The 341,305-nt window shown below is 31.9% G+C and carries 314 protein-coding genes, 2 tRNA genes and 2 riboswitches; of the genes, 234 read left to right on the top strand and 82 right to left on the bottom strand.

Annotated features, from left to right (window positions below; translation table 11 throughout):
• Positions 1-324 precede the first annotated feature (324 nt).
• The 6 genes from C661_RS0109455 (at position 325) to C661_RS0109430 (ending at position 7,369) form a co-directional block, all read left to right on the top strand.
• Positions 325-1,722: an NCS2 family permease gene (locus C661_RS0109455; protein WP_017415075.1), complete on the top strand. Its 1,398-nt coding sequence runs from the start codon at positions 325-327 to the stop codon at positions 1,720-1,722.
• A 324-nt stretch (positions 1,723-2,046) separates the two neighbouring features.
• On the top strand, positions 2,047-3,240 hold the full coding sequence (locus tag C661_RS0109450) for a sensor histidine kinase (RefSeq protein ID WP_017415074.1): 1,194 nt from the start codon (positions 2,047-2,049) through the stop codon (positions 3,238-3,240).
• Between the two features lie 125 nt (positions 3,241-3,365).
• Entirely contained in the window at positions 3,366-4,016 is a 651-nt protein-coding gene (locus C661_RS0109445) for a response regulator transcription factor (RefSeq protein ID WP_017415073.1), read from the top strand.
• Positions 4,017-4,154: 138 nt separating this feature from the next.
• Positions 4,155-5,093 carry an ABC transporter ATP-binding protein gene (locus tag C661_RS0109440; protein ID WP_017415072.1) on the top strand — a complete coding sequence of 313 codons (939 nt, stop codon included), beginning with the start codon at positions 4,155-4,157 and terminating at the stop codon, positions 5,091-5,093.
• Positions 5,094-5,103: 10 nt separating this feature from the next.
• Positions 5,104-6,273, top strand: coding sequence for an ABC transporter permease (locus C661_RS0109435; RefSeq protein ID WP_017415071.1), 1,170 nt, complete (start codon positions 5,104-5,106; stop codon positions 6,271-6,273).
• Position 6,274: 1 nt separating this feature from the next.
• On the top strand, positions 6,275-7,369 hold the full coding sequence (locus C661_RS0109430; protein WP_017415070.1) for an ABC transporter permease: 1,095 nt from the start codon (positions 6,275-6,277) through the stop codon (positions 7,367-7,369).
• A 27-nt stretch (positions 7,370-7,396) separates the two neighbouring features.
• Here the strand turns inward: C661_RS0109430 and C661_RS0109425 are convergent, their stop codons facing one another.
• Both C661_RS0109425 and uvsE read right to left on the bottom strand, forming a co-directional pair.
• Complete coding sequence (locus C661_RS0109425) at positions 7,397-7,582, bottom strand: hypothetical protein (RefSeq protein WP_017415069.1); 186 nt, start codon at positions 7,580-7,582, stop codon at positions 7,397-7,399.
• A 132-nt stretch (positions 7,583-7,714) separates the two neighbouring features.
• The gene (gene uvsE, locus C661_RS0109420) at positions 7,715-8,962 is read right to left on the bottom strand and encodes a UV DNA damage repair endonuclease UvsE (protein WP_017415068.1); all 1,248 of its coding nucleotides are present in this window, start codon (positions 8,960-8,962) and stop codon (positions 7,715-7,717) included.
• 490 nt (positions 8,963-9,452) lie between these two features.
• Between uvsE and C661_RS22725 the strand changes: the two genes are divergently transcribed.
• Together C661_RS22725 and C661_RS0109410 are read left to right on the top strand one after the other, a co-directional pair.
• On the top strand, positions 9,453-11,891 hold the full coding sequence (locus C661_RS22725) for a putative bifunctional diguanylate cyclase/phosphodiesterase (RefSeq protein WP_192812654.1): 2,439 nt from the start codon (positions 9,453-9,455) through the stop codon (positions 11,889-11,891).
• A 292-nt stretch (positions 11,892-12,183) separates the two neighbouring features.
• Positions 12,184-14,760 carry a WG repeat-containing protein gene (locus C661_RS0109410; protein ID WP_017415066.1) on the top strand — a complete coding sequence of 859 codons (2,577 nt, stop codon included), beginning with the start codon at positions 12,184-12,186 and terminating at the stop codon, positions 14,758-14,760.
• Between the two features lie 198 nt (positions 14,761-14,958).
• Here C661_RS0109410 and C661_RS0109405 read toward each other — a convergent pair whose 3' ends face one another.
• The 4 genes from C661_RS0109405 to C661_RS22720 form a co-directional block, all read right to left on the bottom strand.
• Positions 14,959-15,414: a spore coat protein gene (locus tag C661_RS0109405; RefSeq protein WP_017415065.1), complete on the bottom strand. Its 456-nt coding sequence runs from the start codon at positions 15,412-15,414 to the stop codon at positions 14,959-14,961.
• A gap of 139 nt (positions 15,415-15,553) precedes the next feature.
• Positions 15,554-16,810, bottom strand: coding sequence for a GNAT family N-acetyltransferase (locus C661_RS0109400; RefSeq protein ID WP_017415064.1), 1,257 nt, complete (start codon positions 16,808-16,810; stop codon positions 15,554-15,556).
• A 220-nt stretch (positions 16,811-17,030) separates the two neighbouring features.
• Entirely contained in the window at positions 17,031-17,882 is an 852-nt protein-coding gene (locus C661_RS0109395) for a GNAT family N-acetyltransferase (RefSeq protein ID WP_017415063.1), read from the bottom strand.
• Positions 17,883-18,491, bottom strand: coding sequence for a TetR/AcrR family transcriptional regulator (locus C661_RS22720; RefSeq protein WP_017415062.1), 609 nt, complete (start codon positions 18,489-18,491; stop codon positions 17,883-17,885).
• A 167-nt stretch (positions 18,492-18,658) separates the two neighbouring features.
• On the opposite strand from C661_RS22720, the gene C661_RS0109385 reads away from it, so the two are divergent.
• Complete coding sequence (locus tag C661_RS0109385) at positions 18,659-18,970, top strand: hypothetical protein (protein WP_017415061.1); 312 nt, start codon at positions 18,659-18,661, stop codon at positions 18,968-18,970.
• A 71-nt stretch (positions 18,971-19,041) separates the two neighbouring features.
• Here the strand turns inward: C661_RS0109385 and rbr are convergent, their stop codons facing one another.
• Entirely contained in the window at positions 19,042-19,629 is a 588-nt protein-coding gene (gene rbr / locus C661_RS0109380; RefSeq protein ID WP_017415060.1) for a rubrerythrin, read from the bottom strand.
• Positions 19,630-19,982: 353 nt separating this feature from the next.
• Here rbr and C661_RS0109375 point away from each other — a divergent pair, with 353 nt between their 5' ends.
• The 4 genes from C661_RS0109375 to C661_RS0109360 all read left to right on the top strand — a co-directional run bounded on the left by C661_RS0109375 (position 19,983) and on the right by C661_RS0109360 (position 27,394).
• Positions 19,983-21,983, top strand: coding sequence for a sensor histidine kinase (locus C661_RS0109375; RefSeq protein WP_017415059.1), 2,001 nt, complete (start codon positions 19,983-19,985; stop codon positions 21,981-21,983).
• Positions 21,984-22,460: 477 nt separating this feature from the next.
• The gene (locus C661_RS0109370; RefSeq protein ID WP_017415058.1) at positions 22,461-24,779 is read left to right on the top strand and encodes an immune inhibitor A domain-containing protein; all 2,319 of its coding nucleotides are present in this window, start codon (positions 22,461-22,463) and stop codon (positions 24,777-24,779) included.
• A 329-nt stretch (positions 24,780-25,108) separates the two neighbouring features.
• The gene (locus C661_RS0109365; protein ID WP_017415057.1) at positions 25,109-26,335 is read left to right on the top strand and encodes an FprA family A-type flavoprotein; all 1,227 of its coding nucleotides are present in this window, start codon (positions 25,109-25,111) and stop codon (positions 26,333-26,335) included.
• A gap of 351 nt (positions 26,336-26,686) precedes the next feature.
• Positions 26,687-27,394 (top strand): Crp/Fnr family transcriptional regulator, encoded by a 708-nt coding sequence (locus C661_RS0109360; RefSeq protein ID WP_026050999.1) that lies wholly within the window; start codon positions 26,687-26,689, stop codon positions 27,392-27,394.
• 41 nt (positions 27,395-27,435) lie between these two features.
• Here C661_RS0109360 and C661_RS0109355 read toward each other — a convergent pair whose 3' ends face one another.
• The gene (locus tag C661_RS0109355; RefSeq protein WP_017415055.1) at positions 27,436-28,863 is read right to left on the bottom strand and encodes a peptidoglycan-binding domain-containing protein; all 1,428 of its coding nucleotides are present in this window, start codon (positions 28,861-28,863) and stop codon (positions 27,436-27,438) included.
• Between the two features lie 789 nt (positions 28,864-29,652).
• Between C661_RS0109355 and C661_RS0109350 the strand changes: the two genes are divergently transcribed.
• The 22 genes from C661_RS0109350 to C661_RS0109245 all read left to right on the top strand — a co-directional run bounded on the left by C661_RS0109350 (position 29,653) and on the right by C661_RS0109245 (position 59,977).
• A complete protein-coding gene (locus C661_RS0109350; protein WP_017415054.1) occupies positions 29,653-30,261 on the top strand; it encodes a LysE/ArgO family amino acid transporter in 609 nt (202 codons plus the stop codon).
• A 63-nt stretch (positions 30,262-30,324) separates the two neighbouring features.
• Positions 30,325-31,281 (top strand): 1,4-dihydroxy-2-naphthoate polyprenyltransferase, encoded by a 957-nt coding sequence (menA, locus tag C661_RS0109345; RefSeq protein WP_017415053.1) that lies wholly within the window; start codon positions 30,325-30,327, stop codon positions 31,279-31,281.
• A gap of 628 nt (positions 31,282-31,909) precedes the next feature.
• Positions 31,910-33,853 (top strand): FAD-dependent oxidoreductase, encoded by a 1,944-nt coding sequence (locus tag C661_RS0109340; RefSeq protein WP_017415052.1) that lies wholly within the window; start codon positions 31,910-31,912, stop codon positions 33,851-33,853.
• A gap of 542 nt (positions 33,854-34,395) precedes the next feature.
• A complete protein-coding gene (locus tag C661_RS0109335; RefSeq protein ID WP_017415051.1) occupies positions 34,396-35,370 on the top strand; it encodes a polyprenyl synthetase family protein in 975 nt (324 codons plus the stop codon).
• Between the two features lie 57 nt (positions 35,371-35,427).
• Positions 35,428-36,351 (top strand): patatin-like phospholipase family protein, encoded by a 924-nt coding sequence (locus tag C661_RS0109330; RefSeq protein WP_017415050.1) that lies wholly within the window; start codon positions 35,428-35,430, stop codon positions 36,349-36,351.
• 500 nt (positions 36,352-36,851) lie between these two features.
• Positions 36,852-39,041 carry a DNA topoisomerase III gene (locus tag C661_RS0109325; RefSeq protein WP_017415049.1) on the top strand — a complete coding sequence of 730 codons (2,190 nt, stop codon included), beginning with the start codon at positions 36,852-36,854 and terminating at the stop codon, positions 39,039-39,041.
• A 249-nt stretch (positions 39,042-39,290) separates the two neighbouring features.
• Positions 39,291-40,232: an AEC family transporter gene (locus C661_RS0109320; RefSeq protein WP_017415048.1), complete on the top strand. Its 942-nt coding sequence runs from the start codon at positions 39,291-39,293 to the stop codon at positions 40,230-40,232.
• Positions 40,233-40,429: 197 nt separating this feature from the next.
• A complete protein-coding gene (locus tag C661_RS0109315; RefSeq protein ID WP_017415047.1) occupies positions 40,430-41,800 on the top strand; it encodes an erythromycin esterase family protein in 1,371 nt (456 codons plus the stop codon).
• A gap of 328 nt (positions 41,801-42,128) precedes the next feature.
• Complete coding sequence (locus tag C661_RS0109310; RefSeq protein WP_017415046.1) at positions 42,129-42,311, top strand: hypothetical protein; 183 nt, start codon at positions 42,129-42,131, stop codon at positions 42,309-42,311.
• A 241-nt stretch (positions 42,312-42,552) separates the two neighbouring features.
• Positions 42,553-44,721 (top strand): methyl-accepting chemotaxis protein, encoded by a 2,169-nt coding sequence (locus C661_RS0109305; RefSeq protein WP_017415045.1) that lies wholly within the window; start codon positions 42,553-42,555, stop codon positions 44,719-44,721.
• A gap of 367 nt (positions 44,722-45,088) precedes the next feature.
• Positions 45,089-45,955, top strand: coding sequence for a tRNA 2-thiocytidine(32) synthetase TtcA (locus C661_RS0109300; RefSeq protein ID WP_017415044.1), 867 nt, complete (start codon positions 45,089-45,091; stop codon positions 45,953-45,955).
• A 150-nt stretch (positions 45,956-46,105) separates the two neighbouring features.
• Complete coding sequence (locus tag C661_RS0109295; protein ID WP_017415043.1) at positions 46,106-47,617, top strand: FAD-dependent oxidoreductase; 1,512 nt, start codon at positions 46,106-46,108, stop codon at positions 47,615-47,617.
• A 424-nt stretch (positions 47,618-48,041) separates the two neighbouring features.
• On the top strand, positions 48,042-49,106 hold the full coding sequence (locus tag C661_RS0109290; RefSeq protein WP_017415042.1) for an HD-GYP domain-containing protein: 1,065 nt from the start codon (positions 48,042-48,044) through the stop codon (positions 49,104-49,106).
• Between the two features lie 266 nt (positions 49,107-49,372).
• Entirely contained in the window at positions 49,373-49,576 is a 204-nt protein-coding gene (locus C661_RS0109285; protein WP_017415041.1) for a cold-shock protein, read from the top strand.
• A 385-nt stretch (positions 49,577-49,961) separates the two neighbouring features.
• Entirely contained in the window at positions 49,962-51,626 is a 1,665-nt protein-coding gene (locus C661_RS0109280; protein WP_017415040.1) for a glutamine--tRNA ligase/YqeY domain fusion protein, read from the top strand.
• Positions 51,627-52,003: 377 nt separating this feature from the next.
• Positions 52,004-52,168, top strand: coding sequence for a hypothetical protein (locus C661_RS23640; protein WP_017415039.1), 165 nt, complete (start codon positions 52,004-52,006; stop codon positions 52,166-52,168).
• A gap of 289 nt (positions 52,169-52,457) precedes the next feature.
• Positions 52,458-53,747, top strand: a complete 1,290-nt coding sequence (locus C661_RS0109270; protein WP_017415038.1) for an NCS2 family permease — start codon at positions 52,458-52,460, stop codon at positions 53,745-53,747.
• Positions 53,748-54,016: 269 nt separating this feature from the next.
• Positions 54,017-54,208 carry a ferredoxin gene (locus tag C661_RS0109265; RefSeq protein ID WP_017415037.1) on the top strand — a complete coding sequence of 64 codons (192 nt, stop codon included), beginning with the start codon at positions 54,017-54,019 and terminating at the stop codon, positions 54,206-54,208.
• Between the two features lie 539 nt (positions 54,209-54,747).
• Positions 54,748-55,899: a DUF3798 domain-containing protein gene (locus tag C661_RS0109260; protein ID WP_017415036.1), complete on the top strand. Its 1,152-nt coding sequence runs from the start codon at positions 54,748-54,750 to the stop codon at positions 55,897-55,899.
• Between the two features lie 167 nt (positions 55,900-56,066).
• Positions 56,067-57,695 carry a sugar ABC transporter ATP-binding protein gene (locus C661_RS0109255; protein ID WP_017415035.1) on the top strand — a complete coding sequence of 543 codons (1,629 nt, stop codon included), beginning with the start codon at positions 56,067-56,069 and terminating at the stop codon, positions 57,693-57,695.
• Positions 57,682-58,728 carry an ABC transporter permease subunit gene (locus C661_RS0109250; protein WP_017415034.1) on the top strand — a complete coding sequence of 349 codons (1,047 nt, stop codon included), beginning with the start codon at positions 57,682-57,684 and terminating at the stop codon, positions 58,726-58,728. Before C661_RS0109255 ends, C661_RS0109250 begins: the two co-directional genes overlap by 14 nt.
• Positions 58,721-59,977 carry an ABC transporter permease subunit gene (locus C661_RS0109245; RefSeq protein WP_017415033.1) on the top strand — a complete coding sequence of 419 codons (1,257 nt, stop codon included), beginning with the start codon at positions 58,721-58,723 and terminating at the stop codon, positions 59,975-59,977. The genes C661_RS0109250 and C661_RS0109245 overlap by 8 nt, the downstream gene beginning before the upstream one ends.
• A 73-nt stretch (positions 59,978-60,050) precedes the next feature.
• Here C661_RS0109245 and C661_RS23635 read toward each other — a convergent pair whose 3' ends face one another.
• Positions 60,051-62,075 carry a sensor histidine kinase gene (locus tag C661_RS23635; protein WP_017415032.1) on the bottom strand — a complete coding sequence of 675 codons (2,025 nt, stop codon included), beginning with the start codon at positions 62,073-62,075 and terminating at the stop codon, positions 60,051-60,053.
• A gap of 153 nt (positions 62,076-62,228) precedes the next feature.
• Between C661_RS23635 and C661_RS0109235 the strand changes: the two genes are divergently transcribed.
• Both C661_RS0109235 and lexA read left to right on the top strand, forming a co-directional pair.
• The gene (locus tag C661_RS0109235) at positions 62,229-63,371 is read left to right on the top strand and encodes an ion channel (RefSeq protein WP_017415031.1); all 1,143 of its coding nucleotides are present in this window, start codon (positions 62,229-62,231) and stop codon (positions 63,369-63,371) included.
• A gap of 271 nt (positions 63,372-63,642) precedes the next feature.
• Positions 63,643-65,262, top strand: a complete 1,620-nt coding sequence (lexA, locus tag C661_RS0109230; RefSeq protein WP_017415030.1) for a transcriptional repressor LexA — start codon at positions 63,643-63,645, stop codon at positions 65,260-65,262.
• A 107-nt stretch (positions 65,263-65,369) separates the two neighbouring features.
• On the opposite strand, the gene C661_RS0109225 is transcribed toward lexA, so the two are convergent.
• Positions 65,370-65,645, bottom strand: coding sequence for a hypothetical protein (locus tag C661_RS0109225; protein WP_017415029.1), 276 nt, complete (start codon positions 65,643-65,645; stop codon positions 65,370-65,372).
• A gap of 151 nt (positions 65,646-65,796) precedes the next feature.
• On the opposite strand from C661_RS0109225, the gene C661_RS0109220 reads away from it, so the two are divergent.
• The 3 genes from C661_RS0109220 (at position 65,797) to C661_RS0109210 (ending at position 68,625) form a co-directional block, all read left to right on the top strand.
• Positions 65,797-66,333: a TDE2712 family protein gene (locus C661_RS0109220; protein ID WP_017415028.1), complete on the top strand. Its 537-nt coding sequence runs from the start codon at positions 65,797-65,799 to the stop codon at positions 66,331-66,333.
• A 486-nt stretch (positions 66,334-66,819) separates the two neighbouring features.
• On the top strand, positions 66,820-67,248 hold the full coding sequence (locus tag C661_RS0109215; RefSeq protein ID WP_017415027.1) for a MarR family winged helix-turn-helix transcriptional regulator: 429 nt from the start codon (positions 66,820-66,822) through the stop codon (positions 67,246-67,248).
• 9 nt (positions 67,249-67,257) lie between these two features.
• Positions 67,258-68,625, top strand: coding sequence for an MATE family efflux transporter (locus tag C661_RS0109210; RefSeq protein WP_017415026.1), 1,368 nt, complete (start codon positions 67,258-67,260; stop codon positions 68,623-68,625).
• 138 nt (positions 68,626-68,763) lie between these two features.
• Here the strand turns inward: C661_RS0109210 and C661_RS0109205 are convergent, their stop codons facing one another.
• Entirely contained in the window at positions 68,764-69,045 is a 282-nt protein-coding gene (locus tag C661_RS0109205) for a hypothetical protein (RefSeq protein WP_017415025.1), read from the bottom strand.
• A 310-nt stretch (positions 69,046-69,355) separates the two neighbouring features.
• Positions 69,356-69,643: a hypothetical protein gene (locus tag C661_RS0109200; RefSeq protein ID WP_017415024.1), complete on the bottom strand. Its 288-nt coding sequence runs from the start codon at positions 69,641-69,643 to the stop codon at positions 69,356-69,358.
• Between the two features lie 367 nt (positions 69,644-70,010).
• On the opposite strand from C661_RS0109200, the gene murI reads away from it, so the two are divergent.
• From murI to C661_RS0109080, 25 genes are all read left to right on the top strand, one after another.
• Entirely contained in the window at positions 70,011-70,784 is a 774-nt protein-coding gene (gene murI / locus C661_RS0109195) for a glutamate racemase (protein WP_017415023.1), read from the top strand.
• A gap of 459 nt (positions 70,785-71,243) precedes the next feature.
• Positions 71,244-71,699 carry a hypothetical protein gene (locus tag C661_RS0109190; RefSeq protein WP_017415022.1) on the top strand — a complete coding sequence of 152 codons (456 nt, stop codon included), beginning with the start codon at positions 71,244-71,246 and terminating at the stop codon, positions 71,697-71,699.
• Positions 71,700-72,013: 314 nt separating this feature from the next.
• Positions 72,014-72,529, top strand: coding sequence for a peptidylprolyl isomerase (locus C661_RS0109185; protein ID WP_017415021.1), 516 nt, complete (start codon positions 72,014-72,016; stop codon positions 72,527-72,529).
• 31 nt (positions 72,530-72,560) lie between these two features.
• Positions 72,561-72,956: a DUF3783 domain-containing protein gene (locus C661_RS21615; RefSeq protein ID WP_017415020.1), complete on the top strand. Its 396-nt coding sequence runs from the start codon at positions 72,561-72,563 to the stop codon at positions 72,954-72,956.
• 110 nt (positions 72,957-73,066) lie between these two features.
• A complete protein-coding gene (locus C661_RS0109175) occupies positions 73,067-73,741 on the top strand; it encodes a S24 family peptidase (RefSeq protein ID WP_017415019.1) in 675 nt (224 codons plus the stop codon).
• A 151-nt stretch (positions 73,742-73,892) separates the two neighbouring features.
• Positions 73,893-75,836, top strand: a complete 1,944-nt coding sequence (locus C661_RS21610; protein WP_020480142.1) for a S8 family peptidase — start codon at positions 73,893-73,895, stop codon at positions 75,834-75,836.
• 170 nt (positions 75,837-76,006) lie between these two features.
• On the top strand, positions 76,007-77,953 hold the full coding sequence (locus tag C661_RS21605) for a S8 family peptidase (RefSeq protein WP_020480141.1): 1,947 nt from the start codon (positions 76,007-76,009) through the stop codon (positions 77,951-77,953).
• Between the two features lie 14 nt (positions 77,954-77,967).
• Positions 77,968-80,262, top strand: coding sequence for a S8 family peptidase (locus C661_RS21600; RefSeq protein WP_020480140.1), 2,295 nt, complete (start codon positions 77,968-77,970; stop codon positions 80,260-80,262).
• 14 nt (positions 80,263-80,276) lie between these two features.
• Positions 80,277-82,178, top strand: coding sequence for a S8 family peptidase (locus C661_RS21595; protein ID WP_020480139.1), 1,902 nt, complete (start codon positions 80,277-80,279; stop codon positions 82,176-82,178).
• A gap of 293 nt (positions 82,179-82,471) precedes the next feature.
• Positions 82,472-84,445 carry a S8 family peptidase gene (locus tag C661_RS24405; RefSeq protein ID WP_017415018.1) on the top strand — a complete coding sequence of 658 codons (1,974 nt, stop codon included), beginning with the start codon at positions 82,472-82,474 and terminating at the stop codon, positions 84,443-84,445.
• Positions 84,435-86,369 carry a S8 family peptidase gene (locus tag C661_RS21585; protein ID WP_017415017.1) on the top strand — a complete coding sequence of 645 codons (1,935 nt, stop codon included), beginning with the start codon at positions 84,435-84,437 and terminating at the stop codon, positions 86,367-86,369. The genes C661_RS24405 and C661_RS21585 overlap by 11 nt, the downstream gene beginning before the upstream one ends.
• A gap of 12 nt (positions 86,370-86,381) precedes the next feature.
• The gene (locus C661_RS0109145) at positions 86,382-88,448 is read left to right on the top strand and encodes a S8 family peptidase (protein WP_017415016.1); all 2,067 of its coding nucleotides are present in this window, start codon (positions 86,382-86,384) and stop codon (positions 88,446-88,448) included.
• A 4-nt stretch (positions 88,449-88,452) separates the two neighbouring features.
• On the top strand, positions 88,453-90,486 hold the full coding sequence (locus C661_RS21580) for a S8 family peptidase (RefSeq protein WP_100218799.1): 2,034 nt from the start codon (positions 88,453-88,455) through the stop codon (positions 90,484-90,486).
• 31 nt (positions 90,487-90,517) lie between these two features.
• On the top strand, positions 90,518-92,551 hold the full coding sequence (locus C661_RS0109135) for a S8 family peptidase (protein WP_017415014.1): 2,034 nt from the start codon (positions 90,518-90,520) through the stop codon (positions 92,549-92,551).
• Positions 92,552-92,659: 108 nt separating this feature from the next.
• Positions 92,660-94,594 carry a S8 family peptidase gene (locus tag C661_RS21575; RefSeq protein ID WP_017415013.1) on the top strand — a complete coding sequence of 645 codons (1,935 nt, stop codon included), beginning with the start codon at positions 92,660-92,662 and terminating at the stop codon, positions 94,592-94,594.
• A gap of 70 nt (positions 94,595-94,664) precedes the next feature.
• A complete protein-coding gene (locus C661_RS0109125; RefSeq protein WP_017415012.1) occupies positions 94,665-98,402 on the top strand; it encodes a S8 family peptidase in 3,738 nt (1,245 codons plus the stop codon).
• Positions 98,403-98,591: 189 nt separating this feature from the next.
• The gene (locus C661_RS0109120) at positions 98,592-100,511 is read left to right on the top strand and encodes a S8 family peptidase (protein ID WP_017415011.1); all 1,920 of its coding nucleotides are present in this window, start codon (positions 98,592-98,594) and stop codon (positions 100,509-100,511) included.
• A gap of 201 nt (positions 100,512-100,712) precedes the next feature.
• Positions 100,713-102,662 carry a S8 family peptidase gene (locus C661_RS0109115; protein ID WP_017415010.1) on the top strand — a complete coding sequence of 650 codons (1,950 nt, stop codon included), beginning with the start codon at positions 100,713-100,715 and terminating at the stop codon, positions 102,660-102,662.
• A 213-nt stretch (positions 102,663-102,875) separates the two neighbouring features.
• Complete coding sequence (locus C661_RS0109110) at positions 102,876-104,363, top strand: peptidoglycan-binding domain-containing protein (RefSeq protein WP_017415009.1); 1,488 nt, start codon at positions 102,876-102,878, stop codon at positions 104,361-104,363.
• A 677-nt stretch (positions 104,364-105,040) separates the two neighbouring features.
• Positions 105,041-105,275: riboswitch (cyclic di-AMP (ydaO/yuaA leader) on the top strand.
• A 6-nt stretch (positions 105,276-105,281) separates the two neighbouring features.
• Positions 105,282-106,061: a hypothetical protein gene (locus tag C661_RS22715; protein WP_017415008.1), complete on the top strand. Its 780-nt coding sequence runs from the start codon at positions 105,282-105,284 to the stop codon at positions 106,059-106,061.
• A 329-nt stretch (positions 106,062-106,390) separates the two neighbouring features.
• The gene (locus C661_RS21565; RefSeq protein WP_017415007.1) at positions 106,391-108,682 is read left to right on the top strand and encodes an MASE3 domain-containing protein; all 2,292 of its coding nucleotides are present in this window, start codon (positions 106,391-106,393) and stop codon (positions 108,680-108,682) included.
• Between the two features lie 209 nt (positions 108,683-108,891).
• Entirely contained in the window at positions 108,892-110,691 is a 1,800-nt protein-coding gene (locus C661_RS21560) for a S8 family peptidase (RefSeq protein WP_017415006.1), read from the top strand.
• Positions 110,692-110,990: 299 nt separating this feature from the next.
• Positions 110,991-111,689 carry a response regulator transcription factor gene (locus C661_RS0109090; RefSeq protein ID WP_017415005.1) on the top strand — a complete coding sequence of 233 codons (699 nt, stop codon included), beginning with the start codon at positions 110,991-110,993 and terminating at the stop codon, positions 111,687-111,689.
• Complete coding sequence (locus C661_RS0109085; protein WP_017415004.1) at positions 111,686-113,179, top strand: sensor histidine kinase; 1,494 nt, start codon at positions 111,686-111,688, stop codon at positions 113,177-113,179. The genes C661_RS0109090 and C661_RS0109085 overlap by 4 nt, the downstream gene beginning before the upstream one ends.
• Before the next feature lie 323 nt (positions 113,180-113,502).
• Entirely contained in the window at positions 113,503-115,302 is a 1,800-nt protein-coding gene (locus tag C661_RS0109080; RefSeq protein ID WP_017415003.1) for a heme NO-binding domain-containing protein, read from the top strand.
• A 169-nt stretch (positions 115,303-115,471) separates the two neighbouring features.
• Here C661_RS0109080 and C661_RS0109075 read toward each other — a convergent pair whose 3' ends face one another.
• Positions 115,472-116,386 (bottom strand): radical SAM protein, encoded by a 915-nt coding sequence (locus C661_RS0109075; RefSeq protein WP_017415002.1) that lies wholly within the window; start codon positions 116,384-116,386, stop codon positions 115,472-115,474.
• A 341-nt stretch (positions 116,387-116,727) separates the two neighbouring features.
• Here C661_RS0109075 and C661_RS0109070 point away from each other — a divergent pair, with 341 nt between their 5' ends.
• On the top strand, positions 116,728-117,180 hold the full coding sequence (locus C661_RS0109070) for a hypothetical protein (RefSeq protein ID WP_017415001.1): 453 nt from the start codon (positions 116,728-116,730) through the stop codon (positions 117,178-117,180).
• 67 nt (positions 117,181-117,247) lie between these two features.
• Here the strand turns inward: C661_RS0109070 and C661_RS0109065 are convergent, their stop codons facing one another.
• Positions 117,248-117,442 (bottom strand): alpha/beta-type small acid-soluble spore protein, encoded by a 195-nt coding sequence (locus tag C661_RS0109065; protein WP_017415000.1) that lies wholly within the window; start codon positions 117,440-117,442, stop codon positions 117,248-117,250.
• Positions 117,443-117,779: 337 nt separating this feature from the next.
• Between C661_RS0109065 and C661_RS0109060 the strand changes: the two genes are divergently transcribed.
• Positions 117,780-118,256, top strand: a complete 477-nt coding sequence (locus tag C661_RS0109060) for a hypothetical protein (RefSeq protein ID WP_017414999.1) — start codon at positions 117,780-117,782, stop codon at positions 118,254-118,256.
• 160 nt (positions 118,257-118,416) lie between these two features.
• Here the strand turns inward: C661_RS0109060 and C661_RS0109055 are convergent, their stop codons facing one another.
• From C661_RS0109055 to C661_RS0109040, 3 genes are all read right to left on the bottom strand, one after another.
• Complete coding sequence (locus C661_RS0109055; RefSeq protein ID WP_017414998.1) at positions 118,417-119,487, bottom strand: YkvI family membrane protein; 1,071 nt, start codon at positions 119,485-119,487, stop codon at positions 118,417-118,419.
• Between the two features lie 221 nt (positions 119,488-119,708).
• Positions 119,709-120,932 (bottom strand): DUF2705 family protein, encoded by a 1,224-nt coding sequence (locus C661_RS0109045; RefSeq protein WP_017414996.1) that lies wholly within the window; start codon positions 120,930-120,932, stop codon positions 119,709-119,711.
• A complete protein-coding gene (locus C661_RS0109040) occupies positions 120,932-121,843 on the bottom strand; it encodes an ABC transporter ATP-binding protein (protein ID WP_017414995.1) in 912 nt (303 codons plus the stop codon). Before C661_RS0109040 ends, C661_RS0109045 begins: the two co-directional genes overlap by 1 nt.
• Before the next feature lie 428 nt (positions 121,844-122,271).
• Here C661_RS0109040 and C661_RS0109035 point away from each other — a divergent pair, with 428 nt between their 5' ends.
• From C661_RS0109035 to C661_RS0109000, 7 genes are all read left to right on the top strand, one after another.
• Positions 122,272-122,988 (top strand): CBS domain-containing protein, encoded by a 717-nt coding sequence (locus C661_RS0109035; RefSeq protein ID WP_017414994.1) that lies wholly within the window; start codon positions 122,272-122,274, stop codon positions 122,986-122,988.
• A gap of 412 nt (positions 122,989-123,400) precedes the next feature.
• The gene (locus C661_RS0109030; RefSeq protein ID WP_017414993.1) at positions 123,401-124,306 is read left to right on the top strand and encodes a putative selenate ABC transporter substrate-binding protein; all 906 of its coding nucleotides are present in this window, start codon (positions 123,401-123,403) and stop codon (positions 124,304-124,306) included.
• Positions 124,307-124,622: 316 nt separating this feature from the next.
• Positions 124,623-125,411 (top strand): phosphonate ABC transporter ATP-binding protein, encoded by a 789-nt coding sequence (locus tag C661_RS0109025; RefSeq protein ID WP_202803540.1) that lies wholly within the window; start codon positions 124,623-124,625, stop codon positions 125,409-125,411.
• Positions 125,398-127,038, top strand: coding sequence for a PhnE/PtxC family ABC transporter permease (locus tag C661_RS0109020; protein WP_017414991.1), 1,641 nt, complete (start codon positions 125,398-125,400; stop codon positions 127,036-127,038). The genes C661_RS0109025 and C661_RS0109020 overlap by 14 nt, the downstream gene beginning before the upstream one ends.
• Before the next feature lie 306 nt (positions 127,039-127,344).
• Positions 127,345-127,872 (top strand): signal peptidase I, encoded by a 528-nt coding sequence (lepB, locus tag C661_RS0109010; RefSeq protein ID WP_017414989.1) that lies wholly within the window; start codon positions 127,345-127,347, stop codon positions 127,870-127,872.
• A 99-nt stretch (positions 127,873-127,971) separates the two neighbouring features.
• A complete protein-coding gene (locus tag C661_RS0109005) occupies positions 127,972-128,541 on the top strand; it encodes a flavodoxin domain-containing protein (RefSeq protein ID WP_017414988.1) in 570 nt (189 codons plus the stop codon).
• A gap of 12 nt (positions 128,542-128,553) precedes the next feature.
• Positions 128,554-129,099, top strand: a complete 546-nt coding sequence (locus C661_RS0109000) for a flavodoxin domain-containing protein (RefSeq protein ID WP_017414987.1) — start codon at positions 128,554-128,556, stop codon at positions 129,097-129,099.
• 103 nt (positions 129,100-129,202) lie between these two features.
• On the opposite strand, the gene argS is transcribed toward C661_RS0109000, so the two are convergent.
• Positions 129,203-130,972: an arginine--tRNA ligase gene (gene argS, locus C661_RS0108995; protein WP_017414986.1), complete on the bottom strand. Its 1,770-nt coding sequence runs from the start codon at positions 130,970-130,972 to the stop codon at positions 129,203-129,205.
• A 582-nt stretch (positions 130,973-131,554) separates the two neighbouring features.
• Between argS and C661_RS0108990 the strand changes: the two genes are divergently transcribed.
• From C661_RS0108990 to C661_RS0108975, 4 genes are all read left to right on the top strand, one after another.
• On the top strand, positions 131,555-132,832 hold the full coding sequence (locus C661_RS0108990) for a hybrid sensor histidine kinase/response regulator (RefSeq protein WP_017414985.1): 1,278 nt from the start codon (positions 131,555-131,557) through the stop codon (positions 132,830-132,832).
• A gap of 17 nt (positions 132,833-132,849) precedes the next feature.
• On the top strand, positions 132,850-135,771 hold the full coding sequence (locus tag C661_RS0108985) for a response regulator (protein WP_017414984.1): 2,922 nt from the start codon (positions 132,850-132,852) through the stop codon (positions 135,769-135,771).
• Between the two features lie 368 nt (positions 135,772-136,139).
• Entirely contained in the window at positions 136,140-137,273 is a 1,134-nt protein-coding gene (locus C661_RS0108980) for a CheR family methyltransferase (protein ID WP_017414983.1), read from the top strand.
• 203 nt (positions 137,274-137,476) lie between these two features.
• Positions 137,477-137,950: a hypothetical protein gene (locus tag C661_RS0108975; RefSeq protein WP_017414982.1), complete on the top strand. Its 474-nt coding sequence runs from the start codon at positions 137,477-137,479 to the stop codon at positions 137,948-137,950.
• Between the two features lie 64 nt (positions 137,951-138,014).
• Here the strand turns inward: C661_RS0108975 and C661_RS0108970 are convergent, their stop codons facing one another.
• Entirely contained in the window at positions 138,015-138,938 is a 924-nt protein-coding gene (locus tag C661_RS0108970; protein ID WP_017414981.1) for an alpha/beta hydrolase, read from the bottom strand.
• Positions 138,939-139,293: 355 nt separating this feature from the next.
• Between C661_RS0108970 and C661_RS0108960 the strand changes: the two genes are divergently transcribed.
• Entirely contained in the window at positions 139,294-139,563 is a 270-nt protein-coding gene (locus C661_RS0108960; protein WP_017414980.1) for a hypothetical protein, read from the top strand.
• 39 nt (positions 139,564-139,602) lie between these two features.
• The gene (locus C661_RS0108955) at positions 139,603-139,851 is read left to right on the top strand and encodes a hypothetical protein (protein WP_017414979.1); all 249 of its coding nucleotides are present in this window, start codon (positions 139,603-139,605) and stop codon (positions 139,849-139,851) included.
• Positions 139,852-139,915: 64 nt separating this feature from the next.
• On the opposite strand, the gene C661_RS0108950 is transcribed toward C661_RS0108955, so the two are convergent.
• The 5 genes from C661_RS0108950 to C661_RS0108930 all read right to left on the bottom strand — a co-directional run bounded on the left by C661_RS0108950 (position 139,916) and on the right by C661_RS0108930 (position 142,418).
• A complete protein-coding gene (locus tag C661_RS0108950) occupies positions 139,916-140,221 on the bottom strand; it encodes a spore coat protein (protein WP_017414978.1) in 306 nt (101 codons plus the stop codon).
• A gap of 57 nt (positions 140,222-140,278) precedes the next feature.
• Complete coding sequence (locus tag C661_RS0108945; RefSeq protein WP_017414977.1) at positions 140,279-140,506, bottom strand: hypothetical protein; 228 nt, start codon at positions 140,504-140,506, stop codon at positions 140,279-140,281.
• Between the two features lie 171 nt (positions 140,507-140,677).
• The gene (locus C661_RS0108940; protein ID WP_017414976.1) at positions 140,678-141,814 is read right to left on the bottom strand and encodes a zinc-dependent alcohol dehydrogenase; all 1,137 of its coding nucleotides are present in this window, start codon (positions 141,812-141,814) and stop codon (positions 140,678-140,680) included.
• Between the two features lie 18 nt (positions 141,815-141,832).
• A complete protein-coding gene (locus C661_RS0108935; protein WP_017414975.1) occupies positions 141,833-142,195 on the bottom strand; it encodes a spore coat protein in 363 nt (120 codons plus the stop codon).
• Between the two features lie 13 nt (positions 142,196-142,208).
• Positions 142,209-142,418, bottom strand: a complete 210-nt coding sequence (locus C661_RS0108930) for a hypothetical protein (RefSeq protein ID WP_017414974.1) — start codon at positions 142,416-142,418, stop codon at positions 142,209-142,211.
• Between the two features lie 503 nt (positions 142,419-142,921).
• Between C661_RS0108930 and mnmL the strand changes: the two genes are divergently transcribed.
• The 4 genes from mnmL to C661_RS0108910 all read left to right on the top strand — a co-directional run bounded on the left by mnmL (position 142,922) and on the right by C661_RS0108910 (position 146,174).
• Entirely contained in the window at positions 142,922-143,857 is a 936-nt protein-coding gene (gene mnmL, locus C661_RS0108925) for a tRNA modification radical SAM protein MnmL/YtqA (RefSeq protein ID WP_017414973.1), read from the top strand.
• Positions 143,858-144,586 (top strand): 2-phosphosulfolactate phosphatase family protein, encoded by a 729-nt coding sequence (locus tag C661_RS0108920; protein ID WP_017414972.1) that lies wholly within the window; start codon positions 143,858-143,860, stop codon positions 144,584-144,586.
• Between the two features lie 383 nt (positions 144,587-144,969).
• Positions 144,970-145,728 (top strand): threonine/serine exporter family protein, encoded by a 759-nt coding sequence (locus C661_RS0108915; RefSeq protein ID WP_017414971.1) that lies wholly within the window; start codon positions 144,970-144,972, stop codon positions 145,726-145,728.
• A complete protein-coding gene (locus tag C661_RS0108910) occupies positions 145,725-146,174 on the top strand; it encodes a threonine/serine exporter family protein (RefSeq protein ID WP_017414970.1) in 450 nt (149 codons plus the stop codon). Before C661_RS0108915 ends, C661_RS0108910 begins: the two co-directional genes overlap by 4 nt.
• Before the next feature lie 436 nt (positions 146,175-146,610).
• Here C661_RS0108910 and C661_RS0108905 read toward each other — a convergent pair whose 3' ends face one another.
• Positions 146,611-147,534: a response regulator gene (locus tag C661_RS0108905; protein WP_017414969.1), complete on the bottom strand. Its 924-nt coding sequence runs from the start codon at positions 147,532-147,534 to the stop codon at positions 146,611-146,613.
• A gap of 424 nt (positions 147,535-147,958) precedes the next feature.
• Between C661_RS0108905 and C661_RS0108900 the strand changes: the two genes are divergently transcribed.
• Both C661_RS0108900 and C661_RS0108895 read left to right on the top strand, forming a co-directional pair.
• On the top strand, positions 147,959-148,561 hold the full coding sequence (locus C661_RS0108900; protein ID WP_017414968.1) for a DNA-3-methyladenine glycosylase family protein: 603 nt from the start codon (positions 147,959-147,961) through the stop codon (positions 148,559-148,561).
• A 509-nt stretch (positions 148,562-149,070) separates the two neighbouring features.
• A complete protein-coding gene (locus C661_RS0108895) occupies positions 149,071-149,628 on the top strand; it encodes a 4Fe-4S binding protein (protein ID WP_017414967.1) in 558 nt (185 codons plus the stop codon).
• A gap of 278 nt (positions 149,629-149,906) precedes the next feature.
• Here the strand turns inward: C661_RS0108895 and C661_RS0108885 are convergent, their stop codons facing one another.
• The gene (locus C661_RS0108885) at positions 149,907-151,346 is read right to left on the bottom strand and encodes an MATE family efflux transporter (protein ID WP_017414965.1); all 1,440 of its coding nucleotides are present in this window, start codon (positions 151,344-151,346) and stop codon (positions 149,907-149,909) included.
• A 733-nt stretch (positions 151,347-152,079) separates the two neighbouring features.
• On the opposite strand from C661_RS0108885, the gene C661_RS0108880 reads away from it, so the two are divergent.
• From C661_RS0108880 to C661_RS0108755, 26 genes are all read left to right on the top strand, one after another.
• Complete coding sequence (locus C661_RS0108880) at positions 152,080-152,301, top strand: DUF1659 domain-containing protein (protein ID WP_017414964.1); 222 nt, start codon at positions 152,080-152,082, stop codon at positions 152,299-152,301.
• Between the two features lie 2 nt (positions 152,302-152,303).
• The gene (locus C661_RS23620) at positions 152,304-152,477 is read left to right on the top strand and encodes a hypothetical protein (RefSeq protein ID WP_017414963.1); all 174 of its coding nucleotides are present in this window, start codon (positions 152,304-152,306) and stop codon (positions 152,475-152,477) included.
• A 12-nt stretch (positions 152,478-152,489) separates the two neighbouring features.
• Positions 152,490-152,708, top strand: a complete 219-nt coding sequence (locus C661_RS0108870; RefSeq protein WP_017414962.1) for a DUF2922 domain-containing protein — start codon at positions 152,490-152,492, stop codon at positions 152,706-152,708.
• A 431-nt stretch (positions 152,709-153,139) separates the two neighbouring features.
• The gene (locus C661_RS21555; protein ID WP_017414961.1) at positions 153,140-153,673 is read left to right on the top strand and encodes a methyl-accepting chemotaxis protein; all 534 of its coding nucleotides are present in this window, start codon (positions 153,140-153,142) and stop codon (positions 153,671-153,673) included.
• A 265-nt stretch (positions 153,674-153,938) separates the two neighbouring features.
• On the top strand, positions 153,939-154,103 hold the full coding sequence (locus C661_RS23615) for a hypothetical protein (protein ID WP_017414960.1): 165 nt from the start codon (positions 153,939-153,941) through the stop codon (positions 154,101-154,103).
• Positions 154,104-154,189: 86 nt separating this feature from the next.
• Positions 154,190-154,354 carry a hypothetical protein gene (locus tag C661_RS23610; RefSeq protein WP_017414959.1) on the top strand — a complete coding sequence of 55 codons (165 nt, stop codon included), beginning with the start codon at positions 154,190-154,192 and terminating at the stop codon, positions 154,352-154,354.
• 418 nt (positions 154,355-154,772) lie between these two features.
• Complete coding sequence (locus tag C661_RS22710; protein ID WP_083861640.1) at positions 154,773-156,563, top strand: sensor histidine kinase; 1,791 nt, start codon at positions 154,773-154,775, stop codon at positions 156,561-156,563.
• A gap of 765 nt (positions 156,564-157,328) precedes the next feature.
• Positions 157,329-157,676, top strand: a complete 348-nt coding sequence (locus C661_RS0108845) for a hypothetical protein (protein WP_017414957.1) — start codon at positions 157,329-157,331, stop codon at positions 157,674-157,676.
• Positions 157,677-157,717: 41 nt separating this feature from the next.
• Positions 157,718-158,278, top strand: a complete 561-nt coding sequence (locus C661_RS0108840; protein WP_017414956.1) for a hypothetical protein — start codon at positions 157,718-157,720, stop codon at positions 158,276-158,278.
• Between the two features lie 38 nt (positions 158,279-158,316).
• Positions 158,317-158,748, top strand: a complete 432-nt coding sequence (locus C661_RS0108835; protein ID WP_017414955.1) for a GNAT family N-acetyltransferase — start codon at positions 158,317-158,319, stop codon at positions 158,746-158,748.
• Between the two features lie 44 nt (positions 158,749-158,792).
• The gene (locus C661_RS0108830; protein WP_017414954.1) at positions 158,793-159,239 is read left to right on the top strand and encodes a hypothetical protein; all 447 of its coding nucleotides are present in this window, start codon (positions 158,793-158,795) and stop codon (positions 159,237-159,239) included.
• A 66-nt stretch (positions 159,240-159,305) separates the two neighbouring features.
• Entirely contained in the window at positions 159,306-159,938 is a 633-nt protein-coding gene (locus C661_RS0108825) for a hypothetical protein (protein ID WP_017414953.1), read from the top strand.
• Positions 159,939-159,982: 44 nt separating this feature from the next.
• Positions 159,983-160,162, top strand: coding sequence for a hypothetical protein (locus C661_RS0108820; protein ID WP_017414952.1), 180 nt, complete (start codon positions 159,983-159,985; stop codon positions 160,160-160,162).
• Positions 160,163-160,215: 53 nt separating this feature from the next.
• Positions 160,216-160,431 (top strand): hypothetical protein, encoded by a 216-nt coding sequence (locus C661_RS0108815; protein WP_017414951.1) that lies wholly within the window; start codon positions 160,216-160,218, stop codon positions 160,429-160,431.
• Positions 160,432-160,494: 63 nt separating this feature from the next.
• Positions 160,495-160,644: a hypothetical protein gene (locus C661_RS23940; RefSeq protein ID WP_017414950.1), complete on the top strand. Its 150-nt coding sequence runs from the start codon at positions 160,495-160,497 to the stop codon at positions 160,642-160,644.
• 273 nt (positions 160,645-160,917) lie between these two features.
• The gene (locus tag C661_RS0108805) at positions 160,918-161,205 is read left to right on the top strand and encodes a hypothetical protein (RefSeq protein ID WP_017414949.1); all 288 of its coding nucleotides are present in this window, start codon (positions 160,918-160,920) and stop codon (positions 161,203-161,205) included.
• Between the two features lie 62 nt (positions 161,206-161,267).
• Positions 161,268-161,627, top strand: a complete 360-nt coding sequence (locus tag C661_RS0108800) for a hypothetical protein (protein WP_017414948.1) — start codon at positions 161,268-161,270, stop codon at positions 161,625-161,627.
• Between the two features lie 164 nt (positions 161,628-161,791).
• Positions 161,792-161,992: a hypothetical protein gene (locus C661_RS0108795; RefSeq protein WP_017414947.1), complete on the top strand. Its 201-nt coding sequence runs from the start codon at positions 161,792-161,794 to the stop codon at positions 161,990-161,992.
• A gap of 57 nt (positions 161,993-162,049) precedes the next feature.
• Positions 162,050-162,421 carry a DUF5412 domain-containing protein gene (locus tag C661_RS0108790; protein WP_017414946.1) on the top strand — a complete coding sequence of 124 codons (372 nt, stop codon included), beginning with the start codon at positions 162,050-162,052 and terminating at the stop codon, positions 162,419-162,421.
• A 115-nt stretch (positions 162,422-162,536) separates the two neighbouring features.
• Entirely contained in the window at positions 162,537-162,893 is a 357-nt protein-coding gene (locus tag C661_RS0108785; RefSeq protein ID WP_242825989.1) for an SdpI family protein, read from the top strand.
• A gap of 174 nt (positions 162,894-163,067) precedes the next feature.
• Entirely contained in the window at positions 163,068-163,361 is a 294-nt protein-coding gene (locus C661_RS0108780; RefSeq protein WP_017414944.1) for a hypothetical protein, read from the top strand.
• Positions 163,362-163,400: 39 nt separating this feature from the next.
• Positions 163,401-163,604: a glycine zipper domain-containing protein gene (locus C661_RS21545; protein ID WP_017414943.1), complete on the top strand. Its 204-nt coding sequence runs from the start codon at positions 163,401-163,403 to the stop codon at positions 163,602-163,604.
• Positions 163,605-163,657: 53 nt separating this feature from the next.
• The gene (locus C661_RS21540; protein ID WP_017414942.1) at positions 163,658-164,659 is read left to right on the top strand and encodes a methyltransferase domain-containing protein; all 1,002 of its coding nucleotides are present in this window, start codon (positions 163,658-163,660) and stop codon (positions 164,657-164,659) included.
• A 157-nt stretch (positions 164,660-164,816) separates the two neighbouring features.
• Positions 164,817-165,407, top strand: a complete 591-nt coding sequence (locus C661_RS0108765; protein WP_017414941.1) for a hypothetical protein — start codon at positions 164,817-164,819, stop codon at positions 165,405-165,407.
• Between the two features lie 136 nt (positions 165,408-165,543).
• Positions 165,544-165,885 (top strand): hypothetical protein, encoded by a 342-nt coding sequence (locus tag C661_RS0108760; protein WP_017414940.1) that lies wholly within the window; start codon positions 165,544-165,546, stop codon positions 165,883-165,885.
• A gap of 78 nt (positions 165,886-165,963) precedes the next feature.
• Positions 165,964-166,470, top strand: coding sequence for a VanZ family protein (locus tag C661_RS0108755; RefSeq protein ID WP_017414939.1), 507 nt, complete (start codon positions 165,964-165,966; stop codon positions 166,468-166,470).
• A gap of 139 nt (positions 166,471-166,609) precedes the next feature.
• Here the strand turns inward: C661_RS0108755 and C661_RS0108750 are convergent, their stop codons facing one another.
• Positions 166,610-167,119 (bottom strand): hypothetical protein, encoded by a 510-nt coding sequence (locus tag C661_RS0108750; RefSeq protein ID WP_017414938.1) that lies wholly within the window; start codon positions 167,117-167,119, stop codon positions 166,610-166,612.
• A 386-nt stretch (positions 167,120-167,505) separates the two neighbouring features.
• Between C661_RS0108750 and C661_RS23605 the strand changes: the two genes are divergently transcribed.
• Positions 167,506-167,646 carry a hypothetical protein gene (locus C661_RS23605; RefSeq protein ID WP_017414937.1) on the top strand — a complete coding sequence of 47 codons (141 nt, stop codon included), beginning with the start codon at positions 167,506-167,508 and terminating at the stop codon, positions 167,644-167,646.
• Between the two features lie 100 nt (positions 167,647-167,746).
• Here the strand turns inward: C661_RS23605 and C661_RS0108740 are convergent, their stop codons facing one another.
• The gene (locus C661_RS0108740; RefSeq protein WP_017414936.1) at positions 167,747-168,769 is read right to left on the bottom strand and encodes a PTS sugar transporter subunit IIC; all 1,023 of its coding nucleotides are present in this window, start codon (positions 168,767-168,769) and stop codon (positions 167,747-167,749) included.
• Positions 168,770-169,385: 616 nt separating this feature from the next.
• Between C661_RS0108740 and C661_RS0108735 the strand changes: the two genes are divergently transcribed.
• On the top strand, positions 169,386-169,976 hold the full coding sequence (locus tag C661_RS0108735) for a sigma-70 family RNA polymerase sigma factor (protein WP_017414935.1): 591 nt from the start codon (positions 169,386-169,388) through the stop codon (positions 169,974-169,976).
• A complete protein-coding gene (locus tag C661_RS0108730; protein ID WP_017414934.1) occupies positions 169,976-170,983 on the top strand; it encodes a DUF4179 domain-containing protein in 1,008 nt (335 codons plus the stop codon). Before C661_RS0108735 ends, C661_RS0108730 begins: the two co-directional genes overlap by 1 nt.
• Positions 170,984-171,036: 53 nt before the next feature.
• Here the strand turns inward: C661_RS0108730 and C661_RS0108725 are convergent, their stop codons facing one another.
• Positions 171,037-171,837 carry a rhomboid family intramembrane serine protease gene (locus C661_RS0108725; RefSeq protein WP_017414933.1) on the bottom strand — a complete coding sequence of 267 codons (801 nt, stop codon included), beginning with the start codon at positions 171,835-171,837 and terminating at the stop codon, positions 171,037-171,039.
• A gap of 434 nt (positions 171,838-172,271) precedes the next feature.
• Here C661_RS0108725 and C661_RS21535 point away from each other — a divergent pair, with 434 nt between their 5' ends.
• A complete protein-coding gene (locus C661_RS21535; protein WP_017414932.1) occupies positions 172,272-173,279 on the top strand; it encodes a hypothetical protein in 1,008 nt (335 codons plus the stop codon).
• Between the two features lie 114 nt (positions 173,280-173,393).
• Here the strand turns inward: C661_RS21535 and C661_RS0108715 are convergent, their stop codons facing one another.
• From C661_RS0108715 to C661_RS0108700, 4 genes are all read right to left on the bottom strand, one after another.
• On the bottom strand, positions 173,394-173,765 hold the full coding sequence (locus tag C661_RS0108715; protein WP_017414931.1) for a pyridoxamine 5'-phosphate oxidase family protein: 372 nt from the start codon (positions 173,763-173,765) through the stop codon (positions 173,394-173,396).
• A 363-nt stretch (positions 173,766-174,128) separates the two neighbouring features.
• The gene (locus tag C661_RS0108710) at positions 174,129-174,335 is read right to left on the bottom strand and encodes a zinc ribbon domain-containing protein (protein WP_017414930.1); all 207 of its coding nucleotides are present in this window, start codon (positions 174,333-174,335) and stop codon (positions 174,129-174,131) included.
• Between the two features lie 20 nt (positions 174,336-174,355).
• Entirely contained in the window at positions 174,356-174,886 is a 531-nt protein-coding gene (locus tag C661_RS0108705; protein WP_017414929.1) for a DUF5673 domain-containing protein, read from the bottom strand.
• A 37-nt stretch (positions 174,887-174,923) separates the two neighbouring features.
• On the bottom strand, positions 174,924-175,379 hold the full coding sequence (locus C661_RS0108700) for a hypothetical protein (protein ID WP_017414928.1): 456 nt from the start codon (positions 175,377-175,379) through the stop codon (positions 174,924-174,926).
• Between the two features lie 211 nt (positions 175,380-175,590).
• On the opposite strand from C661_RS0108700, the gene C661_RS0108695 reads away from it, so the two are divergent.
• The gene (locus tag C661_RS0108695) at positions 175,591-175,842 is read left to right on the top strand and encodes a TIGR03905 family TSCPD domain-containing protein (RefSeq protein ID WP_017414927.1); all 252 of its coding nucleotides are present in this window, start codon (positions 175,591-175,593) and stop codon (positions 175,840-175,842) included.
• A gap of 83 nt (positions 175,843-175,925) precedes the next feature.
• Here C661_RS0108695 and C661_RS0108690 read toward each other — a convergent pair whose 3' ends face one another.
• Complete coding sequence (locus C661_RS0108690; protein ID WP_017414926.1) at positions 175,926-176,597, bottom strand: HD domain-containing protein; 672 nt, start codon at positions 176,595-176,597, stop codon at positions 175,926-175,928.
• Between the two features lie 454 nt (positions 176,598-177,051).
• Between C661_RS0108690 and C661_RS0108685 the strand changes: the two genes are divergently transcribed.
• The 3 genes from C661_RS0108685 (at position 177,052) to C661_RS0108675 (ending at position 178,940) form a co-directional block, all read left to right on the top strand.
• Positions 177,052-177,507, top strand: a complete 456-nt coding sequence (locus tag C661_RS0108685) for a hypothetical protein (protein ID WP_017414925.1) — start codon at positions 177,052-177,054, stop codon at positions 177,505-177,507.
• 20 nt (positions 177,508-177,527) lie between these two features.
• Positions 177,528-177,971 carry a hypothetical protein gene (locus C661_RS0108680; protein ID WP_017414924.1) on the top strand — a complete coding sequence of 148 codons (444 nt, stop codon included), beginning with the start codon at positions 177,528-177,530 and terminating at the stop codon, positions 177,969-177,971.
• Between the two features lie 144 nt (positions 177,972-178,115).
• Positions 178,116-178,940, top strand: a complete 825-nt coding sequence (locus tag C661_RS0108675; RefSeq protein ID WP_017414923.1) for a CPBP family intramembrane glutamic endopeptidase — start codon at positions 178,116-178,118, stop codon at positions 178,938-178,940.
• A gap of 131 nt (positions 178,941-179,071) precedes the next feature.
• Here the strand turns inward: C661_RS0108675 and C661_RS0108670 are convergent, their stop codons facing one another.
• Together C661_RS0108670 and C661_RS0108665 are read right to left on the bottom strand one after the other, a co-directional pair.
• The gene (locus C661_RS0108670; RefSeq protein WP_017414922.1) at positions 179,072-180,109 is read right to left on the bottom strand and encodes a MerR family transcriptional regulator; all 1,038 of its coding nucleotides are present in this window, start codon (positions 180,107-180,109) and stop codon (positions 179,072-179,074) included.
• 185 nt (positions 180,110-180,294) lie between these two features.
• Positions 180,295-181,149, bottom strand: a complete 855-nt coding sequence (locus tag C661_RS0108665) for a SagB/ThcOx family dehydrogenase (protein WP_017414921.1) — start codon at positions 181,147-181,149, stop codon at positions 180,295-180,297.
• An 87-nt stretch (positions 181,150-181,236) separates the two neighbouring features.
• Between C661_RS0108665 and C661_RS0108660 the strand changes: the two genes are divergently transcribed.
• Positions 181,237-182,016 carry a VIT1/CCC1 transporter family protein gene (locus C661_RS0108660; protein WP_017414920.1) on the top strand — a complete coding sequence of 260 codons (780 nt, stop codon included), beginning with the start codon at positions 181,237-181,239 and terminating at the stop codon, positions 182,014-182,016.
• A 128-nt stretch (positions 182,017-182,144) separates the two neighbouring features.
• Here C661_RS0108660 and C661_RS0108655 read toward each other — a convergent pair whose 3' ends face one another.
• The 3 genes from C661_RS0108655 to C661_RS0108640 are packed head-to-tail and all read right to left on the bottom strand — an operon-like array spanning position 182,145 to position 184,114.
• Positions 182,145-182,816, bottom strand: a complete 672-nt coding sequence (locus tag C661_RS0108655) for an ABC-2 transporter permease (RefSeq protein ID WP_017414919.1) — start codon at positions 182,814-182,816, stop codon at positions 182,145-182,147.
• Positions 182,816-183,676: an ABC transporter ATP-binding protein gene (locus C661_RS0108650; RefSeq protein WP_017414918.1), complete on the bottom strand. Its 861-nt coding sequence runs from the start codon at positions 183,674-183,676 to the stop codon at positions 182,816-182,818. Before C661_RS0108650 ends, C661_RS0108655 begins: the two co-directional genes overlap by 1 nt.
• A 60-nt stretch (positions 183,677-183,736) precedes the next feature.
• Positions 183,737-184,114 (bottom strand): GntR family transcriptional regulator, encoded by a 378-nt coding sequence (locus tag C661_RS0108640; protein WP_017414916.1) that lies wholly within the window; start codon positions 184,112-184,114, stop codon positions 183,737-183,739.
• 215 nt (positions 184,115-184,329) lie between these two features.
• Here C661_RS0108640 and C661_RS0108635 point away from each other — a divergent pair, with 215 nt between their 5' ends.
• On the top strand, positions 184,330-184,815 hold the full coding sequence (locus C661_RS0108635; protein ID WP_017414915.1) for a hypothetical protein: 486 nt from the start codon (positions 184,330-184,332) through the stop codon (positions 184,813-184,815).
• Between the two features lie 402 nt (positions 184,816-185,217).
• Here the strand turns inward: C661_RS0108635 and C661_RS0108630 are convergent, their stop codons facing one another.
• Positions 185,218-186,654 carry a C39 family peptidase gene (locus C661_RS0108630; RefSeq protein ID WP_017414914.1) on the bottom strand — a complete coding sequence of 479 codons (1,437 nt, stop codon included), beginning with the start codon at positions 186,652-186,654 and terminating at the stop codon, positions 185,218-185,220.
• Between the two features lie 278 nt (positions 186,655-186,932).
• On the opposite strand from C661_RS0108630, the gene C661_RS0108625 reads away from it, so the two are divergent.
• The 5 genes from C661_RS0108625 (at position 186,933) to C661_RS0108605 (ending at position 193,127) form a co-directional block, all read left to right on the top strand.
• Positions 186,933-188,756 (top strand): peptide ABC transporter substrate-binding protein, encoded by a 1,824-nt coding sequence (locus tag C661_RS0108625; protein ID WP_017414913.1) that lies wholly within the window; start codon positions 186,933-186,935, stop codon positions 188,754-188,756.
• Between the two features lie 225 nt (positions 188,757-188,981).
• Positions 188,982-189,926 carry an ABC transporter permease gene (locus tag C661_RS0108620; RefSeq protein WP_017414912.1) on the top strand — a complete coding sequence of 315 codons (945 nt, stop codon included), beginning with the start codon at positions 188,982-188,984 and terminating at the stop codon, positions 189,924-189,926.
• A complete protein-coding gene (locus tag C661_RS0108615) occupies positions 189,926-190,888 on the top strand; it encodes an ABC transporter permease (protein WP_017414911.1) in 963 nt (320 codons plus the stop codon). The genes C661_RS0108620 and C661_RS0108615 overlap by 1 nt, the downstream gene beginning before the upstream one ends.
• Positions 190,889-190,898: 10 nt before the next feature.
• Positions 190,899-191,933 carry an ABC transporter ATP-binding protein gene (locus C661_RS0108610; RefSeq protein ID WP_017414910.1) on the top strand — a complete coding sequence of 345 codons (1,035 nt, stop codon included), beginning with the start codon at positions 190,899-190,901 and terminating at the stop codon, positions 191,931-191,933.
• Positions 191,934-191,936: 3 nt separating this feature from the next.
• Positions 191,937-193,127 carry an ATP-binding cassette domain-containing protein gene (locus C661_RS0108605; protein WP_017414909.1) on the top strand — a complete coding sequence of 397 codons (1,191 nt, stop codon included), beginning with the start codon at positions 191,937-191,939 and terminating at the stop codon, positions 193,125-193,127.
• 253 nt (positions 193,128-193,380) lie between these two features.
• Here C661_RS0108605 and C661_RS0108600 read toward each other — a convergent pair whose 3' ends face one another.
• Both C661_RS0108600 and C661_RS0108595 read right to left on the bottom strand, forming a co-directional pair.
• A complete protein-coding gene (locus C661_RS0108600) occupies positions 193,381-194,574 on the bottom strand; it encodes an anti sigma factor C-terminal domain-containing protein (RefSeq protein ID WP_017414908.1) in 1,194 nt (397 codons plus the stop codon).
• Positions 194,574-195,062: an RNA polymerase sigma factor gene (locus tag C661_RS0108595; RefSeq protein ID WP_017414907.1), complete on the bottom strand. Its 489-nt coding sequence runs from the start codon at positions 195,060-195,062 to the stop codon at positions 194,574-194,576. Before C661_RS0108595 ends, C661_RS0108600 begins: the two co-directional genes overlap by 1 nt.
• A 215-nt stretch (positions 195,063-195,277) precedes the next feature.
• Here C661_RS0108595 and C661_RS0108590 point away from each other — a divergent pair, with 215 nt between their 5' ends.
• Positions 195,278-195,493: a hypothetical protein gene (locus C661_RS0108590; RefSeq protein WP_017414906.1), complete on the top strand. Its 216-nt coding sequence runs from the start codon at positions 195,278-195,280 to the stop codon at positions 195,491-195,493.
• Between the two features lie 79 nt (positions 195,494-195,572).
• Positions 195,573-195,980 carry a hypothetical protein gene (locus C661_RS0108585; protein WP_017414905.1) on the top strand — a complete coding sequence of 136 codons (408 nt, stop codon included), beginning with the start codon at positions 195,573-195,575 and terminating at the stop codon, positions 195,978-195,980.
• Positions 195,981-196,092: 112 nt separating this feature from the next.
• Here C661_RS0108585 and C661_RS0108580 read toward each other — a convergent pair whose 3' ends face one another.
• Both C661_RS0108580 and C661_RS0108575 read right to left on the bottom strand, forming a co-directional pair.
• Entirely contained in the window at positions 196,093-196,581 is a 489-nt protein-coding gene (locus C661_RS0108580; RefSeq protein ID WP_017414904.1) for a DUF2975 domain-containing protein, read from the bottom strand.
• Positions 196,582-196,858: 277 nt separating this feature from the next.
• On the bottom strand, positions 196,859-197,995 hold the full coding sequence (locus tag C661_RS0108575) for a serine hydrolase domain-containing protein (protein WP_017414903.1): 1,137 nt from the start codon (positions 197,993-197,995) through the stop codon (positions 196,859-196,861).
• Positions 197,996-198,265: 270 nt separating this feature from the next.
• On the opposite strand from C661_RS0108575, the gene C661_RS0108570 reads away from it, so the two are divergent.
• Together C661_RS0108570 and C661_RS0108565 are read left to right on the top strand one after the other, a co-directional pair.
• On the top strand, positions 198,266-199,120 hold the full coding sequence (locus C661_RS0108570) for a hypothetical protein (protein ID WP_017414902.1): 855 nt from the start codon (positions 198,266-198,268) through the stop codon (positions 199,118-199,120).
• 99 nt (positions 199,121-199,219) lie between these two features.
• On the top strand, positions 199,220-199,966 hold the full coding sequence (locus tag C661_RS0108565) for a class I SAM-dependent methyltransferase (RefSeq protein ID WP_017414901.1): 747 nt from the start codon (positions 199,220-199,222) through the stop codon (positions 199,964-199,966).
• Positions 199,967-200,252: 286 nt separating this feature from the next.
• On the opposite strand, the gene C661_RS0108560 is transcribed toward C661_RS0108565, so the two are convergent.
• Together C661_RS0108560 and C661_RS0108555 are read right to left on the bottom strand one after the other, a co-directional pair.
• Complete coding sequence (locus tag C661_RS0108560) at positions 200,253-200,453, bottom strand: hypothetical protein (RefSeq protein ID WP_017414900.1); 201 nt, start codon at positions 200,451-200,453, stop codon at positions 200,253-200,255.
• A gap of 239 nt (positions 200,454-200,692) precedes the next feature.
• Complete coding sequence (locus C661_RS0108555) at positions 200,693-201,910, bottom strand: MFS transporter (protein WP_017414899.1); 1,218 nt, start codon at positions 201,908-201,910, stop codon at positions 200,693-200,695.
• An 846-nt stretch (positions 201,911-202,756) separates the two neighbouring features.
• On the opposite strand from C661_RS0108555, the gene C661_RS0108550 reads away from it, so the two are divergent.
• The 10 genes from C661_RS0108550 to C661_RS0108500 all read left to right on the top strand — a co-directional run bounded on the left by C661_RS0108550 (position 202,757) and on the right by C661_RS0108500 (position 211,243).
• On the top strand, positions 202,757-203,050 hold the full coding sequence (locus C661_RS0108550; RefSeq protein ID WP_242825988.1) for a hypothetical protein: 294 nt from the start codon (positions 202,757-202,759) through the stop codon (positions 203,048-203,050).
• Positions 203,051-203,157: 107 nt separating this feature from the next.
• The gene (locus tag C661_RS0108545) at positions 203,158-203,826 is read left to right on the top strand and encodes a class I SAM-dependent methyltransferase (RefSeq protein WP_017414897.1); all 669 of its coding nucleotides are present in this window, start codon (positions 203,158-203,160) and stop codon (positions 203,824-203,826) included.
• A 146-nt stretch (positions 203,827-203,972) separates the two neighbouring features.
• Positions 203,973-204,830, top strand: a complete 858-nt coding sequence (locus C661_RS0108540) for an SDR family oxidoreductase (RefSeq protein ID WP_017414896.1) — start codon at positions 203,973-203,975, stop codon at positions 204,828-204,830.
• Between the two features lie 494 nt (positions 204,831-205,324).
• Positions 205,325-205,555, top strand: a complete 231-nt coding sequence (locus C661_RS21530) for a hypothetical protein (RefSeq protein WP_242825987.1) — start codon at positions 205,325-205,327, stop codon at positions 205,553-205,555.
• 88 nt (positions 205,556-205,643) lie between these two features.
• A riboswitch (TPP riboswitch) is annotated at positions 205,644-205,742 on the top strand.
• A 262-nt stretch (positions 205,743-206,004) separates the two neighbouring features.
• On the top strand, positions 206,005-206,199 hold the full coding sequence (thiS, locus tag C661_RS0108525) for a sulfur carrier protein ThiS (RefSeq protein ID WP_017414893.1): 195 nt from the start codon (positions 206,005-206,007) through the stop codon (positions 206,197-206,199).
• 1 nt (position 206,200) lies between these two features.
• Positions 206,201-207,007, top strand: coding sequence for a sulfur carrier protein ThiS adenylyltransferase ThiF (thiF, locus tag C661_RS0108520; protein WP_017414892.1), 807 nt, complete (start codon positions 206,201-206,203; stop codon positions 207,005-207,007).
• A 178-nt stretch (positions 207,008-207,185) separates the two neighbouring features.
• The gene (locus C661_RS0108515; RefSeq protein WP_017414891.1) at positions 207,186-207,962 is read left to right on the top strand and encodes a thiazole synthase; all 777 of its coding nucleotides are present in this window, start codon (positions 207,186-207,188) and stop codon (positions 207,960-207,962) included.
• Entirely contained in the window at positions 207,962-209,071 is a 1,110-nt protein-coding gene (gene thiH, locus C661_RS0108510; RefSeq protein ID WP_017414890.1) for a 2-iminoacetate synthase ThiH, read from the top strand. The genes C661_RS0108515 and thiH overlap by 1 nt, the downstream gene beginning before the upstream one ends.
• A gap of 133 nt (positions 209,072-209,204) precedes the next feature.
• Entirely contained in the window at positions 209,205-210,518 is a 1,314-nt protein-coding gene (gene thiC, locus C661_RS0108505) for a phosphomethylpyrimidine synthase ThiC (protein WP_017414889.1), read from the top strand.
• Between the two features lie 131 nt (positions 210,519-210,649).
• On the top strand, positions 210,650-211,243 hold the full coding sequence (locus C661_RS0108500) for a thiamine phosphate synthase (RefSeq protein WP_017414888.1): 594 nt from the start codon (positions 210,650-210,652) through the stop codon (positions 211,241-211,243).
• Positions 211,244-211,402: 159 nt separating this feature from the next.
• Here C661_RS0108500 and C661_RS0108495 read toward each other — a convergent pair whose 3' ends face one another.
• From C661_RS0108495 to C661_RS0108485, 3 genes are all read right to left on the bottom strand, one after another.
• Positions 211,403-212,107 (bottom strand): hypothetical protein, encoded by a 705-nt coding sequence (locus C661_RS0108495; RefSeq protein ID WP_017414887.1) that lies wholly within the window; start codon positions 212,105-212,107, stop codon positions 211,403-211,405.
• A 188-nt stretch (positions 212,108-212,295) separates the two neighbouring features.
• Positions 212,296-212,943 (bottom strand): hypothetical protein, encoded by a 648-nt coding sequence (locus C661_RS0108490; RefSeq protein ID WP_017414886.1) that lies wholly within the window; start codon positions 212,941-212,943, stop codon positions 212,296-212,298.
• A gap of 118 nt (positions 212,944-213,061) precedes the next feature.
• Positions 213,062-213,643: a histidine phosphatase family protein gene (locus C661_RS0108485; protein WP_017414885.1), complete on the bottom strand. Its 582-nt coding sequence runs from the start codon at positions 213,641-213,643 to the stop codon at positions 213,062-213,064.
• A gap of 520 nt (positions 213,644-214,163) precedes the next feature.
• Between C661_RS0108485 and C661_RS0108480 the strand changes: the two genes are divergently transcribed.
• The gene (locus C661_RS0108480; protein WP_017414884.1) at positions 214,164-214,595 is read left to right on the top strand and encodes a hypothetical protein; all 432 of its coding nucleotides are present in this window, start codon (positions 214,164-214,166) and stop codon (positions 214,593-214,595) included.
• A 417-nt stretch (positions 214,596-215,012) separates the two neighbouring features.
• Positions 215,013-215,294, top strand: a complete 282-nt coding sequence (locus C661_RS23600) for a hypothetical protein (protein WP_157785682.1) — start codon at positions 215,013-215,015, stop codon at positions 215,292-215,294.
• Between the two features lie 302 nt (positions 215,295-215,596).
• Here C661_RS23600 and C661_RS0108470 read toward each other — a convergent pair whose 3' ends face one another.
• On the bottom strand, positions 215,597-216,286 hold the full coding sequence (locus C661_RS0108470) for an HAD family hydrolase (RefSeq protein WP_017414882.1): 690 nt from the start codon (positions 216,284-216,286) through the stop codon (positions 215,597-215,599).
• Between the two features lie 185 nt (positions 216,287-216,471).
• Here C661_RS0108470 and C661_RS0108465 point away from each other — a divergent pair, with 185 nt between their 5' ends.
• Complete coding sequence (locus C661_RS0108465; protein WP_017414881.1) at positions 216,472-216,948, top strand: HAD domain-containing protein; 477 nt, start codon at positions 216,472-216,474, stop codon at positions 216,946-216,948.
• 281 nt (positions 216,949-217,229) lie between these two features.
• Here C661_RS0108465 and C661_RS0108460 read toward each other — a convergent pair whose 3' ends face one another.
• Complete coding sequence (locus C661_RS0108460; protein ID WP_157785681.1) at positions 217,230-218,360, bottom strand: phosphotransferase family protein; 1,131 nt, start codon at positions 218,358-218,360, stop codon at positions 217,230-217,232.
• Between the two features lie 300 nt (positions 218,361-218,660).
• Between C661_RS0108460 and C661_RS0108455 the strand changes: the two genes are divergently transcribed.
• The 3 genes from C661_RS0108455 to C661_RS23935 all read left to right on the top strand — a co-directional run bounded on the left by C661_RS0108455 (position 218,661) and on the right by C661_RS23935 (position 220,344).
• Positions 218,661-219,179 carry a GNAT family N-acetyltransferase gene (locus C661_RS0108455; RefSeq protein WP_017414879.1) on the top strand — a complete coding sequence of 173 codons (519 nt, stop codon included), beginning with the start codon at positions 218,661-218,663 and terminating at the stop codon, positions 219,177-219,179.
• 230 nt (positions 219,180-219,409) lie between these two features.
• On the top strand, positions 219,410-219,961 hold the full coding sequence (locus tag C661_RS21525; protein WP_017414878.1) for a P-loop NTPase family protein: 552 nt from the start codon (positions 219,410-219,412) through the stop codon (positions 219,959-219,961).
• 215 nt (positions 219,962-220,176) lie between these two features.
• Complete coding sequence (locus tag C661_RS23935) at positions 220,177-220,344, top strand: hypothetical protein (protein WP_017414877.1); 168 nt, start codon at positions 220,177-220,179, stop codon at positions 220,342-220,344.
• A gap of 227 nt (positions 220,345-220,571) precedes the next feature.
• Here C661_RS23935 and C661_RS0108440 read toward each other — a convergent pair whose 3' ends face one another.
• From C661_RS0108440 to C661_RS0108425, 4 genes are all read right to left on the bottom strand, one after another.
• Positions 220,572-222,617 (bottom strand): FtsX-like permease family protein, encoded by a 2,046-nt coding sequence (locus C661_RS0108440; RefSeq protein ID WP_017414876.1) that lies wholly within the window; start codon positions 222,615-222,617, stop codon positions 220,572-220,574.
• Positions 222,607-223,374 carry an ABC transporter ATP-binding protein gene (locus tag C661_RS0108435; protein ID WP_017414875.1) on the bottom strand — a complete coding sequence of 256 codons (768 nt, stop codon included), beginning with the start codon at positions 223,372-223,374 and terminating at the stop codon, positions 222,607-222,609. The genes C661_RS0108440 and C661_RS0108435 overlap by 11 nt, the downstream gene beginning before the upstream one ends.
• A 258-nt stretch (positions 223,375-223,632) precedes the next feature.
• Entirely contained in the window at positions 223,633-224,652 is a 1,020-nt protein-coding gene (locus tag C661_RS0108430; RefSeq protein ID WP_017414874.1) for a sensor histidine kinase, read from the bottom strand.
• Positions 224,649-225,317, bottom strand: coding sequence for a response regulator transcription factor (locus C661_RS0108425; protein ID WP_017414873.1), 669 nt, complete (start codon positions 225,315-225,317; stop codon positions 224,649-224,651). Before C661_RS0108425 ends, C661_RS0108430 begins: the two co-directional genes overlap by 4 nt.
• Positions 225,318-225,796: 479 nt before the next feature.
• Here C661_RS0108425 and C661_RS0108420 point away from each other — a divergent pair, with 479 nt between their 5' ends.
• The 3 genes from C661_RS0108420 to C661_RS0108410 all read left to right on the top strand — a co-directional run bounded on the left by C661_RS0108420 (position 225,797) and on the right by C661_RS0108410 (position 227,797).
• A complete protein-coding gene (locus C661_RS0108420; RefSeq protein WP_017414872.1) occupies positions 225,797-226,309 on the top strand; it encodes a VanZ family protein in 513 nt (170 codons plus the stop codon).
• A 131-nt stretch (positions 226,310-226,440) separates the two neighbouring features.
• Positions 226,441-227,064 (top strand): HD domain-containing protein, encoded by a 624-nt coding sequence (locus tag C661_RS0108415; protein ID WP_017414871.1) that lies wholly within the window; start codon positions 226,441-226,443, stop codon positions 227,062-227,064.
• A gap of 283 nt (positions 227,065-227,347) precedes the next feature.
• Positions 227,348-227,797, top strand: a complete 450-nt coding sequence (locus tag C661_RS0108410) for an NUDIX domain-containing protein (RefSeq protein WP_017414870.1) — start codon at positions 227,348-227,350, stop codon at positions 227,795-227,797.
• On the opposite strand, the gene C661_RS0108405 is transcribed toward C661_RS0108410, so the two are convergent.
• On the bottom strand, positions 227,798-228,196 hold the full coding sequence (locus tag C661_RS0108405) for a hypothetical protein (protein WP_017414869.1): 399 nt from the start codon (positions 228,194-228,196) through the stop codon (positions 227,798-227,800).
• Between the two features lie 502 nt (positions 228,197-228,698).
• Here C661_RS0108405 and C661_RS0108400 point away from each other — a divergent pair.
• From C661_RS0108400 to C661_RS0108345, 12 genes are all read left to right on the top strand, one after another.
• The gene (locus C661_RS0108400; protein WP_017414868.1) at positions 228,699-229,394 is read left to right on the top strand and encodes an ABC transporter ATP-binding protein; all 696 of its coding nucleotides are present in this window, start codon (positions 228,699-228,701) and stop codon (positions 229,392-229,394) included.
• A 3-nt stretch (positions 229,395-229,397) separates the two neighbouring features.
• Entirely contained in the window at positions 229,398-231,002 is a 1,605-nt protein-coding gene (locus C661_RS0108395; RefSeq protein WP_017414867.1) for a putative ABC exporter domain-containing protein, read from the top strand.
• 224 nt (positions 231,003-231,226) lie between these two features.
• The gene (locus tag C661_RS0108390; RefSeq protein ID WP_017414866.1) at positions 231,227-231,610 is read left to right on the top strand and encodes a hypothetical protein; all 384 of its coding nucleotides are present in this window, start codon (positions 231,227-231,229) and stop codon (positions 231,608-231,610) included.
• A gap of 8 nt (positions 231,611-231,618) precedes the next feature.
• Positions 231,619-232,254 carry a hypothetical protein gene (locus tag C661_RS0108385; RefSeq protein ID WP_017414865.1) on the top strand — a complete coding sequence of 212 codons (636 nt, stop codon included), beginning with the start codon at positions 231,619-231,621 and terminating at the stop codon, positions 232,252-232,254.
• Between the two features lie 168 nt (positions 232,255-232,422).
• Complete coding sequence (locus C661_RS0108380) at positions 232,423-232,788, top strand: hypothetical protein (protein WP_017414864.1); 366 nt, start codon at positions 232,423-232,425, stop codon at positions 232,786-232,788.
• Between the two features lie 190 nt (positions 232,789-232,978).
• Entirely contained in the window at positions 232,979-235,441 is a 2,463-nt protein-coding gene (locus C661_RS0108375; protein ID WP_017414863.1) for a glutathionylspermidine synthase family protein, read from the top strand.
• 96 nt (positions 235,442-235,537) lie between these two features.
• A complete protein-coding gene (locus C661_RS0108370; protein WP_017414862.1) occupies positions 235,538-235,717 on the top strand; it encodes a hypothetical protein in 180 nt (59 codons plus the stop codon).
• An 87-nt stretch (positions 235,718-235,804) separates the two neighbouring features.
• Positions 235,805-236,014, top strand: a complete 210-nt coding sequence (locus C661_RS0108365; protein WP_017414861.1) for a DUF350 domain-containing protein — start codon at positions 235,805-235,807, stop codon at positions 236,012-236,014.
• 486 nt (positions 236,015-236,500) lie between these two features.
• A complete protein-coding gene (locus tag C661_RS0108360) occupies positions 236,501-238,339 on the top strand; it encodes an ABC transporter ATP-binding protein (protein ID WP_017414860.1) in 1,839 nt (612 codons plus the stop codon).
• A complete protein-coding gene (locus tag C661_RS0108355) occupies positions 238,340-240,130 on the top strand; it encodes an ABC transporter ATP-binding protein (RefSeq protein WP_017414859.1) in 1,791 nt (596 codons plus the stop codon).
• A gap of 82 nt (positions 240,131-240,212) precedes the next feature.
• Positions 240,213-240,440, top strand: coding sequence for a PF20097 family protein (locus tag C661_RS21520; protein WP_017414858.1), 228 nt, complete (start codon positions 240,213-240,215; stop codon positions 240,438-240,440).
• 2 nt (positions 240,441-240,442) lie between these two features.
• On the top strand, positions 240,443-240,982 hold the full coding sequence (locus tag C661_RS0108345; RefSeq protein WP_017414857.1) for a hypothetical protein: 540 nt from the start codon (positions 240,443-240,445) through the stop codon (positions 240,980-240,982).
• A gap of 295 nt (positions 240,983-241,277) precedes the next feature.
• Here the strand turns inward: C661_RS0108345 and C661_RS0108340 are convergent, their stop codons facing one another.
• The gene (locus C661_RS0108340; protein ID WP_017414856.1) at positions 241,278-242,453 is read right to left on the bottom strand and encodes a class I SAM-dependent rRNA methyltransferase; all 1,176 of its coding nucleotides are present in this window, start codon (positions 242,451-242,453) and stop codon (positions 241,278-241,280) included.
• Between the two features lie 181 nt (positions 242,454-242,634).
• Positions 242,635-243,156: a DUF6241 domain-containing protein gene (locus tag C661_RS22705; RefSeq protein WP_017414855.1), complete on the bottom strand. Its 522-nt coding sequence runs from the start codon at positions 243,154-243,156 to the stop codon at positions 242,635-242,637.
• A 412-nt stretch (positions 243,157-243,568) separates the two neighbouring features.
• Here C661_RS22705 and C661_RS0108330 point away from each other — a divergent pair, with 412 nt between their 5' ends.
• The 11 genes from C661_RS0108330 (at position 243,569) to C661_RS0108280 (ending at position 254,587) form a co-directional block, all read left to right on the top strand.
• A complete protein-coding gene (locus C661_RS0108330) occupies positions 243,569-244,036 on the top strand; it encodes a hypothetical protein (protein WP_017414854.1) in 468 nt (155 codons plus the stop codon).
• Between the two features lie 32 nt (positions 244,037-244,068).
• Complete coding sequence (locus C661_RS0108325) at positions 244,069-244,275, top strand: hypothetical protein (RefSeq protein WP_017414853.1); 207 nt, start codon at positions 244,069-244,071, stop codon at positions 244,273-244,275.
• Between the two features lie 95 nt (positions 244,276-244,370).
• Positions 244,371-244,931: an NUDIX hydrolase gene (locus C661_RS0108320; protein WP_017414852.1), complete on the top strand. Its 561-nt coding sequence runs from the start codon at positions 244,371-244,373 to the stop codon at positions 244,929-244,931.
• Between the two features lie 104 nt (positions 244,932-245,035).
• Complete coding sequence (locus C661_RS0108315; protein WP_017414851.1) at positions 245,036-245,233, top strand: hypothetical protein; 198 nt, start codon at positions 245,036-245,038, stop codon at positions 245,231-245,233.
• A gap of 481 nt (positions 245,234-245,714) precedes the next feature.
• On the top strand, positions 245,715-247,514 hold the full coding sequence (abc-f, locus tag C661_RS0108310; RefSeq protein ID WP_017414850.1) for a ribosomal protection-like ABC-F family protein: 1,800 nt from the start codon (positions 245,715-245,717) through the stop codon (positions 247,512-247,514).
• A 365-nt stretch (positions 247,515-247,879) separates the two neighbouring features.
• Positions 247,880-248,086 carry a DUF1648 domain-containing protein gene (locus C661_RS0108305; RefSeq protein WP_017414849.1) on the top strand — a complete coding sequence of 69 codons (207 nt, stop codon included), beginning with the start codon at positions 247,880-247,882 and terminating at the stop codon, positions 248,084-248,086.
• Positions 248,087-248,198: 112 nt separating this feature from the next.
• Positions 248,199-248,741: a GNAT family N-acetyltransferase gene (locus C661_RS0108300; protein WP_017414848.1), complete on the top strand. Its 543-nt coding sequence runs from the start codon at positions 248,199-248,201 to the stop codon at positions 248,739-248,741.
• 215 nt (positions 248,742-248,956) lie between these two features.
• Entirely contained in the window at positions 248,957-249,739 is a 783-nt protein-coding gene (locus C661_RS0108295) for a DUF975 family protein (RefSeq protein ID WP_017414847.1), read from the top strand.
• A gap of 203 nt (positions 249,740-249,942) precedes the next feature.
• On the top strand, positions 249,943-251,823 hold the full coding sequence (locus C661_RS0108290) for a S8 family peptidase (RefSeq protein ID WP_017414846.1): 1,881 nt from the start codon (positions 249,943-249,945) through the stop codon (positions 251,821-251,823).
• Positions 251,824-252,425: 602 nt separating this feature from the next.
• Positions 252,426-253,982: an ABC-F family ATP-binding cassette domain-containing protein gene (locus C661_RS0108285; protein ID WP_017414845.1), complete on the top strand. Its 1,557-nt coding sequence runs from the start codon at positions 252,426-252,428 to the stop codon at positions 253,980-253,982.
• Between the two features lie 200 nt (positions 253,983-254,182).
• Positions 254,183-254,587, top strand: a complete 405-nt coding sequence (locus C661_RS0108280) for a VOC family protein (protein ID WP_017414844.1) — start codon at positions 254,183-254,185, stop codon at positions 254,585-254,587.
• Between the two features lie 83 nt (positions 254,588-254,670).
• On the opposite strand, the gene C661_RS0108275 is transcribed toward C661_RS0108280, so the two are convergent.
• The 4 genes from C661_RS0108275 to C661_RS0108260 form a co-directional block, all read right to left on the bottom strand.
• Positions 254,671-255,294: a class I SAM-dependent methyltransferase gene (locus C661_RS0108275; RefSeq protein ID WP_017414843.1), complete on the bottom strand. Its 624-nt coding sequence runs from the start codon at positions 255,292-255,294 to the stop codon at positions 254,671-254,673.
• A 93-nt stretch (positions 255,295-255,387) separates the two neighbouring features.
• Positions 255,388-257,211 (bottom strand): ABC transporter ATP-binding protein, encoded by a 1,824-nt coding sequence (locus C661_RS0108270; RefSeq protein WP_017414842.1) that lies wholly within the window; start codon positions 257,209-257,211, stop codon positions 255,388-255,390.
• Positions 257,204-258,934 carry an ABC transporter ATP-binding protein gene (locus tag C661_RS0108265; RefSeq protein ID WP_017414841.1) on the bottom strand — a complete coding sequence of 577 codons (1,731 nt, stop codon included), beginning with the start codon at positions 258,932-258,934 and terminating at the stop codon, positions 257,204-257,206. Before C661_RS0108265 ends, C661_RS0108270 begins: the two co-directional genes overlap by 8 nt.
• Positions 258,927-259,358: a MarR family winged helix-turn-helix transcriptional regulator gene (locus tag C661_RS0108260; protein WP_017414840.1), complete on the bottom strand. Its 432-nt coding sequence runs from the start codon at positions 259,356-259,358 to the stop codon at positions 258,927-258,929. The genes C661_RS0108265 and C661_RS0108260 overlap by 8 nt, the downstream gene beginning before the upstream one ends.
• A gap of 314 nt (positions 259,359-259,672) precedes the next feature.
• On the opposite strand from C661_RS0108260, the gene C661_RS0108255 reads away from it, so the two are divergent.
• The 5 genes from C661_RS0108255 to C661_RS23115 all read left to right on the top strand — a co-directional run bounded on the left by C661_RS0108255 (position 259,673) and on the right by C661_RS23115 (position 264,188).
• Entirely contained in the window at positions 259,673-259,993 is a 321-nt protein-coding gene (locus C661_RS0108255) for a PadR family transcriptional regulator (protein WP_017414839.1), read from the top strand.
• Between the two features lie 16 nt (positions 259,994-260,009).
• Positions 260,010-260,741 carry a DUF2812 domain-containing protein gene (locus C661_RS0108250; RefSeq protein ID WP_017414838.1) on the top strand — a complete coding sequence of 244 codons (732 nt, stop codon included), beginning with the start codon at positions 260,010-260,012 and terminating at the stop codon, positions 260,739-260,741.
• A 440-nt stretch (positions 260,742-261,181) separates the two neighbouring features.
• A complete protein-coding gene (locus C661_RS0108245) occupies positions 261,182-262,234 on the top strand; it encodes an LCP family protein (RefSeq protein ID WP_017414837.1) in 1,053 nt (350 codons plus the stop codon).
• Positions 262,235-262,530: 296 nt separating this feature from the next.
• Positions 262,531-262,848 (top strand): PadR family transcriptional regulator, encoded by a 318-nt coding sequence (locus C661_RS0108240; protein ID WP_017414836.1) that lies wholly within the window; start codon positions 262,531-262,533, stop codon positions 262,846-262,848.
• Positions 262,848-264,188, top strand: coding sequence for a DUF2812 domain-containing protein (locus tag C661_RS23115; RefSeq protein ID WP_017414835.1), 1,341 nt, complete (start codon positions 262,848-262,850; stop codon positions 264,186-264,188). Before C661_RS0108240 ends, C661_RS23115 begins: the two co-directional genes overlap by 1 nt.
• Before the next feature lie 103 nt (positions 264,189-264,291).
• Here C661_RS23115 and C661_RS0108230 read toward each other — a convergent pair whose 3' ends face one another.
• The gene (locus C661_RS0108230; RefSeq protein WP_017414834.1) at positions 264,292-265,668 is read right to left on the bottom strand and encodes an MATE family efflux transporter; all 1,377 of its coding nucleotides are present in this window, start codon (positions 265,666-265,668) and stop codon (positions 264,292-264,294) included.
• Positions 265,669-266,139: 471 nt separating this feature from the next.
• Here C661_RS0108230 and C661_RS0108225 point away from each other — a divergent pair, with 471 nt between their 5' ends.
• The 3 genes from C661_RS0108225 to C661_RS0108215 all read left to right on the top strand — a co-directional run bounded on the left by C661_RS0108225 (position 266,140) and on the right by C661_RS0108215 (position 270,193).
• On the top strand, positions 266,140-268,164 hold the full coding sequence (locus C661_RS0108225; RefSeq protein ID WP_017414833.1) for a methyl-accepting chemotaxis protein: 2,025 nt from the start codon (positions 266,140-266,142) through the stop codon (positions 268,162-268,164).
• Positions 268,165-268,472: 308 nt separating this feature from the next.
• Positions 268,473-269,396 (top strand): ABC transporter ATP-binding protein, encoded by a 924-nt coding sequence (locus C661_RS21510; protein ID WP_017414832.1) that lies wholly within the window; start codon positions 268,473-268,475, stop codon positions 269,394-269,396.
• The gene (locus tag C661_RS0108215) at positions 269,396-270,193 is read left to right on the top strand and encodes a hypothetical protein (RefSeq protein ID WP_017414831.1); all 798 of its coding nucleotides are present in this window, start codon (positions 269,396-269,398) and stop codon (positions 270,191-270,193) included. The genes C661_RS21510 and C661_RS0108215 overlap by 1 nt, the downstream gene beginning before the upstream one ends.
• Before the next feature lie 93 nt (positions 270,194-270,286).
• On the opposite strand, the gene C661_RS0108210 is transcribed toward C661_RS0108215, so the two are convergent.
• Together C661_RS0108210 and C661_RS0108205 are read right to left on the bottom strand one after the other, a co-directional pair.
• On the bottom strand, positions 270,287-270,730 hold the full coding sequence (locus C661_RS0108210; protein WP_017414830.1) for a hypothetical protein: 444 nt from the start codon (positions 270,728-270,730) through the stop codon (positions 270,287-270,289).
• 418 nt (positions 270,731-271,148) lie between these two features.
• Positions 271,149-271,802, bottom strand: a complete 654-nt coding sequence (locus C661_RS0108205; RefSeq protein WP_026050987.1) for an HAD family hydrolase — start codon at positions 271,800-271,802, stop codon at positions 271,149-271,151.
• A 195-nt stretch (positions 271,803-271,997) separates the two neighbouring features.
• Between C661_RS0108205 and C661_RS22695 the strand changes: the two genes are divergently transcribed.
• Positions 271,998-273,527: a methyl-accepting chemotaxis protein gene (locus C661_RS22695; protein ID WP_017414828.1), complete on the top strand. Its 1,530-nt coding sequence runs from the start codon at positions 271,998-272,000 to the stop codon at positions 273,525-273,527.
• A gap of 158 nt (positions 273,528-273,685) precedes the next feature.
• On the opposite strand, the gene C661_RS0108195 is transcribed toward C661_RS22695, so the two are convergent.
• A complete protein-coding gene (locus C661_RS0108195) occupies positions 273,686-275,035 on the bottom strand; it encodes a [Fe-Fe] hydrogenase large subunit C-terminal domain-containing protein (RefSeq protein WP_017414827.1) in 1,350 nt (449 codons plus the stop codon).
• 391 nt (positions 275,036-275,426) lie between these two features.
• On the opposite strand from C661_RS0108195, the gene C661_RS0108190 reads away from it, so the two are divergent.
• The gene (locus C661_RS0108190; RefSeq protein WP_017414826.1) at positions 275,427-275,840 is read left to right on the top strand and encodes a hypothetical protein; all 414 of its coding nucleotides are present in this window, start codon (positions 275,427-275,429) and stop codon (positions 275,838-275,840) included.
• A gap of 266 nt (positions 275,841-276,106) precedes the next feature.
• Here C661_RS0108190 and C661_RS0108185 read toward each other — a convergent pair whose 3' ends face one another.
• From C661_RS0108185 to C661_RS0108175, 3 genes are all read right to left on the bottom strand, one after another.
• Positions 276,107-276,595, bottom strand: coding sequence for a hypothetical protein (locus tag C661_RS0108185; RefSeq protein WP_017414825.1), 489 nt, complete (start codon positions 276,593-276,595; stop codon positions 276,107-276,109).
• A gap of 371 nt (positions 276,596-276,966) precedes the next feature.
• Positions 276,967-277,042, bottom strand: a tRNA-Pro gene (locus C661_RS0108180).
• Between the two features lie 170 nt (positions 277,043-277,212).
• Complete coding sequence (locus C661_RS0108175) at positions 277,213-277,863, bottom strand: hypothetical protein (RefSeq protein ID WP_017414824.1); 651 nt, start codon at positions 277,861-277,863, stop codon at positions 277,213-277,215.
• Between the two features lie 176 nt (positions 277,864-278,039).
• Between C661_RS0108175 and C661_RS0108170 the strand changes: the two genes are divergently transcribed.
• Both C661_RS0108170 and C661_RS0108165 read left to right on the top strand, forming a co-directional pair.
• Positions 278,040-278,417, top strand: coding sequence for a hypothetical protein (locus tag C661_RS0108170; protein WP_017414823.1), 378 nt, complete (start codon positions 278,040-278,042; stop codon positions 278,415-278,417).
• A gap of 199 nt (positions 278,418-278,616) precedes the next feature.
• Positions 278,617-279,039, top strand: a complete 423-nt coding sequence (locus tag C661_RS0108165) for a hypothetical protein (RefSeq protein ID WP_017414822.1) — start codon at positions 278,617-278,619, stop codon at positions 279,037-279,039.
• Between the two features lie 79 nt (positions 279,040-279,118).
• On the opposite strand, the gene C661_RS0108160 is transcribed toward C661_RS0108165, so the two are convergent.
• On the bottom strand, positions 279,119-280,045 hold the full coding sequence (locus tag C661_RS0108160; protein ID WP_017414821.1) for a PhzF family phenazine biosynthesis protein: 927 nt from the start codon (positions 280,043-280,045) through the stop codon (positions 279,119-279,121).
• A 77-nt stretch (positions 280,046-280,122) separates the two neighbouring features.
• On the bottom strand, positions 280,123-281,496 hold the full coding sequence (gene murC / locus C661_RS0108155; RefSeq protein ID WP_017414820.1) for a UDP-N-acetylmuramate--L-alanine ligase: 1,374 nt from the start codon (positions 281,494-281,496) through the stop codon (positions 280,123-280,125).
• Positions 281,497-281,679: 183 nt separating this feature from the next.
• Here murC and C661_RS0108150 point away from each other — a divergent pair, with 183 nt between their 5' ends.
• From C661_RS0108150 to C661_RS23595, 3 genes are all read left to right on the top strand, one after another.
• On the top strand, positions 281,680-282,255 hold the full coding sequence (locus tag C661_RS0108150) for a sigma-70 family RNA polymerase sigma factor (RefSeq protein WP_017414819.1): 576 nt from the start codon (positions 281,680-281,682) through the stop codon (positions 282,253-282,255).
• A 102-nt stretch (positions 282,256-282,357) separates the two neighbouring features.
• A complete protein-coding gene (locus tag C661_RS23930) occupies positions 282,358-282,513 on the top strand; it encodes a hypothetical protein (RefSeq protein ID WP_192812653.1) in 156 nt (51 codons plus the stop codon).
• 98 nt (positions 282,514-282,611) lie between these two features.
• The gene (locus C661_RS23595; RefSeq protein WP_157785680.1) at positions 282,612-282,767 is read left to right on the top strand and encodes a hypothetical protein; all 156 of its coding nucleotides are present in this window, start codon (positions 282,612-282,614) and stop codon (positions 282,765-282,767) included.
• A 242-nt stretch (positions 282,768-283,009) separates the two neighbouring features.
• On the opposite strand, the gene C661_RS0108140 is transcribed toward C661_RS23595, so the two are convergent.
• Complete coding sequence (locus C661_RS0108140; RefSeq protein WP_017414817.1) at positions 283,010-283,306, bottom strand: YciI family protein; 297 nt, start codon at positions 283,304-283,306, stop codon at positions 283,010-283,012.
• 151 nt (positions 283,307-283,457) lie between these two features.
• Here C661_RS0108140 and C661_RS21500 point away from each other — a divergent pair, with 151 nt between their 5' ends.
• Both C661_RS21500 and C661_RS22690 read left to right on the top strand, forming a co-directional pair.
• Positions 283,458-284,648 carry a metallophosphoesterase gene (locus tag C661_RS21500; RefSeq protein ID WP_017414816.1) on the top strand — a complete coding sequence of 397 codons (1,191 nt, stop codon included), beginning with the start codon at positions 283,458-283,460 and terminating at the stop codon, positions 284,646-284,648.
• Between the two features lie 178 nt (positions 284,649-284,826).
• On the top strand, positions 284,827-287,109 hold the full coding sequence (locus C661_RS22690) for a sensor histidine kinase (RefSeq protein WP_017414815.1): 2,283 nt from the start codon (positions 284,827-284,829) through the stop codon (positions 287,107-287,109).
• A gap of 257 nt (positions 287,110-287,366) precedes the next feature.
• Here the strand turns inward: C661_RS22690 and C661_RS0108125 are convergent, their stop codons facing one another.
• The 4 genes from C661_RS0108125 to C661_RS0108105 form a co-directional block, all read right to left on the bottom strand.
• Positions 287,367-288,605 (bottom strand): clostripain-related cysteine peptidase, encoded by a 1,239-nt coding sequence (locus tag C661_RS0108125; RefSeq protein WP_017414814.1) that lies wholly within the window; start codon positions 288,603-288,605, stop codon positions 287,367-287,369.
• 238 nt (positions 288,606-288,843) lie between these two features.
• Positions 288,844-289,422 (bottom strand): hypothetical protein, encoded by a 579-nt coding sequence (locus tag C661_RS0108120; protein ID WP_017414813.1) that lies wholly within the window; start codon positions 289,420-289,422, stop codon positions 288,844-288,846.
• A gap of 348 nt (positions 289,423-289,770) precedes the next feature.
• The gene (locus C661_RS0108115) at positions 289,771-290,457 is read right to left on the bottom strand and encodes a hypothetical protein (RefSeq protein ID WP_017414812.1); all 687 of its coding nucleotides are present in this window, start codon (positions 290,455-290,457) and stop codon (positions 289,771-289,773) included.
• A gap of 850 nt (positions 290,458-291,307) precedes the next feature.
• Positions 291,308-292,000, bottom strand: a complete 693-nt coding sequence (locus C661_RS0108105; RefSeq protein ID WP_017414810.1) for a cyclic nucleotide-binding domain-containing protein — start codon at positions 291,998-292,000, stop codon at positions 291,308-291,310.
• Positions 292,001-292,207: 207 nt separating this feature from the next.
• Here C661_RS0108105 and C661_RS0108100 point away from each other — a divergent pair, with 207 nt between their 5' ends.
• Together C661_RS0108100 and C661_RS0108095 are read left to right on the top strand one after the other, a co-directional pair.
• Positions 292,208-292,630, top strand: coding sequence for a DMT family transporter (locus C661_RS0108100; RefSeq protein ID WP_017414809.1), 423 nt, complete (start codon positions 292,208-292,210; stop codon positions 292,628-292,630).
• Between the two features lie 11 nt (positions 292,631-292,641).
• Positions 292,642-293,085: a DMT family transporter gene (locus C661_RS0108095; protein WP_017414808.1), complete on the top strand. Its 444-nt coding sequence runs from the start codon at positions 292,642-292,644 to the stop codon at positions 293,083-293,085.
• A gap of 137 nt (positions 293,086-293,222) precedes the next feature.
• Here the strand turns inward: C661_RS0108095 and C661_RS0108090 are convergent, their stop codons facing one another.
• Positions 293,223-293,981: an L-type lectin family protein gene (locus tag C661_RS0108090; protein ID WP_017414807.1), complete on the bottom strand. Its 759-nt coding sequence runs from the start codon at positions 293,979-293,981 to the stop codon at positions 293,223-293,225.
• Positions 293,982-294,340: 359 nt separating this feature from the next.
• Between C661_RS0108090 and C661_RS0108085 the strand changes: the two genes are divergently transcribed.
• The 5 genes from C661_RS0108085 (at position 294,341) to C661_RS0108065 (ending at position 297,922) form a co-directional block, all read left to right on the top strand.
• Entirely contained in the window at positions 294,341-294,817 is a 477-nt protein-coding gene (locus tag C661_RS0108085; protein ID WP_017414806.1) for a hypothetical protein, read from the top strand.
• Between the two features lie 94 nt (positions 294,818-294,911).
• Positions 294,912-295,508 carry an MFS transporter gene (locus tag C661_RS21490; protein ID WP_083861635.1) on the top strand — a complete coding sequence of 199 codons (597 nt, stop codon included), beginning with the start codon at positions 294,912-294,914 and terminating at the stop codon, positions 295,506-295,508.
• Positions 295,509-295,944: 436 nt separating this feature from the next.
• Positions 295,945-296,307, top strand: coding sequence for a GntR family transcriptional regulator (locus tag C661_RS0108075; RefSeq protein WP_017414804.1), 363 nt, complete (start codon positions 295,945-295,947; stop codon positions 296,305-296,307).
• A 2-nt stretch (positions 296,308-296,309) separates the two neighbouring features.
• On the top strand, positions 296,310-297,182 hold the full coding sequence (locus C661_RS0108070; RefSeq protein ID WP_017414803.1) for an ABC transporter ATP-binding protein: 873 nt from the start codon (positions 296,310-296,312) through the stop codon (positions 297,180-297,182).
• 2 nt (positions 297,183-297,184) lie between these two features.
• Positions 297,185-297,922 (top strand): hypothetical protein, encoded by a 738-nt coding sequence (locus tag C661_RS0108065; RefSeq protein WP_017414802.1) that lies wholly within the window; start codon positions 297,185-297,187, stop codon positions 297,920-297,922.
• Positions 297,923-298,151: 229 nt separating this feature from the next.
• Here C661_RS0108065 and C661_RS0108060 read toward each other — a convergent pair whose 3' ends face one another.
• Entirely contained in the window at positions 298,152-298,628 is a 477-nt protein-coding gene (locus C661_RS0108060; protein WP_017414801.1) for a pyridoxamine 5'-phosphate oxidase family protein, read from the bottom strand.
• Positions 298,629-298,802: 174 nt separating this feature from the next.
• Positions 298,803-299,954, bottom strand: a complete 1,152-nt coding sequence (locus C661_RS0108055) for an aminotransferase class V-fold PLP-dependent enzyme (protein WP_017414800.1) — start codon at positions 299,952-299,954, stop codon at positions 298,803-298,805.
• A gap of 150 nt (positions 299,955-300,104) precedes the next feature.
• Between C661_RS0108055 and yedE the strand changes: the two genes are divergently transcribed.
• The 7 genes from yedE to C661_RS0108020 all read left to right on the top strand — a co-directional run bounded on the left by yedE (position 300,105) and on the right by C661_RS0108020 (position 304,135).
• A complete protein-coding gene (gene yedE / locus C661_RS0108050; protein ID WP_017414799.1) occupies positions 300,105-301,187 on the top strand; it encodes a YedE family putative selenium transporter in 1,083 nt (360 codons plus the stop codon).
• Entirely contained in the window at positions 301,180-301,386 is a 207-nt protein-coding gene (locus C661_RS0108045; protein ID WP_017414798.1) for a sulfurtransferase TusA family protein, read from the top strand. Before yedE ends, C661_RS0108045 begins: the two co-directional genes overlap by 8 nt.
• Entirely contained in the window at positions 301,387-301,623 is a 237-nt protein-coding gene (locus C661_RS0108040) for a putative Se/S carrier protein (RefSeq protein WP_017414797.1), read from the top strand. It begins immediately after the preceding gene.
• A gap of 215 nt (positions 301,624-301,838) precedes the next feature.
• Positions 301,839-302,135, top strand: coding sequence for a ribosomal protein L7/L12 (locus tag C661_RS0108035; RefSeq protein WP_017414796.1), 297 nt, complete (start codon positions 301,839-301,841; stop codon positions 302,133-302,135).
• A gap of 72 nt (positions 302,136-302,207) precedes the next feature.
• Positions 302,208-302,525, top strand: coding sequence for a putative signal transducing protein (locus tag C661_RS0108030; RefSeq protein ID WP_017414795.1), 318 nt, complete (start codon positions 302,208-302,210; stop codon positions 302,523-302,525).
• A 63-nt stretch (positions 302,526-302,588) separates the two neighbouring features.
• Positions 302,589-303,116, top strand: a complete 528-nt coding sequence (locus C661_RS0108025; RefSeq protein ID WP_017414794.1) for a GrpB family protein — start codon at positions 302,589-302,591, stop codon at positions 303,114-303,116.
• Between the two features lie 68 nt (positions 303,117-303,184).
• The gene (locus C661_RS0108020; protein ID WP_017414793.1) at positions 303,185-304,135 is read left to right on the top strand and encodes an aminoglycoside phosphotransferase family protein; all 951 of its coding nucleotides are present in this window, start codon (positions 303,185-303,187) and stop codon (positions 304,133-304,135) included.
• A gap of 176 nt (positions 304,136-304,311) precedes the next feature.
• Here C661_RS0108020 and C661_RS0108015 read toward each other — a convergent pair whose 3' ends face one another.
• Positions 304,312-305,943, bottom strand: coding sequence for a hypothetical protein (locus C661_RS0108015; RefSeq protein WP_017414792.1), 1,632 nt, complete (start codon positions 305,941-305,943; stop codon positions 304,312-304,314).
• 582 nt (positions 305,944-306,525) lie between these two features.
• On the opposite strand from C661_RS0108015, the gene C661_RS0108005 reads away from it, so the two are divergent.
• Positions 306,526-307,257 carry a hypothetical protein gene (locus C661_RS0108005; protein WP_017414790.1) on the top strand — a complete coding sequence of 244 codons (732 nt, stop codon included), beginning with the start codon at positions 306,526-306,528 and terminating at the stop codon, positions 307,255-307,257.
• 183 nt (positions 307,258-307,440) lie between these two features.
• On the opposite strand, the gene C661_RS21485 is transcribed toward C661_RS0108005, so the two are convergent.
• Positions 307,441-308,391, bottom strand: a complete 951-nt coding sequence (locus C661_RS21485; RefSeq protein WP_017414789.1) for a DMT family transporter — start codon at positions 308,389-308,391, stop codon at positions 307,441-307,443.
• Between the two features lie 248 nt (positions 308,392-308,639).
• Here C661_RS21485 and C661_RS21480 point away from each other — a divergent pair, with 248 nt between their 5' ends.
• Entirely contained in the window at positions 308,640-308,867 is a 228-nt protein-coding gene (locus tag C661_RS21480) for a YciI family protein (RefSeq protein ID WP_017414788.1), read from the top strand.
• An 83-nt stretch (positions 308,868-308,950) separates the two neighbouring features.
• On the opposite strand, the gene C661_RS0107990 is transcribed toward C661_RS21480, so the two are convergent.
• Positions 308,951-310,045: a GGDEF domain-containing protein gene (locus C661_RS0107990; RefSeq protein ID WP_017414787.1), complete on the bottom strand. Its 1,095-nt coding sequence runs from the start codon at positions 310,043-310,045 to the stop codon at positions 308,951-308,953.
• Between the two features lie 748 nt (positions 310,046-310,793).
• Between C661_RS0107990 and C661_RS0107985 the strand changes: the two genes are divergently transcribed.
• From C661_RS0107985 to C661_RS0107845, 28 genes are all read left to right on the top strand, one after another.
• A complete protein-coding gene (locus tag C661_RS0107985; RefSeq protein ID WP_017414786.1) occupies positions 310,794-311,405 on the top strand; it encodes a class I SAM-dependent methyltransferase in 612 nt (203 codons plus the stop codon).
• Between the two features lie 224 nt (positions 311,406-311,629).
• Positions 311,630-311,893 carry a hypothetical protein gene (locus tag C661_RS0107980; RefSeq protein WP_017414785.1) on the top strand — a complete coding sequence of 88 codons (264 nt, stop codon included), beginning with the start codon at positions 311,630-311,632 and terminating at the stop codon, positions 311,891-311,893.
• Between the two features lie 654 nt (positions 311,894-312,547).
• Positions 312,548-313,876, top strand: a complete 1,329-nt coding sequence (locus C661_RS0107970; protein WP_242825986.1) for an MFS transporter — start codon at positions 312,548-312,550, stop codon at positions 313,874-313,876.
• A 401-nt stretch (positions 313,877-314,277) separates the two neighbouring features.
• A complete protein-coding gene (locus C661_RS0107965; protein WP_017414783.1) occupies positions 314,278-315,972 on the top strand; it encodes a peptide ABC transporter substrate-binding protein in 1,695 nt (564 codons plus the stop codon).
• 67 nt (positions 315,973-316,039) lie between these two features.
• Entirely contained in the window at positions 316,040-316,981 is a 942-nt protein-coding gene (locus C661_RS0107960) for an ABC transporter permease (RefSeq protein ID WP_017414782.1), read from the top strand.
• A gap of 4 nt (positions 316,982-316,985) precedes the next feature.
• Positions 316,986-317,903 (top strand): ABC transporter permease, encoded by a 918-nt coding sequence (locus tag C661_RS0107955; protein ID WP_017414781.1) that lies wholly within the window; start codon positions 316,986-316,988, stop codon positions 317,901-317,903.
• A gap of 12 nt (positions 317,904-317,915) precedes the next feature.
• Positions 317,916-318,935, top strand: a complete 1,020-nt coding sequence (locus C661_RS0107950; RefSeq protein ID WP_017414780.1) for an ABC transporter ATP-binding protein — start codon at positions 317,916-317,918, stop codon at positions 318,933-318,935.
• Complete coding sequence (locus C661_RS0107945) at positions 318,935-319,903, top strand: ABC transporter ATP-binding protein (protein ID WP_017414779.1); 969 nt, start codon at positions 318,935-318,937, stop codon at positions 319,901-319,903. The genes C661_RS0107950 and C661_RS0107945 overlap by 1 nt, the downstream gene beginning before the upstream one ends.
• Positions 319,904-320,238: 335 nt before the next feature.
• Positions 320,239-321,063, top strand: coding sequence for a pur operon repressor (purR, locus tag C661_RS0107940; protein ID WP_017414778.1), 825 nt, complete (start codon positions 320,239-320,241; stop codon positions 321,061-321,063).
• Between the two features lie 300 nt (positions 321,064-321,363).
• Positions 321,364-321,651, top strand: coding sequence for a septation regulator SpoVG (spoVG, locus tag C661_RS0107935; protein ID WP_017414777.1), 288 nt, complete (start codon positions 321,364-321,366; stop codon positions 321,649-321,651).
• A gap of 516 nt (positions 321,652-322,167) precedes the next feature.
• Positions 322,168-323,538: a bifunctional UDP-N-acetylglucosamine diphosphorylase/glucosamine-1-phosphate N-acetyltransferase GlmU gene (gene glmU / locus C661_RS0107930; protein WP_026050985.1), complete on the top strand. Its 1,371-nt coding sequence runs from the start codon at positions 322,168-322,170 to the stop codon at positions 323,536-323,538.
• Between the two features lie 40 nt (positions 323,539-323,578).
• Positions 323,579-324,535 (top strand): ribose-phosphate diphosphokinase, encoded by a 957-nt coding sequence (locus tag C661_RS0107925; RefSeq protein WP_017414775.1) that lies wholly within the window; start codon positions 323,579-323,581, stop codon positions 324,533-324,535.
• A gap of 308 nt (positions 324,536-324,843) precedes the next feature.
• Positions 324,844-325,530: a response regulator gene (locus tag C661_RS0107920; RefSeq protein WP_017414774.1), complete on the top strand. Its 687-nt coding sequence runs from the start codon at positions 324,844-324,846 to the stop codon at positions 325,528-325,530.
• Positions 325,530-326,957 carry a sensor histidine kinase gene (locus C661_RS0107915; protein WP_017414773.1) on the top strand — a complete coding sequence of 476 codons (1,428 nt, stop codon included), beginning with the start codon at positions 325,530-325,532 and terminating at the stop codon, positions 326,955-326,957. Before C661_RS0107920 ends, C661_RS0107915 begins: the two co-directional genes overlap by 1 nt.
• 42 nt (positions 326,958-326,999) lie before the next feature.
• Entirely contained in the window at positions 327,000-328,145 is a 1,146-nt protein-coding gene (locus C661_RS0107910) for a S1C family serine protease (protein ID WP_017414772.1), read from the top strand.
• 198 nt (positions 328,146-328,343) lie between these two features.
• Entirely contained in the window at positions 328,344-328,910 is a 567-nt protein-coding gene (pth, locus tag C661_RS0107905; protein WP_017414771.1) for an aminoacyl-tRNA hydrolase, read from the top strand.
• Positions 328,911-329,081: 171 nt separating this feature from the next.
• Positions 329,082-332,615 carry a transcription-repair coupling factor gene (gene mfd, locus C661_RS0107900; RefSeq protein ID WP_017414770.1) on the top strand — a complete coding sequence of 1,178 codons (3,534 nt, stop codon included), beginning with the start codon at positions 329,082-329,084 and terminating at the stop codon, positions 332,613-332,615.
• A gap of 295 nt (positions 332,616-332,910) precedes the next feature.
• On the top strand, positions 332,911-333,912 hold the full coding sequence (locus C661_RS0107895; RefSeq protein WP_017414769.1) for a peptidylprolyl isomerase: 1,002 nt from the start codon (positions 332,911-332,913) through the stop codon (positions 333,910-333,912).
• A 170-nt stretch (positions 333,913-334,082) separates the two neighbouring features.
• Positions 334,083-334,634 (top strand): stage V sporulation protein T, encoded by a 552-nt coding sequence (spoVT, locus tag C661_RS0107890; RefSeq protein ID WP_017414768.1) that lies wholly within the window; start codon positions 334,083-334,085, stop codon positions 334,632-334,634.
• A gap of 577 nt (positions 334,635-335,211) precedes the next feature.
• Positions 335,212-336,747, top strand: a complete 1,536-nt coding sequence (locus tag C661_RS0107885; RefSeq protein ID WP_017414767.1) for a putative polysaccharide biosynthesis protein — start codon at positions 335,212-335,214, stop codon at positions 336,745-336,747.
• Between the two features lie 86 nt (positions 336,748-336,833).
• Positions 336,834-338,279 carry a bifunctional methyltransferase/pyrophosphohydrolase YabN gene (gene yabN, locus C661_RS0107880; RefSeq protein WP_017414766.1) on the top strand — a complete coding sequence of 482 codons (1,446 nt, stop codon included), beginning with the start codon at positions 336,834-336,836 and terminating at the stop codon, positions 338,277-338,279.
• A gap of 152 nt (positions 338,280-338,431) precedes the next feature.
• Positions 338,432-338,707: a non-specific DNA-binding protein Hbs gene (gene hbs / locus C661_RS0107875; RefSeq protein WP_017414765.1), complete on the top strand. Its 276-nt coding sequence runs from the start codon at positions 338,432-338,434 to the stop codon at positions 338,705-338,707.
• A gap of 262 nt (positions 338,708-338,969) precedes the next feature.
• Complete coding sequence (locus C661_RS0107870) at positions 338,970-339,230, top strand: RNA-binding S4 domain-containing protein (RefSeq protein ID WP_017414764.1); 261 nt, start codon at positions 338,970-338,972, stop codon at positions 339,228-339,230.
• Between the two features lie 184 nt (positions 339,231-339,414).
• Positions 339,415-339,711, top strand: coding sequence for a sporulation protein YabP (gene yabP / locus C661_RS0107865; protein ID WP_017414763.1), 297 nt, complete (start codon positions 339,415-339,417; stop codon positions 339,709-339,711).
• Positions 339,712-339,718: 7 nt separating this feature from the next.
• Positions 339,719-340,111 carry a spore cortex biosynthesis protein YabQ gene (gene yabQ / locus C661_RS0107860; RefSeq protein WP_017414762.1) on the top strand — a complete coding sequence of 131 codons (393 nt, stop codon included), beginning with the start codon at positions 339,719-339,721 and terminating at the stop codon, positions 340,109-340,111.
• Positions 340,112-340,250: 139 nt separating this feature from the next.
• Positions 340,251-340,526 carry an FtsB family cell division protein gene (locus C661_RS0107855; protein ID WP_017414761.1) on the top strand — a complete coding sequence of 92 codons (276 nt, stop codon included), beginning with the start codon at positions 340,251-340,253 and terminating at the stop codon, positions 340,524-340,526.
• A 90-nt stretch (positions 340,527-340,616) separates the two neighbouring features.
• Positions 340,617-341,033 carry a S1 domain-containing RNA-binding protein gene (locus C661_RS0107850; protein WP_017414760.1) on the top strand — a complete coding sequence of 139 codons (417 nt, stop codon included), beginning with the start codon at positions 340,617-340,619 and terminating at the stop codon, positions 341,031-341,033.
• Positions 341,034-341,214: 181 nt separating this feature from the next.
• Positions 341,215-341,303: transfer RNA gene (locus C661_RS0107845), tRNA-Leu, on the top strand.
• Positions 341,304-341,305 lie beyond the last annotated feature (2 nt).

Genomic DNA, 341,305 nt, shown 5'->3' with positions numbered 1-341,305 from the left:
TCACCATCTAAGAACAACTTTTATAAAGTCTATGAACTTAAGAATTTGGCTAATATAGATATACTACGTCATAGCTTTAAATAAAATTAAGTTTTTCAATACTTGGATAGCAAAATACTTTAAGGTTTCAAGTAGTAAATCTATAAGATAAGAATTACTTATGTGAGTACTTAATTAAAGGTACAAATACATAGACAACCTAGTTAACAAATAATTAACGAACAATATATATTGATTTATTTCAAATGTTCGTGTATAATTCAATGTGTAGTTCGGATTTATTGTAATTAGTATTGTTAATATTAAAAAAGGTAGGTGTTCTTGATGGATAAGTTTTTTAAACTAAAGGAAAATGGTACAGACATTAAAACAGAATCATTAGCTGGATTAACTACATTCCTTACAATGGCATATGTTATTTTTGTTAATCCAATAATTTTATCTCAGGCAGGAATGGACAAGGGTGCAGTATTTGTAGCAACAATTCTTGCAGCGGTAATTGGAACCTTCATTATGGGGTTTGTAGCTAATGTTCCTTTTGCATTAGCACCAGGTATGGGACTTAATGCATTCTTTACTTTTACCGTAGTTTTTGGCTTAGGTTTTACATGGCAACAGGCCTTAGCAATGGTATTCATCTGTGGTATTATAAATATCATAATTACAGTTACTAACATAAGAAAAATGATAATAGTAGCTATACCAGAATCACTTCAATATGCAATTAGTGGTGGTATAGGATTATTTATAGCATATATAGGTGTTAAACAAGCTCACTTCCTTCAATTTACTGGAGAAGCAGTAAATAAGGTTGCAGCCTTAGGTGAAGGTGGAGTATTCCAAGATGTGGTTCCAGCTATCGTTAACTTTAAGGATCCAGTAGCTCAACTTGCATTAATAGGTCTTATAATTACAATAGTTCTTATGATATTAGAAGTTAAGAGTTCAATTCTTGTAGGAATACTAGCAACAACAGTTATAGGGATTTTCTTTGGAGTTACTCAAGTTCCGGCATCAGGAGTTATGAACTTTGATGTTCCTAGTCTTAGTCCAACACTATTTAAACTAGACTTTGTAGGGTTATTTTCAGATCCAGGAAAAATATTTGTAGCATTAACAACAATATTTGCCTTTTCTTTAACTGATACTTTTGACACTATAGGAACCTTCCTAGGTGCTGGAAAGAAATCAGGAATATTTGATAATAACGAAGATTATTCTTTAAGTAAAAATAGCAAAGGTTTTTCAACAAAGTTAGAGAGAGCATTATTTGCTGATGCAACAGCAACATCAATTGGTGCATTGCTTGGAACAAGTAACACAACTACTTATGTAGAGAGTACTGCTGGTATAAGCCAAGGTGGAAGAACTGGTCTTGCTTCAGTAGTAACAGGAATATTATTCTTACTATGCTTATTCATAGCTCCAATAGCAGGAATGGTTCCAGGAGCAGCTACAGCACCAGCATTAATAGTTGTTGGTATATTAATGGCTGAATCTCTTCAAAAAATAGAATGGTCAGATTTAGAAATTGCAATACCAGCATTCTTTACTATAGCATTTATGCCATTCACATATAGCATTACAAATGGTGTAGCAGCTGGATTCATATTCTACTGCATAGCTAAGGTGTTAAAGAAAAAGGGTAAGGAAGTACACCCAATTCTTTATATTGTAACTGGACTATTTATATTAAGTTATGTAATTTCAGCAATGGTTTAAATTTAAAGGTGCCTCATTAAATTGAGGCACCTTATATTTTTTTGCATAAGTTTATATTTTGAGATTTAACTCCCTATATTAAGATAAACATAGTATAATTTTATATATAAGTATATTACGGATTAATTCAAATATAAAAAACGTAGGAAAGTAGCATCTTTAATAGCTAGTTTCTTTTTAATTATTTCAATAATAGTTAGCTTTATCATAGTTTTAAGGAGAAATACCTCAACAAGTTATTTGAAGGAAGTTGATTATCTATGATAAGTAAAAAAATGAAAGCTGTAATTTATATAGAATTGGCAGCTTAATTATGGGGGAAAAATGAAAAATAGAGTTTTATTAATAAGTATTAGATATTTATCTATAATCCTAATTATTTTTACAATGATTTTATATAATAAAACCTTGATTAGCATGTTTTCAGTAGGAATAATTTTGTTATACATAATAAATAATCAGGTCAGGTTTTTTAACTTTCAGCAAAAGGAAGCGTGTCTTATTCTATCTATATTAGTAGAATGGGTAATTGCTTATATTTCTTTTACTCATCGTGGCGGAGTATTATTCTTTTATTTTCTACCCTCAGTTCTTGATGGGGCCTTCTTTTTAAGGGAATACAAAGCTAAGATAATTTCTTTTTTAGCAATTATAACTCTAGCAGTTATTGGAAGAAATCTAGAGAGCAGGGAACTACTTATAACAACCTTTTCTTTAATTACACTTATAGCTTTAAGTAATTATATCAAAGAAGAAGTTCAAGGAAAATTAAAGGCTCAGGAGCTTTATGATAAGCTGAGAATTTCTGAGGAAGAACTAAAAAAGGCAAAAGAAGATATAGAAGCTTATGCAAGTTCTATTGAAGAGCTTACCTTACTTAGGGAGAGAAATAGAATTTCTAGGGAAATTCATGATAGTGTAGGGCATAGTTTATCCACCACAATAATTCAGCTTGGGGCCATTGAAAAGATGGCAAAAACCAATGGAGAAATGGCTTCAACTTTGGCAAAAAATCTGGGGGACTTTGTAAAGGAAAGTCTTCAAGAGGTAAGAGGAGCTGTAAGAGCATTAAAACCTCGTGAATTTGAAAAATATGAAGGTATACTTGCAATTGAAGAGCTGGTGAAAAACTTTCAAAAACTTACAGGGGTTAAGGTGAAGCTACGGTATTCAAAGCAAAGTTGGAACTTAAACTCAGATCATTCCTTTGTTATATATAGAGTTATTCAAGAATTTATGTCTAATTCTCTAAGACATGGCAAGGCTACAGAAATTAGCATATTCATGTACTTTAATCAAGATAACTTAATAATAACCTTAAAAGACAATGGGGTTGGAGCTGAGAAGGTAACTAAAGGCATAGGCCTTCAAAGTATATGGGAAAGAGTAAATGAACTTAGAGGGGAAATATCCTATGATACAGAGATAAATAAAGGTTTTACTCTAAAAGTTGTGTTACATCCTAATGAGATTTTAACTGCTTTTAACGAGGCTAAGAATAGTGAGAGAGAACCATAAATATTTTATTTTCAATAAGAATGTTGATATAAATAATCAGGAAATAAAACGTATAGTTAGGAGCTAATTAGAGTAAATCATAGGGGAATAGGCTTTAAATATATGGTAAGGTAAGGAGAATAGCCATGGATAAAAAGATAAATATCATTATTGTAGACGATGAGAAGTTAATTAGAGAAGGCTTAAAGATAATACTATCCTCCTTTGAGGATATAGAAGTAGTAGGCCTTTGTGAAAATGGGGAGGAGGCTTATAAGGCTTGTAAGGAACATAAGGTTGACTTAGTGCTTATGGATATAAGAATGCCTAAGTGTGATGGGGTTTTAGGTACAAGACTTATAAAAGACACCTTTAAGGAAATAAAGGTTTTAATTTTAACTACCTTTAATGATAGAGAATATATACATGAAGCTATGAAGTTTGGAGCATCAGGTTATCTTTTAAAGGATAGCTCCTATGATGTTATATATGAAGGCATAAAGGCGGCTATAATAGGTAGCGTGGTAGTGCATCCTGAAGTTGCTACTGTAATGATGGTAGAGGAAGTTAAGAAGGATAATAGTGAACAGGTTATAGATCAGTATAATCTCACAGAAAAAGAAGTAAGCATTATAAGAGAAATAGCTAATGGCTTATCCAACAAAGAAATTGGGGAGAAGTTATTTTTATCAGAGGGAACCATTAAAAATAATATTTCTAACATATTATCAAAACTGGAATTAAGAGATAGAACCCAAATTGCTATCTTTGCTTTTAAGTCAGGTATAAGTAGGTAAAGCACTTTAATCACGAGCATAATTACTAATAACTAATTATAGATGACTTAAGTCACTTAACTTAGTTACTTAGGGGAATGGAATCTCCTCCTAAAATTTTCTATTATATAAGTAGAAGATTTAGGAGGGGATTTTTTTATGAGTCTAATTGAAATAAAAAATGTAACGAAACGTTTTGATGATAAAATTGCCGTAGATAATATAAGTTTATCCATAGAGGATGGAGATATATTTGGACTTTTAGGACCAAATGGAGCAGGAAAGTCTACTTTAATTAGTATGATTACAGGACTTTTAAAACCAGATAGCGGTGATATTTTAGTGGATGGATACTCTATAATAAAGAATCCACTTGAAGTAAAAAGGCAACTAGGCCTTGTACCACAAGAGATTGCACTAATGGAAACAGTTTCGGCTTATGATAATCTTGAGTTTTGGGGAAGTCTATATGGCTTAAAAGGAAAGCTTTTAAAGGAAAGAATAAATGAAGCCTTAGAGGTAGCAGGTCTTATGGATAGAAAAAATGAAAAGCTTAAGAAATTTTCAGGGGGAATGAAGAGAAGGCTTAATATAGCAGCTGCAATACTTCATCATCCAAGAATCTTGATTATGGATGAACCAACAGTAGGTATTGATCCACAATCTAGAAACCATATCTTTGAGTTTACAAAAGAAATAAATAAAAATAGAAATACTACAGTAATTTATACTTCGCATTATATGGAGGAAGTAGATTATCTTTGCAATGGGCTTTTCATAATGGACTTAGGAAAAGAAGTAGCCTATGGAACTAAAAAGTCTGTAAAAGCTATGGTAAGTGATAAAAGCAGACTTTTATTAAAGCCAGATAGCTATACTGCTGAGACTTTAATAAGAGTAAAAGCCTTAGAGGGAGTTATGGATTTAACTGAGGAAGATGGAATGCTAAAGTTAGTGGTTAAGGAGGAATTCTTTAATTTAAATACCCTAATAAATAGTCTTTATGAAGAAAAAATTAAAATAAGGGGAATTACCTTTGAAGAACCTACTTTAGAGGAAGTATTCTTATCTCTCACAGGAAAAACCCTTAGGGATTAGGAGGTTTATTATGAAATTAAAAGCATTTATAAAGGTCATGCTAAAAGGCTTGGTTCGTGAATGGAAGGTAACAGTATTCACTTTTATTATCTTTCCAGTAGTCACAAGCCTGTTATATGGGTATTTTCAAGAGGATCTCTTTACTCCTGAGAATATAATGAGTAAATTTTATATTAATATAATAGATAAAGATAAATCACAAACCTCTATTGGACTTAAAGAGTTGTTTAATAGTGAGAGCTTAAAGGATTTCATAGTAGTAACTGAGGATAAAGAAAAGCTTCAAGCAGAAGTAGTTATTCCTAAGGGTTATGAAAGTGCTTTAACAGACTTAAAAGAAGAAGAGATTGTTGTAAAGCAGCTAACTGAAAAAGGAGAACCTGCTATAGTAGCAGTGTCTTCTATAATAGATAAGTATAATAAGGCGATGCAAGAGAGGATTCTTATTAATGATAAAATAGTGAAAAGTTCATTATCAACAGAAGGTAAAGAAGAGCTAAGGATGGACATTGTGGAAAAGTTTAAGAGTTTCCAAACAGAAAAAAGCATAAAAACTAATATTTACACAGAAGGTAAAAGCTTAACTTCTTTTCAATACTATTCAATTTCTATATTTAGTTTCATATCATTAGTACTAATTGGAAGTCTTACAACAAGTTATTATACAGAGAGGGAAAATGGATTAGTAAAAAGATATTTAGCGGCACCTATTAGTAAAATACAATTTTTTAACTATACATTAATATCTAATTTTATCTTTGCCTTTATTGTAAATAGCCTTTATGTCATAATTTATAAAGTTTCTAATGTTTCCTTTCAAGGGGCTTATGGAATTTTAATATTAATTCTTATTATTTTAAGCATTCTAGAAGCAACTTTAGCAGGTTTTTTAGTGGCTTTCTTTAAAGATAAGAGAATTGGTGGAGTATTTATGCAGGCATTTATATTACTTTCAGTATCTGTTGGAGGGGCCTTCTTTCCAGTGGATAAGGTTGGTGGAAAGATCATAGCAGTATTAAGTAATATAGCACCGAATACTCATATAATTAAAGTGTTTAAAGCATATATGCTAGAAAACACAATGAGTTCAATATTTAATCCGCTAATGATTATGGTAATAATAGCTATTATGAGTTATCTAATTAGCATTATAAAAGTAAAAGTAAAGTGGGAGGACTAATATGAAAGTAATAAGATATGCCTTTATTCACTTTAAAAGAATGGTAAAAAGTCCCCTAGTCATAGGTTTAATGTTTTTAATGCCAACTATTGTCCTTGGAATAATAGGATATAACTTTGGAAATGAAACTGCACATGAAACTAGTAATGTGGCCTTTGCTGTTGAAGATAGAGGGGAATATGGTCATAAATTTTTAGAAAAAGTACAGGCTAATGGAAGCAAATCAATTTATAGTTCTAAAGAACAAGCACTAGAATCTCTTAGAAAAAATAATGTATTAGCAGTTTATATAATACCTGAAAATTTTACAGAAGAAATAAACATGGGAATAAAACCAGAAATTCAAAGCTTTAAGAGAGAAGAAGGAAATGGCACTTCCTTTATTGAGGCCACTATGGAAGAGGAGCTTATTAAACTTACTAAAGCAAAATTTCTTTCTAACAAAGGGATTATAAATGAAGGAGAGGAAATAAGCACCACTATAAAGGTTAAAGAAGACAAAATTCAAGGAAAAAATCAGGTTCTATATATGATAATTTTAATGATTACAAGCTTTATTTTATTCTCCGCCAATTCTGTAGGAACTGAGCTAATAAGCATGAAAAAGCAAAAAGTTTTATTTAGATCTATTACTACCTCAAATACAGGCTATGAAATTATGGGGGGACTATATTTAGGGTTCTTTCTAGTTCAAGCTATCATATATATAGCTGTGCTTTTCATACAAAAGGCATTTTTAGGGTTTAGCTTTGAAGGATTACTTCCTATACTTCTTGTAAACATGCTACTCACTGTATTAATTTCTGTTAGTATAGGTTTAGCGGTTACTAGAGTGGTGGAAAATGAAGGAGTAGCAGTACTTATAATAAATCTATTTGGTATAATAACTACCTTTGTTAGCATGGCCGCTACGGTTATGGCAGGAGATAATATGCCACAAATTATAAAAAGCATAGGTAAATTCACTCCTCAGTACTGGGTAATAAATAGTATGGACACAGGAACATTATTTCCAAATGTTATAATTTTGGCTTTAATGGCAGCTGCAGTGTTTACTGCAGGTAGCTTTAGAATAAGAAATTTTGTGAATAAATAAAAACATCCTAGAGAATTTAATCATTCTCTAGGATGTTTTCTTATTATTTTCGTAGTTATCAGCAGGAGTATTTAATTTATTTTCTATTTTATGGAGATTATATATTATTATAAATAGAAGATATACAATTACAAAAAATGCGAGACCATAATATGCAGCTACAAAAAGGCCAAAAATACCAGCTACTATTGCACCTATGAAATATATTAGCATATTTATTTCCTCCTAAGTTTTCGAGTTTTGATGATTCTAAATATTATGATATATCATTTGTGCAAATAAGTATAGCCACTAGATACAGTTTACTATATGGAAATAATAATAGATAATTTATTGGAACAAGAATTAATATATAAAATAATAAGATTTATTTAAGTAATCTACATCATATTTTAAACATAGTCGTTTCAAGGTTCCCTTAATTTTATCTCTATTTTTTATTGGGTCTTCTAACAAAGTGAAGAAAGCCTCTTTTTCTTTTGGAGTGGCTTTATCCTTTAGATACCCATAAACGTGATTAACTCCGTTAATAAAGTTTCCTTCATCGAAGGGAAGAGATAAGGCAGTATCAATAGCTTTATATACTTCTTCCATAGAAGAAGTTGAATTCACAACTTTACTACACTTTTTATACTCCAAGTAATTTTTCTCCATAACAGAGTACTTATACTTTGCCCACTGAGTATATTTTACAGAAGGTTTTATGGAAGACCTTAATAAATTCACACATTTAATAGCAGAGATTTCTTTATCTTTAACCTCAAGCATAATATCAATAGGAAGCTTCTCTAAACTTTCTATATAGTTTAAAAAGTTTTCACTAATTACAAATTGAGAGTGTGCTCCATTTTTCTTTTCTAAATCTTGATCTGAGTAATGAACTTTCATTTTACCATCTTCCTTTTTCCAAGTAGTACTTACCTTTTTAAGAATTTCTTCAAAGGTTAATGAACATGGATTTATCTTGTGGTGAAGATTATCAAATACAGCAGGTATATTTAATTCCTTGCATATACTGAGCACATCTTCAAGAGTATAACTTTTATCATCATTTTCAATAACTAATCTTTTTTGTGCTGATACAGATAGTTTTTTAAAGTTATCAATAAATCTTCTTGTAGATAGATTCTTATCACCATAAACACCACCCACATGAAGAATAATTTTATTTGTATAATCTACACCAAGGGAATCTAAGAATTTACAATGATATTCTATGTCACTTATACTTTTTATGGCTACATCTTCATTAGGAGAATTAAGCACTGTGTATTGACCAGGGTGCATGGAAACTCTTAGATTGTGAAGTTTTATGTAAGTTCCACAAGTTAAAAGCTCTTCTTTAAACATTTCCCACCACTTAAGAGTATTTATGCTGTGGCTTCCAAAGGGAATAATGTCTGAACTTATTCTAAACATATATATGCTGTTTTCTACATTCCATTTTAATATGCTCATTAAGTCATCTAAATTCTCTTTAACACACTGAGAAAATCTATCTTCATTAAAATTTTTTAGTATAAAGCTCCTAGAGGTTTTAAAGGGAAGGGAAGAAGGTGTGCAAGCATATCCAATTCTTATATTATCTAACATAATTTTATCACCTATTTAAGTTATAGTATTTTCACTTTAAGGGTAGCAATTTAAACCCAAAAGTTTTCTTCATTCAAAGTTTGCCCAGGCTTAAGTTTTAACACATTAAATCCTTATATGTACATGTAGTAATAAGGAATAGTTATGTGTTTTTTTTCAGTATAATATGTAATAACATATAAGTCTATAAGGGTTCAATTTATATTTGCCTATAATTCAAACTAATGGACGTTACTATTCTGTGCAAAACATAATACAGGTATAAGTAAATTTTGTTTTATATTTTCTATACTGAAATAAAGTACTAAGCTTATTAGTATAATTTTATGGAGTTAAATATAATTTGGAATAATTTTATAGATAAAATTATTTATTTATATTACAATAAAAGTAAATAATAAAATGTAAATTTATTATAAATAGCGGTAAAGTATCTATGGTTAAATATGGGCCTATAATAGAGGACACATAGGATGGGATGGGAGAAAATATGGAAGGGTTAGAAGCAAAAAATAAAACTACTTTAGCACATATGACAACTGTGACTTTTATAATTGTTTATTACAGCTTTTTACTTGCCTCAGGGGGTGTGTTGTCCCCATTGACAGGGAACTTACTTTCTTTTATTGGAATTTCAATAGCTGCAAGTATGGTATACAAAGCAGTTAGGCAGGGTAACAAAAATAAGAAATTTTGGATTCTAATATTATTAAGTACTATAAGCTTCTTAATTGGAGATTTAGTATGGGCCTATGAAGAAATAATGTTAAAGTCTACTATTGAACCTGTTAGTGCTGCTAACTTACCCTATGCTATTTGCAGTTTATTATTATGTTCTTCTATTTGCTATGTAGCTTATAAGGAGAAAGATAAATGGAATAAAGTTCAATTAGCTGTTGACACCATAGCTGTAACCATAGTATATATGTATATAGCTTGGGTAATTCTATTTAAAAACATAGTTCCAAATTTACAGAGCTTTACCCAAGGTGAAATATTTACTGCTGCTTATGTAGCTTTAGATTTTATTTTAATTACAACTGTCAGCATATTATTTTTTAGTAATGAAGAAAGGTTTTTGTTAAATAAACCCACCGTAGTATATTTTTTAGGAAGTATAATTGTAGCTGTGGGAGACTTCATTTACTCCTATGAAGTATTTTACAATAAGTATGTATCAAATGGAGTAGTAGACTCTATTTGGGTTATTGGATTTTTAGTTATAGGACATTCAGCTATATGCGAGATACATCAAGATGAAACAAATAAAAAACAAAAGAGAGAAAAAACTGTGAGATTAAGTAAAAATAAAAGAAAAGTATCATATATAATATTAACAATAATGGCAGTGATTTTAGCTGTAACTATCAAAAGTTTAAATTATAGTTTAGCAATTTTTATTATAATAGGTATTCATAAGATAATATCTAAGTATATAGGGATAGCTATAGAAAATCAAAGATTGCTTGTGAAACAACAGGAATTAAATAAGTCCCTAAACCAAAAGGTTTCTGAGTCCGAGGTTCTAAATGAGAAATTACAAATAAAAATAAATGAGATAAATGAGTTTAATACCTTTTTAGAGAGAAAGGTAGAGGAAAGAACACAGGAACTGACTATAAGAAATACTGAATTGGAGTTAATTTCTAAAGAAGATTCTCTGACGAAGCTACCAAATAGAAGATGGTTTTTAAATAACTTGGACAAGCTGATTTTAAAGTCAGAAAATTCTAATATAATTATAGGAGTAATGTTTATAGATTTAGATAGATTTAAAGCAGTTAATGATTGGTATGGACATGATGTAGGTGATATATTACTTAAGAAAGTAGCCATGAGGTTAAAAGCCCATGCACCTAAAGATGCAATGGTAGCAAGATTAGGTGGAGATGAGTTTGTAGTGGTAATACCTGATGCACCTAGTAAAAAGTATGTATTAGAAGTGACAAAACAAATTCAAGCTTGTTTTAAAGAATCCTTTAGTATAAAGGAATATAAGTTGGTAACTACTTTTAGTATTGGAATTTCCCTATACCCCTTTGATGGAAGAGAGCGTTCTATACTAATGAAATGTGCAGATATTGCAATGTATAGAGCAAAGGCTCTGGGGAAAAATAACTTTCAGTTCTATGATAACAAGGTTAAGGAAGAGGTATCTAAAAAGCTTGAAATGGAAAATTTACTTAGGGATGCAGATTACGATGAAGAATTTATTCTCCATTATCAACCCCAATGGGATTTAGAAGGAGATAAAATTATCGGGCTTGAAGCTTTAATTAGGTGGAAAAGTCCTACTCTTGGATTGGTATCCCCAGGAGACTTTATTCCAATAGCTGAGGAAATAGGAATAATAGACAAAATAGGAGAATGGGTTTTAAAAAGAGTTTGTGAAGAGGTAAAAGGGTTAAATACCACTTACCATATGGATTTAAAAATTGCAGTAAACATATCACCAAAACAATTTAATAATACTAACTTTATTGACGTGGTGAATAAAAACATAGAGGAAAGTGGAGTTGCACCTAAGTGGCTAGATATAGAGATAACAGAAGAAAGTGCTATGGGTAATGAGGAGAACATTATTGAAAAGCTAATACACTTGAAGAATATCGGAGTGGAAATTTCCATAGATGATTTTGGTACAGGCTATTCTTCCTTAAGTTATCTTAAAAAGTTTACGGTAGATAAATTAAAAATTGCTATGCCTTTCATAAGAGGTATTAAGGATCAACGAGAGGATTACCAGATTGTAAAAACTATAATAATGATGGCAAAAAGTTTAAACCTAAGAGTTATTGCAGAAGGTGTAGAAAGTTTAGGGGAGTCTGAAATACTTAAAGGATTAGGTTGTGATGAGGTACAGGGTTATTACTACGGCAAGCCTATGACTATGGAGGAAATAAAACAAAGATACCTTCAAGTTCAATAAAAAGTTTAGTTTAATTAATCAAGTTAAGTTCTAGTTTTAGAAGGTTAGATAGGCAATGTCTAGCTGACTTTCACTTAGAACTTAATTTTTTTACTTTTTGTTAACTGAATTATTAGGATATTTATCTGAATAATTAGCTTATATAACTAGAAGTTTTATAGCTTAAATAAATCTATATTCTTTTCAGCAACTATGGGAAAGTGAGATAGCAAGGGGTGAAGTTAAAATACTTAAGGATCGGTAAAGTAATCACAAAATAAGGGTTCGAACATAAGATATTCTTAAGAGTAAAATGGGAAAGGATTATGTTATGTGGAATGAAGTGAATTTATTTAACCTTGTAAAGAAGTTCTTGCCTAATAAAGCAGATATCATAATCATGGAAGGTCCATATAGAAAACCAGCAATTATAATGGCAGACATAGATGGGGATGGAAGAAAAGAAATAGTAGCAGCATATAAGCTAAATAATGAAGCTTATTTAGTTATATTAAAGCATTACTACAATAGTTGGTATATGGAAAGTAATATTAAAGGTAAAGGATATAATGTAACATATTTAAAGGCTGCACCAGTAACCAGTAGTAAAACACCAGAGCTAATTGTGGGATGGCAGGTTGGAGCTATATGGTCTCGACTAAGCATTTTAAGGTGGAGTAATAAGAGGGTTAGGGAATTAATTAAAGATGAAATATATTTCTCTAAAATTGAAGTAGAGCCTATGCCTAGTATTAAAGGTGTAAATGGAACTGTAGAGATGGCTCTCTGGTCTCATGTTACAGAAGAGGCATATGAGGTTCAGGTATACAGATGGAAAAGGGGGTACTTAAGGCCGGCGGTAGATGTTTATTCTTATTATTTCTCAAAAGTGGTATGGTACTATAAGATGAAATTAAGGGAAAGTCCTGAGTTGGAAGTTTTATGGTATTTCCTGGGTAATGCGCAATTTAAAGCAGGTATGTACCAGGAGGCACTATACTCCATTAAGGAAGCTTTAAGTGGAAAAATACCACATCCTTATGAGAGTAAGTTAATGGGTATTAAAAGTGAAATTGAGAATATGTTAGGTAATGAAGATAAAGGTGAAGGTTATAATCAAAGAGAAATTGACAGTGACGCTCAGAAAGTAGAGGATGAAAAAGATATTAAGATTAATTTATATCCTGCAGCAACTAAGGAAATTGGGGGCACACTTTGGGGGTATATAGATTCAACTGGGGAGTTTGTAATTAAACCTAAGTTTGATTATGCTATGGATTTTCAAGACAATAGCTTAGCTATAGTTGGAGTTAATAATCTTCAAGGGGCAATAGATAAAGAAGGAAGATATGTTATTGAACCAAAATATGAAAATGTAATTGGTTTTTCAGAGGGGCGAGGAGCGGTTATTGATAAAGAGGGTTTTAAAGTTATAAATGAACAAGGAGAAATTTTAAGCCCTAAAGCCTATAGCTTTATAGGAAGCTACAAAGATGGAAGAGCATTATTTAGTGAAACAAATAAAGAAGGCAAATATGTATATGGATATTTAAATCTAGAAGGCAGAGAAGTAATACCAGCTAAATATGATTCAGCAGGAGATTTTGATAATGGCAAGGCTATAGCTAAAGTTAAGGAGAATCAATATGAGCTTATTGATATCAATGGAAATATATTAAATACCTATGACTATTATTTCGTAGGGAATTCCAGTGATAATCTACTACCTTTTAGTAAGAATATCAATGACAAGTATGGATATATAAATGAAGAAGGAAAGGTAATTATAGAGCCACAGTTTCCATGGGCGGGCTCCTTTAAGGAAGAAAGAGCTTTAGTTAATATGTCAGAGGATTATTTAAATAAGTACGGAGTTATAGATAAACAAGGGAATTTTATAATTAATCCTGAATATAACAATATAAGCTTCCTAGGAGAAAATAGATTGTCCCTGGGAAAGGCTATTGATGAAGAAAAGCCTTATATGGGCTCTAAATTCGCTTTAGCAGATATAGATGGAAAAATACTTACAGATTTTATATTTTATAATATATTAGAGTTTAAGGAAGGAGTGGCATCTGCTACAGATGGGAAAAGCACTTTTTTCATAGGTTTAGATGGAAAAATTGCAGATAGCTTGCCAAGGGTAGAGGGTGAGGGAACTTTATTTTTGGAAGATGATATAATTAAGGCAAATATAGATTATAGAACCTTTTATTTAGACAAAGTCGGTAAGGTAATCTGGAGTGAAGATAAGGTTATTCCATTAAATGAAAAGTATCAGGTTATGGAGGAAAAGTATAAGCCTAATAAAGATTATTTAGTTTATTATCCTAAAATTCAAGGTATTGAAGATAAAGAATTACAACAAGGTATAAATGATAAGCTAAAGGAATTAGCTTTGGTTAAACCTGTTGATGCAAACACCCAACTTGAATTTAGTTATGTAGGGGATTTTTCAGTAGAATTCTTTAGGAAAAATCTTTTGGTTTTGGAGCTTAATGGCTATGAATACTATTTTGGAGCTGCTCATGGAATGCCTAATAAAGTTTATGTCCATATAAATCTTAGTAATGGTGACATCTATGAATTGAAGGATTTATTCAAGACAGATAGTAACTATCTACAGGTAATTAGCGATATAGTAGGTAAGCAAATAAAGGATATGGGAGAAAACTTTTATATATTCCCAGATACCTATAAGGGGATAAGAGAAAATCAACCCTTCTATGTAGATGAAAACAATTTATATGTTTACTTTACTCCTTATGAAATAGCAGCTTTTGCAGCAGGATTCCCAACTTTTAAAATACCTTTTACGGAGATTACGAATATAATCAATAGAGAAGGGGAATTTTGGAGATCCTTTCATAATAATTTAAATGAGTAAATAAGTGATAGCCATAGGTGCCAATTAATTAAGAGTAGCAAAAGGGAATTTTGGCAAAGTGAATGTTTATTAATTTTATATTTAATAAAGCCATGGATATGAGAGAAACTATTTCTCTATTTATCCATGGCCTTATATTATTCAGGACTTTTATGCATTATGCACAGCGCTTTTACCTAAGCTCAATTTTATTTGTTTTTAGGAAGGATTATACCAACCTTTTGATTGCATTTCTTTAAATAAAGTTTCAGCATGACCTTGTTCTTCTTGTTGAATATGTTGAAGTTGTTTTCTTATGTTAGCATCTACAGACTCTAAAACAGCGGTATTATAGGAACTTGAAACATGCTTTTCAGTGCTAAGAGCATCATTCAAAAGCTGAGCGTCAGTGATTCCTAAACTATTTTGGATATCTGATAAATCACCTTGAGGTTTATTATAGCTTTTAAATAAACTATTAGAACTAGAACCATTTTGGCTTAACATGTTTTCAAGAGTAGTAGCATGTTGTTGTTCCTTACTTGCAAGATCTGTAAACACTTGTTTAATCTGTGGATCGGATGCCATAGCAGCATATTGTTCATATTTTCTTATGCATAGATATTCAGCAGTTAAGTTATCTTCAATTAAAGTTTTTTCTTTATTGGTTAGCATTATTTAGGACTCCCTTCAATTAATATAGGTATAGTATTCCATAAAAAACTAAATTTATTTATAAAAAATCACTGCAATAAATCTATGCAGTGATTTTTAGAATTACATTGAATTACATATACCTTAATTAGAACTTATCCTAAAATTGGGATAGGCAACTTGGCTTTTCATCAGTTGAAAAAAGTTTATTTATTTTATTAATGTAAGATTTATTAGAAATTAAGGCTCTTCCGTACTTATATAAACTTTTAAAGGAAACAGAACAAGTTATTAATGAGGAAAAGTCAGCTATATCCAGGGTTACTTCTACATCAAAGTCCGCTTCACTACTTAAGGAAGCCTTGCCATGCTGAAATTTAATTATTATACTTCCATCATTATCACTAACAAAGGTGTCTTTTACAGTTAACTTCATAGTGCAAGTTACATCATTAAAGTTATGGTCTTTTAATTCCTTAAACAGCCCTTTAGTATTAATAACTCTATACATTATTCCAGTTCCTTGAATGTTACTTTCATGATAAACAGGAGTAAACATATTATTGCTACCATTTCTAGGATCATCTAAAATAAACCTAAAATCTTCATCTTGAACATTAAAAATTATATATCTTATTTGATCATTTTGGCTATTAAAGAAGGTCATTATTTCTGAAAGAGCAGAAGAATTTTCAAATAAAAATTCACTTACAATCATATCGTTCAGTAGAAAGTTTCCATCTTCACTAGGTTTAAATTCGAAGAAGGCATAACCTTGAACTACATTATTTCTTTTATAGCCTACTGCCTTTAATCTAGGATTTTTAAGTTTTCCAATAAACTCAGCTTCATACTTCTCTATTAAGCCATTAGTTTTTTTAAACACTCTAGTGTAGCAATCTAAAAGCAAAGACGCTTCATCTTCTTTTATAAAGCAGACATTATTTTTTGAAGAGCCTTTTGGTAGGTTGCAAGGCTGAATCTTAAACTGATTCATACTAGTTCCAAAGCCAAAGCCCATATTTTTATAGAAGTCGGGCCTAAAGGGATAAAGCACCACCATGGAAGCTCCTAGGTTTTTATAGTGATTTATAAAATAAGTTACAATTTCTTTTGCTACCTTTTCCTTTTTATTAAGAAGATTTACAGCTACAGAGCCTAATCCTCCAACAGGAATTTTATGAGACAAAAGATTCATTTTGAAGTCATGGAGCCTCATACCACCTACCATGGTATCACCATTGAAAGCCCCATAAAATTTAACATAAGGATTTTCCTTATGAATCTTTGTAATATTTTCAAGAAACTTATTCTTTTCTTCTAAAGAAGTGATTTTTAGTCCTGGATAAGCATTAAGGTCAATTTCAATAAAGTCTCTAAAATCCATATCACTCCATAGTTTTCTAATTAAGTACATTTTTTCACCCCATTTTATTGTTGATAAAAATTTTAAGAATATCCCCATGATAATATACGAGTAAAAAATGGAAAAGTTTAAGGAATAATAATAAATTAAAATAAAAGTATTATTAAACAGTGATTAAATTCCCTTTATTAATAAGTTTTGGAGGGAGATTTAAGTTATAAATAGAAAAATTATTTAAATCTCCCTCAAGCATAATTTAAAAGGTATATGGTTATATATTAAGATACATTTCATACTGAGAAATGGAATCTTTTTTAAAGCCTATATGTCTTATGAAGCCTTCCATAAGGTGGTTATTTGGTACTGTTATAGAAAGTTTTGAAACATCAACTTCCTTAGAGAATGTGCTTAAAAGACCTAAGGCAAACCCTTTATTTCTAGCGTTTTTATTAACCCATAAAATATTTATTTTTCCAGTAGTATTTCCACATAAGTACCCAACTAAAGTTTCACCTACATAAGCACCATAATAAAGGGAGTTTTCTAGTGTTTCTACATAATCTATATCACTTTGCCAATTTATGTGATAATCTTTAGTCTCTCCCACGGCATTTTTAAAGTCTACAAAATTAATTTTTTTAATGTGCATATGTGGATTATTATAATTTCTTAATGTGGATAAATCCTCTAGTGAAAAGTACTTTAAGTCATAAACCTTTTCATAGGAAAGGTTATTGTAGAATTTAACAGCTCTATCATTACCAACGATTACTTCTAAAAATAATTGCTTGCAGTTATTTTTAGAAGCAACTTCCTTATGAAGCTCCATAAGTTTTTGGCTAATGCCCTGCCCTCTATACTTAGGATGGACAGCTAGTGTTCCACAACGCATAGTTTTAATTCCTTCATAATTTTTAATTCCACCAAGAATAACACCTATAGCTTTATCACCATCAAAGGCTATATGAGAATAATCTAAAGAATTACCCTCTGGTCCAAAGAATCTGTTAACAAAGATATCCTTTGGCATAGAAAGTTTTATAATGTAATCAGAAAAACCTATAGTAAACGCATCAAATATTAAATCCATATTAACTTCAGAACATTTTTTATAATTTATCATTTAATCCACCTCACAAATATTATTTATAATCATATTTAATAAGTTATTAGCTATTGCGTTGTTTGCTTTAACGCCCATGATACCTGTATAAAAACCTATAGAATCAGTAGAAGAAAGTATTATATAGCAAATAGAATTTACATCTAAATCTTTTCGAAACTCACCTCTAGTAACTCCTTCTTCTAAAAGAGCACATAAATCCTTTGAAACTTGGTTATACCTCTCCAAGGCAAAAGTTTTTATAGCATCATTTCTAGAAGTAACGGACCAAAACTCAAAAGTAAATTTAATTTGAAGTATATTTTTTTCATCAATAACCCAGTTAAGTATCCATTGAAGGTAGTTACTTAACTTTTCTTTGCTACTCATTGATGAAGTAAAACTTGTTATTAATTTTTTTCTATTGATTAGACGGTCTTCTGCTATTGCTAAAAATATTTCTTCCTTACTCTTAAAATAAGTATATATCCCGCCCTTACTAACTCCAGAAGCATTAACAATATCATCAATAGTAGTATCAGAGTAACCTTTATCGGAAAATACTTTAAAAGCATGATGCAAAATTAAAGATATTCTTTCTTGTTTACTTTCCTCAGTAATTTTTGGCATTTTATTTAACACCTCCTTAAAAAAAGACTGGTCGGTTTTTATTTTAACATGCTGGATATATTATAGCAATACAGTTATTTTAATGAATAGAAAAATATTAAATATTATTAACTTTATTCCTATGATTTAAATAAGATATACTAATAGTGCTTAAATAAGAGGACGCTATGATAAACTTGAAGTGTTTTTCCACTAATCAACTTATAGCTCTAGCTGTATTAATAGGGGTAACAATGGCGAAAAATCTAGAAACTAATGATCAAGTTACTGTAGCTAATATGATATATATAATTGGGGATGTAATAACCTTTATTAATGGGGAAATTGAAAATCAGAATAGCAGTGAACAATCAAATGAAGATGAGAAAAGTAATGGAGAAGATTCAAAAGAAGTTAAAAAACTAAAGAAGCAAGTAGAAGAATTAACTTATTGGGTTATGGAGCTAAGAAATAAAGAAGAAGGTAAAAAGATAAACTAACTCCTGATTACCTATAAGGATGCAAAAGTTAAGCCCCTCTCTACTTTTAGGGGTAGAGAGGAGCATTGCTATTAATAGTTTTCACAAAAAACTTCAAAATAAGATTTTGGGTGTACGCAAGCTGGACATTTCTCTGGAGCTTCTTTTCCTTCAAATATAAAGCCGCAGTTCCCGCATTTCCACATTACTGATTCATCTTTTTTAAATACTGTTCCGTTTTCTATGTTAGCAAGTAATTTTCTATATCTTTCTTCGTGGAATTTTTCAACTTTAGCAATCATTTCAAAAGCTACGGCAACTTCAGGGAAGCCCTCTTCTTTTGCAATTTTTGCAAACTCGGGATAAAGTTCAGTCCACTCTTCATTTTCTCCAGCAGCAGCATAACCTAGATTTATTTTAGTGTCATCGCTTAAACCTACTGGATAAGTAGCAGTAATTTCAATACCTTCTCCATTCATTTGCTCTTTTAAAAACTTATAAAATCTCTTAGCATGTTCTTTTTCTTGCTCTGCTGTTTCCATGAAAAGAGCAGATATTTGGTTAAAGCCCTCTTTTTTAGCTACACTTGAGTAATAAGTATACCTATTTCTAGCTTGAGATTCTCCTGCAAAGGCTTTTAATAAGTTTTCTGCAGTTCTTGTACCTTTTAAGTTTTTCATTGCTCAGTCCCCCTTGTAAATAATAATTAATATTAATTATAGCATATTTTACTAAATTTGGCATGGTAAAAATTCCATATAAAAATCAGTTTACAAAACCTTAACAAAGTTAGAGACTCATATTTTTTTAAGATTTATTATTAATTACAGTAATAAATTTATGTTTTCAAGCATAAACATATTATGACAAAGTTTTAATATACTAAAAAAATTTTAAGAACAAGCTTGTTTTATTGACGAATATTAATAATAATGTAATAATATAGATAATATTGGGAAAATTTAATAAATAATATTAGTATGAGTTAACACATAATAGGGACTTGTCAATAATAGTCAGGAGGATTTATTCAATGAATGATTTGTTAGGTAAAGACAGTATAAGAAATGTGAGATATTTGACATCTAATGAAAGGGAAAAGAAACTTAACGTAGTTGTTATGGCAACTCTATTTTTTTGTGCAATGAGTTATTTAAGTTATAAGAATTTTTTGCTATTCCATGGGATTATTGAAATTTTTTGTATACTGGTAGCCTTGATGATATTTACTATTGTTAATAATACCAATAATTTTTCAAGAGACGCAGCCACTAATATTCTTGGAGTATCTTTTGGTGTTGTAGCCTTAATAGATGGGATACATACTTTAGCCTATAAGGGTATGGGGGTATTTCCAAGTTTTGGTCCAGATTTGCCCACTCAAATGTGGGTTGCGTCTAGATACATTAATAGCATTTCAATTTTTTTAGCTTTAATGCTATTTGGAAGGGCAGTAAAGTATAGAAATATACTTATTCCTTATTTAATAGTAACCATTGTTTTATTTGTAGATATATTTACAGTTAACTTATTTCCAAGCTGTTTTATTGATGGAGTAGGATTAACACCCTTTAAAATTTATAGTGAATATGTTATTAGTGGAATCTATATAGCAAACATAGTTGTGTTATATAAAAAAAGAAGTAAGATTAATCCAGTAACCTTTAAGTACTTACAAGCTTACTCCCTATTAAGTATTGCAGCAGAACTATCCTTCACTTTTTATATTGACGTATACGGACTTTCAAATATAATAGGACATAACTTTAAGTTGTTTGCCTTTTATTGCATTTATAAAGCTATGGTAGAAGTTAATATAAAGGCCCCTTATAGAGCTTTACAGCAAAGTGAAAACAGGTATAGAATGTTTTTTGAAACTTCTCCTAATGGTATACTTCTATATTGTAAAGATAAGATACTATTATCCAATTCTTGTTTTTTAAATATGTGTGGATGCTCTAGTTATAGTGAAGTTATTGGAAAGTCAGTTTTAAACTTTATTCATCCAGATGACTTAGAGAAAGTTAAGGGTCTCAATAAAATACTTGAAGTTCATAAACTGGTTGAAGGTTATGAGGTTAAGCTTACAAAGCTAGATAAATCTGTAGTTGATGCAGAACTTACTGTAATGCCATACGAGTATGAAATGGATGATTGCATGTTTATAATGATAAAGGATATAACGGCTCAAAAACAATCAGAAAAGCTTAAGGAAGAAGTAGCACAAAAAACCTTATTTAATAATATGCAGAGAGACTTCTTCACTAACTTATCCCATGAGCTAAAAACTCCAATCAATTTAATCTTTGGTACTGTACAACTTATGGAAAGCAAAGTTAGAAATAACATTACAAATATAAAGGAACTAGGCTTCAGTAAACATAGTCAAGTTCTTAAGCAGAATTGTTATAGAATGTTAAAGCTCATAAGTAATCTTATAGATATTACAAAAATAGATACTGGTTATTTGAAATTAAATTTAAAAAACTCAAATATCATTTCAGTTGTAGAGGACATAACCTTATCAACTACAGAGTATATTGAAAGCAAAGGCATTTCCCTGATTTTTGATACAGATATAGAAGAAAGAATTATGGCTATAGATGGAACCATGATTGAAAGAATCATTTTGAATCTATTATCTAATGCAATTAAATTTACAGATAGTGGTGGAGAAATAACTGTTGAAGTAATGGATAAGGAAACCAGTGTAGTAATATCGGTTAAAGATACTGGGGTTGGAATCCCTAAAGAAAAGCTTGAAGAAATTTTTAGTAGGTTTGCACAAGTGGAAAAAACTCTATCGAGAAATGCAATGGGAAGTGGAATAGGTCTTTCTTTAGTATATTCTCTTGTAAAAATGCATGGTGGAATTATCTTCGCAGTAAGTGAACCAGGAAAAGGTACTGAGTTCGTCATAGAGCTACCTGTAAAAATAGTATCAGAAGAAGAAGAGTGTAATTTTATAGAGCTTCAAGGAAAAGAGCGATATGTAGATATGATGAATATTGAATTCTCAGATATTTACTCATAACAATATAGAGAACTAAATTCAATACTGAAATTATACATGGAACCTGCATTGGGTTCCTTAAGGTTTTTCAAGGCCAATGAAATTCATCATGAATAAAGTATTCTTTGGAATAAGAAATCTAGTATAATATACAAGACCAAGCTAATGAACATATTTCATAGCTTGGTTTTTTATTGTGCCATTAGAAGGCATAGATGATTAGATAAATAAAAATATTTAATTAGGATGGACTTACTTTAAAAATGTAAATTTAATTAACATTTATTAATAAAAAGTTATAATAATAAGTTTAATTGTCATTAAAATTTAATAAATAATTTAATTTATCAAATATTTGTAGAAATAATAACCTTAAAGAGAGAAAAATGCCACAAAAAATAGACAAATAATTGTTGAAATACATTGAATTTATAGAATATAATGTTAATAAAGTGTTTACAACAAATGTTTTATTTAACAATTATAGGGGGGGATCTTATGTTTTCTAAAAAAATACTTGCAACTATGTTATCCTTATCGGTACTTATGGGCTCTTCAGCTACTACATCTATGTCGATGCTAAAAAATGAAAATACAAGCCCAAATCAAACAGCAAATGAAAATGCCTACTACAAGTATGGTGGACCTGTTGATTTGTCTGTGGCAAATGAAGAAAAAGTTATTGAAATGCTGAAAAAGGAAGGGAAAATTCCTAAGGATGCCACATACGAAGAAGCACATAAAGCATTTATGAAGTATATGCAAGACAGTGCAAAAGCAAATGAAAAACAAAAACCAACTAAAATGGAGAGAGACTTAAAAGCAAAACAAAATCAAAAGGTTCAAAAATATAAATTTGAATCAAGTCAGCCAGATAATAATCCAAAGGAAGTAAACATACTAACACTACTTGTAGACTTCAATGATTACAAGCATAATAATATTCAGCCTGATGAGAGCGATATGTACTATAAAGATTATAGTCATAAGCACTTTGAGGATATGATTTTTGGGGATAATGGCTATGAAGGCCCCAATGGTGAAAGATTTACTTCAATGAAGCAATACTACAAGGAACAGTCAGGGGGAAGCCTTAACATAAAAGGGAAAGTTGCAGGTTGGTATACATTGTCAAAGGATGCAGCTTATTATGGAGCTACAAACGGAGGCTCTAATGATATAAGACCAAGAAATGCAGTGGCTGAAGCTCTAGCATTAGCAGCTAAAGACCCAAATATAAATTTAGCTGATTTTGATAAAACTGATAGATATGATATGGATGGAGATGGAAATCTTAATGAACCAGATGGAGTTATCGATCATTTAATGGTTCTTCATGCAGGAGTTGGTGAAGAAGCTGGTGGTGGAAACTTAGGTTCTGATGCAATTTGGTCTCATAGATGGAATCTTGGTGGATTATATAAAATACCAGGAACGAACTATAAAGCATATGATTATACAATAGAGCCAGAGGATGGAGCAGCAGGAGTATTTGCTCATGAATTCGGGCACGACTTAGGACTTCCAGATGAGTATGATACAGATTATACAGCGCCTTCAGGAGAGCCAATATCTATGTGGTCAATTATGTCTTCAGGAAGTTGGGCAGGAAAAATTGGTGGAACAGAGCCAACTGGATTCAGTCCATATGCGAAACAATTCTTCCAAGCAAACTATGGTGGTAACTGGCAAAAACAAATAACTCTTAACTACAATGAGATTTCAAAGGCTGGAGTTCGTTTAAATTTAAGACAAGCTAGTGAAGAGGGACAAGTTGTAAGAATTAATTTACCAGACAAGGCACATGAAATTGTTAAACCTTTTAGCGGAAGCCGTATTTACTTTGGTGGAAAAGGACAGGATGGGACTCCAGTTCTTACAAATATGACTGCTAAAGTAGACCTAACAAAGACTTCAAATCCAAGTCTTAATTTTAAAACTTGGTACGATATTGAAAAGGGATGGGATTTTGCAACAGTTCAAATTAGAGAAGTAGGAACAACTGAGTGGACATGCGTTCAAGGAAACATTACAACAACTGAACATGATCCTCAAGCAAGTGTTGTAGTTCCGCATGGAATTACAGGAACTTCTAATGGCTGGGTAGATGGAATATTTGATTTAACTGCATTTAAAGGTAAGAATGTAGAAGTTAAGTTTGAATATCAAACAGATGCTTATTCCTTTGGCGCAGGCTTCTACGTAGATGACATTAAATTAGTAGATGGAGCTAACTTGCTGCTTTCAGATGATGCAGAAGGAACTTCTAAATTTGAAATGAGTGGATTTAAACAAGACACAGGAACTATTTATGCTCCACATTATTATTTAGTTGAATGGAGAAATCACCACGGAGTAGATAAAGGACTTGCAAATATCGGTGTAATGGGACAAACTTTAGCTTATGACCCAGGTATGGTTGTATGGTATGTGGATGATTACTATTCAGATAACTGGAGGGGAGTTCACCCAGGAGAAGGTTATCTTGGCGTAATTGATGCAGACCAAAAGAGTGTGCTTTGGAGATTTGCGGATGGAAAAACACCATCTAGTTTAGCAAGTGGAAGATATCAAATGCATGATGCTGCCTTTAGTAAGAATAAGGAAGCTGTTATAAATATCAACACAGATGCAGAACTTGGAAGATCACCTATTGATGAATATAGATTTACAGAGCCAAGCTTTGATGATAGGAATAACTACTCAAATGTAGAAATACCTACTCTTGGAACTAATATTCCTAAGTATGGCTTGAAAATTCAAATAGCAAATCAAGCTAAGGATAATTCATCAGCTAGCATAATAATTAAAAAGTAATGATTTAACAGATAAAACTTGTCACATAAACAGCATCTTTAAGCAGTGACAACTGACGCTTTTCATAAATACTATAATGTAATAAATTAAGCAAATATATAAAATGGGATAAGAATTTTTAATTTCTTATCCTATTTTTATTGTGATTTTGATTTCAATCACATATTTAACTTTTAAATCCTCCTATAATTAAGTCATGAAGTGAAACAAAACTTTAAAAATATAAAATTTAAAGCTAGGAAGCTTTCGTAGGAACTAAAAATTATAAAGCTTAAATTTAATATAAGGGATATAAAAATAAAAACTATGATTTAAGGGAGGAAACAACAATGAAAAACAATATATTAGTAGGAAAAGATGCTTATTGGGTAGGATATGTAGATGATAGAAAGGTTCCATTTCATAGATTGGTTTTAGAAAAAGGAACAACTTATAATAGTTATTTATTAAAAACTGAAAGACCTACAATAATAGATACAGTGGATATAAGCTTTGGAAAAGAGTATGTAGAAAATTTAAAGCAGTATATAGATTTTGAGGAAATTAAATATATAGTAATAAATCATGTGGAGCCAGATCACTCAGGAGCTCTTCCAGTGCTTGCAAGTAAAGCGAAGAATGCAGTAATAGTAGCTACTGAACTTGGAGTACAAGAACTAAAGGAGATGTATAAGCTTCATAATAGAGAATTCTTAATTGTTAGAGATGGAGATACTCTTGATATTGGTGGAAAAACCCTTAAGTTCTTAGAAACTCCATACCTCCACACTGAAGAGACTATGGTAACTTATGCAGTAGAAGACAAAACACTATATCCATGTGATATATTCAGTACTCACGTAGCAACTTATGACTTGTTTAACGATTTAGCCGCTGAAGATATTACAGGAGATTTTGAGGTTTATTATAGCCTTATCATGAACCCACATAAGAACTATGTGCAGGATATGATTAAAAAAATTAGAGCTTTAGATATAGAGGTTATTGCTCCGTCTCATGGTTATATTCTAAGGGATAATGCAAGAAAATACATTAATGCTTATGACAATATGAGCAAAACTGAGGAAGTTAATAAAAAGGCAGCTATTTTATTTTCTACTATGACTAGTAACACTAAAAAATTAGCTAACTTTATTGGAGAAGCCTTAAATAATAAAGGAATTGAAGCTACTATAATAAATGTAAAAGAAGATAAGGATGTAGAGAGTGCTAAAGAAGCACTTTTAAACTCAGATATATTATTCTTTGGAAGTTCTACTCGTTATGGAGACATGGTAGGAAAAATAGAAGAAGTTTTAAAAGAACTTAAGAATATGGACTTAAACTCAAAAGTAGGGGTTGCCTTTGGATCTTATGGATGGAGTGGAGAAGCCATAGAAATTATCAATGATTACTTAAAAGCATCAACTTTAAAGGTTCTAGATAGTTCACTTATTATTAAATCCACTGGAATGGATAGTATACAAGCTCCAATAAGGGTTAAATTTGCAGTAGAAGAAGAAGTAAACAAATTTAAGCAATCTGTAAATGGTATTAGTGAGATATTAGCAGGGTAGAATTTTCAAGGGCATAACTTAATGTAAACAACAAAGAATAGTTGAAATAAAACAATTTAAATGTTAACTATATATTGAAGTTTTATATTAAATAATTAATAATAAAAGTAGTAGTGGAGATAATATCCATTGCTACTTTTGTTATTTTGTAGGAAACTTATGTAGGGTTGAGTTAAAAACTTTAGGTAGAACTAAAATAGGTATAGTAAACTTTCAGCTTGTAGATTTATTAGATCCAAAGTGAAGTTCTAACTTATTCATAACCCAAAGACTTAAAAGAACTACCATAGGTTCATGTATAACTACATATTAACCTTGGGTTTCTAAGTTAAAAATAAAGTGAAATGAGGGATTAGTTTGAGTTGTAACTGCGATAGATGCAAAAATAAGTTATGTGCTAGTAAGGTACCTATATTTTCAAATTTAAACAATGATGAACTTCTAGAAATTGTTAACATGACAGGGCATAACAACTATAAAAAGGGAGAAACCATATTTTTAGAGGGTGATGAAGCTCAAACTCTATATCTTATTAATGAGGGGAAAATTAAACTTTATAAGTACACTAAAGATGGAAAACAACAAATTTTACATATATTAACTGAAGGGGATTTTTTTGGGGAGCTAAATCTTTTTAAGAATTCTCAATATGGCTTTAGTGCAGAAGCTATTATAGACTCTAAGATTTGCACTTTAACTAAAGAAAAAATGAAAAGTATAATCTTAAGTAAACCTGAAATTGGAATAAAAATATTAGAAGTGGTAGGGGATAGACTTTCAAAGGTGGAAAATCTTGCACAACATTTAGCAACTAATGATGTTGAATCGAGACTTGCCTATCTTTTAGTTGATATGCTAGAAAGTGATGGAAAAAAGACTACTAAAGGAATAGAAATAGAGCTTTCTATATCCAGAGAAGATATGGGTAGTTATACTGGAGTAGCTAGAGAGACCATCAGCAGAAAACTGAAAAAGTTTGAGGAAGAAGGCTATATTAAGTTAGTTGGAACTAAAAAGGTAATTATATTAGATGAGGAAACCCTGAGAGAGCTAATTTAAGGAAAGAAAAAAGCAAGTAGATGATACTACTTGCTTTTTAACTATCTTTTATATCTTACAGTAGGTATATTCACATCATTTCTATAAGGAGTAGGAGGAATAAATAAAGCTGTTTGGGCTTCAGGGATAACAGTACTTCTAAGCTCTGCAATCTTAGTAACACCAACATAAATATTAGAAATTGCATACCAAGTTGCGAAATCTACTTCTCCTGTTTGAGGAAGGTTGAAAACTCTTTGGAAAGTTCTCACAGAATTTGCAGTACCAGATCCGTATATACCATCTATGGCAAGCTTAGGAATAGCAGGATAATTTTGTGATATTCTATTCAAGAAGGTTTGAATAGTTCTAACAGGTTCACCTCTGCTACCTATTTTCAAGGCATATCCAGGATAGGATTTTGGAATGCCAGAAACCTTTTCTGCTTGAACTAGGTCAATATTAGTTCCGTAAAAGTTAGTTAGAATTTGATAGGGTGTAAGACCACGGTCACCTAGGTCTTTACTTCCCCATTGAGTAAGCCAACCAGGACACTGAACTTGTCTTCCATCACAATATTGAGTAAGTAGTGGTTGTTTTGATCCTCTTCTTCTTACATAAGTAGTAAAAATTTCATCAACTATTCTGTTAATGTTAGCAAAGATATTTCGTCCATAAGTAAAAGCATGATCAAAGGCAGTTGAGTTTGTTATATCGAATCTATAGCCTTTTCCACGATACCACTCCGTATAAATTCTGTTTAAAGTAAAGGATAAAATACAGTAGATATTAGCTCTAATGGTGTTTTCTGGCCAAGTTGCATAAATTTCAGAGCTTGCTACATTTTTAATATAATCCTGGAACCTAACAGTGTAATTTGGAGCAGCTGTATTAGTTGGAACTCCTGCATGAACCACTACAAACTCAGGAACCACGGGCATAGGTAAAACTACAAAGCCACTAGGTGGTGGTGGTAAAGTTTTTTCAGGATCTTCAGGAATTTTAGGGGGGAAGTTACCAAATAAAGTATTAGCAGGAACTTGAATAACTTCAGCAGGTTCCAATATTTCTCTGCTCCACCATCCCCTAGTACCTTCAGTGAGTGCTGTAGGTGTAGCCACGGTTGCTCCAGTGGCAGGAACTATATCAGCTGGATTTAAGTTACATACTTGTAGAGCGGTGTTTTCAGGGAGAATTTGACATCCTCTTACGATAAAAGGTTCAAAACCCTCAGCCTCTACAGTGATATCACAAGTACTATAAGGCTGCTCAGTGGTGTTGTTTGGGTCTAATGAAAGCTCCACGGGAGGAGCTATTAAATCTATTACTTGTGTTTGGCCCTCTGCATTTGTGGTAAGAGTACCAGTTTCTCTTGTATTTCGTCTAGTGGCAGCAGTACTAGTAGGAGTAACTGTTACCCTTGCATTTGTTACAGGAATATAAGTATTTCCTCGGAAAACTTGAACTTGTAATCTTCCTATGTCTGCCATAAAATCTCCTCAATAACATACTGATTCTTTATAGTATATGAAGTTATAAAGTTAAAGGTTACAAAAATTAGGGATGTTAATGCTAGGCAGTATTTTAAATACATAGTACTAGTTTTAAGTTGTAATTATATGCTAAAATAGCTTTGAAGTTGAAAAAAAGGATCAGGATAGAATTCATATATAAGTTAAGCTTTAACTTTGGTTCTCTATATAGGGTTCCTTGATGGAATTTTTACTTATTCATATCCTGAGACCCTTAAGGGAACCATGGTAGGACTAATCTATAAGTTAAGTTTTAACTCTGGTTCACTATATTATAAAAAATATAAACTCAGCTTTAATTCAACATGGGGAAGGAATGAAGGGGAATATAAGTATTTCCTCGGAAAACTTGAACTTGTAATCTTCCTATGTCTGCCATAAAATCTCCTCAATAACATACTGATTCTTTATAGTATATGAAGTTATAAAGTTAAAGGTTACAAAAATTAGGGATGTTAATGCTAGGCAGTATTTTAAATACATAGTACTAGTTTTAAGTTGTAATTATATGCTAAAATAGCTTTGAAGTTGAAAAAAAGGATCAGGATAGAATTCATATATAAGTTAAGCTTTAACTTTGGTTCTCTATATAGGGTTCCTTGATGGAATTTTTACTTATTCATATCCTGAGACCCTTAAGGGAACCATGGTAGGACTAATCTATAAGTTAAGTTTTAACTCTGGTTCACTATATTATAAAAAATATAAACTCAGCTTTAATTCAACATGGGGAAGGAATGAAGGGTATTGGAATTTTTCTTACAAGGCTTTACTTTAGGGCTTGCTTATGTAGCACCTATTGGAATGCAAAATATTTATGTAATTAATACTGCTATTGGTAAAAATAGACTTAGAGCATACCAAGTGGCGTTAATTACCATATTCTTTGATATTTCTTTAGCATTAGCTTGTTTCTTTGGCATGGGTGCTATAATGGAAAAGTCACAATTATTAAGAGGCATAATCTTACTTGTTGGTTCTCTTGCAATAATTTATATTGGAGTTGGACTTCTAAGAAGCGCACCAAATTTAGATAGAGAAGTGGATATAAACAAAACTTTAGGACAAGTTGTAGCAACTTGTTTTATGGTTACCTGGATTAACCCACAAGCATTAATTGATGGGTCACTATTACTTGGTGGGTTCAGGGCATCACTGCCACAAGAGGCATCAGCAATATTTATTTTAGGTGTTTGCTTGGCATCTTTTACTTGGTTTACAGGACTAACTACAATAGTATCAGTTTTTAGAAAAAAGTTTAATGTAAAGATAATAAAAGTTATTAATATAATTTGTGGAATAATTATTGTGTATTATGGTCTGAAGCTTGGATATAACTTCTTACAAATGATTTAATACTTTTTTCAGGATGATCTCACTTTTAGTTGAGCGTTATATATTGTTTAAGGGGGAATGACTATGTCTATAGGCAGTTTTTTAAAACTAGTAGAAATTCAAACTAAAGTAGCAAGTATGATTCCTTTTCTTTTAGGAACTATGTTTACTTTATATAGATATGATAACTTTAAACCAGAGAATTTTATTATTATGTTTGTTTCCTTACTTTCCTTTGATATGGCAACTACTGCTATTAATAATTATTATGATTATAAAAAAGCTACAAGAACAAAGGAGGATAGTTATAGAAAGACTAACATAATTGGAAGAGATAATTTAAAGGAAAGCACAGTAGTTGGAATTATAATAACCTTAGTTCTTATTGCTATTGTATTCGGTGCTATTTTAACAGTTAAGACAGATGTTGTTGTTTTATTAATAGGAGCAATTTCCTTTGCCACAGGAGTTCTTTATACTTTTGGGCCAATTCCTCTTTCACGGATGCCCCTAGGAGAGATGTTTTCAGGCTTTTTTATGGGCTTTATAATACTATTTCTATCTATATACATTCATATTTTTGATAGTAATATTGTTGTTATAGGATTTCAAAATGGAATTCTCAATGTGTCTGTTAATGTAGTAGAAGTAATATATATGTTTTTAATATCTATACCTGCAGTAGGTGGGATTGCCAATATAATGCTTGCTAATAATACTTGTGACTTAGAAGAAGATATCATAAATAAAAGATATACACTTCCTTACTATATAGGAAGAAACTCTGCTCTAGGATTATTCAAGGCTTTATATTATATTGGATACTTAGCAATTATAGCTATGGTTATATTAAAAATTGCGCCAGTAGCTGTTTTACTTGTATTACTTACAATAATTCCAGTGAATAAGCACATAAATATGTTCTATGAAAAGCAAGTTAAAAGTGAAACTTTTGTTCTTGGAGTTAAGAATTTTTTAATAATGAATGGAGCCTTATTACTTATTATGATTATAGTAAATATCCTATCTATATTCTTTTAATAATAGATAAGAGGGACAGAAAAATATCTAATATACAGTACTTTTATGAGATGATGGGCTTATTAAGCAGTTGGTTAATAGGCGGATTAGCATATATAAGGATAAGAAGTTAGGCTATGACAATAAGCTATTAAGCTTGAGGTTATAGCCTATATTTTTAGTTAATATAACAGTAAATGTATAACTAGATAAATTTATAACTATTAAATCACATACCTGTTATTTATAATAAGTCTCAGTAAAATAAAACCTTTAATGACAATATATGAATATAATGGACAATTGGAATGTTAATAGAGTAAATTAAATTAATGATAATAAAGGAGTGAAAAGTTTAATTTAGTGAAAAAAGTTCAGTTTGTTTAATTTTAGTTTAACAATAAATACTTGCGAATTTTCAAAAAAAATTTCATAAAACTGTATTAAAATCTTAAAAACTAAAGTATAATAGTATTGGTAACAGTGTATACTTATTAGTTTAAGAAAAATGAACTTATTTTTTTACTACAAATTGATAATAAAAATACAAAAATTACCCTGTTTACATTATTAACATTTAGTTGTAGAATATTAATATAATATGAAATGTTAAAATTATAACTTATTAATTATTAATGAGGTGAAATGAATGGATAAGCAAAAAAATATCCTGATTTTGGGGGCAGGTTATGCTGGGGTACATGCTGCAAAAATGCTTGCTAAAAAATACAAAAAAGACTCTAACATAAAGATAACCTTAATAGACAAAAACCCATTCCATACATTAATGACAGAACTGCACGAAGTTGCAGGGGGAAGGGTTCATCCAGAATCAGTACAAGTTGATTTGGGGAAAATATTCCACAGAACAAAAGTTAACGTAGTAACAGACTACATCACTAATGTAGATACTGATAAAAAAGTAGTTACAACTAAACTTGGAAGTTACACTTATGACTACCTAATAGTAGGTACTGGAAGTGAACCTGCATTCTTTGGAGTTCCAGGAGTTAAAGAAAATGGATTTACACTATGGTCTTTTGAAGATGCTATCAGATTAAGAGAGCATATAATAAAGACTTTTGAGAGAGCTTCAAGAGAGAGAAATTCAAGTAAAAGAAGAGAAATGCTTACATTTGTTGTAGCAGGCTCAGGTTTTACAGGAATAGAAATGGCTGGAGAACTTTTAGAGTGGAAAACAAGACTTGCTAGAGAGTACAAGATTGATGAAAATGAAGTAAAAGTTCTTGTAGTTGAAGCATTAAGCACAATTTTAAACATGCTTGACAGAAAACAAGCAGACAAGGCTGAGAAATATTTAGCTAAGAATTGTGTTAAGGTATTAAAAGAATCACCAATTGTTGAAGTTACAGCAGAGAACATTAAACTAAAAACTGGTGAAGTTATACCAACTCAAACATTAATTTGGACATGCGGTATCCAAGGAACTGAAGAAGCAAAAGAGTATGGCTTAAAACTTGGAAGAGCTAACAGATTAGAAGTTAACGAGAGAATGGAAGCTGTTGGAAAAGAAGGGGTATATGTAGTTGGAGACTTAGCACTTAATGCAGATGCTAAAGGAAACGTTACTAACCCACAAATCGTTGAAGCGGCAGAGCAAACTGCAGCAACAGCAGTTAAGAATATAATGGCTCATATGACAAATGGAGAAAAGGTTAACTTTAGTCCAAAATATCATGGTTTCATGGTATCAATTGGTGGAAAGTACTGTGTAGCTAATACAGCTGGAATTAAGATGTCAGGTCTTTTCGCAATGATGACTAAGCACATGGTTAACATGTACTATCTATTTGGAATAGGCGGTTTTTACTTAATTTGGAGATACCTACAACATGAATTCTTCCACATGGAAGACAACAGAACAATAATAAGAGGACATGTGTCTTCTCATGGAAATAGATTATGGCTTGTACCTTTAAGATTATTCATGGGTTGCATGTGGTTATTAGAGGGTGCTAAAAAGTTCTTTGGAGAAGGAACTTGGAAAGCAGCAACAGAAAGCTTTAGTACTTTAGGTGACTTGTTTAAAGGAATTGGAGCAGATAGCTGGTTAAAAGCTGGTAATGTTAAAATGCCATTTGAATGGTTACAAGCTGCAGGGACTTCAGGTGCATCAGCAGCGGCAGGAGCAGCAGATGCAGCAACAAGTGCATCTCAAGCAGCAGGGGCAGCAGCAACTTCATGGCCAACACCAATAATTAGTGAAATGCCTGGCTTCTTTAGATCTATAATGGAATTTATGATTCCAAACCCAGAAATAGCTGTTTGGTTCCAAAGAATGGTTGTATTCCTAGAGATAGGAATGGGACTTGCATTACTTGCAGGATTATTTACATGGCTTGCTAGTGCAGCATCAGCATTTATGGTATGTAACTTTATTCTTTCAGCAATGGCTGGATGGGAAATTTTATGGTACTTCTTCGGATCAATTGCATTAATGGGTGGTGCTGGTAGAACACTAGGACTTGACTATTACGTAATGCCATGGCTAGGAAAAACCCTGGGTAAGTGGTGGTTCGGAAAAGAAAAACCAATATATGGATACGAAAACAATAAATCAATTACAATGTAGTAAGATGTAAAATTAGTTTAGCATCTATGAAGATATAAAGATGTATCTTTATAGGTGCTAACTTTTTATATGGATTTGAAAGATGAAAATTTAGCCACACTTCGGGAGGATAATTCCTCCATGATTTTTAGGTGTGAGTTAAACCTCTCTCCAAAATGGTTGAATAAAATGAACTTGTTCATTATTTAACCTAATCACATATAAGAAAAAAAATATTACTTAAAAAAATCTATAATTTATTGTAAACAGTAATATACTATATTATATAAGTACATAGGTAATCTATAGGTTTGAAATTTTTGTAAAATTCTATGGATTCTAAGGTTAAAATCTAATATGATTAAAATGGGAAGTTTTAATGATACTTTGCAAAGGAATACTCTCTATCTTCTTTAGGTGGAATTTAAATCTTATTCCAAAGTCGTTAAACAAAGTGAACTTATTAATTATTTAAAAGTAAATGTTATGTGTAAGTGTAGGAAAATAAATTTTCCTAGAGTAAAAAATTATTTATATAAATACATTTAGTAGAGGTTGATATTATGAAGGTTAACAAAATGTGGGACAAGTATCCAGAATTAAAAAAGGATTTAGAAGGTGTTCTTCAATTAATGGAAAAAAACATTAAGTGCAAGGATAAAAGAATTGAAAGCTCCATAAAAGAATTAATTTATTCTGGTAGTAAACTTCTAAGACCAGCCTTTTCTTTAATAGCATCAAGATTTGGGGAGTATAATGAAGAAAAAAGTAGAGCAGTTGCGGCAGCTGTTGAAATGCTTCATATGGCCACCTTAGTTCATGATGATGTTATAGATGATGCGAAGACAAGAAGAGGACAGGAAACCCTTCAGTCTAAGTATGGCAAGGATTATGCAGTTTATATTGGAGATTATTTGTTTTGTGTGACTTTCAAACTTCTATCAACACATTCTTCTTCTTTAGCAAGTATTAAAATAGATTCAAGAGCAATGGAAAGAATTTGTTTAGGTGAAATAGATCAAATGAATTCTAAGTTTTTAGTAGATACTTCTGTTAAGAAATATCTATCTAGAATTCAAGGAAAGACTGCTGAGTTATTTTCACTAAGTTTTTATAGTGGAGCTTCGGAAGCAGGTTGTGATGAAAAGTTAAGCAAACAATTTTGGCAAATAGGTCACAATATTGGAATGGCCTTTCAAATAATTGATGATATTTTAGATTATTCTTCAGAAAGAAATATTCTTGGTAAGCCAGTGGCAGCAGACATAAAACAAGGTATCTTTAATCTTCCACTGATTTATGCAATGGAGAAAAACAAGGAAGAATTTAGAGCTATAATAGATAAAGAAATTATCACAGATGAAGATGTTTCAAGCATTATGGAATTAGTAAATAAATATGATGGTGTAAAAAAAGCTAAGTCACTTGCGGAAAAATACACCAATAAAGCCTTTAAGGTTATAAATAAATTACCAGAAAATCAAAATAAAGATATGTTGTTAGAAATAACCGAAAGATTATTAGATAGAAATTCATAGTAAGTAATATGTACCTCCTAGGCTATCATGAATATGATAATTAGGAGGTGTTTTTTTATGAAGGTAGATATGGTTTTTGAAGGGGGAGGAGTTCTTGGTATTTGTTTTGTTGGTGCCTTAGCCTCACTTAAACAGAATGGATATGAGTTTGAAAGATGTGCTGGAGCCTCAGCAGGAGCAATCGTAGCTGCATTAGTGGTAGCTGGGTATTCTGTAGAAGAATTATATGACATAATAGGGAATACTAATTTCTCCATATTTAAAAAGAATCAACGATATTGGAAAATTCCTATACCAAGGGCCCTTGAGTTTTTAGGTAAAAATGGACTGTATAGTGGAGAAAACATAGAGAATTGGATAAAACCTCTTTTAGAAGCAAAAGGAGTTACAAAGTTTAAGCATGTAATGAAAAATGGGAACAGTAAGCTGAGAATTATAACTTCAGATGTAACTAAGGGTGATATGTTAGTACTTCCTGAGGATTTAAAAAAGTATGGCATAGACCCTGGGGAATTTGATATTGCAACAGCAGTTAGAATGAGTGCAAGTATTCCTTTTTACTTTACCCCCTATATTTTAGATTATAAAGAAGGGAAAAGCTGCATTGTGGATGGAGGACTTTTGAGTAACTTCCCCATTTGGATTTTTGATGTGGAGGGGCTTCCTAGGTGGCCAACAATTGGACTCAGATTAGAGAAAATAAGGCCTAAACAAAAAAGTACAAGGTGTGGCTTGTTTAAATTTACAAAGGAAGTAGTAAGTGCCCCCATAGATGTAAATGGAGAAAGATTTATTAGAGACAAGGATTTAGTTAGAACCATAACCATTCAGTATCAAGGTCTTTCAGCTACAGATTTTGATATAGTCCATAAGTATAAGGAGGTACTGTTTAAACTTGGATATAAGTATACAGAAACCTTTTTAAAAAGATGGGATTTTGAAAGGTATGTAAGTACCCTTAAGAACGATAAAAAGGTGTAAGGAAATAAAGCAAAATAAGGATTACACATATTAAGATTACTTAAGATAATATTGGCTATAGTGAATGATATGATTATTATAGTAATGATAAATAGGAAATGGTTAATATGAGAAATAAAGGTATATAAATTCAGACATAAAAAAAGCTACTAGAAAGATAGTTTATTTAGTACTTTCTAGTAACTTTTTTTACTTATAATTAGGTTAGCAGGGTTAGGGTACTAACTTAATTATAGCTAAAAGGAGCGATTTGGGTTTAGGGGTTAACTTCTAGAATACATATTCTATGACTAGTATATTACAGTTGCTATATTTCAATTAGGTGGCAAAGGTGTGAATAAAGTGTTAACAGTGTCCCGTTGTTTCTTAAATATTTTATTTGTGTTAGTATTATAAAAGAAAGTTATAATTTAAACTAGAAACAAAATTACTTTATATAGGGAATGAAATTCAAGACTTAACTTATATATGAAATCTACATAAATTGAGAGGATGTTTTTATGAGTAAAATATTAGTTCTTGCTGAAAAGCCTTCTGTGGGAAGGGATTTAGCTAGAGTTTTAAACTGTAATAAAAAAGGCAATGGATATTTAGAAGGAGATAAGTACATAGTTACTTGGGCTTTAGGTCATCTCGTAACTTTAGCAGACCCAGAGGCTTATGATGAAAAATATAAGTCTTGGAGAATTGAAGATCTACCAATGCTTCCTAAATATTTAAAATTAGTGGTTATAAAGCAAAGTGGAAAGCAGTTTTCAGCAGTTAGAGAGCAAATGAATAGAAAAGATGTGACTGAAATTGTTATAGCAACAGACGCTGGTCGTGAGGGAGAGTTAGTTGCTAGATGGATAATTGAAAAAGCTGGAGTTAAAAAACCTTTAAAAAGACTTTGGATTTCCTCAGTTACAGATAAGGCAATTAAAGAGGGCTTTAGTAAACTAAGACCAGGGAAGGATTATGAAAATCTTTATGCGTCTGCTGTTGCTCGTTCAGAGGCAGATTGGGTAGTTGGAATTAATGCTACTCGTGCTCTAACTTGTAAGTATAATGCCCAATTATCCTGTGGTAGAGTTCAAACTCCAACCCTTGCTATAATTGCCAGAAGAGAAGAAGAAATACAAAACTTTAAACCTAAGAGCTATTATGGAATTACTGCTAACACTAAAGATATAAAACTTGTATGGCAAGATAGCAAATCAAAGGATGTTAAAACCTTTGATAGAGAAAAAAGAGATAAAATAATGGGAAGCTTACGAAATAAGGATGCTGAAGTTATTGAAGTAAGTAAGACAGATAAAAAATCCTTTGCACCAGGACTTTATGATTTAACAGAGCTTCAACGTGATGCAAATAGAATATTTAGTTTTTCAGCAAAGGAAACCTTGTCTATTATGCAAAAGTTATATGAAAGTCATAAGGTTCTAACTTATCCTAGAACAGATTCAAGATACCTAACAACAGATATAGTAGATACATTAAAGGATAGAGTTAAGGCTGTAGCTGTAGGACCTTATTCAAAGGTGGCCTTTAAAGTGTTAAAGGGTTCTATTAAAGGAAACAAGTCCTTTGTAGATAACAGCAAGGTTTCAGATCACCATGCTATAATTCCTACAGAAGAAGTACCAGATTTAAGTGCTTTCAATGATAAGGAAAGAAAGATTTATGACCTAGTAGTAAAACGTTTCTTAGCAGTTTTATATCCACCTTTTGAATATAATCAAATATCAGTGACAGCTAGCATTGGTGGGGAACACTTCATTGCAAAAGGTAAGGTTATACTAGCTCAAGGCTGGAAAGAAGTTTATGACAATAGTTTTGATGAGGATGATGGTAAAGAAGATATAAGAGAGCAAATCATGCCTAACTTAAATAAGGGAGACATGCTAAAGGTTATATCTCTAACAGAAACTAAAGGTGACACTAAGCCACCAGCTCCTTTTAATGAAGGAACACTGCTTTCAGCCATGGAAAATCCAGTGAAGTATATGGATACAGAAAATAGTGCCTTAAAGAAAACCATAGGAGAAACAGGGGGACTTGGTACCGTTGCAACTCGTGCAGATATTATAGAAAAGCTATTTAACACCTTTGTTATAGAAAAAAGAGGTAAGGATATCTTCATAACTTCAAAGGGAAAGCAGCTTTTAGAGCTAGTTCCAGAAGATTTAAAATCACCAACCTTAACAGCACAGTGGGAGCAAAAATTAGCTGCAATTGCTAAGGGGAACCTCAACAAAGATACCTACATCAATGAAATGAAAAACTATGCTAAACAGGTAGTTAATGAAATAAAAAGTAGTGAAGAAAGATTTAAGCATGATAATATGACTAGAAACAAGTGCCCTGAATGTGGCAAGTACATGCTTGAGGTCAACGGCAAGAAAGGTAAAATGCTAGTTTGCCAAGATAGAGAATGTGGTTACAGAAAGGGAGTAGCTAGGGTTACTAATGCAAGATGTCCTGAATGTAAAAAGAGATTAGAAATTAGAGGTGAGGGTGAAGGACAAATTTATGCTTGCCCAAATAGCAACTGTAACTTTAGAGAAAAAGTAGCTGTATTTAACAAAAGATTTGAAAAATCTGACAAGGTAAACAAAAAAGAAGTAAATAACCTAATGAGAAAGATGAAGAAGGAAGCAGAAGAGGATTTCAATAATCCCTTTGCAGATCTTTTAAAGAATTTTAAATAATGAAAAGAAAAAGGGCTTTAAGTACTACTACGGTGCTTAAGGCTCTTTAAACTTGCTTCTTAATGATAATCTTTGATACTATTACATTATGATACAAAACTAAAAAGTAGTTTTGCCTGTCTCTTCAGTTACACTTACTAACTCTAAGATAATTAATTATGAAATTAGAATTTTTCAAGATAAATTATTAAGTATAGATAAAAGAAATATTTATAATGGTATAGAAACTCAAAATAAAGGAGAATTAAAATGATACTTGATGCATTACAAAGTGTTTTAACCATATTTATAATGGTTGCTTTAGGAGTAGTTTTAACTAAAAAAGGTTGGTTTGATGAAAATACTGGAAAGCTATTTTCTAAGATTGTAACGAAAGTTTCTCTTCCTGCCTTTATGATAGTAAACTTAACTTCCTCCTTCACAAAGGATGTTTTAACAACCTCTTCTTTAGGTATTGGACTAGCTTTTCTTAACATGATAATTTGCTATGGAGTTGGCCATATTCTTGGAGGAATTCTTAAGGTAAAGAAGAATAAAAGAGGGCTTTTTAGCGTTATGTTTGGACTATCCAACACTATATTCATAGGACTACCAGTGAATACAGCATTATTTGGAGGGGAAAGCACTCAGTTTGTGCTTCTTTATTACATAACCAATACCTTATTTTTTTGGACACTAGGAGTATATGGTATTAAAAAGGATAGCGGACAAGTATCTGCTAATATTTTCTCATTAGACTCTTTAAAAAATATAATTACTCCACCAATCATTACTTTTATAATTTCAGTTATTTTAATTCTTTTAGATATAAGACTGCCTAAGTTTTTCTTATCAGCTTGTAGCTATGTGGGAAGTCTTACAACTCCTCTTTCTATTTTCTTTATGGGAATAACCTTAACAAGATTAGATAGAAAATCTATTAGATTTAACAGGGAAACAGTAGCGGTGGTACTTGGAAGGTTTATCTTAGCTCCTTTAGTGATGTTTCTTATTATAGGAGGATTTAGCTTTCCTATTCTTATGAAAAAAGTTTTTATTCTTGAAGCAGCCATGCCAGTTATGACCCAGTCTGCTATAGTAACAGAAGCCTATGGAGGAGACTATAAAGAAGCTACTGTACTCTGTACATTAACTACAGCACTTAGTTTAATATTTATTCCAATATATATGGTGCTTTTTAACTACTTATAATGGAGAATTGTACTTGAATAAAATTACATAAGTGGTAAAATAGTCATAATAACTTATGAGATTAGCTATGTAATATTAAAGCAACTAAAGAATAAGTATATGTGAATGTAAGTATAAACATATAAAGAGAAAAGAAACTTCTTAATGGAAGGCTAAAATCTAAAATAACCATGGGGTATAAAAATGGGGGAGATGTAATGGGTAAATTTTGGTTTAAAAGGGGAGTTTTATTAGCTGTTCTTATTTCCTTATCTGTAATACTTGTAGGATGTTGGAATAAAGCTGATAAAAAAGGTAGTGAAGAAAGTGCTTTTTCACAGGGGGAAGCAGGTAAGGGTGGTGCTTTAGAGGATAAGGTATATAGCAATTACTTAAAGAAGAATACTGCAGCCTTAGATATTGAGGATAATGATAAATTTTCAACTCTTAAACTGTTAGAAAAGGATACTAAGGACAAAGAAATATTTTTAATTGGTGAATCTCATTATGTAAAAGATAATCTTAATGTACAATGGAAACTTTTAAAATACTTTAAACAAAAGACTAACTTTAAATATTTATTATGGGAAACCTCTTATTTAGCAGGAAAAAGGTATAACGAATACTTAAATACGGGAGATGAAAAACTTATTAGTGAATTAATTAACACTAAACAAGAGTCAGAATTTTGGAAGAAACTTTATGAGTATAATAAAACTTTAAAACAAGAAGATAAAATTCAAGTAGTTGCACCTGATATAGGAAATATAGACAATAACGTTAACTATCTTATAGATGTTCTTTCTTTAAAGGATTTACCTGTGGACATGAAAGGTGATCTAACTTTACTTAAAGAGTATAAGTCCTATATAGAAACCTTTTCTAATTTGGAAGAGAATCAGAGTAATAAGGAAAAATATGTGGATACTTATTTAAAGGAGAATATAGAAAAGTTTACAACGCTTTATAAAAGTATAGAAGAAAAGAAGTCTTCTTATGAAAATATACTGAAAGAAGATTACTTTGAATTTAACTATGTACTTAAAAATTTAAGAGATTATATAGAAGTTCAAGAGAATGCAATAAATTATGTAAAAACTAATGATTTTGCAGAGATTTTGCGTATTAGAGACTTAAAAATTGCTGAAAATTTCAATATACTCTATGAAAAGCTACCAAAGGGAAAGTACTTTGGTAAATGGGGTGATATGCATACTTATCAAAAGGAAGTCCTATCTGCAAAAGGTATTAAAACTAATAACTTTGCTGCTCAGCTGAATAAAGAAGGAAGTCCACTAAAAGGGAAAATATTAACCATAACCACCTTTTATGATAAATGTTTCACAAGCATGTCTGGGCATGCAGAGCTATTTTCTAATTATAAAAGCAACAAAGTTATGGATGAGGTTATCAAGAGTAATCACACTTTAATAAAACTTAATAATAATAATTCTCCCTATAGTAAAGAATTAAAATGGGACTTTGTTAAGGATGAATATGGAAAAGCAGAGGATGGTGTAACCACAGATTATTTTCAATATATAATTATAATAAAAGACTCAGAAAGTGATGTTTCGATAAATAATTAAGCGACTAGCATTAATTAGTAGTTTAGGAGTTGTTACATAGCTAACTGCATAGTTAGTTATGTAACAACTTTTTATTAAATGTAATATTACCATAAGGAGAAGGCTCGCTTGCTTAATTTTTCAAGCAAGTAAATTATACATAAAGGCTTCATATTGACCATTGATTATTTTCCAAACCTAATATATAAGTTATTAAGTTTTAGATTATATAAAACTTAGATAATTAAAAGCAGGTAGCACAGGAAGAAATAAATATATCTAGACATCTAGATAAGAATATAGCAAGATATAGTGTTTATGCGGGTTTAGGGTTAAAGGAGGTGTTTGGATGAGTAATAAAATATCCTTAATAATAAATGTTTTATGTGTAGTTTGGCTTGGGTATTCTTTTATCACCAGTAGAACCAGTGGTTTTGGAAATACCTTTCACATTGTAGCCTTAGTGGTACTTACAGTAAGCTCATATACACATTATGTAAGCATGAGAAAAACATCTACAAAAAAGGTATAGAAAAAATACTAGGAGGAGTATAGGTTCCTTATAAGATATTAAACTACACTGTATAAGCTTAAAGAGTAGGGTTAACAACTTACTCTTTTTTATTTTTAGGTTAAAAATTATTTAAAAACTTTACAAAAACCCGAGTTTGTTATCTCTTAGTTAATCCAAGTTAAACCCCCTACACAATCCCCACAAAGCTTTTTATTTATGAGAACATAAGTATGTAATAAATTGTAGCTGGGGGAACATTATGGATATGAACATAAAGCAGACGTTTGAAAGAGTTAAGCAGAGTAAATTTAAGTTTAATATTTTGAGTAAAGCTAGTAGTGATAAAAGTTATGGGGAAAAAGTAGAAAATGAAAATTTCTTAAGCAGAGTTAGAGCTGAGAAGTTTACTTTAGGTAAATTTAAGATTAACAGGGGTAAAGTAGGGAGAAAAGGATTAGGGTATCAGCTAATAAAGCTTCTTATTTATACTTCTATTATACCGATTATCCTAGTTTGCTCATTTATGTATTTTAATTTATCCGAAAGCACGGAAAGAGATTTTAAACAGCTGTATGACCAATCTGTATCGAGGATAGACGAAGGAATATATAACATTATTGAAGCAAACAGCGAATATTTAGCTATGTTAGCGAACAATCCTTATGTGGTAGATGGGAATGAAACTAATAAATCTAAGGATGGACTTTTAAGAACTTTGGAAAGCTTTAAAGCTTCCAATAAACTGTGTAATACAGTATATTTCTTAAGCGATAATAATGAATATTACTCTTTTCCCTTTAAAAAGGTGAACACTGATGTTTTAGTTGTACAACCCTGGTATAAGGAAGCTAAAAATAATACTTCAAAGGTGTATGTATCCCAGGTTAGGAAGGATGAAAAAACTAGTAAGAATGTAGTTACACTATCTAAAGCAGTTACAGATATTTCAGGAAATACATTAGGAATTCTTGCCCTTGATATAACACTAGAAGCTATAAATGAAGTTACAGAAAAGGTATCCTTAGGGGATAAAGGGTTAGCCATAGTAATGGATAATAACCATGTAACCATGTCTAGTAGAATTACAAATTTAATGGGAAAGAACTTAGGTGAAGAACCTTATATTAAAGAGATAATGAGTAAAGAAACAGGGCTTGTAAGAGTAGAATTTAGTGGGAAGGATTACTTTGCATATAAAAAGATTAATGAGAAAGGCTTATATACCACCATTGGACTTATTCCAACAGAGGAATACAATAAGTTGTTAAAGGAAGTAATTCTTGGTCCTATATATATTGTTGTAATATTATTGGTGGTGGTAATTGTATTAGGAATAAAATTTACAAAAAATATTACCAATCCAATAACTAAAATAGAAGAATTGCTAAAAAGAACTCAAAGAGGAGATTTCACTACAAAGCTAAAGTTAGAAAGCAATACCTCCTTAGAAATTTCAAATATTGTAGACTGTGCCAATGGAATGATTGATGAAATGGTATTGCTGTTAGGAAGTGTTAAGGATAGTAGCAATAAAATACAGCAGGCAGCAGATATACTTTCAGAATCAATTAATAATACCAATGAAAGCGCAAGAGTTGTAGTTCAGGGCATTAACTATATTTCTGAAAGTGCAAGGGAACAATGTGAAATAGTAAAAAATACTGCTGAAAACTCTGAAGTTTTAACAGCGGCAGTGAATGAAACCATAAGCAATTCTCAGGAAATGCTCAGTTCTTCTAAGGGTGTTAAAAAGTATTGTTCACAAGGGGAAAATGCCGTAAGAGATTTAAACAAAATTTACAGCAAAAACATTAAAGCTAATGAAATGGTAATGACTAAAGCAAATTCCTTGGTGGAGAATATCGGTAACATATCAAAGATAAGTGATACTATAAGAGGAATTACAGAAGAAACAAACTTACTAGCTCTAAATGCATCCATTGAAGCAGCAAGAGCGGGAGAAGCTGGAAGAGGGTTTCAAGTGGTAGCAGATCAGGTTAGAAAGCTTTCTAGTGAAAGTGCTAAGTCTACTGAAAGTATAAGTAAAATTGTTCAAGAAATTAAGAAGTCCTTTAAAGAGGTTCTAGAGAATATAAAGCTTTCTAAAGACTTATCCATAGAAACAGAAAAAAGTGTGATGGATACTTCTAAGGTTTTTGAGTATATTACAAAAGCTATAGGTAATCTAGAAAAAAACATCAATAAGGTATCTACAAACATAGAAGCTATTGAAGAATATAAGGATGCAGTGAATGAAAAAATCAAAGTAGTGGCAGAGGTTTTTGAGGAGACTCTAGCAACTGCAGAGGGCGTTAATAACTCTACTTTAGAACAGGCTAATGACATAGATAGCATAAAGTCAGCTTCGGAAGAATTAAAACAGTTGTGTCAACAACTTCGAAATACCAGCAGTAACTTTGTTATATAGGTATAAAAAGCTTCATAGAGTAGGTGGGAGAAAAAAAGAGTACAGGATTATATCTTGTGCTCTTTTAGTTTACAATATTAATGAAGCCTTTGTGATAAAACTAATACTTTCCAAAGACAAATTATAATAAAGGTGTTATAATATTTGAAGAAATAAGGCATTAGAAAATAAATAACAAGTCAAAGATGTGAAGGATATTTTGAGCTCACAAGCAAGCTTGTGCAGACAAGGAAACAGGTTCCGCAGATAGTAGAGATATCTAAGGGTTCTGTTGACGCAGTATAACTCAAAATAGACAAACATACTGACTTATTTATTTTTTGAAAATGCCTAAGAGATATAACACAACTAATTAGGAGTGAAAACAATGAGCGAAATTGCAGGAAGCGGTTGCGATATACTAGTACCATTTAATGAAAGAAAACCCCTTGAAGAAATAGAGAGAAGTTTAGTTAAGACATATAGAAAGACTGTTTGGTCAAAGTTTATAAAGGCAATAAAGGATTATAAGCTAGTTGAAGAAGGCGATAAAATTGCTGTAGGGATATCTGGAGGAAAGGATAGCTTGATTCTTGCAAAATTATTTCAAGAGTTAAAGAAACATGGTCAAATGAAATTTGAAGTTGAATTCATTGCCATGGACCCAGGTTACCATCCACAAGTTAAAGAGCTACTTATAGATAATTGTAACTATTTAAATATACCAATTCATCTATATGAATCTGGAATTTTTACTGTAGTGGATAAAATTGCAAAGGATTATCCTTGCTACATGTGCGCAAGAATGAGAAGAGGTTCTCTTTATGCCAAGTCTCAGGAGCTTGGATGTAACAAGCTTGCTCTTGGACATCATTTTAATGATGTAATTGAAACTACAATGCTTAATGTGCTTTATGCAGGAAACTTTAAAACCATGATGCCAAAGCTTAAAGCAGCTAATTTTGAAGGATTACAGCTTATTCGTCCACTCTATTATGTGGAGGAAGAGTATATACAAAGATTTACTCAAAATGCTGGGATATGGCCACTTAACTGTGCTTGTATGGTGGCAGCAAAGAAAATAGGAAACAAGCGTTATGAAATTAAAGACATGATTAAAAAGATAAAAGAAGACTTTAAGGATGTAGATAAATCCATTTTCCGTGCAGCAGAAAATGTTAATATGGAAGCTATCTTAGGTTGGGAAAAAGGTGGAGAAAAGCATTCCTTTTTAGATTTTTATGATGAAGAATAATAGTAGTTTAGTATTAAATTGGACAGTACTATAATTACTACTTGTTGAATATTAAACTAATTTTTGGGTATTGGGCAAATACAGATGAATAATTAAATTCTCCTTTATAAATAATACATTTAATAATGTTTTTATAAAGGAGTTTTTTTTATGAGAAATTTTAATAGATCTTTATGGCTTGAAACTACACCAATTACAAATTATGAAACCTTTAGAGGAGAGCTTAAAACTGATGTGGCAGTTATAGGTGGAGGAATTGTTGGCATAACCACAGCTTATCTATTAAAAAAGGCAGGGTTAAGAGTAACTCTTTTAGAATCTAATAGAATTTGTGAGGGAACTACTGCCAATACCACTGCGAAAATCACATCTCTACATGATGTTTTCTACACTAAAATTACAGAGAACTATGGAAAAGATAACGCTGCGCAATATGGTCTTGCTAACGAAAAAGCTATTAGGAAGATTAGGGAAATTATAGAGGAAAATAAAATAGATTGTGATTTTAGAGAGCAGATTAATGTAATTTACACCTTACTTGAAGAAAATCTTCCTATGCTTCATGAGGAGGTAAGGATAGCAAGAAGTATTGGGCTTCCAGCTAGATTTATTGAAGAATCTTCTCTTCCTTTTGAAATTAAAGGTGGAGTATGTTTTGATAATCAAGCTCAGTTTCATCCAAGAAAGTATTTATTAGCCCTTGCTGAAAAAATAGAAGGTGGAGAATGCCACATCTTTGAAAACTCAAGAGTAGTAAATTTAGAAAATGAAGATAAAGGATATAAAGTAATTACTAAAGAAGGAACCGTTTATGCCAGTAATGTGGTAGTTGCAACCCACTTCCCTATTTTTGATAGATATGGCTTGTACTTTGCTAAAATGCATGCTGAAAGATCTTACGTACTAGGACTAACAGCGCCAGATTTTCCACTAGATGGCATGTATAAAAGCTATGAGAACCCTGCAAGGTCCTTTAGAACACAAGAAGTGAAAGGTCAGCAATACATAATTCTTGGGGGAGAAGGACATAGGACAGGAGAAAAGGATAATACCCAAGAGTGTTACAATAATTTGTTTGAGTATGCTAAAGTAGTTTATGACGACAAGTTTGATCTCCATTTTAAATGGAGTGCGCAAGATATGATGCCACTAGATGATATCCCTTACATAGGTCAGTATGGGAAGAATACTGAGGGTTTGTATGTAGCCACAGGTTTTAAAAAGTGGGGAATGAGCAATTCTATGGTGGCTGCTATGATAATTACAGATGAAATCATGGGAAAAATAAATGAGCATAGAGATATTTTCTCCGCTAGAAGATTCGATCTAGCTCCATCCATAATGGAACTTGGAGGAAATGTAAAGGAAGCTACTAAAAATATAATAGCTGCAAGACTCAATAATACAACAAAAACCCTTGAAGACTTAAAGATTGGAGAAGGTGCACATATAATCTATGAGGGTGAAAAAGTTGGGGCATATAAGGATGAAAATGGCAAAGTTTATATAGTGGATATTGTTTGCAAACACTTAGGCTGTGAACTTCATTTTAATAATGCTGAAAAGAGCTGGGATTGCCCATGTCATGGTTCAAGGTACACAATTAAGGGAGAAATCATTGAAGCTCCAACTACAGAACCTATAAAGTTAATTGAATTATAAACGATAAATAAAGTAAATTTTAATTCTAATGGATGTTATAGGTTTATGAATAGTTTTAAAATTCAAATAAATTTAGTAGGATGGTAACCCTATCCTACTTTTATAGTTTTATAGAACTTTGCTTAATTTTAGAATAAGTATATAAAAATCAGAGTTTGTTTTCTATATAAAACATCATAGGAATAAACTTTTAATTAAAGAACTTTATTGGGGAAAAAGTTAATATATTTATAAACTTATCAGAGTATTATAATTAAAAATCATAAAAAAACAAATTTAAGGTTAAAGTGACAAAAATAGCTATAATTCAACAAAGGGGAAAAGTGAATTATGGCGAATATATGAGTAGAATGCTCTAAAATATATGGTTTTAAGGGTGAAATTCATAATAGTTACTATAATTATTATCAGGGGTTGGGTGTATATGGTAGTTAATAAAAAAAGTATATCTATCAATGATCTTGAAGTAGGAATGAGAATAGCCAAAGAAATAAAGATTAATGGACAAGTTCTAATAAACCAAGGTGTTTCTATTACAGAAACAGCAATTAGAAAGTTAAAGGATAATTACTTTATTAGTGAAATTGAAGTCTACTCAATAGAAGAAGATACTTATGAGGATGAAGATACTAAGAAAGTAAAGACTATAGAAGAAGTAGATAAAACCTTTACTGAACTATCTTTTGATGTAGAGCAAGTATTTGTAGATATGGAAAATTTAAAGGTATCAGGTATAGAAGAAGTTAAAAAGTTTGCAAAGAAAATTCAAGTTGAATTAGAAGCTACTAGTTCAATTATAAAGAATATAGTATTACATGGCAGTGGAGAAGATACTATATATAGGCATTGTGTTAATGTAACTGCGTTGAGTTCTATTCTCGGAAGGTGGATAGGTCTTAATGAGAATGAAATAAACCTACTAGTGTACTCTGGAATTTTACATGACTTTGGTAAAACTAAGATAGACAAAAAAGTGTTAGATAAACCTAGTGCATTGACAACACGAGAATTTAACATTATAAAATCTCATCCTGTTATAGGCTATAACTATATTAAAGATGTACCATTTTTAAATAAATCTGTAGGGTATGCCGTCCTTACTCATCATGAGAGAGAAGATGGTTCGGGCTATCCATTAGGCCTTAAAGGAGACAAGATACATGTTTTCAGCAAAATCATTGCAATAGCAGATGTATTTGATGCAGTGAACTCAAATAGAGTTTATAAACAAAGTAAAGCGCCCTTTGAGGCTTTGGAGATTATACGTAAAGAAAGCATGGGAAAACTAGATTATGAGTATTGTAATGTATTTTTAAGTCATGTTGCAAATTACTACATGGGAGAAAGGGTTTTATTAAACTCTGGGGCAATATGTAAGATAGTAAAAATTGATATAAATGATATCGGAAGGCCGTTACTCCTTAGTGATGGAGACTTTATAGATTTGAAGGAACGTAAAGATTTATATATTAAGAAAATGGTATTTTAAATTAAATTTTTCAGCAAGTTTTAATCATATGGTAAAGTGAAAAATTACCAACTATGTGTTGTATTAAATATGAAACATTGTGCAAATAATAATACCGAAAGAATTTTATAGGTTAATGTTTATGAAATGTATTCCATTATTGAAGTTATATAAATATAGTTCTGTCATATGGAATAATATCAGTAAGTAGGGTTTCAATTTATGTATAAACAATAAAGCTTATTGATACATACTATAATTAACTAAAGAAAAGTGAGGTATTAAACATGGAAACAGGAATAATAAAGTGGTTTGATAATGAAAGAGGATATGGATTTATATCAGGAAATAATGGAAACGATGTATTTGTTCATCATTCCCAAGTGAAAGAAAAAACTCACGATAAAGATTTACATGAAGGTGAGGAAGTTACCTTTGATGTGATAGAGGGTGAAAAAGGACTTCAAGCTATTAATGTGCAAAAAATGTAGAGGATAGACTTAATTGAAGATATTAAAGTTTTAATTTCAACTACAATTAGCCTTTTTATACTAATAGTAGTTGAAAATAGCATTAACAAACATTACCCTAGGGAGAGAACCCTAGGGTTTTTAAAACACAAATAAGTTTACTTAAGGAATAGCATAACTGAAGGTTTTATGGTATATTTAAAATTATGTAAGAGTGCTAAAGGATTCTAAGCCAAGAACTGATTATGTTGAACTATACAATCCTCAGGAAAAATAAGGTGGATTTATACACTATTCTAATTTTAGGTTGGGTTCTTTAGAGTAAGGGTTTCAATATGTTTTAAAATGAAAAATACCTTGTAAAAAGACAAGGTTAAATAGAATAATAAAAAAGGAAGTGAATTAAATGGCAGATAACTATACAAGTACTTCGTCAAACTTTATTAAAAGAATTGTGGTGGACGACCTACAAAGTGGCAAGCATAAGGAAATTATAACTCGTTTTCCACCAGAACCAAATGGTTATCTACATATCGGTCACGCAAAGTCAATCATATTGAACTTTGAGTTAGCTGATGAATTTAAAGGTAAAACAAATCTTCGTTTTGATGATACAAATCCAGTAAAGGAAGATACAGAATACGTAGAATCTATTAAAGAGGATGTTAAGTGGTTAGGCTTTGATTGGGATAATTTATTTTTTGCTTCAGATTACTTTGAAGAAATGTACAATAGAGCAATACTTTTAATTAAAAAGAGTAAAGCTTATGTTTGTGATTTAACTCCAGAGGAAATCAGACAATATAGAGGAACTTTAACAGAGCCAGGAAAAGAAAGTCCATATAGAAATAGAACAGTAGAAGAGAACTTAGACTTATTTGATAGAATGAGAAAAGGTGAGTTTAAAGATGGAGAGAAGGTTTTAAGAGCAAAAATTGATATGGCTTCTCCAAATATTAATATGAGAGATCCAATCATTTATCGTATTTCTCATGCAACTCATCACAATACAGGAGATAAATGGTGTGTTTATCCAATGTATGATTTTGCACATCCATTAGAAGATGCTATTGAGGATGTAACACATTCTATTTGCACTTTAGAGTTTGAAGATCATAGACCACTATATGATTGGGTGGTTAAAGAGTGTGAAATGGAAAGTCAGCCTCAACAAATTGAGTTTGCAAGACTTAATATGACTAATACTGTTATGAGTAAGAGAAAGCTTAAGGCCCTTGTGGATGCACAAGTAGTTGATGGTTGGGATGATCCAAGAATGCCTACCATTGCTGGATTTAGAAGAAGAGGGTTTACTGCTGAAGCGATTCGTAATTTCTGCAGAGAAATAGGAGTTGCTAAAAATGATAGTGTGGTAGATGCTCAAATGCTTGAGTATTTCATAAGAGAGGACTTGGGTCCAAAGGTTCCAAGAACTATGGGAGTTTTAAGGCCATTAAAGGTAGTTATAACAAACTATCCAGAAGATGGTGTTGAAATGTTAGATATAGAAAATAATCCAGATGATGAATCAATGGGAAAAAGAAAAGTGCCTTTCTCAAGAGAGATTTATATTGAACAAGATGATTTTATGGAAGAACCACCTAAAAAGTATTTTAGATTATTCCCAGGAAACGAAGTTAGACTTAAAGGGGCATATTTCATAAAATGTAATGACTTTGTAAAGGATGAAAATGGAAACGTGGTAGAAGTACACTGTACTTACGACCCAGAGACAAAGAGTGGAACTGGCTTTACTGGAAGAAAAGTTAAAGGTACAATTCATTGGGTAGATGCAAAGTCAGCAATACCTGCAGAGTTTAGACTATATGAGCCGCTAATCTTAGATGAGAATCAAGATGATAATAAGGATTTCCTACAAAATGTTAATCCAAACTCCATGGAAATTTTACAAGGTTATGTGGAACCTAATATGAAGGAAGCAAAGAAGCAAGATAAGTTTCAATTCTTCAGACATGGATACTTTAATGTAGATAGTAAATACTCTACTGAAGAAAAACCAGTGTTTAATAGAATTGTGTCCTTAAAGAGCTCCTTCAAAATTGAAAAATAATAAGTTAATACAAAATTAATTATTACAACGGTTTGCTTCATAGGGATTTAAAGTTAAAGCTTAACTTTAAATCCCTTAAAAATTTTAAAGGGAACTATAAGCTTTTGTTTTTCAAAGTCCATATACACACAACCTAAAGTTTTAATAGTAAACACATGAAAATAGTGGGTGATTTATATGAATTATAAATCAGTAGTGATAATTTAACAGCTATAAATAAACCTTTTCTTCAAATACTATAGATATGAAATCAAGGTTAAAATCTCTTATTTTATTAATAAGAGTATTGTTTTGATTTTATTCAGACCTTTAAAGCTGAAGTTTAATATTTTGTCTTTAAGGAACTATACAGTATATTTTAAAAGGAGGTTTTTTGTATGAGAAAAATGCCAAAAGGAATGCACGAAGATGCTATAGAAGTAACTAAGAATTTATTGAGAGAAAACGTAGGTATGGATCAAATAGGTGTTATAACAGGACTAAAACCTGAAGAGGACCAAGAAATACAAAGAAAAAATAATATAAAGGGAATAAAATATTAAAAGTTAAGAACCCTTAAATTATTTCTAACTAGGTGGAGTTTTTTCTAGAAGTTTGATATAATACTACTTGCATTAATTAAAGATAAAAGAGATTTTGTAGAATAAAACTTTCGCTTTATTGAAGAGGAAGCTAGAATACAAAAATAAACTTTGAAACAAAGATAACTTTGAAAGGAGTGTAACCTTCTTTCAAAGTTGTTAATTAATATGAATTTTTTTCATTGTTTTACCTTGATTAAATTTTAGTTAGTGTGGGTGGGAGAGGGATTCAAGAAAAGGAAGTAATACTTTGAATAGGTTATTTAAAGTTAAGGAAAGTAACTCTACCATTAAGAAAGAAATAATAGGTGGATTAACTTCTTTTTTTGCTGTAGTTTATATCGTAGCAGTTAATTCATCTATCCTATCTGATGCTGGTGTTCCTATAGAAGGAGCAATAATAGCCACTGTAGTGTCATGCTTTGTGGGATGTCTATTAGTAGCTTTAATGGGAAACTCTCCAGTAATACTTGTTCCAGGTATGGGGATTAATGCATTATTTTCTTACACTATAGTTCAATCTATGGGATTAAGTTGGCAACAAGCTTTAGGTACTGTTTTTATGTCAGGTATTTTATTTTCTGTGGTAGCCTTTACTAGGTTATCTAAGATTCTTACAGAAGCAATACCAACTTCTTTAAAGGAGGCCATTACTGTAGGTATTGGTATATTAATTACCTTTATTGGTCTTCAAAAAAGCGGCATAATAATTCCTAATGAGGCTACTTTTGTAGTGCTTGGAAATTTCAAGGATCCTAAGGTTTATGTAACTTTTATTAACCTAGTAATAACTCTTTTTCTCTTTATAAAAAATGTGCCAGGAAACTTTTTAATAAGTATGGTTCTCGGAACTGTGGTATCCATGTTTTTTGGTGTGGTAAGTTTGCAGGATTTTACTCTAAGTGGTATAAATCTTAATGCTTATGGTGAAGTTTTAGGTGCCATGAGTTTTAGCGGAATTTTCACATCTACCTTTTGGATAGCTACATTTTCATTATCACTGGTATTGGTTTTTGAGAATTTGGGTTTATTACATGGACAAATAAATATAATGCTAAATCAACCAGAGAAGTATAATAAGACCTTTAGAGCTATAGGAATTTCTGTTATTGCTTCAGGATTTTTAGGTACAAGCCCCACTGTAACTTCTATTGAAGGTGCTGCAGGTATGGCTGCTGGTGGAAGAACTGGATTAACTTCAATAGTAGCAGGGTTAGCATTTTTGGTATCCTTACTATTTATACCAGTTATTAAAATCATACCAAATACTGCAATAACTCCTATATTAATTATTATCGGTGGGCTTATGATTAAAAATGTAACCCATATTAATTTTGAAGATTTTACAGAAGGGTTTCCAGCATTTTTGACCATAGCTATGATTCCTTTAACCTTTAGCATAGTAGATGGCATGGCTTTTGGATTTATTGCTTATCCAGTGGTAAAGCTGTGTGCTAGTAGTGGTAGTAAAGTTAGAATACCTATGTATTTGATATCTTCAATGTTTTTGATAAACTTTATACTACACATTATAGGTTAAGGCATCAAAAAGTAAAAATTTATTTTAATAATTTAAATTAGGAACCTCCACTATCTTTAGTGGAGGTTTTTTTATGAGTAAACATATAATGGTTATTAAAAATAAAGAATACAAGGCTAATGAATTTCATATAAACTTTTACAAATGAGAATAAAAACTTAAGCATAAAGGTATCCTAAGAAATAGGAATAAGTCTATTTTAAAAAGTTTTATAAGTTGTAAAGGCCAATAGACTTAAATATTTTTACATAAAATTGGAGGTTATGAAAATGAAAGCAGCAGTTAATAAAGATGAATGTATTTCTTGTGGATTATGCCCAAGTCTTTGCCCAGAGGTTTTTGAATTTGAAGATGACGGAAAAGCTGGTGTAGTTGTAGACGTAGTACCAAAGGAAAGTGAAGACTGCGCAAAAGAGGCAGAAGCTAGCTGTCCAACAAGTGCTATTGAAGTATCAGAGTAATAGCTTAATTGTGTATGAGTTTACCAATGAAAATTCAATAATGAGGTTATCTGGATTTTAGATGATTTTACTTATAAAGTAGTAAATTCATTGGAACTTGTATAATTAATAATTATTAAGTATGTGCCTAATCCTTTGAAAATCAACGAAGAAAAAAGCTTCGTTGATTTTTTTGTATAAAAATATAAGAGAAAGGGTTTTAACTAGCCATTAACTATATGCAAATTTTAAGGTTAGATTTTTGTTTGTAGGCAATTATAGGAGAGTTTTAATGAATACTAAAACTTTGAGGAACTTTGATAATTAATTTTAAAGTAAATATAATATAAATTTTAATATAGAAGAATAATTAGTGCTAATTTTTAAAAATAAGTAAAGTTTATGAGGATTTTTACAAAGTAAAACTAAATAATAATGAAGTTTATAGGAATTTTATTAAATTAATTAAACTATTATTAATAAAATGTTTCGACTTTAAACATATTCACATTTATAGGTAAATATATTTATACTATTAAAAATTATAGGGGGCGAATATATTGTTAAAAAAAGTTCTTGCAGGGGTTTTAACTGGATTAATGGTTTTAGGAATGGTTGGCTGTGGTCCTAAAAGTCCAGTAGAAGGTGGAGGCGCTGCTAAAAATGACAAGTATAAAATAGGAATTATAACTGGTACAGTTTCTCAAGGGGAAGAAGAGTACAGAGCAGCAGAAAAAATGAAGCAAAAATATGGAGATAAAATAGTGCTTCAAACTTATCCAGACAGTTTTATGAAGGAGCAAGAAACAACAATAGCTAATACATTAACTTTAGCATCAGACCCAGAAGTTAAGGCTATAATATTTGTTCAAGCAGTACCAGGAGCATCTGCTGCTATTGATAAGGTTAAGGAAAAAAGACCTGATATGCTTTTTGTTGCAGGGGTTCCAGGAGAAGACCCAGCAATGATAGCTGGAAAGGCTGATGTAATTTTACAAGCTGATGAGCTTGGAATGGGTAAAACAGTGATACAACAAGCTAAAAAACAAGGAGCTAAGACTTTTGTTCACTACTCTTTCCCAAGGCATATGTCTTATGAGTTACTTGCTCAAAGAAGAGATTTATTCAAAAAGACTTGTGAAGAGATAGGATTAAAATTTGTTGATGCAACAGCACCAGACCCAACAGGAGACGCTGGAGTTCCAGGAGCACAACAATTTATTCTTGAAGACGTTCCAAGAAAGGTTCAAGAGTTTGGAAAAGATACAGCATTCTTTAGCACAAACTGTTCAATGCAAGAACCACTTATTAAGTCAGTATTAGCACAAGGAGCTATATTCCCACAACAATGTTGTCCATCACCATACCATGCTTATCCAGGAGCACTTGGAATACAAATTCCAGATGATAAAAAGGGTGATGTTCAATTTATAGTTAAGGAAATAGAAAAGAAAATTGAAGAAAAAGGTGGAAAAGGTAAATTCTCAACTTGGCCAGTACCTGTAAACATGTTATTTGTTGAAGCTGGAACAGAGTATGCTATGCAAGTTTTAGAAGGTAAAACTAAGAGTAAAAATGACAAAGCTAAGTTAGAAGAGGTTATTGAGAAGGTATTAAAGAGTAAAATTAATGTTACACCTTTAAAGGATGAAAAAGCTAATAAGACTTACGATAATTATTATTTATTATTATCCGATTATATAAACTTCTAGAAATAATTCTGAATTTTCTAAACAATAGTAAGGCTGTAGCTTTACTGGCTTAGAAGAAAAGTAAAATTAATCATTATTTAACTATACTTTAGAGGGGAAAAGCTTAAAGAATTAGTTTCACCAGGTAGAATCCCTTCTAAAGTACTAAATATAGAGGAGGGGGAAGCATGGAGAAAAAATATGTGCTCCGTATGGAGAACATTGAAAAAGAGTATTTTGGAAACTCGGTACTTAAAGGTGTTAGTTTAAATATAAAACCTGGAGAAATTCATGCACTACTTGGAGAAAATGGTGCAGGTAAGTCTACTTTAATGAATATTTTATTTGGAATGCCTGTAATTCATTCTACAGGCGGATTTAAAGGACAAGTGTATTTAAATGAAGAGCCTATAGCTATAAAATCTCCAAAGAATGCCATGGACTTAGGGATTGGTATGGTACATCAAGAGTTTATGCTTATTCCGGGTTTTACAGTGGCTGAAAATATAAAAATTAATAGAGAAATTACTAAGAATTCTGTTATCAGTAGAATATTTGGGGAAAATTTAAAAACCCTTGATTATAAAGCTATGAATAAGGATGGTAAGGAGGCATTAAAAACTACTGGAATTGGTATTGATGAGCTTGCTTATGTTTCTAGTCTTCCAGTAGGTTACATGCAGTTTGTTGAGATTGCAAGGGAGATAGATAAGAAGAATATTAAACTTTTAGTGTTTGATGAACCTACAGCAGTTCTTACAGAAAGTGAAGCTGAAACTTTAATTGCTGCTATGAGAAGTATTGCTAACAGTGGAATTGCTATCATATTCATCACACATAGACTGGATGAAGTTATGGAGGCAGCTGATAATATTACAATTTTGAGAGATGGACAGCTTGTTGCTACAGTAGAAAAGAAAAATACTAATGTAGTTCAGCTTGCTGAGTATATGGTTGGAAGAAAGCTTGAAATTATAAGAAAAGTAGAGGAGAAAAAAGAGTCAGAGGAAGAAGTAATTTTAAACATTGATAATTTAGTGGTAGAAATGCCGGGAGAGAGAGTAAAGGGAGTAAGTCTTCAGGTTAAAAAGGGAGAAATCCTAGGCATTGGGGGTCTCGCAGGGCAAGGTAAAATCGGTATTGCCAATGGCATTATGGGACTTCACAAAGCTAGTGGAGAGATAACTTTAGAAGGCAAACCTTTAGTTTTAAATTCACCTAAGGAGTCACTAGAAAGCAAACTTGCCTTTGTTTCAGAGGATAGAAGAGGAATTGGTCTTCTTCTTGATAATTCTATAGAGCTTAATATAGCAGTAACCTCCATGGAGATAAATGGAGAGTTCTTTAAAAACTTTGGACCTATAAAGTTAGTGGACGCTAAAAGAGTTAGATCTTATGCAAACTCTATGATTAAAGATTTAGATATAAGGTGTACAGGACCTACTCAGCTAACCAGAAGGCTTAGTGGTGGAAATCAGCAGAAGGTGTGCATTGCAAGGGCTTTAACACTAAATCCAAAAGTGCTGTTTGTATCTGAACCTACTAGAGGAATTGATATAGGAGCTAAAAAGTTAGTATTAGATACCTTAGTGAAGCTTAACAAGGAAAAAGGCATGACCATAGTAATGACCTCTAGTGAACTTGCAGAATTAAGGTCAATTTCCGATAGAATTGCCATAATCACAGAGGGAAAGGTAGCAGGCATATTAAAACCAGAGGCTCCTGATGCAGACTTTGGACTTTTAATGTCTGGTTTAAACACAGATATAAAAATAGAGGAGCAAAGGGAGGTGGAAGAGAGTCATGGAGAAAGTTAAGGATTTTACTAATAAAGTCGGGTTACCTAGGTTAATTATAGGTGGATTTTTCATACTATTATGCATTCTAGCAATTCCTATGAAGTTAAATATGGGTACTCTTTTTTCGGATATCTTAGTTAGATTTGGAATGAATGGAATATTAGTACTTGCTATGGTCCCTGGTATTCTGTGTGGAATAGGTTTAAACTTTGGTCTACCTATTGGACTTCTTGCAGGTATTTTAGGAGGGTTAATTAGTATAGAAATGAACTTAAGGGGTTTTCAGGCTTTCTTTGTAGGAACTATAATTTCTATAGTTCTTGCGGCAGTTCTAGGCTACCTTTATGGACTCTTACTTAACAAGGTTAAGGGAGATGAAATGATGATAGGAACCTATGCTGGTTTTTCAGCAGTGTCCCTTATGTGTATAGGATGGCTACTATTACCTTTTATGAGTGAAGAAATAAAGTGGCCTATTGGTCAAGGACTTAGAACTACCATAACTCTAGAGGGCAGATTTGCTAAAATACTAGATAACTTCCTAAGTTTTAGAATAGGTGGAGTTACAGTTCCTACAGGGTTAATATTAATGTTTTTACTATGTTGTTTAGTAGTTTGGTTCTTCTTAAAAACTAAAACAGGAATTATGATGACCGCAGGAGGAAATAATCCAAAGTTTGCACAGGCTTCTGCTATAAATGTAGATAGAACTAGAGTTATTGGAACAACTATATCTACAGTTCTAGGAGCAGTTGGAATTATGGTTTATTCTCAAAGCTATGGCTTTATTCAACTCTATCAAGCACCTATGATGATGGGATTTCCAGCAGTTGCAGCTGTGCTAATTGGAGGAGCTTCTACTAGAGGCGCAAAGATATCTCATGTAATCATTGGAACCTTCTTATTCCAAGGATTACTTACAGTGGGGCTTCCTGTTGTTAACTCCATGTTTACGGAGGGAAATCTATCTGAAGTTATAAGGATAATAGTTAGTAACGGTATTATAATTTATGCATTAACAAAGGCTAAAGGGGGTGGAGCTGATGCATAGTAAAGGATTATTTGCAAAGGCTAAAGGCTATATATTTAATAATATGGTTACCATATTATTTATCATTCTCTGTTTATTAGGGTTAAATTTATCAGGACAGCCTCTAACCTTAGTTTTAGATGAACTTGTAAATAGAATTGGAAGGAATTTATTTATTGTGCTATCTTTAATAATTCCAGTTATTGCAGGTATGGGGCTAAACTTTGGTATAGTTATTGGTGCTATGGCTGCACAAATTGTAATTATTGCAGTTACTCATTGGGGTATTGTAGGAATTCCAGGGTTCTTGTTATGTGTAGTTTTAACTACTCCTATAGCTATAATTTTTGGATATCTTACAGGCAAGCTATTAAATATGACAAAGGGTCAAGAAATGATAACCAGTATGATTCTTGGTATCTTTGCAAATGGTCTTTATCAGCTTTTATTCCTGTTCCTAGTAGGAACTGTAATTCCAATGAAGAATCCGAAGCTTATGATTAGTGGAGGTGTAGGAATAAAAAACACTGTAGACTTAAATGGTGGTATAAAATATGCCTTGGATGATTTATGGAGGCTTTCTCTTTATGAATTAACCTACTATGTGGCATTAATTATAGGAATTGGGCTTATAGCTGTTACGATTTATAGAGCAGTAAAGAAAAAAGGTATTGTTAAAAAACATGTGGTTATAGCAGTTTTAAGTTTGGTTATAGTATTTATATGTCAAATTCCATCTGTTGCAACTGTGTTATTTTTCGTAAAAGTACCTATGATTAGTATGGTTATATTAGTTATACTCTGCGCATTTAATGTGTTTATATTTAAAACAAAGCTTGGTCAAGACTTTAGAACTGTAGGTCAAAGTGGCGTAGTGGCAAATGCTTCAGGAATAAATGTTAATAAGACAAGAATTAAAGCTATAATTATTTCTACTGTTCTAGCAGCTTGGGGACAAATTATATTCCTCCAAAATATTGGAACCTTAAACACCTACGGAAGTCATGAACAAGTTGGTATGTTTGCTATAGCAGCTATACTAATAGGAGGAGCTTCTGTATCTAAGGCTACAAATAAACAAGCTTTACTTGGAGTAATTTTGTTCCATACTCTCTTTGTGGTATCGCCAACAGCAGGGAAGAATTTATTTAATAATGCTCAAATAGGTGAATACTTTAGAGTGTTTGTAGCTTATGGAGTTATTTGTGTATCCCTTGCTCTTTATGCTTGGAAGAAGATTGTAGAAGATAAAAGAGATTTAAAAATGTAGATATTAAAGATTAACTCCCTATGAAAAGCATCTTTCATAGGGAGTTTTTTAGAATAATTTATTCAACGGTAACTTACATAGATTCATTAAGATCAGAAAACTCCAAAACTATCTTTTCATTATAGTTAGGATTTTCAATATCTAAAGAAGTAGTTGCAACTTCACTGTCTTGTGGCATAGTTACTGGAAGTTCAAATGTAAAAGTAGAGCCCTTTCCTTCTGTGCTTACAACATAAATACTACCCTTGTGAAGCTCCACTAGGGACTTTACAAGAGATAGTCCAATACCGCTACCTTGTTTATTTTTATGAAGTGAGCTATCTACTTGAGTGAATCTATTGAAAATTTCCTTTTGCATTCCTTTAGGAATTCCAATACCATTATCTTTTACAGAAATTTTTACTGAGTATTTTGAACAATCCATATTAACTAAAATTGTTCCGCTCTCAGGAGTGAATTTTGCTGCATTAGAAAGAAGATTAAGCATTATTCTTTCTATTTTATCGGAGTCTACGGGCATATAAAGCTCTTCTTCATTAGTGTCAAAAACTAAGTTTATTCCCCTTTGATCCATGTACTCTGCAATGGAAAGGGTAATTCCCTCAACTACTTCAATTATGTTTCTTGTTTCAAGTTGAAGATGAAAGAATCCTGAATCAATTTTTGTTACGTCGATGAGGTTGTTTATTAATCTTAAAAGTCTATAGCCGTTTTGCTTCACATAAAAAGCCTTTTCCACTAAAGAAGGATCTTTGAAGGTAATATCTCCCTTAGTTTTATGCATTTCTAAAAGTTGTAGTCCAGATAACATAACATTGAGAGGTGTTCTTAATTCATGAGATATATTAGCTAAAAATTCAGTTTTCATTTTATCGTATTTTATAACTTCTTCATATCGTTTTTTCTCATAGTTTATTCTTGTAATACTCCTAACCTTTTCATTAGTTTGATAAATTATTATAATAATGCAAATAACTATTAAAATTCCTAGGACGATCATAGTTGTGTAAAAAATGTTACTATTGAAAGTTGGCTGATTTTTAATAACACTATTTTGAGGAAGAATATTTTGGGAAATTTTGCTTTTCACCAGCTCATAATAATTAAAAACAAACATACCACCAGTATCATGAACTGGATGAATAGATTTAGGAGCTTCTCCTTTTAAAACTCTTAATGCAAGTTTACCTAATATTTTTCCATGTTCTGTTCCAGATAAAACATATCCGCCTATAATGTTAGAGTCGAAGTAACCTCCATTGGTAGAATAAATTGAACAATCAGAACAATCAGAACAATTCTTAATTGTTGTTATTACATCACCATAAGGTATTAGGAAGTTATCCTTAGTCTTAAAATTTCCAACTAAAAGATGTACTTGTGGTGATGGAAGCTCTTTAAGCTTGGAAGAAATGTTTTCTAGATAATCATCTTTTATAAAATTAAACTTCACATTAGTAGACCAATAAGCTAAGGATGACTTTATGTCACTTTCTACAGTAGAGGAAAAAGCAGAGTTGTTTAATATCACATTAATTTGCTCTACGTTAGAGTGCGCACGTAACATTAAGTCTATTAATGAGTTTATATTATAATGTTCTACAACCCCAGTATAGGTATTGTAGGGGAAACGGAAAAGTTTGCCGGCACTATTTATGCCACCATAAACTACAGGAACTTCCCCAAAAATATTTTTCCCGTGAGTAGAAAAGAAAGTTAAGGCTTCATCATCTATGACAATTACTAAGTCAAATTTAGTATTCTTGTACTTAAGTGTTAAAAGTTCCCCTTGAGCATCTGTATATTTCTTATCTTCGTTGGAAATAGCTAAGTATTCAACTTTATATATAGGTTCAATATTTTCATCCTTCAAAGATTCATACAATCCTTTTAGGACGTTGGTTTCCCAATATTCATTTTGCTCATAGGAAGTAAGGACTAAGATATTTTTAACTTGACCTGTAAAGGCTGAGATGGGTTTAGAAGGACAAAAAATATTTACGAATATAAATAATATAAGTAAAAATAAAGAATGGTTTAGTTTTAATCCACTTAATTTTGAATGCCGTCTTGTTAGAATTTTTAAATTCTTGTACATAATTTAAATGTCCCCCAGATAATTACAGTGTATGACAAAATTATATCATGAGTTATGGGGGTGAACACAAGAGGTTATGACAAAATTTTAGTTCAATTTATAACATTATGAATATTTCAAATAAATATAGTGACATGGAGTGAGTGCATAACTATGAAAAAACTTATACAGCAGTTATTTAAAACAAGGCATTTCGAAAAAACTACAAAGCCAATTAGTTATTTTAATATAAGAATAAAAAATATAACTCCAAACCATTTCTTAAGTCTTGTGGACGCAAGAGTAGAAGGTAAGGAATTTAATAAGACTACAGGGGTATTAGAACTAAGTTTTTCAGATATAGCCTATATTGGGTGCATCTTTAAAGAAGTAGATTTTAGAAACATTAGGTTTTCTAATGTGTTTTTTGAAAATTGTGTTTTTCAGCTTTGTAAGTTTCAACGTTGTAATATTGGTCATGAAAGTTTTATGGAGATTTTTGGTGGATGTATTGAAAGAACTTCTTTTTATAAGTGCAATTTAAATGGAATAATTATAAAAAGGTGTAAGCTTAATGTTACTTCCTTTAAAGATACTTTTATGGCGAGATGCAACTTAATAGGAAATAGCTACAATGCTGTAAGATTTATTGATGATTGTAATCTTATGGACTGTATAATTAAGAACACTAGCTGCTCCATGGATATATTCTTCTTGAATCAAAGAGGGTACACTAGAGTAAGCTATGGATCTTATATAGGACCTTTTAATTACAAGGACAACTATTATTGCCTAAGAAATAAATCAACCCATCCTTGTGGTAAGAAGGATTTAAACATAGCTAATAGCTATATGGCTTTTGGAAATCAATACCTTAAAAATGACATACAAGATAAGTATGGAGAGTGTTTTTATGAGAGTAAAAAAGCTAAACACAGAACTTTACGAGGAATAAAAAAAATAGTGTCTACCTCGTCAAATTTTGTCTGCGGTTATGGGGAAAAGCCTTATAGAAGTTTTGGTGTTTCTTTACTTATAATACTTTTTTGTGCAGTTATTTATTTATTTACAGGAATAGAAACTAAGACAGGCGTAATTGATTATCATAATTTATCTATGCCCGAGGGAGTTTTAGTCTTTTTAAAGGACTTTCTTTATTCTATTCATTTTAGTATAGTTACCTTTTGTACAGTTGGTTATGGAAATTTGGTTCCTCATAGTATGATAAGTATGTATGTTGCTAATTTAGAAATTATAGCAGGAGTAATAATGGTAGCTATTTGGACTTCAACTTTAGTAAGAAAAATGACTAGATAAACTGAACTGTGCCAATATATTCTAATGAGTTTAGAGAGAATTTATGGTATAATATTATATATAATTGTAACTTGATGTCGTATTTTAGAATAGGTTCTAGCTAAAAGTTTATCGTGATTGCATAGTTTGAAATAAATTTGAAGCAGTTCCTAGTTAATAATTTTTATTTAAAAAAATTTAGAGCAATTTACTAGAAATAAAAACCTTATTCAGTTATAAGGCTTAATGAAAAATTTTAGTAACAGCGTTCATTGTTCAAGGGGGTGAAGTTTTGAGGCTAAAGCAAACTAATACAAGCAAATTTAAAAATGGAAGATTTTTTATTCTTCAAGGAGAAGAAGGTACTGGAAAAACCTATGAAGCTATTAATAGGGCTGCTTATCTAAGTACAGATTATTGTTTATATAGTGATGATAATATATTGTTTATAACTAATGATGAAAAGGCTAGTATAAAGGATAAATATAATAACTTAAAGGACAATAGCAGTAATTTGACTTTTTTTAGCGCAATAAATAACTCTTTTGAAGTGCTATCAGTTAAGGAGTTAATCCATAGCTATTTTAATAATTATAAGAATAAAACTAACAAAAATTATAGTTTTATTGAAGGTATGGATGAAAGAGAAAATGTACTTTTAGAAGCCATTGCAAAAGTAAAAGAAAAATATACAAAGTCTAAGCTTCTAAAAAAAGAAAATGCTAAATTTATTCTTGAGGAAATTGATTATATAAGAGCAAATTATTTAGATACGGTGGAAGAGTATCAAAGTTTTGTGAGAAAAGGAAGAGGTAAAAAGCTTCCTAAAAACTCTTCTTCTAGAGAGGCAATATATGAAGTTTTAAAAACCTATAAGGCTTTATTAGAAATGCATAATTGGGTGGATACACTTCATGAGGAGATGTTGGCTTTAGAAGCAGTAAGAAAAGTAGGTAGTAAGAAATACACACATATATTTATAGATAATAGTGAAACCTTATCAAAGCTCCAGCTTAAGATGATTAGGGAGTTATTAGAAAATAAAACCTACAGTAACTTTATTTTAATTCTAAACAAAGTGGACAATCTTTTAGAGCATTCCTACTTTAATAGTCATAAATCCATTAAGGATATAGATAATAATAAATATAAGACTATTAAATTCAAAGAAAAGCTAGAAAATAGAGAGATGTGCTTAAGTGTAGGTTCGGATGCAGAGGTTAGCCTTAAGAAAGCTATGACTAAGGAAGAAATAGAGTTAAAGGATTATACTTCAAAGGTTGAAAACTTTCATAGTGATATGAATGAAGAAGAAGTTTCTAATGAAAGTTTTACGCCTATGGTTAAGCAATCTGCCATAGAAACAAAAGGAAATGATGAGAAGAATAAAATGAGAAATTTATACATGGATTATTTTAATTATAAAGATATAAGACATAGAATGGAATATGACTTTGCAGTGGATAGTGGAAGCTCTAGAGAAGTAATACTAGATCCTAATGGAAGTGGAGAAACTCTCAGTGAGGATGAATTAAGAGCAGTACCTGTTTATAGTGACATTGCAGCAGGGGAACCAATTCTTATTAGTGATGAGTTTGAAGGAAACTTTAGTATCCCAACTTATTGGCTTAAGGGGGTAAAGGATGCCTTTATGTTAAAGGTTAAAGGTGATAGTATGATAGGAGCTAATATCCATGATGGTGACTATGTACTTATAAGGCAACAAACCATTGCAAATAACAATGATATTGTTGCAGTTGATTTAGATGGTAATGCTACTTTAAAAAGACTTTCCATTAAAAAAGATGGTATATTTTTAATTCCTGAAAATCCAAAGTATGACCCAATAAAAATAGAAAGTGAAGATGCTATGATTATGGGAACGGCTATTGGAGTAATAAGCAGAAGATAAAAAATCCTCTGAGGACATTTCCTCAGGGGATTTTAGTTTTAGAAGTAGCTTGGAGCATTTTTACTCCAAGGAGCCTCTGCTAAGATTTGAATTTCACAATTTCTAAGTTAATTCTCATCTAAATCAATAATTATAATGTTACTTAATGTAAATAAGGTACAAGTATTTTTTTTCGCTGTGGGTTCACAAGTTTTATTGTTAGGGGGATTAGAAATAGAATCATTCGCATTATTACAAGTACAATTCTCACCACAATTGCAGCCACTGCCACAGTTACAGCTATCCTTCTTGCAAGTGTAATCACTGTTATTTTTACAGCTTCCAATTTTGCAATTACAGGTGTCATGGTCAGGGTTTAGTTGTGTATTATCCAGATTGCTCATTTTTTTCTTCTCCTTCATCTTACTGTAACTTATGGGTATACTATATACTATGGAAAAAGTGAAAATTTGCTTATGATAAATGGATTATTATAAGGGTTTTGCTGTATAATGGTATTAGCGTATATTCTATAATAAGAAGGGAAGATTTTTTATGTTACAAAGGATTAGATTAAATCTAGAAGCAGTGGAAGCTATGCTATATTACTGGCAAGCAGCTAGCGAAAAGGACAATATTGCAGAAAGCTTTTTTTATGATGTAGCTAAGATGCCAGCATTAAGTGCGGCTTATGATGAAGAATTTGATGCAGAATCAGTTAGAAGAGCTTTAAGTGCTATAAAAAATAGAGAGCGTTTCACTGGCACTAAAAAAGAAAAGAAATTTTGGAACAATAATATGTGGATGATGGAGGATTTAGAATACACTAAATCTATGGCGAATCCTCTAAAGAGACTAAATTTAGATTCTTTAGTTTCAGAAGTTAAGGATGTTAAAGGCAGCGAAAACTTTGAAGAAATAGAAGTAATTTTCTCACCACTACACTCTGATGAGTATATAATTTTAGGAAACAAACTAATTATAAACTTCTTTAGAATAAAGCCAAGTGATGTAGATGAGAACACATATATTGGAGAAAAAGAGTTAAAAGAATATATAAAAGAAAAAATAAAAGAGTTATTAAGCAAGTAAGATAAGCTAACTTATAAAGCATAAGATAATTAATGAATATAAGGTAGTAATAAACATAAAGTAATTTAAGAAAATAGTTTAGCAAAATAATTAAATTAAAGTGTATGAGAGACTAGGATATAAAGTTATAATCCTGGTCTTTTCTATTATAGATAAATTTTAAATTAAGTATGGATTTTAGCAAAAGTTTGCAAGCTTCAAGTCGGCTAGCATCTATAAATGATAGTTGATTAGATTAGGAAAATTTCTTTGGTGTAACAAAGTTCCGTTGTTTAGTCTGAATCTGTTTTCAAGGTTGTTAGACCTTATGCAGCTTACTGGAACTTTAAAAAGCTGTTTTGCATATTTCATAAGCCCTTTAATGTAGGTTAAAGGCTAATAATCTACAGGGAGGTTTGTGAAAGGTTTATTTAAGTAGATTTCATATTGACTTTTCAGTAATAAACTAATAGAATATTATAGGATTAGTTAGGAGGCTAAATAATTATGGAAGATGATGAATTAAGATTAGGCTATTGGCTTAAGCTTGTAACTAGAAAAATGACAGGCTACCATGATGCAAGACTTTTAAAATATAATATTACTGGTGCTCAACTTGGAGTGTTAATTGAACTTTGTGGAAGAGAAGGTCAATCTCAAAGAGAAATTCAACAAATACTCGAGATTAAGCCTGCAACCTTTACTGGATTAATATCCTCTTTAGAAGAAAAGGGGCTTATTAAAAGAGTTCATGACAATGAAGATGCTAGGGTCAATAGAATATATCTCACAGAGGAAGGGAAAGCCATAAAAGAAGAAAGCTTTAAGGAATTCCTCCATGCAAGGGATGTAATGTTTAAAGGTTTTATGAAGGAAGAGCAACAATTATTAGTTTGCTGGCTAAAGAAAATGTACAATAATTTAGAGGAAAGATAAGGTGATTAAATGGATAGAACAATGGAATTAGGACAAGGATCAGTAGGGAAGTTGCTTTTAAAGTTTTCCATTCCTGCAATTATAGGAATGATTGTAAATGCACTTTATAATATAGTAGATAGAATTTTTATAGGACAAATACCAGGTGGGGTTGGGGAACTTGCTCTTTCAGGAGTAACAGTAACTTTTCCAATGTCTACAGTAATTATGGCTTTTGGAATGCTAGTGGGAATAGGTTCAGCAGCATTAATATCCATAAGACTTGGGCAACAAAAGAAAGATGAAGCAGAAAAAATCCTTGGAAATGCACTTATGTTAGTTATTATAATTTTAGTAGCCTTAGCAATAATAACTTTCCCGTTTTTAGATAAGCTATTAGTTGCCTTTGGGGCTAGTGAAAAGATTTTACCTTATGCTAAGGAGTATATTCAAATCATTATAGCAGGTGGGGTAATTCAAAATATAGGCTTTGGTCTTAATGCTGCTATAAGATCAGAAGGAAACCCTAAGATTGCCATGCTTACAATGTTACTTGGTGCTATTACTAATACGGTATTAGATCCAATTTTCATCTTTGTTTTTGACATGGGAGTAGCAGGAGCGGCTATTGCTACAGTTATAGCTCAGCTTGCAAGCACAATTTGGGTATTGTACCATTTTACAAAGGGAAAAAGCACACTTAAACTTAGAAAAGAAAACTTTAAATTAGATAAAGAAATAATAAAAAGCATTTTTGCTATCGGTATGTCTCCATTTTTTATGCAGCTTGCTGCAAGCTTAGTTGGAGTAATATCTAATAATGCTCTTTTAACCCATGGGGGAGACTTTGCAATTGGTGCTATGGGAGTAATATCAAGTGTAGCAATGATGTGTTTAATGCCTGTATTTGGAATAAATCAAGGCTCTCAGCCTATTATTGGATATAATTATGGAGCTAAAAACTATAAAAGAGTTAAGAAGGCCTGGATGCTTGCGGTTATTGCAGCTGTTGCTATAACTACCACTGGATTTTTAGTAGTAGAGCTTGCAGCCCCAAGTATTATAAAGATATTTAATAGCAATGCTGATCTTGTTGCAATTGGAACCCATGGCATTAGAATTTATCTTTCTATGCTTCCAGTTATAGGGTTCCAAGTTATCAGTACAAACTACTTCCAAGCAGTAGGAAAAGCAAAAATATCAATGTTTTTGAGTCTTGTAAGACAAGTAATAGTATTAATACCATTGCTTTTAATTCTTCCACCAATCTTTGGATTAAATGGAGTTTGGATTTCAGGACCAACTTCTGATGCGGTTGCTTCTATAATTACTGTATTCTTTGTAATGAGAGAATTAAAGGAACTAAAGCAACAGGAGATGGAAACTAGGGTAGCATAAAAAACTGAAGACTTTTAGACAGGATTTCCTGAAGAAGTTTTACGAGAAAGTGTAGAAATAGAGATAAACTAAAAGGTGTGCATTTGCACACCTTTTGCATTTTTGTATATCAATTTACGGCTCAATACAGAAAATTACCTAGTTAATCAATTTTTTCTTTAGTTTGTCTATTTTCTTTTCTAAAGTATGGATAGTTTTAAAGATATCCTCGTACTCTTTAAGGTCAATATCTCCACGTTTAAAATCTTCATATATTCCTGAACCAATGTCATAGAAAAGTTTTTTTATGTCTCCCTCTATGCTGTGAATTTCATATTTTAACTTTGAGTTTTCAATAAGATTGTTAGTACCCTTTGCTAGTTCCTCTACCCCTTCAGACAAAGTACCTAATAGTTTATCCCAGTAGCTTCTATCCTTCATTTTCATCACCCTTTGTTACGTATAATAGATTACAAGAAAGTCTTTCTAAAACACCTTAAATGCTAAAAGCTTACTAGGTGTTTAAATAGGGCAATCATGTAATATTACTATATAAGTATTCATTTAACAGAATTTGTGTACCTTACTTGGAAGCTTAACTGCAAACTTAAAGTTTAAATTCTATAAATACTTAAGTTTTAGCACCTTTATAAACTAATAAAAGTGAATACAAATTTTATATACGCACAATTATTATCTTAAGCAGCTCTAAATGTAAAGATCTACTTTCTACAATACATGAAAGGCTACATTACTCTAAGCGGCGAGCTTTTTTCTTTTTATATGACAACCAACTCATTTTTAGTGAAGAATATAACCCTACAGCTGCTGAGCCATAAAAACCACCCATAAAAAGACCAGCACTTAAATCCCCTCTATGGCTAAGAAATATTGATATTATAAAGCCAATGATTGTTGCAATGGCTGGAAAATATTTGCGTGGTATTGGAAACAACTTAAAACACTGTGTTAGTATAACAGTTAAGGGAACTGCAATAATTGCATCCCAAAAGTTAGTATGTATATCTGGAAAATTCATTTTACTTATCCTTTCATAGTTGATTCTTAAAGTTAAACATGTAAATATTATATGTTCTTCATAACTAAATATTAATTTTTACTAGTGTACCCTAAAATGGAGATATATTACTTTATATTTAGAAATATCTTTATAGCATATTTTTGTAGAAATTTAAACTAGCTTTTATCTATAATATATGGAGATAGAGAATATTTACCTTTTAATAAAAAAATAGCTGTAGTATCATATTATATAGAAAATAAATTTTAAACCTTATTACTATAAATAAATACCTTATTCGTGTATAGTGTTAAGGTAGTTCTTTTAATCATTTAATTTCAAGAATTAAGGTTTAAACATACAATTTTAGGATGGTGACAATGGTATGGATAAAAAGAGTTTAAGTATAGGTTTTTTTGATTCTGGAGTTGGAGGCTTAAGTGTTTTAAGAGAAACTATTAAGCTTATGCCTAATGAAAATTATATATATTTTGGGGATTCAAAAAATGCTCCCTATGGAGTGAAAACTGTGGAGGAGGTACAAAAACTAACCTTTAATGCTGTAGAGTTTTTACTTTCAGAGGGGGTTAAAGCTATTGTTATAGCTTGCAATACTGCTACTTCTGCAGCTATTGAGGAACTAAGGAGCTTTTATAAGGATATACCTATTATTGGAATAGAACCAGCATTAAAACCTGCAGTAGAGCTAAATAGAGAAGGGGCTGTGGTAATTATGGCAACCTCAATGACTTTAGCTGAGAAGAAGTTTAATGCACTTCAGGAGAAGTATAAAGAGGAAGCTAACATTGCACCTCTTCCTTGTGGAGGGTTAGTGGAATTAATTGAAGGTGGAAATGTAGAAGGAGAGCCAGTAGAAAATTACCTTAGAGAAAAATTTAAAGAAGTAAAGAGCCATAGAGTAGGGGCCGTAGTGTTAGGATGCACTCATTATCCTTTCGTAAAGGGAGCTATATCAAAGGTGTTAGGTGAAGATATACCTGTAATAGATGGTAGTGACGGCACTTCAAGGCACCTAAAAAAGGTTTTAGAAGATAATAATTTATTAAATCCTCATGGTAGTAAGGGTACTGTGAGCATATATAATTCTTTGGATAGTGAAGCTATAATTTCTTTAAGCTATAAATTATTAAACCTATAAGCTAACAATTAAATACAATAAAGTCTAGCTTTAAAGGATAAATGAATTTTAAGCTTATAGCGTATATCAGGAAAAATGGTTATTTACAATTGATGGAATATATGAAGTTTTAAATAATTTAAGAAAATCCTTAACCAAAATGGACCTGGTGGAATACTCTATAGTATAGACAAACTCTAAAGCTAAGAAGTTTTAATTTATAACAAACTAGTAAAAAGTGAACTTACCTTTAAAGGTAAGTCACTTTTTTAGCTATTATTAATGAATAAATATATTTCCAGTAAGCTCATTATTAATTAGGTAATCTTGCAGTAGCTTCATTTTAATAGTAATTTTGAAGGAAGTTTTTAAGTCTAAAGATTTTATCATGTAAAGGATTTTCACATGAAGACTTTGAGGCTTATTCTTTCAGGGTATAATTAAAATTTCTAGCAAAAATAAAAAAATAGGGTGATAAGGGTGAGGATTTTCAAATTTTCTAAAGAAAATAACCACGGTAACGATGGGGAGTTATTTGAAGTAAAAATCACTAAGGATAAGGAATTTAAAAGTGTGCTTCTTACAAATCCTACAGATAGCAACTGTATTTACATTATTGATGGGATTACGTTGATAAACAAACTTAATCTTAATGTATCTAGGCATAACGAAGTGAGATTTTATGGTTATGAGAATTTTAAAAGTGTAGATAGTGATTTTAGTTATGATTCCTTAAAAATTAAATTTAGATTACATGAAATGGAAGGTTCGGACAAGCTACTACTCCACAAAACTAGTATGATCCAGGATTCTATTAATAATTTGATAGAAGAAGATTATTTTTTAGTGTTACCAGGAGGAGCTCTTTCTATTGAATTTCCTAATGAGCCACGAGATGTTTCCTTTAATTTAGTGGTAGCAAAAGAAATGCTATAAAATTTAGAAATAGACCAGGAATATTACTTCCAGGTCTATTTTAATTAAAACAGGAATAGTTTTATAGGATTCAAGGAAGTATACCTTCTGTGAGGAATTAATTTTCTTTAATACAAGAAAATATGAAGGGTGAAGGGTAATTGTCATTCTAAAATATTACCAAAATTTAAATATATTTAAAGATTATATTTGCATAATTATGGTATAATAAGTAATAAACTATAAAAGTGTACAAAAGATACATAATAGGTAGGAAGCTGTTGATTAAGTTAGCAGACCTAAAGAATTGCGAGTAAGGAAAGGTAGGAATTTATATGAATCCAATAGTTACATTTGAAATGGAAAACGGAAAAATAATGAAGGCGGAATTATATCCAGAAATAGCTCCAAATACAGTTAAGAATTTTATAAGCTTAATAAAAAAAGGCTTTTACAATGGATTGATTTTTCACAGAGTAATTCCAGGCTTTATGATACAAGGTGGATGTCCAGAGAAAAGTGGAATGGGTGGTCCTGGATATTCTATAAAGGGAGAATTCTCAAGTAATGGGTTTAAAAATGATCTTAAACATTCAACAGGAGTTCTTTCAATGGCAAGATCTCAACATCCAGACTCAGCTGGAAGCCAATTTTTTGTGATGGTAGCAAATTCCCCACATCTTGATGGACAATATGCTGCTTTTGGAAAGTTAATTGAAGGTCAAAGTGTGGCTGATGAGATTGTAAGCACAAAAACAGACTTTAGAGATAGACCTTATGAAGAACAAGTTATGAAAGCGGTAACAGTAGATACTTTCGGAGTAGACTACCAAGAGCCAGAAACATTATAAAGTAGGTCCTGAAAGGGAAAAGGAGTAAGATATGAATTTGCTTGATAAGAAGGTTATTTTAACCTTTGCTTTAGATTTAGAAGAGATTAATACTTTAAATAGTCACTTTGAAAAACAAGGAGCGAAGCCTTGTGTTATAATAGAAAATTCTATGGCACATAAAACTTTAGAGGAAATTCTCGAGGATAATGAGGCAACAGAAGTAAAAAGAGAAGAACCATTGCCTAAAGAAAAAATTGTAATATTTAATGGGTTTGATGATGGAACCCTTCAAAGAGCAGTTACTGAAGTGAGGACTATATTATCAAGCCGTCCGATTTTAGCTACAGTAACTCCTATATCGATGACCATGAAATTTAAAGATTTATTAGAACATTTAGTTGAAGAAAGAGAATTTCATAGACAAAACTCCAAGAAAAAAAATTAGCAGCTAAAGTCTCCTAGAATCTAGGGGACTTTTTTATACTGATTAACCAAATTTATGATATAATATAATAATTAAAAACTTATTACTTAAGCTTATGAGGAGAAGATATTATGAGTGGAATAGGTGAAAGAATAAAAAATGCCAGAAATGCCAAGGGTATGACACAAAAGCAATTAGCTAAGAAACTAGGAGTTGCTGAAAGCTTTATTAATGAGGTAGAGAGTGGAAGAAAAGTTGTAAATGAAAACCTTATGGATAGAATAGGTAAAGTTTTAGGTGGAGACCTAGAGGATATGAGTTCCATGATGAATACTCTCATTATGGAAGAAGAAAAGGTAAAGATAGCACCTAAAAAGGTTAATAAGCCAGTGGAGGCAATTAATGATGTTTGGAATGATGCTTTAGGCTCAGTTTTAAAATCTGTTGGGATATATGGCTATGACTTAAGTAAATCAGTAGGAAAAAAAGAGTTGCCTATAATTTCAAATAAGGTTGAAGGTTTTGCACAGGATAAGGTTCTATATCTTCAAATAGAAAATGATGATTTAATTGGACTTAGAATAGCTAAAGGTGACTTAGCTTTTGCAAATCTTACTTCAGAAATAGAAAACAATGCAATTTGCTTAATTGATCACAATGGAGAAAGAGTGTTGAGACAAATTAAGAAATTAGATGCTAATAAGATATTGTTAATTAGCAACAGAGGGTCTTTAAGAACAGAAACAGTAAGTCCCAAGGACATAAAGGTTATTGCAAAATTAAACAGACTAGAAATAAAGCTATAGATAAAGTAGCTTAAGAAACATATTAACAAAACTATAAGAGTTATATAAAAATAAAATACAAATATGAGCTAAAACTTCATAAAAATCATGCACAAATTTTCACTCCCTATGATAAACATATCATAGGGAGTTTTTTCGCTGGGGGGAGTTTATGGAAGAGTTCAATCTAAATATAGAAAACTTATCACCAGGAACAATTGAAAGAGAGAGTTCAAATAGCCCAATATGTAATGAAGCTTATTATAGTGAAGATTATCTTAATTATTTAGTTGAATTTGAGGGCGATATATCAGGTCAAATAGAAAAGTTAGATTATGTTTGTGCCTTTAGATTCTCACCTTTTTACTATGTGGCAGCAGTTAGAAATGGCATGCTTCCAAGACTTTTTCAAGATGTTCCTGGGATTATTAATGCAGATACTAGTTTGCCCTACACACTAAGTGAAGTGGAGCCTGTGGTTGCAGCTAATATTACAAAGTTTCATGGAAATGCTTTCTTAAACCTAAGGGGTGGTGGCACAGTAGCAGCAATTATTGACACAGGAATAGATTATTTAAATCCTCAGTTTAGAGATGACAATGGTAACACAAGAATAATAGCTATTTGGGATCAAAGCATTCCAGGCACAGCTCCTAATCCAGATGTAGGTTATGGCACAGTATATACTAGGGAGCAAATTAATGAAGCAATTAGAGCCTACGAGAATGGAGGAGATCCATACACCATAGTTCCTCATAAGGATGAAATTGGCCATGGTACTCATATAGCAGGTTTAATTGGAGCAAAAGGGCTAAATGGAGTTGTTGGAGGGGCACCAGATTGTAGTTTTGTTGTTGTTAAACTAAAGCAAGCAAAAACAGTAGCCTTAAAACTTGCTGGCATAGGTGAGAGGAAGGGTGTCATATATGAAGGCTTAGATTATTTAGAAGGCATTAGATATGTAGCTAATTTTCAATCGAGAATAGATAGACCTATGGCAGTATTACTAAGCTTAGAAACTAACCTCTCCGGTCATGATGGAGTTTCTTCACTAGAGAGATTTATAAATTACTTTGCAACTAGAAAGGGATTGGTTTTTATAGGTGGGTCAGGAAACCAAGGTGACAGCGACACCCATGCAGGTGGGGTTTTCACTAAGAGTCAACAGTTAAGAACCGTAGAGATCTTTGTGGATGAAAATGAAAATAATTTAGTATTTGTTGTTTGGGTAGGCAAGCCTGACAGAATTTCTGTGGGGGTGGTATCACCTAGTGGAGAAATTATAGACCCGATTTCTCCAAAGATAAAAACAGAGGAGAGCTTTAATTTGGTTTTTGAGGGAAGCACCGTGCTAATAACAAATAACATACCTGAAGACACCACAGGAGATCAATATATCTTTGTAAAGATCCTAAGACCTAAAGGAGGAATATGGCAATTAAGGCTCAGAGGAGAGTATATAGTTATAGGGGATTATAATATATGGCTACCACAAAGACCGCTTCTTCAACCCTTAACTAGATTTTTAGATGCAAGTCCTTATATAACAGTAACTACCCCTGGTACTTCAAAGTCAGTAATAACCACTGCATTTTATAATCAAAATAGCAATACTATTCTTCCAGCTTCTGGAAGAGGACCTACAAGATTAGGTGAAATGAAGCCAGATATTGCTACAGGAGGATTTATGGCAACCACTGTAGGGCTTAGTAATACTACAGTTGAAGTTAGTGGTTCTAGCGTAGGTGGTGCTGTACTTACTGGAGCTGTTTTGCTTTTACTAGAGTGGGGTATTATAAAAGGAAATGACCCTGCTATGTATGGACCAACAGTGAAGTCTTATCTTACAAGGGGAGCAAGAAGAAGGCCAGGGGATGTATATCCCAATACGGAATGGGGTTATGGACTTCTAGATTTAGAAGGAACCCTTGAGAGCTTAAGAGCTGGAGATAGCAGGACAGTTTATAGGGAAACAATAGAAAATCAAATGAAGCTATGGAATTTAAATAAAAATATTACTTATAGTTTAAACGAAGCCTATTATAGTGAAGAGTTATCTGTGGATATGTTTTTAAGTGTACCTATTAGCTTGTATTCAAGGGTTACTCCTAAGTAGAATTCTTATACTTAGGGAGCCAATGGCATTACTCCATTTATAAAATAATTCATATTTACATTCTTAAAATTTTGGTGGCGAATAAGATAGCTTTTACTCTGAAACTTTATATACAGAATTGAGTACTATAAAGATTACTTTTTCATTAATAATAAATAGGAGGTGAAAAAATGAGTACACAAGGGAAATATAGTAGCATTAATAGCAGAGAAATATTTTTTAGTTCTCAGCTAGGAAATCCTAAGGAGATTTTACTGTTAACAGTTGAATATATTGGCGATATAGAAGAAGAATTTGCTAGGCTTGGTTTTGCACGAGCACTACCCATAAGTGACTTTAATGCTATTATTTTTGTGGAAGCTGGCAGAATTCAGGAGTTGATAAGCTTAAGTGAAACTATACAGTATGTAAATCCATTAGCACCTTATACCTTAACTCAAGTATCACCTATAGAAGCAGCTAATATTCTTGAATTTAGTCAGGGAGGAACCTTAGATTTAAGGGGTACTGGTGTAGTAGTAGGGATGATTGACACTGGAATAGACTATCTTAATAGAGAGTTTATGACTGAGGATGAAAGAACTAGAATAGATAGAATCTGGGATCAAACCATAGAAGGCGGAAGGTCACCCTTTAATATTGGGTACGGTAGTGAATATACCAGGGAAGATATAAATAGGGCTATTGAAACTCAAAAAAGTGGAGGAGATCCCTACTCCATAGTTCCATCTAGAGATAACAATGGTCATGGCACTGCAAATGCTGGAATTATTGGGGCAAGAGGTTATAGTGATATGGTTGGAGCTGCTCCAGATTGTGAATTTATAGTAGTTAAACTAAGAGAAACAGTAAGTACTTATCTTCAAAATTTAGGAATATACGATGAACCAGGGGTATATAGAAGTGCAGATATAATAACAGCTATGTATTACTTAACTGAGGTCCAAAGGGAGATACTAAAACCTATGGTGGTTTTTATACCACTAGGGACCAATTTTGGTGGGCATGATGGAAGTGCTGCAATAGAAAGACTGATTGACTTATTTGCCATAAGAAGAGGATTAGTTTTTGTAACTGGCACAGGAAATCAAGGGAATACTGAAACCCATACAGCAGGGGTTATAGCTAGAACAGGAGATACTGCTACCGTAGAAATAGATGTGGACCCAAATCAAAGAGGATTAGCTCTTAACATTTGGTGTAGTTATCCTGAACGAATATCAATTGGAGTTACTTCCCCTACGGGAGAAGTTATGGAAAGAATACCAGCCAGATTAAATGGAAGAGGAAGAAAAACCTTTCTTTATGAAAAAACCATAGTAAATGTAATATATTATTTCCCAGAGAATACCACGGGAGGTGAGTTAATTTTAGTAATATTTAATGATTTGAAGCCCGGTATATGGAAGGTAGTCCTATATGGTGACTATATTGTTAATGGCAAGTATGATATTTGGATGCCTCAAAGACCAATTGCAAAGCCAGGAACCAGATTTCTAAGTCCTACAAATGCAATGACCTTGACAATTCCATCCACTAGTAGAAGTGTTATTGCTACAGGTTATTATGATCAGAGCAATAATGTACTTGGACCTTCTTCAGGCATAGGATATACAAGAGATAATAGAATTAAACCAGATTTAGTAAGCGGCGGAGTGGAAGTGCTCACTACAGCAGTAGGTGGAGGAACCACAATAGTTACAGGGGCTAGTGCTGCGGCAGCAGTATTATCAGGAGCTGTAGCTTTGTTATTACAATGGGGTATAGTAAATGGAAATGATCCCAAAATGTATGGAGATGAAATAAGAAATTATCTTATAAGAGGAACAAGGAAAAGGCCAGGAGATGTGTATCCAAATCCAGAGTGGGGCTTTGGAATACTGGATCTCGCAGGAGCCTTTGATGCTATAGCAGGACAGGAAACCATTAATTTATCTAGACTAAAGTATTACGAGGGGGAGAAAATTAATTTAAATCATGGAATCAATGTTGAAGAAGTACTCAAGGGTCAACAGGAAAAAGAGATAAAGGAATCGTATACTAATGTGTTATCTTCTCAAATATACAAAAGAATTCCCAAGGAATTATATAGTAGATTAAAACCTAGTAGGTTTTGAGGAGGTAATTAGGTGTGATAAGTAATCGAGAAATTACACAGCCTACTCAACAGGAATTGCCGATAACAAATGGGGTTGTAGAAACACCATTAATATCAAATGGAGCTATATCAGAAGCCCAAGGAGCTCCAGCTACGGCAAATCAAGGAGGCGAGGAAATTCCAGCGATACCAACTGAGCTATTACAACAGATTGAAACACAACAGGAAAACCAACAAGTTCAAACAGAAATTACAACTGAACCAATTCAAGTAGAAGGGCAGGGGGAAGCAACAACGGCTCAACCACCAGAAATAGCAGAAATACCGCAAACAACTCAGGTTCCAACTTCTATATTAGCAAGTTTAGATGAGCCATTAGCGGTAGAAGGCATACCATTACTTGGAGTAACAAAGGATGCTGAAGGAAATATAACTGAATGTGGAGATTTATTTCTAAGTGAGTACTATGAAAGTTACTTGGTAGAAATAGAGCCGGGATTTTATGAGAGTATGAAAAAAATAAGCTATGCCTGTGCCTTTACCATAAGCACCTTGATGGCAGCGCTTTCAGTACAAAAGGGCATGTTACAGCAACTTTTGCAGGAAGTACAGGGGCTGGTTTATATTGAAAGAAGCTATCCCTATACTTTATCAATTTTATCCCCAAGTTCTGTAGCTAATATAAATCAGTTCCATGAAAATCAGTTTTTTAGATTGACAGGCAAGGGTACAATTATCGGGATTGTAGATACAGGTATAGACTATTTAAATGAAGAATTTATGACCTTAGATAAGCAAAGTAGAATCTTAGAACTTTGGGATCAAACCACAGAAGTAGGAGTTTCACCTACAGGGTTTAACTTTGGAAGTGTTTATAATCAACAGCAAATTAATCAAGCTATACAAGTAAGAAGAGAAGGGGGAGATCCTTATACTATTGTCCCTCAAAGAGATACTATAGGTCATGGCACCTCTATGGCTGGGATTGCAGCAGCAACTGGAGTGAAAATTCCACGAGGAGCAGCACCAGACTGTGAAATTATAGCTGTAAAGCTAAAGTATGCAAAAGCTAGTACCCTCCTTAGGAGTGGTATTGTAGACCCTATGGTCCCCGTGTATGAAGCTGCAGATATAGCACTAGGGCTTAGATACTTAATTGAGGCACAAATCAAATATGGAAGACCTATGGTAATATTAATTCCTTTAAGCAGTAATTTCGGCGGTGCAGAAGGAAACTCTGCATTAGAGAGATTTATCGATTACTATTCTGTTAGAAGAGGAATAGTATTTATAACAGGTAGTGGGAATCAGGGTGATACAGGAACACATTCCAGCGGGGTTTTTAGGAGAACGGGAGAAGTAAGAAGTATAGAGGTAAATATTGATGAGGTAGAGACTATAGTTCATTTGGAGTTTTACGGAAATTCGCCAGATAAATTTGGTATTGGAATAGTATCCCCTAGTGGAGAAATAATTGAACGAGTACCAATAAAATTAAAAGGTGAGGAAATTTACAACTTAGTTTTTGAAGGAAGCACCATAAGGATTGAATATGCCTTTCCAGAAGAAAGAACAGGAAGTGAAGTAATTCATATCTTTATTGAAAATGCACGAGGTGGTATATGGCAAATTCGTGTTTATGGAGAATATATTGTGGATGGGAGATATGATTGTTGGCTACCACAGAGGGAGCTTTTAAAGGGAGATACTAGATTCATAAACCCCGATGCCTATACAACCATTACAGCTCCAGGTACTGCCTATAACATTGTAACCACAGCCTTTTATAATCAAGGTAATAATTCCATAGAGCCAGATTCAGGTAGAGGGTTTACCAGGGATAATAGGGTTAAGCCAGAAGTTGCAACGGGAGGGGTAGATGTAGTTACTACTTTTCTAAATAATGAAACTATTACAATAAGCGGTTCCAGTGCAGCTGCTGCAGTTTTAGCAGGAGCTTCTTCACTACTTTTAGAGTGGGGAGTGGTTCAGGGTAACGACCCATCCATGTATGGGCCCACTGTGGCAGCATACTTCATAACTGGAGCAATTAGAAGGGCTGGGGATATTTATCCTAATAGGGAGTGGGGGTATGGGACTTTAAATTTATTGGGAACCTTTGAAAATTTAAGAAGTAATCACATGAACTACAGAACTAAAAATAAAATGGAGTCTTTAGAGTGTTATGGAGAATTATTAGGAAAAAGAAGTGGGGAAGTTGCTGAAAATAATATAAGAACTGAAAGCTTAGGAATAGATATTTTTACAAAAACTCCAATGAGTATTTACAGAAGACTAAAGATTTATGAAGAAAATAATGAAAATTAGGAAGGGGAAAGAATATGAACTGTGAGCATTCATCAGAAAAAAGAGAAATTATAGATATGGAACAAAGTGAGCTTGCCACTGTAATTCAAACCCCCCAAGGTTGTGAAGAAAAGTACTTAAGTGATGAATACGTGACTTTAATAACCCAATTTAGTGGTGATATCGTAGAAGCATTTTCAAAAATAGATTATGCTTGTGCATACACGTTTTCTAGATCTTATGCCATAGTATCTGTTAGGAAGGGGATGGAAGATAGGCTTTTCAATGATGTAAAAGTACTCATAGCCACTGAATATAGTGGTGTGTTTTTCCCTAATGCATTATCTCCAATAAATACTGCCAATATTTCTTTATTTCATGAGAATCCTCTTTTAAATCTAAGAGGAAGTGGTGTGCTTGTAGGGATATTAGACAGTGGAATAGATTACTTGAATATTGACTTTATGACAGAGGATGACAGAACTAGAATTATGACCATATGGGATCAAAGTGTTCAGACAGGACCAGCACCAGGAAATTATGGTTTTGGAACAGAGTATAATAGGGAGCAAATTAACCTAGCTATTCAGGCAAGTTTAACAGGCGGAGATCCATATGCTATAGTGAACCATAGAGATGATACAGGACATGGAACAGCAGTAGCTTCTATTGTTGGGGGTAGAGGTCGAGGAGAAGTGGTTGGAGGAGCTCCGGATTGTGAATTTGTTATTGTAAAACTAAAGCAAGCAAAAAAGTCATCCTTAGAAATTGCTGCTATATATGAAACAGAAATCTCTACACCTATATATGAAACCTCAGATATATTACTTGGAATGAATTACTTAGCAGAGATTAGGGAATCCATACAAAGACCCATGGTTATACTAATACCTTTAGGCTCTAATTACGGTGGTCATGATGGTGGCACTGCAGTAGAAAGATATATTGATGTTGTTTCTTTGAGAAGAGGGTTAATAGTAGTTGCAGGTACAGGAAATGAAGGCACAGGTGAAGGTCATGCCAGCGGTATACTACAGAAAACAGGGGATATACAAATTGTAGAGATAAATGTAGATCCAGCACAAAAGGGTCTTGCTATATTTTTCTGGGCTAAAAAGCCAGATAAGGTATCAGTAGGAATTATTGCTCCTAGTGGAGAATCAGTGGAGCGGGTACCCATTAGAAGAGGTCAAAGTCAGCAGTTTAAACTTTTATTTGAACAAAGTACTATAAATGTAGATTATTTTTATCCTGAAAATATAACTGGTGATATTTTTATTAGAATATTTATCAAAGATGTAAAGCCTGGAGTTTGGCAACTTAGAGTTATTGGGGAATTTATTGCAAATGGAAGATATGACTTGTGGCTATCTAGTAGAGTACTTTTGAGCCCTCAAACCAGGTTTTTAAATCCTGATCCTCTCGTTACTATTCAAATTCCAGCTACTGGGAAAAATGCTATAGTAACTGCAACTTATAATCAAGATTTAAATATATTATATCCAGCCTCAGGAAAAGGCTTTACAAGAGATGGAAGAATAAAGCCTGATGTTACCTCAGGGGGGGTAGATGTTTTAGCAGCAACGGTAGGTGGTGGAACAGCTACTTATACAGGTTCCAGTATGGCTGCTGCTGTTCTTGCAAGTGCAGTAGCCTTAATACTTCAGTGGGGTATTGTGGAGGGGAATGATCCCAACCTTTATGCTAGAAAAGTGAGAACCTATTTAATTAGGGGCACTAGAAAAAGACCAGGAGATGTTTATCCTAATGAGGAGTGGGGATATGGAATTTTAGACTTAGAGAACACTTTTAATGTAATTAGAAATATTCAAACCAATGTACCGGTGATAAGAGAAAATAAAGAGGAATATGTGGAAGTTTTTAACCATAATGTTCACAATAGAATACCACCAGAGATTATTAATAGATTATTGTAAATATATCAATAAAGCAAATCCTTTATGAGAAGCAAGAATGATATTCAAATGTTTAATCATGGGATAAAGTATAGGAACTAAATGGGGTATTAAACAAGTACTTATTTCAAGAGAAAGAAGTTTAGATATAAGGAAATACAAAGCAATAAGATTAAACTTTATGAAAACTATAAGAATTTTAAGGATTCTTATAGTTTTTTTAGTTATAAATTTAATCTTAAAACACAGTAGCTATAACAAAAACCGTTAAGTGGCATAAGATGTATATATAGAATATTGTGGGAGGGGTAACATTGGAAAAAAGTGATGGATTACTAAACCTGCTTTTAAATCTACCACAAGGGATAAAATCCAAGTTGGCACCAGTATTTGGGGAAGAAACCCTGGCATCACAACAGATCGAGCTAGCAATTTTGTATGGAGACAATAGGGAGGCTGTGAATGCCCAAGTTCAAGCCTTAGGGGGAACCTTTGAGGACTTAGGTTTTGGCTACGGAATTGTCACTGTGAATATTAATGTGGTAAGAGATGTTGCAAACATAAGAGAGATACTTTATATAGAGCTACCTAAAAATTTATTTCTTACCTTTGAGCCAAGTAATAGAGCAGCTTGTGTAACTGAGGCGGCTCAAATTTATGGGTTGAACGGAAATGGAATTTTAATTGGATTCATTGATTCCGGAATAGACTATACTCATCCTGCCTTTAGAGATGCCAATGGAGATACCAGAATAGATTATATCTATGATTTAGATGATAATGGGAAAATTTATAACAGGGAGCAAATTAATGCTGCATTAAAATCACCAGACCCCTTTGCCGTAGTACCTCATGTAGATAGGGCTGGTCATGGAACCCATGTAGCAGGTATTGCCTGTGCAGGTGGAAACATTGAGAGAAGATATATAGGTGTGGCACCTCAAAGTTCCATTGCTATGGTAAAGATGACCAGAGAAGGAAGAATGAATTATGCTAAAAGCACTCAGCTTATGAGAGGCATAAGGTTTCTTGTGACTAGAGCAGATGAACTTAATAAACCTCTCGTTATTAATATAAGCTTTAGTACTAACGATGGTGCTCATGATGGAAGAAGTCTTTTAGAGCAATACATTGAAACCATAGCTAATTTGGAGCGAGTAACCATAGCTATTGCAGCTGGAAATGAAGGAGATAAGGCTCATCATAGTGGAGGAGATCTAAGGGAAGAATTAAGAATAAATGTTAATATTGCTAATGAGGAAAGAGGAATAATATTCCAGTTATATAAGTCGTTTTTAAAAGATGTAAGTTTAGATATTGTGGCGCCTAATGGAAGTAGAACAGGGGTGTTAAGGCTAACAAGATCCTTTACTGAGGGAAGTATTAGAACAGATGCTTACTACATTTATAATAGTGGTCCTACTCCCTTTAATATTAATGGAGAAATTGTTATAAGTCTTGTGGCTCAGGCAGAATTTTTAAGTGCTGGAGTGTGGACTTTAATTCTAACTAGCCCAGGAAATAGAATAAGGGGAAGATATGATATGTGGCTTCCTATAGCAGAAGGGCTAAACCCAAACACTAGATTCTTAAATCCTAGTGTGTATAATACTGTAGGTATTCCAGGTACAGTACCATCAATAATTACTGTAGGAAGTTATAACTATATTAATGGAACAATATCAAGCTTTTCAGGAAGGGGAAATGAAATTTTAGTTCCTGTAAAGCCTGATGTTATTGCTCCAGGAGAAAATATTGAAGCTCCAATACCAGGTGGGGGATATGATTCTTTATCAGGAACCTCTATGGCAACTCCAGCGGTGGCAGGAGGAGCAGCTCTTCTTATGCAATGGGGATTAATTATGGGAAGAGATCCCTATCTTTATGGACAGAGACTAAAGTATTTTCTTTTGAAAGGTGCTAGAAGGACTAGGACTGATGTAGATTATCCAGGTCCCACTTGGGGCTATGGAACCCTATGTGTAAGAAATGCTATAGAGGTTTGGAATGAGGAGGTTGCTTCAAGAAGTGTAGGATCTCAGCAGAGAACTGCAGCTTTGATAGAGGAACCTTATAAAGAAGATGAGGAAATAAAAGCTTTAAATGGCACCCTAGAAAAGGAACTTATAGAGCTTGTAGATGAAAATAATAAAAAGAAAGATATGGTAATTAAGGATAAAAGACAATTGAAAAGTCCTAATAGTTTATATTTAAGTATACCTCCTGAAATTTATACAACTTTTGTAGAAAGTATCAATGAAAAAGGAAGGAGTTTCCATGACAAATAGTTTAAGGAAAGAAGTTTATAGGGAAGTTGAAAATGGAGGCATGATTTTAAGTGAAGCTCTTGAAAAACAAGCCAGCAAGTTCTTTAAAGATTACTATGCTAATGAGGAGTATGAGAATTATTTTGTTGAATACTCAGGAAATATAGTAGAAGCTTTTGAAAAAATAAATTATGGAGCAGTATTTGCAGAAAAATCTATGTTTGCAGCAGTAGCAATTAAAAAAGACATGCTTGGGAATCTAATTAGAGATGTTCCACAAATCGTAAATATAGAAAAAAGTAGCCCCTATAGTCTATCAGACCTAGTGCCATCTTTTAATGATCAAGGAAGAAATGTGGATAGTAGCAACAATTTAGGGCTAGATGGAGAGGGTGTAATAATTGGAATAATAAGCACAGGAATAGATTATTTGAATGAAAACTTTATGACACAAGATCGAAGAACAAGAATATCAGCAATTTGGGATCAAAGTTTAAGTTCTGACTCTCCACCAGTACCTTTTAGTTATGGATCCGAATTTGATAAAGAAGAAATAAATAAAGCAATCAGGACATATTTCTCAGGAGGTAATCCCTATGAAATTGTTCCACATAAAGATGAAGTAGGGCATGGCACAGCCATTGCAGGAATTATAGGTGCAAGTAGAGTAAGAGAAACTGATGAAGTATTTGGTGTAGCTCCAAAATGCGAATTTGCCATAGTAAAGGTGAAAAGGGCTAAAAAAATCACCATGGAAGAGTATGGTATAGATCAGGGGTTGCCTAATGTATACGAATCAACAGATTTGGCAGCTGCCATTAGCTACTTAGCCCAGCTACAAAATACTTTGATGAAGCCAATGATAGTTTATTTAGCCCTTGGAAGTAACTTTGGAGCTCATACTGGAAGAGCTGCATTAGAAAGGTATATAGATTTTTTTTCACTTAAAAGAGGCTTTTCAATAATAACAGATACAGGCGATGAAGGTAATGGTAGCACTCACACTAATGGAGAGGTATCAAGCACAGGAACTATGAAAACCATAGAAATTAATGTGGATAAGGAAGAGAAAAACTTATACTTAACAATTTGGTTTAGGAACCCAGATGTTTTTTCTGTTGGGGTAGCAGCACCCAGTGGCGAGGGTATTAAGCGGATATCTATACCCGCCACTAATGGGTCTCAAGTGAAATTTACCTTGGGCAGTACTACAATTACCATTTTATACTCCATACAAGCTCAAGCTATGGCAGATAAAATGATTGGAATATTGATAGAAAATGTAAGCGGTGGAGTTTGGAAAATTGATTTGACTGGAGAATATGTAATTTATGGTGGCTATGACGTTTGGTTGCTTCAGAGGCCTCTTTTAAAGAAAGAAACTAGAGTATTAGTGCCTAATGAATATACTACTTTAACAATTCCCTCCACAGCTATAGGTACATTAACTACGGCTAATTATCAAGAACTAACTAATATTAGAACCCCTGAACCAGGAAAAGGGTTTACAAAAGATGGAAGGGTAAAGCCTTCTGTTTCAACATTAGCTAATAACATTCTTACTGTAGGGTTAGAAAAAAAAATAGCAGTAGTAAGTGGGACTGCAGCGGCAGGAGCAATATTGGCAGGATTATCAGTGCTTTTATTTCAATGGGGATTTGTACAGAGGAAGGATCCTAATATGTTTACTCAAAAACTTAACAGTTATATTATTCGAGGTACGGTAAAGCAACCTGGGGTTATTTACCCAAATCCTACATCAGGTTTTGGATTGTTAAGTTTTAAAGCCGTATTTGAAAGCTTAAGTAACCATGGGGGAGAAGAGGTTGTAGCGGGACTTTGTGACCTCTTGAGGGGAGAGATATACCAGGAGAAAATCTACTGGAATATACCAACAGATTTATTTAAAAGGTTAATCTGGCGTTGTAATCAAGGAGAATTATAAGGAGGGGAAGCTGTGAAGGATAAAGATGGAGGTTATGCTAGGAAAGAATATAAAGGACATAAAGAAGAAGCTGATTTACTTAGGGAGAGAGAGAAAACTGGGGCTGTAAAATGGGAGAAAACCTTTAATAGAGAGTTAAATCATCAGGAAGGAACAGATACACAAAAGACTCCAATTGAAGACTTGCCTCCAATGCCGATAAATAAAAAAAGTGATAAAGAATATTACTTAAGTGAGGATTATGAAAGTTATTTTATAGAATATATAGGAAATATCCAAGAGGCTATTGGTAAGCTAGACTATGCTGCTGTATTCTTACCTGGAAAGTTCTTTGCAGTAGTTTTTGTGAAAAAAGGAATGTTAAACAAACTTTTACAGGAGGTTAAAGAAATTGTAAATGTACAAAGTAGTTTCCCCTACACTCTGTCGGAATTAAGGGTAGTTAATGATACTTATGATTTAAAGGCTATTGATAAAGGAACTGTTGCTTTAGAAGGTGAAGGGGTAGTAGTTGGGATTATAAGTACAGGTATAGATTATTTGAATCCCAGGTTTATAACTAACCAAGGAGAAACTAGAATAGAGGCAATTTGGGATCAAAGTTTTCAGCAGGGAGTTCCCCCCGTTGGATTTGTTCAAGGCACTGAATTTACTAAAGAGAAAATTAATGAAGCAATAAGAGCTCAAGCTATAGGAAGAAATCCTTATGAAATTGTTTCACAAAGAGATGAAGTGGGTCATGGAACTGCTATTGCAGGGATTATAGGAGGCAGAAGGCTTAATGAGAATGAAGAGTTTAAGAGTCTAGTGCCAAATTGTACCTTTGCCATTGTAAAGTTAAATAAGGTTTTAAATGTAGTGAAAGAAGCCGCAGGAATAAAGGATGTAGATCTGGAGGTTTATGAAAGTATAGATTTAACTGCCGCCATTAGATACTTAGCAGAATTACAGGAAAAACTAAAAAAACCTATGGTGGTTTATGTAGCTATAGGAAGCAATTTAGGTGGACATGAGGGGGATACGGTTTCAGAAAGGTATATAGATTTATTCTCCCAAAGAAGAAGTTTTTTAGTTATAACAAACAGCGGAAGTCAAGGTGATAGTAATACTCATGTAAGTGGAAATCTTACTGAAAATGAAAAGACCGCAGTGATCCGATTACAGGTAGATGAGAAGGAGATAGATTTACTTTTATCTGTTTATACCTTGAGGGTAGATAGTTTTTCCTTTACCATCAAATCTCCTACTGGAGAAGTTAGTGAACCAATAGAAATTCCCAAGGAAAATCAGTTCCTTTCTTTTACTATTGGTGACACCCAAGTAAGTATTCAATTTTTTGTGGAAAGGCAAGGTTTGGGTGAAGAGCGGGGGGAAATCTTATTTAAAAATATAAAGGGAGGAGTTTGGGAGTTTAACTTAACTGGTGAAATGATAACCACTGGGAGATATGACAGTTGGTTACTTCAAAGAGAACTTTTAGAACCTGGAACAAGGTTTTTAAATCCTGACCCTTATATAACAGTAATGTCCCCAGGAACTGCAAGAAATATTATAACTTCCGCAGGGTATAATCAGCAGACCAACACTATACTTCCTCAATCAGGAAGAGGCTTTTCACGGGATGGGAGAGTTAAGCCCTCAGTAACTAATCCTGCAGTAAATGTTCTAACCACTGGATTAAATGACACTTTACAAGTGGTAAGTGGAATGGCAGTAGCGGGAGCAATTTTAACAGGAATAGGTGCGCTCATAATGGAATGGGGAGTTGTGCAGGGAAATGATATTAATATGTATCCTCAAAAACCAAGAAATTTTATAATTGGAGCAACTACAAAACAAGAGAAATTAGCTTATCCAAATCCAGAGTGGGGATATGGTGTAGTAAATATAGAACTACTTTTTCAAAACTTACAAAAATCTATTAGTGATAGGGCGTATGTTAAATATAAGATAAAGGATAATTTATTCCTTATACAAGAAGAGAATGAATATAGAGAGCATTATAATTTAGGGCAAATGTATGTAAACATTCCTATAGAAATCTATAAAAGGTTGGGATTACAACCAAAAGTAAGATAAGGGGATGATGGAATTAATGTGGAAGGATAGTGTTATAACACGTAATTTAAGTAGCTATGGGGCTAAAACCTTAAGAGAAGAAGGCTCAATGAATGAAATACAGGAAGTAGTAACAATTAAGGCCAATGGAGAAGACGAAGAAGAGATAAAAGAAAGTGTTAGTAATGCAGAAGGTTCTAGCAAGAAAAAAACTCCTAGAGAGTACTACTTAAGTGAAGATTATGAGGTTTATTTTGTTGAATATATAGGAGATATTAAAAGCAGTATAGATAAAATTCCCTATGCGGACATATATTCAACAGGAGAGTTTTATGGATTTTTATTTGTGGAGAATGGAAGACTTATGGAGGTTTTAGAGGCAGTACCTGAAATTGTTAATACACAAAGAGGGTTTCCCTTTACACTCTCAGAGATAAATGTAAGTAATAACTTGAATAACAGTATACCTTTAGATATACAACCTACAACCTTACAGGGGCAAGGGGTAATAGTTGGAATTATAAGTACAGGTATAGACTATTTAAATCCTAGATTTACAAACACTGATGGAAGCACAAGAATTGTTGGGATTTGGGATGAAACTTTAAATGATGGAGTGCCACCAGATACCTTTGTAAGAGGAACTGAGTTTAGTTCTGAAGAGATTAATGAGGCATTAAAGTTGGAGAGTGTAGGAGGAGATCCTTATACTATAGTAAAGCATAAGGATGAAGTAGGACATGGCACTGCCATTGCTGGAGTTATCGGAGGAAGAAACCTTGGAGAAGAAGATAGCTTTGTTAGCGTGGTGCCTAAATGTGAATTTGCCATTGTGAAGCTTCAGGAGGCTAAAGAAAATACATTGAAGGCAGATGGTATAAAAAGAGGGGATAAGAAGATATACCAAGATACAGATATATCAGCAGGAATAAGGTATCTTAGAATGCTTCAAGGCAACTTAAAAAGGCCTATGGTAGTTTATGTAGCTCTAGGAAGTAACTCAGGTGGCCATGGAGGGGAAACTGTAATAGAAAGGTATATAGATTTTGTATCACAAAGAAGGGATTTTGCAATAATTTGCAATACAGGAAATCAAGGAAATGCAGATGGGCACGCCAGTGGTACTTTTGAAGGTTCTGGTGATAGGAAGGATGTATCTATAGGTGTTGCTAAAGGTCAGGGAAATTTGCTGTTTTCCATTTATATTAGTAAACCAGATAAAATAACTATTGGAATTACATCACCTAATGGAGAAAGTGTGGAGCCTTTAACTATTCCTACAAGAAATGGAGAAGTTTTTTATGCTATTCTAGAAAGCAATAACCTTATAGTAAAGTATTCGGAAGAGAGTCAAAGTGGTGGGATTCAACGTGTAGATGTATTAATAGAGAATGCTGTAGAAGGAACTTGGAATATAAGTCTTAAGGCTGAAGTTATAACAAATGGAAGATATGATTTGTGGCTTTTGCAAAAAGAGCTATTAGAGAAAGAGCAACGATTTTTAAATCCAGACGAGGAAATAACCTTAATGACTCCTTCTACGGCACAAAGCTCCCTAACAACATCTTATTATAATCAAAAGGATGATAGTATAATACCTGAATCAGGGAAGGGTTTTACGAAATATGGATTGATCAAGCCCTCTATAGCAGCTGGAACAGAAGGCATACTAACTCTAGGATTAAACAATGATTTAATTCTGGCTAGTGGAGCGGCTATGGCAGGGGCATTAATTACAGGGGCTGCAGCCATGATTTATCAGTGGGGAGTTATAGAGAAAAATGATATAAATATTTACCCACCCAAGTTGAGAAGCTACATTATTTCAGCAACCTTAAGGGAAGAGGAAGGAATATATCCTAACCCATCCTGGGGCTATGGGAGATTTAATTTTAATAAGCTTTTGAACAATCTAAGTCAAGTAACCCAAAAAAATAAGAAAAGAAATATTTATCATGATTTAAGAAAGAAAGCAAAGAAGGAAACCTTTGAAGAAAGCTATGAAAACAACTTATATACAAATATCCCAGCGGAAGTATATAACAGGCTTATGAAGTAGTTACTAGAAGGAGTTAAGGGGGAAATAAGTTATGGTCAAGAATACTTTGGGATTAGTAGGTTTATGTAAGTGTAAAGAAGAAGTTTTAGGGAAGGATAGTATACTTTCATCAGAGAAGTGTTTAAAAGAAAATATTAAGGGATATAGAGAAAATACAAATAACAGCATCACCATGAAAAGCCTTAGTGAATATTACTTAAGTGAGGATTATGAAGTTTATTTTGTTGAGTATATAGGTGATGCTGTTAGTAAAATAAAGAACATTTATTTTGCTAATATATTTTTAACAGGAAAGTTTTTTGCCCTTTTATTTGTAGAGAATGGAAGACTTAATGAAGTTTTAAAATTAGTGCCAGAAATTACAAATATTCAAAAGGGCTTTCCTTATACCCTTTCAGAGCTGAGACTAAGTAGTAACTTATATAGTAGTAAGGCAATTGACAAAGAAAATATTATGCTTCAAGGAGAGGGCGTAGTTGTTGGAATTATTAGCACAGGAATAGATTACCTAAATTCAAGGTTTATAAAGGCTAATGGAAACACTAGAGTATTAAGTGTTTGGGATCAATCCTTAGACCAAGGATCAGTACCAAATGGGTTTCTTTTAGGTACTGAGTTTACTGAAGAAGAAATAAACGAAGCCTTGAGGATAAGAAGTTTAGGAGGGGATCCCTATTCTATAGTTAATCATGAAGATACGATTGGCCACGGTACTGCTATTGCTGGGATTATAGGTGGAGCAATTATTGAACCAGGAGATCCTTTAGTTAGTGTGGTTCCCAAGTGTGATTTTGCAGTAGTAAAGCTAAAAGAAGCTAAGAGCAATACCTTAAGATTAAGTGGTATAGATAGACGGGACATTCCCATATATCAGGATTCTGATATAGCAGCAGCTATAAGATATTTAGCCGAATTTCAGGAAAAACTTAATAGACCAATGGCAGTTTACTTAGCTCTAGGAAGTAATTATGGAGGGCGCAATGGACAAACTGTGCTTGAGAGATATATAGATTACTTCACGCAAAAAAGAGATTTTACTGTAATTTCAAATACAGGAAGCCAAGGTAATGCTCAGGGGCATGCTAGTGGTATTATATCAAGAATTGGAGAAGAACGGATTATTCCAATTAATGTAGATAAAAATGAAGGAAATTTATTTCTTTCTATTTATAATTTTAAGCCTGACAAATTATCCATAGGAATATCGGCACCAATGGGGGAAAGAATACAAACCTTAACAGTCCCACAGGTAAATGGGGAAGTTATAACCTTTAATTTAGGTAAAAGTACAATAACATTACAATACTTTAGTGATGGATTCAGCAATGGGGATGAAAGAATTGATGTGTTAATTAGAAATGCAGTTGGAGGGGCATGGATAATTAATCTTTTAGGTGAGCATATAGTTAAAGGAAAATATGATATGTGGCTGATTCAAAAGGAGTTATTGCGGCAAGAAACTAAATTTTTAGAAGCAGATACTAATATAACCCTAATGACCCCAGCTACAACAATAAATGCTTTAACTACTTCCTATTACAACCAAGAAAATAACACTATAGTCCCAGAATCTGGAAGAGGCTTTGCTAGAGATGGAGTTATTAAACCCTCTGTTGCAACGGCAGGGGTGGATATTTTAACTGTAGGTCTAAACAATAAGTTAATTGTAGCAACTGGAGCTGCTATTGCAGGAGCTTTACTCACTGGAGCAACAGCGATGATATATGAATGGGGAGTTATAAGAAAAAATGATTTAGATCTTTTCCCACCGAAGATGAGAAGCTATATTATTTCTTCAACTATTAGAGACGAAGGGCTAATATACCCTAATCCAGAATGGGGTTTTGGAAGATTAAGTTTTAAAAAGCTTCATGAAAATTTAAGTCAGTTATCTAGAAGTAATGTAGAAGATATGGGCAATGAAGAAAAAGATAATTTTCATGCTATGAATATCTATAAGACTATGAAAAATTTCTATAATAATGTTCAAGGAGAAGATATTGATTATGGAGGAATATACATTAATGTACCCATAGAAATATATGAAAGAATAGGGTATGAATAAAGCATATATAGATTAGTTGTTTCTTAGACTTATAGCTAATGAAAATATATAGGGTGTTAGTTGGATAATTAACATGTATATGTTACCAATAAGGGGGGGAGATAGGTCATGGAGTTTAAGGAATTGGATTACTCAAATTATAGTGTTAGACAGGTCCAACAAGAAGCTATTGAGAGTGGAGGAGACTTATATCAGCTAAGCAAAGATAAAATACAAGAGTTAAATAAGATTTATCTTGATGAGGACTATGAAACTTATTATGTTGAATATACAGGGAATATTAAAGAAGCAATAGACAAATTAGACTATGCAAAGATATTTTTCCCAGGCAAGTTTTTTGCAGTAGTTCTTCTAAGGTATGGAATGCTTACTAGGCTAGTACAAGAGGTAAAAGAAATTACAAATATAATAAGATTCTTCCCCTTTACTTTATCACAATTAAAGCCTTCAGACTTCCCACATGACCCAAAAGTGATAAATAAGGGAAGTATTGACTTAAATGGTGAAGGTGTAGTTGTTGGAATTATTAGCACAGGAATTGACTACTTGAATAAGAACTTTATAACATATGATGGTAAAAGTAGAGTGGTAGCCGTTTGGGATCAAACTTTAGATCAGGGGCCAATTCCTTACGGATTTGTTCAAGGCACAGAATTTAAAGTAGAGGAAATTAACAGAGCTATAGAAGAACAAAAATTAGGAAGAAACCCATATGCCATTGTAAACCATAGGGATGAAATTGGTCACGGTACTGCTATTGCAGGAATTATTGGTGGAAAAAATAGTGAAAATCCAGAAGAACTTGTAAGTGTTGCTCCTAATTGCGAATTTGCAATAGTTAAAATAAGAGAAGCAAAGAGAAGAACTTTGGAGACCATTGGTCTAGAAAACCCAAGGGAAAAAGTTTATGGATCCTATAACATTGCCTCTGCTATTAGATACCTAGCAGATTTGCAGTTAAGATTAAATAAACCAATGGTAATATATGTTCCAGTAGGAAGTAATCTTGGAGGTCACGATGGAGGTACTATAATTGAAAGATATATAGATTTATTTTCCCAAAGAAGAACTTTAGCTTTTGTAGGAGACAGTGGAAACCAAGGTAATACAGGTACTCATGCCAGTGGACAGTTAAATGGAAGTGGAGATAAAAAAAATATAGAAATTAATGTAGATAATGAGGAGAAGAATTTAGAGGTTTCCCTCTACATCATCAGAGCAGATAAATTAAAAATTGGTATCACGTCTCCTACAGGGGAGCAATTGGAGAATATTGGTTTGCCAAACAACTTAGGAGAAGTAGCTTCAGCTAATTTAGGTGGAAGTAGCATTACTGTGGAGTATTATCCTGAGAGTCAGGGAATACCAGATGGCAGGTTAGATGTTTTAATCAGAAATATAACAGGTGGAACTTGGAGTTTAAGTCTTACTGGAGAATTTATTACCAATGGAAGATACGATGCCTGGCTTTATCAAAAAGAGCTATTGGCAGCGGGAACTAGATTCATTAATTCAGATCCTTTTACCACTATGATGACCCCATCTACAGCTATAAATATTATAACTACAGCCTCTTTTAATCAACAAACAGGTAAGATTCTAGAAGAGTCAGGAAGAGGTTACACTAGAGATGGAAGAATTAAACCTTCTGTTGCCACAGGGTGTGTTGATGTTTTAACTACAGGCTTAGACAATAAATTAATTGTAGCTAGTGGACCAGCTATGGCTGGAGGAATATTAACAGGCACTGTGGCATTATTACTTCAATGGGCCTTAGTGCAAGGAAATAACCCAGAAATGTATCCTCAACGACCTAGGAATTATATTGTTGGAGGAGCTATAAAACAGCAAAACATGGCATACCCAACACCAGAGCTCGGATATGGGCAGCTAGATATAGAAACTTTGTTTAGAAATTTAGTAGAATCATCTCTAAGAAATAATAAACAGGAAGAAAAAAAGGTTATTACTGAAAAAAATATTACAGTGTTAGGCCTATATATAAATATACCTAAAGAAATATACGGGAAATTAAAATTATAATTAATCATGTTTTATTTACGGGAAATACAGATATGTTGAATACTATCAATCCTTTGGGAGGTAAATCTTTGTGAGTGTTAATAAAAGTACATTTAAAAATATTTATAGAGAAGTTCAAGAGGGAAATCCACAAATAGGAGCCACAGTAGAGCAGGCTAGCGCTTACTATTCAGATGAGTCATATGAAAGTTACTTTGTAGAATATACTGGGGATATTGGTGAAAGTGTTAGGAAAACAGGCATAGGGGATATATTCTTTTTTAATAAATTCTTTGCGCTTCTCTTTGTTAAGAAAGGGGAATTAAGTAATTTGTTGAAAATGGTTCCTGAAATTATAAATGTAGAAAAAAGTTTTATTTATACTTTATTACCTTTTAAAGCTGAAGAAGATCTTCCAGACTTAACCGTTATTAATAAGGAAAATACTTCATTAAATGGAGAGGGAGTTATAGTTGGCATTGTAGGCACAGGTATAGATTATTTGAATCCAAGGTTTCTTAATGAAAGAGGAGAAACGCGAATCCTATCTATTTGGGATCAATCTTTAGATACAGGACCTAAGCCAGCAACTTTTTTTTATGGCACAGAAATTAGTAGAGAAGATATAAATGATGCTATAAAAATAAAGGCAATTGGACAAAACCCTTATGGATTGGTTAATCATAAAGATGATGTAGGGCATGGAACTGCTGTAGCTGGAATAATAGGAGGAAGAAATTTAGGCGGAAGAGATTTATTTAAGAGTGTAGCTCCAAATTGTGAGTTTGCCATTGTAAAGCTAAAAAAAGCTAAGAGAAGTAACTTACAATTAATAGGGGTTGAGGACTATGATGGAAATGCATATGATTCAAATGATATAACAGCCTCAATGAGATACTTATCTGAATTACAACAGAGACTAAAAAGCCCAATGGTAGTTTATCTCACTGTTGGCACAAATTCTGGAGGGCATGATGGAGGCACTGTTGCAGAACGATATGTAGACTTCTTTACTAATAGAAGAGATTTTACCATAGTTACTAGCACTGGTGGGGAAGGAAATGCTGCCACTCATAGTAGCGGAAATCTCTTAGAGACCGGTGGAAATAATATGGTAGAAGTAAAGGTAGCACAGGGTCAAAAAAACCTATTTATGTCTATCTATACTGCAAAACCTGATAGAGTTTATATTGGAATAACAAGCCCTAAGGGAAATACCATTGAGCGGATAGATATTCCCTTTATTAGTGGAGCAGAAATAAATGTATCACTAGAGGAAAGTAGTATCTATATGCAATACTTTCTAGAGGAAGAAGGCATTGGAGATCAAAGAATAGATATACTCTTTAAAAATATACATGAAGGAATTTGGAAGATAAGTATTATTGGAGATACCTTAACAAGTGGCCGTTATGACTGTTGGCTTCAACAAAGAGAGTTTTTAAAAGATGATACTAGATTTTTAAAACCCAATGCTGCAATTACATTAATGACTCCTTCCACAGCAAACAACAGTATAGTATGTTCCTCTTACAATCAAATAGAAGGAACTATTTTGCTTGAATCTGGAAGCGGCTTTACAAGAGATGGTAGAATTAAGCCTCAAATAGCCATGGTGGCTAAAAATATACTAACCCCAAGTCTAAGTAATAGCACTATTGTAGCCAGTGGACCGGCTATGGCAGGGGCAATGCTTACAGGAGTGGTAGCGTTACTTTTTCAGTGGGGAATTGTAAAAAGCAATGATATCAATCTTTTTCCGCAAAAGATTGTAAGTTATCTAATACAAGGAGCTGAAAGGAAGGAAGGGGCAACTTATCCTAATGAAAGGGAGGGGTTTGGTGTTTTTAATTTTCAAAAATTCTTCAATGAATTGGGAATAGGCGCTAGAAGTGCTTTATTAGATCAGGGAAATAACAAGATGGTAACCAATGAAATAAAAGGTAATGTAAGGGAAGCAAATACTAAGAGTACTCAAGAGGATATATTTAAAAATTATTATCTTAACGAAGAGTATGAAAACTACATTGTGGATTATACAGGAAATATTTATGAGAGCTTTAAAAATATAGATTATGGAGTAGTTTACTTTTCAGAAAATTTTGGGGCCATGGTATCTATAGAAAAGGGGATGGTTGGTAGACTTTTAGCTGAAGTACCAGAAATAATAAATATACAAAATAGCTATTTATTCAATCTTTCCAACTTACAAACATCAAATGAACCTTATGTGCCATTAACCTTTGATAAAAGTGGATTAAACTTAGAGGGGCAGGAAGTTATAGTTGGAATTATAGGAACAGGTATTGATTATCTAAGGGAAAGGTTTATGACTCAGGACGGAAGAACTAGAATTTTAAATATTTGGGATCAAACTGTTGATACTGGAGAAGCTCCTTTGGGAACTTTTGGAACGGAGTTTACTAGCGAAGAAATTAATAGGGCTATAAAGGTAAACAAGGATGGGGGTGATCCTTATTCTATAGTTAATCATAAGGATGATAATGGATATGGAACTGCCGTTGCCGGCATTATTGGTGCAAGAAATTTAGGTGGAAATGATGACATAATAAGTTTGGTACCAAGATGTGAGTTTGCAGTTGTTAAATTAAAGGAGGCAAAAACCAATACCTTAGAGTTAAGTGGTGTAATGGAGAGGAATGGTAAAATTTACGAGACTACAGATATTGCTATAGCTTTAAGGTATTTAGCAGCTATACAAGCTAATGAAAATAAGCCTATGGTAGTATTTGTACCTTTAGGAAGTAACTGTGGAGGTCATGATGGTTCAGATGCTTTAGAGAGATATATAAGCTTTTTAGTAAATCAAAGAGGGTTTGTAGTTGTAACCACTAGTGGCAATCAAGGTAATAAGGATACTCATACTAGTGGAATACTGTTAGGTACTGGAGATATAAAAACTATAGATGTAAATATTGCAGAGGAAGAAAAAAACTTTTGTATGGGGATTTATTTAAACTTAGCAGATAGAGTTTCAATAGGATTTATAACTCCTGACGGAACAATTGTAGAAAAAATACCAGCTCCTTTGGGGCAAGAGGATATAGTAATTATTAATGTGAAGGATACTTTGATTGAAATCCGCTATCTTATTCAAGAACAAAGTCAGGGAGATCAAGCCATAATCATTTCCATGAAAGGCGTAAAAAGTGGGGTTTGGCAAATTCAACTTTTTGGAGATTCCATATTGGGAGGAAGATATGATGCATGGATGCATCAAAGGGAGTTATTAAAGCCAGATACAAGATTTTTAAGATCAGATGAATATATAACCTTAATGACACCCTCAACATCAGAAGGAATTCTTGTGGGGTCCTACTTTAACGAGATTAAAAATAATATAGCACCAGAATCAGGAAGAGGCTATACAAGAGATGTAAGGATAAAACCTGGTATTGGTATAGGAGGCACAAACATACTCACTCTCAGCCTAGAGGGTGAAGCTGTGGTTGCAAGTGGAGATGCTATATCAGGGGGAATTTTAGCAGGAGCTACTGCTATATTATTGCAATGGGGAATTGTAGAAAAGAATGATATTAATATGTTCCCATCTAGAATAAGAAACTATTTAATTGCTGGAGTAGAAAGAGAAGAAGGGACCACTTATCCGAACAGAGAAGTAGGCTATGGAGTTTTATCTATTAGTAAGTTGTTTCAGATATTAAGTGAGATTTCCGTAAAGCGCGCATCAATAAATGAAAGTAAGAATAAAAATTTAACTTATCAGAGTCTTTATATCAATATTCCCAAGGAAATATACCATAAAATAACAAAGAATTTCAGTAGAGGTTATAAATTAGAAGAATAAATTTTCACAAAGCATAATCTTTTACAAAAATTTTAACTTATATGGTGAATGGATGAAAAATTTATTTAATGTGACAAGTATCTAATTTAAGGTTTAAATCTATAATGGTATTGAGAGGATAATGTAAGCATCAGGTTTACATTGTGAATTATAGGGAATTTGGAATTATTGTGAAAAGGTGTTGAGAAGATGATATTTGGGGAGGATAATTGGGAACAAGATTACTTTGACATCTTGTCAAAAAGTGAAGCAATAACTCACAATAAAAGGCAAATGGTTATAGCAGGAAATAAGCAAATTTATTTGGATGAAAGTTACGAGACCCATATTGTTGAATACTTTGGAGATATAAGAAAAGCTATTGAAAACTTAGATTATGCATCAGTAATTGAATCTGAAAGTTTTTATTCTACAATATCTATAAAAAGGGGAATGTTACCAAGTCTCCTTAAAGAGGTAGAAGAGATAGTTAATGTAGAAAAAAATCATTTATATACTCTTTCAAAATTAGAAGTAGTGAATAATGCCTATGATAATAATGCTATCGACAATAAAAATGTGAATTTATATGGAGAAGGTGTAGTAGTAGGAATTGTTGGAACTGGAATAGATTATTTAAATGAAAGATTTATTACAGAAGATGGTGAGAGTAGAGTTATATCAATTTGGGATCAGACCTTAGAAGGAGGGACTGATTTATCCCAGTTAACCATAGGATACGGAAGTTTGTTTAGTAAGGAAAAGATACAAGAGGCTATAGTAATAAAGAAACAGGGCGGGAATCCTTATGATATTGTGCCACATAGAGATGAGGTAGGGCACGGCACAGCTATTGCAGGAATAGTAGGGGCAAGAAATTTTGGAGCTTATGATGATATGAATAGTGTGGCTCCAAAGTGTGAGTTTGCCATTGTTAAGTTAAAAGAGGCAAAAAAAATAAATTTGGAATTGAATGGTATAGGAGAGAGAACTACTCAAATCTATGAGGGAGCAGATATTGGCTTTGCTATAAAGTATTTAGCAAATTTACAATTAGAGATAAAAAAACCAATGGTGGTATATTTGCCCTTAGGCAGCAATTGTTCTGGTCATGATGGACATAGTGCTTTGGAAAGGTATGCAGAGTTTTATGAAAGAAGAAGAGGTTTTATTTTAGTAACTGACTGTGGTGATGAAGGAAATAGTGAAACTCATACCAGTGGAGATTTAGCCCCAGTAGGGAAAAGTAGTGTAGTTGAATTATCTGTGGATGAGAAAGAGATAAATTTTTGTATATCTATTTGGATATCAAGACCCAATAAGGTTGGAGTTGGTATAATAGCGCCTTCAGGAGAAACTTTGGAAAAGCTTCCTATCCCAAGTTACCAAGAAGGTGAAGCTACTGTAAATATTGGTAGTTATCAAATAAGAATACAAACAGCTATACAGGAAGAAACAGGAGGAGAACAAGTAGTTTTTATTTATGGAAAAGGAAATGTTGGTGGCATTTGGCAATTTATAATCACTAGTGAATATGCAATTGATGGAAGGTATAATTGCTGGATTCTTCAAAAAAAGTTATTAAAAGAAAACACCAAGTTTATAATTCCAGATCCATATATAACTTTAACCATCCCATCTACAGGAGTGGCCATAGGAAGTACAGCTTATTATAATCAAAGAAATAATACTGTAGTAGCTGAATCTGGCAAGGGATATACAAGAGATGGAAGAGTAAAGCCTGGAGTGGCATCACCAGGGGTAGACATATTAACTGTAGGAAAAAACAACAGCATGATAGTGACAAAGGGAGCAGCTGTAGCTGGAGGAATATTAACGGGAGCCACAGCTCTATTGTTAGAATGGGGAATTGTTCAAGGAAATGATGAAAATTTATTTGGCGCAAAAGCAGGTAATTATATAATTAGAGGCACAAAGACAATTGAAGGAGTAACCTTTCCAAATCCAGATTGGGGCTATGGAATATTATCTATTAGCAAGTTATATGAGGTTTTAATCAATACTTCAAATAATAAACCTGTTGAAGGCCTAGCTTCGAACAAAAGAGGAGAGAAGAAGGGAAACATTTATATAAGGATACCAACGGAGTTATTTGAATGGTTAATATAATTTATTCATAAGCTGAAGCTTTTCTTCTTAAAGTAAGGTCATATTCTTTACTTAAGGGGTGTTAACAACAAAAGTTAGAATATTAAAGTTAACCTATTGCGAAGGTTTCAATGTTGCTAAAGTATAGTTGAATGAAGGTTAGATGCTTAGAACCTTTGATTTGAGATTTTAGTTAGTAAGGGATAAGGGGATGAAAGATGTATGCACATTGACAACTTGAAGTACGAAGAAGAAAATTATGAGGGTTTAAATAAAAATATAAAAACTAAAGTAAGTTCAGTTGAAGATAGTATTTTAAAGCGAGAACATTATAGTATAGGTAAATCGAAATTTCTTGAGTTTTACATGAGTGAGGATTATGAAAATTATATTATTCAATACAACGGAGACATTTTAAAGGCTCTAGAACCCATAAGCTATGCTAGAGGGTATGCAGCAGGACAAAGTTATTTTGCAGCTATAGCAGTAAGGAAGGGAAAACTTCAGGAGCTACTTAAGGCAGTACCACAAATTACTAATATAGAAAAAAGTTATCCCTTCACTCTTTCAGATTTAAAGATTGTTAATGAAGGTAGTAGCATGAAAGTTTTTACTAAAAAACCTGAATTTTTAAATGGAGAAGGGGTAATAGTTGGGGTAATTGGCACTGGTATAGATTATTTAAGTGATAGATTTATGACTCAAGATGGAAGGAGTAGGGTACTAACAATTTGGGATCAAACAATACAAAGGGGACCTACCCCTGAAACTTTAAGATATGGAACTGTTTTCTCAAAGGATAAAATACAAGAAGCAATAAGGTTGAAAAAACAAGGGGGAGATCCCTACACCATAGTGAGTCATAAGGATGAAACTGGGCACGGCACAGCCATAGCAGGAATTATGGGTGCAACAAATTTAGGACCCGAAGATGAAATTGCAAGTATAGCCCATAAATGTGAGTTTGCTATTGTAAAGCTTAAGGAAGCTAAGAAATCTACTTTAGAAATCAATGGAGTTAGTGAGGAGCTAACTAACATCTATGAAAGTACTGATGTAGCCGCAGCAATTGAATATTTAGCTTTACTACAGGAACGATTAAATAAACCAATGGTGGTTTATTTACCAATTCAAAGTAATTGTGGTGGTCATGATGGTCAAACAGCAATAGAGAGGCATATAGATATTTACAATATGAGAAGGGGTTTTGTTGTAACTTGTAATACTGGTAATGAAGGGGATACAGCCACTCATACTAGTGGGATTTTAGCCCAAAAGGGTGATGTAGGTAAAGTAAGTGTAGAAATTGGAGAAAAAGAAAATAAATTCTGCCTATCAATTTGGATTACTAGGCCAGATAAGATTTCTATGGAAATTATATCTCCAACAGGAGAAAAGTTAGAAAAAATTCAGGTACCTAAATTAGATGAGGGACAAATAGAAATAAAACTAGGGGAAAGTACTATTGTTATTCAGTATTTTATACAGGAACAAAGCGGCGGAGAGCAGGTTATTATTCTTATGATGAAAAACATTAAGGGAGGAATTTGGCAGTTAAATCTTATTGGAGAGGTTGTGGTTAATGGGAGGTATGATGTATGGATGCATCAAAGACACTTATTAAAAGGGAATAGTAGATTTGTAAATCCAGATCCATATACCACACTAACTATACCCTCCAGTGGAAGAAATATACTTTGTACGGGCTACTATGATGGAAAAGATACCACTTTGCTTGCTGAATCTGGTAGAGGATATACTAGAGATGGAAGAATAAAGCCTACAGTGGTTATCGGTGGAACCAATATATTAACTACAGGACTTAATAATAGTAATATTATTACTAGTGGAAGCACCGTTGCAGGAGCTATACTCACTGGCGCAGTAGCACTTTTGCTTCAGTGGGGGATTGTAAATAAAAATGACACTAACTTGTACGCTTCTAAAATTTATACTTATTTAATTCGCGGAACTATAAAAAAAGAGGGTGTAATTCATCCTAATCCAGACTGGGGATACGGAATATTAACCTGTGAGGAGTTGTTTAAAAATTTAGGAAGACTTCCAGACAATATTATTCTCGGGGAAAGTTTGAATTATTTTAAAAGTATAACCCTTGAAAATATGTATTTTAATATTCCTTATGAAGTGTATAAAAGATTAATAATATAACAAAATTGAATTTAAGTTTCTTATAGAGATAAATGCTTTAAGATAAGTTTATATATAAAGATATTAAGATTTCAAGTAAGGAACCATATATATTACAAAAATCACTCACAGCTTTATAGGAAAGCTTATGGGTGATTTTATTATTTTTATTATTGAACTTTTTTATATTAACACTCATATAATATTATGAAGCATTATGTTAAGGAGAATATTATGGCGGATGTTGGAAGGCTTAAAGTTCAAGTTTTTCAAGGTAATACTTATGTTCCAATTAGGGATGCAAGGGTAACAGTTATTCCGAGAGAAAGATATAATAGGGAAACAGCTCAAATTCAAACTGACAATTCGGGGCAAACCCAAGTTATTGATTTAGTTGCGCCACCTAAAGAACTTTCACTTGACCCAAACAATACTACTCAACAACCTTACAGCACTTGTGATGTAATTGTTGAGGCGGAGGGTTTTGAGAGATTTCAGGTTAGTGGCTGTCAGATACTTCCCGATACTACAGCACTACAAATTTGCAATTTAACACGAATTGGTGCTGTAGGTGGAGCAGGTACAACTACTGGAGGCGCAGGAGGAGCAACTGGTGGTACAACACCAAATGGAGTAACAGGGGCTAATGGTACTACTAATGGCACAGGAACAAATGGAACCACAACTAATGTAGCAAGGAGTTGGTGGGGAAGAGAAATTCTTGAGCCTACCGAAACTATAGAAGTTCCGGCAAATCGGCTATTTGGAAATTTCCCACCTAAGATTCCAGAAGACCCAAACAAACCATTACCACCACCACCAAGCGGCTTTGTGGTACTTCCTGAACCAGTAGTTCCAGAATTTATCATTGTGCATACAGGAGTGCCTACTAATACAGCGGCACCTAACTACACAGTAAGGTTCAGAGATTATATAAAAAATGTGGCTAGTTCAGAGATTTATGCTACCTGGGATGAAAAAGCAATTAGAGCTAATATATATTGTATTTTGTCCTTTACTTTAAATAGAATTTATACAGAATGGTATAGAGGAAAAGGTTATAAGTTTGATATAACCAATTCAACTGCCTTTGATCATGCCTTTACTTATGGAAGAAATATATTCGATAACATTAGTAGAATAGTTGATGATCTATTCACTACCTATGTGCAAAGGACAGGGGCAAAACAGCCGTTACTTACGCAGTATTGTGATGGAAGGCAAGTGCAATGTCCGGGGTGGCTTACCCAATGGGGAAGCCAATCCTTAGCAGAACAAGGAAGAACCCCATATCAAATACTAACTAACTTTTATGGATCAAATATTCAACTAGTTCAAGCAAAAGAAGTATCAGGAATACCACAATCCTATCCAGGATTTAATTTAAAGATCGGTAGCTCAGGAGCACCAGTAAGGACAGTTCAAACCTTTTTGAACAAAATAGCTGAAAATTTTCCAGCTATTAAAAAGGTGGCAATAAGTGGAAAATATGATCAGGCTACCTCTGATTCAGTTAAAACCTTCCAAAGTATATTTAACCTTCCACAAACAGGGATAGTAGATCTTGCAACTTGGTATAGTATTTCTAATATTTATGTTGGTGTAAGTAAAATAGCAGAACTTAGAAGAAGTGTACAGCCAACTATTGAAACCGCAAGATTTTATCCACCAGTACCTTATGAAGGAATGGTTAATATTCCTAATATAAAGTATCCAATTTAATTGTGTTTTAAGATATAGCTTCTACAGCCTGTTCACCTGCGACATTATGTAAAATTAGGGTTTATAGAAGGAAAAGTTTTCTTGGAAAGTAATTAAATAAATTTAATTTAGTCACTACTTAATATTCCTAAATATTATTAAGCAAGTCCCTTGAGGTAACAACACCTTGAGGGATTTTTCATATGTTAATTATGGGTAAGTGCATAGAACCTTTGTGATAACTTGGAATGGAAAGTTAGACATGGGTAAGGAGGAATTGAATTGTTCTGTGCTTCGACAGGTCACGGAATAGAGGTGGGAAGGAATTGGGTTGTTCCGTGCTCCGACAGGTCACGGAATATAGGTGAAAAATGAATTGAGTTATCCCGTGCGGAGACAGGTCACGGAATATAGGTGAGGATGAATTAGGTTGTTCCGTGCAGAGACAGATCACGGAATAGAGGTGGGAAGGAATTGGGTTGTTCCGTGCTTAGACAGGTCACGGGATAGAGGTGAGAAAGAATTGAATAGTTCCGTGCTCCGACACGGAACAGAATATAGGTGTATATTTTTTTTGTTTTTACTTATACTAAGTTTTGGATTTAATTTTTAGTAGTAATTGTATGAAGCTATTCCACCAATTGGGGGTTTTAATCAAGAAACTTTTCCAGTATAATGTTATAGGAGTAGTTTATACAATTTTCAGTAGGCCTAATGCCATTTTGGCAAGGGAGGATTTTATTTTGGGGTGAATCCTAGAATTTGTAATGATAGTTTTAAGGTTAAACGTGGAGTCAGAGCTTTGTGTATAATGAGCAAATACTCTTTAGTGAATAAGTTTAATTGTTTAACTTTGAAGATTCTTTATAGATTTAGGTAGGGTATCTCTTTCCGAACCCGTCAACTAACTTCCTAGGCACTAAGAGAGGAGTAAGAAAAATGAAAAGAAATATTTTATGTGTTTTATTGGCTACATCACTGTCCATAGGTGCAATGATTATGGCAGGTGAGAAAGCTTCTGAAAGAAAGGAAGTACAGCCGGTGGCACAGGTACAGGTGACTCAAGATAGAAGATTATCTAGAGGGGGAACCTTTAACGACAGTTTAAATGTTAACGCAGAAGAAAATATAGAGGCCGGAAAAACAGAACAAAGTTCACAAAAGGTTGAAACGCAACAAACAGAAAAAAATTCTAATGAGGCAGAAAGTGATGCAGCCTCGAAAGAGAAACAAAAACCTAAGATTGAAACTCTTGACTGGTGGGAAGAAGCTCAATACATATTTCCACGAGGTGCGGTAGCTGAAATCCAAGATGTTTATACTGGAAGAACTTTTAATATAAAGAGAACCTTTGGAACTAATCATGCAGATTGTGAAGCTTTAACCAGTGAAGATACTGAAGTAATTAAAGAAATCTGGGGAGGCTTCTCTTGGGAAAGAAGACCGATTATTGTTAATATAGAAGGTAGAAGAATTGCTGCATCTATGGCAGCTATGCCTCATGCAGGAAAGGATTCGGCACCAGCTCTAGCTGTAGCTACTAACTTATCAGCAGGTTATGGAACAGGTCAAAATCTTGACTTAGTTAAAGATAATGGAATGGATGGAGTCTTTGATGTGCATTTCTTAGGAAGCAAGAGACATAAGGATGGTAAAGTTCAGGCAGTAGTTGACCCTCAGCATCAAGAAGCTATAGAAATTGCAGCAGGAACAAAGTAAAATCATTCTCTTATGTTTTAACAAAAATAGTTTGCTTAAATTTAAGAAAGCTATTTAGTGGAAGCATTAACATGAAAAAAGTGTAAGATTTGAAGTTTAATTTATATATAAACTAGCAGAATACAACAAAAAATCCTCTGGAAACTTCAGGGGATTTTTTGTTGTATCTACATAGGTGTAGGATGAAAGACAACTGTAGCAAATTATGCTGAAAATTCTTAATATATTAGTTCTATTTTTGTAATTTTGTAGTAAAATATGTTATATACGGTTAATATTTATATTTTATAGTAGATGCCATGGATTCTAGGCTTTTTTGGGGGGGGACTATGAATAATATGGATTTAAAAAGGAAAGATATTCAAGAAATGCACAAAAAATCAGCAGTAATAATAACTTTTATAATTAGCTTTGCTTATATATTATCTTTAATTATATGGAAATTCTTATGGGTAGGAAATGAACACTTAATTCATTCTTTAATGGGGTTAGCCTGTGTATTTGTAGGAATTTCTACTTTTTTGTTAAGTTGGAATACCTATGATTACGAAAACTTGAGTAATAGGATGATTGGGTTTGGATTTTTAATTATTTCTTCTTTTGATCTACTTCATATTTATTATTATGAGAGTATCTATAAGTATAGCAATATTCCTAATGACTTGGCGCTGAAGTTTTGGATGATGAGTAGACTAGTTCAAGGATTAATTCTATTTATCCTTAGTTGTTTACTGGAATTACAGCAAAGTGTGAAATGTAGTTGTCTTGCTAGGCTAAGTAAAAGGCAGGCTAATCCTAATAAAGGAAAGCATATATCAGCTATCCTATCAATGGTATTTGTATTAGTTATTTGGTATTTGTTATATAATAAGCCTTTTTTTACTCTTTACACAGGAAATAGAGGTACTAGTACTAAAATTATTCTTGAAATAACAGTGATTGCTTTATTAATTTTAACTTTAATTAAGCTTCATAAAAATAAAGCCTTAGACGAAAGATTAAGTTTAAAGTATGTATTTTTGAGCTTATGTGTAATGATTGTCAATGAAGTGATATTTATATCAATGAATTCAGCAAATTCCTTTTTAATGTTATATGGACATGTTATAAAAATTGCAAGTTATCACTTCCTTTATAGAGGAATCTTTGAGAGTGCTGTAAAGTACCCTCACAGAAAAGTAGAAGAAGTAAATGACAAACTAATAGATATTTTGGATGCTATTCCGATAGCCTTAGTTACTTATGACGAAAGCAATAAATTATCTTTTGCAAATAAAAAGTTCCAGGAGGTAATTGGCTGGAGCCGTGATGATCTTGTAGGGTTAAGTCCAGAGGAGTTTTTTAAAGTTATCCCTAAGGATGAAAAAAATGAAGAACAAGCAATAGTTGAACAAGTTCTAGAGAATGAGAGTAGTATAAATGGAGTTATAAGAACCTATCGAAATTCTAAAGGGAATAATGTGAAGCTATTGGTTAATGCTCATAGAATAAATAGTGGGGCACTAGTATTCTTCAATGATGTAAAGGCAGAGCAACAAATTGCAAACTTAAACCTACAAACTCAAACAATTTTAAATTCTATAGGAATCCCTTCAGTGATATTAGATAATAAGAATAGGATTACTGCTCATAATATGGCCTTCATAAATTTAATTCATAGAGAAGATATAGACATTATTAAAATGAATATTGATGAGCTTGTAGAAATGCTAAATGGCAAGAAGAAATTATTGGATAGCAAGTATGAAAATAATATGTTAGTTGAAGAACTGTATGAAGGTTTTTTTGATTGTGAAAATGGAATAAGGAAAAATGTTTTAATAAAGGTATCGATGATTTATAACATTGAAAAAGAAAAGGTTGGAGGAGCTTGCATAATTCAAGATATAACTAACGAAAAGGAAAATCGACAAAAGTTAATTAACCAAGAGAAATTGGCTCTTTTAGGGCAAATGTCTGCTACTATAGTTCATGAAACAAGAAATTTTTTAACCACAATAAAGGGCTGTAGTCAACTTATACAAGCTTATTCTAAAGAAGAGAAGATTAAAGAATATGCGGAAAAAATTAATAGTAATACAAATGAAGTTAATAAAATAATAAGTAATTTGTTAACTATGTCTAAGCCTAGTCAAGCTGTTATGGAGGAGGTCTCAATAAATGATTTAATAGTATCTTTAAAAAGTACTTTAGAGACTTCAACTATTACTAAGGGAATAGAGGTTAACTTTAATTTAAATTACGATGAAAGATATATACTTTGTGATGAAGGTCAGTTAAAACAGGTAATGTTGAATTTGTGTAAAAATGCAGTGGATGCTATGTGCGGCAACGGAGAAGCTGTGTTAAACATAGGAATAGGATTAAAGGAAGAAAATGAAGAGTTGTTTATAAAAATATCAGATAATGGAGTAGGAATTTCTAAAAACAACTTATCCAAAATTGGTATGCCTTTTTTTACAACTAAAAAAAATGGCACAGGATTAGGACTAAATGCCTGTTATGAGATAATTAAAAATCACAAGGGCAAGATTAATGTGGAAAGTGAAATTGATAAGGGTACAATCTTTACCATTACTATACCTTGTATAACACATGAAGATTTAGCAGAAATTGTTTAGGTTAAAATGATTATAAGATAACCTTTATGGACGTTAAGGATTAATAAAAGTTAAGGGAGCTGTGCAATCTTATTAATAATACAAAGGATAAATTCCAATAACTATAATATAGGGTACACTAGAGATTTTTTAACTCTAGTGTACTTTTTTATAACAAAAGTCTAAAAGCCACATAAAATAGATATATAGAATAGAGTGGGGGGATTGAAGTGTTTGTAGACCCTAGAAGTTTTAACGGAATGCAAGAACATAATTATATGGAGTCATACTGTAATAAATATAGAGAAAGTAACGATAAATTTACGGAATTTTATTTAAGCGATGATTATGAAACTTATACTATAGAATATACAGGAGATATTTTAAAGGCCTTTGAAAAGATAGATTATGCTGCAATTACAGTTACAGGACCAGTATTTGCTTTAGTTGCTGTACCTAAAGGGGAACTAAATAGACTTCTTGATGATATTCCTGAAATTATTTATGTGGAAAATAGTTTTCCGTATACCCTATCTCCAAGTGAAGTCGTTGACACAAATAGCTACTATAATTTTATGGAGGGAACAAATTCAAGTTTAAACGGGGAAGGGGTTATTGTTGGAATTATTAGCACAGGGATAGACTATTTAAATCCTAGGTTTACAGATATTACTGGAAACACCAGGGTTATAGCTATATGGGATCAAACCTTGCAACAAGGACCTAAACCTAGCTCAATTGCTTATGGTACTGAATTTTCTAGTGAGAACATAAATGATGCAATAAAGTTAAAGAACAATGAAGGAGATCCTTACTCAATTGTTAATCATAGAGATGAAAAAGGAAATGGTACTTCAATTGCAGGGATTATAGGAGGAAGAAAGCTAGACCCAAAAGACTTATTAGTAAGTGCAGCGCCAAGGTGTGAATTTGCTATTGTAAAATTAAAAAATGCCAAAAAGAGCACTTTGGAATTAAATGGAATAGATAAGGAGGGTGTAGACGTATACGAAAGTGCAGATATTCGCACCGCACTACTATACCTTTCAGAACTTCAAATCAAGGAGAATAAACCAATGGTAATATACACTCCCTTCGGAAGCAACATAGGGGGACATGATGGTGATGGTCCTATAGAAAGATTCATTGATTCTTTAATTCAAAGAAGAGGTTTAGAGGCAGTTGGAAATACTGGAGCTGAGGCTATGGCCAACACTCATACTAGTGGAGTGATATCCGCTACAGGAAAGGAACAGATAATCGAAATAAGTGTAGATCCAAGGCAAAAGGATCTTTACTTTATTATTTGGGCAAAGAGACCTGATAAGATAAGCATAGGACTTACACCGCCAAATGGAAATGGAACAGGTAGAATCCCAGCAATTTTTACAGAAGGAGAAGAGGTAAGGATTCAAATCGGTAGTAGTGTGGCAACGGTAAGATACCATGTATCCTTTACAAATGGGGATCAGTATGTTGGTGTACTAATTAGAAATGTACAAAGTGGAGTTTGGAAAGTAAATGTGTACGGTGATTATATAGTAAACGGAAGATATGATGTTTGGTTATTTCAAAGATATCTACTCTATGAAAATACAAAGTTTCTAATTAATGACCCATTTATAACTTTAAGGCTACCTTCTACTGCAGTAAATGTATTAGCTACCTCCTATTATGATAGCAAGACAAAAGTGCCAGTACCTATGTCAGGAAGAGGATTTACTAGGGATGGAAGGATTAAACCGGATATATGTACTGGAGGTACGGATATATTAACAACGGGATTAGAAGGAAAAGATATTGTAATTAGTGGAGCGGCAGCAGCAGGGGCTATTCTGTGTGGAGCAGTAGCTCTAATTATGCAATGGGGGCTTGTTCAAGGTAATGATAAAAATTTATTTACACCTAAAATAAGAAGTTACATTATAAAGAGTGTAATAGAAGTGGAGGGCGTGACTTACCCTAATCCTCAGTGTGGGTATGGAATGTTAGATTTCAGAAAACTATACCAAACTTTAGGGGTTTTATAAGACAAGTCCGATTTAATAATTTATCATAAGTACTCCATAGGTATACCTTTGGAGTATTTAATTTTTAGATAATTATGAGCTAATAGGGGAAATGAGGATTTCGAAATATAATTTTATTAATTAACACGAATATGACATAAAAATAGTCTATAATTATAAGTGAAAATATTTAGCTAAAAATTATATAATAATTTTAAAATACATTGATGTATAAATGTTAGGAGACATGGTGGGCAATATAAGGAAATGGATAAAGTACTCATTAATTTATATTAATTATAATAGGAGAGGTGAGTTTATTGAATAAGTCAATTTTGATTGTGGATGATGAAGATAATATAAGAAATCTTTTAGCTGTGTACTTAAGAAAAGAAGGCTTTGAGATTTATCAGGCAGATAATGGAGTAGAAGCCTTAAATATAGTTAAGAGTAATCAAATAGATTTTGTAGTGATGGACATAATGATGCCAGTAATGGATGGCTTCGAAACTTTAAAAATCTTAAGAAAAGATAGCAATGTTCCAGTAATGATGCTCAGTGCTAGGGCGGAAGATGAAGATAAGCTTTTTGCTCTTGGGTTTGGAGCAGATAATTATGAAACTAAACCTTTTAGTCCTAAGGTCTTGGTTGCTAAAGTTAAGGCACAAATCAAGAGGATTTATGGAAACGAAGGTAAGGATCAACATAAGAACTTAGAGGGTTTAGTCTTTGGCAGTTTATACATTAGTGAAAAGGCTCACAAAGTGGTTTTGAATAAGGAAGAACTTAACTTATCACCGACGGAATTCTCTCTTCTTATTTACTTTGTAAACAATAAAGGCATAGTACTAACAAGGGAGCAAATTTTAACCGCCATTTGGGGATACGACTTTGAGGGTGATTTAAGAGTAGTAGATACCACAGTGAAAAGACTAAGAGAAAAGTTAAAGGAAAGTGCCAATTTAATTACTACTGTGAGAGGGTTTGGGTATAAGTTCCAAGGGGACGGTGAAATATGAGGCCAGAAATTACAGTTAAGAATAGCATAACAAGGAAGTTATTTTTTATAACCATAATTATATTTATCTCTTTTTTAGCATTTACCCTTATAACTCAGAGAGTGTTTTTTGAAAAAATGTACTATAACAAGAAAAAGGCGGATATTGAAGCTAATGTGGGCAAATTTAAGCAAACCTTAGCCATGGCTAAAAGTGAAGAAGAAATTTTAATAGCCATGAAGGAATATGAAGATAAATACAATACTTTTATGGCTATAGTTGATACCGAAAATAACATTACCATAGTGTTTAATACAGGACACAAGAAAATAGATACTGATAAGCAAACAATGGTTAGAAACATTGTAAATGAATTTAAGTATAATAGTGAATTACAACAAGAGTTAAGTAATAAAGGTAAAATTACTTTTGGAGTAACGGACCAAAAAACTGATACAAAAAGTTTAGTTTCAGTAATAATACAAGATTCCCAGATAGTTCTAGGATTTACTTCTATGCAATCTATAAAGGAAGCGGTAGGAGTTATCGAAATATTTTATAAGTACTTTTATATAGCAGCAATAGTGGTAATAGTATTTTTATCGTTAGTTTTCACTAGAATGATAACTAGGCCTCTTAAAAGAATTAATAAGGTGGCAATGAAAATGGCTCACTTAGATTTTAGTGAAAAGTGCCTAGTGGATTCAGAAGATGAAATAGGAAGTCTTGCAAACTCCCTTAATTTTCTATCTTCAGAACTTCAACTTTCTTTAAATTCGCTTCAAAGTGCTAACACAAAACTAAGAAGAGATATTGATAAAGAGAGAAAGCTAGAGACCATGAGGAAAGAGTTCATTGCTGACGTATCCCATGAATTAAAAACACCTATTACTTTGATTAAGGGTTATGCAGAGGGCATTAAGGATGATATGTTTTCTAAGGAAGAAATGGATTACTCCCTGGATGTAATTATCAGTGAGTCCGATAAAATGGGTAATTTAGTGAAGGATATGCTAGAGCTATCTACCCTTGAGAGTGAAAATATAATTTTAAAAACGGACATCTGTGATATTGGACAAATTATAGAGGGTACTATAAGAAGATTAATGCCTTCAATTCTAGAAAAAAACATAGATGTTCATATGGATTTAGCAGATAACTTAAAATTAAAGGGTGATTGTTTTAAATTAGAGCAAGTAGTTACAAATTTTTTAACCAATGCTATAAGACATACAAATATAGGAGGGCATATTTGGATAAGTACAAAGGTGCAACAGGAAAAAGGCTTTGTGTATTTTGAAAATAGTGGGGGACATATTGAAGAAGAGGCTCTAAGTAAGATTTGGGATAAGTTTTATAAAGGAGATAAATCAAGAAGCCGAAAATTTGGGGGCACTGGTCTTGGGTTATCTATAGTTAAAAAAATTATAGAGTTGCATAAAGGAACCTATGGAGTTAAAAATACTGAACAAGGAGTCATGTTTTATTTTTCTATGGATAGAGAAGCTTAAGTAAGCCTAGTATTTGGAACAATTAATGCAGATAAGATTCAAAGCTTAAGTCTTCCCTAAGTTTTTTAGGTGCTAGATAACTTAGTTTACAAGTAATTTTATTTTAAATAAATAATATACAATAGTGGAAAGTTTTGATACTATATTATTGAGTAATAATTATTATTATTATTTACAATTGATTATTGATTAATTTTATTTATTTAAAGTTATTAATTTAATTGAACAATGAACTTATGTTTAAGGAATGTTTTCAAACTATAAGATTACTTACTAATAAGTATTAAACAGAAATTTTTAATTAATGAAATGAGGGGATAAAGATGAAAGGAACAGTAGTGTCCGTTTGGATGCAAACTTGTAGAAAACTGTATGGAGATTCCAGTGTGGATAGCACCATGGAATATGTTGGTTGGGGAAGTGGAAGAGTATTTTCTCCAGTAGAAGATGTAAATGATAGCGATATAAAAAGATTTATGGAGAAGATGTCATCTAGTCAAAATGTTAGCACAGAACAGCTATGGAGAGCCATTGGTAATGATAATATTAACTCCTTTGCTAAGGTTTATCCAGTGTTTTTTAAACACGAAAGAACATATGGATTTTTAAAATCCCTTTATGATATACATACTGTTATGACACAAAAAATTCCTGGAGCAAAGCCTCCAGTGGTAGATATTAAGCCTGTGTCTTCAAGAGAAGCGGTGATGAAATACCAGTCTAAGAGAGGAATGTTCGATTATTTCTTAGGAATGCTGGAGGGGAGTTTTGCATACTTTAATGAAAAGTATGAATATAACATAGAGAAGAAAAATGAGGACTCTATGGAAATTAAAATAACCTTTAGTGAGGATATTTATCAAAAGAAATCTTACTTATTTAACAAAATAACATCCTTAGGTTTCATTAAATCTATAGCAGGAAAGGCTACCGTAGTCACTTTTTTAGTAACCTTATTGACTTCTTTAGGTGTTCTAGGAGTTGATAATATAGTTAAAGCACTGATTTTAACAGGAGTATCCTCAATAGCTACTTTGGTTGGAGTAGGATTACTGCTTAAGCCAACAAAGGACTTAGTAAGATTAGGGGATAAACTAAATAATAATATATTCTTTGAAGATAGAGATATAATTACAAAGGATATCTTTGAAGATATTTTCACAAGTATTAAAACTCATATGAAGAGCATGAGTTCTGATTTTGTGGTATTTAATGGTATTACCGAGGAAATGAGAGACTTCTCTGAGAAACTTGGAAAGATTTCAGATAATATGGACAAGACTTCTAATGAAATTTCTCAGGTAGTGGAGCAAGTGGCTAGCACCTCTGTAGATCAAGCTCAAAATACAGAACAAGCAGCGTCTATCTTAAATGATAATATAAATGCCCTTAAAGTTATTGTAGATAGTGAAAACAATAATAAAGAAGAGTTAGAAGGAACTATTGAAAAAATCAATTCAAGCTTTGATAAAGTTGAGTCTGTAAGTAACAATATAGAAAAAACTTTAAACAATTTCCAAGAAGTTAAGGTTAAAGGCGTCCAACTTGGGGATAAGGCTAAAGACATAACTAACATAGTTTCTATAGTTGCCCAAATTTCTGATCAAACAAATCTGCTAGCATTAAATGCTTCAATAGAGGCTGCAAGAGCTGGTGAGCAGGGCAGAGGCTTTGCTGTAGTTGCTGAGGAAGTAAGAAAACTTGCAGAGCAAACTAAGAAGGCTGTAGAAGAAATTAATTCAAACCTAGTACAGTTTGTGCAAGATATTGATGGTTTAGTAGATAACATTGAAGAACAATATGATACTCTTCAACATGAAACTAAAGGCTTAGAAGAAATTAGAAAAGTAAGCTATGAATCCACTATGTCTGTAAGAACAGTTTCTAAATCTATGATTGAAACTATAAATGATTTAGATAAAGAAGCTAAGTCTATTGCTACAATGTATGAAACTATAGAATCTCTTGCTGCTATAGCAGAAGAGAACTCAGCTTCTACAGAAGAAGTAAGTGCAAATGTAAGTTCTTACACAGAGGAAATTAGACATTTAATTCAGTCAGTTAATGAGTTTAAAAAGATTGCTCAGTACTTTAAAGAGGACTTAGATAAATATAAATTTTAATTAAAAGCTCTCCAGAGAAAATTTTTCTGGAGAGCTTTGCTTACTTAAAATAAGCATAGAGAATAAAGGTTTAAATACAATTGTATAGGAACTAATTAGTTTTTTAATAATTTTCTCGGAAGTAAAATAAATAAGGACTTAGTGTAAAATGTTTCCGAAAGATTTAAAACTATACACCACTTAAGTTAAAGTCTGGCACATAAACTTCTGAGGAAGTACCACTTTCTTGTATAAAGGCATTTTTATATCCAAGCTCTAAACAGCAATCAATTAAGCTATCATAATGCTTTGGATTTAAAGTCCTATTAATTTCAGGAAAATCTTTAGCACCATACATAGGAGTGTACTGATTCATTAGACTTAAGTATACAGAATCACCAAAGGTTTTATAAATGTAATCCACTACTTTTTTTGAGTCAAATAATAGACCTGGAAGCATCAAATGTCTTACTATAACCCCTTTTTTCATCATACCATTTTCATCAAATTGTGGCTCTCCTATTTGGGTTGCCATTTCCTCTATGGCCTTTGAGGCTATATTAAAGTAGTTTGGAGCCTTTGAATACTTTATTGCATACTTATCATTAAAATATTTTAAATCTGGGATATAAATTTGAATATAGCCTTCTAAGGCTTTGATAGTTTCCACTTTTTCATAACCATTAGAGTTATAAACAATAGGGATTTTTAATCCGAATTTTCTAGATAGGTTTATCCCTTCTATAATTTGAAGAGCATAGTGAGAAGGATTAACCAAGTTGATGTTGTGGCAGCCTCTTTCCTCAAGCTCAAGAAAAATTTCACTAAGTCTTTGGGTAGTAATTTCCTTACCCTTAGCCTCATGACTTATTTCATGGTTTTGGCAAAACACACAGCTTAAATTGCAATTAGAAAAAAAGACAGTTCCAGAACCTTTTTCACCAGAAATACATGGTTCTTCCCACATATGAGGGTAGGCTTTAGCAATTTTTAAGGTAAGGGAACTTTTGCAAACTCCAAGGTTTGGAGAAGTTCTATTAGCATTACAATTTCTAGGACATATATTGCAATAGTTTAAGTTGTCTAAGATTATATTGTTAGGCATTTATAAGTTTTCTCCTTTTTTATCTTTATAATTAATGACTAATAAACTGTTAATAATATAGCTATTATTAACCATGATAAATTCACTACCTAATACTTTATAAGCAATAGGTAAATTGGTTTGGTATTATAATAACATATCTTTAGCATAAGGAAAATTATATATTATAGCATAGGATTTAATAAAGATCCTGAAGGTTGGGTGCTGTAGATTTTAGTACATTAATTCACAAAAAAGCCAAAAGCGGAAACATAATCTAAGGAAATAATAGTATATTAGTATTAAGTTATATTTTTACATAAGGCCACAGTATTGGTAACAATCTAATAGGAGGATACTATATGTCAGGTATATGGGAAAATTGCTTTTTACTTAGAATCGGGAACTCTATTTTTATTATAATAGCTTTAGTTACATTTCTCTCTATTATAGTGAAGTTTTTTAAAAGCCTTCTTGGGAATCATTCTAGCAGTGAAAGTGTCTGGAAAAATATCGCTTTATATATTTGTGGATTTTCTATAGTTTATCTTTCAGGAGTAGCATTAATATCAGCCATAGGTAATGGATATATTATTCTAGAATTACAAGGAGCAATAGAGGCCTTGGAAAAAGGAGCTTCATATAAGGTAATGTTTATAAAGCAAGTTCAAGGAAATTTTCAATATACTATTAATAAGTTAATTCAATTAGGAGTTGTTTACTTCCTCTATACAAGAGTAGCTAAGTCAATAAATCTTGAAATTGAGAGGTTAAGGGAAAAGGTAGTGCATTGGAATCTTAAAAATAAATTTTAATAAGGCATTTGAAAGTGCCAATATAATACCCCCAGGGGAAAGTTTCCTCAGGGGGTAATGTTTTAAATTATAGGTTTTTTTCGTAAGCTTCAACCATTCTTTTAACCATTTGTCCGCCTATTGAACCTGCTTCTCTAGAAGTTAGGTCTCCATTGTAACCATCTTTTAAGTTTACTCCTACTTCTTTCGCAGCTTCCATTTTGAATCTGTTTAATCCTTCTCTAGCCTCTGGAACTAATACTCTATTGCTTCTGTTTGACATATTAAATTCCTCCTTTATTGTATAAATTTCTTAGTTATAAGCTAATGATAGAAATAGTTTTATCCCTACTCAAAAGCTCTGGAGAACCAAGGTACATTTAGTTATAATCAAATATTAACTTTAGTTCTTTGTAACTAAGTGTTATTATTATATGCGAATATCTATCATTTAAACTATGAACCTTATGGAAAGCAAACCAAAATAATGTAACAAAAAAATTCAATATATTCTGTCAACTTTATTGTAGTTATGTAAGAATATGGTATAATGGTAATATAAATAGAGTTTTTTACATAACTCATAATCTTATAAGGGTATAAAATAGGGGGGTAAGTTTATGTCTGGCATTTGGGAAAATTATCTTTTACTAAAGATTTGTAACACTTTACTAATCATAATAGCATTAATAGTATTCGGTCTTATTGTAGTGAAGCTTTTTAAAAATGCTTTTATTAATCACTGCAGTAGTGAAAAAGTGTGGAGGAATATTGGATTATATATTTTTGCAATAGCTGTAGTATACTTATCAGGTAGTTCAGCTATTACAGCCTTATATAACGGATATGCCATTGATGAATTAGAAACAATAGGAAGAGTAGGGTTAGAAGCAATTGGGATAGTAGGGGAAAATGCAAATGCTTATAGGGATATTTTATTAAGTCGGATTCAAAGTAGTTTTCAATATTTAGCTAAATACTTGATACTAGCTGGAATGTTCTACTTTCTATATACTAGGGTAGTTAAAGCAATTAGAATTGAAATTGAAGAACTTAGAAAAAATGTTGTACATTGGAATTTAAAAAATAAATTATAAAATAAAAAGGACTTTACCAATAACTATAAAACTATAAAAATCTTTAGGTTTCAACTTAAAAATAAGATTATAAACACAAAAACGCTTAAAAATAAATCCTCCGAGGAGTTTTTCTTCGGAGGACTTTATATATATTTAAGTATATAATTTGATATAGACTCTATCTAGTTTTTTTCATCTTCAAGTAGAACATAACACATTGCACAGAAAAAATTAAACTAATGATCCCAAAGCCAGGATAAAGATAAGTTATTAAGGTTTTAAATCCTATTTGAGATACAGGGATAGCTATTAATAATACTAAAAAAATGCCCTTTTTATAAGGAATTTTATATTTGTTTTCAAGGGTTTTTCCTACACTATAAATATTTGAAACCTCAGTTGAAAACATTTCACACCAGATTACTATAAGCAGAAGCACTTGAATCAGTGGACCGAATCTACTTGCTACATGAAGCAACGGAATTTCATATTTAAATATACTTGGTATGTTTACAAGTAGCATAGAATTAATTAACCCTGCAAGAAGTGTTAAAGTAAGGGCACCAATTATAAGTCCAGTGATTATAACTCTCTTCTTTTTCATTTCCTTTGTTAGCGGAACTATAACACCACTGGAAAATAACATATTAAAGCCGGCATATAAAAAGGATGAAATTATCCATTGATTAGGAACTAAAATTGTTTTATGCACAGGTACTCCCTTTAAATACTCTAGTGACATTGTTCCTTTAGAATAAACAAGATATAGTACAAATACTGTAATTATAATTGTTGTAAGAGAAGGAACTATAAAGGAGTTAATGGCTATAAGTCCTTTTGTATCATTAAGCAAGGTAACTAAGGCTACCACTACCATAATTAAGATTCCAATATATCGTGGAAGTCTAAAGTACTGATAAAGTAGAGCACCACTTCCGGCTAGGATAATGGCAGCTCCAGAAATTAAAAAAAAGCTAGTTAAATAATCTGTTATTTTTCCCAAGAACCCTGGGCTAACAAGATTTATAAAGTCTGTATAGGAATTCAAATTATATTTTACACTAATGGATACCATTATAGAGCTAAACACCATATAAAAGACTGCACAAATAAGAAGTCCCCAAAAGCTCATGTACCCATAGGTTGAAAAGAACTGAGTTATTTCTTGACCAGATGCGAGACCAGCACCTACTATTGTTCCAATAAACACTGTGGCTACTTGAAAAACATGTTTTATATCTCTTCCCAAAAAATCTCCCCCATAAATTTATATCTGTTACTAATATATAAGAGGAAGTGGACAAATATGAGGAATTAAGAGAATTTGTGGACAATAAAAAGAAGAATGAGGACAAAGCTATAGAAAGGCTTAAAAAGAGACCTTTAAGTTTTTAACTTAAAGGCCTTTTAGGAAAGAATAATCTCAATAAAAAGGAGGTAAGATTTATTCTTTTGAATAGCAGCTTAATATTAAATTAATATATCTTTCTTAGTAAACACAAAGTGTGTTATTAAGTAGCAAACTAATGTCCATACAAGGAATATCATTACAGCTAATCCTAAGGTGGAACTAGGGTTGTTAAACATTAAAGCAGTGTCTCCTTTAATTACAGCACCCATATCTACATAAGATGTAAATACGTACATTGCAAATTTCTTAAGGAAACCTACTAGGTTGAAAATAATAGTCATGGCAATTAAAGAAACAGTAGCAAGTCCCATGGATACCATACTACTCTTGAATAGTGCTGATACAAGGAATACGAAAGACGTACATGCTAATATATATAGTCCTTGGGTCAATAATAGTTCTATAGTGTATTTCCACATAGGAATTATTTGAGAACTACCGGCTATAAGAGCTAGTGGATGGCCACCATTTGGCAGAAACACAGATTGATCAAAGGCATATCTTGCTCCAACCATAACTGGATAAGAAGAGTTTCCGAAACCATAAATCAAACCAACCACAAGAAAAGAAATTATTTCTACAGACATAATTAATCCTATAGCAGCTAAAGTTACTGCGATAAACTTCGAGAAAATAACTTTTCCTCTAGATACAGGTTGAGTTAGTAAAAGCTTTAACGTTGGAGGAGTGCATTCCCCAGACACCATATCTGCTGCAAAAATTGCAATACCTATTACTAAGAATACCTGACCTAAAATACCTATTAATTTTTCAAGATATGAAAAGGCATTGAAATCGTAGTCTTCCATAGGTTTAATATTGTTATCCTTCAAATATTTTAATTGTTGAAGTTCTTGCTCCCAACCGCCTTTTAATTTCTTGGAATTACTTTGATCTTCTTTTAGCGTTGTTTCAAGTTCTTTTATTCTAGTGTTCAAGTTTTCTTTCCAATCTACTTCTTTTCCACTTAAGGCTTTAAGTTTAGAAAGCTGATCTTTTAAGTCAACAGTGTTTTCGTCAAGGTGTTTCAGATATTCTTCCTTTTTTGTGGCATCATTTCTTACTTCTGGGGGAAGATTATTTTTTTGTTCTTCATTGAACTTGATATTTTCTTCAATATTTTGAATTTGAAACTCTGGACTATTATATTTTTTCGTATCTTCAGAGTCTTTATAAAGACCAAAGGCTAAAACCGCAGTAAGTAGCATAAAAGCTATAACAACTACTAGAGTTTTTACCCTTTTAAATAGTTTAAGTAGTTCATATCTAATTAAGGTTATCATTATCTAATACCTCCTTCCACAAGTTCCATGTATCTTTGCTCAAGTCCATTATGCTTTTTATAAACTTCATAAATATCTATGTTTTCACCTACAAGTGCTTTGATAACTTCTGGTGAAGAGTTCTTGTCAGTTACAACGGTAAAGGTGTTATCTAAAGCAGAACAACCTCTTACCATCTTTATATTTTGAAGTGCTGCAGTAGCTTTAGAGGAATCACCTACAACAATAGTTAGAGTTTCAGTTTGGTTGTTTACGTTTCCATCTGCAATGCTTTCTATTGCTTTAATTTCTCCATGGTTGATAAAGGCTACTGTATCACAGAGTTGTTGAACTTCGCTAAGAATATGAGAGGATATAAGTACAGCGGCATTAGTTTCTTTAACAGCCTTTTTTACTATTTCTCTAAAGTCAATGATTCCAGTTGGGTCAAGACCGTTAGTAGGCTCGTCCAAAATAAGTAGTTTTGGCTTTGATAAAAGAGCTGAAGCTAGCCCAAGTCTTTGTTTCATTCCAAGGGAGTATTTCCCTACCTTATCATCTATTCGTCCAGTTAAATTAACTAAATCAATAATTTCATCCACATTTTTTCTTGGGATCTTTTTTATGTCAGCGATCATATTTAGATTTTGCCTTCCTGTAAGGTAAGTGTACATTTCAGGATTTTCAACTACAGCACCTACATTAGATAGGGCTTTAACCCTATTAGTTCCAATGCTATTGTCGCATATACTAATATTTCCTTTATCCGCAGCGATAAGACCTACCAGCATTCTAATAGTAGTAGTTTTACCAGCACCGTTAGGACCAAGAAATCCAAATATTTCCCCTTCTTTAATAGAAAAACTAATGCCTTTAATAATTTCTCTTTTACCTAGTTTTTTATAGACATTATTTACTTCAAGTACATTCATCAATAATTCTCCTTTCAACCGTAGAATTAAAAAAGTTAATTACATTTTAATATGTGATATAGAATAATAGCATTTGCATATACAATTTTAACTTATTCAACGACTTTGGAAGGAGTATTAAATTTTTTAGGGAGTTTTGGGGAATATCCTTCCAAAATGCCGTTAAATAATTTTTGTGGAAACTTTCTTCACATACTTCACTGGAAGTTTGCTTAACACTACAAGAATAATTATAGCACCTATTATCCAGCAATTACCTGAATATTTACATAAAGTTTTCTTAAGAATTCCTTAAGAAAAGGTTAAGTATGGAAAGAATTAAGAAGAGAGTTTCAGATTTATAATTGGAGAGGTATTCATAAAATCATAAGAAAAGTGGTATAATTAAATTATTACTATTGAAGAATAATAATTTTAAGGAGATGTACATGGATAAGAAGAATTCAGAAAGATTTTTAAGTGCTTTCATAAAAATTGAAGCTAAGCTTAAAGAAATAGTGGGCAATGATGTACACAAGGCTTTCTATCAATTAGTTGATAGGGCTGCAGTAAAAAATCCTGGTATTGAAAAATATAGAGGGATACTAAAAGAGTATGCCGAATTACGTAATGCTATAGTTCATAAAAGGATTGAGGATGAAGCTATTGCTGAACCACATATAAAAGTAGTTGAGGATTTAGAGTTTATATGTGAGATGCTTACTAAACCTCTTACTCTAGAAAATGAATTTCTTCAAAAGGTAGTAAAGTGTAGCTCTTATGACAAACTTAGTGTGGCTACGAGAAAAATGTTTAAAAATAACTTTTCTAAAATTCCAGTCTATGATAATAGAAAATTTGAAGGATTGCTTACCACTGATAGTATAGCTAGATGGGTGGCTTACAACTTAGAAAGTGGAGTTGAATTTTCTGAAGATGTAGATGTAGGAACAATTTTAGAATTTAGTGAGAATAAGCAAAGTTATACCTTTATCTCAAAAACAGCTACAGTATTTCAAGCTATAGATGTGTTTGAACAGTGGTATAAAAAAGGACTTCGACTTAATGCAATTATTATTACAGAATCAGGAGATAAGAATGAACCTCCATTAGGGATATTAAGTTTGTTCGACCTTCCTAAATTATATGAGAGAATTTCTAAATAGAATTATACTATACCCAAACCTTATACCTCTTCTATTTGATGAGGTATAAGGTTTTTTATATTGTACTTTAATGTAGAAAAAAGTCGAATAGATCAAGCTTCATCTATTGGAATTTTCAATTATACAATTTATTCTTCATATAATATAATTTATAAAGGTATGAATTCAATATATTTTATAAAGTTTGTAAAAGAATTTGTAATTGGTGAAAAATGACTTTTGTATTTCCAAAATAATTACTATAAGTTAGAGTTTTCTATCTAATATGAACCAGTAATATGTATGAATTTACCTGATAAGAATAAAACTATGATTATTAAATAAAATTGGATTTTACGAAAAATTTTTGTTAAATAAAGCTTTAGTCTAATCTTTACAAAAAGAAATACTGATTATATGGAGGGGAATTTTTATGAAAAAAGTAATGGCAGCAGTGCTTGCTGGATTAATGATGTTTTCAGTTACCGCTTGTGGAAAGGGTGGGCAGACTGAAACTGCTAAAAAAGAAACACCTACCTTTAAAATAGGCGCAATTCCAGATCAAGCTTCAGCAGAGTTAAATAGAAATATGGGTGAAATGGCGAAATACTTAAGTGAGAAAACAGGGCTTAAGGTAGAGTTTGTACCTTCAGTAGATTATGCAGCATTAGTTACAGGGTTTGAAAGAGGAGAAGTTCAAATGGCTTGGTTTGGTGGACTTACAGGAGTTCAAGCAAGAGCTGTAGCTCCAGGTTCAGAGGCTATTGCACAAAGACCGATGGATGCCAAGTTTAAATCAGTATTCATTGCCCAAAAGGATTTAGAAGTTACTAAACTTGAGGATTTAAAAGGAAAAACTTTTACTTTTGGTAGTGAAAGTTCAACATCTGGAAGCTTAATGCCACGCCACTTCTTAACTGAAGCAGGAATTGATCCAGAGAAGGACTTTAATGGAGGACCAAATTACTCAGGCAACCATGATAAAACTATTGCACTTGTGCAAAGTGGTTCTTTCCAAACAGGAGCCCTAAATATATCAGTTTGGGAAAAGTCTCTTAAGGAAAATAAAGTAGACTTAACTAAGGTTAAAGCTTTCTATACAACTCCAGAGTACTTTGATTATCATTGGACAATTAACACTCCAGAAAATGTAGATAAAGTATATGGAGAAGGAACAAAAGAGAAGGTAAAAAAAGCTATAATAGACATGAAAGCTGATGGGGGCGGTTCACAAGCTGAGGTTTTAAAATTCTTCCAAACAGATAAGTTTGTAGAAACTAAAAATGAAAACTATAAAGCTATTGAAGAAGTAGGTAAAAAACTAGGAATGGTGAAGTAGTTTAGGAGTATAGAATTATTTAGATGAACTTGCTTAAAATGAACTTGTTCAAAATGAACTTGTTCATTAACTATAAGTAAATTACTTTTAATAATGACTTTGGAGGGGCGAAAGCCTTGCCAAAGTTATTGTTTTAATATGGGGTTCTAGTTTGGCAGATTCCAGGTTTTCATGGTATATTATTTGATGAAAAGTTAGAGAATTGAAAATAAAAAACAACCTAGTTAAGGTTAAAATCTACTAGAATAAGCTATTTAATTTTGATGAGTATGGATTTGATTTGCAATAATAAGGAACTATAAGAAAATGTAGGTAGATGGCAGGTGAAAAGATGAACACAGAAACTAATAATTTATTTGAAATTAACAATATATCAAAAATTTATGAAAGAAAAATAGCCCTAGATTCACTTTCTATTAATATAAAGAAAGGTGAGATTGTTGCCTTAATAGGACCCAGTGGAGCTGGAAAGACTACTTTATTAAACATCTTAGCTACAGTACTAAACACTGATAAGGGAGAAATACTTTTAGATGGTAATAATATAGAGAGTTATAAAGGAGTAAAGGAGTTAGCAAAGAAGATAGGGATTATCCGCCAACAATTTGATTTAGTAGGCTCCTTACCTGTTATTCATAATGTGTTAGCAGGTAGACTTAAGGATTGGGGGTTTTTAAAATCCTTATTATCTTTATTGATTCCACAAGACAAGGAGTTAGCAATTAAGGCGCTAGAAAGAGTTGGCATAGAAGAAAAGGCCTATGAGAGAACTTCCAAGTTATCGGGAGGAGAGCAGCAAAGAGTAGCTATGGCAAGATTATTAGTACAAAATCCTGAAGTGATTTTAGCTGATGAACCTGTATCCTCCTTAGACCCTGCTCGTGCAGAGGATATTTTATATACCTTAACAAATCTTGTAAGGGAAGAAGGGCAAACTCTTATAGCAAGTCTTCACTCTGTTGAATATGCAAAAAAGTATTTTAATAGAATAATTGCTCTGCGTGAAGGAAGGATATACTTTGACCTTCCAGTAGAGAAGGTAACAAGTGATGTACTTAAGGAATTATATGATTTGAAGGAGTTGAAGGAAGATGCGCAGTCTTAAATCAACCTTGGATTATCATAAGAAAAACATTTTAACTGTAATTCTTCTTTTAATGTTTGTTTGGAGCCTTTTTTCGGTAACATGGAGTTCAGAGCTTATACATGCTGGTGGAAAGGCTACAATAATGCAGATTCTTAACTCTATTTTACATCCTAAGATAACTTCAGAGCTAATAGAGCTTGCTATTGTTTCCACCTGGAGAACTCTAGCCTATGCAGTAGCAGGAATGACTTTAGCCTTTATATTTGCCTTTGTCTTTGGTATTTTAGCTTCTGGAATTATGTCAGAAGGTGAAACTTCAAGAAAAATTTCTAAAAGTATATTCAGAGGGATTTTAGGCTTTATGAGAGCTATTCATGAATTAGTTTGGGCTTGGCTCTTTGTTGCAGCTATTGGACTGACACCCTATGCAGCCATTTTTGCTCTAGCTATTCCCTATGGAGGAACTTTAGGAAGAATTTATGCAGATATTTTAAATGATGTTTCTAAGGAGCCTATAAAAGCACTAAAATCTTCAGGGGCTTCAAAACTTCAGCTTTTAATATATGGTTATTTACCTCTAGCTAAGGTGGACATGATTAGCTATACCATGTACAGATTCGAATGTGCAGTTCGTTCTTCAACTATTATGAGTTTTGTTGGCTTGGGAGGTCTTGGTTTCCAAATTCAGTTATCTCTTCAAGACTTAAACTATAATGAGGTTTGGACTTTTATGTTCTTCCTAACAGCTTTAGTAGTTTTAATTGATCTTTGGAGTAATGTGCTTAGAAATAAACTAATTTCGGATAATCAGGGCAAAAGAAGAGTCAACTTTAGTAAGTTTTCACTAATTCTAGCTACAATAATAATTGTGGGTTCTTGGATATTTATAGTTGTGGTGGATAAGGCAGATTTTTTTGGACTATTTACAGAAAAAAATTATATGTATACTAAAAAATTCATAAATGGCCTTCTTGGAGTTGGGGAAGCAAATCCAGCCTTTTTAAATGGTGAAAATTGGGGAAAAGCCCTGAAGCTTACCTATGATACTCTTCAAATGAGCGTTATGGCTATTGGTTTTGCAACTATTGCAATGCTACTTACTGTAATTCCCGCAGCAAGAAATGTGGCTGATGGAACTTTAACTTTAAGCAAGAAATGGTACAAATGGATTAGTTTTGGGGTAATCCGATTTGTTTATATATTTTCAAGGGCAGTTCCAGAGTTAGTTTGGGCAATGATTATAGTATTTATATTTAAACCAGGGATTCTCCCAGGAGCTATAGCTCTTGCTATACACAACTTTGGGATCCTTGGGAAACTATGTGCAGAAGTTATAGAGGATTTAGATTTAAGACCAGTTAGAAATATAGCATCTTCTGGAGGAACACCATCACAAATGCTTTTTTATGGAGTAATTCCAGCGGCAATGCCTAAGTTTATAACTTACATTCTCTATCGTGGTGAAGTAATCCTTCGTACTACTATAGTAGTAGGTTTCGTGGGAGCAGGAGGCCTTGGACAGCAGTTTAAATTAAGTATGAGTTACTTTAAATATACAGAAATAACCTTACTATTACTTTGTTATTTATTACTTGTAATTCTTGCAGATCTATTATCTGAGGGATCAAGGAAGCTAAGTGAGTAAGAACACAAAACCGCGGAAACAAAAGTCTGCGGTTTTGTGTTTTACTTTTGTAGGTTGGTATAAACTACTTTATATGATGAGGAAAAATTATCCATAGGGTGATTACAATATGATATTGCTGGTGATATAATTAATATAGGTCTTTAAATTTTAGGGATTCTAATGAATTTAAGAAAAGGGAAATGAAAAAAATGAGAGGTTCAATCATTGCAATGATTGTAGTTCTGGTGGTAATTGTTGTATTTAAAATAAGAGCGGGACATAAAATGGAATTATGGGACATATTAGATGAGATGGAGGGGTAAGATGAAGAAGTTAAGTATAAAGCGTAAGGATGTAATTCAAACCTTAGGGCTTTTGATAGGTATACTATTAGTGAGAGTTTTTCTTATAGATAATGTAAGGGTAGAAGGACAATCCATGTATCCCACTTTAAATATGGAAAAATACAATGATAGGGTAGTTGTAGAAAGGTATAAGCATTATACAAAGAATTACAAGAGGGGAGATGTTGTAATTCTAAAATCCCACAAAACGAATAACGATATATTTATTAAGAGAGTTATAGGGTTGCCAGGAGAAACTATAGAAATAAAACAAGGCAAGGTATATATTAATGATAATTTATTAGAGGAAGATTACTTAAGTGATAATATGAATACTAATCCACAAATGAAGGTGGTAGTTCCTCAAGGCCATTTATTTGTTTTAGGGGATAATAGAGTAAATAGTACTGATAGTAGAATTATTGGTACAGTATCTATAGATGATATTTTAGGAAAAGCAAGCTACAGGTTTAATATTCTACACTTGGACTTTGAAAAATTAAAGTAGAATATAGAGAAAAAAGTCTATCTCTTATAGTGTAGTTAAGATATAGAGATTAAACTAGTTTAACTGTTACATATTAATTTTTAAAGTGAGGATGTATTTATGTTAGAGGGTAATAATAAAGTTCTTGTAATTTACAAATCAAAGTATGGAAGCACAAAACGTTATGCAACATGGATTGCTGAAGAGGTAAAAGGGGACTTGATTGAAAGTTCTAAGGTTAAAATCGAAGACTTAGTAAAGTATGATACTATAGTTTTCGGAGGCTTCTTATATGCTGGAAGTATTAAAGGGATAAAGGTAATCACTGAAAACTTCGCTAATATTAAGGATAAAAGAATAATAGTGTTTGCTGTTGGATCTTCTTCAGAAAAGTCAAAGGAAGTTGAGAAGACTTTTGTTACAAATCTTAATGGAGAGCTTAGGGAAAAAGTAAAGCATTTTTATCTTAGAGGATCGTTAAATTATCAAAAAATGGGCTTAGTAGACAAAGTTATGATGGGGATGCTTAGAATAATGCTTAAAAAGGCTCTTAAGGGCGATGTATCTGTTGATGAGAGAGCTGAAATGGAAGAAATACTAAAGGCTTATGGCAATCCAGTAGATTGGACAGATAAGAAGGCTATTGAGCCTATAGTACAGTGTATAAATAAAAATTTAAGCAAAAACTAGAGGGGGATGTTTATGTCACAAGGTGCTAACAAGGTCCTTGTAATCTACAAATCAAAGTATGGAAGTACAAAACGTTACGCCCAGTGGATTGCTGAAGAGACTAATGGAGATTTAATTGAGAGTTCTAAAGTTAAAGGTGAAGATTTAAAGAAGTATGACACTATAGTTTTTGGTGGGTTTTTACATGCGGTGGGAATTAGTGGAGTTAAGATAATTACTGAGAACTTCAAAAACATAGCAGATAAGAGGCTTATAGTATTTGCTGTAGGTTGTACGCCAGAAAGAGAAAAGGATATAGAAAAAGTATTCTCAGCAAACCTTAAAGCTGAAATGAGAGGAAAAATCCAGTGTTTTTACTTAAGGGGAGCTTTTAACTATGAGAGTTTAGATTTTGTTGATAAGATGATGATGAATGCACTAAAAATAAAGCTTAAAAAGATCCAGGAAGAAGATTTGGACGAGGATGCTAAGGGTTTGTTAGAGTGCTATGATAATCCAGTGGATTGGACAGATAAGAAGTTTATTCAGCCTATAGTAAAGTGTATAAATGAAAATTAAGATTTATTTTTTAGGTTATTTGAAAAATGGTTTCTTCATTGTATGAAGAAACCATTTTCTTTTGCAATATTTATACTAAAACTTGAAAAATTCTAAAGAACTATTACATTTTCTCAGGGGCCTCTATTCCAAGTAGGTCAAGACCAGCTTCTAATACCTTTTGAGTTAAGGTAATTAAGTTTAGCCAAGACATCTTCTTCTCAGTATTTTCCTCTGCAATAATTCTATTATCATGGTAGAACTTATTGAATAAGTTTGACAAGTCATAGATGTAATCGCAAATTTTATTTGGAGATCTATCTTTAAAACTTAAGTTTACTACTTCATTGAATCTAGAAATTTTAAGCATTAAATCTCTTTCAGTGTTGCTGTAAGGGTGAAGAATTTCCTTTGAATTTGAAAGGTTTATTCCTTCAGCTTCAGCTTTTCTTAGAATAGATTTTATTCTAACTACTGTGTATAAAAGATAAGGGCCTGTATTTCCCTCAAAAGAAGAGAACTTATCCATATCAAAAATATAATCTTTAGTAGCCTGGTTTGAAAGGTCACCATATTTAAGTGCTGCAAGACCCACTTTTCTTGAAATTTCTTCAACTTCTTCAGGTGTCATAGTATCAGTTTCTTTTAATTTATCTTTTACGTTATCTTTAATGATTTGAATTAAGTCTTGGAGTCTCATAACTCCACCTTCTCTTGTTTTGAAAGGTTTGCCGTCTTTTCCGTTCATAGTACCAAAGCCAATGAAGTCAAGAGTTGCAGCTTCCTTTATAATATTAGTTTTCTTAGCACATCTAAATACTTGCTCAAAGTGTAGTCCTTGTCTTTTATCAACTACATAGATAATAGCATCAGGATTGTAATCCTTAACCCTTTCTACAATAGTAGCAAGGTCTGTAGTACTATAAAGAGTAGCACCATCAGATTTTAATATTATAATTGGAGGAACTGTATAAGTATCAGATTCCTTAGCTACATCAATAACTAAAGCACCTTCACTTTCGTAAGTAAAGCCTTTTTCCTTGAACAATTCTACCATTTCAGGAATGTATTTTTGGCAGTCACTTTCTCCCTTCCAGAGGTCGAATTCTACGTTTAAGTTTCCATAGTTTTTCTTTAAATCTGATATAGAAACATTTAAGATATGTTTCCAAAGAGCAACATAACCTCTGCGGCCGTTTTGAAGTTCAAAGGTAGCTTTTCTAGCAGCTTCCATGGCCTTCTCATCAGATTTTGCAAGACTGCTAGCCGCAGGATAAATTTCTTCTAACTCATCAATGGTAAAAGGTGCTATTTCAGGATACTCACCTACATAGCTTTCATCAAAGTAAGGTAGATCTGGACTGCGCCTTTCTACTTCAGAAATTACCATGCCAATTTGAAGTCCCCAATCACCTAAGTGAACGTCTCCAATCACCTTGTGGCCTAGGTAGCGACCAATTCTTTTTATGCTTTCTCCAATGATAGCAGCACGAAGATGCCCAACGTGGAGAGGTTTTGCCACATTAGCTCCACCATAGTCAACAACTATAGTCATTGGATCTACATCACTAGAACAGCCAAGCTTTTCATCACCATACATATTATTTATGTAACTTGATATAAAGCTATCTTTTAAGTTTATATTTATAAATCCTGGGCCTGCAATAGACACATTTTCAAAATTCTCTTCATTTTCAACTGCTGAAACAATTTCTTTAGCTATATCAATAGGAGACTTTTTATATTTTTTTGCAGCTGCCATTGCACCATTGCATTGAAACTGGCAAAGATCTGGTCTGTTTGATACAGTGACAGTACAAAGCTGCCTATCATAACCACATTCTTCAAATTTATCTTCCATTATAGTACTAATTTTTTTTATAAGTTTTTCCATAGTTTCCTCCTTATATAAGAATACTTATTATATTATATCTCTAAAGATAAGGGTTTTAATCATTAAGTTTATAAAAGGCTAAAAATTTCACGGTCTAGGCTTACTTGAATAAGAGAATTTACTAGTATTTTACTAAATATTCTCCAGAGAAATAAAGCTTACAGCAAAGTTTCGGTGGTTAGCAATAAATCTAACACATAAGAGATAAAGTTACATAAACATGTTTACCATTCATGCAAAGAATTTAAATATTTTAAGGGAATAAGAAAATTATCATATATTAGCAAAAACTAGAAGTTTATTCCAATAAAAATACAAATAACCCCTTATTTAATGATAAATCCTTCGAATAGTGTAAGGGATAATAGTATCAATAAAAATAATACACTAAAATTTACTAATAATACAACATAATATTTTTTCGTAATATATATAAGTATATTTTAGAAAATTTAATTAATTTCATATAAAAACTAGAAAAGATATGTTAATTAAGAGTAAATCTATTCAAGCAATTTGACATTCATTTCTAGTAGTGTAAAATATAACATGTATAGTTATGAGGGAAAACGGGGGATTAAAATGGTTAAAGAAGCTAATTATAGCATACTTATTGTGGATGATAACCATAATAATTTATTCACATTAAGAGAACTCATTAAGGAATATATAGATGCAGAAATCCTTGAGGCAGATTGTGGAGAACAGGCCCTTACCATACTTTATGATAGAGCTGTAGATTTAATTATATTAGATATTCAGATGGAAGGTATGGATGGTTTTGAAATAGCCTCTTTAATTAAGAATAGAAAAAAGACTAAGGATATACCCATAGTATTTCTCACTGCTGCCTACAAAAATGATGAGTTCAGAAGTCGGGGATTTGAACTTGGAGCAGTGGACTATTTAGTTAAACCAATTGATGAGTATCAACTCATAAATAGAATAAATGTATATCTTAAACTTATTGAGAAAGAAAGAAATTTAAATTTGCTTTTAGAACAAAGAGTTAATGAGCAAGTGAAAGAGCTTAGAAAAGCCAAGGAAGAGGCTGAGGCAGCAAATGAGGCTAAGAGTATGTTTTTAGCTAACATTTCTCATGAGCTTAGAACTCCTTTAAATATATTATTAAGCTCAGTACAGCTTATAGATCTTTATTTACATAATGACAAACCTTTAATAAAAGAAAAACTAAGTGAGAAAATTGATATGCAAAGACAAAACTGTTACAGACTTTTAAGGCTTGTAAACAATTTAATTGATATTACAAAAATGGACGCAGGTTTCTTTTCACTAAATTTTTGCAAGTGTAATATTGTTGAAGTCGTTGAATCTATAACCATGTCTGTAGTAGATTACGTCAATAATAAAGGGATTAATTTGATTTTTGACACAGATATAGAAGAGCTAATAATGTGTTGTGATTTAGATGCTATTGAGAGGATTGTGCTTAATCTTTTATCAAATGCTATAAAGTTTACTCCTGTTGGAGGAGTTATTTTTGTTAACATCAGATCCTCTGAAGACAAAATAACTATCTCTGTAAAAGACACAGGAATAGGAATGGCTCAAGAAACCCTAGATAAAATTTTCGAAAGATTTAAACAGGGAGAGGAACTGCTTACAAGAAGAAGTGAGGGCAGTGGAATTGGACTAAGTTTAGTGAAGTATTTGGTAGAAATGCATAATGGACAAGTATATGTAGAGAGCAAGTATAAGATGGGTAGTGAGTTTTTTGTGGATTTACCTATAAACAAAACTATACAAAGTGAATTTACTAGTAGCATGCATAAGGAATGCAAATTAAATAATAACGTAGTTGAGAAGATAAATATTGAGTTTTCTGATATATACATATAAAAATGAGGAGAGGTAACATGAAAGTACTCGAAAAGATAAGTGTAAGGAAAAGACTTATGGCTGTATTAGCTATATGGATATCAACTTTTATTTTCTTTGGAGCTTTAGCTATTAGGGAAATGAACGTTTTAGGTAATGTAACTAGGGAACTATACTATCATTCTCTTCCAGTTGCTAATGCTGCAATAGAGGCAAGGGTAAATATCATTAAAGTTCAAAAAGATATTAGAGAGTTAATATTATCAAGAAATAGTATAGAACTAGAGGTTCTCACAAAGAAGATTGAAGAAACGGATAAAATAATTTTAGATAACTTAAATATAATTAAAGCTCAAACCCAAATAGAAAATACTAAGGATTTAGAAATAGAGGTAAGAGATACTTTTAGGCAATGGCAGGAGTATAGAAAAAAAATCATTGCTACTGTTAGAGCAGGAAATGTAGGAGAAGCTAATGAGTTAATAAAGAGTGTTAATAATAACTTTGTAGGGACCCTTGAAAGTTTATTAGACTCTATAGATAATAACTCTACTATTAATGCAGAAAATTTAACAAATAAGTCAAAGGAAATAGAACAAAGGGAAGCTATACTGCTTATTTCAACTATATGTACACTTATCATAGTATTTATAATTATCTTTATCTTTGTAACTAAAAGTATTTTATTACCAATAGATAAGTTGCAAAGTGTTATGAATACGGTGATTAATTCAGGAGAACTTATAACCGTAGATATAAAAGGAAATAATGAAATCTCACGAATGTCGAATTATTACAATGATTTGGTAAATAAGTTAAGGTATAGTTTTTTTATAAAGGATAATCAAAATCAGTTAAATGAAAAGGTTTCAGTTTGTGATACCATAGAGGAATTTGCTGAAACCACTATAAGTCACTTAGCTAGGGCTACTTCTGCGGCAAAGGGAATTTTTTATGTATATAATAGAAGCAAGAAGCAATTAGAATTAAAGGGCACATTTGCATTTTCTGAAGAAGACAAGCCTTTAATAAAAATTATAAAAGGTGAAGGAATAATAGGACAAGTTGCCCTTGAGAAAAAGGCAATAATGCTAAAAAGTTCGGACAATATAAACGCATTTATCTCCACAGGAATATCTAGGGAGAAAGTTAATAATATATATGCTTTCCCATTAATGTATAAGGAAGAACTTTATGGGGTTATAGAACTTGCTTCCTTAAATAGTTATGAGGAGAAGACTATTGAATTCTTGGAGTCCATAAGCAATGTTATTTCAATTAATTTATACTCAGCTATGCAGAGAGAAAGAATAAAAGAACTTTTCAAAGTATCTGAAGAGGCTAGAAGAGAAGCCAATGAAAAGTCTAGAGAGCTAGCTAAGGCAAATGAAACCCTAAATAGACATCAGGAATACTTACAACAGCAAAGTGCAGAGCTTCAGCAAAGTAATGCAGAATTAGAGGAGCAACAACAACTTCTACAGCAGCAAAGTGAAGAGTTACAGCAAACTAATGCAGAACTAGAAGAGCAACAGCAATTGCTACAGCAGCAAAGTGAGGAAATGCAGCAAACTAATACAATATTAGAGGAGCAGCAAGAACAACTTAATGAGCAAAAGGATCTTTTCCAAGAACAAAATAGAAGACTTGAGGCCTATACTGTTGAACTCTCAAAGAAAACTCAAGAGTTAGAGCTCACCAACAAATATAAATCAGAGTTTTTATCAAATATGTCCCACGAACTTAGAACTCCTTTAAACTCTATTATCCTATTGTCAAAGTTACTTTTAGACAAGAGTAAGGAAAGATTAAGTATAGGAGATGAAGAGAAAATCGCTGTTATAAATAAGTCTGGACAGGAACTTTTAAGGTTAATAAATGATGTATTAGATCTTTCTAAGGTAGAATCAGGAGTAATGAGTTTAGATAAGTATAATTTCCATTCTAGAAGTATCTCTAAAGAGATAAAGGATATGTTTGTAAATGTAGCCATAGAAAAAGGGTTGGAATTTCAAGTAAAGGATAAGTTGAGTAAAGAGTTATATGGAGATGAACATAAGATATCCCAAATTTTGAGAAACTTAATTTCTAATGCAATAAAGTTTACTGAAAAAGGTCAAGTAGAGCTTGAAATTCAAGAAGATACTTTAGATAAAGGTACAGTTATATTTGCTATTAGAGATACTGGAATAGGAATATCTAAGGAAAAACAAGCTATTATTTTTAATGAATTTCAGCAGGGGGATGGATCAGTATCTAGAAAGTACGGCGGTACAGGTTTAGGTTTATCCATTTCCAAGAAGTTAGCAGAAATAATGGACGGAGAAATAAAAGTTAATAGTATACCAGGTCAAGGCAGTGAATTTTTATTGAGAATTCCTAATTTAGTTGTAAACTGTTATAAATGCAATAATACCACAGGCAAGAAGTCTCATAATGAAGATGTTGATGGCATTGGATTTTTACCAGTTAAGGATATTGAGTCAGAAAAATCCAAGTTTTATATAAATGGTTGTAGCATTGAAAGTGAAAACTATTATAAAGACTCAAAGAAACTATCACAGTCAGTAAAAGAAAGTAAATTAAGTCTTAAGGGTAAAACTATTCTTATTGTGGATGATGATCCAAGAAATATATTTACTTTAGCCTCAACTTTGGAGGAGTACGATGGAACTGTTATAGAAGCAAGCAATGGAAGGTCTGCACTAGATAAGCTTCATAAGAAAAAGATAGACTTGGTACTGACGGATATTATGATGCCAGAAATGGACGGTTATGAAGTCATAACACATATAAGAAAAGATGAAAATTATAATAATATTCCAATCATAGCAGTTACAGCTAAGTCTTTGAAGGAAGAACGAGAAAAGTGCATAGCTGTAGGGGCTAGTGATTATGTATCTAAACCTGTGGATTATGATAGTTTGATAAGAATAATTAAGGCATGGATTGATAGATAGAAATAAAACGTATTAAGTGTAAAGTTGGATATAATTGTATTATATAATAACAATAGTCTAGTATAAATAATGAATTACTAGACTATTATTATTGAGATAAATAAAAAATAAAAATATAATATAGCACTATATACTTTTAAACCTCTTTTTATCTATATATAATAGAGTTTAGAAGCTAAAAAATAACTGCAACTTATGGCTTTAATTATAGTTTTGGGAAGAGCTAGAGCCTAAATTCTTTTATTGAAAACTAAATTAAAACTTAGACCATAATAAATCTAAGTTAGTTTTCACAAGACTTATAAAGGGAAGAAAAATTTGTCTTACCAATTGTTAAGTCTTTTATTCTACTTTTTAGGGTGATAATTATGAAGATGCAGATAAGTATTAAGGAAAATAATATTAAAGAAGTTTTAGTTATGGGAAATATAAGTTCAAGAGATGAAATAGATTCACTAATTAGAGAACTAAATGAAGGAGAGTGTGAGAAAGTTCATATTACCTTTTTTGATGCTAATATGATACATGTTGATATAGTTGAAAAGCTTAATTGTTTATATGAAAAAGCTTTATGTAATATATATATTTTTAAGCGGTATCTATATTCTTACCTATATAATCTAGGAATTAGAGCAAAGTATATTGGCAATAAGCTCTTAAATAGGTGTTACGGAGAGTATGAAAATACGGAAAAATTAAAAGAAGATGAGGTAAGAGATTTTCTAGAGGATATTAATAATGCCTACGGATATGATTATAGAGGTTATCAAATTCAAAGTATAGTTAGAAGGATAAATATATCTATGATTAGATCTAATATAAAAAGTTTAAGTGAATTTCGTAAGGCTGTGAATTCGGACAGTAACATTTTAGAGCAGCTATTTCTAGATTTCTCCATAAATACAACAGAGTTTTTTAGAGATCCAGAGGTGTTTAAGGTTCTAAGAGAACAGGTGCTTCCAAAGCTTAACACCTTTAATCATATTAAAATTTGGTGTGTGGGTTGTTCCATTGGAAAAGAACCCTACTCATTAGCTATTATGTTGCATGAGTTAGGTCTGCTTAATAAGACTCAAATTTATGCTACGGATATAAATCCATATGTCATAGAAGAGGGGAAAAATGGTTTATTCACTAAGAGAGATTTAGAAAAGGAAATTGTAAATTATAATAGTGCCCAAGGTGAAAAAAACTTTCTTGACTACTTTGATGTAAAGGATCAATATATCAAAATTAAAAGTTTTCTAAAGGAGAAAATATTATTTTTCTCTCATAGTCTTATAAGCAATGGAAACTTAAATGAATTTACTTTAATCCTTTGTAGGAATGTACTTATTTACTTTACACCAGAACTTCAAGGACAAGTTTTAGAGAATTTTTATGATTCTCTTGATAGAAATGGATTTTTAGTGTTGGGAAAAAGTGAAGGTCTCATGCTAAATGGTGGAGAGAGGTATTTTAAAGATTATATGGAAAGAGAAAAGATATTTATAGTAAAATAGATTATACTTAATTACGTTAAGAAATATAAGGAAATAATGAAATTATTAGATTAAAAGGTCTGAGAATTAAATATAGAAATTTTATAAAATAACTTGAAGATAAGAGTCACCTCTCAATATTTTACAAATATTATGTTAGTAAAGATATTGAAAAAGGTGGCTTTTTTATTTTACAGATTCATAGGAATTTCTAGGGGGGATATATGAGAAAGGGGTATAGCATAGTAATTTTAATTATAGTTACCGCAATTGCTTCAATGGGGATTACTAAATTAGTTTCAAACCATACTGAACCTAGTTTTTACAAAATTGATTATCTAGCAAGGGATATAAAAATTGAAGATTTCCAACTGGTTTCCGTAGGTAAAAGTGTATATATTCCTATGGGACTTAAGATACAGTATAAGGGAAATAAAAATGTAAAGGTAAACTTTTTAATCATTGGGTTAAAAAAAGGTGAGGAGTATCTTTTTAGTATGACCACGGGTAACTTTGAATTTACAACAGAAAATAGGGAAAAGTACTTCCCATCTAATACTTATCTAAAGAAAATAGATATATCTAAAGATACAAACCTAGATTTAATGGTGGAATACGAAATTGGTATTGATGTGGTAAGAGAACATATAAAGATAAACTTAGAAGATTATAAGAACAAAGACATATTAAGGGATTAATATACTAAATTAAAAAAGTAGTAGCCTCCAAAGGTTAGTGGAAGCTACTATTTCCATGTTTTATCTACAGTAGAGATTTAATCCATTGAATAGTATCCCTCATAACTTGTTCCTTATTGAGCTCATTAAGCATTTCATGTCTCCCACCAGTATATAGCTTATAGGTGACACTTTTAATATTTAAAGTTTTATAAGTATTATATAGATTTATTATACCTTTCCCGTAATTACCTACAGGATCTGCATTTCCAGCGAAGATATAAATAGGTAAATCTATAGAGATGTTATTTAAGTTTTCTTTCTGATGAATGGTTTTCATACCTTTAAACAAATCATAGAAAAAGGACACAGGAAACAATGTGCCGCAGTAAGGGTCTGCTATATACTTCTTAACTTCCTCTTCATCCCGTGTAAGCCAATCAAAAGGAGTATTAGCAGGAGTAATCTTTTTATTATAACTACCAAAGGCTAGTTTATCTATAAACTTGCTTTTATGTTTTCTGCCTTTAGAGTTCATAATTAATTTAGCAAGGAATATTCCTAGGTTTACAGTTGCTGGAGGCTTTCCATTAGTACCAGAGAGAATAACCCCAGCTAAGCCTTTCCCATATAGCTCTATATATCTTTGAGCTAAAAAGGAACCCATGCTATGTGAAAAAAGTATTATTTTCATTTCAGGGTTTTCTTCTCTTATAATATCCGTAAGCTTTTTCATGTCTTCAACCATATCCTCAAAGCCACCATTATCACTTATATATCCAAGCTCCTCTATGGAATTTGAAGATTTGCCATGACCTCTATGGTCATTCGCATAAACTAAAAAGCCTTCCTCAGTTAATCTTTGGGCAAAGAGCTCATATCTTATAGCTCTTTCACTCATGCCATGAGCAATTTGTATTACCCCTTTTATCTTAATACTAGGAATCCATTTATGGACGTTAATTTCTATTCCATCCTTATTTTTAAATGTAAAATCTTCTCTAATCATTTTAACACCTTCTAAATTAGTTATTTATGTGTATTTATAAGAAACTCAAAATTTAATTGTCCTAAGTTTTACGTGATATAGAATAGGCAGCTTAATAGTAATGTTAATAATTGTGTTGGCATTGAATTCGTGAAATTTAGGTTGATATTATTTTACCACATTTAGGTAAGAGTTTAAATTCAAAGTGCTATATAGCAATAAAGATTAATATATAACTTAGTAAGGAGCTTCTTGAAAATTTATATCTGAAAGTTTTCCAACGTGTTTTAGGAGAAATGTTAGTTTATTTTGTATACAAATGTAATAAATTTACTTATAATATAATTAAAGGAATTGGCATTGAGGAGGAAGTTATATGAGTTTTGCTATTAATATTTTATTATTATTATTAATGTTTATTATTGGTTTTGGATTAGGACATACAACCTTTAAGAAGAAATCTTGGTACTATGATGTAATGTTAGTGGTGCTAATTGTTATTTCAACTTGGATAGGGGTAAGCACTTATATTATAGATGCTTGGGAAGTTCAATTAAGAATGCCACAAGCTTTACAAATGATATTTTTGGGAATTTTAGTGAGAAGAATATTAGGCTTACGTTTTAAAGCTGCTAAAGTTAGTTAGTGTGTTTTTACAAACTTATTTAGGGAGGATTATAAGATTGTGATTGTAATACTAATCATATTAAATATTCCTATATACAAATGGTTATTTAAGAAGTTTTTTCCAAGTAATGGGGAGTTTACAGAAGCATTAAATTATTATTTTACGCCTGATTTATTTTCCCTATTTAAAGGTAATTACACAAAGGATGTGCTAGCAGAATTTAAATTGGGAGCTTTGGTTTTTTGTTGTATTATTTTAAATGTACTAGAATATGGCGTAGTTAAATTTATTTATAATCTTTTCTAGGTAAATAAATTAAAATCCCCTAAACCATATGGTGAGCTTCACCAAAGTAGTTTAAGGGGATTTTTTATTTCATCTTCTCAGCAAGAGTTAGTGCGGTTTCTGTTACTTTCATATCAACTTCAAACTGCTCTTTTAGATTGTAGGAGTGATAATAGCCATTTTTTATCATATAATTTGTAATGGTTGCATGAGTTGCAATGGCATGTCTTAACTGGCTTTTAAGAACTTCTCTTACCTTTGGAGATGTGGTTTCAGTTAATGCCATGGAATAGTTTATTACTCCGTTTTTAGCTGCTATTAAAAAGTCAGTGGCAATAACTTGGTCAGTAAGTTTATCCATGCCAGTAAGCATTTCAACTAGTGTATTCATAAATTCACCGTCCTGTATATCTTTATTTATTCTCAGATTCTCTAACTTTGTAAGTGTCTATATGTTAGGAAGTCTATCCCAGTCACTTTTAGCCTCTTCCATTAGAGTTTTTAATTCCTTTATATGCTCTTCTCCTGAGATAGCATCTTGGTTTAATATATCCTTTAGTTCTTCATCAGAAACCAACTTTGACATGGTGAGAGATTTTGTTAAGCATAAGTTTTTAAAGGTTAATATCTCGTGTAGTTGAATACTTTCATGAGGTGCTATACATTGATTTTTCATTGATTCATCTCCTTAACATTTAAGTAAGTAGCTTATTGCTTGCTTTCACTTATTAAGTTGTATCAAGCTTTTTAGGCCTTATAATGTGTTGATAAATAATAATCTATGAATAGATAAGAGTGAATAAATTACCTACTCATAATCAAATTAAGCTGTAATAAGATTTAAGCTTTATGGTTTAAGAATAACCTTAATACATCCATCAGTTTTTGTATCGAACACATGATAACCATGTTCTGCTTGTTCTAGTGGTAATTTGTGAGTAACTATATCACTAGGATCAATTTTCTTTTCAACTAACATATTATAAAGTTCCTGCATATAAGGAATTACTGGTGCTTGCCCTGTTCTTATATTAACGTTTCTTGCAAAGATATCTCCAAGAGGGAAGCCGTTATATCTTCCACCATAAACCCCTGTTAGTTGGATGGTTCCACACTTTCTAACTGCTTGAGTAGCCATTACAATAGCCCCCATAGCCCCACCGTGAAGTTTTGCACCAGTTGCCAAAAACTCAAGAGGTGTCATCTTTCCATCCATGCCCACGCAGTCAATTACTACATCGGCTCCACCTTTGGTAATTTCCTTTATATATTCTCCAGTGTTTTTATGTTGTTCAAAGTTTATTGTTTCAACCTTATTATGACGTTTTGCATGATCTAAGCGGTAGTCTATGTAATCTACAGCAATTACTCTTTCAGCACCCTGCATCCAAGCAAACTTTTGAGCTAAAAGACCTACAGGACCACAGCCTAAAACAACTACTGTATCGCCAGCTTTAACTCCACCGTTAATTACACTCCAGTAGGCCGTTGACATGGCATCAGAAATTAATAACAGACTTTCATCTTCTACTTCACAATCATCTGGTATTTTAAAAGGAGTAAAATTTCCATAAGGAACTCTCATGTACTCTGCCTGACCGCCAGGAAAGCCACCAAAGGTCTCAGTATATCCAAAGAAGCCACCTGCTTCTCCGTGAGGATTGGAATTATCACACTGGCTTGTAAGTCCGTGTTTACAGAAAATACATTCTCCACAGCTTACATTGAAAGGAACAATAACTCTATCTCCCTTTTTTACCTTAGTAACCTCTGGCCCAACTTCTTCAACAATTCCCATAGGCTCATGACCAATGATATAGCCTTGAGGAAGATTGGGAACCATATCATGTATTAAGTGCAAATCAGAACCACATATTGCTGTACTAGTCAATTTAACAATAATATCATCTTTTTTATGAATCTTAGGATCTTCTACTTGTTTAACCTTCACGTTCTTTATACCTTGAAAGGTTACAGCTCTCATAAACTTTACCTCCTGCGTTTATTTATATGGAGTTGCAAACATACCCAGTCTGCTTGTATCTCCAGGGAATAAGTCCATTTTTGCAATTTCTACTGTAGTTTGGGAAGACTTAAGGTCTAACCTAAACTGTTCATTTAAATCATAAGGATGAAACCATCCCTTTTTTATCATTAAATTAGCTATTTCTTCATGAAGATTGATTGCGTTTTCTAGTTGAGTAATTAGAACTTCTCTAACCTCAGGAGTTGCTGCTTCTGTTAGAGCCATGGCACAGTTTCTCACCCCTGTTTTAGCAAGAAGTAAAAATTGAAGAGCTACGGTGTTATCAACAAGATTTGGCATACCTTCTGCATTTCTAACTTCTAAATAATCATTTATCAAGGTTATTCACCTCCTATTTTATTGTTGGTGCTTTAGAAAGTAAGTCTTGTAGTGTAGCTACGGACATGATGGATTGCTCTACATCCTTAGCCATTAAAGCTTTAAGCTCTTGATCAAATACTATACCTTGCATCATTTTTGATGTGGCCATACAAATTGTCTTAAAGTTGAGCATTTCGTGGACTTGCATGGTTTCATGCAATGCTAAACATTGTTTCTCCATAAAAGTGACCTCCTAATTATTTCTAACAAGTGTATTCTTCCACTGATAAATATAGATTATGTAATAAAGTTAAGTAAGCACACCTTAGTAAGCTGTATAAGGTTTAAGGCTAAGGATTATATTATTTAGCTACTAAGGCTTTAAGAAATTGGTGTGAATTTATTTAATATAAGTGGAGGTGTTAGTTTTAAAATAATTAAATATTCATAGTTCAGGGAGCCTAGTAATAGAAAAATCTAAACCTATGGAAATTTTTATTTTATAGGGGTAAACTATTACTTGAAGAAGAAAAAACGTTGCTTAATGTGGACAATATAATAAAATGTGCATAATTAATTAAATCATTGAAATTACTGTGGATTAATTTATCTATAAGAAAGTATTATATTAAGCTTTAATAGTGAGACTAAAGTTTAGATAAGACAATAAATAATTATGAAGTTAGCTAAAGTTTAAATTTAAGATAAATTAAGGAGTTTAAATTATAAAGAGTGAGGTTACATATGACAAGACAATGGAATGGTAAAAGATATCATAGCCTTAATTATTTTTTAAGGGAAAAGTTTGGAGAAAAGGTTTTTAAAATATCTTTGGATGCAGGATTTTCCTGTCCTAATAGGGATGGGACCATAAGCAAGGGCGGTTGCGTTTTTTGCTCTGAAAGAGGCTCTGGAGATTTTGCTGGAGATAGGTGCTTTTCTATTACTAAGCAGTTTGAGGATATAAAAGCTATGATGAATAAGAAGTGGAAGGATGGAAAGTATATTGCATATTTCCAGGCCTATACCAATACTTATGCACCGATAGATGTGTTAAAAGCAAAATATGAAGAAGCAATAACTCAAGAAGATGTAGTAGGACTTGCTATTGCTACGAGACCAGATTGTTTAAGGGATGAAGTGTTGGATTTACTAGAAGAATACTCAAAGAAGGTATATACCTGGGTAGAACTTGGTCTACAAACCTCTAAAGATGATACTGCAAAGCTTATAAACAGAGGTTATAAGCTAGAGATTTTTGAGGAAGCAGTGAAAAGGCTTAGAGAAAGAAATATAGATGTGGTGGTTCATGTAATCTTTGGTCTTCCAGGAGAAAGCAGAGAAGATATGCTTAATACTATAGAGTATTTATCACAGATGGATGTGCAGGGAATTAAGCTTCACTTGCTTCATTTAATGAAAAATACTCCACTAGAAATCTTATATAGTAAGGGAATGCTAAAGCTCCTAGAAATGGAGGAGTATCTAGAATTAATTACAACAGCTATAACTATACTTCCAGAGGAAATTGTAGTTCATAGACTTACAGGGGATGCCCCAAGGGAGCTTTTAATTGGTCCAATATGGAGTCTTAGAAAATGGGAAGTTTTAAATGCCATAGATAAAAAACTTCAAGATGAGGATTTATATCAAGGAAAGAACTTTATAGGAGGTATCTAAATGAAAGTAGATATAATTATTTCAGCATCAGATATAAAGAAGGAAAAGCTTAAGGAAAAAGTGGTAGTAGTAATAGATGTGCTTAGGGCTACTTCTGTTATGGTGACGGCACTTAATAATGGATGCACAGAAGTAATTCCAGCAAGAGAAATAGAAGAAGCTTTAGAAATAGTTGGGAATGAAAGAGAAAAATATATATTAGGTGGAGAAAGAAATGCCCTGAAAATAGAAGGTTTTGACTTTTCAAACTCTCCGTTAGATTACACAAGAGAAAACGTAGAGGGAAGAACTCTTGTGATGACTACTTCTAATGGAACAAAGGCTATTAAAAACAGCGAAGGGGCAGAGCATATTTTTATTGCTGCCATGATCAATGGAAAAGCTGTAGCTGAAAAACTTACAAAACTTAATAAAGATGTGATTTTTGTTAATGCAGGGACTGCTGGTGAGTTTTCTATAGATGATTTTTTAACCAGTGGATATATTATAAATTGTTTAAAGCACATAGCTAAAGAGGAAAATAGCGAAGAGATAGTTTTAACAGATATAGCAACTACTTCACATTATATTTATGAAAAAAATGAAGACCTATTTGGCTTTGTAAAATATGCAACTCATTATAAGAGAATAAAGGAGCTTGGACTTCAAGAGGATTTAAAATATTGCTTAACTAAGGATATTGTCCATATAGTACCTGAATATAAGGATAACAAGATTAAGGTGGATTAGAAGTTATCAGTTAGAGTTACCTTTAATATTCTAAGGAATTAAATTTATATATTAAAATGCTGTACAAAAAGAAAAAGCCCTACTTGGAGGGCTTTTTCCTTATAAAGTTAGTAAAATATCTCTAGGTCCAAAGGATGAAAGGACTTAGAGTGGGGAAATGGGGATTTTCCCGAACTTATGTTCGATATAATTATAAAATAGAAAATTTTGCTTGTCAAGAAGTTTTATCAAGGAACTCTTAAATTTCTTTATGAATTAATAATAAATTTAAATGAAAACAAGTAAAGAAGGTGCTATAATATCTTTGGCGTAGGTTTCAAAGTAGAAAAATTAGTATAGAGGCTATGTATAAGTGAAAAAACTTTTTATTAAGGAGAAGATTTATGGAGGCAAAAAAAGTTTTAGAAATTGCACTTTCTGCAGGACAAATGCTCATTGGAAACGGTGCTGAAGCTTATAGAGTGGAGGAAACCATTGAAAGAATATGTAAAGCGTATAACTTAGAATGTGAATGTATGGCTACGGCAAAGGGCGTATTTATTTCTGTTATAGATGAAAATGAGGAAAAGGTAACTTCTTTAAAAAAGGTTAGGACAAGAAGAGTAGATTTATATAGGATAGAATTAATTAATTCTTTTTCTAGAACCGTTCAACAGGGAAGTATGTCCTTTGAAGAGGCGAAGAAAACCTTAAAGGATATTGAAGGGGCACCTTACTTTAGTTTTCCCTTGAGACTTTTTGCTGCTAGTATGACATCCTTTATTTATTCCTTGTTCTTCAATGGGACAATCTATGATTCCACTATATCGGCAACCATAAGCATAGGAATTTATTATATGTTAGAAAAAGTATCTGGTATAGGTTTTTTTCAATTCTTTGAATTCTTCTTCTCAGGATTTATTATTGGAATTGTGAGCTCCTTTATAGAGAGAATAATGCCTTTTGTAAATAAGGATAATATTATAACTGGAGCAATTATGATTCTCCTTCCAGGGGTGGCACTTACAAATGGAATCAAGGATATTATCTATGGAGATTTTACTTCAGGAATTGCAAAGTTTGGTGAGGCAATGCTAATTATTACTGCCATAGGAGCTGGAATTGGTACAGCACTATCACTTAAAGTGGGGGTAGGGTTATGATTAAACAAATAATACTAGCTTTTCTGGGAAGTATATTCCCAGTAATATTATTTAACATAGATAGAAAAAAGATAATATGGACTGGATTTTCAGGTGCATTCGGATGGGCAGTTTATCTTATTGTGTACAATTATAATAATAGTCCAGTAATGGCTTCCTTTTGTGGTGCTTTCACTGTAGGTTTGTATAGTGAGATATTAGCAAGAAAATTAAAAACTCCAACTATGCAGTTTTCTATTCCAGGGATTTTCCCTTTAGTACCAGGTATAACAGCTTATAATACTGTGAATTTTATTGTAGAACAAAGATATAATGAAGCCTTTTCAAAGGGCATGCAAGTGTTAGGGGTTGCAGGGGCTATAGCTTTTGGTATAATGCTTGCCACAACAACCTTTAACCTTATTATGAAAATAATAAAATTAACAACTAGGCAGAGGAACTTTTAGTTCTTCTGTCTTTTTTACTTTTTCTCATTAGAAGTATTTCATAAACTATAGTATAAAAAGTGAAGCTACCCACGAAAATCCCTTGGGTCTTATTGTCCATGCTAGAAGTTGCCAGAACCATAATAAAAGGAAAGCATAAGAATATTTGAAGAAAACGGAAAATAAAAAATTTATTCATATCATCACCTATATTAAATCATCTTTGTTATAAAAGAAATACAACAATATGTTATGAATTAGTTTATTTACAACGTATGTATTAAGAAAAAGGACTTATTACTTATTAAATAATAAATCCTTAACAATGTAAAAAGTAAGAATATGGAAGTTTGTATATCTTATTTTTACATTTTCCTATGCAAAATTCAATAAAAATATTACAACAAATTCTTATTATTTACTTATAAATTTTGATGATTAATATATTATCATGTCTTTATTGGTCATTTCCTAATCTAGCTTTCAAGCACTTTATTTGATTGCTCTTTGTACAGAAACTACAACCTCGTATTGCTTTATTATTTCTAATATCGATTTGCATTTCATTTAGTAGTCTTATAAGCTGACTCTTTTTACCTTCATCTACTTGAAATTCAACTCCATAATCATAAATATGGTCTTCCACTATATCCATACGGACAATATGGCCAATAAGAAGAAGTTTATGATCTAAAATATTAGTTTGAAACTCTAATACTACTTCAGAACTTATAGGGAGCTTTAATTCTGATAAGAAACGAAAGCCACCACCACTAAGATCAAGGACACATATTTTGGTAAAGGGTGTGTCTACAACCTTGCCTTTTATTTGCAGAATCCTCATATCAGAACAGAGAGGTACAAAAGTCCTAAGTCGGAAGTACCTTCTTCTTTCATTTGAATCCATAGTTGAATTGTTTTCAGAATCCTGAAGATTTACATCTAGTAAGTCATCTAATTCTAGTTGTTTACAGTAATTATAGTATCTTTCCTTATTCTCCTGCGATTCCTTTTCCTTGAAAGCTTCTTGTAAGATTTCAATAATATTATTTTCGTTAAGGGGCTTAGCCAAGTATTGATAAATGAGCTTGCTATTAAAAGCGGCTATAATAGTTTCTAAATCTGGGCAACTACTTGTTAAAAATCTAATGGAATTCGGACTAGAAACTTTATTGATTGTAAGTAAATCAATAGGAGATAGTCCAGACAATTTATCATCAATAAAAATTATATCTGCATCAATGGTATCTAGCATATGTAAAGCTTTTCTAGGGTTAGAGGTTGAATATACTTTATAACCTAAAGGCATTAGTAGCTTTTGTAAAAATTGAACTAGTATAATATCTTCATCTATAATAAGTATCTTATGTTCCTTATTCAATCGAATCACCAACCTTTTTTTTAAGCCCGTATTAAAATTCAACTGTTTATAGTTTTAACAATTAATTTATTACTTGTCCAATTTTCCGTGGGAAAATAGAGTAAAAAAACAGTAGTACCCATATTTTAACATATAAGGGATGGAGGGAGAATATAAATAGTTAAATTTGTTTGCAAAGTTTTAGTATTTTACATATATTGACCTTCAAATTATATAAATAGTGAAACGTTGTTAGAAATAAATTATGAGAGAAAAGAACTTTAGGAATCTAAGGGTTTATAGTAGATAGAGTCATATTCATAACTATTATAATAACTAAAGAAAACAAAGTAAAAAGAGTTGAGAATTAGTATCAACTTATTAATTCAAATTTCTACTAGGTAATGATATAATCTAAATAAAAAGTCTAAGATGGAGAATAAAAATGGAGATTTTTAAATACGGAGCTAAAGAAATAGAATACTTAAAAAAGAAAGATAAAAAACTTGGTGCAGCTATTGAAAAAATTGGTATTATAGAACGTAAGATTAATCCTGATCCTTTTAAAGCCCTAGTTTCAAGTATTGTTAGTCAACAAATTTCAACCAAGGCTGCGGAAACTGTTTGGAATAGATTTACTAATGTTATTGGAGTAGTTACACCAGAAAATATTGAAAAGGTGAGCCTTGAAGAAATTCAGGGTTGTGGTATGAGCTTAAGGAAAGTAGGATACATTAAAGGAATTGCTGAAGCTGCCATTTCTGGAGAAGTAAACTTTGGGGAACTTAATGATTTAACTGATGGGGAGATAATAAAAAAGCTTTCTGCCTTAAAAGGTGTAGGTGTTTGGACTGCTGAAATGCTCTTGATTTTTTCTTTATGTAGACCTGATGTAGTAAGCTATGGGGATTTGGCTATTCGCAGAGGAATGATGAATTTATATGGACTTAAGGAGCTTCCAAAGGAAAAATTTGAAAGATATAGAAAAAGATATTCACCTTATGGTTCAGTAGCATCATTGTATTTATGGGCTCTTTCAGTATTATAGCATGAGATTCAGTGGATATAGCTTAATATAATAATACCATTAAATTAGTGGTATATGTTTTATAAGGTTATTCATCTGTAAAAGCCTTAGGGGAACCAATCTAGGTTTAGGTATGCGTTACTTAGAATTTTGGTTCCCCATATTTAAAGACCCAAACATGATTTATAATATGGTTAAGCTTTAAAGGTATATGATTCTATTTAATTATATTTTGTGTTATTAAGTGTGAATGTTAGATTAGTAGTAAAGTATTCTTAGACTTGAAGTGCTAGGTTGATTATATGTACCAGAAGGAATCCTAAAAAATACCATAATAAATTTTTAATGCAGTGGTTGACATATTAGCACATATATCGTAATATCTGAATATAGTGATTAATATAAATCACATGGGCACTTGAGAAGATTTTAGGAAACCTTATGGTTAAGGTTAGATATAGCAGTTATACTAAGTTGGTTTTAGTTTTTTAATGTAATAAATATATCAATTAATCTAATGGAGGTACATCATGGAGAAGAAAAAAAGAAAGTCGCATCAAGGTTGGTCATGGATACTCATGGTAACTTTTTTAACTTTATCAATACTAGACTATAGATTCGGAATTTTAGGAGTAGTATGCATGGGGGCACCCATGTACCATGCTATTAGAGGACGTGGAAAGGTTCATTGTTCCTTTTATTGTCCAAGAGGATCTATTCTAGGAAAGTTCCTAAAGGATATAAGTTTAAACAACAATTTACCTAAAGCTGCTAAATCTAATTTGGTAAAAAATCTTTTATTAACTATCATGATTACTTTACTTACAATAGCTTTATATCATGCCAATCATGACGGGTTTAATTTTTTAAAAACAAGCTTTGCGTTATTTAGATTTATGACTATATCTTTACTAGTAGGTACAATAATGGGGATTATTTTCAAACCAAGAAGTTGGTGTCAAGTCTGTCCTATGGGCCATGGTACAGCATTAATAGATAAGGTAGTAAAAAGTAAAACATCTAACCGAAAAACATCAGTTAATAAGGGGGTAGGGCTAAATGGGAACAATGAAAAAGTCGCTAGCTAGTGGATTAGTGCTTTGTGCAGTGTATGGAATCTATGTACTTATAAATTTAAAACCTATGTAAAGAGGAATATTGCAAAATAATTTTAGTAAGAGAAAAATTATCTCAAACGCATATAATTATAATTAATAAGGATAAAACCTTCAGTTATGATAAAAGCAAATTATCATAACTAAAGGTTTTATTTTTGGTTCAGAAGAAGTTTAGTATTTCAGAACAGATAGTTTAGCATTATTACACTGATAATGCTTTTTTCATGATCCCAATATTGCTGGAACAACTATGATATAGGCTCAACTTCTTCAGAAGCTTCTTCATTTGATATAGCGTTTTTGGAACTTGTTTCATGGATAAGCTCTTCCTTAGAAGCCTGGCTGTTATTAAAGCTAACCTTCACAAGAGATTTGTTTTTCCATTTTCCAGATCTATAATAAATAACTGTGGCTATGGCTCCAAAAGTCCAACCAGCGGGTATAGACCACCAAATTCCATTACTTCCAAGGAAGGAAGATAGCACATAGGCTATTGGAAGTCTTATAAGCCATAGGGATAATATAGAAATTATCATTGGGAAAATGGCTTCTCCAGCTCCTCTGTGAACACCATTTATTATGAACATAGCACCTACTACAAAATAAAAGGGAGCAACTATATTTATATAATTTGCACCTTCAAGAACAACTTGAGGTTCATTAGTGAAAATTTCCACTAAAGGCTTAGCAAATAAGATTAATATCAAGGCTATACCAATAGACATTACAGTTGACATTATTAAAGTGGTATTCAGCCCTTTTTTAACTCTTTCTGGTTTATTCGCTCCAATATTCTGGCCTACAAAGGTGGAAATAGCTGCACCAAAGTTCATTATTGGCATAGAGGCAAAGGAATCTATTTTTGAAGCAGCGGCATAAGCAGCCATAGTGTTTCCACCAAACCCATTAATAAGTCCTTGTAGCATCATCATTCCGAAAGAAAATACCATTTGTTGAATTCCTGAAGGAAGACCTATTCTAATACTATCTTTAAGAATAGCTTTATCAAATTCTAAATGTCTTATATTAATTTTAAATACCTTATGACGTCTATTTAAGTAGATTACGGCTAAAACAAAGGATATGGCTTGGGAAATAATGGTGGCCCATGCAGCTCCACCTACCCCCATATTAAATTCTAAAATGAATAGAAGATCCAAAACTATGTTTATTATTGAAGAGATAATTAAGAAGTATACTGGTGTTTTGGAATCTCCAAGTCCCCTTAAGATAGCACTTACAGAGTTATAACCAAACATACCAATAAGTCCAATAAAAGTTATATCCAAATAAGCCTTGGATTGGGCAAAGATTTCTTCAGGTACATTTATAAGTCTTAAAATAGGGCCCCCAATTATAAGGCCTAGAATAGTTATAAAAATAGAAGCAAAAAATAAGGTTATATAAGCTGTGTCTATGGTTTTCTTAACCTTATCCATGTCTTTGGCTCCAAAGTATTGAGAAATTAAAATAGTTGATCCCATGGTTACTCCCATTATTAAAGAAATAAGTAAGAAAATTATAGGAAAGCTAGTGCCTACTGCTGCAAGTGCATCCTTACCTAAAAACTTTCCAACAATGATGCTATCCACAGTGTTATAAAGTTGTTGGAATACGTTTCCCACCAGCATAGGAAGGGCAAAATAAAATATAAGTTTAGCTTCACTGCCTTTTGTCATATCTTTCATTCAGATGTCCCCCTTTTAAGTTATCAGATTTGAAAATATTTAACATGAGAAAAAAATTAAGGCTCTAAATAAGCCTGTGATTACTTTCCTTAGTATTATAATTTTCATGTGTTTAATTCTAGTATCAAATTATAAAGCTTCAGATATTATAATAGGTTTTCCTAAAGTAAAAAACCTTTAGGGAAACGAAATATATGTGACTATATTATTATACTATAACAATGCTTGTTTACTCAATTTACAGTTGTGAATAAAGTGTAAAATATGAAGAAGAATATGAAAAACTTTATATTGGTTTTAGGAGCATATTTATGTGCTTTAATTTATTATGCTTGTAGGTGTAATTTGCAGACCTGTGAAAAATTATGTTTAGGGAATTTGTGAAACTGGTGTATAAAATTTATTAACACGAAAACGGATAGTTATCCACAACTAGTAAGACTATTAAACCCTGATTGTGGAGGAATTTTCATAATAATCACAAATTTAATCCACATTATCCACAAAGTTATTAACAATTGCTATCCACAATGTTGTTCACAGCTTTTCTCGTGACAAGAATGGTTTATTAAATAAGATATTGTTACACTATTAATTAAGACAAATTTGCCTTGATCCACAAGACATAGATGCCCTCCAAATAATTAAAATCCTTTAAAAAGTAAAAAAGTTTCAAAAATCTATGAAATCTCTCTTTAAACTGCATATCTAAATGTTGAAGGGAGTTGATAGTATGATAAATTCAATTAAAAAAACATCAGCAGTTATCTTAACTTACAAGGTGGGGGTTAATGGAAAGGGGGAAGATGTATTTACATCTCAAAGATTCGCAAAAGTCAATAAGGCAGCCACTGATGAGGAAATTCACAATTTTGCAAAGGCTATGGAAGCTTTATTAGCTTACCCACTATATGAGGTTAAAAAAGCAGAAGATTTCAGTATAGTAGAGGCTTAATTATGAAAGGGGTAGTTTATCTAGTGAAGGAAGTTATAAAGTCATTTCTGGATAATCTACTTATAATAGCAATAGGTTTAGTTAAAAGCTCTAGGGTGAATCAACTTAAAAACATAAGCTTTGAATTTACCAATGGAGAAGAAACAAAATTTATTTTAATTTATAAGAGAAAATAAGGAGGAGATTATATGAGTAAGGATTTATTAATGGGATTTTCAGATATAAAGGGAGCAAAGGTTACCTTAAGATTAAGGAACGTAAAGGATATAATCACTGAGCAGGAGATTAGTACTGCTATGGATGCAGTGATGAATTCTAAGCTTTTCCAGGGGAAGAATGGAGAACTTAAAAACAGGGAATACGCTACTATAGTTGAAACTAATAAAACTATATATGATGAGATTTAATAAGGCTTTATCGGGACAAGCCTCCTAGGGTCTATGGGGAGGAATAATCTGAATAATGAATTTTGTTCATAGCTGAATCTTTTAACAGAGAGGTGCATTTGCGCCTCTTTTTTTATGAGTAAAAGTAAGGATGCTTCATAAAAATAAAAGCTCTAGTTATGAGTACATGCAAATTTACAAAAATAACAGTAGTTTTGTATAATATGCAGATAAGAAAAGTTAAGGCTTAATTTTCGCATGAAGCTAATTGGTTTACTTAAGGCTTTTTGAAGTGAATAAATTAAAGCTTGCTCTTTTTAAAACGAAAATATTAGGGTAGCAAAGCTTGGAGTAGGTATAATTTATGGTAACTTTTATTGGCTTTATGTAGAGATTCTGTTAATTGATTATGTACTAAGGGCATGCTATACTAAAATTGGAGGGGATCAATTATGAAAGAAGTGAATTTTGATAGTAAGAGTTTAGACAACCAGTCTGAGATTAAAGAAATATCTGACACCTTATTTGGTGCACTACAACAAACAAATGCAAGCTCAGAAGAGATATCTTCTACATCACAAGACTTGTCTTTAAGTATAGATAAAGTTATAGAACTTGTAAATCAAACTAGTGGAAAGATTGATGAGTCTAATAGCTTAATAACCCTTATTCAAGGAATTTCTAAAAACTCTAACTTATTAGGGTTAAATGCATCTATTGAAGCATCTAGAGCAGGAGCTGAAGGAGCTGGCTTTAATATAATTGCAAAGGAAATGAGAAAGCTTGCTCAAAGTAGTACTGAATCTGCAGAGAAAATATCAAGAGCACTTTCAGACATAAAGGCAGCTATTGATTTAGTTGTAGCAGAAATCAATAAAGTAGGATTAATAGCATCATCTCAAGCAGCCTCTACAGAAGAGATCACGGCGACGCTACAAGAAATTACCTCTACAGCTCAACTGTTAGTTAATAAGACTATCCACTAATTAATAGAGGTATTACTTAGTAACAGAAATATATATAAAATTATTAGGGATTGTATATGATAAACTCATGTGCAATCTTATTTTTATGGACAGATAAGCAATTCATAGATAATAGCAGGAAATATTAGTAAGGAAGAGGCTATACTTACAATAAAGCAATAGGAGAGATATTAGAACAAATTTGAGATGGGAAATATTTGAATAATTCTGAAAAGTATCATATAATATAGTAAAGTATACTATTTAAGTAATTGGGGGGATTATAATGTCAATTGATGCATTTAGAAAGGCTGCAGCTAAGGATTCAGAGTTTAAGGGGCAAAACGCTGATGTAGAAAAGTATAGTAGAAATAACTCATGGCTTGTTAATGCAGGAGCATGGGGAGTACTTTTATTAATTTGTCTTGCAGGATATTTTATTTTCTTTTAAAAATAAATAAACTTATTTACAATTTAAGATTTTCGTCTTTTCGTTGAATTCAGTTAAATATTTAAAGAATATTGGGAGATGGTATAATGTCAGCAGGCAATTTAAAAGCTCCAGAACTTTATAAGGAAGTTGAAGTCAAGGAAAATGGTACTAATATTAATAATCACAGAAAAAAACAGGGTAGTTGGAAGATTACAGCTATTGCAGGAGCTATAATTTTATTATTCTATCTCATAGTAACTGCTATGTAAGAACAATATAACTTTACTCATATGGTTATAAAGGGGCAATAGCAGTTAATTAGAAAGTTGTAAATAAATCATATAATTTTATTATTCATTTAGAATTATAAATGAGGATAAAGGTTAGCTAAGTGTTTCTATTCTAATATAATTAGATGTAGAAGCACTTAATTTTTTTGAAAATTAATTTGTTAAACGTGTTATGCAAGAAAACTGTAGATAAATGATAAATATTCGTCTAATTTACAGAAAAAAATGGAAATAATGAAGGAAATTTCATATTTTTGTCAAATATATCAAGTGAATTAAAGTGAAATGTATATGGAGGTTGTTTCCTTCGAGCATATTTTCTAAAATACATAGAAGGGCTTTGTGTAAAGTAAAAGGATAAGTTTTTGATAGTTTTATTTTGTTTAGTAATAAGTATATGGATTTTAAACTTGTAAATCTCTATATAAACAACAAATTACTAATTGTTATTACAATGGATAGGGTGATGACTATGGGATATGAAGATTTAACCAAGGACCAATTAATAAAACATATTAAGAGTAAGGATGAGAAAATATCTGATCTAGAAAAACTTGTTAGGGAACAGGAGAAAACATTAAAGGCTCTGACCTTGAGTGAAAGCACTATGAGAGCTGTGATAGAATCAAGTATTGATGGAATTATAGTTAAGGATGAAAACTTCAATATTACTAACATAAACAGAAGCTTTATGAAGATATGGGAATTAGATGAAGAGTGTTTCAATCAAATAGATAGATTTGAGTTAGTAGAGCACTGTAAGAAGAAGGTAGTAAACCCAATGGAATTTGCAGAAAATTTAGATGTTATAACAAGAGAAAATAAGGAACATTGGGATTATATATACTTTAAAAATGGGAAGGTTATTGAACAATTATTTGAACCCCTAATAGTAAATGGTGAAATACGCGGTAATCTTTGGAGTTTTAGAGATATTACTAAGAGAAAAAAGCTAGAAAAAAGCCTTGAAACAAGTGAAGAATTATATAAAAGACTTATTAATAAATTGCCAGATGGCATACTTGTCTATGAAAATGGTAAAAGAATAATAGCAAATGAGGCTGCATTAAATTTTTCAGCAAAAAAACTTAAAAGCTATAATATTGGAGAGTCCTTGAAAATTCATCCTGAGTATAGACAGGTTGTGGATGAAAGAATAAGTAAGCTGTTGAACGAGGAAACTGAGGTAGATTTTCTAGAACAAAAAATTCTTTTAGATGATGGCACTGAAGGGGAAGTAGAAGTTGCAGGATTTTCCTTTAAGGAAGAGGACAGTTTATATGTAACAGCTATTATAAGAGATATAGCTGATAGGAAAAGAATTCATAAACTAGAAATGGATATTTTAGAAAAGTCTATACTTCTTAGTCATGCAGAGGAGTATAGTAGGTTAAAGACTCAGCTTTTTTCAACGGTATCTCATGAACTTAAAACTCCTCTCAATATCATTTTGGGAGGCATTCAATTACTTCAAGATAAGTTAGAGAAAAACCCTAATGACGCAAATATTGGTTTTAGCATTAGTTCTGTAGGTAAGTATTTAAGATCTATGAAACAAAATTGTTACAGGTTATTAAGGCTTATCAATAATTTTATTGATATGAACAAAATAGAAAGTGGCTTTTTCAAGCTAGATTTAGAAAATAAAAACATTATAGAAATCATAGAAAATATTACTCTATCTGTTGTGAGTTATGTTGAAAGTAAAGAAATTAGTATAATCTTTGATACAGAGGTAGAAGAGAAAATAATTGCCTGTGACGAAGATAAATTAGAAAGAGTCATACTTAATTTACTGTCAAATGCCATAAAATTTACAAACCCAGGAGGGAATATACAGGTAAATATTTATGATAGGGGTAATAGTTTAATAGTATCAGTAAAGGATAGCGGTTTTGGCATACCAAAGGATATGCATAGTAAAGTATTTGAACCTTTTACCCAAGGAGATTCGTTACTTAGAAGAAGGGCGGAGGGAAGTGGAATTGGGCTATCTCTTGTAAAGTCTCTTGTAGAACTTCATGGAGGAAAAGTTAGTGTTGATAGTGAGCTAGGAAAAGGCAGCGAATTTATCATTGAACTACCTATAAACTTAATCGAAGAGAGCAAGGATTGTGTTGATAGAGGAGATTTTATAGGGAGTAAGGTAGAAAAAATTACTGTAGAATTTTCAGATATATATGTTTAGAGGGCTTACCATTAAAATATTATTAAGGCTAACAGGGAAATAGGATTATAGAAACAATATAAGGGGAGACACTGAATATATTGTGACTCAATTTTCATGGGATGAGTCAAGATTTGATGTCTTTGAATATAATAATCATATGCTATAAACTGTTGTAGGTCATTGGAAGGAGTCAAAGCCTTTACATATTCGAAAAAATGTAAAGGCTATACTTCATGATTTACATGCCCCAAGGAGTATTGTACTGATTTGAAAAGTCAGAAGAAATAGTGCTACAGATAAAAGAAGGAGTGTGCAAAACTATATGTTGTGGCTTTTACATTAAGAAAGTAACCTTATATAGTTGATGCATTTCTGCAATAAATTTAGTGAATTCTAATAAAAATAAAATACTATATTTTACATTTATATCATGATATAATTAAATTGTAATCATATATTTAACTGGAGTTTTTAATAAAAAAAATGGTTCTTAAAATACATAATTTAATCATAAGATATTTACATATATTCATTAATAAAATATTATAAGAAGCTTGCATTAAGTCGCTGAATAGTCATAAGAAATTCAGCGGCTTTTTTTATAGGATATTTTACTTCTTTAACTTTGAAAAGTTCTTGAGGAGCCTTGAGGTTAGAGAATTTCAGATTATATGTAAAAAACTAAAGATATTACAGGCAGCTAAAAAGGTGGCACGAATACATACTTTTGTTCTAATAATTTTTGTACATGTAAAAAAATACTTAGTTAGAGAGGTGCTCAGTATGAATTTAGAGGAAATCATGAGACTAATAATTGGTATATTATTTGTATTTATGCCAGGCATAGGGATTCCCTTAGTAGCAATAATTGTTTTGGTAACTACAATTGCAGATAAAAATCAAATCCCCATTAAAGATACCTATTGTGAATTACCTAAAGATAAATATGAAATAGTTGATGAGAAGAAGTTTAACTTAATGATGAAGATAAGAGGATATTCCTTTTTTCTACTAATTTTCTTAACCTTATATCTTCAGGTATGGAGCTTAATTGCAATGATTTTAGCTGTACTTCATATGATGATATTTAATTATATGCTGGAGAAATATTATAAGTTAAGACAGGTATAAATCATAGAAGTGAGTGAAATGAGATAAAGGAGAGAGAAAACATGAAGAAAAAAATCTATTATATATTAATTATACTAGTTTTGATTTACGGAGGATTTAGTTTATATTCAAGACCTTACACAATAACCGATGATAAGAAGCAGTTGGAAGAGAATATAGTAAAATTTATTAATAGACCTATAGTAATTACAGACAAAGTAGAAACAAAGCAGGAACTAGACCTTCACAATAAAAAATTTGTTCTATTCTCATATAATAATAAGTTAGCAAATGTAGAGTTAATAAAGGGTATTAACAATAAGTATAAGATTGAGAAAGCTGAGCTCACTGACAAATACTTCTACGATGAGGTAAGAACTACTAGTGATGGCAAGTACTTAATCTTAAAAGGTGAGAATTGCAACAGTAAAATTGCTTACGTAAGAGTTTTATTAGACAACAATGAATATAAAATTAATATACCACAGCAGGAGTATTTTATAACATACTGTAAAGTTCCAATGGAAACAGAAAGAACCTTTATAGGGGTGGGGAATTTAAAAATCTATAATAGCCAGGATGTAGATATTACGGAGGAAATGAACAAGATTTTATTTAAGTAATTCAGAGCAGTAAGAAAGGTTTTTGGGGGGGGATAAACATGAAAATAAGATTATTAGCAATTGAAGATTATGAAAAGGTATATGATTTATGGACAAATACAAAGGGCATGGGGATGCGTAGCTTGGATGATTCCTATGAAGGCATAGAAAAATTTCTAAAAAGAAATCCTACCACAAACTTTGTGGTAGAGGCAGATAATAACCTTGTAGGAGTAATCTTATGTGGTCACGATGGAAGAAGGGGATACATTTATCATACTGCAGTTAACCCAGACTATCGTAGAAAGGGCCTAGGGGAAGCATTGGTGAGTGCTGCTCTAGAAGCTTTAAAAAAGGAAGGGATAAATAAAGCTGCACTTGTGGTGTTTAGTAACAATGATGTAGGAAATAAGTTCTGGGAATCAATTGGCTTTGAAAAAAGGGAGGATTTGATTTACAGAAATATAAGTATAAATAAGAATAACATCTAGTAGATTTTGGTTTAATAGGTGATGAGGGGAAGGGGCGAACTTATATGGAAAAGAAATTATTCAAACATAATACAGGTTTAATTTTAATTATAACGGTTTGTATTGTAACAATAAGTTTTATTGGAATAAAGGTCTTTGCAAACAATAAAAACAATAGTAATTTAACTGCAGAGGAAGTTAAAAAAGTTGAAAAAAACCTAAACATAATAGTATCAGGACCACTTACCAAATCTTCAAATCCCTATGATCAAATTAAAACACATAAACAAGAGTTCAATGAAATTGTAGAATTAGGAAAACCAGTTGTGAGTTACTTTGTAGAACAATTTAAAAGTGGGAAATTAGATGGGAACAGTGAGTGGGTTACAGCATGGATATGCAATGAAGTTCTAGGAGAGGAAAATCCAATAAAGATATGGTCTGAGGATAATAAAAATGGTTGGGATTCAGGTAGGGATTGGTATGAAAAACATCTTTTACTAGAGGATTAGAGCCTTAAAGGGCAATGGCAGACTTTATAAGAATAAAATAAACAATTCAAATATGGAGGGAGAGAATTGAAAAATAAAGAACCCAAAAGTCTTCTTGATGTATTTAAAATTTGTGCCGTTGGATTAGCCATTGTATTTTTAATAACCAAAGGAATCGAAGGCTATAGGGCAGATAAAAAAGAGAAAGAAAGTCGTATGCTATATATATTAACCTTCACAGATATGTATTATAACTACAAAACTGAGCCAATAGAGGCTTGGTTGAAAGTAGATGAAAACTATATGCCAGACAGAGAAAAACTTAATACTTACTTTAAGGATGAAATTAAAGTAAATAAAGAAGTGTATAAGGATGAAAATACAACTATATATTTAGATACCATAAAAGGTGATGACAACAGCTTTTTAAGATTTTATTTTACTAAGGAAGATAAGGTTGAAAAAAACAAAGGTGAACTGGTTACTATTACCAAGGAAATAAAAGAAAATGACCATACAATGTTCTATAATCATGAAAATTCACCCCAAGTTTATGACAAAGACGGGAAAAGCATGGGCAATGCCAGTCTATATAGTGAATTTGGAAAAGGCGAAGACTTTACTATTTCAGTAAAAAAAGAAGACTTAACAAAAATGAATTGGCCCATTAGTTTTAAGATGAATTTAACTAAGGTTTCTTACGAGAGAAAGAAACAATAAGTCTTTCTAATAGTTTTACTAATAATTAAGGGTGGGGGAGAGAAATGGAAGTAAATTATACTGTAATCCTTGTAACTATCATTAATGTAGTTCTTTTGACCGCAATTGGAGTAGTTTTGTACAAGGTAGCAAAGAGTTTTAAAAGATTTATAGAGAGAAATAGAGAGATAGATAAAAAAGTTGATATTATTTTGAAGAAGTTAGAGGAAAGTGACAGTAAGTAAGTTTTCATCTAATAATGTGGGTATAACAGCTTGCCAATTTAGGGAGATGAATTATGAATAAAAGATTTTATATTATTATTGGAACAATATTTTTAATTTCTAGTGGATTTATATACTCTATTGAAAGGTTAACCTCATATATTCATTGGTATTTATGGACAGGTCAGAAGATGATGGAAATTCCTATACCTGGAACTAATATTTTTATTTGGGCCTTTGTAATTATTGGGTTAGGATTTTTTGTGCTTGGCTTTAGAAAAAAAGAGTAGAAAAACAACATTTTATTCATATATAGAAGCAAGTGGTTACAAATTTAAATGGGGGAATAGTAAGTGGAAGATATAGTATTCATATTATTTTATGGATTTTGCTTATTTATGATTATTTTACTAGCAGTTAGGATAGCTATGAGAGATATACTAGCTGAATTTAGAGAGGAACTTATTAAAGATTTCAATGGTAAGAAGCAAGAGAATTTATAAATTTTGAAGCTTAACATTTTCATGTAGTATGTAAATAAATATGAGTTAAGGCGGAAATAGAAAAAGTTGTGAAGCTAGGCATTTGAAAACAAATAACAAGTCAAAGATGTGAAGGATATTTTTAGTTCACAAGCAAACTTGTGCTGACAAGGAAGCAGGTTCCGTAGATAGTGGTGCTATCTAAGGGTTCTGTTGACGCAGTATAACTCAAAATAGACAAACATACTGATTTATTTATTTTTTGAAAATGCCTTAAGTAAAGGGAGTTGTAAAATGGGGGTTAAAAAAGGGGTTAATGAAATAATAAATTCAGTAAAAAATTTAGATAACGAATTTCAAGACATATTAGAAATAGCCAGAGGATGCAAGTTTTCAAACTGCAGTCATACAACTGAAGCTGATTGTGCAATTAAGAAGGCGATTTGTGAAGGAGTTCTCTCGGAAGAAAGGTTTAATTACTATTATAGAGTAAAGCATGAAGCAGAATATGTTTCTGAGCAAAAGAATAAAACTAAGGCTATTGATTATATGAAGCAAAAGAAACTCTTTCAAAAGCCTTAATTAAAGAGAGGAATCCTTTGATATAACTTTTAATATTACAATTGAATAAGGGAGGAATAGCCTTGAAAAAACTTAGGGGTATTGTATTGTTTCTACTTTTAACCTCTTTGATTACAGGATGTTTTAGGTCAACAAAAAATAATGCTACTCCAGAAGAGATTTTGAAGGATGATCCAAATGCAGACTTTTTTATTATGGATAACACAGTGTACAAAAATGCAGAGGATGTTCAGTGGGTAAAGGACATATCTATTAAAGAAAGAAGTGCCTTAGGAAGAATAAATAAAACTAAGGTAAAAAGAAATTTTAAAAACTGGAATGCAACAGTGCTAAGCATTAGCACTGAAATTTATAAGTTTCAAGGCAGAGATGACATAGTTTTAGCTAAAAAAGATGATAAGTGTATACCCTATATTAGATAGGTAGAAGGATAGGTAAGATTATTTTAATAAGGTATTAAGTATTTAATAGAAAAGGGGGGAGTTTAAGGGAATGGAAACAAGTCACATTGGTTAATAGGTAATTTTTTTAACAAGTAAGCTCAGCTAGAAGGCATATTAAAATTACAATGAAGGGAGCTATAGACATGAAGAATTTTATTAGAGAGTACCTATTTAAATATATTTTTCTCTTCTTCTTTTATATTCTTTTAGGAGTCCTTATTAAGGCATTAGATATGAACACTGCAAAAGCGCTAGGCTTTGTATGTGGAATGATATTGTATGATGTATTAGCCTATATCTATAGAAGATTTAAAAAGATGAAACCTGAGGTTCAACAGTCGTAGGTTATATACTAAAGATGGTTTCTTATAAGTTGATAGTTATGTATTAAGGGGGAAATCATGAAAGAAAAAACAAAGAAACGTCTCGCTACAATATTCATCGTTGTCGCAGCAATGATTGGTGGGGTAGCTTATTTCATTAACTGGGCATTTTATGATATTCAAAGAATTCATGGTCAGGAGTATCTTACTGAATCAACCTCACCAAATGGAACATATACTGTAACTGCATCTTTAAATAATGGAGGGGCTACTACAGGGTATTCAGTTTTAGGTACATTAAAGAATAATAAAAGTGGTAAGTCGAAGAACATCTATTGGCAGTATCACTGTGAAAAAGCTGATATGGAATGGCTCAATGAGGACATCATACAGATAAATGGAGTAGAACTTAAAGTTAAAAATGAAGTTTATGACTATAGAAAAGATTAGTCTAAGCTTTGTTTTTCAAGGTATAGCAATATAATAAATTAAATTTAAAGGGTTATTATATAGATTAGGTAAAAGGGGTGATGTTGTGGTATGGTTTTGGATTTTTATGATGGTGATGAATTTATTAATTTCCTTTACAATGATTGGCTTTGGTAAGTATTTTACTAAAGGTGGACCTAAAGATGTTAATGGAGTTTTTGGATATAGAACTTCTATGTCTATGAAAAACAAGGAAACTTGGGAGTTTGCTCACCGTTATTGTGGAAGGCTGTGGTTAGTGTTAGGAACTGTTATGCTAATTGTTTCTATCATATCTATGTGCTTTGTAATTGGAAAGGAAATAGATATTATAGGGACTTTCGGTGCCATAGTTTGTGGTATGCAACTTGTATTTTTGGTTGGTTCTATATTTCCTACAGAGATGGCTTTAAAGAAAGAATTTGATAAACAGGGAAATAGAAAACAAGCATAATTTTTAGTTAATAATGATTTTTAAAATAGAGAGTTTTGGATAATTTGTGAGTTATAGCTATGTGATAAATAAACGTAATAAAGTAAGGGTTAAAATATAGAAGTTTCTTAGGAAATTTACCTATGATAAGTTATCATGTGAAAAACATTTACTAGGGAAGAAAAGGAGAGAACTATGAAGATAAAAATTAACTTATGGTCATTTATATTTTCTTTTGTGTGTATAGCACTATTTTTTATAGCAATATCATCACAGTCAATAATTGATTTTACAACCACTTGGTTAAATATGCACCCATTAACTATAGTATTGGGTATAGCTATAGTTAATTGTGTGCTGGGGTTTATTGGGCTATCTGAGGCCACTAATTGGAAGAAGCTATTAAGAGGATTTTCAACTATAATAATTACTTTAGGGTTATCTGGCCTCATAATTTTCATTTTATTTATGGGATTTATGCTGTCATAAGCATTTATATAAGTAACATGATACAAAAGGAGGACTTTGATGAGTTTAGATAAAGATAATGATAATAAAAGTACTACTGAAGATGAGGATCAGTCTGATATAAAGGGTACTTATCTTGCTCTCGGCATAGCATTTGGCGCTGCCTTTGGAGTTATATTTCATAATATAGCTATAGGTGTATCTTTAGGGCTTATTATAGGAGTGGCACTTGATGCTAATATAGATAGAAAAAATAAGAAGTAATTTAAAGTACAATTGTGAGTGAAACTGAAATTAAATTTATTGGGGGAATAAAAATGCATAAACAGTATATAAAGATGCTTGTATGTCCAAGTTGTCATAAGGAATTAGAATGGCATATACAAGAGGAGAATGAAGAGAGAATAATTAATGGGAAAGCCTGTTGCTTAGGGTGTAACTCAGAGTATGAGGTAAAAGATGAAATAGCAGTATTCTTAACTAGTGAATTATCGAGAAATGACCTTTGGGATCAGGGGGAAAGTGCTCTAGAAAAGTTTTTCAATGAGAATACAGAGATTTATGACAAGTTAATGAATACACCAGAAGAAGAGCTGAATGGAGCTGATTATTGGTACAAGGCTACCTATTTTGAAATGAGAAGAGATTTTGCTACAAGCTCTAAAATGTTTAAAAATGCTTTTAAAAAGATATACACTGAGGACTATATTAACGGTTGGGACAGTCAAATGGATTTTGTGATTAAAAATATTCAAGGAGATGAACCAATAATTGATATTGCAACAGGTAAAGGCTACCTTGTTGAAAAGATCCTTACTGAGACAAAAAATTGCGTTGTTGTCACAGATTTTAGCCCTACAATACTCATGAGAAATAAAGAGTATTATAAAGCTAAGGGATTATACCAAAGATTGAGCTTGATTGCTTTTGACGCAAGGAAAACTCCTTTTAGAGATAACTCCATTGTAAATATGACTAGCAATATGGGACTTCAGAACATTGATCAACCAGGAGAAGTAGTAAAGGAACTAAATAGGATTACTAAAGATAAATTTATGTCTGTAATGTTTTTTATAGACAAAGAGGATAAAAAACATATGGATTTATTTAGAGAATGTGGTAACACTGCTTACGTAACAAGGGAAAATGCAATAGAAACCTTTAGAAATTCTGGATGGCATGTTGAAATTTGTAATTCCTTTTTAGCAAATATAAAGCCAACACCTGAAAGTGAAATCATAAAAGGTGCAGGAATTGATGGATTCCCTATAGAAGACACTGAAGTTGAATTTTGTGTAATTAAAGCAAGGAAACAGTAAGCAGTATACCTTAAGGATATAAGCAGGTATATTGTTTTGAGGGAATAATTAATTCTCAGTTATAAGATGAGTTTAATAAGGGAAGGAGCATTTAGTAGATAGGATAAAACTATATAGCGTAACTAATAAGTTAAATAATATGGGTAGGTAAAGTTTAATGAATAAGAAGATAAAGCTAGGTATTTTAGGATTATCAGTTGTTTTATTGTTTTTAGTAATTAATTTTAGCGCTGGCGTTAAAAGTGCTGAGGAAGCAATAAAGTTGTCTAGTTCTAAGCCTATAAGTATAATACATGAGGAAAAAACCAATAGGGGAAGTATAGTGTTCTACGAAACCCTAGGAGAAGATAGCCTTTCAACAGCCTTTGTTAGAAAAAGTTTAGGTAGGTATAAAGTTGTTTATGATGGTGTTCAAGGAGATATAAGTTTAGCAGCTAAGAAGCTTGGCATAACTAATACGTATTTTCCAAGCATAGAGAAAACGTCTTTACCCATATATTTTGGCGTAATTGGCAACTCAGAAGTTAATCAAGTGAAAGTAATGGAAGCGGGAAGAAATATTGAGAGGCAAGCAAAAATCATTGAGGCTGAAGGAAAGAGAATATGGCTAGTATACATGAATAGATTTCAAGGCTCAGACTTTGACATCCTGGGACTTTCAGCAGATGGTAAGGAACTCGTGAAAATAGATGGGAATATATCACCTTACTATGCAGATCAGAAGCCTTTTAAAAGCACTTACAAATAGTTGACAAGAACATTTTATCAGGAGAGCTGTTTAACAATACTAGATGGAAGTTTCTATCTAGAACTTTAGCTCCCCTGAGCAAAGTGCCTATGGTCAATTTAAGTTTACTTAATCATAAATATTGGGAGGGGTTAATATGGTAATTGAGCCTTTAAATGATGTTATGTCATACTTTCATTTTGTGTTTATAGCATATATAGTGCTATTTATAATTGTAGTGGCTAATTTTTATAAAGCACTACATATTAGGAAGTTATCAGAGAATAAATCTAAGGGGAGATTTGTTCAAAATATTGATCTGTTAATTGATGTGCTTTGTGGGGCAGCAATGGCTGCAGGGCTTTTGTTTCAAGGAGTTTTAGCGGACAATAATGCCTTAGGTCATAATAGCTGGTTTAACTGGCTTTTAGGTATATCTATTGTAAGTTTTATTATCTTTATATTAAATATAATTGTAGTTTTTAAAGAGAAAAGGTGACTTTATAGTTAGAGGAAAGTTATAGCTATATTGATATACTTCTGTTTTAAAGGTTAAAAGGTATTGGGGGAGAAAACATTGGAAAATAAGCAGATGAAAAAAAGGACTAAATTATTACTTTGGTTTTTATTTGTTTTATATCTATTAGTTCTTGTGAACGTAATTATTTTTAAAGATGGAAATGCGCTTATTGTAGCACAATATAGTGCTGATAGGTCCTTATGGGAAGGTATTGAGGCAATAAACTTTGTGCCTTTTAAGACAATTATTCCATATCTTAAAGGAGAGCCAACTATTCGTATTGCTACTGAAAATATACTAGGAAATATTTTTGCCTTTAGCCCCCTTGGTTTTTTATTGCCATTATTATTTAAAAGGTTTTATAGGCTAAAAAATATTTTTCTAACTTCTTTCGCAATAAGTCTTTTTATAGAGGTAATACAATTAGTATTTTACTTGGGAAGTACAGATGTAGATGACTTAATTCTAAATACTTTAGGCTCACTATTAGGTTTTGGAGTCCTTTGTTTACTTAAAAAGATTTCTGAAAGAAAGAGCATTAATCTTTCACAGTCTTCAAATTAGATTCGATTGAGTAGGGGTGAAAGCTCATAGAAATAACAAATATTTTATTCTAAATTAAGAAATGTCATGGATATAGTCTAGTTACTCTTAGAGAGATTTAATACATCCATGACATTATATGTTTTATAGTATTAATTTTTTATTGATTAAATTTTATAGTAATATTCTTAGATGAATCATTGGGTTGATAGCGTATCATTACTTCATCTTCACTTACCCAGGACATTTTATATCTCTCACCAGAAAATATTTTATACCCATTTAATGGAGAACAGGGTAGCTCTTTTTTGAAAATATAGTATTTTTGCTCATAAATCCAGCTACTTCCATGGCGTAATGATGATTGTTCTTCAATAATTAATGCATTTTTTTCATTGGGAGAATAGAATACCATTTGAGTGCTTGCTAAACTAGAATATATATTCCATAGATTTAAACCCAAATATAGAAAAATAAGAATATGAATAAAGAAATAAAGGTTTTCTTTTTTTGCAACTATAAGTCCAATGATAACTATGATTAAAGTAACTATAGTTGTCAAATAATTGGTTATCAAACTAAGTCCATATTCGTGGTATATTTTTAAAAGCACAAGCTTTACAATTATTAAAGTTATAAAGACTCCGTAAAGAACATGTTTCCTCTTCATTTACAACCTCCACAATAAGTTATATTGATTCACTGATTTAATCCAAATTAATCTTACATAGGTATTATTTTCAGAAATTATGTTAGCTGAATATTCATTTATCCATTTGGTTTAGTCCTAAAAACCTATTAAAAGCACAGTAACCATAATTTTTTACCACCAAAGTATCTTAATATAAATTTTACCAATATGATTATATAAATCAATACAAACTAAATAGAAACAAATATTTTATGTAAAATACTTACAAAGATTTATATGTAATGGTACAATTTTACTAGGGGAAATAGTTGATATTTTAATTAATTCTTAATTAGACATAGATAAGGTATAAAAGAGAAATATATATGTTTAAATTTTAGAAAGAATATATAAGGGGGAAAATTATGGATTTTGCTTTTGGGGGATTTGCAATTATATCGGCAATACTATTACCTATATTAGGCATAGTAGCACTTATTTCTTTTATTTCAGTTTCTTACTGGACCATACGCGCATTAAAGGTTTATATAAACAAGAACTCTTAAAAATCTATAATACTTATATGGATATAATGCAAAATTAAGATTCTTTTTTAAAGGTCTAAAAGAAAGTGCCATTCACTTATAGTTGTGGATGGCACTTTTTTTATAAATCTAGTTTCATATCTCCATATTTAATCCAGCCTTGTTTACGCATAAACTCTGAGATTAAAAGGCTGAGAAGTGCTGGAGCTATAATATGAAGAATTAATATTAATAAAAGAGAACTTGTTCCCATGGCCTCAATTGTAGCAAATTGCCCAACAAGTCCACTTGTTCCCATTCCTGCACCTACAGGAGTGTTTTTCATTTTGAATATGGCAGAGCCAATGGGGCCTAAGATGGCACTTGCAAGAGTTGGTGGAATCCATATCATAGGGCTTCTGATGATATTGGGTACTTGAAGCATGGAAGTTCCAAGGCCCTGAGCAATTAATCCACCAAAGCGGTTTTCTCTGTAGCTACAAACTGCAAAGCCCACCATTTGAGCACAACAGCCGATGGTTGCTGCACCGGCGGCAAGGCCATCTAACTTTAAGGAAATTGCTAGAGCTGCACTACTAATTGGCAAGGTTAGAACCATTCCCATAATGGTAGAAACTAAAATTCCCATAGGAATAGGCTGAAGCTCTGTGGCATAGTTAATCATTGAGCCTAAAGTAGTCATTACTGAAGACATAAATGGACTTACAAAGGCAGCTGTAATTCCTCCAGCAATAATAGTAGTAGCTGGAACAACTATTATGTTTAGTTTTGTTTTTCCATGAACAAGCCTTCCAAGTTCTGCTCCAATTAATGCTGCAACTAGAGCACCAACAGGTTCACCCACTCTAACCCCATAAGCACCGTTAGTTCCTGCAATTAGGGTTTGAGCTCCAAGAGTTCCTGTAATGATAGAGGAAAAAATAGTTAGTACAGGAGCCTTAACACCATAAGCTACAGCAGCTCCAATAGCAGGCCCCATCATTAGCTGAGCTATTTTACCAAACTCAACTAGCATTGGTATGCCAGCCTTTTCTCCAATTTGTTTTAGAATTAATCCAATAATAAGAGAGCCAAAAAGTCCTTGAGCCATATAATTTAACACATTAATTATATAATCTTGTATTGAATGCTTTTTCGTTTCCATAAGTACTCCTTATTTTAGTAATCTTATTTTTATATGTGAAATTCAAATTTAAAAGGGAAAACTTCCTAGAATATAACTTTAGTATTCTCTAAAATTGTAAGTTTTAGTAAACTTAATTTCTACCTATTTTTTCTGGGAGTTTTTGTGAGATAATATTAAAGACCGCATTGAGTTTCCAATAGGGTCTTTTTTTATAGTTATATATTTTTATTACTAAGTAGATAAGAGGAATTTCTCATGAGGATGTTTAAATATGATTATTTACCTAATTCTAAATATAAAGTGTATAGATGCTTCCAAGGTAAAATTTTATTCATGATGAATTTCATTTATTTTTAAGACACCGTAAGGTAACTAGAGGAGAATTCATGTATAAATTAAGTTGTAACATTTGTTCCATACAGATAAATCTTCTTAAGTAAAGGTAATTTATTCATCTCCAAAAGCCTTAAGGAAAACAAGGAAGTAGCAATGTATAAGGTAAGCATTTGCTCCGATTGTTTATAAAATGGTAAGTTTATGAAAAAGGTTATTCTTCATGCAACTTTTGGATACTTATGAAAGTCTAATCTATGTATAAACAATCTAGATTGAATTTGATATAGGAGGTGGAGTGGTGGAAAGTATTTTTACTTACTCCTTGAAAAAGATTATAAAAGCTAGCTTTAAAGATAGGGATAAAAGTGACCAAGTGGCTTTAGTAGAAGAGGCTATAAGTGGATGTAAAGAAGCCTTTTCTACTTTAGTAGATATGAATAAAGAATACCTTTATAAAACAGCTTTTCTTTACATGAAAAATCAGGAAGAGGCATTAGAAGTCTACCAAGAAACTGTTTATAAGGCTTATATAAACCTTCATAAGTTAAAAAAACCAGAGTTTTTTAAAACCTGGCTGACACGCATACTAATTAATAATGCTAATGATAGGTTAAAGGTAAGAGATAAGTATTCAGCAGTTGATGTTATTCAAGAAAATATCATAGATGAGAATTATGGGCAAGTTTCTCTGGAAGAAAAAATTGACTTATATAGTGCAATAGACTCTTTATCTTCCCAGTATAAGACAGCTATTATATTAAAGTATTTTCAAAACTTATCCTTAAAGGAGATAGCATTAGTTATGGAGTGTCCAGAAAATACAGTAAAGTCTTATTTGCACAGAGCTAAAGCTCAATTACAAACTAAGCTTGAAGGGGGAGAGAGTTAATGAGTGAATTTGAGGACATAAAATTACCAGATAATATTGAGGAAGTAACCAACAGAGCTATTTCAAGAGGCGAGGAGTACATGAAAAAGAGGTCAAAGAAAAATAGAAATTTAGTAATGGCAGTATCTTTAGCTTTAGTGGTGCTTATGGGAGCTGCCACTCCCGTACTAGCGGAAAAGGTTATATTGTCCAATAAAGTTTTCGAGCAACTGAAAAGTGATGATAGTATAAGTGAAAAACAGTTTATGCTTAAAGGTGGACAGTATAAGTATGCACAGGCAGTAAATCAAGAGATAAAGAATAATGGTATTACTATGAAAATAACTGAAGTAGCTTGTGATGGAGCTAATATATTTATATCCTATGCAATTACAATGGATGAACCTTTTTCTCATGCAAATATGCTAGCAGTTGTAACTCAAAATAAAAAAATGCGAGTAGATTTTTGTGATGAACAATTTACAGAAGCGAACACTGGAGGAATTGAAGGAAAATTTATTGATGAATTTAACTTTGTTGGAATGGATGAAATTGATTTAGCTCCATTAACTGCAAGGGGATTAAAAGTGCCAGATAAGTTCAATCTAGAAATAGAGATTGGGGACATAATAGAGAATCCGGGATATACAGACAAAAAAGTACCAGGTCCTTGGAAGTTTAAGCTAGAGGTAACTAAAAATACTTCAGAGGCTAAAGAGGTAAAGAAGGAGCTAGTTGATGGTGAAGTAAAATTCAACAAAATGACTGTAACACCTACTACAACTGATATAGAAGTGACAATTCCTAATAGTTATCCTTCTGGGGTAATTGTAACAGCTTATGATGATAAGGGGAATAAGCTTCAGCCAACTTATGCGCAAGCGATAAGTAAAAATGAAAAAGAATATGTAAAATTAGGAAAGTATTCAGCTGTAAGTGAGGGATCAAAGTTTGTAACTATTAAACTTGTTAATAAGAATGATCCAGAATTAAAGGTGCTTAATGAGTTTAAGGTACCAATTGAATAGTGATTAGATTATGGATTAAAAACAGCAGGAACTTAACTGTCCCTGCTGTTTTACTATTCTTCTTTAATATGTTCATGATTAAATAAGTGATCTGTACAATAAGCATGATGCCCTTCGCATTTAGAGCAGTACCTAAACTCCATATTTGGATGAGATTTTTCCGTAGCACCACATATAGTACATCTGTAGATGTATATAACTTTTGGGCTGTTATTTTTAAAGTTACGCCTATTAGTAGTAACCTTTTTTCTGGTTTTAACTCTTGAAAATATATCTTTTCCAAAGAATAAAAAGAAGTTTCCAAGGGCTGCTATAATTACTACCTTATCAGTAAGATTTCCACTAAAGAATGAAGATAATAAAAGAAGTACATCAACTAAAGCCAAGTATTTTATCTTCATAGGAATAATGAAAAAAACCATTACTTGATAGTTAGGGTAAAAATAAGCAAAGGCCAAGAATAAGGACATATTTAAGTACACTGCAGTAGTAACTCCACCAGTTATAAAGGCTGCAAGTATAGTTCCAACTATTCCAGTAAGATAATAAATATTAAACTTAAAGCTACCCCATTCTTCTTCAAGAGAAGAGCCAATCATATAGTAAAAATAAAGGGTAAACAATATCCAGAGAGTTGAGGTAGCTGGAGGTATTAAAACAAAGGTAAAAAGTCTCCAAACTTGGCCACTCATTACATGTCTAGGACTAAGAATTAACCAGCTTCTTAAGTGCCCCTCAGGATACACTATATTGGCAATTAGGTATACTGCAAAGTTTAAAATTACAATATATTTCATCAAATCTCTTATTGTATATCTTCCATATTTTCTTTCTAATTTGTCTAAGAAACCCATAAATTACTCTCCTTTATAGTTTATTTACAATGAACAAGTTCATTGAAGTAAGTCTGCTTCTCGTAACCTTATCCATTAAGAAATTTTTACCCTAAAACTAAATTTTAAATCAAATCTTTAATAAGTAGAGTTTTCTACAGGATAATTAGTCTACAGCATATTAAGAATATTTTAGCACTAATTGAAGTGTTTAGTAAGGGGATTAGATTTAATATTGGTAGGATTAATTTATGTAATGATTTATTAAACGGACTTAGCTTAAATAAAACAACCTAATAGGGGAGTGTACATAAAAAGTAAGGAGCAACTTTTAAAATACAAGTAAACACGAATTTATCTACCTTTTTAAAAATATACTCTAATATGAGGAGTTAAGGTTTAATATTTAATACTCACCTTAAGGCAATAAGAAATATTAGAAAGTAGGTAATTGAATGAATTTAAAAGCATTTTGGGAAAACAAGGCCTTTAAAATTGTAGTTGGCTTTGAGGCATTAGTATTAGTAGTAATTTTAGGATTTACTGTGTACAACCATAGGAAGAGTTCTGTCAAAATGGTAATGGGAGGAGCATTCCAAAATCAGGTTATACATAGGGAGGATGAGAAGCTAGAGAATAAGGAACCTTCAATGGATCTGGAAAAGTTTTTCCGACCTTCAAAGCTACCTGCAATTAATGATAGAGTAAAAGACTTTAAGTTTTTTGATGAGTTTTATGGAAAAAGTCCAGACAAGATTAAAATACCAAGTGAGCTATTAAAAACACCTGAGGATACAGTTATAAATTACTTTAGCATTCTAAAAGAAGGGGCTGGAAGTTTTGAGGAGGGAAAATCTACAGGCTGTGGAACTTTAGGTACCGCAACGGCTCCTTATCCAATAGCTTACAACTTTTTAACCACGGATTATAGAAAGAAGCTTAGCTATAAACAATACTTAGAATCCTTTAAAAATATATTTCACATAAGTCTGTTAAAGGTAAGAGAAGTACCTAAAAGAGAAGATCATCCCGATAGTATCCCTTATTTTATTGAAATTGAAACTATTGAAGGCACTGATAAAGGTATGGGGCAATTTGCCTATTATTACGGATTTGTTTACTTAACAAAGGAAGGTAAGGATTATAAAATTTCTGATGTAGACTTTCGAGGAGAAAATTATCTTTGTGCACCTTATCATGGGTGGTCTTATGATGCTGAAGCAGTAGTGGATATCAAATATGGAAATTGGTGCTCTTTGGTTAAGGAAAGGCAGCCAATGGAGCAAGAAGGTTATGTAAAAAAGGTTCCTTTCAAGGGAACAGACGGAAATGAATATCTTATAAAGTTCTTTACCTTAACTAATGGCACAGATGTAGAAGTTGGACAGTATAAGAAAAATTCTAAGGGAGAATGGGAAGAAATAATTCTTAATCCAGAAAAGTGTTTAGAGAAGAAAAACTGATTATATGACTATAATTTGCTCAAATAAAAAATCTAAGTTTAAAACAATAATTTAGTATTATAAATTAAGAAAGTAGCCATACTCCTAATTGGAGGGCTACTTTTTTGTACATATTTATAAAGTTTGAGTTATAGCTTCAGGTCTTATTTCAAGTACTGCTCTTGCCCAAGGAAAGCTTTCTTTGGTCTTATTAAATCTAGCCCCCTCATAAAGCATGGATGCAGTTCCAGTGATTAAAAATCCAGTTCCCTTTGAATGAAAACCTTCAACTTCACGGCTACCTATAGTTACAAGTACTTTATTGTTTTCTTGAAGATTAGCTTCAGTAACCTTCATGCCGCCAACAGGAACGAGTAAACTTTCATCTGTAGTGATTTTTATATAGCTATTCCAGCTGTTAACTAGATGAGCACCTTCTTTGCCCTCTGTAACAATTGCAACTACACCTTCCTTACTTAATACTTCTAACAACTTTGCAGGTATCATTTTAATAGTCCCCCTTTATGAATTAGGTAGCGTTATAATTTTAATGAAGCCACATAAAAATAGAGTAGCTCTAAAAACACTACCTTAAAACATTCGTATTTTATATTATACAAATATGGTGTAAGCAGTGATAAATTTATGTAATTGTTGAACTTTTCACTTAAATATTATTTTATCCAATGAATACAATAAATATAGCACTGTAAATCTAAAAAGGAAAGTAATCTTATATAAAATAAGATTAACCCTAAATGTTAGCTATAAGTAGAGAATAAGCATAACATTTAGGGTTAATTACTAAGTGAAAATATGCAGCAACTTGCATAAAGTTCCTAAGTAATAAGCTGGTTTAAAAGGTCTATTTTAATAATCAAGACCCTTTAGTGTACCATTATAGAAAAATTCAGTGTGTCTACAGTTAGGACAAACATAAATATTAAAAATCAAATGTTCTTCAACATCAAAAAATGCACTAAATAGTCCTCTGTTGTTGTCTTGGGAATCAAATCTGTACTCCTTTAAGTACTCCATTTCACTTTTACATCTTAGACATTCAAAGGCTTTTTCCATTTCTAATTACCTCCTATAGTTTAAAAAATTTGTTTTAAAGCAATGCGTTTTTCTCCTAGGTATTGTGTAAGGATAGTTTCCACTTCCGTTGACGATTTATCAGATATTTTTATTTCAACTTCATGTAGATTGGTAGCACTGATAGAATCATTATTGTCCTTAGGAATAACCTTAAGAACTATGATGTTATAAAAGTCTAACTTATAACTCCATTGTACTATTTCTTTCCAAGGGTACAGCTTTCCATTAATTATAACTCCATTAGAAGTAATAAAATTATAGTCATAATATGCTATAGAGGATAATAACCAGGGAAGGGCTTTTGAAAATGGGTTAAGAAATCCTTGGAAAGTAATGTTTAAAAGATTTAATCCATTTAGATTAGTGAAAAATTCAGCTATTCCTATTATTAGAAATATAGCAGTGGGAATTCTTGAATTTCTAATTCTTATGACTCCTTGGCAATCCTTAGTATATTTATAGGAATTTATATATCGGAAAAAGGACAAAAATATTGAAATTATGGCTATGGACATAATAAAATAATTCATGAGATACCTCCATACCTTGTTTATAAAAAGAGCATAATCAGAAGATTGAGCCCTTATAGAGATCTCTAACTAGTATTCCGTGTTTGTTAAAAGTTTCAATAAGTATTTCATAATCCTGTTTATAAAGATAGTCTATGTGTATTAATAAATCTTTCTTAGAAAAATTTGATAAGGGCATAACATAAAATTTGTTTCCAGCAACTTCAGCATAATTAATTTCATCAAATCTAATTTCATAGGGTTTAGAGAGTACCCATTTATAAATGCATATATAGTTTGATGAAATTTTTATATAAGCTTTTTTAGAAAAGGTAAGGTAATGTACAGCAAGTATAATATCTAAGACTATTGAGATGGAGTAAAGCAAAGGCAATGGATGAAATTTAGCAAAAAATAATAACTGAATTGTATTTAATATACCTATTACTACCCATATAATTCCCGTTGCAAAGTAAGTCCTAGAATTCTTAAACTTTAAATTAATATTATTCACTGATAACCCCCTAAATCATTAATTCAAATTAAAGCTATATAATTATTATAGCATCAATTTAGGGGGTAATAGCGTGAAAATTCAAAATTATTCTTGTAATTAATTAGTGAAGTTTAATCAGATTTATCAATAGATGTCAATAGCTATTGATATTTTAGAAAAGTGCCTTTATATTTTTATATGTATATAAAAGAAACGGGGGATAATTAAAATGGAATACACTTATAAGACAACAGGTTGCTGTGCAACAGAGATTAACTTTCAGGTGGAAAATGATATTTTGAAAAAGGTTTCCTTTGTTAAGGGATGCCCAGGAAACACCAGAGGATTAGCAAGTCTTCTTGAAGGTATGAAAGTAAAAGAAGTAATTCAAAGGTTAAAAGGAACTCCATGCAAGACGGAAACTTCTTGTCCAGATCAGTTAGCTTGTGCCTTGGAAGAACTAGTTTTAAAAAGTAGCTAACAAATACCTTGATATAAAAACATCCCCCCATACTTAAAATGTATGGGGGGATAATTTACTTACTATCAGTGACGTGTTACTTCTTACATTGTTCCATCCCACTCATGGTAAAATTGTGATAAGAACTCTTCCATATATTCATGCCTTTTTTTAGCTACCTTCTTAGCAGTTTCTGTATTCATTAAATCCTTTAAAAGAAGTAGCTTTTCATAAAAATGATTTACAGTGGTGCCTTTAGAATTCTTGTAAGCTTCAAAGGTTTCATGAAGCTTTGGTTTAATGCCTGGGTTATACATTTCATGACCTTTGTGGCCACCATAGGCAAAGGTTCGAGCAATTCCGATAGCTCCAATAGCGTCAAGTCTATCGGCATCTTGAACTATCATGCCTTCAATAGTACTCATTTCTGAAACTACCTTAGCACCTTTAAAAGAAATTGTAGCAATGATTTCGCATACGCCACTTATAACTTCTTCTTCAACTCCTAGTTTTTCTAGAAATTCTCTTGCAACTCTAGGTCCTATGGTTAAATCTCCACCATGAAACTTGTGATCTGCAATATCATGAAGCAGTGCTCCAAGTTCTACTATATAGTTATTACAAAGCTCACTTTGAGCTAAAGACTTAGCATTATTCCAAACTCTATAAACATGCCAATAATCATGACCAGATCCTTCTCCATATAGAGTTTCTTTTACAAAATCTAAGGTTTTAAGAATAACTTCCTTTTGTGTTTCAGTATAATTCATTATCATAAGTTTTTCTCCTTATAAATACTTTTTATATTCCTCTTACTGTTCTATTTTATTCCTTTATGCTGAGTAGAGCAAATATCATTCCAGTTGATAGAAATTAAGTTGAGTTTACATTATGAGCATATTAGCGAAATTTATATAAATAAAGAATTTTTCTAAAGAAAATGTTAATATAACTTAAAAAATACAGAAAAAGAAACAATACAAAGAAATTTTAAGTTGCTTAGATTTAGATTTCATTGAAACTATGAACAAGTAAAAGGAAAACAGACCAGTAGAGGAATAAAAGGTAAAAATAGGCTTTAGATAACGTTGTTAGCAACTAGGTAGTGTTTTATTTATGTATGAATTATTATATAATGATTACATAATATGGTTAGTTTTACTATAATATGGTTTTGAAATTAATCAATACAACAAAATAATTAAATAGTTAAAAGGGGAATATAGCAAAATGAAAACAGATAATAAAGAGTTATATGAAAGTTTGCCTGAGGGGTATTTAGAACAAAGGAAAAAAAGTGATTTGCGTTATGTGTGGAGCTTATATGTGCTTGGCATATTTTTAATATTAAATACTTATGACATAATATCTGTTGAAAAAACCACTTTCATTATAGGTTTAGTTGTGATGATAGGTATAAACACATTTGCTATGATGATGAGTGTCAACAGCAAAAGAACTTACAATAATATTCCAATATATAAATATGGAGAGGTAAAAGTATTTACAAAAATAGAAGTGCTATTATATGCATTACCTATAATAGTAATGGTACCTTTTATAGTGCAGAGATTTCATGTACTGTTACTAGTATATTTGATTTGTTTTGTAAATGCATATCGTACAGCTGGAAGTATTAATAGGCCAAAGGATGCCTTTGATAAGGCGAGAGAAAGGCACTATTAATTATTATGAGAGGCAATAAAGTGAAGAGAGATAACAAAGAAGTATATGAGAGCTTACCTGAGGGATATTTAAAGAAGAGAAAAAGATGGGATTTATTTTATGTGTGGAGTTTGTATGTATATTGCGTTTTTTCAGTGTCGAACACCAAGGGCATATTACCTATTAAAAAGGGCACTTTTGTTTTACTATCAGTTGCAATTATAGGTATAAACGTATTTACTCTAATGATGAGTTTCACAAGTAAGAGATTATATAATAATATTCAAATATTTAACTATGGAGAGATAAAAGTATTTACTAAAATGGAAGTGGTACTATATGGACTACCTGTAATGATAGTTCTACCCTTTATATGGAAAACAATGCTTTTCTACTACTTTTTTACTGGTGGTGTATATCTTGCAACTAGGTGGATAAATAGACCAATGGATTTCTTTGACAAAGTAAATCAAAGACACTATTGATTTGATGAGCAATACACTAAATTATAGTTTATAGAATCAGCTTATCACAATACTTAAAAGCTTTAGTTTGTATGAGACTAATTATAAGATAAGAAGCTTTAATGTAGATATATTAAATATTAAAAACAACAGGAGGATTTGGCAATGAATATAATTAAAAACCGTGATGAAGGAACTTCCTTTTGGAGAGCTATGGGAGTATTTATTTTATATGTTCCAATTGTTTCATCAACAGTAGTTTTTCTTGTATTTGAAATAATTAAAGCATTGATTCATATTCAAGAGAATACACTTCCAGGACTTTTGCTTGAAGAATTTAGCGGAGTAATAGCATACACAATGGCTATAATACTAATGATGAAATCCTTCAAGGCTGAAGGATTAGAGAAATTAAGTATAAGAGGAAGAATAAACATTAATTGGACTATTTCCGTACTCACATTATTTATAGGTTACTATTTATTTAGCCAAAATACTTTTGGACTATTATTAGACCAAATACCTATTCCTAAGTTCATAGAAAGTAGCTTCAATAAAATTGCCTCCAACAACTATTTGATGTTTTTTTCTCTTACAATTACAGCACCAATTTTTGAAGAGGTTATATCTAGAGGCATAATATTAGAGTTATTTTTAAAAAGATACAATGATTTTGCAGCTATAGTATTATCAGCATTCATATTTGGATTAATACACATGAATATTCCTCAGTTTATTAATGCTTTTCTCGTGGGGTTAATACTAGGATATATTTACTTGAGAACAAGATCTTTAGCTCTATGCATCCTTGGTCATTTCATTAATAATTTTATAGTTGCTACCATGAGTATTATAAGACCTGACTATGTTTCAAAGTTTAATTTAGCACAATTAATTTTTGGTATTATATTCATTGCTTTAGCAACATACATAATAAGGGAGCAAAAAAACAAGGAGTTATATAAGAAAAAAACAGTAAACCTAGAGTAATAGAGATAAAAAAGAACTAACTTAAATTCATGTATTAGTGATTTATAAGTTAGTCTTTTCTGTTGTTTTCAAGCAAATTAAAAGACAGGGCGGCTTATTTATTTTTAATTTGAGCGAGTAAATTTTAGAGTTTAATCAACTTCAATAATAAAGTTAATATAATCTACTTGAGTATACTTTAAAGTTTTATTATATTTCTTAAATTCTTCCTGAAGGAAGTCAATGTTAGAATAATATTCATCCTCTATCTCACATATTTGGTCTTTAGTTAGGTTAGCAAATAGTCTGTCTTTAGCATCTTCATTCTCAAACATTAAGTCACCAATAACTATTTTTCCATTATCTTTTAATACCCTTATAAGTTCACTTATTGCAATAATCTTCTCTTTATCATCTAAATGATGAAATGCATAGGTGGAGACTATAATATCAAAGGTTTTATTATCATAAGGAATTTTTAAGAATTCTCCTAGTCTGACTTTTAATTTTGGATTTTTTTCCTTTGCCACATTTAACATTTCCCTAGATTGATCTATACCCACAATGTTATGACCAGCTTTAAAAAATCTATTAGCTAAGTTTCCTGTTCCTACACCTATTTCTAAGATATCAGGGTCTTCTTTATCGAAGGAAGTTGCAGCAGTGAAAACCTCATCTAATATCTTATTATAATTTTTATACATTCCTAAGGTGCCTATATTTTTAGCTACAGCTTTATCATAGGTTGATGCCCAACTATTAAAGTCCCATTTATCCTCCCATTGACTTTTTAACAAATTTATTTCATTAGTTTCATTAATAACTTTCAATATATTAGTATGTTTATTATCTTCCGTATCTTCATATATAGTATCTATAATTTTTTCTAAAGAAGTTCTTATTTGAATTAGTCTATGAATCTCATCATTAACTATTTGCCATTGCTTATGAAAATGGTCAAGATAATTGTTTTTAGTATTCTTTGATAGAAGTTCCTTAATGTCTTCAATTGATAGTCCAATAACTCTATATAAAAGTATGGATTGAAGCTTTATTAAATCTTCCTGAGTAAAATATCTATAATCGTTAATCTGGTTTCTTTCGGGTCTTATTAAGCCTTTCTCTTCATAAAATCTTACTTTGTTAGTTGATATATTAAACATTTTAGACACTTGTTGAATGGTATACATGTATTAAACATCTCCTTTATTACTAACTATGATTTAATTGTAAACCTTCACCTAACACTAAGGTCAATACAAAGTTAAATTAATTAGTACAAAGCATTTTACTGAGAGCTACTAATGAGGGAATTGAGATAAAAAAAGAACTAACTTAAATTCATGTACTAAAGATTTAAGTTAGTTCTTTTAATTTATTTAACTTTTCCCACAGGACTTACATAAACCACGAATTCATCTTCTCCATCTAGGTTTAAAAAGCTGTCTATGGCTTCTTGGTCATAAGCTGCTACAGCACAAGTACCACAGCTAATTGCTTCACAAGCAAGGTAAAGGTTTTGGCAAACATGACCAGCATCTAGAAGCATTGGTTTATGAGCATAGACATTATATCTCCATTCCCCTCTATAAGGAATTGCACTCCAAATAAAAGTTACAGCACTTTTCCCTACAAACTTTTGATCTAGGGTAACTGTTGAAAGTCTTTCCTCTAGGTTTTCGTCTTCAAATAAAAGTAATAGCTCATGAGTTAAAGCTAAGTAACGGTATACTCCATTTTTTAGTCCTTCTACTCTTCTAACAGCAAGGTAGGTTTCAAAAGGATGTCTTGCTCCAGCAGAGGGCACAGGTCTTATGGTAGCATAATTATTGCCACGAACGTCCTTCACTCCTTGAGTAGCCCAAAGTAAGAAGGATAATTCTTTTAAGCTTAAGATTTCATCAGTATAGCTTCTATTACTTTTTCTATCTCTTAAAATATCTAAAAAACTAGTTTTAGTAAAAATACTATGGTCTACTTCTGGTAGTGATATAATTTCCCCATTTTTATCATAAGGTTTTTCTAAAGGTGGCTGAGGTAGTTTAAGTTCTTGATCGGATTGAAAATCATCATCTTCTCTAAAGTTAGATTTCATCCAATTACGTTGTTCTTTTACTCTATCCATTCTTAATTCCCCACTTCCATTTGACTTTCTATACAAATACAAACTTAAGTAAACTATACCATATTTTAACTGTAAGTTAAAGGGTTCTTCCTTGGCAGTTTTCATATAGGCAACAACAGAATTCCCTTAGAATTTATCTTCTAAACAAAGCATATTATTAAGAGTATAGCAAAAAAATAGGGGGCATATTCTGTGCTAACAAGAAACTTAGAAAAGGCTAAGGAAGCTTATAAAGCTAGAAACGTGGAAGAGAGCAAGAAGGCGCACTTAGGAGCAGCAGGAGAAAATCATAAAATGGAGGGAAATTACATCAAAAGCTTAGTTTATGGGGGAATGGATGGAATAATTACAACATTTGCAGTGGTGGCGGGAGTTGTGGGAGCTTCTTTATCCTCAGGAGTTATATTAATTTTAGGCATGGCAAATCTTCTTGCGGATGGATTTTCTATGGCTATTGGAGATTATTTAAGCACCAAGGCTGAAATGGAATTTAAAAAAGGAGAAAGAGCTAGAGAAGCTTGGGAAGTAGAGAATTATCCTCAGGGGGAAAAGTTAGAGCTTAAAGAAATATACATGGCAAAGGGAATAAGTGAAGAGGATAGCAAACAGATAGTAGATATTATATCTAAACATAAAAAAGCTTGGGTGGATATAATGATGGTAGAGGAACTAGGAATATTAGAAGACAATGAATCACCACTTAAAAATGCTTTGGTAACCTTTTTCTCTTTTGTAGTTTTTGGATTTATACCAGTGTTGGCTTATATTATAGGAGTAAAAATAGACTTCATACAGAACAATGTTTTTGCTTTTGACTGTGTATTAACTGGAATAACTTTATTTGTTCTTGGATCTGTTAAAGCCAAAATTACAGAATTAAGTTGGATTAAATCAGGAATTGAAACTTTGTTAGTTGGGGGAGTGGCAGCAGGAATCGCATATGGCGTTGGGATAGTATTGTCGTTAATTTAAATTGAAAAGCAGCATGAGAGAGATATAATTTTAGATGGAGATTAATAATATTTTATTAGCGTAAATTTTTCAACCAGTAAAAGCTAGAGCCCTCAAGATTTAAGGGAAGCTCTAGCTTTATTTATAAGTTATTCAAAGTCCTTACCTTTATATATTTTCATAGAAATTAGAAGAGAAATAAGAAAAATTATAAGAACTATAAGAATTAAAAAAGTTTTAGAAACTAATGAAGGTGTATTCAAAATAAGCCCTTGAATATTTTTTACCATGGCACTATTAGGATGAGAACTCACATAATCTGCTATAAAGCTAGGGATAAACATAAAAGCCATAAACAAAACTATATTTGCAAACTTCATTTTAAGTATTCCAAACTTAAAGTAAAGAGGATAAAAAATTGATGCGAACAAAGCCCCTCCAGTTATAACAACTACAATATCCTCTAAGGAGATAAGTCTTTCAAAGTTTGGAAGTCCAATATAGAATCCTAGGGAGCCCAATAATATTGAACAGATAATACTATATGCCGCAAAGGCAAAAACAGCCAGAAATTTTGAAATTACAATATCTTCACGTTTCAGTGGTAAGCTGTTAAATATAATATAGGTCTTGTTTTTATCATCATAGCCACAGGAATAGTTAATAAGAATATAAACTACAGCAAAGGGTGCAAGCGTGTATATAGCACCTCCATTAGGAACTATGCTTTGAAAAGCATAGACTGAAAAGATTATATAAATAAACCCAAAAAGTAAAACCTTCTTTTGTACTAAAAATTCCTTTAGAATTAAATTATACATTAGGCATTCCCCCTTACTGTGTAAACTAAAATATCTTCTAAGGTAGGTCTTTCAATAATGACCTCTCCATTAAACAGTTTTCTTATATGAGGGGGATTGTTTGTTAATCCTTCAAACCCAAAGCTATTCTCACGAAGTGAAATAAATTCCTTACGGATATCAGAATCCAAAAGCTCCTTTTTACCTTTAACAATAGCGTAATCCTCAAGTATCTTATCCTTTGATTCTGAGAATACAATCTCGCCATTATTTATGAAAGTTATAAAATCTGCTATTTTTTCCAAGTCATTTGTAATATGGGTTGAAAAGAAAATACTTACATTTTCATCTTGGATTATTCCATAAAGAATATCTAGAAGCTCGCTTCTAAACACTGGGTCTAATCCTGCTGTAGGCTCATCCATTATAATAAGTTCTGCTTTGTGGGATAGTGCAATGGCTAAAGAAAACTTCATTTTCATTCCTTTAGAAAGCTCTTTAATTTTCTTATTTGAAGGTAAATTAAAGTCTTTTATATATTTATCATAAACTTTATTATCCCAATTCGCATAAAAGGGTGCTAAAATATTTTTCATATCTTTAATGGTTAAATCTTCATAGTAATAATTTTCATCATATACAAAGCCAATTTTCGATTTTACTTCTTTCTCATTATCGATATTGTCTTTACCAAAGATGTTAATAGTGCCACTATCTTTTTTTATTAAATTCATTATAAGTTTAATAGTTGTACTTTTTCCTGCACCATTAGGACCTATAAAGCCCATGACAAAACCGGGTTTTAAGGAAAAACTCACATTTTTCAAGGAAAACCCTTTATAGCATTTATTCAAATTATTGATTTCTAATATATTTTCCATGGTAATTCCTCCTTTAGGAAAAACTTAATATAACCTAAACAAAGCTTACTATCCATAAACTTAGCTATCTTCATTGAAAAGCAGCCTAAGCATTTCTTCAAGCTCTAAAAGAGTTAATCCAATTAGCTTACTTTCTGTAATTACTTCAGTTAATTTGTTTTCTAGCTCTTTTAGTCTTTTTTCTTTCAATAGTTCTTTATTTTGACTTGATACATAAGAACCTTTTCCAGGTACAGTTTCGATAAATCCTTCTCGTTCAAGCTCTTCATAAGCACGCTTTGTTGTGATAACGCTTATTTGAAGCTCTTTTGCTAAAAGTCTTATTGAGGGAAGAAGTTCGCACTCTGAAAGTTCTCCTTTCATTATGGCACTTTTAACTTGGTTAGTTATTTGTTCGTATATGGGTTCCCCTGATGAATTTGAAATAATAATATTCATAGCTAGCTCCTTTACTAAAGGGTATATACTGTATATAAACTATATATACAGTATATACTCCTTGTTTATGCTTTGTCAATAACCTAAATAATATGAAAATAAAAAATGCAATTAAAAACAAAAGGCAATCTATGCACACATACTTTCGTAGAGGAATATAATGTAATAGGGACAAGCATCTATTTTTGTCTCAAAAAGTTAATGAGGTGTAATATATGAGTGAAAATACAAGAATAAATTCTTATGATTCAGATAACAACAATGGCTGTGGCAGGTACTACAATGACAGAAGATTCTTTAACTGCCCATTCAACAGTGAACTAATTAGTTATAGTGTGGCTCCAGATGTTGAGTGCCCACTAATCCATCAGCAATTTGCTTTAAATTTAGTAAGAACTAACAATACAGGACAACAAACTGCCGAGACTATTTATACTGGCACTGCTTTTAGAAATTGCTTGAATGCAGCTGATCCAATATTTCCTTTTGGTACTATTATAGTAAGAAACTTGTCATCATTCCCAGTAACAATTAATGTAGCTGGAGAAGGGCCAACTCAAACAATAATAGTTCAACCAAACTCAGAAGAAGCAATAACTTCAAATTCTATAGGACGTGTAGATGTGGTTATACCAGCTGGACAAACTGTAAGATTATCATTTTTATTCGATATCTTCTTCCCAGCTAATCCATTTATTTAGAGACTTTTTAAAAGAAAAAAACTGGACAGGCTTAATAGCATTAAAGTAAATTTAAGATAAGGCTTTCCCATGGGAATTAAAGCTTTGAAGCAGTGGAAAACTATAAGGAGAATAGTTTTCCTTATAGGATATTGAACAAGATGAATTGTTCACTTTTTATTATATCTGGCGGAGCTTCGGCTCTGCCTTTATTTTTCACCATAAAATAATAAGGTAACTGTAATTTTATTAATACATATGAAGACTTAATAAATGAAGTTTAATCATATTTTGGAGAAATAATTTGCACACCCTTTTAGATAGGCGTCAAATTTTCATCTAAAGTATTAAAGAAAGTGAAATGCTTGTTAGATAATTTTAGAAATATAAAAAGCGTGCTAGAACACGCTTTTTCACATAAATTTAACTAATAGTAAGAACTCCATCATAAGTTACAGCATTCTGACAAACAATTCTAAAGTCATAAGCTTGCTGGTTTTCTAAATTACTAATGCCTAATATATTCTCATGGGAAATCCATAAAGAAGTACTTTCTTCTTCCACCATTAGACTATCATCTAATACTTCTTCAATGTTTAAATAATAACTATACCTTTCTTTCTTTTGAGGTTTGAACATAATACTACAAGGACCTTGCTTCTTAAGGGTTATTTCCTCACCTTCAGCAAAAAGCTTATATTCTTCATAAGATATACTATTATTTTCTTTTTTTTGTCCAGTAGGCTTAAATTGAACCTTAATTCTTTCAGGAGCAGGTGTTATGGCTTTATTTTTATGAATCACATAAGCTACTCTTCCACCCCAGGCAGCTAAGAATTCCTCAAGTGCATATCTTAAAGAAACCCCAACATCAGTTTTAGCAGCAGGATCGTTAACTACCACATATTCCTTACCTTCTTCTATAACAAACCCTTTAACTACAATGATATGACCAAAAGTAAAGGAGCAAGCTGCGTTGGTTATTACAGGAAGGCTTTTATCACAATCAGGTTGTTTATAACGGACACTTACAATCACGGGGTTTCCTTTAATAAGCTCTCTCTTTAAATCTTCTATAGAATGAAAGTAAGCCACATAGGATTCTAATCCAAAGGAGGAGATATAAGCTGTATTGAATATCCAATTACCAAAGCCTTTATAATGTGAATCATAAAGACCAAAAGCTACTTCCTCAGGGGTTATGTCCACACCGTGAAATCTTAAAACCATTGAGGTACTTGTGGCACTGCACATTACATGAGCGATTTTAGGATCCTTTGTCATTTGAGAGTAGGGGTATACAGGAAGAACTCCCTCATAGTTATCTATTACTTCCTTTCTAACATTATCCTTATAAGCTAGAGGAATATTTTGACCAGCTAAGGTGTTTTTAATAGTAGCAGCTACAAGGCTTAGAGATGGAGTAGTTTCTCCATCTTCAGAGAAGAATTCTATTTTATATTGGAGAGCAGAAGCAGTGTTTCCATCACCTTTAATCTTTAAGGTATCTGTGCTCACAGAGGCGAGTTTATCAGAAGTATTTTCACAGCTACTAAATCTATCACTATTTGTAGCCCAAGTGCCTAAGGAAAGCCAGCTACTCCAAGTATCATCTACGAAGACTCTTCCCCATACTCTAATTTTAGTATTCTTTGGAGTAATTACATTCCAAGAGATAATTAAGGATTCAAAGGGCGAAGTGTTTATAACTGTTGAGATATAACTCCCTTCCCTTGAATAAACCCCGTGATTACACTGCAATTCTATAGTGCCTTTTTCTGTTAAAAGTGAAGTGTTTATAAAGTTTCCTTCCATAAAGGACTCAGAGTTATTATGGATTATTAAATTGGAACTTTTCATATTAAATCATCCCCCCTAAAGTTAGTAGCATTTTAGCTGATTTTGAATATTTATACAGTATATTTATGAAAAAAATAATAAATTCATTATTAAACTATTTAAAATAAGGTTTAAAAAAAGTATAAAAAATTAATCTTTTATACATATTTTATCTTCTCACATAATATCTATGTGGTAAACAAGTATATTTGCAACATTTAAAAAGGTTTTTATTTGAGTCACACAAAATACTCAGGACTCATTAAAATAAATTAATGGAAATTATAAGGAGGCCACTCATGAAAAGAAAGTTAATAGCATTAGTAATGGTTGCTACAATGTTGCTATCTGGTTGTGGCAAAGGGAAAGTTCCCACAAGTGCAGACTATTCAACAGTATACTCAGGAGAGTATACTACTTTAAACTACTTAATAACTGCCAGTGAAAATGAGTTTGCAGCAGCGGCCAATGTAGTTGATTGTCTAGTTGAATATGATAAAAACGGAGTTGTTCAGCCATCTTTAGCGAAAGAATGGAAGGTATCTGAAGATGGATTAACTTGGACCTTTAAACTTCGTGAAGGAGTTAAATGGTATACCAATGATGGTAAAGAATACGCTGAAGTTACAGCACAAGATTTTGTTGACGGAATGAAGTATGTGCTTAATTCAAAAAACAACTCAAGTACTGCAAACATAGCCTACGGAGCCTTGAAAAATGGAGAAAAGTATTTTAAAGGTGAAATCACTGATTTCTCTCAGGTAGGAATTAAAGCAGTTGATAAGAATACAATTGAGTACACTTTAGAATCACCAAAACCATACTTCTTATCTATGGTTACTTATGTTTGTTTTATGCCTGCAAATGGTAAGTTCTTAGAAGAAACCGGAGATAAGTTTGGAACAGATAATACTAAAATATTATATAATGGAGCCTATATTTTACAAACCTACGAACCACAGAGCAAGAGAGAATTTGTAGCTAATGAAAATTATTGGGACAAAGACCATGTTTATATTAAAAAGTTAAACTACATTTACAACAAAGAAGCTGCCACTTTATCCCCAGAGCTTTATTTACGTGGAGAAATTACAGATACCACTGTACCATCTTCTTCTATAGATGAGTGGATGAAGGATGCAACTAAAAAAGAACAGGTAAGACCTGCTAGTACAAGTTTTTATTCTTTCTTCTATACTTTTAACTTTAATCCAAAATTTGCACCAGAGCATGAGCCAGATAACTGGAAGAGAGTTGTTAACAATGCTAACTTCCGTAAATCCCTTGCGGCTGCTTTAGATAAAAAATCTGCAATGTTAACTTCTGAGCCTTATGAGCCTGAAAGAAGATTAAGTAATACTATAACTCCAAGGAATTTTGTAAGCTTGAAAGGAACAGATTACACAAAACTTGGAGATTTAAAGAAAATTTCTGAGAAGGATACCTTTGATACTAAGGCTGCTTTAGATTATAAAACTAAGGCAATGGAAGAGTTAAAGGATAAAGCAACCTTCCCTGTAAAAGTATTAATGCCGTATAACACAGGTTCTACTGAATGGACAAATCGTGCTCAAGTAGTAGAGCAGCAAATGGAAAAGGCTTTAGGAAAAGATTATATTGATATAGTTTTATTGCCACATCAACCAACAGGTTTCTTAAATGGAACAAGACGTGCTGGAAACTTTGCATTCATGGAAGTTAACTGGGGCCCAGACTACTTAGACCCAGAAACTTACACAGACCCATTTACACCAGATAGCAACTACTGCTGGCCACATATGGCTGAAGGCTATGCAGAAGCTAATGGGAAGAGTAAATATGAAAACCTAGTTAATGCAGCTAAAGCAGAAACCTTAGATATGAAAAAACGTTATGAAGGCTTTGCAAAAGCTGAAGCTTTCTTAATCAACGAAGCCTTCGTAGTTCCTTATGGCCTTGGTGGTGGTGGATTTATGGCATCAAAACTTGATCCATTTACATCTCAATATGCGCCATTTGGAGTATCTAACTACAAGTTCAAGGGTATGGTTATCATGGAAAAGGCAATGAACACTGAAACTTACAAGAAGAATTTTGAAGAATGGGAAAAAGAACGTGCTAAAGCTCTAAAATCAGCAGAGTAAAAAATATAGTTTTCTCCATATTACTTATGGAGGAGCAAAGTATTCTATTAAAGCCGTTGAATAAAGTGAACTTGTTTATTAGTTAATAGAAGCAGGGATTGCAATTAGTAGTCCTTGCTTCTTATAATAACAAGTTAAATTCAAATAACAGATAATTGAACTAGATTAAAGTGTTCATTATTTTAAGATGTGTTAATACTACCTGTAACAAAGGGAGCTGATGGGATGTTAAAATACCTATGTAAAAAAGTTGGTCAATCTATATTCACACTATTTTTCGTTATTACAGCAGTGTTTCTTTTAATGAGATTAATGCCTGAAGAAGGGTATTTCTCAGGAAATTATGATAAGTTAGACACAGAACAAAAAGAAATCATCTTAACTAATATGGGACTTAGAGACCCACTGCCTGTTCAACTTGGGAAGTTCTATGTAAAGCTAGCAAAGGGAGATTTGGGAGAATCTATAAAGTATAGGCCCAAGGTTCCTGTAGGAGAAATAATTAAAACAAAGCTACCATATTCCATAGCCTTTGGGGTAGGAGCAATGGCACTATCTTTAACTTGCGGATTATCCCTTGGGGTAATGATGGCAAGAAGTAAAAAGAAATTTTGGGACAAGATTGGTACGGGATACATAGTATTTATTAATGCTGTACCCGCTGCAGTTTATTATTTGTTCCTTCAGTTATATGTTACAGATGGATTAAACTTACCAATGCTTTTTAATAAGAGTAATCCTTCTAGTTGGATACTTCCTCTAATATCTATGTCTCTTGGAAGTACAGCAGGATATGCAATGTGGATGCGTAGATATATGGTAGATGAATTAAACAAGGATTATATTAGACTTGCAAGAGCAAAGGGACTTACAAGTACAGTAATTATGTTTAAGCATGTTATGAGAAATGCTTTTATACCTATGGCTCAATACTTACCTTCATCTTTACTTTTAACTATTTCAGGATCACTATATATCGAATCATTATACTCTATACCAGGAATGGGTGGCTTATTAGTTGATGCAATACAAAGGCAAGACAATCCTCTAGTTCAAGCTTTGGTATTAATATTTGCAACCATTAGCATTTTAGGGCTTTTCCTTGGAGATATAATGATGGCTGTAGTGGATCCACGTATTAAACTTGAGAAGAAAGAAGGTGCAAGATAATGAGTAAAAAGTTTGATAAAACTGCAGATAGTATTAATGATTCCTTATTTGAACTGGCTGAGTATGATGCAGATGCAGCAGAGCGTACAGGGTACTCAAATTACTCCTACTGGCGCTCAACCTGGCAGGTGTTTTTAAAAAATAAAACTGCTGCTGCTTTATTAATTTTAATGTTTGTAATAGTTGCCTTTACAATTATACAACCCTATCTTCCAAATCAAAAACTACCAACACAGATATACACTAATAATTCAGGAGTACAACTTAGAAATCAAGTGCCAAGTGGTGAGTTTTGGTTTGGAACAAACTCTATAGGACAAGATTTATGGTCCCGTATATGGAGTGGAACTCGTACATCTTTATTTATTGGGGTAGCTGTAGGAATTTGTGAAGCTATTATTGGAATTTTTGTTGGTGCACTTTGGGGTTATGTAAGAAGTTTAGATAAAATAATAACTCAAATTTATAATGTTATAGATAACATACCTACTACCATACTCTTAGTTTTACTTGCTTATATTTTAAGACCAAGCGTATCTACTCTGATTTTTGCTATATGTATGACCAGCTGGGTTGGTATGGCAAGATTTATTCGTAACCAAATTATTATAATAAGAGATAGAGAGTACAACCTAGCTTCAAGGTGTCTTGGAACCCCAACTAGAAGAATTATATTAAAGAATCTACTTCCATATTTAGTGTCCGTAATAATGCTAAGAATAGCCTTAGCAATTCCAGGAGCTATTGGATATGAAGTGTTCTTAACTTATATAGGGTTAGGACTACCACTAGATACACCTTCCTTAGGTAATTTAATTAATGAAGGAAGACTTATAATGATGTCACCTTCTCTCCGTTATCAGTTAATTTTTCCAGCTATAGTACTTTCTATGGTTACTATATCCTTCTACATTCTAGGGAATGCCTTTGCAGATGCAGCAGACCCAAGAAATCATGTTTAGGAGGTGCAAAATGGAAAATGTAATTTTATCAGTAAAAGATTTAGTTATAAAGTTTAACCTTCGGGGTAAGGTGCTTACAGCAATTAGAGAGGCTTCTTTAGATTTAATAGAGGGAGAGAGCATTGCAGTAGTTGGGGAATCAGGTTCTGGTAAGTCCGTTTTTACAAAAGCCTTTATGGGACTTTTAGATGGAAATGGATGGGTGGAGTCAGGAAGTGTTTTATACAAGGGTGAAGACTTAGCAGCTTTTAAGACAGAAAAGCAGTGGGTTAAAATTAGAGGGAAAGAAATTGCTATGGTATTTCAGGACCCAATGACTGCCTTAAATCCACTTAGAACCATAGGAAGTCAAGTTGAAGAAGCTGTAGAGCTTCACCAAGGCTTAAAGGGTGAAAGCGCAAAAAAAGTGGTTATAGAAATTTTAAAGGATGTAGGAATTTATAATGCAGAGGAAAGATATGATCAATATCCACACGAATTTTCAGGTGGTATGCGTCAAAGAGTAGTAATTGCAGTAGCTGTTGCTTGTAATCCCAAGATTCTAATTTGTGATGAACCAACCACAGCCTTGGATGTAACTATTCAAGCTCAAATAATTCAGCTATTAAAAAAGATACAAGCTAAATATAATCTTACTATAGTATATATAACTCATGATTTAGGGGTAGTTGCTAAGGTAGCAGATAGAATTGCTGTTATGTATGCAGGAGACTTGGTAGAAATTGGCACAGCTGAGGAAGTTTTTTATAACCCTCAGCATCCATACACCTGGGCATTGCTTTCTTCTCTTCCACAGCTTGGGGTAAAGGGTCAGCCATTATATTCTATTAAAGGAACTCCTCCAAATTTATTCAATGAAATAAAAGGGGATGCCTTTGCACCTCGTAATCCAAAGGCTCTAAAAATTGACTTTGTAGAAAGACCACCTTACTTTGAAGTAAGTCCAACTCACAAGGCAAAGACCTGGCTTCTAGATCCTAGAGCACCAAAGATTGAGCCACCTGAATTAATTAAGTCTTTAAGAGAACAATGGGGGAGGGAATAGCAAGTGGGGAAAAGTAAAGCTAATAGGCATAAGAATTTAAAAGCAGTTAGTGGAAAAAAGTATCATAAAAAGGAAGTTATAGCTTCCAATTCAAAGAAAAATGTAAAAATTACAAGGCAAGATGAAGTTGGAGCTACAAATAATAAGGAAATTAAAAAAGAAAGTCACGGAATTAGTAATAAAAAAGAGGATTCCGCTATAAACATAAATAGTGGTACAAATAAAAATAACTGCAAGGGAAGCAAAGCAATCAATAGTAAAAAAGAAAAGGAAGTTCTCTTAGAAGTAAAGGATTTAATGGTAAAGTTTGGGGATAAAAAGAAGCCCTTTATTGCGGTTAATGATGTGAACTTTCATATTTATAAAGGAGAAACCTTTGGACTAGTTGGGGAATCTGGTTCAGGAAAAACAACTATTGGAAGAGCAATTGTGAGAATTAATGAAACAAGCAATGGAACCATCCTTTTTAAGGGTGAAAAGATAAATGGAAAAATTAGCTCAAAGTTAGATAGGGAAGTTACAAGGAAAATTCAAATGATATTCCAGGACCCCATGGCTTCCTTAAATGAGAGAGCAAAGGTAGATTATATAGTGTCAGAGGGGCTTTATAACTTAAAGTGTTATAAGGATGAGGCAGACAGAAAGGCAAAAGTAGAAAAAGCACTTCTTGATGTGGGGCTACTTCCTGAGTTTGCAAGCAGGTTTCCTCATGAGTTTTCAGGGGGACAACGTCAGCGTATTGGAATAGCTAGGGTTCTGGCTATGGAGCCAGAACTAGTCATTGCAGATGAGCCTATTTCAGCTCTTGATGTATCCATTCGTGCTCAAGTGCTAAATCTTCTTTCAGACCTTCAAAAGGAAAAAGGATTAACTTACTTATTTATAGCTCATGACTTAGCAGTGGTAAGGTTCATAACTGATAGAATCGCAGTTATTCACAAGGGAAAGATTGTGGAATTGGCGGAAACAGAAAAACTCTTTGAGAATCCACTCCATCCATATACCAGAGCCTTACTTTCGGCCATACCACTACCAGATCCAAGGGTAGAGAGAAATAAGGAAATAGAAGTATATGATCCTAGCTGTCACGACTATGCAAAAAATCCGCCTTATTGGGCAGAGATTGAAGAAGGTCACTTTGTTCTAGCTAATGAGAAAGAGTTAGAGGAGTATCGTAAGCGTTTAGGAAAGTAGAAGTTATCACTGAAGGCAGGGATTAGGAGATTTATAAGCTGTCTTCTATTAAAACTGTAAGGTTAATTTAGCTTTCCAAAAGCTCATTAACTTTTTTAAGTTAATTTTCCATATAAAAGGTGCTAAGAAGGTTTTTAATAACCTTCTTAGCACCTTCTTAATTTAGAGTGATTGCATTTGATTCTAGAAGCAATATTAACGATACCCTTCCAGTGAATTAGCATAAATTCTGCAGAATTGAGATGCAAAATGGCTAGTTTACATATTTGGAAGCAAGTACACCTTTTATTTCTATAGTTTTTATTTTTTCATTAGCTAGAAATTGAAGTAATTCCTCTGCCTCACCATTAATTAAAAGTCCATAGATATTTACCCCATTACTTTCCACATAGTTTAAGGAACTTTTATAGTAATCTGATTTAATCTCATTATTATCTAAGGCTGCAACTGCCTTTTTCCTATCATTAGCATATCTTAAAAGTGAAATAAAATGCTTAGTATAGGCTTCATCAAAGGAGCCATTGAAGGTGCCACTATCAATTCCATCTCGCATATAATCTACTAGCTGCAAATAAGGATATTTATCGTTTTTCATACTTTCTCCAGTAACAGAACCATCATTAAGGTTAGGATTAAAGCCAGATAAATATTCATTAGGGGTGCCGTAAGGGGCAGTGCGCACTGCTGCCCATCTAAAAGTAACTTTATCGTTGTATTTCTTTCTTAACTCATCAAAGTCTTTTGTTGTTATGTCTTCCTGAAGTATTACATAGGAAGACACATAAGATTTAGGATTTAATTCCTTAATATAGTTAATAAGCTCTTCATTTCGCTCGTTCCTTCTCTCTTCAACACTGTTCTTATTGCGATCATCGGGGGCAATATCTAAAAACTCCATGAAATTAATCGGGAAAAAATCGTGATAACTATCTCCATTTTTGTAACTTCTTTTAATAGTAGTATTTGTACTTTTAGCTTCCCTATTAAATAAATTGACCCTTTCAAAATAGATATCATATTTACCAAAGCCTAGATTTTGTGAGCGAACTGTATTTATTGCATAGCCAGGTAGATTCAGCTCAGTGATAACTTTTAAGTCAAAATATAAATTATCATGATATTTAGCCACTGAATTTTGAGAGGGATTATAGTAAAAACTACTTACCAGTGGAGAAATTATATAATTAGTAGTAAGCAGAATTGAAAATACTATAATTACAGAGGACAATATGGTTTTTCTCAGCTTTTTATTAACAGTCTTTTTTACTGAGGTGGTGTCAGTATTATCAGTTAGGCTTAAACTGTGATTTTCAAAATCTATATCATAACCCTCGGATAAATATTCAGAGATTACTTCATACTTTTGCAATTCCTCTTGAACTAGGGTGATTTCTTCTTCAGAAGCAGTTCCATTTTTATATTTATCTAACAAATCTTTAAAGCTCATTATAAAGCCTCCTCTAAAAATTCTTTCAATTTCTTTCTTGCTCTAAATAGTAGTGTTCTAGTGGCACCTTGGGAAACCCCAGTAACTTTCGAGATTTCTTTTAAGGAAAGATTACAGTAATAATACAAAATAACTATTTCCTTATAAGAGGGCTGCAAATTCAAAACCTCGTAATAAACTTTTCGTCTATCATCATTAAGGATAATTTTATCTAAGGTATTGTCTTCAGCTGAAAGCTTGTTTAGGTTCTTTTCTATATCTTCCAATCTGCTAGTTTTCTTTAAGTGGTCTAAGAAAAGATTTTTACATACCCTGAATAGCCAGTACTTAATATACATTTCACTAATCTCTATAGCTAATAGTGCCTTAAAGAAGGTTTCACTTACCAAATCTTGAGCTAAATGATGATCCTTACACAAAGAAAGAGCATAGATATAAAGCTCATTATTATATTTTCTATATAAAACTTCAAAATCATCATTCCCCATAGCAGCGCCACCCCCTTCACTTAATAAACGATAGTTGTTAAATTATGTTACACCATAGAATTGTTTAATTTTTTTAATTTAATGGTTTTAATAAAACCATTTTTAAGTTTTTAAATTATTAGGGAACAATCGTGTGAAAATTGTGAAAACACAGTACAATTTATAAATTCGTTAGTATATAATGTAATTATATCAATATGTTGGGAGGCTGGGGTATGAATAAACTTAATAAGTATATATCCATTGGGTTAGTTTTTAATGGCATATTTTTAATATCTTCAAGATTTAGTTTATTACCTCATGTAATTGAAGGATTTACAGCAGGGGTGGGCATTTCATTTGTTTTTATGGGATTGTATGCTTCAAACCATGATATTTTTAAACTAAGAAATGCAAAGATAAAATTTCTTAAGAGTATTTTGGGAAGATAAGCTATTAACTTATTTAGTAGGTAAGTAATACTTTTAAATGAAGAATATAATTTATAAAATGGTTAAAGGGGATAGGAAAATGAGAGCAGTATCAAGGGATAGGTTTAAATTACTCTTTATATCAATAGCATTATTGGCAGGATTATTTATAATTGGTAATTTGGCTTTTGGGAAGGCAAAAATAACAGGAATGTACACAAGTGGTACAAAGGTTGTAAAAGTAGATGATACTGAAGCAATAAATAGGAGCAAGAAGTATAATACACCCTATGCTCATAAGGTGAAAGAAAATGATAAGTTTTATTTAAAATATTTTGCATTCGAAGGGGGTCAACCTAAGAATGGTACTTTTACAATGACTAGTGAGCAATACGAAGAGCTAGTTGAAGGCAAGGAATATTGGTTTAATATAGAATTTGATAAACCAGATGATGATGGCAGTGGTAAGGTAAAAACAGTTTATAAAGAAGACCCTATGAAAAAATAAATATGGAGCTTCTAAGAAATAGAGCTTAGTGTATGTCACACTAAGCTTTTGTTATAGGTTGGACGCATTTATAATAATCTAATGCAAAGTGAGGGCTTTTTATCATTGCCTATCATATTGTTAGGTTATTTTCCTCTTTAATTTCTATGGCTGATTTAAATATTTCTCCTAGTACTAATGCCATTATGCCTAAGAACAAGAAAATTACAACTCCGCATCTAGAAGAAATTCCTTGTTCATCTAGATGTAAAATATAAAATCCATTGATGCCATAGTTACTTACATTATATATTAAATCAAATAAGCCTATGAAAATGATGCTAATGCCAATGATTCTAAAGGATTTAACATTTTCCATTGTAAATGGTTCTTTCAATGTAAGTGATTTAAAGATTTTACGAAGTTGATAGATAATTATTAGAAATGCTATAAAAGCAATTTCGTATAAAATAGTTATTAAGAATTCTCTTATGTTTGAAAAAACAGTTGGAGAAAATAACATAACCACATTTGGAACAATAAGAACAAGACTAATATACCAAATAATATTAACTGTTTTCCTCAAAAAGGATGATACTGACCTTTTGCCTAAATATTTCATGATATACCCCCAAATATACACATACTAAGCTAGTAATTAAGTCACAATTAAGATTATAAACTAGCAATAAAGCAGTTTAAACTTAGGTTATAACTATATACCTGTAGTTTAATCAACTTTAGATTATTAGACTTAATTAACCATAGCCTTTAAAGAAATTATACCATGATTTCTCATAAAAACAATATAAATTTATTGTTTTTCAATACAAGTATATATAAGAATGAATATAAAATAGTAATTTATGGGGGTTTCATGTAAATTATTGCAATAATTTTTAAGATAAAAATTCCTTTAAAATACGCTGATAACAAAGCTCTTCAATTTTAAATAAAGAATGTCCCTCTTCCTTATATTGAATTCCACCATTTTCAACAAATATAACTCCCAAATCAAGGTCTTTGATAAAGAACATACCACTTAAAATTCCATAAGCATCTCCAGAATGACCAGTAAAGGAATAGTTAGGATATAGATTTTCATTAGGGTAGAAACAAAGCCCTATTTTTTTAGCCTTACCTGATGCTGTTTTGCCTTCCCAATGGATATCTTGCATTAATCTAGCAGTTTCAGGGGAGAGAATTCTTACCCCTTCATACTCACCCATATTCATATGTGCTCTCATAAATTTAGATAAATCTAAAAGGGAAGTCCTAAGTCCACCAGCAGGAGAAAATTTAATACAATTCCCAAGAGTACGCATATCACTATAATCAAAGGCTTTGGGTGAAATTGAACTATAATCATCAAAGGATATATAATGAGAATTCATAGAGCCATCAAATTTATATACTTTTGTTAGATTTTCAAGATGCTTTAATTTTGTAACATCAAAGCTAGAATCATCCATATTTAAAGGTTTAAAAATATGCTTTATACAATAATCATTAAAGGGCATGCCAGAGATCTTTTCTATTAAACAACCTAGGATAGTGTAGCCAATGTTTGAGTAATCATAAAAGTGACCCGGAGCATAGTTTGCCCAAATTTCATCTCTATAAAAATCCCCATTAGTACAAACTAGCTGGGACAAATACTTTAGTTTAGGGTTATGGATATTATCATAAAAGTAATCATCCCCAATCTCAGTTAGACCAGAGGTATGAGTAAAAAGGTGAATGAAGTTAATTGGAATACTGGGGTACTTAGGGTTTCTTATTTTAAGACCTAGATGATCACTAATATCATCTTCTAGTTTAAACAACCCTCTCTCATATAGCTGCATTAAAGCAGTGGTAATAACAGTTTTTGAAATTGATGCCACTCTAAAAATAGTATTTTCTTTAGCGCTTCCTAGAGCAGTGTGCCAAAGCATATTATTATTCTTAACTATAAGAGCAGATAAGCCATGTACCTTTAACTGCTCCATATAGTTTAACAAGTCATTATTTATAGATTGTGATAAGTTCTCCATAGTTCAAATCCTTTCTCTAAAGATTATTGTCTAACAGATATTTATCTATATAATACAATAAATGACGGAGTGATGTAGATTAGAACAAAAATATCTTCTAGTAATTTATAGATTATGAGTTTATAAGGATTAATGTCAGCAAGGTTTAGTTACAATTAGGTTTATATTTAACGGCAGCAATTTGGATTTTATAGTATATTATTACAATAATTGCATGGTAAAATGTAACTGTTAACAATTAAAGTTTGGGAATAAATGGGGGTAGGAGAAATGATAAAAGTAGTTAATAAAGTTGAAGAGATACTTGATTTTGTGTGGGAGTTAAGCGTGGATGATTTCTATGCTAGTTATCCTAGAAAAAAATCATTAGAGCAAGTTAAAAAAGAAATCCAAAGATCTATAAATGAAGATGAAAAATCTATAGTAGCTTATTATAAAGACAATGAGCTGTACGGGATTTGTTGTTACTTCTGGGAGGAAAGTGAAAAATATGTACAAACAACCCTATTCCTAATAAAAGATTATTATGAGGACATTGCAGAAGAACTTATAAGCTATGTAAGTACACAATTACCTGGGTATGAACTATTTATAGGATTTCCTGATACCAATGAAAATGCAAGGGAATACTTTGAGAGAAAAAATATTCAGTGTATTGAAGCTAGTATTGTTACCAAATTATATAACTTACAATGTGATATAAGTGAAAAATATCCTTCAGTAGAAAGAATTACAGAAAATAGTTTTGAGGAATATGCTATATTTCATGATGAACATGCGGTTCCTTCAGGAATGTACTATAATAGCAAAAACCTCAAGAAGGATATGGAGCTTTTTCGGGTATTTGCTCTTAGGGAACATGGAAAAACTCACGGAAGCACTTTTGTTAGGGCAGGAAAAGGTATGTCAGAGGTTTTTGGAGTATTTATTGATAAAGAATATGAAAATAACCACTTTATAAGTAATTTAATCAATGCAATGTTAATGGAATTATATAATGAATTTGGTACAGTAAAGGAAATTATATATTTTATTGATGAAGATTCTACTGAAGAACTAAATTCAGCCTTATCAGCAGGTTTTCAGGTTATTGAAAGATATAGATGCTATAAATGCTTGCTCTAATTACGTAAGGTAAAGAGCTGAAAATCTTATAAAAAGTTTTGGTTAAAGTGGATTATTGATATCAATATATTCACTATCGTATGGAAGTGGGGAGAACATATGAATAGTAAAGAAATACATGAAGTAAATAAAGGTTATTGGAATACAAATGCAGAGGAGTGGTTTGGGGTTACAGCACTACCACAATACGGAACTCTATTTGCTACAGAGGAAGAATTAAATTTGTTTGGAAATGTAAAAGGGGCTAAGCTACTTGAAATTGGTTGTGGCAGTGGACATTCTCTAAAATATCAAGGAGACCATGGTGCAACTGAGTTATGGGGCTTGGATATGTCTATCAGTCAGCTTGAAAATGCAAAGAAGTATTTAAGAGAAAATAATTATACAGCTAAATTAATATGTTCCCCTATGGAAGAGGAATGTGGTATACCTAAGGATTACTTTGATTTTGTATATTCAATTTATGCTATTGGATGGACAACTGATCTTGAAAATACCTTTGTAAAAATTGCTTCCTATTTAAAAAAAGACGGTATTTTCATTTTTAGCTGGCAGCATCCTTTGCATAATTGTGTTAGCATAGATGAAAAAAAACTGTTATTTGGAAAATCTTACTTTGATGAAGCTTGGTTTACACAACCTATGCCTGGGGAGAGTACAGCTCTTCTTTGTAGCCGTAAAATTTCAACTTACATCAATGCTTTATCAAAAGCAGGGTTTGTTATTGAACAAATGGTTGAACAAACTCATAGTGAGGTATTAAATAAAATAGGGGAAGTTTCTCCTAAAATGAAAAAAGCGCAGATGCTGCCACTTTCCTTTGTGTTTAAGGCTAGAAAGCTCTAACCTATATTTAGAAGTTTAAAGTATAAATGAGTTTATATAGGGGTAGAAGATAATTGAAGTAAAGGGTGAAGGACTATTCACCCCTTTAGTTATTTTTTCTATAAAAATATTAGCCATCTTCAAAAAATAAATAGTCAGTATGCTGGTCTGTTTTGTGTTATACTGCGTCAACAGAACCCTTAGATAAATCTACTATCCAAGGAGCCTGTTTCCTTGTCGGCACAAGCTTGCTTGTGAACTTAAAATATCCTTCACATCTTTGACGTATTATTTATTTTCAGACGCCTTAATCTTTGTGTAATTTTAAAGCAAAGAATAAAATTGTGCTTATAATGAGCCAAATAATACTGTATTGAAGCGTCTCCATACTAACATACTGATTTCCACCAGGTATTCCAATTAAGGCTGCTATTACATTGGATAGAAGTATAGAACCAAAAATAAATAGAAAAAACTTTATACCTCTGTTTGATGATTTTTTCTCCATTGAATCACCTCCAATACCAAAGCTAGTTCTTATATAAATTATAACATAAGTGAAATATTATGGAATGATATTTTGGGGTATTATTCCATATTTGACATATATGTGGCAAAGTGAAGTTGAAATTTAGGTTATACGCAAGTAACACTCTGCATTTTTAAATTTAATTAGATAAAAAGACTAGCCTATAGGTTAACTTATACAGCGAATTAACTTATAGGCCTTTACATTTATAGTAGTATTTATATATCTTTAATATCTAAAGCATTATCTATAGTTTTGTTGAAACTTCCTTTTAAACTCAAAACACATAAGATAATTAGCATTATGGCTATGCTCGTGAAAGAGTTACCTATACCAATTAAATTATATAGGGGCGTAGCAATTAATAGCCCTAAGATTGCAAAGAGAGTTAGTAGTATTTTATAAAAGGAGAACACCCTTCCAATATACTCTTTAGGTATAGTATTTTGTATTATGGTACTAGAATATATGCCCTGAAGATTTTGAGCTAAGCCTAAGATGATTAAAACTCCAAAGGTAATTATATAACTTTTGGAATACCCAAAAAGTATATATCCAATAGCAATTATTACAGTTGAAAGAGTAAATAAAGTTACATGATTTTTCTTAGATAAAGCTTTAACTATAAAAGGAACTAAAAGCCCACCCACAGCCAGAGCATAAGAAAAGTAAATAATGCCTTCTGGATTTAGCTTTAATAACACATCGGAAACTGCCACCTTATAGGTTTCATAGAACCTTCCCAGCACTGCGAACATGCTCATTATAACAAACACAGTTTTAACACTAGAATATCTTGAAAATATCTTATATCCTTCAATACCACTTTTTATTATTCCAGTTCCTGTTGCAGCTTTATCAGACCTTACAAAGTTATATTTTATTAGACTAAATAAAACTCCAGAGATTAAAAAGCTTATAGCATTAATAATAAATAAAATATTACTACCATAGAGTTTATAAAGGATTCCTCCAATAGCAGGAGAAATAAAAATACTGGTGGATTGAAAAAATGAGAAAATGGAATTAGAGTAAGAGAGTTCTTCCTTTGATACTACTTCAGGAAGAATGGCGGTTTCAGAGCTTATATCAATGTCATTTAGAGATTGCAGGATAAATGCTAGAATATACACCAGCCATAACCTCTGATCATTGACTAAAGTAAAGAGAAAGGCAAAAATAACACTAGCTAAATTGGTAACCATAATAACTTTTTTCTTATTATAGGAGTCAGCTATAAAACCAGATAAATAAAGCATAGGAATCCTTAAAACAGCCCTAGAAAGCCACATCAGTGCCACAGCACCTACAGAGTTTGTTAAACTATACAAATATACCGTGACACCAATGTTATAGAGATAATCACCTATGGAAGATATAAAACCTCCCATAGATAATAAAGTGAAGTTTTTGTTTTTAAATAAATCTTTGTACAAAGCACCAACCCCTAAACTATTATTACTCTTAGTTTAGTTGTAAAAAATGGGAAATAATAGTCTATATTTTACATTTTTTATGTGTTATAATTAAATTAGGGACATATGAGGGATTTAACACCAGTTTACCAATAATATGAAAGTAAATTTTATATTATATAAATATTAATCAGCGTATATTAAAACCTTTATATAATAAAATTTGCAATTTTAAAATTACAGCAAGGGATTGAGATAGCTTAAAATGTACTTTAAACTTTATGAAAGACCTTATAAATAATGATGCTACTGAACTTTAGATCTTTTAGTTCAATAGCATTTTTGGTTTTATATACACTCTATATAGTTTTAAGGCATTGTTTAAAGCAGGTGTAAGAAAAAATATGAGACTCATTTATATATTAAAAGGAAATAGAGAGGTTATTTTGAATAATATCCTTATAGTATGATATGGGTATTTTATAGCAGTGACCAAATTACTGTTGGTGGTGGCTTTGGGCAAATAAAGAATACAGGTATTCAATCTTTTAATTCTAATGGCTTAATATATCTTAAATCATCCTGAAAAGTTTGGAATATCAGTAAGAAAATAATGATTTAAGGCATCGTGTTCTTGTATAATTTAGCACGAATATAAGATGAATAAACCATGTCAAAATAATAAAGCAAATAATGTACGAGGTGATAAAAATTAGTAATTTAAAGTTGAAAAATATAAATAATAAATTTTTTAGCAGTAAGCCTTATATGAAATTAAATAGGTGTATAGCTGCAGTATATATTTTCTTTATGTTCATATATGTTTTTAGGGAGAAGTTGTATAAACTTGACACTTCCTATATTACTATGTTTGCAGAAGTTGCACCAAATCTTATACCTAGCTTTCTGTTCACTATTATTGGCATGTTCTATATAGTACCCCTTTTAAAAGGAGTAAACTTAACAAATAAACCTAGGGTTATATGGATGATAAATTCTCTAAATATTTTGTGTTTTTTACTCATAGAGTATATCCACGTAGTTTTCAAATTAGGGTCATGGGATAATAATGACATAATTGCATCTTTAATAGGTATAGCAGTTGCTACAGGTATTTACTTTAAGTTAAGAAAGGGTTTTATAAAGGAATTTGATAAATAAATGATTGAGTAAAACTACGTAGAAATGATGCTTTAATATTATTCTTACATTGAGTTGTAAGGGTAAAATGACGAAGAAAAATAGGTTAGTGTAGGTGAGATATGAAAATGGAAGATTATAATGTTGTAAAAAATGATTTTAATAAAATTTCACAACTTGATGAACTAAAATGGAACCACAACAACTGTTATTTTAAGTACCTTATGAAATTTGTACCAAGTACGGCTGAAACCTGCCTTGAAATCGGCTGTGGGAAAGGTGAACTCTCATTTATGCTATCAAACAAATCAAAAAAAGTAATTGCAGTTGATCTTGCAGATAAAATGATTGAGAGAGCAAAAATATTACATTCTAATAAGAATATCGATTATATTTATGGCAATATTCTCGATATAAAATTTGAAAATAACAGCCTTGATGTTATTATAACAACGGCAACAGCTCATCATTTACCTTATGAGTGGCTTCTATGTTTCGCAAAAGATAAACTTAAAAAAGGTGGCAAATTGATTATATTAGACCTTGCAAAAGCAAAATCACTAAGTGATTACATTATATGGAGTGGTGCATTTATCCCCAATATCGTCATGAATTTGATAAAAAACGGTAGGTTGCAAAAAGATGATGTTCATTCAAAAGAAGTTTGGGAAAGGCACTGCGAACATGACACGTACATGACAATAGAAGAGATAAAATCATTAGCACAAAAGCATATCCCTACAGCAAAAGTTAAACGAAAACTCTTTTGGAGATATTCACTAGTATGGCAAAAATAGTTGTAAAGTGAGTATAGGTTGAAAATAAGTTAATTATGCTGGTTTCGTTTACTCTTATGCTCCCATTATTTTTAATATTTTCACTAATCAAATCTTCTTCTGAAAAGTATTAAAATATGAAAAACTCCTAAAATTGAGGTGTTAAAATGAATGGTAAAATAGTCCTTGTCACTGGAGCCAATTCCGGCATGGGAAAGGCTACTTGTATTGAAATAGCAAAGCTTGGAGCCAAGGTTATCATGGTTTGTAGAGATAAGCAAAGAGGAAGTGAAGCTTTAGAAGAAGTTAGAGAGCAAAGTAACAATCCTTCTGTAGAGCTTATGTTTTGTGATCTAGCTTCAATTAAAGAAATAAAAGAATTTACTAAAGAATTAAAGAAGAGGTTTGAAAAGCTTGATGTATTAATTAATAATGCAGGAGTAATTCGCCCAGGAAAACATAGGACTAAAGATGGATTGGAGCTTCAATTTGGAGTTAACCACATAGGTCATTTTTTTCTTACAAAGGAGCTTTTAGACTTCATTAAAAAAGCTCCCTCAGGACGAATTATAAATGTAGCCTCTGGTGCACATAAAATAGGAAGAATTCATTTTGAGGATATTAATTTAGATAAGAATTATACATTATGGAGAGCTTATGCTCAATCAAAGCTTGCAAACATCCTATTTACCTATGAACTAGCTAGAAGACTAAAGGGAACACATGTAACGGCCAATTGCCTTCACCCAGGTGCTGTTGCCACTAATATGGGTATAAATAGAAAAACAGGCTTTGGGACTTTAATTACAAAAACTTTAAAACCCTTTTTCCAAACTCCAAGAGAAGGAGCAGACACCGCTATTTACTTAGCAACTTCTAGTGATGTTCAAGGTATAACAGGGAAGTACTTTTACAAGAAAAAACCTATAAAATCTTCTATATTATCTTATGATGAGCACCTTGCAGAAAAGCTATGGCAGTTTAGTGAGGAGCTTATAGAAGGCATAAGTAGTAGAAAAAAGTAGAGCTTTAGTTACCCATAATTAAGGGGAAACTGCCAAAAGGGGAGGGTGAAAGGGTATGTGGAGTAATAGAACAAAAATCATATATAGTACATTTATCATATGGACTGTAATTGTATTATTTATCGTTTATAGAAATATAGAATTTCCCTTTGTTTTTCAATTCGTCATTGGCTATGTAATATTTCTTATGATAGCATTAGTGTATTTTTTTATTAATATATTCTCAAATATGAGGAAGTCAAAATGGAGTACAATAAGAAAAATGATGTTAAGGTTTATTATTTGCTTTTCCATCATTTGGGCTTTGAATGTTTTAGTTATTTACTTAATGAAAGGTGAGTTAAGGATAGCATATAGCATTTTAAATGCTATAGTTTTTTCTTTTGGCCTTACTTTTGGGGAAATGATGTTTAAGAAAAGTAGCATCTGAAAAGTATCAAAGGATTAATGGAAAATCAATTGTTAATTGCTATAAAGTTTTGGCATCACCTGTGATGTACAAAGCGAAAAATGATGAGCCTAAATATTGGTTGATTGGTGTCAATAACGAAGGGGTTTGGGGAGAAAAATCAATTGTACTTGGGTGGTATGAAGATGAAGAAAATATAAAAAGAGAAATTGATGAAATTGCAAAAGCAATCAATAATGGCATACCAATATATGAGTTGGAATATGCAGTAAGAGTTAAGAATAAAATGTTAAGAGTAAAAATAGATGAAGAGTAAAGCATATTAACAAGCCACATAGAAAGTTAACAATTTGAAATATTTACACAACAATGTTCGTGAGATATAATTAAGTCATACAAATAAATATATGTGCTAGGGGTGCTGAAAAGCTGAGAGGGAGAAATCCTAACCCTTTGAACCTGATGTGATTAGAATCACCGTAGGAAAGCTGAATTTAAGTTTATTAAAACGAAGATATAGCTTGCCCTTGGCAAGCTTTTTTATTTATAGGAAACAAAATTCAAAGCTTCGGTAGTGGAAAATTCTTTAGTTTGTTAAGAACCTGTAGTTCTTTAAAAGAATTTAAACATGAAGCCCTGTAAATACTTAACAGTTTAGTATACTTATAATTTAAATATCAGGTCAAAGAACTCAGCCTCACCCTTAAAGGGTGGGGCTTATTTTATTTGTTTTAAGTAAAAGTATTTCAGAAAAGGAGGACCAAAATGATAGTTAATGGTAAGGAAATGAATTTTGAAGAAAACATAACTGTACTTGAGCTACTTAAAAATCTTTCTATCTCAGAAAATAAGGTAGTTGTAGAAGTTAATTATAACATCATAACAAAGGAGCAGTTTTCAGAAGTTATATTAAATAAAGAAGATACGGTGGAGATTGTAAGCTTTGTAGGAGGCGGTTAAGTTGAAGCTATATATCAATGAAAAGCTAATTGAAGCCCAAGAATGGGAAACAGCTTTTTCACTAAGGGATAAGATAAAGAAAGAAGCCGATATTGTTGTTCTTAATGGGTTTATTCTTAAGGAAGATGCAGACCTTAAAGAAGGAGATAAGCTTAGTTTTATAAAAAGAGGGGAAACCCCTTCAAAGGAGGACATGGAAGGACTTTTAGTATCAAGGCATACTCCAGGAGTTCATGAGAAGTTAAAGAAAGCAACGGTTGGAATTGCAGGCCTTGGAGGACTTGGCTCTAATATTGCTGTAGCCTTAGCAAGAGTTGGTGTAGGAAAACTAATACTTGTAGACTTTGATGTGGTAGAACCAAGCAATTTGAATAGGCAGCAGTATTTTATAAAGCATATTGGCATGAAAAAAACTGAGGCGTTAAAAAAGCTTTTACAAGATATAAACCCTTTTATAACAGTGGAAACAGTGGACACTTACCTAGATAAAACCAATATAGAACAGGTATTCATTGAAGCCCAAATAATAGTTGAGGCTTTTGATAATCCAAGTTGTAAAGCAGAGCTCACAACCACGGTGCTTACAAGGATGAAGGATAGATATATTGTTGCAGCTTCAGGAATGGCAGGATACTTTTCAAACAATGCAATTATTACTAAAAAGTTAGGGGAAAAGTTCTATTTAGTTGGGGATGGAGTTTCAGAAGCTAAAGTAGGTTGTGGGCTTATGGCACCAAGGGTAAATATAGCAGCAAACCATCAGGCAAATACAGTGATGAGAATAATTTTAGGAGAAACAGAGGTTTAAGAAATTTGAACGAACTATTCAAGGTTAATTTTACAGCTACAAGTTATAAGAGCAACACAAAAGTTTAATTTGTATGAAAGTTACTGTGTGAATAGAAAGAAAGCTTCTTAGCAGGGAATCAAATAAAACTAGGAAGTTAAGTGATTGATTATAAAAAATATAGAAAGAGGGGAATGAAATGGACAATTTTATTTTAGGTGGAGTAGAGCTAAAGAGTAGATTACTTATAGGTACAGGAAAGTATAGCACTAATGCTATGATGCCAGATATTATCAAGGCTTGCAATGCTCAGGTGGTTACAACTGCTGTTAGAAGAGTAGATTTGGATGATAAGGAAGAAAACATACTAGAGCATCTTCCTAAGGATATAATACTTCTTCCGAACACTTCAGGAGCAAGAAACGCAGAGGAAGCAGTTAGAATTGCAAGACTTGCAAAGGCAATGGGCTGTGGAAACTGGGTGAAAATAGAGGTAATTTCTGATAATAAGTACCTTTTACCAGATAACTTTGAAACCATTAAGGCAACAGAAATTCTTGCAAAGGAAGGATTTATTGTACTTCCTTATATGAGTCCTGATTTAATGTCAGCTAAAAGACTTGTTGAGGCAGGAGCTGCAGCAGTTATGCCCCTTGGAGCACCTATTGGCACAAATAGGGGAATTAGAACTAAGGAGCTTGTACAAATACTTATAGATGAAATAAAAGCACCAATCATAGTTGATGCAGGTATAGGAAAGCCTTCAGAAGCAGCAGAGGCAATGGAGATGGGGGCCGCAGCAGTACTTGTGAATACTGCAATTGCTTCAGCCCAAGATCCAATTGCTATGGCAGAAGCCTTTTCACTAGCTGTTAGAGCAGGAAGAATAGCATACAGGGCTAAAATGGGAGCTGAGAAAAGATATGCAGACCCATCCTCACCCCTAACAGGATTTTTATTTGAAGGTGATAAGTAATGAGTTTTTATGAAGAGTATCTTTCTTACAAGGGGTTTGACTTTGAAGATTTCTTTTCAAAGGTAACAAAGAATCAGGTATTAAGGGTTATTTCTAAAGATAAATTAACTTCTATGGATTTTTTAACTTTGCTTGCACCAGCAGCTGAGCAGGTTGTTGAAACTATGGCACAAAGGGCTCATGTACTGAGTCTTCACCACTTTGGAAAATCCATACTACTTTACACACCAATATATATTGCAAATCATTGTGTAAATAAATGCGCCTATTGTAGCTATAATATAGAAAATAATATCCAAAGAAAGCAGCTTACTATGGCGGAAATCAAAAGAGAGGCTGAAGAGATTTCAAAAACGGGCTTAAAGCATATTCTTCTTTTAACTGGAGAATCAAAAAGGGATACTCCTCTTTCTTATATTATTGAAGCTATAGGGATATTAAAGAAGTATTTCCAGTCAGTTTCAATAGAAATATATCCTTTAAGTGAAGAGGAATATAGAGAGGTTGTAAAGGCAGGAGTAGATGGATTAACTGTATACCAGGAAGTTTATGATGAGGAAATTTATAATAAAGTCCATTTAGCAGGACCAAAGAAAAGCTATAAATTTAGGTTAGATGCACCAGAAAGAGGGTGTGAGGCTAACATGAGGTCAGTGAATATAGGAGCACTTTTAGGACTAAACAACTGGAGAATTGAAGCCTTTATGTCAGGGCTTCATGGAAAGTATCTTCAGGATAACTACCCGCAGGTGGAAGTTGGGTTATCCCTTCCAAGAATAAGGCCCCATGTAGGAGTCTTTGAAGACATTCAACCTGTTAGTGATATAAACCTAGTTCAAGCCTTGTTAGCTTATAGAATTTTTCTTCCTCAAGCTGGGATTAATGTGTCCACAAGAGAAAGGGAAACTTTTAGAGATAACTTAATATCACTAGGGGTTACCAAGATGTCTGCGGGAGTTTCCACTGAAGTTGGAGGCCATGGGAATTCTGATAAGGGAAGTGCACAGTTTGAAATATCAGATAAAAGAACTGTAGAAGAAATGAAGTTAGCTATTAAAGCTAAAGGGTATCAGCCAATATTAAAGGATTGGCTGAATTTAGAGGGTTAATGCCTTTACTCTTAATAAGGAAATAAGTTTATAAGTAAAAGTCTGAAAATCAAATAGGTCTAGCTTGATAAAGAGGTCAAGTTTGATCTCCATAAAGAAATAAAATTAAAAAAGTTTTAAGGGGGATTTATTAATGAATTATACAACACAAATGGATGCAGCAAAGAAAGGCATCATAACTAAGGAAATAGACATAGTTGCTAAAAAGGAAGGTATGGAGGTTGAGGTTTTAAGAGAACTTGTGGCAAAGGGAAGAGTTGCAATACCTGCTAATAAAAATCATAAATCTTTAAATCCAGAAGGAGTAGGAGAAGGTCTAAAAACAAAAATTAATGTTAATCTTGGAATTTCTAAGGATTGTAAAAGCTTTGAAGTGGAAATGGAAAAGGTGAAAACTGCCCTTGAAATGAAGGCAGAAGCTATAATGGATTTAAGCTCCTATGGGAAAACTGCAGAGTTTAGAAAGGCTCTTATAGAAATGTCACCAGCTATGATAGGAACAGTACCAATTTATGATGCAGTAGGGTTTTATGATAAAGAATTAAGTGATATTACAGTAGATGAATTCTTTAAAGTGGTTGAAAAACATGCAGAGGATGGAGTAGATTTTGCAACTATTCATGCAGGCTTGAACAGAGAAACTATTAATACTTTTAAAAGAAATAAAAGGCTTACAAATATAGTTTCAAGAGGGGGATCTTTATTGTATGCTTGGATGGAGCTTAATAATGCAGAAAACCCTTTCTATGAGCACTTTGATAGACTCTTAGATATATGTGAAAAGTATGACTTAACCTTAAGTCTTGGAGATGCTTGCAGACCAGGATCTATAAATGATTCTACAGATGCCTGTCAAATTAAAGAGCTTATGGTACTTGGAGAGCTTACTCTAAGAGCTTGGGAAAGAAATGTACAGGTTATTATAGAAGGACCAGGACATATGTCAATAAACGAAATTGCGTCAAATATGATACTTGAAAAGAAGCTTTGTCATGGAGCTCCTTTCTATGTTTTAGGACCATTAGTTACAGATATAGCACCAGGTTACGATCATATAACAAGTGCTATAGGGGGAGCTATTGCAGCAGCAAATGGGGCAGACTTCCTATGCTATGTTACACCAGCTGAGCATTTAAGACTTCCAAACCTAGAAGATATGAAGGAAGGCATAATAGCTACAAAAATTGCAGCGCATGCAGCAGACATTGCTAAGAACATAAAAGGGGCAAGGGACTGGGATAATGAAATGAGTCTTGCAAGACAAGAGCTTAATTGGAATAAGATGTTTGAACTTGCTATAGACCCAGAAAAAGCTAAAAGATATAGAAAAGAATCTATGCCAGAGCATGAGGATAGCTGTACTATGTGCGGAAAAATGTGTTCTATGAGAAATATGAATAAGATAATGAGTGGGAAAAATATTAATATCTTAAGAACAGATGAGTAGGTAAAAAAAACTACCCAGCAGAATTATTTTTTAGTTGAACTTAGCATTTTTTAGAGAGAAGATTTTTAGATTTAATTACGAACTAAAGTAGTTAAGTAAATTAATTTGTGCATGGTTTGAGGAGATTAAAAATGATCTATGTAATAACTAACAGAAAGTTAATCACAAAGGGTAGACTTTCAGAAGTGGCTGAAGCTGCTGCAAAAGGGGGAGCTGAGGTAATAATTCTAAGAGAAAAAGATTTAGGTTTTTATCAGCTCTTACCCATTGCCTTAGATATAAAAGAAAGAATAAAAAGTACAAAGTGCAAATTAATAATTAATAGCAACATTGAAGTAGCAAGAGAAGTAAAGGCCCATGGAATCCATTGTTCCTATGATTATTTTATAACGGAAGCACCGAAATTCCCAGGTGAAATAGGTGTGTCAATTCACTCTATTGAGGAAGCTACTAAGGCAGAGAAAATGGGGGCTAGCTATATATTAGCTAGCCCAATCTTTGAAACTCAGTGCAAACCTGGAGTAGAGCCAAAGGGCATAGCTTTTATTAAGGCTATTAAAAAAGTAGTTAAAATTCCTGTCATTGCTCTAGGTGGCATTAATTTAGAAAATGGAAAAGAAGTAATGGAAGCCGGAGCACATGGGCTTGCAGTAATGTCTGCTATAATGGCAGCGAAGGAGCCTAATGAGGTAGCTTGCAGGTTTAAGGAGATTTTGAGAAGCTAATTCCTTACGTATTTTGAAATGGTTAAATATCCATCAAAAGTTGGAAGAATATTAACTTGCTTACTGTACAAAACCTTGTTGTGACTTCAAAAGTATTATGGACTTAATATTTTACTAAACCAAACAACCAAGGCGGACACCTTGGTTGTTTGGTTATAATTAATTACTGTTTATTTTATCAATAAGTTCCTTTTTAGTTACCACCTTATCTTTAAAAAAAGCCTCTACCATATCAGGCACTTGATGCTTTACCTTATCCCCGTAGATGCTAAATTTTCCTTGATAGGCTCCAACTACAAAGTAGCAGTTTCCTTCCGTAAAGTCTGAAGCTTTTATTGCGAATATTAGAACATGGTCACCGACTTCCATGGGAAGAATCCCATTAGGTGCCTCTTTTATTGGTTTTATATTTTCTGCATCTTTAGGTTCAATTCCAAACTTATTTTTATAGTGTTCTATTAAGTATTCTTTACTTAAAATACCACCATTTTCCCCCATGCAAATAGTACTTCCCTTTTTTATATTATCATCATCTGTTTTATACACTTCATATACTTCAAGCTCAGTAATGGTTATGGGATTGTTGTGAACTATAATAGTTTTGGTGGTTTTAGCCTTCTCTTCCACTATCAAGTCTGACTCTTCCTTTAAGGCTTTGATGTCCTGAAACTTTTTACCTAGGGTTATGAAAGGAGTTGCAATTTCATAATCCTCAGTGGAAGGGGGAATTTGAGGATTTGGTGATAGGAGTTTTATATTTTCAATATTGTTTTTAAATACATCAGCCACAGTATAATCCATATTGAACAAAGAAGTAGTTAAAATTCCTAGAGATACAATTGTAATTAAAAAGTTTTTTCTCATAGCCTAGTCTCCTTTTATAATTAAACCTTGTTGAAACTAGATATTTCCTTAATAGGGATAAAGTATTCTAACTTTAATATATTTAATGGAGAGCTTTAGCGACTCCAGGATTTCCATCATTAATTATTGGTAAGGATCATTTTAGCTTACGAGAAAAGAAAAGGAAAAATAGTATTTTAACAAGACGATCATAATACCTGAACTTCTTTTGCATCCAAATCTACAATACGTGTTCTAGTGTCAGACTTTGATATGTATATAGGTTCTCCAGTGCTATCAATACAATAGGATATAGGAAGAGATGTGCCACAATTTCTATAGGAGCCATCGGCATGACTTGTACCCATTACGACTGTTTTATAGGTCTTAGCAATTTTTATAGCTTCATTTATCCATAGGTCAAACTGCTCGTCACTAAACATCCCTACACCAATTGGGTGAGCAATAAAATTAATGGTTTCCCTCACATTTTTCAAATCTCTCATACCTTTTAATATCTCCATACAGAGTATATAACCAATGTTTATGCCATTATAATTAACTGTGAGTGGCGGAACTAATTCTTCATTATCATCTGGTAGAGTCTTTGCTCTTTCTAAAATTATATCTCCAGCATTACTAATTATTACAGCTCTATTTTTATTGTCCTTCTTATAGGAGGTAATTATCATTACCTTATTTTCCTTTGCTATACTGCAAGCAGCCTCTAATACTTTTTCATTTAAAATATATCCTTCAGGGTAGAGTACAATATCAATTTCCTTATTAACCTTGATATCATGTTCTAACTGACTTAATCCTTCTTCATGAATGGGTTGTCCTATTAAAACTCTCATACTTACCTCCAAATAGTAATGTGTTACATAAGCATATTCATATAAATCTAATAGCTTATTATAAGATCTATACCGTAGTTTTGTTGATTAAGATAACTTAGGGTTGAATGGAACGCAATTATTTCTTTCCCTTAAACTCTTTTTTTACAATTAATAATTCTTCTTTTCCAACTAAATTTAAATCATTAAAATCAAGCCTTATAATATAGGGCATAAAGTCAATAATTCTTAAAAAGTCATTACAGTTATAGGCGGGAGTAAAATAATTAAGAATTGTACTTAAAGCTGTCCCATGAGTTCCAATTACAATGTTTTTATCTTTATCAGTATTTAGCACTTCAAGGATTGCCTCAATGTTACGCTTTTGAACTATACTAAGGGATTCGCCCCCAGCTTCACAAAAGTTTAAATCCTTCCACCTTTTATGAAACATTTCCATATTGTTGCCACCTACACCTGACTTACGTTCCCTAAGTCTTTCGTCCTCATAAATAGGTAACCCCTTTTCATCTGCACTTTCTCTTATTGTATCAACACTTCTTTTATATGGGCTGGATATATAGCAGTCTATTTTATAATCCTTAAAAAATTTAGCCACTTCTTTACTATCTTCTAGTCCATCATCACTTAAAGGACGTGATTTATCATCCTCCCATCCATGATCTGGTTGGGCATGCCTAACAAAATATATACTTGTCATAATGATTAATTTCCCCCTATTTAGTGCTACTTAGGCTTTGATTCAATATATGCCCAAGAGTTTCCACAATATATTATTCTACACTTAAATTTTACCATATAATTACTGAAGTTGTATTTTTTATATTGAAGTTAATGTTATCGATTTAAAGAATCAGTGTATAAAATAAGTAAGTCAATACAGTATATGGTACAATAATTTCAGACAGAGATTATAAGAAATGAAACCTTAATAGGGTGTACTCATTACAATTATTTATCCCAATTGCATATAGTAGGGTATACACATAATAGGGGGTTAGGTTAGTTCATAATTGTATAAAAATGCGTCGCTGGAGTCATGTATTGAGTCTTATAGATTGTTGATAGATGAGACAATCTATCATAGTAAATTTTTGTAATTTATGGTATAATAATGTGTAATATATAATTATGAGGGATAGTAGATTAAATAAATAAGGTTGTACTTATTATTTTTGTAGGATATATGTGTACTGTAATAATTTAATGGGGGGCTTAATATGTTAACATTACTTATAATATTAAACATTATTTTGGCGGCTGCATCAGTAATATTCCTAATAAAGCGAATATTAATAAATTTTACATGGAGCCAAAAGACTATAAAAAATATAATTATGTCAATTTGTGTTATAATAGCCTTGTTTTCGTCTTTTGGTTGCTTGTATATGGGATTTATTATTGATGAAAATAAACAAGAACTAGAATATGAATTAACAAAATCTGAAGGAGTAATCATAAATAAAGTTGCTAAAACTGATTTAATAAAAGACGATTTGATAAAACTAGACCAGGAAACTGATAAAGTCAAAAGATATACTGGTGTAGGATATCTTTGCTTCATATCAGGTTTTCTAATTTATAGAAATATTATAAATGAAAATAATAAAATTAAGCCGCAAGGAAAGTGGGATTTAAAAAATTTTAAGTAATATTACTAGTAAACTAGTTTGCAACTTTCCTATAGAATAACATAGGGAACTCCATCTAGGAGTTCCCTATAAAAATGTTATATTATCAACACTATTCTTTAACAGAGCATAAATAAAAAGGGTGACTGTAAAATGGGGAGCTTTGGTATATAAAATTACATTCTATTATTGTTAACAGGAATAGTAATGTATTATGCTTGGCATTATTTCAAAAAGGCTAGTAATCAAAAGAAAATCAGACTAAGTGTATATATAATGTTATTGGGAATAGTACCACTAAGCAGTTTTTTTATAGCATATATTTTAATCAAGACAAGTTATCTCGATTTTTATGGGTATATATTGGTAATGTTATCTACTATTTCCGTTTTTATAAGTGTTTGGTTCTGTGTATCATATAATGGAGAGTATAAGAAAGTGGAATTATCCTCGTATATAATAATTGGTGCAATTTCTATATTGCTTATGTTGTCCTTGGGGTTAATAGAAATTTTACCTAATGAAATACTTGGGTTATTATTAAATCCAATAACATCAAAGGGAAATCAATATGATATATGGAGCAGACCACCATACCAACTAGCTCACTTTATAACTTATATTTTTTCTTTCCCATATATAGCTTCTTTTATTGTTTCAAAAATTATTTTAAGTTATAGAAAAAGCAATGAGCAACTAACACATGATTTAAAAAATTAATTTGGAAATAAAGAGTCATAATCTTCTTAAATGGCGAAACCAATATATAATTAAATGATTTATCCATAATACCGTATTATTCAACGAGAATATGCGGTATTTTTTATGTCGTAATTCAAATAAATGTTGAGCCAACAGGCTTAACTGCTGATAAGGGAACAGAACTTAAGGAAGGGCAATATTGAAAGCTAGCCTATATCTTAAGTTATCATGGATTTAAGATATAGGCTTTATTTTATAAGAAAAATCATGCGTATATATAAGTTATTTAGTACCGACCTTAACTTGATATATTATAAAGTCTAAGTAATTATTTTCGTTACTCCCCTTAGGTCCTTAGAATAATACTCAACAGAGTGCCCGTTGTCAGCCCTTACAAGAATTCCTTTCATCCCAACAGCTTTAGCTCCCATTACATCTGCTGTTATGCTATCACCTATCATCCAAACATCCTCAGGGTAATTATATTTTTCTAATGCATAATGAAGAATCTTAGGATTTGGCTTCTCATAACCAATGTTTGCAGAGGATAAGCAATCTGACACATATAAGGATAACCCTAGCTGCTCTACTATTTCTGGAAGCTCTGGAATATGATTTGAGAGTATTATGTTTTCATACCCTTTATCCTTAAAGTACTTAAGAGTTTCAACAGTATCATCATATAATATAAAGTCATCCCCCTTAAGAAAGTATGCTCTTACTTCTTTTGCATATTGAAGGGCTGCTTCCCTTTGTAGTCCTAAAGAGCTATAACATTTGATGAATATATCCTCAGCATGCTTCCACCAATCCTCACTTTTAGTTAAATGAAGATATTCTCTTTCATGATCTTGCCAGGGAAACCCAATCATTGGAGTAGCTTTGAACTTATCCATACCAATTTTAGAGTCAGGTTCATTATTAATTAATACTGTATGCAGTGCTTTACTAAACATCCAGTCATTGTAAGATAACGTTCCTTGAAAATCCCAAAATAATATCTTCTTCATCTTATTAAATTCCCCCTATTATTTAAGTCTAGTTTATCCGCATCTCCAAAACTTCACCAGTATGTTGTTTTATAGCTTAATTTTACCACATAATTACTGGGATAGTATTACTTATATTGAAACTAATGTTATAATAACAATACATATTAACTATTATAATTAATTACACAAATGGGAGGGAATACATGAAGGTTATATTTTTGGATATTGATGGAGTCCTTAATTCAGAGGAATTTCTAAAGAATAATCCCAATGAACCAATTGATAGGAAAAACGTGGAGGTTTTAAAAAAAGTAATTCATAAAACAAATGCAGCTATTGTTATGTCTTCTGGTTGGAAACTATGGTTTGATGACAATATGATGCCAAAGGAAGGTTATTCTCAATACTTATATGATATCTTATGTGAGTTTAATATAAGAATAGTCGATAAAACACCTGATTTCAGCACAGATGAAATACGAGCAAATAAAACCTTTAGTCATGTAAAGGCTAAGGAGATTATTGCTTGGTTAAATGAACATAGAAGTGTTGAAAAGTATGCTGTCCTTGATGACTTGGACTTAGAGGATGAGGAAATTAATAAACATTTAATTAGAACAAATAGTCATGTGGGCATTACAGAAGAAGATGGCTTAAGTATTATTGATAAAATTAGTTAAACTTATAGAAAAAGCACTCCATCAAACAAAAGGAGTGCTCTTTTCTTAAGCTTATTCTATAATAAAAACCAATAGCCCTAAAACTAAAAACGGTCTGGGCTTAGCTTTATGTTCGAAGCACTAAGCAGATGTTACTGGGTTATACTGGCTTTTAAAATAAACTAGGAAATTTTGAAGTGGATTATCCATAGTAAAGCTAGGATTAATAAGATTTGCTGATTCATATTTATAAAAATAACTTAAATATATCTCTACTTAGTGAAATTGTATGATTATTAATTTTATTCATTTGTCAATGTCTCATAGGTATGAATAACACTTTTAACCATATTTCTTATATGATCTTTGATAAATTCTTTCTTATGTTCAGGTAATGAAGACTTACTAGAAAATGCTCTTGGAACTAGGTCCTTTAACTCAAAGGCTAAGATACTAATTAAATCCAATTGCCTATAAGTTTTAATCCAGGAAATTCTATCTACTTTTAAACCACCTGCCTCAACACCGCTGAAATACGCTTCAAATGCTTCTTCTTCCTTCAAATCAGGACATGGGATACCTGAATAAAGGTTGTATATATCCCAGGCTGTGGGAGAAACGCCTACAAACTCCCAGTCAATCAACGACAATTCATCATTATCCCATCCAACATTAGGGAAGTACAGATCATTATGACAAACTGCGTCAGCAGATTTACTTAGTTTGTCTAATATTAAATCAGGATTATAAATTAATTTTTGTAGAATATGTCTTTCATCTTCATTAAGCCAATTTAAAAATACTGAAAATGATTCTATTAATTCTGGATTATCGTCTAGGTAATTTTGTATCCATAGATCAAGAGCCTTTCCTTCTATAGCAGACTGCAATATCTTACATCCACCTTTAAAAAAATCTTCAAATTTCATTAACCAAGGAGAGAATTCTATTAAATTACTATCATTCCAAGTTAGTGAATGGAACTGGCCCGTTTTATATAGTATTTTTTTTAGTATATCTGCTGTAGGAGGTGTTGGTGGTCCGAAGTTTTTTAATGAGTTAGAAACATCCTCCATTAGTATCCATCTTTCATTAGCTTCTTCATTTATATATGTTGCTACTATAGGTATTTGAATAATTTTACTAACTTTATTATATAGTTCACTGCTAGCAAACTGAACTTCTCTGTAGTATAGGTCTTTTGAAAGACCTATAGAACCATCTGTTTCAGGCAAATACTTAAGAATAAATTCTGAAATTTTTTCATTAAGATCTATTCTAATTTTAAAAAAGGTCTTTTGTTTCCCATCACCTGTATTTGCCTTAAAAGGCTCAACAAAAATATTATCTAAACTTATAGATGGATTATTTAAATATCTTCTTAAACAATCTCGCAAATATGATTTATTAATATTGTTCACTAAATTATTCATTTTACTTTCTATCATTAATGAGGTATATTATACCTCAATTTAGATAGTACACCCCCAATTTTTTATAATAATTTCTATGTACACTTACCTATCCACTATCATTTAAGTCTAGGTTACCCGTGTCCCAAAAACTTGGTCAATATGTTGTTATATAACTTCATTTTACCATATAATTACTGGAATAGTATTCCTTATAGTTCAAATTAATGTTAGGATTAGAATGTAGATTTATCATGATTAAGTATATAAGTAGTGGGATATTGGGGTGGAAAATACGGGTATAAAATGGGAGGATAGTTTATGAAAGATTTATTTTTAGTTGAGCCTAGTAAAGAATATGAGAAGAGTTTTGAAAATTACGCTCTAGCATACAGAAAAATAAATGATGAGTATTATTATAATAAATATAGAAAAGCCTTAGAAAATTTTCAAGATTATTTAAATGACCTACATAATTGTTCAAAAGGGAGAAAATTATCTCAAGGAGAGATTGCAACTTCATCATTTTGGTTAATTGATAAAAAAGAAGTTGTAGGAGTAGTTAGAATTAGACATCAAGAGGTAGAATGTGCTGGACATATAGGGTATGATATATCCCCAGATTACAGAAATAGGGGGTATGGGTTTCAGATTTTAAAACTGGCATTAGAAAAGACTATAAATATAGGAATAGAAGAAGTAATTTTAACTTGTAATATAAATAATTTAGCCTCTAAGAAAATTATAGAGAAGAATGGTGGTAATTTTTTAGGAACTGTTTTTGATGAAGAGGAAAGTGAAACGCTCTACAAGTATAGTATTACAGTTACAGCTAACTAGTATTTTATGTCCTATTCTTATATTGGTTAGTAGTAACGAATTTATCATTTAGGCATTTTCAAAAAATAAATAAGTCAGTATGTTTGTCTATTTTTAGTTAACTGCGTCAACAGAACCCTTAGATAGCGCTACTGTCTGCGGAACCTGTTTCCTTGCCTAACTAAAAATATCCTTCACATCTTTGACTTGTTATTTATTTTCAAATGCCTTAATTTTAGGAAGTGATAGCATTGAATATATTTGAGTACAATCGCATAATTATTGTGGGTAATAATGGTAGCGGCAAAAGCTTTTTAGCTAGAAAATTAGCTCATATAACTGGACTACCCATGGTTCATCTTGATGTTGAGTTTTGGCGACCTAATTGGGAAAAGCCACCGGAAGAAGAATGGATAAAGAAGCAAATGGAGCTTACATCAAAGGAAAAGTGGATAATTGAGGGGAATCATACTGGCACAATGGAGTTGAGATTTAAAGAGACTGACCTTATTATATTCGTTGATGTTAATCGGCTTACATGCTTGGTTAGTGTTTTGTTAAGGCAGGGTAAAAAGCGTTCAGATACACCACAGTATCTAGAGCAAAAGTTTGACAAGGAATTTTTACTTCTTTGTAAGGGGTTATGGAGTTTCTCTAAAACACGTAAGCATACTATAATGAATTTACATGAAAGATATCCAGCTAAACCATTCTTCATTATTAATGGCAGAAGAGAGATGAATAAGCTATTAAATCAATGGAAAAATGAAAAAGTTAAAAACAGTACTACTACTGCATTATAACCATAAGCATAGATTAAGTTAGTTCGTGGTTTTGTTAATAAATCATATCTATTCTTAAAAATACTAAGTTTATGGAATATATTTACTACTAATTAGGTAATCCCTATGCTATAATATGTTGGTAAAAGAGGCCGTAGAAGTGGATGGCTACGGTGGTTGTACGTTTTCCCACCTTGGGCTATTGGTGAAATTCATCATAGCTTAAGGGGGTGGTATTGGATATGCTAGAATTAGTAGTAAAAAGCATTGTTGTTCTTTATCTTATTAGAATAATATTAAAACATAATCTTTTTATTTCAACTATAAGAATCAAGGTTAAATTTCTTGGTTTAGATATAGAGATTAAAAGCAAAGAGAAAAAGCACCCATCCCGCAAAGATTAGTGCTTAACTCTTAGTTAAAAATAATTTAATTAAATCCAATAGCCCTAAAACTAAAAACGTTCTAGGATTAGCTTAGTGTTCGTAGCACTAAGCTTTTCTTATTTATATTATACCATATTGTGTTTGAAAATAAACCAGTAAATTATAGAGCAGTTAAGAATTAAAAATGAAAAGGTAACAGTTATTACTTATTCACAAAGATAATAATTCATACTAAATCTGCCAATTTATTTACTTTCAACATTTCTTTTAAAGGAGTAATAAGTAGCTGCAAAGTAGCACATATAAATAACTAGCATTAGTAATAATCCCATACCAATATTGAATACAAAAGCTTTATCTCCAATATAAATATCAATTAATTTGCTTCCTACCGACATGGAAATATTTAAGAATACAGAGAAACCAATAACAGCTATAAATATTGGTATTATAAAGTATATGGATATTTGCTTTGAGATTAATCTACGAATTTCACTTTTATCTATACCTAGACGCCTTAAAGTGTTAAACCTGTCTTTATGCTCAATTGAGTCTGATAGTTGCTGCAAGGCAAGAACTGTTAAACTAATCATAAGTAGCACAGTACCTACATATATTCCAAGGATTCGCATGCCTAAGGTAGCATTTAATACTTCACTTTTTTCTGCCACCTTAAACCTAATTATAGTAGGATTGCTGCCACTATTTTTATTAAGTATATCGCTGTAATTTTTCAAAAACCAATTTGGAATATATTCCCCTTCCAGGTTAATTGCATCCTCAAAACTCATTTTTTCCTTTGTATTTGCATAGAAGTCTTTGCTAGCTAATGTTAGATTTTTACACCACTCATCTGGTAAAACTACCACTCCACCTTCATAGGACTGATAAATATATTCCCCAATAGATTCTGTATAATATGGTACAGAACTAAGCTTTAGTTCACTATCTTTTATTTTAATAGTGGGGTTTTTAGCAAGGTACTCCTTTATAGAATTATTATCTACAGACTTATCCCATTGAGTTGTGAATTCATTAAGTCCTAGCTGAACTTCACTATATCCTAGGATTTTTCTTAGGTGGTTATAATCACTTAAGCCTATTGCTAATAAAGGCATATTTTTTCTACCTTTCTTATATAGCTCAGCATCATAAATAAAGTACTGTTCCATCTCACAATAATCTTTTAAGCCATAAGCTTCATTGTCAAAGTACTGGGCAAGTTCACTATAATCAATTTTAGATACATCCTCTGCTTTAGTCATGATATTTAGCTTGCTAGTTACAACTGCATCAAAAGGAATTCTACTATCTAAGTATCCTAGACTCCATTGTGAGAGTAGCAGTGTAAAAACAAGACTTAAGGCTGCCCCTAAAAAGGTTAGTGAAATTGTAGCCATTAAAATTGGTGCTGTCTTTATTTTAGAAACTACTGTTCCAATTAAAAATAAATTTGTGTTCTCATATTTAAAGTTTATCCATCGTTCCTTAATTGTAATTATCATATAAGCTAAAGAGTAAAACAGTGCGTAGGTTCCAGCAATAAAACTTACTAAGGCTACTCCTGCATAAGTCAGTTCATTCCCCGTCTTAAGAGAAAGATTCTTAACTACAAGTAAAATTTTATGAATTGAATAACCACAAATAATATAAAGTAAAATAGATGAAATAAATGTGCTAATATAAACAGCTTTACCATGTTTAAATTGGTACTCTGTTTTCTTGCCAGCATTAAGCATATTAATAAGTTTTATTTTATTTAAAGCTCTTATATTTAAAAGCCCAATTATACAAAACATTGCTGTAAAGAATAACAAGGTTATCATCACAGTATCTAGGTATAGTTTGAAGGAGAATATGATCTTTTGCTCTGCAGTCATAAGAATCAACGCAGTAACAAGCTGCGAAAACAAAGTTCCTAGAAAAATACCTAAAGCTATTGAAATAACTCCCATTACCAAGGTTTCAATGAAAAACATAAAGGCCACATTTTTTTGTGGAACACCTAGTAATATATAAGTTGCAAATTCCCTTTTTCTTCTTCTTATCATGTACTTATTTACATAGCCGATAAGCACTACTTCTAAGGCAGTTATCATATATGTGGCGTACTTCATTATATTTTTCAGCATTTCAAAGTTATAAGAGTCCTCTGTTATTAGTTCATAATGGGAACTTGATAAGGACATAAAAGCATAAAATAGGCTTACACATATAGTTAGTGTAACAAAATAAATTACATAATCCTTTATAGAACGTTTTGCGTTGCTTAAGGCCAGTTTAGCGTACATCCCTAACATCGCCTCCCAACAATGCAACAACATCTAAGATTTGATTAAAAAACTGCTTTCGAGTATTTTCACCTCTTACTAGTTCTGTAAAAATTTTACCATCTTTAATAAATAAAATTCTGCTGCAATAGCTTGCGGTAAAGGAATCATGAGTTACCATTAAGATGGTTGCTCCTATTTCTTTATTTAGTTGGGAAATCATTTCAATAAGCATCTGAGCTGACCTTGAATCTAAGGCACCAGTGGGCTCATCAGCTAGAATAAGCTTAGGATTTGTAACTAAGGCTCTTGCACAGGCACATCTTTGTTTTTGCCCCCCTGAAACCTCATAAGGATATTTTAAAAGAATATCTTCTATACCTAAGTTTTCTGCTATGGCTTTTACCTTATGATCAATATCTTCTTTTTTATGCTTGTTGATGGTTAGTGCTAAAGCTATATTTTCATGAATTGTTAAGGTATCTAAGAGATTAAAATCCTGAAAAATAAATCCAAGGTTTTCCCTTCTAAACTTTGCAATATCCTTTTGATTGATTTCCGTTAAGTCTTTCCCATCTATGTAAACATGTCCTGAACTTGCTTCATCAATAGTGGATATCACATTAAGTAAAGTTGTTTTTCCAGAACCAGAAGGTCCCATAACTCCAACAAATTCTCCCTTATAAACTTGAAAGCTTATATCATCAACAGCCTTTACCACATTTCCTTTATTTCCATAGTATTTTTCTAAGTTTTTTATATCTAATATTTTATCCAATATCATCACCTCAATAATATTGTACAAGATTATGTACCTTGTTGGTTTTGTCTAACCTTACTTTAAAGTTACAACTTTGTCACTTTCTAGAGAAGCCACTTCAGCATTCAGTTAATAGTTTCAAGGAGAGGAGTTCTCCAAGAATGGTGGGCAAGATAAATTTGCACTAAATAACCAAGGCATTTCTAATATAAACACACTTTCATGTTAAAGATACCAAGTTTTAAGTTTAGTTGTATACATAAAGTAGAAAAGAGCCTATATGGCTCCATTCTTACAAAAGCTTCCCTTGGGAAAGGTAATTACAACTTTAGTATATACATTTTCCTTTGAATCCACTGCTATTAATAAACCCAGTTTATCACACAACTTTTTACAAAGGTATAAACCTATTCCTGTGGATTTATTATTTTGTCTGCCCTTATTTCCAGTAAAGCCTTTTTCAAAAATACGATTAACTTCATTATCTGGTACTCCAATGCCGTTGTCCTCAATAATAAGTTGAGTACCATTTTTAATTTCTTTAGTGTAAATTTTAATCATTGGAGAGTCCTTTTTTCTATACTTTACTGCATTAACTAGTATTTGATTTATTATAAACTCCAGCCACTTACTGTCACAGTAAATATTTTTATCAAGGTCCGCTAAGTCTATATCTATGCTATTTAGAATAAACATCTGTTTATTTCTTATAAGCACCTGACTTACGCACTGCTCTAGTGAAATTTCTTTTATAAGATAATCTTTGTGAGCTTCTTCACACCTAGCATAAAACAAGGCTTGTTCAACATATCTATCTATATTTTCAAGCTCCTCTAAGATAACTCTTGAAGTAGCTGTCTTGTTATTTTCTTCAATGAGCTTAATAGCTGATATAGGGGTTTTTACTTCATGAATCCACTGCTCTATATATTCCTTATATTCCTTACGTTGATTCTTAACTTTATTTATTTCTTCAAGCATGGATTTCCCTGATTTTTTCATCAATAAATAATAAGGAACTGCATCCATAAAGGGAGGAGTATCAATTACTTCACCTATAAGATATTTTTTATCTAATTCATTAAAAGTACTTAAAACATCATTATAGTATATCTTTCTTTTTTTATATTCGTATATTAAAAATATGCTATAAACTATAATCCAAGATAATGATACCGTTACTAAGGTGTCAAAGGTATTTCCTACACTGAAAAGAAAGGTGCTTAGAGTAATTAATCCTATAAAGTTCAGTATTATAGCTTTAGCTCTTTCTTTTAAATAATCTCCTAAGCTCATATTATATACCCTTGTCCTCTTTTAGTTTTTATAAAATCACTAATTCCTATTTCTTCAAACTTACTTCTAAGTCTAGTTATATTTACTGTGAGAGTATTGTCATTTACAAACATAGCACTGTCCCATAAGTATTCCATAATATCTACTCTTGATACTATCTTCCCTTTATTAATCATTAAATAATAAAGTATTTTAAGTTCATTTTTAGTAAGCTCTATTTCTTTATCTTCATATTCTATCTTGCTAGACAGTACATTTAATGTAACACCGTTATGCACTATAAAGTCATTTGTTTTTTCACTTGGATAAACTCTCTTTAACACAGAGTTTATTCTAGCTAAAAGAATTTGAGGATTATAGGGTTTTGTAATAAAGTCGTCTCCACCTAGGGTTATGCTCATTAGCTCATCAATATTAGTGGCCCTACTTGTAACAAATATAATTGGCACCCTTGAAAAGCTTCGTATTTCAGTACAAATTTTAAAGCCATCATCATAAGGTAAATTAATATCAAGTAGAATTAGGTGAGGGCTACTTTCTTTAACTAGTTTAGGTATACTATCAAATTCATTAACCTTCATAATAGAATAGCCATTACGGGTTAAAAGAACCCCTATCTCATTTTGTAGCTGTTGGTTATCTTCAATTATCATAATATTAATCATATATTCCCTTTAGTGAGAGGGCATAAAAAGCCAAGAAGCCTCACTAAAATTCCCCTCTTTCTATTTAATACTCTTTCTTCTATTATTGATAAATCCTCACCTAATGTCTATGGGAAAAGCTGTTTTTGCAGCAAGATATCTCTATAAAAAGACAAAGTGATATCTTTATATCTTCCTAAAAAGATAAGAAGATATAGTATTCATGCGGGTTTCAGAGGATTTGTTGCATCAAAGAAGTTTACTGAGCTAATATATTTTCTACAATTATATTTTACCATATAGTTACTTAAATGGTGTTATTTATAATGGAGATAATGTTATAATTAAAACATACAGTAATTGTAACTTATTACATAAATGTAAAATGTGGTTCATTCATTAGCATAAAAAGTATAAAGTTCATGAATTATAAAGTTTTCATAAAGAGGAATTTATTTTTCGTAAGTTGTAATAAGTTGAAAATTAAATGGGGGGTAAATATGTTAATGAACTATTTGAGAGAGGGGATAATCACATTCCTTTATCTTACACCAGTAGCTGCTATTATTCTTTGCGCTTTTATTGGGATAAAGTTTTTGCTTAAGAGAAGATTTGAATTTATACCCATGAAGATATTATGTGAGTTTGGTTGGATACTTACTGTTTTAGCAATTTTAAAAATTACAGGAATTATAGGTGGGGATTTCAATACCACTTCAATATTAAATGGAGATGTATATTTTTCTTACAGTATTTTTCAAGAAGGTTTATCAATGGCAACCTTGCTTAACATTACTTTATTTATTCCATTTGGATTCCTTTCACCTATTGTTTTTAGTGAACTTCAACATAAAAGAATTTATGGAGTTTTAATTGGAGTTATATTTTCTGTAGTAATTGAGTTTCTTCAAACATTTACGGGGAGGTTTGTGCAACTAGATGATATGTTAATGAATACCTTAGGAACAATTATTGGATATGAAGTTTCAATTTTGTTGTCAAGAAGAAAATAATATATCTCTAAAATTATAGTTTACCATATAATTACAAAATGTATTAACTACAATTAATTATATAATTGTAAATTTTTGCGGCACAGTTGTAGATTTAAATAAGGTTAATTTATAAGAAAGGGGTTAAAGTTATGATTAACATTAGGGTAGGAAGTTTACCTTCATTGAAGGAAGCCGATGAAATTTTAAGAGAAGCAGAACAATTAAATCCAGGACCATGGGTGGAACATTCACTATTTGTTGCCCAGGGGGCAAAACTGATAGCGCTCCAGTGTGAGGGAATGGATGCCGAGGCAGCTTATATAGTAGGACTTCTTCATGATATAGGTAGAAGATTTGGGGTAACAAATATGCGTCATAGTATAGATGGATATAACTACTTAATTGAAAAAGGGTATGATTTTGTGGGTAAAATTTGTTTAACGCACTCACATCCTACAGGAAATGTTAAGGAGGCTTTTGGTAAGTGGGATTGTAGTAATGAAGAATATGAGTTTGTTGAAAATTTTTTACATACAGCAAAATACGATGATTATGACATATTAATTCAATTATGTGACTCAATAGCATTACCAAGTGGATTTACACTGATGGAAAAAAGAATGATTGATGTAGCATTACGACATGGTCTTAATGATTATATTGTACCAAAATGGAAAGCTACCTTTGAAATAAAGGATTATTTTGAGAGTAAGATAGGAAAATCTATATATGATATATTGCCGGGAGTCATTGAAAATACTTTTAAGTTATAATCCTTTGTCACAAGATGATTCATAATATTCCAATTAATTTAGTATTGGAATTAAAATTTAATCTTTATTTCTGAACCAACTCCTTATGAAAGTGAAGAAGAGTATCGATGGTTTATAGCTGAAATGAGGAAGGGACTATGTACCAAATAAGAATTATATGATGGGAAGTTGTTTCACAATATTCTTATACTTTTCATCTATCATAAGCATAAGATAAATGAATAATGATAAGTATGAAGATTTGGCCAAGTCCTAAGATTTTTATTAGAGGGGATGAAAATGAATGTTCATTGAAGAAGTAGAATGTGGCAATAGAATTGAAGGTATTGAATACAGAGAGCGAATAGGGGCCTATGCACTTATTGTTAATCCAGACAATGAAATTGCGTTGGTAAGAAGAGATAACAACTATTTCTTACCAGGGGGTGGGGTTGAGAAGGATGAGACTTATGAGGAGTGTTTAAAAAGAGAATGCTCAGAGGAGCTAGGATATAATATAGAGGTAGCCCAGTATGTTGGAAAGTTATCTCATTATACTAAAGCTATTAGACGTGAGGAATACTTAAAATTAGTTGGACATGTCCATATAGCAAATTTACTAGATAGTAACAGTTTAAAAGTTGAGGAAGACCATGAACTTGTTTGGGTTCCTATTAGGGAAGCCGCAGAAAAAATGCAGGAAGAATTTCAGGCACATGCTATAAGGGAGTATATAAGACAGAAAGCAGTATGATTAATTAGATATTAACTCGTAGCTAATTACGTATTTACTATTTGGAAGATAATTTAGTCTGTAGAACTTTCCTTCTTTGGGGGTAAAACTCCAAGGATTTCTTCTAAATTCATTTCCATCTAGTATAAAAGAATTTGTTACACCTGATATATATACTTTTTCAACTTTTCCTTCGGTGGAGATTGTCTTACCACTAATAGCATATTTTAAATCCATACACGGGGTTATGAAGAAGGTATATACACAAAAGCTTAATAGTGGAATTAAAGCTATGATTACCAGCAACCATCTCTTTTCAGTTTTTTTCTTTTTTAGATTTATTATTAAAGAAATGACTTTAAACAAAATTAAAATATAACATACACTTTGAATTATTAGAGTTCCCCAGAAGTATGTCATAACTCCACCTTCCTTCTGTTATTAACTTTTACCTACTATAAGGATGTAAAACTACAGTATAAAATAATTATATTATTTTTGGATAAATATGTATATAACTCAGGAGTCATATTTATCTTTCAATTCTTAAAAACAGTCAAATGTAAATAAATTTTTAATGCTTTCAACTAATTCTCAAATCATGCTTCCAACTTTTAAAGTAAAGTAGTTATAATATTTCCGTATTATGGAAATTAGTCATAAACTAGGAATACTTCAATGTTAAAAACTAGTTTGCAATGTAAAATTAATGAAGTTTAATGATAAATATGTAAAATGTAATGGATAAAATTATCATAAACCACTTTTTATTGTATAATTGTAATATAATTATACATACATAAAATAAAAGCAATAATGAACTTATGAGTGAAGTTCATTAAAGCAGAATTAAATTATTAAGCACTTAAATTTTTAGAGTTGCTAAAAGTGTTAAGCAGCTATTCTTAGGGGGACAGGAAGTATGTTAGAGGTTTCTAATTTAAGTAAATACTATGGTAAGACTAAGGCAGTAAGTGATGTAAGCTTTACTGTGGAGCCAGGAAAAATTGCGGTTTTGGCAGGGCCTAATGGGGCAGGAAAATCCACTATAATAAAATCCATTGCAGGGCTGCTTAGATATGAGGGAAATATAAAAATATGTGGAGCTTATAATAAGACTGTGGAAGGAAAAAGACATCTAGGATATATTCCAGAAATGCCTTCTTTATTTCCACTACTCACAGTAAATGAGCATATTATACTTATGGCTCATAGCTTTGGAATTAAGGATTATGAAAAAAGAGCTGAAGAACTATTAAAGTTATTTGACTTAGAAGATAAGAAAAATAAATATGGTAGTGAGCTATCTAAGGGGATGCAGCAAAAGGTAAGTATTTGTTGTGCTCTTATCACAGAGCCTAAGGTACTTTTAATAGATGAACCTATGATAGGTCTTGATCCGAAGGCTATAAGAAATGTAAAAGCAATTTTAATGGAACTAAAAAGTAAAGGTACAGCTATTGTGCTTAGTACTCATCTTCTAGATTCTGTTCAAGATCTTTGGGACAAAATACTTATAATGAAAACTGGACAATTTGTGTTAACAAAAGAAAGAGCTGACTTTGATAATGAGGGTAAATCCTTAGAAGATATATTCTTCCAGTTCACGGAGGAGTAAGCCATGAAAGCATTAATTTATGTAATGAAAAGAACCTTAATAAATTCTGTTAAAAGGCTTAAGGAGAAGCCACAAAAGGCCATAGGGCCAGTGTTTGTAGTGATTTGGCTTGTGATAATGTTCCTCCCAAAAGGAAGAAAAGTAACAGATGGTGAGGGAATGCCAGCAGAAGTTTTTGTTAGTATATTTCTAATTGTTATTGCAGCAATGTTTCTTTATGCCCTTTATAGTGGGTCTAAGTCAGTTACTTCTAAGTTCGACATGAGTGATGTGAATTTACTCTTTGTATCACCTATAAGACCACAAACCATAATGATATATGGAATTGTAAAGAAGGTGGCAGTAGAAGTTTTAGCTTCTTTGTATATTCTCTATCAGATCCCGAATTTACTTTCAGGAAATAATGTACCAGTGCTAAACCAAGTACTCCTTATGGCAAATCTTATTATCTTCCAAGTGTTGTTTTGTAATATATTGAAACTGTTCATCTTTGCTTTGTGCTTTAAGTTTGAAAGGCTTGGAGCAATAATAAGGAGCTTTATAAAAGCCTTGTTATTGCTAACAGCTGTGGGGATATCAGCATTATTTATGAAAGGTAATGGATTAGAAGCTTTAACTAAATTTGCTCAGGATTTAACTTATAGTAGTTATATTAAATTCATTCCAGTGTTTGGATGGCTAAAAGAAATTGCACACCAAACTTTAATAGGAATCAATGTAGCTTATGGACTTTATATGTTTATGATTTTAGCTACCAGCGGACTAATATTATATATAACCTATACTATGGATATGGATTTCTATGAGGATATGCTTTCCTCAGCAGAAACCAATGAGGTTATAAAGGATGCCAAGGCGGGAATTAAAGTAACTCCTAAACAGGGAGCACAAAAAAATATTTTTAATAAGGTATTTAAAGAAGTTAAATTAAACCTTAAGGAAAGCTATGGGGCTAAGGTACTATTTTTTAAACACCTAAATGAGTATAGAAAAAGAAGCTTACTATTTTTTATAAACACCTATTCCTTGATTTTATTAGCAGTATCTATATTAGCAGGAGTGTTTTTAAAGGAAGCAGGTATAAAATTTATATTTATAATATTTAGTGGGTTTTTAATTTTCACAGCGGGTCTTGGAGGAAAGCTTTATTGGGAAATTGATAAGCCATATATTTATCTACTTCCAGATAGTCCAAGTAAGAAGCTATTTTATGGTTCAGCATCATCTTTTGTAAAGCTTTTTTCAGATAGTCTAATTTTATTTTTACCTTTAGGTATCTTATCAAGAACTTCAATTATAGAGGTAATTTTATGTATTAGTTGCTATGTTGCATTAGGTGGCATGTTATCCTTTAGTGGGCTTTGTGCCTTTAGAGTTGCTCAGTTTTTAGGATTTACAGGACAGGTTGCAAAGGGGTTATTCTTTGCTTTCTTTCAGCTTTTTCTAGCAATTCCATTATTCATAATAATAATGTTAGGCACTAAAGTTTTTACTGATTTTAATAGCTATTTCATATATTTCCTATACTTAATATATAGCTTTGGAGCAGGAGCGTTGTTCTTCTTTGGAGGAGCTGGAATATTTAATGATATGGAGTTTAGTGAGTAAAGGATGATATAATAAGTTAAAGAATTTAGGCATTTTCAAAAAATAAATAAGTCAGTATGTTTGTCTATTTTGAGTTATACTGCGTCAACAGAACCCTTAGATAGCGCTACTATCTGCGGAACCTGTTTCCTGGTCGCACAAGCTTGCTTGTGAACTCAAAATATCCTTCACATCTTTGACTTGTTATTTATTTTCAAATGCCTAACTAAGAAAAGGGTGAGAATATGGAGGTTTATATTTATAAGGATTACTCAGAGTGGAACAGTGATAGTCCTTCAGAGGTTTTAGAAGGCACCGTGGAGTTTTTGAGAAACGGAACAGTAGTTATTGATACCACCTATGAGTATAGAAGCTATAGACAAATACTATCTATGGAAAAGATTTTTGCTATTGTGTATCAAATGCCATCAGGTTTTATGACTTTCCATAGGGAAATAAATGTTTATGAAACTATGGAAGCTTGGAAAGAGTCAAATCCACAGGTTACCTTTGAGGGAGAAATTTGTGAGGATCAGTGTACTGCTGGTTATGTGACTTTTATAACTACAGAGGGCTATAAGCAAATAATTTCTCTAAATAAGGTCTTTGCTGTAACCTATGAAAGGTAGTAGATTGGATGAATTTAAAGGCTGTAGACTTAAGATATGTTTATAGAAAGTGGAAAAGTAATTTAGAGTTCTTTGAACCCTTTATGAGAAGTGGACCCTTTGTGTCCCTACAAAATTATGAGGATTTTGAAATATGCTATAGTCCTCAGGAAGAAGAACTTTATAAAAAACACAAAATTGTAATAGATAAAATACTGGGACAGGATTTAAAAAATACCTTTGTTATTGCAGATTTAGAATTAATAGAGGATTTGGAAATAGCCTATGTGATAAATAATAAGTTTTCTATAAAACCTGTACTTAACTGTAATTTTCTCTTTCATCCCTATGGGTTAATTGGAGATAAAGGTCAAATAGAAGCATTAGTTACCATAGGACATAAGCTTCAGCATATAACACCAAAAGGCTACGTGTTCTTCTTAGATTATGGAAGGTATAAGGATTTTTCTCCAGAAGTTTATAAGAAAAAGCTAAATAACCAGTATGAACTCACTGAAGAAGACTTGCCAAACATTAATACTTTAAAGGAATTAGGCTTTAAAAAAGTAATTCTTATTATAAATGAACAACTTAAGGAAGATATAAATGGTTATGTAAATTACTTAAGGGAAGAGCTCCAGGTGGAAATTTTATCAGGACTTTAAAAGCTTTAAACTTGTGGTTTTTATAAAGAGAGCAACTATTAAGGCTAGAAAAGTTACTAGGGTTTAACAAAGCAACTTATGGTTATTTAAGTGTAAGATGAGGAGCAATTTATCTATAATTTTAAAATTTATGGAACATTAAAATCATTGGGATAGGGGGTGAAATTTATGGAGAGTTTTAAAGACTTAATAAAAGGAAATAAAAAAAGAGCTTTGGCAATTGCCGTGGCTACAGCTTTTGTAGTGACTAATCCTCTTGGCATGACAGGATGCAAAAAGAAGGTGCTTACAGAAGAAGAGGAAGAAGAACAACAACAACAGGGAGGAAGCACTGGTGGATATAACGGATCCTCAGGAGGGCATTACTATGGTAGAAGCTCTGGATGGTGGTTTTTTAGAAACAACACTAGATCCACAGGAGATACCAATATAGGCAGTGGGTCTTCAAAGAGTAGCAAAGGAAGCGGTTTCTCGGCTCCTTCTAAAGGTGGGTCAGGCTACTCAGGAGCTAAAGGAGGAAGTTCCTCTAGTTAGGAAGCTTAACTAGAAGAACTTAATGGTAGATATCCTACTAAGAAAGTAATTTTTGTGGAAGTTAAAATCTACTTCCCAAGTTGTCAAAGAAAATGAATTTATTCGAAATGAGTTTGTTTAAAATGAACTTGTTCAAAATGAACTTGTTCAAAATGAACTTGTTCATTACTAAAAGGAAAAGAGAAGTTATATGATAGACCAAAAAAAATTTACTGAAGAGGTATTATTTAATTATTATATGGTTAGCAACAATTCAGAAGAAAGTGTTCATTGTCAGATACCTTTTTATATTGAAAAACAATGCTACGATGACATGGTTTATTACTCTGAGCAGGTTAATAAAATTGCCTTGAAGGTGTTAGCAGATATAAATAGTCATCATAAAAGCTTTATTTCTTATATTGATGATTTTCCTTTTAAGGAAGAAATTTTAAGTTTAAGTTGTGGAGTTTCACCTCTGTTTTGGACTAGGTTTGATACCTTTAGGGATGAAGACAATAGGGTGTTTTTTGCAGAGTTTAATTATGATAAGCCTTGTGCTCAAAAGGAAATAGGGCTTGCAGGAGCTGCTGATATTAAAAATAATGCAAATGAAAACTTTGAAGAAAATTTTGTAAGGGAACTTAAAAAAATAGCTGAAGACTTAAAGGGAACAGAGGAAAAAGTTAATGTGGCGGTACTTATGGACCCTTGCCACTATGAGGAGTTTCACTTAGCTTTTTATTTTAACAGCCTATTTAAAGATAGTAACATTAAAATAATTGAAGCAGGGCCTAAGAACTTTTCAGTAAGGGATAATAAAGTTTATGCCTTTGAGGAAATAGAAGCCCACATTATTTTAAGACTTTTTCCTACAGAATACCTTTATGAAGTAAATGACTTTGAGAAAATTCTTCAGTGTTTTGAAAAGGGAACTGTGACTTTAATCAATGACCCTAGAGTTATTGCTATTCAGGCAAAGAGTTTTTTTGCTTATCTTTGGGAGCTGGTGGAGGGAGATTCCCCCTGGTTATCTAAAGAAGAAAAGGAAATTATAAGAAAGTCCATACCATATACAGTTATATTTACAAAAGATTATTATGAGGAAGTAATAAACAATAAGGATAAGTATGTAGTTAAGGCTTCCTTTGGAAGATACAGTGGAGAAGTTTATATTGGGAAATTATATACTGTGGAGCAGTGGAAAAAGCAAGTTCAAGAAGTATTAAAGTCTGATAAGCTGCATATTCTTCAGCAGGTAATCCACATAAAACAAGAGTACACCTATTATGTGGATCAAAATAACATGAATGTGCCAATCAAGGCCTATGGAAATTTTGGGGCTTATATCATTAAGGAGACTTTGGCAGGACTATGTGTTAGATGGAGCTCAGATTTCTTAACAGATAACAGTAGCACTTGGATGTGCCCCATTGGAATTAAACCTTCTAGGACCCATATGGAGTACTATAAGGGGAATAATAGAAAGCCTCTATGGGATAAGGTTATTGAAAGAGCTACCTTTGAATATAACTTCACAGGAGCTTATGATAATACTGAGGAGTATATATCATTAGATAGCTTTATTTTAGATAGGTCTGCCTATGCAGAGCTTCAACAGGCATCTATTAAGTTTTGCAAGGTTTTAGATAAAACTTCAAAGCTTATAAAGGGAAACTTTCACATGTTTTTTGAACTTCTTGGTATCCCTGAAGGCTTAAAGGAAGTGGTTTTAAACTCAGAAACAGAGGAGTTTTGTGCCATAGGAAGAATAGACTTTGCCATTGATAATGATGGAAGACTTAAAATCTTTGAATTTAACTCTGAAACCCCAGCAGGTCTTGTGGAGAGCATAGGAATCAGCAACATAATAAAAGAGGAACTAGAGCTTCCTTACAAAGACCCAAACTCTAACTTTAAAGAGGATATTAAAAATATTCTTAGTAAAATTTTAGTGGACTTTTCTAAGAAAAAACCTATTAAAAATATTGGATTTTTAAGCAGTAGCTATTATGAAGATTTATATACTACAAATATTGTAAGTGAGTTTTGTAAGGAGCTGGGAGAATATAAGATTATAACAGGAAATATATATGATTTAGAAGTTAAGGATGACAAGTTATATCTTTATGGAACCCCTTTGGATGCAATCTATAGATACTTTCCTTTAGATTGGTTTGAAGAGGAAGAAGAGTTAAAACCTTGCATTAAGGCTTTAAATAAAAACACCTTTGTAATAAATCCAACACATACTCTTATAACTCAATCAAAGGCAATGTTTGCTGTGATTTATGAGCTAATGGGAAAAGGTTTTTACACACCAGAGGAAGAAGAGTTTATAGTTAGGTACATCCCCTACACTTGTCTAGAGCCTAATGAAAACCTTTCGAGGGATTGCGTAGTTAAGCCTTACCTATCTAGAGAGGGAAAGGGAGTAATTTTAAGCTATGAAGGTATTGAAAAGACCATAGAAGATGTAATTTTTCAAGATAGGGTAAATATTTCACCTGTAGAGATTAATAAATATTATTACCTAAAGAAGGAGAAAGCCTATGGATTTCCTGTAGTAGGGGTTTATGTTACAGGGATGAAGCCTTCAGGAATATATACAAGAATTGGGGACTTTGTAACCAACTCCTCAGCTAAGTTTATGGCAACTTATATAAATGAATAAATAGAGTAAGCAATGACAAATCGGCAGGTAAGAAAGTTGTGTCATAAGAGTAGGAAATTACGGAGATTATTTTTAAATTTGTAGGGGGAAAATGTTGTGAAAATATGGCAAAGACGTTTAATAGGAATATCTATAGTTCCGATTATTTGGGGGATATGGGCTGATTTAAGATTTGGTAAAATTTCCTCATTTATTACAAGAGTAATTGTTGTGATTTTAATTGGATTTTTAATAGGAGCTGTTTATGAAAAAATAAAATCAAGTATTACTTCGTAATGTTCATAAATTACGAATAACAGCAGTAGAACTTATAAAGAAAAGCTATTTAAATATAAATATTAATTATTTTAGGAGGTATAAATCATGGAAGGTTTATTAAATGGGATAGTTTTAAGTGTAGTTTACGGTATTTTAGGAATGGTATTACTAATTGGGGGCTATGTATTATTTGATGTAATATTAAAATCCATAGACTTCAATGAAGAGCTAAAAAATAAGAACGTAGCTGTAGCTATAGTTATTGCTGGATTTATGATAGCAATAGGAATTATTATTGCAAGTGTAGTATCTTAAGAAAATAGCACTACTTTATTATCAGTTATATCAAAGTAAATTAAGAAGAGCTGAAGAACCAGATTTACGTTAACACGTATAATGGAGCTTCAGCTTTTTAGTTATAGAAAAATGTGAAATATATCTTAAGTATTAAGATGAAGACACAGAGAAGGACTGTGGTTCAAAGTACTAAAGGGGTTCTATAATTATTACAAAGATGGTATAATTTTACTATGGGTAAAGGTGGAAATTAAGCTTATATGTAAATTATTAAAAGTTACTCTTGGGGACTATTGCCTAAGAATTTTAGAGTTACACTTGAAAGTCTATAGTTGTAATTAGGAAGTTAAGCACTTTGTTTGGGGAACACAGCTTAGCTTAATAATTAATTAGATGGTCAAATGTAGCATTTAATATTTTAGGCTTGCTAAGGAAAGTGATTTAGAATAATAAGTATATAGGTTACCTTGAAATAACAAGCAGTATTAAATAGGGGGATATTATATGGGGGAAGACAAGTTTAAGAAAAACAAAGAAGAGAAGAAAAGAAGTACTTTTACTAATTTAAAATTCCTAATCTCAAAAGCATGGACTACTGATAAATCCTTATTTTGGGACTTTGGTTGCTATACATTGATGACTGCAGTAGCACCTTTTATAGGAATTTTTATACCTAAGTTTTTAATTGATGAATTAATGGGGTCTAAAAGAACAGAAGTTTTAATTTTAATCCTTGGAGGATTTTTTCTTTTATCAGCTATTATAAATTACCTAACAGCATACTTTTATGGAGCTTACTATCCTAAGGTGATAGTAACAAGGTTTAAGTTTATTAATATGATGCAGGAAAAATGTATGAATATGGACTTTAGGCATACAGAAAATCCTGATACCTTAAATAACATGGAAAGTGCAGAGAGAGCAATTAGCAGTAGTGGCACAGGAATTGAGGGGATTTACCATAAGCTCTTTGGATTATTAGGGGCTGGAATTTCCTTTTTAGGCTATGTAGCAATTGTTGCCGTGCTAAATCCCTTTGTGCTTTTATATTTGATTTTTAATGTTTTAATAACTTACTTTTTAACCTTAAAGGTTAAGACTTTTGAACATAGTAAAAAGGATGAGATTTCGGACAAGGATAGAAGAGCTGAGTACATTTATAAAACCATGTATGATTTTTCTTATGGGAAGGATATAAGAATATACAAGCTAGGAAGTTGGCTTTCAAATAAGTTTCAGCAGTTTAAGGATGAAGGGGTAAAAATTCAAAGAAAGATTAAGTATAAGTATTTTAAAGTAGGAGTAGTAGAGGTGCTACTACTTCTACTCCGTGAAGGAATAATTTATGGATATTTAATTTATAGAGTTGTAAGAGGTAATATGACCATTGGGGATTTCACCATGTATTTTGCTACCATTAGTGGCTTTGCTATGTGGATGCAGAAGGTGATGGCAGATTTAGCTTTTATCAGGTCACAAAATTTATATCTTAATGATTTCCGTGACTTCTTAGAATTAGATGATGAAAAAGAAAATCCAAACCCTGTGGAAATTCCTAAAAATAACTCTTATGAAATAGAGTTTAGAAATGTTTCCTTTAAGTATCCACACAGTGATAGATATATCTACAAAAATCTTAGTTTTACTATAAAGGCAGGACAAAGACTTGCTATTGTAGGGGTAAACGGAGCTGGGAAGACTACTTTTGTAAAGCTTCTAACAAGGCTTTATGACCCTACTGAGGGAGAGATACTTATAAATGGAATTAATATTAAAGAGTTTAATAAAAAGGAGTACAATAGGCTGTTTTCAGTGGTATTTCAAGAAATAAGGATGTTTGCCTTCTCTGTGGCTGAAAATATAGCTCTAACTACAAAGGATAACCTTGATGAAGAAAGGGTTATGGAGGCCATAGAAAAAGCAGGGATGGGGGACAAGGTTAGAAGTCTTAAAAAGGGAATTCACACCACTTTATTAAAGTTTCTTGATACTGAGGGAGTGGAGCTTTCAGGGGGAGAAAATCAAAAGTTGGCCCTAGCTAGAGCTATTTACAAAGATGGAGATATTATAGTTTTAGATGAGCCTACCGCAGCCCTTGATGCTTTAGCGGAATATAACATTTATAAGGGTTTTAATGATTTAGTTGGAGAAAAAACTGCAATTTATATTTCTCATAGGCTTGCTAGCACTCGCTTTTGTGATGTGATTGCCTTCTTTGAGGATGGAGAAGTAAAAGAGTATGGTACCCACGAGGAGCTTTTAGCTAAGAGTGGAAGATATGCAGAAATGTTTAATATTCAAGCCCATTATTATCAAGAAGAAGCTGAACAGGAGGTGGTTTAAGTGGAAGATGCAAAGGGATTAAAAATGGATTTTAAAATAGCTGTTCACTTTTTAAGAATCGCTTCGAAGATATCAAAAACCTATATTCCACTTTTGTTTCTATCCTCAATTTTAAAAGCTATAACACCTTTTATTAATATCATTATGCCAAAGTTTATAATAGATGAGCTAATGGGGCAGCAAAGAATAGATAAGTTTATTCTTTTAGTTACTATAATTGTAGCAACTAATGGAGTAATGAATTTGATTAATAAGTGGTTAGATACTGTGGTTGAAATAAAAAATATTCAGGTAGTAAATGGCTTTGAACTCCGTCTTGGGAAAAGAATTATGGACATGGATTTTGAAAAAATTGAAGACCCACAGGTGCTGGATTTAAAGGATAGGGCCTTATTTCCTATCAGAAATCAAGGCGTTTTAGAGCGGATGATAAGAAGTGTTATAGATGCAGTATCTCAAGTTATTGCCATATTAGGTCTAGTGGCGGTAATATCCACCCTAAATATCTTAATAATTCTCGTTATTGTAGGGATAGTTTTCTTAAACTCCTTTATATATAAAAAGTCACAGCAGGTTCAATATAAGTTTTATCAGGAGTTAACACCTTTAAATAGGCAGTTTTTATACTATGGAGATATAACCTTAGATTTCTCCATGGCAAAGGATATTAGAATTTATAATATAAGCCCTCTTATTATGGATAAAGTAGGGGATTACAATAAAGTAAGCATTGGAGGCTTTGGAAAGTTATTTGGAACCATAGGAAAGTTTGAGGGGTTAAATTCCATAAGTGTGCAGGTGCAGATGGTAGTGGTTTATGCCTACATGACCTATAAGGTCTTGAGAAATCACATTGGTATTGGAAGTTTTACTATGTATGTAAGTGCTGCTACTAGTTTTAGCAATGCTATAGCCGGCTTTTTAAAAACATATGTTGAATTTAGAGCTATGTGTAGATACTTAGATTTATATTTAGAGCTAGAAGCAATAAAATCTTCAAAGCCTGTAGGTGGAAGAACCATTGAGGATTTAGAGCATTGCACAGTGGAATTTAAAGGTGTTTCTTTTAAATATCCAAGAAGCCAGGAGTATACTCTTAAAAATATATCTATGACCATAAATAAAGGGGGAAAACTTTCAGTGGTTGGACTTAATGGGGCAGGGAAAACTACCTTCATTAAGTTGTTAGCCAGATTATATGAGCCCACGGAAGGTGAAATTCTTCTTAATGGAGTAAATGTGAAGGAATATGATTATGAGGAATACATGAAGCTTTTATCTGTGGTTTTCCAAGACTTTAAGCTTATGGCTTTCTCTGTAAAGGAAAATATAGCCTTAGAGCATCATGAGGAAATTGAAGATAATAGAGTTTTAGGAGCTCTTTGCAAAGCTGGGCTTGAGGAAGATATAGAAAGACTTCCTTTAGGAATAAAAACTTCAATTTATAAAACCTTTGATGAAAAGGGAATAGAATTCTCAGGAGGGCAAGCTCAAAAGATTGCTATAGCTAGGGCAATCTTTAAGGATGCACCTATAGTAATTTTAGATGAGCCAACAGCAGCCCTTGACCCTCTTGCAGAGTTTGAAATTTATAGTAAATTCAATGAGCTTATAGGGGATAAAACTACCATTTATATTTCTCACAGGCTGTCTAGTTGTAAGTTCTGTGATAGAATTGCGGTGTTTCATAAGGGAGAGCTTACTCAAGTGGGAACCCATGAGGAGCTTATAAACCAAAGTGGAAGCCAGTATGAACTTATGTATTCTGCTCAAGCTCAATATTATGTGTAGGAAAATTATAATAAGGTCTATGAGCATTAATAAATAAGATGAGTAAGCTTAAGAAGCAGTTAATTATATTGGGGGTGCGGTTATGATATGTCCATATTGCAACCAAGAAATGAAGGAAGGTATTATTGAAGCAGATGGAAGGAAGAGCGTAATTTGGGTGGAAAAAGATAAGAAAAGAGGACTAATTTCTAAAATAATGAAAAGAGATTGCATAGTTTTAGCTCAAGCATGGATAGTTAACAGTGCAATTATCTCTTATTATTGTTATAACTGTGAGAAGATAATCATTAACAGAAAGGAGTTACATTAATTATGGGGAATTTACAATTTAACATGAAAGCTAAGCTGTCAATAATTATTATAGGGTTAATTTTGTTTTCGTCACTAACACTTATGTCTATAGCAAGAAAAGACCCAGGGGAGAAAAATTTAATTAAGTTCATTAATAGTCATTATACTGTTACTAGTGAAGACATAGATAGATTTAATAAATATCAAGAACAGGGAATTACTGAAGAATATTTGGAGCAGTTCGATAAAGAAGCTGAGGACATGAAAGGCCTTTTTACAAAAGGAGGTTTTAATTTTTATACTCAGGAGAGAATGCGTTTTGCTACCACTATAAAACCAGCCTCAATGGATACTCTTGTTCAGGTGAAAAATATTAAACCTAAATTTATAAAGATACAAGACGACGGTATACTAAGCTATGATGTTACTTTTACTATAGTTACAAAGAATAGAAAAGAAAACGAAGAGTTTGAGAAAACCATTACTAAGAGATTCTTTCTGTCAAAGGAAGGTAATCAGTGGAAAGTTAACGAATTTAACAAGTTTGATATGATTATGTAATTTGGATTTAAATTTAGAATTGAGCTAATAGACACTGGCGAATATAAGGTAGAAGCCCCTGCTAGAATAATTAAAACTAGCAGGGGCTTTATTTTGGCTTTCAAAGTAAAAGTATAGTTCAATTCTACAAAAATATAAGGAACTGACATAGATTAATGTACAAGTTAAAAGTTCACTTATATATTATAGGGAACCAGAGTTAAAACTTACCTTATACATGAGTCCTACCCTGGTTCCCTTAAGGCTTTTTGAACCTGAATAAATTAAACTTTCACTAAGAAAGCCAATAATTAAACTAAACAACTTGGAATATGTAAAACTTTAAGTAGTAAGATTCATCACTGTTCCAAAGAATTGGATGGTCTGGTGACTGAGTTTTAAATTCTACTTGCCTTAAGGAAACTCTTGCGTCCCTTGCAGCATCTGCAATGGTTTCCTTGAATAAATCTGGATTCATAAAGTGAGAGCAAGAACAAGTTATAAAGTATCCACCTCTTTTAACTAGCTTCATTCCTCTAAGATTAATTTCTTTGTATCCTCTTGTAGCGCTTTGTACTGTAGAACGAGATTTTGTGAAGGCTGGTGGGTCAAGAATAACCACATCAAACTCTTTGCCTTCCTTTGACCATTCTCTAAGTACATCAAAGGCATTGTGACACTCAAATTTTACTGTATCTTGAAGTCCATTAAGCTCTGCATTTTTTCTGCAAAAATCCACTGCATGTTCAGAAATATCTACGCCAAGGACAGCTTTTGCTCCAGCAACCCCAGCATTTAGTGCAAATGAACCAGTGTGAGTAAAGCAATCTAGAACAGTAGCATCCTTACAAAGTTTGTGAATAGCTGCTCTGTTTTCCTTTTGATCAAGGAAGAATCCTGTCTTTTGGCCATTTTCGATATCTACATAATATTTAACTCCATTTTCAGCGATTGTAACCATGGTATCAAAAGGCTCTGTTAAGAATCCTTTTGATTGTTCCATACCCTCAAGTTCTCTAACCTTAGCATCACTTCTCTCATAAACACCCTTAGCGCCAAAGTCCTCTACAAGAAGCTTAACTACTATATCTTTGTATTTATCTATTCCAAGAGCTAGAGATTGAATAACATAGTAGTCTTCGAATTTATCAATGATAAGACCGGGAACAAAGTCTGCTTCTCCAAATAGAAATCTACAGCTAGAAGTATCCACTACCTTTTTCCTATACTCCCAAGCTGCGTGAAGTCTTTTTCTAAAAAATTCTTCATCTATTTCTTCATTGATATCTCTAGTCATGATTCTTATAGTAATCTTAGAAACATCATTTATGTAACCTTTTCCTATGAAATCTCCTCTAAAGTTATAAACTTCAACTATATCACCATTTTGGTATTCACCGTCATACTGCTCTATTTCTGTAGTATAAATCCAAAGATGTCCGTTCTCTGCATTTTTTCCTTTTCCTTTGTATAAATAAAATTTACATGCCATTGTAGCGCCTCCTGAATATATATGAAATACCTGTTAGTATTTTTAACTATTTTGACTTATTCTAGTATAATGATATGAAGGTTATATTGCAAATAAAATTTTTTGGCATAGGATCATTAAAATTTTAGCAGTAAAACAGAGTTTTTGTTTCTTAAAGTAAAAAAAGCCTAGAAAAGGCTTTTTAACTAGGATTCATACTTGCAATAGTTTCTTTTACTGCGTCTTCATTAACGCTTGCGGCTTTTCCTATAGTGCCGCCAAGAAGTTTCCAAACTTTATTATGATCCTCAACAGCGGTACTAAAGTCCCCGCCATTCCACTTGTTTAAAATTGCTATAAGCTCTTCCTTATGAGAGGAAGTGCAATTATTAATAGCACTAATAAGCCCAGTTATTTTGTCTTTAGTAATTTTCTCTTTTCCCCATATTTGACCATCTACAGGTACTATTAAAGTGTTAGCCATGGAATGCATAGCATTAAGAATTTCCTCTTCGCTTTTAAGCGCTGACATGCTTTGGGATTCAGTAGAAGACTCTACAGGTGGCTCTGAACTTTGCTGTTCTGTAGTTTTAGTTTCTGCTTTTTTATTTTCGATAATACCTAAAAGGTCATTGGAACCAAAATCATAAGCCTTCCAAATAAGCAATCCCCCAAGTATTACCACCAAAAAACCAATAATTAAATTTCTTGTATTCTTACTCATAAAATTCTCCCCTCAGAAGTTAGACTAAATATATTGAAAAATCCATTTAAGTTATGGATAAAAGTCACATTAGTAACAAGAAACCCCTAGATTTATACTAGAAAAATGGAGTATTAATAATATTATTACATGTTGGTAGTAGTTTTACAATATTTGTAAGGAAAAATGTTGTAAAATTCTATAAATTTAACAAATAAACTTATATAAAGGTATTTCAGTTGTAATGAGCAATAAGTTTAATTGCTTTCGTAATTAGAGATATAAATTTATTAAATACACTAGAAAAAGTAAATTGATTTTACCTCAAATTAAAAAAGTATGTTACAATATATGTAGTAAATAGGAAAATTAGTAATAAAATTTGAAAAAATTTCTCATTATTGAATAATATAAGTAAGAGGGGTTGGGTTCATTGATAAAACAAAGATATCCGGGCTTAATAGTATTAGGAATTTTTACGTTATATTATATAATTGCAGGAATATTAGGTTACGGAGTGTTACATTTAATAAATATAGCTTTTGTTATGTATTGTAATATAATGGGTTTTATCTGTATTTATAAGGTTATTAAAAAAAATGGTACCATATTAACTAAGGGAGTCATTACTATAGCAATAGCACTTATACTATGTTTTGGAGATTTTATTGTTTGGTGGGGAACTTACTATGAGCATTACGAAGTGTTTAATAATAAAATATTAATCATTGAAGTGGTTCCTGTTGGGTGGCATCATACTCGCGTAAAATTGTATAGACCAAAGTTTTTAGTTTACAAGGAGCCACTAGAAATTAAAGAAGAAATGCTTAAGGGTTCATGTGATGTATATAAATTAGGCTACTATAAACTACCTATAGATGTTGGGGATTATTTAAAATAATTGGATTAATAATTTTGAGGGGGTTATGGGAAATGACGCGTTTTACTATGAATGTTATAGTCATTGCAATACCTATTTATCTATTTTATCTTTTTATAAAGTTCACGGTAAAGCGTGCTATAAAAGAAAGCTCAGATGAGCTAAAGAAAATGATGAGAGAGGTTGCCAATGAAACCATAGAGCAATATGAATGGAACAAGCATAATGAAGAGAAGAAAAGTGAAAGTGAAAAAGCTTAAACAGGTTAAACTAAGGCACACTATGACCTCAATGCAAACATAGTGCAAGTGATGAGAGTATGTAATGTTACTTACGGATGAGTTGGAGTGATAAAATGAACTGGATTGAAGAAATAAAAACCTATAAACCCTATACTGAACAAGAAAAAAGAGATAGGGAAATAATTTTAGAAACAATAGATAGATTTAAGAACATACTAACTAGAGAAAATGGTCTTGCCCACATTACAAGTTCTTCCTTTGTGCTAAATAAAAGTGGAGATAAAGTCCTCATGATATATCATAATATATATAATTCTTGGGCATGGACAGGTGGTCATGCTGACGGAGAGGATGACTTGTTAGGGGTTGCTTTAAAAGAGACAAAGGAAGAGACGGGAATTAAAAGTGTGGAGCCTGTTGTTAAGGACATCTTTTCTTTAGATATTATGCCAGTGCTAGGTCATATGAAAAAAGGGAAATATGTGTCTGCACACCTGCACTTAAATGTTACTTATTTGCTTCAAGGAGATGAATCTGAAGCTTTAGTAATCAAAGAGGATGAGAATAGTGGCGTTAAATGGATTCCTCTTGAGGAAATCAGCAATCATTGCAGTGAGCCTTATGTTGAGGAAATCTATAATAAGATAATTAAAAAGATGAGAAGCACATTATAATAAAATTTTGTTAACTAGTATTTATATGAAAGTAGAAATAAAGTAAACAAAAAAGGTATATAATTAAAGTAGTGGGTATACTTACTGAGAAAGGGGAATTTATTATGAGAGATATATTACCTAACATTATACTTATGTTGCTTGGGGCAGCTATTATTTTGGTGGAAAACATTTTTGAGTTTGATGGTACTTTAGGGTGGCTTACTATACTTGTAGGCCTTATATTTATAGGTGCAGGTGTTCTGTACAAATCTAAGAATCCATTAAAACAGCTGCTTGAAATGATTTTAAATCTTTTTTAACTAAGTAGTTGAAATTAACAAAATAGTGTGATAATATTTATTTAATGCTACTATAAAATAGTTTTCGAAGGGAGAAAGACATGTATAATTTGTTTTTAACTAAATAACCTAATTGAATATGGGAGTTTAGAGGATAAATATGTAAAATAATTTCCAGGGAAATTATTTGTATTTTTGTTGTCTTTTAAACTTGTTGTTAGTTAAGAACAATAGTAAAGTCTGAATAACCTTTAGTTTACTGTGTGTTGTCACAGTTTTTTTATGCGCTTTTTTAGGCTGTTAGTGGACTATGTTCATTGACAGCCTTTTTGCGTAGATTTTTAGGAAGGTTCTTAACTATAAGTAGTCTAATTTAAGACTTAACCTATAAGTGAAGTCTACAATGGTGCACTTAAGGCTTCCTCAAGGTTAATAAAACAAGCTTTTACCATGGAAGCCGATAAAAGCTTAATTTTTTTATGAATAATGGAGCGTGATATATATGACAGTACTATTTAGTTGCAGTAAAGTTAAAAAAGAGTTTGGAGAAACTACTATTTTAAAAGATATAAATTTTGAAGTTGTGGAAGGGGATAGAGTAGCTGTAGTTGGAATAAATGGAGCAGGAAAAACCACTATGGCTAATATCATATATGGAACTTTAGGTATGGATGGAGGAAGCATTCTTTGGTATAAGAAGGATATAGAAATTGGATATTTACATCAACAAGGTAATTATTCCCATAAAACCTTTCAGGATACTAAGAAGGATAATTTCAGCAATAAGGGTGAAGATATAAATTTCAAAGAAGATTTTTATCAAATATCCAGTGAACTTGGAATGGAGAAGGTAAGTCAGTGGGAAGAAGAAAGACTTTCTAATTTAAGTGGTGGAGAGAAAATGAAGATTGCCCTAGCTAATATTTGGGCCTTGAATCCGGATTTTCTTATTCTTGATGAGCCTACTAACCATTTAGATTATGGAGGAGTTCAGTGGCTTATTCAGGAGCTTAAAAAGTATAGAGGAACCATTTTAATCATATCTCATGATAGGTATTTTCTTGATGAGAGTGTAAATAAGATAATTGAAGTAAAGGATGGAAAAGCAGAAATCTATAAGGGAAACTACAGCTTTTATAGAGAAGAAAAGCAGAGAAGATATGAAAGTCAGCTTCATCAGTATCAAATACAAGAAAGTATGAAGGAGGCTATTAGAGGAGAAATTGATAGATTAGGCAATTGGTCAGATAAAGCTCATAGGGATTCTAGAAAAAAAGAGCAATTAGGAATTGGAAAGAAAGAGTACTTTAGAAAGAAGGCTAAGAAGAAAGATAAGCAGATAAAATCGAAAATTAAAAGGTTAGAGAAAATAGATGTAACTGGAATTGATAAACCTAAGGAAGATAAGAAAATTAATTTTGGCTTTCAAGAGGCTAGCCTAAAGGGGAGAAGAATAATAGAAGGTAAGTCCATGGAAAAAACTTATGGAAATAGACAGCTTTTTAGTCATAGTTCTTTTTATGTGAAAAGGGGAGAAAAGGTAGGTATTTTTGGAGATAATGGCTGTGGGAAGACCACCTTTTTAAAGATTTTATTAGGAGACGAAACCTTAGATAAGGGAGAGATTTTTATAAGCTCCTCAGTAGGAAAAGGATATTTAAGTCAGGAGACTCTTGATGTAGATAAATCAATGAAGGTTATAGACTTATTCAACTTTATATCAAGAGCAGAGCAGGGTAAAATAAGGACCCTTTTAGCTAACATGGGCTTTGATGAAAAAATGATAAATAAGCCTGTTGGAACTTTAAGCCTTGGAGAGCTTACTAGAGTTCGGATGACAAAGCTTATATTAAACAATGAGGAGTTACTAATCCTAGATGAACCATTAAACCACTTAGATATCTATAGCAGAGAAAAGCTTGAAGAAGCATTATTAGATTACAATGGAACTATTCTTGTAGTATCACATGATAGATACATGCTGCAAAATCTTTGTGATGTACTTTTAGTATTTAAGGATAATAAAATAATTAGAGTTAATGGAAGTGCTAAGGAATATTTAGAAGGATTAGATAAAGCTACACAAGGTAACTCAGAAGTGAAGGAAAATAAAATAAGTAAGGAAAATCAAGAAGAAAACATACTTAAGGAGAGGAAAATTAAAGAGGAAAAGCTTATTATTGAAAATGAGATAGCTTTTGTTTTAGGGGAGTTCTCTAAGTATGCATTTGGTTCTAAAGAGTATGAAGAATTAGATAAGAAATTTAAGGAGCTTATAGAACAACGAAAAAGGTTCAGCTGACTTTAAAGGACTAATTTCCAATACTTTGTACTCAGAGTCAATAGGAAAAAATTAAAGCTATGATAGTAATATTTTAATTTATAATATTAGTGCAGTTGAATTAAGACTTACAAAGTAAAAATCCTAGAAGAAGCCATACCTTTACCTAGGGTTTTCTTTATACAGCTCGGAAGTGTGGAAAAAGTTACCTGTAAGTTCATAAAGAAAATTTTGTAGAATAGTTGGATTTAATAAGATTTTAATGAACTTATTGTTAATTTATGGTATAATGTACATAATTTTATATAACTTACGGAATTTACAGATTATTAATGTACATTTTTGAGTATGGTGAATATTATATAAAAGCACTGGAGGTAAATATTTTGAAGTTTAATAAAAGGGATATATTTGTACTAGCTATACCAATAGTAATTGCAGCTATAGCTTATGGATTTTTACCATCACAAATACCAAGGCAATTTGGCTTTGATGGCAAGGTAAATTCCTATATGAATAAGGAATTTATTTTTCTATTGGCATTACTACCCTATGTAGTGTTTAAATCTCATGAAATAAAACATAAAAAATAAAAGGGGAAGTAAAGATTACTTTATGAGATATTTATAATTAAGGAAGTATTGTTCAAACTAGCAGTGGAGTGAGGTGTTTTTAACCATAGCTAAGAAAGGGGTGGATAGGTTTATGAAAACATTAGAAACTAATAGACTGATTTTAAGGCAGTGGAAATTAGAAGACTTAGAGGATTTTTATGAATATGCAAAAGATCCTGAAGTTGGGCCAAGTGCAGGATGGAAGCCTCATGAAAATAAGGACTTCACATTAACCATACTTAAAAGCTTCATTGAAAAAAAAGAAGTGTGGGCCATAGTAGATAAGGAAAGTGGAAAGGTAATTGGTTCCTTAGGAAGCCACGATGACTCAAAGCGAAGAGGGGTAAATAGCAAAATGATAGGTTATGTACTATCAAAGAATTGCTGGGGCAAAGGTCTTATGGTGGAAGCAGTAAAAAGAGTTCTTAAGTATTTATTTACTGAAACAGAAGTTAAAGTGGTTTCTTGCTATCACTATCCTTTTAATTCACGATCTAAAAGAGTCATTGAAAAAAGTGGATTTAAGTTTGAAGGGATTTTAAGAAAGGCAAGTACTCATTTCAGTGGAGAAGTATATGATGACTATTGTTACTCTATTCTAAAAGAGGAATTCCAAGATTCAGAGCTAGAATAAATAGAGAAGTTCCATATAACAAAATTAAAGTTTGATAATATAGGGTGAAGTAATGTATTTTGAGGAAATGCAATGGTATTTCAATTAAAATATAATATATTTTAAGAATTTTTCTATGTTTTTTTGAATATTAATATTAGTGGTATTTGTAACGATAAAGAAGTATATAGACTTTAAATAGTTTGTATATACATAAAAATATGGGGAGGATTATGATGTGGACTAGAGCAGAATTAAAAGATAGGGCAAAGTCAGTTTTGAAGATTTCCTATTGGAAGGCTTTCTTAGTCAGCTTGATTATTGCTATTGTTGCTGGTGGTGATAGCAGCTATAATATGAGAGCAAACTTTAAGAGGCCATTTCGTAGGAATGAGTTTAATGAATTTACAAACTTTAATGGCGACTTTAACTTTAATACGGATTTTAACAGTGATGTAATGGTTGTAATTGCTATTATTTTAATTGTTGTACTTATTATTTTCTTAATTGTAGCAGCTTTTAGAATTTTTCTTGGAGCTCCACTGGAAGTTGGGGGAAGACGTTACTTTGTTGAAAGTGCTCAGAATAGAGCTGATATGAACAATATAGGGTTTGCCTTTAACAGAGGAAGATATAAAGGAATAGTGTTAACCATGTTGTGGAAGGATTTTCTTAACTTTTTATGGTTTTTACTACTTATCATCCCAGGAATTGTAAAAGCCTACGCTTATAGCATGGTGCCATATATTTTAGCTGATAACCCTAATATAGGTTATAAGCGTGCAGTAGAGTTAAGTGTGCAAATGACTGATGGTGAAAAGTTTAATATATTTGTATTGGGTCTTTCATTTTTAGGTTGGTATCTATTAGGTGCCTTAGCCTTTGGACTTGGTGGTTTATTTGTTAATCCATATAAAAATGCTACAGAAGCAGAGTTATATTTAGTGTTAAAAGAAAATGCAATAAATAAAGGGCTTTGCACCTATAATGAACTTACTTCAAATGATATGTTAATATAAATTAAAATACTACTCATGGAAAAGGTAATAAACTTTTTCTGTGAGTGGTATTTTTTATATAAATAGAATCCTGTTACTTAAACCTTTAATTAGCACTGTTTTGGCAAGTTGAACAAAAGAGCAGCAATTGTCATAACATATATAAGACATATTTTTTTACTATCTAAGAGTAAATTAAGGGGAAAAAGAGGTGGGGTAAGGGTATGGGAGGTTATGATAGTGTTTCTTCTACTACATTTTATAGAGAAGCAGTTAATGAAAGCCCTCCTTCAGTAAATCAAGGAGAGAATTTATATTTCAGTGAGGATTACGAGACATATTTTATTGAATATGTTGGTGATTTTGAAAGAAAAGTTAATGCTATAAATTATGCTCGTGTTTTTCCGATAAATGCTTTTTTTGCTGTTCTCTTTGTAAAGGAGGGAAGATTGAGTGAACTTCTGAGAGAGTTTCCTGAAATAACAAATACAGAAAGGAGCTTCCCGTATACGTTGTTAAGTTTGGAGGACAGTAATGAAGCACCTAACTTAACAGCCATAAGCAAAGGAAATATTCCTTTAGATGGATCAGGAGTTGTGGTTGGAATAATAGGAAAAGGAATAGATTATTTAAATCCAAGATTTATGAATGAAGACGGAAGTACAAGAATTATATCTATTTGGGATCAAAGTATAAGTACTGGGCCTATTCCTGAAAACTTTTTTCATGGTACTGAATATACAAGGGAAGAAATAAATAGAGCAATACAAGCACAGCGTATGGGGCAAAATCCCTATGATATAGTAAATCATAAGGATGAAAATGGATATAGTACTGCTATAGCTAACATAATTGGCGGGAGAAAACAAAATGAGAACGATTCAATAGTTAGTATTGCACCAAAGTGTGAGTTTATTGTAATAAAACTTAAAGAGTCAAGGATGGTAAATAAGGCACATTGGGGACTAGAAGATTATGATGGCCTTGTTTTTGATAGTGTTGATATAGCTGCTTCAGGAAGGTATTTAAATCAAATGCAACAAAAGGTAAATAAACCCTTAGTTATGTTCTTATCTATAGGGACTAATCTGGGGGCTCACGATGGAAGTACTCTAGGGGAACGGTATGTTGACTTCTTTGCACAAGGAAGGACATTTTCAGTGGTGACTAGTACTGGAAATCAGGGAGGAAGTCCAATATGTCTTAAGCTGACTCTTTCAGATGATGAGCTAGAAAAGGAAGTATCAATAAATGTAGATGAGAATCAAAAAAATATATTTTTTTCAATCTATTACTCTATACCAGATAAGGTTTCCATTGGAATTACATCACCTACAGGAGAAACTATTACTAGAGTTCCCATTGAACCCATTAATGGAGAAGAAGTAACAGTTAATCTAGGAGAAACTTCAATTTTTGTTCATTATTTTTTAGAAGGAAGAATAACAGGAACACAAGAGTTTAATTTTGTAATGAAAAATGTCATAGGTGGAGTGTGGAAAGTAAAGATAAGAAAACGATACTCAATACATGGTACAGTAAATATATGGATGCAGCAAAAAGAATTTTCTGTAGGAAGTACAGGGCTTCAAGAATTCACTCCTTATACAACCCTAATGACACCTGGGACTTCCAACAACATAATAGTTGCTTCTTCTTATGATGAAGCTGAAAATAGGATAATGGAGGATTCGGGTAGAGGTTTCACAGCAGATAACAGAATAATTCCAGCAGTAGCCTTGTCAGCTAAAAATGTCCTGTCTATAGGACTGGGAAATAAACCAAAGGTAGTTACGGGGTCAGCAGTATCGGGAGCAATTTTAACTGGGGCAGTGGCTCTTTTATATCAATGGGGCATAGTAGAAAGAAATGATTTAAGCCTCTATGCAGCAAAAATAAAAAGTTATCTCATTCAAGGTACCCTAAGAGAACAGGGAAAAGCCTACCCTAATGAAGAAGTGGGCTTTGGAGTTTTAAATATTGAAAAAATGTATCAAGGGTTGTTAATGAGCAGTACGAGAAGCAGTATTTGGAATGGTGAGGAAAAATCACCTCTTTATATTAGTATTCCATGGGACATCTACAAGAAATTAAAAAAGGCGTAACCAAGTATTCCTTGAAGTTATACTTAAAGAGGAATTTAGAGCATAGATTAAAATCTATGCTTTTTAGCCGTAAAGCCTCCTAGGGATTATTACCCCCCAGGGGGGCTTTAGTTTCTAAACAAATACATTTTTCAAAGTACTCTTTACTATTTCAAAGATATGGGTGCAAAAATATGGTCTTTGTGTATTACCAAAACTTCTAATTTAGTTCATTATAAATAAGAAAATAAAGGGAATTAAAATAAGCATAACAAAACCTAAAAAAGTGAGGAGGTAAGGAGAAATATAATACATAAAATTTCTAATAGAAAAAAGTCCTATGATAAAGTATAATATTATTGTTTTGATTTTTTAATACAAGCTAATTTTACAATTAGAAAATCTTAAAATTAGATTTTTAAAATTTCACTATTGGAATTATGAGAAAATAGTTTAAATTTAATAGTTAGAATTAAGGTTAGTTATATAAAAATTTTTTATAGCAGTTAAGTATAATTCTGCTTATATAGGAACACAACTCAATTTATCTAAGGCCTTTAAAGCTAAACATATCAAAGCTTTACCTTAGAAATCAACAAAGAAAGAAGATAGGGGGATAACCAATGAGTATTTTAACAGTTAAGAACATAAGCCATGGCTTTGGAGATAGAGCAATATTTGAAGATGTTTCATTTAGATTATTAAAGGGAGAGCACGTTGGACTAATTGGAGCTAACGGAGAAGGTAAGTCTACCTTCATGAACATTATCACGAGTAAGCTTATGCCAGATGAAGGTCAAGTAATTTGGTCAAATAATGTGAGAGTAGGCTACATGGATCAGCATGCTGTTCTTGAAAAAGGTGCTACTATTAGAGACGTTTTAAGAGGTGCTTTCCAGTATTTATTTGATGCTGAAGCAGAAATGAATGAGCTTTATGGAAAAATGGGAGAGGTAACTCCAGAAGAACTTGAGAAAATGCTTGAGAGAACAGCAATAATTCAAGATATGCTTGATCATAATGGTTTTTATGTTATTGATGCAAAGATTGAAGAAACAGCTAAAGGCTTAGGCATTTTAGATGTAGGATTAGATAGAGATGTTACAGACTTAAGTGGAGGACAAAGAACTAAAGTTTTACTTGCAAAACTTCTTCTTGAAACTCCTGATATATTACTTCTAGATGAGCCTACAAACTATTTAGATGAGGCTCACATTGAGTGGCTTAAGAGATTCCTAAATGCTTATGAAAATGCTTTTATACTAATATCACACGATATTCCTTTCTTAAATTCAGTAATTAACCTAATATATCATGTAGAAAATAGACAGCTTACAAGATATGTTGGAAACTATGAAGAATTTGAAAGAATATATGAAGTTAAGAAAAAACAGCTAGAAATTGCCTATGATAGACAACAAGCAGAAATTGCAAGACTTGAGGACTTCGTTGCTAGAAACAAAGCTAACGTTGCAACAGCTAACATGGCTAAGTCTAGACAAAAGAAGCTAGATAAAATAGATAGAATAGAGCTTTCAAAAGAAAAGCCAAAACCAACCTTTAACTTTAAGCCAGCAAGAGCTTCAGGAAAGATGATATTTGAAACTAAGGATTTAGTTATAGGATATGATAGTCCACTTACAAAACCTCTTAACCTTTACATGGAAAGAGGTCAAAAGATTGCCCTTGTAGGTTCAAATGGTCTTGGAAAAACTACACTTCTTAAGAGTTTAATGGGTCAAATAAAACCAATAAGCGGAGAAGTAGAACTTGGAGATTACCAACATATTGGATACTTCGAGCAAGAAAGCAGAGAAGGAAACAATAACACTTGTATTGATGAATTCTGGAAAGAGTTCCCTGGATATACTCAATACGAAGTTCGTGCAGCTTTAGCTAAATGTGGTCTTACTACTAAGCATATTGAAAGTATGGTAATGGTGCTTTCAGGAGGAGAAGCTGCAAAAGTTAGACTTGCAAAACTTATAAACAATGAAACAAACATTCTAATCCTTGACGAGCCTACTAACCACCTAGACGTAGATGCTAAGGATGAACTAAAAAGAGCATTAAAAGAATATAAAGGTTCAATACTAATCGTTTGCCACGAACCAGAATTCTATAGAGATGTAGTAACTGAAGTGTGGAACTGTGAGGATTGGACAACTAAAATAGTATAACAATGCCATAAGCCGGTTATATATGACTGAGGTTAGTAAATAATAATGTAAAAGTAGCAGCAATATCAACGAGTATTACTGCTACTTTTTATTTACATTGGTAAATTGTATTTGCAATGTCTTTGAAGTATAATGCTAGGGTGCATTTACAATAAATATGCAAAATATTTATCTATTAATTTATTTTAGGAGGGATTATTATGAGCATAAGGATGATGCATCATGTTTGTATCCAAACTGAAAAATATAATGAATCACTTGAATTTTACACTGAAATTTTGGGATTTGAATTAGTTTCAGAAACACCAAATTTTCATAACCGAGCATTTAATACCTGGTTAAGGCTAGGAGAATTTATGATTGAGTTGCAAACTGGTAAAAAAGAAGAGAAATTAAATAGCTGGAGTTCATCCAATGAAGGAATAGTGCATATGTGTTTTTTAGTGGATAATGTTCAAGAAGAATTTGATAGAATAAGAAAATTAGGATGCAACAGCTTCAAGGTGAAAAATGGAGAAATAGTGTATAAAGTTGAAGACGGGTATCTATTTAAAATTAAAGCACCAGAAGGTACAGAAATTGAGATAAGAGATTTACTGATATAATTAATAAAATATCATAAGTATTGAAAAAACAGCAGCAATATTAATAAGTATTGCTGCTGTTTTTTATTCAACTATCTTTAATGTTATTTTTTACATTTTATAAAAGTAAAGGTCATTGGAGGCTTATCATCTTTATGGCCGTCCTGCTCATCAACTTCTGAAACTTCTACTAATCCATACTTTCCAAACTCTTGTTTAACTGAGTCAGCATCATAAAAAAACAGTTTTACTCCATAGGTGGTCTCAAAGTAATCTTTGGCTAGTTGTGTACCTTTTCCGTACATTGGAGCTTTTTTTGAAACCGCTGTGAATACCATGTACCCATTTGGTTTTAGCTGATTATAGCAATCTTTTATTAATTTACTTCTTTCATCTTCATTTAATAAGTGGATAAGCCCATAACAGAATATGCCATCATAAAGTTTGTCATCAATAGGCATATCTGTTACTGAACCATGATAAATTTTAGCTTCAAGTCCATTTTGTTCTGCCAAATCAATGGCCGTTTTTGATATCTCAATACCTGTTACATTCATTCCATTATCAGAAAAGATCTTTGCGTTTCTTCCATAACCAATGCCAGGTATTAATATATCTTTAGCCTTTTCCTTAAGAAAAAGGTCCTTTGCTAAGATAGCTGAGTGTGAAGGCTCAAGACCCCACATCATTTGTTTTTCTATAAAACTTGCTTCCCAAAATTCAGTCATATATATTTCTCCTTTAAGTTTATTTACATTAAGTAGTACAAAAATTTCCACTAGTATATAGAGTTTTACTTTGAATATAGGTGTAGTTACTCTCTAAGCTAAACCTGTTCTAAACTGACTATTATATAAATCTGCATAGAAACCATCTTTTTCAATAAGAACATGATGAGTTCCGGTTTCAACAATTTTTCCATCCATTAGAACTATTATCTTATTAGCATTTTTAATAGTGCTCAATCTATGAGCTATAACAAAAGTAGTTTTCCTCTTCATTAGATTCAGCAGAGCCTTTTGAATTTCCATCTCTGTACGAGTGTCGATGGAAGAGGTGGCTTCATCTAATATTAATATAGAAGACTTAGCTAGACTTGCTCTTGCAATAGCTAAAAGCTGTCTTTGGCCATGAGATAAATCATTACCATTGTCTGATAAGACGGTGTTGTATCCGTTAGGCAGCTGCATAATAAAATTATGAGCATTTGCTAGCTTTGCTGCTTCTATAACCTGTTCATCACTTGCTGTAATATTTCCATATCTTATGTTTTCCATAACTGTTTCTGAAAATAGGAAAGTATCTTGTAGTACCATGGATACGTTTCGTCGTAGGCTTTCCTTTTTAATAGTATTTATATCTTTACCATCAATAGATATTCTTCCACTATCCATGTCATAGAAGTTAGTTAATAAGTTTATTATGGTGGTTTTACCAGAACCAGTAGGGCCTACCACCGCGACTAGACTGCCTTTTTCAGCCTCTAAGCTCAAGTTTTTTAAGATTTTTTTATCCTTAGTGTAAGAGAAGTTTACTTTCTCAAATTTAACATTACCTTCAAGAGACTTAATGTCTTCAGCATTTAAAGCATCTTTTTCCTTGTCCTCATCTATAATGTCAAAAACTCTTTCCCCACCTGCTAGAGCACTTTGTATAGTATTGAACAGGTTCAGTATTTCATTGATTGGTCTAGTAAAGCTTCTCATATAAATAATAAAGGTTAGAATGATTCCTACAGTTAAACCATCCTTGCCAGAGATAGCTAGGTATCCACCAAAGACTGCAACTATAAGATAGGATAGGTTATTTATAAAGTTATTTACTGGTCCCATAAATCCAGAAAAGCCTTGAGCAAAAATTGCACTATTAGTTAACCTCTTATTTATCTCGGCAAATTGCTCCTTTACTCTTTCCTCTTCTGAAAATAAAATTACAGTTTTTTGTGCTGAAATTATTTCTTCAATATAGCCATTAAGATTACCTAGCTCCCTTTGTTGTTTTACAAAGAAAGGTTGAGTTTTTGCTACAAGAACCTTTGTAATAATCAGCATAAGTGGAGTAGTAACGAGGGTAATCACAGTAAGAGAAGGGCTTAGTATAAGCATAGCAATAAGCATTCCTACTATATTTATAATCCCAGAGAAAAATTGAGTTACACTTTGGGATAGGGTCATACTAATATTGTCTACGTCATTAGTTAACCTACTCATAATATCTCCACTAGAATGAGTATCAAAATATTTCAAAGGAAGACTTTGAATGCTTACAAATAAATCCTTTCTAATATTTGAAGAGGTAAGTTGAGAGATATAAACCATTAATCTATTTTGAAAGAAGGTAGCTGCAATGTTTACCAGGTATATGATACCTAAAACCAAACAAATATAGGCAAGACCAGTTAAATCTTTATTTTGAATATATTTGTCTATAGCATAGCCATTAATCCTTGTTCCCACAATGGAAGTTATGGTTACTATGAAAGAAAGGGTAAAGGTAATAGCTAAGGCCCACTTTTTACCGCCTAAATATCGAAGAATTCTCCACATAGTTCCTACAGGATCCTTTAGTTTTTCTTTTTTTCTATTGAATCTACTGCTGTGGTCAACTCCAGGTCTTTGTATTGAAAATTCCTTTTGACTAGCCAATTTTCTTCACATCCTCTCCTAGTTGTGAAATAGCTATACTTCTATAAATTTCATTGTTATTCATTAAATAGTCATGAGAACCAATGGCACTTATTTCACCATTATCAATTACAATGATTTTATCTGCATCCATAACTCCTGAAATCCTTTGAGCAATAACAATCATGGTCTTATCCTTAAGTCTTTTCTTTATGGAGTTTTGAAGTCTTGCTTCTGTTGCCATGTCTAGTGCACTAGTTGAATCATCCATGATGAAGATTTTACTATTTTTTATGAGAGCTCTAGCTATGCAAATACGCTGTTTTTGGCCACCAGAAAGATTGTGACCTCTTTGCTCAATATTACTTTGAAAATCCTTTTCTTTCTTCATTATAAAGTCATAAGCTTCTGCATCCTTGGAAGTTTCAATGAGCATATTTTCATCAGCTGATAAGTTACCAAACTTTATGTTATCCTCTATGGTTCCAGAGAAGATAGTATTTTCCTGAGAAACTAGACTTATATTTTCTCTAAGTTGAGTTAGATTTATATCTTTTATATTCATTCCACCTATTAGCACTTCCCCCTCTGTAACGTCATATAACCTTGCAATGAGGCTTACTAAAGTGCTTTTACCAGAACCTGTGCTTCCGATTATACCAACCTTTTCCCCTTGGTTAATATTAAAATTTATGTTCTTTAGTACGTATTCACTGGTCTCGTTATACTTAAAGGAAACATTTTTAAATTCTATTTCATAGTTATCAAAGTTTTTAGCTTGTTTCTTGTTTTCAATAGAGGGAACCATGGAAAATACTTTGTTGATTCTATCTGCAGAGGCCTTTGCCCGAGAATAGTTGATTACTATGGTTATTAAGGCTATAAGAGAATTCATGGTTTGAGTAATATAATTTATAAAAGCCATTATAATTCCCACTTGAAGAAGGTCCTTACTCACCATAATGCCCCCAAACCAAATAACAGCTATTACAGTAAGGTTCATTACAAAAGACACTATTGGCCAGAGAATCATATTTACATTTTGTGCTTTAATGTTTGCGTTTTTTAACTCTTCATTAGCTCTGTTAAACCTATGAAGTTGTTTATCTATAATATTGAATACCTTTATTACCTTTACTCCCAAGATATTTTCTCTCATAACTAGATTTATGTTATCAAGTTTGCTTTGAAGTAATAGAAAAAGGGGGTAGGAATATTTTAGTATAAAAATTATAGCAAGAATTATTATAGGTAAGGCTATTAAGTATATGGTTGCAAGTTTTGGACTGAGGTAGTAGGACATTATAATACTACCTATACAAAGAAAGGGTGCTCTAACCATTATTCTTAAGGCAGTGAGCATCATGTTTTGAACTTGTGTTACATCATTAGTTAACATTGTAATTAGTGAGGAAGTTTTTAAGGCATCAATTTCATGGAAGGATAGGGTTTGAATTTTATTAAATAACCCTTGTCTTAAATTCTGGCCTAGTTTCATGGTAGCGATAGACGCAAAAAAGGAGCAGCCACTGCCACCTATTAATCCAAGAAAAGCAGCTAAAAGCATTTTGCCTCCTATAGATAAAATATAGGGTGTGTTGCTACCAGCTACACCAACATCTATTATTTGAGACATAAAAGTTGGCTGCATTAAATCCATGGAAACCTCTAAGAGCATCATTAAAGGTGCAATAATTGCACATAGGATTGCACTACCTTTTAAAAATCTTAATAGCCTAATCATTATTATTTTCCTTTCCATCTAAATTACTTTGAATTCTATCTAATAATTCAATAGCCTGAAGCCTTTCTTCTTCTGAAAAACCCTTAAAACAAAGGTCATCTATATTATTAAATATCACTCCAACCTGCTTTTGAGCTTTTACTCCCTTATCAGTTAAAAAGACGTTTAAAATTCTTCGGTTTTCGCTATTTTGGCTTCTATAAATAAGACCTGCTTTTTCCATGTTAGAAAGTACACTAGTTACAGTTGCAGGTTTAATCCTACAATTGTCAGCAATATCCTTTTGAATGCATCCATTATTCTTCGCAAGAAAGCTCAGTATTTTAGGCTGTCCCTCTGTTAAATCAATCTTAGCAAACTCCCTGAAAGCAAGCTTTCTATGAGTTTTTGATAGTTTTATAATTGCTTTATGTAATTCTTTCATAAGTACCTCCGAATATAATATTTAATACTTAGACATCAAATAGTTAAGTATCTAATAGTTAGATATCTAACTTAATTTTACCACAGTTTTTTTTCAGTTGTAAAGACTTCCAGGGTAAAAATTTTTTCTGCAAAAGCCAGGAAGCAATTTTCGGTGGCTACAAACTAGAAAGACTAATAAAAAAAGATTTATAAAAAAATCTTCACTTATAATAATAAGACAAGTATGTAAGTAATTGACACGTATATCATTTAATGATATATTATATTTAAGGATATATCATTAAATGATATAAAAAGATTAAGGAGAATTTTATGCCAAGAAAAGATTCAATTGATATTGGGGAATTAACAGATTCAGCTTTTTACATTTTATCTAGTGTTATTGATGAAAAGCATGGCTATCTAATTATGAAAACTATTGAGAAGTTTACCAACAATGAAGTTGTCATTGGACCAGCATCACTTTACACCACGCTAAAAAAACTTTTAGCAGCGGAGTTAGTGGAGTTAAGTGCTGACACTGATGAAAGTAAAAAAGTATACAAAATTACAGATAAGGGTAGAGAAATGCTGAAAAAAGAAATTGAGAGAAAAAAGCAAATGGTTAAATTTGCAGAGAATTTTTTAGGGTAGAAAAGGGGGTATTTTTATGAAGAATAAGTATGTAATGATTGGAGGACTTGCCTTCAGCGAAGAGAGCGATTTAGAAAAGCTTAGAAAATATGCAAGAGAAGGCTGGATACTAGATAAAATAGTAGGGGGATTTTTCTATAAACTAAGAAAAGCTGAGCCTCAAAATATAGTGTACAGTTTAGATTATCAAAATGAGGCAAATGAAGAGTATTTTGCTATTTTCAAGGAAGCAGGCTGGACTCCTGTGGTTTCTGTAGAAAATCAAATGTATATTTTCTCAGCACAAGAAGGTACTAAGCCTATTTACAGTGATAGCAAAACCGAAATAGATAAGTATATAAAAATGAAAAACCAAATGAAAAAGGGATCAATTGTATTTTCCATAATAGGCCTAGTATTAATAGCTTTATTAGTCCTTTCTTTTGTGTTTATAAGACCTATATCTATAATTTTCCAGCTATTGTTAGTAATTGATTTTGTTATATTTATTTTTAGCTTCATGCCTTATATAGCCTATAGTTCTAGAATTAAGCAAATGAAAAAGTATGGAAAATGTAATAGTGAATTAATAAGCAGCAAAACCATGTGTAAGATATACCTATTTTCAGGGCTTGGAATATTAGTTGTAGGAATAGCAGATTTACAAGATAAACAAGGCTGGGGAGGGTTTTGGCTGATTTTAGGTATAGTGTATGTTAGTTTAGGCATAAGAGAATATATGAAATACAAAAGGTCTTTAAAAATATAAATATAAGAGAAATTTTATTTTGAAGTCATTGTAGAGATTACTATGAAAAATAGCGGTAATAGCAATAGCTATGTATGTAATAGGCATTAGTTAAATAATCTGTGACAGAAGTTTAAAGGAGGATATCGAATTAAATTGATATCCTCTTTTTTAAACTTTAAGTATAAGTTGAAGCCGTTGATATATATGAACAAATAATAAACTTTTTATAATGTGAAACATTTTGATCTAGTAAATTGTCTAATTGTTATAGGGAGGTAAAAGTTTGGAAAATATTGAAAATGAAAGATAAATTTAAATAATGATTATGGCGCTTATCTAATAATGGTAGATAGGCTTATTAGTGTATATTTTATGCTTTTTATTTCAAGACTTTTTTATAGTTAATTTCAATAAGGAAAAGGCTTAGATAAATAAATTCTAAGATCAGGGGTGGAGAGATGGATCGTAAAGATAAAAACCAGTATTTAGAGAACCAAGAAAACCAAGGAGATATAAAGGGGAATAAGAGAGGGAAAGATATATTTTTTAAAACAGTACTAGTTTTAGGCATTATTTTAGCAGTGCTTACCACAGGGATATATGTATATTTACAAAGCTTTAGCAATAACTCAGTTGCTTTGAAGGAAGAGAGTTCCATTGGCGAAAAACAAAATAGTGGAGACATCAGCAAGAAGAGCAAAGAAGATGAAATAAATAAATCTACTAACTTTTTAGTGGTAGGAGTAGACAATGGAGATGGAGATGAAAATAACAAAAAAGATCCAAGAAGAACTGACACAATGATGGTAGTTCATTATAACCATAAAGAAAAGAAGTATGATGTGATATCAATTCCAAGGGATACTAAGGTTAAAATAAACGGTAACACTAAGAAAATCAATGATGCTCATTTTTTAGGAAAAGTTCCTTTAGCTGTAGAAACAGTTGAAGATTTACTAAACATTAAAATAGACCATTATGTAAAGGTTGATACCATAGCTTTTAGAAAGTTTATAGATGCCTTAGGTGGTATAGAGGTAATCGTTGATAGGGATATGTACTATGATGATAAAATTCAAAACCTTCATATACGTCTTAATAAAAGTGATAAACCACAACTACTTGATGGTAAACAGGCTGAGGACTTTATTAGATGGAGAAAAAATAATGATGAAACAGGATACTTAAATGGGGATTTAGATAGAATTAAACATATGCAAGGTTTTTTTAATACTGTAATAGGAAAGATTCAAAGTCCATCCATAATAACAAAAATCCCAGGTATTTTAACGATGCTTCCAAAGTATATTGAAACAGATTTAAATGCTGCTGATATAATGAAATATTCTATGAGTTTAGCTAAGATGGAAAAAGAAAAAATAGGATACCATACAATTCCAGGGGAAGCAGGTTATGAAGGAATTAAATCCTATTTCTTTTATGATGATAAGGAAAGTAGCAAACTAAAAGAAATTTTTACAGATGGGGAACTAGCTGGTAAGGATAAATAGATGAAATTATAATGAATAGGTTTTAGAAAAGAGCACTTATTTTTTAGAAAGTGTTCTTTTTCATTTCTATAAGTGGCAGTTGTATGACTATACAAATATATTTAGTGGCAATATAAAGCTACTTTCATAGCAACTCTTAAGACTGATCTTGTTTATTATTTCATTAAGGTCTAACTCTGATTATTAACATTTAGGAAGTGTATGTAAAATTTACAAAATAAGGTTGACAATATCGACACACGATAATATTATAATAATATAAATATCGTGTGTCGATATTAAATAGGAGATGAAAAATGGCTAGAGAGCAATTTCAAAATTTAACAGAGCCTATGTATTATATATTAATGGCACTACTTAAGGAAAAGTGCGGTGTTGATATAATGGAGGCTGTAAGTGAGATTTCTAAGGGAAGAGTAAAGGTTGGACCGGGAACCCTATACGCTCTTCTTGGTAAGTTTGAAAAAGAAGGAATTATAAGAGAAACTGAAGTACAAGGGAGAAAGAGAAGTTATATAATTACGGAAAAGGGACAGGAGCTACTACTAGAGGAATATAATCGTTTAATTATTATGGTTAGGGATGGGGAATTTTATATGGAGGAGAAGCTATAATGGGTAAAAATAGTAAGATAATATTTTTGAATTTTTCACCTTTTGAGTGCGGGGCAGTTGAAGAGCACCTTGAAATTATGGCAGAGAAAGGCTGGCTTCTGCAATCTATTAATGGATTGTTTTTAAAATTTAAGAAGATAAAGCCACAAAAATTAAAGTACTCAGTGGACGTGCTTAGCAAGATTTCTGAGTTTGATCACAAGGATAGCGATTTAGCTATGGAGTATCGAGAATATTGTGAAGCTGCAGGATGGAAATACCTTTGTGAAAAGGGTAAAGTTCAGGTGTTTTACTCAGAAAATTATAATAACACAATATCTATTCATACAGATGAAAAGGAAAAATTTAAATCAGTTTTTAAAGCTTCATTATATAATGCTGTTTTTCAATTAGTTGCAGTGTTGTTGTTTATTTTTAACATTTATATGCAACTATTTGCAGGAGGTGCAATGTATGCAGTTGCTTCAAATATTGCTATCTTATCAGTTGTTGCTATGGTGTCCGTTATTTTTATGAACAGTACAGAAATTATTAGCTTTGTTCATTGGACTATTAGGAATAAACTTAATTTGAAGAAAAGTAAAAACATGACTTATAACACTTATAAACAGATACAAATAAAAAATATGGTTAGAAATATATATAAAATCTTAATTTTAATCCCGCTTATAAAAGTCTTATTCTTTGATAATAATTCTAATAAAATTTCAGGGGTTTTAATGCTATTGACAATAGCTGCTCTCATAATAGTGCCAGTGGGTATAAAAAGATTTTTAGATAAGGAGAGGTATTCAAAAACTACTAATGCAATAATAACCGTATCTAGTTCAGTAATATTATTATATATGATGATAATGTTTATGTTAGGTTTAGCACTCTTTGGAATATTAAAATCTGAAGACAGAGTAGCACCACCAGAGAAGGTAGAATTAACCTTGAGCGATTTTGGGTATACAGAAAAAACTAATACTGTGGGGCAAGGAAGTTTAAGTGAAAATCCATATATAAGGATTGATGAAAGTATACTAGCTAAAACAACAAGATATTCTGATGGTAGTGAAAATAACGAGTTATTCTATACAATTTGCCAAAGTGAACACCCTTGGATAGTTAATTTTCAAAAGGATAGACTAGTAGAAAGATTAAGTAGGTGGCATGTAGCTAATTTAAAACTGGTTGATACTAAACTTCCTAGTAGCGTTAAAGTGTATTCAGATGATAACAGAGAGCACTATGTAGTAGTTTCAAAGAATAAAGTATTTGAGGCTAGAAGGGGATTAATTAATGTTGAAGAGGATAAGTTTTTAGAGATAATTTATAAGGAGCTTTTTAAAAACTAGGGATTAAAGTTTGTGAGAATAGTAAAAGTAAATCTTAAAGTTAAAGGAACCATATAAAAATAGTGTATATAAAGATAGGCTGTATCTTTATATACACTATTTTTTAAGGAGTCACAGCTTCAATTTCTAGCATGGCTTTCTTACGAACCTCACGCCGTGCATAGAAGAACACGCCTACCTGACCAAGTCCTGCTAAGCCCCAGGTTACAGGATAGCATACAAAAAGTGTAACCATAGTAGGGTGCCAAGCAAAAACAGTAGCCAGCCAAAGAATTCTCATAAGACAGGCACCTACAAGAGTGCAAAGCATAGGGAGTATTGAATAGCCCATGCCACGAGTTATTCCTGGGAATACGTTCATTGTGCCACAAGTAAAGTATGCAACCATCATAACTTTCATTCGCAGCATTCCTAGGTCAATAACCTCAGGACTGTCAGTATATAAACCAAGCAGTGATCTGCCAAAAAGTAAGGTAGCGCTACCTAAAAGAATCCAAGTTGCAAAAATAAATATAGCGGATACCTTGGCAATGGAGTCAAGTCTATGGTATTTTTTTGCACCCATATTTTGTCCGCTAAAGGAAAGAGCAGCATTGTAATAGGCATTCATTGTGGTACCAATAAAGCCTTCTACATTGCTGGCGGCGGAACTGGCTGCCACCATAGTGGAACCAAAGGAATTTACTGCTGACTGAATAAGCACATTAGAAATAGAGAACAACATACTTTGTAGTCCTGCAGGTAACCCAATTTTCAAAATAGCCTTCAGTTTCTCAGGGTTAATACGTAGCTTACGAGGAATGAAGCGGATAGCTCCATCACTTTTAAGTAAACATAGCATAATAAGAGACACTGAGACATATTGGGAAATCACTGTTGCCCATGCTACGCCATCAACACTCATATGCAAAACAATTACAAAGAACAAGTTTAATACCACATTCACAATACCAGCAATGATGAGATAGTTCATAGGACGACGACTATCACCTACAGCTCTTAATATAGCTGCACCAAAGTTATATACCATACTGGCAGGCATGCCAATGAAAAAGATTTTCATGTACAGTACTGATAGATCAAAGATATCTGCAGGGGTACCCATGAGGCTAAGTAGGGGTCTACAGAAGATAAGACCTACCACCATCACAATAACACCGCCAATTATGCTTATAGCAATAGAAGTATGAACAGACTGACTTACCTCCAACTGTTTATCAGCACCTAAATCCTGAGCTACGATAACATTTGTACCAACAGACAAACCCATAAATAAGGTGACAATAAGATTAATAAGAGAACCTGTTGCTCCCACTGCAGCCAAAGCATGGCTACCAGAAAAACGACCTACAACTATCATATCTGCGGCATTAAAGAGCAATTGCAACATATTCATTGCCATAATAGGCAAAGCAAATATCAACATTTTACTAAGCAGAGGCCCACTACTCATATCCATATTACGCTTTTGAGAGGTCATAAGAGCTCACCTCCTCGCATTTATTTTGTGAATTTTCACAATCTATTCTATACTATTTATTCTAATACTGGTTGATACCTAATACAACACCGAAAGCTAGGGTACCCCTATTGAATATCTCTTGGAAATGGCTAACTAACTGGGTTATAGAAAATTTAGGGCGAAATAAAATAATTTGAAGACACATGTAACTTGTAAAATTATATTAACCTTGTACTTAGTGAAGGTCTTTTATTTTTACTTTGTTATACTCATAACAAGTATGTAGCTTTATTAATTTATATAAGTAAAGAATGGATACCTGTTGAGAATTAGTTTTTACAATAAAAACAAACAAGTTTTCAATATAGTGGATTTTTTGTAATAATGTTAATTTGAAAATAATAATTTGTAAAACTGTAAAAACAGTGTAAAATATTAAAGTAAAATGTCGATATATATATACTAATAAGAAAATATGGAGGGGTAAAAATGAAAAGGGTTAAGGTTAAAAGAGGTGGACTAAAATTCAAACTTATATCAGTAATTACAGTACTTATATTATTGCCACTTGCAATTTTAGGAGTTACCTCATTTTTAAAGTCTAGTGCTATAATGGAGGAAGCTTTAAAAAGTGCAAATATGGAAGCTGTAGAACAAGTTCAGCAATCAATTTTGTACTATAAAAACCAATACGATAATTCTGCCTTACAAATGAGTAAGGATAACAACATTCAGCAGATTAAAGCAAATCCAAACAACATAGAAATGATGATGAAAACTTTTAAGGCTTATTCAGAGTCTCATAAAGAAGTTGAAGCTATTTATTTGGGTACAACAGATAAGAAGTTTTATAGATATCCAGAAAAGAAGATGGCTGACGATTATGATCCAACAGCTAGACCTTGGTATAAGCAAGCTGTTGAGAAGAAATCTGTAATATGGACAGAGCCTTACAAGGCAGCATCTTCAGGTAAGTTAGTAGTTTCCGTGGGAATTCCTGTATATAACACTTTTAATAATGATGAGTTTTTAGGTGTGGTTGGGATTGATATAAGTCTAGAAGCTTTATCTAACAACATAAATGATATAAAGATTGGAGAAAAGGGTTATGTAGTTCTTTTAGATAATAGCCTTAATGTTATGACCAATAAGAACCAAGAGCTTATAGGAAAACCCCTTGATCAGAAGGATGTTGAAGAGGCTATAAAAAACAATGAAGAAGGCTATAAAGAATACGATTCACAAGAAGAGAATGGATTAGTTAGGAAAATAGCTTCCTATAATAAGGTTAAGGATTTAGGTTGGACAATAATTGCAACTACCTACACCGACGAGATAACTAGAGAAACAAGTAAAATGTTATATAATACCTTGGTAATAGGGGTGATTTCACTTATTGCTGCTATGGTAATTTCCATAATATTTGCCAGTGGAATAACTAAACCTATTAATGCTCTTTTATTATCTATAACTAAGATGAAAGAAGGGGATTTTACAGCAAAATGTAGTATAAAAACTAAAGACGAGATAGGAGAATTAGGTGAAGGATTCAATAAAATGCTTGATGAAATAAGCAACTTGATATATAAAATTCAGGATATATCAAAAAACTTAGGCACATCTGCAAGTAGTCTTGCCAGTGTAGCAGAAGAGACTTCTGCATCAGCGCAAAGCGTAACCAATGCAGTTGAAGAGATTGCCATAGGAGCATCTCAAGAAGCTTTAGAAACTGAAAAGGTTGCAAATCTTACGTTAACTCTATCGGAAAAACTTAACAATCTACAGTATAATACTAATGCTATGCTGGATTCTACTGAAGATGTAATAAATATAAACAAAGATGCTGTACAAGTAGTAGAAGAGTTAATGGGCAATAATAAACTAAACGAAGATGCTATAAATAATATTGAAGATGCAATAGTTGAGCTAAATGATAGAAGTAAGGAAATATCCAATATTATAAATACTATAGCTTCAATTGCTCAGCAAACAAATTTATTAGCATTAAATGCTTCAATTGAAGCTGCTAGAGCAGGAGAGGCTGGAAGAGGCTTTGCTGTGGTAGCTGAGGAAATTAGAAAACTTGCTGATGGCTCAAACAATGCAGCTAAAGAAATTAATAGTATAATAGTTGATATACAAAACCAAAGCAATAATACTGTAAGCAAAATGAAGGAAGTAAAAGAAATGTCAGAGGCGCAAACCTTATCTGTAGACAAGGTTAATACTTCTTTCGAGTATATATATAAGTCTACAGAAACTATAGCAGATTCTATAAAGCAGCTAAGTGAGTCTATTAATATGGTTAATGAGGACAAGGAGTCTATAGTAGAATCTATGCAAAATATATCTGCAATAACAGAGCAAGCGGCTGCGTCTTCTGAAGAAGTAACAGCATCAATGCATGAGCAGATCAGTGCAATTCAAAATGTTTCTTTAACAGCAGAAGAACTTACAGGCACAGCAGAGCAATTAAATGGGGAAATAGCTAAGTTTAAAGTTACAAGATCATAAAAAGTAATAAGAGTATAACTTTACTATATGCAAGTTATACTCTTAGTTTTTTCTAAACCTATAAAATACTTTAGGATAAAGCAATATTTTAGTTAAAAAATTTTATGAAAGAGCAAGTGGATACATAAATATACTTATTTATGGCATAAAGGAAGCATATATATCTAAACTACATGTAATAATATTAATAATAAGTAAATATATTGACTATATGTATTAAAATGTTAAAATTAAAAAATAAGGGGAAAGTAAATTTTTACATTTATAATCTGGAAAAGTTTATAGGAAATAAAATAGGGGGTATTGGGTTGAAAGCAATAGAGGTTAATGATTTAGTAAAAAAGTATGGAAATATTACAGCAGTAGATGATATTTCTTTTTCAGTGGAAAAAGGTCATATTTGTGCAATACTAGGACCAAATGGTTCAGGTAAGACTACTACAATAAAAAGTATCTGTAATTTGTTAATTCCAGATAAGGGTGAAATTAAGTTAGAAGGACAAGATAATAAAAAATCTATAAATAAAATATCAGCAATGTTCGAAGGTACTAGAAATCTTTATTGGAGGTTAACTCCAAGAGAAAACCTTCGTTACTTTGCAGGAATACGAGGCTTAGGTGGAAAAGCTGTAGAGAAAAATATAGATGAGCTGCTTGAAAGATTTAACCTTACAGCGAAGAAGGATGTGGTGGTGAATAATTTATCTAGGGGAATGCAGCAAAAAACTGCTATAGCTATGACCCTAATTTGTAACACAGACATTATTCTTTTGGACGAGCCAACCTTAGGGTTGGATATTGAAAGCTTTATGGACATAAAAGAGGTTTTAAGAGATATAGCTAAAGATATGAAAAAAACTGTACTTTTAAGTACCCATGATATGAGCTTAGTACAAGATGTTTGTACAGATGTAGTTGTTATTAATAAAGGAAAGCTGGTAGCACAAGATACCATGACAAATCTTTTAGAGATGTTTAGAAGTATGACCTACGAGTTTGTTTTAGTAGAGCCAATTTCACAGGAATATAAGAATTACTTAAGGAATCTAGGTTATGAATTTTATTTTACCAATGAGGATTCCCTCCTTGAAATAGATATATTCGATTCAAAGGAAATTTACAATATTATTGATGCTTTAAAGGCAAAGGAAATAATGATTAAAGAAATAAAGCAAAAAGAAGTTAACTTTGAAAGAGTGTATTTAAATCTTATTAGCGGAGGTAAGAAATAATGAGGAAGCTATTTTATGTGTTTAAGGTATCTTTTGAAAAATCCGTAAAAGAGATGGTGAGATATAAATTTAATACTCTGTCAGAAATAATGACCTTTTACGCCTTATTCATTGCTATGTTTTTTGGAATGAAGCTATTTGGTACAAGTATGAAGGTAGCACCCGTTGATTTAGGACAGACCTTAGAGGGGTTTGTTATAGGGTACTTTTTATGGACTGTGATGGTATCGGCTTATTCAGATACTGCTTATGGAGTAATTAATGATGCTAGTAAGGGAACCTTAGAACAAATAAGTATGTCTAGTTTAGGACTACATAATGTATTAGTGGTAAGAAGCCTTGCAAGCTTATTGGTGAATTTGATAATTTCCTTTATAGTGCTACTTAGCATTATGGCAACCACAAATTATTGGCTTAACATAGACCTACTTCCAATATTAATTATAATATTTTTAGGAATCTTTAGTATGTTAGGAATTTCCTTAATCCTTGCAGGGTTAGCCCTTATATTTAAAAAGGTTCAGTCTTTATTGAACTTAGTACAATACTTCTTAATAAGTTTGGTTATGATAGGAACAGGTGGAGCGGGATCAATATTATCAATAGTGTTACCTTTTAGACCAACTATAGAAAAAGTCTACGCAATAACTCTTGGCAATGAAAGTCTTGCAGATATATCTTTGGGGGATTATGGATTAATAATTGGAAACTCTCTTGTTTATTTCTTAATAGGAGCATTTATTTTTGATCAATGTGCTAAAATAGCAAAGAAAAAGGGGTTATTAGGGCAATACTAACTAAGAGTGAGAATAAGAGCATAAAGTAGAGGGCTGTGTCAAATAATTACTTTGACACAGCCTTCTTTAGTGCATCTCATAGCTTCATAGTTCTTAGTTTTTATAAATTAAACCAGTTTCAACAGTTTCTAATTCTTTAACGAATTCCTTTTTAATAAAGCCTTTGAGATTAATAGTTTCATCACATATGATTTTAACTTCATACCAAAGAGTATCATAACTTTCACAAAGATCTAAAATCTCTAGCTTAACACCGCTATGAACTATTCTTAGCACAGGGCTATTATATATTGGACTTAGGTATAATGAGGTTCTATTAGTTATCTCGCCATGAAGATAATTTAGTGGGTGATAGAATATTTTTAAGTTGTCTACAGGTCTATTTAGAGTATTTACTTGAGCAGTTAAATCTTTATTTTGTTTTGCTAATACTCTAAGTTTAAGTTGCTGAGTGTTCAGCTTTTGTATGTTTAAATAGTTAAAAACTCCAAGTCCTATGCAAGCAAATATCAAAAGGTAAATAAAAAAAGTAGTCAAGGTTCTACCTCCATAAAGTACTATTAGGTATCTGAAAATAAATAACAAGTCAAAGATATGAAGGATATTTTGAGTTCACAAGCAAGCTTGTGCCGATAAGGAAACAGGTTCCTCAGATAGTGGAGCTATCTAAGGGTTCTGTTGACGTAGTATAACTCAAAATAGACGAGGATACTGACTTATTTATTTCTTGAAGATGCCTTATTAATATACTATTCTTCCACTAGGCAAATATTGAACAATTTTATAAAGTAATATATAAATAATAAAAAGTTGGAACTTGTTTGTATTAGGTTAAAATTCTAAAGTAGAATATCTATGAGAAAAGCCTATTTGAAAGGTGTTTTTTAGTTTCTAAAAGCCTAACAACTATTAGTAATTATACTAGTAAAAAGAAAAACACTCTAAAATAGAGTGTTTACACAGCTGAATTTATTTCATTGTATTCATTAATAAATCTGTCTGCGAGAATTTTCATGTCTTCATGGGTATCCTTAGAATGCTCATCATATACTCCAACTACAGTCATTCCAGCAGCCTTAGCGCCCTTTACCGCAGGCAAGATATCCTCAAAAACTATGCACTCCTTAGGGTTAACCTTAAGTTTTTCAGCGGCTAACAGATATACATCAGGGAAATCCTTACCCCTTGAAACTTCATCAGTTAAGGTAATAGAATCAAAGTATTCGTACACGCCATTAGCCTTTAAGCAAGCTTCTAGAAGCAAGGTATTGTTACTAGTAGCAAGAGCGATCTTTATTCCTTTGGCCTTAAGAACTTTTAAAAAGGATCTAACTCCGGGCTTTAGTTTAACACTATTGGTATATTTATCAAACGCCATTTCATTCCAATGGTTTTTTATTTCTTCTGTGGTATAAGGTAAGTTGAAGATATTTTTAAAATACACTGCAACTTCATCAAAGCTTAAATGTGCTATATCGTGCTTTAACAAAGGGGACGCTTTTATATTATGTTTAGCTAGGTACTCAAAATCAATTTGCTCCCAAACCCACATAGAATCTACAATTGTTCCATCCATATCAAAAATTGCAGCTTTAATATTTTTCATCATAGTATCACCTCTGAGAGGTAGTATAACAGAAATATCCTATAAGTTAAAGATGAAATAATATCCTCATAGATTTTTTACAAAATAATATCTTTATTATAATTGCGAATTTTGTAAAAATAATGAAAATAATAGTATATTATGGTATAATTGCTATGAATAAACAAAAAGGGGGGAACTGCTTTTGCAGGATTTGTTATGGAGAAGAAAGATTACTTAATAAAGAATGAATATGAAGTCAATAAGCAAGTAGCATTTATACTTTTTATTACTGCTTTTGTAATTATGCCAATCACTTTTGGGCTAATTTTCTTTAGAGTATTTCCAATTGAAATGGAGGTAGCGAAAGTACCATTGCTTGTAGCTTTTGGGGCATTTAACATTAGTTTTCTATTAAGCAAACTTAAGTTAAGCCACAAGCCCTGGTTTAAATATATTGCAATGCTTTGTTGCATTATAGGTGTGGCTGCAATTTATAAACCTTTTAAGTGGAATGCTTACATTGTATTATCATTCCCAATTATTTTATCCTCTTTATATTTTGATAAGAGATTTGTAAAGGTGACCTTTTTACTCTCAGTAATTGTTTATACTGGAGTGGATTACTTGGTTCAAGGCGATTTAATAAATAGTGGATTTTTCAAGGATAGAACTGTGATAAAGGCTTGGATTGTTTCTTCAGCATCGAACTTTATCGGTTTTTTAGTTATTACCTATGCTACCTTAAAAATAGTTCATAGATCCAAAAATCTTATGGATGGACTTATTGGAGCAGAGGAACAGGGCATACTTCTTAATAAAATATCAAGAATTTTAGAAAAGGTTAAAAGTGTATCAGGAACTTTAAGTGAATCAGCAGATAGCTTAAAGATTATGGCTGAGGAAGCTACCATAGCTAATGAAGTCATAGCAGATAATGCGGGAAGGACTTCGATGACCTTTGAAAACACAATAAGTTACATTGAAAATGCAACTGTCACTATTGATAATATTTCTAAGGATTTGAAGAACATAAGCACCGAATCAGAGCTTGCCAATGAAGAAGGGAAGAATGCTATAGAATCCTCTAAAATCAGTGTGAAGGAAATCCAAGGAACTGTAGAAGAAATGAAGAATATCCAAAAGGATTTTGAGGAAAGTAGACTTTTAATTAAAAGATTAGGAGAACGTTCAGCAGAGGTAAGTGATATATCTCAAGTTATTAGTGATATTTCTAGTCAAACAAATCTACTTGCCCTTAATGCAGCAATAGAGGCTGCTAGAGCAGGGGAGATGGGGAAAGGTTTTGCAGTGGTAGCAGATGAAGTTAGAAACTTAGCAGAAAAGTCCTCAGAAGCAGCAAAGAGCATATCACAATTAATTGATCAGGTACTGGCTGATACAAATAAAGCCATAGAAGCTACAGAAAGTAATATCAGCAAAATGGACAAGGGCCTTGAAATGGTGAAAAGATCAGGAAAAATGTTTGAGGATACAGCGGAAGTTAGTGAAGAAGTTTATTTAAAACTAAACAATATAGCAACCTCAAACAAAAGAGTAAATGAGTATTCAACTACTATTGTTGAAATAATAAAAAATATAGATGAATTATCAAAGGAAGGTACAGCTCAAATGCAGGAAATAACTGCTTCTGTAGAAGAACAAGTTGCAGCAATTCAAACTGTTGCAGCTTCTGTAACTGAGGTAGATGGAATGGCTAATGAATTACTTGTAATAGTGCAAGAATAAATTTCCATAAACAATCTTAAAGAGCAAAAAACCAATTATCACATTGAAATACTTAATAATGTGGTAATTGGTTTTTTATTCATAAAATTACTAGGTTTAAGAACTATTTCAGTTATCACTGAAATAGTTCATTGGCTAGGCTTATTAAAATTCTCCAGTTAAAAATCTCTATGGAAAATTTCAGTTTTTGTATGATTTTTATAATCATCTATGGTAAAGATGCCTAATTTATCTAGCATAGCATTCATCACTGCACTATCATAAGCAACTTTTATAGCAGAGTTTTCTGCAAAATCATCTACTCGTTCCTTTCCTTTGTCTCTAGGAATTATTGCTTTTGGTCCACCGACACAGCCACCAACACAGCCCATGCCTTCGATAAAGTTTCCAGTCATAATTCCCTTTTGAAGATTGTTTAGCATTTCCTTACATTCTTTAACACCATTACCCTGCACTGAGTTTACTAGTTCATACTTCTCAGGGAACATTCTTTCAACACACTCAGCAATGGCAATTGAAACTCCACCTGTACGAGCATAAAGTCTTCCACCACGAGAAGCATACTCAACAGATTCAGTTTCAGGAAGAGCAGAAGGAGTAATTTCTAAAGCATCAAAGATTTCCTTAAGCTCTGCAAAGGTTAGCACAAAGTCAATATCTCCTAAGAGATCAGGCTCCTTGATTTCAGCCTTTTTAGCTACACAAGGACCTATGAATACAACTTTAACTGTGGGATTCAAATGCTTTAAAACCCTTCCAGCAGCAATCATTGGAGAAACTGATGGTGACACATGCTTAACTAGATCTTCATAAACCCTTTTAAGCATAGCTACCCACATAGGACAGCAACAGGAAGTTATCATAAAATCATCCTTTGTTTTAACATGGGCATCAAACTCTATAGCTTCCTTTAAAGTTAGCATATCAGCAAAAAAAGCTACTTCTACCATATCTGTAAAGCCCATGGTTTTAAAGGCTGTTCTCAATTGATTAATAGTAACCTCATCACCAAATTGACCCATTATAGCAGGAGCCACTGCTGCAACTACTGGGGCATTGCCTTGAAGCAAATTCACAAGGGGAATAAATTCAACCCTATCAAGGATACTACCTGTAGGACATCCCTCTACACAAAAACCACAGTCAGTACATTTTTCACTGCTAATGTAGGTAGTGTTTTCTACTTCATCAACTAAAATTGCATCAAAAGGGCAAGATTCCTGACAGCGAGTTTTTCCATCTTTATCTACTTTGCAGTCCATGCCACATTTTTTTACTTTATTTACTACCTTATGGTTAAGTTCATATACTCTTATAGCTTCTTTTAACTCTTCTATGTAATTATCACTAAGACTTACCCCTACACCACAAAGACTAGAAATAACTGCAGCTAAATGCTGTTTATCTATGTTTTCTTCTTGGAATAGTTCATTTATTTTTTCCTCAAATCTACCATTATAATAAGCTTTTATAATGCATTGGAATAGTTCACTATATTGTTCCTTCACACATAACACATCCTAAAACAATTTATTTATTATAAGTATGGTGTAGAACTGTAAAAGTTCTAAAAAACCGTGACAAATAATTCTGAATTATTGTTAAATTATAACATCATTTATTTTACCAAAGCAAGAGTAGTTTTATACCTTTAAATAATGAACAAGTTCATTTTGTTCAACGATTTTGGAAAGAGGTTTGGCTCACACCAAAAGTTTAATTTCTCGCACAAGACTCCAACTTGAAGAGAAGGGGACAACTGCCCTTCCAAACCCTCATTAAACCCTTCTATAGGAATTTTGTTAATTTGTAGAAGAAAAAGAAATTATGTGCATAACTTAAGACGTGAAAATAATATACATATATAAAACCATATTCTATAAGGGGGGGAGACCGCTAGTGATAACTTTAGGAAAGTTTTGGGGAATAATCTGCATTATACTTAGTTGTATTTGTTTTTTTAAGTTTATAGTTCATATATTTTATTATAGGTTTATACGAGGCTTATCTAAAAGAGGAAATAGAAAACTAATTGATAATACTAAAAGGTTTATGAAAGCTCTAGAAAAAAATCATGGGCTCTGTGGCATTGGTGCGCTTTTAGCGGTGATAATTCATGTTGTTATAATGTATAGTAATGTGGGTTTTAGCTTTAGTGGATTCCTAGCAGCAATAGCTCTATCATTTGTTATGTTTCTAGGTATAGTAAACAAATTTTCTTATAAAGATAAGAAAAGCAATTTTACTCAATACCATGTAATAGGAGCTATAGCAGCAATAATTTTTATATTGCTACATATTAATCTTAACTGAGCAACTTGTTAATTGATTAGTATATTCAGCTGTTAGGAGAATTATAAGGAGTAGTATAGAAAAACAAAACTAGATTTCTTCCTACTGAATATTAATATAGAGTCAGGGTAAAAAGTTAATTTGTAAATTAACTTACTCTGACTCTCTTAGTTTTGAGCATAATAAATGAATTTAAGTTCTAATTTATAACCCTATATCTTAAGCAATTTAAAGCTTTTACAAATAGATACTTCCAATATTGTTTATGAAGCTATTTAGTATAAAGCTTAGGCATTACAATATAAGCCTCTTCCAGGTGGTGTTGTGTTGCAACTTGGAGTACAAATTGCATTTGGGCTAAGGAGTTCAGGATTATTTCCACCCTTAACAACTAGGTCGCCAGCCACAGGCTGAACATCTGGGGTGATATCAAAGCAAAATACTCCAGTTTGACCCTTATCTACACCATTATCAAATTTAATTCCATAAACTTGTCTGCCAGAACCGTCATCAATTGTATGAAGTTTAATTTCATAGTCTGGAGTTTGAGGCACACCATTGATACTTACTGTAATATTACTAATAACAAAATCACCTAAAGGATTTTCAGTAATTCTATCACAAAGCTCTAGAATAAAGTGGCTTAAGCCAGGGGCTGTAGGTCCAGGTAAACCAGTAACAACTACAGTGTAGCACCATCTAGTTCCAGTTTTATCTAGGGTAAAAGCATAGGTTGATCCTTGATAATTAATTGTTGCTGTGTTTGAACAAGGCATAATTATTTTTTCCTCCAAATTAATTTTAATTTTACCATTAACATATATAAATTACAGTATTCTATGTGGATGGTAATGCATAAAGCAATTCATTAAGAAGATAGTGACGGAGTAAAGCAGAAAATTAATGTAATTTATTTATTACATTGCCTATTGCCTACATAGTAAAATCTAGAAAGCTAAAATATATAGTATTTTAAATTCCTATTAATACATAATATTTAATTGTATAACAATTTGTGTCAAATACTTTCAGTTATATAATAATAATATGAAAAAATAAAATTTGGATGAAGTAGAATGGAGTTTGAAGAAGAAATTGAAGTTAATGGATAAAATAAAAAAAGAGAGCTACAATTGTAACTCTCTTTTGGTCGGGGTGACAGGGATTGAACCTGCGACCTCATGGTCCCAAACCACGCGCGCTCCCATCTGCGCTACACCCCGCTGACAAAAATTATTATAGTATATACAAGCCATAATGTCAACGACTTTTTTCAAAAACATGTTGAATGTATTTAAAAATGTGGTGAAAAGTTTTTCTTATATGTAAAAGAATGAAAAGGCTACAACATACTGGATAGATATATAGAGTATGCTGTAGCCAAATTTAATAACTACTTAAACTTCTCCGGGAATTGTTTTATTATTCCATCTGTAATTATATCAGAAAACTTTAGCATATGAATTTCTCCATCATCATAAGCAGCTATAGACTTTTTCCAATCCTTGTTTAGTTCTGCTATAGCTTGAACGGTCACTAACTGTAGATGCTTATGAAGCATTTCTTTTATTGTATTTTTTGAATAATTGGGGTTTAGGCTAACTAAAAGTTCTGCAATATCATCAGCATTTTTAAACCATAAGGAATTATATTTTTCTAAATCTGATGTATTTCCAGCCTTAGCTGCGTCAACAACTTGCCCAGCTAAGGAAATGTGTTCTCTAAAAAGTTGGGATAACTTTTTCCCGTTATCACTCCCATAAAAGGCTCCAAAGGAATTACCAATAGCGTCTTGATTTTGTAATAGTCGCTGCAAAGTTTCATCCTTGCTTTCTAAATTAGATAAATCACTAATAATATAATTTCTTGTCCAAGTAACATGATCATCCCACAGTTTATAATTAGCTAACTTAAAGTTAGTTACTTTTCTGCAATTTAAATCATTTATTGGGTGGAAGTATTCACTAGCATAAGCAGGAAGTGACGGTATTAATGATATCAGAAAAAACAAAGTTAGTGATAAATTTAGGATAAATTTTTTCATTGTCTTTCACTCCTTTTACTTCGTAGTACTAGTATAGTATTTTCAAAAACAAAATATCTTTATTCATTAATATCAAATAAATTATAGCTTGGAAATATATGTATCTTATTATATAATTTATGATATATTTTAATAATAAAGGTTATATTAATAAATATAAATTTTGAGGTGAAGTTATGAAGGAGTTTAATAAGTATAATTTAAATTTAATCAGTGATTTTCCGGTGAAGATATTTAAGGATAGGGAAGAAGATTTAGATTTAATCATCCCTATAGAAAATAGAACAGTAAATCTTTGTGTGGATAACATGCCACAGGTTATAGCTTCTAGAATACAGTATAGCAATGTTAATAGCTTAATGATAAGAATTTCTAAGGAAGAAAGTAATAATATAGGAACAGTTCACTTTTTAAGTGATGAGGGTGCTCATTCAACTATGAGTAACTTTGAAATAGATTATGGCAAGTGGCACATTAAAGTTTTACTTAAGGAGTATTCTGTGGATATGTTATTTGTAGATACTAACTATCCTTTATCCTATGATAAGATTTAACTATATTATGGAAGGTAAGTTCTACTAGACTTTTTAACTATAAGTTAATTTTCCACTGAAAATCTATGAATTCAATAAACTTATTAAGCATTTAAAATTTTATTTAACCATTAAACATAATATTCTATACAAGAAGTTAAATTTTCTGTTATAATAGCCATTATTGAGAGCAAATTTTGCAGGAGGAATAAATCTTAATATGAAAGAATTCAAGTTTAATACATTAACTAAAAAATACACTAGAAGACAACTGGCTATAAGCTTACTTATGACCATATCTATTATAATAACAGCCATTGGATTATTTGTAAGAGGCAGCATTTTTTATGGAAGATTGTTTGCGGTTTTATCTATAGTAGCTTTATTTATGTCATATACAATGATTAAAAAAGTAAGAATTATAGAGGACATAAATTATCTTATTATACATAAAGATAGATTTGAGCTTAACAATAATTTTTCAACTAAGGGAAAAATGTTCAAGTTTAATGATATAAGTGATGTACGTTTTACAATGAAAGGTATTAAGTTCAGGGTAGGTATTAGGGAGTATAGAGTAGCGTACAATTTTCTAGAAGAACAGGACATTGAAAAGGTTAAAAATGTATTTGGAAGATATTAAAATACATAGAGGGAAATAGAATACTTAAATAAAAAATAGTAAGCTTATTTTTAAGCTTACTATTTTTTATGCTAAGGAATTATAAATTAATTTCTTTTTTATCTAGTATTGTAGCTTTTCCTCCAACTTTAATGATGAAGTCATCCATTTCACCTTGAACCTTAGCAATAACTTCACTAGGATTTCCCATGTAGTATCCTTGCTCACATACTATGGTTGTGTCATCAGTAAAAGGATAAAGCTTATTTTTAATTAAATAAGCAGCTAGAGCTCCATTAGCAGTTCCAGTGGCACTTTCTTCATCTATACCAACTGCAGGACCAAAGTTTCTTGTAGAAACAGTGGAGGCGCTGTTTTCAGTTTTAAAGGTAAAAGCATGAACCCCAATTAAATTTTTATCATTGCTATAATCAGCAAGAGCTTTAAAATCAGGAGTTATACTTTTAAGGGCATCTAAAGTTTTAACTGGAAGAATTAAATCACTAAGACCAGTAGACACAGCCATTGGTCTTGCCGTATATCCGGTAACTCCAACACCTATATCATTTATAGAGATTCCCATAATCTCACAAAGAGGCTCTAAATCTTGCACTGAAAGAGAAAATAAAAATTTTGGAGCAGCTTGAGTCATAAGCACGTTTTGTAGCTTATTGTTTTCAAAAGTTAGTTCTACGTCTAGAATTCCAGCTAAAGTCTTTTGTTTTATTTTAATAATTTCATTAGAACCGTTAATTATGCCTAGTTGACCTAGAGTGCTAAAAGCTGCAATAGTTGCATGACCGCATAAATCCACCTCTGTAGTAGGGGTGAAGAATTTTACTTCAAAATCATAATCCTCATTGCCCTCAGCTTTAGTTATAAAAGCAGTTTCTGAAAGACCAACTTCCTTTGCAATAGCTTGCATCATTTCTGTAGATAGCCCCTTAGCATCAGGTACTACACCAGCACCATTTCCACCTTTGTCGTTATAGGTAAAGGCATTAACTAAATAAACTTCTTTTTTCATCCGTATCTCTCCCATGATTATATTTAATAAAATATTAGCCTAGGCTAGTTAGATATATTATTATTTCAGCTAGATATTTACTTTAGGTACATTTCTCCTACTTTATTTACATCCCCAGCACCAATAGTAAGAAGTAAATCTCCTTCTTTTAGGTTTTCTTTTAAGTAAGAAACTATTTCTTCAAAGCTATGGAAGTTAAGAGCTTTAACCCCGGTAGCTCTAATAGCATCTCCAAGAGTTATAGAACTAACAATTCCAGTATCCTTTTCTCGAGCAGCATATATATCAGCTAGGATTAACTCATCAACACCGTGAAAGCATTCTACAAAATCTTTGAATAAGGTTATAGTTCTAGTATAAGTATGAGGTTGAAATACCCCAAAAATTCTATTATGAGGATAGTTTTGTGCAGCTTTTAGAGTAGCTAGAATTTCAGTTGGGTGATGTGCATAGTCATCAATAACATTAATTCCATTTTTAACCCCTTTAAGCTCAAATCTTCTGTGAGTTCCTTTGAAGTTAGATAATCCTCTAGTAATAGATTCTTTAGAAAAATTCAGGGCAAGGGCGCAGCAAATTGCTGAAAGAGAGTTAAGTACATTGTGCTCTCCAGGAACGTTCAGTTCTACACTAAATAATTTTTCATCACTCTTATAGGCATCAAAGGATGCACAGCCAAGAGTGTTGTAAAATATATTCTTAGCTCTAAATTCACCATTATTTATTCCATAAGTCAGTACATTACACTTAGCATTTTCCACCACATCTAATACATCAGTATCATCTGCATTTGCAACCATATAACCATCTTTAGGGATTATATCTACAAACTGTTTAAAGGTATCTTTAATGTGGGCTAAGTCTCTATAATAATCCAGGTGGTCTGCATCTATATTAAGAATTATTCCAATATAAGGGTAAAATTTCAAGAAAGATCCCTTATACTCACAAGCCTCAGTAACAAAGTATTCACTGCTACCAGCAAGAACATTTCCATTTATTACATCAAGTTCTCCACCTACAAGAATAGTTGGATCCACATCTTCTTCTAGCACAATATGTGAAACCATGGAAGTAGTAGTGGTTTTACCGTGAGTTCCAGATACAGCTATGCCGTATTTATGGCCAAGCATGATTTTCCCTAAAAATTCTGCTCTATCCATCATAGGAATATTTAGTTGTTCCGCTTTTATAAACTCAACGTTATCAGGATGAACAGCAGCGGTGTAAACTACTAAGTCCACATCCTTTATGTTGTCACTATGATGACCAATGTATATTTCCGCACCTTTATTTCTAAGTTTATCTACTATGGAAGAATCCTTCATGTCCGATCCCGACACTTTATAACCATTCTTAAGTAGTATTTCTGCCAATCCACTCATGCTAATTCCACCAATTCCAATGAAGTGAACTTTTTTATTTGTATCCTTTAAAAAATCGAAAGACATGATAACAGCTCCTTATAATAAAAAATAGCTCATCTTTAAATTATATACAAAAATCTTTAAAAAGGACACTACGAAAATTAAAAATATAAAAATCGAAAAAATTCTAAAAGTTTTATTTATTTTTGTGAAACTTTTCTGTTTAAGCATATATAACTATTGATACTATATGAGGGGGAAGAGAATATGTATTATGAGGAGTTAATCATTAGAGCAAAAGAAGGGGATAAAATGGCCTTAGAGGAATTAATGATGAAATATAAGGGGCTTATTATTAAACATGGTAATAGTGTTTATATTAATGGTTATGACAAGGAAGATTTAATTCAAATTGGGTATATGTCAGTAATGAATGCAGTAAACAAGTATGATTTCCAAAAGGGAAATTTCACAGCTTATGTGAGCTTTGCAATACAAAAAAACTTCAATTATTTAATAAGGGGTAAAGCAAGGGAAAATTATGTTAGCAGTTTAGATTATTATATAGAAGATGAGGTGCAGTTAGTAGATATCATAAAGTCAGAAGAAAATATCGAGGGGGAATATATAAAAAAGGAAATTAAAAAAATAGTTCATCAGTGCATAAATGAGTTACCCGTGGAGTTAAGGGATATTATAGATTATCATTACATCAAAAATGAAGGCACTCTAAAAAAGTATTCAGAGGAAAAAAATATAAACTATAGAATTGTAACAAAAAGAAAAGGACAAGCTATTAGGCTTTTAAAGGAAGCTTTAAACCATAGAAATATAACTTATTAGGATTGAAACTATAGAATAATTTTATACGATATAAGGATAATTAGATGAAAAAGTTCCAATATTGAGAAAATTAACAAAAACCCTTCACTTTTTGAAATAAGTGTGTTAAAATATAAACAAAGAGCAAGTGAAAAATATTTTTTATTAAATATTGATTTTGTTAATAAAATTAATAGTCAAAAGGTTATTATCCTATCAGGAATACTATTTGCTATGAAAAAAATCACTGATGCCATGATTTATGGGCTGTATTCTTAATCATAGGATATTAATCTGTGGGAATTTTTAGCCACAAGTTGTTTTAGGAAATAATCCACTAAAGCTTAGACTTTAGTGGTATAATTATAGAGGAGAGTGTGAAAATGTTAACAAATATTGAATATCAATATGTAACATGGCAATTCAAACTTAAGAAAAGAGATGACAGAAAAGCAATTAATGAATTAGATGAAAGAATAGATGGAATGGATGTTGAATATTTAGGATGGCAATTTGAAGATATTCTAATCTAAGTAAAGAGCAGGCTTGTTTTGATTTATAGTTTTAAAAGGCGATTTAATTACTATTAAAAGAAGATAATTATCTTTTGAAATTTAATTAAACCTTTTGTTAATTAAGTGAAGTCCCTATAATTTATTATATACTCTTAAGGGTAGCTAAGGATGAATAGCTGCTCTTTTTTTGTTTTTTATGATTAATAAAAAACCTATAAAAAATACACCCCAAAATGAAAAGCTATTTTGAGGTGTATTTTTTACTTCATAAATATAGGAGAAACCTTGCAAGGTTTAACATCAACACTTTCCCATACATTTCCTTTGATATAAGGTTCTATGGCAAGCCAGTTGTCTAACTCTTTTCTAGAAGGGAAATCCACCATAAGCACAGAACCAATCATTTGATCCTTTTCATCAACAAGAGCAGCTGCACATAAAAACTTGTTCTCCTTAGCCATTGAAGCTGCAAGGGCTAAATGCTCATCACGATATGCAAGTCTTCTTTCAATAGCTTTTTCATCTTTTCCATCATAACCAGTAACTAAAAATTGCATAAACTCACTTCCTTTCAACATCTCCTATTATATACCTAAAAAGATTTCGTGAAAATCTCAGAAAATATGAATATGAAAACTCCCTGTGGAAATATTAAACATATATTCAATATGAACATATATAAAGTTGGTCTACGGAAGGGGTTTGTTTATGAGGAATTTTGATTTTAGAATTTTTTTCTTTGTTTTGATTGCCACTTCAGTTTATGCCATTGGAAACTACTATATAGGTAGAAGAGTCATGGAGAGAATACAGCATAGATACACACTTAATAATAGAATTTTTTGGATTATATTTTGGGTAGTTGCTTTAGCTTATGTTGTAAACCAAGTTGCGGGAGATTATCTTCCAGGTTTTCTCTCAACGCCAATGTTATATGTGGGGATTTATTATGTAGCAATTTTATCTTATCTAATGTTAGTGTTTCCAATAATTGATATGATAAGGCTTGCGAATAAAAGATACTCCTTTCTACCTAAAGATAGTGCTGCTTATAGCAATTTTAGTTTCTATGTAACTATATTTTTAGCAGTGGCCATTGGTACAATTTTAATTTATGGTACTTGGAGTGGTAGGAGTTCTTACGTTAAAGCCTACGATGTTAAGGTAAACAAAACCTTAAGAGAAGATAATTTGAAAATCGCATTAATATCTGACATACATCTTGGAGATTATATGGATGTAAAAAGATTAAAAAATTTAGTTGGGGAAGTCAATGAGATGAACCCAGACATTGTTCTTATTGCTGGAGACTTAATTGATAGCTCTATAAAGCCTTTCCTAGAAAATCAAATGGCCAAAGAATTAGGAAAACTTAATAGCCAATATGGAACTTATTTTTCCTTTGGTAATCATGATCTAGGTAGCAAAGTGCCACAACTAACGAAGTCCTTAGAGGAGGTAGGAGTTACTGTACTTAAGGACGACTTTAAACTGATCAATGATAGTTTTTATGTGGTTGGAAGGGAAGACGTAGCCATTAAAAGAATGGGTGGGAATAGAAAAAGTCTGAAAGATATTACCAAGGATTTAGATAAAACTAAACCAGTAATAGTAATTGATCATAATCCGATGAATGCTAGTCTTAAAGAAGCTCAAAATGAAAGGATAGATTTACAAGTGTCAGGACATACACACAGGGGGCAGTTTATACCATATAACTTTTTTACTAATAGAGGCTATGATTTGGTTTATGGTTATGATAAAAAGGAAGATTTTAATGTGATAGTATCTTCAGGGTATGGAACTTGGGGACCACCTATAAGAATAGGTAGCAGATCTGAAATTGTTCAAATAAATCTCACTAGCAATATGGAGCTGGTGGATAAAGGGTCTAACTAATAAATGGGATTAATGTTTTTTACAGGTTAATAAAGTATTGAAAGAGATAGGTTATAAGGAGTTTTAAGAGCACAGGAGTTAAATCCTGTGCTTTCCACATTTTACAAGAAAATATTACTAAGATATTTGTTGAATAATCTCTAAATTTTGCATAAAATGTAAACACGGGGTGATATTTATGAATAGTGAGAATTTTTATAGGGATGTTGTAAGAAAATCCTCCTTTGCTTATTTCTATGGCAAAGTGATAAGGGAAGATAATAGGGAAAATATTATAGATTTTATTATATTAGATGCAAATGAAGCCTTTAAAAATACAATGAAGCTGAAGGAAGAAGTTATTGGAAGAACAATAAGGGAAGTTTTTTCAACTTTTATCGGAAATAGTTTTTCTTGGATAGAATTTTTTAGCGAAGTACAAGCGGCTGACAGGGGTAAAACAGTTGAAGTATTTTTAGACAAGCTTAATAGTTGGTTTCAAATCCACATTACCCATTATGAAAATGATAAATTTATAGTTCAGCTTGTAGAAGTTCATAGAGAAGAACCATTTATAAAAGCATTGGTAAATAACTTACCTTTTTCAGCTTGGGCAAAGGATAAAAATGGCCGATATATTCTTGTAAATAATCATTATGAAAAGGATAGTGAGTTCTCACTAAATAAAGTTCGAGGAAGAACAGATTTTGAGCTTTGGGACAGAGAAAGAGCAGTGCAATTCTATAGAGAAGATAATGAGGTAGTAAAAAGTCAAGGAGATCAATGTGTCTATGAATATTATTTTAAGGAAATGTGGTATAAAACCTATAAAACCGCAGTTTACGATGAAAATAAAAACTTTATGGGGACAATTGGGTTTTCCATGAATATTGATGAGGGAAAGAAATTTAAAACTGAAATAAATAACAAGGATAAGTTTTTTAAGACTTTAATTAACTCAATACCTGACTTTGTATTTTATAAAGATATCAATGGAGTTTATTCAGGGTTAAATGAAGCAATTTTAAGAGAGTTTTTTGGTAAACAAGAGAAGGAGTTAGTAGGAAAAACCGATAGAGATTTGATTGAAGACTCTAAGCAAGTTGAAGAGATTTTATCACAAGATAGAGAAGTAATTAAAGCAGGAAAGTCTAAGGTTTATGAAGAAACTTTAACTTTAATAGATGGCAGTGTAAGACAGTACGAAACTATAAAAAGTCCCTTTTATGATGAGAATAATAATATAGTTGGGATACTAGGAATTTCTAGGGATATAACTCAAAGAAATTTATTTGAAAAAAAACTTATGGACAGTGAAGAAAAGTTTAGGCAACTAGCAGAAAATATTGATGGAGTATTCTATATAAGAGAAGGAGAGAAAATTACTTATGTAAGTCCAGGGTATGAAAAGATTTTTGGTAGAAGTTGTAAGGATTTATATAAAGATAGTTGGGATTACTACTCAGTAATTCATCCAGAAGATAGACATATAATTAATGAGGCAAAAGGTGAAAAGGAAATAGATAAGACTTACAGAATAATCAGTGCAGATGGAAAGATAAAATGGATATGGACAAGAACCTTTTGGGTAGAGAGTACCGGTATAGAGGATAAGCCTAGAGTACTAGGGATATCCCAGGATATTACAACTATTAAGGAAGCAGAAAGAGAAATTGAGAGATTAAGAACAGAATTTTTTGCAAACCTATCTCATGAATTTAGAACACCTCTTAACTTAATATTTAGTTCTTTACAAATGCTAGAGTTTAACTTGAGTAATGAAAAAAATGAAAACCTGAGAAGTTTTAAAAACTATATAAAGATTATAAAGCAAAATAGTTTTAGACTGTTAAGACTAATAAGCAATCTTATCGATACCACTAAAATGGATGCAGGTCATGTAGACTATTGTCCTGAAAATTATGATATAGTGAATTACGTTGAGGGGATTTGTGGATCTGTAGCAGGATTTGCTCAGGAGAAAGGCATAGAAGTTATCTTTGATACGGACTGTGAAGAGAAAGTAATTGCTTTTGATTTAGATAAGATGGAAAGGATAATATTAAATCTACTATCTAATGCTATTAAGTTCAATACTCCAGATGGAAAGATTGAAGTTCAAGTGGAAACTTCCAGGGATAAAGTACAAATATCTGTAAAGGATACTGGAATTGGAATACCACAAGATAAGCTCCAAGATGTGTTTGAAAGGTTTAAACAGGTGAATAATAGGCTAACTAAAATCAGTGAAGGTAGTGGTATAGGATTGTCCTTAGTTAAATCTTTTGTAGAATTACATGGTGGAACTATTGAAGTGAAAAGTGAGTTAGAAAAGGGAACAGAATTTATTATAATTCTACCGGATAATGTAGTACCCGAAGATGAAGATGTAGCTTGCAATAGTCAATTAGTATGTAATTCAAGAGTTGAAAGAATAAGAATAGAGTTTTCTGATATTTATGGTATAGATATTAGATGTTAATTTTGGGTCACTATATTAGTATAAACAAAATTTATACTTGAGCATATAATAATGTAAGGATATGCAATTTAAAATGTAAATTTATTTGTGTGTCCAATAAGGAAACCAAGTCTATCAGCTGTTGAAGACTTGGTTTTTGTTTTCTATTAATACGTAATGTGATACTAATAGCATGGGAACTAATATATATCCTATTTGTAATATGCAGGTAAAAAACTCCACAGCCAAGAAAAAGTACTGTAGGGTGAGAAGCATAGTTAAATCAAAGTAGTGTCACTCTTTATATCGGTTTTTAAACTTAATAAATAGTGAACAGAGGAAATAGAAGAATCTACAGTTCTTACCATAACCTTAGCTGTATTAATTTCAGAGGGATTAGCTGAACTAAGGAGTTTAGTCCAATAGTTTTCTTTTGAAAAGCCAAGCTTGCTATAAAATCCAATAAGCCTACCTATTTCATTACAAGTTATATTAATAGAAGAATTTAATCCAAGAAACTTATATTTGGTAGAAATAACAATATCCTGAATTTTTTTATTTATTTCCTCTATATAACTGGTTGAGAGATTATATAAGTTTGAAATTTCATCTAAATTATTAGAAACAGGCTGAAGGTTTTTTACTAGGCTTACAGGGCTAACTTTTATTTTTTTAACTAAATAGGATAAGGCAAAGTCAGAAAAAGTCTTTTTTATAGCGTCCATTTTATCTATATCCAACCTATAAGCAATTATGTCAAAAGGAAGAGTTGCTATAAGATTTTTTATAAATAAAGCTGTACTACTAAAATCGAGATTTTCTTCTAGAAAATTAATTAACTTTTTATAATCTAATCCCTCATAAGGAGCAAAATCAGTGTGGTTTATTAGAAACTTTATAACGTTGCTATATTGTGATACCTCATAAAGAGTTTCAATAGAGTTCATAAAGCACATGTCTAAAATCAAAATATCCACAACTGAATTAGCAGAAATACATGCTAAAGATATAGCTTTAAACATTTCAGGGATCCCCATAATGTATTTTTTATCATTGCTTAAGTCTGTAAGACCGCCTACAAAATTAGTGCCATGTCCTGAAATGATAAGCATATAATGGTCAGCACTATAGTTTTTCATTCCCCAAGTAACAAACTTATAGAGATTATTAGGGTCTGCCATATTTTGCTTACCTAAGTCTTCTATCAAAACTGGAGGTGAGCATAAGGTAATTCCTGAAGGGGGAAAGTCGTCAGTATAATTAGTACTAGGTAAAGAGTGATTTTTTCTAGTTTCTTCTAAAGGAGAAGAAAGAAAATATCTCCTTACACCACACCACTTGTCAGAGCTAGGAGAGTTATTGCTTCCTAAAAGTCCAATTTCCATAACTAAATTTACATTATCTAAGGTGTTTATACTCTTACATTGAAGAAAAGTATTATAGATAACAGTTTCCATTTCATTGTTTCCGTCGACATAAATTAAAATTGTCCATTTCTTTTTAACATTGATATTCATATCATTATCATCCTATACTTATTAATTATATAAATACTTTTAAATTAATCTATGGAAAATAGATAGTAAAACCTAATGCTAATGAAGTAAATTAAATAATGTTTACGGTATTTATAAAAATTATTTGTGTTTACTGCTTAAATTTAGGTTATGGGATTATAAAAAGCCAGGAATATAGATTCCTCTATAATCCTAGCTTAGAGCTAATCACTATCAGGTTAAATATAGATTAAAGGATTTAGCCTACTCCTAATAAGGTACAAGGACTAGTTAAATCAAAGTTTACAGATACTGTTACAACATTTAATAAAACATTACCATTAGGATCTAAAATTGGAGTTACAGCAGTAACTGTTGCAGTAATATCTCCATTAATAAAACCATCTTGATCTGTTGGGCATTGAGTTTCACAGTCATTTGCGCAGGTGTAGCATCTAATTCTGTCGATGAACTCACAGCCGTTGAAACAACTAACTAATTCATTTCCTGTAGGGATATTGCACAAATATCTAATACAACCTACATATCTAAATCTACTTAAGCATACTTGGCACTCAAATGGATCTCCACATGGAGGTGTAACTTCTTCCATTACATAGCAATTTTCTCTAACACATCTTAAGTTATTTTCTACTACTTCTAAGTTAACGGTATCTCCTACCATAGGAGGTGTACCTGTTGTACAAGTTGCAAAATAAAAAGTTACTCCGTTACTGCAATCAGCTGTAGTTTCGCATTCATTGCAGCAACAACCCATTGCTAATTCTTGTTGAGCTTGAAGCTCTCTGATTTTATCATTTAAAACATCTGATAACATTTAAATAATCATCCCTCTTTTATTTTATTTTAACTGCTTTAGACGTTAAAGTTTTATAAAACAATACTATTTTGAAAGTACTCAGATTTTAGCTTTTCACCTTTGATATATGGATATTTTGTTTCTTAAAAGGTTTGTCATAGTTGAGTTGAAAAGCTAATAGTAAAAGTCCCTAATGACGCTAACTAAAGGACTATTACTATATATTATTCTTATAACAATATAATTGTTACAAATTGTATATTTCCTTTATTTTTTATCGAAAGAGTATTTATAGAAATTAAGATTATAGATTTCTTAAGATGTGAATTTGCATTAGTATCTTAAGAGATTCTAATTTTAAGTTAATCATTCTTTTGCAGCTTCATTTGAAGGCGATTTTGGATTTTTAACTAGGGAATTAACATAATCTAAGGATGGAACTGTCTTAGCTAATATAGCTTTATCTATGGTCTCATTAATATTCAAGTTAGAGTTTTCTTTGGTAGTTAAAGGACTCTTGTCCAAAATATAATAGTTTAAATAGCAGTTTAATTCCTTTCCAACTAAGTCAGGAAGATGTTTATAAATTAGCTTATTTGGAAATTTAAAATCTAAAAGGAAAGCCGCTAGTTGCGTAGCATCGCTATTAGTTGAGTTGCTGAAATCAATTGGTATCATGGTTATTTTAATATTGTCATCAGCTTCTTCAAACTTACTAACTTTGCCCTTGAGAGAAGTTTTTATAATTTGGTTTTTATCTAGTAATTCTATGGTGCAGTCTTCTTTTGTATCATTTAGTTGAAGTGAAAATAATAAGTTTTTAGAAACAGCATCATTTACAGTAATTCCCCAAATTTTATTTTCAGCTATAACCGAATTAAAACTCATAAGAGGATAATTTAGCTTTATTCTAAAGGCAATATCTTCATCATCAATGTGATAGAATATTTTTTCAGGTTGAATCATAAAGTCCTTGTAGGAGTTTAACATATTGTTTTTTTCACTAGGACTTATGAATTCTTCAATCCAGTCAGCATCTGACTTTGGAAACATAACAACACTTCCTTATATACGTTTTTAAATGTAGATCCAATTTAAAAAAAAATGTAATATCATAGCATAATTTTAAAGCGGTTATGCAGGCAGTAAGCGCAAATATGCTAGGGTATTAGGGGTGTATAGAACATGCGTAATACTAATACACCTTACTATAATAGTATATGTACTAGCTTTCAAAAGGTTAAAGAATGAATTAGTTCAGGGTATCTAATGGTTTATATAATTATTTTTCTAAGGGATGCTATTTTTATTTATAGTAATCGAAAGTAAAGTGTAAAGTTATTAAATAGGATAAAAGTTAAGTAGCAATTCTATAATTTACTACATAGAATATATAGTGGTGTTAAAAGTACCACTGTATATTTTGCATTCTAAGGAGTGAACACAATGGCACGACCAATGGCCATACTAAGAATATTTAATGTGTCACATTTAAACTGGCAATACCATCTAACATTTAGAGTTTATCGTAGAGTTAAACCTAAGGGATTTAAAGGGTAATTTAAATAGTATTTATAGTAAACTGCACCATACCTAAACTTTCACTTAGAGCTTTTTAGGTTGAAATATAAAGTACCTCTAATGGAGAAGCGGTATAGTCATGTAAAGGCAAAAGGAAACTGATATTAAGCATATGCTAACATCAGTTTCCTTGTTTTGGGTTTTAGGCAAATTTTAATAAAGATTAGGGCTTATTTACTATAAAAAATATTCTTATATAGGAGGATATCTAGCTACAAGTAAATAATGGGCTGTAGATTTAGAACCCTCATGTATATATAGAAAAGGAGAAGTGGGTTAGCTGAATAGGTTTAAACATTTATCTTAGAAGCCTATACAACTTCTAGTTGTATAGATCTCCAGCTAATTCCTCCAGTGCAGCTCTATTTATAATTTTTAAAGCATTTTTCTCCTTTTTAATAATTTCTTTATCACAAAGTTTGTTAATAACTCTAATTAGATGTCTGTAACTAGTTCCAAGAAGCTCAGCAATCTCAGTGAGTTTTTGTGTTAGCAACTGCTCAGCAGGTGAAACTTTACCCTGGGGCACAATAGCTAAGATATAGCTAGCAAGTCTATTTTCTAAAGGATAAAGGAGGTTAATGGAACTTAAAATGGAGTTGTTTGTAAGCTTTTCTCCTAAACTTTTACACATATGCCTCAAGAAAGTCGAGTCATTGGAAGCATATTTTCTTATGTCTTCAAGGGATATACCAATACATAAGCACTCTGTTAAGGCCTGAAGATTGCAAGTAGCAATATCAGAATATAAAAATTCTACATCTCCCACTATTCTTAATGGATTACAAAACATTAAAAGCAGAGATTTCCCGTTAGCTAGAAGAATATAAACCTTAGATTTGCCTTCCACGAAGAAATAAAAATAATCCATTTTGCAGCCGGCTTTATAAATATGTTCATCTTTATTAAATAGATATAAATCCATATAAGAAGTCATATCAACACTAAACATATTATTTATATTGTATTTTTCTATATAAAAGTTTAATTTGTTTTTATTATTAATTTTTTTCATAGGCACCTCTTTTACGCTAAGAGAATATAGTTGTTCTCAAATTAAATAAATTTATTTATACACAATAGTATATGACATATGTCATACATTTAATAGCTTAATATTTGATATGCTAATAGTATGAGGTTGAGGAAAAAGTCAAATCTTATTTAAATTTATTTGAGGGCTTATTTCAAATGCCTAGAAATAATTAATCTGGAGGATTTTATGTACGAAATTTATGCAGTACTTATAGGGTTTTTAATTACTATAATGGTAACTTTCAATGGGGTGCTAGATAGTTATTTAAGCAGTTACTTTTCATTGTTGATAATTCATGTAGTTGGGCTTGTTACTTTAATAATTATTTTAGCGTTAAAAAGAGAGAAGCTAAATATTAAAAAAAATATACCTATATATTTATTTAGTGGAGGAGCCATAGGGGTTATCATGGTGTTTTTAAATAATTTATGCTTTGCTAAACTTGGAGCTTCTTTAACCCTAGCTTTAGGAGTTTTTGGTCAGCTACTTCTTGCAGCTTTTATTGATCACTTTGGATTATTTAGCATGAAGATTTATAGATTCCAAAAGAAAAAGGTTATTGGGTTTGGAATAATCTTAGTAGGAATAATTGTAATGACCATTTATTAAGGAGGAATAAAATGATTTATATAGTTTTAGCTATTATATGTGGTGGACTCACCATAGTTTCTATTATTATTAATGCTAATTTAGGTCAGAAGCTAGGAGTCTTTCAGGGAGGTTTTGTAAACTATGTTATGGGGCTATCTGTAACTTTAATTATAATAGCTTTATTAAGGCTAACGGGTAACTTTCAAATAGATAACTTTACGGGAATACCTTTTTATGCTTACTTAGGTGGATTTGTAGGAGTAATGGTAGTGGTAGCCTCTAATATAGTAATACCTAAAATACCAGCTGTGTACTCCACTGTACTAATTTTTATAGGGCAAATTTTTACAGGGCTTTTTATAGATTATATAAGGATAGGTAATATATCTATTGGTAAAATAGTTGGAGGGCTTATTATCATAGGTGGTATTATGTATAATTCCTATGTAGACAAGAGTATTTTAATAGAATAAAGCATGTTTTTAAGATGAAATAGTTTATTAAGCTAGAGTAAGGCCACATTAGGGTCTTTACTCTAGCTTTTTACATTAAGCCCAGTAAAGCAATGCTAGTAATTTATTTTTTTATGAGGATCAATTAAATTGCAATACTATTTAAGAGCCTCTACTATAACTCCACGGCCAGAGACCTGAACATATTGGTTTATACTAGTATCAATTGGATTATATTTGTTATCAAAGTACCATAGTAGAATACGGTGTTCTTCGCTTTGAGCCCCAGTGGCTCCTGTAAAACCAATAAAGCCACTATTTCTACCTAATAATGTTGGCAAATCAAAGTTAGCTAAATTCAATATTAAGGTTGAATTAGCACGTTGATTAGTAGTGCCTATTCTTACTTGTAAATTGCCATTATAATCTATCCATACATGATATTCTGTGCCATTAGCTACGTCAATTCCTACATTGTTCAAATTAGCTACGGAAATAGAAATCACGCTTCCATTAACATCAATTCCTGCATGGTTATTATTTATATCAAAAAGTGTAGGGTTTTCAAAAGTATCAAATTCAACGGCGAAGCTATTAGCTATACCAGAAATTTCATTGCTTTCACCATAACCTAAAAAAGCACCGTCAGCACCAAGGGCTGTATTTGAATTGGGTTGTATAACAAAGGTAAAACCATCTGCCCTAGAGGTGCTACCTATAATTCTAAATATAAAATAGGTGCTGAAGAACCCGTTATTTGGAAGTGGGATTATATTTCTATAATAGGCACTACCCCTTCTACTTGGTTCATCAGGAGTCAAAAGTAGATAGTTGTTCTCAATCACAGCATCTCCATTTGTTTTAATTGGTAAACTATTATTAAAGGTATCATATTTTAAAAATATTGGTATACTCAATTTTAAAATCTCCTTTTATTTATTTTTAGGGTTTCTATTTTGGGGATTATATCTAAAGGTCTCCCCTAATACATTATATGAAATGGACAAGAGTGGGTGCATTAGTAAAGAATAAGCTGGGAAACAACTTCTTTAATTAGCTATGATAAAGAAGTTGTTTTTTATGCAACTAAAATAAATTATAACTTTGATTAAACCTAGAGCTTTGACAAATACTATATAATGATTTAAGGAATGGAATAAAGTTCTAATTTAAGATAATATTCATCATAAAATTTAACATTTAGACATAAATACCCTATAAAAATCGAATATTATTTCGAATTATATAAGTAGTCTTAAAATTGGAGGTTGTAAATATGGCATATAATGTAATTGACTTAATAGACAAATCCATTGATATGGAGGAAAGAAGAAAAAAGTTATATGAAAATATAGGAAATCAGCAGAAGGAACACTCTTCTATAAATATAATGTCAAGGGTTTTGATAAAAAATATAGATAAGACTATTAACTATTATAAAGATTTAAATAGGGAGCTTAAAAACACAGAACTTGAGGAATTTGATTTTTGGACTTATGATAAAATCTCTTTTTTAATAAATGAATATAATAAAAAACAGCATTCAGTAACCTTTAGTAATGTGAAGGATTATATAAAGTTTTCTTTGAACTTAGAGAAGGATATGTATTCCTTGCTTATAGATATCCAAGGAAGATTTATAAAATCCACAGAAGACACCCATACAAAGACTTATAAGATATTATCTGATATAATAAGTAGTAGGGCTAATCATATCGAAACCTTAGAAAAGATACTAAAAGCTAGGAGTTAACTCTGAAGAGGATTTGGCCTTAAAATGGTTGGAAAGAAACTATTTTAAAGGATTAAGTAATCTCAGGTAGTAAGAATCTAAATTATAGAAAATTATGTTGATGGGACTTACCCTGCTTTTATTTTCCTTTATAATTGTTATTTACTTTATAGTATTCTCACAATTTAACTTTGGACTTTCCCTTCAAATTGGAGAAGTCTTTGGAGAAAAGTCTGCAACCATCTTTGGAAGTTTAATGACAGTAAATGCAGTGATGTGCAGCATAATTCCTATGTTCTTAACTGCAATTACAGAAAAGCTTAATTCTTCTTTAAGCATTGCAGTAGGGGGAATCTTCTATGCTATTGGGTTTGGCATGATGTTCTTTATTAATTGGTATCCACTATTTATACTTTCAACAATGATTTGGACTCTAGGAGAAATTTTAATCTCTACTAATACTAATGTGTATATAGCAGATCATACGCCAGCTTCCCATAGAGGAAGATTTAATTCTATTTTTCCAATAATAAGAAAGCTGGGATTTATGGTAGGACCTATTATTGCTGGATTATATGTTAAGTATACAAGTATTAGAAAACTACGGCTATTTGTTGGTGGAATTTCAATTTTAGCAGCAATTTTGATGTACAAGCTTTGCTTAATGGATAGTAAAAAGGAAGAATTAGGTCAAATAGCAATAGAAGAATAGGATTAACACTTGTTTTAGAGAAATTCTAGGAAGTTATAGGGATAGTCGTAGAGATAACGATTAATATAACAAATATGGAGTAAAAATTAGCATTGAGGGGCATAGCCTTAATAAAACGAATTATAATAATTTCAAAGAAATCATATATACAATGAGTTAAAAGGTGGTTAACAAGACTACCTTTTATTTTTTATGTCTTAATAATATGTAGTATAGTTAACAGCGCATTGACAATAAGTTTACTTCTTAACTCATTAGGATGAGATAGGGATATGAACCTATGAATTAAAACTTAGTATGTAAAAGCTCACTAAATGCCGTAGATAAATAGTATGTAGAATATTAACAAAATGTAAATTCTAATAAAGGTAGTTGCCAAAATAAGTCATAGGTCATATACTTAGTTATATAAGTAATTAACCAATGAGGTGATGAAGTGAAAATAGATTTTAATAGTGAAATTCCTATATATTTGCAACTAGCACAATCTGTTGAAGACTCAATATTAAAGGGAATATATGAGGAAGATACTCAGATACCATCTACTACAGAGATTTCTGTAACTTATAAGATTAATCCAGCTACAGTTGGAAAGGGGTATAACTTATTAGTTGATGAAGGTATCATTTACAAAAAAAGGGGTGTAGGTATGTTTGTTACTGTGGGGGCTAAGGAGAAATTAATGGACAAAAGAAGAGAAAGTTTTTATAAGAGCTATGTGGAAACCTTAATTGAAGAAGGTAAAAAGCTAAATATTTCTATTGATGAAATTATTAAAATGTTAGAGAGGAGTAAATAATCATGGGTGTAATAGAAATTAAGAATATGTCAAAGTACTATGGAAATTTTTGTGCCTTAAAGGATATATCACTTAAAATAGAACCTAATAAAATTTATGGACTCCTTGGAAGAAATGGTGCAGGAAAGACCACTCTTTTAAATCTGATTAATAACAGGTTATTCCCAACAGAAGGGGAAATCACCATAGATGGAGAGGGCATTCTTGAAAATGATAAGGCTATAGGAAAAATGTTTTATATGACAGAAAAGGACCTTTATCCTGAAGCAATGAAGGTAGGCAAAGCCTTTGTGTGGACTAAAGAGTTTTATCCTTCTTTTGATATGGAATATGCTATGGCACTAAGTAAAAAGTTTTCCTTAAATACAAATAAGAAGATTAAGGCACTTTCTACAGGTCAAAATTCTATAATGAAGCTTATAATTACTTTAGCTTCTAATGCAGAAGTTTTAATGTTTGATGAGCCAATATTGGGATTAGATGCAAACCATAGAGAGTTATTTTATAAGGAACTTTTACAGAACTTTATTGATAAGCCAAAGACCATAATTTTATCTACTCATATTATAGAAGAAATTTCAGATATCCTTGAAAGAGTAATTATAATAAAAGATAAGGCCATTGCAGTAGATGATAGTGTGGAAAACCTATTAGAAAGAGCTTATTCTGTAGCTGGAGCAGCAAATAAGGTAGATGAATTTATAAAGGACAAAAATCCTATTAATACAGAGGTATTAGGAAGCTTTAAAAGTGCTACAATTCTTGGAGAGCTTACGGCAAAAGATAAAGAAACAATTAATTCTTTTGAATTGGAAATCAATAAGGTGGAACTACAAAAATTATTCATCCACTTGACTAACGAAGGGGGGAATTAACTATGAAAAGTTTAAAAGTAGCAAAGTACCAGTTCTTTGAGGTTTTAAACTCAATAAAAGTATATTATGCTATAGTAATAGCTATATTTTTAGCAATAACCTTATTAGCAACGACTAATGGTGGAGAAGTTAGTTCTTCAGGAATAGAGTTTTCCACTATGATATTTATCTTTATTGCAGGGCTTAATTCTTTTAAAAATAGCTTTAAGTTTACTCAAGGGAATAATATATCAAGAAAAACCTTTTTTCAGGGGTTAATGATAAGCACCTTACCAACGGCAGCTCTTATGGCTGTAGCAGATGTAATATTAAATAGAATTTATAATCTCTTTGTAGTTTGTCCTACCATGTATGACATGTTATATTATAAAGGCTTTGGACAGAATGCTTGGAGTCAAAGTAATAGTTTAGGCACATTGTTTGGAACTGTAATGTTTTTAATATTTTTATATATCATGATCTTTAATCTTGGAATTTTTATAAACCTGATATACTACAGAAGCAACACTGTTTTAAAGGTTATAATCTCAGTAGCCCCTTTTATACTAATAACTTTAATTGGTAATTTTCATGACTTATTTCCACAAGAGTTTTGGAATGGAGTGGGCAATTTCTTAGTAAGTGCTTTTGGACTTAATAATTACAATGCATATGCCGCAATTTCTAGTTTCTTTGTTATGGCTGTAGTACTTTCAGGATTTACATTTCTTTTAGTGAGAAGAGCTGTAGTTAAAGATTAACCTCCTAGAAAGTAAATAAATTAGGAGTATAATTTGCTTAGTCCTTATTACTCCCCAAAAAAATAATAAGATACACCTTTTGAGAAGGTGTATCTTATTTATATAGCTTATATTAACAATTAGCTAATCCATGGGAGGCAAATGTCTGTAGAAGACGGTTTTTCTTAGCTGTTTAGTAATGTAATTTATATAGATTTTGGATCAAGGGAGCAAATTATAAGTAATATTTTTACTTAACTGTTTTGTTGATAAAGTTAATTTCATACTTATTTTCACCGTATTTTTCTGCATTGTCAATAATTGTACCTTCTGTGAGGGTGATACGCAGAACGATCGAATCAGGATTGTCCTCATCACCGACTTCATCAAACCATCCAAAGATTTTTTTAAAATTAGCTCTAATTTCTGCATTCTTCTCGTCTTTAACCCAACCGAGATTTTCAGCCCTGCCCTGGAAGGTATACCAACCTAACCCCGCAACAGAAACCTCATTGTTCTTCTCAATTTGTAACATTTTATTTTTTCTTGCATCTGTAGAAACATAAAACATGCCATTTTCATAATAGGCACAAACCATACGGGCAGCAGGGCGAGGACTGCCGGCAGCATTTGGGGATAATGATATTGTGGCAAGTGCAATAACCTCCTCCTTACCATTTCCGCAAAGTTCCTTCATAAGTTTCATCGCATCTTCGTATTTGCTCATTTTTAAATTTCTCCTTTCAAATTTTTTTGTAGTGTAAATATAATAAGGCTACTTGAAGCATGTCCAAGACTTACAATTACAGCCTTAGCCACAAAGCAGAAACAAGAGGGTGAGGATGAAATTCATCATGAAACCTTACATTGTTAGTATTTTACAATTTTCAAGCTTAATAGATCAAAGATTTATAATTGTTTTTATAGCATTTACTGTGTAATTCACTTCTTCAATAGTATTAAAACTACTAAAACTAAACCTCACTGTTCCATCTGGAAAAGTTCCTAGAGTTTTATGGGCAGAAGGGGCACAATGGAGACCACACCTTGTTGATATTCCGTAGTCCTTGGAAAGTAGGTAAGATATCTCTCCATTATCTTGATGAGTAAAATTTAGTGACACCACCGCAGTTCTATTTTCTATAGTTTTAAGCCCTATTATTTTCACCTGAGGAATTCTACTTACTTCCTTTAAAAATATATTTGTGAGTTCTAATTCTTTAGCTTTTATATTCTTAATACCTTCATTTAAAATATATTTCAAGGAAGCATTGAGTCCGTATATACCTGGAATATTCAGGGTTCCGCTTTCAAATTTATCTGGCATATACTCAGGCTGAACTTCATATTCAGACAGGCTACCAGTTCCCCCTTCAATTAGAGGAGAAATCTTTTCTACAAGGTGCTCTCTAATTAAAAAGCCACCAATACCTTGGGGTCCAAGTAGACTTTTATGACCTGTAAAACAAAGAATATCTATATTCATTTTGTTCATATCAATATCTAAAAAACCTGCTGTTTGGGCTGAATCTACTATAAAGGTAAGATTATTATTTCTGCAAAAGCTTCCTACCTCTTCTAAGGGAAGAACAGTCCCACACACATTTGAGCTGTGAGTCATAATCACTGCTTTAGTATTTGGTTTAACTAGCGGGGTGAGGCAGTTAACATCTAATTCCCCAAGACTATTACATTTAGCAATGGAATAAGTTACTCCTAGTTTTTCTAGAGAACTAAGGGGTCTCATTACGGCATTATGCTCCATAGAAGAAACAATTAGGTGATCCCCTTTCCTTAAATAACCCTTCAATATTACGTTTAAGCTTTCAGTTATGCTTCTAGTAAATATTACATTTTCAACTTTATTAAAATTAAATAACGTGCATAGCAATTCTCTAGTTTCAAAAACTATATTTTCAGCTTCATAGGAAGCATCATAAGCCCCTCTGTTAACATTTCCACCTATATCTACAAGATATTTTGTTATGCTCTCTACAACTCCAGGAGCTTTTGGAAAGGAAGTGGCACCATTGTCCAAATAAATCCTATTCATATTAGCCCTCCTTTATAAATATGACAAAATTATAAGAAATAATAGATAAAAAACTTCTATTATATATTGCAATTTAAGGTTTTGTGAAGTGTATGTTAAAATTTATATGCATAGTTAAATATTAACAAATAATAAAAGGGGAGTAAAGATATGAAAGAAAAAAGAGGCATTATCATTGCCGGAGCAATCATAGGTGTTTTATCTGTTTTGTTAGTTTACTTTGGTAACCCTAGAAACATGGGAGCTTGTGTAGCATGTTTTATAAGGGATACTGCAGGTGCTCTTGGATTACATAGAGCAGAAGTGGTGCAGTATATTAGACCAGAAATTATAGGAATGGTTCTTGGAGCTTTTCTAATTTCTTTAGGCTCAAAGGAGTTTAAGGTAAAGGGCGGTTCTTCACCATTTTTACGATTTATTCTAGGTTTCGTTGTAATGGTAGGAGCTTTAATGTTCCTTGGATGTCCACTTAGAATGGTATTAAGACTTGCAGGGGGAGACTTAAATGCCTTAGTTGGATTACTAGGTTTTGCAGCAGGGATATTCTTAGGAATTCAATTTTTAAATAAGGGCTTCAGCTTAAAAAGAAATTATACGCAAACTACCATTGAAGGTTATGCCTTACCTTTAATTTCCATAGGATTACTAGCTTTAGCTATAATTTCACCAGCTTTTATAATATTAAGTCAAAAGGGACCAGGTTCACAGCATGCGCCAATTTATATAGCATTAGCTGCAGGATTAATTATTGGAGTTGCTGCTCAAAAAACAAGGCTTTGTATGGTTGGCGGAATAAGAGATTTAATCATGTTTAAAGATACTTATTTAATATCAGGATTTATTGCTATTTTTGTATTTACTATAATAGGAAATCTAATATTAGGATATTTTAAATTAGGTTTCGCTGAACAATCAATAGCTCATGCAGATGGCTTATGGAATTTCTTAGGTATGGCTCTTGCAGGTTGGGCTTCTGTACTTTTAGGAGGATGTCCACTAAGACAACTTATTCTAGCAGGAGAAGGCAATGTAGATTCGGCTATAACTATCATGGGAATGGTAGTAGGAGCAGCCTTTGCACACAACTTCAAATTAGCAGCTAGTGCGCAAGGACCAACAGCTAATGGCAAGGCAGCTGTAATTATAGGCTTTATAATACTAGGACTTATTTCCTACTTCAATATAGAAAAAACTATGAATTTTAAGGTTAAAGGTGGTGTTTCTGTTGACTAAGGTAGATGCAAGAGGAATGAGTTGCCCTCAACCAGTAATAATAGCAAAGAAAACTGCTGAGGGTAATCCTAATGGCTTTCAAATTTTAGTAGACAATAATACAGCTAAAGAAAATGTAATGAGATTCTTAAAAAATGCAGGGTTTAGAGTAGAAGTTAAAAATATCAATGAAGATTATTTGTTAAAGGCTTCAAAATAAATGGAATACATTGCAATATTCTTCACTCATTCAGGAGCTATTAAATATCATAGATATCTAAATTCTGTAGGAATTAACAACGAAACCATGCCAGTACCAAGAAAGTTAAGTTCTAATTGTGGAATAGGAGTTAAGTTCTCTAAGAAAGATAGTATAGAAGACATCATTACAGAAGACATTGAGAAAATTTACAGGTTAGAAAATAAAGTTCACACTGTAATTTATAATTGTGATTAGGGAAGAAGCTTAGCTTCTTCTTTTTTTAAGAAACTAAATTTAATGCTAATTTTAAAAATGAATATGCTTTTTATCGAAGAGTTAAGGCTACGGGTTAGTTTTTTACTAAGAATTAAGTGTTTTTACCCTTAAATTTTGAGTATATTTTTCTTCAGGGGATAATGCAATATATGGTATAATTTACACAATATATTTATAATAGGGGGATGTAGAATATGGGTGATAATTATCTTTTAATAATTATAGGGGTAGCGTTTATTACAATATTAGCAAGTATGGTTAGTGGACTAAAAAGTGATATTAATCGTATGAACCTAACTCTAGAGAAAATTGCAAAACAAGTTGGAGTGACTGGAACGGTAATTGAGAATATAGATGAGGAATTGATAAATTTAATTTTACAAGGCAAGAAGATTAAGGCTATTAAAAGATATAGAATGGTTACAGGTATTGGGCTAAAAGAAGCTAAAGACTATATAGATTCTTTAGATGCCCAGCAGTTTAAGAAATAAAAAGCATCTAAATCCATTACAAATAGGAGTTGCAAATTTGCCTAAATAAGTAGAATAAGGGGGATAAAATAAATGTATTGTAATAAGTGTAAATCAGAGTATATAGATGGAATTGAATTATGCCCTGAGTGTGGTAGAAAATTGGTAGAAAATCAACATTCTAGTAAAGAACAGGTAGCTGAATATCAAGAATTAATAACTGTTGCCATTACTACTAATTATTTCTTAGTGCCTTTGGCTAAATCAATTTTAGAGTCTGAAGATATAAACTATTTCGTAAAGGGTGAACATCTTATGAATATGCCACGGTTCATGATACCAATGGAAATACAAGTGACAAAAGAAGATGAGGAAGTGGCAAGGGAGCTTTTAAAGGATTTAGATCTATAGCAGAAGCTGCAACTTATTATTGATAAAGAGATAACTCATTGATTAGTAAAGGGGATAGAAGTAATGATAGGGTTAAAGCGAGGGTTCGTAGAGTTACGAGAATATACATATGAATGGAATAGTTTATATCAAATAGAAGAAGAAACTCTTAAAAATTTAATAAAAGAGTATTTTATAGATATACAACATATAGGTAGTACTTCAGTGGAAGGACTTAAAGCTAAGCCAATTATTGATATTATAATTGGAGTTAAGAATTTTAACGACCTAGAGATAATTATTGAAAAATTACAGCAGGGGGGATACAACTATAGACATAATGCAAGTACTAAGGAAAGAATTTTATTTGTTAAGGGGAATGAGGAAGAAAGAACTCATCACATTCACATAGTTCAATGGATGGATGAAGAGTGGAATAACAATATTATATTTAGAGATTATCTAAGAAAACATAGTGAAGTTACAAAGGAGTATTCTGAACTTAAGGATAGACTTGCTGATATATTTAAAGAGGATAGGTCTTCATATACAAGTGGTAAAAATCAGTTTATTCAAGATATTATTAAAAAAGCAAAGAGAGAGTTTTTATAAAATAGGGTATCGTATAAATCTGCTGTAGGTTATAGAGAGGTGGGTTTATGTGATAAGAAGGGGAAAATATGAGGGGATTATATACAGAAAAAATCACAGATGATAATAAGATAGATATGTTTAAGAGTATCTTAGGAAAGATTAAACCAGAAATTACAGAGAAGTTAGATATAGAACAATTTCATGATGATGGGGAAGGTGAAGATAGGATTTATAATGTCTATAAGATAATAGCAGGAGAGGAAAAATATATTCTGAAGAAGTCAGAGGATAATGAAATAAAAGTATATGAAAAATTCCTTTTATATAAAAATCTTCCTGTGCCAAAATTAGAGGGATGGACATGTGTTGGTAACACCAAGTGGATATTAATAGAATATATTAAGGGACAAGATTTAAGAAACTTTAATGAAGGTATGGCACATGGTTGTGCTGAAAGCCTTGCTAAAATATTCAATACTTACTGGCAAGAAAGTAACTTCGAAGGGAATAAGCTAGATAATAGATTTGAGAGATATTGGACAAGAATTAATAAAAGAGCACAATGTCTTAAAAATGAGCCTAAATTATCTTCGGCTTATAAAGCTTTTTTAGATAGGCAGTTAGTATGTCCAAGAACTTTGTGTAATGGGGATTTTTTGCAGTTTAACGTAATAGAAAGTAAGGAATCTATAGTCTTAATAGACTGGGCTTTTGCAGGAATCATGCCCTACTCTTTAGATATTGCTCGATTGATAAGTCATGGTTCAGAAAAATACTTTCCTTTTCCATTTTATATGACCGATGAATATAGAAAGATTTTTGTAAAAGGTGTTTATGAAAGATTGATATACAAACCAAACTATAAACAGTTTATTTGGGATGTAATACTTTCATGTTTAAATGAGTGCATTGAATTTATTGAAAGAGAATTAAAGGATGACACCATGGAAAGAGATGAAGGCTTTGATTATTATTACAAAAATGCAGAGGCTTTGGCTGATATAATTTTAAAGGGTAAAGAGCATCTGGTAGTTTAGAGCAATACCAGTAAATAAATTAATTTTAGTTGTATAAATTAAAGCATTAAGACTGAAAATCTTAATGCTTTTCTATTAGTTTATAAGTAAGGCTACAGTTATTTTATAAAGGAAATTATCTTAATTTTTTTTATAACTTTTAAAAATCAAGAAAATTAATTTTAGCTTAAAAGTCCTTATTTTATTAGCTTAAGCACTTCATTATAATACTCATCTTTGCTAGTATATCTATTCTCCTTTGATACTTCCAATATATAACCTTCTCCATTTTTAAGTTTCTCTATTACTTTAGCCATATCCTGTTGTACTAGTACTTGAGGTGTGGCTACCACCTTACCAATGAAGGTTCCATTACTGTCCACTACTTTTACATTTTGAGCATTGATAGTAAGGTTAGAGTTTGGAAGAATAACTGAGGTTGATAAAGAAGTATCAGCATAATCTTGCAAATTAAATTTGCCATTTGATATAACAGTACAAGAATTTTGGTCAATTGCAGTTTTAAGTATTTCCTTGGTTAGGTCACCACTAAAGTAGGTGTCATATAGGATGAAAATCTTGCCCTTATATTTACTTAATCCCTTAAGATCAATTGTATTGTTTTTTAAAATATGATACTTGGTTAAAGGATACACCTTTTCTAGTGAGGAAATAGAAGAGGTAACCTCAGTGTTAAAGGGATGGCTACTTATTCTATAATGTTCAATGTAGGCATCATTGATTTCATTTTTTTCCATTACATAATAATTAGAATAGCTTAAGTTCATAGGCAATACAGAAGTTAAGATATCCCTAAATAAGGCATCGTTAGTACTACCTCTAAGATCTAGTATAAGATAATCACTTTTATCTATTATATTAAATAACTTCTCTCTTTCTTGGTCATTATTCATATGCGTATCATCTTCACTAAAGGCAGAGAAATTTAAAGTAACTACTTTGTTTTCCTCAAAGATATTTAAGAAATTACCCTGGTTATTGCCAGTTGTACCTGGTACAAAATTAGTTTCAAAAGCCTTAAACCCATTTTCTAGTATGGGTTTTGTTTTGTCATAGGAAGTAACATTAACCTTTTTTTCTTCGCCCATATAGTTTTTAATAACCATATTTTTTGGAATATAATCTTTAAAGGAAAATAAATGTTGAACTACATATTTCTCATGAGTGTAATCATAGAATGCAAAATACTTATCACTTTGAATAGTTTTAGAATATTCATCAACAGACATGTCATTGACACGGATTACTTCATCACCAACATGTACTTCAGGATTTTGGCTCATAGTTATATAATAACTACCATTAATATACATTGCATTTATATTGCAAATATATTTAAAGGAATCAGAGAAATTCTTTGAATATTCTTTTTCAATAGGCTCCCACTTTAGTTTTGCTTCCTTGAGTTTTTCAAAGTAACCTTTTCCTTGAGTTTCACTTTTATCTAAATGCAGGTAGGCATTACTCATACTATCTGTACCAACATTAATTTGCCCATAGGTAAACTTTCTTAGCATCTGTCGTATTTGGAAATAAAACTCCTTATCTGAAGGGGTTTTTGAAATTGAAGCTATTATTTTCTTTTTTTCTTTAAGAAGGTCTTGCTCTGTAGTAGCTTTTACCTCATCAAAATAGGGATAGGTTTTCTCGAGAAAGTTCATCAAATACTCTGCATCTGCTTTCTTTTCATCATAGGAAAGCCCGTCTTTATTTGAGTATTTAATATCACCAAGAGAATATAGACCTAATAGCAAGGCCACTAATAAAGCTCCCGAAAGAATAAAGACCTTCAATTTTTTATTATCCATTAACTTAACCACCTTTCAAGTAATAAAAAAGAAATTACAAATATACAGTATATGGTATATATATATTATAAAACAATAAGTTTAGTTCATGGCGAAGTTCTGTAAAAAAAAATTCGGTTAAATATTTTTACAATACCGCGGAGGTATGGCATAAAAGCAATGCAAATTAGTTATTATAACCAGGCTATATTATGGTGAAAATAGTGGTTATTAATATAATTGAAATAATACTTAAGGTAAGTTCAAAGTTGGTTTTACAAAATAATCTCATAGATAAAAGAGGAGAAGGTGTATACATAGTCCTTTATAAAGTAAACTTTTATAGTGGCTAAAAATCATTATTAACAACTCTTAAATTCATACAGAAAGCTTGTTTATGTAGAATATTAAGTAAAAACATCCATATAACTATAAGGTGTGGAAAATTAATCATACTTTGGAGTATAATCCGACCCTTATTATAGAAAAATAAACTTAAAAATCAAAGGTTGGTTATTGTAGATAAACTTCTTCCAAGGTTATTAATTAAAATGAGCTTATTAAAGCTCATTGACTACTATTAAGTTATAGAGGGTGTTGAGAATGAAAAAAGGCTTAAAAATACTTGTAGCATGTTGTGCAATATCAATAGTTTTTGCAGGTTGTCAAAGTAAAAATGGAGATAGTGGTTCTTCAATACCGGTGAATAATTCCATATCGAGTGTTAACTCTAATGTGCCTGAGGGGTATAAGGTCATAGGCGAGATTAGAGAGAAAAATATATACTTGTTTGGAAAAGAAGGAGAAAAAGCTGGTTATGAAAAGATTATTGTTCAAGGCAATAGAAGTAAGAAAGAATTTGACTGGAAGAGTGTGATGAACACACCAACTATTTCACTTTCTGATCTGAATAATGATGGTAAGGAAGAATTAATCATAGTACTTACAACTGGATATGGTACAGGATTTCTTGAGCAAAAAATACATGTGGTAAACTTAGAAAATATGGGTGAGTATGAGGTTCAGAGTCCAGTAGATATAGCAAGGAGTAATATCAAAGTAAGCCTGTGTTCTGAGAAGGTTATATTTTCCTTAAATGAAAAAGAGGTTAGTTATTCAATAAAGGATAAGATTAAAACCACTGCTGAGGAAGAATTTAAAAATCTAACTTACGGTACTTTTATAACGTATTACTTAGAAGATAATAAAATTAAAGCAAAAATAGATGCAGCCATAAGCCCCGATTTTTCTTTAGCAGAATTTGAAATTAGCTACAAGTTTTCAGAAGAAGGATTTGTTTTAGATGAATTAAAAGTTTACAAAAACAAAGAATAGATAATTTGTAAAATAGCTGCTAAGCATTTAGTAATTTTATTTTATATTTGCAAAGGTCTCCAAAATTTAAATAAAACTCCTCATAAGTAAATGTACCTATGAGGAGTTGTTTTATGTGTAATTTTTAGTATATATTTTAAAAATAAGTTTTACATTATTATAATTAGCTTACTTAGCTAAAACCTAATTAGCTATATTTTTAGCATTGTCCTCTAGGATTTCTTTAGGGATTTTGCTTCCAATATAGTTAGTTCCAAAGACTCCTATAAGGATTAACGCAGAGCCTATTAGGTGGAAGAATCTAAAGTCTTCCTTTAGGAACACAACTCCAGCAATTATAGAAACTATAGTAGAAAAGTTTCCAAGAATAGCTGATTTAGAAGCTTCTAGTTTTGATAAAGAATAGTTAATAAATAAGAAAGCAACTATAGAGGATAATATTCCAAGATATAACAGAGCCATAAGAAAGCCTTTGTTTCCAAGAGGCTGAAAAAACTGTGCTAAGGTACCTTTTGTTATATGTTGAATAATGGACATTAAAGTAAAGGTTATAGCCCCCAAGCCCATCATATAATAGGTGATTTCTATAGGAGTAAACTCTTTAGAAAGCTTTCTTGATATAAGATTGAATACAGTAGCAGAGATTACTGCTATAAGTAAGCATAGAAAACCTATTATATTTACAGAACCGGAAGAATTTCCACTCATCAGTATGATGAAAATTACTCCCACAACTGAAGTTATGATAAATATCCATTGAAGTGGGGTTGGTTTTTCCTTAAGAAAGTAAGCAGAAAATACAGCTACAGTGATGGGAATTAGGGCAATTACTACTCCAGCTATAGAACTAGAGGAATTTTTAATTCCATAGGTTTCAAATATAAAATAAATTATAGGCTGCATTAGTCCAAGAATAAAAAGGGACTTTAAGTTTTTGTTCTTATAATCTACTTTTATAAGTTTAGTTAGTACTAAAACAGACATAATTGTAAAAGCTAATAAGAATCTAAAGGAAAGCAAGGTAAAAGTATCTACTATCTTTAAGGCAACACTAGAGAACATGAAACTAAGACCAAAGATAGAAGATGCAGTAATACCTGCGAGTATAGGTAATGCTGAACGTTTTGTGCTCATGAAAATCCTCCTCAATTTTTAGCGATTCATTTTAAAATATAGAATATCATTCACTATTGTGATTATTACTGAAAAAAATTTATTTTTAGTAATATTTTTTATGCCTAAAACATACATATTGTATTGTAAGACAAGCTAATAAAATTAACAATACTAAAATAAAATTTTATGATTTCTATTGACAGACGAACAACTGTTCGATATACTGTAAATAGTTAATTGTGGAACCAAACTAGGGGGAATAGAAAATGGGTAACGTAGATTTTTTAATAGAGTTAAAGTATAAAGCAGATGGAAAAGGACTTGAAGGAATGTCTTTTATAGAAAATAAAATGAAGGAAGCTTCTAAATACTTTCTTTGTGGAGGCATCTTAAATAAAAATGGTGGAAAGCTTATTTTTAAAGCAAGAAATATAGAAGAGGTTAACGAATTTGCAAAAAGTAATCCTATGGCTAAATTGGTTATATGTAATTAAGATAAAAAAAGTATGCTAGATACGAACTGACCCTATTTAAGTAACAGGGAGAAGTTTGATAAAACTTAGCATACTTTTTTATTTTAATCGGCTAAACAGCTACTATTAAGACAAACCTTATTACGACCGCTATGCTTTGCATTATAAAGAGCTACATCAGCTTGTTCTTTTAAGTAATTTAAATTTGATAAAGTGTCTGGATAGGAAGAAACTCCTACAGATACAGTGACATTTATATATTTATCTTCTCCAATGTGGATGTTATAGCCTTCAATAGCATTTTTAATTCTTAAAGCAACTTCCACAGAATGGTCTTTTGGGCAGTCAACAAGTAGAGCACAAAATTCCTCACCACCAACTCTTCCTATAATATCAAAGCTCCTGGCGGTATTACCTATAACCTTTGCAACTTCCTTTAATACTATATCACCTATAGAGTGACCATAGGTATCATTTACCTTCTTAAAATGATCAATATCTATCATAAGACAAGATAGTTTCTCTTCATTTTTCAAGGCCCTTTCCGTAGCTGCATTTAGCATACTGTCAAATTGTCTAGTATTATAGAGACCAGTAAGAAAGTCTTTTGTAGAATCCTTCTTGTACCGCTTATATAATTCATTGGAACTACGAACATATTCTAGCAAATAATATTCTAGTGTAGCAGCAAATATTATGACTAAGGAAAACTGAAGAAGTATTAAATGAACCTTTTCTACATCTATCAAGAGATAGTAGAAAGCTGATACTAGAATAATTAGAGAAGTTAAAGTTTTATAGACCCATCTTTTCCAGTCTTTTTTTATTCTTTTATCAATGATATAAAAGGATATTATATATAATATTATTTGAAACAAGGAAACTGTAGAGGATATATTTAAACCAAAATAAGTTCCCCGAAATATCCATATAATAATTCCTGAAATTATAGTAGAAACAGTACCTCCTAAATAGGAAACCATCATGATTGCAAAAATTCTCAAATCTAATAAGGTGGTAGTACCGCTAATTTTAATGGTATATATCATCATCAGAATACCTAAGAGTCCACCTGAAATCCCCAGTACAATTTTTCCGTATATAGAGTTTAATGTATCGTCAGATATGTCTTTTAAAATGTGACCTGCAACAAAGGTTGCGGACACAAGTATTAATAAGTTAATAAATAAATCATTCATGAATTTCACCTCTCCATTAATTTCTTCTTAGTTATATAAAGCAATAATTATAATTTTTTAAAACTTTAAAAGTAATTTCTGAAGCATAGATTTAAGTAGGTGTAAAACCTAAGGAAGTGAGATTTTAGAAATTACAAATATAGAGATAAATTTCTTACTACCGTTAATAAGTTTCTATTGAGCTAAAGTTTATTCATAAAAAGACTTTTGTAATTTTAAAAAAGTATTTATTTAATTATACTTTATCTATATAAGTAAATAAAAGTAAATTTTGAGGTTTTATACCAAAAGCATGTTGGAGTTTGAATTTCGAAGTAAGTGGTTAATCTTTTTTATGGGAAAGATTATTATAAGTATTCTTCAACCTTATGATGAATTTATTCTAATATAGTTTTACTCTGCAATAAGCAGAGAATATAGATAAAATCAAATAAATAAAAGGTATTCATATCATAAATAGTAAGAATAACTTTAAATAACATTCTGAATGTTTATGTAATTAAGTGATTTATGAAAGTATTTTATGTATAATAATATGTAGAAAATAACTGGAGAGAAAAAGGTCTTGAGATTTTTAATTCCATTACAAGGGGAAGATTCAGACCTAAATTATAGATAACTATTTTGTCCCCTTAAGATTTTCAGGGACGATTAAATAATGAACAAGTTCATTTTGTAGAGTGGCTTTGAAATAAGTAAGAAACACTTAAATGGTAAATATAAAAATAATTTAAGAAGGAGAATAAATATGAACTTTGATAAAAGAGCGTTAACTTGGGATGATGAATATAGGGCTAGTAGAGCAAAAATTATTGCACAGGAAATAAAAAAAATGATTCCTATGAAGGAAGACTATAAGGCATTAGAATTTGGGTGCGGAACAGGCCTTATAAGCTTTAATCTTTATGATAAGTTTAAACATATTACTCTTGTAGACACGTCTAGGGGAATGATTGAAGTTGTTAACTCAAAAATACAACAATATGAAGCTAATAATATGATAGCTTATGAAAAGGATATAAACAGTAAGTCGTTTATGGGAAAGTATGATGTGGTTTATACTTCCATGGTACTTCATCATATTGATGATTTAAAAAAAACTATAGAAAATTTAGCAGCTAGGGTAAATAAGGATGGATATTTATGTATTGTAGATTTAACCAAAGATGATGGAAGCTTTCATAAATTAGAAAAGGATTTTAGGGGACATGATGGGTTTGAAGAAGAAGAACTAAAAAGTCTACTAAGTAAGGCAGGACTAAGTGATATAACCTATAAGGTTTTCTTTAATGGGAAGAAGAATGTTGAAGGAGAAGAAGTGGATTACTCCTTATTTATAATGGTGGCAAGTAAAAGATAGAGGATATATTTTAATAGCATAGGAAAGCATAAAAATAGTATAGGAGCTTATATTAAGAAAAGTAAATCTAATTCAAAGCAACTATAAAATATGTAAAAAGCTATTAAGGATTAATTTTAAAAGGATATTGTATAATATAAAAGTTATTAAATATTTAAGTAAATTTTGCCCTATGGGAAACACTATACTAGTGATAGAATTTGGTGTAACGGAGGATAAAGTTTATGGAAAACTTAGAAGCTGCAATAGAAAGAATTAAAATAATGGAGTGTCCTACAGGAGAAGTGGAAAAGAAAATTGCCAATATACTAGAGGAATATGAAGTAGGAAGTAAAAGCAGTATTGAAGTAGTAAGGAATGAGTCTTCTGATGAAAATGAAGCGCAGGGCTATGTTGCTAAGATTAATGGAAGTAAAGCATTAACAGTGCTTGCAACTTCAGGCATGGATGATTATGTAGCCAAAGTTGTAGATGTACATGAGTGCTAAAGCTATGTCAAAAGAACAGTAACTAAATTTACAGTTTAGTTACTGTTTTTCACTTTAAATATATAATATGGAAGGGTATGAAGAGAAGGTTTATATAAATGAGTAGTAATAGAATATGAAAACTAAAAGGAAAGTATAAAATAGTATAAAATGAAGCTATAAGAAAAAATGCAAAAATATATTGACTTATCTGTAAAAAAATAGTATATTTATACTATTGTAAATTTTCTTAAAAAAGGAGGTTGTGACTAATGAGTACTTTAAATTTTAATAAGAAGAATTTTAGTGGATTACTTAATAATATACACGGCCTTCATGAATGGTTTTTGTAATTAATTTGTTTTTTTAGTCATGGGGTTGTTGTAGCCCTATGACTTTTTTAATTTCTATAAAACCCCAAGGCACAGTGTGCTTATGGGGTGGCAAAATGAGCTTATAAAGTAAACCTAAAGGGTTTATTAAAATTCTGCTTATTAAATTGTTAATTAGAAAGTCATAAAATATTTCCATGGTAAAGGGACCAGGAAAGTTTTATGACTTTTTTATTTTATAAAAACTAGTATTACACATTATCTATGTCCATAGAGATACAGGAAGCTAAAGTAGGTTTATAAATCAGATGTAGTTTTACCTTAAGTATTAATATAGCTTAATATGATCAACTTAGAAGTTTATGACTTTATAACGGATAATGGTGAACTTAAAAGGAGTGATGAAAATATGACAGGATTAAAAAAAGCTTTGAGAAGATTATTAAAACCTTACATGGGTCTACCTAAGGAGGTTTACATAATATTTCTTTCAAAGGTTGTAAATGCCTTAGGGTGTTTTGTTATGCCCTTGCTCACAATTATATTAAAAGATAGCATAGGACTTTCAGATGAGATGACAGGAGCTTATATTAGTGCTTCTGGACTTTTATATCTACCAGCTTCCGTAATTGGAGGGAAGCTTGCAGATACCATTGGAAGAAAAAAAGTTATAGTAGTGTTTGATTTTCTTGCTACAGTACTTTATATTTCTTGCAGCTTCATGGAGCCTAGTATGACTATGGTTTACACTATAATGCTAGCGGGAGCTTGTATGGTAGCAGCTGGACCTGCTCATGATTCTCTACTGGCAGATATAACTACTAGTGAAAATAGAGAAGGAGCATATTCATTAGTTTATATGGGGTGGAATTTAGGCTTTGCAGTAGGCCCTGTTATTGGTGGGATTCTTTATGAAAACAACTTGCATTTAGTTTTTATAGGAGATGCTATTACAGCATTAATATCTCTTGGAATAATCACATTTTTTATAAAAGAAACTATTCATACAACTAAAGAAGAAATTAAAGATGAAAGTCGAGCTTTAGAAAGAAGAGAAGAGGGTTCAATTTTTTCTGTACTTAGAAAAAGACCAATACTTATATATTTTGCTCTTATAGTATTTTGGTTTAACTTTTCCTACTCTCAATGGTCATTTTTAATGCCTCTTCATGTTTTAGAATTATACCCTTCAGGTAAGGCAAAGTTCTTTGGATTACTTTCTGGACTTAATGGGGTAGTGGTAATTATATGTACACCTCTAGTGACCTTTTTACTACAAAATGCAAAAAGTATTAGAAAAACTGTGTATGGAGGTCTATTGTATGCCATAGGTTTTGGTATGTTAGGCTTTTTTAATGCCTTGCCACACTTTTTCCTAAGTGTAGTTATCTTCACTCTAGGGGAAATTGTCCTTGCAATTAGTACCTCTCCTTTTATAGCAAACCATACTCCGGCATCTCATAGGGGAAGAATGAGTGCGGTGCTTCCAATAATCTTTGGCGCAGGTCACACCCTAGGACCTATTGGAATGGGAAAAATTTTAAATCTAACCAGCATAGAAGGTGGGTGGAAGCTTGTTGGGGTCATATGTATAATTGCTTCAGCTATAATGCTTAGCTTAGAAGCTTGGGAAAGAAAAGCTCATTACACAGTTGTGGAAGAGGCAAAGTAAAAATGAAGGGTTATCTGAACAGAGTTTCAGGTAGCCTTTTTTATTTGTACGAAAGTTTAGTGTTACTTCATCAATTTCATATAATTATATAATATTTCTCAATATAAAGAATAAAATTCACAATAAAAAGACTTATATTGAGTTTTATGAAAATTCTTTCAGCTAAAATTATCGATTTTTTTATTCTAAATCGGCATATATAAATCCTCCTACATGCCGAAAACTAGTTTAATGTAAATTATTAACATGAATGTCATAAAAATTTTGGAATTAAGGGAAGAAAATTGAATATATTTATAAAAATGCTTTAAAGCAATTTTTTACAAATTTAAAAATGCTCACCTCTGGTAGAAATTTTTTTCTATCAACTAAACTAAATGTATGTTGAAGGAGGATTTTAAATGAAAAGTAAAAAGGTACTTACTCTACTTACTGCCACATTAATAGCAGTTTCTACGGTTTTATCAGGCTGTGGGAAAGATAAGCCAAAGGAGGCTCAAGGGGGAATTGATAAGGATCAAACTTTAAATTACTGTTTCATATCAGATGTAAGAAGTCTTGACCCATCTATCAACGATGATACCTATGGAGGAATGGTTTTAACTGATACTATGGAAGCTCTAACTAGAGTGGAGCAGGATGAAAAGGGAAATGATGTGATTAAACCAGCAGGGGCTACAAAATGGGATGTGTCACCAGATGGACTTACTTATACTTTCCACTTAAGAGATTTTAATTGGGAAGATGGCAAAAAAGTTACATCAAAGGACTATGCTTATTCTTTAATGAGAACTTTAGAACCAGCTACAGGAGCTACTTATGTTCAATTAATAGATATGATTAAGGGAGCTTCAGCTTATAATGGCGGTACAGGGAAAAAAGAAGATGTTGGTATTACAACGCCAGATGACAATACCTTAGTAATCACTTTAGAAAAACCTACTCCTTATTTTATGAATTTAACTTACTTCACACTATTTATGCCACAAAGACAAGACATGGTTGAAAAGAATGCAAAGAATTATGGAGCAGATGCAGGTACATTACTTTCCTGTGGACCATTCAAATTAAAAGAATGGGTCCATGATAGCAAGATAGTACTTGAAAAAAATGAAGCCTATTATGATAAAGATAAAGTTAAATTAAATACAGTTAATATTAAAGTTATAAAAGAAGAAGAAGCTGAAATGCAAGAGTTGTACAACGGCGGACTTGATATGGCTAACGTAACTAAACAAGACTGGAAGGAAAAGTTTAATTCCACAGGGAAAATGGACCTTCTTGAAAACATTGAGCCTAGTACATCCTATTTCCACTTCAATCAAACTGCAACTATAAATGGAGTAAAGCTTTTCAGTAATGCAAAGGTTAGAAGAGCCTTCTCTGTTGCTTTAGATAGGCAACAAATCGTTGATATGATTAATGACGGAGCAGCAGTACCAGCAACAGGTTGGGTTCCGTTAAGATTACAATTAAATGGAGAAGAGTTTAGAAAAATTTCTGGCTTTGACCCTGTTACTGAATTACAAAAAGAAGTTAAAGATCCTAAAGCTTATCTAATTGAAGGATTAAAAGAGCTTGGAGCAGATCCAGATCCATCTAAATACACTGTTCACTATATTGTTGGAAACACTTCAGCATTAGGTAAGAAAAATGCAGAGGTTTATCAACAAATGCTTCAAAAGGCATTAGGTGTAAACATTGCTATTGATACAGTTGAAAGTAAGGTTAAGAGAGATAGAATTAAGGCTTTAGATTATGAATTATCTAACCTTGCATGGATTGGGGATTACAATGACCCATCAACTTTCATGAACATGTGGTATACAACTAGACCAAACTATAATACTGGTTGGGCAAATAAGAAATATGATGAGTTAATGGATAAAGCTAGTTCAACTTCAGACCAAAAACAAAGATTACAATATTTCAAGGATGCTGAAAAAATATTAGTTTATGAAGATGCAACTATTGCCCCTACAGTATTTAATAAGCATAGTGAATTCCAATATAAATATGTTAAAGGTGTTATGAGACCTACATTCGGAAGTATCTGCGAGTTAAAATACGCATATATTGAAGGCAAATCTAAATAGAGTTTGTTGTATTGCAGCAGAAAATCTCTGCTGCAATATCTTCATATAGAATAGGGGGAGGATGTGCTTGTTAAAGTATATATTTAAAAGATTGATATATATGATTTTCACACTCTGGGTTATTATAACAATTACCTTCGTACTTATGCATGCCATACCTGGAGATCCATTAGGGGATAAGGTTGAAAAGTTAAATGAACAGGTTAAACAAAATTACTATGAAAAATATGGCTTAAATAAATCACTGCCAGAACAATATGTTTACTACTTAAAAGGAATTGTAACTCACTTTGATTTAGGGGAATCCTTTGATCATCCAGGAAGAACTGTTAAAGATATTATAGTTAATAATGCACCTATTTCAGCAAAGATTGGAGCCGAGGGCTTAGTGCTTGGAGTAACCTTAGGAATAGCTTTAGGAGTAATTGCTGCTTTTAACAGAGGAAGATATCCAGATTATATTGTTATGGTTATAGCACTTTTAGGGGTTGCCATACCTGGATTTGTATTTGCAGCACTACTTCAATTTTTCTTTGGATTTAAGCTTAAGTTGCTACCAATACAAGGATATGAGGGTTTCAAATATACAATTTTACCAGCTATAGCCTTAGGATTACGTTCAGTGGCTGTTTATGCAAGATATATGAGATCTAGTACTCTTGATGTAGTAAATCAGGACTATATATTAACTGCAAAGGCAAAAGGTGTTTCAGATATTTCATTAGTTTGGAAGCATATCATAAGAAATGCCATTCTTCCAGCCATAACTATATTAGGACCACAAATTGCAATGATATTTACAGGGGCCTTTGTAATTGAAACTATTTTCTCTATTCCAGGTTTTGGACAATATTACGTTACTTCTGTAACATCAAAGGATTATATGATGATAATGGGTCAAACCATTTTAATATCAGCTCTGTATATATTCTCTCTTTTAATAGTTGATATTATCTATGGGTTAGTGGATCCAAGAATCAGAGTTCAAGGTAATAAAGATAGGGGGTAATGGTATGTCTGAAATGAGTTCAGAAAAACTGGCTATTATAGGCTGTAATAATTTAAATAGTGAAAAGATTAATCGTCCTAGCATGAGCTATTGGCAGGATGCAAGAAGAAGATTAAAGCAAAATAAAGTAGCTATGATAGCATTAGTTTTATTAATCATAATTGCAATCATGACAGTTATAGGACCTTATATGGCTAAATTTGACTTTGCAGCAATTGATGCTAAGGCAAGAAATGTAAGACCCAATGCAGAGCATTGGTTTGGAACGGACAGTGTTGGAAGAGATTTGTTTGCTCGTATTTGGGTCGGAGGTAGAGTTTCAATCATTATTGGAATCGTTGGGGCAGTCATAGATATATTAATTGGGTTAGTATATGGAGGAGTAGCAGGGTACTTTGGTGGAGTTGTTGACAATATAATGATGAGAATTATAGAAATTATAGGCTGTATACCAGATATGGTAGTTATAATTCTTATCTCACTTTTACTAAAGCCAGGGCTAGTATCACTAATTATTGCCATAACCATAACAGGTTGGATAGGAACTGCCAGAATGGTTAGAGGGCAGGTGCTTCAAATAAAGGAACTTGAATATGTAGCAGCTGCTAAGGCTTTGGGGGCAAAACCCTTTAGAATTATTGCAAAACATGTAGTTCCCAATATCATGAGCATTGTTATAGTTGTACTTACTATGGAAATTCCAGGACTGATCTTTACTGAAGCTTTCCTAAGTTTTGTAGGACTTGGAATTCAACCACCTAGTACCAGTTGGGGTGCCTTAGCTGCAGATGCTAGGACAACATTCTTATTCCATCCCTATCAGTTATTATTCCCAGCAATATTAATAAGCTTAACAATGTTATGCTTCAACTTGCTTGGTGATGGGTTAAGAGATGCTCTAGATCCAAAGCTTCGTCAATAAGGGGGTACACATATGGAAAAGTTATTAGAAGTTAATAATTTAAAGGTTTCTTATCATACCTATGCTGGAGAGGTTCAATCTGTAAGAGGGATAAGCTTTCATTTAGATAAGGCTGAAACTCTAGCTATAGTTGGAGAGTCAGGCTGCGGAAAAACAGTTACTTCAAAGGCTATATTAAGATTAATACAAACTCCACCAGGGGAAATAAAAAAGGAATCAGAGATTAATTTTTGTGGAAAAGACATACTTAAAATGAGTAAAAGAGAGCTCATTGACTTAAGAGGTGGGGAAATAAGCATGATATTTCAAGATCCTATGACCTCTTTAAATCCTACAACTAAGATTGGACATCAAATTGCAGAGAGCTTAATAATTCATAGAGGTCTAAATAAAAATGAGGCCTTAAAAGAAGCAGTAAAAATTCTCGAGCTAGTTAGAATCCCTAATGCTGAAAAAAGAGCAAACCAATATCCTCATCAATTTTCAGGGGGAATGAGACAAAGGGTATCCATAGCTATAGCTCTTGCTTGTAATCCTAAGATATTAATTGCAGATGAGCCCACTACAGCACTAGACGTTACTATACAGGCTCAAATAATGGGACTTATGAAGGATCTTCAAACTAAGTTTGGAACCTCAATAATAATGATTACTCATGATTTAGGTTTAGTGGCTACAGTGGCTGATAGGGTACAGGTTATGTATTCGGGTCTCATAGTTGAGAGGGGCACAACTGAAGAAATATTCTATAATTCTAAGCACCCTTATACTTGGGCACTTATAAAATCTGCACCACAGTTAAATTCAAAGAATAAAGCTTCATTATATTCAATTAGCGGAACTCCGCCAGACCTATTAAAGCCACCAGTAGGATGCCCATTTGCAGCAAGGTGTGATTACTGTATGCAGGCATGTCTTGAAGAAATGCCTGGCTCAACAAAGATCAGTGATACTCATTCAGTGTCTTGTTGGCTTATGCATCCTAAGGCACCAAGAGTGGAATCTCCACTTAGAGCAGGAGGTATTGAGTAATGGAAGAAAAAAAGCCTAATGATATATTATTAGAAGTTAAAAATCTAAAGAAATATTTTAAGGTTGGAAGAAAAGCTACACTAAATGCAGTAGATGATGTAAGCTTTTATATAAGAAAAGGTGAAACCTTAGGACTGGTAGGGGAGTCCGGTTGTGGGAAGACCACCTGTGGAAAGACTATCTTAGGATTATATTCTGCCACTGGTGGAGAGGTTATCTATGAGGGAAGAGATATTCATTCCCTTAATCCTAAGGAACTTAGAAGTTTCTCCAAAAAAGCTCAAATAATATTCCAAGACCCTTATGCTTCCTTAAATCCTAGAATGACAGTTGGCGATATCATAGCTGAAGGAATTGATATTCACGGACTTTACAAGGGTAAAGAAAGAATAGATAAAATACAAGAAATGCTAGATAAGGTTGGATTAAATTCTGAGCATGCTCAAAGATTTCCTCATGAGTTTTCAGGAGGGCAAAGACAAAGAATAGGTATAGCTAGAGCACTTGCTATAAACCCAGAATTTATAGTATGTGATGAGCCTATCTCAGCTCTTGATGTTTCTATTCAAGCACAAGTAGTAAATCTATTAATTGAGCTTCAAAAGGAAATGGGGCTAACATACCTGTTTATCGCTCATGACTTATCCATGGTAAGGCATATATCTGATAGGGTAGGAGTTATGTACCTTGGAACTCTAGTTGAACTTGGAGGAAGTAATGATCTATATGAGAGGCCGCTTCATCCTTATACTCAAGCTTTACTATCAGCCATTCCAATTGCAGACCCAATAGTAGGTAAGTCTAAGGTTCAAATACCTTTAGAAGGTGAAGTAACAAGCCCTATTAATCCAAAACCAGGCTGCAGATTTGCACCAAGATGTAAATACGCAAAAAAGATTTGCAGTGAAGAACTTCCTAAACTTAGGGAAATAGAAAAGAACCACTTTGTAGCTTGTCATATATTATAATTAATGAATATATAACAGATAAGGAACAGACTTAAGAGGTAAGTCTGTTCCTTTAAATAATGAACAAGTTCATTTTGTAGAGAGACTTTGAAAGGAAATTTAGCTCCCACCAAAGTTAAATTTTTATGCAAAGAAGCACACATAAAAAGGATGGGGGGAATTATACTTCTAAAACATGGGTAAAATCTATGCTGAAAATCCTATAGGTTTATATATCCGAACTTAAGTAAATAATAAATTAAAAATATACTTTGCGAAAATAATTGTAATATGAAGGAAAAAACTATAAAATAATAAAAGTATAATAATAAAGATTCGGAAAGGTTTGTATAGCCATGGGAAAAGGTAATGATAAGTTTAGTAGAAATGAAAGGGTAGTTGGAATTACTAAAATTTTGACTGAAAACCCTAATACAGTGATAAATTTAAGTACTTTTACAGAACTATTTAATGCAGCTAAGTCTACTGTTAGTGAAGATATAGTTATTGTGAGAGAAATATTAGAAGAGCTATCAATGGGAAAGGTTGAAACCGTTGCAGGAGCTGCAGGTGGAGTTAAGTTTATAAATAATATATCAGATAGTGAGAAAGATAGGTTTTTACAGGAACTTTGTAAAGCACTAAGAGAAAGTTCCAGAGTAATTCCAGGAAATTTTTTATATATTACTGATATTGCTTATAATCCAGCTCTAATACACAATGCAGCAGTAGCGCTAGCATCCAGGTTTTCTCATCTAGAGGTGGACTATGTCGTAACTATAGAAACCAAAGGTATTCCACTTGCTTATGAGGTAGCAAAGCAACTAGGAATTCAGCTGGTTACAGTAAGACATGATACCAAATTCACAGAAGGGACCACTGTGAGCATTAATTATGCATCGGGTTCAAGCAATCGACTTCAAACCATGTCTCTTTCAAGAAAATCAATGAATAAAAATAGCAAATGTATTTTCATTGACGATTTTATGAGAGCAGGAGGAACTGCTAAGGGCATAAAGGAGCTACTTAATGAATTCGACAGCGAACTTTTAGGTTGTGGCTTCTTAATTGACAACATAGAGATGAAAGATAAGCTTGTAAAAGATTATGTTTCCTTAGTGGAATTTTCAGGCATAGATGAAGAAGGAGTAGCTATAGTTAGCCCTTCTAAAAACATGTAAATTTTCATGTTATATAAGCTTCCAGGCTATAGTTTTAATATTGTATATAAAAATCTTTGAAAAAGCCTAAATGAATTCACATAAAAGTGAAATTCTCAAATTTGCTTTATATGAGAGAAAAATATATACATTATACAAAAGAAGGAACTGATGAAAAGTAGATTTAGTAATAATTTTCCATAAATGTCGATAAATTTATGTGTTAAATTGACTTAAAATATTAAATTTTTCAGAATATTAGAAGGATTTTCGATGGAAATGGAGAATAACTAATTCAACAACATCTTGGAGGTGGAATACATGCAAATTACTGATGTGAGAATAAGAAAGATAGCTAGTGAAGGAAAAATGAAAGCTATCGTATCTATAACTTTAGATAATGAATTCGTTGTTCATGATATAAAAGTTATAGAAGGACAAAACGGAAACTTTATCGCTATGCCAAGTAGAAAAACTCCAGATGGAGAATTTAAGGACATAGCACATCCAATCAATACAGAAACTAGAGAAAAAATACAAAAGGCAATTCTTGATGAATACGAAAAAGTTAAGAATGAAGAGCCTTTAGTAGATGAAATAAGTAACTAAGAAAAAAGGAGTAATTATCTCCTTTTTTTTATTTTGAAATAAATACCCTTACTGGAAGTTACTGTTACAATCAGTTTTAGTTGTTAACAATAAAAATTCATAACAATTAAAGTTATAAGCAACTAAGATTAACTACAATTCCCATGGTTAATAAGGATATTTACCACAATGAGGTTCTGACAACTTTAATTTTACACAATAAGTATTTCGCAAGAATGTAATATAATACGAACATAATAAAAATATGTGAATGTTAATTGAATTTTCTAATAAAGCCTTCGGTTATTGAAAAAGTTTGTCACATAAAATATAATAAAGAGGAATGTTATATATGGGTATCACTAATGATTTTTCTACAAGAGTATATATTATTCGTTAAATGGTGAATAAGGTTACTTTATTCGGTAATTTTAGAAGGAGTGGAAGCTCTTAATAAATATTCATTCATATAGAGGTTATGCTTTGAAGAAGATGAAGGGAATAGCCTTGAAAAATGTTATTAAAGAGGTGTTGAGAGTGTATAAATGTGCTATTATTTTAGCCGCTGGTGAAGGAAAGAGAATGAATTCAGATACGCCAAAGGTACTACATCAAGTGTGTGGCAAGGAAATGATAAACCATGTAATAGATAACATAAGAAGTTGCAATATAGAAGATGTAAATGTAGTTATTGGAAAAGGTGCTGAAAAAGTTAGAAAAGGTACCGAAAGCAGAAATATTTACTACTCAGTTCAAGAGGAGCAATTAGGTACTGGCCATGCAGTAATGTGTGCAGAGGAATTCTTAAAAGGTAAAACTGGATCAGTTGCAATTTTTGTAGGAGATGGTCCTCTTATTACAGAAGGTACTGTTAATAACTTAGTTAATTATCATGAAGAAGGAAATTATAATGCAACAATCCTAACTTCCATAATGGCGGAACCAGCAAAATACGGTAGAATTATAAGAAATTCTAAAGGTGAAGTAGAAAAAATAGTAGAGTTTAAAGATTGTACTCCATCAGAAATAGAGGTTAAGGAAATTAACTCAGGAATGTATTGCTTTGATATCGAAGATCTTTTAAATACCTTATCAAAACTTAATAACAATAATAATCAAGGGGAATACTATTTAACTGATGTAATTGAAATTTTAAAAAAAGAAGGAAAAAAAGTTGGAGCTGTTGACGTAACTGTAGAGGAAATTACCGCAGTAAATTCCAAGGTAGAACTAGCAGCAGCTGAATCTATCATGAGAGAAAGAATTAATAAGAAACATATGGAGAATGGAGCAATAATCATTGATCCAAAATCTACTTATATAGACTGGAATGTTAAAATTGGAAAAGATACTGTGATTTATCCAGGAAATATGCTTCAAGGAAATACAGTAATTAAAGATAATTGTATTCTGTACCCAAACAATAGAATTAGTAATTCTGTTATTGAAAATAATGTTACAGTGCAAAATTCAGTAGTTCTAGACAGTAATGTTGGAGAAAATACTACAGTAGGTCCTTTTGCATATATAAGACCAGACACTAATATTGGTAAGAATGCAAGAATAGGTGACTTTGTAGAAATTAAAAAATCAACTATTGGTGATGGAACAAAGGTATCTCACTTAACTTACATAGGAGATGCAGAAGTAGGCCGTGATTGTAACTTTGGTTGTGGAACAGTAATTGTAAATTATGATGGTAGAAGTAAGAATAAAACTGTTATAGAAGATAATGTGTTTATTGGATGTAACTCAAATCTTATTTCTCCTGTAGTTGTAGAAAAGGACACTTATATTGCAGCGGGGTCTACAATTACACATAGGGTGCCAAAAGGTTCACTAGCAATTGCTAGAGCAAAACAAGTAAACAAAGAAAACTGGGTTTATGAAAAATACAACAAAAAATAAATAATAACACAAATAAAACAAAATAGGAGGACTATACATAATGATAACTCATGGAAAAAACATTAAAATCTTCACAGGTAATTCTTATCCAAAACTAGCTCAAGACATCGCAGATAGACTAGGACTTAAAATTGGTGAGTCTCAAGTAGGGACTTTTAGCGATGGAGAAATATCTGTAAACATTGCAGAAACTGTTAGAGGACTTGATGTGTTTGTAATTCAACCAACAAGTGCCCCAGTTAATGATAACTTAATGGAGTTATTAATAATGATTGATGCCTTTAAGAGAGCATCAGTAGGAAGAGTTACAGCAGTTATGCCTTATTACGGATATGCAAGACAAGACAGAAAAGCTAAGGCAAGAGATCCAATCACAGCAAAACTAGTTGCAGATTTAATTACTGCTGCAGGAGCTGATAGAGTTTTAACTATGGACTTACACGCAGCTCAAATTCAAGGCTACTTCAATATTCCAGTAGATAACTTAATGGGAGCACCTATACTAAGTAACTACTTTGTTGAAAATGGCTTTGCAGACCAAGAAGATGTAGTTGTTGTTTCTCCAGACCTTGGAAGCGTGTCAAGAGCTAGAAAATTTGCTGATAGATTAAATGCACCAATAGCAATTATAGATAAGAGAAGACCAAAGGCAAATGTGGCTGAAGTTATGAATGTTATAGGAGATATTAAAGGTAAAAGAGTTATCTTAATTGACGATATGATTGATACAGCAGGAACTATTTGTAACGGAGCTAATGCTTTAGTAAAAATGGGAGCTAAAGAAGTTTATGCTTGCTGTACTCATGCAGTATTATCAGGTCCTGCTATTGAAAGAATTCAGGATTCGGTTATTAAGCAATTAATAATGTTAGATACAATTCATTTACCAGAAGAAAAAGCAATAGATAAGATTAAAATTTTATCTGTAGCGCCAATTTTTGCAGAAGCTATTAAGAGAATTTATGAAGATGTTTCTGTAAGTAAATTATTTGACTAAGAATAATTAATAGAATATAATTTATAAAAAACATGCGTTACTTTAGCTGTAACGCATGTTTTTTATAAATATTTTGTTAATTATATTAATTTTACAGAAAATTTCTCAAATTTATTGGGTATTATTATATAATACAAAGTAAAAATGGTGTAAAATAGAAGACACGGGCTTCTAAGGCAAAAGTTAAATGTAGGTATGTCTGAAAGGTTCTAAGAAATCAATATAAGATTATGTATAAGCATAATATTATATTGATTTAAAAGAGTGTAGAATTTATATAGAAATTTTTTTAGAGTGGAGGATTTAATATGGAAGGTACAATTGGAAAGGTATTAGTTGTTGATGACGATAAAAATATAAGTGAAGTTTTAAAGATGTATTTAGAAAGTGCAGGGTACACAACAAAGGTTGGAAACGATGGAAGGGAAGCTCAGGAATTGTTTGTGAGCTTTAAACCAGATTTAGTACTCCTTGATGTGATGCTTCCATACATGGATGGAATAGATGTATTAAAATGGATTAGAAAAGAGCATGAAACTCCAGTTATTATGATAACTGCAAAGGGAGAAACTTTTGATAAAGTATTAGGATTAGAACTTGGAGCAGATGACTACATAGTTAAGCCTTTTGAACCAAAAGAGCTTATGGCTAGAGTTAAAGCTGTATTAAGAAGATACACTTCAGAAGTGGACAATAAGGAAACGTTATCCTTTGAGAACTTAGTTATTGATGTTAATTCCTATAACGTAACATATAGGGGTCAGGAAATAAAAATGCCACCTAAGGAATTCGAATTGTTATATTATCTTGCTAGTAACAAAAATAGAGTTTTTACAAGAGAACAATTACTATGTGAGGTTTGGGGATATGATTACCCAGGAGATTCAAGAACAGTAGATGTTCATATAAAAAGATTAAGAGAAAAGATTGCTGGTGGAGATACTTGGCAACTTGAAACTGTTTGGGGTGTAGGCTATAAATTTGAGGTGAAGTAATGGTTAAAAACAGCTTGTTTACTAAAATGGTAATAACCTATACTGTAATAATTTCCATAAGTCTTACCATTATAGCGGCTTTTTTATCCTATTGGATTCAGGATTATTTCATCAAAAATAGAAAAGACCAATTAAACAATCAGGTTTCTATTATTGAAGGACTTGCAAATGAATATTTGCAGGGAGGAATACCCTATGAAGAGCTAAATGGGTCTATAAGATTCATTTCAGGGTATATCAATGATGATATATTGCTAATTGATAAAAGTGGTTATGTTTATGTAGCAACTTCTAATAAATTTAAGCCATTCATAGGTAAGCAACTTTTTGTTCAACAACTAGAAACTTTAAGCCAAGGAAGTTATTTTGAGCTTATTAGTAGCAATTACGACAACTTTTTTCTTCATGAGAAGTTTTATGTTTTAGGAGAACCTATTAAAGGTCAAAATGGGCAATTTAATGGAGCAGCAATTATCAATGTGTCAATGTCAACTCTTAATAAATCTTTAAATAATGTATTTAAAATCATATGGGTTTCAACTGTAATAGCAGTTATTGCATCCAGTATTGTAATTTATTATTCTATTAAAAAAATAATTGTTACCCCAATTTCTGAGATGAATGTGGTGGCTAGAAAAATAGCGGCTGGAGATGTGAATAAGAGGGTTGTGGTTCAATCCCATGATGAAATTGGAGAATTTGCAGAATCCTTTAATGTAATGGCGGATTCATTAGAGAAGGTAGAGCAGAATAGAAAAGAGTTTATTTCTAATGTATCTCATGAATTAAGATCTCCAATAACATCTATAAAAGGTTTTATAGGTGGGATTTTAGATGGAGTTATTCCAAAGGAAAAAGAGGAATATTACTTAAAAATAGCCTACGAAGAAATTCAAAGACTTACAAGACTTATCAATGAACTTTTAGACCTTTCTGCAGTAGAATCAGGAAAGTTTAAGCTTCAAATGAAGGCCTTAGATATAAACGAAGTTGTAAGACTTTGTATACTTAGGAATGAGGCAAGAGTTAAAGATAAGAAACTCAATGTTCAAGTTTTTTTTGAAGAAGATGAGCTTGTAGCAATGGCAGATGAAGATAAAATTATGCAGGTTATAACTAATCTTTTAGATAATGCTATTAAATATGCAGATGAGGGTGGACTTGTAACTATTTCATGCAAGAGCAAGGGTAAAAAAGCTTTCATATCCATATTTAATGAAGGACCAGCTATCCAAGAGGAAGATATCAAGTATATTTGGGATAGGTTTTACAAGGGAGATAAATCGAGAACCCAAAAAGTTAGTACGGGTCTTGGCCTCTCTATTGTAAAGAAAATAATCACATTATTTGATGAGGAAATATGGGTAGAAAATAAGGAAAATGGAGTTATGTTTACATTTACATTAAGTTTGGGTAAAAAGTTATAGAATATATAGTAGTTTTATAAAGGTATTTAGTGAGGTGACACTGTGGATAGCTTTAAAGAATCAAACAATATGGAAGAGGATTATAGTGGAAAGATTAAGTTCAACAAGAAAAAGAAAAACTATAAGAAAAGGTTTATAGCTTTTACTATAGTATATTTAGTGGTAGCTTCTGTGTCAGGAGCATGTACTGCATTCATATTGAACAGCACTACAGTGTCAAAAAATCGCGCAGCAAATGAAGAAGATACAGTATCAAATTTAATCAATGAAGTTAATTATAATGAAATAGGGAGTAAGGTGGCTAAGTCAGTTGTATCCATTGTCAAGGTTATAGGAGACTCAGAAAGAGTAATGGAGATAGACAGTGGCTCTGGAGTAGTCTTCAAGGAAGGTGGATATATAGTTACTAATTACCATGTAATAGATGATGCAAAGGCTATAAAGGTTAAGCTTTATAATGACTTAGTCTATGAAGCAAGTATTATTGGGGTTAATACTACCTATGATTTAGCTGTAATAAAAATTGAAACTGAATTAGTGCCAGCTATAAAATTAGGCAGTGCTGTGGGATTAGAACATGGAAACCAGGTTTTGAGTATAGGAAATCCAGTGGGAAGAGCCTTTAATGAAAACGTAAAGAATGGAAGTGTAATAAGCGTTAGTGAACCTTTGATAACTGTGGATAAAAATACTGGAGTTCATTCTGCATTAAATATTATTCAAACTAATATTGCTCCAAGTTCCATTAATAGTGGTGGCGCTTTGTGTAATACTAAGGGAGAGCTTATTGGTATAAATAGTATTGCTATGAATCATGCTAAAGGTACTATAAAGAGTAGCTTCTATATGACTATAGAAGATGCAAAACAATTTATAAATGAAATACTAAATGGAGAAAACTTGCTAAGAACAGTTATAGGAATTCATGCAGAGGAAGCAATTCCTGAAAGTAAAGAAGGGGTTCAGGGCGTTTATGTAAAAGAAGTAATAAGAAATAGTGAGGCCTATATATCGGGATTACAACCTACAGATATAATAATGGAGTTTAATGGAGAAAAAATTAAGTATATAAAAGATATGAATAGAGCTATAAAAAAAGTTACTTCGGAAGAAATAGTAAAGTGCAAAGTATTTAATAACGGACAGTATAAGATTTTAGACATTAAAATAAAAGTTAAACAGAAATAAAAGTAGTATGATATGAACATACTACTTTTATTTCTGATTAATATTTATATGCAAAATTACATTAAGGTTTTATTATTCCATAGATAAACAAAGAATTTTGATTATGTAGATTTTTTAGTATAATATATTATGTGTTCTAAAATTATTGATTTTATGGGACCAGTGAAGTACAGAGTAGAAGTTTGGAGGTAGTATTAGATGTATTTAGTAGTAGGACTAGGGAATCCAGGAGATAAGTACGATAAAACAAGGCATAATGTAGGATTTGATATTATTGATTTATGTAAGGAGAAGTATAATTTTGGACCTAGCAGGACAAAATTTAAAGGTATATATTGGGAAACTATAATAAATGGAGAAAAAGTGTTGTTCTTAAAACCTCAAACCTTTATGAATTTAAGTGGTGAGAGTGTTAGAGAAATATGTGATTTTTATAAAATTCCCAATGATAAAGTAATAGTAATTTATGATGATATAAGTCTTGAACCAGGAAGCCTTAGAATTAGAAGAAAAGGTAGTGCAGGAGGACATAATGGTATAAAAAACATTATCATGCATTTATCTACGGATGTGTTTCCAAGGATTAAAGTAGGAGTTGGACAACCGAAGGAAGACTTAATTCCCTTCGTTCTTGGAAGATTCTCTAAGGAAGATAGGGAGCAAGTAGAAAAAGCATTTAAGGCTTCAATAGAGGCTGTAGAAGTTATAATTAAAGAGGGCATTTCTGAGGCTATGAACAAATTTAATGGGTTTAAAGCAGAGTAGTAGCTATGATTTTATAGGAAGCAGTCTGGTTATTTATATATAAGGAATCAAATTGGAAAAGTAGCTTGAACACGAAGGTGTTTTGATACATTATAGGCTTTTAAGGAGGGCGAAGTTGAAGTCTCATATTAAATATTTTAAGTATAGACGGAATTTTGAGAGGTGGTAAGTTTGAGATTAAAGGGTTTAATGACACCCCTTATTCTAAGTGAACAATTTAAGGATATATCTAAGGCCATAGACAATAGGAAGTATCCTATTGGTGTTTATGGTCTTTCTGAGTCTTCAAAAAGTTATTTATTATATGGGGTTTTAAATGAAATAAATGAAAAAATGTTAGTGGTTACCCATAGTGATGTGGAAGCAAAAAATATCTATGAGGATTTATCTTTTTATCTTAATGATGTTTACTACTTTCCAACTAAAGAAGTTGTTTTTTACAATGCAGATGCAATTTCAGGAGATTTAAGGTGGGAAAGATTAAAGGTTATAAAGAAGATGCTGGAGGAAGGGCAAAAGGTAATTATTACTTCAGCAGAGGCATTGGCTTCAACCTATGCCCCAGTAGAACTCTTCACTAGCCATAGTTTTAATATTACTGTGGAAGATGTAATTGATATAAGAGAATTATCGCAAAGGCTTATTGAAGCAGGCTATGAACGAAGTGAAGTTGTAGATACAAAAGGACAGTTTTCTGTAAGAGGGGGCATTATTGACATCTACCCTCCAACCAGTGGGCTACCCTATAGGATTGAACTATTTGATGATGAGGTAGATTCTATAAGAACTTTTAATACAGACACTCAAAGAAGTATTGAAAAAGTGCAAACTGTAGATATTTTTCCTGCAAAAGAAGTTATCTTAACCAATAGTCACATTGATAGTGCCTACAATAAGATTAAGGAGGACTTTAATGTTACATTAGAAGGTTTTAAAAAGAAAAAGGATAAAGACGCTATAGAGAGATTAACATCTACTATTAATAATAATCTAGAACTCCTAAAAGAAACCTGGTCCTTCGAAACCTTAGATAGTTATATTAGTTATTTTTATGATAAGCCTTCTACTCTTTTTGACTATATGAAAAATTGTTTTATTGTTATAGATGATGTTCAAAGGTGCGTAGGAAAACTTGAAAGTGTAAACTTTGAGTTTAGGGAAAACTACGAAAACTTTTTAAGAAGGGGTAACATACTTCCTAAACAGGGAGAATTATTGTTATCTAAAGAAAGAATTATTGAAGAGTTAGAAGTTAGTAAGGTGATGACCTTAGAAGCTATTACTAAAACAGCTAAGCATTTAGCACCTAGAACCATTGCAGCTTTTTCGCAGATTACTATTCACGATTATCATGGTCAATTAGACATGCTTATTGAAGATATTAAAGAAAAAAAAGAAAGAAAATATAGAACTTTAATTCTTTCAGGTACTAGAACTAGGGGAGAAAGGCTTATTGAGACTCTTAGAGATAGAGGGATTGAAGCTACGTATAGAGATATTGTTTCTAGCATTGAGCAGGGGGAGGTAGTAGTTACCTTTGGAAATGCCTCAAAGGGTTTTGAGTATCCAGAACTTAAGGTTTGCGTAATATCTGATAGTGAGGTCTTTGGACAATCTAAGAGAAAGTCTGTAAGAAGAGGTAACAAAAAAGGTGTAGGAAAGATTAAGAGTTTCACAGAACTTAAACTTGGAGATTATGTAGTTCATGTTAACCATGGAATTGGAGTATATAAGGGGATTAAGCAATTAGAGGTACAAGGACATAAAAAAGACTTTTTAGAGCTTTCCTATAATTCTGGAGATACCTTATATGTGCCTGCTGAACAACTTGATATGGTACAAAAGTACATTGGAAGTGAAGGTAAGGCTCCAAAGGTTAACAAACTAGGCGGTAGCGATTGGATTAAGGCTAAGAATAAGGTTAAAAAGTCCATTGAAGATATTGCAGAGGATTTGGTAAAGCTTTATGCAATCCGCGCCACTTTAAAGGGACACAAGTACTCAGAGGATACTATTTGGCAAAAACAATTTGAAGAGGAGTTTCCGTATGATGAAACACCAGATCAGTTAACTTCTATAGAGGATATAAAAAGGGATATGGAAAGCAATAAACCTATGGATAGACTTCTATGTGGAGATGTGGGATATGGTAAAACTGAGGTTGCTATAAGAGCTGCCTTTAAGTGTGTTATGGATAGTAAACAGGTAGCAATGCTTGTGCCAACTACCATATTAGCGGAACAGCATTATAAGAACATGAAGAAGAGGTTTTTAGATTTTCCAGTAAGAGTAGAGATGATAAGTAGATTTAGAACACCAGCTCAGGTTAAGGCTACCTTAAAGGCATTAAAGGAAGGAAATGTAGATATTCTAATTGGAACTCATAGAATTCTTCAAAAAGACGTATTGTTTAAAGATTTGGGGTTATTAGTAATTGATGAAGAACAAAGATTTGGTGTAACTCACAAAGAAAAAATAAAAGATTTAAGAAAAAATATCGATGTATTAACTCTTTCAGCAACACCAATTCCAAGAACTCTTCATATGTCTTTGACAGGAGTGAGAGACATAAGTGTTATTGAAACTCCGCCAGAAGAAAGATACCCAGTTCAAACCTATGTAGTTGAGTTTAATGACCAATTAACACGTGATGCTATAATGAGAGAGTTAAATAGAGATGGACAGGTGTTCTTTGTTTACAATAGAGTTGAAACCATAAATGATATGGCAAGCTATTTATCAAAGCTTGTTCCTGAAGCTCGAATTGCTGTAGCTCACGGACAAATGACAGAGAGAGAATTAGAAAAGATAATATTAGACTTTATTGACAAAAAATATGATTTATTAGTATGTACAACCATAATTGAAACAGGTATAGATATACAAAATGCTAATACTATGATAATTTATGATGCTGATAAGATGGGACTTTCACAACTTTATCAGCTAAGGGGAAGGGTAGGTAGAACTAATAGAATTGCCTATGCTTATTTTACCTACATGAAGGATAAGGTATTGACAGAAGTAGCTGAAAAAAGGCTTAAGGCTATTAAAGATTTTACAGAGCTAGGGTCAGGTTTTAAAATTGCTATGAGAGATCTTGAAATAAGAGGAGCAGGTAACATTATGGGATCAGCTCAACATGGACATATGTCTACAGTGGGATATGATTTATACTGTAGAATGCTTGAGGATGCAGTAAGGTTTATTAAAGGAGATATTGATAAGGAGCCTATAGAGACTACGGTAGATATTAAGATTGATGCATATATACCAAGTAGCTATATTGTGGATGAAACACAAAAAATTGAGGTTTACAAGAAGATTGCATCTATTGATTCTTATGAATACATGATGGAATTACAAGAGGAAATAGAGGATAGATTCTCGGACATACCGAACACGGTCTACAATCTAATGGATATAGCTTATGTAAGATCGCTTTGTAAGGATCTTGGTATAGTAGAGATAAAAGAAGTGGGAAGTGAAATTCTTATTACTTTCCAAAACAAAAGCTATCTGACACCGGAGTTAGTGAGATTTATCCTAGAAAACTATAGAAAAGAAATAGCTTTTAAGATGGGCGAGGCTCCAGTTCTTGGATGGAAGTTTAAAGGTATAAAGAAGGAAGTAGTAGTAAAGCATTTAATAGAAATTGTTAAAAATATGAGGGCAGTGGTAAAAAAGAAGCCAAATAATGAATAAATTTATTTGGGGCATTCATCTTAGAAACAGACTAAACTGCTGCTTTAGAAGTAGTTAAGAACTAATGAAAACTGAGGAATTATTCTTTTGGAAAATTAGTAAAATGTAATTTGGCTCCTTAACACTTTATTCATAATACTGTCACCTAGTTGTCATAGTGAATTTGTATAATAATACTTATTCTGTATGAAACTATGGAGGAGCATTAGGTGTTAGCAAGTGTATACAATGATACGAGTTTTATGCTACAATATAATAATATAAATAAAGATTAGCCAGAATGGGGGATAATAAATTGAGAAACGTTAAAAAGGTTATTGCTGCAGCGTTAATAACTGCTATGTCTATATCAGTCGTAGGCTGTGGACTTGTTGAAAAGACACCAGAAGGTGTGAATAAAACTGTAGTAGCTAAGGTCTATAATAAGAAAATTACAAGAGGACAGGTTGATGAAGAACTTGCTCCAGTTCTTGAGAGTGTGAAGGCTCAATTCGGAGAAAACTACGAAACTAATGAGCAGGCTAAACAATATTTAGCTGAGCAAAGAACAAGTATTTTAGATACTATGGTAAATGATGTTATTATAAATAAAAAAGCTGAAGAGCTTAAAGTTCTACCTAGTGAAGAAAAGATTAATGAAGAAGTTCAAAAGCAACTTGCAGATATAAAAGCTTCTTTTGAAAGTGATGAAAAATATAAAGAGGCTTTAACACAAGCTAAAATGACTGAAGAAAATCTTTTAAAAGAATTAAGACCTTCTGTTATATCAAATATGGTCTATGAGCATGTTGTTAAAGACGTTGCTGCAACTGATGAGGAAATTAAACAAGATTATGATTCAAATCAAACTAAGTATACAGAGAAACCAAACAGAATTAAGCCAGCACATATCTTAGTTAAAACTGAAGAGGAAGCTAAGGCTATTATAGAAAGATTAAATAAGGGTGAGGATTTTGCTGCCCTTGCAAAGGAAAAGGGAACTGATGGTACAAAGGATAATGGTGGAGACTTAGGTTGGATTGAGTATGAAACTCAACAATATGACAAAACTTTTATGTTAGCAGCTATTAGCGTACCAAAAGGGGAATATACAAAAGCCCCTATAGCAACAAAATTTGGGTTTCATGTTATTAAAGCTCTAGATAAGGAAGAATACCCAGTTAAGAAGTTTGAAGATGTTAAAGAAAGTATTAGAACATCTTTAACTGATCAGAAGAAGTACCAAAATTGGCAAGAGACAATGAAAAAATGGCAGGATGAAGCAAAGATTAAAGTTTATGAAGAAAAGTTAAAATAACAAATTTTAGAGTCGTGAATTTTCATGACTCTTTTATTTTGGAGAATTATCAAATGAATTATTAAATTTCTTTTTAATTAAACTTTTACTAATGTGTATAAAATTTGGAATTAAGAAAGATAATAATACCACTAGTATATAAGTTTAGTGAGTTAAGGAGGAATTAATAAATGAAGGCAACTGGTATAGTAAGACGTATAGATGACCTAGGTCGTGTTGTAATTCCTAAGGAAATAAGAAGAACACTTAGAATAAGAGAAGGAGATCCTCTTGAGATATTCACTGATAGAGAGGGTGGAGTAATTCTTAAGAAGTATTCACCAATAGAAGAATTGAGTGAATTCTCTAAGGAGTATAGTGAGGCTCTTCAACAAACTATAGGACATATAGTAATTATAAGCGATAAGGATAATTTAATTTCCGTAAGCGGAAGTCCTAAAAAAGAATACATTGAGAAAAAAGTAAGTTCTGAACTTGAAAAAATAATGAACAGTCGTAAGGCGATTATACTAGGGGAAGGTTCAGAAAAGGCAATACCACTTTATAACGATGAGGATGAAACAGTATATAATTCACAGGTTATAGCACCTATAATGGCAGGAGGAGATGCTATTGGAGCTGTAGTTATAGTTTCTAAGGAAAAAGATGTGAAGTTTGGAGACTTAGAACTAAAATTAGCTGAAACAGCATCTGCATTCCTAGGAAAACAGATGGAAGAGTAATGGCGTGGCGTAGCTACGCCATTACTCTTAGTTTTATAATTTTCTATTATTAATAGGTATTATAAATACTTTTAATAATAGAAAATGCTACTACTTGTATTTTGAAACCATCATATTTCCATTCCCTTTTCAATACTATCCAATAATATTCATAATAAACATCTTCATACAAAATTCACATATTGGAGGAGTGTAACTTAGTTACTAGAAAGATCTTTTAAGGCATTAATTATTAGTAAATAATGCAAGCACCTATAAGGCCAAGTATAAAAAGAATACATAGTGTTAGAATAGTTTTAAGCGATCTAAACAAAATCACATTCTCATTATTTGTCATATCAGTAATAAACCCCTTGGAAAGTAAATATTTATAGTATAGGCAAGTTTAATATATAGGGTACTAAGTTGAGAATTTGAATTTCAAGCATAGTTCATATATAGACTTTCAAGCTGAAATAAATATGGTTTATTCATCTTGAAAAGCTTTGAAAGAACAAGGGAGGCCTGGTTTATAAGTTAAGTCTTGACGTAGATTCTCTATAATAGAAAATAAGACTTGCTTTTATGGGGGGAGTATATGAAAAGGCAATCTTTAATAAAAGGAACCATGATTTTAGGAGCAGCTACTATATTCGCTAGGTTTCTAGGTTTATTCTTTAGAATACCACTTCAAGCTTTAATTGGAGACCAAGGAATGGGATACTATCAAATGTCTTATCCTCTTTACATGACCTTTGTTGCATTAGCATCAGGAGTTCCAATAGCTATGTCTAAGCTGATTTCTGAATTCAATGCGAAAAATGATGTACATGCTGTGAGACAAATTTTTAGGGAAACTCTTTTAATTATGATTCCTATAGGAGTCATTGCATCATTGGTTATGCTATTCTTTTCAAAAGAAATAATAACAACTTTGAAATGGGATACTAAGTCTTATTATTCATTTATGGTTATTTCTATTGCACCTATATTTGTTTGTATAATGTGTACACTTAGAGGGTTTTTTCAAGGTATGCAAAATATGACTTATACTGGTATTTCTCAAATCGTTGAACAGATTGGGAGAGTAGTATGTGGAGTGCTATTTGCTTATCTGTTAATGCCAAAGGGTATAGAATATGCGGCAGGAGGTGCAGCACTAGGAACTGTGATTGGAGGAGCATTAGGAAGCTTTTACCTAATGTTTAATTATTTTAGAGCGAGTAAAGAATTACCGAAGTTTCAAAGGAAAAGACAGGGTAGTATGGTAAGACTTATAGCTCAAGCAGCACTCCCGGTATCAATTGGAGCAGCGGTAGGCACCGTTATGTCTTTAATAGATTCAGTTGTAGTTCCTCAAAGGTTACTTGTAGCAGGGTACTCTCTTGAAGATAGCGCAATCTTATACGGGCAGCTTACAGGTAAGGCTGTAACCCTTCAGAATATACCCTTAGCAGTGTCTATGGCCCTTTGTGCTGCTTTAGTACCTATAGTTTCTGAGGCTTATGCCACCTTTAGAACTGTGGAACTGAAAAGAAGAGTTGAGATGGTTTATAAACTATCTTTTGTAATAGGAATACCAAGTTTTTTAGGCTTATATTTCTTAGCAAAGCCAATAATGGGATTGGTATTTATGAAGGATGTTGCAGGTTATGAAATATTAAAATTTCTTTCAATTTCAATCCCCTTTATTATAATTACACAGACAACCACTTCACTATTACAAAGTTGTGGAAGGTATATGATTCCAGTTTACAATCTTATTGGGGGATGCTTGGTTAAGGTTGTGTTGTCCTATTTCTTCGTTGCTCAAAGCTCTGTAAATATCTATGGAGCAGTTATAGGCACTATTTTTGGATATACTACTACTGCACTTTTAAATTATATACAGGTCTCAAGGGTATTGAAGGTAAAACTCAGTATAACTGAAGTGCTACTAAAGCCACTGATAGCATCTCTTACGATGATAATTTTTGTTGTATTTAGCTATAATAATGTCTATAATTATACAATGAGTAATGGGATTTCTTGCTTGGTTTCCATAATAGTGGGAGTAGCAATTTTTACAGTATTAGTAATAGTATTAGGTATATTTTCAATGGAAGATATAAGGGGAAAATTTATGAGACATTAAAAGTTTTAAATAATGAACAAGTTTTTTTTCATTAGGAACTTTGAAGGATGTTTATAATACAAAAGGATACAAGGAGAGATACAAATATGATTAAAATAGTAGGTTTGGGCCCAGGGGCAAAGGATGCGTTGACTATAGGGACCTTAGAATTATTAAAGTCTTGTGACAAGGTGCTCTTAAGGACAGAAAAACATCCTAATGTTGAATATCTAAAGTCTTTGGGAGTGGTATTTGACACTTATGACTCTTTTTACGAAAGCTATGATTCTTTTGATGAGGTGTATAGTGCTATTTCAAAGGATATTATAGAAAAGCATAACATTTACAAGGATGTTGTTTACGCAGTTCCAGGCCATCCGCTGGTTGCAGAAAAGTCTGTAACACTTCTTTTAAAGGCGTGCGAAGAAAGGGCTATAGAAACAGAGATACTACCAGCAGTAAGCTTTATCGACGCAGTAATGGAGAGCCTAAAAATAGACCCAATTGAAGGGATAAAAATAGTTGATGCTTTTGATATAGCCAATCAGGTAATGGATAAAAGGGTTGGGCTTATAATAACTCAGGTTTACAACCCTCTAATAGCATCGGAAACAAAACTTGCTCTATTAGAATACTACAAAGATGATACTGACATATATTTTGTTAGAGCAGCAGGGGTTAAGGGGCTTGAAAGTATAAGGAAGATTAAACTATATGATCTTGATAGACAAGAAGATATAGATTATTTAACATCTGTTTATATTCCTAAGGATTTGGAGAATACAAAGGATTTTCATGATCTTTTAAAGGTTATGGAGGTGCTACGTGGAGAAGATGGTTGTCCTTGGGATTTCGAACAAACTCACGAGTCTTTAAAAAGATATTTAATCGAAGAATGTTATGAGGTTTTAGAGGCAATAGATGAAAAAGATGATACAAAATTAGTTGAAGAACTTGGTGATGTACTCCTTCAAGTAGTATTCCATGGACAGATTGGTAAGGAAGAAGGATACTTTAACATTAATGATATTATTAAAGGTATAACAGAAAAGATGATATCTAGACATCCTCATGTGTTTAGTGATGTGCAAGTTAGAGATAGCGATGAAGTTTTAACTAATTGGGAAGAAATAAAAGTAAAAGAAAAGGAATTTAAGAGTTATACTGATACCTTAAAACATGTGCCTAAAAACTTACCAGGACTTTTAAGAGCAGAAAAGGTTCAAAAAAAGGCTGCTAAAGTGGGGTTTGATTGGCCAGATGTAGCACCTGCTATGGATAAAGTTATAGAGGAACTTCAAGAGGTAAAAGATGTATATAAATCCAATAAAAGGGCAAAAATAGAAGAAGAAGTTGGGGATTTGATATTTGCCACAGTAAATATTGCAAGAATTCTTGACATTGACCCCGAGTTTGCAGTAAATTATACTATAGATAAATTTATCAAGCGTTTCCAATATATAGAGGAAACTGCTATAAGAAAAGGGTTAAATATTAAAAATATGACCCTGGACGAAATGGATCAGCTGTGGAATGAAGCAAAAAGTGTTTAATTTAGCAAAAATTTGTTAAAACTATAGCTGATTAGAAGGATTTTTAAAAAAACTGAAGAATATGCTATTAGGTATTCTATGTGTGATGTTTATATTTTAATAGTTAAACATTATTACATAAGCATTACAGTTAAGATTAAGGAGGTACAATAGTGAATAAGTCAGAATTAGTAACAAGCATGGCAGAAAAAGCTGGTCTAACTAAAAAGGAAACTGAGACTTTTTTAAAAGCTTTCATAGACAGCGTTGAGGAAGCTTTATCAAATGGTGAAAAAGTTCAATTAGTTGGATTTGGAACTTTTGAGACTAGAGAAAGAGCTGCTAGAACTGGAAGAAACCCAAGAACTAAAGAAGAAATTCAAATCCCAGCTTCAAAGGTTCCAGTATTCAAAGCAGGAAAAGAATTTAAAGACATAGTTAACAAATAGTCTTAAATCTTTAAAAAGCCTAGATTTCTATCTGGGTTTTTTTCTTTATTGACACATAAGTTTCAATAAGATTATTTTATTAAACTAAGATTATTTAAATTTATGTGTCAATAAGATTATTTTATTAAACTAAGATTATTTAAATTTACTAGGTAACTACTTGTATTCGCTAGATTTAGCTAATAAGGCATGTATGAAAAAGAAAGTGAATTAATTGATTTTTCAATAATATAAATCATATAAAATCATTGAGGTGATATAAATGAGATTAGATAAATATTTAAAAGTTTCAAGAATAATTAAAAGAAGAACTGTAGCTAAAGAAGTTTGTGAAAGTGGAAGAGTTTCTATAAATGGTAAGGCAGCAAAAGCAGGAACTGTAGTTAATGAAGGGGATATAATTGAGATTCAATTTGCTAAGCAAACCCTTAAGGCTAAAATAGTGAATATAGCATCTCATGTAAATAAAGAGGATGCTAAGAGCATGTATGAAATAATTTCAGGAGAAGAAGATACAGAGTAGTCATAAAATCCTCCTCTTTGCATATATTTTTTATTAGAGGAAACCGAACTTAAAACTTAACCTATACCTTAGCTCAACCTGGTTTCCTTCAGGTTTTTGAAGATGAATAAAATGAGTGTTCATCTTGAAAGTTTTCAGAAAGCCTACTATGTTTTTTAGTATGTGATTTTATGAGGAGGATAACATGGAACAGAGTAAAGAAGTGAAGGTTGAAAACAAGAAAAGTTATTTAGCTTTAGAAAATAGAAAAAAAATGAGTCTAGATGGAGTAACAGAGATAATAAGTTTCAATGATGAGCAAATCTTACTTAAAACTGTCTTAGGCAATATGGATATTAGAGGCGAAGAATTAAAGATGAACAAGCTAGATGTTCAAAATGGAGACGTAATAATAAGTGGGAACATTGGGTATATTGTCTATACTACAGAAGAGAAAAAGCATAGAAAACAAAATGGCATAATTGCTAGATTGTTCAGGTAGGGAAGATATGATTTTTTCTATGCCGGAGCAAGTGAACTTATTTGTATTTAGCATAATAGGTGGAATGCTCATAGGAATATTATTTGATATATATAGAATTATTAGAGGTATTGAAAGTTTAAATAAGTTCATTACAGCTGTAGAGGACTTATTATTTTGGATTTTAACAGGAATTTTTATTTTTGTTTTTATGATGTACACAAGCTATGCATATATGAGTTTTAATGTTTTTGTATATATTGCTATAGGTTTATTGATATATTTAAAGCTTATAAGCAAAGGCTTTGTTAAAACTCTTCATAAACTATTGATATTTCTTTTAACAACTTTTAGAATAGTATTTTACATTATAACTTATCCTATAAGGGTATTGTTTTATAAAATACTAAGAAAAAATTAAAAATAATAAGATAAATAGCTTGAACAAATGATAAATTCAAATTAAAATATACTTATGAGTTTAACAATTAGTAATAAGGCATTATAATGTAGTTTATATGCCTAAGTTAACTCATTCATTTGAAAGGATGAGTGGTGAGATGAAAAAGTTTAAGAAAAAAAACTTATTATTACTATTAATTGGTGCATATGTTTGTTATACTCTTATAAACCAACAAATTATTATGCATAAACAAAAAGTTGAACTTAAAAAGTACACTGTGGAGCTTCAAAAAACAAAAGAGGAAAATGAGAAATTACAGGATGAGGTTAAGCTATCTCAAAGCTTGAACTATATTGAAAAGTTAGCAAGGGAAAAGTTAGGGCTGGTAAAAGAAGGAGAGGCTCCTGTAATAGATAGCAGTGGAAATAAATAAAGTTATTTTGATAGGTTAGTAAACTATTTCTAACTATGTCATTATATATAATTATATAATCATCTATATTTAAGGAGGAGTCTTTTTAATATGACCTTAAAGGCTGGAAGTATTGTAGAAGGTAAAGTAGTCAATATAACTAATTTTGGTGCTTTTGTTGAAGTGGAAGGTAAAACAGGTTTAGTTCACATCTCTGAGGTGTCTGATGTTTTTGTTAAAAATGTTAGGGATCATTTAAAAGAAGAGGATGTAGTTAAAGTTAAAATTATATCCGTGGATGACAATGGCAAAATGAGCTTATCCATAAAACAAGCAGGTGTTCCTAAAAAATCCGTGAAGCCAGTAGAAATTGACTGGGACAAGGAAAAAACAAAAGTTTCCTCAACGGGAAGCTTTGAGGATAGGATGTCTAAGTTTTTAAAAGATAGCGAAGAAAGATTCCAAGACCTGAAGAAACATCAAGATGGAAAAGGTCGTGGATATAGTAAAAAAGGTTCAAGTTATTAAAGATAATCTTTATATAAAGAGTGCTAGTATCTAGCACTCTTTTGAACTTTATGCTAGATAAATCAATGGGTTTAGCTGTTAAATTATCAATAAAAATAAAACTATAAAAAAGTGTTGACATATATGTGGCTATGACTTATAATAAGTATTGTCGCTGAGAGGTGACAGAAACATAAAGCCTGCTGAAGTGGCGGAACTGGCAGACGCACAGGACTTAAAATCCTGCGGTGGTTAAACACCGTACCGGTTCGATTCCGGTCTTCAGCACCAAA

The sequence above is a fragment of the Clostridium tunisiense TJ genome, from assembly GCF_000300195.1.
Classification (GTDB): Bacteria; Bacillota; Clostridia; order Clostridiales; family Clostridiaceae; genus Clostridium_J; species Clostridium_J tunisiense.
The sequence above is the reverse complement of the archived record's forward strand: the minus strand, read 5'-3'. Positions and strand labels throughout refer to the sequence as shown.

Bases quoted from the DNA above. Each gene is read 5' to 3' on its own strand.
- C661_RS0109455 (WP_017415075.1), top strand. From the start codon at position 325: ATGGATAAGTTTTTTAAACTAAAGGAAAATGGTACAGACATTAAAACA.
- C661_RS0109450 (WP_017415074.1), top strand. From the start codon at position 2,047: ATGAAAAATAGAGTTTTATTAATAAGTATTAGATATTTATCTATAATC.
- C661_RS0109445 (WP_017415073.1), top strand. From the start codon at position 3,366: ATGGATAAAAAGATAAATATCATTATTGTAGACGATGAGAAGTTAATT.
- C661_RS0109440 (WP_017415072.1), top strand. From the start codon at position 4,155: ATGAGTCTAATTGAAATAAAAAATGTAACGAAACGTTTTGATGATAAA.
- C661_RS0109435 (WP_017415071.1), top strand. From the start codon at position 5,104: ATGAAATTAAAAGCATTTATAAAGGTCATGCTAAAAGGCTTGGTTCGT.
- C661_RS0109430 (WP_017415070.1), top strand. From the start codon at position 6,275: ATGAAAGTAATAAGATATGCCTTTATTCACTTTAAAAGAATGGTAAAA.
- C661_RS0109425 (WP_017415069.1), bottom strand. From the start codon at position 7,582: ATGCTAATATATTTCATAGGTGCAATAGTAGCTGGTATTTTTGGCCTT.
- uvsE (WP_017415068.1), bottom strand. From the start codon at position 8,962: ATGTTAGATAATATAAGAATTGGATATGCTTGCACACCTTCTTCCCTT.
- C661_RS22725 (WP_192812654.1), top strand. From the start codon at position 9,453: ATGGAAGGGTTAGAAGCAAAAAATAAAACTACTTTAGCACATATGACA.
- C661_RS0109410 (WP_017415066.1), top strand. From the start codon at position 12,184: ATGGGAAAGGATTATGTTATGTGGAATGAAGTGAATTTATTTAACCTT.
- C661_RS0109405 (WP_017415065.1), bottom strand. From the start codon at position 15,414: ATGCTAACCAATAAAGAAAAAACTTTAATTGAAGATAACTTAACTGCT.
- C661_RS0109400 (WP_017415064.1), bottom strand. From the start codon at position 16,810: ATGTACTTAATTAGAAAACTATGGAGTGATATGGATTTTAGAGACTTT.
- C661_RS0109395 (WP_017415063.1), bottom strand. From the start codon at position 17,882: ATGATAAATTATAAAAAATGTTCTGAAGTTAATATGGATTTAATATTT.
- C661_RS22720 (WP_017415062.1), bottom strand. From the start codon at position 18,491: ATGCCAAAAATTACTGAGGAAAGTAAACAAGAAAGAATATCTTTAATT.
- C661_RS0109385 (WP_017415061.1), top strand. From the start codon at position 18,659: ATGATAAACTTGAAGTGTTTTTCCACTAATCAACTTATAGCTCTAGCT.
- rbr (WP_017415060.1), bottom strand. From the start codon at position 19,629: ATGAAAAACTTAAAAGGTACAAGAACTGCAGAAAACTTATTAAAAGCC.
- C661_RS0109375 (WP_017415059.1), top strand. From the start codon at position 19,983: ATGAATGATTTGTTAGGTAAAGACAGTATAAGAAATGTGAGATATTTG.
- C661_RS0109370 (WP_017415058.1), top strand. From the start codon at position 22,461: ATGTTTTCTAAAAAAATACTTGCAACTATGTTATCCTTATCGGTACTT.
- C661_RS0109365 (WP_017415057.1), top strand. From the start codon at position 25,109: ATGAAAAACAATATATTAGTAGGAAAAGATGCTTATTGGGTAGGATAT.
- C661_RS0109355 (WP_017415055.1), bottom strand. From the start codon at position 28,863: ATGGCAGACATAGGAAGATTACAAGTTCAAGTTTTCCGAGGAAATACT.
- menA (WP_017415053.1), top strand. From the start codon at position 30,325: ATGTCTATAGGCAGTTTTTTAAAACTAGTAGAAATTCAAACTAAAGTA.
- C661_RS0109340 (WP_017415052.1), top strand. From the start codon at position 31,910: ATGGATAAGCAAAAAAATATCCTGATTTTGGGGGCAGGTTATGCTGGG.
- C661_RS0109335 (WP_017415051.1), top strand. From the start codon at position 34,396: ATGAAGGTTAACAAAATGTGGGACAAGTATCCAGAATTAAAAAAGGAT.
- C661_RS0109330 (WP_017415050.1), top strand. From the start codon at position 35,428: ATGAAGGTAGATATGGTTTTTGAAGGGGGAGGAGTTCTTGGTATTTGT.
- C661_RS0109325 (WP_017415049.1), top strand. From the start codon at position 36,852: ATGAGTAAAATATTAGTTCTTGCTGAAAAGCCTTCTGTGGGAAGGGAT.
- C661_RS0109320 (WP_017415048.1), top strand. From the start codon at position 39,291: ATGATACTTGATGCATTACAAAGTGTTTTAACCATATTTATAATGGTT.
- C661_RS0109315 (WP_017415047.1), top strand. From the start codon at position 40,430: ATGGGTAAATTTTGGTTTAAAAGGGGAGTTTTATTAGCTGTTCTTATT.
- C661_RS0109310 (WP_017415046.1), top strand. From the start codon at position 42,129: ATGAGTAATAAAATATCCTTAATAATAAATGTTTTATGTGTAGTTTGG.
- C661_RS0109305 (WP_017415045.1), top strand. From the start codon at position 42,553: ATGGATATGAACATAAAGCAGACGTTTGAAAGAGTTAAGCAGAGTAAA.
- C661_RS0109300 (WP_017415044.1), top strand. From the start codon at position 45,089: ATGAGCGAAATTGCAGGAAGCGGTTGCGATATACTAGTACCATTTAAT.
- C661_RS0109295 (WP_017415043.1), top strand. From the start codon at position 46,106: ATGAGAAATTTTAATAGATCTTTATGGCTTGAAACTACACCAATTACA.
- C661_RS0109290 (WP_017415042.1), top strand. From the start codon at position 48,042: ATGGTAGTTAATAAAAAAAGTATATCTATCAATGATCTTGAAGTAGGA.
- C661_RS0109285 (WP_017415041.1), top strand. From the start codon at position 49,373: ATGGAAACAGGAATAATAAAGTGGTTTGATAATGAAAGAGGATATGGA.
- C661_RS0109280 (WP_017415040.1), top strand. From the start codon at position 49,962: ATGGCAGATAACTATACAAGTACTTCGTCAAACTTTATTAAAAGAATT.
- C661_RS23640 (WP_017415039.1), top strand. From the start codon at position 52,004: ATGAGAAAAATGCCAAAAGGAATGCACGAAGATGCTATAGAAGTAACT.
- C661_RS0109265 (WP_017415037.1), top strand. From the start codon at position 54,017: ATGAAAGCAGCAGTTAATAAAGATGAATGTATTTCTTGTGGATTATGC.
- C661_RS0109255 (WP_017415035.1), top strand. From the start codon at position 56,067: ATGGAGAAAAAATATGTGCTCCGTATGGAGAACATTGAAAAAGAGTAT.
- C661_RS0109250 (WP_017415034.1), top strand. From the start codon at position 57,682: ATGGAGAAAGTTAAGGATTTTACTAATAAAGTCGGGTTACCTAGGTTA.
- C661_RS0109245 (WP_017415033.1), top strand. From the start codon at position 58,721: ATGCATAGTAAAGGATTATTTGCAAAGGCTAAAGGCTATATATTTAAT.
- C661_RS23635 (WP_017415032.1), bottom strand. From the start codon at position 62,075: ATGTACAAGAATTTAAAAATTCTAACAAGACGGCATTCAAAATTAAGT.
- C661_RS0109235 (WP_017415031.1), top strand. From the start codon at position 62,229: ATGAAAAAACTTATACAGCAGTTATTTAAAACAAGGCATTTCGAAAAA.
- C661_RS0109225 (WP_017415029.1), bottom strand. From the start codon at position 65,645: ATGAGCAATCTGGATAATACACAACTAAACCCTGACCATGACACCTGT.
- C661_RS0109220 (WP_017415028.1), top strand. From the start codon at position 65,797: ATGTTACAAAGGATTAGATTAAATCTAGAAGCAGTGGAAGCTATGCTA.
- C661_RS0109215 (WP_017415027.1), top strand. From the start codon at position 66,820: ATGGAAGATGATGAATTAAGATTAGGCTATTGGCTTAAGCTTGTAACT.
- C661_RS0109210 (WP_017415026.1), top strand. From the start codon at position 67,258: ATGGATAGAACAATGGAATTAGGACAAGGATCAGTAGGGAAGTTGCTT.
- C661_RS0109205 (WP_017415025.1), bottom strand. From the start codon at position 69,045: ATGAAGGATAGAAGCTACTGGGATAAACTATTAGGTACTTTGTCTGAA.
- C661_RS0109200 (WP_017415024.1), bottom strand. From the start codon at position 69,643: ATGAATTTTCCAGATATACATACTAACTTTTGGGATGCAATTATTGCA.
- murI (WP_017415023.1), top strand. From the start codon at position 70,011: ATGGATAAAAAGAGTTTAAGTATAGGTTTTTTTGATTCTGGAGTTGGA.
- C661_RS0109185 (WP_017415021.1), top strand. From the start codon at position 72,014: ATGAATCCAATAGTTACATTTGAAATGGAAAACGGAAAAATAATGAAG.
- C661_RS21615 (WP_017415020.1), top strand. From the start codon at position 72,561: ATGAATTTGCTTGATAAGAAGGTTATTTTAACCTTTGCTTTAGATTTA.
- C661_RS0109175 (WP_017415019.1), top strand. From the start codon at position 73,067: ATGAGTGGAATAGGTGAAAGAATAAAAAATGCCAGAAATGCCAAGGGT.
- C661_RS21610 (WP_020480142.1), top strand. From the start codon at position 73,893: ATGGAAGAGTTCAATCTAAATATAGAAAACTTATCACCAGGAACAATT.
- C661_RS21605 (WP_020480141.1), top strand. From the start codon at position 76,007: ATGAGTACACAAGGGAAATATAGTAGCATTAATAGCAGAGAAATATTT.
- C661_RS21595 (WP_020480139.1), top strand. From the start codon at position 80,277: ATGAACTGTGAGCATTCATCAGAAAAAAGAGAAATTATAGATATGGAA.
- C661_RS21585 (WP_017415017.1), top strand. From the start codon at position 84,435: ATGACAAATAGTTTAAGGAAAGAAGTTTATAGGGAAGTTGAAAATGGA.
- C661_RS21580 (WP_100218799.1), top strand. From the start codon at position 88,453: ATGATGGAATTAATGTGGAAGGATAGTGTTATAACACGTAATTTAAGT.
- C661_RS0109135 (WP_017415014.1), top strand. From the start codon at position 90,518: ATGGTCAAGAATACTTTGGGATTAGTAGGTTTATGTAAGTGTAAAGAA.
- C661_RS21575 (WP_017415013.1), top strand. From the start codon at position 92,660: ATGGAGTTTAAGGAATTGGATTACTCAAATTATAGTGTTAGACAGGTC.
- C661_RS0109120 (WP_017415011.1), top strand. From the start codon at position 98,592: ATGATATTTGGGGAGGATAATTGGGAACAAGATTACTTTGACATCTTG.
- C661_RS0109115 (WP_017415010.1), top strand. From the start codon at position 100,713: ATGCACATTGACAACTTGAAGTACGAAGAAGAAAATTATGAGGGTTTA.
- C661_RS0109110 (WP_017415009.1), top strand. From the start codon at position 102,876: ATGGCGGATGTTGGAAGGCTTAAAGTTCAAGTTTTTCAAGGTAATACT.
- C661_RS22715 (WP_017415008.1), top strand. From the start codon at position 105,282: ATGAAAAGAAATATTTTATGTGTTTTATTGGCTACATCACTGTCCATA.
- C661_RS21565 (WP_017415007.1), top strand. From the start codon at position 106,391: ATGAATAATATGGATTTAAAAAGGAAAGATATTCAAGAAATGCACAAA.
- C661_RS0109085 (WP_017415004.1), top strand. From the start codon at position 111,686: ATGAGGCCAGAAATTACAGTTAAGAATAGCATAACAAGGAAGTTATTT.
- C661_RS0109080 (WP_017415003.1), top strand. From the start codon at position 113,503: ATGAAAGGAACAGTAGTGTCCGTTTGGATGCAAACTTGTAGAAAACTG.
- C661_RS0109075 (WP_017415002.1), bottom strand. From the start codon at position 116,386: ATGCCTAACAATATAATCTTAGACAACTTAAACTATTGCAATATATGT.
- C661_RS0109070 (WP_017415001.1), top strand. From the start codon at position 116,728: ATGTCAGGTATATGGGAAAATTGCTTTTTACTTAGAATCGGGAACTCT.
- C661_RS0109065 (WP_017415000.1), bottom strand. From the start codon at position 117,442: ATGTCAAACAGAAGCAATAGAGTATTAGTTCCAGAGGCTAGAGAAGGA.
- C661_RS0109060 (WP_017414999.1), top strand. From the start codon at position 117,780: ATGTCTGGCATTTGGGAAAATTATCTTTTACTAAAGATTTGTAACACT.
- C661_RS0109045 (WP_017414996.1), bottom strand. From the start codon at position 120,932: ATGATAACCTTAATTAGATATGAACTACTTAAACTATTTAAAAGGGTA.
- C661_RS0109040 (WP_017414995.1), bottom strand. From the start codon at position 121,843: ATGAATGTACTTGAAGTAAATAATGTCTATAAAAAACTAGGTAAAAGA.
- C661_RS0109035 (WP_017414994.1), top strand. From the start codon at position 122,272: ATGGATAAGAAGAATTCAGAAAGATTTTTAAGTGCTTTCATAAAAATT.
- C661_RS0109030 (WP_017414993.1), top strand. From the start codon at position 123,401: ATGAAAAAAGTAATGGCAGCAGTGCTTGCTGGATTAATGATGTTTTCA.
- C661_RS0109025 (WP_202803540.1), top strand. From the start codon at position 124,623: ATGGCAGGTGAAAAGATGAACACAGAAACTAATAATTTATTTGAAATT.
- C661_RS0109020 (WP_017414991.1), top strand. From the start codon at position 125,398: ATGCGCAGTCTTAAATCAACCTTGGATTATCATAAGAAAAACATTTTA.
- lepB (WP_017414989.1), top strand. From the start codon at position 127,345: ATGAAGAAGTTAAGTATAAAGCGTAAGGATGTAATTCAAACCTTAGGG.
- C661_RS0109005 (WP_017414988.1), top strand. From the start codon at position 127,972: ATGTTAGAGGGTAATAATAAAGTTCTTGTAATTTACAAATCAAAGTAT.
- C661_RS0109000 (WP_017414987.1), top strand. From the start codon at position 128,554: ATGTCACAAGGTGCTAACAAGGTCCTTGTAATCTACAAATCAAAGTAT.
- argS (WP_017414986.1), bottom strand. From the start codon at position 130,972: ATGGAAAAACTTATAAAAAAAATTAGTACTATAATGGAAGATAAATTT.
- C661_RS0108990 (WP_017414985.1), top strand. From the start codon at position 131,555: ATGGTTAAAGAAGCTAATTATAGCATACTTATTGTGGATGATAACCAT.
- C661_RS0108985 (WP_017414984.1), top strand. From the start codon at position 132,850: ATGAAAGTACTCGAAAAGATAAGTGTAAGGAAAAGACTTATGGCTGTA.
- C661_RS0108980 (WP_017414983.1), top strand. From the start codon at position 136,140: ATGAAGATGCAGATAAGTATTAAGGAAAATAATATTAAAGAAGTTTTA.
- C661_RS0108975 (WP_017414982.1), top strand. From the start codon at position 137,477: ATGAGAAAGGGGTATAGCATAGTAATTTTAATTATAGTTACCGCAATT.
- C661_RS0108970 (WP_017414981.1), bottom strand. From the start codon at position 138,938: ATGATTAGAGAAGATTTTACATTTAAAAATAAGGATGGAATAGAAATT.
- C661_RS0108960 (WP_017414980.1), top strand. From the start codon at position 139,294: ATGAGTTTTGCTATTAATATTTTATTATTATTATTAATGTTTATTATT.
- C661_RS0108950 (WP_017414978.1), bottom strand. From the start codon at position 140,221: ATGAATACACTAGTTGAAATGCTTACTGGCATGGATAAACTTACTGAC.
- C661_RS0108945 (WP_017414977.1), bottom strand. From the start codon at position 140,506: ATGAAAAATCAATGTATAGCACCTCATGAAAGTATTCAACTACACGAG.
- C661_RS0108940 (WP_017414976.1), bottom strand. From the start codon at position 141,814: ATGAGAGCTGTAACCTTTCAAGGTATAAAGAACGTGAAGGTTAAACAA.
- C661_RS0108930 (WP_017414974.1), bottom strand. From the start codon at position 142,418: ATGGAGAAACAATGTTTAGCATTGCATGAAACCATGCAAGTCCACGAA.
- mnmL (WP_017414973.1), top strand. From the start codon at position 142,922: ATGACAAGACAATGGAATGGTAAAAGATATCATAGCCTTAATTATTTT.
- C661_RS0108920 (WP_017414972.1), top strand. From the start codon at position 143,858: ATGAAAGTAGATATAATTATTTCAGCATCAGATATAAAGAAGGAAAAG.
- C661_RS0108915 (WP_017414971.1), top strand. From the start codon at position 144,970: ATGGAGGCAAAAAAAGTTTTAGAAATTGCACTTTCTGCAGGACAAATG.
- C661_RS0108910 (WP_017414970.1), top strand. From the start codon at position 145,725: ATGATTAAACAAATAATACTAGCTTTTCTGGGAAGTATATTCCCAGTA.
- C661_RS0108900 (WP_017414968.1), top strand. From the start codon at position 147,959: ATGGAGATTTTTAAATACGGAGCTAAAGAAATAGAATACTTAAAAAAG.
- C661_RS0108895 (WP_017414967.1), top strand. From the start codon at position 149,071: ATGGAGAAGAAAAAAAGAAAGTCGCATCAAGGTTGGTCATGGATACTC.
- C661_RS0108885 (WP_017414965.1), bottom strand. From the start codon at position 151,346: ATGAAAGATATGACAAAAGGCAGTGAAGCTAAACTTATATTTTATTTT.
- C661_RS0108880 (WP_017414964.1), top strand. From the start codon at position 152,080: ATGATAAATTCAATTAAAAAAACATCAGCAGTTATCTTAACTTACAAG.
- C661_RS23620 (WP_017414963.1), top strand. From the start codon at position 152,304: ATGAAAGGGGTAGTTTATCTAGTGAAGGAAGTTATAAAGTCATTTCTG.
- C661_RS0108870 (WP_017414962.1), top strand. From the start codon at position 152,490: ATGAGTAAGGATTTATTAATGGGATTTTCAGATATAAAGGGAGCAAAG.
- C661_RS21555 (WP_017414961.1), top strand. From the start codon at position 153,140: ATGAAAGAAGTGAATTTTGATAGTAAGAGTTTAGACAACCAGTCTGAG.
- C661_RS23615 (WP_017414960.1), top strand. From the start codon at position 153,939: ATGTCAATTGATGCATTTAGAAAGGCTGCAGCTAAGGATTCAGAGTTT.
- C661_RS23610 (WP_017414959.1), top strand. From the start codon at position 154,190: ATGTCAGCAGGCAATTTAAAAGCTCCAGAACTTTATAAGGAAGTTGAA.
- C661_RS22710 (WP_083861640.1), top strand. From the start codon at position 154,773: ATGGATTTTAAACTTGTAAATCTCTATATAAACAACAAATTACTAATT.
- C661_RS0108845 (WP_017414957.1), top strand. From the start codon at position 157,329: ATGAATTTAGAGGAAATCATGAGACTAATAATTGGTATATTATTTGTA.
- C661_RS0108840 (WP_017414956.1), top strand. From the start codon at position 157,718: ATGAAGAAAAAAATCTATTATATATTAATTATACTAGTTTTGATTTAC.
- C661_RS0108835 (WP_017414955.1), top strand. From the start codon at position 158,317: ATGAAAATAAGATTATTAGCAATTGAAGATTATGAAAAGGTATATGAT.
- C661_RS0108830 (WP_017414954.1), top strand. From the start codon at position 158,793: ATGGAAAAGAAATTATTCAAACATAATACAGGTTTAATTTTAATTATA.
- C661_RS0108820 (WP_017414952.1), top strand. From the start codon at position 159,983: ATGGAAGTAAATTATACTGTAATCCTTGTAACTATCATTAATGTAGTT.
- C661_RS0108815 (WP_017414951.1), top strand. From the start codon at position 160,216: ATGAATAAAAGATTTTATATTATTATTGGAACAATATTTTTAATTTCT.
- C661_RS0108805 (WP_017414949.1), top strand. From the start codon at position 160,918: ATGGGGGTTAAAAAAGGGGTTAATGAAATAATAAATTCAGTAAAAAAT.
- C661_RS0108795 (WP_017414947.1), top strand. From the start codon at position 161,792: ATGAAGAATTTTATTAGAGAGTACCTATTTAAATATATTTTTCTCTTC.
- C661_RS0108790 (WP_017414946.1), top strand. From the start codon at position 162,050: ATGAAAGAAAAAACAAAGAAACGTCTCGCTACAATATTCATCGTTGTC.
- C661_RS0108785 (WP_242825989.1), top strand. From the start codon at position 162,537: ATGAATTTATTAATTTCCTTTACAATGATTGGCTTTGGTAAGTATTTT.
- C661_RS0108780 (WP_017414944.1), top strand. From the start codon at position 163,068: ATGAAGATAAAAATTAACTTATGGTCATTTATATTTTCTTTTGTGTGT.
- C661_RS21545 (WP_017414943.1), top strand. From the start codon at position 163,401: ATGAGTTTAGATAAAGATAATGATAATAAAAGTACTACTGAAGATGAG.
- C661_RS21540 (WP_017414942.1), top strand. From the start codon at position 163,658: ATGCATAAACAGTATATAAAGATGCTTGTATGTCCAAGTTGTCATAAG.
- C661_RS0108765 (WP_017414941.1), top strand. From the start codon at position 164,817: ATGAATAAGAAGATAAAGCTAGGTATTTTAGGATTATCAGTTGTTTTA.
- C661_RS0108760 (WP_017414940.1), top strand. From the start codon at position 165,544: ATGGTAATTGAGCCTTTAAATGATGTTATGTCATACTTTCATTTTGTG.
- C661_RS0108750 (WP_017414938.1), bottom strand. From the start codon at position 167,119: ATGAAGAGGAAACATGTTCTTTACGGAGTCTTTATAACTTTAATAATT.
- C661_RS23605 (WP_017414937.1), top strand. From the start codon at position 167,506: ATGGATTTTGCTTTTGGGGGATTTGCAATTATATCGGCAATACTATTA.
- C661_RS0108740 (WP_017414936.1), bottom strand. From the start codon at position 168,769: ATGGAAACGAAAAAGCATTCAATACAAGATTATATAATTAATGTGTTA.
- C661_RS0108730 (WP_017414934.1), top strand. From the start codon at position 169,976: ATGAGTGAATTTGAGGACATAAAATTACCAGATAATATTGAGGAAGTA.
- C661_RS0108725 (WP_017414933.1), bottom strand. From the start codon at position 171,837: ATGGGTTTCTTAGACAAATTAGAAAGAAAATATGGAAGATATACAATA.
- C661_RS21535 (WP_017414932.1), top strand. From the start codon at position 172,272: ATGAATTTAAAAGCATTTTGGGAAAACAAGGCCTTTAAAATTGTAGTT.
- C661_RS0108715 (WP_017414931.1), bottom strand. From the start codon at position 173,765: ATGATACCTGCAAAGTTGTTAGAAGTATTAAGTAAGGAAGGTGTAGTT.
- C661_RS0108710 (WP_017414930.1), bottom strand. From the start codon at position 174,335: ATGGAAAAAGCCTTTGAATGTCTAAGATGTAAAAGTGAAATGGAGTAC.
- C661_RS0108705 (WP_017414929.1), bottom strand. From the start codon at position 174,886: ATGAATTATTTTATTATGTCCATAGCCATAATTTCAATATTTTTGTCC.
- C661_RS0108695 (WP_017414927.1), top strand. From the start codon at position 175,591: ATGGAATACACTTATAAGACAACAGGTTGCTGTGCAACAGAGATTAAC.
- C661_RS0108690 (WP_017414926.1), bottom strand. From the start codon at position 176,597: ATGATAATGAATTATACTGAAACACAAAAGGAAGTTATTCTTAAAACC.
- C661_RS0108685 (WP_017414925.1), top strand. From the start codon at position 177,052: ATGAAAACAGATAATAAAGAGTTATATGAAAGTTTGCCTGAGGGGTAT.
- C661_RS0108675 (WP_017414923.1), top strand. From the start codon at position 178,116: ATGAATATAATTAAAAACCGTGATGAAGGAACTTCCTTTTGGAGAGCT.
- C661_RS0108670 (WP_017414922.1), bottom strand. From the start codon at position 180,109: ATGTATACCATTCAACAAGTGTCTAAAATGTTTAATATATCAACTAAC.
- C661_RS0108665 (WP_017414921.1), bottom strand. From the start codon at position 181,149: ATGAAAACTGCCAAGGAAGAACCCTTTAACTTACAGTTAAAATATGGT.
- C661_RS0108655 (WP_017414919.1), bottom strand. From the start codon at position 182,816: ATGTATAATTTAATTCTAAAGGAATTTTTAGTACAAAAGAAGGTTTTA.
- C661_RS0108650 (WP_017414918.1), bottom strand. From the start codon at position 183,676: ATGGAAAATATATTAGAAATCAATAATTTGAATAAATGCTATAAAGGG.
- C661_RS0108640 (WP_017414916.1), bottom strand. From the start codon at position 184,114: ATGAATATTATTATTTCAAATTCATCAGGGGAACCCATATACGAACAA.
- C661_RS0108635 (WP_017414915.1), top strand. From the start codon at position 184,330: ATGAGTGAAAATACAAGAATAAATTCTTATGATTCAGATAACAACAAT.
- C661_RS0108630 (WP_017414914.1), bottom strand. From the start codon at position 186,654: ATGAAAAGTTCCAATTTAATAATCCATAATAACTCTGAGTCCTTTATG.
- C661_RS0108625 (WP_017414913.1), top strand. From the start codon at position 186,933: ATGAAAAGAAAGTTAATAGCATTAGTAATGGTTGCTACAATGTTGCTA.
- C661_RS0108620 (WP_017414912.1), top strand. From the start codon at position 188,982: ATGTTAAAATACCTATGTAAAAAAGTTGGTCAATCTATATTCACACTA.
- C661_RS0108615 (WP_017414911.1), top strand. From the start codon at position 189,926: ATGAGTAAAAAGTTTGATAAAACTGCAGATAGTATTAATGATTCCTTA.
- C661_RS0108610 (WP_017414910.1), top strand. From the start codon at position 190,899: ATGGAAAATGTAATTTTATCAGTAAAAGATTTAGTTATAAAGTTTAAC.
- C661_RS0108600 (WP_017414908.1), bottom strand. From the start codon at position 194,574: ATGAGCTTTAAAGATTTGTTAGATAAATATAAAAATGGAACTGCTTCT.
- C661_RS0108595 (WP_017414907.1), bottom strand. From the start codon at position 195,062: ATGGGGAATGATGATTTTGAAGTTTTATATAGAAAATATAATAATGAG.
- C661_RS0108590 (WP_017414906.1), top strand. From the start codon at position 195,278: ATGAATAAACTTAATAAGTATATATCCATTGGGTTAGTTTTTAATGGC.
- C661_RS0108585 (WP_017414905.1), top strand. From the start codon at position 195,573: ATGAGAGCAGTATCAAGGGATAGGTTTAAATTACTCTTTATATCAATA.
- C661_RS0108580 (WP_017414904.1), bottom strand. From the start codon at position 196,581: ATGAAATATTTAGGCAAAAGGTCAGTATCATCCTTTTTGAGGAAAACA.
- C661_RS0108575 (WP_017414903.1), bottom strand. From the start codon at position 197,995: ATGGAGAACTTATCACAATCTATAAATAATGACTTGTTAAACTATATG.
- C661_RS0108570 (WP_017414902.1), top strand. From the start codon at position 198,266: ATGATAAAAGTAGTTAATAAAGTTGAAGAGATACTTGATTTTGTGTGG.
- C661_RS0108565 (WP_017414901.1), top strand. From the start codon at position 199,220: ATGAATAGTAAAGAAATACATGAAGTAAATAAAGGTTATTGGAATACA.
- C661_RS0108560 (WP_017414900.1), bottom strand. From the start codon at position 200,453: ATGGAGAAAAAATCATCAAACAGAGGTATAAAGTTTTTTCTATTTATT.
- C661_RS0108550 (WP_242825988.1), top strand. From the start codon at position 202,757: ATGTTTGCAGAAGTTGCACCAAATCTTATACCTAGCTTTCTGTTCACT.
- C661_RS0108545 (WP_017414897.1), top strand. From the start codon at position 203,158: ATGGAAGATTATAATGTTGTAAAAAATGATTTTAATAAAATTTCACAA.
- C661_RS0108540 (WP_017414896.1), top strand. From the start codon at position 203,973: ATGAATGGTAAAATAGTCCTTGTCACTGGAGCCAATTCCGGCATGGGA.
- C661_RS21530 (WP_242825987.1), top strand. From the start codon at position 205,325: ATGTACAAAGCGAAAAATGATGAGCCTAAATATTGGTTGATTGGTGTC.
- thiS (WP_017414893.1), top strand. From the start codon at position 206,005: ATGATAGTTAATGGTAAGGAAATGAATTTTGAAGAAAACATAACTGTA.
- C661_RS0108515 (WP_017414891.1), top strand. From the start codon at position 207,186: ATGGACAATTTTATTTTAGGTGGAGTAGAGCTAAAGAGTAGATTACTT.
- thiH (WP_017414890.1), top strand. From the start codon at position 207,962: ATGAGTTTTTATGAAGAGTATCTTTCTTACAAGGGGTTTGACTTTGAA.
- thiC (WP_017414889.1), top strand. From the start codon at position 209,205: ATGAATTATACAACACAAATGGATGCAGCAAAGAAAGGCATCATAACT.
- C661_RS0108500 (WP_017414888.1), top strand. From the start codon at position 210,650: ATGATCTATGTAATAACTAACAGAAAGTTAATCACAAAGGGTAGACTT.
- C661_RS0108495 (WP_017414887.1), bottom strand. From the start codon at position 212,107: ATGAGAAAAAACTTTTTAATTACAATTGTATCTCTAGGAATTTTAACT.
- C661_RS0108490 (WP_017414886.1), bottom strand. From the start codon at position 212,943: ATGAGAGTTTTAATAGGACAACCCATTCATGAAGAAGGATTAAGTCAG.
- C661_RS0108485 (WP_017414885.1), bottom strand. From the start codon at position 213,643: ATGACAAGTATATATTTTGTTAGGCATGCCCAACCAGATCATGGATGG.
- C661_RS0108480 (WP_017414884.1), top strand. From the start codon at position 214,164: ATGTTAACATTACTTATAATATTAAACATTATTTTGGCGGCTGCATCA.
- C661_RS0108470 (WP_017414882.1), bottom strand. From the start codon at position 216,286: ATGAAGAAGATATTATTTTGGGATTTTCAAGGAACGTTATCTTACAAT.
- C661_RS0108465 (WP_017414881.1), top strand. From the start codon at position 216,472: ATGAAGGTTATATTTTTGGATATTGATGGAGTCCTTAATTCAGAGGAA.
- C661_RS0108460 (WP_157785681.1), bottom strand. From the start codon at position 218,360: ATGAATAATTTAGTGAACAATATTAATAAATCATATTTGCGAGATTGT.
- C661_RS0108455 (WP_017414879.1), top strand. From the start codon at position 218,661: ATGAAAGATTTATTTTTAGTTGAGCCTAGTAAAGAATATGAGAAGAGT.
- C661_RS0108440 (WP_017414876.1), bottom strand. From the start codon at position 222,617: ATGTACGCTAAACTGGCCTTAAGCAACGCAAAACGTTCTATAAAGGAT.
- C661_RS0108430 (WP_017414874.1), bottom strand. From the start codon at position 224,652: ATGAGCTTAGGAGATTATTTAAAAGAAAGAGCTAAAGCTATAATACTG.
- C661_RS0108425 (WP_017414873.1), bottom strand. From the start codon at position 225,317: ATGATTAATATTATGATAATTGAAGATAACCAACAGCTACAAAATGAG.
- C661_RS0108420 (WP_017414872.1), top strand. From the start codon at position 225,797: ATGTTAATGAACTATTTGAGAGAGGGGATAATCACATTCCTTTATCTT.
- C661_RS0108415 (WP_017414871.1), top strand. From the start codon at position 226,441: ATGATTAACATTAGGGTAGGAAGTTTACCTTCATTGAAGGAAGCCGAT.
- C661_RS0108410 (WP_017414870.1), top strand. From the start codon at position 227,348: ATGTTCATTGAAGAAGTAGAATGTGGCAATAGAATTGAAGGTATTGAA.
- C661_RS0108405 (WP_017414869.1), bottom strand. From the start codon at position 228,196: ATGACATACTTCTGGGGAACTCTAATAATTCAAAGTGTATGTTATATT.
- C661_RS0108400 (WP_017414868.1), top strand. From the start codon at position 228,699: ATGTTAGAGGTTTCTAATTTAAGTAAATACTATGGTAAGACTAAGGCA.
- C661_RS0108395 (WP_017414867.1), top strand. From the start codon at position 229,398: ATGAAAGCATTAATTTATGTAATGAAAAGAACCTTAATAAATTCTGTT.
- C661_RS0108390 (WP_017414866.1), top strand. From the start codon at position 231,227: ATGGAGGTTTATATTTATAAGGATTACTCAGAGTGGAACAGTGATAGT.
- C661_RS0108385 (WP_017414865.1), top strand. From the start codon at position 231,619: ATGAATTTAAAGGCTGTAGACTTAAGATATGTTTATAGAAAGTGGAAA.
- C661_RS0108380 (WP_017414864.1), top strand. From the start codon at position 232,423: ATGGAGAGTTTTAAAGACTTAATAAAAGGAAATAAAAAAAGAGCTTTG.
- C661_RS0108375 (WP_017414863.1), top strand. From the start codon at position 232,979: ATGATAGACCAAAAAAAATTTACTGAAGAGGTATTATTTAATTATTAT.
- C661_RS0108365 (WP_017414861.1), top strand. From the start codon at position 235,805: ATGGAAGGTTTATTAAATGGGATAGTTTTAAGTGTAGTTTACGGTATT.
- C661_RS0108360 (WP_017414860.1), top strand. From the start codon at position 236,501: ATGGGGGAAGACAAGTTTAAGAAAAACAAAGAAGAGAAGAAAAGAAGT.
- C661_RS21520 (WP_017414858.1), top strand. From the start codon at position 240,213: ATGATATGTCCATATTGCAACCAAGAAATGAAGGAAGGTATTATTGAA.
- C661_RS0108345 (WP_017414857.1), top strand. From the start codon at position 240,443: ATGGGGAATTTACAATTTAACATGAAAGCTAAGCTGTCAATAATTATT.
- C661_RS0108340 (WP_017414856.1), bottom strand. From the start codon at position 242,453: ATGGCATGTAAATTTTATTTATACAAAGGAAAAGGAAAAAATGCAGAG.
- C661_RS22705 (WP_017414855.1), bottom strand. From the start codon at position 243,156: ATGAGTAAGAATACAAGAAATTTAATTATTGGTTTTTTGGTGGTAATA.
- C661_RS0108325 (WP_017414853.1), top strand. From the start codon at position 244,069: ATGACGCGTTTTACTATGAATGTTATAGTCATTGCAATACCTATTTAT.
- C661_RS0108320 (WP_017414852.1), top strand. From the start codon at position 244,371: ATGAACTGGATTGAAGAAATAAAAACCTATAAACCCTATACTGAACAA.
- C661_RS0108315 (WP_017414851.1), top strand. From the start codon at position 245,036: ATGAGAGATATATTACCTAACATTATACTTATGTTGCTTGGGGCAGCT.
- abc-f (WP_017414850.1), top strand. From the start codon at position 245,715: ATGACAGTACTATTTAGTTGCAGTAAAGTTAAAAAAGAGTTTGGAGAA.
- C661_RS0108300 (WP_017414848.1), top strand. From the start codon at position 248,199: ATGAAAACATTAGAAACTAATAGACTGATTTTAAGGCAGTGGAAATTA.
- C661_RS0108295 (WP_017414847.1), top strand. From the start codon at position 248,957: ATGTGGACTAGAGCAGAATTAAAAGATAGGGCAAAGTCAGTTTTGAAG.
- C661_RS0108290 (WP_017414846.1), top strand. From the start codon at position 249,943: ATGGGAGGTTATGATAGTGTTTCTTCTACTACATTTTATAGAGAAGCA.
- C661_RS0108285 (WP_017414845.1), top strand. From the start codon at position 252,426: ATGAGTATTTTAACAGTTAAGAACATAAGCCATGGCTTTGGAGATAGA.
- C661_RS0108280 (WP_017414844.1), top strand. From the start codon at position 254,183: ATGAGCATAAGGATGATGCATCATGTTTGTATCCAAACTGAAAAATAT.
- C661_RS0108275 (WP_017414843.1), bottom strand. From the start codon at position 255,294: ATGACTGAATTTTGGGAAGCAAGTTTTATAGAAAAACAAATGATGTGG.
- C661_RS0108265 (WP_017414841.1), bottom strand. From the start codon at position 258,934: ATGATTAGGCTATTAAGATTTTTAAAAGGTAGTGCAATCCTATGTGCA.
- C661_RS0108260 (WP_017414840.1), bottom strand. From the start codon at position 259,358: ATGAAAGAATTACATAAAGCAATTATAAAACTATCAAAAACTCATAGA.
- C661_RS0108255 (WP_017414839.1), top strand. From the start codon at position 259,673: ATGCCAAGAAAAGATTCAATTGATATTGGGGAATTAACAGATTCAGCT.
- C661_RS0108250 (WP_017414838.1), top strand. From the start codon at position 260,010: ATGAAGAATAAGTATGTAATGATTGGAGGACTTGCCTTCAGCGAAGAG.
- C661_RS0108245 (WP_017414837.1), top strand. From the start codon at position 261,182: ATGGATCGTAAAGATAAAAACCAGTATTTAGAGAACCAAGAAAACCAA.
- C661_RS0108240 (WP_017414836.1), top strand. From the start codon at position 262,531: ATGGCTAGAGAGCAATTTCAAAATTTAACAGAGCCTATGTATTATATA.
- C661_RS23115 (WP_017414835.1), top strand. From the start codon at position 262,848: ATGGGTAAAAATAGTAAGATAATATTTTTGAATTTTTCACCTTTTGAG.
- C661_RS0108230 (WP_017414834.1), bottom strand. From the start codon at position 265,668: ATGACCTCTCAAAAGCGTAATATGGATATGAGTAGTGGGCCTCTGCTT.
- C661_RS0108225 (WP_017414833.1), top strand. From the start codon at position 266,140: ATGAAAAGGGTTAAGGTTAAAAGAGGTGGACTAAAATTCAAACTTATA.
- C661_RS0108215 (WP_017414831.1), top strand. From the start codon at position 269,396: ATGAGGAAGCTATTTTATGTGTTTAAGGTATCTTTTGAAAAATCCGTA.
- C661_RS0108205 (WP_026050987.1), bottom strand. From the start codon at position 271,802: ATGATGAAAAATATTAAAGCTGCAATTTTTGATATGGATGGAACAATT.
- C661_RS22695 (WP_017414828.1), top strand. From the start codon at position 271,998: ATGGAGAAGAAAGATTACTTAATAAAGAATGAATATGAAGTCAATAAG.
- C661_RS0108185 (WP_017414825.1), bottom strand. From the start codon at position 276,595: ATGCCTTGTTCAAACACAGCAACAATTAATTATCAAGGATCAACCTAT.
- C661_RS0108175 (WP_017414824.1), bottom strand. From the start codon at position 277,863: ATGAAAAAATTTATCCTAAATTTATCACTAACTTTGTTTTTTCTGATA.
- C661_RS0108170 (WP_017414823.1), top strand. From the start codon at position 278,040: ATGAAGGAGTTTAATAAGTATAATTTAAATTTAATCAGTGATTTTCCG.
- C661_RS0108165 (WP_017414822.1), top strand. From the start codon at position 278,617: ATGAAAGAATTCAAGTTTAATACATTAACTAAAAAATACACTAGAAGA.
- C661_RS0108160 (WP_017414821.1), bottom strand. From the start codon at position 280,045: ATGAAAAAAGAAGTTTATTTAGTTAATGCCTTTACCTATAACGACAAA.
- murC (WP_017414820.1), bottom strand. From the start codon at position 281,496: ATGTCTTTCGATTTTTTAAAGGATACAAATAAAAAAGTTCACTTCATT.
- C661_RS0108150 (WP_017414819.1), top strand. From the start codon at position 281,680: ATGTATTATGAGGAGTTAATCATTAGAGCAAAAGAAGGGGATAAAATG.
- C661_RS0108140 (WP_017414817.1), bottom strand. From the start codon at position 283,306: ATGCAATTTTTAGTTACTGGTTATGATGGAAAAGATGAAAAAGCTATT.
- C661_RS21500 (WP_017414816.1), top strand. From the start codon at position 283,458: ATGAGGAATTTTGATTTTAGAATTTTTTTCTTTGTTTTGATTGCCACT.
- C661_RS22690 (WP_017414815.1), top strand. From the start codon at position 284,827: ATGAATAGTGAGAATTTTTATAGGGATGTTGTAAGAAAATCCTCCTTT.
- C661_RS0108125 (WP_017414814.1), bottom strand. From the start codon at position 288,605: ATGAATATCAATGTTAAAAAGAAATGGACAATTTTAATTTATGTCGAC.
- C661_RS0108120 (WP_017414813.1), bottom strand. From the start codon at position 289,422: ATGTTATCAGATGTTTTAAATGATAAAATCAGAGAGCTTCAAGCTCAA.
- C661_RS0108115 (WP_017414812.1), bottom strand. From the start codon at position 290,457: ATGTTTCCAAAGTCAGATGCTGACTGGATTGAAGAATTCATAAGTCCT.
- C661_RS0108105 (WP_017414810.1), bottom strand. From the start codon at position 292,000: ATGAAAAAAATTAATAATAAAAACAAATTAAACTTTTATATAGAAAAA.
- C661_RS0108100 (WP_017414809.1), top strand. From the start codon at position 292,208: ATGTACGAAATTTATGCAGTACTTATAGGGTTTTTAATTACTATAATG.
- C661_RS0108095 (WP_017414808.1), top strand. From the start codon at position 292,642: ATGATTTATATAGTTTTAGCTATTATATGTGGTGGACTCACCATAGTT.
- C661_RS0108085 (WP_017414806.1), top strand. From the start codon at position 294,341: ATGGCATATAATGTAATTGACTTAATAGACAAATCCATTGATATGGAG.
- C661_RS21490 (WP_083861635.1), top strand. From the start codon at position 294,912: ATGTTGATGGGACTTACCCTGCTTTTATTTTCCTTTATAATTGTTATT.
- C661_RS0108070 (WP_017414803.1), top strand. From the start codon at position 296,310: ATGGGTGTAATAGAAATTAAGAATATGTCAAAGTACTATGGAAATTTT.
- C661_RS0108065 (WP_017414802.1), top strand. From the start codon at position 297,185: ATGAAAAGTTTAAAAGTAGCAAAGTACCAGTTCTTTGAGGTTTTAAAC.
- C661_RS0108060 (WP_017414801.1), bottom strand. From the start codon at position 298,628: ATGAGCAAATACGAAGATGCGATGAAACTTATGAAGGAACTTTGCGGA.
- C661_RS0108055 (WP_017414800.1), bottom strand. From the start codon at position 299,954: ATGAATAGGATTTATTTGGACAATGGTGCCACTTCCTTTCCAAAAGCT.
- yedE (WP_017414799.1), top strand. From the start codon at position 300,105: ATGAAAGAAAAAAGAGGCATTATCATTGCCGGAGCAATCATAGGTGTT.
- C661_RS0108040 (WP_017414797.1), top strand. From the start codon at position 301,387: ATGGAATACATTGCAATATTCTTCACTCATTCAGGAGCTATTAAATAT.
- C661_RS0108035 (WP_017414796.1), top strand. From the start codon at position 301,839: ATGGGTGATAATTATCTTTTAATAATTATAGGGGTAGCGTTTATTACA.
- C661_RS0108030 (WP_017414795.1), top strand. From the start codon at position 302,208: ATGTATTGTAATAAGTGTAAATCAGAGTATATAGATGGAATTGAATTA.
- C661_RS0108025 (WP_017414794.1), top strand. From the start codon at position 302,589: ATGATAGGGTTAAAGCGAGGGTTCGTAGAGTTACGAGAATATACATAT.
- C661_RS0108020 (WP_017414793.1), top strand. From the start codon at position 303,185: ATGAGGGGATTATATACAGAAAAAATCACAGATGATAATAAGATAGAT.
- C661_RS0108015 (WP_017414792.1), bottom strand. From the start codon at position 305,943: ATGGATAATAAAAAATTGAAGGTCTTTATTCTTTCGGGAGCTTTATTA.
- C661_RS0108005 (WP_017414790.1), top strand. From the start codon at position 306,526: ATGAAAAAAGGCTTAAAAATACTTGTAGCATGTTGTGCAATATCAATA.
- C661_RS21485 (WP_017414789.1), bottom strand. From the start codon at position 308,391: ATGAGCACAAAACGTTCAGCATTACCTATACTCGCAGGTATTACTGCA.
- C661_RS21480 (WP_017414788.1), top strand. From the start codon at position 308,640: ATGGGTAACGTAGATTTTTTAATAGAGTTAAAGTATAAAGCAGATGGA.
- C661_RS0107990 (WP_017414787.1), bottom strand. From the start codon at position 310,045: ATGAATGATTTATTTATTAACTTATTAATACTTGTGTCCGCAACCTTT.
- C661_RS0107985 (WP_017414786.1), top strand. From the start codon at position 310,794: ATGAACTTTGATAAAAGAGCGTTAACTTGGGATGATGAATATAGGGCT.
- C661_RS0107980 (WP_017414785.1), top strand. From the start codon at position 311,630: ATGGAAAACTTAGAAGCTGCAATAGAAAGAATTAAAATAATGGAGTGT.
- C661_RS0107970 (WP_242825986.1), top strand. From the start codon at position 312,548: ATGATCAACTTAGAAGTTTATGACTTTATAACGGATAATGGTGAACTT.
- C661_RS0107965 (WP_017414783.1), top strand. From the start codon at position 314,278: ATGAAAAGTAAAAAGGTACTTACTCTACTTACTGCCACATTAATAGCA.
- C661_RS0107955 (WP_017414781.1), top strand. From the start codon at position 316,986: ATGTCTGAAATGAGTTCAGAAAAACTGGCTATTATAGGCTGTAATAAT.
- C661_RS0107950 (WP_017414780.1), top strand. From the start codon at position 317,916: ATGGAAAAGTTATTAGAAGTTAATAATTTAAAGGTTTCTTATCATACC.
- C661_RS0107945 (WP_017414779.1), top strand. From the start codon at position 318,935: ATGGAAGAAAAAAAGCCTAATGATATATTATTAGAAGTTAAAAATCTA.
- purR (WP_017414778.1), top strand. From the start codon at position 320,239: ATGGGAAAAGGTAATGATAAGTTTAGTAGAAATGAAAGGGTAGTTGGA.
- spoVG (WP_017414777.1), top strand. From the start codon at position 321,364: ATGCAAATTACTGATGTGAGAATAAGAAAGATAGCTAGTGAAGGAAAA.
- C661_RS0107925 (WP_017414775.1), top strand. From the start codon at position 323,579: ATGATAACTCATGGAAAAAACATTAAAATCTTCACAGGTAATTCTTAT.
- C661_RS0107920 (WP_017414774.1), top strand. From the start codon at position 324,844: ATGGAAGGTACAATTGGAAAGGTATTAGTTGTTGATGACGATAAAAAT.
- C661_RS0107915 (WP_017414773.1), top strand. From the start codon at position 325,530: ATGGTTAAAAACAGCTTGTTTACTAAAATGGTAATAACCTATACTGTA.
- pth (WP_017414771.1), top strand. From the start codon at position 328,344: ATGTATTTAGTAGTAGGACTAGGGAATCCAGGAGATAAGTACGATAAA.
- spoVT (WP_017414768.1), top strand. From the start codon at position 334,083: ATGAAGGCAACTGGTATAGTAAGACGTATAGATGACCTAGGTCGTGTT.
- C661_RS0107885 (WP_017414767.1), top strand. From the start codon at position 335,212: ATGAAAAGGCAATCTTTAATAAAAGGAACCATGATTTTAGGAGCAGCT.
- yabN (WP_017414766.1), top strand. From the start codon at position 336,834: ATGATTAAAATAGTAGGTTTGGGCCCAGGGGCAAAGGATGCGTTGACT.
- C661_RS0107870 (WP_017414764.1), top strand. From the start codon at position 338,970: ATGAGATTAGATAAATATTTAAAAGTTTCAAGAATAATTAAAAGAAGA.
- yabP (WP_017414763.1), top strand. From the start codon at position 339,415: ATGGAACAGAGTAAAGAAGTGAAGGTTGAAAACAAGAAAAGTTATTTA.
- yabQ (WP_017414762.1), top strand. From the start codon at position 339,719: ATGATTTTTTCTATGCCGGAGCAAGTGAACTTATTTGTATTTAGCATA.
- C661_RS0107855 (WP_017414761.1), top strand. From the start codon at position 340,251: ATGAAAAAGTTTAAGAAAAAAAACTTATTATTACTATTAATTGGTGCA.
- C661_RS0107850 (WP_017414760.1), top strand. From the start codon at position 340,617: ATGACCTTAAAGGCTGGAAGTATTGTAGAAGGTAAAGTAGTCAATATA.